397 protein-coding genes, 1 tRNA gene, 11 pseudogenes, 2 riboswitches and 3 other annotated features (1 of these 414 cut by a window edge) are annotated in these 407313 nt (G+C 41.3%); of the genes and pseudogenes, 88 read left to right on the top strand and 321 right to left on the bottom strand.

Going from position 1 to position 407313, the window contains the following annotated elements; translation table 11 throughout:
• The 73 genes and pseudogenes from dapA to OTG27_RS08515 form a co-directional block, all read right to left on the bottom strand.
• Positions 1–750, bottom strand: the 5' portion of a protein-coding gene (gene dapA / locus OTG27_RS08155; protein WP_268936692.1) for a 4-hydroxy-tetrahydrodipicolinate synthase. 120 nt of this gene lie to the left of the window's left edge; the window shows 750 of its 870 coding nt (coding positions 1–750); its start codon is at positions 748–750; its stop codon lies off the left edge, out of view.
• 46 nt (positions 751–796) lie between these two features.
• Positions 797–2023 (bottom strand): aspartate kinase, encoded by a 1227-nt coding sequence (gene dapG / locus OTG27_RS08160; RefSeq protein ID WP_034313576.1) that lies wholly within the window; start codon positions 2021–2023, stop codon positions 797–799.
• A 105-nt stretch (positions 2024–2128) separates the two neighbouring features.
• Positions 2129–3184: an aspartate-semialdehyde dehydrogenase gene (asd, locus tag OTG27_RS08165; RefSeq protein WP_053534389.1), complete on the bottom strand. Its 1056-nt coding sequence runs from the start codon at positions 3182–3184 to the stop codon at positions 2129–2131.
• Between the two features lie 210 nt (positions 3185–3394).
• Positions 3395–3997 (bottom strand): dipicolinate synthase subunit B, encoded by a 603-nt coding sequence (locus OTG27_RS08170; protein WP_034313581.1) that lies wholly within the window; start codon positions 3995–3997, stop codon positions 3395–3397.
• Positions 3994–4896, bottom strand: a complete 903-nt coding sequence (dpaA, locus tag OTG27_RS08175; protein WP_048684752.1) for a dipicolinic acid synthetase subunit A — start codon at positions 4894–4896, stop codon at positions 3994–3996. Before dpaA ends, OTG27_RS08170 begins: the two co-directional genes overlap by 4 nt.
• A 228-nt stretch (positions 4897–5124) precedes the next feature.
• Positions 5125–5394, bottom strand: coding sequence for a YlmC/YmxH family sporulation protein (locus OTG27_RS08180; RefSeq protein WP_048684753.1), 270 nt, complete (start codon positions 5392–5394; stop codon positions 5125–5127).
• 157 nt (positions 5395–5551) lie between these two features.
• The gene (locus OTG27_RS08185) at positions 5552–6778 is read right to left on the bottom strand and encodes a M16 family metallopeptidase (protein ID WP_053534388.1); all 1227 of its coding nucleotides are present in this window, start codon (positions 6776–6778) and stop codon (positions 5552–5554) included.
• A gap of 46 nt (positions 6779–6824) precedes the next feature.
• A complete protein-coding gene (locus tag OTG27_RS08190) occupies positions 6825–7784 on the bottom strand; it encodes a polysaccharide deacetylase family protein (protein WP_268936693.1) in 960 nt (319 codons plus the stop codon).
• Between the two features lie 157 nt (positions 7785–7941).
• Complete coding sequence (gene pnp / locus OTG27_RS08195) at positions 7942–10059, bottom strand: polyribonucleotide nucleotidyltransferase (RefSeq protein ID WP_034313594.1); 2118 nt, start codon at positions 10057–10059, stop codon at positions 7942–7944.
• Between the two features lie 319 nt (positions 10060–10378).
• Positions 10379–10648 carry a 30S ribosomal protein S15 gene (gene rpsO, locus OTG27_RS08200; protein WP_034313598.1) on the bottom strand — a complete coding sequence of 90 codons (270 nt, stop codon included), beginning with the start codon at positions 10646–10648 and terminating at the stop codon, positions 10379–10381.
• Between the two features lie 135 nt (positions 10649–10783).
• Positions 10784–11734, bottom strand: coding sequence for a bifunctional riboflavin kinase/FAD synthetase (gene ribF, locus OTG27_RS08205; protein ID WP_057278396.1), 951 nt, complete (start codon positions 11732–11734; stop codon positions 10784–10786).
• A 33-nt stretch (positions 11735–11767) separates the two neighbouring features.
• A complete protein-coding gene (gene truB / locus OTG27_RS08210; protein WP_095678838.1) occupies positions 11768–12688 on the bottom strand; it encodes a tRNA pseudouridine(55) synthase TruB in 921 nt (306 codons plus the stop codon).
• Between the two features lie 153 nt (positions 12689–12841).
• Positions 12842–13210, bottom strand: a complete 369-nt coding sequence (gene rbfA, locus OTG27_RS08215) for a 30S ribosome-binding factor RbfA (protein ID WP_034313607.1) — start codon at positions 13208–13210, stop codon at positions 12842–12844.
• A 17-nt stretch (positions 13211–13227) separates the two neighbouring features.
• Positions 13228–13509 (bottom strand): DUF503 domain-containing protein, encoded by a 282-nt coding sequence (locus OTG27_RS08220; RefSeq protein ID WP_268936694.1) that lies wholly within the window; start codon positions 13507–13509, stop codon positions 13228–13230.
• Positions 13506–15659, bottom strand: a complete 2154-nt coding sequence (gene infB / locus OTG27_RS08225; RefSeq protein ID WP_053534384.1) for a translation initiation factor IF-2 — start codon at positions 15657–15659, stop codon at positions 13506–13508. The genes OTG27_RS08220 and infB overlap by 4 nt, the downstream gene beginning before the upstream one ends.
• A 19-nt stretch (positions 15660–15678) precedes the next feature.
• Positions 15679–15984, bottom strand: a complete 306-nt coding sequence (locus tag OTG27_RS08230; protein WP_034313614.1) for a YlxQ family RNA-binding protein — start codon at positions 15982–15984, stop codon at positions 15679–15681.
• Positions 15985–15988: 4 nt separating this feature from the next.
• Positions 15989–16264, bottom strand: a complete 276-nt coding sequence (rnpM, locus tag OTG27_RS08235) for an RNase P modulator RnpM (protein ID WP_034313617.1) — start codon at positions 16262–16264, stop codon at positions 15989–15991.
• Positions 16265–16280: 16 nt separating this feature from the next.
• Positions 16281–17411: a transcription termination factor NusA gene (gene nusA / locus OTG27_RS08240; RefSeq protein ID WP_057278398.1), complete on the bottom strand. Its 1131-nt coding sequence runs from the start codon at positions 17409–17411 to the stop codon at positions 16281–16283.
• A gap of 43 nt (positions 17412–17454) precedes the next feature.
• Positions 17455–17928 (bottom strand): ribosome maturation factor RimP, encoded by a 474-nt coding sequence (gene rimP / locus OTG27_RS08245; RefSeq protein WP_057278399.1) that lies wholly within the window; start codon positions 17926–17928, stop codon positions 17455–17457.
• Between the two features lie 193 nt (positions 17929–18121).
• Entirely contained in the window at positions 18122–22444 is a 4323-nt protein-coding gene (locus OTG27_RS08250; RefSeq protein WP_057278400.1) for a PolC-type DNA polymerase III, read from the bottom strand.
• Between the two features lie 165 nt (positions 22445–22609).
• Positions 22610–24310, bottom strand: a complete 1701-nt coding sequence (locus tag OTG27_RS08255; protein ID WP_268936695.1) for a proline--tRNA ligase — start codon at positions 24308–24310, stop codon at positions 22610–22612.
• Between the two features lie 269 nt (positions 24311–24579).
• Positions 24580–25848, bottom strand: a complete 1269-nt coding sequence (gene rseP, locus OTG27_RS08260; RefSeq protein ID WP_034313629.1) for an RIP metalloprotease RseP — start codon at positions 25846–25848, stop codon at positions 24580–24582.
• Positions 25849–25855: 7 nt separating this feature from the next.
• Positions 25856–27016 (bottom strand): 1-deoxy-D-xylulose-5-phosphate reductoisomerase, encoded by a 1161-nt coding sequence (dxr, locus tag OTG27_RS08265; RefSeq protein WP_268936696.1) that lies wholly within the window; start codon positions 27014–27016, stop codon positions 25856–25858.
• A gap of 43 nt (positions 27017–27059) precedes the next feature.
• The gene (locus OTG27_RS08270; RefSeq protein WP_034315397.1) at positions 27060–27857 is read right to left on the bottom strand and encodes a phosphatidate cytidylyltransferase; all 798 of its coding nucleotides are present in this window, start codon (positions 27855–27857) and stop codon (positions 27060–27062) included.
• Between the two features lie 25 nt (positions 27858–27882).
• Positions 27883–28656, bottom strand: a complete 774-nt coding sequence (locus tag OTG27_RS08275; protein ID WP_034313634.1) for an undecaprenyl pyrophosphate synthase — start codon at positions 28654–28656, stop codon at positions 27883–27885.
• Positions 28657–29056: 400 nt separating this feature from the next.
• Positions 29057–29614: a ribosome recycling factor gene (frr, locus tag OTG27_RS08280; protein WP_034313637.1), complete on the bottom strand. Its 558-nt coding sequence runs from the start codon at positions 29612–29614 to the stop codon at positions 29057–29059.
• A gap of 3 nt (positions 29615–29617) precedes the next feature.
• The gene (gene pyrH / locus OTG27_RS08285; RefSeq protein WP_034313639.1) at positions 29618–30340 is read right to left on the bottom strand and encodes a UMP kinase; all 723 of its coding nucleotides are present in this window, start codon (positions 30338–30340) and stop codon (positions 29618–29620) included.
• A 125-nt stretch (positions 30341–30465) separates the two neighbouring features.
• Positions 30466–31350 carry a translation elongation factor Ts gene (gene tsf / locus OTG27_RS08290; protein WP_034313641.1) on the bottom strand — a complete coding sequence of 295 codons (885 nt, stop codon included), beginning with the start codon at positions 31348–31350 and terminating at the stop codon, positions 30466–30468.
• 308 nt (positions 31351–31658) lie between these two features.
• Positions 31659–32372 carry a 30S ribosomal protein S2 gene (gene rpsB, locus OTG27_RS08295; RefSeq protein WP_034313644.1) on the bottom strand — a complete coding sequence of 238 codons (714 nt, stop codon included), beginning with the start codon at positions 32370–32372 and terminating at the stop codon, positions 31659–31661.
• A 154-nt stretch (positions 32373–32526) separates the two neighbouring features.
• Positions 32527–33162: a hypothetical protein gene (locus OTG27_RS08300; protein ID WP_268936697.1), complete on the bottom strand. Its 636-nt coding sequence runs from the start codon at positions 33160–33162 to the stop codon at positions 32527–32529.
• Between the two features lie 261 nt (positions 33163–33423).
• Complete coding sequence (locus OTG27_RS08305) at positions 33424–34188, bottom strand: FliA/WhiG family RNA polymerase sigma factor (protein WP_268936698.1); 765 nt, start codon at positions 34186–34188, stop codon at positions 33424–33426.
• A gap of 124 nt (positions 34189–34312) precedes the next feature.
• Positions 34313–34816 carry a chemotaxis protein CheD gene (locus OTG27_RS08310; RefSeq protein ID WP_268936699.1) on the bottom strand — a complete coding sequence of 168 codons (504 nt, stop codon included), beginning with the start codon at positions 34814–34816 and terminating at the stop codon, positions 34313–34315.
• Positions 34809–35291: pseudogene (locus OTG27_RS08315) on the bottom strand (chemotaxis protein CheC); the annotation flags it as partial. The pseudogene OTG27_RS08315 and the gene OTG27_RS08310, both read right to left, overlap by 8 nt.
• Positions 35290–35637, bottom strand: a pseudogene (locus tag OTG27_RS08320) (magnesium and cobalt transport protein CorA); the annotation flags it as partial. The pseudogenes OTG27_RS08320 and OTG27_RS08315, both read right to left, overlap by 2 nt.
• Positions 35638–35642: 5 nt before the next feature.
• Positions 35643–37143: pseudogene (fliF, locus tag OTG27_RS08325) on the bottom strand (flagellar basal-body MS-ring/collar protein FliF).
• A gap of 168 nt (positions 37144–37311) precedes the next feature.
• Positions 37312–37620 carry a flagellar hook-basal body complex protein FliE gene (gene fliE, locus OTG27_RS08330; RefSeq protein ID WP_268936701.1) on the bottom strand — a complete coding sequence of 103 codons (309 nt, stop codon included), beginning with the start codon at positions 37618–37620 and terminating at the stop codon, positions 37312–37314.
• 22 nt (positions 37621–37642) lie between these two features.
• A pseudogene (gene flgC / locus OTG27_RS08335) lies at positions 37643–37876 on the bottom strand (flagellar basal body rod protein FlgC); the annotation flags it as partial.
• Entirely contained in the window at positions 37873–38064 is a 192-nt protein-coding gene (locus OTG27_RS08340; RefSeq protein ID WP_307730043.1) for a flagellar basal body rod protein FlgB, read from the bottom strand. The pseudogene flgC and the gene OTG27_RS08340, both read right to left, overlap by 4 nt.
• Positions 38065–38852: 788 nt before the next feature.
• A complete protein-coding gene (gene codY, locus OTG27_RS08345) occupies positions 38853–39632 on the bottom strand; it encodes a GTP-sensing pleiotropic transcriptional regulator CodY (RefSeq protein WP_057278408.1) in 780 nt (259 codons plus the stop codon).
• A 107-nt stretch (positions 39633–39739) separates the two neighbouring features.
• Positions 39740–41149, bottom strand: coding sequence for an ATP-dependent protease ATPase subunit HslU (gene hslU / locus OTG27_RS08350; RefSeq protein WP_048684871.1), 1410 nt, complete (start codon positions 41147–41149; stop codon positions 39740–39742).
• 12 nt (positions 41150–41161) lie between these two features.
• Positions 41162–41689 (bottom strand): HslVU peptidase proteolytic subunit, encoded by a 528-nt coding sequence (gene hslV / locus OTG27_RS08355; RefSeq protein ID WP_048684874.1) that lies wholly within the window; start codon positions 41687–41689, stop codon positions 41162–41164.
• 20 nt (positions 41690–41709) lie between these two features.
• The gene (xerC, locus tag OTG27_RS08360) at positions 41710–42612 is read right to left on the bottom strand and encodes a tyrosine recombinase XerC (protein ID WP_187050728.1); all 903 of its coding nucleotides are present in this window, start codon (positions 42610–42612) and stop codon (positions 41710–41712) included.
• A gap of 59 nt (positions 42613–42671) precedes the next feature.
• On the bottom strand, positions 42672–43979 hold the full coding sequence (gene trmFO, locus OTG27_RS08365) for an FADH(2)-oxidizing methylenetetrahydrofolate--tRNA-(uracil(54)-C(5))-methyltransferase TrmFO (protein ID WP_048684880.1): 1308 nt from the start codon (positions 43977–43979) through the stop codon (positions 42672–42674).
• A gap of 401 nt (positions 43980–44380) precedes the next feature.
• Positions 44381–46456 (bottom strand): type I DNA topoisomerase, encoded by a 2076-nt coding sequence (gene topA, locus OTG27_RS08370; protein ID WP_057278410.1) that lies wholly within the window; start codon positions 46454–46456, stop codon positions 44381–44383.
• 265 nt (positions 46457–46721) lie between these two features.
• Positions 46722–47588 carry a DNA-processing protein DprA gene (gene dprA, locus OTG27_RS08375; RefSeq protein WP_053534373.1) on the bottom strand — a complete coding sequence of 289 codons (867 nt, stop codon included), beginning with the start codon at positions 47586–47588 and terminating at the stop codon, positions 46722–46724.
• Positions 47589–47706: 118 nt separating this feature from the next.
• A complete protein-coding gene (sucD, locus tag OTG27_RS08380) occupies positions 47707–48609 on the bottom strand; it encodes a succinate--CoA ligase subunit alpha (RefSeq protein ID WP_057278412.1) in 903 nt (300 codons plus the stop codon).
• 18 nt (positions 48610–48627) lie between these two features.
• Positions 48628–49788, bottom strand: a complete 1161-nt coding sequence (gene sucC, locus OTG27_RS08385; RefSeq protein ID WP_106027313.1) for an ADP-forming succinate--CoA ligase subunit beta — start codon at positions 49786–49788, stop codon at positions 48628–48630.
• A gap of 479 nt (positions 49789–50267) precedes the next feature.
• Entirely contained in the window at positions 50268–50540 is a 273-nt protein-coding gene (locus tag OTG27_RS08390; RefSeq protein WP_268936702.1) for an EscU/YscU/HrcU family type III secretion system export apparatus switch protein, read from the bottom strand.
• 124 nt (positions 50541–50664) lie between these two features.
• Complete coding sequence (locus tag OTG27_RS08395; RefSeq protein WP_268936703.1) at positions 50665–52440, bottom strand: hypothetical protein; 1776 nt, start codon at positions 52438–52440, stop codon at positions 50665–50667.
• Positions 52441–52454: 14 nt separating this feature from the next.
• A complete protein-coding gene (locus OTG27_RS08400) occupies positions 52455–53237 on the bottom strand; it encodes a ribonuclease HII (protein ID WP_268936823.1) in 783 nt (260 codons plus the stop codon).
• Positions 53238–53392: 155 nt separating this feature from the next.
• A complete protein-coding gene (ylqF, locus tag OTG27_RS08405; protein ID WP_048684908.1) occupies positions 53393–54265 on the bottom strand; it encodes a ribosome biogenesis GTPase YlqF in 873 nt (290 codons plus the stop codon).
• Positions 54266–54282: 17 nt separating this feature from the next.
• Entirely contained in the window at positions 54283–54843 is a 561-nt protein-coding gene (gene lepB / locus OTG27_RS08410; protein WP_057278415.1) for a signal peptidase I, read from the bottom strand.
• A 218-nt stretch (positions 54844–55061) separates the two neighbouring features.
• Positions 55062–55409, bottom strand: a complete 348-nt coding sequence (gene rplS, locus OTG27_RS08415) for a 50S ribosomal protein L19 (protein ID WP_034313702.1) — start codon at positions 55407–55409, stop codon at positions 55062–55064.
• A gap of 130 nt (positions 55410–55539) precedes the next feature.
• On the bottom strand, positions 55540–56274 hold the full coding sequence (gene trmD, locus OTG27_RS08420; protein ID WP_034313706.1) for a tRNA (guanosine(37)-N1)-methyltransferase TrmD: 735 nt from the start codon (positions 56272–56274) through the stop codon (positions 55540–55542).
• Positions 56274–56792, bottom strand: coding sequence for a ribosome maturation factor RimM (rimM, locus tag OTG27_RS08425; RefSeq protein ID WP_034313708.1), 519 nt, complete (start codon positions 56790–56792; stop codon positions 56274–56276). Before rimM ends, trmD begins: the two co-directional genes overlap by 1 nt.
• 10 nt (positions 56793–56802) lie before the next feature.
• Positions 56803–57189 carry a YlqD family protein gene (locus OTG27_RS08430; protein WP_034313711.1) on the bottom strand — a complete coding sequence of 129 codons (387 nt, stop codon included), beginning with the start codon at positions 57187–57189 and terminating at the stop codon, positions 56803–56805.
• A gap of 221 nt (positions 57190–57410) precedes the next feature.
• Entirely contained in the window at positions 57411–57641 is a 231-nt protein-coding gene (locus OTG27_RS08435; RefSeq protein WP_048684915.1) for a KH domain-containing protein, read from the bottom strand.
• A gap of 13 nt (positions 57642–57654) precedes the next feature.
• Positions 57655–57927 (bottom strand): 30S ribosomal protein S16, encoded by a 273-nt coding sequence (rpsP, locus tag OTG27_RS08440; RefSeq protein ID WP_048684918.1) that lies wholly within the window; start codon positions 57925–57927, stop codon positions 57655–57657.
• Positions 57928–58079: 152 nt separating this feature from the next.
• Positions 58080–59420, bottom strand: a complete 1341-nt coding sequence (ffh, locus tag OTG27_RS08445) for a signal recognition particle protein (protein WP_268936704.1) — start codon at positions 59418–59420, stop codon at positions 58080–58082.
• Positions 59421–59431: 11 nt separating this feature from the next.
• Positions 59432–59764 (bottom strand): putative DNA-binding protein, encoded by a 333-nt coding sequence (locus tag OTG27_RS08450; RefSeq protein ID WP_034313718.1) that lies wholly within the window; start codon positions 59762–59764, stop codon positions 59432–59434.
• Positions 59765–59981: 217 nt separating this feature from the next.
• On the bottom strand, positions 59982–60998 hold the full coding sequence (ftsY, locus tag OTG27_RS08455; protein WP_034313721.1) for a signal recognition particle-docking protein FtsY: 1017 nt from the start codon (positions 60996–60998) through the stop codon (positions 59982–59984).
• 27 nt (positions 60999–61025) lie between these two features.
• The gene (gene smc, locus OTG27_RS08460) at positions 61026–64589 is read right to left on the bottom strand and encodes a chromosome segregation protein SMC (RefSeq protein WP_268563915.1); all 3564 of its coding nucleotides are present in this window, start codon (positions 64587–64589) and stop codon (positions 61026–61028) included.
• A gap of 20 nt (positions 64590–64609) precedes the next feature.
• Positions 64610–65353, bottom strand: coding sequence for a ribonuclease III (gene rnc, locus OTG27_RS08465; protein WP_034313726.1), 744 nt, complete (start codon positions 65351–65353; stop codon positions 64610–64612).
• Positions 65354–65613: 260 nt separating this feature from the next.
• Positions 65614–65847: an acyl carrier protein gene (locus tag OTG27_RS08470; protein ID WP_034313729.1), complete on the bottom strand. Its 234-nt coding sequence runs from the start codon at positions 65845–65847 to the stop codon at positions 65614–65616.
• A gap of 57 nt (positions 65848–65904) precedes the next feature.
• Positions 65905–66648, bottom strand: coding sequence for a 3-oxoacyl-[acyl-carrier-protein] reductase (gene fabG, locus OTG27_RS08475; RefSeq protein WP_034313733.1), 744 nt, complete (start codon positions 66646–66648; stop codon positions 65905–65907).
• Positions 66645–67592, bottom strand: coding sequence for an ACP S-malonyltransferase (fabD, locus tag OTG27_RS08480; protein ID WP_034313737.1), 948 nt, complete (start codon positions 67590–67592; stop codon positions 66645–66647). Before fabD ends, fabG begins: the two co-directional genes overlap by 4 nt.
• A gap of 27 nt (positions 67593–67619) precedes the next feature.
• Positions 67620–68606 carry a phosphate acyltransferase PlsX gene (gene plsX / locus OTG27_RS08485; RefSeq protein ID WP_268936705.1) on the bottom strand — a complete coding sequence of 329 codons (987 nt, stop codon included), beginning with the start codon at positions 68604–68606 and terminating at the stop codon, positions 67620–67622.
• 23 nt (positions 68607–68629) lie between these two features.
• On the bottom strand, positions 68630–69187 hold the full coding sequence (gene fapR, locus OTG27_RS08490) for a transcription factor FapR (protein WP_034313744.1): 558 nt from the start codon (positions 69185–69187) through the stop codon (positions 68630–68632).
• Positions 69188–69305: 118 nt separating this feature from the next.
• Positions 69306–71357: an ATP-dependent DNA helicase RecG gene (gene recG / locus OTG27_RS08495; RefSeq protein WP_268936706.1), complete on the bottom strand. Its 2052-nt coding sequence runs from the start codon at positions 71355–71357 to the stop codon at positions 69306–69308.
• Positions 71354–72238 (bottom strand): L-serine ammonia-lyase, iron-sulfur-dependent, subunit alpha, encoded by an 885-nt coding sequence (gene sdaAA, locus OTG27_RS08500; RefSeq protein WP_063576897.1) that lies wholly within the window; start codon positions 72236–72238, stop codon positions 71354–71356. The genes recG and sdaAA overlap by 4 nt, the downstream gene beginning before the upstream one ends.
• A gap of 37 nt (positions 72239–72275) precedes the next feature.
• Positions 72276–72938 (bottom strand): L-serine ammonia-lyase, iron-sulfur-dependent subunit beta, encoded by a 663-nt coding sequence (gene sdaAB, locus OTG27_RS08505; RefSeq protein WP_034313754.1) that lies wholly within the window; start codon positions 72936–72938, stop codon positions 72276–72278.
• A 433-nt stretch (positions 72939–73371) separates the two neighbouring features.
• Complete coding sequence (locus OTG27_RS08510; RefSeq protein ID WP_268936707.1) at positions 73372–75042, bottom strand: DAK2 domain-containing protein; 1671 nt, start codon at positions 75040–75042, stop codon at positions 73372–73374.
• An 18-nt stretch (positions 75043–75060) separates the two neighbouring features.
• Positions 75061–75423, bottom strand: a complete 363-nt coding sequence (locus tag OTG27_RS08515) for an Asp23/Gls24 family envelope stress response protein (RefSeq protein WP_034313762.1) — start codon at positions 75421–75423, stop codon at positions 75061–75063.
• Between the two features lie 252 nt (positions 75424–75675).
• Here OTG27_RS08515 and rpmB point away from each other — a divergent pair, with 252 nt between their 5' ends.
• Positions 75676–75864 carry a 50S ribosomal protein L28 gene (rpmB, locus tag OTG27_RS08520; protein WP_034313767.1) on the top strand — a complete coding sequence of 63 codons (189 nt, stop codon included), beginning with the start codon at positions 75676–75678 and terminating at the stop codon, positions 75862–75864.
• A gap of 186 nt (positions 75865–76050) precedes the next feature.
• On the opposite strand, the gene spoVM is transcribed toward rpmB, so the two are convergent.
• The 18 genes from spoVM to OTG27_RS08610 all read right to left on the bottom strand — a co-directional run bounded on the left by spoVM (position 76051) and on the right by OTG27_RS08610 (position 94160).
• Positions 76051–76131: a stage V sporulation protein SpoVM gene (gene spoVM, locus OTG27_RS08525; protein ID WP_034313769.1), complete on the bottom strand. Its 81-nt coding sequence runs from the start codon at positions 76129–76131 to the stop codon at positions 76051–76053.
• 122 nt (positions 76132–76253) lie between these two features.
• Positions 76254–76907 (bottom strand): thiamine diphosphokinase, encoded by a 654-nt coding sequence (locus OTG27_RS08530; RefSeq protein ID WP_096338239.1) that lies wholly within the window; start codon positions 76905–76907, stop codon positions 76254–76256.
• Positions 76908–77010: 103 nt separating this feature from the next.
• The gene (gene rpe, locus OTG27_RS08535; RefSeq protein ID WP_268936708.1) at positions 77011–77658 is read right to left on the bottom strand and encodes a ribulose-phosphate 3-epimerase; all 648 of its coding nucleotides are present in this window, start codon (positions 77656–77658) and stop codon (positions 77011–77013) included.
• Between the two features lies 1 nt (position 77659).
• A complete protein-coding gene (gene rsgA, locus OTG27_RS08540; RefSeq protein ID WP_268936709.1) occupies positions 77660–78541 on the bottom strand; it encodes a ribosome small subunit-dependent GTPase A in 882 nt (293 codons plus the stop codon).
• A 23-nt stretch (positions 78542–78564) separates the two neighbouring features.
• The gene (pknB, locus tag OTG27_RS08545; RefSeq protein WP_268936710.1) at positions 78565–80589 is read right to left on the bottom strand and encodes a Stk1 family PASTA domain-containing Ser/Thr kinase; all 2025 of its coding nucleotides are present in this window, start codon (positions 80587–80589) and stop codon (positions 78565–78567) included.
• A gap of 5 nt (positions 80590–80594) precedes the next feature.
• Positions 80595–81344, bottom strand: a complete 750-nt coding sequence (locus tag OTG27_RS08550; protein ID WP_034313784.1) for a Stp1/IreP family PP2C-type Ser/Thr phosphatase — start codon at positions 81342–81344, stop codon at positions 80595–80597.
• Positions 81345–81348: 4 nt separating this feature from the next.
• Positions 81349–82443: a dual-specificity RNA methyltransferase RlmN gene (gene rlmN / locus OTG27_RS08555; protein ID WP_268936711.1), complete on the bottom strand. Its 1095-nt coding sequence runs from the start codon at positions 82441–82443 to the stop codon at positions 81349–81351.
• A complete protein-coding gene (rsmB, locus tag OTG27_RS08560; protein ID WP_057278424.1) occupies positions 82443–83795 on the bottom strand; it encodes a 16S rRNA (cytosine(967)-C(5))-methyltransferase RsmB in 1353 nt (450 codons plus the stop codon). Before rsmB ends, rlmN begins: the two co-directional genes overlap by 1 nt.
• Positions 83782–84741, bottom strand: a complete 960-nt coding sequence (fmt, locus tag OTG27_RS08565) for a methionyl-tRNA formyltransferase (RefSeq protein WP_057278425.1) — start codon at positions 84739–84741, stop codon at positions 83782–83784. Before fmt ends, rsmB begins: the two co-directional genes overlap by 14 nt.
• Positions 84738–85223 (bottom strand): peptide deformylase, encoded by a 486-nt coding sequence (gene def, locus OTG27_RS08570; protein WP_268936712.1) that lies wholly within the window; start codon positions 85221–85223, stop codon positions 84738–84740. The genes fmt and def (OTG27_RS08570) overlap by 4 nt, the downstream gene beginning before the upstream one ends.
• A gap of 95 nt (positions 85224–85318) precedes the next feature.
• Positions 85319–87730, bottom strand: coding sequence for a primosomal protein N' (gene priA / locus OTG27_RS08575; RefSeq protein ID WP_268936713.1), 2412 nt, complete (start codon positions 87728–87730; stop codon positions 85319–85321).
• 6 nt (positions 87731–87736) lie between these two features.
• Positions 87737–88945, bottom strand: a complete 1209-nt coding sequence (gene coaBC, locus OTG27_RS08580; protein WP_268936714.1) for a bifunctional phosphopantothenoylcysteine decarboxylase/phosphopantothenate--cysteine ligase CoaBC — start codon at positions 88943–88945, stop codon at positions 87737–87739.
• Between the two features lie 226 nt (positions 88946–89171).
• Positions 89172–89375 (bottom strand): DNA-directed RNA polymerase subunit omega, encoded by a 204-nt coding sequence (rpoZ, locus tag OTG27_RS08585; protein ID WP_034313807.1) that lies wholly within the window; start codon positions 89373–89375, stop codon positions 89172–89174.
• Positions 89376–89378: 3 nt separating this feature from the next.
• The gene (gene gmk, locus OTG27_RS08590; protein WP_034313809.1) at positions 89379–89993 is read right to left on the bottom strand and encodes a guanylate kinase; all 615 of its coding nucleotides are present in this window, start codon (positions 89991–89993) and stop codon (positions 89379–89381) included.
• A gap of 10 nt (positions 89994–90003) precedes the next feature.
• A complete protein-coding gene (remA, locus tag OTG27_RS08595) occupies positions 90004–90267 on the bottom strand; it encodes an extracellular matrix/biofilm regulator RemA (RefSeq protein WP_034313813.1) in 264 nt (87 codons plus the stop codon).
• 53 nt (positions 90268–90320) lie between these two features.
• A complete protein-coding gene (locus OTG27_RS08600) occupies positions 90321–91196 on the bottom strand; it encodes a YicC/YloC family endoribonuclease (RefSeq protein WP_057278429.1) in 876 nt (291 codons plus the stop codon).
• Positions 91197–91353: 157 nt separating this feature from the next.
• Complete coding sequence (locus OTG27_RS08605; RefSeq protein ID WP_268936824.1) at positions 91354–94032, bottom strand: calcium-translocating P-type ATPase, SERCA-type; 2679 nt, start codon at positions 94030–94032, stop codon at positions 91354–91356.
• Entirely contained in the window at positions 94032–94160 is a 129-nt protein-coding gene (locus OTG27_RS08610; RefSeq protein ID WP_262869245.1) for a hypothetical protein, read from the bottom strand. Before OTG27_RS08610 ends, OTG27_RS08605 begins: the two co-directional genes overlap by 1 nt.
• Before the next feature lie 285 nt (positions 94161–94445).
• Between OTG27_RS08610 and OTG27_RS08615 the strand changes: the two genes are divergently transcribed.
• Positions 94446–96167, top strand: coding sequence for an Rqc2 family fibronectin-binding protein (locus tag OTG27_RS08615; protein WP_268936715.1), 1722 nt, complete (start codon positions 94446–94448; stop codon positions 96165–96167).
• Between the two features lie 46 nt (positions 96168–96213).
• Here OTG27_RS08615 and pyrE read toward each other — a convergent pair whose 3' ends face one another.
• The 42 genes from pyrE to OTG27_RS08825 form a co-directional block, all read right to left on the bottom strand.
• The gene (gene pyrE / locus OTG27_RS08620; protein WP_268936716.1) at positions 96214–96849 is read right to left on the bottom strand and encodes an orotate phosphoribosyltransferase; all 636 of its coding nucleotides are present in this window, start codon (positions 96847–96849) and stop codon (positions 96214–96216) included.
• On the bottom strand, positions 96843–97559 hold the full coding sequence (gene pyrF, locus OTG27_RS08625; protein WP_054396936.1) for an orotidine-5'-phosphate decarboxylase: 717 nt from the start codon (positions 97557–97559) through the stop codon (positions 96843–96845). Before pyrF ends, pyrE begins: the two co-directional genes overlap by 7 nt.
• Entirely contained in the window at positions 97531–98472 is a 942-nt protein-coding gene (locus OTG27_RS08630; protein WP_034313828.1) for a dihydroorotate dehydrogenase, read from the bottom strand. Before OTG27_RS08630 ends, pyrF begins: the two co-directional genes overlap by 29 nt.
• Complete coding sequence (locus OTG27_RS08635) at positions 98469–99248, bottom strand: dihydroorotate dehydrogenase electron transfer subunit (RefSeq protein WP_034313832.1); 780 nt, start codon at positions 99246–99248, stop codon at positions 98469–98471. The genes OTG27_RS08630 and OTG27_RS08635 overlap by 4 nt, the downstream gene beginning before the upstream one ends.
• On the bottom strand, positions 99245–102451 hold the full coding sequence (carB, locus tag OTG27_RS08640; protein WP_268936717.1) for a carbamoyl-phosphate synthase large subunit: 3207 nt from the start codon (positions 102449–102451) through the stop codon (positions 99245–99247). The genes OTG27_RS08635 and carB overlap by 4 nt, the downstream gene beginning before the upstream one ends.
• A complete protein-coding gene (locus tag OTG27_RS08645) occupies positions 102430–103536 on the bottom strand; it encodes a carbamoyl phosphate synthase small subunit (RefSeq protein WP_057278432.1) in 1107 nt (368 codons plus the stop codon). Before OTG27_RS08645 ends, carB begins: the two co-directional genes overlap by 22 nt.
• A complete protein-coding gene (locus OTG27_RS08650) occupies positions 103533–104819 on the bottom strand; it encodes a dihydroorotase (RefSeq protein WP_268936718.1) in 1287 nt (428 codons plus the stop codon). Before OTG27_RS08650 ends, OTG27_RS08645 begins: the two co-directional genes overlap by 4 nt.
• The gene (locus OTG27_RS08655; RefSeq protein WP_098865193.1) at positions 104782–105717 is read right to left on the bottom strand and encodes an aspartate carbamoyltransferase catalytic subunit; all 936 of its coding nucleotides are present in this window, start codon (positions 105715–105717) and stop codon (positions 104782–104784) included. Before OTG27_RS08655 ends, OTG27_RS08650 begins: the two co-directional genes overlap by 38 nt.
• A 197-nt stretch (positions 105718–105914) precedes the next feature.
• Entirely contained in the window at positions 105915–107204 is a 1290-nt protein-coding gene (locus OTG27_RS08660; protein WP_268936719.1) for a solute carrier family 23 protein, read from the bottom strand.
• Between the two features lie 177 nt (positions 107205–107381).
• Entirely contained in the window at positions 107382–107963 is a 582-nt protein-coding gene (pyrR, locus tag OTG27_RS08665; RefSeq protein ID WP_057278480.1) for a bifunctional pyr operon transcriptional regulator/uracil phosphoribosyltransferase PyrR, read from the bottom strand.
• Positions 107964–108120: 157 nt separating this feature from the next.
• On the bottom strand, positions 108121–109038 hold the full coding sequence (locus OTG27_RS08670; protein ID WP_063576908.1) for an RluA family pseudouridine synthase: 918 nt from the start codon (positions 109036–109038) through the stop codon (positions 108121–108123).
• Positions 109031–109501, bottom strand: coding sequence for a signal peptidase II (gene lspA / locus OTG27_RS08675; RefSeq protein ID WP_268936720.1), 471 nt, complete (start codon positions 109499–109501; stop codon positions 109031–109033). Before lspA ends, OTG27_RS08670 begins: the two co-directional genes overlap by 8 nt.
• A 208-nt stretch (positions 109502–109709) precedes the next feature.
• Positions 109710–112478, bottom strand: a complete 2769-nt coding sequence (gene ileS / locus OTG27_RS08680; RefSeq protein WP_063577797.1) for an isoleucine--tRNA ligase — start codon at positions 112476–112478, stop codon at positions 109710–109712.
• A gap of 87 nt (positions 112479–112565) precedes the next feature.
• Positions 112566–112808: a binding site (T-box leader), on the bottom strand.
• A 63-nt stretch (positions 112809–112871) separates the two neighbouring features.
• Positions 112872–113387, bottom strand: coding sequence for a DivIVA domain-containing protein (locus OTG27_RS08685; RefSeq protein WP_034313857.1), 516 nt, complete (start codon positions 113385–113387; stop codon positions 112872–112874).
• 85 nt (positions 113388–113472) lie between these two features.
• Positions 113473–114246: a YlmH family RNA-binding protein gene (locus OTG27_RS08690; RefSeq protein WP_057278437.1), complete on the bottom strand. Its 774-nt coding sequence runs from the start codon at positions 114244–114246 to the stop codon at positions 113473–113475.
• Between the two features lie 134 nt (positions 114247–114380).
• A complete protein-coding gene (locus tag OTG27_RS08695) occupies positions 114381–114647 on the bottom strand; it encodes a YggT family protein (protein WP_034313862.1) in 267 nt (88 codons plus the stop codon).
• A gap of 6 nt (positions 114648–114653) precedes the next feature.
• Positions 114654–115118 carry a cell division protein SepF gene (locus OTG27_RS08700; RefSeq protein ID WP_057278438.1) on the bottom strand — a complete coding sequence of 155 codons (465 nt, stop codon included), beginning with the start codon at positions 115116–115118 and terminating at the stop codon, positions 114654–114656.
• A 21-nt stretch (positions 115119–115139) separates the two neighbouring features.
• Positions 115140–115811, bottom strand: coding sequence for a YggS family pyridoxal phosphate-dependent enzyme (locus OTG27_RS08705; RefSeq protein ID WP_098184672.1), 672 nt, complete (start codon positions 115809–115811; stop codon positions 115140–115142).
• Positions 115812–115813: 2 nt separating this feature from the next.
• A complete protein-coding gene (pgeF, locus tag OTG27_RS08710) occupies positions 115814–116641 on the bottom strand; it encodes a peptidoglycan editing factor PgeF (protein WP_057278440.1) in 828 nt (275 codons plus the stop codon).
• Between the two features lie 55 nt (positions 116642–116696).
• A complete protein-coding gene (locus tag OTG27_RS08715; protein WP_034313870.1) occupies positions 116697–116966 on the bottom strand; it encodes a YlmC/YmxH family sporulation protein in 270 nt (89 codons plus the stop codon).
• Positions 116967–117194: 228 nt separating this feature from the next.
• Positions 117195–117974: an RNA polymerase sporulation sigma factor SigG gene (sigG, locus tag OTG27_RS08720; protein ID WP_034313871.1), complete on the bottom strand. Its 780-nt coding sequence runs from the start codon at positions 117972–117974 to the stop codon at positions 117195–117197.
• Between the two features lie 150 nt (positions 117975–118124).
• Positions 118125–118844, bottom strand: a complete 720-nt coding sequence (gene sigE, locus OTG27_RS08725) for an RNA polymerase sporulation sigma factor SigE (protein WP_034313874.1) — start codon at positions 118842–118844, stop codon at positions 118125–118127.
• 59 nt (positions 118845–118903) lie between these two features.
• The gene (gene spoIIGA, locus OTG27_RS08730) at positions 118904–119830 is read right to left on the bottom strand and encodes a sigma-E processing peptidase SpoIIGA (protein WP_034313877.1); all 927 of its coding nucleotides are present in this window, start codon (positions 119828–119830) and stop codon (positions 118904–118906) included.
• Positions 119831–120202: 372 nt separating this feature from the next.
• Positions 120203–121360 carry a cell division protein FtsZ gene (gene ftsZ / locus OTG27_RS08735; protein WP_034313879.1) on the bottom strand — a complete coding sequence of 386 codons (1158 nt, stop codon included), beginning with the start codon at positions 121358–121360 and terminating at the stop codon, positions 120203–120205.
• A 44-nt stretch (positions 121361–121404) separates the two neighbouring features.
• The gene (gene ftsA, locus OTG27_RS08740; protein WP_057278442.1) at positions 121405–122703 is read right to left on the bottom strand and encodes a cell division protein FtsA; all 1299 of its coding nucleotides are present in this window, start codon (positions 122701–122703) and stop codon (positions 121405–121407) included.
• 254 nt (positions 122704–122957) lie between these two features.
• Positions 122958–123323 carry a small basic family protein gene (locus tag OTG27_RS08745; RefSeq protein ID WP_034313884.1) on the bottom strand — a complete coding sequence of 122 codons (366 nt, stop codon included), beginning with the start codon at positions 123321–123323 and terminating at the stop codon, positions 122958–122960.
• Positions 123323–124033 carry a DUF881 domain-containing protein gene (locus OTG27_RS08750; RefSeq protein ID WP_268563903.1) on the bottom strand — a complete coding sequence of 237 codons (711 nt, stop codon included), beginning with the start codon at positions 124031–124033 and terminating at the stop codon, positions 123323–123325. Before OTG27_RS08750 ends, OTG27_RS08745 begins: the two co-directional genes overlap by 1 nt.
• Positions 124034–124076: 43 nt before the next feature.
• Positions 124077–124769 carry a DUF881 domain-containing protein gene (locus OTG27_RS08755; RefSeq protein WP_057278443.1) on the bottom strand — a complete coding sequence of 231 codons (693 nt, stop codon included), beginning with the start codon at positions 124767–124769 and terminating at the stop codon, positions 124077–124079.
• Positions 124756–125538, bottom strand: coding sequence for a cell division protein FtsQ/DivIB (locus OTG27_RS08760; RefSeq protein WP_268936721.1), 783 nt, complete (start codon positions 125536–125538; stop codon positions 124756–124758). The genes OTG27_RS08755 and OTG27_RS08760 overlap by 14 nt, the downstream gene beginning before the upstream one ends.
• Positions 125539–125668: 130 nt before the next feature.
• Positions 125669–126577 (bottom strand): UDP-N-acetylmuramate dehydrogenase, encoded by a 909-nt coding sequence (murB, locus tag OTG27_RS08765; RefSeq protein ID WP_063576912.1) that lies wholly within the window; start codon positions 126575–126577, stop codon positions 125669–125671.
• Positions 126578–126931: 354 nt separating this feature from the next.
• Complete coding sequence (gene spoVE / locus OTG27_RS08770) at positions 126932–128032, bottom strand: stage V sporulation protein E (RefSeq protein ID WP_095389937.1); 1101 nt, start codon at positions 128030–128032, stop codon at positions 126932–126934.
• A gap of 157 nt (positions 128033–128189) precedes the next feature.
• Positions 128190–129542, bottom strand: a complete 1353-nt coding sequence (gene murD, locus OTG27_RS08775; RefSeq protein ID WP_063576913.1) for a UDP-N-acetylmuramoyl-L-alanine--D-glutamate ligase — start codon at positions 129540–129542, stop codon at positions 128190–128192.
• The gene (mraY, locus tag OTG27_RS08780; protein WP_057278446.1) at positions 129543–130520 is read right to left on the bottom strand and encodes a phospho-N-acetylmuramoyl-pentapeptide-transferase; all 978 of its coding nucleotides are present in this window, start codon (positions 130518–130520) and stop codon (positions 129543–129545) included.
• 90 nt (positions 130521–130610) lie between these two features.
• The gene (locus tag OTG27_RS08785; RefSeq protein WP_057278447.1) at positions 130611–132083 is read right to left on the bottom strand and encodes a UDP-N-acetylmuramoyl-L-alanyl-D-glutamate--2,6-diaminopimelate ligase; all 1473 of its coding nucleotides are present in this window, start codon (positions 132081–132083) and stop codon (positions 130611–130613) included.
• A 158-nt stretch (positions 132084–132241) separates the two neighbouring features.
• Positions 132242–134164 (bottom strand): stage V sporulation protein D, encoded by a 1923-nt coding sequence (locus OTG27_RS08790; RefSeq protein ID WP_098184674.1) that lies wholly within the window; start codon positions 134162–134164, stop codon positions 132242–132244.
• 112 nt (positions 134165–134276) lie between these two features.
• Positions 134277–136433 carry a penicillin-binding protein gene (locus tag OTG27_RS08795; RefSeq protein ID WP_268936722.1) on the bottom strand — a complete coding sequence of 719 codons (2157 nt, stop codon included), beginning with the start codon at positions 136431–136433 and terminating at the stop codon, positions 134277–134279.
• Positions 136434–136435: 2 nt separating this feature from the next.
• Positions 136436–136792: a cell division protein FtsL gene (ftsL, locus tag OTG27_RS08800; protein WP_063576915.1), complete on the bottom strand. Its 357-nt coding sequence runs from the start codon at positions 136790–136792 to the stop codon at positions 136436–136438.
• Between the two features lie 32 nt (positions 136793–136824).
• Positions 136825–137757 carry a 16S rRNA (cytosine(1402)-N(4))-methyltransferase RsmH gene (gene rsmH / locus OTG27_RS08805; protein WP_034313911.1) on the bottom strand — a complete coding sequence of 311 codons (933 nt, stop codon included), beginning with the start codon at positions 137755–137757 and terminating at the stop codon, positions 136825–136827.
• Positions 137758–137809: 52 nt separating this feature from the next.
• Positions 137810–138241, bottom strand: coding sequence for a division/cell wall cluster transcriptional repressor MraZ (gene mraZ, locus OTG27_RS08810; RefSeq protein ID WP_034313914.1), 432 nt, complete (start codon positions 138239–138241; stop codon positions 137810–137812).
• A gap of 341 nt (positions 138242–138582) precedes the next feature.
• Positions 138583–140211, bottom strand: coding sequence for a bacillithiol biosynthesis cysteine-adding enzyme BshC (bshC, locus tag OTG27_RS08815; protein ID WP_268936723.1), 1629 nt, complete (start codon positions 140209–140211; stop codon positions 138583–138585).
• Between the two features lie 109 nt (positions 140212–140320).
• The gene (locus OTG27_RS08820) at positions 140321–140713 is read right to left on the bottom strand and encodes a DUF3397 domain-containing protein (protein ID WP_034313918.1); all 393 of its coding nucleotides are present in this window, start codon (positions 140711–140713) and stop codon (positions 140321–140323) included.
• A 4-nt stretch (positions 140714–140717) separates the two neighbouring features.
• Positions 140718–141602 (bottom strand): 2-dehydropantoate 2-reductase, encoded by an 885-nt coding sequence (locus OTG27_RS08825; RefSeq protein ID WP_268936724.1) that lies wholly within the window; start codon positions 141600–141602, stop codon positions 140718–140720.
• Between the two features lie 470 nt (positions 141603–142072).
• On the opposite strand from OTG27_RS08825, the gene OTG27_RS08830 reads away from it, so the two are divergent.
• A complete protein-coding gene (locus OTG27_RS08830) occupies positions 142073–142561 on the top strand; it encodes an N-acetyltransferase (RefSeq protein WP_034313924.1) in 489 nt (162 codons plus the stop codon).
• 44 nt (positions 142562–142605) lie between these two features.
• On the opposite strand, the gene OTG27_RS08835 is transcribed toward OTG27_RS08830, so the two are convergent.
• From OTG27_RS08835 to OTG27_RS08850, 4 genes are all read right to left on the bottom strand, one after another.
• Positions 142606–143226 carry an RsfA family transcriptional regulator gene (locus OTG27_RS08835; RefSeq protein WP_268936725.1) on the bottom strand — a complete coding sequence of 207 codons (621 nt, stop codon included), beginning with the start codon at positions 143224–143226 and terminating at the stop codon, positions 142606–142608.
• Positions 143227–143305: 79 nt separating this feature from the next.
• Positions 143306–144148 (bottom strand): enoyl-CoA hydratase/isomerase family protein, encoded by an 843-nt coding sequence (locus tag OTG27_RS08840; RefSeq protein WP_308789437.1) that lies wholly within the window; start codon positions 144146–144148, stop codon positions 143306–143308.
• 70 nt (positions 144149–144218) lie between these two features.
• Complete coding sequence (gene rpmF / locus OTG27_RS08845) at positions 144219–144392, bottom strand: 50S ribosomal protein L32 (RefSeq protein WP_034313929.1); 174 nt, start codon at positions 144390–144392, stop codon at positions 144219–144221.
• 65 nt (positions 144393–144457) lie between these two features.
• On the bottom strand, positions 144458–144979 hold the full coding sequence (locus OTG27_RS08850; protein WP_034313932.1) for a YceD family protein: 522 nt from the start codon (positions 144977–144979) through the stop codon (positions 144458–144460).
• A gap of 219 nt (positions 144980–145198) precedes the next feature.
• On the opposite strand from OTG27_RS08850, the gene OTG27_RS08855 reads away from it, so the two are divergent.
• Positions 145199–146404, top strand: a complete 1206-nt coding sequence (locus OTG27_RS08855; protein ID WP_268936726.1) for a nucleotidyltransferase — start codon at positions 145199–145201, stop codon at positions 146402–146404.
• Between the two features lie 92 nt (positions 146405–146496).
• Here the strand turns inward: OTG27_RS08855 and OTG27_RS08860 are convergent, their stop codons facing one another.
• Entirely contained in the window at positions 146497–147522 is a 1026-nt protein-coding gene (locus OTG27_RS08860) for a SepM family pheromone-processing serine protease (RefSeq protein ID WP_057278455.1), read from the bottom strand.
• Entirely contained in the window at positions 147512–148309 is a 798-nt protein-coding gene (locus OTG27_RS08865; protein WP_034313939.1) for a patatin-like phospholipase family protein, read from the bottom strand. Before OTG27_RS08865 ends, OTG27_RS08860 begins: the two co-directional genes overlap by 11 nt.
• 269 nt (positions 148310–148578) lie before the next feature.
• Between OTG27_RS08865 and ylbJ the strand changes: the two genes are divergently transcribed.
• Positions 148579–149796 carry a sporulation integral membrane protein YlbJ gene (ylbJ, locus tag OTG27_RS08870; RefSeq protein ID WP_268936727.1) on the top strand — a complete coding sequence of 406 codons (1218 nt, stop codon included), beginning with the start codon at positions 148579–148581 and terminating at the stop codon, positions 149794–149796.
• A 39-nt stretch (positions 149797–149835) separates the two neighbouring features.
• Here the strand turns inward: ylbJ and coaD are convergent, their stop codons facing one another.
• Both coaD and rsmD read right to left on the bottom strand, forming a co-directional pair.
• On the bottom strand, positions 149836–150327 hold the full coding sequence (gene coaD, locus OTG27_RS08875) for a pantetheine-phosphate adenylyltransferase (protein WP_034313942.1): 492 nt from the start codon (positions 150325–150327) through the stop codon (positions 149836–149838).
• The gene (gene rsmD / locus OTG27_RS08880) at positions 150328–150903 is read right to left on the bottom strand and encodes a 16S rRNA (guanine(966)-N(2))-methyltransferase RsmD (protein WP_034313946.1); all 576 of its coding nucleotides are present in this window, start codon (positions 150901–150903) and stop codon (positions 150328–150330) included.
• Positions 150904–151374: 471 nt separating this feature from the next.
• Here rsmD and OTG27_RS08885 point away from each other — a divergent pair, with 471 nt between their 5' ends.
• Complete coding sequence (locus OTG27_RS08885) at positions 151375–151764, top strand: DUF7147 family protein (protein WP_063576924.1); 390 nt, start codon at positions 151375–151377, stop codon at positions 151762–151764.
• A 54-nt stretch (positions 151765–151818) separates the two neighbouring features.
• Here OTG27_RS08885 and OTG27_RS08890 read toward each other — a convergent pair whose 3' ends face one another.
• Positions 151819–152094 carry a YlbG family protein gene (locus tag OTG27_RS08890; RefSeq protein ID WP_048684554.1) on the bottom strand — a complete coding sequence of 92 codons (276 nt, stop codon included), beginning with the start codon at positions 152092–152094 and terminating at the stop codon, positions 151819–151821.
• Positions 152095–152232: 138 nt separating this feature from the next.
• On the opposite strand from OTG27_RS08890, the gene OTG27_RS08895 reads away from it, so the two are divergent.
• Positions 152233–152556 (top strand): hypothetical protein, encoded by a 324-nt coding sequence (locus OTG27_RS08895; protein ID WP_034313954.1) that lies wholly within the window; start codon positions 152233–152235, stop codon positions 152554–152556.
• A 173-nt stretch (positions 152557–152729) separates the two neighbouring features.
• Here OTG27_RS08895 and OTG27_RS08900 read toward each other — a convergent pair whose 3' ends face one another.
• Genes OTG27_RS08900 through OTG27_RS08915 form a run of 4 tightly spaced genes read right to left on the bottom strand, consistent with a single transcriptional unit; the run spans position 152730 to position 154412 of the window.
• Positions 152730–153179: a YlbF/YmcA family competence regulator gene (locus OTG27_RS08900; RefSeq protein ID WP_098184685.1), complete on the bottom strand. Its 450-nt coding sequence runs from the start codon at positions 153177–153179 to the stop codon at positions 152730–152732.
• Between the two features lie 60 nt (positions 153180–153239).
• The gene (locus OTG27_RS08905; protein WP_268936728.1) at positions 153240–153665 is read right to left on the bottom strand and encodes a hypothetical protein; all 426 of its coding nucleotides are present in this window, start codon (positions 153663–153665) and stop codon (positions 153240–153242) included.
• Between the two features lie 60 nt (positions 153666–153725).
• A complete protein-coding gene (locus OTG27_RS08910; RefSeq protein ID WP_034313959.1) occupies positions 153726–153968 on the bottom strand; it encodes a YlbE-like family protein in 243 nt (80 codons plus the stop codon).
• 12 nt (positions 153969–153980) lie between these two features.
• A complete protein-coding gene (locus OTG27_RS08915) occupies positions 153981–154412 on the bottom strand; it encodes a YlbD family protein (RefSeq protein WP_268936729.1) in 432 nt (143 codons plus the stop codon).
• A 691-nt stretch (positions 154413–155103) separates the two neighbouring features.
• Between OTG27_RS08915 and OTG27_RS26835 the strand changes: the two genes are divergently transcribed.
• Together OTG27_RS26835 and OTG27_RS26675 are read left to right on the top strand one after the other, a co-directional pair.
• On the top strand, positions 155104–155220 hold the full coding sequence (locus tag OTG27_RS26835) for a hypothetical protein (protein ID WP_483878186.1): 117 nt from the start codon (positions 155104–155106) through the stop codon (positions 155218–155220).
• A 157-nt stretch (positions 155221–155377) separates the two neighbouring features.
• Positions 155378–155779, top strand: coding sequence for a transposase (locus tag OTG27_RS26675; protein ID WP_374941252.1), 402 nt, complete (start codon positions 155378–155380; stop codon positions 155777–155779).
• A gap of 180 nt (positions 155780–155959) precedes the next feature.
• On the opposite strand, the gene OTG27_RS08925 is transcribed toward OTG27_RS26675, so the two are convergent.
• Positions 155960–156994 (bottom strand): CAP domain-containing protein, encoded by a 1035-nt coding sequence (locus OTG27_RS08925; RefSeq protein WP_268936730.1) that lies wholly within the window; start codon positions 156992–156994, stop codon positions 155960–155962.
• 345 nt (positions 156995–157339) lie between these two features.
• Here OTG27_RS08925 and OTG27_RS08930 point away from each other — a divergent pair, with 345 nt between their 5' ends.
• Positions 157340–157702 carry a YugN family protein gene (locus OTG27_RS08930; RefSeq protein WP_034313973.1) on the top strand — a complete coding sequence of 121 codons (363 nt, stop codon included), beginning with the start codon at positions 157340–157342 and terminating at the stop codon, positions 157700–157702.
• Between the two features lie 111 nt (positions 157703–157813).
• Here the strand turns inward: OTG27_RS08930 and OTG27_RS08935 are convergent, their stop codons facing one another.
• The 7 genes from OTG27_RS08935 to cyoE all read right to left on the bottom strand — a co-directional run bounded on the left by OTG27_RS08935 (position 157814) and on the right by cyoE (position 164665).
• Positions 157814–158275, bottom strand: coding sequence for a DUF420 domain-containing protein (locus tag OTG27_RS08935; RefSeq protein ID WP_057278459.1), 462 nt, complete (start codon positions 158273–158275; stop codon positions 157814–157816).
• 207 nt (positions 158276–158482) lie between these two features.
• Complete coding sequence (gene ctaG, locus OTG27_RS08940) at positions 158483–159385, bottom strand: cytochrome c oxidase assembly factor CtaG (protein WP_268936731.1); 903 nt, start codon at positions 159383–159385, stop codon at positions 158483–158485.
• Between the two features lie 141 nt (positions 159386–159526).
• Positions 159527–159862, bottom strand: coding sequence for a cytochrome c oxidase subunit IVB (gene ctaF / locus OTG27_RS08945; RefSeq protein WP_034313978.1), 336 nt, complete (start codon positions 159860–159862; stop codon positions 159527–159529).
• Positions 159863–159865: 3 nt separating this feature from the next.
• Positions 159866–160495, bottom strand: a complete 630-nt coding sequence (locus OTG27_RS08950; protein ID WP_034313980.1) for a cytochrome (ubi)quinol oxidase subunit III — start codon at positions 160493–160495, stop codon at positions 159866–159868.
• A complete protein-coding gene (gene ctaD / locus OTG27_RS08955; RefSeq protein ID WP_057278461.1) occupies positions 160495–162366 on the bottom strand; it encodes a cytochrome c oxidase subunit I in 1872 nt (623 codons plus the stop codon). Before ctaD ends, OTG27_RS08950 begins: the two co-directional genes overlap by 1 nt.
• A gap of 24 nt (positions 162367–162390) precedes the next feature.
• A complete protein-coding gene (gene coxB, locus OTG27_RS08960; RefSeq protein WP_268936732.1) occupies positions 162391–163473 on the bottom strand; it encodes a cytochrome c oxidase subunit II in 1083 nt (360 codons plus the stop codon).
• A gap of 253 nt (positions 163474–163726) precedes the next feature.
• A complete protein-coding gene (cyoE, locus tag OTG27_RS08965) occupies positions 163727–164665 on the bottom strand; it encodes a heme o synthase (RefSeq protein WP_034313989.1) in 939 nt (312 codons plus the stop codon).
• A gap of 599 nt (positions 164666–165264) precedes the next feature.
• Between cyoE and OTG27_RS08970 the strand changes: the two genes are divergently transcribed.
• Positions 165265–166251, top strand: a complete 987-nt coding sequence (locus OTG27_RS08970; RefSeq protein ID WP_034313992.1) for a COX15/CtaA family protein — start codon at positions 165265–165267, stop codon at positions 166249–166251.
• Between the two features lie 182 nt (positions 166252–166433).
• On the opposite strand, the gene pyc is transcribed toward OTG27_RS08970, so the two are convergent.
• Both pyc and OTG27_RS08980 read right to left on the bottom strand, forming a co-directional pair.
• Positions 166434–169871 carry a pyruvate carboxylase gene (pyc, locus tag OTG27_RS08975; protein ID WP_268936733.1) on the bottom strand — a complete coding sequence of 1146 codons (3438 nt, stop codon included), beginning with the start codon at positions 169869–169871 and terminating at the stop codon, positions 166434–166436.
• A 605-nt stretch (positions 169872–170476) separates the two neighbouring features.
• Entirely contained in the window at positions 170477–170758 is a 282-nt protein-coding gene (locus OTG27_RS08980; RefSeq protein WP_034313996.1) for an Fpa/YlaN family protein, read from the bottom strand.
• Positions 170759–170978: 220 nt separating this feature from the next.
• Between OTG27_RS08980 and OTG27_RS08985 the strand changes: the two genes are divergently transcribed.
• Positions 170979–171482, top strand: coding sequence for a hypothetical protein (locus OTG27_RS08985; protein ID WP_034313999.1), 504 nt, complete (start codon positions 170979–170981; stop codon positions 171480–171482).
• A gap of 62 nt (positions 171483–171544) precedes the next feature.
• Here OTG27_RS08985 and OTG27_RS08990 read toward each other — a convergent pair whose 3' ends face one another.
• Positions 171545–172876 carry a PhoH family protein gene (locus tag OTG27_RS08990; RefSeq protein ID WP_268936734.1) on the bottom strand — a complete coding sequence of 444 codons (1332 nt, stop codon included), beginning with the start codon at positions 172874–172876 and terminating at the stop codon, positions 171545–171547.
• A 260-nt stretch (positions 172877–173136) separates the two neighbouring features.
• On the opposite strand from OTG27_RS08990, the gene OTG27_RS08995 reads away from it, so the two are divergent.
• The 3 genes from OTG27_RS08995 to OTG27_RS09005 all read left to right on the top strand — a co-directional run bounded on the left by OTG27_RS08995 (position 173137) and on the right by OTG27_RS09005 (position 174497).
• Complete coding sequence (locus OTG27_RS08995; protein WP_082854691.1) at positions 173137–173736, top strand: YhcN/YlaJ family sporulation lipoprotein; 600 nt, start codon at positions 173137–173139, stop codon at positions 173734–173736.
• A 145-nt stretch (positions 173737–173881) separates the two neighbouring features.
• Positions 173882–174082: a YlaI family protein gene (locus tag OTG27_RS09000; protein ID WP_072272690.1), complete on the top strand. Its 201-nt coding sequence runs from the start codon at positions 173882–173884 to the stop codon at positions 174080–174082.
• A complete protein-coding gene (locus OTG27_RS09005) occupies positions 174066–174497 on the top strand; it encodes a hypothetical protein (RefSeq protein ID WP_052137470.1) in 432 nt (143 codons plus the stop codon). The genes OTG27_RS09000 and OTG27_RS09005 overlap by 17 nt, the downstream gene beginning before the upstream one ends.
• Positions 174498–174534: 37 nt before the next feature.
• Here the strand turns inward: OTG27_RS09005 and OTG27_RS09010 are convergent, their stop codons facing one another.
• Genes OTG27_RS09010 through typA form a run of 3 tightly spaced genes read right to left on the bottom strand, consistent with a single transcriptional unit; the run spans position 174535 to position 177002 of the window.
• A complete protein-coding gene (locus OTG27_RS09010; RefSeq protein WP_034315418.1) occupies positions 174535–174819 on the bottom strand; it encodes a hypothetical protein in 285 nt (94 codons plus the stop codon).
• A 4-nt stretch (positions 174820–174823) separates the two neighbouring features.
• Positions 174824–175132 (bottom strand): YlaH-like family protein, encoded by a 309-nt coding sequence (locus tag OTG27_RS09015; RefSeq protein ID WP_268936735.1) that lies wholly within the window; start codon positions 175130–175132, stop codon positions 174824–174826.
• Positions 175133–175154: 22 nt separating this feature from the next.
• On the bottom strand, positions 175155–177002 hold the full coding sequence (typA, locus tag OTG27_RS09020; RefSeq protein WP_057278467.1) for a translational GTPase TypA: 1848 nt from the start codon (positions 177000–177002) through the stop codon (positions 175155–175157).
• A 124-nt stretch (positions 177003–177126) separates the two neighbouring features.
• On the opposite strand from typA, the gene OTG27_RS09025 reads away from it, so the two are divergent.
• Positions 177127–177309, top strand: coding sequence for a YlaF family protein (locus tag OTG27_RS09025; RefSeq protein ID WP_057278468.1), 183 nt, complete (start codon positions 177127–177129; stop codon positions 177307–177309).
• 88 nt (positions 177310–177397) lie between these two features.
• Here the strand turns inward: OTG27_RS09025 and OTG27_RS09030 are convergent, their stop codons facing one another.
• Positions 177398–178201, bottom strand: a complete 804-nt coding sequence (locus OTG27_RS09030) for an inositol monophosphatase family protein (protein WP_063576932.1) — start codon at positions 178199–178201, stop codon at positions 177398–177400.
• A gap of 392 nt (positions 178202–178593) precedes the next feature.
• Entirely contained in the window at positions 178594–178791 is a 198-nt protein-coding gene (locus OTG27_RS09035; RefSeq protein WP_034314018.1) for a hypothetical protein, read from the bottom strand.
• A gap of 194 nt (positions 178792–178985) precedes the next feature.
• On the opposite strand from OTG27_RS09035, the gene OTG27_RS09040 reads away from it, so the two are divergent.
• A complete protein-coding gene (locus OTG27_RS09040) occupies positions 178986–179606 on the top strand; it encodes a YktB family protein (RefSeq protein ID WP_096338294.1) in 621 nt (206 codons plus the stop codon).
• A gap of 254 nt (positions 179607–179860) precedes the next feature.
• On the opposite strand, the gene trpA is transcribed toward OTG27_RS09040, so the two are convergent.
• The 9 genes from trpA to OTG27_RS09085 all read right to left on the bottom strand — a co-directional run bounded on the left by trpA (position 179861) and on the right by OTG27_RS09085 (position 188316).
• Positions 179861–180640, bottom strand: coding sequence for a tryptophan synthase subunit alpha (trpA, locus tag OTG27_RS09045; RefSeq protein ID WP_098865207.1), 780 nt, complete (start codon positions 180638–180640; stop codon positions 179861–179863).
• Positions 180633–181838, bottom strand: coding sequence for a tryptophan synthase subunit beta (gene trpB / locus OTG27_RS09050; RefSeq protein WP_063576935.1), 1206 nt, complete (start codon positions 181836–181838; stop codon positions 180633–180635). The genes trpA and trpB overlap by 8 nt, the downstream gene beginning before the upstream one ends.
• A 4-nt stretch (positions 181839–181842) precedes the next feature.
• Entirely contained in the window at positions 181843–182457 is a 615-nt protein-coding gene (locus tag OTG27_RS09055; protein WP_053534304.1) for a phosphoribosylanthranilate isomerase, read from the bottom strand.
• 10 nt (positions 182458–182467) lie between these two features.
• Positions 182468–183244, bottom strand: a complete 777-nt coding sequence (gene trpC, locus OTG27_RS09060) for an indole-3-glycerol phosphate synthase TrpC (protein WP_268936736.1) — start codon at positions 183242–183244, stop codon at positions 182468–182470.
• On the bottom strand, positions 183244–184266 hold the full coding sequence (trpD, locus tag OTG27_RS09065; protein ID WP_268936737.1) for an anthranilate phosphoribosyltransferase: 1023 nt from the start codon (positions 184264–184266) through the stop codon (positions 183244–183246). The genes trpC and trpD overlap by 1 nt, the downstream gene beginning before the upstream one ends.
• A 27-nt stretch (positions 184267–184293) precedes the next feature.
• Positions 184294–184899, bottom strand: a complete 606-nt coding sequence (locus tag OTG27_RS09070; protein WP_063576936.1) for an anthranilate synthase component II — start codon at positions 184897–184899, stop codon at positions 184294–184296.
• Complete coding sequence (gene trpE, locus OTG27_RS09075) at positions 184896–186290, bottom strand: anthranilate synthase component I (protein ID WP_268936738.1); 1395 nt, start codon at positions 186288–186290, stop codon at positions 184896–184898. Before trpE ends, OTG27_RS09070 begins: the two co-directional genes overlap by 4 nt.
• A 162-nt stretch (positions 186291–186452) precedes the next feature.
• Positions 186453–186688 (bottom strand) — a binding site (T-box leader).
• Positions 186689–186723: 35 nt separating this feature from the next.
• Positions 186724–186954, bottom strand: a binding site (T-box leader).
• Positions 186955–187023: 69 nt separating this feature from the next.
• Positions 187024–187299, bottom strand: coding sequence for a UPF0223 family protein (locus OTG27_RS09080; protein WP_048687073.1), 276 nt, complete (start codon positions 187297–187299; stop codon positions 187024–187026).
• Positions 187300–187356: 57 nt separating this feature from the next.
• Positions 187357–188316 carry an NAD(P)H-dependent flavin oxidoreductase gene (locus OTG27_RS09085; RefSeq protein ID WP_268936739.1) on the bottom strand — a complete coding sequence of 320 codons (960 nt, stop codon included), beginning with the start codon at positions 188314–188316 and terminating at the stop codon, positions 187357–187359.
• Positions 188317–188727: 411 nt separating this feature from the next.
• On the opposite strand from OTG27_RS09085, the gene OTG27_RS09090 reads away from it, so the two are divergent.
• Complete coding sequence (locus OTG27_RS09090) at positions 188728–190185, top strand: aminotransferase class I/II-fold pyridoxal phosphate-dependent enzyme (RefSeq protein ID WP_063576939.1); 1458 nt, start codon at positions 188728–188730, stop codon at positions 190183–190185.
• 143 nt (positions 190186–190328) lie between these two features.
• Here OTG27_RS09090 and OTG27_RS09095 read toward each other — a convergent pair whose 3' ends face one another.
• Complete coding sequence (locus tag OTG27_RS09095; protein WP_081108747.1) at positions 190329–190454, bottom strand: GapA-binding peptide SR1P; 126 nt, start codon at positions 190452–190454, stop codon at positions 190329–190331.
• Positions 190455–191041: 587 nt separating this feature from the next.
• Between OTG27_RS09095 and OTG27_RS09100 the strand changes: the two genes are divergently transcribed.
• Positions 191042–191476, top strand: coding sequence for a DUF1885 family protein (locus tag OTG27_RS09100; protein WP_063576940.1), 435 nt, complete (start codon positions 191042–191044; stop codon positions 191474–191476).
• A 26-nt stretch (positions 191477–191502) separates the two neighbouring features.
• Here OTG27_RS09100 and OTG27_RS09105 read toward each other — a convergent pair whose 3' ends face one another.
• The 7 genes from OTG27_RS09105 to OTG27_RS09135 all read right to left on the bottom strand — a co-directional run bounded on the left by OTG27_RS09105 (position 191503) and on the right by OTG27_RS09135 (position 199203).
• Entirely contained in the window at positions 191503–192330 is an 828-nt protein-coding gene (locus tag OTG27_RS09105; protein WP_145504963.1) for a polysaccharide deacetylase family protein, read from the bottom strand.
• Between the two features lie 44 nt (positions 192331–192374).
• A complete protein-coding gene (locus OTG27_RS09110) occupies positions 192375–192632 on the bottom strand; it encodes a hypothetical protein (protein ID WP_306804763.1) in 258 nt (85 codons plus the stop codon).
• Positions 192633–192904: 272 nt separating this feature from the next.
• Positions 192905–194317, bottom strand: coding sequence for a dihydrolipoyl dehydrogenase (lpdA, locus tag OTG27_RS09115; RefSeq protein ID WP_057279024.1), 1413 nt, complete (start codon positions 194315–194317; stop codon positions 192905–192907).
• A gap of 3 nt (positions 194318–194320) precedes the next feature.
• Positions 194321–195679 (bottom strand): dihydrolipoamide acetyltransferase family protein, encoded by a 1359-nt coding sequence (locus OTG27_RS09120; protein WP_034314061.1) that lies wholly within the window; start codon positions 195677–195679, stop codon positions 194321–194323.
• A 120-nt stretch (positions 195680–195799) separates the two neighbouring features.
• Positions 195800–196777 carry an alpha-ketoacid dehydrogenase subunit beta gene (locus OTG27_RS09125; RefSeq protein ID WP_034314063.1) on the bottom strand — a complete coding sequence of 326 codons (978 nt, stop codon included), beginning with the start codon at positions 196775–196777 and terminating at the stop codon, positions 195800–195802.
• A gap of 3 nt (positions 196778–196780) precedes the next feature.
• Positions 196781–197896, bottom strand: coding sequence for a pyruvate dehydrogenase (acetyl-transferring) E1 component subunit alpha (gene pdhA, locus OTG27_RS09130; protein ID WP_034314064.1), 1116 nt, complete (start codon positions 197894–197896; stop codon positions 196781–196783).
• Positions 197897–198540: 644 nt separating this feature from the next.
• Positions 198541–199203: a YkyA family protein gene (locus OTG27_RS09135; protein ID WP_268936740.1), complete on the bottom strand. Its 663-nt coding sequence runs from the start codon at positions 199201–199203 to the stop codon at positions 198541–198543.
• Positions 199204–199412: 209 nt separating this feature from the next.
• Here OTG27_RS09135 and OTG27_RS09140 point away from each other — a divergent pair, with 209 nt between their 5' ends.
• Both OTG27_RS09140 and def (OTG27_RS09145) read left to right on the top strand, forming a co-directional pair.
• Positions 199413–199568: a YjcZ family sporulation protein gene (locus tag OTG27_RS09140; RefSeq protein WP_063576945.1), complete on the top strand. Its 156-nt coding sequence runs from the start codon at positions 199413–199415 to the stop codon at positions 199566–199568.
• Between the two features lie 238 nt (positions 199569–199806).
• Positions 199807–200361, top strand: coding sequence for a peptide deformylase (def, locus tag OTG27_RS09145; RefSeq protein ID WP_268936741.1), 555 nt, complete (start codon positions 199807–199809; stop codon positions 200359–200361).
• A gap of 47 nt (positions 200362–200408) precedes the next feature.
• Here def (OTG27_RS09145) and OTG27_RS09150 read toward each other — a convergent pair whose 3' ends face one another.
• Positions 200409–201176 (bottom strand): Cof-type HAD-IIB family hydrolase, encoded by a 768-nt coding sequence (locus OTG27_RS09150; RefSeq protein ID WP_268936742.1) that lies wholly within the window; start codon positions 201174–201176, stop codon positions 200409–200411.
• Between the two features lie 882 nt (positions 201177–202058).
• Between OTG27_RS09150 and OTG27_RS09155 the strand changes: the two genes are divergently transcribed.
• The gene (locus OTG27_RS09155) at positions 202059–202268 is read left to right on the top strand and encodes a DNA-dependent RNA polymerase subunit epsilon (RefSeq protein WP_034314070.1); all 210 of its coding nucleotides are present in this window, start codon (positions 202059–202061) and stop codon (positions 202266–202268) included.
• A 3-nt stretch (positions 202269–202271) separates the two neighbouring features.
• On the top strand, positions 202272–203942 hold the full coding sequence (gene rnjA, locus OTG27_RS09160; protein ID WP_034314071.1) for a ribonuclease J1: 1671 nt from the start codon (positions 202272–202274) through the stop codon (positions 203940–203942).
• 470 nt (positions 203943–204412) lie between these two features.
• On the opposite strand, the gene OTG27_RS09165 is transcribed toward rnjA, so the two are convergent.
• From OTG27_RS09165 to OTG27_RS09180, 4 genes are all read right to left on the bottom strand, one after another.
• Entirely contained in the window at positions 204413–205072 is a 660-nt protein-coding gene (locus OTG27_RS09165; protein WP_268936743.1) for a potassium channel family protein, read from the bottom strand.
• A gap of 61 nt (positions 205073–205133) precedes the next feature.
• Positions 205134–206258, bottom strand: coding sequence for an N-acetyldiaminopimelate deacetylase (locus tag OTG27_RS09170; RefSeq protein ID WP_268936825.1), 1125 nt, complete (start codon positions 206256–206258; stop codon positions 205134–205136).
• Positions 206259–206333: 75 nt separating this feature from the next.
• Positions 206334–207044, bottom strand: coding sequence for a 2,3,4,5-tetrahydropyridine-2,6-dicarboxylate N-acetyltransferase (dapD, locus tag OTG27_RS09175; RefSeq protein WP_034314078.1), 711 nt, complete (start codon positions 207042–207044; stop codon positions 206334–206336).
• Between the two features lie 124 nt (positions 207045–207168).
• A complete protein-coding gene (locus tag OTG27_RS09180) occupies positions 207169–208053 on the bottom strand; it encodes a transcriptional regulator CcpC (RefSeq protein WP_034314080.1) in 885 nt (294 codons plus the stop codon).
• 258 nt (positions 208054–208311) lie between these two features.
• Here OTG27_RS09180 and OTG27_RS09185 point away from each other — a divergent pair, with 258 nt between their 5' ends.
• Both OTG27_RS09185 and OTG27_RS09190 read left to right on the top strand, forming a co-directional pair.
• On the top strand, positions 208312–208638 hold the full coding sequence (locus tag OTG27_RS09185; protein ID WP_268936744.1) for a TSUP family transporter: 327 nt from the start codon (positions 208312–208314) through the stop codon (positions 208636–208638).
• On the top strand, positions 208536–208892 hold the full coding sequence (locus OTG27_RS09190) for a TSUP family transporter (protein WP_268936745.1): 357 nt from the start codon (positions 208536–208538) through the stop codon (positions 208890–208892). The genes OTG27_RS09185 and OTG27_RS09190 overlap by 103 nt, the downstream gene beginning before the upstream one ends.
• A gap of 47 nt (positions 208893–208939) precedes the next feature.
• Here the strand turns inward: OTG27_RS09190 and OTG27_RS09195 are convergent, their stop codons facing one another.
• The 4 genes from OTG27_RS09195 to OTG27_RS09210 all read right to left on the bottom strand — a co-directional run bounded on the left by OTG27_RS09195 (position 208940) and on the right by OTG27_RS09210 (position 211637).
• Positions 208940–210433, bottom strand: a complete 1494-nt coding sequence (locus OTG27_RS09195) for an MDR family MFS transporter (RefSeq protein ID WP_268936826.1) — start codon at positions 210431–210433, stop codon at positions 208940–208942.
• Positions 210434–210574: 141 nt separating this feature from the next.
• Positions 210575–211015: a cyclic-di-AMP-binding protein CbpB gene (cbpB, locus tag OTG27_RS09200; RefSeq protein WP_034314084.1), complete on the bottom strand. Its 441-nt coding sequence runs from the start codon at positions 211013–211015 to the stop codon at positions 210575–210577.
• 120 nt (positions 211016–211135) lie between these two features.
• Positions 211136–211282 carry a hypothetical protein gene (locus OTG27_RS09205; RefSeq protein ID WP_094246583.1) on the bottom strand — a complete coding sequence of 49 codons (147 nt, stop codon included), beginning with the start codon at positions 211280–211282 and terminating at the stop codon, positions 211136–211138.
• 115 nt (positions 211283–211397) lie between these two features.
• Positions 211398–211637 carry a YkuJ family protein gene (locus OTG27_RS09210; RefSeq protein WP_034314086.1) on the bottom strand — a complete coding sequence of 80 codons (240 nt, stop codon included), beginning with the start codon at positions 211635–211637 and terminating at the stop codon, positions 211398–211400.
• A gap of 183 nt (positions 211638–211820) precedes the next feature.
• Here OTG27_RS09210 and OTG27_RS09215 point away from each other — a divergent pair, with 183 nt between their 5' ends.
• Both OTG27_RS09215 and OTG27_RS09220 read left to right on the top strand, forming a co-directional pair.
• Positions 211821–212780 carry an MBL fold metallo-hydrolase gene (locus OTG27_RS09215; protein ID WP_268936746.1) on the top strand — a complete coding sequence of 320 codons (960 nt, stop codon included), beginning with the start codon at positions 211821–211823 and terminating at the stop codon, positions 212778–212780.
• An 89-nt stretch (positions 212781–212869) separates the two neighbouring features.
• On the top strand, positions 212870–213103 hold the full coding sequence (locus tag OTG27_RS09220) for a glutaredoxin family protein (RefSeq protein ID WP_268936747.1): 234 nt from the start codon (positions 212870–212872) through the stop codon (positions 213101–213103).
• 67 nt (positions 213104–213170) lie between these two features.
• Here the strand turns inward: OTG27_RS09220 and OTG27_RS09225 are convergent, their stop codons facing one another.
• The 4 genes from OTG27_RS09225 to OTG27_RS09240 all read right to left on the bottom strand — a co-directional run bounded on the left by OTG27_RS09225 (position 213171) and on the right by OTG27_RS09240 (position 217826).
• The gene (locus OTG27_RS09225) at positions 213171–213650 is read right to left on the bottom strand and encodes a DUF3993 domain-containing protein (RefSeq protein ID WP_268936748.1); all 480 of its coding nucleotides are present in this window, start codon (positions 213648–213650) and stop codon (positions 213171–213173) included.
• Between the two features lie 182 nt (positions 213651–213832).
• Positions 213833–214060, bottom strand: coding sequence for a hypothetical protein (locus OTG27_RS09230; RefSeq protein WP_057279016.1), 228 nt, complete (start codon positions 214058–214060; stop codon positions 213833–213835).
• 74 nt (positions 214061–214134) lie between these two features.
• The gene (locus OTG27_RS09235) at positions 214135–215340 is read right to left on the bottom strand and encodes an EAL domain-containing protein (RefSeq protein ID WP_268590503.1); all 1206 of its coding nucleotides are present in this window, start codon (positions 215338–215340) and stop codon (positions 214135–214137) included.
• Positions 215341–215969: 629 nt separating this feature from the next.
• Complete coding sequence (locus OTG27_RS09240; RefSeq protein WP_063576951.1) at positions 215970–217826, bottom strand: SLC13 family permease; 1857 nt, start codon at positions 217824–217826, stop codon at positions 215970–215972.
• A 163-nt stretch (positions 217827–217989) separates the two neighbouring features.
• Between OTG27_RS09240 and OTG27_RS09245 the strand changes: the two genes are divergently transcribed.
• Complete coding sequence (locus tag OTG27_RS09245; RefSeq protein WP_268936749.1) at positions 217990–218853, top strand: metallophosphoesterase; 864 nt, start codon at positions 217990–217992, stop codon at positions 218851–218853.
• Between the two features lie 171 nt (positions 218854–219024).
• Here OTG27_RS09245 and crcB read toward each other — a convergent pair whose 3' ends face one another.
• Both crcB and OTG27_RS09250 read right to left on the bottom strand, forming a co-directional pair.
• Positions 219025–219387: a fluoride efflux transporter CrcB gene (gene crcB, locus OTG27_RS26680; protein ID WP_053534280.1), complete on the bottom strand. Its 363-nt coding sequence runs from the start codon at positions 219385–219387 to the stop codon at positions 219025–219027.
• Positions 219384–219764, bottom strand: a complete 381-nt coding sequence (locus tag OTG27_RS09250; RefSeq protein WP_057279012.1) for a fluoride efflux transporter FluC — start codon at positions 219762–219764, stop codon at positions 219384–219386. The genes crcB and OTG27_RS09250 overlap by 4 nt, the downstream gene beginning before the upstream one ends.
• A 162-nt stretch (positions 219765–219926) precedes the next feature.
• Between OTG27_RS09250 and OTG27_RS09255 the strand changes: the two genes are divergently transcribed.
• The gene (locus OTG27_RS09255) at positions 219927–220238 is read left to right on the top strand and encodes a hypothetical protein (protein ID WP_374941253.1); all 312 of its coding nucleotides are present in this window, start codon (positions 219927–219929) and stop codon (positions 220236–220238) included.
• A gap of 291 nt (positions 220239–220529) precedes the next feature.
• On the top strand, positions 220530–221036 hold the full coding sequence (locus OTG27_RS09260; RefSeq protein ID WP_052137475.1) for a YkyB family protein: 507 nt from the start codon (positions 220530–220532) through the stop codon (positions 221034–221036).
• A gap of 55 nt (positions 221037–221091) precedes the next feature.
• Here OTG27_RS09260 and OTG27_RS09265 read toward each other — a convergent pair.
• Together OTG27_RS09265 and corA are read right to left on the bottom strand one after the other, a co-directional pair.
• Positions 221092–221996 (bottom strand): annotated as a pseudogene (locus tag OTG27_RS09265) (chemotaxis protein).
• Positions 221997–222541: 545 nt separating this feature from the next.
• Entirely contained in the window at positions 222542–223525 is a 984-nt protein-coding gene (corA, locus tag OTG27_RS09270; protein ID WP_170946957.1) for a magnesium/cobalt transporter CorA, read from the bottom strand.
• A gap of 148 nt (positions 223526–223673) precedes the next feature.
• Between corA and OTG27_RS09275 the strand changes: the two genes are divergently transcribed.
• Positions 223674–224822 carry an aminotransferase A gene (locus OTG27_RS09275; protein ID WP_095389990.1) on the top strand — a complete coding sequence of 383 codons (1149 nt, stop codon included), beginning with the start codon at positions 223674–223676 and terminating at the stop codon, positions 224820–224822.
• Between the two features lie 100 nt (positions 224823–224922).
• Here OTG27_RS09275 and OTG27_RS09280 read toward each other — a convergent pair whose 3' ends face one another.
• The 7 genes and pseudogenes from OTG27_RS09280 to OTG27_RS09310 all read right to left on the bottom strand — a co-directional run bounded on the left by OTG27_RS09280 (position 224923) and on the right by OTG27_RS09310 (position 230960).
• Complete coding sequence (locus OTG27_RS09280) at positions 224923–225288, bottom strand: hypothetical protein (protein ID WP_034314117.1); 366 nt, start codon at positions 225286–225288, stop codon at positions 224923–224925.
• 65 nt (positions 225289–225353) lie between these two features.
• A pseudogene (locus OTG27_RS09285) lies at positions 225354–226241 on the bottom strand (NAD(P)-dependent oxidoreductase); the annotation flags it as partial.
• Between the two features lie 22 nt (positions 226242–226263).
• On the bottom strand, positions 226264–227049 hold the full coding sequence (locus OTG27_RS09290; RefSeq protein WP_268936751.1) for an SDR family oxidoreductase: 786 nt from the start codon (positions 227047–227049) through the stop codon (positions 226264–226266).
• Between the two features lie 309 nt (positions 227050–227358).
• Positions 227359–229077: a phosphoenolpyruvate--protein phosphotransferase gene (gene ptsP / locus OTG27_RS09295; protein WP_034314124.1), complete on the bottom strand. Its 1719-nt coding sequence runs from the start codon at positions 229075–229077 to the stop codon at positions 227359–227361.
• Positions 229077–229343, bottom strand: a complete 267-nt coding sequence (locus tag OTG27_RS09300; RefSeq protein ID WP_034314127.1) for a phosphocarrier protein HPr — start codon at positions 229341–229343, stop codon at positions 229077–229079. The genes ptsP and OTG27_RS09300 overlap by 1 nt, the downstream gene beginning before the upstream one ends.
• A 202-nt stretch (positions 229344–229545) precedes the next feature.
• Positions 229546–230331, bottom strand: a complete 786-nt coding sequence (locus OTG27_RS09305) for an ABC transporter permease (protein WP_063576958.1) — start codon at positions 230329–230331, stop codon at positions 229546–229548.
• A complete protein-coding gene (locus OTG27_RS09310; RefSeq protein ID WP_063577805.1) occupies positions 230331–230960 on the bottom strand; it encodes an ABC transporter ATP-binding protein in 630 nt (209 codons plus the stop codon). Before OTG27_RS09310 ends, OTG27_RS09305 begins: the two co-directional genes overlap by 1 nt.
• A gap of 178 nt (positions 230961–231138) precedes the next feature.
• Between OTG27_RS09310 and OTG27_RS09315 the strand changes: the two genes are divergently transcribed.
• Complete coding sequence (locus OTG27_RS09315; RefSeq protein WP_268936752.1) at positions 231139–231957, top strand: thermonuclease family protein; 819 nt, start codon at positions 231139–231141, stop codon at positions 231955–231957.
• 1075 nt (positions 231958–233032) lie between these two features.
• The gene (locus OTG27_RS09320; protein WP_098865222.1) at positions 233033–233527 is read left to right on the top strand and encodes a sigma-70 family RNA polymerase sigma factor; all 495 of its coding nucleotides are present in this window, start codon (positions 233033–233035) and stop codon (positions 233525–233527) included.
• Between the two features lie 47 nt (positions 233528–233574).
• Here OTG27_RS09320 and OTG27_RS09325 read toward each other — a convergent pair whose 3' ends face one another.
• On the bottom strand, positions 233575–233769 hold the full coding sequence (locus OTG27_RS09325) for a hypothetical protein (protein WP_048678216.1): 195 nt from the start codon (positions 233767–233769) through the stop codon (positions 233575–233577).
• Between the two features lie 452 nt (positions 233770–234221).
• Between OTG27_RS09325 and OTG27_RS09330 the strand changes: the two genes are divergently transcribed.
• Together OTG27_RS09330 and OTG27_RS09335 are read left to right on the top strand one after the other, a co-directional pair.
• A complete protein-coding gene (locus OTG27_RS09330; RefSeq protein ID WP_064505160.1) occupies positions 234222–234398 on the top strand; it encodes a YkvS family protein in 177 nt (58 codons plus the stop codon).
• A 193-nt stretch (positions 234399–234591) separates the two neighbouring features.
• On the top strand, positions 234592–235203 hold the full coding sequence (locus OTG27_RS09335) for a hypothetical protein (protein WP_057279002.1): 612 nt from the start codon (positions 234592–234594) through the stop codon (positions 235201–235203).
• A 52-nt stretch (positions 235204–235255) separates the two neighbouring features.
• On the opposite strand, the gene OTG27_RS09340 is transcribed toward OTG27_RS09335, so the two are convergent.
• The 3 genes from OTG27_RS09340 to OTG27_RS09350 all read right to left on the bottom strand — a co-directional run bounded on the left by OTG27_RS09340 (position 235256) and on the right by OTG27_RS09350 (position 239050).
• A complete protein-coding gene (locus OTG27_RS09340) occupies positions 235256–236296 on the bottom strand; it encodes a YkvI family membrane protein (RefSeq protein ID WP_268936753.1) in 1041 nt (346 codons plus the stop codon).
• 396 nt (positions 236297–236692) lie between these two features.
• A complete protein-coding gene (locus OTG27_RS09345) occupies positions 236693–238387 on the bottom strand; it encodes a M3 family oligoendopeptidase (RefSeq protein WP_268936754.1) in 1695 nt (564 codons plus the stop codon).
• Positions 238388–238612: 225 nt separating this feature from the next.
• Entirely contained in the window at positions 238613–239050 is a 438-nt protein-coding gene (locus tag OTG27_RS09350) for a MarR family winged helix-turn-helix transcriptional regulator (protein WP_034314147.1), read from the bottom strand.
• Positions 239051–239206: 156 nt separating this feature from the next.
• Here OTG27_RS09350 and OTG27_RS09355 point away from each other — a divergent pair, with 156 nt between their 5' ends.
• The 3 genes from OTG27_RS09355 to OTG27_RS09365 all read left to right on the top strand — a co-directional run bounded on the left by OTG27_RS09355 (position 239207) and on the right by OTG27_RS09365 (position 242916).
• Positions 239207–240703, top strand: coding sequence for a PAS domain-containing sensor histidine kinase (locus OTG27_RS09355; protein WP_268936755.1), 1497 nt, complete (start codon positions 239207–239209; stop codon positions 240701–240703).
• A gap of 144 nt (positions 240704–240847) precedes the next feature.
• Positions 240848–242071 (top strand): MFS transporter, encoded by a 1224-nt coding sequence (locus OTG27_RS09360; RefSeq protein WP_063577806.1) that lies wholly within the window; start codon positions 240848–240850, stop codon positions 242069–242071.
• A 113-nt stretch (positions 242072–242184) separates the two neighbouring features.
• Positions 242185–242916, top strand: a complete 732-nt coding sequence (locus OTG27_RS09365; RefSeq protein WP_057278998.1) for a ZIP family metal transporter — start codon at positions 242185–242187, stop codon at positions 242914–242916.
• 293 nt (positions 242917–243209) lie between these two features.
• On the opposite strand, the gene OTG27_RS09370 is transcribed toward OTG27_RS09365, so the two are convergent.
• Both OTG27_RS09370 and OTG27_RS09375 read right to left on the bottom strand, forming a co-directional pair.
• Positions 243210–243452: an aspartyl-phosphate phosphatase Spo0E family protein gene (locus tag OTG27_RS09370; protein WP_034314155.1), complete on the bottom strand. Its 243-nt coding sequence runs from the start codon at positions 243450–243452 to the stop codon at positions 243210–243212.
• Positions 243453–243920: 468 nt separating this feature from the next.
• Positions 243921–246080: a PAS domain S-box protein gene (locus tag OTG27_RS09375; RefSeq protein ID WP_268936756.1), complete on the bottom strand. Its 2160-nt coding sequence runs from the start codon at positions 246078–246080 to the stop codon at positions 243921–243923.
• Positions 246081–246357: 277 nt separating this feature from the next.
• Here OTG27_RS09375 and OTG27_RS09380 point away from each other — a divergent pair, with 277 nt between their 5' ends.
• The gene (locus OTG27_RS09380) at positions 246358–247383 is read left to right on the top strand and encodes an acyltransferase family protein (protein ID WP_202317351.1); all 1026 of its coding nucleotides are present in this window, start codon (positions 246358–246360) and stop codon (positions 247381–247383) included.
• Positions 247384–247587: 204 nt separating this feature from the next.
• On the top strand, positions 247588–249348 hold the full coding sequence (locus OTG27_RS09385) for a B12-binding domain-containing radical SAM protein (RefSeq protein ID WP_095391730.1): 1761 nt from the start codon (positions 247588–247590) through the stop codon (positions 249346–249348).
• Positions 249349–249384: 36 nt separating this feature from the next.
• Here OTG27_RS09385 and OTG27_RS09390 read toward each other — a convergent pair whose 3' ends face one another.
• Together OTG27_RS09390 and OTG27_RS09395 are read right to left on the bottom strand one after the other, a co-directional pair.
• Positions 249385–249531, bottom strand: coding sequence for a hypothetical protein (locus tag OTG27_RS09390; RefSeq protein WP_164468810.1), 147 nt, complete (start codon positions 249529–249531; stop codon positions 249385–249387).
• On the bottom strand, positions 249524–249688 hold the full coding sequence (locus tag OTG27_RS09395) for a hypothetical protein (protein ID WP_057278994.1): 165 nt from the start codon (positions 249686–249688) through the stop codon (positions 249524–249526). Before OTG27_RS09395 ends, OTG27_RS09390 begins: the two co-directional genes overlap by 8 nt.
• Positions 249689–249810: 122 nt before the next feature.
• Here OTG27_RS09395 and OTG27_RS09400 point away from each other — a divergent pair, with 122 nt between their 5' ends.
• Positions 249811–250146 carry a DUF3905 domain-containing protein gene (locus tag OTG27_RS09400; protein ID WP_034314168.1) on the top strand — a complete coding sequence of 112 codons (336 nt, stop codon included), beginning with the start codon at positions 249811–249813 and terminating at the stop codon, positions 250144–250146.
• A 69-nt stretch (positions 250147–250215) separates the two neighbouring features.
• On the opposite strand, the gene OTG27_RS09405 is transcribed toward OTG27_RS09400, so the two are convergent.
• From OTG27_RS09405 to OTG27_RS09470, 14 genes are all read right to left on the bottom strand, one after another.
• The gene (locus OTG27_RS09405) at positions 250216–251193 is read right to left on the bottom strand and encodes a quinone oxidoreductase family protein (RefSeq protein ID WP_034314170.1); all 978 of its coding nucleotides are present in this window, start codon (positions 251191–251193) and stop codon (positions 250216–250218) included.
• Between the two features lie 16 nt (positions 251194–251209).
• Positions 251210–251989: an enoyl-CoA hydratase/isomerase family protein gene (locus OTG27_RS09410; RefSeq protein ID WP_268564749.1), complete on the bottom strand. Its 780-nt coding sequence runs from the start codon at positions 251987–251989 to the stop codon at positions 251210–251212.
• Between the two features lie 17 nt (positions 251990–252006).
• Positions 252007–252786: an SDR family NAD(P)-dependent oxidoreductase gene (locus OTG27_RS09415; protein ID WP_268936757.1), complete on the bottom strand. Its 780-nt coding sequence runs from the start codon at positions 252784–252786 to the stop codon at positions 252007–252009.
• A gap of 29 nt (positions 252787–252815) precedes the next feature.
• Positions 252816–253574, bottom strand: coding sequence for a 2-phosphosulfolactate phosphatase (locus OTG27_RS09420; RefSeq protein WP_268936758.1), 759 nt, complete (start codon positions 253572–253574; stop codon positions 252816–252818).
• A 4-nt stretch (positions 253575–253578) separates the two neighbouring features.
• Positions 253579–254640, bottom strand: a complete 1062-nt coding sequence (locus tag OTG27_RS09425; RefSeq protein WP_268936759.1) for a phosphotransferase family protein — start codon at positions 254638–254640, stop codon at positions 253579–253581.
• 29 nt (positions 254641–254669) lie between these two features.
• Entirely contained in the window at positions 254670–255071 is a 402-nt protein-coding gene (locus tag OTG27_RS09430; protein ID WP_063576973.1) for an acyl-CoA thioesterase, read from the bottom strand.
• A 15-nt stretch (positions 255072–255086) separates the two neighbouring features.
• On the bottom strand, positions 255087–255866 hold the full coding sequence (locus tag OTG27_RS09435) for an enoyl-CoA hydratase (RefSeq protein ID WP_268936760.1): 780 nt from the start codon (positions 255864–255866) through the stop codon (positions 255087–255089).
• Complete coding sequence (locus OTG27_RS09440) at positions 255866–256750, bottom strand: 3-hydroxyacyl-CoA dehydrogenase family protein (protein ID WP_268936761.1); 885 nt, start codon at positions 256748–256750, stop codon at positions 255866–255868. Before OTG27_RS09440 ends, OTG27_RS09435 begins: the two co-directional genes overlap by 1 nt.
• 43 nt (positions 256751–256793) lie before the next feature.
• Entirely contained in the window at positions 256794–257357 is a 564-nt protein-coding gene (locus OTG27_RS09445; protein ID WP_063576976.1) for a TetR/AcrR family transcriptional regulator, read from the bottom strand.
• A 72-nt stretch (positions 257358–257429) separates the two neighbouring features.
• Positions 257430–259040 (bottom strand): long-chain-fatty-acid--CoA ligase, encoded by a 1611-nt coding sequence (locus tag OTG27_RS09450; protein WP_307730054.1) that lies wholly within the window; start codon positions 259038–259040, stop codon positions 257430–257432.
• Between the two features lie 37 nt (positions 259041–259077).
• Positions 259078–259851: an SDR family oxidoreductase gene (locus OTG27_RS09455; protein ID WP_268936763.1), complete on the bottom strand. Its 774-nt coding sequence runs from the start codon at positions 259849–259851 to the stop codon at positions 259078–259080.
• Complete coding sequence (locus tag OTG27_RS09460) at positions 259848–261077, bottom strand: acyl-CoA dehydrogenase family protein (RefSeq protein ID WP_268936764.1); 1230 nt, start codon at positions 261075–261077, stop codon at positions 259848–259850. The genes OTG27_RS09455 and OTG27_RS09460 overlap by 4 nt, the downstream gene beginning before the upstream one ends.
• A gap of 107 nt (positions 261078–261184) precedes the next feature.
• Positions 261185–262507, bottom strand: coding sequence for an ATP-binding protein (locus OTG27_RS09465; RefSeq protein ID WP_268936765.1), 1323 nt, complete (start codon positions 262505–262507; stop codon positions 261185–261187).
• A gap of 190 nt (positions 262508–262697) precedes the next feature.
• Positions 262698–264092 carry a TrkH family potassium uptake protein gene (locus tag OTG27_RS09470; protein ID WP_289352305.1) on the bottom strand — a complete coding sequence of 465 codons (1395 nt, stop codon included), beginning with the start codon at positions 264090–264092 and terminating at the stop codon, positions 262698–262700.
• A gap of 190 nt (positions 264093–264282) precedes the next feature.
• Here OTG27_RS09470 and OTG27_RS09475 point away from each other — a divergent pair, with 190 nt between their 5' ends.
• Positions 264283–264474, top strand: a complete 192-nt coding sequence (locus OTG27_RS09475; protein WP_034314196.1) for an alpha/beta-type small acid-soluble spore protein — start codon at positions 264283–264285, stop codon at positions 264472–264474.
• 51 nt (positions 264475–264525) lie between these two features.
• On the opposite strand, the gene OTG27_RS09480 is transcribed toward OTG27_RS09475, so the two are convergent.
• The 4 genes from OTG27_RS09480 to OTG27_RS09495 all read right to left on the bottom strand — a co-directional run bounded on the left by OTG27_RS09480 (position 264526) and on the right by OTG27_RS09495 (position 269514).
• Positions 264526–265818 (bottom strand): anti-sigma factor domain-containing protein, encoded by a 1293-nt coding sequence (locus OTG27_RS09480; protein WP_268936766.1) that lies wholly within the window; start codon positions 265816–265818, stop codon positions 264526–264528.
• Positions 265815–266558 carry an RNA polymerase sigma factor SigI gene (gene sigI / locus OTG27_RS09485; RefSeq protein ID WP_054397036.1) on the bottom strand — a complete coding sequence of 248 codons (744 nt, stop codon included), beginning with the start codon at positions 266556–266558 and terminating at the stop codon, positions 265815–265817. The genes OTG27_RS09480 and sigI overlap by 4 nt, the downstream gene beginning before the upstream one ends.
• A gap of 353 nt (positions 266559–266911) precedes the next feature.
• Positions 266912–267694: a TerC family protein gene (locus tag OTG27_RS09490; RefSeq protein ID WP_268936767.1), complete on the bottom strand. Its 783-nt coding sequence runs from the start codon at positions 267692–267694 to the stop codon at positions 266912–266914.
• Between the two features lie 260 nt (positions 267695–267954).
• Complete coding sequence (locus OTG27_RS09495; RefSeq protein ID WP_268936768.1) at positions 267955–269514, bottom strand: aldehyde dehydrogenase family protein; 1560 nt, start codon at positions 269512–269514, stop codon at positions 267955–267957.
• A gap of 774 nt (positions 269515–270288) precedes the next feature.
• Between OTG27_RS09495 and OTG27_RS09500 the strand changes: the two genes are divergently transcribed.
• On the top strand, positions 270289–271482 hold the full coding sequence (locus tag OTG27_RS09500; protein WP_268936769.1) for an FtsW/RodA/SpoVE family cell cycle protein: 1194 nt from the start codon (positions 270289–270291) through the stop codon (positions 271480–271482).
• A 110-nt stretch (positions 271483–271592) separates the two neighbouring features.
• Here OTG27_RS09500 and nhaC read toward each other — a convergent pair whose 3' ends face one another.
• The 5 genes from nhaC to dcuS all read right to left on the bottom strand — a co-directional run bounded on the left by nhaC (position 271593) and on the right by dcuS (position 279003).
• The gene (nhaC, locus tag OTG27_RS09505; protein ID WP_268936770.1) at positions 271593–272972 is read right to left on the bottom strand and encodes a Na+/H+ antiporter NhaC; all 1380 of its coding nucleotides are present in this window, start codon (positions 272970–272972) and stop codon (positions 271593–271595) included.
• Between the two features lie 676 nt (positions 272973–273648).
• Entirely contained in the window at positions 273649–274596 is a 948-nt protein-coding gene (locus OTG27_RS09510) for an AEC family transporter (RefSeq protein ID WP_063576982.1), read from the bottom strand.
• A gap of 119 nt (positions 274597–274715) precedes the next feature.
• Entirely contained in the window at positions 274716–276410 is a 1695-nt protein-coding gene (locus OTG27_RS09515; RefSeq protein ID WP_268936771.1) for an NAD-dependent malic enzyme, read from the bottom strand.
• Positions 276411–276698: 288 nt separating this feature from the next.
• Positions 276699–277406 carry a response regulator gene (locus OTG27_RS09520; RefSeq protein WP_268936772.1) on the bottom strand — a complete coding sequence of 236 codons (708 nt, stop codon included), beginning with the start codon at positions 277404–277406 and terminating at the stop codon, positions 276699–276701.
• A gap of 1 nt (position 277407) precedes the next feature.
• Complete coding sequence (dcuS, locus tag OTG27_RS09525; protein WP_268936773.1) at positions 277408–279003, bottom strand: DcuS/MalK family sensor histidine kinase; 1596 nt, start codon at positions 279001–279003, stop codon at positions 277408–277410.
• 984 nt (positions 279004–279987) lie between these two features.
• Between dcuS and OTG27_RS09530 the strand changes: the two are divergent.
• Positions 279988–280156: pseudogene (locus tag OTG27_RS09530) on the top strand (transposase); the annotation flags it as partial.
• 149 nt (positions 280157–280305) lie between these two features.
• Here OTG27_RS09530 and OTG27_RS09535 read toward each other — a convergent pair.
• Positions 280306–281880 (bottom strand): peptide chain release factor 3, encoded by a 1575-nt coding sequence (locus OTG27_RS09535; RefSeq protein ID WP_268936774.1) that lies wholly within the window; start codon positions 281878–281880, stop codon positions 280306–280308.
• An 893-nt stretch (positions 281881–282773) separates the two neighbouring features.
• On the opposite strand from OTG27_RS09535, the gene cspD reads away from it, so the two are divergent.
• Positions 282774–282977, top strand: coding sequence for a cold-shock protein CspD (gene cspD / locus OTG27_RS09540; RefSeq protein ID WP_034314240.1), 204 nt, complete (start codon positions 282774–282776; stop codon positions 282975–282977).
• An 88-nt stretch (positions 282978–283065) separates the two neighbouring features.
• On the opposite strand, the gene OTG27_RS09545 is transcribed toward cspD, so the two are convergent.
• From OTG27_RS09545 to OTG27_RS09555, 3 genes are read right to left on the bottom strand one after another with little or no spacing between them, the layout of a single operon-like run.
• Positions 283066–285033: a DUF6449 domain-containing protein gene (locus OTG27_RS09545; RefSeq protein WP_268936775.1), complete on the bottom strand. Its 1968-nt coding sequence runs from the start codon at positions 285031–285033 to the stop codon at positions 283066–283068.
• Positions 285008–285907, bottom strand: a complete 900-nt coding sequence (locus OTG27_RS09550; protein WP_063576987.1) for an ABC transporter ATP-binding protein — start codon at positions 285905–285907, stop codon at positions 285008–285010. Before OTG27_RS09550 ends, OTG27_RS09545 begins: the two co-directional genes overlap by 26 nt.
• On the bottom strand, positions 285904–286287 hold the full coding sequence (locus OTG27_RS09555) for a GntR family transcriptional regulator (protein WP_063576988.1): 384 nt from the start codon (positions 286285–286287) through the stop codon (positions 285904–285906). Before OTG27_RS09555 ends, OTG27_RS09550 begins: the two co-directional genes overlap by 4 nt.
• Before the next feature lie 168 nt (positions 286288–286455).
• Between OTG27_RS09555 and OTG27_RS09560 the strand changes: the two genes are divergently transcribed.
• Positions 286456–286872, top strand: a complete 417-nt coding sequence (locus OTG27_RS09560) for an organic hydroperoxide resistance protein (RefSeq protein WP_306804760.1) — start codon at positions 286456–286458, stop codon at positions 286870–286872.
• Positions 286873–286925: 53 nt separating this feature from the next.
• On the opposite strand, the gene OTG27_RS09565 is transcribed toward OTG27_RS09560, so the two are convergent.
• Positions 286926–288242 (bottom strand): MFS transporter, encoded by a 1317-nt coding sequence (locus OTG27_RS09565; RefSeq protein WP_268936776.1) that lies wholly within the window; start codon positions 288240–288242, stop codon positions 286926–286928.
• A 176-nt stretch (positions 288243–288418) separates the two neighbouring features.
• Here OTG27_RS09565 and OTG27_RS09570 point away from each other — a divergent pair, with 176 nt between their 5' ends.
• The gene (locus tag OTG27_RS09570; RefSeq protein WP_268936777.1) at positions 288419–289240 is read left to right on the top strand and encodes a glycerophosphodiester phosphodiesterase; all 822 of its coding nucleotides are present in this window, start codon (positions 288419–288421) and stop codon (positions 289238–289240) included.
• A 757-nt stretch (positions 289241–289997) separates the two neighbouring features.
• Here OTG27_RS09570 and OTG27_RS09575 read toward each other — a convergent pair.
• Positions 289998–290213 (bottom strand): hypothetical protein, encoded by a 216-nt coding sequence (locus OTG27_RS09575; protein WP_268936778.1) that lies wholly within the window; start codon positions 290211–290213, stop codon positions 289998–290000.
• A 293-nt stretch (positions 290214–290506) separates the two neighbouring features.
• Between OTG27_RS09575 and OTG27_RS09580 the strand changes: the two genes are divergently transcribed.
• On the top strand, positions 290507–290794 hold the full coding sequence (locus tag OTG27_RS09580) for a hypothetical protein (RefSeq protein ID WP_034314256.1): 288 nt from the start codon (positions 290507–290509) through the stop codon (positions 290792–290794).
• A gap of 28 nt (positions 290795–290822) precedes the next feature.
• A complete protein-coding gene (gene yidC, locus OTG27_RS09585; protein WP_222620141.1) occupies positions 290823–291608 on the top strand; it encodes a membrane protein insertase YidC in 786 nt (261 codons plus the stop codon).
• A gap of 84 nt (positions 291609–291692) precedes the next feature.
• Here yidC and cphA read toward each other — a convergent pair whose 3' ends face one another.
• The gene (cphA, locus tag OTG27_RS09590) at positions 291693–294314 is read right to left on the bottom strand and encodes a cyanophycin synthetase (protein ID WP_268936779.1); all 2622 of its coding nucleotides are present in this window, start codon (positions 294312–294314) and stop codon (positions 291693–291695) included.
• Positions 294311–295123: a cyanophycinase gene (locus OTG27_RS09595; protein WP_268936780.1), complete on the bottom strand. Its 813-nt coding sequence runs from the start codon at positions 295121–295123 to the stop codon at positions 294311–294313. The genes cphA and OTG27_RS09595 overlap by 4 nt, the downstream gene beginning before the upstream one ends.
• Before the next feature lie 183 nt (positions 295124–295306).
• Between OTG27_RS09595 and OTG27_RS09600 the strand changes: the two genes are divergently transcribed.
• On the top strand, positions 295307–295729 hold the full coding sequence (locus OTG27_RS09600) for a pyridoxamine 5'-phosphate oxidase family protein (RefSeq protein ID WP_053534231.1): 423 nt from the start codon (positions 295307–295309) through the stop codon (positions 295727–295729).
• Between the two features lie 171 nt (positions 295730–295900).
• Here OTG27_RS09600 and OTG27_RS09605 read toward each other — a convergent pair whose 3' ends face one another.
• The 8 genes from OTG27_RS09605 to OTG27_RS09640 all read right to left on the bottom strand — a co-directional run bounded on the left by OTG27_RS09605 (position 295901) and on the right by OTG27_RS09640 (position 303119).
• Positions 295901–296941 (bottom strand): M42 family metallopeptidase, encoded by a 1041-nt coding sequence (locus OTG27_RS09605; RefSeq protein WP_268936827.1) that lies wholly within the window; start codon positions 296939–296941, stop codon positions 295901–295903.
• Positions 296942–297039: 98 nt separating this feature from the next.
• The gene (locus OTG27_RS09610) at positions 297040–297177 is read right to left on the bottom strand and encodes a hypothetical protein (protein ID WP_170956470.1); all 138 of its coding nucleotides are present in this window, start codon (positions 297175–297177) and stop codon (positions 297040–297042) included.
• A gap of 31 nt (positions 297178–297208) precedes the next feature.
• On the bottom strand, positions 297209–297397 hold the full coding sequence (locus tag OTG27_RS09615) for a hypothetical protein (RefSeq protein WP_034314269.1): 189 nt from the start codon (positions 297395–297397) through the stop codon (positions 297209–297211).
• Between the two features lie 106 nt (positions 297398–297503).
• On the bottom strand, positions 297504–299267 hold the full coding sequence (gene opp4A / locus OTG27_RS09620; protein WP_268936781.1) for an oligopeptide ABC transporter substrate-binding protein: 1764 nt from the start codon (positions 299265–299267) through the stop codon (positions 297504–297506).
• Positions 299268–299286: 19 nt separating this feature from the next.
• Positions 299287–300186, bottom strand: a complete 900-nt coding sequence (locus tag OTG27_RS09625) for an ABC transporter permease (RefSeq protein ID WP_370028930.1) — start codon at positions 300184–300186, stop codon at positions 299287–299289.
• A 22-nt stretch (positions 300187–300208) separates the two neighbouring features.
• The gene (gene opp4B, locus OTG27_RS09630) at positions 300209–301174 is read right to left on the bottom strand and encodes an oligopeptide ABC transporter permease (protein WP_095679419.1); all 966 of its coding nucleotides are present in this window, start codon (positions 301172–301174) and stop codon (positions 300209–300211) included.
• Positions 301175–301189: 15 nt separating this feature from the next.
• Complete coding sequence (locus OTG27_RS09635) at positions 301190–302116, bottom strand: ABC transporter ATP-binding protein (protein WP_053534228.1); 927 nt, start codon at positions 302114–302116, stop codon at positions 301190–301192.
• Positions 302094–303119: an ABC transporter ATP-binding protein gene (locus OTG27_RS09640; protein ID WP_268936782.1), complete on the bottom strand. Its 1026-nt coding sequence runs from the start codon at positions 303117–303119 to the stop codon at positions 302094–302096. Before OTG27_RS09640 ends, OTG27_RS09635 begins: the two co-directional genes overlap by 23 nt.
• A 493-nt stretch (positions 303120–303612) precedes the next feature.
• On the opposite strand from OTG27_RS09640, the gene OTG27_RS09645 reads away from it, so the two are divergent.
• The gene (locus OTG27_RS09645; RefSeq protein ID WP_034314277.1) at positions 303613–304248 is read left to right on the top strand and encodes a Bax inhibitor-1/YccA family protein; all 636 of its coding nucleotides are present in this window, start codon (positions 303613–303615) and stop codon (positions 304246–304248) included.
• A gap of 107 nt (positions 304249–304355) precedes the next feature.
• Here OTG27_RS09645 and OTG27_RS09650 read toward each other — a convergent pair whose 3' ends face one another.
• The 3 genes from OTG27_RS09650 to OTG27_RS09660 form a co-directional block, all read right to left on the bottom strand.
• Positions 304356–304898, bottom strand: a complete 543-nt coding sequence (locus tag OTG27_RS09650) for an acyl-CoA thioesterase (RefSeq protein ID WP_034314279.1) — start codon at positions 304896–304898, stop codon at positions 304356–304358.
• 131 nt (positions 304899–305029) lie between these two features.
• Positions 305030–305569: a M15 family metallopeptidase gene (locus OTG27_RS09655; protein ID WP_374941249.1), complete on the bottom strand. Its 540-nt coding sequence runs from the start codon at positions 305567–305569 to the stop codon at positions 305030–305032.
• A gap of 77 nt (positions 305570–305646) precedes the next feature.
• A complete protein-coding gene (locus OTG27_RS09660; protein ID WP_187050677.1) occupies positions 305647–306129 on the bottom strand; it encodes a DinB family protein in 483 nt (160 codons plus the stop codon).
• Positions 306130–306461: 332 nt separating this feature from the next.
• On the opposite strand from OTG27_RS09660, the pseudogene OTG27_RS09665 reads away from it, so the two are divergent.
• Together OTG27_RS09665 and OTG27_RS09670 are read left to right on the top strand one after the other, a co-directional pair.
• Positions 306462–307244, top strand: a pseudogene (locus OTG27_RS09665) (ABC transporter transmembrane domain-containing protein); the annotation flags it as partial.
• An 81-nt stretch (positions 307245–307325) separates the two neighbouring features.
• A complete protein-coding gene (locus OTG27_RS09670) occupies positions 307326–308138 on the top strand; it encodes an ABC transporter ATP-binding protein (RefSeq protein ID WP_268936829.1) in 813 nt (270 codons plus the stop codon).
• 42 nt (positions 308139–308180) lie between these two features.
• On the opposite strand, the gene OTG27_RS09675 is transcribed toward OTG27_RS09670, so the two are convergent.
• Positions 308181–308882 carry a DUF459 domain-containing protein gene (locus tag OTG27_RS09675; RefSeq protein WP_268936783.1) on the bottom strand — a complete coding sequence of 234 codons (702 nt, stop codon included), beginning with the start codon at positions 308880–308882 and terminating at the stop codon, positions 308181–308183.
• A gap of 219 nt (positions 308883–309101) precedes the next feature.
• Here OTG27_RS09675 and OTG27_RS09680 point away from each other — a divergent pair, with 219 nt between their 5' ends.
• Positions 309102–309608 (top strand): GNAT family N-acetyltransferase, encoded by a 507-nt coding sequence (locus OTG27_RS09680; protein ID WP_034314287.1) that lies wholly within the window; start codon positions 309102–309104, stop codon positions 309606–309608.
• Between the two features lie 68 nt (positions 309609–309676).
• Here OTG27_RS09680 and OTG27_RS09685 read toward each other — a convergent pair whose 3' ends face one another.
• Both OTG27_RS09685 and OTG27_RS09690 read right to left on the bottom strand, forming a co-directional pair.
• Positions 309677–309871: an aspartyl-phosphate phosphatase Spo0E family protein gene (locus OTG27_RS09685; RefSeq protein WP_106027738.1), complete on the bottom strand. Its 195-nt coding sequence runs from the start codon at positions 309869–309871 to the stop codon at positions 309677–309679.
• A 252-nt stretch (positions 309872–310123) separates the two neighbouring features.
• Complete coding sequence (locus OTG27_RS09690) at positions 310124–310312, bottom strand: Fur-regulated basic protein FbpA (RefSeq protein ID WP_034314291.1); 189 nt, start codon at positions 310310–310312, stop codon at positions 310124–310126.
• A 170-nt stretch (positions 310313–310482) separates the two neighbouring features.
• Positions 310483–310587: riboswitch (SAM riboswitch) on the bottom strand.
• Between the two features lie 157 nt (positions 310588–310744).
• Positions 310745–310849: riboswitch (TPP riboswitch) on the top strand.
• Positions 310850–310946: 97 nt separating this feature from the next.
• On the opposite strand from OTG27_RS09690, the gene tenA reads away from it, so the two are divergent.
• The 5 genes from tenA to thiE are packed head-to-tail and all read left to right on the top strand — an operon-like array spanning position 310947 to position 314373.
• Positions 310947–311636, top strand: coding sequence for a thiaminase II (gene tenA / locus OTG27_RS09695; protein ID WP_268936784.1), 690 nt, complete (start codon positions 310947–310949; stop codon positions 311634–311636).
• A gap of 15 nt (positions 311637–311651) precedes the next feature.
• Positions 311652–312173, top strand: a complete 522-nt coding sequence (thiW, locus tag OTG27_RS09700; RefSeq protein WP_063577812.1) for an energy coupling factor transporter S component ThiW — start codon at positions 311652–311654, stop codon at positions 312171–312173.
• Positions 312142–312948, top strand: coding sequence for a bifunctional hydroxymethylpyrimidine kinase/phosphomethylpyrimidine kinase (gene thiD, locus OTG27_RS09705; RefSeq protein ID WP_268936785.1), 807 nt, complete (start codon positions 312142–312144; stop codon positions 312946–312948). Before thiW ends, thiD begins: the two co-directional genes overlap by 32 nt.
• Positions 312945–313760 (top strand): hydroxyethylthiazole kinase, encoded by an 816-nt coding sequence (gene thiM / locus OTG27_RS09710; RefSeq protein ID WP_268936786.1) that lies wholly within the window; start codon positions 312945–312947, stop codon positions 313758–313760. Before thiD ends, thiM begins: the two co-directional genes overlap by 4 nt.
• Positions 313741–314373, top strand: a complete 633-nt coding sequence (gene thiE, locus OTG27_RS09715; RefSeq protein WP_063577004.1) for a thiamine phosphate synthase — start codon at positions 313741–313743, stop codon at positions 314371–314373. The genes thiM and thiE overlap by 20 nt, the downstream gene beginning before the upstream one ends.
• Positions 314374–314411: 38 nt before the next feature.
• On the opposite strand, the gene OTG27_RS09720 is transcribed toward thiE, so the two are convergent.
• Complete coding sequence (locus OTG27_RS09720) at positions 314412–315617, bottom strand: MFS transporter (RefSeq protein WP_268936787.1); 1206 nt, start codon at positions 315615–315617, stop codon at positions 314412–314414.
• 270 nt (positions 315618–315887) lie between these two features.
• On the opposite strand from OTG27_RS09720, the gene OTG27_RS09725 reads away from it, so the two are divergent.
• The 3 genes from OTG27_RS09725 (at position 315888) to OTG27_RS09735 (ending at position 319438) form a co-directional block, all read left to right on the top strand.
• Entirely contained in the window at positions 315888–317375 is a 1488-nt protein-coding gene (locus OTG27_RS09725) for an aldehyde dehydrogenase family protein (protein ID WP_034314306.1), read from the top strand.
• Positions 317376–317668: 293 nt separating this feature from the next.
• A complete protein-coding gene (locus OTG27_RS09730) occupies positions 317669–318901 on the top strand; it encodes an aminopeptidase (protein WP_268936788.1) in 1233 nt (410 codons plus the stop codon).
• Positions 318902–319270: 369 nt separating this feature from the next.
• Positions 319271–319438 (top strand): hypothetical protein, encoded by a 168-nt coding sequence (locus OTG27_RS09735; protein WP_164468809.1) that lies wholly within the window; start codon positions 319271–319273, stop codon positions 319436–319438.
• Between the two features lie 124 nt (positions 319439–319562).
• On the opposite strand, the gene cspC is transcribed toward OTG27_RS09735, so the two are convergent.
• Positions 319563–319763, bottom strand: coding sequence for a cold shock protein CspC (gene cspC, locus OTG27_RS09740; RefSeq protein WP_034314312.1), 201 nt, complete (start codon positions 319761–319763; stop codon positions 319563–319565).
• 288 nt (positions 319764–320051) lie between these two features.
• Here cspC and OTG27_RS09745 point away from each other — a divergent pair, with 288 nt between their 5' ends.
• Positions 320052–320312 carry a hypothetical protein gene (locus OTG27_RS09745; RefSeq protein WP_048687304.1) on the top strand — a complete coding sequence of 87 codons (261 nt, stop codon included), beginning with the start codon at positions 320052–320054 and terminating at the stop codon, positions 320310–320312.
• A 33-nt stretch (positions 320313–320345) separates the two neighbouring features.
• Here the strand turns inward: OTG27_RS09745 and OTG27_RS09750 are convergent, their stop codons facing one another.
• Both OTG27_RS09750 and OTG27_RS09755 read right to left on the bottom strand, forming a co-directional pair.
• Complete coding sequence (locus OTG27_RS09750) at positions 320346–320927, bottom strand: YdcF family protein (RefSeq protein WP_374941254.1); 582 nt, start codon at positions 320925–320927, stop codon at positions 320346–320348.
• 113 nt (positions 320928–321040) lie between these two features.
• Positions 321041–321829 (bottom strand): serine hydrolase, encoded by a 789-nt coding sequence (locus OTG27_RS09755; protein WP_268936789.1) that lies wholly within the window; start codon positions 321827–321829, stop codon positions 321041–321043.
• A 389-nt stretch (positions 321830–322218) separates the two neighbouring features.
• Here OTG27_RS09755 and OTG27_RS09760 point away from each other — a divergent pair, with 389 nt between their 5' ends.
• Positions 322219–322341, top strand: coding sequence for a hypothetical protein (locus OTG27_RS09760; protein ID WP_268936790.1), 123 nt, complete (start codon positions 322219–322221; stop codon positions 322339–322341).
• 133 nt (positions 322342–322474) lie between these two features.
• Here the strand turns inward: OTG27_RS09760 and OTG27_RS09765 are convergent, their stop codons facing one another.
• Positions 322475–322642 carry a YezD family protein gene (locus tag OTG27_RS09765; RefSeq protein WP_065311211.1) on the bottom strand — a complete coding sequence of 56 codons (168 nt, stop codon included), beginning with the start codon at positions 322640–322642 and terminating at the stop codon, positions 322475–322477.
• A 526-nt stretch (positions 322643–323168) separates the two neighbouring features.
• Here OTG27_RS09765 and OTG27_RS09770 point away from each other — a divergent pair.
• On the top strand, positions 323169–324557 hold the full coding sequence (locus OTG27_RS09770; RefSeq protein ID WP_268936791.1) for an amino acid permease: 1389 nt from the start codon (positions 323169–323171) through the stop codon (positions 324555–324557).
• A 39-nt stretch (positions 324558–324596) separates the two neighbouring features.
• Here OTG27_RS09770 and OTG27_RS09775 read toward each other — a convergent pair whose 3' ends face one another.
• From OTG27_RS09775 to OTG27_RS09870, 20 genes and pseudogenes are all read right to left on the bottom strand, one after another.
• Complete coding sequence (locus tag OTG27_RS09775; protein ID WP_268936792.1) at positions 324597–325571, bottom strand: aldose 1-epimerase; 975 nt, start codon at positions 325569–325571, stop codon at positions 324597–324599.
• Between the two features lie 238 nt (positions 325572–325809).
• Positions 325810–326109: a YxcD family protein gene (locus OTG27_RS09780; RefSeq protein WP_034314323.1), complete on the bottom strand. Its 300-nt coding sequence runs from the start codon at positions 326107–326109 to the stop codon at positions 325810–325812.
• A complete protein-coding gene (locus OTG27_RS09785) occupies positions 326097–326531 on the bottom strand; it encodes a hypothetical protein (RefSeq protein ID WP_098184785.1) in 435 nt (144 codons plus the stop codon). Before OTG27_RS09785 ends, OTG27_RS09780 begins: the two co-directional genes overlap by 13 nt.
• Before the next feature lie 197 nt (positions 326532–326728).
• Entirely contained in the window at positions 326729–328120 is a 1392-nt protein-coding gene (locus OTG27_RS09790; RefSeq protein WP_307730045.1) for a C40 family peptidase, read from the bottom strand.
• Between the two features lie 513 nt (positions 328121–328633).
• A complete protein-coding gene (locus OTG27_RS09795) occupies positions 328634–329698 on the bottom strand; it encodes a sulfate/molybdate ABC transporter ATP-binding protein (protein WP_268936793.1) in 1065 nt (354 codons plus the stop codon).
• A gap of 10 nt (positions 329699–329708) precedes the next feature.
• Entirely contained in the window at positions 329709–330593 is an 885-nt protein-coding gene (gene cysW / locus OTG27_RS09800) for a sulfate ABC transporter permease subunit CysW (RefSeq protein ID WP_095390066.1), read from the bottom strand.
• A gap of 10 nt (positions 330594–330603) precedes the next feature.
• Entirely contained in the window at positions 330604–331443 is an 840-nt protein-coding gene (cysT, locus tag OTG27_RS09805) for a sulfate ABC transporter permease subunit CysT (protein WP_034314330.1), read from the bottom strand.
• A 69-nt stretch (positions 331444–331512) separates the two neighbouring features.
• Positions 331513–332544 carry a sulfate ABC transporter substrate-binding protein gene (locus OTG27_RS09810; RefSeq protein ID WP_098864390.1) on the bottom strand — a complete coding sequence of 344 codons (1032 nt, stop codon included), beginning with the start codon at positions 332542–332544 and terminating at the stop codon, positions 331513–331515.
• 267 nt (positions 332545–332811) lie between these two features.
• A complete protein-coding gene (gene nadD, locus OTG27_RS09815) occupies positions 332812–333465 on the bottom strand; it encodes a nicotinate (nicotinamide) nucleotide adenylyltransferase (protein WP_057278937.1) in 654 nt (217 codons plus the stop codon).
• Positions 333465–334106, bottom strand: coding sequence for a cyclase family protein (locus OTG27_RS09820; protein WP_307730046.1), 642 nt, complete (start codon positions 334104–334106; stop codon positions 333465–333467). The genes nadD and OTG27_RS09820 overlap by 1 nt, the downstream gene beginning before the upstream one ends.
• A gap of 12 nt (positions 334107–334118) precedes the next feature.
• Positions 334119–334964 (bottom strand): annotated as a pseudogene (gene kynA, locus OTG27_RS09825) (tryptophan 2,3-dioxygenase).
• Positions 334965–334981: 17 nt separating this feature from the next.
• Positions 334982–336331, bottom strand: a complete 1350-nt coding sequence (locus OTG27_RS09830; protein ID WP_268936794.1) for an amino acid permease — start codon at positions 336329–336331, stop codon at positions 334982–334984.
• Between the two features lie 132 nt (positions 336332–336463).
• Positions 336464–336607: pseudogene (locus tag OTG27_RS09835) on the bottom strand (kynureninase); the annotation flags it as partial.
• Between the two features lie 10 nt (positions 336608–336617).
• On the bottom strand, positions 336618–338132 hold the full coding sequence (locus tag OTG27_RS09840; protein WP_268936795.1) for a carboxylesterase/lipase family protein: 1515 nt from the start codon (positions 338130–338132) through the stop codon (positions 336618–336620).
• Positions 338133–338378: 246 nt separating this feature from the next.
• Complete coding sequence (locus tag OTG27_RS09845) at positions 338379–338792, bottom strand: MerR family transcriptional regulator (RefSeq protein ID WP_057278932.1); 414 nt, start codon at positions 338790–338792, stop codon at positions 338379–338381.
• An 84-nt stretch (positions 338793–338876) separates the two neighbouring features.
• The gene (locus OTG27_RS09850; RefSeq protein WP_057279038.1) at positions 338877–340517 is read right to left on the bottom strand and encodes a SulP family inorganic anion transporter; all 1641 of its coding nucleotides are present in this window, start codon (positions 340515–340517) and stop codon (positions 338877–338879) included.
• Between the two features lie 1056 nt (positions 340518–341573).
• Positions 341574–342983, bottom strand: a complete 1410-nt coding sequence (locus OTG27_RS09855; protein WP_268936796.1) for a GH1 family beta-glucosidase — start codon at positions 342981–342983, stop codon at positions 341574–341576.
• Between the two features lie 259 nt (positions 342984–343242).
• On the bottom strand, positions 343243–344364 hold the full coding sequence (locus tag OTG27_RS09860) for an NADH-dependent flavin oxidoreductase (protein ID WP_268936797.1): 1122 nt from the start codon (positions 344362–344364) through the stop codon (positions 343243–343245).
• 21 nt (positions 344365–344385) lie between these two features.
• Entirely contained in the window at positions 344386–344694 is a 309-nt protein-coding gene (locus OTG27_RS09865; RefSeq protein WP_057278928.1) for an iron-sulfur cluster assembly accessory protein, read from the bottom strand.
• 93 nt (positions 344695–344787) lie between these two features.
• The gene (locus OTG27_RS09870) at positions 344788–345774 is read right to left on the bottom strand and encodes a Gfo/Idh/MocA family protein (RefSeq protein ID WP_268936831.1); all 987 of its coding nucleotides are present in this window, start codon (positions 345772–345774) and stop codon (positions 344788–344790) included.
• Between the two features lie 207 nt (positions 345775–345981).
• Here OTG27_RS09870 and OTG27_RS09875 point away from each other — a divergent pair, with 207 nt between their 5' ends.
• Positions 345982–346767, top strand: coding sequence for an SDR family oxidoreductase (locus OTG27_RS09875; protein WP_268936798.1), 786 nt, complete (start codon positions 345982–345984; stop codon positions 346765–346767).
• Positions 346768–346817: 50 nt separating this feature from the next.
• Here the strand turns inward: OTG27_RS09875 and OTG27_RS09880 are convergent, their stop codons facing one another.
• Complete coding sequence (locus OTG27_RS09880; protein WP_483878185.1) at positions 346818–348050, bottom strand: multidrug effflux MFS transporter; 1233 nt, start codon at positions 348048–348050, stop codon at positions 346818–346820.
• Between the two features lie 700 nt (positions 348051–348750).
• Complete coding sequence (locus OTG27_RS09885; protein ID WP_268936799.1) at positions 348751–349728, bottom strand: 2-hydroxyacid dehydrogenase; 978 nt, start codon at positions 349726–349728, stop codon at positions 348751–348753.
• A gap of 307 nt (positions 349729–350035) precedes the next feature.
• Here OTG27_RS09885 and OTG27_RS09890 point away from each other — a divergent pair, with 307 nt between their 5' ends.
• Both OTG27_RS09890 and OTG27_RS09895 read left to right on the top strand, forming a co-directional pair.
• On the top strand, positions 350036–351001 hold the full coding sequence (locus tag OTG27_RS09890) for an MBL fold metallo-hydrolase (protein WP_063577029.1): 966 nt from the start codon (positions 350036–350038) through the stop codon (positions 350999–351001).
• Between the two features lie 186 nt (positions 351002–351187).
• On the top strand, positions 351188–352384 hold the full coding sequence (locus OTG27_RS09895) for a M14 family metallopeptidase (protein ID WP_063577030.1): 1197 nt from the start codon (positions 351188–351190) through the stop codon (positions 352382–352384).
• A gap of 136 nt (positions 352385–352520) precedes the next feature.
• Here the strand turns inward: OTG27_RS09895 and OTG27_RS09900 are convergent, their stop codons facing one another.
• Both OTG27_RS09900 and OTG27_RS09905 read right to left on the bottom strand, forming a co-directional pair.
• Positions 352521–353492 carry a TRM11 family SAM-dependent methyltransferase gene (locus tag OTG27_RS09900; RefSeq protein ID WP_374941250.1) on the bottom strand — a complete coding sequence of 324 codons (972 nt, stop codon included), beginning with the start codon at positions 353490–353492 and terminating at the stop codon, positions 352521–352523.
• A gap of 147 nt (positions 353493–353639) precedes the next feature.
• Positions 353640–354731, bottom strand: coding sequence for a CotH kinase family protein (locus OTG27_RS09905; protein WP_268936801.1), 1092 nt, complete (start codon positions 354729–354731; stop codon positions 353640–353642).
• Positions 354732–354885: 154 nt separating this feature from the next.
• Here OTG27_RS09905 and OTG27_RS26685 point away from each other — a divergent pair.
• Positions 354886–354939: pseudogene (locus OTG27_RS26685) on the top strand (hypothetical protein); the annotation flags it as partial.
• 22 nt (positions 354940–354961) lie between these two features.
• Positions 354962–355345: a hypothetical protein gene (locus OTG27_RS09910; RefSeq protein WP_268936802.1), complete on the top strand. Its 384-nt coding sequence runs from the start codon at positions 354962–354964 to the stop codon at positions 355343–355345.
• A gap of 487 nt (positions 355346–355832) precedes the next feature.
• On the opposite strand, the gene OTG27_RS09915 is transcribed toward OTG27_RS09910, so the two are convergent.
• From OTG27_RS09915 to OTG27_RS09925, 3 genes are read right to left on the bottom strand one after another with little or no spacing between them, the layout of a single operon-like run.
• Complete coding sequence (locus OTG27_RS09915) at positions 355833–356144, bottom strand: DUF3870 domain-containing protein (RefSeq protein WP_095679647.1); 312 nt, start codon at positions 356142–356144, stop codon at positions 355833–355835.
• A gap of 28 nt (positions 356145–356172) precedes the next feature.
• Positions 356173–357378 carry an acyl-CoA dehydrogenase family protein gene (locus OTG27_RS09920; RefSeq protein WP_054400504.1) on the bottom strand — a complete coding sequence of 402 codons (1206 nt, stop codon included), beginning with the start codon at positions 357376–357378 and terminating at the stop codon, positions 356173–356175.
• 14 nt (positions 357379–357392) lie between these two features.
• Positions 357393–358580: a CaiB/BaiF CoA transferase family protein gene (locus OTG27_RS09925; RefSeq protein ID WP_268936803.1), complete on the bottom strand. Its 1188-nt coding sequence runs from the start codon at positions 358578–358580 to the stop codon at positions 357393–357395.
• A 453-nt stretch (positions 358581–359033) separates the two neighbouring features.
• Here OTG27_RS09925 and OTG27_RS09930 point away from each other — a divergent pair, with 453 nt between their 5' ends.
• On the top strand, positions 359034–359972 hold the full coding sequence (locus OTG27_RS09930) for a DHH family phosphoesterase (protein ID WP_268936804.1): 939 nt from the start codon (positions 359034–359036) through the stop codon (positions 359970–359972).
• 117 nt (positions 359973–360089) lie between these two features.
• Here OTG27_RS09930 and OTG27_RS09935 read toward each other — a convergent pair whose 3' ends face one another.
• From OTG27_RS09935 to OTG27_RS09950, 4 genes are all read right to left on the bottom strand, one after another.
• Positions 360090–361106, bottom strand: a complete 1017-nt coding sequence (locus tag OTG27_RS09935) for an aliphatic sulfonate ABC transporter substrate-binding protein (RefSeq protein ID WP_268936805.1) — start codon at positions 361104–361106, stop codon at positions 360090–360092.
• Positions 361107–361147: 41 nt separating this feature from the next.
• Positions 361148–361900 carry an ABC transporter permease gene (locus OTG27_RS09940; RefSeq protein WP_034314377.1) on the bottom strand — a complete coding sequence of 251 codons (753 nt, stop codon included), beginning with the start codon at positions 361898–361900 and terminating at the stop codon, positions 361148–361150.
• On the bottom strand, positions 361833–362675 hold the full coding sequence (locus tag OTG27_RS09945; protein ID WP_057278916.1) for an ABC transporter ATP-binding protein: 843 nt from the start codon (positions 362673–362675) through the stop codon (positions 361833–361835). The genes OTG27_RS09940 and OTG27_RS09945 overlap by 68 nt, the downstream gene beginning before the upstream one ends.
• 288 nt (positions 362676–362963) lie before the next feature.
• Complete coding sequence (locus tag OTG27_RS09950; RefSeq protein WP_268936806.1) at positions 362964–365066, bottom strand: YhgE/Pip domain-containing protein; 2103 nt, start codon at positions 365064–365066, stop codon at positions 362964–362966.
• A gap of 335 nt (positions 365067–365401) precedes the next feature.
• Between OTG27_RS09950 and OTG27_RS09955 the strand changes: the two genes are divergently transcribed.
• A complete protein-coding gene (locus tag OTG27_RS09955; RefSeq protein ID WP_268936807.1) occupies positions 365402–366085 on the top strand; it encodes a DUF421 domain-containing protein in 684 nt (227 codons plus the stop codon).
• Positions 366086–366186: 101 nt separating this feature from the next.
• Here OTG27_RS09955 and OTG27_RS09960 read toward each other — a convergent pair whose 3' ends face one another.
• Together OTG27_RS09960 and truA are read right to left on the bottom strand one after the other, a co-directional pair.
• Positions 366187–366711, bottom strand: a complete 525-nt coding sequence (locus OTG27_RS09960; protein ID WP_268565494.1) for a type 1 glutamine amidotransferase domain-containing protein — start codon at positions 366709–366711, stop codon at positions 366187–366189.
• Positions 366712–366821: 110 nt separating this feature from the next.
• Complete coding sequence (gene truA / locus OTG27_RS09965) at positions 366822–367559, bottom strand: tRNA pseudouridine(38-40) synthase TruA (RefSeq protein ID WP_268936808.1); 738 nt, start codon at positions 367557–367559, stop codon at positions 366822–366824.
• Between the two features lie 607 nt (positions 367560–368166).
• Here truA and OTG27_RS09970 point away from each other — a divergent pair.
• Positions 368167–369303 carry a site-2 protease family protein gene (locus OTG27_RS09970; RefSeq protein ID WP_268936809.1) on the top strand — a complete coding sequence of 379 codons (1137 nt, stop codon included), beginning with the start codon at positions 368167–368169 and terminating at the stop codon, positions 369301–369303.
• Positions 369304–369455: 152 nt separating this feature from the next.
• On the opposite strand, the gene OTG27_RS09975 is transcribed toward OTG27_RS09970, so the two are convergent.
• The 4 genes from OTG27_RS09975 to OTG27_RS09990 all read right to left on the bottom strand — a co-directional run bounded on the left by OTG27_RS09975 (position 369456) and on the right by OTG27_RS09990 (position 373519).
• Positions 369456–370615 (bottom strand): IS3 family transposase gene (locus OTG27_RS09975; protein WP_374941251.1). Its coding sequence is split into 2 segments (ribosomal slippage): positions 369456–370357 and positions 370357–370615, totalling 1161 coding nucleotides; the frame shifts between segments, so codons are not numbered across the junction.
• A gap of 759 nt (positions 370616–371374) precedes the next feature.
• The gene (locus OTG27_RS09980) at positions 371375–371791 is read right to left on the bottom strand and encodes a hypothetical protein (protein ID WP_034314390.1); all 417 of its coding nucleotides are present in this window, start codon (positions 371789–371791) and stop codon (positions 371375–371377) included.
• A gap of 622 nt (positions 371792–372413) precedes the next feature.
• Positions 372414–372485 (bottom strand) — tRNA-Val (locus OTG27_RS09985).
• Positions 372486–372793: 308 nt separating this feature from the next.
• Positions 372794–373519 (bottom strand): hypothetical protein, encoded by a 726-nt coding sequence (locus tag OTG27_RS09990; protein ID WP_307730047.1) that lies wholly within the window; start codon positions 373517–373519, stop codon positions 372794–372796.
• Between OTG27_RS09990 and OTG27_RS09995 the strand changes: the two genes are divergently transcribed.
• Positions 373511–373774 carry a hypothetical protein gene (locus tag OTG27_RS09995; protein WP_268936810.1) on the top strand — a complete coding sequence of 88 codons (264 nt, stop codon included), beginning with the start codon at positions 373511–373513 and terminating at the stop codon, positions 373772–373774. The two genes, OTG27_RS09990 and OTG27_RS09995, sit on opposite strands and share 9 nt — an antisense overlap.
• 503 nt (positions 373775–374277) lie before the next feature.
• Entirely contained in the window at positions 374278–374499 is a 222-nt protein-coding gene (locus OTG27_RS10000; protein WP_034314444.1) for a hypothetical protein, read from the top strand.
• Positions 374500–374516: 17 nt separating this feature from the next.
• Here OTG27_RS10000 and OTG27_RS10005 read toward each other — a convergent pair whose 3' ends face one another.
• Positions 374517–375074 carry a phosphatidylglycerophosphatase A family protein gene (locus OTG27_RS10005; protein WP_034314446.1) on the bottom strand — a complete coding sequence of 186 codons (558 nt, stop codon included), beginning with the start codon at positions 375072–375074 and terminating at the stop codon, positions 374517–374519.
• Between the two features lie 190 nt (positions 375075–375264).
• Here OTG27_RS10005 and OTG27_RS10010 point away from each other — a divergent pair, with 190 nt between their 5' ends.
• The 5 genes from OTG27_RS10010 (at position 375265) to OTG27_RS10030 (ending at position 378169) form a co-directional block, all read left to right on the top strand.
• Complete coding sequence (locus tag OTG27_RS10010; RefSeq protein ID WP_054397157.1) at positions 375265–375987, top strand: alpha/beta hydrolase; 723 nt, start codon at positions 375265–375267, stop codon at positions 375985–375987.
• Positions 375988–376076: 89 nt separating this feature from the next.
• Positions 376077–376592, top strand: coding sequence for a YjcG family protein (locus tag OTG27_RS10015; RefSeq protein WP_034314450.1), 516 nt, complete (start codon positions 376077–376079; stop codon positions 376590–376592).
• 4 nt (positions 376593–376596) lie between these two features.
• Positions 376597–377025: a GNAT family N-acetyltransferase gene (locus OTG27_RS10020; protein WP_034314452.1), complete on the top strand. Its 429-nt coding sequence runs from the start codon at positions 376597–376599 to the stop codon at positions 377023–377025.
• A 159-nt stretch (positions 377026–377184) separates the two neighbouring features.
• Positions 377185–377448, top strand: coding sequence for a hypothetical protein (locus OTG27_RS10025; RefSeq protein WP_034314453.1), 264 nt, complete (start codon positions 377185–377187; stop codon positions 377446–377448).
• 232 nt (positions 377449–377680) lie between these two features.
• The gene (locus OTG27_RS10030; RefSeq protein ID WP_063577043.1) at positions 377681–378169 is read left to right on the top strand and encodes a spore coat protein; all 489 of its coding nucleotides are present in this window, start codon (positions 377681–377683) and stop codon (positions 378167–378169) included.
• A 54-nt stretch (positions 378170–378223) separates the two neighbouring features.
• Here the strand turns inward: OTG27_RS10030 and OTG27_RS10035 are convergent, their stop codons facing one another.
• Entirely contained in the window at positions 378224–378514 is a 291-nt protein-coding gene (locus OTG27_RS10035) for a hypothetical protein (protein WP_264640564.1), read from the bottom strand.
• Positions 378515–378665: 151 nt separating this feature from the next.
• Between OTG27_RS10035 and OTG27_RS10040 the strand changes: the two genes are divergently transcribed.
• Positions 378666–380939 carry an ATP-dependent helicase gene (locus OTG27_RS10040; RefSeq protein ID WP_268936811.1) on the top strand — a complete coding sequence of 758 codons (2274 nt, stop codon included), beginning with the start codon at positions 378666–378668 and terminating at the stop codon, positions 380937–380939.
• A 120-nt stretch (positions 380940–381059) separates the two neighbouring features.
• Here OTG27_RS10040 and spoVIF read toward each other — a convergent pair whose 3' ends face one another.
• The 11 genes from spoVIF to mgtE form a co-directional block, all read right to left on the bottom strand.
• Entirely contained in the window at positions 381060–381314 is a 255-nt protein-coding gene (gene spoVIF, locus OTG27_RS10045) for a sporulation-specific transcription regulator SpoVIF (RefSeq protein ID WP_034314458.1), read from the bottom strand.
• 113 nt (positions 381315–381427) lie between these two features.
• Complete coding sequence (locus tag OTG27_RS10050) at positions 381428–381580, bottom strand: YjcZ family sporulation protein (protein WP_268936812.1); 153 nt, start codon at positions 381578–381580, stop codon at positions 381428–381430.
• Positions 381581–381682: 102 nt separating this feature from the next.
• A complete protein-coding gene (spoVAE, locus tag OTG27_RS10055; RefSeq protein ID WP_048686576.1) occupies positions 381683–382039 on the bottom strand; it encodes a stage V sporulation protein AE in 357 nt (118 codons plus the stop codon).
• 16 nt (positions 382040–382055) lie between these two features.
• Entirely contained in the window at positions 382056–383081 is a 1026-nt protein-coding gene (gene spoVAD, locus OTG27_RS10060) for a stage V sporulation protein AD (protein ID WP_268936813.1), read from the bottom strand.
• Between the two features lie 3 nt (positions 383082–383084).
• Positions 383085–383555, bottom strand: a complete 471-nt coding sequence (gene spoVAC / locus OTG27_RS10065) for a stage V sporulation protein AC (protein ID WP_268936814.1) — start codon at positions 383553–383555, stop codon at positions 383085–383087.
• A 17-nt stretch (positions 383556–383572) separates the two neighbouring features.
• Complete coding sequence (locus OTG27_RS10070) at positions 383573–384070, bottom strand: YhcN/YlaJ family sporulation lipoprotein (protein WP_048686567.1); 498 nt, start codon at positions 384068–384070, stop codon at positions 383573–383575.
• Between the two features lie 293 nt (positions 384071–384363).
• A complete protein-coding gene (locus OTG27_RS10075; RefSeq protein ID WP_034314467.1) occupies positions 384364–384729 on the bottom strand; it encodes a DUF1360 domain-containing protein in 366 nt (121 codons plus the stop codon).
• Positions 384730–384743: 14 nt separating this feature from the next.
• Positions 384744–385316 (bottom strand): hypothetical protein, encoded by a 573-nt coding sequence (locus OTG27_RS10080; protein ID WP_098185133.1) that lies wholly within the window; start codon positions 385314–385316, stop codon positions 384744–384746.
• Positions 385317–385327: 11 nt separating this feature from the next.
• Positions 385328–385642 (bottom strand): hypothetical protein, encoded by a 315-nt coding sequence (locus OTG27_RS10085; protein WP_268936815.1) that lies wholly within the window; start codon positions 385640–385642, stop codon positions 385328–385330.
• 306 nt (positions 385643–385948) lie between these two features.
• Complete coding sequence (fabI, locus tag OTG27_RS10090) at positions 385949–386722, bottom strand: enoyl-ACP reductase FabI (RefSeq protein ID WP_034314473.1); 774 nt, start codon at positions 386720–386722, stop codon at positions 385949–385951.
• A gap of 133 nt (positions 386723–386855) precedes the next feature.
• Positions 386856–388232: a magnesium transporter gene (gene mgtE, locus OTG27_RS10095; protein WP_034315491.1), complete on the bottom strand. Its 1377-nt coding sequence runs from the start codon at positions 388230–388232 to the stop codon at positions 386856–386858.
• 119 nt (positions 388233–388351) lie between these two features.
• On the opposite strand from mgtE, the gene prpE reads away from it, so the two are divergent.
• Positions 388352–389095, top strand: coding sequence for a bis(5'-nucleosyl)-tetraphosphatase PrpE (gene prpE, locus OTG27_RS10100; RefSeq protein ID WP_057278897.1), 744 nt, complete (start codon positions 388352–388354; stop codon positions 389093–389095).
• Between the two features lie 92 nt (positions 389096–389187).
• Here prpE and OTG27_RS10105 read toward each other — a convergent pair whose 3' ends face one another.
• Genes OTG27_RS10105 through yjbM form a run of 3 tightly spaced genes read right to left on the bottom strand, consistent with a single transcriptional unit; the run spans position 389188 to position 391584 of the window.
• Complete coding sequence (locus OTG27_RS10105; protein WP_268936816.1) at positions 389188–390102, bottom strand: RluA family pseudouridine synthase; 915 nt, start codon at positions 390100–390102, stop codon at positions 389188–389190.
• Positions 390103–390119: 17 nt separating this feature from the next.
• Complete coding sequence (locus OTG27_RS10110; RefSeq protein WP_268936817.1) at positions 390120–390914, bottom strand: NAD kinase; 795 nt, start codon at positions 390912–390914, stop codon at positions 390120–390122.
• Positions 390915–390963: 49 nt separating this feature from the next.
• Entirely contained in the window at positions 390964–391584 is a 621-nt protein-coding gene (gene yjbM, locus OTG27_RS10115; protein WP_034314484.1) for a GTP diphosphokinase, read from the bottom strand.
• 319 nt (positions 391585–391903) lie between these two features.
• On the opposite strand from yjbM, the gene OTG27_RS10120 reads away from it, so the two are divergent.
• From OTG27_RS10120 to OTG27_RS10135, 4 genes are all read left to right on the top strand, one after another.
• Complete coding sequence (locus tag OTG27_RS10120; protein WP_268936818.1) at positions 391904–392482, top strand: CYTH domain-containing protein; 579 nt, start codon at positions 391904–391906, stop codon at positions 392480–392482.
• A gap of 22 nt (positions 392483–392504) precedes the next feature.
• A complete protein-coding gene (locus tag OTG27_RS10125) occupies positions 392505–393170 on the top strand; it encodes a lytic transglycosylase domain-containing protein (RefSeq protein ID WP_308789438.1) in 666 nt (221 codons plus the stop codon).
• Between the two features lie 205 nt (positions 393171–393375).
• Positions 393376–393780 carry a globin domain-containing protein gene (locus tag OTG27_RS10130; RefSeq protein WP_053534150.1) on the top strand — a complete coding sequence of 135 codons (405 nt, stop codon included), beginning with the start codon at positions 393376–393378 and terminating at the stop codon, positions 393778–393780.
• On the top strand, positions 393777–394670 hold the full coding sequence (locus OTG27_RS10135) for a ClpXP adapter SpxH family protein (RefSeq protein ID WP_082201283.1): 894 nt from the start codon (positions 393777–393779) through the stop codon (positions 394668–394670). The genes OTG27_RS10130 and OTG27_RS10135 overlap by 4 nt, the downstream gene beginning before the upstream one ends.
• A gap of 924 nt (positions 394671–395594) precedes the next feature.
• Here the strand turns inward: OTG27_RS10135 and pepF are convergent.
• The 6 genes from pepF to OTG27_RS10165 form a co-directional block, all read right to left on the bottom strand.
• Positions 395595–397412, bottom strand: coding sequence for an oligoendopeptidase F (gene pepF / locus OTG27_RS10140; protein WP_063577054.1), 1818 nt, complete (start codon positions 397410–397412; stop codon positions 395595–395597).
• A 167-nt stretch (positions 397413–397579) separates the two neighbouring features.
• A complete protein-coding gene (locus OTG27_RS10145; RefSeq protein WP_268936820.1) occupies positions 397580–398788 on the bottom strand; it encodes a competence protein CoiA in 1209 nt (402 codons plus the stop codon).
• Positions 398789–398886: 98 nt separating this feature from the next.
• The gene (gene cls, locus OTG27_RS10150) at positions 398887–400395 is read right to left on the bottom strand and encodes a cardiolipin synthase (RefSeq protein WP_258248796.1); all 1509 of its coding nucleotides are present in this window, start codon (positions 400393–400395) and stop codon (positions 398887–398889) included.
• A gap of 90 nt (positions 400396–400485) precedes the next feature.
• Entirely contained in the window at positions 400486–401154 is a 669-nt protein-coding gene (mecA, locus tag OTG27_RS10155) for an adaptor protein MecA (RefSeq protein ID WP_034314498.1), read from the bottom strand.
• Positions 401155–401649: 495 nt separating this feature from the next.
• The gene (gene spxA / locus OTG27_RS10160) at positions 401650–402045 is read right to left on the bottom strand and encodes a transcriptional regulator SpxA (protein ID WP_034314502.1); all 396 of its coding nucleotides are present in this window, start codon (positions 402043–402045) and stop codon (positions 401650–401652) included.
• A gap of 1442 nt (positions 402046–403487) precedes the next feature.
• Entirely contained in the window at positions 403488–404069 is a 582-nt protein-coding gene (locus OTG27_RS10165) for a GNAT family N-acetyltransferase (RefSeq protein ID WP_268936821.1), read from the bottom strand.
• A 96-nt stretch (positions 404070–404165) separates the two neighbouring features.
• Between OTG27_RS10165 and OTG27_RS10170 the strand changes: the two genes are divergently transcribed.
• Positions 404166–404354 (top strand): hypothetical protein, encoded by a 189-nt coding sequence (locus tag OTG27_RS10170; protein ID WP_034314508.1) that lies wholly within the window; start codon positions 404166–404168, stop codon positions 404352–404354.
• Between the two features lie 56 nt (positions 404355–404410).
• Here the strand turns inward: OTG27_RS10170 and OTG27_RS10175 are convergent, their stop codons facing one another.
• Positions 404411–405556 carry a putative glycoside hydrolase gene (locus tag OTG27_RS10175; protein WP_268936833.1) on the bottom strand — a complete coding sequence of 382 codons (1146 nt, stop codon included), beginning with the start codon at positions 405554–405556 and terminating at the stop codon, positions 404411–404413.
• 566 nt (positions 405557–406122) lie between these two features.
• On the opposite strand from OTG27_RS10175, the gene trpS reads away from it, so the two are divergent.
• Positions 406123–407109, top strand: a complete 987-nt coding sequence (gene trpS / locus OTG27_RS10180; protein ID WP_095391845.1) for a tryptophan--tRNA ligase — start codon at positions 406123–406125, stop codon at positions 407107–407109.
• Positions 407110–407313 lie beyond the last annotated feature (204 nt).

A 407313-nucleotide genomic window follows, 5' to 3' on the forward strand; every position in this document is an offset into this window, starting at 1 on the left:
GCTTGGCGCTGCAAACAAACCTTTTATAAGCGGTAACAGTTCCTGATGCAGCCGGGCTGCCTCTTTCAAGTTCCCACTGATGAAGGCCTCCACTATTTTCTGCAGCTCCTTGCCAGCAATATGTGAAGCAACAGATACTACACCCACTCCACCAATCGCCAACACCGGTAGTGTTAAAGCATCGTCCCCGCTATATAATGCAAAATCTTCATCCGTGCCGGCTATGATTTGGGTCATAGCGTTTAAATCCCCGCTCGCTTCCTTAACGGCTACGATATTAGGAATTTTCGAAAGGCGGATGATCGTTTCCGGTTCAATGTTAACTGAAGCCCTCCCAGGGATATTATATACCATAACAGGGAGCTTCGTACTGGCTGCAATAGCCTTAAAATGCTGGTACAGCCCTTCTTGATTCGTTTTACTATAATATGGGGCAACCAGCATTATCGCATCGGCGCCATTTTGTTCCGCCTTTTTTGTCAACTCGATGGAAGCATACGTATTGTTGCTTCCTGTACCCATGATGATGGGCACGCGTTTTTCAACAACCTTAGAAACATGACGCAATAACGCGATTTTCTCCTCCGAAGATAAAGTTGGAGATTCCCCTGTCGTTCCCGACAGCACAAGCGAATCGGTTCCATTCGTTAATAAGTAATTAACCAATGAAGTCGTCTTTTGAAAATCAATATTTCCCTTGCTATCGAAAGGGGTGACCATCGCGGTTGATACTCTACCAAATATCATCATCTAACACCTCTTTAATTTTTAAAACATTACTTAATAAAAAACCTGATTATTGGACTTCCCCTTCATGCAATTGAAATGCATAGTGCAGGGAATTAACGGCTTCTATTAAATCTTCTTCTTTTACGAGTACCCAAATTGTCGTATGGCTGTCCGCTGACTGGAGAATGGCAATTTCCTTTTCGGAAAGCGCTGTGACAATCTTCGCTGCCACGCCAGGTACTCCATTGATGCCTGCACCGACTACCGATACCTTGGCACAATTCCTTTCAATGACCGGTTCATGACCAAGCTCGGCCAAAATCGAGAGGGCAAGTTCTGTCATCTCTTCCGATACGGTATAAACTACACCACTTGGATATATATTTATAAAGTCAACTGAAATGGAGGCATTTGCCATCGCTTTGAAAACTTCAGCCTGTAGATTATATTGATCTTTTTTCGCACGGACCTTGATTTGAGTGATCTTTGGTACATGGGCAATCCCGGTCACAAGCCTTTCACGTATGTCACTGCCCTGGCTTCCCTTGTTCACGCCTGTAACAAGGGTTCCCAAACCTTCGCTGTATGTTGACCTTATCCGAATCGGGACTTTCGCCTGCATCGCAATTTCAACAGCTCTCGGATGAATGACCTTCGCCCCTTGATATGCCATGTTGCAAACTTCCGTATATGAAACGATTGATAATGGACGAGCTTGATCGGCAATCCGCGGATCTGCTGTCATGATCCCTTCCACATCCGTAAAAATATCGACCCGTTCAGCTTGCAATGCGGCACCTAATGCAGCTGCTGAAGTATCACTTCCACCACGGCCGATGGTCGTGATATCACCATTTTTAGCAGCTCCCTGGAAGCCTGCTACAACGACAACATCCTTCACCTCAAGTTCTTTCATGAGGCGATCGCATTTCATTTCGATTATTTTCGCACTGGAATAGTCGGTATTCGTCATGAATCCTGCTTGAGCTCCAGTATAAGCAACCGCATCAATACCATGTTCCAAGAGCATGTTAGTAAATACTACAGATGATATCGTTTCTCCGACAGACATAAGTAAATCCTGTTCTCGCTTTGAAAGGCTGGCTTTGGCTCCATTTACAAGGGAAAGTAAGGTATCCGTTGCATAAGGATCCCCTTTTCTTCCCATTGCTGAAACCACAACCACCACTTTATATCCTTCTTTAATCGCTTTTTCGATATGCCCCTTGGCAAATGAACGGCTTTCCTCATCACGAACGGATGTCCCACCGTATTTCTGGACGATAATTTTCATAATATGCACCCCAAATATAAGCCAGCTCCCCGATCCGGGAAGCTGACAAAAACTCTCTATCCTATTGGAATTTATTTTTCTGTCGAGTTCATTAAGAATAAATTATTACTTAACGGTAACCAAACCTAATTTCAAAAGGCTTTCAGCAATTTGAACGGAATTCCAAGCTGCACCTTTTAATAGATTATCGGAAACCACCCATAAATGGAAGCCTTTATCTTCATCCAAATCTTTGCGAATTCGACCGACGAATACATCATTCTTGCCGACGGATGAAGCAGGTGTTGGGTAAACTTGTTGTTCCGGTTCGTCTTCCAACACTATTCCAGGTGCCGTTCTCATTAAATCCTTGATTTGAGAAGCCGCTATGCCTTCTTTTTCAACTTCAATGTATACAGATTCCGAATGACCTGTTACAACAGGAAGCCTCACGCAAGTTGCAGCCACTGGCAGGTCTTGCATATGCATGATTTTCTTTGTTTCATTAATCATTTTCATCTCTTCGAATGTGTACCCATTATCTTGGAATTTATCGATTTGGGGAATGACGTTAAATGCGATTTGATAATGCTTTTCGTCCCCTTTTACCGGTAATATTTTCGGATCGATCTCTTTTTCATCAAGCAAGTCGCGAGCCTGTTCCTTTAATTCATTTATCGCTGCTGCACCTGCACCAGAAACAGCCTGGTAGGTAGAAACGACAATTTTTGATAAGCCATATGTCTGGCGGATAGGCTCTAATGCCACAACCATTTGGATAGTTGAACAATTCGGGTTTGCAATGATCCCATTATGCTGCTTCAAGTCTTCTTCATTTACTTCAGGAACGACTAGCGGCACATTTTCATCCATGCGGAAAGCGCTCGTATTATCCACCACTATCGCACCGCGTTTCACTGCTTCTGGAGCCAATTCCTTAGACACGCTTCCTCCAGCACTGAATAAAGCGATATCGATGCCTTCAAAGCTTTCAGGTTTTGCTTCCTGCACTTCGATTTCTTCGCCCTTAAACGTAAGTTTGATGCCTGCGGAACGAGCCGATGATAAAAAGATGATTTTCTTAATCGGTAAGTCCCTTTGTTCGAGTGTTGAAATCATTTGTTGTCCTACTGCTCCAGTTGCTCCCACAACTGCAATACGCAATCCCTGTGTCTCAGTCATTTATACATACTCCTTTTCTATCTCTTAAATTAGTTATTTGTTGGATTCATTACTTCTAGTTCAGAATATCATTTATTTTATCACATTAACATTCCAAAGGGTCGGACTTTAACAAAATATTCTGGTAGTGGAGTGGTTTTTTATAACTTCAACCCACAAATTTATGCATATATGTCAGTCGTTGAAAGCAGATCCGTGGCAAAAACTTGTTCAGGCTAAATCATCCTTGAACCTTTCGACGATGACAGGTTGAATCTGTTCCCTCTCCAGTGCCGATATGATCGTATCCCTTATCATGCTCATCCTTGCAACCATGGAACTTGGTTTGCCTGTGGGATTATCCTGGCCATATGGAACAAAATAAATATCTTTTGCTGCCATCAGCCTCATTAGATTGACACCATTTAACCCAAGTGCATCATTTGTTGATATCGCGACCACGACTGGACGGTGATTCCTCATCGTCGCTTTTGCAGCCATAAGTACAGGCGAATCGGTAAGTGCATTTGCCATTTTACTCATTGAGTTACCCGTTAAAGGAGCGATCACCATACAATCGAGTGGCAATTTAGGTCCTAAAGGCTCCGCTTTGACGATTGTATCAACGACGTGATTCCCCGTCAATTTTTCTATTCTTTCGACCCAGTCTTCGCCCTTTCCAAAACGGGTTTCCGTGTTTTGAACAGTCGATGTTACGATTGGGATGACTTCCGCCCCTTCATTTACAAGTTTTTCTATTTCCGGAAACACTTCATCATATGTGCAATGTGATCCTGTTAATCCGAAACCAATCCGTTTACCTTTGAGACTCATATCATTTTCCCCTTCCTTTTCAAGAACTCGCCTTGAATCAATAGTCCCAGTGCATTCGCTAATATCTGACCAGCTGTTTTCGGGGCGACTATCCCCGGCAGGCTCGGTGCCAACAGCGCCTTAATTCCCCTTTTTTCAGCGTAACGAAAATCCGTCCCCCCCGGTTTTGAAGCAAGGTCGATGATTAATGTATGAACGGGCATATTAGCGATGACTTTTGCGGTAATTATAGGAAAAGGGATCGTATTGATACATATATCAACATTTTTCATTTCTGCAGCAAGATCATTTAAATGAAAAGGGGCTAATGCCATTTCACTGATCCTTGCTATATCTTCGCTTTTTCTTGCGCCCACCTTTACTTTTGCCCCAAGTGCCTGGAATGACCGGGCTACACTCATACCGACCCTTCCCAGTCCTAGAACGGCTACATTTGATCCATGGATAGTAAAATCCGTATGTTGAATGGCCATCATGATCGCACCCTCAACAGTGGGAATCGAATTATAAATAGCGACATCATCACGTTCGAACAATAGAACAAGTTTGCGATCCACCTTCTTGAATATCTCATCAAGGTAATCGTTACTGATTCCTGCATAAAAAGTGCAATGTTCCGGGGTATTTTTTATCATTTCTTCAGTCAAAACAACCTCTTCACTGGAAAAGATCGTTTCTACTTTCCCATCTGAATCCGTACCCCGGACAGGTAAAATAACTGAATCTAATTCCTTGAAGTTTATATCTTCCATTTTTTCCTTAACAGCTCCGGTAAAAGCATGGTCGAGCTGTTCAAAACCTACCAATAATAGCTTTGCATCAAGCTCTGTCAGTTTACGGACAACTTCAAGCTGACGCGCATCTCCACCGATTACAGCGATTTGCATGCCTGTAAGCATTAAAACCGTCACCTTCTTTATATAAAAGATCCTTAACATTCCTTGCCCCATGATACAATTCCTTCAGGAAGCAATTCGGTTTTTGCTACATTCTCTAGTTACCCTGCCATCTTATGTTTTTACTTAAAAAACGGTGATAAGAAAAGAAAAAACGCCATAGCTATTGCCAGCTAAGGCGTTTTCGAGAGTGCATTTCGAAAAGTTCCAAGGAGTATGAAGCGAGCGTCATTATCCGTCCATATGCTCTCCGTCTTTAAGCGAAAGTCCTTCCTGAAAATCAATGATGACCATATCCGCACCGATTTTTTTTATATGTTCCCATGGCACTCTTATTTCACTGCCATTCCTTAAAAGGCCGAACCATTTGACAGATGGAATGATCAACGAGGTAATTTGTCCAGTTTCATCTATTTCCAAATCCGTCTGACCAAGGATTCCTAATCTTTCCGCCCTATTCACATCGACTATTTCCTTACCGCTCAGTTCGCTTAACCTCAATTTTGGTTCCCCCTTTTTCGTCTTCTATTCAATCTATATCCGAAAAAGGTAAACTTAGAAGGCATTTAACCAAATATTGTCCATAACACTGGACACTCCCGCATTCAAAGAAAAAAAGCCTGACCTCCCGTTAATGAAGGTTCAGACTTGTTCGATATTATTTGTCCCAATTTTCCAGCGGGCTCACTAATGACAAGGAATGTTCCGTAAAGATTTGATTTGCCAATTCATTGACGGTATCCTCAGTCACTTCGTCAATCTTGATGATGATATCATCAAGGGAACGGTGCTCACCCAACATAAGCTCATTTTTTCCGTTCCGGCTCATGCGGCTATTCGTGCTTTCAAGGCTGAGCATCAAGCTTCCTTTAAGTTGCTCTTTGCTATTCCGTAATTCCTTTTCCGTAATGCCATCCCTTTTTAAAGTATCCAATGTTTCCTGAATGGTTTCATACAGGCTGTCAAGCTGATTTGTGCCTGTCCCCCCATATACTGTCACCATACCGCTATCTTGATAGCTGGAATGATATGAGTAAACGGAATAGGCAAGGCCGCGCTGCTCCCTGACGTCCTGGAATAGACGGCTGCTCATGCTTCCCCCAAGGATATTATTCAAGGTAATCAGGCTGTATGTTTTATCATTGCCGATTTCCAATCCGTTGTAACCAAGGCATAAGTGGGCTTGTTCCGTATCTTTTTTACGGGTGATCCTATTTTCGTGAAAGGAAGGTTTGACCAATTCAAGACGGTCTTCCCCTCCTTGATACGAGCCAAAGTAGCTTTCGACTTCCTTGATCAATTTTTCATCCACATTCCCAGCAATGGACACGACTACCTTATCGGGTGTATACATGTCATGGACGTATTTTTTTAATGTATCACTATTGAAGGTTTCAAGCGTATTTTCCGTCCCTAGTATTGGATAACCAAGGGGGTGATTTTCATATACAGCCTTGCTTAAGAGGTCATGGACAATATCATCTGGTGTGTCTTCGTACATTTTTATTTCTTCATAGACGACATTTTTTTCTTTTTTCAATTCTTCCCCATCAAATGTTGAGTTGAAGAACATATCAGCCAAGATTTCAAGCGCATAGCTTGCATGGTTATCCATTACTTTAGCATAATAGCATGTATATTCTTTTGAAGTGAATGCATTCACCTGTCCACCGATACTATCGAACGATTCGGCAATTTCACGCGCATTTCTCTTAGTTGTCCCTTTAAAGAACATATGCTCCAGAAAATGTGAAACCCCATTCAATTCTGGCGTTTCATTTCTTGAACCTGTTTTGATCCATACTCCAATTGCCGCTGAACGTACAGTTGGAATATTTTCCAATACAATCCTAACTCCATTTTGACACGTGTATTTCTTAATCAACTAACATTCCTCCCAATCATTCTATGCTGCTATCGTTACCAATACATTATGGATTCGATCGCTCTTCATCTACTGCTTCCGAAACGGTAACAACATCTAAATCTTTCTTTTTTATTTCAATTATTAACGTTTCCAATGATTTTGCTGTAGATTCAGTCGGATGCATCAATATAAATGCTCCAGGGTGTACCTTAGAAAGCACTCTTTGTTGAAGGACTTCAGGGCTTGGCTTTTGCCAGTCGATCGTATCCACACTCCACATGGCGGTCTCCATACCGAAAGAATCCGCGATTTTCACCGTTTCATCCCGGTAGCTTCCACTTGGCGGTGCGAACCATTTCATTTTCAAACCTGTCACAGCTTCAATGACTTCATTCGTTTTTCGAATTTCCTCACGTGTAGCTTGTGCGGATATGTTTTTCATATCTGGATGTGAATAAGAATGATTTCCAATTTCGTGCCCGCCATCCTTAATCATCTTGGCCAATTCTGGATTTTTCTTGGTCCAATTACCTTCAAGGAAAAACGTGGCCTTAACATTATTCTTTTTTAACACGGCCAACATATCTTGTAGGTATTCATTCCCCCAGGCCACATTGATTAAAAATGATACCACTGGCTTTTCGGGATGGGCCCGGTAAATGGGCGCCGGCTCCAGATCCTCCATATGTATCTTTGCAGGGACCTGCTGAAATACCAGCTTATTCTTATCGAACACGCCCTCCTTCTTCATGGCTTTATACGAATCATCAATATTTACCTTCAGGCCGTTATATGCAGGAACGGTTTTCCAAACAGAATCTATTCGTGCATCCTGTGGTGCAATCTCATATTTTTTTGTTGATTCTTTTATTTGTAAAAGAAGCTCGTCTTCTTGCTTCATAGAAGCAACTGAATCATCGGTTAATTGGGTCAAATAAATTTGTGTATATGGATTTTGCACTAATAACCATGATATACCTGCAATGGCACTTATCGCAACTATCTGCTTCCATTTATTATTCATTTTTTACGCCCCCTTCATACCAAAATGTATGAAGAAAACGGACAAGGTAGAACATGACATCCTTTTGACGCCATTCTCCCCATCGATATTCCAATACCTTTAAACAAAAAAAGCATGCAGATTCACAAGGAATCGCATGCCGGATTTCTATTTTTCATTACGATTGAGAAGGGTTGGCTGCCTCTTTTTGCTCTTTCAAGACTGCTTTACGGGAAAGGTTAACCCTTCCTTGCTTATCGATCTCAGTGACTTTGACCAATAATTCATCGCCAAGTGAAACGACATCTTCCACTTTTCCGACTCTTTCTTCAGCCAGTTCAGAAATATGTACCAAACCGTCTTTACCATTGAAGATTTCAACGAAGGCACCGAACTTTTCGATACGTTTAACTTTACCTAAGTATAGTTCGCCCACTACGACTTCACGTACGATATCTTCAATGATTTTCTTCGCTTTTTGAATCATTGGTTCATCAGTAGAAGATATGAATACCGTTCCATCTTGTTCGATGTCGATTTTCACGCCAGTTTCTTCAATGATTTTGTTGATATGTTTTCCGCTCGGTCCAATGACATCACGGATCTTATCCGGATTTATGGACATTGTAACGATTTTTGGAGCATATTTGGATAACTGCTCACGCGGTTGATTGATCGTTGACATCATTGATTCCAAAATGTGCATCCGGCCATGTTTGGCTTGAAGTAAAGCTTCTTCAAGAATCTCTCTTGAAAGTCCTTCAATCTTAATATCCATTTGTAGGGCAGTAACACCTTTTGAAGTCCCTGCGACTTTAAAGTCCATGTCTCCCAGATGATCTTCCATACCTTGAATATCCGTTAAGATTGTATAGTGCTCACCTGATTTGACTAGGCCCATGGCAATACCGGCAACTGGAGCTTTCAATGGAACTCCGGCATCCATCATTGCCAAAGTGCTTGCACAGATACTTGCTTGTGATGTTGATCCGTTCGATTCAAGGACTTCAGATACAAGTCTGATTGTATATGGGAAGTCTTTATCGTTTGGAATGACAGGCTCCAATGCTCTTTCACCAAGTGCACCGTGACCGATTTCACGGCGTCCTGCCCCACGGATAGGACCAGTTTCACCTACACTGAAATGCGGGAAATTATAGTGATGCATAAAACGTTTTGACTCTTCGGTCCCAAGTCCGTCCAGAATCTGCACATCACCAAGTGCACCTAATGTACAGATGGATAATGCTTGGGTTTGTCCGCGTGTGAACAATCCGGAACCATGTGTACGGGGCAGAATGGTGACTTCAGATGATAATGGTCTGATTTCGTCAGGATTACGGCCATCCGGGCGCACTTTTTCTTCCGTGATCAAACGGCGGACTTCGGATTTAACCAATTTATTAAGGATTTCTTTAATTTGCTTTAATTTTTCTTCATCAGTTTCTTCTTCATAATGAACCAATACACGATCTTTTACTGCTTTGATCGCGTCTTCACGAGCATGTTTTTCCTGAACTTGTACAGCTTTGTTCAAGTCTGCTTCACATAGGCCTTTCACTTCTGCTTCCAGTTCAGCATCCACTTGGTATAAAGTGACCTGCATTTTTTCCTTGCCGATTTCAGCAACGATTTTCTCTTGGAATGCAATGATCTTCTTGATTTCATCATGTCCGAACATGATTGCTTCAAGCATTGTTTCCTCTGGTACTTCATTCGCTCCGGCTTCAACCATGTTGATGGCATCTTTAGTGCCGGCAACCGTCAGATTGATGTCACTTTTAGCTAATTGGTCAACAGTAGGGTTAATAATGAATTCATTATTGATTCTCCCCACTACAACTCCAGCAATCGGACCTTCGAACGGAATATCGGAAACTGAAAGTGCAAGGGAAGAACCTAGCATGGCTGCCATTTCCGTAGAGCAATCTTGATCGACACTCATGACCATGCTGATGATCTGAACATCGTTCCTGAAGCCATCGGCGAAAAGCGGACGGATTGGACGATCGATTAAACGGCTTGCAAGAATTGCCCTTTCACTCGGTCGTCCTTCACGTTTGATGAAGCCTCCCGGAATTTTACCGACTGCATAAAGTCTTTCTTCGTAGTTGACTGTCAAAGGGAAGAAGTCAACATTTCTAGGTTCCTTCGAAGCTGTCGCAGTACTTAATACAGCAGTTTCTCCATAACGGACTAAAACTGCCCCGTTCGCTTGTTTGGCTAATTGCCCTATCTCTACCGTTACATTACGGCCGGCCCAGTCAAATGAATACGTATGTTTTTCCTGTCCCATTTATTAAACCCCTCTCTGAATCTTCACTTAGAGGCTTAGTTTACCTAAACCTGTATTGGATTAAATCATTTATATGTGAAAGTAACTAAACTCGAGTTAAAACCAAACTATTCCTATTATGCACGAAAAAAACAAGCATTAACAGTAAAATGAATAAAAATTTCATTCATTTGATTATGTATATCCTGATCATTTATAAATGGAAAAGGACCCGGCTCCTGCCGAGTCCCAAGGACGAAGGCCCAGCCTTAAGTAGAACACGTCCAAATCATTTGATTAACACCAAAAAAGCGGGAAATTTCCCGCCTTCCTGAAAAAATTATCTACGTAGACCTAATTTGTTAATTAGTGTACGGTAACGAGTAACGTCTTTGTTACGTAGGTAAGTTAAAAGATTACGACGTTTACCTACCATTTTTAGAAGACCGCGACGTGAATGGTGGTCTTTTTTGTGTGTGCGTAAGTGATCGTTCAAGTTGTTGATTTCTTCTGTTAATACTGCGATTTGAACTTCTGGAGATCCAGTGTCAGTATCGTGAGTTCTGAATTCTGCGATAAGTTCGTTTTTGCGTACTTGTGTAATTGCCATGTTATTATTCCTCCTAAAATTCTGTAAAATCACCAATTACCGAGCCAGCGTCGGAGTCTCGACTAGCCAAGCAATGGTTATTTTCATACATACAATAGAATACATGTTTTTCGTCAAAATTGCAAGTCTTGTCTTTTATGCTTCAAGCTTTGCAAAATAGGCTATTGCATTTTGCTTATCCGTTTCGATCTGTGCGACCAATGCTTCAAGTCCGGAAAATTTCTGCTCACTACGAAGTCTTGTATGCCATTCAACCGAAACCTGGTTGCCATAAATATCTCCCGAGAACTCCAAGGCATGGACCTCTACAGTGGGATATTTAGGTTTTTCCTCGTGGAACGTAGGTTTGTATCCGACATTGCAAACCCCGTTATACCATTTACCGCTTATTTTGATCCTGACGGCATACACGCCTGCAGCAGGGAAGATATAATCGTCACTTACTTCAATATTAGCGGTGGGGAAACCCAACTTCCTGCCCCGCTTTTCACCGTGAACGACATGACCTTTCGTTAAATAGCGTCGTCCAGCCAAATGATAAAAGTCGGAGAAGTTGCCATTACCGAGAGTTTCCCTGATTCTCGTCGAGCTAACCTTTTCATCTTCAAGTGTCTGTTTTGCAACGACTGTCTGCGAAAATCTGCCCTGTGCGTAAACAGGCAAATCTTCCATCGACCCTTGACCATAGCGACCGTATGAATAATCAAAGCCTGCAACTACATGACGGACATTCAGCCCGGCAATGTATTCGTCAACGAACCGTTCCGGCAGTACCGAAGCAAATTCCTTGCTGAAATGGACAATGAATAAATAATCGATCCCCATCGACTCTATGATATCGACCTTATCTTCAAGTGGAGTGATATAGCGGATATTTTCCGTTTTCCTACCCAGTACTGCAGAAGGATGCGGGTCAAATGTCATGACTGCTGACTTAAGATTCATTTCATCGGCTTTTTGCTTGGCGGTTTGAATGACAATTTGATGGCCTTTATGTATGCCATCAAAAAATCCAAGCGCCATTACAAGCTCGGGAAAATCATCCGTATTAAATTGATGAGGATGCTCTATTGCGATCACTTTCACCTTTCAATCTCCTCTTTCCGGCGGTAAAACGGTCTATATTTCTTGTGCCAATACTTTTACAGGTTTAATTAATCCCTCTTTTGTCGGATGTATTTGATAAATGGCAATGGCCTTATCTGCTGGATCGACCATCACAAATGGCATTCCTTTTTCAACAACAACATCCTTTGTTTGTTCCAATACCGCGCCGTTAAGTACTTTCTTTGCTACTTTATCACTAATCTGAAATTTGGGCAAATGAAATAATCCCCGCTCCAAAGGCAACAGAAATTCATCCGTTTGACCATTTTCCATGAACTCTTCCACTTCAGAAAATGTGAAACAGTCCTCCTGCTTAAAACCTGCTGATTCAATACGCGTCAAGTCTGACATATGAGCAGGAAAACCCAGTTCTTCACCCATCATGACTGCAAGTGTCCGAATATACGTTCCTTTGCTGCAATTTACGCGAAAACGAAAAGATATGGTTTCCCCTTTAAATTCAGAACGATCATCGAGAAGGGTAATATCATAGATGGTGACCTCCCTTGTCGGCCTCTCCACATCTATCCCTGCACGGGCATATTCATATAATTTCTTCCCGTTCACCTTTACCGCTGAAAACATCGGCGGCGTCTGTTCAATTTTTCCAGTCAATGATTCAAGCACTTCCAGAATCCGTTTACGCTGAATCACTTGATCAATCTTTTTCTCTTCGACTTTTTCTCCGCTTGCGTCTTCAGTTGTCGTTGAAAAACCAAGGGTCACTTCTCCTTCATAAGCTTTACCGGCTTCTGTCAGATATTCGGCTATCTTTGTTGCCCTGCCAATACAAATAGGTAAAACCCCTGTTACATCAGGATCTAAAGTACCTGTGTGACCAACCTTTTTTGTCTTTAAAATCTTTCTTAATTTAAAAACACAATCATGGGATGTCAATCCCTTGGGTTTCCATAATGGAAGAATACCGTTCACGCTTTCACCTCATCTTTTATAAAACACCTTAAACGATTATGAACCCCGTCCCGAAAGGTGTTTTTCCTTTTTTTCATATTCGGTTTCAAAAAAAAGAGACCGACTTCAAGAAGTGCAAAGCACTTATTGAGTCGGCCTCCTTTTACTGCTTGCTTATTCCTCGTCTTTTTCAGCTGGTTTATCCTCTGAATTGATTTGGGAAATCAACGACTCGATACGATTACCATAATCGACCGATTCATCAAATTCAAAAAACAGCTCAGGGGTTTTGCGCAGGCGGATTCGCTGCCCAATTTCTGAACGCATGAATCCTTTTGCCTTAGCTAGACCTTGCAGGGTTTTCTCCCTTTGTTCCTGGTCACCCAAAACGGAAATATAAACTGTTGCCTGTTGTAAATCGCCTGTAACCGCGACATCCGTCACTGTAACAAATCCGATTCTTGGATCTTTAATTTTTCGGCCGATAATTTCACTCAGCTCTTTTTTCATTTGTTCGCCAACACGATTTGAACGAAGGCTCATAATATCACCTCGATAGCCTAAAGCCAGTCTATATCTGTTATTGTTCGCTCTAGTTCCGGAAAAGAATCTAGAAATTTAAGGGCATTTTGAAGTTCCCGTTCAGTAGCCTTCCTTGAGGATGTTACGGTTACGATTGAAATCTTTGTCCGCTGCCATAAATCCTGAAAATCGGTCTCTGCTACAGAAATATTGAACTTTTGCTTAAGCCGTGTCATGACACGTTGAAGCACTGCCCTTTTTTCTTTTAAAGAACGGGTGTCATGGATGATGCATTCACATTGGACGGAGCCAACGATCATTTACGTTCGATCTCTTCCATTACATACGCTTCAATTACATCGCCTTCTTTAAGGTCGTTGTAATTTTTAATCGTAATACCGCACTCATAGTTCGTTGCCACTTCTTTAACATCATCTTTAAAACGTTTCAATGCATCAATTTCACCTTCGTAAATGACGACACCTTCACGAATTAAGCGAATTCCGCTATCACGTGTAATTTTTCCTTCTGTAACGTAAGAACCGGCAATCGTACCAACCTTGGATACCTTGAAAGTCGTACGAACCTCAGCCTGACCGATAATTTTTTCTTCGAATTCAGGGTCAAGCATCCCTTTCATAGCCGACTCGATCTCTTCGATCGCTTTATAGATGATGCGGTGTAGACGGACATCAACATTTTCTGATTCAGCTGCACGCTTCGCATTCACGTCAGGACGGACGTTAAATCCGATGACGATCGCATTCGAAGCTGTAGCAAGGATGATGTCAGACTCTGTAATGGCACCAACGCCTATGTGAATGATTTTCACTTTAGCGCCTTCCACTTCTATTTTATTCAGGGAAGCGGCTACTGCTTCCGCAGAACCTTGAACATCAGCTTTTAGAATGATGTTCAATTCTTTTATTTCCCCTTCTTTCATTTGTTCGAACAAAGTATCCAGGGTTACACGGGATTTCTCATTACGTTGTGAAGCAAGTTGTCTCTGTGCACGCACTTCCCCAACTTGACGGGCCGTTTTCTCATCTTCAAAGACGATGAAACGATCGCCGGCTTGCGGCACTTCGTTCAATCCAGTGATTTCAACCGGTGTTGAAGGACCTGCATCCTTAACACGGCGTCCAAGATCGTTGACCATCGCACGAACACGTCCGAATGTATTACCGATAACGATCGGATCCCCAATTTTCAACGTTCCGTTTTGAACAAGCAATGTGGCAACCGATCCGCGCCCTTTATCCAAACGTGCTTCGATAACCGTTCCATTTGCTTTACGAGATGGATTCGCTTTATACTCCTCCACTTCACTGACAAGAAGAATCATTTCAAGCAAGCTATCGATACCCTCACCGTTCTTAGCTGAAATTGGTACGAAAATTGTGTCTCCGCCCCATGCTTCAGAAACTAAACCATGTTCTGTCAATTCTTGCATGACACGGTCCGGATTGGCTGCTTCTTTATCCATCTTATTTACAGCGACGATAATTGGAACTTCTGCCGCTTTAGCATGGTTGATCGCTTCAATCGTTTGAGGCATGACGCCATCATCCGCAGCAACGACAAGAATGGTGATATCGGTAACTTGTGCACCGCGGGCACGCATTGTTGTAAACGCAGCATGACCTGGTGTATCAAGGAATGTTATTTTCTTATCGTTAACTTTAACTTGATAAGCACCGATATGCTGAGTGATTCCACCCGCTTCGCCTTCAGTGACTTTTGTATGGCGTATAGAATCAAGCAATGTCGTTTTACCATGGTCAACGTGACCCATGATCGTCACGACAGCCGGACGTTCAATCAAATCTTCAGAAGCATCCTCAGTGACAAGTGATTCAAGGTCTGTTAGATCGACACGAATCTCTTCTTCGGCCACTACACCGTATTCCGCACAAATCAATTCAATTGCATCTTTATCCAAAGTTTGGTTGATAGTTGCCATAACACCAAGCATAAAGAGCTTTTTAATGATTTCAGAAGGTTCACGGTGAAGTTTTTTTCCAAGTTCCATAACCGTCAAAGACTCATAAAACGTAATTTTCTCTGGAAGTTCTCTTTCTTTACGTTTTGTAACAGGTGCCTGAGGCGCTTGTTGTCTTTGTTTATTATTTTTATTCTTGTTATTGCGACCTTTATTGAACTGGCCGCCAGTTGGTTTTTTCGTCCCTACAGGTTTAACTGGTGGTTTCTTCTTCAGTTTTTCTTTATTGACAGTGCTCTTTTCATCCGCTTCGGCTTCGTACTTCGCAACCGTAGCGTTAGCTTTTGGCTCTTGGCTTTTATCTTCGTTTTTAGGTTTGATTGAATCGTTTAATTTATTTACAGTTGAATCGTCTAATGCTGTCATATGGTTTGTTACCTCTATATTCATTTCTTTAAGTTTATTTATTACATCCTTGCTTGAAACGTTCTTTTGTTTTGCATATTCATATACACGCAATTTTGTCATACGTTCACCCCCGTAAAATTTAATCGAGCAGCGTTCGGAGTTTTTGTGCAAAACCTTCATCCAGAACTGCGACGGCAACTCTAGCATCCTTACCTATCGCATGGCCGAGCAATGACCTGCTTTCGACTCTTTTTAAAGGAACCTGATAAAATGCGCACTTATCAGATATTTTTTTTTCAGTGTTTTTTGAAGCGTCCGCGGATAAAATAACAACTTTGGCATTACCGCTTCTAATCTCTTTAACCACTAATTCTTCACCCGAAATTAGCTTGCGTGCTCGATTGGCCAAACCTAATAGAGACATCCATTGTTGTTGTTGGGTCATGGTGTTAGTTTTTCTCCTTATTCACTAATTCGAGCAATTGTTCATAAAGGGAAGAATCGATTTGGGTACTAAGGTGATTAGCCAGCACATTTTTCTTTTTGGCCAGCTCGATAACATCCCGATCAAGAGTCAAATAAGCTCCCCTTCCAGATTTCTTACCGGTCGGATCCAGGCTGACTTCCCCTTCTTTAGATCGAACGATGCGAATGAGTTCTTTCTTCGGCTTCATTTCGCCTGTCGCCACACATTTACGCATCGGGATTTTTTTTCGGTTATTCATCTTTTTTCACCTCGAATTACTCGTTATCCTCTTCGAAATCTGTTTCCTCTTCAGTAACATAACTATCTCTGCTCAAAAGGAATTCCTGTTCTTCCACAGGATATATACCAGCTTCGCGGGCTTCCGTTTCACTCTTGATATCTATTTTCCAGCCTGTAAGCTTGGCAGCTAAACGGGCATTTTGTCCACGCTTACCAATTGCCAGGGAGAGTTGATAATCCGGTACGATTACAGTCGTCGCCTTTTCCTCTTCTTTAACAATGACCTCAAGTACTTTTGAAGGGCTTAAAGCATTCGCAACGAAAATGACCGGATTCTCCGACCATTTGACGATATCGATCTTTTCACCTTTCAATTCGTTGACGATGGCCTGAACACGCTGGCCTTTTTGGCCTACACAGGAACCGACAGGATCGACTTCTTCGTTATCGGAGTGCACGGAGATTTTTGAACGGTCGCCTGCTTCGCGGGCAACTGACTTGATCTCGACTGTTCCATCGAAAATTTCAGGCACTTCGATTTCGAATAAACGTTTTAAAAGGCCAGGATGTGAACGGGATACAAAAATTTGCGGACCCTTGGAAGTCTTTTCAACTTTAGTGATGAAAACTTTAATGCGGTCATGCGGTTTATATTGTTCATTCGGCATTTGCTCATTCACCGGGAGCAAAGCCTCGATTTTACCTAAGCTCACATAAATGAATCGGGAATCCTGGCGTTGAACGATACCAGTCATGATATCCTCTTCACGATCGATGAATTCGGCATAAATGATGCCCCGTTCCGCTTCACGCACCCTTTGAGTGACGACTTGTTTTGCTGTTTGTGCAGCAATACGGCCGAAATCCTTAGGTGTTACTTCCATTTCGACAACATCATCTAACTGATAGTTGGGATCGATTGCTCTTGCTTCTTCAACAGAAATTTCCAGACGCGAATCGAACACTTCGTCAACAACGTCTTTTCTGGCAAATACACGCATTGTTCCTTTACCAAGATTCAAGTCGATACGTACATTTTGTGCTTGGTTAAAGTTACGGCGATATGCCGATATTAGGGCAGATTCAATCGCGTCGATCAAAACCTCCCTGGAAATTCCTTTTTCGTTTTCTAAAATATAGAGAGCATCCAATAACTCATTGCCCATGGTGATCCCCCTTACGGATATTTAAATTAATGATTTGCTTGACTTAAGCGAAGGTAATCGCCAATCTTGCTTTGGCTACCTTTTCGAATGGTATGACGATCGTTTTCTTTCTTGTCTTGATTCTGACTTCGATTGTCACTTCTTCACCATCGAAACTGGTTAAGATTCCTTCGAATTCTTTTTCATCTAAAATGGGCTCGTATGTTTTTATGTAAACATTTTTACCGATAGCATTAAGGAAATCCTTCTCTTTTTTCAGAGGCCTTTCAGCTCCGGGTGATGAAACTTCGAGAAAATAATTTTGTGGAATCGGATCAACCTCATCAAGCTTTTCACTGAGTTTTTCACTCACATTTCCGCAATCATCAATATCTACGCCTGTTTCTTTATCAATGTACACTCGAAGGAACCAGCTTTTACCTTCCTTCACATACTCCACTTCGACTAATTCAAGCTGCAATTCTTCAAGAATTGGTAATGCTAATTCCTCTACGACTTCCGTTACCTTTTTACTCATTTGTTTCCTCCATACGTGCGTTGTATGCGCTTGGTTTCGGATTCAAAATAAATGGTCATTACAACACGAAAGAGTGGGTTTCCCCACTCTTGCCATTGGTTCCTCTTAGTATTTCCAATAAAAATATACCATAATCAAGATATTTATGCAAATATCATGTCTGTTTCTTCCTTTTTGAAATCCGTTTCCTCTTTTAAAATAAAGATAACTGATTTTGTTCAGGCAATGACTCCAGACAGCCTTGTTTATCAAGGTATTCAAGGATGGTCTTCGAAACCTTACCCCGCTGTTGAAGGTCTTCTTTAGAGAGGAATTCACCATTTCCCCGTGCGTTGACAATATTGATCGCCGCATTCGTTCCAAGACCAGGTATCGAATTGAAAGGCGGAATCAAAGTATTTCCTTCAATTAGGAATTGATCTGCACTGGATTTGTACAAGTCCACTTTAGCGAATGAATATCCTCGTTCACACATTTCCAAAGCTAGTTCAAGAACCGTCAATGTATTCTTTTCCTTTGTGGATGCATCCAATCCCTTTACCATGATTTCTTCCATTTTTGCTTTGATCGCTTGCGATCCCCGTGTCATGGCGTCGATTTCAAAATCATCGGCACGTACTGTAAAATAGGCCGCATAGTATAATAAGGGCAGATGCACTTTAAAATAGGCAATCCGGACAGCCATTAAGACGTAAGCTGCAGCATGGGCTTTCGGGAACATGTATTTAATCTTCTTACATGAATCGATATACCATTCCGGCACCTCATTTTTCCTCATTTCCTCTTCGAATTCCTCCGAGAGCCCTTTCCCTTTACGTACAGATTCCATGATTTTAAACGCCAGGGAAGGATCGAGACCTTGATAGATCAGATAGACCATAATATCATCCCGGCAGCCTATAACCTCACTTAGTGTGCAGATCCGGTTGTGGATCAGTTCCTGTGCATTGCTCAGCCATACATCCGTACCGTGGGAAAGGCCTGAAATCTGAACAAGCTCGGAAAAAGTCGTAGGTTTCGTATCTTCAAGCATCTGCCGGACAAAACGCGTACCAAATTCCGGGATGCCAAGCGTACCCGTTTTACACATGATCTGTTCTTCGGTAACTCCTAAAGATTCAGTACTGCTGAATATTTTCATTACTTCCGGATCATCGGTAGGAACGGTCTTTGGATCGATGCCACTTAAATCTTGAAGCATCCGGATTACTGTCGGATCATCGTGTCCAAGTATATCAAGTTTCAAAATATTATCGTGAATGGAATGGAAATCAAAGTGAGTTGTTTTCCACTCTGAATTCCGGTCATCCGCAGGGAACTGAATTGGTGTGAAATCATAGATATCCATATAATCCGGAACGACGATGATTCCGCCCGGGTGCTGTCCAGTCGTCCTTTTCACACCAGTACAACCGGCTACAAGGCGATCGGTCTCGGCTCCGCGCATATGGATGTTATTATCAGAGGAATACCCTTTAACATATCCATAAGCCGTTTTTTCAGCGACCGTACCAATCGTTCCGGCACGATATACATATTCTTCACCGAATAAGACCTTCGTATAGTTATGGGCCTTCGGCTGATATTCTCCTGAGAAGTTCAAGTCGATATCCGGAACCTTATCCCCTTTAAATCCAAGGAAAGTTTCAAACGGGATATCATGCCCGTCTTTTGTATAAGCGATGCCACAATCGGGACAGTCTTTATCGGGCAGGTCAAACCCTGAACCTACAGAACCGTCATTGAAGAATTCGGATTTCTTGCACTCAGGACATACATAATGCGGCGGAAGAGGGTTCACCTCTGTAATTTCAGTCATGGTGGCAACGAAAGATGATCCAACCGATCCCCTTGAGCCAACTAGATAACCATCATTCAATGATTTTTTAACAAGCTTGTGGGAAATTAAATAAATAACGGCAAAACCGTGGCCGATGATGCTTTTCAATTCTTTCTCAAGACGGGCTTCCACGATTTCCGGCAGGTTTTCCCCATAAATCTTCCTTGCCATGCCATAACTCATTTCACGCATCTCTTCATCTGCACCCTCAATTTTAGGTGTGTATAACTCATCCTTGATTGGCTTGATTTCTTCAATCATATCAGCGATTTTATTCGTGTTGGTTACCACGACCTCTTTGGCTTTCTCGGAACCGAGGAAGGAGAATTCCCGCAGCATTTCATCTGTTGTCCGAAAGTGTACGTCAGGAAGCTTATGACGATTCAGCGGGTTCGCGCCGCCTTGTGAATTCACAAGGATTTTACGGTAAATTTTATCATTCGGATCCAAATAATGCACATTTCCCGTGGCTACGACTGGCTTGTCCAGCTTTTCACCAAGCTTGACGATATTGGAGATGATCGTTTCTAATGATTTATCATCCCGTACATATTCAAGCTCAATCAAATGCTGATACACTTCCTTCGGATGGATTTCAAGATAATCGTAGAATTCGGCGATATCGACGACTTCCTCAAAACCCTTCTGCATCATCCCTTCAAAAACTTCCCCTTTATCACATCCCGATCCGACCAGGATTCCTTCACGATACTTTTTAAGTTGTGAGCGCGGTAATCGGGGCACACGATAGAAATAATCGATGTGTGATATTGAAATTAATTTAAAAAGGTTTTTTAACCCCGCCTGTGTTTGCGCGATCAACGTACAATGGGACGGCCGGGAACGCTGGTAAGCATTTCCTTTACCCATATTGTCATTAAGTTGATCATGATGGGTAATCTCCTTTTCCATTGCATCCTTCAGCATCTTCAGCATAAGGTAACCTGTAGCTTCGGCGTCATAAATGGCCCTATGATGCTGGGTCAAATCAATATCGAACTTTTTACATAGTGTATTTAACCGGTGATTTTTAAACTCCGGATATAAGAAACGGGCAAGTTCCAATGTATCAAGCACAGGATTGGAAGCTTTAGGATAACCCAAGTTTTTATAACCTATATTCAAAAACCCCATATCGAAGGCTGCGTTGTGGGCAACCAGGATTGCATCGCCCGCCCATTCCTTGAACTTTTCCAGCACTTCCGAGACTTCTGGAGCATTTTCTACAAGATCATCAGTGATTCCAGTCAATTCTATCGTCGTATTGGATAGTGGGTGATGCGGATTAGCAAATGACTCGAATCGATCAATGATGTCCCCGTCCCGGATTTTGACTGCAGCAAATTCAATGATCGTATCATAAACGGCTGACAGACCCGTCGTCTCTACGTCAAACACAACATAGGTTGCATCTGCCAAAGCGATATGCGCCTCATTATAAACGATGGGTACACCATCATTTACAAGATTCACTTCGACGCCATAAAGGATTTTGATACCATTCTTTTTCCCGGCACTATAAGCTTCAGGGAATGATTGTGCTCCCGCATGATCTGTAATGGCAACAGCCTTATGCCCCCACTTTGCAGCTTGGGCAACAAGCGCTGAAGTAGGTGTCACTGCATCCATCGAGCTCATTGGGGTATGCATATGCAGTTCTACACGCTTTTCTCCTTCCGGTGCCTTATCCTGCCGTCCTTGTTTAGAAATTTCATTTATATCATTTGCGATCATTACAAGGTCACGTACGAATGTATCATTTTGGATGCTGCCTTGGGCACGTACCCACATCCCTTTTTTCACTCGGGCAAGTATGGCAGCATCTTCTTTATCACGCGAGAACATTTTGACCAATATCGAGCTCGTATAATCCGTGACTTTAAATGTCAACAGGCTTCGTCCGCTTCGCAACTCACGCACTTCTGCATCAAATACGAAGCCTTCGATAGCAATCCTGCGCTCTTCATCGATAATTTGTTCGATTCTGCGGAAATCCGCATCTTCTTTAATCGTGTAGCCAATTTTAACCGGTCCTTCGTAGACGCCATCGTCGCCGCCTTTTTCCGATTCTTTCTTCTGCATTTCCACTAGCGCAGCAAGTCCCTTTTCCGCGTCTTCCTTTTGTTTCTCTTCCAAAAACTTTTGGTAATCAGGATTCGACACCGTTTCCTTCACTTCCGCTTCAAGTGTCAACGGAGGAAAACCGAATGTTTGGTAGATATTCGAAATGATGCCGGAGTATTTTCGTTTCAGCTGACCAGCTTCCGTATCATTTCGGGCGCTTACGATAAGCTTATATCCATTTACCGTTGGCACTTGTTCATTCAGAAGCGATAACAGTGCCGGAGACATGCCTTCAAGCTCACCAATGCAGTTTTTCCAATACTCTTTTACCAATTGTTCGGTCACTTGCGGATTGGCCACATTCAAGTTGAATGTGACCTTTGCAATATGGGAAAACGTACTTGCCAGATGAGTAGCAAGTCTTGTATGAACACTGCAAGGAATCAATGCAGGTATATTAAAGGCAAAATGCCATGTTTTGGACTCCCTCTCGATTGAGAGTTTATCAATTTCGGCACCTATGAAATAATTCACAAAGGCATCCTCGGTCAAGTCCATTTGCTGGAGCAAGAGTTGAAATCTCTCTCTACCGCTATTTGGATTTTGATCCATTCCCTCTCTCCCCTATCTACTATCTCTTTAGATATTATTCACTAGCATTTTCGTTTTGATATCAGAGGCTATTATAACATATCATGAATGTTTCACTAGTATCCAAATCCATGAAAAGGAAAGGCATCATCCAATTGAATGATGCCTAGTTCCCCCATTTTTAAATTATCCCAGTATTTCGTGAAGCTTTTGAGTTAGTTCAGCTCTTTCAAGTTCAAGAACCTCACCCGTTTTGCGAATTTTCACTTCGACAATTCCGTCGGATGCCTTTTTACCAACAGTCACCCTGACAGGAAGACCGATCAAGTCGGAGTCCGCGAATTTTACGCCTGCACGTTCTTGACGATCATCCATTAGAACTTCCATGCCTTGTGCCTTTAAATCTTTATATAAATCTTCTGCCAGGGCAGCCTGAGCCTCATCCTTCATATTGATTGGAATCAAATGGACTTGGTATGGCGCCAAATTCTTTGGCCAGACCAATCCTTTTTCATCGTTGAATTGTTCAGCAACAGCTGCAAGTGTACGGGAAACCCCAATACCATAACATCCCATGATCATTGGCTGCGACCGTCCATTCTCATCCAGGAATGTCGCATTCATAGCCTCGGAATATTTTGTTCCCAGCTTGAATACGTGGCCTACCTCAATTCCTTTGGCAAATTTAATTTTTCCGTTTCCGTCGGGCGATGGGTCGCCCTCTTGGATGAAACGAAGATCTATATAATTCGCCACGTTAAAATCACGAGCGGGATTGACGTTCACATAATGGTGGTCTTCCTCATTTGCACCACAAACTCCATTAACCATGGCTTCGACGGCAAGATCCGCAACTACTTCCACATCAGAAGTGACATTTATAGGTCCAAGAGATCCAATTGCACATCCCAAGACTTCCTTCGTCTCATTTGGATCGACCAAATCAACGATTGAAGCGTTATAGAAGTTCTTCAGCTTGATATCATTGACTTCATGATCTCCTCGTACCAAAACTAGCACATACTTTTCATCCACTTTAAACAATAATGATTTTATTAGTTTCGCTGCATCGGTATTCAGGAATGCAGCAACTTCTTCTATCGATTTTTGACCCGGTGTATGAATTTTTTCAAGTGCAATTTGTTCTTCGCTGCTTTTTTCATATTTTACATTCACAGGTGCCATTTCAATATTGGCTGCATAATCGGAAGTATCCGAATAAGCGATGGTATCCTCCCCTATTTCAGACAGGACCATGAATTCATGTGTATCCTTACCACCCATTGCCCCAGAATCGGCAATGACCGCACGGAAGTTCAACCCACAACGGCTAAATATATTCGAATATGCCGCAAATAAATTTTTATATACAGCATCCAGGCTTTCTTGATTAGCATGGAAAGAATAAGCATCCTTCATGATGAACTCACGTCCACGCAACAATCCGAAACGCGGTCTTTTTTCATCACGGAATTTGGTTTGGATTTGGTAAACCGTCAATGGAAGACGCTTATAGGATTTCACCTCATCGCGAACTAAACTGGTTATCACTTCTTCGTGCGTGGCACCAAGCGCAAATTCACGGTTGTTGCGATCCTTAAGCCGCATCAACTCTGGACCATAAGTATACCAGCGTCCAGATTCCTGCCAGAATTCAGCTTGTTGTAAAGCCGGCATCAACAGTTCCACTGCACCTGCATTTTCCAGTTCTTCCCTAACGATCGCCTCAACCTTTTGAAGCACCTTTTTTCCAAGCGGCATAAAACTATAAACCCCGCTGGAATTTTGTCTCATAAATCCTGCACGCAATAGCAGCTGATGACTTTTGATTTCAGCATCTGCAGGCACTTCCCTCAATGTAGGGATCAACGTCATACTTTGTTTCATATTTGCACCTCTTCAATATTTCCTTTAAATTACTTGCAGCTTCGGTAAATTTGATACCGCAACATTTTAATACGGTCATTTCATACAAAAAAGACTTTCCGGTCATTCAGAAAAGCTAATTTAATATACTCATTCTCGATTATACTTACGATTTCCCTAGAAAACAAACAATTTCCCCAAAACGATTAAAAAACTAGGAAATCCCTTCAGATAAGAAAACGGCCAACAGATAATTCTGCTGGCCAGTTTTTGCATTATCCAAACATGTCTTACAGGAAGAATCGCTGGATGTCATTCCAGGTAACGACAATCATCAATAACATCAGCAAAGCAAAGCCGATGAAGTGGACCATCCCTTCTTTTTGACGGTCAATTGGTTTCCCTCTTAAGAATTCGACCACAAAGAATAACAGTCTTCCTCCATCCAATGCCGGCAGCGGAAGCAGGTTCATGATTCCCAGGTTAATGCTTAGCAGCCCTGCCCATTTCATTAACGTGAATAAACCTTGTTTCGCCACTTCCTCAGTTGATTTATATATGCCTACAGGACCAGATAAACTGTCGATCGTAAATCCTCCCGTTACAAGATCACCAAGGATGATGAAGATTTGTTTTGTCCAAAAATACGTTTCTGTAAAACCATATTGTATAGCTTTAATCGGTGCTTTTTCAACCGGAGGGTAAACACCGATAATCCCGATTTTCTTCCCTTCCCTTTCCACTTCTTGTGGAACAACCGGTACTTCTAGTGTTTTCCCGTCCCTGTCAACGACAAACTCGATCTCTTGCCCAGGGTTCTTTTGAATGCTTTCCTGAACATCTCCCCAAGTGGAGACTTCCGTACCTTCTATGGATTGAATGACATCTCCCGATTTTAAACCGGCATTTACAGCCGAACCATCCGGAGTCAACTCACCTAGTTTCGCTTCATCCACCACAACACCTTGAAACAGGCCGATCAGCACAAAAATGACAAAAGCCAAAACGAAGTTCATTGCCGGACCAGCTACAATCGTCAGAAAACGATGCCCAAGCGACTTTGAGGCAAATTGCCGGTCAAAAGGAGCAATCTGGTTCTCTACACCATTTTCAACGATCACAGCCTCTTTATGGATGGCAAACGTTTTTAGTGTATCTTCCTCTCCCTCTTCATAACCAGTAAGGATCAGTTTATGATCAAGGTCGATCACTTCAACTTCCACAAGTCGAATATCAGGATATTTATCTTTATTGTTCAAAATGATCTTTGTAACATTCTCATCATTATCGAACATTAACCCCACCCGATAGCCGGGTTTCAATTCTATATTTTCTGCGTCTTCACCGGCCATACGCACGTAACCGCCAAGAGGAAGCAATCGGATGGTATAAACGGTTTCCTTCTTTTTATATGTGAATACTTTTGGCCCGAAACCGATTGCGAACTCACGGCATAAGATTCCTGCTCGCTTTGCAAACACTAAGTGCCCAAGCTCATGGAAAAAAACTAGAGCTCCAAAAATGATGATGAACGCTATAATCGTTTCTAAAGTCTGCATGTTCCGGTCACCTATCTTTCACTAAAGATTCTATATACTGCCTTGTCATATTATCGACTTCCTGAATCGTTTCTAAATCTGGAAGGGCTATGACGGAATGCTGATTCAGCGCTTTTTCAATTAACGTCTCAATTTCAAGGAAGGTTACCTTTCCAGATAAGAATGCAGAGACTGCGGCTTCATTGGCGGCATTCAACACAGTAGTCATCGTTCCGCCAATTTTACCTGCTTTATAAGCGAATTGCAAACAAGGATATCTGGTGAAATCCATATCCCTAAAATGCAGTTTGCCTGCTTCAGCAAGGTTCAATCGTTTGCGGCCTGCCAGCGGAATACGGTCTGGATAAGTAAGTGCATATTGTATCGGCACCCGCATATCCGGTGTCCCCAGTTGTGCTATCACGCTGGAGTCATGAAACTCAACCATGGAATGGATGATGCTTTCCTTATGTAGCAATACATCAATTTTATCGTAGGGAAGATCGAATAGCCAATGGGCCTCGATCACTTCCAATCCTTTATTCATCATTGATGCTGAATCGATCGTGATTTTAGCTCCCATTGACCAGTTCGGATGGTTCAGTGCCTCTTCCACCGTTACATCCTTCAATTCTTCCCTGGTCCGATCTCGAAAACTGCCTCCTGAAGCAGTAATGACAAGACGTTCTATATTTTTTTCCTTTTCACCTTGCAGTGCCTGAAAAATAGCTGAATGCTCACTGTCAACCGGCAGCAATCTGACCCCCGCTTTTTTTGCTTCACTCATGACCAAATGACCCGCCGTCACCAACGTCTCCTTGTTGGCGATAGCAATATCCTTTTTTGCCTTTATTGCTTGAAGTGTCGGATAAAGACCCACGCTTCCGATGACGGCATTGACCAATATCGTCGCCTGATCATAAACAGCAACAGCAGTCAATCCCTCATCCCCATACATGAACTCGATATCTTTGCGGTTGGAGAATTCACTTTTCAAAACATGATAATCTTCTTCCGTCTGGACTGAAACCAGTTTCGGTTCAAACTCTTGTATATAAGTCCTGACCAATTCTATATTCTTTCCAGCAGAAAGCGCCACGATCTTGAATTGATCTGGATGGGACCTGACTACATCCGCCGTTTGTTGACCAATTGATCCTGTCGCGCCCAAAAGGCTGATATTTTTCAAATTGTTCATCTCCTAATTCATATAACGCTTGCCTATATTTATATTATAAAACATGCAATAAATGCAAAATCGGTAAAATGAAGATCACACTATCTAGCCTGTCCAAAATTCCACCATGTCCCGGGAGAAGATTCCCTGAATCCTTAACGCCATAATGACGTTTATACGCGGATTGGACGAGATCACCCAATTGGCCGAATACCCCAATGATTAATGAAATCAATAATAATTGTAATAACGTGTAATCAAGGCTGGAGAAGGCGTAAAATAAAACACCCACCACCATCGCGGATATTAACCCGCCGATAAATCCTTCCACCGTCTTGTTTGGACTTATTTCTGGCCATAGCTTTCTTTTACCAAGCGATTTACCAATGAAGTAGGCTCCGGAATCAGTTGCCCAGATCGTAAATAGGGTAAGCAGGATATAGATCAGCCCCAACCCCAAAGAGTCACGTGTTTCAAATAGGAAGTAGAAACCTATCCCCAAGTATAGGATTGAAATCACTAGAAAGCCTGCGTCATCAAAGGTAAAACGGTTTTTTGAAACGACTGTATAAAGTAACAGCAGCAAAACCCCGATCAAGAATACTTGAACTTTATCATAATTAATTTCTGCCAAAAAAGCGGTATGCTCATTAGGCAATAAAAGCACCCACAATAATATGTGAGAAAGAAATGCTTCAAAAGAAAGTACACGTAACTTTTTCATTTTCATCAGTTCGTACAAACCAATTGAACCTAACAGATAAACCGTCAGTAAAAAGGGAGTGCCCCCTAAAATGACTAGTGGAATGAAGATAGCGGCAACTACGACCGCCGTAATAATTCGTTGTTTCATTATTCCATTTTCCTCGCCTTCTACATTAAACGCCACCGAATCTTCGTGAACGCTTTTGATACTCCTCAACCGCCTGCAATAAATGCTCTTCACTAAAATCCGGCCACAGCACTTCAGTAAACCAAAGCTCCGTATAAGCAGACTGCCAAAGCATGAAATTACTTAAACGGATTTCACCGCTAGTACGGATCAGTAAATCGGGATCCGACAAATGTTTGGTCATCAGGTAACTGGATACCATTTCCTCCGTTACATTTTCCTTTATTATACCATTCTTAGCATCTTGAATGATGCTATTCACTGCAGATACAATCTCCCCGCGGCTTCCATAGTTCAGGGCAAAATTCAGAATCATCCCATCATTGTCTTTCGTGTCTTCCATTGCCCGTTTAACGGCACTTTGAGTATGTGACGGAATGAGTGACAAGTCCCCAATCGTTTCAACTCTAACATTTTCGGAAATGAGCTCGGGCAAAAATGTCCCAAGAAATTCCTGTGGCAGCTTCATCAAAAAGTCGACTTCACTTTTCGGGCGTTTCCAATTTTCAGTGGAAAACGCATAGACCGTCAAAGTTTTGACCCCTAATTTATTGGCAACTTTCGTAATTCTACGAACGGTTTTCATTCCTTCATGATGACCCGCCACACGTGGCAATGCACGCTTTTTGGCCCAACGGCCGTTCCCATCCATAATGATGGCAATATGCTGAGGAACATCAAACTGTTTAATATGCTGAATCCTATTTGTTACATCGGAAGAAGCATCTTTTTTAACGAAACGCTTCCAAAGTGAATACATATGTTAGTCCCCCATCAGGTTGTACTTATCTCTCTACAAAGGCAAAGTTTTTCGTGCACTATGTATATCAAGCTTTCTGCCGCTTAAAAAGAATCTATATTATAATATCAAAAAAAAACTGGTTCTCATATTATTATTATGAAAATTATTTCTTCATTAGAAGCTTGAAAGGGAGAAATCATTCCTTCTTTTTTTCTGAAACCGATTATGACTGACATGAAAAATGCAAAAAAAAGGCCACCTCCAACGTTTGCATGCAACATACTAACTCAAGGAGTAATCATTATCGGAGAAACCTTATTATAACAGTTTTCTCCTTTAAGCACACCTATATGTTAGCACCAAGACATGACCCAGTATGGATTCGGCCCTCTTTATTTAATCAATTCTTCAATGGAAATTATACTTCCAAAATTTCTTTTTCTTTATCTTTTGTAATTTCATCGATTTTCGTGATATTGCCATCTGTCATCTTTTGGATGTCATCAGCATAGCCACGCAAATCATCTTCAGTGATTTCACCACTTTTTTCAAGCTTTTTCAAATCATCATTAGCATCGCGACGCACATTACGGACAGCTATTTTTGCCTCTTCCGCTTCTTTTTTCACAACTTTCACAAGCTCTTTTCTGCGCTCTTCAGTTAACGCCGGGATGGCTATCCTGATGATCGATCCGTCATTAGAAGGATTTAAGCCTAAGTCTGATTTCAAAATCGCCTTTTCGATTTCACCCAATACCGTTTTATCATATGGTTGAATGACTAACAGTCTAGCTTCCGGGACAGAAATACCAGCCACCTGATTAACCGGTGTCGGCGAACCATAATAATCAATCGAGATTCTATCAAGCAATGAGGCATTTGCCCTTCCGGCACGGATGCTTGCTAATTCACGTGTGTACGCTCCAATGGCTTTTTCCATTTTCGTTTTCGCATTCGAAATAACTTGTTTCGGCATCTTTTATTTCCCCCTTACAATAGTTCCAAGCGTTTCGCCTAAAACGGCCCGTTTAATATTGCCTTTTTCCATGATCGAGAAGACGATCAATGGAATATCATTGTCCATGCATAGTGAGGACGCAGTTGAATCCATTACTTCTAACCCTTCTTTAATCACATCAAGATAGGAAAGTTTATCATACTTCACTGCATTTTTGTCTTTAACCGGATCTGCATTGTATACGCCATCCACATTATTCTTCGCCATCAAGATGACATCAGCTTCAATTTCTGCAGCACGCAGGGCGGCAGTGGTATCCGTTGAGAAGTATGGATTACCTGTACCAGCTGCAAAAATCACCACTCTCTTTTTCTCTAGATGCCTGATTGCACGGCGTCTAATGTATGGTTCTGCTACTTGTCTCATCTCAATGGAAGTTTGCACGCGTGTTTCAATTCCAAGCTGATCAAGGCTGTCTTGTAATGCCAATGAGTTCATGACTGTAGCCAACATCCCCATATAATCGGCATTAGCACGATCCATGCCCATTTCACTGCCTATTTTCCCGCGCCAGATGTTTCCGCCACCGACAACAACAGCTACTTCCACATCAAGCTCAGCCACTTCCTTGACTTGTTCAGCAATGGATTTAATTACTGCAGGGTTAATTCCAAATCCTTCTTCACCGGCTAATGCTTCACCACTTAGTTTTAGAACGACACGTTTATATTTAGCGTTACTCATGAGAACCTCCAACTATGTAATCTTTTCATTCGTTCATCATGCTTTCTTGCAATACTGCCAAAAAATCATGACATTTCAAAAAATAGGGAACACAAGAGTGTTCCCCATTATTAATTATCTGACAATTAGTCTTTTTTAACTTGGTTCATTACTTCTTCAGCAAAGTTTTCTTGACGTTTTTCAAGACCTTCCCCTACTTCATAACGAACGAATGATTGGATTTTTCCGCCTTTTGATTCAACGAATTGTCCCACTTTTTGATCAGGGTTCTTAACGAAAGCTTGTTCGTTAACACAGATTTCTTCGTAGAATTTATTGATACGTCCTTCAACCATTTTCGCAACGATTTTTTCAGGTTTTCCTTCATTAAGAGCTTGCTGCGTAAGAACTTCGCGTTCGCGTTCTAATTCGCTAGCATCCACTTGGTCGCGAGAGATATATTTAGGGTTAATTGCAGCAATATGCATTGAAACGCTTTTAGCTGCCTCTTCGTCAGTTGTACCTTCAAGAACTGACAGTACGCTGATGCGTCCGCCCATGTGAAGGTATGCACCAAATGCGTCGTTATCTGTTTTAGAAACGACTTGGAAACGGCGAAGAGTTAATTTTTCCCCAATTTTAGCAACAGCAGCATTGATATGATCTGCAACTTTTGCTCCATTTTCCATTGTTTGCTCAAGAGCAGCTTCAACGCTTTCAGGTTTGTTCGCAAGAAGGAACCCAGCCAATTCCTTAACAAGAATTTGGAAGCCTTCGTTTTTAGCAACGAAATCAGTTTCAGAGTTCACTTCAAGAATAACCGCTTGGTTTCCTTCAACAACGATTGAAGTTAAACCTTCAGCAGCGATACGGTCGCCTTTATTAGCAGCTTTTGCAATTCCTTTTTCACGTAGGAAATCGATTGCCTTTTCCATATCGCCTTCTGTTTGTACAAGTGCCTTTTTACAGTCCATCATACCGGCACCAGTTTTTTCACGCAATTCTTTAACTAATTGTGCAGTGATTGCCATAATATATATCCTCCTCAAATTAAATGCAGTTTATTCAATCTTTACCCATTATTGCCAAAAAATACTTGTTATCATCAAAGAAAATAAGGAGCTTTGACAATATTTCCGAAAAACATCCACTTTTTCAGTCAATATGACGGAACTAAACCAGCTGATGATTTTCATCCCTTAAAAATCTCCCATACCTTTAAAAAAAGACATTCCGTACAGTGATTTTATGTATGTTTATTTAGTGCAAAAAAAAGGGATAAAAGGCATTATCCTCTTATCACCTTTTTTCTTACTGAATAAGCAACCTTTTTTACTTATTAAGCAGTTGTTGTTTCAGTTGCTGTTTCTTCGCCTTGTTTAGCTTCTAAGATAGCATCTGCCATTTTACCTGTTAATAATTTAACAGCACGGATTGCATCGTCATTCGCAGGAATAACTACATCGATTTCATCCGGATCACAGTTTGTATCAACGATACCAACAAGTGGAATGTGTAATTTGTGTGCTTCCGCAACAGCAATACGCTCTTTGCGTGGGTCGATAACGAAGATCGCATCTGGAAGAGTCTTCATATCTTTAATACCGCCTAAGAATTTCTCTAAGCGATCCCATTCTTTTTTAAGTTGGATAACTTCTTTTTTAGGAAGGACTTCGAAAGTTCCGTTTTCTTCCATTTTTTCGATATCTTTAAGACGAGCGATACGTTTTTGGATTGTTTCAAAGTTTGTTAAAGTTCCGCCTAACCAACGTTGGTTTACATAGTACATACCAGAACGGATAGCTTCTTCTTTAACAGATTCTTGAGCTTGTTTTTTAGTTCCGACGAATAGAACAGTACCGCCGTTAGCAGCTAGTTCCTTCACGAAGTTATAAGCTTCTTCAACCTTTTTAACTGTTTTTTGAAGGTCGATGATGTAGATGCCGTTACGCTCAGTGAAGATATATTTCTTCATTTTTGGGTTCCAGCGACGTGTTTGGTGTCCGAAATGCACACCAGCTTCAAGCAATTGTTTCATAGAAATGACTGACATTTTAGTTCCTCCTAAATGGTTTTGTTTTTCCTCCGCACCGATCATTTTCATACAGAAACTGTCGTAACAGCACCATCTGCAAGAATCACGGGGCGTGTGTATTAACACCATTTCATAATATATCATAATGACTCTTCACAATCAAGAGATAAGTTTATCTATTCATGCGAAACTTTAGTAATAGCTCTATCTCCGTTCGACCGCAACCTAACTTTTTGGCGATTTCCTCTATTGAATGTCCTTGATCCGCTAACATATCCACTTTTTCATTTAATGAACGTTCATTTAACGAAGCCTGCAGCATGTCCGAAAATTCCTTGGCAGCCGGCTTCCCTTGATTTTGAGGGGAAGTGGCAGCCGATGCAAGTTCCAATTTGTCCTCGACTTTTACGGGTAAAGCATTGGCCTCATTTTCTTCAGGCATTATTTTATAAGCGTTAATTGCCTGCTTTTTAGCGGCGGCACGACTTCCCGCTTTATACTCTAGCAGAATGTTTTGTTCTTGTTCTTGTTTTTCTTTCTTTGTTTCTTTGATTGAACTATGTTCTTGTCCTTTTTGTCCATGCTCAGGATTCATTGCCACCGAATTGTTGATTGCCTTTACCAGTGTCTCGTTATCCTCTTTCATCTCCATTAAATAACCAGACAAAAGTTGTTCCATTTCTCCAATGACGGCCTTTTGGTCTTTTTCCAACATGCTTAAACGATTTTGACGAAGATATAAAACGATGATGGCAAAAATGGTGAATATGTTCAATACAAACAACAGAAATATAAAAAATGCTGACATGCTGCCTCCTAATTAACCGGAATAGTCAATCCTGTTACCTTTAAACGGATGGGGATCTTTTTTCACTGTTGTTTTTTCTTGAGTACTTTCCCTATTCTCTTCTTGACAAAGTACAGTTCGAACATTCTGTGATTTCGAATCATTTATTGATGCAGGTATCCGCAAAAATTCTATCAAGTTGATTCACAGGTCTTTCTTCGTTCAATAGGAATCCCTAATGCCTTCCAGACTCCATAGCCCTTTTCAATGGAAGTATCTTCATTAAATCTTTTGATCTTGCATCGTGTTTCTTAATTTATAAATCGCTTTCGAGTGAATTTGGGATATCCGTGACGTAGATAGGCCCATCACTTGTCCGATTTCGGTTAACGTCAGTTCTTCTTTATAAAAAAGCTGTAAAACCAACTGTTCTTTTTCATTTAGGGTTTCAATGACTTTGGCTAATTCCTCATACAGTTCGTCCCTTAACACATGTTCCTCAGGTAAATCCGCCTTTTCATCTTTAATATGAAAATTCGCGCTTTCTTTATCGTCCTCTTGGGGATTTTCATCCATCGATAGTATATTGGCAAAGAAATTCTCATTTAATGCAGCATATACTTCATCTTCCGGAATATTCAATTCAGCGGCAATCTCAGTTGGCGAAAGGTTCCTCATGTATTGCTGCTCCAGCTTCTCTATTGCAGATTCAATTTTCTTGGCTTTATCTCTTGCACTCCGTGGAAGCCAATCCTCTTTTCTTAATCCATCTAAAATGGCACCACGAATTCTAAATGATGCATATGTGTCAAACTTGAGGTCACGCTTCGTATCAAAACGTTCCAGGGCATCGAATAACCCCATCATCCCTAAACTCCTTATATCATCCCGGCTCACATTTTTAGGAAGACTTACTGAAATACGTTGAACATGGTACGATACGAGAGGTACGTATTTCTTTACCAAAATGTCCCCGGCTAGCGGATCTCTGCAATCCACCCAATTTTTCCAACATAACTGCTCTTCTTCGATGGTCAGATGAGACATTGGACATCCTCCTAACATTGTTATACGATTTGTGATCAATACGGCCCTTAAAGCCATACATGCAATAATGATTCGGTTGCAAATGTACCTGTCATATTTTTGGCTTTTCAAGCCAAATCCGATCCTATATGTTTTTAGTCCCTTTTGTAACGGTCCGTATATTTAGCAGACAATCATTTAAATTGAATTCAATCGTTCTTCCGCTATTCCCGCCAACATCTTCGGCAACGATTCTAATCCGCAGGTCAGATAACTCTTTCCGGACAGCTTCCACATTCCGGGGTCCGATTCTCATTAAATCCCCTCCGGAGGCAAATTGAAACATTTGTGCTCCTCCAGCCAGCTTCGCTTTGAGGTATGGCATTCTTGCGCCTTCTTTGACTAATACCTGCACTAATTCCTTTATCGCCGTATCTGCAAATTTGGCAACATTGATCTGTCCCGATTTTGCGAGTGAAGAGTCTGGAAGCATAATATGGGCCAAACCTGCGATTTCTTTTTTTTCATCATAAATCACAACACCGACACACGATCCCAAACCTAAAGTACGAATCGTATATGGAGGTTTTATTATATTCATATCCGCTATTCCAGCCTTAACAACCTGGACCTTTACGGATTCAGTCATTAGGTGAAACTCCTAAGGCGGAAAAAATGATATCAAAAAATTCGGGATCAGGTAATAAAAAGAAATGTCCACTAACCGAGTCAGCAAAAAGCTTTTCCTTTTCAAGTACAGTATCGATGACGATGGCTGCGTCACTTACTTGAGATAATTCCAATAACCCATAACTGATCGTTGCCCCTACCATATCGATGCTCAAGGATGGAACGGATGGATAGATATTCAATCGGGTAAAATCAGAAAGGGAAGAGAGATAGGATCCCGATAAAATATTCCCTAATTCCTGAAGGCAAGAGAGTTCCAGTTCAGTATAGGGTGCGGATTCCATCAAAAAGGTTTCATCACCAGTCATCCTACGAATCAAGTATTGGGCTACAGGAAGTGAAAGGATAAAAAACATACTCCCTGAAGCATCACCTTCTATTCTAAGAAAAACGCTGGCCACGACGTGATCGGCCCCGCCAGCCATTTCCAACAAAGTCGAAAGGACGAACCTGTATGAATGATGTTAAACGGTTAATGATGGCGGTTGCCTGATCAGTGCCTAATGCCTTTTCCAGTACCTGCTTCGCATATCCTATCCCTCCCTGCGAGATGTAATCCTGTGCCAAAGCAATATTATGGAATTCATCCAGGATTTCTTCTTTATCATGGGAGTCCACTTTCCTCACTCCAGAGATTTCAAGGGTCTATCTCTCAATTTCCTCTTCAGTAAGATGCTTATATACGGATGCAGAAACATCCGGGCCTAAGGAAATAAGGAGGATGGCAGCTTTCTGTTTGCCAGTCAATCCGGCCTTTTTTTTCTTTCTGTCACTTTCCAAGCCTCCTAGTCTTCCGCTATCCAGCTTCTTAATAATTTTGCAAATTCATCCGGCTTTTCTTTTGCAAGTTTCTCCAATTGTTTTCTTTTTAAGGATGTTTCCGTTTCCTTCTCTTTGTTCAAATCCGGAACTTTGAATACGACCTCTTCCTCTTCAACCACGTACTCCTCTTCCAATTCAGCTAGTTTTCGGGACCGGAGGAATAAGATTAATAGAATGATAATGGCAAATATTAGCACTCCGCCGACGATGTATGCCCATATTGGTAACGAATGCTCCGTTTCATCTTTTTGCAATTTCATTTTTCCGTTAAAGGGCTGAACGGAAATCGCAATTTTATTATTAAGCTCCTCGTTCGTCAGTTCTTCCCCTTCAGCTTTTTTCTCGATTGTCGTGCGTATTATCATCCACACTCTGTTGAGATAAAGAATTCGGATCGTCAGCTGAAAGCAGTTCGACCATGACTTGAATACCTAAATCTTTAACTTTATATGGGCTTTCGACTATTTCTTTCTTGATTCGGTTCACTTCACCATTTATCGTTTCATCCACTTTTTCATAATCACCGGAACCGTTTGTGCCTTCAGCGTATTGGGTCCCCAATGAATCTGAGGAATCCTCACTTTGCGGAACGCCTCCTGCACCTGCTGCGTCCCTACTATACGATTCATTGATTCTTTGTGCAGAAATCTCAATCCCTGCCATATTTTCTTCATCGACCGGTTCAACTAAATTCTCTTCCCGATTCTCTTGAGTGAAATCAAGGTCTGTCGTGACTGAAACAACGACTTTGTCTCTTCCCATTATCGTTCCAAGCATATTTTGTCCCTGTCTTTGAATATCGCGTTCTTTTTTCTTTTTTATTTCGTTTTGGGTAGCAAATGCGGACGCAAAAGAAGAATTTTGATTTTCAAGATCGAAGTACTCAAACTCTTGGTTCATAATGATGATATTATCTGTAGGGAGATTCGGACCACTTTTTGAGACAAGATGATAAAGGGAATTGATTTGACCTTCTTCAAATTTATAACCGGGTTTCGTATTCAATATAATGGATGCTGAAGCTTCCCCAGCTGAATCACTGACAAAAACTCCTTCACCAGGAAGAGTGATCATAACACTTGCATCTTCCACTCCATCAATCTTTTTAATTAAATTGGCCAATTCCGTTTGCATCGAGTCCAATTTAATGACATTGAATTCATTTTCAGTCATTCTGATACCGGCACTTTGACTAAAAAAGGAATAGTCGATACTGCCTGATTCCGGAATTCCTTCAGCTGCCAGTTCCACTTTTAGTGAATCCAGTTTTTCTTCAGGAACTTTTATGGTCGTTTCATTTTCAGAAACTTCATTCATAATCCCTTGACTGTCTAAATTTTCTTTAATTCTCCCCGTTTCCAAAGGAGTTAAGTTAGGTTATAAGGGCCCAGCGTCGTACGCGTGGTTAGTATTGAAACTGCCGTAATGATGATGATAATTAATGCCGCCTGAACCAATCATCATGAATTTTTGTTTTTTACTGCGGCTTGTTCAGTAAGCAGTTATTTTATTTTTAAAGTTCACTAGTACTTCATTCATTTAAATCCCCCGGTCAGTCTATGAATTTATGATTGGGGGATTTCTTTTCCCCCTGGTCATTTTTCTCTATATTATGAGGTTAAAAAATGAATGCTATATACTCATTCTCATCATTTCCTGGTAGGCTTCCACAACCTTATTCCGAACCTCTAATGTAGCCTGCATGGTAACACTTGCTTTTTGTGAAGCTATCATCACCGAATGAAGCTCAACATCCTCTCCATTAACCAATGTGGTTGTAAGGTCATCAGATGTCACTTGTGTTTCGTTGACTTTATTCATTGATTCTTTTAATACCGACGCAAAATCCCTCTGTGCTTCGTATGGTGTATTAGTATTGTTTTGCTCTTTTTTCAGTACATGATTTGCATGGTTCACTGCCGAAAGAGAAATCCTCTCCATGACAACTTCTCCTTTCAAAATTTTATTTTCCGATTTCCAAAGCTTTCATCATCATTCCCTTTGATGCATTTAGAACTGTCACATTCGCTTTGTATGAACGTGTGACACTCATTAAATCAACCATTTCCCTTAGCGGGTCGACATTTGGCATTTCAACATAACCATCTTCATTGGCATCAGGATGGTCGGGATTGTAATCCAGTTCAAAAGGTGTTTTATCCTCTACTATTCCAGTCACCTTCACTCCATTCCCTACTTCGCTCGTTTTTCCGGTTTGAAGGTAAAGTGTCTTTCATCGGTACGATATGACTCGATGGAAGATTCCCGCTCCGCCTTAAAGTACTGTGTTTTGTCGACCTCTTTAGCTTTATAATTAGGCGTATCCGAATTGGCTATGTTCTGTGAAATGACTTTTTGTTTAGGCATTAGAATTATCAAGGGCATTTTCTAGTGATTGAAAAGTATTCAAAAATAATTCCACATCGATCACCTCTTTCTATAATTAACAGATAATTACTTTATCGACAAATTAACCCAACTCATTTTCGTTTTAATTTTAAAGAAACATTATAACTAAGTTCATAAACTATACATAGACTTTAGACCTATCATCATCGAAAATTGTCACAAATTGAATAATTTTGTCGTTTTTCTTAGTATAATTATAGGATTAATATTACGTAATCTTACATTTTAATATGATATTATACAAATTAACCAAATTTTATTTCTATTATCTTTTATATCATACCGGAAAACCATCCTATATACCTGATACTTTAGAACTAATTTTCACATTTAATTTCAAATAATTATTTTAATTTAGTTGATTTCACCCTTTTAAATAAAGGATTTATAAGAAAGAAACAGATTACAGCATTTTTTCTTTTTTGAAAAAAATCTTTTTATCAAAGTGTTGAACCATTCGACAAATTTCCCTAATGACTGAAAACCGTTATCGATAGTCTTTTAAGAATCAAAAAGTTGTCCTATCGTTCATTTACACCATTTCGACAGTTATAATAATATAATTACCCTTTATAAGAAATACTTAACTATATTTTGCTTCTAATAGAAAACATGCCCATATTCACATTTCCATTTTACCTGAATTACCTCTTTTCCCTTTCTCCCCCTGCCCTTCACCGCATTTGCCTGCTTGTCCGGGACAAGTAACACATCCAAATATCAAAAAAAAGGCAGCCCTTTTTCAAGGACTGCCTTTCTATATGTTAATTATTTTTAAGCTTCTCTAATTCAAGAAGGAATTTATCGTTCAATACCTTGATATAAGTACCTTTCATTCCAAGAGAGCGTGATTCAATGACCCCTGCACTTTCCAGTTTCCTTAGGGCATTTACGATAACGGAACGGGTGATGCCGACACGGTCCGCAATTTTTGATGCTACAAGCAGACCTTCATTACCTTTAAGTTCCTCAAAGATGTGCTCTATTGCTTCCAATTCACTGTAAGATAACGAGGAAATCGCCATTTGAACGACAGCTTTACTACGAGCTTCCTCTTCTATCTCTTCTGATTTTTCACGAAGGATTTCCATGCCGACTACAGTCGCACCATATTCAGCTAAAATTAAATCATCATCGTGAAATTTTTCTTGTAAACGGGCAAGAACCAATGTTCCTAAACGTTCTCCACCACCCATAATCGGTACGATCGTTGTTAATCCAGTTGCGAAAAGTTCCTTGTTTTCGACTGGGAAAGCAGTATATTCGCTTTCGATATCAAGGTTCGAAGAGGTTTCAGGAATATTGAACAGGTTTTTTGTGTACTCTTCAGGGAATTGTTTATCTTCCAACATTTTGTACATGCGTTCGTTTTCAATTTGCTGACTTACCGCGATGCCAAGTAATTTCCCGCGGCGGCTGACGACGAATACATTTGCTTCGATAACTTCACTTAAACTCTCAGCCATTTCCTTGAAGTTAACTGCTTTACCTGCTGCTTTTTGGAGCATTGCATTGATTTTTCTTGTTTTTGCTAATAAATTCATTTGATTTGTTCCTCCTAAAAATACCATGGTTCACAATAACTATGAAGTTGTATTTCCGTAATTTTATGTTCATTGCGTAGGCAAATCATTGCCAAAATTGTTTCTAATTAAAGGATAAACTGGCTTAAATCTTTGTTCCGGGCGATAGAACCAAGCTTACCTTCGACATATTGGGGTGTAATTGTAATCTTCTCCATCGTTATTTCCGGAGCTTCAAACGATAAGTCTTCAAGCAACCGTTCCAAAATGGTATGAAGTCTTCTTGCACCAATATTGTCTGTGTTTTGATTTACTTCGAAGGCCACTTCTGCTATCTTACGAACAGCATCGTCAGAAAATTCAATTTCTATACCTTCAGTTTCCAATAAAGCAACATATTGTTTTAACAAGGCATTATCCGGTTCATGCAGAATCCGTACAAAGTCGTCTACAGTCAGTTTGTTCAATTCTACACGAATTGGGAATCTACCTTGTAATTCCGGGATTAGGTCGGATGGCTTAGCCATATGAAAGGCCCCTGCAGCAATGAATAGGACATGATCCGTTTTAACGGAACCATATTTAGTCACTACTGTTGAACCTTCAACTATTGGCAGGATATCCCTTTGGACACCCTCTCTTGATACATCCGCTGATGAACTTCCAGATTGCTTACTCGCAATTTTGTCTATTTCATCTATGAAGATGATCCCATTTTGCTCAGCCCCGTATACTGCATCTGAAGTGACTTCATCCATATCAATCAATTTTGCCGCTTCTTCATTTGTTAATACGGTTCTCGCTTCACTTACTTTCAATTTGCGCTTCTTACTTTTTTTCGGCATCAAGCTTCCTAAAGCGTCCTGCATGTTCATCCCCATTTGTTCCATTCCCGAACCTTGGAGCATATCAAACATCGAAGCAGCCTGTTCTTCCACTTCGACCGTTATCATTTCACTTTCCAGCTCACCATTAGCCAGCTTTTCAGCGACGATTTTTCTTTTTTCCTGCAAACTTAAATCTTCGGAATTTTCTTCCGGGTCCTGTTCGTCTTGATTGTTATTGCCTCCAAAAAAGACTTCAAGAGGATTCTTGAAATTACTCTGTTTTTTTGTTGATGGCACTAATAACTCTATTAGGCGGCGATTTGCATTTTCTTCTGCCCGTTCTTTTACGCTGGCCATCTTTTCTTCCTTCACGAGGCGGACGGAAGTCTCAACCAAATCACGAACCATGGACTCTACATCACGGCCGACATACCCGACTTCCGTAAATTTTGTTGCTTCAACTTTTACAAAAGGAGCACCTACCAATTTAGCCATTCTCCGAGCTATTTCTGTTTTCCCAACACCTGTCGGTCCAATCATTAATATATTCTTCGGAACGACTTCATCACGAAGTTGATCCGAGAGAAGGGAACGTCGGTAGCGATTCCGAAGAGCCACTGCCACTGCCCGTTTTGCCTCACGCTGCCCAACGATATACTGATCCAGTTTTTCAACGATTTGCCTCGGTGTTAAATTAGCTTTTTTTGACATTTGCGCTCCTCCTTACAACTCTTCCACGATTATATTCGTATTCGTAAATACACAAATTTCCGCTGCAATTTGTAAAGATGATTGAGCGATTTCCTTTGCCGATAAGTGGTCGCTGGAAAACCGCATCAATGCCCTGCCGGCAGCCAATGCATAATTCCCTCCCGATCCTATAGCGAGAATCCCGTCATCCGGTTCAATTACTTCCCCGGTGCCAGAAACGAGCAGTAAATGGTTCTTATCCATCACGACTAGCATGGCTTCAAGCTTCCTCAATACATTGTCACTTCTCCATTGCTTTGCCATTTCAACGGCAGCGCGCTGAAGATTGCCATTATACTCTTCAAGTTTGGCTTCGAACATCTCAAATAAAGTGAAAGCATCTGCAACGGAACCTGCAAAACCTGCAAGGACATTACCATTAAAGATTTTTCTTACTTTCCTCGCTGTATGCTTCATCACTACTGAATTTCCTAAAGTAACCTGCCCATCACCGGACATGGCACATTCACCTTTATGATGCACTGCAAATATCGTTGTCATAAAGTGTCCCCTTTCAACATTTAAGGCCGCGGATGTGATGCATTATAGACTTTTTTCAATTGGTCTTTTGTAACATGCGTATACACTTGCGTTGATGAAATTTTAGAATGACCAAGCAATTCCTGAACCGTGCGAATGTCCGCCCCATTATTCAATAGGTGTGTAGCAAACGAATGCCTTAGCATGTGGGGATGAAGACTTCCATCTGCGGCTGACTTTTTAATCAATTCATTCAATATATAGCGAACTCCCCTAGGTGTCAGAGGGTCTCCACGAAAATTAACAAATAAATAAACATGCGCCTTGGCGTCAGACGAAGTCAATTCCATCCTGGCTGTACGTATGTATAAATCTATCGCTTCCTGTGCATATCTACCAACCGGAACGTAGCGATCCTTTTTTCCTTTTCCATGGATCAGTACCGTCCCTAAGGAAAGATCGATATCCTGCAGTTTAATATCACAACATTCACTTACGCGAATGCCTGTAGCATACAATAATTCCAGTAAGGCATTGTTCCTTATTCCTATCGGTGAATCTTTCTTTAAAGAGGAAAACAACTGATCCATTTCCTTCTCATAAAGAAACCGTGGCAGTCTTTGATCCTTTTTAGGTAAAGAAGCGAGGGAAAAAGGGTTATCTTTCACATCACCTTCACGCAGTAAAAATTTATAAAGGCTCCGCAAGCAAGAAGTTTTTCTTGCAACAGTGCGCTTAGAAAGTTTTTTCTCATATAAATTCGTTAAATATAACCGGACATCAAGATATTCAACGGACGTGATGTCCTCAATCCCCTGTTCATTAAGGAACAGAAAAAATTCCTGAATATCACGTTTGTAATTTTCAATGGTGTAATGTGAACTGTTCTTTTCAATTTGTAAATATTCGATGAAGGATGATAATGCCTTTTTTTGATTAATCATGGAAACACCTCGCAAAGGCTAATAAATAGTATCATACTTTAAAACAGCAGGCAAATATTTTACAAATTTTTCACAAAGTTCTGAATTGTGTCCAAAGCGCGTTTAGCATGTGTTTCGTTCCGCTCTTTTTTGGATTTGATTCTCACTTCAAGGTCTGGAAGCAATCCAAAGTTGGCATTCATCGGCTGGAAGCTCTTACCATTAGTCGACGTTATGTACCTTGCCATGCTGCCCATCGTCGTCTCCGCAGGGAAAATGATAGGCTCCAAACCTTCGACGATCCTTGCAGCATTGATACCCGCTACAAGTCCCGACGCAGCCGATTCAACATACCCTTCAACTCCAGTCATCTGACCGGCAAAGAATAAATCATCGCGATTCTTGAATTGGTACGTTGGCTTCAAAACATTAGGTGAGTTTATGAAAGTGTTTCTATGCATGACCCCATAACGTACAATTTCCGCATTTTCCAATCCAGGTATGAGCTGCAATACTTCTTTTTGCGGCCCCCATTTCAAATGTGTCTGAAAACCAACAATATTGTAAAGTGTTCCTGCCGCATCATCCTGACGCAATTGAACTACAGCAAAAGGGCGTTTTCCCGTTTTTGGATCTTCTAGGCCAACAGGCTTCAATGGACCAAATAACATCGTTTTCTTCCCACGTGATGCCATCACTTCAATCGGCATGCAGCCTTCAAAAAAGATTTCTTTTTCGAATTCTTTAAGCGGGACTGTTTCAGCAGCAATCAATGCATCATAAAAGCGGTCAAACTCTTCTTCCGTCATCGGACAGTTCAAATAAGCCGCTTCCCCTTTATCATAACGGGATTTCAAATATACTTTATCCATATTGATGCTGTCTTTTTCAAGAATTGGTGCGGCAGCATCATAAAAGTACAAGTATTCTTCATCCATGATTTGCTTTAAGCTATCAGATAGTGACTGACTTGTAAGCGGACCGGTTGCAATGACGGTAGGACCTTCCGGAATTTCCGTCACTTCTTCATTAATGACCGTCACATTTGGATGATTTTTGACCCTTTCCGTAACAAGACCGGCAAATTCATGACGATCAACAGCTAATGCACCGCCAGCCGGTACAGCACAAGCATCCGCTGCGGACATGATGACCGAATCCAGTATACGCATTTCTTCTTTTAATACACCAACTGCATTTGTTAACGTATTTGCCCGAAGTGAATTGGAACAAACAAGTTCAGCGAATTTATCGGTATGATGGGCTGGCGTTTGTTTTACAGGGCGCATTTCGTATAGATCGACTTTAATTCCTCTTTTAGCTAACTGCCACGCCGCTTCACTTCCAGCAAGCCCAGCACCGATTACACTTACTTTTGTTTCTTTCATTTTTCGAACCTCCATGTATAGATATGATAAGACAGGATCATTTATCATTAAAACTGCTTTCCAGAAGTTTCATTTTTAACGATATCTATGTATTTATACCCGAAATACTCATTCCTGCTAACGATTATTTTAAAGATATGCCATCCTTATTCACTAAAAGGGTAACGGACGCAAATAGGAATTATATCTTTAAAAGAATGTACTTGTCCACTGAATTTTACATCACATGGCCTAAATAAAAAAGTTTCAAGTGTTATCCATTTTCTTCTTGAAAGTAAATCCACATATCACCATGATATCATACTTCCCTGAACATAAAGAAACCCGGCAAATGCCGAGTCCATTTATATTTAGGGTTTATCGATAGTTCACAAGGAAAGTAAACGATTTCACGGCCTTTTCTATGCTTGGGGCATTTCTTTAAAATCACAATCCATGCACTGGACCTGGACTCCTTTTTTGAGTTTTTTCTCAACAAGTGTACCTTCACATTTTGGACAACTCCGCGGCAGCGGTTTATCCCAAGATATGAAGTCACATCCAGGGTAGGTATCACACCCGTAAAATATGCGTCGTTTTTTACTCTTCCTTTCAATGATATTTCCTTCTTTACATTTTGGGCATTTGACCCCGATTTCCTTGACGATTGGTTTGGTGTTACGGCAATCCGGGAAATTACTGCATGCCATGAACTTTCCATAACGTCCCATCTTAAAGACCATCCCATGTCCGCACTCCACGCAATCTTCACCTGCAGGTTCATCTTTGATTTCAATTTTCTCCATCTCGACTTCGGCCTTGGCCAAATGAACGGCAAATTCTTTATAAAATTCATCGATGACCTTAATCCATTCAATATTGCCTTCCTCAACGCTGTCAAATTCCTGTTCCATCTTGGCAGTGAACTCTGCATCGAGAATATCCGGGAAGAATTCGCGTATCAATTCGAGAACGATCTCACCAAGCTCTGTCGGGATGAACCGTTTATTATCCAAGGTAACGTAGCCCCGTTTTTGGATCGTATCCAAGGTAGGCGCATATGTAGAAGGACGGCCTATTCCCAGTTCCTCTAGGGTCTTGACCAGACGGGCTTCAGTATATCGGGGCGGAGGCTGTGTAAAATGCTGCTTCGGCTCGATATCTTTTGAAAAGAATTGATCTCCTTTTTTCACATCCGGAAGTGCATTTTCCTTTTCTTCCACCGAGTCATCGGATCCTTCAACATATACCTTCATGAAACCCGGAAATTTAATTTTTGAACCATTTGCCCTGAAGATGACATCCCCGTTATGCAGGTCGATGCTCATCGTATCCATGACCGCCGAAGACATTTGACTGGAAACGAATCGTTCCCAAATCAATTTATAAAGACGGAATTGATCTCTGGATAAGAACTCCTTGACTACACCCGGTTCACGTAATGTGCTTGTTGGCCTGACCGCTTCATGCGCGTCCTGGGCATTAGTTTGTTTTTTCTCCTTGCGCTGCTCGACCTGAACATATTCTTTACCATAATTATTTTGAATGAACGTATGGACTTCCTCTTTGGCACTATCTGAAATACGGGTCGAATCGGTTCTCATATAAGTGATTAACCCGACTGTACCTTCCTTGCCAAGCTCGATTCCTTCATAAAGCTGCTGAGCAAGCATCATGGTTTTCTTCGCACGGAAATTCAATTTACGTGCCGCTTCCTGTTGCAGGGAAGAAGTTGTAAAAGGTGCTGCTGGATTGCGCCTTCTTTCCTTTTTAGCCACGGCTCCTATCGTAAATTCGCCGCCATTTAAAGAAGCGAGCACTTTTTTGACGTCCTCTTCGGTATTTAATTCCTTCTTCTCGCCGCCAAGGCTGAAGAAAGAACCTTCAAACTGTTCTTTCCCTTTTACAAAATCAGCCTTGATTGTCCAATACTCTTCCGGAATAAAATCTTTGATCTCCTTCTCCCGGTCAATGATCATCCGTACAGCAACCGATTGGACCCGTCCCGCGCTTAAGCCTTTTTTCACCTTTTTCCACAATAACGGGCTTATATTGTATCCGACCAAACGGTCCAAGACCCTTCTTGCCTGCTGAGCATCAACCAATTTCATATTTATTGGCCTAGGCGATTTAAATGATTCCTTGATAGCCTCTTTCGTGATCTCGTTGAATACCACGCGGCAATCCGAGTTAACGTCAACATCAAGACTGTGAGCCAAATGCCAGGCAATCGCTTCCCCTTCCCTGTCGGGGTCAGCCGCGAGATAGATTTTTTTCGCTTTTTTTGCAGCGGTTTTCAATTCTTTTAAAACCGGGCCTTTGCCGCGGATAGTTATATATTTAGGTTCATATTCATGTTCAACATCGACACCCATTTGACTTTTAGGCAAATCGCGTACATGCCCCATGGAAGCCTTTACTTTATATTTTTTTCCCAAGTAACGTTCTATTGTTTTCGCCTTTGCGGGCGATTCCACAATCACTAAGTATTCTGACATCCAATAAATCCTCCTCAAAGAGGTAATATAAATCTTCACTATTATTAATCATTCAAAAATCATTTGTCAACACCTCTTTATTTTTCAAAGCATGCTGATTCATTTATTTCTAGTTTTTTGACAAGAGGTGCCATTTGCAAAACTTATAACAGTTTTACAATATTTTCAACCTTTTTGTCTAATAATTCAACCCACCCTTCAAAAAAAGCACCTATTTTTTCAATTTTCCCGTTTGATTCTCCGTCTATCTTCTATATTATATTGTTCAAAACTCTTCCTCGATCTGCCTGGAGCTAAAAACAAGTTTGGCACCATCATAAATTAATTGATTGGTACCCAGTGATTCAGGGCTCGTAACATTACCAGGAAGCGCAAATACTTCCCTGCCGTGTTCCAAAGCTGCTTGTGCCGTAATAAGTGAACCGCTTCTTTCTTTTGCTTCCACCACGAATACGCCCTGTGATAATCCGCTGATGATTCGATTCCTAAGTGGAAACATCCATGGTTCCGCCTTCACTTCCGGCGGAGTCTCAGATATAAGCAGGCCTTTATTCATGATTTCTTCAGCAAGGGTAAAATTGGATTTCGGATATATTTGCTTAAGCCCTCCGCCTAAAACCCCGATCGTATCTCCGCCTTCCCTTAATGTGATCTTATGTGACTCTGCATCGATTCCAGCCGCCATTCCGCTTATGATCACGAACTTTTTCTTTACAAGCGGTAATAGAATCGTTTTTAAGGCCTCCAGCCCATACGAGGTTGGCTTGCGTGTTCCAACAACACCTAGGGTATTCTTCCTTGTTAAAAGCTTCTTATCACCTTTAAAATAAAGAACCCACGGAGGATCGAATATTTGCTTTAGCAAAAAAGGATATTCATCATCGAAGATCGTCAAACAATGGATTTGGCTATCTTCGTATTTTTTAAGTTTTTCGATGGAATGGAGTGAATGTAAATCTTTGAGAAAGAGGTTAAGCTTATTTGAAGGGATAGGGAGCATTTTTGCCCATTCAACGTAATTCGTCGTGAACAGGGAAGATAATGATGGGTCTTTGGACATGATTGCTTGGATTGTTTTCCATCCTGCTCCGCGGCAATGATGGAGATGGATTAACTTTTCTTTTTTATTCAATCGGAAACGCCCCTAATCGGATATTTTTAAAGGTAGGTTGATAGTGATGTACTTGGTCTCTCCCGAGGAAATTCGAGGAAATAAAGACCGACCCAAAAAAAGGTCGGCCCAGCTTAAATCAATGTGTTTTACAAGGTTCGTAAATATCTTTTTCTTTTAAAACGGAAATCAATGTTTCTCCCATTACGGATGGAGTTTCGGCAACTTTAATTCCACATTCGTTCATGACGCGGATTTTCTCGTCAGCCGTCCCTTTTCCTCCTGAGATAATGGCACCAGCATGTCCCATGCGTTTACCGGCAGGAGCCGTACGGCCACCAATGAAACCAACAACTGGCTTAGTCATATTTTCCTTCACCCAGATTGCCGCTTCTTCTTCTGCCGTTCCGCCGATTTCCCCGATCATGATCACCGCATGTGTTTCCGGATCTTCATTGAACGCTTTTAAAACATCAATGAAATCCGTTCCGTTAACGGGATCTCCACCGATACCGACAGCCGAAGATTGCCCGATGCCTGCTTGCGATAATTGGTGAACAGCTTCATATGTCAAAGTTCCAGAACGGGAAACTACGCCTACATGGCCTTTTTTGTGGATATACCCTGGCATGATACCAATCTTACACTCTTCAGGAGTAATGACACCCGGGCAGTTCGGTCCGATCAAGCGAGTTTTTTTGCCTTCCATGTAGCGCTTCACCTTGACCATATCCAGTACAGGAATATGTTCCGTGATACAAATGGCAAGATCAAGTTCCGCGTCTACGGCTTCAAGAATTGCATCGGCAGCAAATGGTGCCGGTACATAGATAACAGATGCACTCGCGCCGGTTTCAGTGACAGCTTCGGAAACTGTATTGTATACAGGTACCCCTTCCACTTCTGTTCCACCTTTACCCGGAGTGACTCCCCCTACGATTTTCGTGCCGTATTCCAACATTTGTTTTGTATGAAATAATGCTGTTGAACCAGTGATTCCCTGAACGATCACTTTCGTATCTTTATTAATATAAACGCTCATTATGTTCCCCCCTGCCTATTATCCTACAAGTGATACTATTTTTTGTGCTCCATCTGCCATTGATTCAGCAGCCGTAATATTTAAACCTGACTCTTTTAGAATCTTTTTGCCAAGGTCCACATTCGTTCCTTCAAGACGAACAACAAGAGGGACATCCAGTCCAAGCTCTTTGGCAGCAGCCACGACGCCTGTAGCGATGATGTCACATTTCATGATTCCTCCGAAGATATTAACGAAGATGCCTTTAACATTTTGATCGGAAAGGATGATTTTGAAAGCCTCTTTTACTTTTTCCTCAGTGGCGCCGCCACCAACATCAAGGAAGTTAGCCGGATCTCCCATATAATGTTTAATGATGTCCATCGTCGCCATAGCAAGCCCGGCACCATTAACCATGCATCCGATATTTCCGTCAAGCGATATGTAACTTAGGCCATGTTTTGATGCTTCAATTTCTTTCGCATCCTCTTCATCCAAATCACGGTACTCCGCGATGTCCTTATGGCGGTAAATTGCATTATCATCGAAATTCAATTTAGCATCAAGCGCCATTACATCGCCGTCGCCCGTTACCACTAATGGGTTGATTTCTGCGATTGAGCAATCCTTATCAACGAAAGCTGTATATAGGTTAATCATCAGTTTAGAAGCTTTATTTATAAGTGGAGCCGGAATATTGATATTGAATGCAATCCTCCGTGCTTGGAAACCAGTCAGGCCGACAACCGGATCGATTACTTCTTTGAATATTTTCTCTGGTGTCTTTTCGGCCACTTCCTCAATTTCTGTACCGCCTTCTTCAGAAGCCATCAATACGACACTGTCCGTAGCACGGTCAAGGACAAGCCCGATATAATACTCTTTAGTAATGTCGCAGCCTTCTTCAATAAGTAAACGCTTAACTTCCTTGCCTTCAGGTCCCGTTTGATGGGTCACCAATGTCTTGCCAAGAATCTCTTCTGCATATGTACGTGCTTCATCAAGATTCTTCGCTACCTTGACTCCGCCGGCTTTACCGCGGCCGCCCGCATGAATTTGAGCTTTGACGACAACAACTTCCGTACCTAACTCCTTCGCTGCTTCAACTGCTTCATCAACAGTAAAGGCAACCCGGCCATTTGGAACGGATACCCCGTATTGTCGCAATATCTCTTTCCCCTGATACTCATGGATATTCATTTCCCATCCTCCTTATCTACTAAAAAACAACTTTGAAATTTAATGCGTGTTTTCTCTATCATATTACAACAAAATTCTCCCTCGTGCATAATATTCTTTCACATAATTTTTGAAATATTATTATAATATACTTCCTTACCCTTTAATAAAATAGAAAAAACCTTCTGCGCCGTTGTGTTTTTTTCTTATTAATACCATTTATTCCGGATCTGCAATTCTAGTACAAATAGAGTCATATTTCTATCAAAAAACACTTCCATGAAAGCCTTTTCAATCTTTTGATCCAAAGATATCCTCATGAAAAACTACTGTTAAAACCTGGTCTTGATTCAAAGGAAAAGCAAAAGGACAAAGCCATGGCCTTGTCCTTTAACAAATAGTTTAGTATTTTTTTAATATAATGAAAAATCGTCAGTGATTTCCCTAATATTCTACATAAACCAACAGAAACCCATTGGTGAAACCAAATGGTTAGTCTCCTACCGATTCATGCCCTTGTCAACTTTATAAATGAATGCAAATACCTCTGCAACAGCTCCATACAATTCTTCCAGAATCGTTTGATTTATATCCAATTGACCTAAAAGTGCAGCAAGCGATTCGTCCCTTTGGACCGGTATATCGTGTTTCATGGCCTTTTCCATAATAGTTTCAGCCGTTTTCCCTTTCCCCTTGGCCAATATGACGGGCGCTTTGGATGTCTTTTGATCATACTTTAAAGCAATGGCTTCTTTTCGTTTATCTTTTATCATATTCGAATATCCACTCCACTATAAAAAGGAATCGCTTTCCCCCTAAGGTCCCGCTCTTTTTCATATACGGGATTTACAAACGAAACTCCTGATAATCTGTAACCCATTTTCCCAAGATTCTCTCTCAGGATGCCAAGATATTGACCGGCCGCCTCTTCAAGGGTGCACCATGTCCATTGATGACCGTCACCTTTATGATTCGGTTTTGAACCTGCATGTCGATGACCGTCTCTTCAAGGCGCCCCAATTCTAAATAAAATAGGACTCGGCAGTAATCCGGGTCTATTTTGCCTTCTTTTGTCTTCCTTCCGCTCCATTGTAACGTCAGATCTGTTTGAACAAACCCAAGATTGAGTGGAGGTGTAAGGAGTAAATTCTGAATCGGCCCGTTTTCCTGTGAAAGGATCTGTTGCGCTGTAATCCGATTCAGGATTTGTTCTGCCATCTCCTTGATAGCTGCCGAAATTTGCTCATTCAGCAATTTAAGCAGCAGCGGTTTAAGTGTCTCTAAATCATTGGGGTAATCCGCCCTATCATCTCCTGGAAGATTAATGAGTGCATGTTCCAGCTGGAGTCCAAGGATCTTGGTCATTTCTTTCAGTCGGTGTGCGACAGAAGGTCCATTGGTAAAATCGATTGATTGAAAATCAGCTGCCAATACATGTGAAAGGACCAACTTCTCATTAATCCTAGCATATTGGGCCTCAGGAGGCTCATTAAGCGACTTAAACAGTAACTCAGCCGCTTTACCCTTCGACTCAGCTACTTGCTCTGTGTCCATATTCAAGTAGCCTATAAGGTCATTCACTTCTATTTTTCCGCCTACCGCCTTTGTAGCTATCGCTTCGGCAAAAGCATTCTGGAGTAAATGAAAGGCAAGAGGGGTAAGTTTTTCTGCAGAAATGTTTTTTCTCTGCATCGAGTGGATATCAATCGGCAGTTTTGCCTTCTCGTGATCATGACTATTCAATATGCGGTTAATAGCCATTTCGATTTCTTCAACATGTGCAAATGCTCCGCCTTTAGCCTCGGAAAGCAGCTGCAATCCTTGGTGTAATTTATCAATCGCTGAATTTTTAGGAATACCGGACCTAACCTCAGCTCCATCCACTAAACTTTCCAGAAAGACGGATTCCGTCATTCCCTTTGGAACGAAACCCGTTTTTTGAAGCAGGGAAAATGCCCCGGATTTCATTTCTGGCGTTGAATCGGAATTCAGCCAAGTGGTCACAAGTTTTTGCAAGCCGATTTGTTGAAGCTGGTTCTGTTTGGCAACATGTAATGAGTCCAATACCTCCTTTAGTTTGGAGGCAGTCCCCGTTACTGCCCCACCATCCTGCAGCTGCTGCCTGAAGCCACTGAGGAGTTTGTGGAAAGGTTCACTTTTGGACTGCGTAAATAATGCATCAAATACACCTTTTACAAAAGGCAGTTGCTGAATGAACATTGTTTTTATTACAGGCAGACCAACTTCTGCAGCATCAGCAGCTTTTAACCATTGCAAAGCGGATCGAAAGGTCTCCTTGGTTATCGGAAGGCGGTTTGTCAGCAGGTATTCGGCAAGCTTGGTTGCGGACGGTTCAGGTTTTATGCCGAGGTGAGCGATCAATTGTGCAACTGTTCTCTTTAAGCCAGAAACGTTCAAATTGGGGGAATCTAAAGCTTTTAACACGACAGACCCCTCAATTGGTTGCTGCACTTGAATCCAATACTTCACTCCTGTACGAAGCGGGATATCAAGAGTGGCAACCATTTTTTGATGGCCAAACTGTACCTCGGCCGTTTGGTTAAGAAAAACCTTATTTACTTTCCCTAAAAGGATTTGCCCGTTTTTAAAACTCGCAGTTCCTTTTATTTCAAGGGGTGAAGCTACGGGTTGACTGCTTGCTATGGATTGCACCACTCATCCCCCCCTTATTCCTTCGTTCGTGCAGCGATTTCCTTAACTGGCGCAAAACTTCTTCTATGCCAAGGTGTAAGCCCGTGTATGTCGAGCGCTTCTAAATGTTGGCTTGTCCCGTAACCCATGTGCTTTTCAAAACCATATTCCGGATATTTTTCACCATATTCCTTCATCATCCTATCACGAGTCACCTTGGCTATTATGGATGCCGCAGAGATGCTAATGCTTCTTGCGTCACCCTTTATGAGCGAAAGCTGGGGAATCGGCACATCCAGTTCCATCGCATCGATCAACAAATGATCCGGAAGTTCTGACAGATCGTTCACTGCAGCCACCATTGCCTTTTTCGTAGCTTGATATATATTGATTTCATCAATTACTTCGCTATGTACAACACCTACACCTACGGATATCGCTTCCTTAAAAATCATCTCATAAAACTGTTCCCTTTTTGACTCCGGAATCTTTTTAGAATCATTAAGCCCTGGCAAATAAAAAGAATCAGGCAAGATGACTGCACTTGTCACAACCGGTCCTGCCAGAGGTCCCCTTCCCACTTCATCGATGCCAGCGAGAATGGAAAAACCCTGTTTCCTTAATTGCCTTTCAAACTTAGTCATTTCCGTGAAAGCATCCCTTACCTGTTGTTCTTTTTCATAAGTTCTTTGCCATTTGTTTACTAAGTCGGTTACTCCCTTCCGACCGTCCTCCCGGCATTTCTGTAAAAATAAATCTTCAGGCTCTCTTATCGTCTTTAACTTTATGGAGATTTCCTTTATGCTCATTGCAGTTATCATCTTTTATCACCCATCATTTTAATTATCGGCAGTCTTGCTTCCTTTCTACAGTTCAAACAAAAATACGGAGCGGAAAAGAGACATCAAAAAGAAAAAATCTTTTCGACATCCAACTCCAGCTCCGTATTACAACACTCAAGTCAATGTTAATCTTATTCGGGGATATCATCCTTTTCATAATCCGAAGGAACCTCGAACGTAAGCGGGCCCATCTTTTCTGAACGGATTTCACGTACGACCAACTCTGCGGTTTTGTCATAATCGATGAAGCCCCCAGATGCTAAACAGCCCCTGAACTTTCCGACAGCATCAAACAATTCGAGCGTTTCCTGTGGAATTACATCCAGGTTATAACGGGATTTCAGTCTTTCCGGGTATTCTTTTTCCAAAAAGCGAAGGCCGTATAATGAGACTTCGTGCAAGTTTAAAATCGTATCCTTGATCGCACCTGTCAACGCAAGCTTCAAACCTACTTCTTGATCCTCGAATTTCGGCCAGAGAATCCCCGGCGTGTCGAGCAATTCCAATTCCTTACCCACTTTTATCCATTGCTGCGCTTTAGTGACTCCAGGTGTATTTCCTGTTTTGGCAATGTTCTTTTTGGCAAGTCGATTGATTAAAGTCGATTTCCCCACGTTCGGAATGCCGACTATCATGGCACGGATCGCTCTCGGCTTTATTCCTCTTGATTCCATCCGCTCATACTTTTCTTTTAAAAGATTTTTGGATGCAGCTGTAATCTGGTTTAAACCGTTTCCTGCCTGTGAGTTAATGGCAATCGCCGTTTTCCCCTGCGATTTATAATGTTCCAGCCACATATTCGTTTTTGCCGGATCGGCCATATCAGCTTTATTCAAAAGGATGACCCTCGGTTTATGCTGAATGATTTCGTCGATCATCGGATTTCGTGAAGATGCCGGAATCCGGGCATCCACAAGTTCAAAGATAATGTCGATCAGTTTTAATTTCTCTGTTACTTCCCGTCTTGCTTTGGCCATATGGCCAGGGAACCACTGTATTGTCAATGGAATCCACCTTCCTACTATTCCGCCAATCGAAAGTCCTCGATCGGCCAATAAACTAATTTAGTTTTTCCTAACACTTTATCGTAAGGAACGACACCTACACCAATATGGCGGCTATCCTTGCTGAAACGGCGATTATCCCCCAGGACAAATAGGTGATCTTCAGGCACCTTTCCTTGTTCTATGACATCACTTAATGTAAAAGGTTCCGTCAAAGCCCCGCCATCAATCAATTGTTCTTTATATTCATCCAAGTATGGCTCATCATAAGCTTTTCCATTCACGTAAAGAGTATCATTTCTATATTCAACTTTTTCCCCTGGCAATCCGATGACCCGCTTTATGTAATCTTTGCCTTCTGGAGCTTCGAAAACGATAATGTCGAATCTTTTGGGTTCGCCAATCGAATAGGAGATTTTATTAACGATCATGCGGTCCGTATCCTTTAATGTCGGCATCATGGAATTGCCGTCCACAACAATAGGAGCCAGGAGGAAATAACGAATCAGCGTCGCCGCTATAACCGCGATTATGACCGCCTTTGTCCATTCCCACAATTCATTTTTCTTTTTCGCCATCCTTATCCACCCTTTTTGAAGCATATCAACAATTATTTTAACATGTTGCAGACGCTATAGCGAGCAGGATTCTATATAGCTTTCACCCTATGTGCATTCATCGTTTCTTAAAGTGCAAAAAGGGAGCCTGATAAACAAGCTCCCTTTTTTTGCATGATACTGTTTGGTTATTCACCTTATGTGGATCATGGTAAACCCGCATGAAGATATTCGAAGAATTAACGACGAATTTCTTTAATACGTGCTTTTTTACCACGAAGTTCGCGTAGGTAATAAAGTTTCGCACGACGTACTTTACCGTGACGGATAACTTCTAGTTTCGCAATTTTTGGTGTGTGAACAGGGAAAGCACGTTCAACTCCAACGCCGTAAGAGATCTTACGTACTGTGAAAGTTTCACTAACTCCGCCGCCACGACGTTTGATTACAACGCCTTCAAACAACTGGATACGTTCGCGAGTTCCTTCAATAACCTTTACGTGTACACGTACTGTGTCACCAGGTCTGAATGATGGAAGATCTGAGCGAAGTTGTTCTTTTGTGATTTCGTTAATAAGATTTTGCATCGATTTCAACTCCTCCTGGACGCTCTTGCAAATACTTATTGTTTGCAGCGGAACATCGTTATAAGACTGAGCATTTTGCCCAAGTCACAAGGTATATCCTATCATACTCTAAACGTCGATGCAATAGACATCAGTCTTCTTTTTTAATCTCGGACAATAATTTTTTTTCAACTTCCGATAGTTCATAACTATCGAGTAAATCCGGACGTCGAATCCAGGTTCTGCGCAGAGATTCCTTCATCCGCCATTCATCGATTTTTTTATGATTCCCGGATATTAGCGGATCGGGAACTTTCATCCCCCGGAAATCTGCAGGTCTAGTATAATGGGGATGCTCTAACAAACCAGAAGAATAGGAATCAAGGATCGGGGAGTCAACATTCCCCAAAACGCCAGGCAGCAAGCGAACAACGCTGTCAATAATGACCATTGCGCCCAATTCCCCGCCTGTAAGCACAAAGTCACCTATAGATATTTCATCCGTTACGACATGCTCCCGGATGCGCTCATCATACCCTTCATAATGCCCGCAAATGAAAATGAGATGTTCTTCTTCAGCAAGCTCTTCGGCTTTTTTCTGCGTATAACGCTCTCCCTGGGGACAAAGGAGGACTACCCTTGGGGTTAGCTCACCTTGCCCTTTAAGAGCCTCCACAGCATCAAAGATCGGCTGTGCCTTTAATACCATTCCGGCACCGCCTCCATAAGGATAATCGTCTACCGTCGAATGCTTATTATCTGCATAATCTCGAAAATTGGTCACCTTATAGCTAACAGCCTGCTTTTCCGCAGCCTTTTTTAAGATTGACGAACCAAATACCCCTTCGAACATTTCTGGAAAAAGCGAAAGCACATCGATTTTCATCAGTCTAAAAGTCCTTCCATCGGTGTAATGATGACCTTTTTAGCGGAAATATCCACTTCTTTAACAATTTGTTCAATATACGGGATCAGGATGTCCTTACTGCCAGCTTTCTTAATGACCCAAACATCATTGGCACCAGGCGTAAGAACCTCAACGATTTCCCCAACTTCCATTCCTTCATCCGTAAATACCGAACAGCCGATGATTTCATGGAAGTAGAACTCACCTTCGTCCAATTTACCAAGCTGTGCTTCCTTCACTTTCAGGACCCCGTTTTTAAATGCCTCGACCTGTCCGACGTTATAATAGTTCTCGAACGTCAATAGGTTAAAGTTTTTATGGGTGCGATGCGACCTGATGATGAGGGGCAAGGGTTTTTTCTCCGTGTCCCTAAACAGATACAGAGTATTTCCCACTTTGTATCGTTTTTCTGGAAAGTCTGTTGAAGAAATTACACGGACTTCTCCTAAAAGACCATGTGTGTTGACAATTTTACCTACATTAAACCATTTTTCCATTCTTTCACCTCTAACGAATTTCCGAGACGATCCCATCTTTTATGACAATGGTCTTCGTTGCCATGATTTCGTCCCAATCTGCCCCAATTTCCACATCAATGATACTTTGAACTTCCCGTTCCTTCAATTCACTACCTGCGGGAAGGATCTCCAACTGCTCCATTTGAAATTCAAGCAGTTTAATTTTTTCTTGCCTCTGGTTTATTTCTTTTTCAAAATGAGCACGGAGACTAGCAGGTTGGAGAGTTCTTGTTTTTTCAAGTTTTTTCAGTTCAAAGCGAAGCTGTTCACTCTCTTTTTGAAGCTGAAGGCGTTTTGACTTGTATTTCTCGAGGAGCTGATTCTTGCTGGATTCCGTTAATACTTGGTTAACGATTACATTTTGGAGAATTTTCATTCCAGCACCTCCTATTATCTATGATTTCTTATTTCCTTCAAAAAATATGTATGATGGGGTAATCTTTTTGAAATGGGGGTCATTCTCTTAAGTATAACGTAAATCGATAAAAGATGCGTCTTAAAAAGGCGTAAAGTTTAAAGTCCGGGTTTATTCAATTAGGATCCAGGTCGAAATTTCACTATCTTGAAGTACAAAAAAAGGAGGGCTATTAACCCTCCTTATTCGGAAATCTCCAAATAGATTTTCTTCTGCTGTGAAGATCCTGCTGCATATACCACAGTCCGAATCGCCTTAGCAACACGCCCTTGTTTACCGATAACCTTGCCCATATCCTCTTTATGAACGGAGAGGATATAAACAATCCGGTCGGATTCTTCCTTGGAGGTCACAATGACCTCTTCCGGATAATCCACAAGTGCTGAAACAATCGTTTCAATAAGTGCTTTCATCAACTACCGTCGATTACTTGCTGTTTTTTGCAACATGGAATTTTTCCATGATGCCTTGTGTAGAGAATAAGTTACGAACTGTATCAGATGGTTTAGCTCCATCTTGTAACCATTTAAGAGCAAGCTCTTCGTTGATTTCAACTTTAGCTGGTTGAGCAACCGGGTTATAAGTTCCTACCACTTCAATGTAACGTCCGTCACGTGGTGAACGAGAATCTGCAACTACAATACGATAGAAAGGAGATTTTTTAGCTCCCATACGTTTTAAGCGAATTTTTACTGCCATTTTAAATAAGCACCTCCGAATAGTTTCACACAAGATAGTATAATATCAAATGTCTTGCATGTTTGTAAAGGTTTTTTTCTTAACAGGTAAAAAAAGTGTTGAAATACATGGCTTCGACCCGTATTCGCCTCAGTTTTAACCTGAAATAAACCTTACATGAACGGGAATTTGAATCCCTTTTTCTTTCCTTTTTGCATGTTCGTAACCTGTTTCATCATCTTTTTCATTTCTTCGAATTGCTTCAGTAGACGGTTCACTTCTTGAATCGATCTGCCGCTTCCTTTTGCAATCCGTTTCTTGCGGGATGCATTCATGGTTTCCGGATGTTCCTTTTCATGCGTTGTCATTGAACGGATGATAGCTTCAACATGACCGATCTGTTTCTCATCGATCTGAAGGTTGTCCATCCCTTTCATTTTATTCGCACCGGGAATCATTTTCAGAATATCATCAAGCGGTCCCATATTCCGCACCTGACCAAGCTGATCAAGGAAATCATCAAAGGTAAAAGTGGCGGTACGCATCTTTTTCTCTAATTCTTTCGCTTTTTCTTCATCTACATTGGCCTGTGCTTTTTCGATAAGGGTCAATACATCACCCATGCCGAGGATCCTTGACGCCATCCGTTCTGGATGGAACGCTTCAAGTGCATCCAATTTTTCACCCATACCGACGAATTTGATCGGCGTGTCGGTGACTGAACGAATTGATAGTGCCGCACCACCACGTGTATCCCCATCAAGTTTCGTTAAAACGACTCCTGTCAGGCCTAGCTGTTCATTGAAGCTTTGGGCTACATTGACCGCATCCTGACCTGTCATCGCATCGACAACCAGGAAGATTTCATCAGGTTTTGTCAACTCTTTGATATCCTTCAGTTCGCCCATCAAGTTTTCATCCACATGAAGACGGCCTGCGGTATCAATCAACACATAGTCATGATGTTCTTCCTTAGATTTTTCAATTGCCTGTTTGGCAATTTCGACAGGGCTGACCTGGTCCCCAAGGGAGAAAACAGGCATGCTTAATTGTTTGCCAAGTGTTTCGAGCTGCTTAATCGCCGCCGGACGGTAAATATCAGCCGCAACGAGCAATGGCTTGCGGTTGTATTTTTTTCTAAGAAGATTGGCAAGCTTTCCGGTGGTCGTCGTTTTACCAGCACCCTGAAGACCCACCATCATAATGACTGTCGGTGGTTTCGAGGCAACGGCAATCTTGCTCTGTTCGCCGCCCATCAGCTCAGTCAATTCTTCCTTAACTACTTTAATTACCTGTTGACCGGGGGTTAAGCTTTTCAGCACTTCCTGACCTACCGAACGTTCACTGACACGTTTTACAAAATCCTTCACGACTTTAAAGTTAACATCCGCTTCAAGCAGGGCCAATCGAACTTCACGCATCATTTCTTTAACGTCCGCTTCGTTGACCTTCCCTTTTCCACGGATCTTTTGCATCGTGCTCTGCAGTCGGTCGGCCAATCCTTCAAATGCCATATTGCCGCCTCCTAATCCAACTTCTCAAGCGTTGTGATTGCGTCTAGCAGCTTCTCTTTTGAAAAGGATTCCTTTTCTATGAGTCCCTTCATATTCGCAATCCACTGGTTACGCTCTTGAAATTTTTGAAATAACAATAGCTTTGCTTCATATTCCTCAAGCATCGCTTCTGTTCTTTTTATATTATCATAGACTGCCTGCCTACTGACTTCGTATTCATCGGCAATCTCGCCAAGAGAGTAATCATCCAGATAGTAGAGGGACATGTAGCTCTGCTGCTTCTCTGTTAACAACGATTGGTAAAAGTCATACAAATAATTAATCCGCGTTGTCTTTTCAAGCATCTTAGCAAGCCTCCCTGCTGTTAAGTGAAAACCCTTTACAAGTTTATATTGTAAAGCCTTGTTTATTTGATGTCAAGTTAAACTCCTTACCACGTGTTTGCAAAGCATTATTTTTTTCATTTTCCGCTTCTTTTTTGGACCTTTCTTCAATAGGTCCTCCAATTATCATGGTAAAAAAACCAGAAGAGAATGAACTCTTCCGGCTTACAATTTTCCCTTAAACCTCTTCTTTATCGATGATATCAGCAAAAAGGCCATAAACATATTTCTCGGCATCGAATTCCTGTAGATCATCCATTTTTTCACCTAGCCCGACAAATTTAACGGGAATGGCCAATTCATTGCGAATCGCCAAAACAATTCCACCTTTTGCGGTGCCATCAAGCTTTGTTAAAACAATACCGGAAACATTTGTCGCTTCCTTGAATGTCTTGGCCTGGATAAGGGCATTTTGTCCAGTTGTAGCATCAAGGGCAAGCAGCACCTCGTGTGGTGCACCTGGTACTTCACGTTCAATTACACGTTTCACCTTTTCCAATTCCTTCATTAGATTCACTTTATTCTGCAAGCGACCGGCAGTGTCACAGATAAGGATATCCGCTTTTCGTGCCTTGGCGGCCTGAATGGCGTCGAACATGACAGCTGCTGGGTCAGAGCCTTCACCCTGTTTGATTACACTGACACCGACACGCTCACCCCAAACCTCAAGCTGTTCAATCGCACCGGCACGGAAGGTATCCCCTGCAGCCAATACGACAGATTTTCCTTCTGTTTTGAATTTGTGGGCAAGTTTACCAATGGTCGTCGTTTTACCTACCCCATTAACCCCTACAAACAAAATGACCGTCAAACCTTCTTCTTGTATATTCAGGCTAGACGTCGCTTCATCATCACCTTGGTAGATTTCAACAAGCTTTTCGGAAATAACGGACTGCACTTCCCTCGTATCAGAGATATTGCGAAGCTTGACTTCCATTTTTAATTGATCAATCAGTTCCATCACAGTATCAAAGCCTACATCAGCCTGAATCAGGATTTCTTCAAGTTCTTCAAAGAAGTCCTCATCCACTTTCCGATAACGGGCAACAAGTTCATTAACCCTTCCAGTAAAGGAATTCCTCGTCTTTGTCAAACCTTGTTTGAATTTTTCCCCAATGGATACTTCTGCTTCAACTGATTTTTCTTTTTCTTCCTGAGTCGTAAATTTCTCTTTTAACTTTTTGAAAAAACTCATTGTCCCACTTCCTCTAATTCATGAATTTTAAACTTCCATAAAGTTTTCTGATTCTTCCATCCGGACGGAAACAAGTTTGGAGACACCTGACTCCTGCATCGTAATGCCATATAGGACATCTGCCTCTTCCATCGTGCCTTTGCGGTGAGTAATCACGATGAACTGCGTTTCCCTGCTGAACTTTCTTAAAAATTGGCTGAACCGGACGACATTCGCCTCATCTAGCGCTGCCTCGACTTCGTCAAGGATACAGAAAGGAACAGGACGCACTTTTAGAATGGAGAATAAAAGGGCTATGGCTGTCAATGCTCGTTCTCCGCCGGATAAGAGGCTCAAGTTTTGCAGTTTTTTTCCGGGAGGCTGTGCAATGATATCCACCCCTGTATTTAGCAAATCATCAGGATTCGTCAGTTTCAGCTCCGCCCTGCCTCCGCCAAATAAAGCTTTGAAGACTTGTTCGAATTCTTTACGGATCGAATAGAAAGTATCCGCAAAGCGGCGTTTCATTTCATCATCCATTTCATCGATGACTTGGAATAATGTATCTTTCGCCTGTTGAAGGTCTTCCTTTTGACTAAGAAGGAATTCATAGCGTTCAGCTACACGTGCGTATTCATCAATTGCACCTAAATTCACCGTCCCCAGTTCCTCGATAGCAAGCTTGATGAGCTTCACCCTTTTTTGAGCTTCGTCGGCAGGCATCATCAATGGATACTGTTCTTTAGCACCTTCAAAGGAAAGGGTATATTCTTCTCGCAAGTGGTCGAGGCGATTTTCCAGTTCGACATCCAGACGAGTTAATTTCACTTCTTCATCCTTCATCACTTCGACAATGCCTCTATAAAGTCGATTTTCTTCTTTAAGGGACAGTTCGAGCGTTTCAACTTCCATTAGAAGCTCGTTTTTTTCCTGTTTTTTTATGGTGATTCCTTCAATTGCTCCATTTTTATCGAGCAATTTCTGCTGAGCCATATCTTCCAGGGACTCTTCCCCGCTTGAACTGTCTGTCATTTCATTGGTCAGGAGCCCTAAATCATCTTTGTTTTCAGCAAGCCTGCTTGATTCCTTAGAAAGGTCCGATTCAATGCGTTCCATCTTCTCTTTTTGGTTTTGCAGCTGGCCACGCTTGGAAGCCAGCATTACCCTCAGTTCATTCGTTTCTTCAGCAAGGCTCTCTTTTGAAGATTGTTGTGATTGCTTTTGTTCGGTCATTTCGGAAATCAACCGGTCCAGACCTTCAATTTCCGATTTACATGATTCCAAAAGTTCTTCCAGCTCTTCAAGTCTTGCTTTTTTTTGCTGTTGTTCTTCTAAATATGAATTCTTATCCAAATCATAAAGATGCAGCCGTTCATTCACATTTCTTTCCTGAAGCTCCACTTCACGGAGTTCCCCTTTAAGGGTTTGTTCTTGTAACCGAAGTCTCTCTCCCGTTTTTCTGGTTTGTTCAAGCGTTTGCTCTTGAACACCCACATCCACTTTGAGCTGTTTGACTTGCTTTTCAAGCTGATTCGTTTTGACTTCCATGGCAGCAAGTTTTTGTTGGAGCTCCTCCAGTTCCGTTTTCCTTGAAAGCAGGGAGGTCGTTTTTTGCTTTAAGGCTCCACCAGTCATTGAACCACCTGGATTGACGATATCCCCTTCAAGTGTTACGAAGCGGAAACGGTGCTGCATCATTTTCGCCAGATCATTTGCCCCTTTTAAATCTGTGGTGATAATCACTGTTCCTAATAGGTTTTCAGCAATCGCTGCATGCCTATCATCATATTGGATCAATGAGGAACCAGTCCCTACAAAAGCTGAATGGCTCTTCAGCATCGATAATTGGTTAGCTGATATCTCTCTTGCCTTTATAACTGATAAAGGCAAGAAAGTCGCACGCCCGTACCTATTTTTCTTCAAGAAGGAAATGGCTTCCCGTGCATGCTCTTCGCGTTCCACGACAACATGCTGCATCGCTCCGCCCAAAGCCGTTTCAATGGCCGTTTCATACTCCTTTGGAACCTTTATCAATTCCGCAACTGCCCCTTCAATGCCTCGAAGGGTTTCTTTCGCTTTCAAAACCTCTTTTACACCCTGAAAGAAGCCTGCATAATCATCTTCCATTTCTTCAAGCAGTTCCTTACGCGATTTAGCCTGTTGAAGGAATTGATAGGCCTTATAAAGGGTGGTTTCTTGTTTTTGATACGTATCTTTTGCCGCATTCAATTTATTCTGCTGATTTCGGAAATAAGTGACATGCTCTTCAAGCTGCTTGGTCATATTGTCCATCAGCTGTGAATATTCCATTTTTTTAGCAGTGATATCCATTCTTTCAGTTAAGAACTTTTCATTTTCCATATCAAGTTTTGCATTTTTATGTTCCTGCTGCGCAAGCTGCTGAAGCAGGTATTGTTTTTCGTTTTTGGCCGAGGCCTGCTTGTTCAGCCACTCGATATAGTCACTCTTTTTCGCTTCGATCACCGCTTCGATATCACTATTGAATAGGCCGAGGCTTTTTTGTTTTTCATGTAAGGTTTCAGATATCCCTTTCACTTCCAAGTTCAGTGCATGCAGGATTTCCGTTTCCCTTTCCTTTTGCAAAGACAAACGCTCGACAGCAGCCTCACCTTCCACAATCGCTTTTTCCAGCTGTGACTTGTTTTGGGCGGCATTTTTTTTCCGTTCTTTCAAAACTTCTTTACGGCCTTCAAGCTTTTCAAGTTCTTCGCTGGCATTCAGGAGAATCTCCTGAAGGCCATTGATCGATGTCTCAAGCGTCGCAAGACTATCCCTTAGCTTTTTGAGATGCGCTTCCCTGTCCTGAAGCTTTCCTGCCATTTGCTGTTCCATTTCATTATGTTTTTCAAGTTCCTGTGATAGTTTTTCCCATTTTTCATAAAGCTCTTCAATTTCATAAACGGTTAAAGCCACTTCTATTTGCTCTAGTTCGTCTTTCTTCGCCAAAAATTCCTTGGCGAGGGAAGACTGAATTTTTAACGGCTCCACCTGCCCCTCCAATTCATGGAGGATATCATGGACACGGTTTAAATTATCCTGTGTTTCCGTCAGCTTCGATTCCGCTTTTCGCTTTCTCGTTTTATACTTCAGGACACCGGCCGCTTCTTCAAAAATCACTCGTCTTTCTTCAGCCTTACTGCTAAGGATTTCTTCTACTTTCCCTTGGCTGATGATGGAAAACGCTTCTCTCCCAAGACCGGAATCCATGAAAAGGTCTATGATGTCTTTCAGACGGCAACCTTGATTATTAATGAAAAATTCACTTTCTCCCGATCGATATACACGTCTTGTCACACTGACTTCATGAAAGTCGATCGGCAGGGAATTGGTCTCGTTATCAAGGGTCAATGATACTTCCGCAAAATTCAACGCTTTCCTCGTGTCACTTCCCGAAAAGATAATATCTTCCATTTTTGCTCCACGCAGTGATTTCGCAGACTGCTCTCCAAGGACCCACCGGACTGCGTCGGTCACATTACTTTTACCGCTTCCGTTTGGTCCAACCACTGCCGTGACACCAGGTACAAAATCTATCGAAATTTTCTCTGCGAAAGATTTAAATCCTACAACGTCCAAACGTTTGAGGAACATGACCTTTCCCCCTCTACTGTTCAACTATCTTGTTGATTTTTTTCTTTTAAAACGATCAATGCATGCTCGGCTGCATGCTGCTCCGCTTCTTTCTTGGACTTTCCTATTCCAGAGCCAAGTTCTTCCCCATTCAGTGAGACCGTCGAAACAAACTCCCGATTATGGGCCGGTCCTTTTTCCTGCAAGATCTTATATTGCAGGACACCGATGGCATCGCGCTGGATCAGCTCCTGAAGCTGGCTCTTATAATCCATCACATGAGAAAAAGCACCCTCGTCTATCTTCGGAAACACGACATTCGTCAAAAACTGCACAACTGGCTCTAATCCTTGATCAAGGTACAAAGCACCAATATAGGCTTCGAATACATCCGCAAGCATGGCAGGGCGTTCCCTTCCACCTGTCATTTCTTCCCCTTTTCCGAGTAATACATATTCCCCGTAAGAAAGGCTATTGGCAAAAGCAACAAGTGAAGGCTCACACACAATGGCTGCCCTTAGTTTGGTAAGTTCACCTTCGCTCATCATCGGATATTTTTGATATAAGTATTTAGAGATGGTCAGTTCAAGTACAGCGTCCCCCAAGAATTCAAGCCTTTCATTATCTTCATAAGGCTTACGGCGATGCTCATTCACATAAGATGAATGTGTAAAAGCTTGTTTCAATAAATTTTCATCTTTAAAATGAAAACCCAGATTTTCTTGCAACTGTTTGAATTTATTTTCCTTGATTGATGGTTTACGATTATTTCCGTTCCTACGCATCACACAAAACCCTCCACGGTTCAAAAAGCATATTTTTCCAATATATAAAAAGAAACCTGGCAGGAATTCCTGTCAAGCTTTCCTATGTAACATCATACATGATTATCCGCTTAAAGAAAACTAAAGGCAAAAGACACTGCATGCAGGCGGAGCATACCTGTGAACATGCTCATTCCGTTATCTGCCGCTGAATCAAACTTCTTTAAGCAATAAGAGAAAGCCCCGTTAAAAAACGGAGCTTTTAGTCAAATGACAATTCATTACATAGTGCTTTGTATGTAATTCACAGCATCACCTACTGTGGCGATTTTTTCAGCGTCATCGTCCGAAATTTCCATATCAAACTCGTCTTCGAATTCCATGACTAGTTCAACTACATCAAGGGAATCGGCACCAAGATCTTCTTTGAAAGAAGCTTCAAGTTTTACCTCTGATTCTTCTACGTTCAAACGATCTACAACGATTTTAGTTACTCTTTCTAATACATCTGCCAATGTGTTCACCTCCCCTCAAGACATTATAAATTAATTTCGAAAAAAATCAAAGAAAACTTACATGACCATGCCGCCATCTACATGAAGAGTTTGCCCAGTCATATATTTGCTTGCATCGGAAGCAAGGAAAGACGCCACTGCAGCAATATCTTTAGGGTCACCGAAACGTGCAAGCGGAATTTGGTCCAGCATGGCTTTTTGGACATCCTCAGGCAATTCCCCAGTCATATCCGTTGAGATGAAACCTGGGGCAATCGCATTGACCGTAATGCCTCTTGATGCAAGTTCCTTTGCCGTCGTCTTAGTCAAACCGATGACACCTGCTTTAGCCGCTACATAATTAGCCTGCCCTGCATTTCCGCTTACGCCGACGATCGATGCCATATTGATGATCCTGCCGCTGCGCTGCTTCATCATTTGCCTTGTAACAGCTTTGGTGCATAGGAACACGCCTTTAAGATTCGTATTGATAACAGAATCCCATTCATCTTCTTTCATGCGCATCAATAGGTTATCACGTGTGATGCCGGCATTATTAACCAGGATATCCACTCTTTCAAATTGTTCGACGACCTCTTTGATCATGCTTGTCACCGATTCACTATTTGCAACATCGCATTGTATGGCGAATGCTTTTCGGCCCAATGCCTTGATTTCATCAACCACTTCATTCGCTTTAGCTTCACTGCCGGAATAGTTAATGGCAACGTCTGCTCCCTGCCGGGCAAGTTCCAATGCAACTTCCCTGCCAATACCTCGTGATGCTCCCGTTACAAGCGCTTTTTTACCTTCGAGGATCATGCTTGTACCCCCTTCAATGTTTCAATTGTTTTAGTTAGAGTGTCTATATCGGATACCGAATGAATTTGAACGGAACGATCAATTTTCTTTATCAATCCGCCCAACACTTTCCCTGGGCCAACCTCGATGAACGTATCCACGCCCAATTCAAGTAGATTTTTCACACTGTCCTCCCAAAGGACCGGTGAATACAGCTGTTCTATTAATTTTTCTTTTATTTCGGCAGGTGCTGTAATGGGCTTAGCCGTTACGTTTGAAATGACAGGAATTTCTGCCTGTTTGAAGCTTACTTCATCAAGGACACCCTGTAACTTTTCTGCTGCCGGTTTCATTAATTCAGAATGGAACGGTCCACTCACTTCAAGAGGAAGAGCCCGTTTAGCCCCATTTTCCTTGGCTTTTGCACTTGCAAGTTTAACCCCTTCGGAGGTGCCTGAAATGACGATTTGCCCTGGACAATTAATATTGGCCAATTGAACGGATTCACCTGTGGCCGTAATTTCAGAAGTGACTTCAGATAGAGCTTCACGGTCCATTCCCAAAATCGCAGCCATTGAGCCTTGTCCATTCGGTACCGCAGCTTCCATGAATTCACCGCGTTTACGCACTGTATATACGGCATCTTCGAAAGAAATTGCACCAGATGCCACTAATGCCGTATATTCACCTAAACTGTGCCCGGCAGTATAATCGGGTTTGATTCCCGCTTCTTCCAACTCCTTGACAAAAGCATAACTCGTAGTCAATAAGGCTGGCTGTGCATTATAAGTCACCGTTAATTCTTGTTGTGTGCCATTAAAGATCAATTCCGTAAGCGGAAAATCAAGTTTTTCATCTGCTGATCGAAAAATTTGCTGAGCACGCTCTTTTTCCTGAAATAAGCCATGCCCCATTCCTATTGATTGTGATCCTTGTCCTGGAAAGACAAAAGCAATTTTACCCATCTGTTACTCCCCTGCCTCTATGATTTATTATTGTTTTTCTATTGTCTCCGCAATTGTCAATATGACGTCATTTCCAACCATATCGCGAGTCTGGCGTATAGCATTATAGACCGCATTCGCATCTGAAGAACCATGCGCCTTAATAACAGGGGCCTTCAAACCGAAGAGGCCAGCACCGCCATACTCCGAGTAATCCATTTTATTTTTTATGACTTTTAGTTCTGGCTTTACCATTGCTGCAGCCAACTTACTTTTGAGGTTGCTCATCAAGGCAGCTTTCACCATTTTGAATACGCCCATAGCAGTACCTTCAAGAGTCTTTAACACCATATTTCCCGTGAAGCCGTCCGTCACGACAACGTCCGCCGGCCCGTTTAGGAGGTCCCTTGCCTCTACGTTACCTATAAAGGATATCTCCGATGATTGCTGCAGTAATGTAAAGGCATGCTTAGTCAGTTCATTCCCTTTTTTTTCTTCTGTTCCGATATTAAGTAATCCGACACGGGGCTTTTCGATTCCCCGCACTTTTTGGGCATAAACAGACCCCATTATGGCGAATTGAAGGAGATGCTCCGGTTTCGCATCGGAGTTCGCGCCTACATCCAGTAATACAAAACCCTTTCCATCGATCGTCGGAAGGGTGGGAGCCAATGCCGGACGTTCAATGCCTTCTATCCTTCCGACCACAAACAAACCTGCAGCCATCAGCGCCCCCGTATTGCCTGAAGAAATGCATGCGTCCGCTTCTCCGTCAGCCACTTGCTGTGCAGCCAATACCATCGAAGCGCTTTTCTTGCGGCGAACCGCACGAACAGGTTCATCGGTACTTAATATTTTTTCATCAGTATGTATAACCCTTATTCGGCCATGCTTCGCTAAGTATTGGTTAATCTCGGATTCATTGCCTATCAAGGTAATTTCCACATCGGAAAAAGCCTCGACAGCTTTCATCGCTCCCAAAACCTGTGCCTTGGGAGCATTATCGCCACCCATTGCATCTATCGTTATCTTCATTTTTTTCATCCTTTACTAGCAAGTTAAGAGCGATACATTTCGAACTCGCCTTTAAAAACCAGTTCATTACCTACGTAGCTTCTAACCTCCACCACGGAACGATCATTGGTGTGGTCCACGTTTTTAACCCTCGCTTTAGCTACCACTCTTTCATTTTCCTTTACAGAACGAGTGAATAAAATGGATGCTTTCGCAGTTAATGCCAATTCATCATTTATGACTGCCACAGCCAATGAGTTTGCTTGGGCAAAAAGGTGATGTCCCCTTGCGATTCCATTCCGCTTAAAGACATGCTCTTTATTTATATCCAAAATCGAAATTGCATTATCATCTAAATTAAGATCAATTACTTCCCCGATGATTTCATCCAAAGGCAATGCCCTGATTTCGTCACTGAATTTTTTCTCGGCCACGCTTTTAATCCGTTCACGCAGTTCCGGTATCGATAATTCAAGACGGTCAAGCCTAATGGTCTGGACGCTCACCGAATATTTTTCAGCCAGCTCCTCATCCGTTACAAAAGGATTCTGTTTAATCGTTTCGATTAATAATTGCTGGCGTTCCTTCTTATTTCTTCGCATTTGAAGGTCACCATCCGTAGTATTATGACTAGGTACTAATAGTAGTATATATATTTTAAAAACAGATTGCAAGATATTGCGTAAAATCTCACAATCTGCTATTGGTTTTTTATTCAGTTCAGTCCAGCTTTTCTCCTGTAAATACTCCCGTTCCCTCTAAATAGTCCCGCAAAGGTGCATACTCCGGGGAATGCCAAAAGCTTTGGGAGGCAATCAATTTTGCTGCATCCATCCTTGCCACTTCAAGGGTCCTGTAATCATGGACCATGTCGGCTACCTTGAATTCGGGAAGGCCGCTTTGTTTTTTACCGAAGAAGTCCCCAGGTCCACGGAGTTCCAAATCTTTTTCGGAAAGGGCAAAACCATCGTTTGTCTCAGTCATGATTTTCATCCTCTCTTTGCCGACTTCCGTTTTCGGATCAGCCAGCAGGATGCAAAAGGACTGATCGCTCCCCCGCCCAACCCTTCCGCGCAGCTGGTGCAACTGTGAAAGTCCAAAGCGCTCCGCATCATAAATGACCATTACCGTTGCATTTGGAACATTCACCCCAACCTCGACGACCGTCGTGGAAACAAGGATTTGCGCTTCATTGGCACTGAACTGCTGCATCACTTCTTCCTTTTCATCCGCATGCAGCCGTCCATGCATAAGACCCACTTTGTACCTGTTCGCAAAGTATTGTGTCAGCATTGCATGAACATCAAGAACATTCTGTAAAGAATCGAGTTTCTCCGACTCCTCAATCAATGGACAGATGACGTAAGCCTGTCTCCCTTTCTTTAGTTCCTTTTCGACAAAGGATAAGATCCGATCAAGCATTTGGTGTTTCGCCCAATAGGTCTCTATCGCTTTACGCCCGGCAGGCATTTCATCGATCGTCGAGACGTCCATTTCCCCAAACACTGTAATTGCGAGAGTTCGCGGAATAGGTGTAGCCGTCATGAAAAGCACATCTGGATTGGTACCTTTTTCACGAAGGATGCGGCGCTGCTCCACTCCGAAACGATGTTGTTCATCCGTTATGACAAGACCTAAGTTGCGGAAATTCACTTCATCTTGAATCAATGCATGTGTTCCTATCAAAAGATCCAGCTCCCCGGATTCCAGCATTTGCAAAAGTTCCTTGCGCTTTTTGCCTTTTACCGAACTTGTCAACAATGCGACCTTTACTCCACTAGGTTCCAACATGGCTTTCAGCGATTGTGTATGCTGCTCAGCCAAGATTTCCGTCGGGACCATAAGTGCACCTTGGAAACCTGCTGTAATCGTCGCCTTCAGGCATATGGCGGCAACCACCGTTTTCCCAGACCCGACATCCCCTTGAAGCAGGCGGTTCATCCTGTAGGGAGACTTCATGTCATTCATTATTTCCCCGACGACCCTATTCTGAGCGTTCGTCAAAGGAAAAGGGAGGGTTTCAACAAAGGCTTCCAGCCGCTCCATGTCAAACTCCTGGCCTATTCCTTTTGACTGCTCCCGCTGTACTTTACGAAGTGCCTGCATTTTAAGTTGAAACAATAAAAATTCTTCATACACAAAACGGCGTCGGGCCTTCTTCACCTCATTGGCCGATTGAGGGAAATGCATGGTACGAAGAGCATCATTACGCGGCATCAGTTTGTATGCCGCCAATAATTGCGGGGGCAGATTTTCTTCTATCATTGTCCCATATTCAGAAAATGCATTGGAGATGAAGCGGCGGAGCCCTTTGACGGTAATGCTGCCCTTCACTGAGTACACCGGTTCGAACTCTTTCTCCCGGCTCCGGTCACCAACATGGCATTCCGAGCCTGTAATGGTTTGACGATGACGATCCCACTTCCCCGTTACCGTTACAGTTTCGCCTATCGCAAGCTTCGGCTTCAGATAAGGCTGGTTAAAAAAAATGACGTTTATTAAATATCTCCCAGTCAAAACTTTAATCGTGAGCCTGGATTTTTTCTTTCCGAAGTACCCTAACGTGGGTACCGTATGAACTTTGCCTTCTACAGTAACCCGTTCATCATGCTCGACCGTTTCTAAATCCCTCAACCGGTAATCTTCATAGCGATATGGGAGGTGCTCAAGGAGATCCGCGACGGTATGGATCTCCATTTCCCCCAAAGCTGCTGCCGTTTCGGCCCCAATGCCTTTTACTGCGGTAATGGGTTCGCGTAAAGTCGAGTTCACTTCTTATTTAGCGGTAAGCCAAAGATTTTCGCTTCCAACTCCCGCCCAGTCGGTGTAGCCGCTAAACCTCCTTGTGCAGTTTCCCTAAGAGCAGATGGCATCGTTTGCCCGATTTTATACATCGCATCAATTACTTCATCACACGGTATGCGGCTTGTGATACCCGCTAAAGCCATATCTGCTGCAACCATGGCATTGGCTGCACCCATGGCATTACGCTTCACACAAGGCACCTCCACAAGCCCAGCAACAGGATCACACACAAGACCAAGCATGTTCTTTAATGTGATTGCCATCGCCTCTGCACTTTGTGCCGGTGTCCCTCCTGCCATTTCAACGATGGCTGCCGCTGCCATACCCGAAGCAGAACCGACCTCCGCCTGACAGCCCCCTGCGGCTCCAGAGATCGAAGCATTATTCGCTACTACAAAACCAAACGCCCCTGCTGTAAATAGGAACTCAATTTTCTGTTCCCGATTCGGTTTTAATTTATTTTGCAAAGCGAAAAGCGCACCAGGCACAACACCAGCAGATCCGGCAGTCGGTGTCGCACAAATCGTCCCCATGGCTGCGTTCACTTCGTTTGTTGCCACGGCTTTGCTTACCGCATCCAACAGCAGTTCACCGGATAAGGAGTTTCCGGATTTAATGTAATTCTGAAGAAGGACTGCATCCCCTCCCGTCAGGCCGGAAACGGACCGTACACCTTGAAGTCCTTTTTCAACTGCCTGTTCCATTACATCCAGGTTGACTCCCATCTGGCGGATGATTTCTTCACGGCTTTTTCCCGTTACTTCCATTTCCTGCTCGATCATCAGTGTTGAAATTTTTTTCTGCTTTGATTCAGCTAATTCTACTAATTCCGCTACATTTCGAAACATGATTTCTTCTCCTTCCTAAGTGGGAACGATTGCTCTATCAATCCACAATCCTTGCTACTTGAGTGATATTGGGGAGTGCTGTAATTTCAGCTATGACGTGATCCTCCAGGTTTTGGTCCACTTCAATCGTCATCAAGGCCATCTGCCCTTTCTCTTTTCGGGAGACTTCCATTTGGCCAATATTGATTTGATGCTTGGCTAATATGTTTGAAACATTGGCAATGGCACCAAATCGATCATCATGAACGACAAGTATGGCAGGGTTGTGCCCGGACAGCCTCAATTTAAATCCGTTCAATTCGACGATTTCGATCTTTCCCCCGCCTATCGATATTCCGACAAGTTCCAATTCACCATCATCATCACCAACTGTTATTTTTGCTGTATTGGGATGTTCCGGTACTGCCTCTTCTTCTCGAAATGTAATTTTCATTTTCTTTTTGCGTGCTATTTCCAGCGATTCTTTGATTCTCTCATCAAATGTATCAAAATCAAGCAAGCCGCCTACAATGGCTACATCGGTTCCATGGCCTTTATAGGTTTTGGCAAACGATCCGTAAAAAGAAATATGGGCCCATTTTGGTTCCCGGTCGAATAAATTCCTGGCAACCCTACCGATCCTTGCAGCTCCTGCTGTATGGGAGCTGGAGGGGCCGATCATAACAGGACCAATTATATCGAATACACTTCTAAATTTCATGATTAGCTCCTCCTTCTATTCACTTGGAGTCAGTTTAATAATAAAGCCTGATATATTGTAATTACAATTATGCTGTCCGTAATCCTTCTTTTCATAAAAATAAAGGCTCTTTTCGTAAAGATTGTTGTTTTTAAACGAAACTATTTAAGATTGATTGGAGCGGAAGTGCGAGACTCTTGCGGGAGCAGCGGGACAGGTGAGACCCCACAGGCATTTACGCCGAGGAGGCTCACCGCCCGCCTCGCGGAAAGCGAGCATCTGGAGGGGAAATCAACCACAACTCACTACCTGGTAAATAGCAACAAAGTATGTGAAAACAGCCAAAATAAAACTGCATAGCCTAATGACATATGCAGTTTATTGCCTTTTATTTTTTTCGGGATCCTCCAAACTTTTATGACGGATAGGTTTCCCTTATTTTCATGTTCTCTACTTATTCAATTGAAAAAATGAAAGAATATAAAGGTTGTTTCCCATTATGGACTTCAACTTCAACGTCTTCGAAATTCTCATTACAAAACGCAACAAGACTTTCGACATCTTCAGCAGTGGCATCTTCACCATATAAAATGGTAAGGATTTCTGAATCTTCGTCAATCATATCGGAAAGAAGATCTTTTGCCGCTTGGGTCATGTCTTTATCCTTCACCTTGATGGTGCCTTCAGCAATTCCCATGAAGTCCCCGGTCTCGATTGCAAGACCGTCAATGTTGGTATCCCGGACAGCATAAGTAATCTGGCCCGTTTTCACATGCGAAAGGGCTTCGATCATCGCTTTTTTATTCTCTTCGGCATCAAGTGAAGGGTTGAAAGCCAACAATGCAGCCATTCCCTGTGGTACTGTTTTCGTTGGAATGATAGTCACATGATCCCCAAGTACATCTGCAGCCTGATTGGCGGCCATGATGATATTTTTATTGTTAGGCAAGATGATCACATGATCTGCATATGCCCCTTCGACAGCTTTAACGATATCTTCCGTACTAGGATTCATCGTTTGCCCGCCTTCGATGACGGACTTAGCGCCGATGCTTTTGAATAATTCGCTGATGCCAGCTCCCATCGCCACTGACACTACAGCGTACTTCTCTTTGGTGGGCGGTTTAGTTTGAAGCGGTGTATTCGTCTCACCTACAATCGCAGTATGCTGTTCACGCATATTATCGATTTTCATTTTTATTAAACTACCATATTGCTGTCCATAATTCAGGCAGGTGCCAGGCTGTTCAGAGTGAATATGTACTTTGACGACTTCATCATCTGAGATGACTAGTAAAGAATCTCCGTATTCACTTAAATCATTTCTGAATTTTTCTTCATCAAATGATTGATTGGCAAGTTTTTCACTTTCCAACCGGACCATGAATTCCGTACAGTAGCCAAACACGATATCTTCCGTGTTCATATGTCCTTGTACATTCATATGATGTTCGGCACTGATCATGTCATCCATGCTTGGACCATTAGCGGATCGGACTGGAAGGGCTTCACCTTTCAGCTCAGCAAGGAAACCTTCATATACAAACACCAACCCTTGCCCCCCGCTATCAACGACACCCACTTCTTTTAAGACTGGAAGAAGATCAGGTGTACGTTTTAATGAAGCATTGGCCTCCGTAACGATTTCTTCCATTACCTGAATTAGGTCTATATGCTTTGCTGCTGATGAAACCGCTTGCTTGGCTGCATCTTTTGCAACCGTTAAAATGGTTCCTTCAACAGGTTTCATAACGGCTTTATAAGCTGTCTGAACCCCTGCTTCAAAAGCTTGGGCAAATTCTTCACTATTGATTTCCGATTTATGTTCAATCGCTTTAGCAAAACCGCGGAACAGTTGCGAAAGGATAACTCCCGAATTGCCGCGTGCGCCCATAAGCAATCCTCTTGAAAGCGACGCACCCACTTTTCCGATGTGTTCCTGGACGTTATTTTGCACTTCCTTCGCTCCCGAAGTCATCGATAAATTCATATTCGTTCCTGTATCTCCATCCGGAACAGGGAAAACATTCAACGCATCAACCATTTGGGCATTAGCCGCTAAATGGTTGGCACCTTGAATGATCATTTCTGCAAAGCGCTTTCCGTTCAAACTTGTAATTGACACAAAACTTTCCTCCTATACTTAAGGGTTCGTCACACGAACTCCCTGTACAAAAATGTTAACGGAATCAACAGCTAATCCTACAGTTTTGTCCAGAGTGTACTTTACCTTTGATTGCACATTATGTGCAACTTCCGAGATTTTCGTTCCATAACTTACGATAATATACATATCGATATGAACTTCTTCCTCTTCTTGTCGGACAATTACACCTTTAGTAAAGTTTTCTTTTCTTAAAATTTCGGCAATGCCGTCTTTAAATTGTTTTTTGGAAGACATTCCTATAATTCCGTAGCAATCCACGGCTGCGCCGCCTGCTACAGTAGCGATAACCTCATTAGAGATATCAATTTGTCCATACTTCGTTTGTAATTCGATAGACATTTTCTTTTCCCTCCCAAAAATCAAATCAACTAAAGACATTTTACTATAATGTCTATGGTTTTAAAAGTAAATGTCTTACGGTACTCTATATAATTCAATTTTGAAGTATGTATGTCAAGGTTTTTTTCTTGAAAGTAATTAACTGAAGTATTGCATTCTAGCGGTAGGTATGATAAATTATTAAAGTATTTTACAAAGACTTAAGACGACTGCGAAAAACTTAAGCTTGTTGTAGTTAGGAGGGAATTTGACATGGCACGTAAATGTGTAATCACTGGAAGAAGAACTCGTTCTGGTAACAGCCGCTCTCACGCAATGAACGCTAGCAAGCGTACATGGGGCGCTAACCTTCAAAAAGTACGTATTTTAGTTGACGGTAAACCTAAACGTGTATACGTTTCTGCAAGAGCTCTTAAATCGGGCAAAGTAGAACGCGTATAATGTTACGGCATCCTCTTAGGATGCCTTTTTACTTGTAATGGCCGGTATTTAATGGGGATGGTTTCAAATCCTTGACCAGGTCCAGTCTGCATCAAGAAGGATGCCTTCACCCATTAATGGATGGCCGCCCTATTTTACTAAAAAATAACACCTCCCTTAATTTGAGAGGTGTCATGGAGATAAGTATCAGCCTTTTTTAAACGCTCCGAGCATAGCCCTTACCAAACTGCCCAGAACTTTTGGCAATTTAATCGTATAAAATTTCATCATGCCCCTCCTCTTTGCATCCCACAATTAAAGATGAAGTGGAATTTTTCTATTACAACATAAGCTTTTAAGCGGATATAGGATGATCGTAATTATATCCGAATCTGCTCTAAGCATGAATTTTAATCACTGCTTCTTATCACCATTAATATGCCTTTCTCAAATGAAACATTCCCAGATTCGGAAATTAGTTCGTTGCTGATGCAAAGCGTCGAACCCATTTCCAAGCTTGCATCGTCCAGCGGATATTTGAAACCCGAAAGAGTAATGCCGGTGACTTCAGCGTTTACTGGGAGCAAGGACAAGTATTTCTTATCTTTCAAAGCAGTGACCTTATATGAACCTGCTGTCTTTACTGTGATTATATTTTGCCGATCGACTATGTATATATCCATATCACCATGATGAGGGAGGACACTTTCTTTTTGGAGCAGCTGGATATTCCCGAGAAAATGGTCCATTCTTCCCCCTGTTGCGCCCAGAATGTGAATTTCTCTTGGCTTTTGCCCCATTGCCCATTTAAATGCGATTTCTAAATCCGTTTCATCCTTTTCCGAGGAATAAAGATTGATTTCTTCCAGCATTTGCTCAATCTTTTCGTATTCACCTTCCGAAACCGAATCAAAATCCCCAAAACCGTACTTAGGTTCGATACCTTTTTCAAGCAGAGACCATACTCCCCTGTCAACCCCGACCCAAAGATCTGTCTTCTCCTTATACCATGTCAGATCCGGCCAAAAACATTCCGGACCTCCAGCCATTATACTGATAATCATCGAAATCATCCTTTTCCATATAAAAATCATATCCAAGGTGCCTTAGTTTAATTGATAAAAAAAGCCGATCACCATCATATGAATATGATAGTGTCGGCTTATATCACTTTCCCCGAATCTTTTGAATCGCTGCGTGTCGATCTTCCTGATCATATATTGCCGAACCGGCCACCAGGATTGTCGCCCCTTGTTCAATACATAGTTTAGCCGTTTCTTCATTTACTCCACCATCAATCTCTATCTCGAGATTTTGATTATACTTTCCTGCCAACGCCTTCACTTCGGCAATTTTCGGAAGAACGGATTTAATGAACTTTTGCCCCCCAAAACCCGGATTAACCGTCATCAACAATACCATGTCAATATCTTCGATTATAGGTTGTATCAAGGAAGCCGGAGTGGCTGGATTAAGCACCACGCCTGCCTTTACACCAAAAGATTTGATCAATTGAACCGTTCGATGCAAATGTGTGCAGGCCTCTACATGTACAGTTATATAATCAGCTCCCGCTTTCGCAAAGGACTCGATATAACGATCAGGTTGTTCAATCATTAAATGAACATCAAGCGGAAGCTTCGTTACTGGGCGGATAGCATCAACAATTAGTGAGCCTATCGTTATATTCGGCACGAAATGCCCATCCATGACATCCACATGGATCAAATCCGCTCCGCCCCTTTCCACATCAAGAATTTCTTCTCCCAATTTTGCAAAGTCAGCTGACAAAATGGATGGTGCGATTTTAACCATTTTAATACCTCGGCTTTCTATCTCTTATTTCTTCTAAGAATTGCATATAATGCTCGTATCGATAACGGGGAATTTCCCCGGAATCAACCGCTTCCTTCACTGCACATTTCGGTTCTTTATCGTGGAGACAGGCCCTGAATTTACAGTCTTCCCCATGCTTATGCATTTCCGGGAAGCAATAGGATAGCCGTTCAGCTTCCATTTCCATGAATTCAAGTGAACTGAACCCTGGAGTATCCGCGACAAGTCCAGAGCCAATATGGATCAATTCAACGTGCCGGGTCGTATGCTTCCCGCGTCCCAGGTGTGAAGAAATATCATCCGTCTTTAAAGCCAATTCCGGATTGATCGCATTCAGCAAAGACGATTTCCCAACACCGGACTGACCCGCAAATACACTGGTTTTCCCTTCTAAATACGGCACTAGTTCTTCAATCCCTCCGGCGGTAACGGAAGATGTCTCCAATACAGTATAGCCAAGTTTCTGATAGTCCTTGATATACTGAGACAATTTCTTTTGATTTTCAGCTGTAACCAAGTCCAGTTTCGTCACGACGATAATCGGTTCGATTTCGTTATCTTCGATCAATACGAGAAATCGATCAAGCAAGGCTGGACTGAAATCAGGTTCCACTGCCGAAAAGACAAGGATTGCCTGGTCTACATTCGAGATTTGCGGACGTATCAATTCATTCTTTCGCGGTTTTATTTCGGTCACGGTCCCGTCCGTTTTATTTTCCGATTCAAAAACAACATAATCACCAACGAGCGGGGTTACCTTATTCTTCCTGAACAGGCCCCTTCCACGGCATTGATAGACCTCTTCACCATCAAGGACATAATAAAATCCACTTAATGCTTTGATAATTTTTCCTTCGGGCATAACCACACTCCTAATTATTAAATTTATTCTGGATATGAGACGGATTCGTCAATGATGACCTGATTGTCCCTCATGACTTTATATCCTGCTTTCTTATCCGGGGAAACCATTAATTCGATCGTTCTCTTCGCATCTTCCAATATATAGAATGTTTCTTGAGGCTCCGTCATGCTATTGTCGATATCCTCGATGAAAATTTGGATTTTTTGTGATTTGCCTGGCTCAACCGGATCATACTCGATTTTGACTTCCTCCGTTACACTCTTGGGCGGAATCTCTTCTTTCCCTTTTGAAATGACCACTTTCACAGTACTGCCCTTTTCCACCTTCGTAGCAGGTTCCGGTGACTGGGAAATGACAAGCCCCTCCGCTACGGAATCATCATAGATTTCTTCTTCGACATCGATCTTTATTCCGCTTTCACTGGAATAATCATCAAGGGCAGCTTTATTGAACCCCGTTAAGTTCTTCAAGCTCAACAGATCTGCCCCTTTACTGACCGTCAGCTCAAGCTCCGTTTCGGATGGTACGACCTCAGTGGCACCCGAGGGAGATTGATCTATGATCGTGCCGGGAGCACTTTCATCATATTTTTCAGTAACGCTTATGTTTTTGAATCCCATTTTTTCAAGCAGGGATTTAACATCAGAGTAATCTCGACCTTCATAGCTGGACAATGAAATCGTCTCTTTACCAACGCTTTGATAAATATCGATCACTGCACCTTCCTTGACCGTCTTACCTTCCTTAGGATTGGTTTTGATCACAAGACCAGCTTCAACCTCTTCATCTTCAATCTCGATCGTCTCTCCAATTTCCAAATCCATTTCAAGCAATTCAGTAATGGCGTCATCCAATTCTTCCCCTTTAAGGTCAGGGATCGTCACTTCCTTCGAGACAAGGAGGGGAGGTAAAACTGTGACAGATAAAACAGCAAGCAGTGCGAGAACTAAAAAGGTGGTCACCAAGATCGCAGGCATGTTCTTTCGCTTTTTACCTTTGTGTTCCGACTTATTTTTTTGTTTTTTCTGTTTCTTTTGTTTCTTTTTTGAATTACTCTCTGCTTCTGATTCACTTTCCTCATCGTCCGCATAAACTAACGTATTTTTTTCAGGACCCCTTACGATTGTCTCATCGATGCTTGAAAGCTGATCATCCGTTATGACGGGGATGGCTTTTGTTGCATCATGATCTTCGGGAATCGCAAAAGGAAGTTCATTTGAACGCTCCGGATTAAGCGACGTCCGTATATCATCCTCCATCGAGTCCACACTCTCATAGCGGTAATATGAATCTTTGGCTGTCGCTTTCAAGATAATATTTTCCACACTCTGGGGTATTTCAGAATTCCAGCGTTTTGGTGAAGGAGTTTCCGATTGTAAATGTTTAAGAGCTATCGACACGGCTGATTCACCCGAAAAAGGCAATCTCCCCGTCAACAATTCAAACATGACGATGCCAAGTGAATAAATGTCCGATTTCTTATTGGCCATACCGCCTCTGGCCTGTTCCGGAGATAAATAATGAACCGAACCCAAGACTGCGTTGGTCTGCGTTATGTTTGTTGCACTTAGGGCCAATGCAATCCCAAAGTCCGTAATCTTAACGGTTCCTTCCTTATCAATCAAAATGTTCTGTGGCTTGATGTCACGATGGATGATCCCATTATGATGGGCATGGGAAATCGCTGCCGTGATTTGCCTCATGATATCCAAGGCTTCATCAACTGGAATTGGATAATATTTTTGTATGTATTGCTTAAGTGTAAAACCGTCAACGTATTCCATTACAATATAATAGATGGAATCTTCTTCACCAACATCATAAATACTTACGATATTGGGATGGGCCAAACTGGTGGCCGATTGGGCTTCCCGATTGAAGCGCTTGATGAACTCTTCGTCATTATTAAAATCCATGCGAAGGATTTTCAATGCAACATCCCTATCCAAGATCATATCCCTTGCAAGGTAAACATTAGCCATACCGCCGCCGCCGACCATCTGGATCAGTTTATAACGGCCGTTGATCCTTCTGCCAATCAACATTCAATTCACCTGCTTTCACTTTCTTCAGTAAATTGAACAAGCACAAGGGTGATATTATCTTCCCCACCGTAGTGATTGGCCTTATCTATTAATGAATTCGCCTTTTCTTCAAGTGACTGTGCATTGGTTACCGTTTCTTCCAGTTCCAGTTCACTCACTTTATTCGTCAATCCGTCCGAACAAAGCAATAGTAAATCATTTTCTTCGAAGATGACCGTCATAATGTCCATTTCCACTTGCATTTCTGTCCCCAAGGCTCGTAATAAAACATTTTTCCGTGGATGGTTTTCGGCATCTTCTTTCGAAATCTGACCGGAACGGACCAATTCATTAACGAGTGAATGATCTTCCGTGACCTGCTTAAAACCACTCTCATTATACAAATAACACCGGCTGTCCCCGATGTTGGCAATGGTAGCAAACTTGTCGGTGCAAATGGCTGCAACAATGGTTGTCCCCATGCCCTTACATTCCGTATTCGCTTCTGCATGTTCAAAAAGCAACTGATTGACCGTGAAGATTTGCTGCTTAAGCCAATCTTCGGCATCATTTGCCGTTTCGATTCCGGTGGATACTTCCCAGCCCTTTTTCAGAAGGTCTATCGTCATTGCACTGGCTACATCCCCGGCACGGTGGCCGCCCATGCCATCTGCAACGATGGCAAGGCGAACGCCTTCCGAGTTCTTAAAGATTCCGCCATTATCTTCATTATGCTGGCGGACTTTTCCACGGTCTGTCTTAAATATTGCCCTCATAGGGTCACCTCGTCTCTTCTTTGCGCTCCTTGGCCCGAAGCTGGCCGCAGGCTGCGTCAATATCACTGCCTTGTTCCCTTCGGATCGTTACATTAATGCCGCGCTTCTTCAATGTTTTTTCAAACTCAAAAATCTGGTCCCGAGGTGTTCGTACATAGTTGCGTTCCGGTACATAGTTAACCGGTATTAAGTTCACATGGCATTTTATCCCTTTTATTAAAGCTGCTAATTCTTCAGCGTGCTCCACTGAATCATTTTCGCCACCGAATAGACCATATTCAAAACTTACACGGCGGCCTGTTTTTTCTGTATAGTATTTGATGGCCTCAATCAGGTCTGGAAGTTTGTAGGCCTTATTGATCGGCATCAATTTACTTCTCAATTCCGTATTCGGTGCATGAAGGGAAACAGCAAAGTTTATTTGCATGCTTTCTTCGGCAAACTTATAGATTTTAGGAATGATTCCACTTGTGGAAACGGTAATATGACGCGCCCCGATGTTCAAGCCCTTTTCATGGTTTATATTCTTCAAGAATGACATCATATTATCGTAGTTATCAAACGGTTCACCGATTCCCATGATAACGACGGAACTGACACGCTCTTCCGACTCATCAAGTGCTTGCTGAACTTTAACGACCTGGGCAACAATTTCCCCTGATTCAAGATTCCGCTTTAAACCGCCAAGTGTCGAAGCACAGAATGTACAGCCAATTCTGCATCCTACCTGCGTTGTCACGCAAATGGAGTTTCCGTATTCATGACGCATCAGCACCGTTTCAATCGAATATCCATCTTGGAGTTCAAATAAAAACTTCATCGTTCCGTCATTGGACGTTTGCTGAATCAAAGTCTTCAATGTTGTGAAGGTGAATTGCGACTCCAACTTATCCCGTAATGATTTCGAAAGGTTGGACATATCTTCAAAACTGGAGACACGCTTTTTATAAAGCCAGTCATATACTTGCTCGGCCCGGAATGCCTTCTCTCCATTTTGAACAAGCCATTCTTTAATTTGGTGAAGCTCCAATGAGTAGATTGATGGTTTTTCTGGTGTCGTGTCTTTTCTTACTCTAGATGATTTAGTGATTTCTGCCATTACAGCACCTTCTTTCTAAAACTCGCAATAAAGAATCCGTCACTGCTAAAATATTGCGGAAAAACTTGCAGCGTATGACCCTCGATATATGGCTGAACGCTTTCAGGCATTCTTGTGGACAAGGTTGCATCGCTTTCAAAATCCGGATGGCTTTCCAAAAATGCTGCAGCGACTTTGTCATTTTCTTCTTTATCCACCGTACAGGTACTATATACTAACCGTCCTCCTTGCTTAACAAGCGGGGCAGCCGATTCCAATAATTGTTGTTGTATACTTGAGAGTTTCATTATATCATCTTTTGTTTTAGTATACTTTACATCAGGTTTCCGGCGCATGACTCCCAACCCGGAACATGGTGCATCGATCAGGACCCTGTCAAACCCTTCTTTATTAAAGTGCTCTTGCACTTTTCTGCTATCAAGGGCCATTGTCTTAATATTGTTTCTGAGTTTTAGGCGCTCCGCCTGCTCTTTAATCAGCTTGACCTTATGTTCATGAAGGTCGAGTGCATATACTTGTCCTGTGGTCAAGCCTTCTGCGATATGGGTCGTTTTCCCTCCAGGTGCAGCACAGCAATCGAGCACAGCATCATTTTCATTCGCACCCAATGCATGGGCAACTAGCATTGAACTCTCGTCCTGAATCGATAAATACCCCATTTTATAGCTTTCTGAATGAGCAAGATTCCCTTTATAGCTGACGATTGCTTCGGGAACGACTTCACTCGCTTCAACATCATATCCTTCTTCCGTTAAGATGCTGATCAGTTCACGGCGTGAGATCTTTTTTAAATTAACACGTCCTGTCTGTAGTGGCGCAGTTAAGTTGATTTCACACATTTCCTTGGTTTTTTCATAGCCAAATTGCTCTACCCAACGCTGGACCAGCCAAATAGGATGACTCACTTCTATGGAAAGCCGTTCCAGATCATTTTTAATTTCCTCTAAAGAAGGAACACCATTTCTTTGAATATTACGAAGCACACCATTGACCATCGAAGAGGTGCCCTTGTGTCCGCGCTTTTTGGAAATTTCTACGGCCTCGAAAATGATTGCATGATCAGGCACTTTATCTAAATAGACCATTTGGTAAACGGAAAGTCTAAGTAAATTGATGACCCAGCTTTGCGTTTTTTTAGGTTGTTTAATAAACGGGTTCAAAAAATAATCCAAAGTCATTTTCCGCTGGATGGTACCGTAGCTAATCTCTGTAAGCAAACCGCTGTCCACGGCGGATAACTGGTGCTTTTTAATCAAGTTGTTCAATAATAGGTTACTGTAGGATTGGTTTTTCTCTACAGATTCCAAAATATCGAGAGCGATTTCACGTACTCCCTTTTTAGTTTGCTTCATTCTGTTCTCCTAACTTCATGCCTGCTTTAATGAACGATCCGGCTCCGCGCAAGTAATCTTTCGCCGGCATTTTTTTCTTTCCTGAAGGCTGCAGTTCTGTTACTAGTATTGCCGTCTCATTGCCTGTCGAAACGATGAAACCATCATTTTGCACCTCAACGATCGTGCCCGGCAAGGCCTGCTTGCCAGCTTCTAATTTCTTTACTTGCCATATTTTCATAATGGAACCGTCTAAGGTTGTATAAGCAACAGGCCAAGGATTCAGGCCGCGTACATGGTTATAGATGTCTTCCCCTGATTTCGACCAGTCGATTTTTTCCTCCGACCGTTTGATGTTAGGCGCAAAAGATGCTTTAGCATCATCTTGCTTGATTGCCTGTAACTCTTCATTTATAAGTTTCGGAAGTGTCTCCGCAAGTAAATCCGACCCTACCTTGCTTAATTTATCATGCAGTGTACCAACATTGTCTTCTTCCTCTATAGTAACTTCCGCCTGAGTCAATATATCACCGGCATCCAATTTTTCTGCCATATACATGATGGTTATCCCAGTCTTTTCTTTCCCCTGTAAAATGGAATAATGAATTGGCGCCCCTCCACGCAGTTCAGGAAGCAGGGAGGCATGTACATTAATACAACCGTACTTAGGGGCATCCAACAATTCATTCGGAAGAATTTGTCCGAATGCCGCCGTCACCACTAAATCAGCATTCAATGCAATGATTTTTTCAAGTTCTTCTTTTTCCCGGATTTTTTCAGGCTGATAAACGGGTATCCCATGCTTTTCGGCTTCGACTTTAACTGGAGGCGGCGTAAGCACCTTTTTGCGGCCCACTGGACGATCTGGCTGTGTGACAACAGCGATCACATCATACCCTTCATCAATGATTCTTTTCAATACCGGCACCGAAAAGTCCGGTGTACCCATAAAAATTATTTTTGTCATTCTTCTCCATACCTTTCTAACTCTTCTTCCGAAATATACCGGGAAACCTTACTTGTAAATAAGACTCCTTGCAGATGATCGATTTCGTGTAGAAGGGCCCTTGCAAGGAAATCCTCCGCTTCTATCTCGAAAAAAGATCCTTTTCGGTCTTGTGCACGGACTTTGACACGATAAGGACGCACTACTTCACCATATAAACTCGGGAAGCTCAAGCATCCTTCAACACCTGTCTGTTCTCCTTCCAATTCCAGCACTTCCGGATTAATCAGTTCGATTGCACCTGATCCTTCCTCTATTTCAACGACGGCCACTTGCTTTTTCACGCCAACTTGAGGTGCTGCAAGTCCAACGCCATCCGCCTCCACCATCGTTTCATACATGTTATTTAACAGCTTTGCCAACTTTTTATCAAAACTTGTTACTTTATCGCATTTTTGTTGTAAAATTTTTTCAGGAAACAAAACAATCGGTAAAATAGCCAAAATTAAAGGTACCCTCCTAGATATGAAAAACAACACTTCATTATATAAAAACGCAAGCTGTTACAGCTCGCGGTAATCATCCATCTCTAAAATAATTACATCATGATCTGTGGATTTAAATCTATTGAAATCTGCAGATGATTTTGAGCGGTTTCTTTTTGGTAATGCTCTAAAAGTGTGCGTAAATGCTGATTCAGGTCCGGCTCTCGTTTGTATTTTATCAGACATTGATAGCGATATCTATTGTTGATTCGACTAATGGGCGAAGCAACCGGACCTAGTACGACAGAATCCCGATTCAATCGCGAGCCTAAATAATTGGTGATTTTCTCAGTAACACTCACCGTCTTCATTAAATCTTCATGTGAAACGGTTATGAGGACAACATAATAATATGGAGGGTAATGACTTTGCCTCCTTAGATACATCTCCCGTTCATAAAAAGCATCATAATCCTGCAGGGCAGAAAGCTCGATGCTGTAGTGCTCAGGCGTATAGGTTTGGATGACCACTTCTCCCGGAAGCTGATGACGTCCCGCCCTTCCGCTGACCTGCGTCAGCAGCTGAAATGTCTTTTCCGAAGAACGGAAATCAGGCAGATGTAGCATCGTATCGGCTGAAAGGACTCCAACAAGAGTGATATTAGGAAAATCAAGGCCCTTGGCTATCATTTGGGTGCCTAGCAATATATCCGCTTTTCCTTCACCAAAGGCATTCAGCAATCGCTCATGTGAACCCTTCTTACTCGTCGTGTCAACATCCATTCGTATGACCCTTGCTTCAGGCAGGATTTTTGCAAGCTCTTCTTCAACCTTTTGAGTTCCTGTACCAAAGAACCTTATATGTTCACTTTCACATTCAGGGCAAACGGAAGGCATTCCCTCTTCAAACCCACAATAATGGCATTTCATTATATCATTAAAGCGATGATATGTAAGTGAAATGTCACAATTAGGGCAGTTGATGACCAATCCGCAGCTTCGACACATCACAAAGGAAGAATGCCCCCTTTTATTTAGCATCAGGACAGTTTGCTCACCCTTCTCAAGCCGGTCTTTCAGCTTGGTAAAGAGCAGCTCCGAAAACATGGAACGATTTCCCGTTCTTAGTTCTTCCCTCATATCTACAATATCCACTGCTGGCAAAGCATTTTTATTCATCCTCTGGCTAAGGGTCAATAATTTATAGACATTTTTCTTGGCTCGAGCAAAAGATTCAAGTGTAGGTGTGGCGCTGCCAAGAATAACCGGACAACCATATGATTTTGCTCTTTCAATGGCAACATCCCTAGCATGGTACCTTGGTGTTTCTTCTTGCTTATAACTGGATTCATGCTCTTCGTCAATGATGACCAGCCCCAGGCTTTCAAAAGGAGCAAACACGGCAGAACGCGCCCCGACCACCACTTTTACTTCTTTGCGGTGAATTTTACGCCATTCATCATATTTTTCACCTACGGATAAACCGCTATGCATGACAGCTACCTGCTCCCCAAATCGTTCCTTAAACCTCTTCACCGTCTGTGGCGTCAAGGAGATTTCAGGTACAAGCATGATGGCTTCCTTCCCTTTTTCAATGACAGAGGCAATTGCCTGTAAATACACTTCCGTCTTCCCGCTGCCGGTTACACCATATAAAAGGAAGACATCATGTTCATCATGATGTATTTTCTCTTGGATCGGCTTTAATGCAGCGGCTTGTTCAGCTGTCAGTGTAAAGGGAATGGATTTTTCGAACACACGGTTTTCATAAGGATCACGGTATACTTCTTGATCCATTTCAGCCAAGGCCCCTTTTGAAACTAGGGATTTGACGGTACCGCTTGATGTGTTCATCAATTCAAGCAATTCCTTTAACGGGATGGGTTCTTGATGTTCAATAAAGTATTGAAGGAGTTCCTGTTGTTTTTTTGCATGGCTGGATATGGCTGATGCCATTTCTTTCAGTTCCATAGGGGAAAGCAAAGATTTAATGACTCGGACCGTCTTCTTGTTAAGTCGGTTTTTCACATTGTATTCGAGCTCAAGATTGCCATTTTGCATTTCCTTTTGGACCAGTGAGGCATTCTCTCCTTCAATCACGTCTTTCCAAGATAGTGAATCACTTTTTCCGAAAAGGTTTTGAATGGAGGGAGGGATCTGGTCCTTTTTATCTTCAACGACTTTAATGACTTTTTCATACTTTGCTTTCATCGCTGCCGGAAGCATGGCCTGTAGCGCTGAAATTTTAAAACACATCGCCTCCTTGGTCAACCAGTCACCTAGCTGAAGCAATTCATCATTGATGATGGGCTCCAAATCCATTGGTTCCTTTATAAAGCGTAATTTCGCAAAGTCGCTTTTAACTTTTAAGCCTGTGACGAACCCCTGCACCATTCTTGGACCGAATGGGACGATGACTCTCATTCCGGGCTTGATGACTTGGTTCCACTTTTCAGGGATGCGATAGTCGAATTCTCGATCCGTTTGTTTAGCAGGTACATCCACGATGACGGATGCTATATCCATAAGACATCATTCCTTTTGCTTGCGAGATACTTCTGCCAGGATGCTTTTAGCTACATCCGCTTTACTCATTTTTGGAAGTTCGGTCGCACTTCCATCTTTATCGTAAATGGTCACGATGTTCGTATCCGTTCCAAATCCTGCCCCTGCAACGGTAACATTATTGGCAACGATCATATCTGCATTCTTTTTAACCAATTTTCCTCTTGCGTATTCTTCAACGTTGTTCGTTTCAGCCGCAAAGCCCACCAAAATCTGATGCGTTTTATTTTCACCGAGTTCCTTTAGAATATCCTTTGTCCGTTCAAATTCAATCACATTTTCCCCTGGCTGCTTTTTCATCTTTCGAGTATGATAGACCTTCGGTTTATAATCCGCCACTGCAGCGGTCATGATTACGACATCACTGGCAGCGAACTGATCGAATACCGCATCATACATATCTGCTGCTGATTCCACTGGTATTACTCTGGCCTTGGGAGGTGGCGTCAAGTTCACTGGGCCGGTAATCAATGTCACCTCAGCGCCCATTTCAATTGCCGCTTCGGCTAAGGCATAGCCCATTTTGCCGCTAGAATGGTTCGTCACAAAACGCACCGGATCAATCGCTTCACGTGTCGGTCCTGCCGTTATTAAATATTTCTTTCCTTTAAGAGGCTGTTGCTGTAATTTGCGTTCATTGAAATATCGATTAAGATGTTCTACGATTGTTTCAGGTTCCTCCAATCGCCCTTTCCCTACATATCCGCAGGCCAAGTACCCTTCACCCGGTTCAATGAATTGATATCCAAACGACCGAAGTGTCTCCATATTTTTCTGAACCGCTGGATGTGCGTACATGTGCACGTTCATTGCCGGCGCAACCCAAACAGGTGCTTCCGTTGCCAATAGGGTGGTCGTGATCATATCATCCGCGATTCCATTGGCTACTTTGCCAATGACATTGGCTGTAGCTGGAGCCAACAGGATGATATCAGCCCAATCAGCCAAGTCGATGTGGGCAATGACTGAAGAATCCTTCTCATCAAAAGTATCTGTGTACACATCATTTCTCGAAAGTGCTTGAAAGGTGAGCGGCGTCACGAACTTACGTGCCGATTCACTCATGATCACTTTAACATGCGCACTTTCCTGAGTTAATTTACTTGTCAGGGCAGCAGCCTTATATACAGCAATCCCGCCGGTGACACAAAGAAGTACTTTTTTATCGATAAGCATGCAAATTTCCCCTAACTATACATTCTATTCTTTCTAATTATGACGGAAAACCGAAGAAATTTCATTTGAAATGCGCAATAACCTATGGATTCCCCCAAACATTACTTTTAAAAAAATCAAAACAAACAGGCCTGACACCTTGGCCGCAGGAAGGAGGCACTTTCCAAATGTAACGCTCCTGTTTGCTTTAGGGTGTCAGGCCCGATAGGTCAAGCTCTGTGTTCTCTTAGTTTTCCTCGTAAGAATTATCGTAAGTCAATTTACCGGAATGAATTTCTTCAAGGGCACGACCTACCGATTTATGGGAAACCGGTTTTATAAGGCAATTATCTTTAATTTGCATTTCCCTGGCGCGTTTAGCTGCCACCGATACAAGTGAGTATTTAGAATCGATTTTAAGTAATAGAGAATCAATTGATGGATATAACATGATTTATTCCGCCTCCAACATTTTTTTATATAAAACTGCAACTCTTTCCCGACGGCAATGCTCGGCAATTACAATTGCATTAATTCTAGCACATGCTGCATCCACATGATCATTTTCAACAACATAATCGTACAGATCCATAAGTTCTATTTCTTCCTTGGCCACTTTCATCCGGCCTTTTATCGCTTCCTCCGTCTCGGTTCCGCGAGTAACGATGCGGCTTTCGAGTTCAGTCAAACTCGGAGGAGCAAGGAAAATGAAAAGTCCTTCAGGGAACTTCTCCCGGACCTGTTTAGCTCCTTGAACTTCTATTTCCAGAAATACATCTTTTCCGGAATCGATTGTTTCACGGACATAATCCACGGGTGTTCCATAATAATTACCGACGAACTCAGCATATTCCAGCAATTTGCCTTCTTCGATCAGTGCTTCGAATTCCTCGCGTTTTTTGAAGAAATAGTCCACTCCGTCCACTTCACCATGGCGAGGCAGCCTTGTCGTCATCGAAATTGAATATTCGAATGCCGTTCCTGGCTGAGAAAAAATCGCCTTCCTAACAGTTCCTTTACCAACACCGGATGGTCCGGACAAAACGATTAATAAACCTTTTTCTCTCATATTGTTTCAGTTACCCCTCTTCTACGCTGTCATCTCTATCTTGTAGCCGTGCAGCAACCGTTTCCGGTTGAACGGCAGATAAGATAACATGGTCGCTGTCTGTAATTATAACGGCCCTGGTTCTTCTGCCATATGTAGCATCTATTAAGGATCCGCGATCTCGGGCGTCTTGGATGATCCTTTTTATCGGAGCCGATTCAGGGCTCACGATGGATACGATCCGGTTCGCGGAAACGATATTCCCAAAACCAATATTAATGAGCTTAATTGACATTTTTGTCCCCCATTCATATCTATTGTCACCTTGTTAGGTTCATCATAAACCGACTACTCGATATTTTGAACCTGTTCCTTTAATTTTTCAAGCAAACTTTTCATTTCCACCACATCTTTCGTAATGGCCGAATCATTTGCCTTTGATCCAATCGTATTGACTTCCCTATTCATTTCCTGGACAAGGAAGTCAAGTTTCCTTCCAATTGGTTCACTATGGGTAAGGGTCCTTGAGAATTGCTGTAAATGGCTATCGAGTCTGGTCAGTTCTTCATTTATATCACATTTATCTGCAAAAATGGCCGCTTCTGTCACAATACGGCTATCTTCAATCAAACCATCAGTCAACTCGGCCAGTTTGATTTCCAATCGGGCTTTATATTTTTCGACGACTGAAGGTGCATGCATTTTGACTCCTGCTACAATCTCACCAAACTTTTCAAGCTGGCGTTTCATGTCCGAGGCAAGTTCCTGACCTTCGAGATCCCGCATTTTTTTCAGATTTTCCAATGCCCCCGTGACGGCCTTCATTAAAAGGGATTCCAAATCGGCAGGAACCGCAGGTACTTCTTCCGTCATGAAAATCGATTCAAGTTGCAGCATATCCTGTAATGTAATTGAACTTTCCAGATTGTATTTTCCCTTGACTTCATCCATCAATCCCACATATTGATCAGCAAGATCCCAATCGATCTTCACCTTTTTGGAAACCAGGCTCTCACCTTCCACTGTAATGAAGATTTCCACCCGTCCCCTTCTTATGTATTGATTCGCCTTCTTTTTCACCTTTTCTTCCAAAACCAAAAGCTGGCGCGGCATTCGAATCGTATATTCACAAAAACGATGGTTAACGGTCTTGATTTCAGCAAAAACCCTGACCTGTTCGTTTTCCGCTTCTTCTCTTCCATAGCCCGTCATACTGGTAACCATGGTTCCACATCCTATCAAAACATAATGTAGTAATTTGGCCTTTTGACATTCATTATATATTAGCTAAAGTACGGAAACATTAGCTTACAAATAAAATACCATAAAAATAAAAAGGCAATAGAGCAAGACTCTACCACCTTAAAGATTATACCATATATCACTGTGCTTTTCTTGCTAAAAAGGTTCCAGCCAGTAAAAAAGTTGGTATGGATGCCATTCCTATTACTAATAGCCAATCCCTTCCCGAAATCGGTACTGTATGAAAGATGGTTTGTAAAGGCTGTACATACATGACGGCTACCATCAATAATAGGGAGGATAGCACTGCCCCCACTAGATAAAGGTTACCGAATGGATTTCTCGAGAAGATCGAACGTTCACTTCGGCAATCGAATACATGTATAAGCTGAGCCAAGACCAAGGTAGCGAAAGCAATCGTTTGTGCATAAGCAAGATTATCCGGATTTGCACGATATACAACATAAAATGCGATCAATGTGGAAACCCCTATCAGAAAACCGCGTGAGATGATCTTCCAGCCAAGCCCCCTTCCAAAAACACCTTCATTGGCATTTCTTGGATTTCTTTTCATTACATCTTCTTCTGCAGCATCCAGGCCCAATGCCATCGCGGGCAGTCCGTCGGTTACAAGGTTCACGAATAAGATCTGGATTGGTATCAATGGTAATGGCAAGGCACATAGCATCGCAAAAAACATGACCAAAATCTCCCCAACATTGGAGGCAAGCAGGTAACGGATGAACTTCCTGATGTTTTCGTAAATATTCCTGCCTTCTTTAATGGCCGATTTTATTGTGGCAAAGTTATCGTCAACCAATATTAAGGAAGAAGCTTCTTTAGCAACATCAGTCCCCGTGATGCCCATGGATATACCAATATCCGCTGATTTTATCGCCGGGGCATCATTGACACCATCCCCTGTCATTGCAACGACATGTCCTTTATTTTGCAAGGCTTTTACGATTTTTAACTTATGTTCCGGGGAAACTCGGGCAAATACCGAAACAGTTTCAACAACTTCCTCAAGTTCCCCGACTTCCATGTCCGCCAATTGCCGTCCTTCAAGTACACGGTCTTTTCCTTTTAAAATTCCAAGCTCTTTAGCAATTGCCTTTGCAGTTATCACATGGTCGCCTGTAATCATGACAGTTTTGATCCCGGCGTCCCTGCATTCCTTAACTGCCTGTTTCACCTCCGGACGCGGGGGATCGATCATGCCCTGAAGTCCCATGAAGGTCAAATTACGCTCAGCTTCGGTTTCATGCAGCAAAATCGTTCCTTTTGAAAGAGGTTTATAACCTACTGCAATCATTCTAAGTGCCTGCGAAGCAAGCCCATTCATGTCATGTTGCACCCTTTCCTTGCTCTCCCGATTTAATATTTCCGACCTTCCTTCCCAAAGAATCGTGTCGGACTGGGCAATCAATACGTCCGGGGCACCTTTTACGATAACGAAATGATTCTCTTTATCATCCTTCACTATGACACTCATCATTTTGCGGCTCGAGTCAAATGGAAACTCCTTTACTATCGTAAACCTCTTAGATAGGTGTTCCCTCGTCAATCCAGCTTTCATTGCCGCGACCAACATCGCCCCTTCTGTCGGATCTCCGTCTAGAATATATTGTTTACCATTTTCCTTTAACTCAGCTTTATTACAGAGCATGCCGAATGTAATTATTTGAAGCAAGGCATTATGGTTTTTCGGGGCAACTGAAACTCCATCTAAAGAAAATTCTCCGACCGGATTGTAACCAGTACCGCCGACATCCCAAGTTTTCCCTCCACTCCAAACCTTCGTCACCGTCATTTTGTTTTGTGTCAGTGTACCTGTTTTATCTGAGCAAATCACTGTTGCACAGCCAAGCGTTTCTACGGCAGGCAGCTTACGGACAATCGCTTTTTGTTTGATCATACGCTGAACACCTAAAGACAAGGCTACGGTCACAATGGCCGGCAAGCCTTCAGGAATCGCCGCAACAGCCAGAGATACCCCGGCCAAAAACATCGTATAAAGGTCATGTCCTTGAATGACACCAGTCAGGACTACGATTACAGTTAATATTAAGGCCGTGACGATCAAAATTTTACCTAGCTGCTCCAACCTCCGTTGAAGCGGTGTTTCTTTTGTTTCCGCAGTCTGCAGGAGATCCGCAATCTTTCCCATCGCCGTATTCATTCCAGTAGCGATCACGATTCCGACTCCATTCCCTCTTGTCACCATCGTTCCCATAAACGCCATATTTTCCTGATCACCGATACCTTCAACCTCATTCATCAATGGATCAGAACATTTAACGGCCGGGAGTGACTCGCCGGTAAGTGCCGACTCTTCTATTTCAAGGCTTGAATGGTCGATGATCCGTAAATCGGCACCAATACGGTCACCGCTCGAAAACTTCAGGATATCCCCAACAACCACTTCTCTCGATGGGATTTTCATCCACTGGCCATCTCGAAGCACGTTAACTTGCGGTGCAGCCATTTCCTTTAAGGCATCCAAGGATTTTTCTGCCTTCCGTTCTTGGAAAAAACCAAGTAATCCATTCAAAAAAACAATCGCCATGATGGCAATCGCATCGATATATTCACCCAATATCCCCGAAACCAATGTCGCGGCAAGTAAAACAATGACCATGAAATCTTTGAATTGGGCGAAAAATAAAAGAATGGCTGACTGTTTTTCTCCTTCCTTCAATTCGTTAAAACCATTCTTTCGCAGCCTGTCCTTTACTACATCATCGTCCAAACCGTGTGTAACGTTTGTTTGAAGCGCTTTCTCCATTTCTTGATTATTCATTTCCCTGAACTCCATCAAGTATCACACATCCCTTTGAATAGAATGAAATAGGCTCCTGTATACATCTCAACAGGCGCTTTTTGCTTTACTCTTCCAACACCTGCCTGCTTACCGATACATAAAACAACCTGCTCTTCTTCCATGATTATTCAGACTCGTCCAAAATAATGCTATAATTAAACAGAATTGCGGAAAGAAGAACGATCCGGATAATTTTTAATGAACGAACTGTAACCATGATGAATGGACCAATTTTTGTATTCACTATCTGGAAATAAAAATACATCCATTCACTGTACCTGAACTGCTGCTTTCACCCAGTTGGCTAAAAAAATTGTGATTTACTAAAATGGGCAGACGTGATGCATTTATAACGCCCGGCAAAAATGAGTTCTTAGAAAATCTTATGTAAAGGAAGTAAAAATAGAATGTCATTTGATGGATTATTTACGAAAGCGATGACGGAAGAAATCGCTTCTTTATTAGAAGGTGGACGAATCAATAAGGTACATCAGCCTTATAAAAATGAAGTAATACTGGTTGTTCGTGCTGGAGGTAAGAACCATAAGCTCTTATTATCAGCCCATCCAAGTTATTCGAGGGTGCAAATGACCGAAGAAAGTTATGAAAATCCCAAAGAGGCACCCATGTTCTGCATGCTTCTTAGGAAGCACCTCGAAGGCTATACGATAGAAAACATTTATCAATATGAACTTGATAGGATGATCATTTTTGAAGTGAAGGGCCGTAATGAGCTTGGCGATGTCTCTCAAAAGCAGTTAATCATCGAAATCATGGGGCGACACAGCAACATTGTTTTAGTAGATAAAGAACGAAATATGATTTTGGACAGCATTAAGCATGTTTCACATGCCGTCAATAGTTATCGGGCGATATTGCCCGGCCACGAGTATAAGGCTCCACCCGCACAGGAAAAGAATGATCCCTTCAAGGCTACCGAGGACGATATCAGGAAGAATATTGACTTCAATGCAGGAAAGCTGGATCGACAGCTTGTTGCCCATTTTTCAGGGGTTTCACCATTAGTTGCAAAGGAGGCCGTCTACCGGGCCGGACTTGCCAACAGCACGACCCTTCCAACAGCCTTTTTAAAGATTATCCAGGAAATCTCGGAACGGAAATATGCTGCCACGATCAAACAAGATGGAAATAAAGAAGTTTTTTATATGCTTTCACTAGAGCATCTGTCTGGGAATCAACGTACGTTTTCTTCATTGAGCGAGATGCTCGACCGCTATTACTTCGGAAAGGCAGAAAGAGATCGGGTTAAGCAAAAGAGCCAGGATGTAGAACGTTTCATTACTAATGAAATCGAAAAGAACTCAAAAAAAATCGGCAAGCTCGAACGTACATTGAAAGATACGGAACGCGGTGAACAGTATCAGTTGTTCGGTGAGCTGCTTACAGCTAATCTATATCAAATGAAAAAAGGCATGAAGGAAATAGAAGTCGTCAATTATTATGATGAAGAACAAAGTATGATCACCATCCCGCTTGACCCATTAAAAAATCCGTCAGATAATGCACAAAAGTACTTCTCAAGATACCAAAAGTCCAAAAATGCAGTCGGAGTCGTCCAAGAACAAATCGAAAAGACAAAATTGGAATTGGCCTACTTCGAAGCCTTGCATCAGCAGCTCCAATCAGCGTCACCCAGGGATATAGAGGAGATTCGGGAAGAACTTCAGGAAGAAGGTTACATTAGGCAAAAAAAGAAAAAAGGCATGAAAAAGCCTGCAAATGCAAAACCGCAGCTTGAAACATATTATGCTACGGATGGAGATCTCATTTTTGTCGGGAAAAATAATAAACAAAATGATTATTTAACGAACAAGTTTGCACGCCGGGATGAAATATGGCTTCATACAAAAGATATACCCGGCTCACATGTTGTGATTCGAAATGAATCGCCAAGTGAAAAAACGATAAAAGAGGCCGCCATATTAGCAGCCTTCTTCAGTAAAGCAAAGCAATCGAGTTCAGTGCCCGTTGATTTCACACAGGTTCGCCATGTTAAGAAACCGAATGGTTCCAAGCCCGGGTTCGTAATCTATGACCAGCAGCAGACCGTTTATATTACACCGGATGCCGATACTGTCATACGCTTAAAGGAAGAGGTAAAGGAGTAAAAAAATAGAGGGGGCCCAGTCCTGAGTGATTGGGCCCCCTCTATTTTCATGCCGAAATCCAAGCTGTATCAGCCGGATTCTCCCGCCATTTTTTTAGCTTTTCCAATTCTTCTGCCGTGATGTACCCTTTATCATTAGCGACTTTTATCAAAGTAGAGTAGTCACTCAACGAATGGTTAATAATGCCCTCTGCTTCGAATTTTTCTTTTCCCTTTTCCAATTCGTAAGTAAAGATCGAAACGACTCCTAGAACATCACATCCAGCCTCTTTCAGCGCGTTAACAGCAGTAATCACACTTCCGCCGGTTGAAATCAAGTCTTCTACAACGACCACTTTTTGTCCTTGAACTGCGCGGCCTTCGATTTGATTGCCCTTACCGTGCTCCTTGGCTTTGGATCGAACATAGCACATCGGTGCATTTAATTTTTCACTCACCCAAGCTGCATGCGGAATGCCGGCAGTTGCTGTGCCTGCAATCAGTTCAGCCTCAGGGAAATGCTGTTCAATCAAACCTTTCAATCCTTCCGCTATTTCATTGCGAACCTCTGGGTATGAAAGGGTCAAGCGATTATCACAATAAATGGGTGATTTAATTCCAGATGCCCAAGTAAAGGGGTCATTCGGCTGTAGGTACACTGCTTTTATTTCCAATAGATGTTCCGCTATCTTATTATTTAACATGATATTCCCTCCCAAGCTGCTTTCATATCCAAATACGCCCTTAATGGATCTGCCGCCCCCGTTATGGCTCTCCCTACAACGATGGCATCCGCTCCAAAATCCCTAGCTTGTTCAGGCGTGGCAATTCTCTTTTGATCATGCGTCTGTCCACCTGCACTTCGGATTCCAGGTGTGACGGTCAAGAATTCATGACCGATGCGTTCATGTATGTTCTTTACTTCATGGGTAGAACAGACGACGCCATCCAATCCTGCCTGTCTAGTAAGTTTTGCATAATGGAGGACCGAATCTTCCAGAGACCCGGCAATGTTTTGCTCAGCATTCATTTGTTCTTGTGACGTACTCGTCAGTTGGGTAACCCCAATGCATAATGGACGTTTTTTACCAGCGGACGTACCCTTATCCAGACCTTCCATGGCTGCTTCCATCATCTTTTGTCCACCTGCCGCATGTACATTGACCATGTCAGCTCCTAAAGCTGCCAATCCGGTCATGGCCATTTTAACGGTATTTGGAATATCATGAAGCTTCAAGTCCAAAAACACATCGTGGCCTTGCTCCTTTACGAAAGAAACGATTGATGGACCATTCTGATAAAATAATTCCATCCCCACTTTTACAGCCAGTTTTTCCGAATGGAACTGTTTTAGGAATGTCTCCGTTTGAAGGAGGTCAGGGAAATCAAGAGCGATTATTAGTGACTGTTTCATTTTGCTTCCAGCTCCTTCCGGTACATTCTGAAATATGGTCAAATCCCAGCTCATCCAACAATTTCGGTAATTCTTCGATGATGGTCGGGCATACAAAGGGATCCACGAAGTTCGCGGTTCCCACTGCAACAGCACTGGCACCCGCATAGAAAAATTCAATGACGTCTTCCGCAGTAGCGATGCCGCCCATTCCGATTATTGGAATAGAAACTTGCTGGCTAACCTCATAAATCATCCGGAGCGCTACAGGTTTTATTGCAGGACCAGATAATCCACCCGTTCTGTTAGAAAGGATCGGTTTGCCCGTTTTTAAATCCAGTCGCATGCCGACTAATGTATTTATCATTGTCAACCCGTCGGCCCCGCCATCTTCAACTGCTTTGGCCATATCCACAATATTACTGACATTCGGTGAAAGCTTCACATAGACTGGGACGGAAGATACTTCCTTTACCGCCTTGGTTACCTCTTTGGCAACTTCCGGTACCGTACCGAAAGCTATGCCTCCTTCTTTTACATTCGGACAAGAGATATTCAATTCAAGTGCTTTCACATTCCCCGCCTTGCTTATTTCACTGGCAACTTTTACATAGTCTTCTATTTGCGAACCTGCAACGTTGGCAATGATGGGAACATCATACCTGCTTAGCCAGGCCAGCTCTTCACTGATGACCTTTTCCAAGCCTGGATTCTGCAGACCGATGGCGTTCAGCATTCCCGAAGAGGTTTCCGCAACACGCGGAGTCGGGTTGCCGAACCTCGGCTCAGGGGTGGTCGCTTTGATCATGATCGCCCCAAGAATATCCAAGTCAAAAAATTGACTGTATTCACGGCCGAATCCAAAGCACCCAGATGCTGGCATGACCGGGTTTTTCAAGTGTAATCCTGGTAATTCAACTGAAAGCCTGCTCATAATACCACCTCTCCTGCCCGGAATACGGGTCCATCGCTGCAAACCTTTTTATAACTGAAACCAGTTGGGTCATCCCCTGTATGACACACGCAAGCAAAGCATGCACCGATGCCGCATCCCATCCTTTCCTCAAGGGACAGGAAAAGCTTTTTCTCACGATAGCCCGATTCCAAGGCTCTTAACATTGGTGTAGGCCCGCATGAAAAGATCGTTGCAAACTCTTGCTCCAGATTGTCTATTACCGTCGTAACAAATCCTTTTGTCCCGTATGAACCATCCACCGTGGCAATATAAGTATCACCTAATTCACTGAATTCTTTTTCGTAAAAGATGGCTGACTTGGTCTGGAAGCCCAATACATGGATTACCGTTACACCTTTCGCAACCAACATTTGTGATAATTGATACAGGGGCGGGACACCAATCCCGCCTCCAACCAATAATGCCGTTTCACCCTGTTTAGCCTCATGAACGGGAAATCCGTTGCCAAGGGGTCCAAGGATATCGACCGCTTCCGCCTCTTTACGCTGCGATAACAGTGTCGTTCCTTTACCTTCAGCCCTGTATATCATCGTGAACTGTTTTTCACTCCTGTTGTAAGAAGAAATCGAAATCGGGCGTCTTAACAATGGCTCAGTGCCTTCTGTTGTCTTGACTTGGACAAACTGGCCTGGTTGATTCATCTCTGAAACCAATTCACCTTGCAGGGTAAGTTCAAAGATGGACGGGGCCAGTTCCTTATGATTTAACACCTTCATTCTTTCCTTCTTGATCATATATAGCTCACCTCACGACTTTTTTCCGTTTTTCCCATTGCTTCTGCCGAGAAGGTCATGGATTCTATCACTCTTAAGATGGCTTCTGCCGTATCAAGTGATGTTAGGCATGTCACTCCATTTTCAACCGATTCACGTCGGATTCTGAAACCATCCCGTGCCGGCTGCTTACCTTTTGTCAAAGTATTTATAACAAATTGCGCTTCCCCGTTCCGGATGACATCCAGCAGGTTTGTACCTTCTTCGCCAATTTTTCCGACAATCGCAGTCGGAATCCCTGATTGCTCCAATAGGGCAGCAGTTCCGCTGGTGGCTATCAGCTTGAAGCCGATATTATGGAAACGCCTTGCTAAAAGCAGCGCTTCCTGCTTATCTTTATCCGATATCGTCAATAACACCGAACCATGCCCCTTGATCTTGAAACCGGAAGCGACCAGCCCTTTATATAAAGCTTTTTCAAGGGTGGTATCTTTCCCCATTACTTCACCAGTCGATTTCATTTCAGGTCCGAGTGAAATGTCCACACCTCTTAATTTCGCAAATGAGAAGACCGGCACTTTCACATAGACCCCCGTTTGTTCTGGCACTAACCCCGATTTGTAACCTTGGCTTTCAAGTGTGTGGCCCAAGATGACCTTCGTGGCTAAGTTAGCCATCGGCACATTCGTAATTTTACTTAAGAATGGAACAGTTCGGCTGGAACGTGGATTTACTTCAATCACATACACTTCTTCATTGCTGATGACATATTGGATGTTCAAGAGACCGATTATATTCAAGCCTTTTGCCAACCGGGTCGTATAATCAATGATTACTTCTTTTTGTTTTTCCGTTAAGTTTTGTGGCGGATAGACTGCAATCGAGTCACCTGAATGGACGCCGGCGCGCTCAATATGCTCCATGATCCCAGGGATAACGACCGTTTCGCCATCGGAAATACCATCCACTTCGATTTCCTTACCTGTTAAGTAGCGGTCTATCAGGACAGGGTGATCCGGATTAATTTTCACGGCATTTTTCATGTAATGCAGCAATTCTTCTTGTTTATAGACGATTTCCATCGCTCTTCCTCCGAGGACATACGATGGCCTTACTAAAACCGGGTACCCGATATCTTCGGCGATGACGATCGCTTCATCAACCGATGTTGCAGTTTTACCCTTTGGCTGAGGAATGCCTAAATCCTGAAGTGCTTTTTCGAATTTATTGCGATTTTCCGCCCTATCCAGGTCTTCAAGTGAAGTACCTAGGATTTTCACTCCTCTTTCAACCAGACCATCTGCAAGGTTGATTGCTGTCTGTCCGCCAAACTGGACGATGACCCCTTCCGGTTTTTCCAAATCGATGACATGCATGACATCTTCAATAGTCAATGGTTCGAAATAAAGTTTGTCGGAGATACTGAAATCCGTCGAAACTGTTTCGGGATTGTTGTTGATGATGATCGCTTCATATCCCGCTTCCTTAATGGCCCATACCGAGTGTACGGTCGCATAATCAAACTCTACTCCTTGCCCGATCCGAATTGGGCCTGATCCCAGAACAATGACACTTTTCTTGTCAGTGACGATGGATTCATTCTCATCTTCGTATGTCCCATAAAAATACGGAGTTTCCGATTCGAATTCGGCAGCACATGTATCAACCATTTTGTAAACAGGGATGATTCCTTGCTGTTTCCGGTATTCATAGACATCAATTTCGGGAACTTCCCATATTTCCGCGATCGTTTTGTCAGAAAACCCTAGTTCTTTAGCCTTTTGCAATACTTCACAATCAAAAGAATGTTCTTTAAGCTGCTTTTCAAAGTCGATTATCTTTTTCAACTTATGCAAGAAGAATAAATCGATCTGGCTCCATTCGTGGATGGTTTCGATCGTTTTTCCCCTTCTTAACGCTTCGCCGATATAGAATAACCGTTCATCTCCGGCTTTTCTGATCCGTTTCTCTATCTTTCCATCCTCAAACTCGTCATTCAAATTAAGATGGAATATACCCGCTTCAAGGGAACGGACAGCTTTTAAGATTGATTCCTCGAATGTACGGCCGATTGCCATGACTTCTCCGGTCGCTTTCATTTGGGTACCGAGCCTACGGTTGGCGCTTTCGAACTTATCGAAAGGCCAGCGCGGAATTTTCGTAACGACATAGTCCAGTGCCGGTTCAAAGCTGGCATAGGTTTTGCCAGTGACAGGGTTCATCATTTCATCGAGCGTCAAACCAACGGCTATCTTTGCTGCTAGCTTTGCAATTGGATAACCAGTCGCTTTTGAAGCAAGTGCCGAAGAACGGCTGACCCTTGGGTTCACTTCAATGACATAATATTGATAGCTGTTTGGATCTAGCGCAAGCTGAACATTACATCCACCTTCAATTTTCAAGGCGCGGATAATCTTCAAAGACGTATTTCGAAGCATTTGATACTCTCTGTCACTTAATGTTTGGCTTGGTGCCGCAACGATTGAATCGCCTGTATGGACACCGACAGGATCGAAGTTTTCCATATTACAAACGACTATTGCATTATCATTGGAATCACGCATCACTTCATATTCCACTTCTTTGAAACCGGCAATGCTCTTCTCAAGCAGACATTGGTGAACCGGGCTGCTTTTCAGGCCACCCTCAACGATCTCGATAAGCTGCTCTTCGTTATCACAAATCCCACCGCCTGTTCCGCCAAGCGTGAAGGCTGGACGAACAATGACCGGGTAGCCGACTCGTTCAACGAATGTATAAGCTTCTTCCAGGTTATGAATAATGTCGCTGTCAGGCACTGGTTCCCCAAGATCGTTCATTAGCGTACGGAAAAGGTCACGGTCTTCCGCTTGTTGTATAGCCGAAAGTTTGGTCCCAAGAATTTGGACATTGCATTCTTCCAGGATTCCTGATTCGGCAAGCTCAACTGCCATGTTCAAGCCAGTCTGTCCGCCCAAGGTAGGTAACAGTGCATCCGGGCGCTCTTTACGAATGATTTTGCTGACAAATTCCAATGTGATCGGTTCGATATAAACCGCGTCAGCCATTTCAGTGTCTGTCATGATTGTCGCAGGGTTAGAGTTAATCAGGATCACTCGGTAGCCTTCTTCTTTTAAGGCTATACACGCTTGGGTTCCTGCATAATCGAACTCGGCGGCCTGTCCGATGACGATCGGACCGGAACCAATTACTAGGATGCTTTTTATATCATTGCGTTTTGGCATGTTTTTTCCCCCTTGTTGGTTGCAGCTTCAATCATTTGTAAGAATTCATTGAATAAGTAGTTGGCATCTTCAGGACCTGGTGATGCTTCCGGGTGATATTGTACGGTGAAAGCCGGATACTTTTTATGGCGCAGGCCTTCAATCGTATCGTCATTCAATGCTGTATGTGTCACAATAAGATCTGTACTTTCAATGGAAAGCTCTTCAACTGTATATCCATGATTTTGAGATGTGATGGATACCTTTCCGGTACGAAGGTCCCTGACCGGATGATTCGAACCTCGATGGCCGAATTTTAATTTTGCCGTATCCGCCCCGTTTGCAAGTGCGAATAATTGATGTCCTAAACAGATTCCGAATAACGGTACTTGCGTTTGGATTGTACGGATCATTTCGAGCGTCTCAAGAACACTTTTCGGATCTCCAGGGCCGTTTGAAAGCATTACGCCATCCGGATGGTATTGCATCACTTCTTCGGCCGTGACGTTATAAGGCACAACCACGACATCACAGCCGCGCTTCGTCAACTCACGTAAAATCCCATGCTTCATGCCGTAGTCTACAAGAACGACCCGCGGGCCTCTGCCCGGGCTGGAATAAGGTGCTTTTGTTGAAACCTGTTTTACCTGATTAGAAGGAATCACCGTTGCCTTCAATTGGGAAACCACTTCATTTGCATCTTTATTGATATTGCAAAGCGCCCCTTTCAGTGCACCTGATTTCCTGATGATTCTTGTCAGCTTTCTCGTATCGATTCCGCTTATTCCAGGTATGTTCTTCATTTTCAGATATTCATCTAGTGATAGTTGGTTTCGCCAGTTGGAAGGAAGTTCTGCTGTTTCCTTAACGACGAATCCTGCTATCGCTGGATTGATGGATTCAAAGTCATCGCGGTTTATCCCGTAGTTCCCGATTAATGGATACGTAAGTGTAACGATTTGACCGCAATACGATGGATCGGATAGAATCTCTTGGTAACCCGTCATTCCTGTGTTAAAAACGACTTCACCTATTTTTTCTACGTCCCCTCCGAATGCTTCCCCAAGGAATACTGTCCCATCTTCTAAAATTAGCTGTCTTTTCATCCTTGAACACGTCCTTTTTCCCAAGCTATTTTTCCTTCTGCAATCGTCATGACTGGCCAGCCATAACATTTCTTTTCATTAAAAGGTGTATTTTTCCCTTTTGAAGCAAACTCTTCAGCATTGATTTCTTTTTCCGTTTCCAAATCGATGAGTACGATATCCGCAGTAGCACCTTCTTTTAGCTCTCCATAAGGAAGGGAGAAGCTTTCGGATGGTTTGATTGTCATGAAATCGATCAATTGCTTTAATGTTATGATGCCCTTTTTAACCAATTCGGTGTAAAGCAGCGGGAAGGCCGTTTCCAATCCTACTATTCCGAAAGGAGCCAGCTGCATTCCATGCGCCTTTTCCTCTGCCGCATGCGGGGCATGGTCTGTTGCTATAAAATCGATGGTTCCGTCAAGCAATCCTTCTATCAACGCATCCCGATCTTCACGGCCCCTTAATGGCGGGTTCATTTTATAATTCGTATCAAGTCCCGGTATATCATCTTCACACAATAATAAATGATGCGGCGTAACTTCGGCGGTGACACGGATACCGGCGCGTTTGGCATCCCTTACCGTCCTTACCGATTCCTTCGTGGAAATATGGCAAACGTGATAATGGCAGTCCGCCGCTTCGGCAAGAAGGATATCCCGGGCGATATGTACAGCTTCACATACCGACGGAATCCCATTGATTCCCTGTTCTTTTGAGAATCTTCCTTCATGGACGGAGCCTTTATTGATTAAGCTATTGTCTTCACAATGAGCAACAATGGCCATATCTTGAGCGGCTGCCCGTTTCATCGCTTCCAGCATCATCCCGGCTTCTTGAATTCCTACGCCATCGTCCGTAAAGGCGAAAGCACCCGTTTGTTTTAGTGAAGCAAAGTCGGTCAGCTCCTTGCCAGCTTCCCTAATCGTGATGGATGCATATGGGAGTACCCTGACATGAGCCGTTTCTTCAATTTTCCTGTTAAGCGCTTCTAGGTTCTCCACTGTATCAGGAACTGGCCTTGTATTAGGCATCGCCGCTACCGTAGTGAAACCGCCTCTTGCCGCTGCAAGCGTCCCGCTTGCGATTGTTTCCTTATGTTCGCCGCCCGGTTCGCGTAAATGGACATGCAGGTCAACAAGCCCGGGTGTAATCAGTAATCCTCCAGCGTCAACTACGTTACAATTTTCCGTCTCCAAGTTCTCGCCGATCTTTGTGATGACCTTGCCTTCTATCTCAATGTCCGCTTTTTTGAATGAATTTTGATTATCTAGCAATACTCCATTTTTGATTACTGTTTTCATGGATGTTTCCCCCTTCGGTTTGTTCAAGCACATTTTTTAATACGGCCATTCTAATGAATACTCCATTTTCCATTTGTTTAAAAATTCTCGAGCGGCTGCATTCGACTAAATCACTGTCTATTTCAACACCGCGGTTTATTGGTGCAGGATGCATGATGATCGCATCCGGTTTCATATTTTTTTCACGTTGTTTGGTCAGGCCGAATTTTTCCAGGTAATCTCCATTTGCCTGATCGTATTTATCAATATGCCTTTCATGCTGTATTCTAAGCAGCATGACCACATCCGATGTAGCTACCGCATGATCGATGTCTTCATACCTTCCTAAACTGTTTGATCTGTCAAACCATTCAGGCGGGCCCGAAAATACGACATTCGCTCCTAAACGAGTCAGTGCTTCTGCATTCGATTTTGCAACCCGACTATGCCTTACATCACCGATTATCGCAATCTTAAGACCTTTGAAACTTTTAAACTCTTGTTTAATCGTCAATAAGTCCAGTAATGATTGGGTTGGGTGATTTCCGCAGCCATCCCCTGCATTGATTATTGGAATTCCGATCTTCTCATTCAATTCGTCAAAATAATTATCCTGTTCATGACGGATGATCAAGGCATTTACACCTATCGCTTCTAACGTTTTAACTGTGTCATATAAGGTTTCGCCTTTTAACACGGATGATGTACCCGCATCAAAAGGAATGACCTCAAGTCCCAATTTTCTTTCAGCCATTTCAAAGCTTGATTTTGTACGTGTACTTGGTTCAAAGAAGAGATTGGCAACTGTGGTCAGCTGCTTTGGAATCCAGCTGGCTCCGTTGGCAAAACACTCTGCCTCATGTAAAATCCCTTCAATTTCACTTATTGTCAATTCATTCATGGTCAATAATTTTTTCATCGATCCTGCTCCTCTCACATTTGTGATGCGGGGCATAAAAAACACCCCGCCATTAAGGACAGGGTGTAGGTCATAAAGATTGTGAGGACACGGATTGGTTTACACTTTTCCCCGTTCTCATTCATCTTTACAGCAACACCCTTTTAAGCCTCTCTGGACTTCTTTTAAAAGGTGATCTATTGTTTTGATGCAATATCTTATTTTCCAAATATATCTCCGGATATTTTTTCCCGGTCAGGAAGAATCAAGTTAAGAAGGATTCCGACGATGGCTGAAAGTGCCATTCCGGAAAGCGATACCGTTTCCGATAGTTGTACGAACGCTCCTCCGATTCCTAACACCAGGATGACTGAAGCTATCATCAAGTTTCTTTTTTTGTCAAAGTCTACCTTATTATCAATCAGCATCCTCAATCCACTTGAGGCGATGATACCGAAGAGCAAGATGGAAATGCCGCCCATCACAGCTGTAGGTATCGAGCTGATGACTGCTGAAATCTTACCGTTAAAGCCAAAGATGATTGCAGACAATGCTGCCCCTCCGATGATATAGACACTGTACGCCTTCGTCATGGTCAGGACCCCAATATTTTCACCATACGAAGTCAGCGGCGGCCCACCGATGAAGGACCCAATCATGATTCCTGCGCCGTCTCCTAAAATCGAGCGATGCAAACCTGGCTTTTCCAAAAAGTTTCTGCCGACTACTTTGCTCAGTACCATCTGATGTCCGATATGTTCTGATAAAGTTACGATGGCAACCGGTACTATGATGGCAATGACTTCCCATGAGAAGGTAGGTGTATATGTTACATACGGAAACATGAATTCAGGCATTTCCCACCATTTTGCTGCCTTGATCGGTTCATAATCTATTATTCCTGCTACAGCCGAACAGCCGTAGCCCACTATGATTCCCATTAAAATGGGGATCAAGTTAATGAATCCCTTAAAGAACACGTTGCAGATGATGGTTACCGCTAAAGTGATCAGCGCTATAATTATATAAGTGACGCTGTATTTATCTTGCGGATCATACATTGCCATGTCCACTGCCGTTCCGGCAAGGCTTAATCCGATTACGATAATCACCGGTCCCACCACAACCGGAGGAAGTATATTCATTAACCAGCGCAAACCGACTTTCTGGATGATCAAAGCTACAATCCCATATATGAACCCTGCCGCAAAACAACCGATCATGGCCGCTTCCGGACCTCCCAAAGCCTTAGCCGCGATGATTGGCGTAATGAAAGCGAAAGATGAACCGAGATAAGCTGGTATCTGACCTTTCGTTATCAGTAAGTATGAAAGTGTTCCCAACCCGCTTGATACCAGTGCTACCGCAGGGCTTAAACCTACCAGGAATGGCACCAGCACCGTTGCACCGAACATGGCGAACAAATGCTGGATGCTTAACGTAATCCACTGTCCAGCCTTTGGCACGTCCTCGACATCCAGTACGATGTCCCTTTTCGTTTCTTCCATTTCCGTATCCCCCTCATGAAAATTCCATCAAAACTGTAAAAACCCTCTTTGCTATATACAAAGAGGGTTTCTCAGAAGGTAAATGCCTATACATAGGGCACAGCTCTTCCGATTGACTCCCCTTTGCCAGCCTCTCTGGACTGTCTTTAAAAGGGTAATATGAAATTTTCATGGTGTTTAGTTTTCTAATATAGTAACTTGATCTACTTGATCTACTTCTGTTAAAGTAACTGTAATTTTTTCAGATTGTGAAGTCGGAACGTTTTTACCGACGAAATCCGCGCGAATCGGCAATTCCCTATGTCCCCTATCCACTAATACGGCAAGCTGGATCTGCGAAGGTCTTCCCAAATCCACCAGAGCATCCATTGCGGCTCTAACGGTTCTGCCTGTGAAAAGAACATCATCCACTAAAATCACTTTCTTGTCAGTGATATTGACCGGAATGTCAGAGCCTTTTACGATGGGTTCCCCATCATTGCTCTTTTTCGAAAGGTCGTCGCGATAAAGCGTAATATCCAGTTCACCCAGCTCTATTTCCTTGCCTTCTATTTGATTGATGCGCTTCGCAAGTCGGTCAGCGAGGAAAATCCCGCGTGTACGTATCCCGATTAAGACGCAATCCTCAATCCCCTTATTTTTCTCAATGATTTCATGGGCAATCCTCGTCAAGGCTCTGCTAATGGCCTGCTCATCAAGTACTATGGCTTTCTCATTCAACACGTCGGCCACCCCGATTCTTTTTTCTGATAAGTCCATTTCAACAAAAAAATCCTCATGCCAAGAAGGCATGAGGATTTTACCGCGGTGGGCATAATTATCCCACTTTGCGTATCCGTTTCCTTCTCAGTCTCTCTGAACTGTGTTAAAGGTTCTTATTAAGTTGTTATTATAATATATCAAAAAAGTGAATGTGTCAATCCTTACTTCTACGTAATTGATTAATTAGATTTTCAAACTCCTCCGGAATCGGAGCTTCGAATTCCATATACTCATTAGTACGTGGATGAATGAAACCTAGAAGACCGGCGTGCAACGCTTGTCCATCCAATTTCAGGGTCTTTTTCGGACCATATTTCGGATCTCCCGCCAGTGGGAAGCCAATGTATTTCATATGAACACGGATTTGATGTGTCCTTCCCGTTTCAAGCTGGCATTCCACCAAAGTGAAATCTTTGAAGCGTTCGATGACACGGAAATGCGTGACGGCATTTTTGGCATTCGAATCTGTGACAGTCATGCTTTGGCGATCTTTTTTATCGCGGCCGATCGGTGCATCGATCGTTCCGAAATCATGAGGGATCACACCATGAACTACAGCTTGATACTTACGGGTAACCGTTTTGTCAACGAGCTGCTGTACCAGTTTCTCATGTGCCATATCATTTTTGGCAACCATCAATAGACCTGATGTATCTTTGTCGATCCGATGGACGATTCCAGGACGCATGACACCGTTGATTCCAGAAAGATCCTTGCAGTGAGCCATCAATCCATTTACAAGCGTGCCAGATACATGTCCCGGTGCCGGATGGACGACCATACCGCTCGGTTTATTAACCACGAGTACATCTGCATCTTCATAATAGATATCCAAATCCATTTCCTCTGCTACCGCATCCAATACCTCAAGTTCTGGAATCGTCACTTCGATTGTATCGCCAGGAACAGCTTTGTAATTCGTTTTAATAACCGCGCCATTTACCAAAACATGATCTTCCTTGATCCATTGCTGGACCTGAGTGCGAGACCATTCCTCATTCAAAGTGGAAAGGGCCTTATCAATCCTAACTCCTTTTAGTGTTTCATCGATGCTGTATAACCTTTTATCCATTATCTTTCTCCTTAGCGTTTTTTTCTTCTAAAAACATATGAATCATGAGCAGTCCGACACCAATTGAAAGCGCAGCATCAGCAACATTAAATACCGGGAAACTGTAGCTGAAAATATAGGTATGAACGAAATCCACTACTTCCTGACGAGCAACACGATCGATGAAATTACCAATCGCACCGCCTAGCATGAGACCAAGTGCAACTCCAAGTAAAATGCTTTCCTTCGCCATTTTCTGAATATAATAGACAAGTCCAATGATGACAGCGATGGTGATGATGTAGAAAAACCACATTTGACCTTGTAGAATTCCCCATGCTGCCCCACGATTACGATGCGAGGTGATATATAGAAGGTTTTCAATAATTTCAATGCTTTCTCCGTACTCCATTTTTTTCACAATCATCCATTTTGTCAGCTGATCGAGAGCTATGACCAAAAGGGCAATCAAATAATAAAACACATTTTTTCCCCCAAACTAATCAAATCTTCACTTTTGAATTGTAGCATAAACTAGAAATAATGACTAATCCGAAAAACAGAAGTCCGCTAACTGCTCCTTAAGAATATCGGGAAGATTGGATAAAGGCAAAATTCTACGATTGGGGTTTTAGCTTTCATTCACACAAAAAAGCCGGCCCTTCATATAGGGACCGGCATTTTTGCAGGAATTATTGATTCACGTAATGTTCTTTCACAACTGTAGCACAACGCGGGCAAAGTGTTGGATGATCCTCCACTTGACCTACTTCCTTCGAAACATTCCAGCAACGTTCACACGTTTCACCTTCCGCTTTTGTAACAAGGATCGCTATATCCTCAAGTTTAACCGCTTCAGCTGGGGCACTTGCCACATCTCCAGCGATTTCAAATTCGGATACGATGAATAGCTGTTCAAAGCTTTCCTTGATGCCATCAAGCAGATTTTTCGTTTCTTCATTAACATATACCGTCACTTTAGCATTCAGTGATTTTCCGATGACCTTTTGATTCCGGGCTTCTTCCAATGCTTTCAGAACATTATCCCGGACATCCATGAACGCCGTCCATTTTGCTTCAATGACTTCAGCATCTTCAATGGAAATTTCTTCAGGCATCAATGTCAACTGTACGCTTTCTTCCGTTACACCCGGAATGAACGCCCATACTTCATCAGCTGTATGAGAGAGGATCGGTGATACCAATTTGGTCAAGCTGACCAATGATTCGTAAAGGACCGTTTGAATGGCCATACGCTCTTTCCCATTTGGTGCTTCACAATAAAGAATGTCTTTTGCATAATCAAGGTAGAACGAACTTAAATCCTGTGTACAGAAATTATTGACCATATTATAAATGGTAGCAAACTCATAATTTTCATAACTTAACTTCGACTGTTTGATCAGCTTATTTAATTTAACCAGCATGAATCGATCGACTTCAGGCAATTCTTGAACAGCCACTTTATCGGTTTTAGGATTGAATCCATCCAAATTCCCTAACAGGAAGCGGAATGTATTACGGATCTTGCGGTAAACTTCCGAAACTTGTTTTAAAATAGGATCGGAAACCCTGACATCCGATTGGTAATCCACCGAAGCTACCCAAAGGCGTAAGATATCTGCACCAAGTTGATTCATGACCTTGGATGGAAGTACGACGTTCCCAATCGACTTACTCATTTTACGGCCTTCGCCATCCAATGCGAACCCGTGGCTAAGTACACCTTTATATGGTGCTTTGCCTGTAACGGCAACGCTTGTTGAAAGTGATGAGTTAAACCAGCCGCGATATTGATCGGACCCTTCTAAATAAAGGTCAGCAGGGCGTTGCAAGTCGTCTCTTTCTTCAAGTACCGCTTGATGAGAAGAACCGGAATCGAACCATACGTCCATGATATCCGTTTCTTTCGTGAAGATACCATTCGGGCTGCCTTCATGTGCATAGCCTTCAGGCAGAAGATCTTTCGCTTCACGCTCAAACCAGATGTTTGAACCGTGTTCGCGGAATAGGTTTGAAATATGGTCGATGGTTTCATCCGTAATGATCGGCTCGCCATTTTCTGCATAAAACACTGGAATTGGTACGCCCCAAGCACGTTGGCGGGAAATACACCAATCCCCACGGTCACGGACCATATTGAATAGACGCGTTTCGCCCCAAGCAGGAACCCATTTCGTTTCTTCAATCGCTTCCAGAAGTTCATTGCGGAAGTCCTTGATTGACGCGAACCATTGTGCTGTTGCACGGAAGATCGTTGGCTTCTTCGTCCGCCAGTCATGTGGATAAGAGTGTGTGATGAACGTCAAGTTCAATAACGCGCCTGCTTCAGTTAATTTTTCGGTAATCGGTTTATTCGCTTGATCATAAAATAATCCGGCAAATTCCCCTGCTTCTTCCGTCATGACCCCTTTTTCATCTACAGGACAAAGTACGTCCAAGCCATATTTTTGCCCAATGATAAAGTCGTCTTCACCATGGCCTGGCGCAGTGTGAACACAACCCGTTCCAGCTTCAGTCGTTACGTGCTCACCTAACATCACTAAAGATTCACGGTCATAAAGAGGGTGTTTGGCAACAGCACGGTCCAACTCGCTCCCTTTTACTGTTTTTTGGATGGACGGGTTTTCCCAGCCTAATGTTTCCGTAACCGATTCAAGCAGTGCCTCAGCAATTAAGAATTTTTCATTTTCGACAGCCACTACTACATAATTTAATTGCGGATGCAATGAGATACCAAGATTAGCTGGAATCGTCCATGGAGTTGTCGTCCAGATGATGATCTTGACGCCTTCATCGATCACACCTTTGCCATCTGTGACTTCAAAAGCAACATAGATCGACGCAGAGCGTTTGTCTTGATATTCAATTTCAGCTTCGGCTAGCGCCGATTCACTTGAAGGGGACCAGTAAACAGGTTTTTTCCCTTTATAAATGTAGCCTTTTTTCGCCATTTCACCGAATACCTTGATTTGCTGTGCTTCATATTCAGGCTTCAATGTGATATAAGGATTTTCCCAATCACCACGGACCCCTATTCTCTTAAACTGCTCCCGTTGATTGTCAATCTGGCCATAAGCATACTCTTCACAAAGCTTTCTGAATTCGGCAACGCTCATTTCTTTCCGTTTCACGCCTTTTTTCGTCAATGCCGTTTCGATTGGAAGCCCATGTGTATCCCAGCCAGGTACATACGGTGCTTGAAAACCGCTCATCGATTTAAATCGGACAATGAAATCCTTTAAAACCTTATTCATTGCATGGCCCATGTGGATATCGCCGTTGGCATATGGAGGTCCATCATGCAAAATGAATAAAGGACGTCCTTCCGTTTGCTCTTGCACTTTTTTATAGATGTTCATTTCTTTCCATTTTTCTTGGATTTCCGGTTCACGCTTCGGCAAATTCCCCCGCATTGGAAATTCAGTTTTAGGCATCAATAAGGTATCTTTGTATTCCATCATAAAATCCTCCATCCGTCTTTTAAAAAATTCATTCGAACCGATGACTTGATATCCGGCCAAAATAAAAAGCCCTCTCATCCCTAAAAAAGGGACGAGAAAGCTTTGCTTCCCGCGGTACCACCCTGGCTAGAAAGATTCACAAAAGTGAATCCAACCTCTCGAGCATTCGTAACGTGAATGAAACGCTTCATTTACTTACTGCAAAAGCAGGTTCAACTCAGAACTCAAGGGTGATCTTCAATTCTTCGCTTATTCCGGGCTTTCACCATCCCCGGTTCGCTAAAAATAAGTGTGTGAAGAATTTACTTTCCCTGTCATCGTCTAATTTCATAATGAATTGTATTGTTAAAAAATTATATGCGAAAAAAGTGTTCAAAGTCAAGGAATCGTTTAAATTTCCTCTTCCACTCTCTCATTTAATTCTATTTCAGTCGCATCCACTTCATAATCCAGAAGATGATCCCAATCGTCATTGTCCAGCAAATCCAGCTGTGCACCGACAAGCATTTTGAAACGTGTCCGGAATACTTTGGATTGCTTTTTCAAATCTTCAATATCCATCGCTATTTTCCTTGCTTTCACAAGTGACTCATTTACGATCCTGTCAGCATTTTTCTCTGCTTCCTTTATGATCAGTTTCGCTTCTTTTTGGGCATTGCGCCTTAATTCTTCGGCTGCTTCCTGTGCGACAATAATCGACTTGTTAAGTGTACCCTCAATTGTCGTAAAATGTCCCAAACGATCAAAAGTCTCGTTCAGTTTATCTTCAAGTTCCTTCTTCTCCCTCAAAATCAGTTCATAATCTTTAATGACCTGGTCGAGAAATTCATTTACTTCATCTTCATCATACCCTCGAAATACTTTGTTAAATTCCTTGTTATGTATATCTATCGGGGTTAAGGGCATTACGGCACCTCCAGAACGGTTTCTACTCTAGTATGTTAAAACTCTATATTCGACAATAAATTTATGATTCCTGCTTTTTCTTGAATTATTTTTGTCTGCCTAACGAGATTCTCCACTTATCCTTCTTGGTTTTCCCATCGATTGAAGCTATTTTACATCTGCCAAAACCTCTGATGGAAAGTGTGTCACCCTCACGGCATTCTTCCGAGACGTTTTCCGTTTGCTTGAAATTCACCTTTACTTTTCCTGACGTTATCAAGGACTGGGTTTTTTGACGGGACAAATTCAGGACGGCCGATAGTACACTGTCAAGCCTAAGAGAACTGACGGTGGTTACTTGCTCTTCCCATTTTTCCTTAACTTGAACGATATTCCCGATTGGAAGCCGTTTGATGGAAACGGAAGCGTTACCTATTTTCTCCAGATTTCCAGTGAGATATGAATCCATCTCTTCGGCAGCTATAAATTGAATATCCTCTTCCGTCACTATTATATCACCAAATTTTTCACGTTTTACCCCTAGTGACATCAAGGTTCCAAGTATTTGCCTATGTTCAAGCGTTACAAATTTTTTTGGATAGGAGATATCGTATAAGGAGATATTGAAATCAGATGGTTCAGGAGAGTAATAATCAGGGTAAATGAGCACACGTTTTCGCTCTACGAAATCGCTCCCGCCATTGAATTGCAGTTTCGCTTCCGGATCATTCCCTATTAGGGAAGTAAGGATTTCCTGCTGACGCGGATCAAGAAAATCAGATAGTTTCGGAGCGTAGGAATGTTTAACCTGATCAATCCAATTCATGGCCTGGTCGATAAAATCTTTTTCCTCCGGCCTGAAATGCTGATAAATACTCATGATTGAATAAATGCTCCTTAGTTATCAAATTAATGGTCGATCATCTGGAATTGATTGAATTCATTCTGCGTTGCAACTACACAGCGGAAAATGTTCCGACTGTGTAGTAATATGCATGTCAGGTTAATTGTTGATCATCCAATTAATGTCTGTAAGTAATAGATTCCATAACCGCTGGCAAAATTAAGAACCAGCAAGGCCACAAGAGGTGAAAGATCAATCATGCCAAGTGGCGGAATGAACTTTCTGAACGGTTCCAAATACGGTTCGCAAATTTTTTCCAAAAACTGACCGATTGATGTCTCCCTTGCATTGGGGAACCATGACATCAATATGTAAACGATTAATGCCATTGAATAAATTTCAATTAAATAATATAAACCCTGAAGCACTAGACCCATTAACCATTACCACCTCGCTTCTTCGTACTCCTCTTCGGCGGCGAAGCCGGTAATATTACCGGAAACATCGACGTTGTCCGGGGTACATAAGAATATATCTGTTCCGATTTTTTGGATATCCCCGCTGATTGCATAGACAGTCCCACTTAGAAAATCGATGATTCGCTTTCCTTGGTCATGCTGGATCCGTTGAAGGTTCACGACTACTGCGCGCCTGTTTTTCAAATGATCAGCTACCTCCTGGGCTTCTGCATAAGCACGCGGCTCCAATAATACTACTTTAGAAGATTTTTGTACGCTTTGCAAACTTACGATATTCTGATTGGTATTATTCCCTGCAGAAGCGGACTGCTGCTGTTTAGCTGACTTCACGACTTTTGGTTCAGCCTCCTCTTCTTCCACCACTTCTTCCCTGTACTCATACTCATCATCCAGCGCGAAATAAGATTTAAATTTTGATACGAACGACATCTATAGCGTACCTCCTTAAAATTATTCGCCTACAAGTGCTGTACCAATCCGGATCATTGTAGCGCCTTCCTCAATGGCAATCATGAAATCATTGGACATACCCATGGACAATTCAGTACAGGGGGCATGCTTCAACTCCAAAGCTTGTATTTCAGCCTGGATGCCTTTCAGTTTCCGGAAGCATTCCCGCAAAATCCGTTCATCATCGGTCAATGGAGCCATCGTCATCAATCCTGCAACATTCACCTTATCAAAAGCAGATAACCCTTTTATGAAATCAATAGTCGCCTCTGGATTCAGACCATGTTTTGATTCCTCACCAGATACATTCACCTGCACTAAACAGTTTATCGGCTCATTAGCGCGTTTTTGAATTTCTTCTGCCAAAGAAATGCGATCCAATGAATGGATATATGAAATTTTATCGATGACATTCTTAACTTTGCGTGTTTGCATGGAACCAATATAATGCCAGTTTGGCTTGTCCTTCAGCACTTCATATTTAGCCAATAGCCCTTCGTCACGGTTTTCGCCCAAATCAAGTATTCCCGCTTCCAATGCTTCATTCGCTCTCTCCACCGAAACATATTTCGTCACTGCGATCAACTTTATCGCTTCACGGTCCCTTCCACTATTTTCACATGCTATATTTATTTTTTCTTCGATGTTTTTTAAATTGTCCACTACTTTCACTGTTACTCTAAATCCTCCTTCCAACCGATAAAACTCATCAATCTGCCTGTCTTCCCGTTATCACGGCGATGTGAAAAAAACAATTCATGATCACAGCTTGTACAGTATGATGTAACGTCGATCTGACTATTTGGAATTCCTGATTTTTGAAGAATCAATGCATTAAGTTGCTTAAGATCTAACTGATATTGTCCTTCACTGATTAAATTATAGGGCTTTTCGTCAATATCTACCAGCAAATTCTGCACTAAATCCATGACATAATCATCAACTACATAGCATTTTGAACAAATCGAAGGTCCAATAACAGCAAATATCTCACTTGCTTTTATACCCTCATTCAGCCATGCCTCAACCATCTTTCGTGCAATCCCATTAACCGTGCCCTTCCAGCCAGCATGTGCCACCCCAATCATACCATGTGCCGGAGCAAGAAAGTATAAGGGCACGCAGTCTGCATAGCAAAGGGTCAATAGAACGTTTGGGTCCTTCGTATAGAATCCATCAGTCGCTTTAAAGGCTGAATCATAATCCGCAGCACCTCTCCCGCAATCGCGGCTGGTAACCTGATGGATATTCGTTTCATGTGTCTGCTCGGCCCCTATCCATTCATTAAGCGGAAACATCAGCTTATCGGCTATAATCCTGCGGTTTCCCTGGACATCACCAAGTTTATCCCCGACATGAAAACCGGTATTCAATGTTTGAAAATCACCTGTACTGACTCCACCATTTTTTGTGGTGAAGCCCGCTACGAGCTGGAGATTTTTTTGTCTCCAGCTGTCAATGAGCATATATTGGTCTTTTATTAAAACAAATGGCTCTTTCATGCTATAAACCTCTTTATTTTTAGTCTAGTGTATCATATATTTGCGCCATGCACCTTTAAAAACGTTCATCTTTCAGTTCTCCTTGAAATACCGTCTGATGTTCAACAAGTATGACATCCGCACCGATCTTTTTTATTTTGCGCCATGGAATCACAATGTCTTGTTCTCTTCCAAAAAAACCCATTAATCGGGTGCCATTTGAAACGACGATGGCCTCAATTTTCCCCGTGGCCGTATTTATTTCAAGGTCTGACATATTACCCAACTTCTTCCCATCCGCTATATTGACGATATCCTTTATTTGAAATTCTGAAATCCTGGTCACATCACTCAGCTCCTCAAAAATTCATCATAGATGAAGGTCCTATTCCTATGTATATGACAAGATGCGCTCAAGGATGAAGATTACGATAAATAAACGTCCCCGATCCACGATCCCTTCCGGAAGGGATTTTCAACAAAATAAAAAAGCCGCAATGGATAAGTAGCTATGAAGCGGGTATCGACATTTTTGCCCTGCCCGCTTCAGCTAACTTTTTCTCATGCTCAGCTTCTACTGTTGGATATTTTTATTCATTTGCTTGATTGCCGCTTTTTCCAAGCGGGAGACCTGTGCTTGTGAAATGCCGATTTCCTCGGCTACCTCCATTTGCGTCTTCCCTTGGAAAAACCGTTTGCGAAGGATCATTTTTTCCCGGTCATTCAACCGTCTCATGCCTTCATTTATAGCTATTTCATCAATCCAGGTACTATCTTTATTTTTTTCATCACTCAGTTGGTCGAGTACATAAATCGGATCCCCGCCATCATTATAAATCGGTTCAAAAAGTGAAACTGGATCTTGTATAGCATCTAGTGCAAAAACAATTTCTTCATGAGGTACTTCCAACACCTTGGCGATTTCTTCAGCTGTCGGCTCACGAAGGGTCTGGCTTATGAGCTTTTCTTTTACCTGCAAAGCTTTGTAAGCGATGTCTCTTAAAGAACGGGATACCCGAATCGGATTATTGTCACGAAGATATCTTCTGATTTCTCCAATAATCATCGGTACAGCATACGTTGAAAACTTAACATTTTGACCTAGGTCAAAGTTATCTATCGACTTCATCAACCCTATACAGCCTACCTGAAATAGATCATCTACATACTCTCCCCGATTGTTGAAGCGTTGAATGACGCTTAGAACGAGTCGAAGATTCCCGTTTACCAGTTTCTCTCTTGCTGAAATATCGCCATCTTGCAGTTCTTTAAAGAGTTTTCTCATTTCTTCATTCTTTAAAACCGGTAATTTTGATGTATCCACACCGCAGATTTCAACCTTATTACGAGACAAAATTATTCCCTCCTCACAGGAGCGCTGTACAAAAAACAGTATTTCCGCGGGAGGAAAAAATATGCACATGGCTAGAACAGAAAATCCCGATTATTTTTCAATATTACTACCGAAGTATTGATTTGATTGACATTTAAGCACTTTATTTTTTTACACCATTTTATTAAATTCTTTACGAAGCCTCTTAATAATCCGTTTTTCCAAACGCGAAATGTAAGATTGGGAAATCCCCAGCATGTCGGCAACGTCCTTTTGGGTTTTTTCTTCTCCTCCTGCAAGTCCAAAACGGAGTTCCATTATCTGTTTTTCACGTTCCGATAACTGTGTAAGTGCTTTTGTCAGCAACTTACGGTCAACGTTTGCCTCAAGGTCTTTCGTGATAATGTCATCATCCGTTCCAAGTACATCGGATAACAGTAGTTCATTTCCATCCCAATCAATATTCAGGGGTTCATCAAAAGAAACTTCAGAGCGGATTTTGTTATTTCTGCGTAAATACATCAATATTTCATTCTCGATGCATCTCGATGCATATGTAGCCAGTTTTATTTTCTTCTCTGGATTGAATGTATTCACAGCCTTGATCAAACCTATGGTACCTATGCTGATTAAATCTTCAATGTTGATGCCTGTATTTTCGAATTTCCTGGCAATATAAACAACCAGCCTTAAATTACGTTCAATCAAGATCGAGCGTGCAGCTTCATCGCCATTTGGTAATTTATTGATCAGTATTGCCTCTTCTTCCTTTGAAAGGGGCGGCGGCAGTGCCTCACTCCCTCCTATATAAAATATTTCGTCCGTTTTCAATCCGAGCTTGAACAATAGTTTGTACCAAAAGTAAGTAAGCCGAAGAATGAATTTCTTCAAAATAATTCTCCCTTCTTAATAAACGGATTATGGGTCAAATTCAAGAGTGAATCGATGGTTCAGGAGGCAGTTTGCACCGGTATGCCGGTTAACATCTTCGGGTGAACGATAGATTGATAGCTATTGTCGGGAGAGAGTTGTTGAAAGGTAAACGAAATGAGACCCTGCTTGACATGAAATTCTTTTTCTCCTTGAACGATTTTAATATAATCCGGTTTGATTGCGGTTAACAGCTGATGTTCATGACCTACGACTTTATAAGGGATGACACGCATTCTTCCTGTCCATGAATATTCGGGCTGCACTTCCTGACTAATCAGGGTATCGGGGTTTTTAAAGAGCTCTAGCATATCATTCGGAATTCCCGTTTCCGCGCCTGAAAGAGAAATGATCATTACTGGGGAACGTGTAATCGGATCATATAGTTGATTGCCGCTATCCACCAATCCATGAAACGTTCCTTCAAAGTCAGAAATTTTAACCGAGACCGAAACCATTTGTTCATGTGTAAGCTTGGTCATTTCCATCCCTTCTAATGTTCGCTTGGAAAATTGCCATGCGAGCGGGAACCCGATCATGACGAATATCCAGCTGACAGGGTCGCCAAAACGATTGATTCCGGCATATTGACCAGGGTCCTTGGACACGATTTGGAATTCAAATAGGTAGTGAAGTCCCAGAAGGATTCCTCCCGATAAAAATGTCACAAAATATAAAGTGGCCACCGATTTCACGAAAAGTTTTAGCCTATTAAACCCAAAGGTTGCCAGCACCATGACCATGGATACTAAAATCTTCATGTATACCCGGTCGGCAATTGCATAAAAAGGAGTGAATGCCAATACGATAATGAAGGAACCAATCAGTCCGCCGATGCACACCCGCCAAAGAGCTACCCTTCGTTTGAGAATGATTGCGGTCCAATATAAAAGGAGGCAGTCAAATAACCAATTCAATAACCAGATCACATCTAAATATAAAGTCAAACACCCTCCCCTCCTTATATGAACTAACCTTCCACTAGCAAAAAGTATAGCGTACCTGCACTAAGAAAGTGTGTCACTTTTTGTACTGAAAACTTAAGAGTTTTTCAGTCATTTTTACCCTTTTTGTAGAAAATCAGCTATTGATATTTTCAATACTGTCTTAGAGACTATCCTGCTCCCTTTTACTGCTGTCGATTTATGTTATAAACGTTTAATAATTTCTCTCTCATCTTTTTACATTAATGAATGGAAGTGAGCAAAAGATGGAAGCTCCCTTCTGCCAGGCAACATCCAGCACAATCCCGTCTAGGTATGCATTTTATTAACGACAAAAAACCGTCCCCAAAATGGGAACGGCATATGACGTCGTTATTAACGGCGTCTATTACGGTTACGGAGGAAGGTTGGAATATCCAAAGCCTCATCGCCTTGATTGGCATTACGTGCAGGCTGTTCATTGACTTCTTCCCTCTTCACTTCACGCTTCACGTTAGACTGCGGCGTTTGTTGTGTCTGAGGTCTTGATTGCTGCTGCTGTCCGAGTGTTGGACGTCCAGTAGGCCGAATTGAAGCTTCAACCTCGTTAAAGCCTGTAGCAATTACCGTAACGACGATTTCATCTTTAAGGTTTTCATTGATAACAGAACCAAAAATCATGTTGACGTCTTGATCGGATGCTGTAGCCACGATATCGGCCGCTTCCTGGACTTCAAAAAGACTTAGGTTCGTACCACCGGTAATATTCATCAGTACACCTTGGGCGCCATCAATCGATGTTTCAAGCAACGGACTGGAAATGGCTTTTTTCGCCGCTTCCGCTGCACGGTTTTCCCCGGAGGAAATCCCGATTCCCATAAGAGCGGAACCTTTGTTGGACATGATCGTCTTCACATCGGCAAAGTCCAAGTTAATAAGACCTGGAACAGCAATTAAATCTGAAATCCCTTGTACACCCTGGCGAAGTACATTATCCGCTTCACGGAATGCTTCAAGCATTGGCGTGCTTTTATCGACGATTTCAAGGAGGCGATCGTTCGGAATGACGATGAGTGTGTCAACCGATTCCTTCATCGATGAAATGCCGCCTTGTGCCTGTGTTGCACGTTTTCGGCCTTCGAAAGTAAATGGACGGGTAACTACACCCACTGTAAGGGCCCCTAGATCTTTAGCAATGCCCGCTATGACAGGAGCTGCCCCCGTTCCCGTACCGCCGCCCATCCCAGCCGTTACGAATACCATATCGGCACCTTTAAGCGCTTCTTCAATCTGCTCTTTGCTTTCTTCAGCAGCTTTTTTTCCTACCTCTGGATTGGCACCTGCACCCAAACCGCGTGTAAGCTTCCCACCGATTTGCATTTTGATTTCTGCTTTTGATAGATTAAGAGCCTGTGCGTCAGTATTGACAGAAATAAACTCAACGCCCTGTACACCATGCTCGATCATTCTGTTTACCGCATTGTTTCCGCCGCCGCCAACACCTATTACTTTTATCGTTGCTAATTGTTCTAGATTAGAATCAAACTCCAACATGACAATCCTCCTATTTTGACGAAATTCCCGATTCTTAATGATTGTTATTCAAAAAAGTAACCCAGGATTTTTTTGAATTTAGATTCACCTTTTTCACCTTGTTTTTTAGCCGTGTTCTCTTTATTTTTCTGAGAAACCTTCTGGCTGCGCTGGTCGTTATCTTCTTGAGCTTGTCCAGCTGCTACAGGAGTTTTATTAGCGGTGTTTTTTTGCATTCTCTCTTTCTTGCATGCGTGTTTAATCAAACCAACAGCCGTGGTGTATTGGGGTTCCCTAACACCGATGTAATTGGGTTCAGCTGTCCTTACTCGGTTTTGGAACACATATTGAGCTAGCTCCAGGACACCCGGCATCTTGACGACGCCCCCGGTCAACACGAAACCACCCGGTATATCCTGGAAGCCAAGTCTCTTCAAATCATCTTGAATCAACTCGAATATTTCGGTCACCCGCGCTTCAATGATATCCGAAAGCATTAACTGGTTGCAGGTCTGTTGCTGATCGCTGCCGATGATCGGTATTTGGAATACTTCATCTTCAGACGCGTCATCATAATAGGCATGTCCATGCTTTACTTTTATTTTCTCAGCTTCTTCCATAGTCGTCCTTAGAACGATGGAAAGGTCCTTCGTAAGTGTTTCCCCGCCTATAGGTATCACAGACGTATATTGTAAATAGCCTTGTTCGAAAATTGCCAGGGTCGTGGAACCTCCGCCAATATCGACAAGTGCCACACCAAGTTCTTTTTCATCCTTGGATAAAACAAGGGAACCTGCGGCTAAAGGCTGAAGGGCGATATCGGTTATTTCCAATCCTGCCCTTTCCACGCAGCGCAGCGTATTATGTAAAATTGTCCGAAGACCTGTGATTAAAATCCCTCTCATTTCCAACCGGACACCTATCATGCCCCGTGGATCACTGATTTCATCAAGTTCATCAACTTTGTAGTGAATCGGCACCACGTCGATGATTTCCCTGTCGGATGGTATCGTTATTAACTCAGCTGCTTCCCTGACACGGAAAACGTCATGCTCGGTAATCTCTTTATTGTCACTGGATACCGCTACTACCCCATGACACGGCTGAAGCGTCACATGATTTCCACTTATGCCGACGATTACCTTTGTTATCTCCATCCCTATCATCCGTTCTGCTTGCTCTATAGCCTTTTGAATGGATTGGACGGTTTCATCTATACCGACGATCGAACCCTTTTTGAGCCCTTCTGATTTAACATTTCCTACACCGATTATATTTAATGTGTCATTGACCATTTCCCCAATGATAACTTTTACACTGGATGTACCGATGTCAAGACTTACGTATATTTCGTTGCTGTTCATTCCATGGCACCTCCTTCAGTTTATACATGTATTAGTAGAATAACATTTTTATATCGAAGACTTATACATTATAGAATAACAGAACTGTTTACAACAACTGACGAATTACATAGATAAGCGTTTCATTTTGTATTTCCCGAACAAAACTCGTACTTTATGGTGCATATTGTTCGCTTCTCTACGTGACTGATTTACTAAAAAAACTAGATACTGCCATAAACTATTCGTCATTTATAACTTAATTCCCTTTAAAATTATAGATTTTTTTTCTGCTTTTTCCGGGAAATGGACCATTTTTCAATCAGGATCCTTCTGATCAGGGCAATATTTTGAAAGAGCCTGACACCGAATACAAAGATTGCGGCTAAATATAAGTCTACACCAAGATGTACACCTAGAAAAGCCAAACCTGCGGCTAAAATAATATTAAAGAAGAATCCTGTTACAAATACAACTTCATCATAAAGATTTTGCAAATGGGCCCGTATCCCCCCAAATAATGTATCAAAAGCAGCAAGCACGGCTATGGAGAGATAATTTGAATATTCATGGGGAATATCAAAATCCACCAAAAAACCAAGGGTGATTCCAATCAACAGACCAAAAACTGAAAGCCACATCACGATTCCCCCCCATCCATAATGGGCTCCATATGTTCCACGTTAATAGCATTTTGGTAAGCCGGCAATGTCAACTTGCCGGAAGGCACCTTAATCTGCACTTCAAAATTGTCTATAAAGAAATCATCCATAAGTTCGGAACCTTCAATGCGCTGCTTCAGTTTCTTTGGATTAACGGTTATTGCCTGCATTTCGACCGGGTAATGAACCAGAGGATATCCGTCCATTTTCGGCTGCCCATTAATATCACGAATAACCGATGTTGATATATACCTTTGTCCTGAAATGGAAATTTCGTCAGCGCCATATCTATACATTTCATTAATGAGCCGAATGATCAATACTGGTGAAATATACTCGACCTTCTCACCAAGAAGGATATCGGCTTTGATAGGCTGTATTGATACGATTACCCCATTACCTTTTATTTCGGTCAAACCTGCGTCAGTCTTCAATTCGGTCAGGGTGTCACGCAAGACTTCTTCTTTACTCTCATTTTTCTTTGTTTCATAAGATGCTATTTTTCCCTCAAGCTTACTGATACCCTCTATTAATTCCGCCTGGGTCTGCTGTTCTTTCAATAAATCATTTTTCAGTTCCCACATATCCCTTGTATCGGATACGACAGGCTGATTCACCAAATTGAATTGAATAGCGAGCATGAAGCCAGCAATCAACGTAACCAAACTAAAAGAAAGCTTTTTTTTCATTTCCAGTTTCTCACCAATCTTTCATCGAATCCGGCGGTCACGATCACCCTCCAATAATTGGATCAAAAATGATATTCTTTTGCTTTTCCACTGTAAAGATAATATTCTCATTAACCAGCTGTTCCTTGATGCCACCCGGTAAATCCAGTGAAGCACCCAGGACTTCCGGGTCCCCTATCGCAGATATGATGAAGGGAGCAGGATGCTGATGGCCATCGATTGTTATCACAGGCCCATTACAGATTATGTATGAATCATGATTTAACCTTTGGCCGTTAATCGCAACAGCCTCTGCACCTGATATGTATAATTCATTGACGACCTTGAAGACATGCTGTTCATGGACGAGGTAATTATTAACATTGGCTTCTGATTCCATATCTGTACCATCTTCAAGCGTCACCTGAAGGCCTGAGCCTTTCACTTTCACTTTTCCGAGAAACATTCGGTATTTTTCCGTTTCCTTTGCCAAATTGAAAAAAAGCTGCTTTTCCTGAGCTAGGTCTTTTTCTATTTGGGATACATTTTCTTGCTTCTGGAGGAGTTCCTTCTGAAGTTCCCGGTTCTGCTTCTCTTGTTCGATCAGCTGCTGCCTGAGCTCATATTCCTGGTCCCAGGCTTTGTCCTTCCCTGCACCTTCACCTTCTTTGGTCAGATTGTAAGAGAAGGCAATCATGAATCCGAGAACCACGCAAACCAGGGGTAAAACCACCCGGTTGCCATTAATTTTCCTCATTGGTGTCTTCCTTTTGTTCAGCGTCTTCATATGCTTTAAAATAAGAACCCACTTCCAGATCGATGACTCCCTTTACATTTGGATCCAGCTGGCTGACTATCGATGGATAGTGAATCATTTTCTCGTATAAAGTCCGGCTTGTCGCACTTACTTCAAACCCATCGTTCATGAACATGACGATATGGTATCCATCGGTTTTTGTAGGAGCGTAATGAATTTCCGAAATGGCATTCTGAATCTCGTCAGGAAGCTTGTCCAGCTCTTCTAAAAGCAACTTTAATGCTTTACCCTCTTTGAAACCAATTAAAACAGGGGCAAATACTGGAATTTCTCCTGTTGCTAACTCCTCTAAAACGGACCCGTTTTCCAAAATGGGTGCAAACTTTCCATTATTGGACAGATATGCCATCCTGTTATGTTCCGAAACCGTAATTTTAATGGAATTAGGAAATACCGGTGTCACCTTAACGCTTTTTATTTCTTGATTTTTTTTGATATTGGCTGCCGCTGTCCCTGTATCAACCTTCCAGATGCTTCGATCCTTCTTCACCTTACTCAATTTAATGATCTGTTTGGAAGTAATATAACGATTCCCCTCTACCTGCACGGATTTCACATAGCTCAACGGGGATAGGAAATATAGCACACAAGCAACAAGAATGAAGAAAAGGGACAGCAAAAGAACAAGTCGCCTGTTTGCTTTGCTTTTTCTTAATTGTTTTAATTTCGGGATGCGGTCCTCAATGGAAACGATTTTTCCCTTTTCCATCCCCTTCACCTCTTCCTGAAAAAATGGATGGTTCTTGACAGTGCGAAATCAAGACAAACTCAATATTATGTTCTTAACAAACTTTAAAGGTAACACATTATATCACAATATTTGGATATAATGAATCCCGTTATTTTCTTCCGATAATTTCCACTTCTGTTTCCATTTCAACTTCAAATTTATCATATACAGTATCCTTCACATGCTGTATCAAGGCTTGAACATCCGCTGCACTTCCATTACCTGTGTTAACGATGAAGTTCCCGTGCATCGGTGAAATCTGGGCTCCGCCAATAGAATGTCCCTTCAGGCCTGCATTCTCGACCAATTTACCAGCATGGTGTGGAAGTGGATTCCTAAATATGCTCCCGGCACATGGAAGATTATACGGCTGGGTATCTTTACGATAATTCTTGTTATTTTGCATTCTTTCAACGATTTCGGTTTTATCCCCCTCTGTCAATTGAAAAATTGCTTCCAGTACGATACCGGGTCTTTTCTTCTGAAGCAGAGAAGTTCGATAAGAAAACTCCATTTCCTCTTTCGAAAGCCAAGCTAGAGTTCCATCTTCAAAAAGAACATGTGCCTGCTTGAGTATTTCACTCATATCGGAACCATGTGCACCAGCGTTCATATAGACCGCTCCGCCGACGGAACCAGGAATCCCACTGGCAAATTCCAATCCTGCATATCCTTTTTTACTGATTTGTACGGAGAGGCTGACAAGTGATACCCCAGCTCCTGCTTTGATCTCCGTCCCATTTATCTCGAGATGATCAAGTCCTCTGCCCAATTTAAGCACGGCACCTTCAATTCCGCCATCACTGACCAGCAGGTTCGAGCCCCTGCCGATCACCCTCCACGGCATCCCATTTTCTTTGATGACCTGCATCGTTTTTTCTATATTTTCAATGGATGACGGCACGATGAATAAATCAGCCGGCCCCCCAATTTTCATAGTTGTATGATTTGCAAGCGGTTCCTGTTCAAGAACTTTGCCGATTTTCATTTCAGTTAATTGCTTTATCACATTATCCATGATAAACCTCCTTGTTGTTCCAAAATTCCAAGTTATAATTTTCATTTCCTCTTCCATGAGGTCACTTATATTACAAGATTAATAACGCCTTTTTAGCAGAAAAATGAACAGAAGCAAGCCCCAGTACGGCCTAACCCTCTTATACTATAGTCTAAACAAAGACGTATTGCCAATATTTATTGTGGATTCCCCAACATTCATACATGGTAATATTTAAGCGGCATTTCATTTATTTCTAATTTTCGGCAAGCCCCCCCAAAAAATCGTTTTTCCTGGAAGGGTTTTCAACGTAAAAAAGGGAAGCCCTGCGTTCAACAGGACTTCCCTTTTGCCAAACCACATTTTTTTCTTATTTCAGAACCTCGAATATCGGCTAATATTCAGGAGCACCCCAATCGCCATCAACATGAGCGTCAGCGATGAACCGCCATAACTTAAGAGGGGCAAGGTGATACCCGTAACCGGCATAAGTCCCGTTACCACCCCTATATTGATCATCACTTGAATGGCGACCATTGCAATGATTCCTACCGCTACAAGGCTCCCGTATAAATCAGGGGCACCAAGTGCGATCCGAATGCCCCGCCAAAGCATTAGCGCAAATAATAAAATGACAAGAGAGCCCCCGATGAAGCCAAGTTCCTCGGAGAGTATGGCAAAAATGAAATCAGTCTGCGGTTCGGGTAAATAGAAAAACTTTTGGCGGCTTTGCCCGAGTCCCAATCCGAACAACCCCCCTGGCCCGATTGCATAAAACGATTGAATCATCTGAAATCCACTGCCCAAAGGGTCTTCCCATGGATCCAGAAAAGACGTGATCCTTTTTATCCGGTAGGGCGCTGACAAAATCAGACCGATAAAACCTGCTACCCCAATTAGCCCCAAGCCGACAAAATGACTGATTCTTGCCCCGGAAATAAAAATCATGACAATGCACGTTCCAACCATTACCGTTCCCGTTCCAAGGTCTGGCTGTAACATGATCAAACCAAATGCCAAAAACACTAAACCCAAGGATGGAAGCATCCCTTTTTTAAAGGAGGTGATCAGCTTTTGCCGTTCTGATAAAAACTTAGCTAAAAAAGCGATCATCGCCAGCTTCATGAACTCAGAGGGTTGGACCGAAAAAGCACCTACACCAATCCAGCTCCTCGAACCATTTCTCGCCATCCCTATACCTGGTACAAGCACAGCCAGTAACATAATGAAACAAATGATGATAAGGATTTTGGCCCATGTCCGCCACGTCCAGTAATCCACATTCATGATGAAAAACATGGCTATGACACCGACGCAGGCAAAAAGCAACTGCCTTTTAGCAAAATAAAACGAATCATCAAATTTATATGTTGCCCAAATGGCACTCGCGCTGTAAACCATGATTAATCCAACAGTCAAAAGACTTAAGGTGACGATAATGAGAATGAGATCAGGATTCGATTTTTTTAATGGCACGGACATCCACCTCTAGGAAGTTTTTAGCCTACGAATATAAACATCAGTGCTGATTGCTTGTCAGCACTGATGTCAAAAAAAAAGCGATAACGGCTCATTATCGCTTTTTTTCATGGTGTCAACGTAGAAGCAGGTTCACTTCTCTCTGCGAAAGCTCTTACTTAAGTTTATGCACGGCCTCCATAAACATGTCTCCTCTTTGCTCAAAAGTTTTATATTGATCCCAGCTTGCACAAGCCGGGGAGAGAAGAATACAGTCGCCTTCATTTGATAATTCAAATGCAGCCGGTACGGCCTTTTCTACATTATCGACACGTTTTATATTCGCTATTCCTATTTCTTTGGCTACCCGTTCAATTTTTTCCGCCGTTTCGCCAAAAGTTATCACGGCTTTGACATTTTTCATCGCCGGTTTCAACTCATCAAATTCATTTCCGCGATCCAGACCGCCTGCCAATAAGATGACCGGTTCCGTAAAGGATGTTAACGCTTTGGATGCTGCAAGAATGTTCGTCGCTTTCGAATCATTATAAAATTTACGGTTATCGATCGTTGCCACGAACTGCAGACGGTGCTCCACACCATAAAATGTTTTCAATACAGTCTGAATGGCTTCATTAGCTACACCCTTAAGCTTGGCCGCTGAGATGGCGGCGAGCACATTTTCCAAATTATGCTTCCCGGGAAGGGCTATCTCTGAAACTTCAATGATTTTTTCCCCTCGGAAACAGGCGGCACCATCTTCCACATAGGCTCCATTCTCATGTTTCACTTCAGCTGAAAAAGGTACAAGTTGAGCCTTGGTCTCTTTCGCCATGGATAAAACAAGATCTTGATCTGCATTATAAATCATGAAATCTGATGCTATTTGATTTTTCGTGATGGCAGCTTTTGCTTCGACATATTCCTGTTTGGAACTGTGATAATCCAAATGTGCATCATACAAATTTGTCACGATTGAGATTTCAGGACGAAATTCGTCTATTCCCATTAACTGAAACGATGATAATTCTATGACGATCGAGTCATCTGGTTTTGCATGTTCAGCAACTCCAGAAGCCACTGTCCCGATATTACCGGCAATCAGCGGGGATTTTTCACCGGACTTCAACATTTCGTATATCAATGTTGTCGTGGTCGTTTTCCCATTTGTACCAGTGATTCCTATGAAAGGTGCTTCACTTATCTGGTAGGCCAGTTCAACTTCCGTGATAACAGGGATCCCTTTTTCCAATGCCCCTTTTACGATAGGGTTCCGATAGGGGATTCCCGGATTTTTCACGATCAGCTCGAACCCCTCATCCAGAAGCTCGATTGGATGACTGCCGCAGATGACTTTGATTCCCTGTTCAAGAAGTCCTTGAGCCTCAGGATTTTCCGATAATGGCTTCATGTCATTAACCGTCACGAAAGCACCTAATTTATGTAGAAGCGAAGCTGCCATCACTCCGCTTTTTGCCAAACCCAATACTAATATCTTTTTCTCTGAATACTTTGCAGTCTCTTTCACTTATATCCACACCTCTAAATAGATTCCGAGTACCGCACACAGCAGCCCCACTGTCCAGAAAGTGACGACGACACGCCATTCCGACCAGCCGGAAAGCTCATAATGGTGGTGAAGCGGACTCATTTTAAATATACGTTTACCAGTCGTTTTAAAAGATCCTACCTGAAGGATGACCGAGAGCGTTTCAATGACGAAGACTCCGCCAATGATTACCAGGAGGATTTCAAGCTTCGTTAACAAGGCGATGGTTGCGATCGCTCCCCCAAGGGCCAAGGAGCCCGTATCCCCCATGAAAACCTTTGCCGGGTGTGCATTGAATACCAAAAATCCGAGTACTGCACCGACAACCGCCACCGAAAAAATGGCGACATCATATTGTGACTGACTCCAGGCCAAAATGGCAAAAGCACCAAAGGCAATGGCTGATGTCCCTGAGACAAGTCCATCAAGCCCATCCGTCAAATTGACGGCATTCGAAAAGCCTACCAGCCAGAATATAACGATGAACAGATAAAACCAGCCAAAATCAAAAGAAAAGTCAGTGCCTGGAATCGTCAATTCAGGATTAAAACGGTCTGTCTGCTTGAAGACGAAGTAAAAGATGACCGAAATCACAATTTGTCCAAGCAGTTTTTGCTTGGAAGTCAGTCCCAGGTTACGCTTCATGACCACTTTGATGAAATCATCAAGGAAACCTAATAAACCAAAACCTAAAGTAACGAATAATAATAAATACGTTTCGGTTGAAGGTGCCGAAAATTTCAAAGTCATGACTAGTGTAGCGATGGTAACAGATAATAATATGACCAAACCGCCCATGGTGGGTGTTCCCGTTTTTTTCAAATGCGATTGCGGGCCTTCTTCCCTAATACTTTGCCCGAATTTCAATCTTCTTAAAAACGGGATGAAAATCGGCGAAAGAAGAACGGTTACTAAAAACGCCACCAAAATCGTATAAAAAATCACTTGTTCCAACATTCCTTATTCCCTCATTCCTAACACAATTCAAATATTAAATTCTGCTTGATGTCTTTTCCTATTTTGTTGCAGGGCAATTTCAGCATTGGTTCAAACTGAACCCAAACGACTTTGAATCGCCTTTTCCGCTTCCTCACGGTCATCGAAGTGAAGCACTTCGTCACCGACCAATTGATAGGTTTCATGACCTTTTCCAGCAATTAATATAACGTCGCCCTCTTCCGCCTTGGAAACTGCGTAAGCTATCGCCTGCCTGCGGTCTTCAATAACCGTATATTCTTTGCCTGCTACACCAGCTTCCATATCCCGGAGGATCTGGGCAGCATTTTCACTGCGTGGATTATCCGAAGTGAAGATCGGGTCAGTCGCCAAGCTGCATGCAATTTGCGCCATGATTGGACGCTTTGTCTTGTCTCGGTCCCCGCCGCAGCCCACTATCACGTAAATTTTCTTTCTAGCAAACTCACCAACAGTCTTCAGAACATTTTCCAAACTGTCCGGAGTATGGGCATAGTCAACAATGACCGGGAAGTCCTGATTCGCTGAAATGAGCTCAAAACGGCCTGCTACACCTTTTATATCCTCGATGGATCTAATTGTCTCATCCAGATCGTTACCGGCGCACAAAGCAGCAGAGATGGCAGAGAGTACATTATAAACACTGAATTTACCAATTAGCTTCAGCTGAATGTATCGCTCTTCTTTACCTGCTGTCAAGGTGAACGATGTGCCATTTGCATCAATTTTTATATCCTTGGCCCTGATATCCGCTTCATTGTCTATGCCGTATGTAACGACTGTAGCGGCAGTCGCCTTAATGAAATCGGCAGTTGCCTCATCATCAGCATTAAGCACAGCATATTTAGGGCGATTTTCTATGTAAGCATTGCCAAGCTGTGAGAAAAATAAGGATTTTGCCTGCCTGTATCTGTCCATGGTTTTATGAAAATCCAAATGATCCTGTGTGAGATTCGTAAAGACGGCAATATCATAATCACAGCCATGGACGCGCCCAAGCTCAAGTGCATGCGATGAAACCTCCATAATGGCCGTGGAGACGGATGCTTCGGCCATTTCATGAAAAGCCTTCTGCAGTGTAACGCTATCTGGCGTCGTATTCTTGGTTTCATATACCGTATCGGCGATTTTTGTATACATCGTGCCAATCAAGCCTGTTTTTTCATGTCGATCCTCGAAAATCTTTTCCAATAAGTGACTGGTCGTCGTCTTTCCATTCGTTCCTGTAATTCCGATCAAGCGCATCTTTTGAGTCGGATGGCCATAAAATGCATCGGCAAGAACCGCCATTGCCCTGCTCGAATCCCTGACTACGATCACGGGAACATCGAGGTCAAGCGGCCTTTCGGCAATGACTGCTGCAGCTCCATGCTCTACAGCAAGTTGGGCAAAATCATGACCATCGACTGTATAACCTTTTATACAAACAAATAAACTTCCGTCTATGACTTTACGGTTATCATTTTCAATGGAGGTGATTTCAGGATTTTCTCCTTCATACGTAAATAAGGAGTGTAAATAAGATAATAATTTGTGAAGCTTCATTTTTCCATCCCTCTCAACTTAATTTGAGGATTCATTATATGTGATTAGCCTTGGCTTGTCGAGAAACCAATTTTAATTATACGGGGTTATCCCGACTCCGTAAACAAAGCGGCTGATGAATCTTCAGCCGCTTTAACTATTCATATATTATATTATACTTATTCTGTATTTTCGCCAAGATAAATTCTTATTGTAGAGCCTTGTTTTACTTTAACACCTGGATCTGGGGCTTGATTTATGACTTTATCCCCATTTCCGGCAATATCAAGCCTAAGGTCGATGAGCTGGGTTTGCAACTCTTTTTTGCTGAGACCCACGACGTCTGGTACCTCGACCATGACGGGATCCGTCCAGACCGTCTCCTTCTCAATCTGGTTCTTCCTTGGCTTGACGCCCATGGCCCTAAGTGAATCCTCCATGATATTCCCAACGATCGGTGCGGCAACGACCCCGCCGAATTGTACCGTTCCTTTCGGATTATCCACAGCTATATAAACGACGATTTGCGGATCATCCGCTGGAGCGACACCAATGAATGAGAGAATATAATTATTTTCAAGGTATCTGCCATTTTCAGCTTTTTGGGCTGTACCCGTTTTCCCGCCGACGCGGTACGACTCCACGAATGCTCCTTTACCGCTTCCTTGGGCGACAACGGATTCAAGCGCTTCCCGGACTTTCTTCGAGGTTGCTTCTGAAATCACCTTTTTCTTCGCCTGAGGGGTCTTTCGCATCAGCACTTCCCCATTTTTTGGATTCACGAGTTCCTTCGCGATATATGGTGTATACAAAGTCCCGCCATTCACGGCTGCCGATACCGCTGTCACCTGCTGAATGGGCGTTACGGCTACACCTTGTCCAAACGCAGTAGTTGCCTGCTCTACCGGACCCACTCGATCCATGTTGAACATGATTCCTTTTCCTTCTCCGGTTAAATCAATTCCCGTCTTTTGCCCAAAACCGAAATCATTTATATATTTAAACAGCTTGTCTTTACCAAGCCGGTTCCCTAATTCCACAAAACCCGGGTTACATGAGTTCTCGACCACTTCAAGAAAAGTTTGATCCCCATGCCCTCCGCTTTTCCAGCAATGCAGCGTTGACCCTGACACTTCCACATGTCCGGAATCATAAAAATGTTCCTTTTGTAAGTCAACCTTCCCTTCCTCAAGCGCCGCAGCAAGCGTGATGATCTTAAAAGTCGATCCTGGTTCATATATACTCCAAACTGGTAAATTACGATTATACACTTCCGAGGGGACATTTTGAAAATTGGCAGGGTCGAAGGTTGGCCTGCTGGACATTGCCAAGATTTCCCCAGTGTTCGGGTCCATTGCAATGGCAATTATACCATCAGGATCATATGTCGCCTCCGCATTATCGAGCTCCCTCTCCACTATTGTCTGGATTTTGCTATCGATGGTCAGCTTCAAATTATCACCATCAACAGGAGGCTTATAGTCATCGGCCATATTCTCAAGCCTTTTCCCTTTCGCATCGGAGTAAAATTTAACGAATCCTTTTTCCCCGCTTAGTTCCTTATCATAAGACAATTCAATACCCATCAACCCTTGATTGTCAGAGCCTGTAAAGCCAAGAACATGTGAAAGGTATTCACCAAATGGGTAATGGCGCTTTGAATCTTCAGCGATGTATACGCCCTTTATCCCCAATGCTTTAATTTCCTTCGCCTTTTCGTGAGATATCTTTCTGCCTTCCGGAATTCTGACGCTCATCGCCTGTTTCGTTAACCATTGATAAGCCTTTTCCTTTGTCATATCCAATATTGAAGCAAGCTGTTCCGCCGTCTCCCCAGGATTCTCAATCTGTCTAGGGATGACATAGACTGTTGGCGCAGATATATTCGTTGCCAGCTCGACTCCATTCCGATCAAGGATTTCTCCTCGTTTGGCTTCAAAAGGAATATTCCTGCTCCAGGAATCTTTAGCCAGCCCCGTCAACTTATCCCCTAGATAAAACTGTACAATTCCCAATCGGATATCAATGATAAAAAAAACAACGATACCGATCGCCAATGCGATTGCCAGCCGTTTTCGGACAGTAACATTCGAAACACGCAAAAACAGGCACCTCCATTTCATACATGCTTCAATATATGCTTGTCTACTCGATGCTAGACTAGAAACTTTGAAAGAAACAAAGAGGGAATCCATTTGGATCCCCTCTTTATCTTCACTCTGTTTTCTCTTTTGTCGGTATATCTTCACCAGCCCCATCAGGCTGGGATAATTCAATATTGAAGGTTTCCCCTTCATTTACCTTTTTCCCGGCCTTAAGACTCTGTTTACTCACGTATCCAGTACCTTCGGTTTTCAGATCCAGTTTTGCAACCTTAGCCAATTTCATGACATCGCGCAAGGACCAGCCCTTCATGTCAGGAACTTTCATTTCGCCTTCCGTCCTGAGGATTATCTTTTCACCCTGTAAGAGTACACTCCCCGCTTTCGGGGATTGGTCGAGCACTTTACGTCCACTTCCGATCATACTTACATCATAACCAAGTTCCTTCAGTTCTGTAACAGTTGAACTCTCGGTTTGATTCGTATAGTCTTTGATTTTATTTGCTTTTTGTTTTTTAACTTCAGAAGGTTTTATGTTTAGATATTGCAGGCTATTTTGCATGACAGGATTAAATATCTCTGACAATGGATCAGCCCCGACATAAGATACACCTAACTTGGGCTGCTTGACCGCCACATACATGACCAACTGCGGATCATCTTTTGGAGCCATTCCTAAAAAGGAGAACACATAGTTATTTTTCCCTTCTAAATATCTACCTGTCGGACCCGCAATTTGTGCAGTACCGGTTTTCCCCGCTACTTGATATCCATCAATGGCATATTTTTTCCCTGTTCCTTTTTTCGCGGAAATTACCGTTTCCAAATAATCACGTACTTGTTTTGCAGTTTCTGCCGAAATCGGTTGCCCTGTCACTTTCGGCTTGGTCGTTTTCAAAATTTTTCCGGTATCCTGATCGGAAATGCTTTTTATCACGTACGGCCGCATCATTTTTCCGTCATTGGCTATTGCGGATGCAGCTTGGATTTGTTGAATCGGTGTAACGGTCGAACCTTGTCCAAAGGAGGTAGTCACTTTTTCAAGCTTATACTTGTATTGAATTTTACCGGTTATCTCGTTTGGCAGGTCAATTCCCGTTTTTTCATCAAATCCGAACTTAGTCAAATACTCACGGAACGTATCGGCTCCTATTTTATCCATTGCAAGTGTGGCAAAAGCGACGTTCGAGGAACGTTGAACCCCTTCCAGAAAGGTCATGCTCTTTCCTCTTTCGATTCCGCTATGATCTCCGATTTTACCCGATCCGGCTTTGTAGGTTCCTGCAACAAAGCTTTCATTCGGATTAAAGACCCCTTCCTCAACAGCCGCGGCAAGGGTGAATGTTTTCATGGTTGAACCCGGTTCGAAGGTTTCTTCAATTGCCAGGTTACGCCATGTATCCGTTAGCCCGACTTTCGTTGTCGGATGGAAGGTGGGCCTTTGCCCCATCGCCACAATCTCCCCCGTTTTGGGATTGGAGACAATCGCTATGATTTGTTCGGGATCATATTTTTCCTGCACTTTGCTCATCGAGTCTTCCAAAAATGTTTGTATTTTCTTGTCGATCGTAAGCATGACATCATTGCCATTATCAGGTGCAACGACCTTTTCCTTCTTATCCGGTAAGAGGAAGCCCCATGAGTCACTGTCATATGTCAGCTTCCCATCCGTTTCCTGCAATTCTTTATTGAGGTACTTTTCAATGCCGAACTTACCAGCCATTTCTTCCGTTTTTTCATCCTTTTCTACATAGCCAATCAGATGGGAGGCGAAAATCCCATTCGGATAAAAACGTTTATTCGTCCTTCCGAATGTAATTCCCGGCAGTTCCAAATTTTCTATTTTCTTTTTGACGACCTGAGTCAAATCCTTGCCGGCACTGCCAAATTCCACTTGGTATGCCTTTTTTTTCGTAAGTCTTTCATAGATGTCCTGTTCATCCATTTCGATATATTTAGAAAGCTTTTTCGCGGTCATCTCCGGATCCTTGACATGCTCCGGCTCCTTTTCACTAAGTACTGCCCTTAAGATATAGGAGGAAGTATCTTCGGCGATGACTTCACCTTTTGTATCGAGGATGCTTCCCCTTTTTGCTTCTATGATCTGTTTTTTTTCATATTTCTTGTCGATTTTCGAAGCCAGTACCTCCCCGCCAGCTGTACCAGTCACCTGAATATACAAAAATCGGCAGACTAAAACAAAAAAGAGCAGGCCGAATAAGAAGAATAATCCGGCTGCCCCATGCTTCATATTTTTTTGTTTCTGCATTATCACTGCACACCCTTCACATTATTCTCATTTAACTTGAACCCTAGCGCTGCAGCTTTTTTCCAAATTCTCTCGTATGTACTAAGTTCAGCAACCTGCACTTTCAAATCATCATTCACTTTACCCTGTTCTTCAATCGACGTTTCCACTAGCTGGATCTCTTTATTCGTTTCATAGATGGCCGCTTGATTAGAGACTATTTTCACTCCCATGAAGGTAACCATGATAGCAAGGGCACAGAGTAAGAAAACTTCACCAATGGATATCTTCGCTTTACGGATGACCACTGTTTGCTGTGCCTGTTGCTGCTGTTGGTCTTCATATTGCTGTTCTTGTACTTTTTTGGCTATGGAACTCATTCATGTTCCCCCTCACTGATTTTTTTCTGTAATCATTGCTTTTCGGCGATTCTTAGCTTAGCCGACCGGGAACGATTATTCCCTTCCAATTCTTCTTCTGAAGGTAAAATCGGTTTTCTCGTAATTATTTTCATGGTTGGCTTGAATTCATCCGGGATAACTGGAAGTCCAGGCGGAAGATCCGGCATGCTACTGGCCTTTTTAAATACCGTTTTACAAATTCTATCTTCGAGCGAATGGAATGTAATGACAGATATTCTTCCCTCTTTATCCAAAAGCGAAATGGCCTGCTCCAGGGAATCTTCAAAGACACCAAGTTCGTCATTCACAGCGATCCTTATTGCTTGGAACACTCGTTTCGCAGGGTGTCCGCCTTTACGTCTTGCCGGGGCCGGTATCCCATCCTTAATTAATTCCACAAGTTCGAACGTCGTTTCAATCGGTTTTATTTCACGTGCCGCTTCAATTTTCCTGGCAATTTGTTTCGAAAACTTTTCTTCTCCATATTGGAAGAAAATTCTCAGTAAATCATGGAATGACCAAGTATTCACGACATCATAGGCAGAAATGGCTGCACTTTGGTCCATCCTCATATCCAATGGTGCATCATGGTTATAGCTGAAACCACGCTCCGGTGTATCCAATTGCGGGGATGACACACCTAAATCATAAAGGATCCCGTCCACTTTCTCGATTCCCCGGGCATTCAACTCTTCTTTTAAGTATTTAAAATTATTAGGAACAAGGACAATACGTTCGCCATAGCTTTCCAATTTTTCCTTAGCATTCCGAATCGCCGTTTCGTCCTGATCAAAAGCATAAAGCCTGCCTTTGTCAGAGAGCTGTGAAAGTAAGTATTCGCTGTGACCGGCTCCTCCTAAAGTACAATCCACATAAATTCCATCAGGTTTGATGTTCAATCCATCAACCGTCTCTTTTAATAACACTGTTGTATGTTGAAACATGTTAGACATCCTTCCAATCGGTTATTGAGTGACTCTATTTCTGAGGGCAGCCTTAAATATCAAAGCCAATCATATTTTCTGCTATCTCAGCGAAAGAATCCTCCGAAGCTGAAAAATAGTTTTCCCAAAGGGATTTGCTCCAAATCTCAATACGATTGGTAACACCAAGAATTACACATTCTTTTTCCAATTGGCCATATGAAGTAAGCGGCGTGGGGATATTAATTCGCCCTTGTTTATCAATTTCGCATTCTGTAGCTGCAGAAAAGAAAAAACGGGTAAAGGCTCGGGCATCTTTTTTTGTTAAAGGCAGGGCTTTCAGCTTTTCTTCTAGCAGCTTCCACTCTTCCATAGGGTAACCAAATAAACATTGATCGAGTCCGCGGGTAAGGACAAATTGCTCCCCGAGATTTTCCCTGAATTTCACCGGGACTATCAAACGGCCCTTTATATCGATGTTATGATGGTACTCTCCCATGAACATACCCACTACCCCCACATTCTAATCTCAATGTACCACATTCCCCCACCTTTCTCCACTTGTTTTTACTTTCTCCTTCCAAGTAAAAATTACCTTCTTTTCTTATTAAGTTTATTTAGCCAAATTATTCAAGAAACGTGCATTTCCCTCGAATGCACTCAAACTAAGACGCAGGCCCACCATTACTGTCGAAGCCCCGCCTGACAAGTACTCAGGAAACAGAAAAAAAGACAGGCTTTAGCACCTGTCTTTTTTCACATTTCAATCCCTCCATCAGGATTGGTTTGTGGCAGCCGTATTCAAAATGATCTACCCGCCACTTTCCGCCAAAACGGATGGTTTTTCTAAATGAAAATCAATTTATGCTGATTATTGAAGCGATAGTCCAGTTTCATCATATCCCTTACGAGCTCTGGCCCATATTGATTCAAGTAATAAAACACATTCCAAATCCTCTCCTGGGGTGATTCGAGAGGGTACAGCGAATTTGCTACCCGATCATATTTTTTCAAGATGACCGAATGTCGTTCCTTTGTACGGTCACCGATTTTGCCATACATGAAATTCAATTGCTTTTGAATGAATTCAATGTTCTTGTTCAACATCGGTTCGAGCCCCCTATCCAAAGAGACAGCGTGGACAAAAAGCTTTTCATGGTTCTCTTCAAGCTGTGATTTCAGCGTCCCGAACAGGGTGTCGATCGTTTCATCTTTAACGGAATCAAGGTAACTTTCCACAGCATTAGCGGTTCCTTCAGTCAGAACAGTTTCCAAACTGAGTTCCATTTCTTCAAGGTCGCTTTGGATACTCCGCTCCACCAGCGTGATATTCAACCTAGGAATGATTGGCGGCATCTTCATGGAAAACAACTCAAACACCTTTTTTAATTCTGCCCAATAGGCTATTTCCCCTGGCCCAGAAACGAATGCCAATACAGGGAAAAGCATTTCCTGCATGAGCGGGCGTGTAATGACATTGTTGCTTAATCGTTCTGGATGATTTCTGGCTATCTGCAAGAGTTCTTCCCCGGCAAATGATACCTCACCGTTTTTTCCGCTGAAACCGCCTTCTACACGTTCGAGTAAACATCGATCTTTTTTTTCTGGATCATAATAAAATAAGTTAGCGGCGCGTTTATCCATTTCAATCATTTTTGCATACCCTTTTGCATGCATGAATGATTGCTGTTCCTCGACCACTTCAGCAATCCGTCCACTTTCATTGACCATCGATTCAAAGTATGCCTTCTCAATTCGCCTTAAATCCGGATCTCCGGCATCGACTAGTAAAAGGCCATATTCTTTGAACCATTCATGAATCAACTCGGCGAAGAAATCGACGAAGGTATTCGATCTCTTAATGGTTTCCTTCATATCAATCAGGAGTTTGTTCGTAAATTCCGTTTCTCCATAAGTTTCAATGATTTCCTCAAGCCACTTCTCTGCCTTTTCCGTTTCCAGCTCCACATCAGAAACCATTGTTTTATATGGCTGGTAGGAAGGATAGGTTTTTTTATCGGGTTTTCCGTTTTTCATTACATAAACATGATTGACCTCAGCCAAATCATGATCTTCTCCAGCTATCCAAAAAACCGGAATGACTGGCTGCCCCAGTTTTTTTTCCTGTTCTTCCGCAAGCTTAATGATCGATATCACTTTATGAATGGTATACAGCGGCCCTGATAATAACCCAGCCTGCTGTCCTCCAATCACAACAACGGAATCATCCCTGCGCAGCCTTCCAATATTACCCTTAACTTCCTCACTGAATGAAAGACGAGACATGTATTGTTGTATGTAATCCGACAATTCATCACGTGAAAAAGAGCGGTTCATCAATTCTTCATATCTATTGTGATAAATGTCAGGCTTAGACAAGTCATAGTGAAAATAATCCTCCGTTTCAAGACGGTTTTGTAAATAGTCCGATGCAAAACGGTTTAAAGATGGTAACGCGAGATCTTTCATCTCCATTTCTGTTCTCCCTTTCTCTGCAACTACAATTCTTTTTAGAGTATAACATTCCGGTTTAAGAAAACAAAAGAAGTTGCCCAGCAGCAGAAAATTGATGCGATGTTCTATGTTATGTAGTCAATATCTTCGTGATACTTGTAATTATTCCAATTGAAAACAATAGAAGGTAAGCCACGAAAAAAAAGGCGAAGTTCACTCTCCAAAAACCCTTTAATACTTTATGGAAAATGATTTCTTCTTTTACCTTGTAATGGACAAGAACCACCACGAATGCGTTGATGAGCATGATGAGCATGATCACCCAAATAATTTGCATATCCCAGATCGTAATGATCAAATAATGGACGGACAATACGAACAGCAGCGTACTCATGTCCATTGCAAATTGAACGGAGCGCCGATGGTTTCCAGTGAATTGTTTGGCACCTATAAAAAAAAGTATATACCCTACGAAAGGCAAGGTAATAAATATCGCGGCAAGGCTTGAAACTACGTACGGCACATCCTCATCCCCCCTGAGACTCTTTTCCTTTGACCATCTTATATAGAGAAGACATCAGGCAATCACTTTTCCCTTTACTCTTTGCCTCCGAGAGGATATGACCCAAAATGGCATCAATTTCCGTTTTACGGCCATTTTCTAAATCTTTTAGCATGGAAGATCGATTTTCCGCAGTTGCGATGCAAACGGCTTTAACATGTTCAAATGACTCATCCTTATTTTGAACTTCCAAAATACCGGAGATTTCTTCAAAAAGCTCTTGAAATAATTGGTAGTAAAAAGAGTTAGTGATTAAACCGCCATTTTCCACACCAAGTATCGCCGTTAATGGATTTATCACCGCATTGACGACAAGCTTATCCATCAGCATCGAGTGAAAATCTTCACTCTTCGTAAAAGGAAAATGATCGATCCTTTCATTCACTAGCGATAGTTGCTCAAGTTCCCCGCTAAAGGAAGCGATTCTTGTCATGCCCAGTCCCGTATGCTCCACGGTATTCCCATCATGTTTCATTGCTCCATGCTCCACTACCCCCACATATATGGTCGGGGATTGAAGCTGCTTTAAATAAGAAATATGCCCATAGCCATTCTGCAAGAATAGCAATGGAACCTGAAAATCTTTGATCCTAGGCAGTATTTGCGGCAGGTGATATTGCTTGACGGCCACTATAAGAAGATCCACATCCGATATCCCTTCATCCAGCCCCTTTGACATGATGCCCGTCTGCAGTCGGCTTTCACCATCCGCAATAAGACGGATTCCATCACGTTGGATGATGGACGCCTGATCCGCAGTATGGGTATAGAGAGTCACATTATGCTTTTCACTTAAACGGGACGCAAACAGCAGCCCTATGGCCCCTCCGCCAATGATTCCAATTCTCATGATAACCTTCCTTACTTTTTGAAATATATTTACTATTTTATCACATTATCTTTTTTAGCCTGCACGAATTTTCCCATCGTTGGAAAACACAGCCATTCCGATTGAATGAAACGACGGAACTGCCATTAACGATGGCTCGTCATAAAATACCAATGGAAAGAATGATTAATACGCCATTGAAGATATAATATTTTCTTCTTTAAGTGTTAATTTAATGGTATATTAGATACGAAAAGCTTAGCCATTTTGAAGACTTTACAGAAACAAAAGATAACTCCAAACTCACCCCAAAAGAAATTGAAGGGAAAAGGGCGGGGAATAAAAGGCTATAAGCATTTAGTAAGCTAGGATAAGTCGATGATGTCATACTAGATTTAACCTAAGTTGAAATTCCACATGGCAAAGATCAGTGGGATGACTTTCAAAGGGTACTAGGAAGAGGTTTATCAGAATTAAGGGGGAGCTTTTTTATGGAATACAAGGTTGAACGATTACTTGTAAATTTTAAAACGCTTGAGGAATTCAAAAAATTCAAAGAATACGGGATACAGGAACTGTCCATGCTAGATGATTTAGAAGGTAATATCATTGAAAATGACAGCCAATCACCTTTTTACGGAATCTTTTATGGCGATAAACTTGTAGCTCGAATGAGCCTTTATAAAAGAAGCGCTAAATTCGACCAGTATTTTGACAATTCCAGGGATTTCCTTGTTCTTTGGAAACTTGAAGTCCTGCCTAACTATCAGAAAAAAGGGTATGGAAGAGCTTTGGTCGAATTCGCCAAAAGCCTGAACATGCCTATCAAAACTAACCCAAGAGTCCATTCACAAGACTTTTGGAAAAAGATGGGCTTTTCTGCTGTTTCCTATGATTTGGACAGGGACCTCGGAGAAAACCCACTGATTTGGAGCCCATTTGACGTACAAGATAAGAAAGAAATAGATACACAAGAATAAGGAAGCATCAAGAAAATGCGGGCGGATTTTCCCACCCGCATTTTTTATTTATTGACCCTTTCTAAATTACCATTCTTATCCATTTGGAAACTCACCTTCGGATTCGCCTTTTCGTCCTCCTGGACACTAAGTTTTCTTGCGCGCTCCATGATCTGCATTAACGCACGATAATCTTCCTCAACAGCTTTCAGGTTTTCCTTAAGCAGGACATTCTCTTCCAGTAATCGGACATTTTCCCGTTCAAGAAATAGGGAACGCTCAGAAATCCGTTCTTTTTCCTTATTATCAAGCTGAAAGAATTCATCCATTTTGGTTAAATATAATATAACTTCCTGAAGGGTAATAGATTCTTTATCTTCATGCTCGGGCGTTATTTCTTCAATCGTGACATTTTGGACCGTTGCAATCGAATCCCTTTCCACTTCAGGATTATTGACTACCTGTTCTTTCCTTTGTTTTTTCGCCAGCTCTATCCCTGATTTATATTGCTTCCTAACAAATGAATTCCAACGGAACCCACAAGCAGCAGATGTCCTCGATAACTGTTTCCCCACTTCTTCAAACGCCTTTAATTGTGTACTGCCTTCCCGTATATGCCTCAGTACCACTTCAGCCAACAACAGATCCTCATCATGAGTCCATGCATCTTGTCTCGCAATCGTCATCTCTCTACCTCCTTAGCAAGTTTTAATTCATAATATGCACATGCTAGGAAAGATAGAAGATATATAGAGCGTGTAAAATTTATTTTTTCTTATTTAGAAAACGCTCGACTGCAGCATGATGCTCATCACTCGCCCACAGTTTGGAACATTCCCGGATTTCCGCATCCATTCTTCCTTTAAGCCCGCTATCCTGCCATTTATGTACCAGCAATCGTTTATAGGCCATCAATACCCCTGTCTCATGGCGAAGAAAATCTTCCGCAAACCATTCCCATCCATCCGTACCTTCTCCGACTATCTCATCTACGAAACCAAGTTCCTTCGCTTCCTCAGCTTTATGTACTTTTGCATCCAATAATAGCTTTAGCGCTTTTTGCTCTGGTATTTTTTCAAGTAAAAGCGAAGCTCCGCCCCAGCCAGTCGTAATTCCTAGAGTACCTTGTACAAACCCTAGCCTAGCTTCCCTCTTTGCTAACCTGAAATCACAAGCTGTCGCTATTTCGCATCCGCCGCCAAAAGCACTTCCATTGATTAGCGCTATTGTCGGTTTTGGGAAAACTGCTAGTTTATACAGAATTTCACCCATTTTCGATAACATAGCAAAGGCCTCTTCTTCTGTATGCAAATCCTGAAATTCCCTTAGATCCCCGCCTGAACAGAACGCCTCAGAGCCCGCCCCGGTCAGGACCAGCAACTTAACTTCATCATCGCATGCAGCTTCCGATAATATCGACTCAAGTTCGTCCATCAGCTGATAATTCACGGCATTCCTTTTCTCCGGTCTATTAAATAGAAGCTTCATGAAACCGCGTTTACCCTTTTCAACTTCAATCACCTGATCCATGTAAACACCTTCTCCAAAATCATCGGCAAGCGCGAATGATTCAAAATATTCTGCCAAATAAATTTGTAAAAAAAGCACAGAGAAAAATCCCTGCGCTTTGATTAGCGTGTTGCATCAAGAGAGCTAAGCTCTCAAGTAGGTCAAGAAATTATTTTGCGACAACTTCTTTTCCTTTATATGTTCCACATTCTTTACAAACGTGATGTGAAAGAGTCATTCCACCACAGCTCGGGCATTCTACCATACCAGGTACTTGAAGCTTGAAGTGTGTACGACGTTTTCTTTTTACAGTTTTCGACGTTCTTCTAAAAGGTACAGCCATTATTCCCACCTCCTTAAAAAATATAAAAAAGCTGGAAAAATCGGATTAACGATTTTTCGTTCCAATCAAGATTCTTTATTGTTGTCAAAAAAGTCGGCAAGCTTTGCAAATCTCGGATCAACCTTATGCTCATTTTCCTCTTCGGAAATAACAGCCCAGTCTTTCCCAGATTGAGGAGCAGCTTCATTCGAATCGACATCCTCACAAAAAACCTGCATCGGAATTTCTAGCAATAAATTTTCTTTAATTACCGGTATTAGGTCTACAACGTCGCCTTCCACAACAGTGACATCATCTCCGTAGAAATCTGTGCCATCTGCCTTTAAAAGAAAGGTTTCCTTTGTATCAATATCAATCGGATATTTAACGTCTACCAGTGTACGGGAGCAAGGTAATGTTAATTCACCTGAAAGATGCAAGTGAAAAGTAATCTCGGTCGAGCTGATATCAGCTCTTCCTTCTACTCTGATCGGAGAAACATCGCGAATTTGCGGGTCTCTTTCTCTAATGTCCAAGACATCCACCAGTTCATCAAACCGTAAATCTTTGTCCCGAATTTTTTGAAGTTGACTAATCGTCCATTTCAAATGAAATCACCTCAAGGCAACAAAAATAATTATAGCTTTCAATTATAAGTTTGTCAATATTTTTTCTTTACACTATAATGTAGTCATCCTAACTGATTGTCTAAGTTTTATGAATCATTTCTAACAAAAAATCCAGACGATTACTTATAGTAATTTTACTTGAAATACTATTTTAGCACTAAGTTGATAAAATACAAAGTTTTTCTCTGAGGTGAACGAATGAAAGCTTGCGGTTTAGTAGTCGAATATAACCCTTTTCACAATGGACATGTTTTACATGCAAGAGAAAGTAGAGAAAAAACAGGGGCAGATGTCGTTGTCGCTGTTATGAGCGGCCCCTTCTTACAGCGTGGCGAGCCAGCTATCGTCAGCAAGTGGACACGCGCCGAAATGGCCTTGAATGGCGGCATTGATCTTGTCATTGAGCTGCCATATGCTTTCGCGACACAGAAGGCAGAAATATTTGCAAAAGGATCTATTGCTCTTTTGGAATCGCTAGGCTGTGACTCTTTTTGCTTCGGAAGCGAGGATGGCAAAATTGAGCCATTCATCATCGCCCACAAAATCCTTTCGGAAAATTCCGCTGCATTCGATGCCGCAATCAAATCGGCCATGGATGCCGGTAATAGTTATCCGTCAAGTGCTGCCCAGGCTTATCGTTCAATCATCCATGGTGATGCGGCATTGGATTTGACGAAGCCGAATAATATCCTTGGAAAAGAATATGTAAGTGCTGCCCTTTCAAACGGCTACTCCATTCGCCCTTATACGATTCAAAGGGTCGCTGCAGGGTACCATGAAACAAAGTTGTCCAAAGACCCTATTGCCAGCGCAACGGGGATACGTAAAGCCATCCATGAACACCAGGAATTACATTCTGTTTCCAGTTATATTCCTCAAGCGACAATGAGTGGCCTTGAGCAATATTTAACGCGCTACCATGCCTTGCATGACTGGGAAATGTATTGGTCCATGTTGAAATACCGTATCCTTTCTTCCTCTTTAACCGAATTGGCAGGAATATACGAAGTTGAGGAAGGCATAGAGCACCGAATGAAGGAGATGGCCAAACAATCTTCGAGCTTTTCTGGATTCATGGCAGCGCTGAAGACAAAACGCTACACATGGACACGGCTGCAGCGGATGTGTGTCCATATATTGACGCATACATTCAAGGAACAGGTAATTCATAATGACCAACCGGCCTATATCAGACTTCTTGGCATGAATGGCCGGGGGCAAGAATATCTTCGTTCTGTAAAAAAAGGCTTGCCCCTCCCTCTCATCTCTAAACTTTCGTCTTATCGGAAGCAGGACATCGATTCGGACTTGCGAGCAGCACACGTGTATGCCCTAGGCTTGCCCGAGCCGCATCAAGCTGCATTGATGAAACGTGAATATGAATCTCCCATCATTTTCAAATGAAGAAGGATTCAAGCTTGGCCGTTTCATCCTTAAGTGTAAAAAGCTAATCATGAAAAAAAGCGCAGACAGTAGATGACTGCCTGCGCTTTTTTTCATTTTCCTTTTCCATTTAGCTTCGTTAAATAGGCTACTGCATCTTCAAAGTTGTCAACCGGCACGATCTTCATGTCAGTGTCAATATCCTTTGCTGCAATGAGTGCATCTTCATAATTCGAACCCGCTGCTCCGTTTTCATTCGGGGCAAAGAATATCTCGGCTCCAGACTTATCGGCTGCAACAATTTTCTGTTGGATTCCGCCAATTGGACCGACTGTCCCATCATCAGACATCGTGCCCGTACCCGCTATGTCATATCCACTTGTAAGATCGCCTTTCGTTAATTGATTATAAATTTCCAACGAAAACATTAAACCAGCCGAAGGACCCCCTATATGTTCTGAATCTATGGCAATCGCCGGTTTTGTGTTCACTCTTCGATTGTCATCCAGCGAAATGCCGATTCCTACCCTATTGGGATCATTTTTAAAAGGCTGCAATGAAAGAACGGCCGTTTTCTCCGTCTCTTCCCGCTTATAAACGATTTTAACTTCATCTCCGGCCTTCTTTTCGTTAATATAATCCATGAATTCCTGTGCAGACTTGAATTTAACATCATCAACTTGAATGATTTGATCGCCCGCTTTCAGCTCTTTTGCTGCAGGCATTCCTTTTAGCACGTCCAAAACATATACACCCAGGTACTCGTATTCGACTTCTTTCCCTGCTTTTTCATATGCGATCTTAATGGCATTATTTTTAGAACCATCCATTAAGTGGAGCTGCCTGATATTATATTCTTCATCTGTTTCATCTTCGCTTCTGATGGAGGATTCCGGATAAAGCTCCTGATATTTGCTCCACTTCGCCATCATGTAGGAATATATATTTGCCCGGCCCATCCTTACAGTGGTTAACATAAAGCTTCCTTTTGCTTCATCTCCCCCGGATACCTCAATGATTGGCTCCAATTCTTTAGCCATTCCTGGTTTCGATACATAAAAAGGTAGGGAATAAAGGGCTGATGCTATGAGAAGTATAGCCACCACCAGGAAAGTGCGTACATACGTTTTACGGCTCATCTTCAAAGGACTCCTTCCAAGTAACAATGCTCTGCTTAATTTGATCAATCTTACCTCTTGCTGCTTCTTCTCCAATACTAATTATTTCCTGTACGTTTGTAAATGATTTCGAGCTGTATTTCTCAACCCTGGGGCGTATCATGACGTCTGAAGCAAACTCCCTGCTTTTAACCAGCTCCATTTGCAGGATATCGAGGCTTTGCATGATGACGTCATATATGGAGTTTATCTCCATATCCTGTTTCACGTGAGCTACATCCACACCAATTATGATGTCTGCTCCCATATCCTTCACAACTGAAACAGGAACCCTGTCAACTACGCCGCCATCAACAAGCAGTCTGTTTCCGATTCTTTCGGGAATGAAAATCCCGGGAATGGAGATGCTTGCCCTTACAGCCGGTGCGATGGGACCTTCCTGAAAAATGACCTTTTCCCCCGTTTTTATATCAGTGGCTACCACCGCCACAGGAATATCAAGTTCTTCAAATTTCTTGCCATATGTAAATACCCTGATTAAATCCTTTGTCCGCTTTCCCGAAATGAAGCCCATCTTAGGTATGGTGAAGTCCAAATAATACTTCCGCTTAAATGCACGGGACAACTTATACAGCCTCTCGATATCCGACCCCGCTCCATAAAAGGCTGCAACCATTGCTCCCATGCTGCTTCCAGCAATCATATCTATCGGAATGCCTTCTTGCTGCAATACCTTTATCACGCCAATATGTGCAAACCCCCTAGCTCCTCCTGACCCAAGTGCAAGCCCGACTTTTGGTTTCGACAAAGATATCCCTCCCGCTTTAACTAGTTCAAAATATTGAAATAACACTCATTCAAAGTTATGGTCTTAAACGGATTTATAGAAGCATATTATTTATATTGACAGTGAAACAAGCATGGCAGATATATTCCATTGAGCGGATCATCACTCTTTACATGTCGGTACAATCCTTATTCCATCATGCGCTTACTTTTCGAGAAAAAGAAGTTCATATTTTATTATATACGAAACGAACTGCCCTTATTTAGTAACCTTCAAGAGGAGGCTGAATTTTGCTAAAATCAAAATCTAAAACAGTACTGTTAGCTACCTCCGTCACGATGATGGCAGTTGGCTTGATCATCTTCCCCCAAGAATCCTTTGAAGCTTCCAAAGGCGGACTGAATATTTGGTGGACAATTGTTTTCCCTTCACTTCTGCCTTTCTTGATTTTCTCGGAGTTATTAATCAGTTTTGGGGTTGTCAGGTTCATTGGTGTCATGCTCGAACCATTTATGCGTCCCCTATTCCGTGTACCAGGAGTGGGAGGTTTCGTTTGGGCGATGGGACTTGCATCAGGGTTTCCAGCCGGGGCGAAATTCACTGTAAGGCTTCGTCAAGAAGAACAATTGACCCGCATTGAAGCTGAAAGACTCGTTTGTTTTACTAATTCATCCAATCCATTGTTCCTATTCGTTGCTGTTGCCGTTGGTTTTTTCCACAACCCTCATTTAGGGATCATCCTTGCCCTTTCCCACTACCTAGGAAATATTTGTGTAGGCATCATCATGCGTTTTTACCGTTGGAAAGAAGAAAAATCCCATGCAAAAGTAATGACCAAGCTCCCCTCCATAAGACAAGCCTTTGGTCAAATGCATCGTACCAGAATAAAAGAAACAAGGCCATTTGGCAGTTTACTTGGAGATGCGGTACTCTCATCCATCCAAACCCTATTGATGATCGGGGGGTTCATCATTCTCTTTTCTGTGGTGAACAAGCTTTTATTTCATATGAACATCACCGGATTGCTAGCATCTGGGGTCGGAGGAATTCTACATATTTTTAATTTCCCGGACTCCTTAAGCCTTCCCTTCATATCAGGCATGTTTGAAATGACTTTAGGTTCAAAATTAACCAGTACGGTCGAAGAGGCGACACTCTTTCAGCAAACCGTGATGACAAGTTTCATCTTAGCTTTCAACGGGTTCAGCATCCAAGCGCAAGTTGCCAGCATCATTGCCGCAACGGACATTCGTTTCACTCCCTTTTTTCTGGCCAGGATTGCACATGGCCTTCTTGCATCCATTATCACCATCCTGCTTTGGGAACCTTTCTATAAAGGCAAAATGTACAGCGGCAGCCCGATAGACGCATTCCCGGTCAGCGGATCCGGTGAACACGCGAATTCCCTATATCAAAGCATGCTTGATATAGGTCCCATTCTAACACTCGTGTTTTTGATCCTATACATCATCATATTTACCAAAAGGCTATTCAAAGGCCTTTCGTAAACCAAAAAAGAGCATTGCCCGTTGGCAATGCTCTTTTTTCTATCCTTTCAGTTCCTCGTATTTTTTGGCCAGAGCTTTCTGGACGACACTTGGCACTAGTTCAGAAATATCCCCGCCATACTTCGCTACTTCTTTCACGATACTTGAACTCAAGAAAGAATATTGATTTTTCGTCATGATAAAGAATGACTCTATTTTATTGTTAAGGAATCGGTTCATCGAAGTTCCCTGCATTTCATATTCAAAGTCAGAAGTCGCCCTCAATCCCCTGATGATGGCATTCGCGGAAACGCTTTCAGCATAGTCGACCGTCAATCCCTGATAGAAATCCACTTTAACATTCGGCATATGGGCAGTCGCTTCAGTAATCAGTTCCAGTCTCTCTTCCACTGTAAAAAGAGAATTTTTCGCTGAATTGTTCACGATGACCACATATACCTCATCAAAAACATTCGCTCCCCTTTGAATGATATCAAGATGACCAAATGTTATTGGATCAAAACTCCCCGGACAAATCGCTATTTTGGACATTCATAGTTCCCCCTGTTCGTGTACGTTTCCCCATTGATAAATCGTAACGGCAATGACGCCATAAACTTCTTTTCTCTTAACGGTAAAGTCACCAACTTTTTCTGGCAAAGTAACATCATGGCCATGCTCACAAACAATGTATCCCATATCGTTCAGCAATCGGTATTTATGTATTTCTTCAAGAATCTCGACTAGCTTTTGTTTCTTATAAGGTGGATCAAGAAAAATCAATTCAAAAGTCATTTCCCTTTTCACCAAAGCCTTTAATGCACGTTCTGAATCATTTTTATAAACTTCTGCACGGTCTGAAAACTTGCATAGTTCCAAATTAGCCTTAACCGTTTGATTTGCTTTAAAATCCCGGTCGACAAATATGGCTTTATCCATGCCTCTGCTTAACGCTTCAATTCCCAGTCCACCGCTTCCGGCAAACAAGTCGAGGACCAGCCCTCCTTCGAAATAAGGACCAATCATGTTGAAAATGGATTCCTTGACTTTATCAGTAGTCGGCCGGGTTCCTGTACCCGGTACAGCCTTAAGTGGTCTTCCTTTGCAAATTCCGGAAACGACCCTCATCATTCTCACCACATTTTATGACAAATTTCTGTTACTTTCCTATCCTAACATATTAGAAAAAGCTAGCCAATATTTAAACCCATTTGCCCTCATTTCCATGATGAAAAGAACATATCATTTCGTACCATGGATAGAAGATATCCATTCTTTTTATAAATCTTTTACATCTTGAATAATAAAATGGTTTTTGGCAATAATGTGAATAACAACATTCCTTTTTAGGTGTTGTTGCCAACCGCGGAGAAGGCTTACGTTTCCCCATAAGTTCTTCCTCCGGTTTCTCCTCTCCCTTTGCCTTCTGGTCCTTAGTTAGACATAGAAGGACCCTGCATATTTTTGCAGGGCTTTTTTTTATTGATAAACCACTTATTCCTAATTCCCTTTGTCATCATTCGTCAATGAAGTTGTCCTTCTCTTTTATGAGGGATAATGATAAAGTAATGAATAATAAGTTAGTTAGGAGAGGTTTAATTGATTCAACGTTTTATTGAAATTGGACAAGGATATTCCGATATATATGAGTTGCTGGAAGTAGGCCGCAATCAGAAACATCGAGTTGCAAGGCTATTGGCCATGCATACTACCATAAATGATAAAAAGGTAACGTCATTGGTCATCGTCATGGAGCCCACAGATCCCGGGAAATTCCAGCCGCTTTATATTTGCCGTGAAGGTATCCCTAACCCACATGCAACCAAAAACAAACGCTATGAGCTTTTTGAGAACTTGGCTGAGGAACTGGATAGGCCAATTATTGAAATCGAAGTGAAACCTTCGGTGCTCTTTGCAGAAAGCGAGTTGTACTACCAGCACTTAATCGGCATTTTGCGAATGAATAGATATCTGCCGCCATTAGGCTGAAAGATGTTGCTGCCCTGAAAATGAAAAAGCTGACTCCGCATGAGTCAGCTTTTTTCAAATTCCCATTTTATAATCATATTCTTTCGCTTTATCCGGTTTGGAGTTTTCGAACTCCACCTTCAAAAAAGGCTTGTAAGAAAGGTCCACCTTTTTAACGAACGAATAATTATTCAGTTTTTCCACCAGTGGTTCCACTTCATCCATATTCGTATAAAGCACGACATATTTCAACTTTTTTGAAACATAATGGATATTTCCAAATTTCCTAAGCATTTTGGCTTGTTTCAATGTATGTAAATAGACGATGATTCCCTGTCTCGCTCCAAGCATATCAATAACTCCCTTTTATAAAGGTTTTAACTAAGTGTAGCATAGCAGAATCTTTACTTTCAACCAAGAAAAAAAGATTATAAACAAAATTCTCTCACTATTATGAATATACACACTGTGAAGGGAGCCAAACAAACGATGGATTTAAACCAAATTTGGCATCAATTTATTGTGCATCTATTAGATAATGATGAAATTACCCAAGCTTCGATAAAAAAGTTCACAGGAATCCCCTTTATATATATCCATTATCATCCGGCACCAAATGATGATGGTAAGCTTTCCCTCTTAATAAAAAAAGCCGCAAGCCTTTCAATGCGTGGCAAGCAGCTTCATTGTGAAACCATTTTCGTACGGCAGGAAGAACATTTATATGTATTCCGGCATCGTTTTTATGTGCCGCAGAAAAAGATGTTTTGCTGCGGCAACCTTTGTCCGGATTGTATTCTATATCGCAGTTAATCGCTTTTTGCCACGTGACCGAAATATGGAAGATAATAGTTCATGCATGGGTTCATGACCATGTCTCGGCGAGGTTCCAAACATGACACAGCCACCGAACTCCGTAGTAATGTCGAATTTCGATGGCTGCATGTTATATACCGGCACTGAATGGTCCCATTCTGGCCATTACCCTAAGCAGAGCACCCGCAACTTCCCCCGGTTCCGCAGCTTCCCGTCGAACATCCGCCGGATGAAACAAAAAATGGATTCCCAGCCGGGGTTTTGACCTGTTCAGAAACCGCTCGGCCAATTCTTCCGCTTATTTCATCAAGAACGGATTGCAATTCTGTCTCCGCCCGCTTAAACCTTGCAACGGCAGGATGCATGTCCATGTCCCGTTTAGCTTGCCTCGTTTCTAAATTGATGCGTTTATAATCCGGGTGATATTTACCGAACCTTTGAACATCTTCAAATAGATCCTTGAGCGAAGAAAACTTGGAAATAATCCCTTGGGCCTCTTTGTCGTTTTGTAATTTATATAAACTAAGGAGATATTCTTCTCCTATTTCAGAATGAAGGATCATTTCAGCTAATCCATCAGCCTGATGTAAAATGTCGATGATTTCCATAGTAGCAAGCATTAACAAGCTCACCTCCACAACCATTTTACCATTTCTCTCTTTTAGATGCTAATGGTTTGATTAAATCGAGGAAGTGATATGTACCTCAAGCTCTTTTTGCAGCCCTGTTTTTTCACCTGCACCGTTCAAAATCTCCAGCTTTATTTTATGCATGCCATTCGGGACATCCTTTACGATAAATGCTGCCGTTTTCATATCGACTTTCTTTTGATTATCAATAAATACGGACACAGTTGCCAATTGTTCAGGATTTGATTCTGAAAAACCATAGTTTTTCAAGTAGCACTCAACATAGACGGAGTTGCCTTTTACAAATGTTTTTACCCGAAAGTCCTCATCTGAGTTTTGGATGCTCGATACAGTGGTGGCAGCCTCTAGTGTAGAAACACCTTTTATGGCTACTCCTGAGTTTTCAGGTTCAGGTATTTTCTTGCCACAACCCGTCGCTGCCATCAACACTGTTAGAGCCAATATCAACTTTCTCATTCCATCGTCCCCCTTTTGCCTTTATTGTTCGCCAAAAGGAGTAATTTACTCTTACTTTCTTCATTCACTTGGAGCATTCATTGCTTGAAACATATGAAGCATCATTGAGGCAACCTGAACGCTTTCCGAAAATTTAGAGACCCGATGTGGAATCGACTTCTCAAAATAATATTTAGCTTCGGTTTCAAACACATCCACTTCATGTGGATTACGCATTAATCTTTTGTACCATGCAGGCTGAACCCTCAAATAATTTCGCATATCTTCGTTTGTTTGAATGAATTCATATATATTCTGGCGCATGAAAAACCCTCCTTAATCTTTGGTGAATAAAAAAGGGTTAGCTCTCTGCTCTTTTTCTTTTGGGGGAGGACTGGTATCACCTGATTTATTCCCTTGGAAAGCAGATAGCACTCCTTGGATTGCACCGATGGCCTGATTGGCATTCGTAATATATTGTTGAATCTGCCCCATATCCATGTTTTTAACGGCATTCATTAACGAACCGATCAACTCAGTGCTTTGGTCTCCCTTTTCAACCGGCGGTGATTGAGATCCTGTATTCTCTTTGGGCTCACCCACACTGCCGTCAGCCTGCCAGCGTGGATGATCTTCTCCGAGTAAATACCACTCTTCAAAAAGTTCCTGCCATGTTGCTTGTTTGCTTCTCACTTCATTCACTAAATGAGGATGTTCCTTTACAAACTCCCGAAATCCTTCCACGGAGGGCCGCTTTCTTTTTGCCATTACTCTCACCTCACACTTAGACATCGCCTATTGCACCATATGCTAAAGGTAGATAAAAAGTGCATAAATTCCTTTACTAATGGAATGGGGCGTGACTGCGGAATTCAAGTTCGTTACGTAAAAACCTCCATTGGCAAACGATCCTCATCGAGGGGAATGCAAATGGTTGGGACCTTTTAAAATATGATCCACAACAAGAAAACGGACCCAAACCGGGTCCGTTTCAGACTGTAGTCAAACTCGATGAAAAACGAGTTTGTCTACATTTTTTTTGCTTGTACAAATTTGGACGTTGATTGGAACGTAGGCACTCGCTTTCCGCGGGCGATCCGGGAGCCTCCTCGGCCCACTTGCGCCTGTGGGGTCTCCCCTTGGACTCGCTATTCCCGCAGGAGTCTCGCACACCCGCTCCAGTCAACTAGGTTTAAAAACTTGGATAGAACTCCTTTTGCCTACAGTCTTTTTTGTTTTAATATAGATTTATTAAAACTTGAGGTGATGAGGATGGTTACGAAACATCATTCTATTCAACGAGAACAACTTGAAATGATTACTTTAGATCAACTGGTGCCGGCGAACCATTTGGTTCGTAAATGGAGGCTTACATTGACTTCACTTTCATTTATGACTTGGTGAAAGATATGTATTCAGAGGCAGGACTCGCAGTATTGATCCAGTTATTTTAGTTAAACTGACATTCATTCAATATACCTTCGTTATTCGTTCCATGCGTAAAGGGATTGAAGAAACTGAAACAACTATGGCAGGCAGCAGACACAGCAACGTTTTGTATTGGGAACGATTGTAACAACTGCTAATACACATGACAGTCATATTTTGAAGCTACTTGTTGAGCTAGGATTGAGAAAGTTAGAAAACGAGAAGCCGTTGCCGCAGATGCAGCTTATAAAGCACCAGCGATTACAAGCTACCTATTTAACAAAGTAATCACACCTGCTTTACCCATACACTTCCTCAAACAAAAGAAGGATTCTTTATGTTTCGATGAACACTTTGATTGTTACCTTTGCTCTTCGTGCAAAACTTTAAAGTCCTCAACAACAAATAAAGAGGTCTATCGCGAGTACAAATCGCCAAAACAAATTTGTGCAACATACTCATATTTATCACGGTACAGAAAGCAAGGACCATCAAAAGGTAGTGACACGACATATCTGGCAAGCATTTGTGGAAGAAGCAGATCATTGCTTCATCATCAAGGTATAAAACCTATATACGCGAAACGCAAAGAAACGATTGAGCGTATATTCTCAGATGCAAAAGAAAAGCATGTTATGCGTTGGACTACTTTAAGGGGACTTAAAAAATTGTCGATGGAAGCCAATGCTTACTTTCGCTGCCATTAATTTAAAGAAGATGGCCACGTGGACATGGCAAGGTCCTAAAATGGCATAACATAGTGGTTCTAAGAGCTCAAATCTCTTAACCTTTGGTCAAATTTCAAAGGGAATATTAAAGGTTCGGAATTTTTTAATTCCGCCCCCCTTGTCAACAAACTGAAACGGACCCAAACCGGGTCCGTTTTTTTATCTCTTTATGAAATTCTGGGTGTAATAATTTTTATATACCCCGACGCCCAGACCTGTAAATTCCTCGTTCAGCATCGCATCCCGATGTCCTTTGCTATTTAGCCAACCTTCCATGACAGCAGCTGCATCCACATAATGGGCTGCTATATTTTCACCTGCCGCCCTGTATTTCACATGACCTGCATCAAGACGATTTTCCAAATCCCCCTTTGTTTCAGAAACATGGGTTCCTTCAGGGGTGTCCTTCATTTCCCGGCTATGAAGGTAAGCAACCTCCGCAGTAGCCGCATCCCATTCTAAAGGCTTCAAATCAAATCTGCTGCGCATGATATTCGTAATATCGAATATTTGCTGCTCATTTCCATCTTCCACTTTCGCCATGTCCTCATCTGAAAGGTCCTTAACTGTCACAAGTTCACCATGATAGGTCAACTCATACGGCTTTTGTTTCAATAGGGCGGAATCATTCAAGAATCGGATGCTTGAAACAGTACCAGTGAACTTATCCAAATAAAGCTGAACATTAATATTCCCTAAATCAATTAACGGCCTCATGTTCATGTCTTCCTCCGACAATTCAAAACGATAGGAACTGTGACCAACTTCAATATCAACAGTTGGTTCCACATATAAACTGGAATAGATGGCATCAATCGATTGTCCAATTTTAAAAGGAGCGACATTGACCTCATCACCGATTCCATAAGCAGATACCACTTTTTCATTTTCAACGGCTAATTGGAAATAATTATTATAGTCCTTTTTATAAACCCACCATTCATATCCATAGGCAGACAAATCAATTCGATCCGGCTTACCGTATTCCCTTTCTATCTCTTTTGCATTTTTCCCGATCGTTACTGCCAGACCTTCTGTCACTTCAGTAACCCCTTCCTTTTCAGAGGAAGGGCTTCTTTCATTTATATGTCCATTGGGGTTAACACCTTTGTTACCATCAATAAGGGGGTTCCCTTCATCTTCATCGCCGATATTAAGATAAATACCGATTACGAAAAAAATAACGATTAACACCAACACCTTACCTAAACTGCGCAGAGGAACACTCCCTCTCTCTATCTAATTTATGTATCCAATGCAAAAACCTTTCTTTCCTGATTATATCACTGTTCAATCATATTTTTCTAATTTACGTTAGACTGCCCCTTCATTAAATTTATTTTAAAAATGGAACTTTTGTGAATGATTAAAATACCATGGTTGAGTTCATTGCAACTTCCACCATTTCGTACTATTATAAAATATAGGATAAAATGGTATATTATAAACATACTTGGAGATTTTTAATATATTCATGTACATAATATTTTCCCGGTATGTCATTTTAATTCTCAATAGTAAACATAGGAGGTACTACTCGTGAAATTTGAAAGCTTTGGAATCGAAAACATCACAGCCGACTTAAACCGATTAGATGACCTAATGCCGCAATATGGTTTAATACGAGCAGAACAATGGGATTACGAAAGAGTAAGTTACGATCGTAAGTTCGAATTAAAAGAAGGCACGTTTTACCTGAGAATACTTGGCTATGCTACAGAGGGCGATGTTGGCGCTCACAGGGCCGTCATCAAATTAATGGTTCCTCTATTAGGAAAACATTATTATCCACACGGAGTTGAATATGGTGAAGGGGAGGATTTTCCTGCATCACTAGTTAAACAAAGTGAAAAAATCCTCGCTCAAATCAAAGAAGAACTTACGCAATTCAACGGCCTATAAAAGCCGTCAGCGAAAAGTGGTACAAAGAGAGAGGATCATGTGTGATGCTCTCTTTATTGTATCCAATACAAAAGCCTGATGCTTTTTTTTGCACCAGGCTTTTTTGTCATTTTAAAATCCTAGGATCGCCTTTATTAAAGATGTTGTTTCGCCGCCATGATAAATCACATAAAGCAGGATGTAAACAGCTACTCCAGTAATCCCAGTGAAAAACCAAATGATGCTTGTCGCCGGCCCGATTTTTTTATGAATGGCGAATTTACCTTTAAACCCAGTGGTAAGCATGATGATCCCCAAAACAGCTCCAGTTGTTGCAAGCGTTATATGGAAAATCAAAAAAATCGTATAATAAATTTTTATGTCATCGGGTCCGCCAAACGACGTACTACCAATGAAGACCGTCCGAGAAAGATATATAGTGAAAAAGATCACCGCAAAAACCGCAGCTGCCATCATGGTTTTTTTATGGGTCTCGATTTTGCGCTGTTTAATTTGATACCAGCCTATTGCAACAGTGATGGCACTTAATACAATGAAGGCTGTACTTATCGTTGGAAGGATTGGTAAAGACATATGAAATGTAGTCCTCTCTATATTTATTAATCAACTACCATTTTATAAGAGGCAATCATAAAATTCAATAAAATCAAGGATTATTAACAGAATGCTCACTTTTATAGAATACCCAAGTCAAATTACTGGCTATTTGCTTTAATTCGAAAATCAGGTAAAGTCAGATAAAAGACTTGTCCGCCCCAAGACAAGTCTTTTATCGTACAATTATTCTGCAGTCTGAAAATCCGAAGGTATAGGATCGATATCATTTTGGCCGCCATTCTCCTTTTTGAACCAAGCAAAGAAAATGACACCCAATACATAGCCTAATACGATTTCTTGAATCACTTTCATCAGAACCCCGCCAAGCTGTTGATCCTCAAGCAATGGGAGTCCATTGAACATTTCCGGACCACTGAGCGTTAAACCGGATAGTGCGGAGGCCGGAACGCAAAGTTCCATGGCACTGGCCCAAGATTCCGCATTGGTGAATGTATCATACATCGGATCATTAGCAAATATGATTAAAGCACAGGCAGGGGTCATTAGAATGCCACTGCCGAATATATAAGCTACTTTTTTCACACCTGATAGACTTTCACGTTCGGGCAGTTGATTGACAAGCGGGAACCACATCAAAACAGCGGTCGTAAATAAAAGGACCGTGTATCCTGCATGAATCCACATCCCCGTTTTGATAAAGTCGAATACTAACGGGATATGGTACAACGAGAAAAGAACGTTAAATAATAAAAGGGCGATAAGAGGTCTCGTGAAAAACTGAAATAACGGCTTCACTCCCCTTGAATTTATGAGTGTTCTCATAAGCCAATCTGGAATCGCAATGATAAATAATGGCGGAATCACGAGATAGAGCAGTGCCATTTGAAACATGTGGGCACTGAACATGATATGGCTCAATAAATCCAGCGGCGATCCTTTTACCACATAAAGAAGGAACATGGCTATCAAAAAATAAGTGGCCTGTTTGACGGAAAGCGGTGAGCTGCCCGGAAACTTCCCCCCTTTTTTTGTCACCAGCCAAAAATAGCCAACGGTAATAAGTACGAGGGCGGCAAAATAATAAGGACTCCACAAAGCGCGAAATCCAAAAATATCAATAGACAAAAAAATCACCTCGTTCATGAACTTTTTCTTACTATCCATTATACCTAAAATGAAACATTGTAACAAATATAGATAAACTTGGATGAGAATCACCACATAAAGAAAAACCGGCTATCATCAATAGCCGATTTTCTTTATGGTTTATATCCAAACAATCGTTAGGAACACAAGGACCGTTATCAAGCCCACTGCAAGGCCGGAAAATAAGAACAATGCAATGGTGCCATGCCCTTTATGCTTCATGTGCATGAAATAATACAATTGGAAAATCACCTGTACAACTGCCAGCAGCAAAATGACCGGTTTAATGAACCAATGTGAAAAACCCTCAATTCCAACTGCAGCAAAAGCAAGTAATGTAAAGAAAATCATTAGTGTAAATGATATTACTTGGTGTTTCATCTCTTCAGCATTTTTCTTACGGCGATATTTTAAATCGACATTCGGGTTCGCTGAATTTGATTGTTCATTCGCCATCAGTTATCCCACCATTCCCATTAAGTATACGACAGTAAAGATAAATACCCAGACTACGTCAATGAAATGCCAATATAGACTCGCAACAAAAAATTTAGGAGCGTTATACAAATTCAAGCCCCTTCCTGCATTACGAACCATAAGAGATATTATCCAAACCAAACCGAAAGCAACGTGTCCTCCATGAAAACCAACTAACGTATAAAACGCGGAGCCGAAGGCACTGCTCGTAAAGGTATGATGGAATTCATGAACATAGTGATTAAATTCATAAATCTCGAGTCCAAGAAAACCAAAACCAAGTGCAACCGTAATCACAAGCCAAGCTTGCATTTGTTTAAAGTGGTTATTTTTCATATGGTACATTGCATACACACTGGTCAATGAACTGGTCAGTAACAGCATCGTTGCTACAAAAGTAAGTGGTAATTCGAATAAATCTTTAGCTAAGGCTGCATCACCATTTGGAACTTTATCCTTCAATGCTAGGTAAGTTGCAAATAGTGAGGCGAATAAAACAGTCTCTCCACCAAGAAACAACCAGAAACCTAAATACTTATTTTTACCTTCTAAAGTCGCTTTCTCGGGAGAAGCAGGCCAAGTGGCATCCGTGAATCTTTCATCTGTTTGCATTATGCCTTACCTCCCTTGTCTTTATCGTCCATAAGGTCTGCTTTATGAATATGGTATCCATGATCGTCTTTAACTGAACGAATAAACATTGAACCAAATGTCACCAAAAGTCCTACTATCATTATAGGCAGGGTCCATGTCTTATCATCCATATGGTATAAAGCACCGAATGCAGCGATAAATAAACCTGAAGCAATCGTTAATGGAAGAATAGATGAATTTGGCATATGGATATCCCCAAGTGGTTCTGCAGGAGTCATTTCCTTTTTCCCTTCCATTTTTTCAACCCAGTAAGGATCTAATCCGCGGACTAACGGCAGTTGTTTAAAATTATAAAAAGGCGGTGGTGATGGAATGGCCCATTCTAGCGTACGGCCATCTCCCCAAGGATCATTGCCGACCTTTTCATTCTTCACAGATGTAATGATGATATTGATGACCATAACCAAGACACCAAATGCCATCAAAAAGGCTCCCACAGTACTAATCATATTACCTGTATTAAAGCCTTGATTGTCCAAGAATGTAAATACGCGACGAGGCATCCCCATCAAACCTAAGAAATGTTGAATGAAGAATGTTAAATGGAAACCAATCAAGAACGTCCAAAATGTGATTTGCCCCAATTTTTCGCTTAACATTGTTCCAAACATCTTCGGCCAATAGAAATTGATCCCTGCCAATAAACCTAATACAACCCCACCGACGATTACATAGTGGAAATGGGCAACAACGAAATAACTATCATGGTATTGATAATCAGCAGGTGCAGATGCGAGCATGATACCAGTCACGCCGCCCATTGTAAATGTAGGAATAAAGGCAACTGCATAAAGCATCGGAACCGTGAACTTGACACTTCCTCCCCACATCGTAAAAATCCAGTTGAATATCTTAATACCTGTCGGTACAGCGATAGCCATGGTCGCCACGGCAAAGATTGCATTTGCGATCGGACCTAGTCCAGTGGTAAACATATGGTGCGCCCAAACCATGAAACCTAAGAAACCGATTAAAACGGTTGCAAATACCATCGATGAATAACCAAACAATCTTTTTCTGGAGAAGGTAGCGAAAATTTCAGAAAAAATACCGAACGCTGGAAGAATCAGGATATACACTTCCGGGTGACCGAATATCCAGAATAAATGCTCCCAAATGATCGTATTTCCCCCTGCCGCTACATCAAAGAAATTCGCACCAAACATCCGATCGAACATCATTAACACCAATCCCACGGTAAGCGGAGGAAAAGCGAATAATATCAATGCAGAAACAACGAATGTTGACCAGGTAAACAGCGGCATACGCATATATGTCATACCTGGCGCACGCATATTAATGATGGTTACTAGGAAATTGATCCCTGCCATTAGTGTTCCAAAACCTGATATTTGTAGTCCAAGGACGTAAAAATCAATGCCGTGGCCTTCGGAGTGAAGGGATAGTGATGCATACGATGTCCAGCCTGCATCGGGAGCCCCCCCTAAAAACCAGGAAAGATTTAAAAAGACTCCCCCAAAGAAAAACAGCCAAAAACCTAATGAGTTCAAAAATGGGAACGCAACATCACGTGCCCCTATCTGTAATGGCACAACCGCATTCATAACAGCAAATACCAATGGCATTGCCGCCAGGAATATCATTGTCGTACCGTGCATGGTCAAAATTTCATTATAAAATCCGGCACTAACGAAGTCATTATTTGGGATTGCAAGCTGGATACGGATAAACATCGCTTCCAAACCGCCGATTACAAAGAATAACCCGCCAGAGATAAGATATAGAATGGCGATTTTCTTATGGTCTACCGTCGTCAGATAATCCCAAAGCGTAGCGCCAAATCCTTTTTTATTAGCGTAGGTACTCACGATTTAACCTCCTTAATCAATGTTCTATTTGTCTTCCACCTTAAGCTCTAATAGATAAGCTGCCAGTGCATTAATATCTGAATCCGAAAGTTCACCGTAAGTACCGGTCATCGTGTTGCCCGGTTTATACTTCTCAGGATCCTTGATCCATTTCTTCACATTCTCTTCCGTATGATCCAATACGCCAGCAACTTTTTCACGCTCACCGAATGTAGCCAGATTCGGAGCCTGACGAGCAGCTTCAGGCCTGCTGTCATTCGGCGTCACCGCATGGCAGCCTATACAACTTTGATTAAAGACATCTTCACCCTGTTTGGCCAGATCGCCTTCAACGACAGGTTCCTTCGAGGCTTTCATATCTTTAGTCCATGCTTCAAAATCACTTTTAGACTTCGTTATGACCTTAAAATCCATCAAAGCATGTGAAGGACCGCAAAGCTCAGCACATTTTCCGTAGAATACATTGTTCGAATCTTCTGCCTTTTTATCGTCGAATTCTAAGAAAAACTGATTGACCCCTTCTGTATTTGTATCCATCTTCCCTCCGACAGACGGTACCCAGAATGAGTGCTTAACATCTGAAGCAGTTAGATTGAAGTACACTTTTCGATCTGTCGGCACAACCAAATCCTGACTTGTTACGACGCCAAGGTCTGGATATTCAAACTCCCACCAATAAAGGTTTGCCCTAACATTCACGACAAGTGCATCCTTCGTCTTTCCATCCTTATCTTTCTTATCCATTGCCTTTGTGTCGGCTAAGTCAAAAGTCGTGACGACGGTTGGAACAGCCAGAACAATTAAAAGAAGGATAGGAATAACAGTCCAGATAATTTCGAGTTTATGACTTCCTTCAATTTGTTTCGGTATTGTTTCGTCGCCTTCCTTCCGACGGAAGCGTAGTATAACTACAACAAACAAAATAATCACAACAATAATAACCAGTACCATGATTAGTGTACTCAATATCAGTAAGTCATACTGAGATTGCGCAACATCGCCAGCTGGCTTCAGTGCGGATAGAAATGGTTCGCCGCAGCCCGAAAGGACAAGTCCTACAATTCCCAGCAGAGCAATTAGGCGCCATTTGTGCAGCCTTTTTTTCATAGCTTCAGAAACCCCTCTTTCGTCAAAATTTTCTCACAAAAATAAAAATGGGCGCAATTGCGAATATTCTCTCTATGTCAATTTCTAAAAAGAAAGAATCCCTAATCTAAGGAATTATTAAGTTGATTCATGTAACCGCTCTTATGTATGCCCCTGTTGGTTCCGTTAATATGTATGAATGGCGGTCAGTGCTTTATTTATCAGTAAACTGAGGCCTGTAAAAGAACAGGCCGCCAGTTTATTTAAACCAAAACTAGATCAGTGTGACAATAACCATCGCTACAAATAAAATGGTCATATAATTTAGAGAATATACAAACATGGATGTTGCCCATTTAACATCGTCTTTCTTTTTATACCCCTTAATCCCCAAAATAAGCCAACCTGTGCTCAATAATGCAGCAAGAATAACTAGCGGTGTTCCTAATGGAGTTAAAAAGAAAGGAATGAACATTAAACAGATGATCCACAGCATAATCGATCTTTTTGCAGCCTTGAACCCTTTTACGACCGGAAGCATAGGTACTCCAGCTGCACGATATTCCTCGACACGCCTCATTGCAAGTGCATAAAAATGAGGAGGCTGCCACAAGAACATGATCGCGAACAGGACCCAGGCGATCTTATCAAGGCCCGGGTCGACCGCAGCCCACCCGATAAGCGGAGGCACCGCTCCGGATATACTGCCTATTATCGTATTCGAGACAAATCTACGTTTGAAAACCATAGTATATAAAACAACATAGGCGAAGACGCCGAATGCTCCCAGTATGGCAGTTGTCATATTAGTCAATGCAAGTAAAATCAGCCCTGCAGCAATTAAGCCGAAACTTAACGCCAATACCTTTGAAGGCTGTACTTTCCCGGTTACCGTTGGACGGTTTTTCGTTCTTTCCATTAAATGATCGATATCACGGTCATAATAATTATTGAAACTGCAAGATCCCGCCATTATGAGCGCCGAACCTGCAAGTGTATAAAACACTACATCTAGATTGCTTAAGAAGCTAAGCCCCGAAAAATGAAGAGCCAACCACACGCCGGTAAAAGCTGTAATTATATTTGAATTGACGATCCCCACTTTTATAAGTGCGAGAAAATCCTTCCAAGCTGTTGTTTCTGGTATATCCGATTGAAGGGCGGCTTTACTGTCCTCCATGACAGCTTCTGACAAACCCCTTGTTTCTGACATTTGTTTTCCTCCTTTAAATCATTCAGCACAGACGCAAATGCAAAAAATACTTACATATGCTATAGAACATTATTTCATACTTTTTGATATTTGTAACCAAGGAAGCGTAAACAAAAAGTAAATTATTTACCAATGACTGTCGTCAATGGAATCCATCGAGAGCTATCATTCTTAATATCATGCTTAATAACAGTAAAATTTAGTAAAATCATTTCTTCAATATATTAAAACACATTTTTGGAAGCTTTTGTGAAAATTTTTCGGATATTTTTGACCAATTTGTGTCTCAATAATTTACTGCTCTTGTAAGATGTTCATCAAGAACATGAATAGTATGCTTTTATCATCATCCCCTAGGCTCTATCCCTATTTTGCTCCTACTTGTAGGTTTACACTCCCTTTATTTCTATCAAAGTCTTTTGTAACTTTCAACTATTTCAAGCATTTTAATTAATAGTTATAATATTAACTGAACTTGTAAAATCATTCTATTTTGTGTAATATCGAGGAAGTTCGACAAATATTATGAAAAATCTTATGCTATTATTAATTTTATGGAACAATCCTAATTTGCTACAGAGAAAAAGGTGGGACTACTAGTGAAATCGTCTCTTAAATGGTTTGCTGTTTTAACAACGATTGTAATGCTTTTCATCTTACTTGGCGGCGCTTTAGTCACGAAGACGGATTCCGGCATGGGATGCGGCAGGTCCTGGCCATTGTGCAATGGCCAATTGATCCCGGACAAAATCACGATTGAATTGGTCATTGAACTTTCCCATCGTCTCGTTTCAGGTGCTGGAGGATTCTTGGTTTTAATTTTATCGTATATGTCTTGGAAAAAAATCGGCCATATCCGTGAAGCACGTTTCTTATCCGTCCTTTCTTTTGGTTTTCTGTTACTACAAGGGTTAATCGGGGCCGCTGCCGTCATTTGGTCACAATCCGATTTTGTCCTTGCCCTTCATTTCGGCATATCGCTCATTTCCTTTGCTGCCGTCTTTTTACTGACATTGTTAATTTTTGAAGTAGACAAGAAGTTCGAAGCCGAAAAACTTATAGTTGACAAACGAATGAAATTCCATATCATTGGCGTATTGATTTTTTGTCTCGTGGTCGTATATACAGGTGCTCTTGTAAGGCATACAGAATCAAGTCTTATCTGTAAGGATTGGCCTTTATGTGTAAATGACAGCCTTGCACTCCCCTCTAACCTTTATGAATGGATTCAGATGGGACACCGTGCAATCGCAGGCGCCATTTTCATTTGGGTATCGTATGTGGCTTATATCGCAAAAAAACATTACAAAAATCAAAAAGTGTTATATGGCGGTTGGATGGCTGCATTCATTCTCGTATTTTTACAGGTTACCGCTGGAGCCTTCATCATTTTCTCAAGGCAAAACTTATATATCGCATTGACACACGCATTATTCATTGCCTGCTTTTTTGGTGTAATGAGCTATTTGATGCTATTGACATCAAGAAGCAAAAAAAATGCACTGGCCAAGCAAAAAAGAAACTCCACGCACACAGTCAAAGGACAGGATGAAAAGGACATAACACCAACAGTACCCGCCCGTTAATTTCTGATTGTTCAATCAATAATATAATAGGACAAAACAAGAACCACCATTCCTCAGGGAATGGTGGTTCTTGTTTTGTATTAAGATACCGTGGATTGCCTTGAATGAGGGCGTAGGGCAGCTTGAAACCTCAAGCATACCCCATATACCCTAAATCATTCAGAAGGTCACAGTCAGCGATATTACTTAGTTATTTCAATCAATAAGTCCCCAGTACTGATCGCTTCTCCATCTTTTACATAAATATCTTTGATGGTCCCGGAGAATGGTGCTTGCACGGTGGTTTCCATTTTCATCGCTTCCGTAATGATCAGGTGATCACCCTGCTTGACCTGATCTCCTTTCTCGACCACTACACGAATTACCGTACCTGGCATTGTCGCACCGATTTGTTCTTTATTTTTTTGATCAGCTTTTACTTTTGATACAACGGAAGATTTAATGTTTTCATCCTTGATGATCACTTCACGTGATTGACCATTCAACTCAAAATACACAACCCGTGTTCCATCAGCCAATGGCTGGCCGATTGAAACCAATTTTACGATAAGCGTTTTACCCTTTTCGATTTCAACTTCGATTTCTTCCCCTAGCCTCATACCATATAAGAAAGTCGCGGTATCGAGGTTGGAAACATCTCCAAACAGCTCAATCGTTTTATTGTAGTCCAGGAATACTTTTGGATATAGGGCATATGCAAGCACATCGAAATCAGTGACTGCCCGTCCCAATTCCTTGAATAATTCTTCTTTAAGTGCTGCAAAGTCCACTTCTTCCAATAACTCACCCGGTCTTACTGTTATAGGTTTCTTCCCTTTCAGGATAACTTCCTGAAGCTCTTTAGGGAATCCCCCAACTGGCTGACCTAGATAGCCTTCGAATAACTCTATGACTGAATCAGGGAAATCGATGGATTTACCTTTTGTCAGAACATCCTCTTCAGACAGGTTATTTTGTACCATGAATAAAGCCATATCCCCAACAACTTTGGATGACGGAGTCACTTTAACGATATCACCGAACATTACATTGACGCGCTGATACATCTCTTTCACTTCATGCCAGCGGTCTCCCAGCCCAACTGCTTTGGCTTGCTGCTGCAGATTACTATATTGACCGCCCGGCATTTCGTGTTTGTAAACCTCGGTATGAGGTGCATTCATTCCGCTTTCGAAGTCATGATAGAATTTCCTGACCTCACCCCAGTATTCTCCTAAACGCTCTAGTGAATCGACTTCCAACTTAGGCTGTCTGCTTGAACCCTCCAATGCATAATGAAGTGTTTGTACACTTGGCTGAGAAGTCAGTCCAGCTAAAGAACCAATCGCCGTATCAACGATATCCACACCGGCTTCAATCGCTTTAGAATACATGTAAATGCCATTTCCGCTTGTATCATGAGTATGCAGATGAATCGGAAGGGATGTCGATTCTTTCAGTTCCGAGACAAGGCGGTAAGCAGCATCAGGCTTCAAGAGCCCGGCCATATCCTTGATCGCTAAAATATGGGCACCGGCTTGTTCCAATTCCACCGCCATATTTTTATAGTAGTCGATATTATACTTGCTGCGTGTTGGATCATTCAAGTCCCCTGTATAACAAATGGCAGCTTCTGCAATTTTGCCGGATTGACGGACTGCATCAATAGCCAATTCCATCCCTTTAACCCAGTTTAAACTATCGAAGATACGGAAAACATCAACGCCTGCATCCGCTGATTTCTCGACGAATTCACGAATGACATTATCAGGATAATTTTTATAACCAACTGCATTTGAAGCCCTTAAAAGCATTTGTAATAGGACATTCGGTGCTTTTTTCCTGAAACTTAACAGCCTGTCCCACGGATCTTCTTTCAAGAAACGATAGGCGACATCGAAAGTTGCCCCGCCCCACATTTCCATTGAAAATAAATCAGGAAGCAGTTTTGCTGTAGGTTCTGCGATATCAAGGATATCTTTCGACCTGATTCTCGTCGCCAATAAAGATTGATGTGCATCACGGAAAGTCGTATCGGTGATCAATACCTCTTTCTGTTCTTTGATCCAATTGACCAGTCCCTCTGCTCCCTGCTCTTCAAGTATATTTTTTGTACCCGAGATAAGCGGCAAGCCACCAACATTAGGAATCGGTGCTGGATCAAAAACAGGTTTTTTCTTTTTCTCGACTCCCGGGAATCCATTCACGGTCACATTTCCGATATATGAAAGCATTTTTGTCCCACGGTCTTTTCTAATTGGGAAGCTAAATAATTCCGGTGTTGAATCAATGAATGATGTATCATATTCCCCATTTATGAATTTTTCATGTTTTACAACATTTTCAAGGAAGGGGATATTTGTTTTAATACCACGAATCCTGAACTCCTTAAGGTTACGAACCATTTTGGAAGCTGCCTGCTCAAATGTAAGCGCATGAGTAGAAAGTTTAACGAGAAGGGAATCATAATATGGTGTGATGACCGCACCTTGGAACCCATTCCCTGCGTCCAGGCGGACACCGAATCCCCCACCGGAACGGTACACCATCATTTTCCCGGTATCAGGCATGAAATTATTCAATGGATCCTCGGTCGTCACCCTTGATTGAATCGCATATCCATGAGTTTTAATTCCTGCTTGTTCGGGAATACCGATCTTCTTGCCATGGAGCTCATGCCCTTCAGCCACCATGATTTGAGATTGGACGATATCAATGCCCGTAATCATTTCAGTGATCGTATGCTCAACCTGTACCCGTGGATTGACTTCAATAAAGTAAAACTCGCCATTTGCGACAAGGAACTCGACTGTACCAGCGTTTACATAATCAATATTTTTAGCCAACTTGACAGCTGCTTCACAAATCCTTTCCCTTAAATCTTCGGAAAGGGAAACGGAAGGTGCCACTTCCACAACTTTTTGATGCCGTCTCTGAACGGAACAGTCACGCTCATATAAATGGACGATATTCCCATGAGTATCAGCCAAAATCTGAACTTCTATATGCTTCGGATTTTGTATGAATCTCTCTACATAGACTTCATCATTACCAAAAGCTGCTTTAGCTTCTGATTTTGCGCGATCATAAGCCTCTTCAACTTCTTCGATTTTTCCGACAATTCGCATTCCGCGTCCGCCGCCGCCTAATGAGGCTTTTATAATAATTGGAAAACCGTATCGTTCACCAAATTCCTTGACTTCTTCAACACTGGTCACCGGTCCATCGCTACCAGGGATAACCGGAATATCCGCCAGTTCAGCTTGTGTTCTGGCTTTTACTTTGTCACCAAACATATCTAGGTGTCTTGATTCTGGTCCGATGAAGATTATGCCCTCTTCCTCACAACGTTTCGCAAATTCAATATTTTCTGAAAGGAAACCATAACCGGGATGAATCGCATCGACGCCACTCATTTTGGCAATCGCAATTATGCCTTCAATATCCAGGTATGCATCAATCGGCTTTTTGCCTTCCCCGACCAAATATGCCTCATCCGCTTTATATCTGTGATAAGAACCATAATCTTCCTTTGAATAGATTGCAACTGTGTGAATGTCTAATTCCGTACAAGCCCGAAAAATCCTTATCGCTATTTCCCCGCGATTTGCCGCAAGTACTTTTTCTATACGTTTCCCCATTGCTACCACCCTAATCAATATGTATTTTTATTGAATATATAGAAAAAAAGCGTGAAAGATTTCCACCACTTTTTATTCATGAATTGATTTCCCAAATAAGGAGTCCAATCTGTTTAGGCTCATTTTATCGCTGATGTAATTATTTCGATATATTTTATATTTTCGTTTTTCACATCCGATAAAGACAAAAAAAGAGCCATATATCATTAACAAATTAAAATTTAGCTATAATAATATATTATCAATTTGATTTAACATTCAATTAATATAACAATAATACTAAAATTAACTGAATACAATAAAAAAATAAAAAATTACATATATTCGTATAAAAAAACAGGGAATTAGAACTGACTCCCAGTACTATCGATCCATTATTGATCAAAGCCATATGACCGGAAAATCCCACAGGGAATATTTTAAAATCGGAAGATGACCATTGAACTTAGAAAGAATTCAAAAGAATAAGATAACTCAAATTGAACTTCGCGAACTAATTAGTATGTCACTTTTAAATATAGTATAACATTATTCACTTAATTGTGTATATAAATAAAAAACTCAAACAATCATCGAGATTTGTTTGAGTTAGTATGTTTTATCTATTATTTTTTTAACGATGCTTCATGCAAAACTGACAATTCCTGTTCAAGGGTTTCCAAAAGGGATTTACCCTCGGTCTCCTCTACCAAACCTAAGCGTACGGCAAAATCAATTTCTCGTGATAGGCCGAACATTTGCGTATCAAGTACCTCTTCATATAAAGGACATTGAGGCATAGTGAGATTTTCCATTTGAACTTTAATCAGTTTTAGAATCTTGTCAGCATCTGCTTTTAATAAAGCATAAGCTTTTTCTCGATGATTGACAAGCATATCAGATGCCATGTTAAATCCCCCCGCTCAGAGCGATTAAATCTTATCTCTAAATTCTACCTTTAGTTTTGTGAAAAAGCAAGGACATTGACGAACAATTTGCCATTGAAATAACATGATCACCTCTCAAATGGATTACCCAGCCATGGAATTTGTTCACCATCTTGAAGATGTGACATTTCTATTATAATTGATTATAATCATTAAAGAGCAACAGAAAGGAATGAGATATTTGGAACCCATCGTATTTATAAATGGAAAAGTGAAATATCCAATTACGCTAGATCCTGGAGTATGGATTTTTGATGACCGTAAAGTTGAAATCGATACATATTTCCACGCTGAAAGAGTCCAAGTCAATGAATTAGAAGAATATACGATTGCCGCCTCCAAACATTGGCAAAAAGAAATACAGGAAGGCGCAATAATGCCACCCACAATAAAAACGGAACGAAAGTTCGAGAAGCAAAGATTGCTGGAAGGGACTTTCGGCATCCCTTTTGAACCGTTTTTAAAAAATGCCGAACCTGAAAATGGGGTGACCGAAGTCATCGTTACAACCGATGATGAGGAGCTTACATTCCCGTTGGCAACGGCACTTGAATTTTTCCTGGGCTTTTCCAAGGATGGAAAGCCGCTTAAAATATCCGAAGGCGGCCCTCTGGAAATTTATTTCGGAGACGCTTCCAACATCAATGATCCGATAAAAAATGTACGGTCTTTCACCGTTAAATAAGACTTCGTTCATCCTTGCCAAAAACTTTGGCAATCGGCAAGGGAAACCCCTTGCCGATTGCATTATAAAAGTGTAGCTGCCAGTTGTGCCAATCCCGATCTTTCCCCTTTTATCAATTTAACATGGCCGGCTATACGCTCGGTCTTGAATTTTTCCACAACATAGGTCAAACCATTATTATATTCATCTAAATAAGGATGATCTATTTGCTCCGGGTCCCCCATCAAGACAATTTTGCTCCGTTCCCCGACCCTCGTCAAGATTGTCTTGACCTCATGTTTCGTTAAGTTCTGCGCTTCATCGATGATGATGAACTGATCCGGTATGCTCCTTCCCCTGATATAGGTGAGGGCTTCAACTTCGATCGAACTCATTCCTGCTAAAATCGCATCCAATTCCCCAGGTTTTTTCGTATTGAACAGAAATTGGAGATTATCAAAAATAGGCTGCATCCATGGTCTTAATTTTTCTTCTTTTTCCCCAGGCAGATAACCAATATCTTTACCGACCGGAACAATGGGCCTGGCAACCAAAAGTTTCTTATATTGTGACAGATCTTCAGTTTGCATCAATCCTGTTGCCAATGCCAATAAAGTCTTGCCTGTCCCCGCCTTACCAATGAGCGTCACAAGCTGGATATCCGAACGAAGCAACAAATCAAGGGCCATGGTCTGCTGGACATTTCTCGGTTTAATTCCCCAAATATGCTCCCCTTCATACATCAATTTCTTGACTAGCCTGCAGTTCTCATCCACTATCCCAATCGCCGAAGCTGAACTGCCCAGCGTGTCCATCATCAATAGGAATTGATTTGGGTAATATGCATCTTTTGTCAGTTCTTCCAGTGAAAGAAAGCTTTTTTCATAAAACTTATTCAGGTTATCAATCGATACATACACTTCTTTGTGCCCAGCGTATATATGATCCAGTTCTACAACGCGATCATTTAAAAAATCCTCTGCCTCTAGACCGATGGCGTCAGCTTTAACCCTGACGAGAGTATCTTTGCTAACCAGAATGACCGTTTTTCCATCTTCCTTCGTCTCTTCTTCCAAAGATAAATTTTTCGCGACTGCCAATATCCTGTTATCATTCGTTTTTTCAACAAAAATTTCCTGAAGTTTGTGAAATGAACGGTGGTTGAGTTCAATCCTTATGCTGCCTCCATTATGAAGCGGAATGCTCTGATGCAGCTTTCCTTTTTCACGAAAACTATCGATCAATTTCGATACTTGCCTGGCATTCCTTCCGATTTCATCCATATACCTTTTTTTTGAATCCAATTCTTCTAATACGACTGCTGGAATGACAACTTCATTATCTTCGAATGAATAAATCGAATACGGATCCTGCAACAGGACATTCGTATCTAAAACATAGATTTTTTTCCCCAATATGACGCCTCCTGCCTGCTCTATAGGATATGTCTTACCATTTACTACACTCAGCAGTTATGTAGCGGACGAGACTGTTGATAAAATATATGTTCCTTTGCATAAAGATAGAAGAACATTTACAGACTATAAAGAAAACTTCCAGCAAAGAATGCCATCCCAACATTGATTACACCATGTTTCACTGCATGTAATAATGGCAACAGACTTGGTCGGTGGCGGACAGGCTGGAACCAAAGAACATATAAGGAGGTTGTACATTGCAAAAAATCATATTGTCGCTCGCTGCTGTTCTGTTGATGTCAGGTTGCGCAACGGATAATAAAAATGAAGTGTCTGAAAATAATGCGCAAAACAATATAACGAAAGTCAATAATACGACCATTAAGGAAACAGACAGGAATACAGGTCAGCAAACTGCGGAAAGACTTACCGGTTTGGCTAAGTCCATTCCAGAGGTGAACGATGCCACCGCAGTCGTACTTGGCAAATTCGCCATCGTCGGAATAGATATCGACCAAGATATTGAGCGTTCACAGGTTGGAACGATAAAGTACTCAGTCGGAGAAACTTTAAAACATGATCCTGACGGTGCTAATGCAATCATCGTCGCTGACCCGGATTTAAATGAGCGGATCAGGGAGGTAGCCAAAGATATTAAAGACGGCAAACCGGTAACAGGGATCCTAAATGAACTCGCTGACATCACAAGCCGAGTCATCCCGGAGGTTCCTGGTGATATTTTAACCCCAACGCCATCTAAGAACATCGAAAAGGAAAAAAATAAACTTGATGATGATACGGAAAGAAAAGAACTCGATAAAGAGCAAAATGATCAATCCAATCATTTTAAAGATTGAATTTACCCGACCCGAAATGAATCTTCGGGTCTTTTTCATATCCAACAATCAACGTTCAACTGTTAGTTTCACTTTATCCTCGTTTTACCATAAAAATATTGGTATACTTAAAAGCATATTCAAATTGAAGTGAGGTTCAACTAATATGAAGGTTAAATGTGTAATATGCGATCAAATTGAATCTATACCTGACGATAGCCCAGAAGCGAAGAAACTTCGAAACCGTCCTATACATACCTATATGTGCAATACATGCAACCAACGCATAGAAGAGCGTACGAACGAGCGGATTGCTACCGGTAACTTCCGTCTTTATCGGACGATCAAAAATGAAGATGAGTGGTAGAACATTTCATAAAGTTACTCTGATTGGCCTGATCAATGGACTTCTGCTTGGATGGATAATGAAGTGGGTCGAAATGCTATCCGGTAAACAAGTGTATAAGCTTTTATTGAATGTGGATTTCCTCCCCCTAATGGGAGCGGTTTCCTGGAGTGAGGAATCATTATTCTTTTTCCACCTCCTTTTCTCACTGGCAATTACGTATAGTTACGTTTATTTTCTACATCCTTTGAAAGTTTTCAGGAAATGGAACAAATACGCACTTGCTTTTATCACGATCATTCCAGCCATCATGCTTTACTTCCCATTATCGGCGCTGTCAAAAACAGAAGTTGTCCTTCCTTCTGATTTGACAGCTTTCTTTTTGTGGACAATCTTACATCTTTTTTATGGACTTTCCCTCCCTAAAGCAATATAAAAAGAACCGTGCGTAAATCGCACGGTTCTTTTTATCATTACTCGATATTTTTATACTTTTCTGGCTCTAACTGAATTTGGTCTAACATGATATCAATCAATTCAATCGGGTAACGCTGCTTTTTCATTTCGTCTCCCAAAAGGTACTCGACGAAATAAAAAGGTTCTGTTTTTGTAACCGAATCGATTATCACCTGATGATCGTCTTTCAGCATCTGCATGAAAAACATTTCTGTATCGCGTGCAGCTGAATCATCAGGCCTTGCATCACAGACAACTTTGATCGTCAACCAATTGTATAAAGCATCCTGTAATGATTTCATCATCTTAAGCCTGTTCTTCTTTTCTCAAATTATGAAGACGGATCCTATAAATCCCCAGAACAAGCGAAGCGATGACTAATGCCTCCCCCATAGGGAGAAATACCGCAAAGAAAGAAAGAAGGGTACATCCAAGTGCCATTACCACATAAATGACCACATTTTTTAGCAATGGTAACTTTTTGGCAAAACCTAACTGATAGACAAGGATGCATAATCCAAAGACCGTCAAATATAAATACCACATTCCTGCTTCAGGATTTTCATCCACTCTGTACAATGCTGCAAAAAATGATAATCGCTCTTGGATATCCAATCTTTTCTCCTCCTCTAGCTATTTATTTTTCTTCAATAGCAACTTTTTTTCTTTTAGCTGCTCTTTCACGCTCGTTTTTATCTAGAATTTTTTTACGAAGGCGGATTGAATCCGGAGTTACTTCACAGTACTCGTCATCGTTCAAATATTCCAGAGCTTCCTCAAGGGACATGATTCTTGGTTTTTTCATGGAAGAAGTTTGGTCTTTATTTGCTGAACGCATATTTGTCATTTGTTTCGCTTTAACGATATTAACAGTCAAATCGCTATCACGGTTATGTTCCCCGACGATCATGCCTTCATAAATATCCGTACCTGGCTCAACGAAAATAACACCGCGGTCTTCTACTTGCATAATACCGTATTGTGTTGTTTTTCCTGATTCCATGGATACAAGTACACCTTGGCGTCTTCCGCCGACTTGACCTTGTGCCATTGGTTGATAGCTGTCAAATGAATGGTTCATGATACCATATCCGCGTGTAATCGTTAAGAACTCAGTTGAATAGCCAATAAGTCCGCGAGCTGGGATCGTGAACAGTAAACGAACTTGACCGCTTCCGCTGTTGATCATATCCAATAATTCACCTTTACGGGCTCCCATTGATTCCATGATCGAACCAGTGTGCTCCTCAGGTACGTCGATTTGTACACGTTCAACCGGCTCACAACGGACACCATCAATCAAACGAACGATAACTTCCGGTTTAGAAACTTGCAGTTCATAACCTTCACGTCTCATGTTTTCGATCAGGATGGAAAGGTGAAGCTCCCCACGACCTGAAACAATCCAGACATCCGGAGAATCAGTATTTTCGACTCTTAAGCTGACATCAGTCTGCAATTGGTTTTTCAAACGCTCTTCAATTTTACGAGCTGTGACGAATTTACCTTCACGGCCTGCGAATGGGCTGTTATTTACAAGGAAAGTCATTTGTAATGTTGGCTCATCGATACGTAGAATTGGAAGGGCATCAGGATGTTCAGTCGGACAAACCGTTTCCCCTACGTTAATATCTTCCATACCTGAAACGGCAATTAAATCACCGGCAACGGCTTCTTGGATTTCAACTTTCTTCAAGCCAATATAACCAAAAATTTTCGTTACACGGAATTGTTTAACCTTTCCATCAAGCTTCATTAATGAAACTTGTTGACCTACATGCATTTTACCGCGGAATACACGGCCAACCCCGATACGTCCTACATAATCATTATAGTCAAGTAAAGCCACTTGGAATTGAAGCGGTTCATCTGAGTTATCAATTGGTGCAGGGATCGTTTCGACGATTGTTTCGAAAAGTGGGGTCATGTCTTTTTCTTGTTTAGCAGGATCTGAATCCAAGCTCGCAGTACCAGCGATACCTGAAGTGAAGACAACTGGGAAGTCTAATTGTTCTTCTTCAGCTCCTAGTTCGATGAATAAGTCAATTACTTCATCGACCACTTCATTTGGACGTGCAGAATCTTTATCGATTTTGTTCACGACAACGATTGGCGTGATCTTTTGTTCCAATGCTTTTTTCAACACGAAGCGAGTTTGCGGCATACAGCCTTCATATGCATCAACAACAAGAAGAACGCCATCGACCATTTTCATGATCCGTTCCACTTCACCACCAAAGTCGGCATGACCAGGTGTATCCAAAATATTGATTCTTGTATCTTGGTATTGAACTGCTGTATTTTTCGCAAGAATCGTAATTCCGCGTTCTTTTTCAATCGCATTAGAATCCATCGCACGTTCTTCCACATGTTCATTTTCACGGAAAGTACCAGATTGCTTTAGCAACTGATCCACTAACGTCGTTTTACCATGGTCAACGTGAGCAATGATGGCTATATTACGAATATTTTCTCTTAATTTCAAAAAATTCACTCCTAAAAAAGTTTGTGTAAAACGTATCACTAGTATTAACTTACATATTATATCACAAACATACTAGAAACAAATACAGAAATTATGTACAATAGATATATTAGGGGTGATATTCATGAACATTAAATGGAATTTCTTAATATTAGCGGTATTGGCAACATCATGCATTGGCTCCATTGGCATCTTCATTGCTGAAAAAAGCTTGATTGGAATATTAGCTGCAATCGTTATTCTTTGCGGAATCATGGGGTTCGGTTTCACCCAGAAGAAGAAATTACGTGAAGCCGGGAAGTTATAATATAAAAAACTCGCTGGCAGACAGCGAGTTTTTTTTGTTAATTATTTCTATCCGGGACTTTTATCATGGCCGCAATCAGTCCTTGATACTAGCGGCTGGAGTTTCCTGATAAGTATTTGTCAAATATTTCTTTGTGCAGCCCTGGTTTTGATACGAAAAGTGAGTCGCCTTTTAAAAAATCCAATTTGTCACCTTTCATATTACTAACTTCCCCGCCCACTTCCTCGACCAGTAAAACTCCCCCGGCAAAGTCCCAAGGCATGAGTCTCATGGTTATGTATGCATCAATCCTCCCAGCGGCCACGAATGCCAGCTCCAACGCTGCCGAGCCATAAGAACGTGTTCCTCTTGCATCCCGGACCAGCGGCGCCAAAAGACTCGGGTCGATCCTCCGGTTTTCCGTTACCCAGCTTGCATTAATGGAAATGATCGCCTTGCTTACCGACGCCTCTTCAAGAGATGGGAGCCTTTGATCATTCAGAAATGCTCCTTGTCCCTTAATCGCATGATATAATTCATCACTAAAGACATCATAAACCATGCCAATCTTTCCGATGCCATCCACATAAATCCCAAGAGAAATCGCAAAATTCCTCTGTTGATGAATGAAGTTCAAAGTTCCATCAATTGGATCGATGATCCACACCGTACCTTTTAGGTCTTTAATATCATTGCCCATTCCCTCTTCACCAAAAATGCGGTGTTCTGGAAAAGCTTCGCCGATTTTTTCGCAAAAAAACTTTTCTATCCCCTTATCCATATTAGTTACCAAATCATTCGGATTCGTTTTCATTTCAATATTCAACTTGGTTTTGAAGGACGCCCTTAGCCTATTACCGGCTTCTTTCATCCATAACTTCGCATATGTATCCATTTCCTTGACCGATGCCATTATAATATCCCCGTCCTTTATGATCAGAAACTACATTAAAATGATCCTCTTTTAAAGATTAAAGCAAATATAGCTTGCCTTCAAGCTTTTAACATCTTAAATTTTCCATTTTTTTAACTGATGAGGAAAGAAGTTTCCTTGACTGCCCATCCATTAATCGTAATCATGATTTAGCCAGAAGAATATTCTCCCTTACTTGACGTTCCCCTTCCTTATTAAAGGGACTCGAGACCAAATGAAATTCCACCTTATATATATTGGACATTTAATGAAAAACGGACACATTATTTTTTAATAAAATAAAGTGTCCGTTATCTATAATAAAATTCCTTGTATTGAAATTGATTCATTTCCTTAATTCATTCTCCTTCAAGGTCTCTGCAGCCAATCATTTACAAGGCTTTCAGTTTCAACAATTCCAAGCGGATGCGTTCTAGTCTTTGCTTGCATTGTGACCTCTTTTGGTCATTCTCTTCACCGATTGCTTCAAAAAGGGTTGCTAATTCATAGTCCATTTCCATTCTTAACACTGCAGCTCTATGTCTTTCAACTTCTTTAGCTTTTAATGCTTGGTTCATGACTTGTTTCATAATTAACATTCTCCCTTCGTTAATTAACGTAATTTTCTGAATTTATATTATCATATGACTTCCTACCTCAAATAGCAACTAATTTGTGTTATAACCTATAAGGAATTTTACATTGCCAACCTGAATCGTATTTTTTAAATTTTACTTTTACTTATGCTACAATATGTGCAGATATTACGGTAGGAGAGATGAAAATGAATATAGCAAGTTTTACAGCAGATGATTTTGATGTTTTTAAAATTGATGGATTGGAACCGCGCATGGATGCTTTAAAAGAACGGATCCAGCCTAAATTGCAAGCCTTAGGAGAGCACTTTTCTCAAAAGCTCTCAGTTATGACCGGCGATGAAATGCACCCTCATGTTGCAAAGCATGCTAGACGGACAGTGAATCCCCCTAATGATACATGGGTTGCTTTTGCTGCCAATAGCAGAGGTTATAAAATGATGCCGCATTTCCAAATCGGGTTATGGGAAACGCATATGTTCATCTGGTATGCCGTCATTTACGAAGCCCCTAATAAAATGGAAATCGGAAAGCATCTGGAGCAGCAGGCAGACCGATTGGTGAATAGCATTCCCTCCCATTATGTTTGGTCAATGGACCATACAAAACCTGATGTCATCCCTCATGATGGTCTTGGAGTAGATGATTTGAATTCAATGTTCACCCGTTTGCAAACGGTAAAGAAAGCCGAAATCCTATGCGGTATAAAAATCTCCCGTGATGACGCTATTAAGTTAAAAGATGATGATTTCATTGAAACCATTCAAGATGCGTTTGAACATCTTTTACCCTTATATCAATTAAATTAAACACATTGATTCCTATTCGGATCCAACAATAACTGGATAATATAAAAGGAGAGCCAAAGAGCTCTCCTCAAACTGTAGGCAAACTCGATAATCATTGGGTTTGTCTACAGTTTTTTAGGTTTTTAAAAATTTGACCGTTGCCTCCAGGACTCGCTTTTCCGCCAGAGTCTCGTACACCCGCCCCAATCAACTATGTTTTAAGTTAGAACTCCTTTTGCCTATAAACTAAGGGCAGCCTGGGAGTCTCTCCATCCCTATTTTTGCACTAAACCTTTGCTTGCTTGAATCAAGTCTCTAATTCGGTCTTCCTTGCCTGTCTCGAAGCATTCGATGATCTTGCTGCCGACAATGACTCCATCGCAGTATTGTATGGCATCACGGATATGTTCTGGAGTCGATATGCCGAACCCGGCAAGAACGGGAACCGGACTTATCTCTTTTACTTTCTTTAAATAGCCTCCAAGTTCTTCTCCGAAAGCGTCGCGGGCACCTGTGATGCCTTTGACTGTAACTGCGTAGATGAAGCCCTCCGCCCCTGCGGTTATCTCAGTGATGCGCTCCTGCGGAGACGTGAGTGTCACAAGTCGGATAAGAACGATCCCTGCAGTTTTGATCGATGAAAAGATGGCTTCTTCTTCAATCGGTAAATCGGGGATGATGCACCCGGAAATTCCTGCTTGAAGACAGTCAGCCGTAAACTCTTTAAGTCCATAAGCCAGGATTGAATTCGTATATCCCATTAAAATAATGGGGATGTTCACATCATTTTTGATTTCCATTACTTTTTTCAGGACATCTTTTAAAGTTGTTCCATTTTTCAAAGAACGGATTCCAGCTTGTTGGATAACAGGTCCATCAGCGACAGGGTCAGAGAAAGGTATTCCTAGTTCAACGGCAGTCGCCCCGCTGTTTTCAAGGAAAAGAAGCTGGCTCTTTAACCGATCAAGACCTCCATCACCTGCCATGATATATGGTATGAATGCTTTTTCCTGCTTTGTTTGGCATTCTTCAAGCGCATTTGTTAATTTATTCATGTTCACTACCCCCCATCAATGATTGGACCGTTTCAACATCCTTATCACCACGGCCGGACAGGCAAATCACCAGTCCTGTTCCTTTCTCCATTTCTTTAGCAAGCTTTAAACCATAGGAAATGGCATGTGAACTTTCTAAAGCGGGAATGATCCCCTCCTCCCTTGAAAGCATCGCTAGGGCTTCCAGGGCTTCATCATCGGTTACAGAAGTATATTCCACCCGATTCGTATCTTTTAAGTAACTATGTTCAGGCCCTACCCCTGGATAATCCAGCCCTGCCGAAATAGAATGTGCCTCCTGGATCTGACCGTCCTCGTTCTGCAAAACATACATGAATGCCCCGTGGAGCACCCCAGGTTTCCCTTTCGTCAAACTTGAAGCATGCAACGGTGTATTAAGCCCATGCCCTGCCGCTTCCACTCCGTATAACTTTACCGTTTCGTCCTCAATGAAGGGATAAAACATCCCCATTGCATTACTTCCTCCGCCTATGCATGCAACTATTGCATCCGGCAGGGAATGAACCGCCTCAGAATATTGACGTTTTGTTTCATTCCCTATCACGCTTTGAAAATCACGGACAATTACGGGGAATGGGTGCGGACCAAGAACTGATCCCATTATATAATGGGTGTCATCCACATTAGCCACCCAATATCGTAACGCTTCATTTACTGCATCCTTCAGTGTCCCGCTTCCTTGTGATACAGATATGACCTTGGCTCCCAAAAGCTCCATCCTGAATACATTCAATTTCTGTCTCCTGATATCTTCTTCCCCCATAAAGATGATGCATTCCAACTTCAGCAAAGCACACACAGTCGCCGTTGCAACCCCATGCTGTCCTGCACCCGTTTCGGCAATCACTTTTTTCTTGCCCATTTTCTGAGTCAGCAAAGCCTGGCCGATCGTATTATTTATTTTGTGGGCTCCAGTATGATTCAAGTCTTCGCGCTTCAGATAAATGTCTGCACCGCCAGCCAGTCTCGTTAAGTTCTCCGCAAAATAAAGAGGGGTTTCCCGACCGATATATTGTTTCAGGTAATAACTTAGCTGCCTTTGGAATTCTGGATCATTTTTAGATTGTTCATATACTTCTTCAAGCTCCGTAATCGCCGCCATTAAAGTTTCTGGAACGAAGCGGCCTCCATATGCTCCAAAATGTCCAGTTTTATCAGGCTGTGTATAAGTATTCATCTATTCATTCCTCTTTTCCGGCTGTATTTTTTGCCTCATTGATAAATGCTTTCATTTTTACAGCATCTTTTAATCCGTTTGTTTCAACACCACTTGCTACGTCAACTGCGAATGGTGAAACGGCATTAATCGCTTTTCCGACATTTTCCGGAGTCAGCCCACCGGCTAGAATTACCTTCTCCAGTGGCAGATCAGCTTTTCGAATCATATCCCAATCCAAAGTCAATCCCTTGCCGGATGCGCTCTTAGGAAGATCGACCAATAGATAATCCGCTGGGTATTCATGCAGGTTTTCAAGGTCTTTCTCTGAATGGATGGCAAAGGCCTTGATCACCGGCAGGGGCATTCTGCGGGCAAAGCTGGCAGACTCGTTACCATGAAGCTGAATATAATCCAATCCCGCAATTTCAGCACTTTTTATCACTTCTTGTTCAGTTTGATTGGCAAACACTCCGACCTTTTTAACATGGCCAGCTAGATTCGCTCCGAAATCTCCTACTATCTCCGGCTCAACCTTCCTGCTGCTCTCGGCAAAAATGAAACCAATGAAGTCTGCCCCGGAACTAACAGCAGTCTGAGCAGCTGCCAAAGTCTTTATCCCACAGATTTTCACTAACATATTAATCTCCTTATATACTCATTTGCAGTTCGGCCATCTTGTGCGGAAGATTTGATGCAGTCATGAGTGTCTCCCCGACCAAAACAGCTTTTGCACCAGCATCCTTTACACGCATCACATCTTCTTTTGTTTTGATCCCACTTTCACTGATAATGATATGGCGTTTGGGATCAAGCAACTTCGCCAGTCGTTCCGTTACAGCCAAATCCACTTTGAAGGTCTTTAAATTCCGATTGTTAATCCCTATGAGCTCTGCATTCAGCTTTAGAGCACGTTCCAGTTCGCCTTCATCATGGACTTCCGTCAATACTTCAAGCCCTTTCTTTTTTGCATATTGATATAATTCATGAAGGCGTTCTTTAGAAAGTGCTGCCACAATCAATAGAATGATAGTCGCACCTGCTCGATGGGCCCGATCGATTTGGATTTCATCGATGATGAAATCTTTGCACAACCTGGGAATTTGTATAGCCTCGCTTACGTTTCTCAAATCTGCAATGGATCCTTTAAAGAAAACCTCATCCGTCAATACGGATATCGCTGCAGCTCCGCCACTTTCATATGAAAGGGCCTGCTCGATCGGATTTACATTGATTTTAATATCCCCCTTTGAAGGGGAAGCCCGTTTTATTTCCGCGATGACCGCCATCGATTTAGCCGTTTTCAAATTTTCCACCAAAGATGGTCTGACTATGTTGATCATGACCGAATCATCTAAGGCCCTTTCTTTTAATTTTGCGACTTCCACCTTTTTCTGTTCGATGATTTTCGTTAAGATATTTTCCATTACATGACCACCTTATTTCTATTGCCATAAGCAATCAGATTTTCTAACTTTGCAAGAGCCGATCCGCTATCAATGCTTTCTTTGGCCATGGAGATTCCTTTTTTGATCGTTGCTGCCGTACCATGTGCGTATAATCCCAATCCGGCATTCAATAAAACGGTATCACGATATGCACCTTTTTCACCTTTGAGAAGCCTAAGCATGATATCGGCATTTTGTTTGGCGTCACCACCACGGATGGCATCATTTCCGTAAACAGGCAGATCCACTTCTTCAGGATGCAGCGTAAATGGGATAATATCTCCTTGCTCCAAAAGGACGAGTGAGTTTTCACCCTGCAGGCTCGCTTCATCCATGAACCCGGCACCATTTATCACGACTGCGCGTTTTCTGCCCAATTTATGCAGGACTTCCGCAAAAAGCTCAAGCATATCGCGTCGATTAATTCCCATTAATTGCGTGTCGAGCTGGACTGGATTTGTCAGAGGACCGATAAGATTAAATATCGTCGGGATTTTCAGTTCTTTTCTCACTTTCATTATTCTTGCAATATTAGGGTGAACAGATGGGGCAAATAAGAATGTGATCCCATTTTCCTCCAACAGTTCCTTTAACATGTCAGGCTCCAAGTACAAATTAACGCCTAATGCTTCCAATACATCCGCACTTCCCGTTTTGCTTGAAATGCTGCGATTTCCATGTTTGGCAACCTTGACACCGGCCCCAGCAAGCACGAAGGCCGATGCTGTGCTTATATTGAAGCTTTGTGACCCATCTCCTCCCGTTCCGCAATTATCCATTACATTAAGGGAGCTTGTTTGTACACTTCTTGCTTCTTTTCTCATGACTCTGACAAGGCTTGCTATTTCACCTGCAGTTTCCCCTTTGGCTTTTAAGGCAATGATGAATGCTGCCATCTCGCTTTCGGAAATATCTTTAGAAAATAACGATTGGGCTGCTCTGCTCATCTCTTCTTCCGTCAATGTTTGACGCTCTGCTAACTTCACTAAATACTCCTTCACCGCTAACTCCCCCAGTCGTTTTTTGTTTTATAGAATGGATTGTTCCTTTTCTGATTGAAAGGTACCGGCAATCTCATAAAATTGATGTAATAATTCCTTGCCGATTTTCGTCCCTATTGATTCAGGGTGGAACTGTAAACCGTAGAGAGGGAATTCCTGATGTTTAAGGGCCATGATTTCCCCATCATCCAGTGCCACTGCCGTCACAGTCAGTTCTTCTGGCAAACTCGCCCTTTCAACCACAAGGGAATGGTAGCGCATTACCGGGAATTGTAAGTCCTGTTTGGCAAAAACGCCTGTTCCATCGTGTTCGATTACCGATGTTTTTCCATGCATGATTTGTTTCGCGCCAACAACATTCGCTCCAAAAACCGCCCCAATGGCCTGGTGCCCCAAACAAATGCCTAATAGCGGAACCTTCTCATAAAAATTGCGGATGATCTCCATACTGATTCCAGCATCTTCGGGCCTGCCCGGTCCCGGGGAAATGACGATTGCCATTGGATTCAGTTCCTCAATTTCCGCAAGGGTGATTTCGTCATTCCTTTTTACTACGATTTCTTTTTCCACTTCCCCTAAATATTGATAAAGGTTGTAAGTGAACGAGTCATAGTTATCAATTAATAAAATCATCTAGTGTGAACCTCCATTAAAGCGCGTGCTTTATTTTGTGTTTCTTCATATTCCGTTTTTGGATCTGAATCATATACGATTCCAGCCCCTGCCTGTACATAGGCCTTGCCATCTTTAATGATCATCGTCCGAATGGCTAAAGCCATATCAAGATCCCCTCCAAAACCTATGTAGCCTATCGAGCCGGAATACATCCCCCGTTTACAATTTTCCAGTTCATTGATCAGCTCCATTGCCCTGATTTTAGGAGCACCTGAAACTGTTCCGGCAGGAAGGCAGACCGTCAGTGCATCTAAACTCGTGTACCCTTCCCTAAGCTTTCCGCTAACCTTCGAAGCAATATGCATGACATGCTGATATCTTTGAATTTCCATTTCCTCGGTAAGGTGGATTGAACCGATTTCGCAAACCCTGCCAAGATCATTTCTACCTAAATCGACAAGCATCTTATGCTCGGCAAGTTCCTTCTCATCCATCAGCAGGCTTTTTTCGAAGCCCTTATCTTCTTCATCCGTTTTCCCTCTCGGCCTTGTGCCGGCAATGGGATTAACATGAACCGTTCCTGATGAAACACTTATTAAACTTTCTGGAGAAGACCCAATGATTGTATAGTCACCAAATTCTATATAAAACATATAAGGAGAGGGGTTGGCTAATCGCAAACGACGATAAGCATCGAAAGGCTCCCCATCAAAGTCCGCTTTAAACCTTTGTGATAAAACGACTTGGAACACTTCACCAGCTATGATAGCCGATTTAGCTTCAAGGACCATTTTCTCGAATTCATCCTGACTGAAATTCGAGTTAAATTCCAAATATTCCGACGATATTCCCTTTGACGGCTTGCTTGCCTGATTTATTTTATCCTTCATTCCCAATAAACTTTTTTCACTATCTTCTTCAGCAGTCAAAAGATGGATCTTCTGCAGAACATGATCAAATATATACAGTTCTTTATAAAAAAGAAAGTGAGCATCAGGCATTTTCAATGAATCAGGAGGAACCGGACCAATATTTTCATAAAGACGAATGATATCATAGCCCATATATCCGATTGCGCCACCGTTAAATGGCGGAAGATGTGTGGGAACCTCTTCTATTTCCACTAATAATTCTTTTTTTAGAAACTCGATGATATTGATGTCCTTAACGATTTGATCACCTGTTTCAATGTCTTTCACATTTACTCGGTCAGCAAGCGATGTCACCTCCAAATAAGGTTTTGAACCTAGATATGAGTAGCGGCCGTTGTCATGATGCGAATTCGAACTTTCCAATAAAAACTTCTGGTCACCATCTAATTTCTGAAATATGGCAATGGGTGTATGGATATCCCCTTCAATTGTATCCATTTTGAAACGGAGTACTTTTTTTTCATCCAAATTATTCATCTCTTGATTCCCTCCCGATTCTTATGCGCTCTTATAATCCCCCGGAGGGAAAACCCTTTTGGCCAAATGACCAGGTCTTCATTTCCTCTGGATATTTTCTTTAAAAGGTATATATATTGAAATTCCAATAAAAAAATCCCCTGCAAACACAAATATGTGTCTGCAGAGGACGGTATACCGCGGTGCCACCTCAAGTTGGAAAAATGCATCATTTTTCCCTCTCAAGCAAGAATTGAATTCTTGCGATTACCCTTTAACGGTGGCAGCCGAGTTTCCCTACTTATTTTCAAGAAACCACTCATAAGTCCATTCATCTTCTTATATCGTACCGGTTTCCACCTATTCCGGCTCTCTGTGACGCATCTAAAAAGATTACTACTCTCATTCATAGATTTAATTATCATTTTCAAAAAAACGCAAAAAGGGCCCTCATCCAAAGGACGAGGAACCCGTGGTACCACCTTAATTAGCTAAATTAGCTCACTTTACGGCATTAACATGCCTATCTCCATTAACGATGAGATAATCGCCAAAGCCTACTCCGTTCATCCGTTTCGGTTTGGGGCTCGGAAGTCCATTCGCTTAATTTCGTTCACCAGTTTTCAGCAACCACTGGCTCTCTGCAGAACATCATTAAGGTACTCTTCTTCGTCACTGCCTTTATCTTTTTCTTGATTATTATGTTAAAACAATCTTTTCAGTAAGTCAATGGAGTTTTCGAAAAATTATATTTTTAATGTTTCATTTTTATCCATTCCCCGTCATCGATTCCTTTTGCCTTCTTAATGACAAGATAGGCTGAATAGGTGCTGACTGACTCGAACTCATCCGTATACTTTTTTTCATCCGCCTTGCCGGGGACTATTTCCTTGAATCTTCGGTAAGCCTTCATGAATTCTTCCTTTTGTATCTTATTTTCATAAGCCTTTTCTACTGCTTCAAAGAATTTAATCACATCTACGATTTCGTCAGTAGACCAATCAAGATCCATTGGATATTGATAATCCATATCCTAAACACGCTCCTTCTAGATAGTTTTTCATGTTGTCCGGCGGACCATGCATCATCAGTCTGCCCATTTTGAACGAATTGCTTCCGCCTGGTCGATAATCCGACTGAATAGTTCAGCAGTCGATGGTACATCATGAATCAGCCCCATCACTTGTCCAGCCCAGGCAAAGCCTTCACCTTCGACACCGTCATGAATATAACGCTGGTTCGCTTTTCCACTTATGTATTCCTTCAATTGTTCATATCCGCCGTTTTCTTTTTCAATATCAAGAATCTTATCGGTCCAGCTGTTTGCAATTACCCTGGCTGGTGCACCAATGGACCGCTTGATGATAACGGTATCATTTTCCATGCCGGAAACCAAGGCATTTTTATATAATTCATGTGCATGAACACACTCCTTGACAGCTATGAAACGTGTTCCCATCTCGATTCCTTCGGCACCAAGCGCCAACGCTGCCATCAAACCTCGTCCATCGCCAAAACCTCCAGACGCGATGACTGGAATTTTAACGGAGTCCACAACTTGAGGAATTAACACGGAGGTTCCAATATCATCACGCCCTAAATGTCCTCCGCCCTCCTGACCAACTACCATCACTGCATCTGCACCAAGCTGTTCAGCCTTCATTGCCTGCCTTCTTGCAGCAACAAGCACCAGTTTTTTCACTTGAGTGCCTTTAACGTAATCAAGAAAAGGGCCAGGGTTGCCGCCGGTTACGGAAACAGCTGCAATTCCCTCTTTCAAGGCTGCTTCAAGCATGTGTTCATAAGGCCTCCCATGCTGGCCGATCGCAAAGTTCACACCAAACGGTTTATCCGTCAATGATTTTGTTTTTCTTATTTCTTCTATCAGCTGCTCCGGGGTGTCCAAGGACATGGCCGTCACCTGCCCTAGCCCGCCTGCATTCGACACTGCCGCAGCCAGGTCGGCATATGCTAAATGGGCCAATCCCCCCTGTATAATTGGGTATTGAATACCTAACAAATCGGTCACACGCGTTTCCCACTTCAAACTCCTCATCTCCCTTTTCATTTGCTGGAATGTTTATTTAGCTGAATCCAAATCATTAGCTTCATTATGGCAAATATTGTTTACCCGTTCAATTTTTAACTCACACATACAATATAAAAAAAGAAGAATTCTTGAGTAAATCAAGTTAATACTAGAAAAATGGATATTTATAAACTGCTGATAATTTCATTGGGCTCTTTAAAGACAAAGACATATATAAATTGTTTAAGTCAGGACATTAAATCACTCTAGGCATTTATTATAAGACGTGCTATAATTCATATGTTTTATGTCTATCCACAAGCTTACTAACCATACAAATGGAATCGGAGAAACATACGATCATTAATAGAAAGGGAGTAAAACCTCCCATATTTCGTACCTATTTTACTGAAAAGGGGCCACAAAGAATTGTCACAGAATGAAACACCCTTATACACTGCCTTATTGCAGCATGCAAAAAGAAATCCCGTTCAATTTCATATTCCAGGTCATAAAAAAGGAAAAGGAATGGACGCTGATTTCCGTAATTTCATTGGAGAAAATGCATTATCGATAGATTTAATCAATATCGCTCCACTCGATGATCTCCATCAGCCAAAGGGGATCATCAAACAAGCTCAGGATCTTGCCGCTGAAGCTTTTGGGGCAGATCACACATTCTTTTCCGTTCAAGGAACAAGTGGAGCAATCATGACGATGGTCATGACAGTCTGCGGACCTGGGGACAAAATCATCGTCCCAAGGAATGTACATAAATCCGTAATGTCTGCCATTGTATTTTCCGGAGCTGTTCCCATTTTCATCAATCCTGAAATAGATAAGGATTTGGGCATTTCACACGGAATCACCGTTGATGCCGTTGAAAAAACTTTAAGGGAACATAGCGATGCAAAAGGATTGCTTGTCATCAATCCCACCTATTTCGGCATTTCGGCTGATTTGCAAAAAATAGTGGAAGTTGCCCATTCCCACCAAATCCCAGTACTCGTAGATGAAGCACATGGTGTCCATATACACTTCCATGAAGACTTGCCGATGTCAGCCATGCAGGCTGGAGCGGATATGGCTGCTACTAGTGTTCATAAACTGGGCGGTTCACTAACGGGAAGTTCCATATTGAATGTTAAGACTGGATTGGTTTCCGCAAATCGTGTTCAAGCCATATTGAGCATGCTTACAACCACCTCAACCTCCTATATCCTTCTGGCTTCCCTGGATACGGCTAGAAGACAACTTGCGACAGTAGGCAGGGAAATGATCGATGAAGCGATCAATCTCGCAGGGTATATCCGTGAGGCCGTTAATGAGATTCCTTATCTTTACTGTGTCGGTAGCGAAATTCTCGAGAGCGAGGCAGCCTTTAGTTATGATCCGACAAAATTGATCATATCCATCAAGGAATTGAATATTACCGGATACGACGTTGAGAAATGGCTTCGTGAAAAGCATAATATTGAAGTGGAACTTTCCGACTTGTACAATATCCTTTGCCTGATAACACCTGGAGACACAAAAACAGAAGCGGACCTGCTGATCGCTGCCCTTAGAGACTTAGCGGATGAGTTTAAGGAAATGGCGGCTGAACATGAAAAGATCGAAGTCCTGCTTCCTGATACACCACCGTTGGCTTTATCACCCAGGGAGGCATTTTATGCAGAAACCGAAGTGGTTCCCATTGAGGAATCTGTCGGCAAAATCAGCGCTGAATTCATCATGGTTTACCCGCCTGGAATTCCGATCTTCATTCCAGGAGAATTGATTACTGAAGATAATATCAATTACATCCGGAAAAACATCGAGGCCGGACTTCCGGTTCAAGGTCCTGAGGACCCAGAAATAAAACATTTACGCATCATAAAAAATTGATTATCCCATTAAACCAGAGCAGAGTACTGCTCTGGTTTTTTTTAACCTTTTATTATTAAGCACTGGCTTCTATAAAAAGGGTGCTCCAGGTTACAACCCTGAAACACCCTTACATTCTATTAATCTTGAAATCTTTTTTCCATTTATTTTTCAGAGGCAGCTGTATCACAGCATTGGCAGTTGTGATTGTGTGTGTATAATACACTTACTTTCTCATCTTCAAAATGTTCAATCGTGCTATTGCAAGTTTGACATACGATAGTTCCCATTTTTACAACCCCTTCCCCTATATTGTATGCATCATTGATATAATGTAACCGCTTTAAATGAATTATAATATAACACATTTATTATTTCAAGCTAAAAAGTATAACATATATACTTTTTTCCCACTTAATGAACGATCATGTTGAAAGAAATGGATTCCAATCGTTCGTTAGACTGATTCTTTTTTTTAGGCTCTTTTCATAAAGATTGTTGTTTTTAAAACGAAACTATTTAAGGTTGATTGGAGCGGAAGTGCGAGACTCCTGCGGAAGCAGCGGGACAGGTGTGACCCCACAGGCGTTTACGCCGAGGAGGCTCACCGCCCGCACCAAGGAAAGCGAGCATTTGGAGGGGAAATCAACCACACCTCACTACTTGGTAAATAGCAATAAAGTATGCGAAAACAGCCTTTTTTAAAACACGGGAATTTATTTATAAAGGGCCCTGGACTCAGTGCATCACACTCCTTGCTTTGGGATGGCAAGCTGAAAAAGGAATTTCGCCTTTTCATTTACATATAGATAGGTATATAATACATCCATAAAATATTAAAATATTCTTACATCTTATCGATTGAAGGGGGATCTACATGTCTGAAAATGCCTATATCAAACTCGTTCCCGAGTCCGTGAAAGGAACTGTAACCATCGAAGACGTGAAAGAATTGCTGAACTATTATCAAATGATTACAGCGAAAACCGGAAAGCAATTGGATTGGGACTATGATAAGAAAGCATTTCCTTATGAAATGAAAGAACCGGAAAGAATGAAGGATAAGGCCATATATCTCCAAGCCAAAGAAGATCGATATCACATGATATTGATAGGAGTTGACCAAGAAGTCGTAAAAGATGAAGATGGATCAGATCGGATCCAATCCTATATCCAATTCACCCTCCCTGACACAGCAACTTTCGGTGATAAGGGAAAAGCTAATGAATTGTGCAAATTCCTTGCAAAGAAATTACGGGCGCAGCTGCATCTCTTCAATAAACGGGTGATGTATTATTATCCGAGGAAATAAAAAAACCTGCGAATGCCGAAATTGGCTCATGCAGGCGTTTCAATTAATTTTGGATCAAGGAACTCATAGCCTTTCTTTTGAAAACCTTTCACGATATCCTCTATCGCTTCACTCGTCCATTTCCGGTCATGCATCAGTAAGTTCGCCCCATTTCCCAAATAAGGGCTGTTCAACATGATTTCCGTTAAAGCCTTTTTATCTTGATACTCTTTTTCCCAGTCATAGCCGTAAGTCCAATTCATGACCAACATTTTTTCTTTCTCAGCGACTTTTTTTGAATGCTCGGTATTCGAACCAAATGGCGCCCTGAAGTACTTAGGGCGTACCCCTATTATTCCCTCAACCAAATTGTTCAATTTTACGATTTCCCTCTCTTGTTCCTTTTCGTTCAACTCTTTTAAATTTACATGGGAATACGTATGATTTCCTATGGAAAAACCCATTTCATGAATTTCTTTCAGCATCGCTTTATTTTCATCATTTTCAAGAAAGTGACCGTTCACGAAAAATATCGCAGGTACTTCTAGTCGCTTCAGGGTTTGGGCGATTGCCAGGGAATATTTATCAGGTGCATCATCAAATGTCAACAACACAACTTTCGGATTTGCATCCCCAATCGGTTTAAATGACCAATTCTCTTTATCCACCCGATATTCTGCCTTTACATTCCCTTCGCCAATCGTTTGTGACGTTTCTGTTTCCAAATCTTTCTCTTGCTGACTTTCATCTTGGACCGTTGTCGTCGTTTCGACACTTTTTTCACTCTCATTTTCAGTTTGATCGGAACTCGGGTCATTACAAGCCATCAATAAAAATGATACTAATGTAAATAATGCCACTACTTTGTTAAACATGATACCTCCGTGGTTTTATATGTCATCGAAGCTTACGTAAATATTCAATATACGGGTACCAGCGTTTCCAAAAGGATTTGCAAAATCCCGTAACATAATAGACTTATCACGGTAACAAGCATGGTTCGTCTATTGGATTTTAAAATCATTTTACCAATGTAAATGGCTAGATAAGAAAAGACCAGAAACATGAATACTTTGAAAACGAATCGATCGTTAACAGACAGCCATTCAACTAATGTATACCCGCTCCAAACGATTAGTTGAAAGAGGATTACCAGATAATTTTTCAAGTGATCCACCCCATTTTAATATGAATATATCAGCCATGATCTTTTTATTGGCAAAAAATATTCTTTAACAAATCGCTCATCTTATTTTTTATCCTTTATGGCCTTTTTCAAACCCTTTCAAGGAAAAAAGTAAGAAGTCCTTTTTATAGCTTATGCCCTTTTTGTCCATTTCATTTAACTAGTGAGAAGAAATTCATGAATGGGGAGTCATCCTTCATTTTTTTAATCCGGCCAATAAAAAAAGCGTACTGCATTTAGCAGTACGCTTTTATAAATCTCAATTACTTAATGATGTGAATAGGAGTTCCAAGGGCAACTTCAGCAGCTTCCATTGTGATTTCCCCTAAAGTTGGATGTGCATGGATTGTCATCGCAATATCTTCGGCAGTCATTCCTGCTTCGATAGCCAAACCTAGTTCTGCAATCATATCAGAAGCGTTTGGTCCTGCAATTTGTGCTCCAATAACCAATCCGTCTTCTTTGCGAGTGATAAGCTTCACAAATCCGTCCGTATTATTTAATGAAAGAGCACGTCCATTTGCAGCGAATGGGAATTTAGAAGCAAGCGCTTCGATTCCAGCTTCCTTCGCTTCTTTTTCATTATAACCGACAGAAGCAAGTTCCGGTTCAGAGAATACAACAGCCGGAATAGCAAGATAGTCGATTTCAGATGAATGTCCAGCAATGGCTTCAGCTGCAATTTTACCTTCATAAGAAGCTTTATGAGCTAACTGAGGTCCAGAAACGATATCACCGATTGCGTAGATGTTTTTCACGCTAGTACGGCATTGTTTATCCGTTTCGATCAAACCGCGGTCAGTCATTTTGATTCCGACTTGTTCCAGGCCGATTTCAGCAGTGTTTGGACGACGTCCAACTGTTACTAAAACGTAATCGGCTTCAACTTTTTTCTCTTCGCCTTTTACTTCATAAGTAACGGTTACACCTGTATCAGTTTCTTCCACGCCTTTAGCATTTGCTTTAGTAACAATTTCAGCACCTTTGTTTTTAAGGTTACGCTTAACAAGTGCTGCCATTTGTTTTTCAAAGCCTGCAGAAAGGATTTCTTCTGTACCTTCAAGGATCGTCACTTTAGTGCCAAAGCTAGCGAATGCTCCGCCAAGCTCAGTTCCGATGTAACCTCCGCCGATTACCACGATCGAGCTTGGAACTTCTTCCAAAGCAAGAGCGCCAGTTGAATTAAGTACGCGTTTCGTATATTTAAATGACGGAATCTCGATTGGCGATGAACCAGTAGCGATGATTGCGTTTTTAAAAGTATATGTTTGGGCAGAGTCTTCATTCATAACACGGATGCTGTTTTCATCAACGAAATAAGCTTCGCCAGTTACAACATCAACATTATTGCCTTTTAACAGGCTGCTTACACCGCCAGTTAATTTTTTTACAACAGTACCTTTCCAAGCTTGTACTTTAGAAAAATCAACAGTAACTTTTTCTGCAAAGATACCCATATCTTCTGAATGCTGAGCTTCATGGAAACGGTGTCCAGCCGAAATTAAAGCTTTCGATGGAATACAGCCTACATTCAAACAAACTCCGCCGATTGTTCCTTTTTCAACGACCGTTACTTTCTGTCCAAGCTGTGCTGCGCGAATTGCGGCAACATATCCCCCTGGGCCTGAACCGATTACTAAAGTATCTGTTTCGATTGGAAAATCTCCTACTACCATTGTTTACGCCTCCATTAACAATAATTCTGGGTCGTTCAATAACTTTTTGATATGATTCAATGCATGTTGAGCTGTTGCTCCATCAATCATGCGGTGATCAAAGCTCAGTGATAATGCCAGAACTGGAGCGGCGATAATTTCCCCGTCGCGTACAATTGCTTTTTCGGCAATGCGTCCAATCCCTAGAATGGCAACTTCTGGATGATTGATAACAGGTGTGAACCATTGACCGCCTGCGGAACCGATATTCGTAATGGAGCAAGAAGCACCTTTCATTTCGTTAGGAGCCAATTTGCCGTCACGGGCTTTCGTCGCTAATTCGTTAATTTCTTGTGAAATAGCGAAAGTTGATTTACGATCTGCATCTTTTACAACTGGAACGAGCAGTCCTTTGTCTGTGTCTGCCGCAATTCCGATATTGTAATAGTGTTTATGGATAATCTCACTAGCTTCATCATCAAATGATGTGTTAAGCATAGGGAATTCACGCAATGCACTTGTTAACGCTTTAACAACATAAGGTAGGAATGTAAGCTTGATTCCTTTTTGTGCAGCAATTTCCTTGAATTTCTTACGGTGAGCAACCAATAGCGTCACATCGACTTCATCCATTAATGTAACATGCGGAGCTGTCTGCTTGGACTTAACCATTGCTTTTGCGATCGCTTTTCTCATACCGCTCATTTTCTCACGAGTTTCAGGATATTGCCCTTCTGGAATTGAAACTTTTTGTTTTTCGGTTGTTTCCGTATCATTTTGTTGTGAAGCTTCACTTTGAGCTGCTGGTTGCTGTGGAGCGGTTTTGCCGTTTTTGAAAGCATCAATGTCTTCCTTCATGATGCGGCCGTTATCCCCAGAACCAGTGATCTCACGAATATTTACCCCTTGTTCGCGTGCATATTTCCTGACAGAAGGCATGGCGATAATACGGCGTGAAGGATCTGCCTCAACCTGTGGTTGTGCTCCCGCGCCCGTTACTCCGCTATTTTCTTGAACCGGAGCAGCCTCTTTCTTGACTTCCTGTCCAGCTTCAGCAGTTGCTTGAACCTGGGCCTCCGTATTCTTCTCGCCTTCTGCCTTCGCTTCTTCTCCATGATCCCCTTTAAACTGAAGATTTTCATAACCTGGAGCATCGAATGTTACAAGTACATCGCCAACAACGGCAACCGTTCCTTCTTGAACAAGGATTTCTTCAACGGTACCTTCCACCGGTGATGGGATTTCAACAACGGCCTTATCGTTTTGAACCTCGCAAAGCACGTCATCTTCTTGTATCTTATCTCCTGGCTTTACAAACCATTTCACTATTTCACCTTCGTGTATACCTTCTCCGATATCAGGGAGTCTAAATTGGAATGCCACTGAGTTCAACCTCCTATATTAAATCATACTTAGTGCTTTGAATAAAGTCCTTTATCTTGCATTACCGTTAATGCAAAATCACTTTCCCGAGCAGGACATTCATTCCATTACTTAAGATTGTTAAAACTTCAAGACTTTAGTCGCCGTTTCAATAATGTCTTTATAATTAGGGAGCCATACTGTTTCAGCTTGTGAAAACGGGAATACCGTATCAGCTGCCGCCACGCGCAGTACTGGAGCATCCAAGCTCAAAATGGCACGTTCGTTAATTTCCGCTACGACATTCGCTGCTATACCAGCTTGCTTTTGTGCTTCTTGAACAACGATAGCGCGTCCTGTTTTTTCTACAGAAGCAATGATTGTATCGATATCCAATGGTGATACAGTCCGTAAGTCGACCACTTCGACGGAATGACCATCCTTAGCCAATTCCTCAGCTGCTTTGATGGATTCCTGCACCATCGCACCATAAGTAATAATGGATAAATCCGTTCCTTCTCTTTTCACATCCGCTTTTCCTAATGGAATTGTGTATTCTTCTTCAGGAACTTCCTGACGGAAAGAACGGTACAATTTCATGTGCTCAAGGAAAATGACAGGGTCATTATCACGAATCGCTGAAATCAATAAGCCTTTTGCATCGTAAGGAGTGGAAGGGATAACTACCTTTAACCCTGGTTGCTGGGCCATTAAACCTTCTAAGCTATCAGCATGCATTTCCGGAGTATGGACTCCGCCCCCAAAAGGTGAGCGAATTGTAACCGGTGCACTGTAACGTCCGCCTGAACGGTAGCGCATACGAGCAAGCTGACCGCTTACGGAATCCATTACTTCATATACAAACCCAAAGAATTGAATTTCAGGAACAGGACGGAAACCTTGTAAAGAAAGACCGACCGCTAATCCACCGATACCAGATTCAGCAAGAGGTGTATCGAATACACGATCTTCACCGAATTCTTTTTGAAGATTTTCCGTTGCACGGAAAACTCCTCCATTAAGACCTACATCTTCCCCAAAAACGAGTACATTCTCGTCATTTTTAAGTTCTGTACGTAATGCTTCTGTAATTGCTTGAATCATCGTCAATTGAGCCATGGCTTACTTCGACTCCTTCTCTTTATAAATTTCATATTGTTCTTTTAAGTTATAAGGCATTTCTTCATACATGATTTCAATTAGGTCTGTAACCTTTTGTTTAGGTTCTGCATCAGCCAATTTGATTGCTTCTTTAATATCGTCTTTGGCTTTCTCTATCGTTTCGTTTTCTAATTCTTCATTCCAAAGTTTTTTGCTTTCCAAGAACTTGCGGAAACGAACCAATGGATCTTTCAGTTCCCACTCGTTATCCATTTCGGAAGTACGGTAACGTGTCGGGTCATCCCCAGCCATCGTATGTGGTCCATAACGATAAGTTAATGTTTCAATCAATGTAGGGCCTTCACCATTGATTGCACGTTCACGAGCTTCTTTAACGGCTGTATAAACGGCCAACGCATCCATACCATCAACCTGGATTCCAGGAATACCTGCAGCCACACCCTTTTGGGCCAATGTTTTCGATGCTGACTGCAAATCAACTGGTGTAGAGATTGCGAAACGGTTATTTTGCACGATGAAGATAGCTGGCGCTTTAAAGGCACCTGCAAAGTTAATTCCCTCATAGAAGTCACCTTGTGAGGTTCCACCGTCACCCGTATATGTAATGGCAACAGCTTTTTTCCCGCGTTTCTTCAACCCAAGAGCAACTCCGGCAGCTTGGATATATTGAGCGCCGATAATGATTTGAGGAGAAATTACATTGACGTCTTCAGGAATTTGATTTCCCTTAAAATGACCCCGGGAGAATAAGAATGCTTGCCAAAGCGGCAGGCCATGCCAAACGATTTGCGGAACATCACGATAACCAGGCAAAATGAAATCTTCTTTTTCCAAAGCATACTGGGAAGCGATTTGAGAAGCTTCTTGACCGGCAGTCGGTGCATAGAAACCTAATCTGCCTTGACGGTTCAGTGATATGGAACGTTGATCCAAGATGCGTGTATAAACCATACGGCGCATTAATTCTTGCAATTGTTCATCACTTAAATCAGGCATAGCCGCTTCATTCACGACTTCTCCCTCTTCATTTAAAATTTGAAAAGTTTCAAATTGTTCTTCTACTTTCTTAAGCTGATCCTGAACATTAATTTTAGCTTGTTTAGTTTTTTGAGCCATTTGGCACCTCATCCTTTCATTAAAAAGGTTTGCTATTATTATTCTATAAAGCAAAAATAGTTTGCTTTTTAGTTTCTGCAACAATACATTCTTTTATTTTTCCCTTAAGACCAATCCTCAAACGTGGATATGCTTAATATGTCTCAATCTTATTCTGTACCATAAAAAAAATCAAGGAAAATGATACAAGAATTTTTATAGATTAAGTTTACAAGATGAAATAACATCAAGTCAATCACTTGGAGTTCCTAATAATTTTGATTTAATAGAATTTCCAATACTCATACTTCTTCTCTGTATTAGTTTTCAATTTACAACTGTACTATTAAATTTCCCTTATTTATCAATTTAAGGATGGCGAAGGATAACATTTCAATTCCCCAGCATATCCCATCGATTCCAAAACCGCTTTAACTATAGGCATTTGAGCCTGTAAAATAATATACCGAAAAAATATTCAAACGCTTTCATCTAAGTCTGCTGTTAGATTTTTAATTATCGTTTTTTTTTAGTACAGGTATGAAAATTTCACATCAGGCTGGTTGCACAAAAAAAAGAGCATTCTAAAATTTTTTATTCCCAAAGGAACTGGATTGAAAAAAATATGGGCTGTGAGTGAGGATCACAGCCCATCATTATTTATATTAATTTGTTGAATCTGCCATTTCTATGCCGGAACTATCATAAAAACTTTCTTTTTTTTGATTTGATTTTTCCGTTAATGCATTAAATTCCTCATTCGCTTTCAAAACTTTTGTATAAGAGGTATTTATTTTCTTAATTTGCACTTGTAATTCATCCATTTTCAAATCCTCTTTTTTGAAAAGCTCATATAATTCACGATCATAAGCGAGACTTTGTTGATAGGCATCAAATAAATCATCATAGGTGCTATAGCGCTCACTCATGATCTTTTTCATTTCAGTCGCTTCTTCTTTTATCTTTTCATCCTCTATTTTCCCGATTTGTTCATCTATTTGATTGAATTGTTCTTTTGAGGATTGCATACTGCTTTGTTCCTTTTCAATTATTTTTTCCCTTTCGTCGATATTCTTGGTTGCTTCATCTGAAAGCTCGACGATCTGTTCATAATCATCCAATCCAAGTTTAATGATTTTCTCATATTTTTCTTTTTCTTTTTTCTCCAAATCATTAAGCGGCTCTTGAGTCTCGGTGAAATCACTTTCCTTTTCTGCAGTTTTCTCCAGGATTTTGTGGATTCTTTCTTCCGGTGAACCATTAAAACAACCAGTCAAGGTCACTAAAGAAAGAAGTAAGATAACAAATGGACCAAAACGTTTCAACATAGACAACTCCTTCTGATAGTTCTTTGAAGATTCATGTTCCTCAATTCATTCTAAGCCGCAGACATTTGTTACAATCATATTCCGAGCAGGTTTTTTTCATTACTGGGCGCTAGCCTACACCCTTTAAACCATACTGCATAGGCTGTAGGGACCGTTTCAAATTTGAATGGTCAGCATTTTAATAAATACAAAAACGGAGGTATGAAATTATGTATGGAGGTTTCAACCAAGAATGTTGTTATCCGGTTTCCGCTGCACCCAGCTATGGATATGGCGATGGTGGAGGCTGCGGCTTTGGAAGCGGCTTTGCCCTGATCATTGTCCTGTTCATTCTGTTAATCATCGTCGGCGCGTGCTTATGCTAACCAGGTAATTACTATTACCTATACCCGAAAATGTTAACGATTTACCCTGATTCACAAAAAATGATAATATTTTTTAAATAGACCAACATGCAAATAAAATAATGGCAGGGATAGGAAATCATCGACTTGATTCCATCCCCTCCATTTTTCTTTCATTAAACCATTCATTAACTTTCAGCCTTTTTTTTGTTAAAATAACCCTATACATATTATAAGAATTTTTATGGGGTGAAAGATTATGCTTACCATGGATGATTTTGTTAATGAAGACGATCCAATCTTAAGGCAAGTCGCGGTAGAGGTTCCGCTTCCGGCATCAAATGAAGATAAGCAACTTTTAGCCAGCTTGATGGAATATGTCCAAAATAGCCAGAAACCTGATATTGCTGCTCTATACGGGTTAAGGGCAGGAATTGGCTTGGCTGCACCACAGGTTAATGTTTCAAAAAGGATGATTGCGGTTCATTTAAAAGAAAAGGATGATCAACTTTTTAGCTATGCACTTTTCAACCCTAAACTCGTTAGCCATTCAGTCGAAAAAGCATACTTGACATCTGGAGAAGGCTGTCTTTCCGTAAATCGTCCCGTTTCCGGCTATGTGCCACGTTATGCCCGAATAACGGTTGCGGGTACGGACCTGGAAGGAAAATCGGTTCAACTCCGCCTGAAAGGCATCGCAGCCATTTGCTTTCAACATGAAATCGACCACCTTAATGGTATCATGTTTTATGATCATATCAATCCTGAAGACCCCTATGCCATTCCGGAAAATTCAATTGCGGTGGAAAGGTAACGTAATAGGCAAAACCCCCGTCTGTTGGTTGACGGGGGTTTTATTTTTTAAATCAGTTCAAGTTCCTTCAAACCAAAAAGTATGCCATCATCATCGACATCCTTCGTTACAAAGTCGGCCTCTTGCTTCACAAGCTGACCGGCATTCCCCATAGCCACGCCATATCCCGCTACTTTTAACATCTCTATATCGTTTAAGCCATCTCCAAAGGCGTAAACATCCTCAAGAGCAAACCCGACTTTTTCCATTAATATTTTAATGCCTTCAGCCTTTGAACCCCCGAATGGAAGTACATCCGTCGAATACTCATGCCATCTAATGAAGTGAAAATCATCATATTTCCCAACAAAGTTCCCTTCTTCAGCTTCCGAACAGAATAATAAGGCTTGGTATATATCATGGTCCTCATAAAAATCCGCCATTTGTTCAGGGTGGGGAAACTTAAGGCTGCTCAAAGCTTCTTCAATTCTGCTATGATGCGGAACACTCGATTTCATTGTCTCCTCATTCATGAACACGATCGGTATTTCATTTTTTTCAGCATGTTCGTGAAGGCGTTTTATCTCAGGTTTGCTCAAAGGGTTTTTATAAACGACTTTCCCTTCAAAAACAACGTATTGTCCATTGAAACTTACGAAAGTATCGATGCCAAGCTCTTCCCTTAAAGACTCGAACATGAACGGAGCCCTTCCTGTGGCAATCGCTACAAAAACCCCGCTATCCTGCAGTTGCTTAATGGCTTCTTTTGTTGAAGCAGGTAACTTTTTTTCATGATCAAGCAATGTTCCGTCAATATCAAAAAATACGATTTTCACTTGCGATTCACTTCCAATTCATTCATTTTTTCCTTTTTAATATGTAACCATTTAATAATTGTCATCAAGATAAGTCAAGTAACTCTGCCGGACCCAACTCAAAGTTACGTTTTTTCTTCAGGAATGGGCATATACTATTCTTAATAGAAACCAACTCAGGCTTTCCAGATTACACTTCTCCCATCCTTCTGCCTCTTAAATCCCAGTTACTTGTTTAAAAGAGCCTTTTTTTTCAAAAATGGGCCATGTACCTGTAAAGACGTATTTACATTATTGAATAATCCTATACAATAATAATTAAGGGAGCGTGATCGCCATGTTAAAAAAGCTTCGTAAAAAGCTTGTTAAACAGTGGAATGATCTTTTAAGAAAAAAATCTATCGCATGATTTGCCACTCATTCCTGCCTTGGCCGTCATCCATATGCGAATTTTTTTCGGACAGCCCTTCAAAAACTTGCGGAGGGCTTCTTCCTTGTTGTAAAGTTCTTGTTAGGCATTCTTTCTATCTTGGCTTTTATATGGTCTGGTGAATACATATTTCAATCAAAATATGAGTCGCTGTGTTTTCATGAAACGCTGCACACAGTGGTACTGTATTAATTTAGAAAGAAATCGTTTAAAAAAAGATCCCATGATTTAAGTTTTACACATGGCAAAAACGGATAGGATATAAGATAGAGGAAGCTACAATTGGATTGATACCAGATTCGGCCATCTATTTTTTTATATACTTTTAGACATTGGTATATTTAATTCATCAAACCCCTTCCGTTTTTATGGCGGAGCTGGGTTTATTTTTACATGATGTTGAAAAACATGAAAAAATTGTTGTTTTTATATATAATGAAAAAAGCAATGCAAACTAGTGAGGAGAGATTAAAATGGTTTTTAAGGTATACTATCAAGTAACCATATCAGAGGTTCCCATCAGGGAGAATACTAAAACAATGTTTGTCGAAGGTGAATCCGTTCGTGACGTTCGTTTAAAATTAAAAAAAGAACCTTATAACGTAGAAATCGTACTACCCGTAACCGGAGCATATTTAGAATATGAAAAACAAAATGAAGATTACAAAGTATTGGAGCTATAATTTATGAAATTCGTAAAAAACGATCAAACAGCTGTATTCGCCCTGGGCGGTTTAGGCGAAATCGGTAAGAACACATATGCTGTTCAGTTTCAAGATGAAATCATCATCATTGATGCTGGAATTAAATTTCCTGAAGATGAACTCCTCGGTATTGACTATGTGATTCCAGATTACAGCTATTTAGAGAAAAATGTAGATAAAATCAAAGGTGTTTTCATTACCCATGGTCATGAAGACCACATAGGCGGGATTCCTTATTTACTTAGAAAAGTGAATGTCCCTGTATACGGCGGGAAGCTTGCACTTGGACTGCTTCGTAATAAATTGGAAGAACACGGCCTTTTACGTCAGACAACCATGATTGAAATCAGTGAAGATGAAGTGATCAAGTTCCGGAAAACGTCCGTCTCTTTCTTCCGTACAACTCACAGTATCCCTGACTCATATGGAATCGTCGTAAAAACCCCACCTGGACAAATTGTCCATACTGGTGATTTTAAATTCGACTTCACCCCAGTGGGTGAGCCTGCAAACCTGACCAAGATGGCTGAAATCGGTAAAGAAGGTGTATTGTGCTTACTCTCGGATAGCACAAATAGTGAAGTGCAGAACTTTACTATGTCCGAAAGCCGTGTCGGTGATACCATTCAAGACATTTTCCGCAAAGTTGACGGCCGGATTATTTTTGCAACGTTTGCATCGAACATCCATCGCCTCCAGCAAGTTGTGGAAGCAGCCGTGGCCAACGGCCGTAAAATAGCCGTTTTTGGCCGAAGCATGGATTCAGCCATATCAATCGGACAAGATCTTGGTTATATAGTAGCTCCTAAAGATACATTTATTGATGTACAGCAATTGAATCGTATGCCTGCGAATAAAGTAACCATCCTTTGTACAGGCAGCCAAGGTGAACCAATGGCAGCACTGTCGCGCATAGCGAACGGCACTCACCGTCAAATTCAAATCATCCCTGGTGATACGGTAGTATTTTCATCTTCGCCCATCCCAGGTAACACAATCAGTGTGTCCAGAACGATCAATCAATTATATCGTGCAGGAGCAGACGTCATTTCAGGTCCTCTGAATGACATTCATACTTCAGGACATGGCGGACAGCAGGAACAAAAGCTTATGCTCCGTTTGATAAAACCAAAATTCTTCATGCCAATCCACGGTGAATACCGTATGCAAAAACTGCATGCCCGCCATGCAGTCGATTGCGGCGTTCCGGAAGAAAATTGTTTTATCATGGATAATGGCGAAGTTCTTTCCTTAAGTGAGAACACAGCTCAAATCGCTGGTAAAATCCCTTCAGGTTCGGTTTATATCGATGGAAGCGGCATTGGGGATATCGGTAATATCGTTCTCCGTGATCGTCGGATTCTTTCCGAGGAAGGCCTTGTCGTTGTTGTGGTCAGCATCAATATGAAGGAATTCAAAATTGCATCCGGTCCTGACATCATCTCACGCGGATTTGTTTATATGAGAGAATCAGGAGACCTTATCAGCGATGCTCAATCCTTGATCACAAAGCATTTAAATAAGGTGATGGATCGCAAAACTACTCAATGGTCTGAAATCAAAAATGAAATTACAGACACTCTATCTCCATTCCTATATGAAAAAACGAAACGCCGTCCGATGATCCTGCCGATCATCATGGAAGTGCAATAAATAATAGAAGCCCAGCCATCATTTGGCTGGGCTTTTTTTGTTTAGGTTTGTAAATCCCCCCACCTTGAATTCCACTCCAGGCACTCACTTTCCCCGGCGCCTTAGAAGCCTGTGGGGCTCCCTTACACGTCTCCCGCAGGATCTCGAATACCCGCTCCAATCAATTTTCTTTTAAAAGTTAGATAGAACTCCTTTTGTCAACAGTCTTTCTTGTTTTAAAAATGGAAAGCTTCCGAAAGTAAACTGATAAGAAGCCTATTTTTGTTGATTCCACACTGTCGAAGTGCCGGAAACACGAGTTTATCATGTACGCAAAAATAAAAAGGGAATTGAAAAATTGTCGATGAAGCTATTCTCTATAACTCCGTAAGATCCAATTAAAAACCAAAAAGGTTTCGGAATGAGGCCATTCCGAAACCTTTTTGGTTTTCCTTTGATAAAAGCGCGCTCGATTTTAGCAGGACGCTTACTTATTCCACAATTTTTTTTTCAAAGCGATTGATGTCCGAATCCGCGCCGATGACGATCAATACATCACCTTTATGTATTAAATCGCTCGCCTGTGGGGAAACATTAATTTCGTTCCCTCTTTTGATTGCGACTATATTCAGTCCATAGTGGGCACGGATATCAAGATCAATTATCGAGTTTCCATTCATCTTTTGGCTTGCAACAATTTCGACGATAGAGTGTTCATCAGAAAGCTCCAAATAATCGAGAATATTATTGGAGACGATATTATGGGCAATCCTTCTCCCCATATCCCGTTCGGGGTGCACGACATAGTCGGCCCCGATTTTACGAAGAACCTTCTCGTGATAATCATTTTGCGCTTTAACCGTAACATTTCCGACACCCAATTCCTTAAGCATGAGAGTCGTCAATATACTGGCTTGAATATTCTCGCCAATCGCTACAATGACGTGATCAAAATTTCGAATCCCTATATTCCTTAGTACATTTTCATCTGTCGTATCCCCTACTACGGCATGTGAAGCTATTCTGGCAAATTCATTCACTCGATCTTCGTCGGCATCGATAGCCAGAACCCCTAATCCTTCCTCAGCTAATGTCTTGACTATGCTGCCGCCAAAACGGCCAAGTCCAATCACCGCAAATTCTTTTTTCACAATAAGCCCTCCAACGTCATTCGTTCTTTCTTTAGAGCATGTTCTGCACTGAAAATCATTTTTATGCTTTGCTTCCTTTAAACGTTATATAATCCGTTAAGTGATCGATCGCGAGTTCAATGGCTTTTTCGTCCGGGCTTAACTTGGCGTGATGCAATCCGTATTCCGATGAAACCCCCAGCCAGAACATGAATCCTGGAATCTCCTTTAACATATAACCAAAATCTTCGCCAGTCATTGCTTCAGTACATTCATGCAAATGAACAGCAGTTGACTTCTCTGTGAAATCCATGAATTCCCGGGTCAACCGCTCTTCATTATATACCTGATGATACATCGCGCCATAGTCGATTTCAGCCAAGCACTCATATCCTACTTGTATACCATCCACAAGCGCTTTTATCCTAGACTTGACCTTTACCATCGATTCGGGGTTAAGAGTGCGTATTGTGCCCTCTAACCGCGCTGTCTCCGCAATAATGTTTTGAACGGTGCCTCCAGTGATCTTCCCAACTGTAATGACAGCTGAATCTAGCGGATTGACATTCCTGGATACGATTGTTTGAAGCTGCCCTACAAGCGAGCAGGCCGCAATGACCATATCATTTGTTTCGTGCGGGTAGGCTGCATGCCCTCCCTTCCCCCTCAAATCGATGAATAATTCAGATGTATTGGCAAATAGAAGCCCTTCTTTAACGGCAATCGTCCCAACTGGATACTCCGGAGCAATATGTAAAGCAAGGATCATATCAGGCTTCCATTTTTTCATCGTTTCCGATTTAAGCATTGGTTCAGCTCCGCCAGGACCCTCTTCTGCAGGCTGGAAGATGAATAGCAAGTCATCATCGATCGGATTTTCCGTGAAATATGTCAATAATCCCAAACCTATGCTCATATGAAAATCATGACCGCAGGCATGCATATATTCCTCGTGGTTGGATGCAAACGGCAATCCGGTTTCCTCTTTTATCGGCAAACCGTCTATATCAGCCCTGTAGCCTATGGTTTTTCGCGGGTTCATTCCCTTCACTTTCACGAATATCCCAGTTCGCCATGTTTCTATTTCCATTCGCTCCTGGGCCAGATTCGTTATGTAATTCAGTAGGTATTGCTGCGTCTTGAATTCTTTGAACCCTATCTCCGGTATTTGATGCAGATCACGCCGGATCTTGACAAAAGGGTTTATTTTCACATTATTCCCTCCCTATACAGAAAGCGTGGATATAGTTATCCACGCTTCAGGCAATATTCACTAAAGAAATTAAAGTTGACGAAGTTCTTGCATGATTTCTGTTTTTGATTTTGTTTTTTCGTCAATTTGTTTAATGACCCTCGCCGGGATACCAGCAGCCACGGAGTATGGAGGAACGTCTTTCGTTACGACGGCACCAGCAGCGACAACGGAACCTTCTCCGATTTTGACACCTTCCAGTACGACCGCATTGGCTCCGATCAATACATCATCTTCCAAAATGACCGGCTGTGCGGAAGGCGGCTCGATGACACCTGCTAAAACGGCACCAGCACCTACGTGACAGTTTTTGCCCACTGTTGCACGTCCGCCCAGTATTGCGTTCATGTCAATCATTGTACCTTCACCGATGACAGATCCAATATTGATTGATGCACCCATCATGATGACTGCGTTATCTCCAATGGAAACTTGGTCACGGATTATTGCGCCTGGCTCGATACGGGCTTTGATGCCTTTTAGATCCAATAAAGGAATGGCAGAGTTACGACGATCATTTTCAACTACATAATCCTCGATTTTTGTTCCTGCTGCCTTGATCGCTTCTTCGATTTCAGACCACTCACCGAATACAACCCCTGTATTTCCTGTTATGAAAGTTTTAGAAGCTGGACCAAAATCCAGGCCTTCTAAATCGCCTTTGACATATACCTTTACAGGTGTGGATTTTTTACTATTCGAGATAAAAGAAATAATTTCGTTTGCATCCATTTTATTCATTCCGGGTAAACCTCCTAAATATGTATCATTACTCGTTTTAAATTTACCAGACAACAGCCGGCAAGACAAGTTGAATGTCACTCATATATATTATTCTGCCCTATTGACATTTTCGTCGGCGGACCTATAACATTCCTTGGTCGCGAATATGCTCTTTAACCACTTCCGTGAATGCCTGGACTTGCTTTAACTGGAAGGCAGATTCATAGCCGCAAAGCCATGTATCACGTTCGATTGAGTGGTTATGCCCATCCAGTAGAGGGATTTTAAATACATTCGTATCTTTATCATGTAAAGTGATGGCTGGCAGGATCGCATATCCAATACCATTAAACACCATTTGTTTGCATGTTTCGATTTGATCAACGACTATGGTGTTTTTTGGTGTCGTTTGAAATTGCCGATGCCACCAATCTTGAATTTCCTGATAATAATTCGAATCGCTCTTAAACTGAATGAATGGACGGTCCGTTTCGAACACTTGATTCAGTTCCTTCATTTCAGTATCCACCAAATACAGCATATCCGTGAATAAATGCTGTTTTACGCCTTTCCAATCCGGTGCTCCCCTTATGATGCCAATATGCACTTGCCCTTCATACAAAGACTTTAAAATCTCACTGCTCCAGCCAGTGATCAAGGAAATTTTTGCATACGGATATTTTCGGACGAACTTTTTCAATACTTGCGGCAGCCAATTTTGACCGACAATCGAGGCACAGGCTATTTTCAAAGTGCCATATACTTCATGGTCCATGGCTTGAATACTTTCCCTGACCTTCTCTTCTTTTTCTATAACCTCATTGGCCAAACGAATTACCGCTTCACCTGCAGGCGTCAGTGACAGCCCTTTTTGTGAACGCAGAAACAGTTTCGAGCCCCAATCCTTTTCTATTGATTGTAAACGCTGGGATAAAGCCGGCTGGGAAACGAACAACCGCTCAGCTGCTTTTCTCATATTCATTTCCTGAGCAAGCACTGATAATAAATGAAATTCTGAAAATGACATACACACCAACCTCTTGATAATTAAATCTTATCATGATGATTTAATTTATTTAAATTTTATTATCAACATAGTCCGCTTATAATACAAGAGAAAAGGAACGGAGTGAATATCCTTTGACGATCATTTTATTGCTTGCCATCAGTTTTGCAGCATCCTTTGTCGGGACATTGGCCCGGAGCGGCGGTCTCAACGGCATGCCGTCCCTTCTTTTGATAGGCCCACCCATTCACCAGGTTATTGGATCAGTCAAATTCCCCAATGTTTTCTTCTTTTTCTAGCTTTTATATTTTACTCAAGAAAAAGCAGCTAAAATTGAAGGATGCCCTCCAGTTAATCCCATTTGCCCTTTTTGGTGGCTTATGCGGCGGTCTGCTTGCTAATTCATTCCCCGAGAAGGCAATGAATTTGTTAGCCATCTGCCTTTTGACTGTCGCTTTGATCCTGAATTTCATCAAAAAACCGCAACCTTCCGATGAATCGGATTGGCATCTCCAAAAAAAAGTTTATCCATCCTATTCGGAATCAGTGTCTATGACGGAATATTCGGACCGGGACGAGCGACCATGCTCATGTATACCTTTTTAAGAAATGGCGCCACCTACCTTCAATCCCTGGCCTTTACTAGATTCCAAACTTTCATTAGCTGTAGAGCTGCATTCATTACCTATTCATGGCCGGTAAATTGGATTGCCATTTATTACACGTTCGGTTCCCTGATCGGATCACGGCTGGCCTTGCGTGTGGCTCAAAAAATCTCCACTGCACAGTTGAGATTCATTTTACATTCGGTCACGATCGCATTATCGATTCAATTGGTCATCAGAGTTGCATTTCCTTAAAACAAAGGCAAACTACATTAACGAGTCTGCCTTTTTCCTATGCCTTCTTATTCTTCCTTATTCTTTCTTAGTCTCGTTAGAAACAGAAAGCTGATTACAGAGAAGACTAGAACAATAAGATAAATCGTCTGTAAAGACAATGTAAGTCCTTCCTGTAAAACATTTACCACATTTTCAGGAAGCGACGTGCGTTCTTCACTGTTCAACAATTTATTTGCCGTATCTATCGTCACTCCCGATCCGGCCGGCGCATGCTCGTTCAGATAAGCGTGAAGTCTCATATTCATGATTCCTCCAAGTAATGCAGCACCTACAGTGTTTCCTAAATTACGCATGAACATATTGGAAGCCGTCGCAATACCCCTTCGTTCCCAGCTGACGGTTTTTTGAATGACGACAATGAATGAAGTAGAAGTCAAGCCCATCCCTACACCGACAAAGAAGGATCCCATGGCGGCAATAATGGGCCCAGCTTCCGGCTTCATCCATACTAGGATCAGACTCCCAAGGATCAATGAGCACCCTCCAAGAAGGGAGGTTGATTTAAATCCTATTTTCAACAATAATTTGCCTGACACCATAGATGCGATCGGCCAGCCAATTGACATGGCTGTCAATGTAAAACCAGCTACCGTAGGCGAGCGCTCCATCACGCCCTGAACGAATGTGGGGAGGAAACTTGATAATCCAATCATCATCACCCCTGTCGTCAAGGATACTAGGTTCGCAATCAGAATGGAACGCTCCTGCCAGATTTCAAATGGCATCATCGGTTCGGCTGCTTTCTTTTCCTGAAGAATGAATAGGATAAAGTTGATGATGGCCACTAATGCCAAGGATATGACTGGAGCTGAAGTCCATGACCATTTCACTCCTCCTTCTACGAGCAGCACCATAAGAATGGATATGGACAATGTCAATAGCGTTGCACCTAGGTAATCGATATCACGTTTTTTCTTTTCGATATTTTCATGAAGGAATAACCAAATTCCAATAAAAGATAGTACGCCCAAAGGAATATTGACCCAAAAGACAAGTTTCCAAGTCAGGGATTCAACGAGCAAGCCGCCCAATGCTGGTCCCATTACCGCAGAAATGCCCCAAACGCTCGAAAGATACCCTTGAACGCGTGCCCTCTCTTCATTTTTATAGATATCACCAATAATTGTCGAGGCTACAGGCGCTACAGCTCCCGCCCCAAAACCTTGTACAAAGCGATAAATGATGAGTTCCGTCATTGAATTGGAAAAGCCGCAAAGAATGGAGCCGATTAAAAAGACAACGATTCCAAATAATAAGACGGGTTTTCTCCCGAGTATGTCCGATAGCTTTCCGTAGATTAAAACTGTTACGGCGTTCATTAACAAATAGCCTGAAAACACCCAGCTGTATAGTGAAAAACCACCTAAATCACTTACAATGGCCGGCATTGCCGTCGAAACGATCGTTCCTTCAATAGCATTCATAAACATCGCTAACATGATGGCAGCCAATATGAAGGGACGTTTCAATTTTTTATTCTGCACGTTTGCACTATCCATTGCATGGCCCAATTTTTGCATCCTCTCCTAATAGATCCTACCTGTTAATAGACTTCACCACTAACTGGATCAAATATGTAAAAAAACAAGAAAACTCGCCAACTGGCGAGTCTTGGGGTTAACCGTCATTTTATGCCTTGCTTATTTATCAGGTGTATTTTGTTTAAATACTTTTTTCAAGATTGCCCTTCTTGTTAAGATGCCTTCAAATACATGTTCGTCATTCTCCACACAGACAAACGGATGATCAATCAACAATTCCACACCCTTGGTCAATGTATCTTCAATATGCAGGCGAGGTATTTCTATATTCATTATTTCGGAAACTTTTTTATGCTCAAGATTATCAAATTCAATTCGTTCCAGTCCCAAGATTGAATCGAGAATGACTGGTGTGCTAATTAAACCATGCAGTTTATACATCGGATCTAACACAGGAATGGCCGTATAACCGCTCTTTGTTAATACCAATAGTGCATGTTCTAAGTTATTGGTTACCTGCACGTGGGCCACGCGTTCAGAAGAAATCATTAAATCTTTAACGCTGGATTCCAATAAATCCCCATCATGAGTACCGATCATGTTAAAACCCCTTACCATATGTTTTTATAAACAGCTCTTTCTATAGTTTAACATATGTAAGCAGAAAAGGCTCATTCCTAGACCAATAAAATCCCAATTGGCGGGATTCGTGAGAGACCCTTAGCCCTTACTAGTTTTGATGTTAACCTGTTTAAAACCGCATTCCGGGCATTGATAAATCACATTTTGGTTGGATTGTGCCGTTAATACATTTTCCATTTCCCTTTCCTCACCGCATTCCGGGCATATTACCATCGGATTTTTCATTTACATCCCTCCAACTAATAAGATGTCGTAAAAATCACTACTTCATTCAGTAAAAATTGACCGGTTTTTCACAATAAAAAAGCCGCTTCCAATGGAAGGCGGCTTTTTGTGTTTTTTAAGATTGAAGAAGATCAAAGATTTCAATGGTAATCATATCAATATTATCAAATTGATATTTTGATGATTTCCCTTTATCACTGTATACTTCAAGCTCGAACATTTCTGTTTTGCTGAAATATGTAACCTGGCACTTTTTCACACCATCTATTTCAAAAAAACGTTGAGCAGATTCAGATTCCTTCGCTTGCTCTTGAAGACTTTTCAATCTGGTAAGGATGCCCTGTAATTGAGACATACTCCCTCTCCTTTCTGAATAAAACCTTTTCGATAGGTTTCACTATACCATACTTTTCTATCCAGTAGCCACGCGGAAATAAATTCAGAATAATTTAAAACTTCATTCTTTACATGGCACTATTAACAGAATAAAATAAGGAATGGATTTTGTACATGAAAAATTTTCTGGGGGTAGATTCTGTTGCAAAACATTAGTGAGCTTGGTTTTCGGATTTCATTGATTGATGGTTTTGATTTGGATAGAAGAAATCGTACAGGAACATATGTAATTGCCGATGAGGACATCACCTTAGTCGAAACTTCCGCCAGCCCTTCCATCCCCCACTTAATGAAGGGGCTCGAACATTTGGGAATCGCCCTCGAAGATATTACATATATCATTCTTACCCATATTCATTTGGACCATGCAGGTGGAGCTGGACTTTTTTTACAGCATTGTCCGAATGCCAAGGTGATCGTCCACCCAAAAGGCGCAAGGCATCTAGAAGATCCAACGCGTTTGATCGCTGGGGCTAAAGCAGTCTATGGTGAAGAATTCAACAAGCTTTTCGATCCGATATTACCTATACCTTTTGAAAGAATGCTGATTAAACAAGATAGGGAATCCCTAAAAACAAGTGGTACTTCCACGTTGACCTTTTATGATACGCCAGGACACGCGAACCATCATTTAAGCATATACGATTCGGTTTCAAAAGGGATGTTTTCAGGTGACACCGTAGGCATCTATTATCGTGAACTCGATGAAGAAGGTTTGGAATTTTACTTACCGTCCACATCGCCAAACCAATTTAATCCCGACGCGATGCTTGCTGCAGCAGGATTGTATGAAAGCATTGGCGTCGAACGTATATATTTTGGCCATTACGGCGTATCGGAAAACCCTAAGGAAGTATATAAACAACTTCATTACTGGCTGCCTAAATTTGTGGAGACTGCCAAATCGGCATATAGGGAATATGCTAGCTTCGAGGATCAAGTGGCAGCAACCAGTAAAAATATTTTCACGGAAGTCGCTGTTCATTTAGGCGAAAAAGGAATCACTGCTGATCATCCAGTTTTTGAAATCATTGCCATGGACTTGAACGTTTGTTCCATGGGATTGATAGACTATCTTGTAAAACAGGAGAAAGATCGGTAAAACGATCCTTGAGGTTTATCCCTATTCAAATGTCTTGGCATTCTCTATAATGAAAAAGTACCTTACTAAAGCATATATGGAGGAATGAAATGAAAGACGTTACACTCTATACCCAACCTGATTGCCCTCCCTGCAAAATCATGAAAATGTTCTTTGATGATAATAATATAGTATACAAAGAAAAAGATATTAAAGCAGATGGGGATGCACGTAAAGAACTAACCAATAAATATAGGGCTTATTCCACACCAACGGTCGTCATCGATGGGAAAGCCATTATTGGTTTTGAATTGGACGAAATAAAAAAGGAATTGAATATATAATAAAAAGTCTAGAGAAGGCTGTGGCCTTCTCTAGACTTTTTCATTTCAGCTTCCTTTAAAATCCATTCTATTTTCTGTTTTCATACTTTACATCCTTTACCTTCCAAGCGCCATTTTCCTTTTTCAAAGTAACTGCTTCTACATGTTTTTCCATCGTTACAGGTCCTTCCCCATTGTCCTGGAATTCTTCCTGAACATAAATGACATCACCTTTTTTCCCATATACAATTTCCGTATTCCTATCGTAACTGAAGAAAGGGATATAATACGGAGCGAAATCTGAACCAAATGCGGTATAACCGCCATCGACTTTCACTACATTCGCTTGGACGAACTTCTCGATGAAATCACCAGTGAAATGTTTTTCCAACTTCCCTTCAATCGCTTCCTTAGAACGTACTTCCTCACTGATCGAAACCTGATTCTCCATGGCATCATGTATTAAAGATAGTACTTCCTCTCTATGTAAGCCCTCCGCTGAAGCAGTGACCCCCCCACTTAAAAATAAAAGGACGCTGGCAAGACATGCAACTAAATATTTACTCATTACAATCATCTCCTCGTTATAGAATTTCTCCTAATGATTCGGATTTTTTGCCTATGTCTTTCAATACCCGTCCAGGTCAAAGCCAAACTACAAAATCACATTCTCCGTTAGACCTTGAAACCATCGCCCATTTTTCACAATAAAAAAGAAGATTTCATGATATTGAAATCTTCTTCTTACAACTATCGAAAAGCATAGTAAAAAATAAAACCGGCAACCAAAATCGTCCCAATAAAAAGAGAAACGAATATCGGGTTCTTTAAATAAGGATGTTCCTTAACTGAATCATCGATAGTCGAATCATAACCGGCTTTCACTTTCTGTGCCCTTGCTACAGAATAAGTATAAAAGAGCAGATATAACGCCATGACTGTAACGATAATGATTAGAATCCAGATGTACGTGCTCAAAATATGTCTCCTCCAAGCGCATCATTTCTGCTTATCGTTACACATTTAAAGCGATTATATTCATGAATCGTTTTTTATAATAGTGCTTCATTTTCATATAAATAACTATAAGAAAGATCACAGAAAATATATTCCTTATTATTCAGTGGATAGGAAAAGGTCCGAATGGTTTCCCCCGTTTCAATATCACTGTATAAATCGGATAACCTTCCTTTTTTCTCGTTACGCATCTTTACAATATTTTCGAGGAAATAAGGTCTCCAGCTCCAATTTTTATTCATATAACTCGGTTGGACCATCCATTGTCCGTCCTTATGGAGGATATTGGGGGATTTTTGATACCCCGCTTCATCACATATATATAGACGAAAACATATTGAATCCAATTTTTTCGCCAAAACTCCGAGAAACTCTTCATGGGAGCCGGCCCGCTTGTGCTGTTTTAAGAAGTTTTGCATATTCTCGTTGAATTGCAAAGTCTTTTGATAAACGGCTTCAAGCTTCTTGGTCTCTAAAGAAATGAAGGACTGGCATTCTTGATGGAATTTTTCACGAAGTAAATCTTTATTAATGAATTCGCCTTCCGGTTTCGCCAAGAAATATCCTTGATAATATCGTCCCCCATTCTTCCATGCAAAGCGAAGCTGGTATTCGGACTCAATGTTCTCAAATAGTAAGTTGGCGCCGATTTTACGTGCTAGCATGCTTAAAGAAAACAGGATGACCTGATAGGCATCCCCACCTGAGATGCGAAGCTGGTCCAGGTTAACTTTTAAAATATTCGGAGAAATCTGCGCGATTCGGTCCAGTTGCGTATCTTGTCCTAAATGATCTAAAGCTATCTTAATCCCATATGTTTTAAAGTAAGCAAGCACATGCTGCAGAGGATCTATGTTTTCCGGACTGATCGTGTCTGATAATTCCAAAACAATCCGGTGCATTTCCTCCGGTTGAAAATGACGGTGTAAAATCTCCATGAATTCTTCGCCATGATCCAGCATAAGCAAATTAGGATCTCTGTTGATAAAGATAAGAAAATCTTCACCATAGTCCTTTATTCTCTCCAAGGCAATTTCAAGTACGTAATTATCCACTTCCACCCTATACTCTTCCGGCACTGCAGAATCGTGAAAAAATGGGCCAAGGCTTTTATATTCAGATTGTTCCTCATAGCGCCCTAGAATTTCATACCCGATTACCTGATGTTGATCTGCACTGAAAATCGGTTGAAAGAATGGTGTCACCCTGTCTAAATTCTTTAATATCTTTTCTGTATCCATGATGCATCTTCCCCCTAATTACGAAAACACCAATATGCCAAAATTATACCATTAGTTTCTTGCATTGATAATAAATAATTTTAATTCCTACTGCATAACTCTTTTTTCAATACCCTAAAATTCCCCATTTATCCTTTTGAAAAGAAATACATTGAAAAGGCATTGTCCGGAACAATGCCTACCATTTTTTATGGTTTGTAAATGAACGCTGATTTCCTCTCCAGGCACTCGCTTTCCGCAGGCGGTCCGGGAGCCTCCTCGGCGTCTTTGCGCCTGCGGGGTCTCCCCTGGCCTCGCTTTTCACGCAGGAGTCTCGAACACCCGCTCCAATCAACTTTCTTTAACTTTTAGATAGAACCCTTTGCCTAAAGTCTTCATGGTTTTAAATAGAATTAATAAAACTAGATATGACAGGATGCATATTTGTGTCATCATCAAGATATAAAACCTATATATGCTAACGTAAAGAAACGATTGAGCTTGTATCCATGCAAAAGAAAAGCATGGTATGCATTGAATACTTTAAGGGGACTTAAAAAATTGTCGATTGCTGCGATGCTTACTTTCGCTGCGATTAATTTAAAAAAACAGAAGGCATTGCCCATAAACGGACAATGCCTTTTGAATTATCAGAAAGGGAAGAACCATGGTATCGTGATCACCATGATAACGCCAATGAAAATCTGTATGGATATCCCGATCATGATAAAATCTTTATGCTTGTAATCACCTGCCGTCATGACAAGTGCGTTGGTAGTGGCAACCCTTGGAGTGGATAACGCCAAACTGCCAGCAACGGCAAGGCATAGAAACACAGGAAGTGGATCGATTCCTTGATTAACCGCAGATGTCAGGGCGATGGGCGTCATGATAACCGTCGCGGCTCCATACGGGATGAATTGGCTCAGGATCAGTGTCAGGAGGTAAAAGACCGCTAAAATGCCGTGTGCTCCAATATTACTGAATAAAACGGCTAGCCAATCACTTATCATTCTCACTCCACCCGTATTATCCAATGCAGCCGTTATTCCGAACATGGCAGCTATCAATAGCACAGGTTCCCAGTTAATCTTTTGGTAAGCATCCTCCATCGAACGGACACAGCCAGTAACCACCATCAACAATGCAGCCGTCAATACCGACAGTACAGCAGGGACGGATTCCATCGATAAAAGAATGACCATCAAAGCAGTGATTCCCAAGGCAATCCACGCTTTGCCCTTGGAATTCACCGGAGAGCCATCTTCTGATGTACTCCCAATAACGATGACATCCTGCAAATCCGAGGAAATCCTTTCAATGTTCTCCCATTCTCCATGTATCAGGATTGCATCCCCCGGTTTCAGGCGTTCCGTTCCGACATCCGCTTGAATATATTCACCATTCCGATTGATTGCCAGTACATTACATTGGTATTTCTCACGAAAATGGACATCTATCAAAGTTTGATTTTCATAATCCGAGTTCGGGACGATCAATATTTCCGTCAATCCAAATCTACTGCTAAGAAAATGTTTCTTTATTTGTTCGGTATTGAAATGTTTAAATTCCAGTTCATAGTTAAGTGCCAATCTCTCAACTGCCTCTTCTTCTCCAAACACCAAAATGATATCTTCAGGGTGAAGAACCTCATCCGCCCTGGCTGAAATCGTCTGCTGCCTTTGCAACAGCGGCAGTTGCTTATCCTTTGGCTTCCGCTGGATTTCAATTAAAGTCAATTCATACTGAATAGGAAGCTGGAGGTCCGACAGCCTTTCCCCAACAATATCGGAAGTAGCGGGTATATGCAGATAATGCAATCGGTCATATACTTTGTACATGCCGGCAAGCTCCCCTGCCGACAGTCCCTTTACACTATTGTTCGCTGCAATGGTTTTCTCGGGAAGCAACAGGCGTCCGAGTGTCAACATGAAGAATAACCCTGCTGCAAAGGCGACTAAGCCCACAGGTGTAAAGTCAAAAAATGATAAATTCCCTATTCCATTTTGCCGTAATACATCAGCGACGATCATATTGGAGGGAGTACCCGTAAGTGTTAATAGCCCTCCAATACTGCTTGCATAGGCAAGGGGCAATAAATACCTTGTCGGACTTGTTTTTTGTTGTAAGGCCATGCTCATGACGAGCGGCAGCAGTATGGAAACAATTCCGGTTCCGCTTAAAAAAGCACTTAATATTCCTGCTGTCAGCATGACGATAAGCAGCGATTTCCATTCACTGCCCCCACATAAACCCAACAACTTGTTTCCTGCCTTTTCCACGATTCCTGTATTTAACAGGCCGGCACCGACTATGAATAGCCCAGCCAGCATGATGACCACTTGATTCGCAAAACCGGCCACTAGTTCATCCAATGAAAGAATCCCCAGTAACCCAAGAATGGATAGCGCACTAAGTGCAATTAAATCTGCTCGAAATTTTCCTTGTATAAAAAGCGCAATCGCGCATAGAAGTATAATCAGTGTAATAAACATTGGTTCGGTCATCATGTTACCTCCGTATAGATGTTCAATTTCAAACCGGATACGGTTTCATCAAACCCCAGTTTACATGTTTTTCATAAGCTTATAGAAGATATTTTCTTCAATTTATGTATATTGTTTGTTAGTATGAGGAAGTAACATTTTTATATTAGATAGGTTGATTAATTTGAATAAACCCATTTCCAGAAGAACATTCTTAAAGAAAAGTCTTGGTACATTGGCTACCTTAACCGGTTTAGGTATTGGCGGAAACTTTTATGCCCATAATTTAGAGCCGAAATGGTTGGAAACCAAGCATAAAATCATCAGCAATCCGCTTATCCCAAAAGGTTTTCATGGCATGAAAATGGTCCAATTCAGCGATACGCATTTAGGCTTTCAATTTCAGCTTAAGGATTTACAAGCAATTGTCAATAAGATAAACGCACTGGACCCTGATGTTATTTTATTTACTGGAGATTTAATGGACCAGCCTAATAAATACAAGGCTCACAAAAAAATCCCTCTCGTTTTGAATCAGCTCAAAGCGCCGCTTGGAAAATTCAGCATCTACGGTAACCATGATCATGGGGGATATGGCTCGGAAATTTACAGCGATATCATGGAAAAATCCCATTTTACCATGTTGCAAAATACCTCAGCTAAGATAACCTTATTAACGGCTGAAGAAATAATCATTGCCGGTGTTGATGATGCCATGCTAGGAAAGCCGGATTTTGAAAAAGCCCTTTTCGGCATCCCGAAAGAAGTGTTCACCATCATGCTTTCACATGCCCCTGACCTTGCCGACATATCAAGGACTTACGACATCCAGTATCAAATAAGCGGTCACAGTCATGGAGGTCAAGTGCAAATCCCCTTCGCCGGTGCCCTGGTAACTCCCCCATACGCTGAAAAGTACCGGGAAGGCACATATGAAATCGATTCATTAACGTTACATGTTAATCGAGGCCTTGGCACTACCCGTCTCCCCTATCGTTTTCTTTCACGTCCGGAGTTAACTGTTTACGAATTCCAAGCCGAAAAATGATAGAAAAAGAACACAGGGGAAAACCGCCACACTTATTAACAAAACCTGTGCGGATAAAACAACTTGTTGCCATGAATCATTTGTAATCGACTCCTATGAATTATAGCATTAGATGTATATCTGAGAAAACCAGGTTTTTTTTACCAGTATCCATGGTAATTACCATAAAGGTTATACCATACTTAAATAGCCACATAGGAAAGTGCCAATACAACCTAAAACAGACACCGTTATATAGATAAGGCAATCTATATAACGGTGTTTTCTTATAAGTTCAAGTGTTTCCATACTGAATGTTGAAAAGGTCGTGAAAGCGCCAAGGAAACCTATAGTCAGAAAAACCTGCAAAGATAAAGCCCAGCTTTCTTTCTGTGGCAACACCATTCCCAGCCCAAAGGATCCTATAAGATTAATCAGTAAAATGCTAACGGGTATCGAGACGGCTGGCAATAGCCTATTAAAAATAATCTGCAAGACATATCTAGAAGCTGCCCCAAAAAAGCCTCCTATAAAAACTGAAAGGACCTCAATCAAAGAGTCTCACCTCTCCTTTTTTCAAACAGGCCCAGTCCAAGGAAACCAGCGGCCAAACCAAATAAAAGCGTGGCTCCAAGATACATTCCTGCCAATGGCAGAGAAGTCTGCAGGAGATTCACCACTTCCTGAGAAAATGTGGACATTGTGGTAAAACCGCCGCAAAACCCGCTGCCCAGGGCAAAAAAAACAAACGATTTCTTTTTTGAGGCGAAATACCCATTTATCATTCCAAGTAAAAAGCTGCCTACTATATTTATTAAGAGGGTTCCAAGCGGGAAGAAGGAATGGCCGGCAGACAAGATTACGCAATAACGCAATATCGCTCCAGCCGCTCCTCCAAAACCGACTGCAAAAATGTTTTTAAACCTTTCCATCCAGGACACCCCAAATTTTTATCATAAGTAGCTTCATTATAACAGATTAAGATGAAACAGGCTCTTTTCTTTAAAAAATCCATACTATGTAAAGAATTTGAGAAAAGGAGGCTAATTATGCAAACACAGTATTTACCTTACTACCACTATCCACAGACCATAATGCTGCAGAACGATTACAGAAATGCATATGGGAATGAATATGGACCTGAATATTGGAATGACGAGCGCTTCTTTCCTTTCTTTCCGCTATTGGCTCCTGTAGCTTTTGTTGCAGGATTGGCAATTGGACCGTTGCTATTCAATAACCGTCCACCTGTCTATCCTCCATATCCTCCTCCATACCCGCCCGCCTACCCTCCTTACCCTGCTTATCCAGTGTACCCTCCCTATCAAGGCTTTCAGGGTTACCAGCAACAACAATTCGGCGCACAGGCTGGGGTATCTGAAAATATCAATATCTACACTCAATAAGAGTTGGACAGAAGGCGACATAAACGCCTTCTTTTTCTTGGACCAAAAGGGAGCCGAATTGAATTTTACTTCCCTATATATTTTGAAGTGGTATAATATGAAAATGAATAGATGGTAAAGTGTTGGGAAATGATGGTCATACCCTAGAGATGTACATGCTTAATTTTTTCACTATTTTCTGCCTAGTTGCACATACGTCCCTATTTCAACCAATATATAAAACAGGTTTTTCCTGAAGGAAGTCTGTATGTAACGTCCTTCTAACCTTATTAAGAAAAGGAGTTTCCACTAATGAACCAAACGAAAGGACATTCTGAAAGGGATGAGTTTTCGATAAACTCCCTTGCCCAAGCCGTGTTTATTGTCAATAAACATGCAAAGACTGCATTGGAGCCAAAGAATTTATATAATTTAAAACGGCTCGCATTAAGCAAGCTTATGCAAGAAGGAAAAGCGAAGAAGATTGGACTTCATTTCTCTGATAACCCTCGCTTTGCAGCACAACAATCCGATGTCATTGTCGAATGCGGATCATATGTTTTTCATTTACCTCCCACTAAGGAAGATTTGAAAAAACTACCCCACCTCGGCAGCCGGGCAGCCTCCATACGGAACCCTAAAGCCGCGTTGTCATTATCAAAAGCCAAACAGATCCTGCAATCTTACGTTGGACAAGCAGGTGAAAAACAACCGAACACAACCAATACCGAGAAAAGGGCTCACGGGCGCAAGTCGGTCAAGCAACCTTTTCACAATCCATTCCCATCCTCCTTTTTAGGAAAAGGTTCCAAGTATTGATCATTGATAAATCAAAAGGGCCGTGAGGTAACGCCTCATCGGCCCTTTTTCACATTCATAATACCAATCTGTCTATCAACTGTATAAGCTCTGCAATTTCAGGCTTGCTGATTTGCGCGTCAGCCCCTACGACCTGACCTTTATGACGCAGGCTGTCAGTAATCAAAGAAGAGAAAATAATCACCGGCAGCCCAGCGAGTTCCCCGTTTTCCTTTATTCTTCTTGTCAAATGATGTCCATCCATCTGAGGCATCTCTATATCGGTAATCACCAGTTGCACTTCTCTTCAACCACTTTTCCTGATCCAATAAAATTCTCAAGATAATTAAATGCATCAAGTCCATTCTCATAAAACTCCAAGTACTTGAATCCTGCTTCTGACAATGTATCGAACAGCAGCTTTCTCAGTAATGGTGAATCTTCAGCAATCAGGATCCTCTTGTCAGAATTTTGCCGGATACCAAGCTTTTTTACCTGTTGGATGTTTATTCCTGATTCTGGATTGATTTCGACCACTATTTTTTCAAAATCGAGTAACAGTAACATTTCACTTTTTCATTTTATTACTCCGATAATCTGACTTTCAAGGCCCTGATACATATCCGAAGGCTTTTCGATTTGGGACCAGGAAATACGATGGATCTGTGTTACGGTATGGACATGGAAAACCACTTTTTGCTGATTGAATTCAGCCACTATGAATTTATCCTGCTCAGGAGTTTCAGATGGCGGAAACCCTAAAGCATCCGCGACATTCACAACTGGCAGTACTTCTCCGCGAAGCTCGATGATCCCCTCCACATTTGGATGGGAATGAGGGACAAGCGTGATGGGGACGGGATTGATGATTTCCTTCACCTTAATTACGTTAATGCCGAATTTATTCTTTCCGAGACCGAATTCCACTATCTCAAGCTCATTCGTTCCACTTTCCAGTAATATACCTTTATTTGCTTCCACTGTTTCATCTCGCCCTTCTGCTTTTTCATTTCAAAATTCCATAAATCATTAAACCGCTAGGAAAAATATCATGGTTTCATCAATGAACTCATACCTAATAATTCGGTTAAATATTTCTTTTGTTTAGAGCATGGATAAAAAAAAGCCAGAAGTGATCATTTATTAAGGCTGTTTTCACAGACTTTGTTGCTATTTACCAGGTAGTGAGTTGTGGTTGATTTCCTCTCCAGAGGCTCGCTTTCCGCGGGGCGGGTGAGCCTCCTCGGCGTAAACGCCTGTGGGGTCTCACCTGTCCCGCTGCTCCCGCAGGAGTCTCGCACTTCCGCTCCAATCAACCTTAAATAGTTTCGTTTTAAAAACAACAATCTTTACGAAAAGAGCCTTTATTAAAGCCCAAACAAAAAAGGGACCCATCTGAGTCCCCCTTATTCCAAGCTCATTTTCACCACTGCCATTCCGCACCATATCGTTCGTCCTATCCCTTCGATATAAACCCCCGCCGCGCAAACTAAATAATGCATACTCACCAATTTCTCAAATGTTTCTTATCTCTTTCGCGACCTTTTCTTTGGATTGAGCCAACCTTTTTTTACAAAGAATAAAAACATCATCAAGGCAATACCGCCCATCGTTCCAAGAATGAGGAAATAGCCATAATGCCAATTTAATTCCGGCATATATTCAAAGTTCATCCCATATACGCCCACTATGAAGGTCAGCGGCATGAAAATGGTAGTGATGACAGTCAATGTCATCATCGTTGAATTCATATTATTAGAGTTCACAGACAAATAGCTATCACGGATATCGGACGAAAAATCTCGATACGATTCAAGCATTTCAGTCAATTTAAGAAGATGATCATACACATCATTAAAATATAGATGCTGATCTTTCAAGTAATTCAGACGCTCCGATGAAATCATTCTGTACAATAAATCACGCATCGGCAATATGGTCCGACGGAGCCTGGACATATCTGTACGTAAATCGAAAAGCTGATCCATCAATTCGTTAATCGTGTCATTTTCAGTATTTTCCTCAATGCTAGCCAATTCGCTTTCAATTTTATAAACAGGCGGGAAGAATTCATCGACGATCCTGTCAATTATCCTATGCATCAAGAAAAAGGGACTTTGCTTCAACATTTTATTACCGGCAATTTCTTCCCATACCTTTTCCAGTTCAAGCATATCTTCCTTATGAAAACTGACTATCCATTTTTCACCAACAAACATATCCAATTCCACTGCTTTAAATACCTTCTCCCTTAAAGCATGAATCACAAGAAATTGGTAGCCTTCATAAAAATCCATTTTGGGACGTTGATTAAAATCATCCAGGCAATCTTCAATTGCCAGCGGATGAAAGTGAAAATGATTGGTTAAAAGTTCGATTTCCTTGTTTGTGGGATTGGAAAAATCCACCCAGTACCACTCGATATCCGGATTATTCATTTCCGTTAGCGGTAAATCAAAACTGATTTCTTGATTAGAAGTAATTGCGCAAGTCCTTATCAAATGTATCAACCCTCAAAATTTTCTTATCATACATTATACCTTTATTTCATTAATCTCAAAAAGTTTTCTCCCCCTCCAAACTAAATGATAAAATAGGATGAATGAGTCAAACATAGTACATAAATTCATGTAGGTAGATAAGGGAGGATATTCATAGATGGAACATTTAATAAACCCTCTAGTAAAAGACGTACAAATATCAGGAATCCGCAAATTCTACAATATGGTCGCTGATATCGAAGGCACCATTTCCTTAACGATAGGACAGCCTGACTTTCCAACTCCAACGCATATTAAAGAAGCGGCAAAACAAGCCATCAATAATGACTATACCGTTTATACTCACAATGCCGGCTATCTGGAATTAAGGGAAGCCGCTTCAAATTATGTAAAAGATAAATACAAGCTTGACTATGATCCCGCGAATGAAGTGATCGTGACCTCTGGTGCCAGCGAAGGCATAGACATTGCCTTTCGGACGATCCTCATCCCAGGGAACGAAGTAATATTACCGGGTCCGGTATATCCGGGATACGAACCCATCATTAAGATGTGCGGCGCAACACCTGTTTATGCCGATACAACAAAAAATGGATTTCGTTTGACGGCAGATATACTTGAAAAGTACATAACTGAAAACACTCGGTGCATCGTTCTGCCCTATCCATCGAATCCGACCGGGGTTACATTAACTGCCGAAGAATTATTGGACATTGCCGAACTTGTTAGGGGCAAGGACATCTTCATATTGGCTGATGAGATATACAGTGAGCTGGTATTCGATCAGGAGCATGTTTCGATTGCCACTTTCTTAAAAGAACAAACCATCGTCTTGAACGGATTGTCCAAGTCCCATTCCATGACCGGGTGGAGGATTGGCCTTCTGTTTGCGCCTGCAGCCATCTCTCAGCATCTCCTGAAGGTTCACCAATACAATGTGACATGTGCCGCATCCATATCGCAGAGAGCTGCCTTGGAAGCATTGACGGCAGGCAGAAATGATGCAATCCCCATGAAGACTGAGTATGCACGGAGACGGGAATACGTGTACAGTCGCTTACAAGCGATGAAACTGGAAATAGTCAAACCAAATGGTGCCTTTTACTTCTTTATAAAGCTGCCTGAAGGCTATGCCTCTTCCCTTGACTTTTGCCTTAAGCTTGTTCAACAGGAAAAAGTGGCAGTGGTCCCTGGAGATGCCTTCTCTCCCCTTGGCGAAGGGTACTTCAGGATATCTTATGCCTATTCCATGGAGACCCTGGAAAAGGCCTTGGACCGTATTGAAGCTTTTTTAGCTAAAAAGTAATCGCAAAAAAATAGTGGCCTTCAATTGAATGGACAATTGAAGGCCACTTTCCAATTTTCAAGGATGTCAGGCTACCTAAGGTTTTTCACCTTGCCGCCAACTAATACAATCTTCGTAAAAAACGAATTTCCCGATATCCTTCTTCCTTATTTGTCGTGGTAAGGCTCACTTCAACGATGGACCCAAGTAAATCAGCCATCACTTCTTCAAATTCCTTTGCGGAGCGCGGCTTTGAAAAGCCTAAGCTCTTCAATTCGCGCATCAGTATCTGAAAACCGGCATTCGTTTCGATATGACTGAATTTCACCGGCAAGATTAGCGGACTTTCATTCATTAATTTCAGATCCCAACGAATGGGCTTTGTTTGATGAATGGTTTTTTCTCGTTTAAAACCTTCAATCCTTACAATATATCGACCATCTTCTAATTCCTGGAATTTCATATTGATATCATCGAATTCGCCCATAGCTTTCACTCCTTTTTGTAAAGGCTGTCGCTATCAGCTTATTCATGATAAAGAAATGCTAGCACTTAATTATAATGTTTATATAATGCCTGTGTACCGCTATTTTCTTCGCCAGCTTCTGCCAGCCCCTCATACAGGGATTTGCTCAGGCTTAATCCAGGAGCGTCCATTCCCATTCTTTCCGCTTCATCGAGTGCAATCTTCATATCCTTGATAAAATGCTTGATATAAAAACCAGGTTCAAAATCCCCTTCAACCATCCGCGGTACGAGATTGGACAATGACCAGCTCCCGGCAGACCCCGATGATATGCTTCTTAATACCCGGTCCGGATCCAACCCCGCCTTTTTTGCATAGGAAATCGCTTCAGTCACTCCGATCATATTGGATGCAATGGCGATTTGATTGCACATTTTCGTATGCTGTCCTGAACCAGCGGGGCCTTGATGGACAACATTGCTGCCAAGGATTTCAAAAATGGGCAGGACCGCTTCAAATGCCTCACTAGACCCGCCGACCATGATCGTGAGCTTTGCATCACGAGCACCGATATCTCCTCCGGAAACCGGTGCATCCAAAGATTCCATGCCCCTTTTCTTCGCTTCCTCTGCTATCTTCACTGCCAAAGTTGGAGTCGAGGTCGTCATATCGATTAAATAGGTTCCTTGTTTCCCGTTCTCGATAAGCCCATTTTCCCCAAGATAGATTTCCTCCACATCACTAGGGTATCCCACCATGGAAATGATCACATTAGCTTTTTGCGCAATTTCCTTTGGAGCAGCTGCCCACTTCGCTCCCTGTGAGAGCAGTTCACTTGACTTATCTTTCGTCCTTGTATAAACAAATACCTCAAACCCCGCCTTAAGCAGATGTGCGGCCATGCTTTTTCCCATAACTCCTAAACCAATGAAGCCGATCACTTTGTTCGATTGCATCAATGCAGATTCCTCCCAATCATTTTGTTTAAAACAGAACTTAAATGGACTTTATCATACCTCCGTCAACTAAATAGGACTGCCCCGTTATATATGTATTAGCACCTGAAACAAGGAAAGTAACGAACTTTGCAAATTCCTCGGGTTCCCCATAACGCCCAAGAGGGATTTTATTAATGGATAGTTCAGTCATCTCCTCAGGAGTGACGCCTTGTTTCTCTGCATTCATCTTATCAAGGTGTTGAACACGATCCGTTGCGATTCTTCCTGGACCGACTGTATTGATCAAAATCCTGTCTGGTGCTAATTCTGAAGCTAACGTCTTCGACAAACCAACGATTGCCGTCCGGAATGTATTCGATAATATCAGTCCTGGAATCGGTTCCTTAATGGATGAAGAAGCAATATTAACGATTTTCCCGCCTTGTTTTTTTAAATGTGGCAAGGTCTCACGAATCGTCCTTATGAAGCTTAGTAAATTAAGTTCAAAAGATTGTTGCCATTCTTCATCATTGAAATCTGAAAAAGAACCTCCTGGAGGACCTCCGGCATTATTAATAAGAATATCGATACCGCCGAATTCTTCAACGGTTTGCGCAACCAGGCTTTTAATATCTTCAGCTTTTGTTATATCCGTTACCTTATAAGAAACTTTACCCGTCCCAAGCTGTGATAATTCCCTTTGTACGGCGGCTAGCTTTTCTCCATCACGGCTGGCTAGCATGACATTTGCTCCTTCTTTAACCAATTCGGCTGCCATAGCCATCCCCAAACCTTGACTTGAAGCTAAAATCAAGGCGTTTTTCTTTTCCAAATGTAATTCCATATTATATCTAACCTCCATCTTCTTAAAAATATAATTCCATTATATCGTTATAACCGTAAAGTGAAAAATCTGAATAATCATTCTTGTGATTTTTTATTTGCAAAAAAAATAGCCGGCTGGATAACCAACCGGCTTCAAAGGGGGAAATGAGAATGTCAGCTGCCCTAAAAGAGCTAAACAACTGTGCTTGCTTTTTATTTACCCCTATTTTGGTGCAATAAACATTTTTTCTTTAAAGTAAACAAGAATTACAGGACAGCACCCCATCCGAAGGTTCTAATGGATGGGGTGCTGTTTTCCTGATTTTAATTATTTCTTCAAAGCGTTAACAACCGCTTCTTTCACATTATCATTCGTGTCCAGCCCCAGAACTTCCTGAGATAATTTTTTCATCTCTTCAAGCGAAAGTTGGCTAATTAAAGAACGTGCTTTTAAAATCGAAGTGGCACTCATTGAGAATTCATCAAGGCCCAATCCGATTAAAATCGGGATGGCCACTTCATCTCCAGCCATTTCCCCGCACATTCCGGCCCATTTCCCTTCTTTATGAGCTGCATCTATGACCATTTTAACCAAGCGTAAAATCGCTGGATTGTATGGTTGATATAAATAAGATACTCTCTCATTCATTCGGTCAGCGGCCATCGTATACTGAATCAAGTCATTAGTGCCTATGCTGAAGAAATCGACTTCCTTAGCAAATATATCCGCCATCACTGCAGTTGAAGGAATTTCAACCATGATTCCGACTTCAATCTTTTCGGCAACTTGAATACCATTATCAAGCAATTCCTGCCTGACTTCAGCCAAGACGGCTTTAGCTTCGCGGAATTCAGCCAGTGTTGCAATCATCGGGAACATGATCTTCAAATCCCCGTAAATGCTTGCACGAAGCAGGGCACGCAGCTGGGTCCGGAAAATCTCCTGCTCATTTAAGCAAAGGCGAATCGCACGGTAGCCAAGGAAAGGGTTCATTTCCTTAGGAAGCTCTAAATAAGGCAACTCCTTGTCTCCGCCTATATCAAGCGTTCTGACGACTACAGGCTTCCCTGACATTCCTTCCAGCACAGCTTTGTATGCCTCGAACTGTTCTTCTTCACTTGGAAAGTCATTTCTGCCCATATAAAGAAATTCCGTACGATATAACCCGATGCCTTCACCGCCATTTTGATGAACGCCCTCCAGATCTTTCGGCGTGCCAATATTGGCTGCCAATTCCACATGGTGGCCATCATTCGTAACGGTTTTTTCATGAACAAGTTTCGCCCACTCAGCTTTTTGCCTGGCATAGGCTTCCTGCTCCTCTTCGTAGCGTTTCACGAGTTCAGGAGTGGGATTGATGTGGACTTCACCCTTTAACCCGTCAATTATGACCAAGTCACCATTTTCAATTGAAGAAGTCACTGACTTCGCTCCAACGACTGCTGGAATTTCCAATGAACGGGCCATTATGGCTGAATGGGATGTACGTCCACCGATATCGGTCGTGAATCCTTTAACATATGCCGGATTCAACTGTGCTGTATCGGATGGAGTCAAATCCTCCGCAATGATGATCACTTCTTCAGCAATCATGCTAGGGTTAGGAATATGAACACCTAAAAGATGTGACAGCACCCGTTTCGTGACGTCACGGATATCCGCTGCTCGTTCCTTCATGTATTCATTATCCATTTGTTCAAACATCGTAATGAACATGCTTGCGGTTTCATTTAAGGAAAACTCTGCGTTGACGTTTTCTGATTGTATTTTATCCTGAATTGGAGTGATAAGTTCCGGATCAGCCAAAACAAGCAGGTGCGCGTCAAAGATTGCGGCTTTATCGGCCCCTAGATCCTTTTCGGCTTTATCCCTGATTATTTCCAATTCATTTATTGACTTTTGAATAGCTTCCTTAAAACGGGATATTTCAGCCCCAACATCTTCTATGCTTCTTTTTACAATCGATAAATCTGGCTCAGTCAGTCGATAGGCTTTAGCGATGGCTATTCCGTTTGAAGCTGCTATTCCACTAATCAAAGTGGACATTATTCTGCTAATCCTTCTCTGTTCAACGTTTCAGCAAGTGTGTTCAGTGCATCATTTTCATCGCTTCCTTCAGCAGAAATCGTAATTTCCGCACCTTTGCCGATACCTAGGGACATTACACCCATAATGGACTTAAGGTTCACTTTTTTCTCTTTATATGCAAGGTTTATTTCTGAATCGAATTTTCCTGCAGCTTGTACTAGCAATGTTGCCGGACGCGCGTGAATTCCTGTTTCTGCAGTTACTGTAAATGTTTTTTCTACCATATAGATCAATCTCCTTTAAGATAAATTAACAAAAATAGGTTATGTAAGGGGTTTTCTCTATCCAAATGAAAAAAGAAATGCCCTTTTCCTTATCAGGATAGCATTATCATTCCCAACAAACAAACCAAAACTATTGGTACCTACAAAATAGTACAAAAATATAGATGGAACTGCAACTATTACTTTTCAGATTCTTCAATGTTTAAATGGACAGCTGTGCATTTTTGGTAAAAAAAGCCCTGAAACTCAGCATAATGAAAAGGACCACCGTTAATGAAACACTTCCGAGAATTCCAATCAGAATCGCAATCTGGTACTCAATAGCAATTAGCGGGCTTATCCCCGAAATGATTTGCCCTGTCATCATTCCTGGAAGGAAGATAATCCCCATCCCGAGCATATTGTTCAAAGTCGGGAGCACAGCCGAGTCGAATGCAGCATCCACATATTTCTTCACAGCCCTCGCTGGAGTCGCTCCAAGCATCAACATCGCTTCTACCCTTTCACGATTACCGCTTATCCCTTCATGAAGGTTCTTAAGCGCCAATGTCACTCCGGTCATGGCATTCCCCACGATCATCCCTGCAATTGGAATGAAGTACCTCGGCTCATACCATGGCGTGAAATGAATCACGACCACATTAAAATAAAACAAGGCAGCCATGGGACCTGACAACATACTTAAGATAACGATCCTTTTGATTTTCTTATTAAGAGTATGGGACACTTGCTTAAAAATATTATGGATGGAAAATAGGGCCATCACACATAAAAATCCTAAAGAAAGTAATGGGTGGGGATTTTCAAAGATATATGTCAAAACATATCCTGCGAGAATGAGTTGGACAGTCATCCGCACTGTGGCCAGCATGATTTGCTTTTCCCGTGTAATCCCGCGCCACTTCACGATTATGAGCAGAATCACTACAAACACGTAGGCCGCACAAAGACGCCAGAACTCAATATCTATTATCCCATTCGACTCCATTAATAGTCACTCTCCTTCGCCTTTTTCAGAACGATCCTATGTTCAGCACACATGTCCGCCAGCTGTTTTGAATGGGTTATCATGATGACCGTTCCTTTTTCCCGCTTCACTCCTTCTAAAAAACGCCCCATGACCGTCAGCTCGGCTTCCTCATCAAGAGCTGAAGTCGGCTCATCCAATAAATACACGTCGGGGTTCAATAAAAGTAACCTCGCCAGTGCCAGCCTCTGTTTCTCCCCGCCAGAAAGATATTCCGCACCCTCGTCTAAGGACTTCTGTAACTGGACCGTTTCAAGTGCTTTGAACAATTCTTCTTTATCCTTTTTTTCCCGTTCCGTCAATTCCAGGCCAATCTGAAGATTTTCTTCAATCGTACCCGGTAAAGTGAATGGTGCCTGAGAAAGCATTGTGACTTTACGCCGGAGCTCTATCGGGTTGAATTCATCCAGCAACTGATCCTGATAATAAATCGAACCGCTATCCGGGTCATCCATCCTGTTCAATAATCGTAGCAGTGAGGTTTTTCCTGAACCGCTTTCCCCAGTCAAACAAGTAACCATACACGCCGGTATTTCCAAATCATCAATATTCAAAATCCCTTTATATTTAATATTTTCTAGCCTGAATATCATTTTATCCGCCTGCCTCCCATACTCCACGATATCATTATAAGAAACTATCCTGATATGGGGTAGCGATGCATGTAAAGATTTTCATTTTCTTTCGCATTTTTATAGGTTAGTATTATTCCTGCCGAATATATCCATGAAGACGTGGAAAACACCTTAATAAATGGAGGGACTTATCATGAACGGAAATTCCTTTTTACATTCTTACCTGAATGTTTTTCTCCTTACTGCACTTTGCCTGATCACGTTGTCTGGCTGCCAGGCAGCTTCAGATAACGTGATCAATCAATCCAAACAGGAAGATTCACTTTCCAACGAAGACACCCGTTCCAGTGCGGATTCTTCAAATGAAGAGAAAGGCAAGACATTCACAGCCGAGATCATCAAAGTTATTGACGGAGATACAGTAAAAATCAAAATGACTAATGGAAATCAAGAAACGGTCAGGCTCCTGTTGATAGATACTCCAGAAACCGTGCACCCATCCAAGCCCGTTCAGCCTTTTGGACCTGAAGCAAGCAAGTTCGCCAAGGAACTCATGCCTTCGGGCTCTAAAGTGGAAGTAGAAACCGGCATAGGTGAAAGAGATAAATACGGCCGGCTGCTGGCCTATTTTTATGTAGATGGTAAAATGGTGAATAAACTCCTGCTGGAAAAAGGACTGGCGAGGGTAGCCTATGTTTATGCACCGAACACGAAATACCTTGATGAATTGGAAAATATTCAAAAACAAGCCCAACAAGACGAAATCGGTATTTGGTCAATTGAAAACTATGCAACTTCAAAAGGGTTCGATGATTCGAAGTCAAAAGAAGCACCCGTGGAAAAGCCCACTGGGTCTTGCAATAACCCGCAAATTAAAGGGAATATAAATTCCAAAGGCAATAAAATTTATCACATTCCTTCGGGCCAATATTACGAAATAACTAAACCAGAAGAGATGTTTTGTACTGAAAAAGACGCACAGGATGCTGGATTCAGAAAATCACAAAGTTAACAAATACATTGGTTTTATTAAAAAAAGATCGAGTTGATTTGAAAAATCCGCTCCCCTTCTGCCGGCTGTAGTGTAGCAAATTTCTCCATCCATTAATTAGTACAGGAAAAAAACATGAAGGATATACTAGTCTTATATAGGGTTCGGAATAAGACGAGCCAGCTGTTTTTTCTTTTAAAAATTCCAGTTGATTTCAGAAATCCGCTCCCTTTCCGCCGACTGGCTGCCAAGCCTCCTCGACTCAGGCGTCTCCGGGGTCTAGGCTAGCCAGTATTTCGGCAGGAGTGTCGCAAATTTCTTCCATCCAATGAGGATTATAGTAAAAAAAAACATTAAGGATATTCTAGTCTTCTTTTAAATTCATGGTTCGGGGCGAGAGCAATTCAAAACTCCTTTTGCCGGAAAATTGGCGGAACCGCCAGACTGTAGACGAATTGGAGAAGAAGAGCCAGTTTTCCTAAAATATTTCTAAAAAGAGAAGTTTCCAGTTGATTGGAACGTAAGGTGCGAGACTCCTGCGGGAAAAGCGCGTCTAAGGGAGACCCCACAGGCTTAAAGACGCCGAGGGGCTCCCGGAACACCCGCGGAAAGCGAGTGCCTGAAGTGGAAATCTAAATTTTACACCGCCTCAAAAAACTGTGGACAAAAGGATTTCTATGTTTTAAAACAAAGTTGATTGGAGCGGGTGTACGAGACTCCTGCAGGAAAAGCGGTCTGAGGGGGACCCCCGCAGGCGTGCCGAGGAGGCTCCCAGATGATGAAGTGGAAATCAAAGTTGAACTATAAAATATATCCTTGTTTTAAATGAGGCCATTCCAAACTACCCTTGTCGACAAACGGAACATGATGTTTCGGCACATCCAATCTTAGGATGTGTTTTTTCAATTGGTCCCACACACTCAATATTTCCTTAATTATCCTTTTCTCATCAAAAAGGTTCTCTTAGCTCCTTTAAAACCCACTTGTTATTACCGCCATTTTTCGGTTATGCCATTTGGCTTTATCCGATCGATTTATTTATGGTAGAAGCACCCGGGAATACAGGAAAGTGCACTTTCTAAAGGTGACTTGCTTAATGAAAGATTTCTCAGCGCTAACGGAAGAATTCACCCCGATGATCCATCATATTATCCGCTCACTTTCCATCTATAAAAATAAGGAAGAATATTTTCAAGTAGGCTTGATCGCTTTATGGGAGTCATTAGGGAATTACAATGAGGAATACGGACAATTCTCCAACTATGCCTATACGGTAATCAAAGGCAAAATTCTGAACGAATTAAAGCATCATCATAAATATGAAATCCGTACCGAACCCTTTGATTCCTTCCTATTAGAGATGATTAAAGATCCTTTTTCAATGCATGAAGAGGCCTTTGCGATCGAAAATATATTAACCTATACGGAAGGATTGACACTGAATCAGCAACGCTGGCTTTTACAGACATACCTTGAAAATAAAACCGTGACTGAAATAGCTGAGATATATCAAGTTACTGCTGCAGCCGTCAAATCATGGAGAAAGTCCGCCTTAAATAAATTAAGGAAACAATTGATTTTTCCATTATAAATAATTTGGGGCGGCTCAATCATGAGCCACCCCAAACTATACATCCATCAACTTCTCGCTTCTTCTAAATACGTATAAATTATCACACCGTTATGTTGAGCATTCCCCCGAAAATGTTTAAAGTCATCCCTATTAACAAGAACCTCACGAAAAGCTAAAAATTCTTCTTTTGTTATCCGGAACTCTTCCATTTCCCGATTTGCCAATTTATCGAGTACTTCTTTTGCTTCCTCTGCATTCATATATTATCCTCCTTAATTATCGAATGTTCCATCATTTTCAGACAGGAGAAATTCCGCTTTCATTTTAACATAAACTTGCCGCTTCATATAAATCGGAATTTTTTGTTGCCCACTTACTACATTATTCTTTACGAATGCTTTAAAATAGTGCAAACTGTATATTAAAATATCATAATGTAAAATGTTTGGCATTTTTTGTACATATAATTACATACTGGTAAGCATAACTGCGTTTGCAAGATATACCAAATTATGCCACATCTTTACAACGCTCCATTACAAGAATCGTACCTCCTTTTAAAAGTTTAGCTTACTGTACCGACATAAGAGATAACTAATTCTCTTACTAGCACTTCCCACGTCAAAATCTAAACGGCAAGATGTTCGAATAATCCAATTACTCCATTGTTACTTTTTGATCATTGGAAACAAAATGGGAAAGGATGATTACCATGAAGAAAGCGGAAGTTGGAAATATCATTGAATTTAGAGAAGGCTTAAAAGGAATCGTCGAGAAAGTGAACGAGAACTCAGTAATCGTGGACGTCACGTATATGGAAAATTATCGTGATTTGGAGCTTGAACAAAAAACAGTCGTAAACCATAAAAATTATAAAATCATAGGATAATTCAATTTATCAAACGGGATGGTTACTAGATGACCATTCCGTTTTTCACTTTTTAGCAATCGCCCCATTCGATTCCCCCGCTTTTTGTAACCATTTCCATTACATGCCGTCTAATTCATTAAAGGGAAAAGCACCTGTATGTGATGCAGGAATATCCAGTTTGAAATTTCTATCAGAAAGAGGAGGGAAACACATGACTTGTTGGACACGTTATATTGGCTGTGTCACATTCGCCGCTTTTCTGCTGACTGGCTGCGGTACGGCCACAGACGAAAATGCAGATGAGCCACAGGAAGATTCAATAAAAGAGGAGAACGGAGGCAACACTTCTCAAAGAGGCAATCGTAATAAAATAAGACTGATGGAGCAAAACCTGCAGTATACAATGAACGGGGAAGCAAAAGAAAAAACAGCATTCCTAAAAAAAAGCGATAATCAACCGTTCAGCCTCTATGTTTTGCAACAATTCAGGTTAAGTGCCGAAGAACCTGGAAAAGATATTGTGTTCCTGATTGAAGATGACTCCATTTATATGAGAATCGAATTGTTGAAGGCCGATGTCAGTTGGGATGAGGTGGAAGAAAATGTTCAAGACCAGCTGAAAAGCATTTCAGAAACGATTAGGGATCCTTCACTCGATATCGAGAGCGGCACAGGATTTGAAGTGGAAAGTGGGGATGATGTCATCACTTCTATTTTGCTCAAGGATGAAAAAGCCCCCGTCCGCTTAACGATGTTCACGAAAAAAGATAAAGATTACCGGGATGCTTTTCTAGAGATGGCTAAGACGCTGATGAAAGGGTGACCATTGATTTCCCCATGGTACGGAGGGCTAGGGCCAGGCCCCCCGTTCTCCATTACTCCTTGCCTGCCTTGCTCTTCCAGACCAGCACTAAAAAAAGGAGGCTTATGTATCCAAAAACCGGATAAATATATCCTAGTAACCTTCCATATCCGAATTCACTAATGACTAAAGCTATTAAAAAGATCACCGCTATGATCAGCATGCTTGGCAATTTAATATAACTGCTGATTTGCCTCTGTAAGCCATATATGTTTCCGATGACCGATGTGAATATCTCTCCGTATATCACCAAAATGAACATCCAATACAACTGACCGGCCGCAGTTCTCATAATAACTGCTGAAGGAATTTCATAACGATTCACGTCAGGAAGTGTCATAAGTGAAAAATGCCCCGTCAATAAAATGATGGTCAGGAATATCCCTCCAAGAATTGCTCCATGCTTAATGACCTTCTCATCTCGAACTTCATACGCAACCGGAACCAGCACAGCCTGTGCCAAAGCAAGATTAAAGGCTGTGTAGGCAAAGGGGGACAAAAGCATTTTCACGGTGATCACTTCATCCGGAACTTTTGTAAGGGTCTTAAAGAAATCCCCATTACCTAAAGTCGAGAAAAAAAGAATCACGCTAAAGCAGATCATGATTGGTACAACAAACGAGTTCACAGTGAAAACACCGCGCATGCCCATCATCAGGACCAAGGATGCCAGGATGATCGTAGACCAACTTCCTATACTTTTAGGCACGCCAAGTTGTTCTTCAAAAACGGCTCCAGAACCCGAAATCATGACAGCCGTCACCCCTAACAGCATGATTAGGAAAAAGAAGTTGATGATTCCTGCTATTTTCTTCCCAAAAAGAAATTGATTGAACTCCTCATACGAAGATGCTCTGATCCTTGCGGAAATGAGCATGATTTTAGTCCCGGTGAATATGAAAATATAACCTGCTATTAAAATCCCGATAAAGCCATAAAAACCATAACGGGTAAAAAACTCGACAATCTCTTTTCCAGTTGCAAATCCTGCACCGACGACTGTGCCTACATAAACCGCTGCAATCTGAAAACTCCCTGACCATCTTGACAGCATACTCTCCCCTCCTCCCTACATTTATATGTAAGGAAGGGACATTTAAGACAAGCCGGGCAATATTCCTTTCGTCGGCTGTTTTTTCCTCGGTTTCATTCTCTCACAGTGCAGTCTGAAACCCCCTATGCATTTCACTTTGAAGCATCATTCCGAATGCATGAATATTTAAAAAAACGCTTGGAATAATCTCCAAGCGTTCAGACTGAATACTAATTAATAAACGTACCAGTTGATTCCAGAAATTCACTCCCTTTCCGCCGACTGTCTTTCATGCCGCATCATTGCAAGCACCTCGGCAGGAGTGTGGCAAATTTCTTCAATCCAATAAGGTTAAAAAAGTGTTCATGAAGGAAAACCAAGTCTTCTTTTATAATCATGGTTCAGAGTTAGACCATTTCATAATGCCTTATCATCAACAGTGGAGAGCCATTCGTCTATCACCTTCACAACGGACTGTACAGTACCGTCAACAAACGGTGATTTCAGATTCGCAGATTCAACGAGATCAAGGAAGGACTTGCTGCCTCCAAGTTGGCACAGATTCAAATAATCCTCCCAAGCCGTTTCATCTTTTTCAGTCGACCTTTTCCAGAATTGGAAAGCACAAATCTGGGCCAATGTATAGTCGATATAATAAAAGGGTGATTGATAAATGTGGCTTTGCCGCTGCCAATACCCGCCATGCTCCAAGAATTCATTTCCTTCATAATCGCGATGCGGCAAATATTCCATCTCGATCTTACGCCAAGCCTGCTTTCTTTCAACGGGGGAGGCATTAGGATTTTCATAGACAAAATGCTGAAATTCATCAACAGCTACCCCATACGGGAGGAATATGAGGGCACCGCTTAGATGGGAAAACTTATATTTTTCCGTATCTTCCTTGAAAAATAGCTCCATCCATGGCCAAGTCAAAAATTCCATGCTCATCGAATGGATTTCACATGCTTCATATGTTGGCCAATAATATTCAGGAATATCAAGATCACGGCTGCGATACACTTGAAATGCGTGACCTGCCTCATGTGTCAAAACATCAATATCCCCGGAAGTGCCATTGAAATTAGAAAAGATGAATGGAGCTTTATAGTCTTCTATAAAAGTACAGTAGCCACCGCTTTCTTTTCCTTTTTTCGCCACAAGGTCCATCAGGTCATTATCAATCATATAGTTGAAAAACTGATTCGTATCAGGCGATAGTTCCTGGTACATCCTTTTCCCATTTCCGATGATCCACTCAGCATCGCCTTTTGGAATGGCATTACCCGTTCTGAAATGAAAATTCTCATCATAATAGTTCAGCTTCTCCAATCCAAGACGTTCCCGCTGACGTTCCTTCAGCCGGGTGACAAGCGGTACCACTTCCTCTTTTACCTGCTTGCGGAATGCAGCAACCATATCAGCATCATAATCAGTCCTTGTCATTCGATAATACCCAAGTTCCACGAAATTCCCATAACCCAGCGCTGTCGAAATCCCATTCCTCACCTTGACAAGTTCATCGAATATACGATCCAATTCCTCCTGCTTTTCTTCAAAGAAACCGTAATATGCCTCACTTGCATTTTTCCTTAACTCACGGTCCGAGGACTCCATAAAAGGCTGAAGCTGCGCAAGCGTTAATTCTTTTCCATCAAAGCGAATTTTTGCAGAGGCAATTAATTGTGAATACTCACTTGATAATTTATTTTCTTTTTGCAGCTGTGGTATGATTTCGGGCGAAAAGGTTTTGAGTTGGGCCTCTGCCAGGTCAAATAGTTGAGTTCCCCATTTCTCCTCAAGCTCCTTACGGAATTTCGAGCGAACGAGATCATTGTAAAATTTCGAGGTCAATTCTTCCATTTCAGGGGAGAAGTCATCTAAGTAATCATTCTCCGCTTTATAAAAAACATCATTGGTATCTATGGAATGCCGGATATAGACTAAATTAAACATCGTACCTACATAATTTCGTATTCCGTTTATTTCTTCCATGGCTTTTATTTGTGCATCGGCATTTGCAGCATCCGTAAACTTTTCCAAAGCTTTCATGAACCGGGTTTTAATTTCATCCATTTCAGGCCGCTTATATTCATATTCATTAAATTTCATATGTAAACTCCCTTTCGAATATAAAACATTTTTTCTGTATAACCAGTATGACGTTATCCAATCGAATTCGTTTCCAAGTAACATTCACCATTATCACGTTTGTCGTAATGTAATTTAATTCGCCATAGCTTATTAAAAACCTTTTTATGTCGCTAAAACAAATTCATGTTTTATCAGACATAAAAAAACAGCACCTGTAGTCAAATCCAGGTGCTGGTTCTTTAGCTAATTCTGAGCGGAATACCCAATCTTTTTAAGCAATTCGATCACGGTCGCCTTTTCATCTTGCGTAAGTACACTCATGATATCATCGATTCTTTTTTCATGCTCAGGAAATACTCCTTCAATAAAGGCCTTTCCTTTATCGGTTATCTTTGCAAAGGTTACACGGCGATCCTCTTTACATGCTATGCGCTGCAGATATTCCTTCTGTTCAAGTTTATCCACGACATAGGTAATGCTGCCGCTGGCTAGCAGGATTTTTCCGCCTATTTGCTGAAGAGGCTGATCCCCTTTATGATAAAGCAATTCCAGTACTGCAAACTCAGTTGGATTCAAACCCTCTTCAGCTATATGTTTATTAACCACATCATTAATGGATCGATGAGCTCTAGACATCACAATGAACAGTTTCAAAGACTGTTGGATGTTATTATTCTCCATAACTTCACAACCTTAAAAATTTTTAATTAAAATATCTTGAATTAAAAGTTATTATATGACATTAAGGATTTTTTGTCAATCTGCCCTGTTAGTATGCACTATTGTTTAATCAATCATTTTGATATACTTGAAAAAAAAGCTAAAGTAGTGACAAACATGAAAACGAGGCATAAATTCACCACATACCTACTTATTGTTATTTTACCATTAATTTTTCTCTCTATCATTTATTGGATGCATTTAGAACGTTCCCTTCAAAAAGAAAGACAGGAACAAGCTGAATGGGCGGGAACGGTTTATCAAGAATACATAGATCAAGTTATAAGGGAAACGAAGGAAAACCTTGAGCTGCTTAGCCTTAGCAGTTCCGTGCTTTATATGGATGATAAAAAAACCGAACTTCTTATGAACTGGATCAAAGATACAGATTCCAGGTATGCCGGAGTATATTGGCTAAATCGCGACGGTGTTTCCATTTCGGGTACGAACAAGAATTTCCATCATTACCATTTAATCGAACAAAATGATATAGAACGTGCAGTAAAAACTCAAAAAGCAGTTGTAACAGGAACAAAGGAGCTTTATAACGCTCATTTTAATTATTTTTCCATTTTTGCTCCCATACTGGATCAAGATAAAAAAGTGCAAGGGTTTTTATTGGCACATATCAGGCTGGATCATATGGAAAAAATATTGAAAATGCTCAGCCCTGGTCATACCTTTATATTGGAAACAAAGGACAAAACCCGAATTTTAGATATAAATGCCGAGGGATTCAATGGACATTCAACATGGGTGGATGTTCCTTTGACCGAAGTCGATTGGAAACTGTCCGTCAAAGTGCCCGACAAGATTAACACAAATAACATGAATGTTTTTTTAATGCTTGTCTTTTTCACCTTCTTTATTACTCACATGATTTATATCATCATGGAGGAACTGATCGTTCGCAGGCATGCCAAAAAACAAAAATTACTAAACGAAAGCCAAAAAATAGATTTTGTCGGTACATTGGCTGCAAGTACTGCACATGAAATAAAAAACCCACTTACCGGCATAAAGGGGCTAGTTCAGTTACTGGTAGAAAAACACCCTGAGGAACAAGATCAGTTCTATTACTCTGTCATCATGAAGGAAATTGAACGGATCAATAGCATCGTCAGCGAATTTTTGATTTTAGGAAAGCCAATGGTACAAACTTTATCCTTATATGATATTCGCAGTATCATTGCTGAATTGAGACCAATAATAGAATCAGAAGCACGTCATTTCAATATTGAAGTGGAATGGAATATCATAAAGGAGCCAATCCTGGTTCATTGTACAAAGGATCAACTCAAACAAGTCATTCTCAACATTGCCAAAAACGGTTTCGAGGCCATGGAAGTTGGGAAAAAGTTAAGGATTCGAATTCACCATGAAAATGAATGGGCTAAAATCATGATCATCGATAACGGGCAAGGACTGACTGAAAAGGATATAGGGAAAGTGTTCGATCCCTTCTATACATCGAAAAAAGAAGGAACGGGATTAGGGCTATTTGTGTGTAAACGAATCATTGAATCTTTTAACGGCACCATCGAGTTTTCAAGTAAACCTCTGGTCGGTACAACCGTTACAATCAGCTTGCCGCTTATAAAAGACCACAATTAGCAATACTTTGAAAAGTTATCGAATTTTTCATGAAGACTAGTAAAGATCCCGATTTATTTAAGGGTGTCATGCATACGGTGCATGCTTATTGAATCTATTTATGGAATAGGTAAAAATCTTAATAAGGAAGAAGGATATATACAGATGGGAAGTATCGCTGCCATTAAAACAAAAACGCAAAAACAAGATATGACTCTGAAAATCATGATCATCATAGGCATATGCCATTTAATGAATGATTCTCTTCAGGCCGTCGTACCGGCCATGTTCCCAATCCTCGAAAAATCAATGTCGCTTTCATATACACAGCTTGGAATGATTGCATTCTGCCTGAATATCGTCTCATCGCTCCTGCAACCGGCAGTTGGGTTTTATACGGATAAAAAACCGTTTCCATATGCATTGCCCATTGGGTTGACCAGTACTTTAATCGGGGTCATCATTCTCGCAATTGCCCCAAACTATACCATTATCCTTGGTGCAGTCATCCTGATGGGCTTAGGGTCGGCCATATTCCATCCGGAAGGCTCCAGGGTTGCTTACATGGCAGGCGGACCAAAGAGAGGCCTGGCACAATCCATTTATCAGGTCGGCGGGAATAGCGGTCAGGCACTTGCCCCACTCATCACAGCCATCGTACTTGTTCCATTTGGTCAAAAGGGCGCACTCTGGTTTGCCCTGGTTGCCTTAATGGCCGTTATCCTATTGCTGTATATTGCCAATTGGTATTCCCAAAAATTAGTTCACTTCCAGCCTAAAAAGCTTGCTGCAAAAATAATCAATAAAGAGCGGTCCCATAAAGTGGCCAAAGCCCTGGTATTGATCTTATTCATAATCTTTGCCCGTTCCTGGTATGTATCGTGCATGACGAACTTTTATAGTTTTTATTTGATCGAACAGTATTCATTCACGATAAAAGCCGCTCAATTTTTCCTATTTGCCTTTTTGGCAGCTGGTGCTGTCGGTACTTTTTTCGGTGGCCCGCTTGCTGATAGATTCGGACGTAAAAACATCATTTTCTTTTCTTTCGCTGCCAGCATGCCAATAACCGCACTTTTACCATTCGTACCTCCTACAGCCGCTTTTATCTTATTATTGATAGCGGGGTTCATTATAATGAGCAGTTTTTCCGTCACGGTAATATACGCACAGGAATTGGTCCCGGGAAAAGTCGGTACGATGGCAGGCTTGACCGTAGGTTTAGCCTTCGGAATGGGTGCCATTGGATCCGTTTCATTGGGAGCCATTGCAGATATAATTGGAATTGAATCCATGATTAAACTAGTGGGATTCCTGCCATTACTGGGAATCATCAGCATATTGCTACCGTCTGATCTAACATTGAAAAAATGGTATGCAGAAGATTGATGCAAAATGGTTTTTTCCAGGAACATATTCTTTATGTCTAAATACAATGAATTATTGTTTCACCCAAAAATCCGCAAAGAAGTAACGATAAGTACCTTACAAAGGAGAAATTTATGAGTGGAGTTTTATTAGGAAGCATCCTATCTGCTATGTCTACAGGGTTTGGTGCGTTACCGATCTTGTTCATTCAAGGTTCAATCACACATCGATTCAGAGACACGCTACTGGCATTTACCGCTGGAATCATGATGGCTGCTTCGTTATTGAGCCTGATCCCGGAGTCTCTGGCCACCGGTGGGTATATTCAGCTGGTAATTGGGGTTTTTCTCGGGGTAATGACATTAACGGTCATGGAACAAAACATTCCTCATATCGATCTCAGCCATACGAAAAGTGGTATTCAGTTCGATGAAAAGGCCTTGCTCATCATCACTGCCATTACACTCCATAATATTCCTGAGGGGCTTTCTGTCGGGGTCAGTTACGCCTCTGATACAGCTGATACAGGTAACTTGATCGCTTTTGCCATCGGCCTGCAAAATGCTCCGGAAGGCTTACTGGTCGCCTTGTTTTTAATTAATCAAAAAATCGGTAAACTCACCGCATTCCTGATTGCAACCTTAACCGGCACCATCGAAATAATTACAGGCTTACTGGGTTATTATTTAACCTCTTACATTGGGTTCCTGGTTCCATACGGCCTAGCTTTCGCCGCCGGGGCCATGCTTTTCATCGTTTATAAGGAACTGATTCCCGAAAGCCATGGGGATGGTAATGAACGCACATCCACCTATTCCTTCATTATCGGCCTTTTGTTCATGGTCATATTATTGGAAATTTTATAATTGCGGTACTTCCATGGCTGGCTCCATCAAGTGAGTCAGCTCTTACTTTTTATTTATCAGTGTAATCCATTCAGAAAAATCAAGACTTCTAAACCAATCCGATGCACGAAGGACACCTTCTGGTGACCTCCCCTCGATATATACCCCAAATCCAAAGGAAATTCAAAAGATATATTCTTGTTTACATAAATCTTTCTTTATTTGTTTTCAGATATGATTCATTTCACCAGAAATCACACAAAGTTATTGTCTCTTGCCTGCTAATATAAAAAGTCATGGGCATTCAGTTCCTTCTAAAAGGAAATGTCTTCATTAAAGGGCTGCTGTACAATAACAACCATTTCATCTCGCTTATTTCTCACTTCCACTGATGAATGATGTTGAAGGATCAGATACTCATTTATAAGTTTGTCAAGCTGCTCGCTTTGGCGAAGGGTATACTCATGGCCAAGTCCATACATTTTCGCCAACTCCATCATTTCCCAACGCTTCATTCGAATCTCAGAACAAATTTCCGTTGCACACCTAGAATTCATAACTACATTCACTACTCCTGCCCTTTTAAAGTTACATTATAATAAAGAAGTATTACAAAATATGCCTTATATGTAAATAGATTCGCAAAAAAAGACAAAACTTCTTAAATTGCGATATGGCTTGGTCCATCAGCAGACAGGATATGACGGAAATTCCTAAGCATAAGCATCATATATTGATCAGGAAGATTTCATATGAAGCCAGCTCCGAAAATCACTTTGAAAGATTCCCCTATTTGGATGCTATTATTAGTTTTCACTTATTCATTTCGAGCAAATAATTTCTCAATGATTTAAAAGCAGGACAGCCCCTTAAGTGAAGCAAAAATGTTTATCATCATTACAACCCTCATTTGAAATCCCAGGATAATGATGATGGAACAAAAAAAGGAATCCGATAAAGGATCCCTAATGAAGTATCCATGCTTTCCGTTAACTTAAGAAAGGTATAGAGCATCCCCTTCTACATTACTCGAATGGCAAATAAATATGAAAGCTCGTCCCTTTTCCCACTTCGCTTTCCACTTCTATATAGCCATTGTGTTCTTCAATGATTTTATAGCTGACCATGAGCCCCAGTCCTGTTCCCCTATCCTTCGTCGTATAAAAAGGTTCACCCAATTTTTTTAGCATTTCCGTTGAAATCCCCATGCCTTTATCAGTAATTGAAATGCAAACGTATTTCTCTGAAAATCGGCTTGTTTTAATGTGAACAGATCCGCCATCCGGCATGACTTCCAATGCATTTTTGATGATATTAATGAACACTTGCTTTAACTGGTTCGCTTCACATAAAACCTTACATTCATCTTCTTCAAAGTTTGTCTCGAATTGAATATTTTCCAATAGTGCCTGAGCGGCCAGTAATTCCAGTGTCTCTCTCAATATGGTATGAACGTCCTGTTTGAAAACTTTTAGCGCCTGGGGCTTTGCCAGAACCAAAAATTCCGTGATAATGGTTTCGATTCGCTTAATTTCGGATGTAATCACATGAAAATAAGTGGAAAACTCCCCTTTAACACCATCCTCAAGCAACTGGATAAAACCTTTTAAAGCTGTCATTGGATTCCTGATTTCGTGAGCAATACCTGCCGCCAATTCACCAACGACATTCAAAGTATCCGATTTACGGATTTGTTCCTGCATTTCGAGATTTTTACTCACATCACGGAAAATGCTTAAATTCAGATTCGAATATAAATTTTTCCTTGTCAAAAATTCAATATGCTTAACTCTTCCATCTTCGAATGTTATCGGAATGATGGAGGAGTATACCTCATGCTTATAAACATTTTCAATGTGAGAGTTCAATTCTGAAGCATTTTCAGGAATTTTTTCGATGAACCCCTTAACAGATAAAGAAAGCAGTTTGCGCTTCGAAATCTCCAATATTTTCTGACCCGCTTCATTAATATCCGTGAACCCTTCATGATTCCATAAAATCAGGCCGTCTAATGTTCCCTCAAAAATCTTCCTGAACTTCTTCTCACTATCCCTTAATTCCTTCTCAATCAGCCAGCGCTCACTGACATTTCGAAAGATCGTTACGTTATATCCGTCACCTTCATGTTTTTTTGCAGTCAATTCCAGCAATTTAATTTGGTTATTAGGCATTTTATAAATCAGCTCACCACGCACCTGAGTGTCTCTTTCAAACGTTTCCATCATCTGACTAAAATGGTGATTGTTACTGTAAACGTATTTCCAGATATAACTGCCAATCAAATCCTCCCTGCTGGATTCGAATATTTTACATGCTGAATGATTGACCCGAAAAATGATCCCGTCATCATTCCAGAATATGATTGCATCCATGGACTGGTCGAATAATTCCGCAAAAATCCGTTCGCTCGTCTCTAACTTTTTTTCTATTATATTTGATTCTGTGATTCTTCCAAGCACAGACATATATAGTTCATTTCCTACCGTTGAACTTATCGAAAAAGTAAAATGATGCAGTTCATCCCCGACCTTTATCTCTACCTCCCCTTTATAGTTCGACTCATCAAAGGCTCTTTGTATGCTCTCATCCCAATATCCCCGATAATCTGGGGAGATGAGGTCCCTCATATTCTTACCGACAATCTCTTTTTTCGGAATTCCCAAGGCAAGGATAAAGGCATGGTTCACTTCCATTATTATTCCTGAACTGTCGAATAGAACGATGCTTTCTATGGCTGTATCGAAAATGTCCAAAAACATCTGTCTTGACATCCCTGTTTCCCTTGACGAAGAAACATCCAATGTCACATCCCCCAAACGATAGAACTGCTGTCCTTCGGAAAGTGATCCCATTCGTATAAACTCTATTTGCTTAAGGGCTCCTGTATGTAGCTGGATAATTTGCCTTTCACTTTCATTCGAGGTTTTTAGGGTGCTTGACACTTCCTGGTTATTTAAAGGGATGACATCGAGAAAATCAGTTATCCTCATGGACTCCAGTTGATCTTTAGGTGTTTCCAGCAGGGCACAAGCGGCATCATTGGCATAAGTGAGACGCAGCTCCTCATCAACCCTGATATAAGGCTCTGACATTGAATCGAACATATTCAGAAACCCTTCGATCTGTTTATTCAATTTTAAAATTTCCTGTTTATATTCCGTTTCACTCTCATAACCGATATTCATATTAACCCCCCTCATCAAAACCCATACCTACCCAACCATATTCGACATCCATCTTGATTTTCCTCGGTATTTTTCGAATATCAGCACAAGCACCTTTATCCAAAATTAACCTATATATCAAATGATAGTATATTGAATGCTGTAAAACTTAGCGTTAAGCTTAATTTAAGGTTTTTATAATAAATTTAATAAATAATGATTTAGTACAAGGTATTTAGGGAATAAGAAATAACAATGCTTTCTAGCTACCTTAAAATTTATTAAATGGAGGCAATAAATGAAACAACGTGATTTTTTCTTCGATAACGCCAAGTTCATTCTCATGGCATTTGTCGTCTTTGGTCATTTGCTGAATACGTATATACATGACAGTGAAGCGATATATGCTTTATATAAAACCATTTATTCCTTTCACATGCCTGCCTTTATCCTTGTTTCAGGATTCTTTGCGAAAGGTTTTTATCAAAAAGGGTATTTAGGTAAAATTACTAAAAAGCTGATTTTACCCTACATCATTTTCCAATTGATATATACCGTTTACTATTATTTCTTATATGAACGTTCTGCCATCACTGTAGACCTGCTTGACCCCCAATGGTCGCTATGGTTCTTGATCAGTTTATTCTGTTGGAACATCATGCTGCTTGGTTTCTCAAAGCTAAAGCCATCAGTAGGCATAGGTTTATCTTTAATAATCGCATTATTGATTGGTTATATAGACAATATTTCCAATTACCTTAGTCTCTCCAGGACATTCGTTTTTTTCCCGATGTTTTTGATTGGGTACCATTTAAGCAAGGAACATTTAAAAAAACTATTCACTCCCAAAGTTCGTTTGGCATCACTTATTGTCATGTTAGTGATTTTTATCGGTTTTTATTTAAATACCGATATTAATTATAAATGGCTGCTCGGTTCGAAACCATATGCCGAACTTGAAGATGCGACAATCGTGTCCATGTTTAAACGCCTGGGATTTTATGGATTGAGCATCATTTCAGTGTTCAGCTTCCTTTCGTTCATCCCACGCAGACAATATTTCTTTACGAATTGGGGTAAACAAACCCTTTATGTGTATCTGCTGCATGGTTTCTTCATTCGTTTCTTCCGCGAAAGCACCATACAGGAATACTTCAGCAATACAGAGAGCTTTATCATGCTCGCCGGACTCTCTTTCTTGATTACCGTGTTATTATCAAGTGAAATGATCGCTTCCATGGCACAGCCGATCATCGAATTGAAGGCGACCAAAACAAAACGATTCATGACTAAAACGAAAGACTATATTAAACAAGCGTTTTAAATAAAACGGATGAAGCATTTCCTGCTTTATCCGTTTTTTCAAATTCGTTTTCTTATCCGACTTTCAAGCAGAAAAGATTCCCCTTCAATACCATAACTCATTTTTCAAATGGAGCACGCTATGGTAAAATAACTCGTTAGTGCTTGTTGGCTTAAAAAGACATGTACACGAAAGGAGCCAGGCGTTTCTTTTACGCCCTTTAACATGAATATAATAATCAGTACTCTTAACGCAAAATATATCCATACATCGCTATCCATCCGATATTTAAAAGCTTACGCCCAGCCTGATTATGATGTCCAGCTGGCAGAATATACGATAAAAGATCCAATTATGAACATCGTTGGTGACCTTCATTCCAAAAAACCTGATGTCATAGGGTTCAGCTGCTATATTTGGAACATCGAGGAAACAATGAAAGTCGTAGCCATGCTTAAAAAAATCAACCCGGAATTGGTCATCATTCTCGGCGGACCTGAAGTCACCTATGATGTTGGGGAATGGCTTGATCAGATTCCCGGGGCTGATTTCATCGTAATCGGTGAAGGTGAAGTCACCTTCAAGGCCCTTTTATCTGAAATTGAAGGTTCGAATGACTATAAGAAGATCGGCGGCATTGCGTACCGACAGGATGGAAAAAAAATCATCCAGCCTCAGAACGGCAAGGTTGATTTAAAATCCCTCCCTTCTCCATATCGTTTGGAGGAAGACCGCGGCGACCTATCTAAACGTGTCACCTATATCGAAACTAGCCGAGGTTGCCCGTTCAGCTGCCAATTTTGCCTTTCATCGATTGAAGTGGGTGTCAGGTATTTTGATCGTGAAAAGATTAAAGAAGATATCAGGTACCTTATGGCTAATGGTGCAAAGACCATTAAGTTCGTTGACCGAACCTTCAATATCAGCCGAAGCTATGCCATGGAGATGTTTCAATTCTTAATCGATGAGCATCTTCCCGGTGTGGTTTTCCAGTTCGAGATCACGGCGGACATCATGCGTCCGGAAGTTATCCAGTTCTTGAACGACAATGCCCCTGCAGGACTGTTCCGCTTTGAAATAGGGGTACAATCGACGAATGATCATACGAATGATCTAGTAATGAGAAGACAGAATTTCGAAAAACTGACCAGGACCGTAACCATGGTAAAAGATGGTCAGAAAATTGATCAGCATTTAGACCTTATTGCCGGTTTACCGGAAGAAGATTATCATTCTTTCCGAAAGACCTTCAATGATGTTTTCGAGCTTAGACCCGAAGAGATGCAGCTTGGTTTCTTAAAGATGCTTCGTGGAACCGGCTTACGGATACGAGCCGATGAACACCAATATATATACAGCGAACATGCTCCTTATGAAATATTGGGGAATAATGTTTTATCCTTCGATGACATTGTCCGCATTAAACAAGTTGAAGATGTACTTGAAAAATACTGGAACGATCATAGAATGGATCATACTACGGAATATCTTGTCAAAACGGTATTTCAATCACCGTTCGACTTCTTTCAAGATTTCGGTACCTATTGGGATGAACAAGGGTGGTCACGAATCGGCCATCAGCTTGAAGACTTGTTCAGACGTTTACAGCAGTTTTTGGCTTCCCGGGAATCTGCCGAACTGAAAAACATTATCGGACTCATGAAATTGGATTATTTCATGAATCAAAAATACAAACCACGTAAACCTTGGTGGGAAGCTTCATTAGATAAAAGTGGTCGGAAAGAGATATATGAATATATTCTCAATAAGCCTGAACAGCTTGGTTCCTCTTTCACCGCTTTGGCCCTAAATGAAAAAGAAATACACAAACACACGTTGCTCGAGGCACTTCCCTTTGATTTGGAAACGTATTTAGCCGAGGGAACAATCGTCGATAAACCTTCATTCATGCTTGCCTATTTTGACCCGAGTGGTAAGGGATCAACGATTTTCCCTCTTTCAAAATCCGGCAGCATCATGCTTTAATAAAAAGGACGGACCCAAGGCTGGGTCCGTCCTTTTTTACTTATCACTTTCACGTTTTTTATTTTCTTTTGCCAAAATTTCATAAATTTTAGTTGCGTTCATATCGCCGCTGAATTCGATTCCAAATTCAGTTCGTACATGTTCACCCATCTTTTCCCCGCTGTTCCGTTTTTCTTTATCCATTACTTCTTCCTTTTCTGCCTTGCTTTGAATTGCGGTTGGCACCTTTCATTGCATTTTCCTCCATTGCGAACTCATTGGAAAATTCATTTTCAGCTTGATTTCTTTTTGGCGTTTTACTTGCTTTGACAGCTCCATCCACATTGGCTTTCCGTTTCATTTTCATCCACCCTTTTTAATATAGTTTACCTTTTAGAATGGGGTAAAAATGCCGGAAATTATTCAGGGATAATATAGGGACAGACGAGAAAAATAACCGTAAAACGAAAAGGGAGACACTACATGAAAAAGAAATTGGATTCACCAATTGTCAACGATACACAGCCACACCAAATTAACGCACCAAGCTTTAAAGGGACCGGCATAAAACCACAGGCTCCATTCGTCAATGATTATGGAGTCGTCATTGGCGACAGTAAATATGCCTCTGAAAACTCACCACTCGAAAACTGGAGCGAAGATACAGACCCGGAAATCATGGCTGGAGACGAATGGGTACACCCCACCAATGATATAGGCTGGAATTCAACTGAAAACCGCCAACTATTAGAGTCTAAAATAGCGCCGCAGCCGCCTTTCATGCATCCAGATAAAGATGTTAGCACTGATACGGATTGAGGCGTGCTTTCTTTAGGGTCAAAGGAACAAGTGAAATCCTAGAAGGGGTGCATCATACACCCCTTATTCTCATTTAACCTGCAAAATCAACTTCCCTTTCGTTTGCCGGGCGTTCATTTCCTCATGAACGGCTGCTGCCTTTTCAATTGGGTAGATGCCCCCGATAGTTAACTTAAGCTCCCCAGACGCAACGTATGCAAAAAGGGCTTGAATGCTAGGCAACAGCAAATCCGGGTGTTTCATGATCTGTGGCAGGAAAAATCCCACGACGGATTGATTGCGCCTCATTAATTGCTGCGGGTTCATCGTATAAGGCTTACGACTTGCATTGCCGAAAACAACAAGACGTCCAAAGGGAGCCAAACATTTCAACGTTTTATTGAAAATATCCCCTCCAGCCATTTCCAGCGCGACGTCTACTCCCTTTCCCCCCGTGACCTCACGGACTTTCATTTCCCATCCTTCTTGGGTGTAATCAATGAGTTCATCCGCCCCCATCTCTTTAGCCAGTTCCAACTTTTCCACTGTACTGGCGGTGGCAATCACTTTTCCAGCCCCGAAGATTTTGGCTAACTGTACGGCAATCGATCCCACTCCCCCTGCAGCAGCATGGACCAATACCGTTTCACCCTGTTGCATGCGTCCCATTGTCTTAAGAATATGATAGGCGCTCAGACCTTGGAGGGGCAAGGCAACAGCTTCATGGAACTGAATGGCATCAGGAAGCGGAATGGCCGAGAATTCATCAGAAAGGGCATATTCTGAATATCCACCAGATTCAATTAAGCTGACGACCCTTGTACCAGGTTTGATTTTGGTCACCTTTCCACCGACTTCCACCACTACGCCAGCCACTTCCGCACCGGGAATGAACGGAAGCGGCGTAGGAACTACATATTGCCCTTCCCTTCTGGCTGTATCTGCATAATTGACGCCTACACAATCGATTTCAATCAGAACTTCATGCCCTGTTGGCACAGGTCTTTCCATTTCAGTCAATTTCAGTACTTCCGGTCCGCCGTATTCTTCAAAATGAATAGCTTTCATCTTTATCCCTCCCTTATTAATTTCCTGTAAATTCCGGCTTTCTTTTTTCTTTGAATGCCGCTACCCCCTCCAGATGATCTTCCGTGGAAGCCATCAAGGTTTGCGTAATACGTTCCTGTTCCAGTATTTCATCAAGTGTAGCCGTAAATGAATGGCTGACGAGCTTTTTCATCATCCCATATGCTTTTGTCGGTCCATTTGCCAGTTTTACCGCAAGTTTCAATGATTCCTCTTCAAGTTGATTGAGTGGATATAAATAATTAATGACACCTAGCTGATATAAGCGTTCCCCGGTAATTGGCTCGGCCGAAAAGAAGAGCTGCTTTGCAAGGTGGGGCCCTACTAATTTAGGTAAAAAATACGAACCCCCTCCATCAGAGATCAGGCCTACCTGTGAAAAACTCATGGCAAATTGACTATCATCGGAAGCCACGATCAGATCACAGGCGAGTGCCAAATTGAATCCGGCACCAGCAGCAAATCCATGGACGGCAGCGATTACAGGAACCTCGGAAGCACCCAGAGCCAATATGCATTCATTCATTCTGCCAACATGATCATACAATTGACCTGCAGAGGCCTGCCCCATTGACTTCACATCGCCTCCTGCAGTGAATGACCTTCCCGCACCTTTGATGATGACTGCCCTTATATGCGGTGTTTGTTTAACATCCTTAATCGCTTTCGTTAAGCTTGCAATCATATCCGGACTAAATGCATTCAAGCTTTCAGGGCGATTCAAAGTCAGGATCATTACATTATCGATTACTTCTTTCAATAAGTGTTCTTTTAACATTTACCCATCCCCTTTTTCTATTTGATCAACCAGCCGCCATCCACCAATAAATCCGTACCAGTCATATAGGAAGCCTCCGGGGAAGCAGCAAAGGTGATGACATTACTTATTTCCTCCGCTTTCCCCACTCTTTCCAGTGCCGTGTTCCGTTGAATGGACTTTACGAATTTTTCATTTTGCAGTCCATCCTCCGTCAATGGCGTTTCAATGAATCCCGGTGATACGGAATTGACCCGAATGCCGACTGCAGCGAGTTCCAGTGCCAAAGATTTCGTTAAACTGATGACTCCGGCTTTAGCAGAGCTGTAATGCGGGATGAACGCTCCTGCCTGATGTCCTGACAGTGAAGCCACATTCACGATTGCCCGATTGCTGGAACCTTCAATTCCGCCACTAGCCCCTTCTTCCATCAATTTCCCCAAATACTTGGAAACTAGAAAGACACTTTTCAAATTGACATGTTGAATCATATCCCAATCAGCTGCAGATGTATCCAGGAGCTTCGAGGACTTTGAACCACCTGCGTTATTGATTAAAATGTGAAGGTCACGATATTTTTCCTTCACATACTTGGCCAGCTCCATTACCTCTTCCTCGACGGTAACATCTGCAGGGAAAATATCAGCAACCGGAATCGGGTGCCTGGCATTGATTTCTGCAGCTGCTTCCTCCAGCTTTCCTTTCGTCCGCCCTACCAACAGCACTTTTGCCCCTTCGTCCGACAAGCGCATCGCCGTAGCTTTCCCAATACCAGAGCCTGCACCTGTCACCACCGCTATTGACTGCGAAAACCTCATCCCCTTCACTCCTTATCTTTATTTTTGAACTACGATTCCTGCCTTTTCAATTCCGCCTCGATCCTTCCATCCACCAACTCTGGGACAAGATCCAACGAACCTTTTTGCGCCGCCAATTCCAAATCGGCGATCAAACTATGTTTGTCAAACAACTGTCCGACATACGATGATTTCAGGATATCAAAGGCATTTTCGCTATTCGTGCGATAAAGCGCATTGGCAGCCTTTGCTGCATCGTTGAGTATGAACGTACCTTGTGATCCAGCAATCAGGCAATCTATCAAATGGCCTGCACCGTAAAAGTCTTCCAGACTGAATTCACCTGAATTTCCCGAACAAACGATGAGGATCGTTTCTGTTTTATGATACTTTTTTATTTTTTCCGCAACAGACGGATTATTCAACAAAGAAGCAATATAAACCCTTTTGGCAGCGGCTGAATTCCTCAACGCGACCGTTCCATTAGTAGTGGACAATATTAAAGTTTTGCCGCGTACCAACTTACTCAATAGCGTTGGACTTGGATACATTAAATCATCAACCGGCTTTGCTTTTAGTTCTCCTGCCACTACAAAATCGCCATGGTCCAATTCCTGGCTTTTCACCAAGGCATCCAGTGGATCCATGACAGGTATCACCTGGCGTGCTCCATCATGAAGTGCTGAAATAATCGTGGTAGTCGCTAATAACACATCCAGGATGACCGCAACTTTCTCCCCTTCTTGAAGCTTTTCCACATCTATCTCTTCTTTTTTTAGTAGTAAATGAATGTTTTGAATATATTCCATTTTATTAAACTTCCTTCGCAGCTACATTTGCAGCATGAGTGAGTAAGCTTTTCACCGTTTTTCCAAGATTGGAAAAACGGGGATCATCAGTCTGGCCTTTTTTATATCGATAATAGATTTGCTGAAGGATGACAGCTAACTTAAAATAACCAAAGGTTAAATAAAAATCGACGTTGGTAACATCCCTGCCACTTCTTGCTGCATACGTCTCGATTAACTCCCTTCGAGTCAGGAAACCAGTTAAAGTCGTGACGGACGCTTGACCCACACCGATTTTGATAAGTTCCGGGTCACCGCTTTCAGTCCAGTAGCTTAATGCCACTCCTAGATCGGCCAGCGGATCACCAACCGTGGACATTTCCCAATCAAATAAACCAACCATCTCTGTAAGGTCCTGATTGAACATGGCATTATTGATCTTATAGTCATAATGGATTATTGAAGTCTGGCTATACTTCGGGATATTCTGTTGAAAATAATTAATAAGCGGACGTATTTCCTTTATTTCATCAGTCTTTGCTCCCTCATAGCGGGAAATCCATCCGTGTACTTGTCTTTCAATGAACCCTTCAGGTTTGGATATTTCGACCAAACCCGTTTTCTCATAGGGAATCGAGTGAAGATCAGCAAGCCGATTCACCATCACGTATGAAAGCTGTCGGCACTTTTCAACAGTAGGCTCGATTCCCTTCGGAAATTCAGTATCTATTACAATTCCATGTTTCCTTTCCATTAGGAAAAAAGGGGCCCCCGCAACCGATTCATCATCCGAGAACAGAATAGGCTCGGGAGCTGCTTGGAAATATTGGTTGATTGAGGAAAGGATATGATGTTCACGCTTCATATCATGTGCCTTTGGAGCAACAGGGCCAAGCGGCGGCCTTCTGAGAACAGCCTCCCACTCACCAACTTTCAGCTGATAGGTCAAATTGGAATAGCCCATAGAAAATTGTTGTAATTCCAACGGTTCATTTGGAAGGTCACATACATTTTTTCTTAGGAAACCTTCTAATGCACCAATATTCAATTCCTCGCCGGGCCGAACAGGAATCGTATCGTCAACCATGTTCTTCCACTCCTTTAGACTTTGTCATTCTAATTATGAACAAGATGTGAAATGAGCTTTTCTTTAATAAATTCAGGAATAGGTTCACTTTTTTGTTTCAAAAAATTAAAACAGACTAAAACTGCACTTCCTTTAGCAATCACTTCCCCAGTTTGTGAACAGAGGATATCATGGACCATATCACAGCTTTTCGTACCTACCTTTGTCAAAGATGTACGAATGGTCAAGAGTTGATTGAAATATCCTTGAGCAATAAAGTCGCATTTAGTGGAGGCTAACAAAAAATTCCAAGATTCTACATTTGTCGCTAGGCCTAAAGCTTCAAAAAATTTCAGGCGTGCTTCTTCGAGGTATACGAAATAGCTTGTGTTATTGATGTGGCCCAAAGCATCCGTTTCGGAAAAACGGACGTTGACTTCCAATTCATGCATAAGACCCCTCCTTTATTAACGATGTACGAAAGCAGGTTTACGTTTATCCAAGAAAGCGGAAACTCCTTCTTTAACATCTTCAGTTTGGAAGATTTCTTCAAAAAGATTCGTTTCAATCTCTAGACCTTGTTCAAGTGTTGCCTCACTTCCTTCATTAATCGCCTTCTTGATTCTCGAAAGTGACTGAAGTGAGTGCCTTGTCATTCGTGAGGCCAAGATTTTCGCTTCCGATAAGCCGCTGCCTTGCTCAACGACTTTATTGACAAGCCCGATCTTTTCCGCTTCCGCGGCACCAAGCGGATCACCGGTAAATATAATCTCTTTTGCCTTTGCATTTCCTACAAGTCTTGACAAACGCTGTGTACCGCCAGCTCCAGGGAATAAGCCTAATTTCACTTCCGGCAGTCCGATTTGAACTTGTGTTTCAGCTACTCGCAAATCACAGGCCAGTGCCAGTTCGCATCCGCCGCCCAAGGTCAGGCCATTTAATACAGCCATCGTAGGTTTAGGAAACTGTTCGATTTTAGTTAGGACGGCATGACTTTCCTTAACCATTTCTTTTATATTCGGGTTCCCCATCATGCTAGGGAATTCTTTTATATCAGCCCCGGCCGCAAATGCGATATTGCCGGCACCGGTTATGAGTACCGCAACAGTTTCAGTATCTTTTGAAAGTTCATCGAAAGATTCTCCCAATTCTCTGAATACTTGTTTACTGATTACATTTAATGGAGGATTATCGATGGTGATGACCGCAAGCTTATTTTCCTTAACCACTTTAATTAATTTTGTCATCAATTCTTCACTCCTTGGTTTGGATAATCATACCAGCCTTTTCCTGTTTTCCTGCCTAAATGTCCTTTATTCACCTTTTCTTCTATACAAGCATTTGGCTTGTCTTCTTGATTTCCAGTTTCATTGAAACGCTGCTGCATGACAAAATACCCTACATCAATACCTGATAGATCCATCAGTTCAAAAGGACCAATGGGATGGCCTAAAGCTTTCCTGCAAATCAAATCGATATCCTTATAGTCAACAATTCCTTCTTCATACAAATATAAGGCCTCACGCTGCAACGCTCCCAAAATTCGGTTGGCTATGAATCCCGATATCTCTTTCCTCAACAAAACTCCTGTCCTATTCATATTCTCTGTGACTTCCATTGCAAGCTTCGCTGTTTCCTCGGATGTTTGGTCACTCATTACAACCTCAACGCAATCCATTACTAGAGGCGGGAAAAAGAAATGCATATTAATGAACTTATCCGGACGATTCGTTACACTCGCAATCAGGCTATTGACAATCGTTGAACTATTCGTGGCAAAGATGGTTTCTGCTGGTGCCATTTCTTCAAGTTTGGCGAAAACCTCCTGCTTCACATCAAGTTTTTCAACTACCGCTTCAATGATCAAATCAGCCCCACTGGCCGCTTTCTCAAGATCGGTGGTATATTGAAGACGGCTAAAAGCAGCCAATTTACGATCTTCAGACAATTTTCCTTTTTGAACCCATTTAGTCAAAATGACGTCCAATTTTTCTTTGGCTGCATTCAACGCGTTTTCATGAACATCCTGAAGAATCGTTTCGTAACCTCCCAGTGCAGCAAGCATCGCAATTTGATGCCCCATCTGCCCAGCCCCAATAACGGTAATTGATTGGATTTGCTTGTTGGCCATGCCTTCTATCTCCCTTCGACTAACCGGTTAGTATGTAACCTGGTCACGCTTCAATTCCCTGCAGAATCATCCCCATAAAAATGGCTGCAACTTCCTGTTCGGTTTTTTCACCTTCTGGGTCGAACCAATGATAGCTCCAATTGGCCACACCCAAAATAGCAAAAGAGATGATCGATGCATCGAGATTGGAACGCAGTTCTCCGCACTCGATGCCACTAATCAGAACTTGCTCGATTTTATTTCGGAACTCATCCCGCTTAGGAAGGATTTGTGCAAGCTTATCGTCACTTAGATTCTTCATTTCACGGAAAAAGACCGTTGCGCTGGATTTTTTGGTTTTAATGCTCTTTAAAAGCATCAAGACCATATCGAAAAGTTTATCCTTGCAGCTTTTCCCAGGTTCCAACATGATTCTTTCCTGATCGCTAAGCAACTCGTCGATATAAGCTAGATGAATATCCATTAGCAACTGCTCTTTGCTCGTAAAGTAATAATAAAACGTTCCCTTCGTCACCCCGACCGATTCGACGATATCAGAAATCGACGTTTCACTAAAGCCCTTCTTTTCAAATAAGCGTATGCTATGTTCTGTCATTTTTTCTTTCATGTATGCATCCTCGCAATCTGTTAAAATTTCAGCTGAATTGATATCATACGCTTTCGTGCCATCAAAGCCCTTTTATTGCCTGGAAAGTTCTTCTCTTAAAGCCCGCCTTAAAATCTTTCCGACATTTGTTTTCGGTAACTCTTCACGAAATTCAACGAAATGCGGAACTTTATAAGCCGATAGGTTTGCACGGCAGTAATCGATGATTTCCCGTTCATTGGCCGTTTTATTATTTTTAAGTACAAGCACCGCTTTTACCGACTCCCCTCGGTAAGCATCTGGAACTCCGATGACAACGGCTTCCTGGACAGCTGGATGTTCATAGAGAACTTCCTCGACATCTCGCGGATATATATTATAACCACTTGCGATGATCAAATCTTTTTTCCTGTCGACAATATAGAGGTATCCATCTTCATCAACTTTGGCGATATCACCCGTATAAAGCCAACCATCCCTTAGGGTAACCGCCGTTTCCTCTGGCATATTCCAGTAACCTTTCATCACTTGAGGCCCTTTGACGACCAATTCCCCCAATTCGCCAGATTCCACTTCTTTTGTTCCATCTCCCAGGTCCATCACTTTATATTCAGTCGAAGGGACACCAATCCCGACGCTCCCAGGTTTCCTTTTTGCAAATGCCGGATTACAATGCGTTGTTGGCGAAGCTTCCGTAAGACCGTAGCCTTCCAATATCTTCGCACCTGATTTTCGTTCGAACTCACGCAGCAGTTCCACGGGCATCGGTGCACTTCCGCTGTTACAGACCTGAATGGAGCCCATTCCATATTCTTCTGCCTTCGGATGATTCGTCAACGCTACATACATGGTCGGTACACCAGGAAAAGTGGTCGGCTGTTCACGCTTAATCGTTTCCAGCACTTCTTCTATTTCAAATCGTGGCAGCATGATGGAGTCACCCGCGATATACACGGATAAATTCATTGCGGACGACATTCCAAAAACATGAAAAAGCGGGATGACCGACAGCGTTCTTTCAGTCCCTATTTTTAATTCATGCTTGAAGAATTCATACGTTTGAACGACATTGGCCAGAATATTGCTGTGTGTCAGCATCGCCCCTTTTGAACGGCCAGTCGTTCCTCCTGTATACTGAAGAACGGCTATATCATTTTCCGGATCGATTGATACGGGATTGATTTTTCCGTCTCCTGTCTTCATGAATTGATCAAAAGACGCATCAGGCTGAAAATCTGCATCCGAAGTCTGCAGGCTTACGACGACAATATTTTTCAAATTTGAATGTTGATGCACACTTTTCACTTTCGGGTATAATCCATCCAATACAACGATCGTTTCTGCACCGGAGTCCTGTAAAATATGCTGCAGCTCCCTTTCAACCAGCATTGGGTTGATTTGGGTGATAATGGCTCCTGTTGTCAATGATCCATAATAAGCTATGACATACTGCGGACAGTTAGGCAGCATGATGGCGACACGATCACCTTTTTGAACACCTTTTTTTTGCAAGGCTGAAGCAAAAGCTCGCGACGCATGAAAAAGTTCCTGATAAGATATCTTCCGGTCATAAAAAGTAATAGCTGTATTGTTTGGATGGGACTCACATGCATTTTGAAGGATTCTTTGCATCGGGAACTCAGGGACTTTTATTTCCTTTGAAATTGAATCAGGATAAACGGAAAGCCATTTTTTTTCATTCATCATTTCATACCCTCCAGCCATATTTACTTACCTTTCATTACTTTGCATGTGAACCCCCATCGACGATCAAAATATTACCAGTCACAAAATCAGATGCCTTTGAGGCCAGGAAAACCGCTGCCCCTTTCAAATCATCATCACTCCCTAACCTTTTTAGCGGCGTGGAATCCAAGATAGGATTCTTTCCTTGCTCAAGAACCCCTTTCGTCATTTTTGTCGGAAAGAAACCGGGTGCGATTGCATTAACATTGATATTATACTGACCCCATTTAACGGCTAAATCCTTCGTTAAAGTAATGACCGCCCCTTTACTCGTATTATATCCGACCGTATCGAGCACCCTCGGGTCGGTACCCCCTAATCCGGCAACGGAAGCGATGTTTATGATTTTCCCATGTCCCTGCTCAATCATGACCCTGCCTGTTGTCTGGCTCATGATAAAGGTTCCGGTTACATTGACATTCATCACCTTCTGCCACGCTTCAAGGGGCATGTCGACGGCTGGTGCCCCCCAGGATGCCCCGCTATTGTTCACTAATATGTCGATGGCTCCAAATTCACGGTAAGTTTCGTTAACGACTTCCTGGACATCTGACGGATTGGTGATATCACACTTGAAGGAAAGCGCCTTGACTCCAAGCTTTTCGATTTGCGAGGCAACTTCGTCACATGCTTCCTTCTTCCTTGAACAAAGTACGACATTTGCCCCAGCTTCGGCAAATCCTGTCGCTATTTGTGCTCCCAATCCTCTCCCTCCACCGGTTATGATCGCCGTCTTGCCAGTTAGATCGAATAAGTCGGTAACTTTCATATTTTCACCTCATGCTTTTGTTGGTATTTTCGAAGTTCAATTTTAGCAACTTGTGAGCGGTGAACTTCATCGGGACCATCAGCAAGCCTTAAAGTCCGTGCATTGGCCCAATGAGCAGCAAAAGGGAAATCATCGGAAATCCCGGCGGCTCCAAAGCCTTGGATGGCCCTGTCCAGCACATTCAATGCCATATTTGGCGCCACCACTTTTATCATCGCAATCTCCGCCTTCGCTTCCTTGTTCCCGACGGTATCCATCATATAGGCAGCTTTTAAGGTCAGAAGTCTTGCTTGTTCGATTTCAATCCGTGAATCAGCAACCCACTCCATGATTACACCTTGTCTCGCCAATGTTTTACCAAAAGCGACACGATCTTGAATGCGCTTACATAATTCTTCAAGTGCTCTTTCAGCAGCGCCGATCAGCCTCATGCAATGATGTATCCTTCCCGGTCCGAGCCTTCCTTGGGCAATCGCAAATCCTTTTCCTTCACCCCATAGAATATTCGTTGCCGGGACCCTTACATTTTCAAACGTGATTTCGGCATGGCCATGCGGGGCATGATCATAACCAAACACAGGGAGCATTCTTTCGATTTTGACACCAGGCGTATCGAGCGGGACAAGAATCATTGACTGTTGTTCATGCTTGGCCGCCTCAGGATCTGTCTTACCCATGACGATGGCAATCTTGCATCGGGGATCGCCTGCTCCTGAAGACCACCATTTTCGGCCGTTGATGACATACTCATTACCCGTCCTTTCAATCCTGCATTCGATATTGGTCGCATCGGAAGACGCCACTTCCGGTTCCGTCATCGAGAAGCATGAACGGATTTCCCCAGCAAGCAAGGGCTTCAGCCAGCGTTCTTTATGTTCATCCGAGCCATATCTCACCAACACTTCCATATTACCAGTGTCCGGCGCATTACAGTTGAAGATTTCAGGTCCTATCGTCGACCTACCCATGATCTCGCAAAGCGGGGCATATTCTAGATTTGTTAAACCCGCGCCATAACCGCTATCAGGTAAAAATAAATTCCATAATCCTTCTTCTTTTGCTTTTGCCGTCAATTCAGATAAAATCGGGGGAATTTCACTCCAGCGGCTTTTCTGTGCTTCGAGCTGCTTTTTGTAGGTCGATTCATTTGGGTAAACGTGCTTCTCCATGAATTCCGTTAACTTCATTTCCAGATTTTTCACCTTTTCAGTATGTTCAAAGTGCAAATTGAATTCCTCCTTTTAAACTTACTAACCGGTTAGTATGTTATTACTTTTAAATTATATACACAAGATTCTGATTTTTTCAAATAATTCAATCTTTTGTTTTCTTGTCATTCAAGATCCCGCATCTTGACCTTTTCGTTCTCACTATATTGCTTTTGTTGCACGGTTGGAAATATACAAACGATTTTCGTACCTTTTTTCAGTTCACTTGTGATGAATACTTTTCCTCCATGCTTTTCGATGATTCTAAAACAAACGGAAAGACCCAAACCCGTTCCTGATGTTTTTGTAGTGAAAAATGGTTCTCCTACTTTTTGAAGGGAGTTTTCCGGAATACCATCCCCTTCATCCAAAATGCTCAAAAAAACTTCCCCATTTTTTTCATTTATGCTCACAAAAATATTTCCGCCATTCGGCATCGATTCTATGGAATTTTTTATCATGTTTATTAGCACTTGCTTGATTTGGTTTTCATCAAAGTACATAAAAATTGGTTCTGAATCATAATTTTTATGAATTTGAATATTGTTCAGTACAGCATTTGTCTCCAACAGCGTTACGGCATGGTTGCAGCTTTCCTTTATATCCTTCTCAAGGAATACCGCCCCAGTGGGTTTCGATAGCAGCAAGAGTTCATTCAGCACTTTCTCGATTCGATTTATTTCCGAAAAAATAATATCGTAGTATTCCTCCTTTTCGGCACCGCCATCTTTAATCAGCTTCACGAATCCCATTATCGCCGTCATCGGATTCCTGACTTCATGTGCAATCCCAGCCGCAAGTTGGGCGGCAGTTGATAACTTGCTTGATGTGATTGCCAAATGTTCGTTTAGGCTCACAAGCTTTTCCTCCGCATGTTTACGTTCATTGATTTCCGATAATATGCCCGCCGTCCCGATGAATTTCCCAGTGTCATCGTAAATAAGTTTAACAAATGCCTCCACCCAGCTTGTTCCCTTTTTCGCATTTAGTTTAATGTCCGCACGAAAATATTTATCCCCTCGATGAAAGGAGTCCGCAAAGGCCTTTAATACGTCTTGATAAGATTTGTTATCCATATGTTTAGAAAAGTGAAGCCCCAGGGATTCATTCACGGAGGCACCACTCATCGATTTCCATGCCGGGTTTAAGTACAACCATTTTCCTTTATCATCCGTTTGGAAAATAACCTCATTGAAGCTATTGACCAATTCTTTAGAGTAATTGGAGAAAATGCGATAACGCCCTTCGCTATCCTGCAATAAAGCTATCGTTTTCCGTTTATGATCATAGATGGCACCCAAACACCAGGCTATGGTTAAAATTACGACTAAATATATTCCTGCAAAGGCGGAAAACCTGCGTTCTTCATGACCCAGCCACCCTAAATAGGGTAATATCAATACAAAAAAAAGAACAGGGACAATGATCCTTCCAGTATATTTCTTCATATTTTCCACCTCCTTACCAAAATGATTTATACTTCATCCGATCGAATTCCAAGAAAGGGATCAAATTATGCATATTTGAAATGGTAGGACACTCACTTATAGGTAAATTTCAACATTTTATCCATGATTCCTGCAAACAACACAAAAAACCTTCCCACGGGTGGAAAGGTCACTGTTCAACTTAAATCATTTACCCAATGATGACGCGTTCTTTTGGATAATGGAAATTTTCCGTAACTTCTTTATGGCCTATGATATACAGGAGGGAGGTTATCCCAACACGGCCAATGAACATAATGATCATAATGACAATTTTACCGGTATTGCTGAGGTCAGGTGTAATTCCCATCGAAAGGCCGACTGAACCGAAAGCCGAACATACTTCAAAAATGATTTGCATCAAAGTGAAATTTTCGGTAATGGATAATATGAAGACCGCCATTATGCAAAGAAGCGATCCCATGATCATAACCGCTGTCGCTTTTCGGATATCATCGGGATGAATCTCCCGTTTGAAAACTTTTATGGAACGCCTTCCTCTCATGAAATTCCATAAAAATAGAATCATGATGGCCAGTGTAGTTGTCCGGATTCCTCCCCCGACTGAACTTGGGGAGGCTCCAATGAACATCAATATGCTCAACAACAAAAGGGTCGGTTCCGAAAAATCACTCACATTCATGGTTGCCAACCCGCCGCTCCGCGTATTGGAGGACATAAACAATGAGTAAAAGAACGATTCATGCCAGTTCTTACCTTTAAAGAACCCATTAATTTCCAGTAGGTAAATCAGGATCGTTCCCCCAACGATAAGGGAAAAGAAAGTGACTGAGGTCAGCTTCGTGAACAAAGAAAAATGAAACTTATAAGTACGTGCCTTATTGGACAAAAACTCCCTCAGCTCAATCAAGACAGGAAACCCAATGGCTCCAAGGGTAAGCAGGATAATCGTTATGAACTGTACAAAATAATCGTCTTTAAATGGAATCATCGATATACCGGTAATATCAAAACCAGCATTCGTGGTGGCACTTACGGCTAAAAATAAGCCATTTAAAAAGGCTTCTTTCCCGTCTGGAAAATAATTCAGAAAGTAAATGCCTAAAACGAGAGCCCCTATCATTTCAATTACGACAAATATCTGAATGATTTGGATCAATAATTTAACAAGACCGGAAAGATTCGATTGGTTTTGATCTGTCATGATCAATTGTCTTTCCTTCAAGCCGATTTTCTTGCCAACAATAAGCCAGAAAAAGGTTCCGAGTGTCATGATGCCTATACCGCCAAATTGGAGAACGAACATGAGAATGAAATAGCCTACCTCATTATACACTTCGGGCAAACTTACAACTGTTAGACCTGTTACACTAACTGCACTTACGGCTGTGAATAATGCATCCATGAACCCAAATTCCACGCCTGGCTTTAGAGCGACCGGCAGACTCAACAGTACGGTCGAGATGCTGACTGCCAAAACATAATAACCGACGATAAGCTGAGCTGGTGTTAACTTTGATAATAATTTTTTGATAGCAAACATAAAGAGTTTCCTTTCTTGCTCCTTTATAGTTATGCAAATCACATAACCATTAAAAATCTAGTTTACCCTTTTTTCATTCTTTTTTCCATTCTCTTTTAAAACTGACTTACTTACAACAAAAAGGCAGGTTTACCAATAAGTTTGATGCTGCTCGCATAAGTAAAACTCCACATTCTACTTATACTATCATTACAGCGGCAAAAGCCGTTGAAAAAGTAAAGGGGAGATTCAAATGGCTAACAGCAGTAACAACCTTCTTGTTCCAGGAATCGAACAAGCATTAGAACAAATCAAATATGAAATTGCATCTGAATTCGGTGTACAATTAGGTTCCGATACTTCAGCACGTGCCAATGGTTCAGTTGGTGGAGAAATCACGAAACGTCTTGTACAACAAGCACAATCTCAACTTAAAGGTCAATAATTCACAATTAAATATCCATGGCTAAGAGTCCAGCTGCATGCTGGACTCTTTTTAATGATTATGTCCATTTCCATTTCCATTATTGCCTTTACCCCTTTTCGACTTATCCCAATCTTTCCTATCTTGTTTATACTGCTCACCCTGTTTACCTTGTTTAACTTGTTTTTCCTGTTTATCTTGTCTATCCTGCGTATCCTGTTTATCTTGTCTATCATGCCTACCCTGTTTATTTTGCTTATTTTTATTGTCGGGCTTTATAGAATCATCACTATTTTTTTCTTTGAGTGATGAAATTTTTTTTTCATCGAACTTTTTATCATTCTGTTCATTTTTCTGCTTGTCCTTTGATTGGTTGCTGTGATATCTATCCGATTTCCCTTTTGACTCGTTGCTTTTTTCCTTATCTCCATTTATCGCATTCCGTTTTCCACTTGTATCTTCCCGTTCGGTTTGTTCCTTAATTTCGGTAACTCCCGCGTTTTTCCGTTCAGTCGGTTTGGTTTCATTGGCCGGCTTTTGTTTTATTTCATTTTCATTATTCTCTTTTTTCTTTTCTCCATCCGATTTGTTTTCCGCACTTAGCATTACGCCCTTTTCTTTCGGAATAACAACGTTTTCCTCGACTTTTTTAACTGGCGCCGGGGCAGGCTCCCTCTTATTGACCTTTATCTTATCTTTATCTTCATTCAACTTCTTTTCGAGATACTTACCCGTGGATATGCCTTGTTCCCTAGCTTGCTTCCGATCGCTTTTTGTTGCCTGGATCACTTTCATCTTTGTTTTGGAAACATTATCCTGCTCAGATATTTCTTTTATCTCCGCTTTTAAATTCTTATCCAGTTCTTTATTTTTTTCCATTAACGTTGTGGAAACGACTATTTGTTTATTTCCTTTCAAATAACCAAGTTGCTTCGTCGTTTCAACGATTCGGTTTGTAACAGCCTTTATATCCTTGCCTTTCCAGTCCTTCAGCTGACCGATCACAAGCTTTCCGTCTTCATTTAATCCTGTAAGCTTAAGAACTTCTAAATCATCGTCAAGCTCCAATTCAATGCTTGGATTCACATCTATCGTCATATATGCCGACACAGGACCAGAGAAATAAGAAGGAAGAATTGAAAAGAGAATCAGGAAGGTGGAGGCAATGCTTAGCACGGCCGTTTTTTTGAAAGATGAATGAATATTGGAAAGGGCTAAAGTGAATTTTTGTTTTGCAGGTGAAAAAGTGATTTCCTCACCCACTTCATATTCCCTTTCCTGCCTTTTTGTTTTCAGAAATTCACCCTCGGGGGTCAATAGGGTTACAAATCGTTTATTAACTGAAAGAATAACTCCTTTTTTCATTCATCGATAGCCCCTTTTATATAATCATTCAAATACAAAAAATCTCCGTTTATTATGATTGCCACGGCAATGATGTATTTTCTGTTCCGTTCAATCGTTTTTCTGCTTACTTCCACTTTTCCCTCAAGCTGTTTAACGGGCAGCCGCTTTTTTGCAAACAGGATTTCCTTCAGTTCGTCATCTTCCATTAACAATTTAGCGATCATAATAGCTCCCTTCCTGGCATCTGCATGTTTGGGAGAGTTTTCAACTAAATCCTCAAATGACAGACCAAAATCCTCTAGATGGCTTATATAAAGCTGAATTTCTTCTTTTCTTCTTTCTGATTCCTTCTGCATCTCGTATTCATTGATGGAATTTTCATTATCGATATAAATTTGGCTTTGATCATTCTCATCATTCAGTGTTAAATCCAATAGGATTTCTTTATGTTTGGACTGGCTTCTTAAATAATCTATAACCCTTCGTTTAACGAGGGTTTCGGCAAATGCCAATAAAGAACGGCCTTTTTCCGGGGAGTATTTTTCAATTGCCTCGTTAAAAGCAATCATTCCAATACTGAATTCATCATCTGATTCGTATATGTAACGTTTGCAAACCGATGAGACTGTTTTTGCAATAAAAGGTTTGAATGACTCTATAGTATCATTACGAAGGCTATTATCGCCTTGTTGAATTTTCAATACGGTTTCTTCTAAAGAACGCTTTTTTTTGAATGCTGTAAACAACAAACCAAGCATTTGCTCACCTCGCTCCTGTTGAACATAAAATACGCATCAACATACTTATCTTAAGCGGAGGGAGTCTAAAAGACAGTACCAAAAGAACTATTTTTGCGATAAAAATGAAATCACACAATTTATCAACATGATAAAATACTTAGTTTTTTCTCGTTTGTTACAGTGCAATTACAGTAAAATATCTTTTTCCGTTTTTTTGCCCAATACAATGGGACAATTGTCATTTTTATAACCGGAATTTAATATTCACATCTTTTAACATATCATTCGTAAACATACCTGGGCTTTTGAGGGTCATCTCCATAAATACTTTAAGAAGCAAAAAAAATAGGCGTGACCAGCACGCCTGTTTTTTACGCTTCCTGTATTTTTTTCTCTTCTTTCTCTTTTTTTTCTTTTCTGCTTGAAATGATCCATGCACCTGCTGCAATTCCAATCAATACAGTCCAGAAAATCGATTTCCAAAGAGTTGATTCAGGGAAATGATGATCAATGAAAGCAAGTGAAGGGTGTGCAAGTGTGTGTACCGCCAATTTCACACCAACCCAACCCACAATCAAAAATGCTGCCGTTTCAAGAGAAGGACGCCGATGAAGCAGCTTAACGAACGCATTTGCTGCAAATCGCATAATGATCAACCCGATCATGCCGCCGAGGAACATGACAGCGAATTGCCCTCCGTCAATACCGCCGACTTTCATCCAGCCTGTTGCAGGAAGTGTAACAGCCAGCGCGACGGCAGCCAACATGGAATCGATTGCGAAAGCGATATCAGCCGCTTCAACCTTTACCACGGTCATCCAGAAGCCGGATTGCTTTTTAGGTTTCGTGATTTCCTTCTCACCTTTACCAGCGTATTTTTTGTAAATGTGCTGAAAAGCGATGAAAAGTAAATAAATCGCACCGATTGCTTGAACTTGCCACACCTCGACCAGAAAGGAAATAAGGAATAGACTGGCAAAACGGAAAACAAAAGCTCCCATCAGACCATAAAACAAGGCTTTCCGCTGTTGTTCTTTTGGCAAATGTTTAACCATGACAGCCATGACGACTGCATTATCTGCAGCCAGTATCCCTTCTAATCCAACCAAGATAAGTAGGACCCAGCCATATTCCAATAACATTGATGCTTCCATCCATTCAACCTCCAATAGTGGTATTTCCTTCCTATTGGCATTGGCAAAAAGAAAAAGACCTCTGCCGTATAGGCAAAGGTCTTGCTGAACATGAAATCATGTCAACAAAGCCGATGAATGTTTAACATTCACGTAATGACGACTTTGTTTTAGGGCGAACCCTAACGCTACTCCCCTTTGAAAAGGAAAATCAGTTATTAAGTATATTAATAGTATACGCGCTCGTTATGAAAATAACAATCTTTTTTTATAAACGGATCTCATTTTCTGGTCCTTTTGGATAATTTTATCAACGATAAATATTCTTTGCCGAAACGAATCCAGTTCGGTTTGGCAGAAAAATAGTTCTGAAACAGCGATAAAAAACTCGTGTATTTCCCTTCATATGGATACCATTGTATTTCTGTATCGTTTTTACCTTTATCGATCATGATTGCTTTTTCATGGCAGAAAATCTTCAATCCATGCTCGCCATGATAGCGGCCAACCCCACTTTGTTTGGCACCGCCAAATGGTAAATGATGATTAGCAACCGTAATCAGCACATCATTGATCGTCACCGCACCGGTTACTAACCGTGATGCAATCCGACTTGCTTTTTCCCTATCCATTGTCCAAACGCTGGAATTGAGTCCATATTCACTTTCATTTGCCAGGGCGATCACTTCTTCCTCCGTATCGAAAGGCATAACAGGCAACACGGGTCCGAACGTTTCTTCTTTCATGATTTTCATGGAATGATCGACATTGGAAAGAATCGTCGGCGGAATGAAATGGGTCTGCCCCGTTTTCCACTCTTTCGGAGGTGTTCCGGTTTCAAGTACCGCCCCTTTATTCAGTGCATCCTCCAGTTGGTCAGCCACAATATCGACTTGTTTAGGGAAAGTCATTGAACCGATATCATCCTGCGATTGCACCCCCTGCCTCATGGACTTCGTTTTTTCTTTAAGAAGCATCAGGAATTCCTTATAAACAGGACGTTCCACATAAACCCTTTCAACACTCATACATACCTGCCCACTATTTGTGAAAGCCCCCCAAAGAGCTCCGTTCACAGCCCGTTCCAAGTTAGCATCACGCAGAACGATCATCGGATCCTTACCGCCAAGCTCCAAAGTCGTTGGGATCAGGTCTCTTGCTGCAACCTCACCAATCATTTTTCCGGTCCTTACAGATCCAGTAAAAAATATATAATCTGGTTTTAGCTCAGTTAATGCCGCACCCAATTCTTTCCCTCCATGGGCAAACTGTATTGTTCCTTCTGGGAAACCAGCTTCAAGAAACAGATTTTCGATGCACGTCCCAACTAAAGGAGTTACCTCTGATGGTTTGGCGATGACCGTATTTCCAGCCGCTAGGGCATTAAGAATGGGAACCATGGAAAGCTGCAGCGGATAATTCCATGGTGAAATGACGAGAATCGTTCCACGGGGCATATAATGGACATAAGATTTTTTACCAATTAACAAGAGTGGAGTGGTGACCTTCCGCCCGGAAAGAGTTTTCACTGCATGTTTCTCGATATGCTTGATTGCATCGATCGTTGGCATGATGTCAGCAACCAGCGCTTCAATTTTCACTTTTCCCGCATCTTTTGAAATGACTTCTGCTATTTCATCCATCCTTTCAACCATCAATAAACGGAGCCGTTTTAAATAGTGCAGCCGTTCCTTGATGGGAAGATTCGACCATGATTGGAACGCATGTCTTGATTTCATATATATATGAGGAATCGAATTCAATGGTGTTGGGACGATTTCCGCAATCTTCTCACCTGTTGCCGGAGAAAACACTTCCAACTTGTCATGTATTTCTTCCATAACTACTCCCCTTGCTTTAATCTTTTTTTATCGGTACTCCATATCATTTTTATGCTTTAAATAAAGATCGACCGAGGAGGAACACCTCCTCTGAAATGCAGCAAAACTTATCGGCTGCACAGCTGTCAAAACGCCGTTTTAAAAGTGAAATTAGGATGCCTGGAAGAATTGATTAGAGCGCCTGAGCACTTTTCTTGAACAGATATACGTTCTTATACTTCACAAAACGTACGAAAATTCTCCCCTGAACCCTCTTTATATAATGCCAGAGACAAAGCAGCCTGTATAATATAATCGCTTGGAACCAACTTCACAACCGGTTCTTTCTCTTCATAAGATTCCTGACCGACTCCCTGCCGCTTAATCGGTGTATTCCCCTTAAGATGAATTACACTAACAAATTCGTTTACAGTTTACTGTAGCCACTGCATCACATCACGTTTTACAACTCAATTGGTGAAGCTCCATGAATCCACCTCCATCGCAAATACCATTAACTTATTCTTCCTCACATGATAGCACTTTAAAATGGAATATATAGTAAAAATTCTTCGTTATAAAAAGGAATATTCACTTTTTTATCGAAGGTAATGTATATAAGAATCGAAATTCTGATAATTCGGCAGACAAGTTTATCGGTTTTAGTGTTTAATACCGGGTAATGGAGGATAAATTCATATTATCGAATATAAATTATTATCTATATAGCCGATTTTCCGTTACTATATAAGAAGGCGATTTTTTCGCGCATACATATTTGAGGTGAGCGCACAAGTGAAAAGAATAATTAAAGCATACGACTTCCCTATTTTCATCGCTGTCGTATTACTCTGTTTGTTTGGTTTAGTCATGATTTACAGTTCGAGCATGGTCACTGCTGTCGCTCGATACGGCCAGTCCATGGATTACTTCTTTGAGAAACAAAAAACGGCCTTTCTCATTTCATTCGTGGCAATGATTGTCACGATGATTCTTCCTTATAAGATGTACAAAAACAAAATGTTCTTGATGTCTATGATGTTTGGCATGGCCGGTATCCTTTTCCTGTTGTTTGTCTTCGGCCATACAGCAGGAAATGCCACAAGCTGGTTCAAGTTAGGGACAGCATCGATACAACCTGCGGAATTTTCCAAGTTAGCCATGATCATTTATCTGGCAGCCATTTACGGAAAAAGGCAGGATCGAATCAATAGTATTGATAAAGCCGTCATCCCGCCGATTTTCTTTCTGGTATTCATCTGCTTTTTAATCGGAATACAGCCTGATTATGGAACGGCAGCGGTCATTTTCCTGATTTCAAGTACCATGATCATTTCATCCGGGATGTCTTTTAAGAGTATATTCAAACTCTCTTTGATCACTGCGATATTCGTTGCCATATTTGCATTGGGGGTGCTCGTGACAGGAAATTTCTCAGCCGTTCTTTCTGAAAATAAGTTATCCCGTTTTACCGGGTTTGCAGACCCTTTCGGAAAGGCAGGAGAAAGCGGGTATCAACTCGTGAATTCCTTATTCGCAATAGGATCCGGCGGCCTTACTGGAGTGGGACTTGGTGACAGTGTACAAAAATACGGGTACCTGCCTGAATCACATACTGATTTCATCATGGCCGTCATTGCAGAAGAGCTCGGGATATTCGGAGTGGGATTCGTTCTATTGACACTGGGTTTTATCGTCCTGAGGGGATTTGTACTTTCAGCCAAATGCAAAGATCCATTTGGAAGTCTTTTATTGATCGGCATCTCATCCATGATCGGCATTCAAGTCGGTATCAACGTCGGCGGAGTGACCGGACTTATCCCTATTACAGGGATCACCCTTCCATTCATCAGTTATGGAGGATCTTCCTTACTGCTGCTCATGCTTTCAATGGGCATATTCCAAAATGTCGTCATGCGAATGAATTTACTTGAACAGAAAGAAAAAGTCGTATCCATCCCAAAAGATGAGATCGCATCTTCAAAATAAACGATCAAATACCCCTGGCATTTCTGTTCATGGCAGGGGTTTCCCTTCTCAATAAGGTTATGGAAGTTATCACAAAAAAAACAGGCAGTCGAATCCGACCGCCTGTTTTTTCATTTATAATGGATACCGATTTTAGTAAAGCCAGAAATCAGGCTAAGCAAAGGACAAAGTAGGCAGAAAAATGCAAACGGAGCATATTCAAGGGTTGAAACACCCAATACCTGTGTCAAGAATACACCGCAGACACCCCAAGGAACTAAAGGATTCACAACTGTTCCCGCATCTTCAAGTACCCTCGCAAGCGTTTTGGGCTGCAGGCCTAAATCTTCATATTTCTGCTGAAAAGCTTTCCCAGGCAGTATAACTGACAAATACTGTTCACCCACTAGGAAATTCACGCTGATTCCTGCAAATACAGTAGCGGAAATCACTTTCGCTACACTCGTCAATGAATCCTGGATTGCATTTAAAATAGAAGGAATGACTCCCAATTCAAACAATAATCCGCCCATCGCCAATGCCAGCAACACCATCGAAACGGAGAACATCATACTTTCAATTCCGCCCCGCGATAGGATTGAGTCAAGTTGTTCCATTCCACTCTTCAGTACAAAACCGCCGTATAAGATATCCGCTAGTTTTGCAACCGTCAAACTTGGGGTTTGTATGAAAGCAATGACAGCCGCCGAAATGATTCCTGCTGACAATGTCGGAATCGCTGACACCTTTTTCAAAGCCATGATTAGAACGATGACAAACGGAATCAAACTCCATATGCTTATATTCGTTTCCATTTCCAGGGCTTTGGTCATGGCATCGATTTCCTCAACGCGAGCAACTTTGACATTCGGTGAAAGGAAGTAAAAGATGATAAGCGATATGAAAAAACCTGGAATCGTTGTCCAAAGCATATTATTAATATGTTCAAATAATGGTGCTCCAACCGTTCCTGATGCAAGGTTGGTAGAGTCGGATAATGGAGACATTTTATCGCCAAGAAATGCACCGGAAATGATAGCACCGGCTGTAATCGCCAACGATAAATCCATCGCCGCCGCCATCCCTATCAAAGCAACGCCGATTGTTGCTGATGTTGTTAGTGAACTCCCGATACAGAGCCCAATTAGCGAACACACCAGAAATGTGATTGCATAGAAATATTCACCAGAAATCCAGTCAAACCCATAGAACATGATGGTAGGGATTGTCCCGCTTGCCATCCAGATCGAAATCAGCATTCCAATGAAAAAGAATATATAGATGGCTCCCATACCAGTGCCTGCACCTTTGACGATAGCTGCCTCCATAATCGAAAATGGCAGCTTCTTGAACTTTCCATAAACAAATAGAAATAGGAGTGCCGCTATAATTGGAATATGGGGGGCAAGTCCATAATGAATGATGCCAGTTGCAATGATTAAGAAAAGAACTGCCAAAACCCCGATTGCTTCAGGTAAGGAGAGTTTTAGCTTTGCATCTTCAAGACGCATGATGTATTTCCCCGCTTTCATGTTGTGTATTCACTGAGGTAAGGATCGGACCTTTTCATTCCTCATAATTACTGAAACGCTTTTAAGCACTAAAGTTACTAGCTAAATATAAAGGAGTTTCAGGTGATTGTCAAAGGAATAATAATCTATTTTAGTAGAATTCGATTCTTCATTCCTTTTTATCACAAAACGAAAACCCATACTTTGCTTCGTATCGGCTCAGCCTAGTATACCCTAAGATATAGTCCTCTTCTTTGCTTTGCCCCCAAATAAGGCCCTGTCTTAATCCAATACCGATGTAACCGTTCCTGATCATAGATAATTTGGCTTTTAACTATGATTCCTGGACGCCGAAGATTTAGATTTAAAATTTCATCAACTGCTGCATTCGAATGTGTAATTAAAATCTTATTTTGATTACTAGCGAATTTTTGCAATTGATACTTGATACTTTTTGCGACGCATTTTCCGGGCTTATACCTTTATTAAAACGCCATCCACACCTTTTAAACTATCTATTTTATTATTTTACCTTTACCTTTAATAGCCTTAAATAAAAATAGCCAACACATCTTCTCTTTTCAAAAAAAGGTTAATGTTATACAAAAAGTTTGTTAAGTGTTTCACAAACTTCCGTTGAAAAGTATCCATCCAAGAAGGATGGATACTTAGAAGGCTACATTAACAAGGATATATAGATAGGTAATGTAATTAAAGAAAGAATGGTACTAATTACAAATGAAGATGCTGTTTCAGTTGATAACGAATCAAATCTAGTTGAAATCATTGCCGCTACAGCAGATCCCGGAAATGATACTAGCAAAATGGCTTTAATCGTATCAGCATGATCAAGGCCAATTAGATGAGCAACCAGAATCATATATAATGGAATAGCCACAACTTTTAAAATGGAAATACCAAAAGCAATTGGTCGTAAGCTAATCTTACGGATACCCACGGTTACACCAACAGCAAATAATGCAACCCCAGATGTCACTGACCCAATTTGATCGAGCGCATTTTTTATGATATCCGGTGCCTGGAACCCTAATAGTGTTAATACAACAGCAAGTAAGGGAATACATGCAAGCGGTTCGCTAAGACCATGCAAAACGATACCCAGAATGTTTGTCTTTTCATCTTTAGATTTACCCAATCCGGATTGTCCGACCGTACCAACTATTGTTGCTAATGGATCTAGAAGGGCATTCACCACAATACCGGTAATCGCAATAGGTATAGCTATCTCTTGCGCCCCAAACAAGCTGCCTAATACAGATATCCCCATAAAAGCAAAAGCTGGCTGAGTTGCGTTTAATGAAAACATAGATGCTTTAGTTAAATCGAATTTAAACACAAAACGAGCCACTATTAAAAGGATAATGTAAAAGCCAATAACACCTATGGTCATAGTTAAGAAAAATGACCATTGATTAATTAAGGTTTGTTTTGAGGTTGTTGTGATCCCAATGAATAAGTGTGCAGGTAATGCAAATTTTGTAACTAACGTGTTAAGCCCTTTGGATGATTCTGAATTAAAAACTTTAAAATACCCACCCAAATAACCAATAATAATTGTAAAAAAGATTGGTATTAATGTTAAAAATATATTCCCAATATTCACTCGAGATGCACTTCTCTTTCCAAAAAATTGTCCTATTTAAAAGATAACTATGACTGACTTATACGGAGATTCCCCTAAAACGGATCCCCTTTCTTTTGAGACAACAAAATAATCTGGATTTATTTCCCACGAATAGTATTGTACTCCGGCTTCCACATGGATTCTGTTATTGCTTTTTCAATATCTGTTATATCCGCTTTCGCAATGCCTTCTTCAATGGCTGTCTTTGCCACTTCAATGGCTACAGATTTAGAAACCTCTTGCAATTGTTTGATTGAAGGGAGTAAAGAAGCACCAGGCTTACTGCTATCCGATAATCTTGAAACAGCAGATGAGGCTGCTGCAAGCATTCCCTTAGAGACTTTTGTTGCTTCTGCGACAATTGCACCAAGTCCAAGTCCTGGGAAAATATATGCATTATTAGATTGTCCGATTGAATAAATCACATCATTATAGTCAACATCATCAAATGGGCTTCCTGTCGCTATCAAGGCTTTACCTTGAGTCCACTTTATAAGGTCTTCAGGAACAGCTTCCGCTAAGGAAGTCGGATTTGACATCGGCATAATTATAGGATGTTCCACGTGCTTTGCCATTTCTTTTACAACTTCTTCTGAGAAAGCCCCTGTTTGACCAGAAGTGCCGATTAAGATGGTTGGTTTAACCTTTTTTATTACCTCTAGCAATGGAATAATTCCGACTTCATTCCGCTCCCAGTCCTCGACTTCCTCAGCTTTCCGGCAATACGACTTTTGGAATTTCAAAACATCTGGAATGTCATCTATCAACAATCCACGATAATCGACTGCCCAAAAGTTACGATATGCCTCTTCTCTGGAAACGCCATCTAGGATCATGGCTTCAACCATTTGATCAGCATTACCGATTCCTGCTGCACCTGGACCAAAAACAACAACCCTTTGTTCCTTTAAAGGAACACCAGTTACTTGTAAGGCAGACATTACGGCGGCTAGTGTTACTGCACCTGTACCTTGTATATCATCATTAAAAGTGAGAATTTTCTCGCCATAAGTATCGATTATATTTCGTGCATTTATATTTCCTAAGTCTTCCCAGTGAAGTAATGCCCTTGGGAAGAAGGCCTGAGACATTTTAACAAATAAATCAATGAATTCGGTGTATTCATCACCGCGAACACGCCCAAACCTGTTACCAATATACAGTGGATCACTAATCAGGCTTTCATTGTCTGTCCCAACGTCCAGGACAATAGGTAGCACCCTGCTTGGATCAATTCCCGCAGCTGCTGTGTAGACTGCCAATTTGCCAATGGCTATGTTAATTCCACCAACTCCCTGATCTCCGATTCCAAGAATACTTTCAGAATCTGTAACAACTATTAAATCGATATCATCAGATGAAAGGTTCAGGTTTTTAAATGCCTCTTCCATTCCCTCCATATTATCAATAGATAGGTAAAGACCTCCTGGACGGTGATATTCCTGGGAGTACTGTTGAATAGCCTCTCCTACAGTAGGTGTGTAAATGATCGGCAGTATTTCACTTAGATGGTCTTTAAGTAGACGGTAAAACAGGACCACATTCCTATTAAATAAATCATATAACATTCCATTCTTCCGAATATTGCTAGGTTGAGTGGAGAATTGTTCATAAGCTCTTTTTATTTGTTCCTCAAGAGTAAGCACCTGGGATGGTAGCAAGCCTACCAATCCTAGCTCCTTTCTTTCTTCCTTAGTGAAAGCGACCCCTTTATTAATAAATGGGTTTGACAGAACACCTTTTCCTCTTAAAGTTGTAACCAAACCCGTTTTTGTCTTTTCATAAGCTGTCATAGACGTTCCCTCTTCCTAAAATGTATATTTAAAAATGATCATTACCAGGCAATAGAGTATATTCTTCCCTGGGGAAGTGTAATTACTAAAAGAAAACTGTAAAAAGGAAAATAAATATACAGCAAAAAATAATATTTCCTCAATACTGCTTATTTGTTCAATCTTTATGAAAAATTTATAAATAACTCAATCGCCAGTCTATATCTTAGTAGTCATTTACGGAGGACACTAGCTTATTTAACTAATTTTAGTATTATGTAATTAAAAAAAGTAAGCAGCACTGGCTGCTTACAGATAACGTTGAATAATATGGCTCTTTTCATCATTAAATTTGTGTTGGGAGACTGGTCGGCCTACCGTTCCATAGATTACCTTAACATCAAGGACACCGATATCCTTCATGAATTTTAAATATTTCCTTACTGATACCCTGGATATACCTGCCACATTTACGACTTCCTCTGTTGAAAAGGGAGAATTTTCAAATACCTGTATCACATTCCATATAATCTTTAAGGTATCTTGAGACAATCCTTTCGGTAATTCCTCTGGTAAATGAATTTCTTCTTGATGCAAAATTCGAAAATCCAATTCTTCTTGATTTAGCATATTTTTATCTTGAATAAAATCTGATTTGTTCCGATATGCTGATAAGGCCGCGTTAAAACGGTCAAATTCAAACGGCTTTATTAAATAATCAACAGCACCTAGTCTTAATGCTTTCTGAATCCTCTCAATGTCCGACGCAGCAGAAATGACAATAACATCTATCTCTTTTTCACTTTCTCGAATTTGCGAGAGTAAATCGAGTCCATTTTTCCCAGGCATGAAAATGTCTAATAGAACTAACCCTATTCTTTGATCTTCCAATACATTCAGAGCTTGATCCACTGAGGAACAAACTGCAGCTAATTCGTAGCCATCGACTTGATTCAAATAGCGCTTATTGAACTCTGCAACCATCGGGTCATCTTCTACGATCATTACCTTAATCATCCTACATCATCCTTGCTTTGTATGGTATATAAACCACAAACGTTGTTTCTTGACCTTCTTTTGAACTAATATCGAGATCTCCTCCTAGCTTATCCAGGCTTGCCTTAACTAAATATAAACCAATCCCCCTGTCCTCTCCTTTTGTTGTATATCCTTTTTGAAGGATATGATTAAGATTGGCATCAGATATTCCCTGTCCAGTATCATGAACTTCAATAGTTAAAATATCATCTGCATAATCAAACTTTAATTCAATTCGTTTAACGGGCCTTTTTTCTACTGCTTCTATAGCATTGTCAATCAAATTTCCTATTATCGTAATTAGCTCATGAGTAATAGCTGCATTTTCTGGTTCGGGCAATTGAAAGTCAGAGGATAATGCCAGCTTAGCACCTGCTTCCCTTGCATAACTTAGTTTTCCAATTAAAAAACCGGCTAGTACTGGATCTTTAACTGTTTTGGTAATAAAGCCAATCTCGTTTTCTCTGTGGTCAACAAGATCACTAATATATGCTGCAAGCTGATCATAATAATGCATATGCACCATACCAAGTATTACATGAAGTTTGTTCATGAATTCGTGCGACTGGGCCCTTAACGATTCAGCATATAAGCGGACTCCAGTCAGCTGTTCCGCCAGCAGATGTATTTCTGTTTTATCACGAAATGTAGCCACGGCCCCTACGATTTCATCCTTCACAAATACTGGTACCCTATTCACTAGTAAGACACTATCTTTTAAATCCTGCTCTTTATCTAATTCGACTTTTCCGGTCTCCAGGATTCTATCCAGGTTTGCGTCAGGCATATAACTAGTTACCTTTTTACCCGTAGGATTTTCATTAATGCCCGCTTTCTTAAATATCTTTAAAGCTGCTTTGTTTACGAGAGTAATGGTTGAACTCTGATCTACCGCTATGATTCCCTCTCGAACTGATTGTAAAATGGCATTTCGCTCTTTTAAAACCTTCGCAATAGCAAAAGGTTCCAGCCCAAATAATATTTTCTTAATATACCTTGCCAAAAGTATTGCGCCGGCAATTCCGGTCAATATTCCAAAAACGGTTCCTACATAAATATTAAAACGGCTTTTTAAAACAGCATCATTAACTTTTTGAAGGGAAATACCGACCACCACGGCTCCAATTTGATTATCCTCTGAATCATAAACAGGGGTGAAAGAACGCAAAGACCTGCCTAAAGTTCCTTTGGAGATAGAGATGTGCTCTCTGCCTCGTAATACATCTTTCTCATCCCCTCCAACAAATTTTTTTCCTATTTTACTTGGATTGGGGTGAGTTTTCCGGATTCCATTATTATCGATTATTACTACAAATTCTACATCTGTCGATTTTTTTATCCTATTGGTAAATTGCTGAACTTCCTGATTGTTTTCACTTCCACTTAACGCTTCGATTACAAGCGGGGTTTGTGCTGCCATGCGTGCTACGTTTACTGCTTTTTCAGTCTGGCTCTTTTCTATAGTATCTGCAACTGTTTGGCTAATGAGAATATCTGTAATGAATAATGAGAGGGCTACCACCCCACACACCAGTATCATAATAGTAAACTGTAGACTCCATTTACCTTTCTTCACTTCTACACACCTCTTTGGTTTAAAAACTCTATTAACTTTAAGGGATACTTTTATGTTAAGTATGTTCATTTTGCTTACATCACACAATTATTCGGTACTGTATCAAGTTCAAAAAGGTAGCCAAGTGATTTAAATCAATTAAGAGAAGATATATATAACCTAACCATTTGCTAATGTATCCTTAAAAACACTGATTCAACCGCAATATTTTCCAAATAATAAAACAGACTATACCTTCGTAGGCTTGGATATAAATTGATTATTCCCCTTTAATGTCTGAACCCAACTTACCTCGATAGTTCAATATAAGTAATTTTTGCTTTACTCCTCCTGCACCAAGGTTAAATCCACAAGTTTTCTATTTGTATTATGCAGTTCATAAGAAGTTTAGCGGAATATCCCAGCAATTCTTACAATGTTCAAAGTTACTATGATTTTCTTATTTAACTTTCCAATTAGTTACTATTTAATTTTCAAAAATACAGCTGTCTACCATCTTCTATCTCCATGTTTCCGTATATCTAAAATCGACATGTTTAAAACAGGAGGAATGATTAAAATACACGCATTTTCAACAGATTTCAAAATCAACAAAGTAATAATGAGAGTACTCAAGAATCTTCTAACCTATCTAGACTTTTTGACCAAAAAGGGTCGTCATTTTCCCTAGTATGGAAACATGTTTAAGGTACTATCAAAAAAACCTTTCGATATTTAAACAATGCCCCAGATAAGACTAAAGACAAACTCGATGAAAATCGAGTTTGTCTATTTTTATGGCCAGTACAATTTGGACGTTGATTGGAACGTAAGGCACTCGCTTTCCGCGGGCGGTCGGGGAGCCTCCTCGGCTTTCGCCTGCGGGGTCTCCCCTAGACGCGCTTTTCTAAGCAGGAGTCTCGAACACCCGCTCCAATCAACTTTGTCTTACCTTTTAGACAGAACACTTTTGCCTAGAGTCATTTTTGTCTTAAAATAGAAGTATCAAAGCGTAAAGAAACGATTGAGCGTGTATTCGCAGATGCAAAAGAAAAGCATGGTAATGCGTTGGACTACTTTAAGGGGACATAAAAAATTGTCAATGCAGGCGATGCTTACTTTCGCTGCCATTAATTTAAAGAAGATGGGCAATTGGACATGGCGAGGTCAATAAATGGCCTAACATGTGAGCTCGTAGAGCCGCAATCTCTTAACTTTAGGCGAAAATTCAAAGGGAATTTCAAAAGGGGTTCAGAATTTTTTAATTCCGAACCCCTTTAGTCTATAAACTGAAAGCCCGTGTATAAACACGGGCTTTCTTCTTTATTTCAAATCCATTGGATTATATAATTCCACGTCAGGATTTTTATCTTGGAACCAACGAAGTGCAAACTCATTTTCAAATAAGAATGCATATTTATCAAACCGGTCCTTAACAAGGATGCTTCTCGAGCTATGAAGATTTTCATCAAGCTTTTCATCTTCAGCCCAGCGTGTAATCTTGCTGCCCATGCGCTCCATCACGACTTCAACATTGTACTCGTTCCTCATTCGATGCTCGAATACTTCAAATTGAAGCTGCCCAACCGCACCAAGCAGATATTCTTCCATCCTAACCGTTTTGAAGAGCTGAATTGCCCCTTCTTGTACAAGTTGGTTAATACCCTTATGGAAATGTTTCTGTTTCATGACGTTTTTAGCTGTTACCCTCATGAATAGTTCCGGCGTAAACTGAGGCAGCCTTTCAAACTGAAACATGTCTTTGCTTGTGGTAATCGTATCGCCAATTTGATAATTACCAGTATCATATAAACCGATTATATCTCCGCTTACCGCTTCATTTACAGTGTTTCGATCATCAGCCATGAATTGGGTGGAGGAAGAAAGGTTGATCGGTTTCCCTGTCCTGCTCAAGTTGACGCTCATTCCACGCTCGAATTTACCGGAGCAAATGCGAAGGAAGGCGATTCGGTCACGGTGTTTTGGGTTCATGTTCGCCTGGATCTTGAAAATGAAACCGGAAAAATCATTGCTGACAGGATCCATTTCACCTGCTGTTGTCATCCGTGCTTGTGGAGCTGGTGCAAACTTCAGATAAGCATCCAAAAACGTCTGAACACCGAATGTCGTTAAAGCACTTCCGAAAAATACAGGACTAAGTTTTCCATTCGCAATGTTTTCTTCAGAGAATTGGTTACCCGCTTCCGTCAACAGCATGATTTCTTCCAAAGTTTGCTCATATAACTGGGAATCCTTAAGTTTATGATCCACTTCGAGTTCACCATCTTCATTCAACGGAAGGAAACGCTCTTCCCCTTCAGTTTTGAACTGTTCAATCCGATTGTTGAACCTGTCGTAAATGCCCACGAAGTCTTTTCCCATCCCGATCGGCCAGTTCATTGGATATGTTTCTATTCCTAATACCTCTTCAAGTTCGGCAAGCAATTCCAGCGGCGTTTTACCTTGTCGGTCCATTTTATTGATAAAAGTGAAAATCGGTATACCCCTCATCCGGCATACTTTGAATAATTTAACCGTTTGATCCTCGATACCTTTTGCCGAGTCGATGATCATCACGGCGCTATCAACAGCCATCAGTGTACGATATGTGTCTTCACTGAAATCTTGGTGGCCCGGTGTATCGAGAATATTGACACGGAAGTCATCATAATCGAATTGCATGACTGAAGATGTAACGGAAATTCCCCGTTGCTTTTCAATTTCCATCCAGTCACTGGTTGCATACTTCCCTGTTTTTCTAGCTTTAACTGTTCCGGCATCGCGGATCGCGCCGCCAAACAGCAGTAATTTTTCTGTCAAAGTCGTTTTCCCGGCATCCGGGTGAGAGATGATTGCGAAGGTCCGTCGGGATTGAACCTCGTCTTTTAAATTAGTCATAATATGTTCCTTTCATTATTGGAGTCATCAATAAAAAAATTTATAGGAGGTTTACTGTATTTTTTACATTGGAATGGCAACCTTTCTTTGTATGCAAAAATCCTGATCATACACAATATATGTAAGAAGAAATATATCATAAGGCTTAAGCATTGGCTACTCAGCATTCATTTCAATCAACCTTTCTATTTTAACACGATATGAAGGAAAGATGTAGAGGTGAATGAAACACCCAATAGGGGATTTATTCAGATGCAAAACAAAGGACGCTTAATAGCGCCCCTTATCTTGATCCATATGATTACCGTTCATTTATTCATGGTTTATTTATTTACCTTGCAGTTTTTAACGATTTTTGATTCCGCTTGTTCTTCCAGCGTTTTTTTACTTCCTTGAATATGATTGGAGCAGCAAAAATGAGAGCTCTTTTTAATAATTTCTTCATTTTTCATCAGTCCTTTCTTTCTTATCCTATACCCAATTATTTTCGCAGAAAACTTTAATGCCAACTTGTTTTCCTGTTTTCACCATAAAGCCATTTCATATTTGACATGGAATCCCAAGTCAAATTTCAATCAAGGAAAATCCCGCGCGACAATATCGTTATATTTCCCCATATAAAACCTGTCTAATATTATTTTCCCCAAATGGGAATGTATAAATTACTTCCATTTGTTTTATCCTTTATAAAGGTGGGTATATACTAAAAAACTGGAAATTACTCCAGTGGTTATTGTGGTAATTTTTCCTGTAGGCTTTCACATATTATCAAGCATCGTCGTATGATAATTTTAACTTGAATGAGGGTGCTGGATAATGTGTGAAATTGATTTTTCCCTCTAGGTAAAATCATCACCATTAATATTTTTTAACTTTTTAGGAGGATTCATCGAATGACAGTAACAGGTAAAGTGAAATGGTTCAATAGTGACAAAGGATTTGGTTTCATCGAAGTACCAAACGGAGATGATGTTTTCGTACATTTTTCCGCCATTCAAGGAGAAGGTTTCAAAAGCCTTGATGAAGGTCAAGAGGTTGAATTTGAGATCGAAGAAGGAAACCGCGGACCACAAGCTAAAAACGTCGTAAAACTCTAAAGCATAGATACACAAACATAATTGCAAAAGGATGCCGCCCATATTGGGCGGCATCCTTTCCTTTATGTGTACATGCGAAATATTCACGTTATTTTTCATTAAAATGATCCAAAATGAAATCGGGAACATGTTCGCCAGAAAAACTCTTGATGTCCACATCTCTGCTTTCTTTATAATAAAAGGCAGCTGAATACTCCCCGCTCCAATCAATTTGGGCATTATCAATCGCTGTCTCGATTTCAGAAGCGGTCTTAATTTTCAAGCGATTTGGCTGTTGTTCAATCTGCTGTGCAAGTTCACTTTCAGAATTCGTGTGATAAATTTTCGAATCGGACTTCGCAACCAGGATATAAGAAATATCATCAGCCATTAACCGCGCTTGTTCCGATTGTCCGGTACTTACCATCCATTCTGAAAACTGAGGATATGAAGAGTCCCAATTCATAAGAATGGTTTTGTTATTTTTCAAAAGTATCTCCATGGAGGCATAATCACCAAAAGAAGAAGTCATTTGCGCGAACGATTGATTATTCAGATCCTCCGACAATGCCTTCACTGCAGCTTCCAGCTGTTGACGGTCCGTGATTGTTATGGATTTGTCCACTTGGCCGCTTGCCGTTATCTTGATTTTAGAAACGTCTTCAGCGGAAACATTCAATACCTGATTAACCATTTTTTTATATTCATTCGACTCATATATTTTTGCCAATAGTGGCATGTATGAGTCGTAATTCTGCAAATGATACTCTCTTGCTAACCGTTTTCCATTCTTGAATTCATACATCAGAAATACGGATTGACCATCATTCCATTCACCAATGGAAACCTTTTTACCCTTATCGATGATTTCCTGATGCAATAACCTGATAGCTTCAATATTTTCCTTCTCTTTAAGATAATTGGAAGCATTATTCGACGTGTCATCGCCTTCAAAAAATATAGGAGAATCACCAATATAAATTTGGCTAATCATCTTTTCATCAGGAATCTTGGTCTTATACTGAAGGGGATCTATTTTTATAATGAGTGCCAGCACAATGACAGCCGCTATAAACGCTACATAACCTTTCAGGTTGACCCGTATTCGCCAAGTCTTTTGCAGGACGATTTCCCCTAAATAATATCCAAGCAAAGAACCGACGGCATATCCGAAAAAAATCCACCCAGGTTCGCCTGTCGTTTCGCTAAAATAAAGCCCTGCAAACAGCATCATGCATAATGTCAGGCCGAATTTAAACACTGGCTTAATCTTCGGGTAAACAAATGCCTGAGACACATGCTCCAGCTTTCTCCTCTCATAGAGAAAAAGAGAGCTGATCAGAAAAAGAAAGGTTAATATACTATAAATTAATGTATTAATAGAGAAGAAAGTGATTTTTTCCATCTCCGTTGCTGCTAATAATGGGGATATGCCATTCATATTGGCACTTAGATAATAATCTGCAGAAAATCCTGCTATCAAAAATTTCACATTGGCTGCAAACAAAACAAAAAGCCCCACCGGCAAAGTAAGAAAAATATAGGTCAGCACTCCTTGAAAGGCTGATAATCCCGTAACCATTCCAAGTAAAACGGCAACGGAAAAAATCAAAGCTTCCAAAATAAATGTAGTCCCCATCCAAGACCATATATCCGTCATGGTATATAGCCGTTCTATATCAATTGCCGAGTGAAATAATATCAATATTGAACCTGTTAGTAAAATCGGCAAACCCATGAAGCCAATCCCCGTTCCAATCATATGAGCGTAGATGCTGCGTCTCGTAATCGGTAAACTATGAATGAAGTCTGAGGCTTGTTTCATTTGTAAAAACCGAAAAAGGAAGATGGCAAGTAATACTGGAATAACGATGACCAAGACAAACTGTATCATCTGCTGACAGGAAAAAAGGTTTTCGAATTCCACATATTCATTGTTCCCATTCAAGATAATCGCTAACATTTCCAAAGGCAGCGCAAATATGAGGCCTACAAGATATAGGAAACCAATCCAGCCAGTACTTCTGAAAATATAGATAATCAGTTCCCTATTAATCCAGGTTATTCTGGATGACATAACCGATATCCCCCATTTCATAAATGAATATCTCCTCAAGAGTAAGTGGGAGAATATCTAATATTTCTGGCTGAAACTGATTAAAATGCGATTTAATCATGGATTCACTACCTTTAACGATACAAACGATCACGCTGCCGCGTCTTTCCTTGTTAAGGATTTGAATTCCACGGTATAAACCATGGGGAATTTTATGCTTAAAGGCAATTTGCACTTTATGTACATCAGCTTTCAAGTCATTCAAAACCTTTTGGATAACAAGCTCACCCTTATGCAAAATACCTACATGATCGGCTAAATCTTCAATTTCCCGGAGATTATGGGACGATAGTAAAATCGTCATATCCCTTTCCGATACATCCTGAATCAACAACTGTCTCACATTTTTTCGCATGACCGGATCTAATCCATCAAACGGTTCATCCAATATTAGAACTTCCGGCATCGTCGAGAGTGCTAGCCAAAAAGCAACCTGTCTCTGCATCCCCTTCGATAGTTTATGTATTTTATTTTGGACGGGTATCGGGAATACTTCCTGTAATTGATAGAAACGTTCTTGATTCCACTCGCTATAAATATGGCTATAAAAACCTGCCATTTGCGTGATCGTATAGTTAGCCAGGAAATAAGGCGTGTCAGGAAGGAAGAAACAACGATTTTTCACTTCACGGTTTTCAAACACATATGATCCATCAATAAGAACTTCACCTGCATCCTGTATCAGGTTGCCTGATAGCATTTTTAATAGAGTCGTTTTTCCCGCCCCATTTGAACCTAATAACCCGAATATGGAACCTTTTGATATAACCAAGGTGACGTTTTTGATTGCTTCTTTTCCTTCATATAATTTACTCACCTGTTTTATTTCAATCATGAATCCCCCCCCTTTGCCAACGGACTGATTTCCTTTATTATTCTATAAATTTCATGTTTATCGATTCCGATGTACAAAGCTTCAGCGAGTACCTTTGAAAGCTCGTTTCTGATCTCTTCTTCTTTCAATGAATTTTTGAAGGATCTAGGAGGTGCCACGAAATTCCCCTTGCCTGGTAAGGTATATATAAACCCGTCAGACTCTAGCTGCTTGTACGCTTTCTGGATCGTATTTGGATTGATGGTCAATTCCTGAGCCAATATTCGGATGGATGGGAGCTGATTATGTTCCTGTAAAACTTCATTGATCATTAGTTCCTTTAACTTATCCATCAATTGCTCATATACCGGCTTTCCGCTTTGAACATCCAATTCAAACATCATGAACCCTCCCTGCAATGGGTGTATTACATCTCCTAATACAGTACATTATAAAACAATATCTTCCAGTTTAATACCATTTTCAAACAATACTCACTTTCATTTTGTTTAACAAGACTTACAGCAGGGAAGTAATGATAGTAAGAATGAATAAAGGAGTTGTTTTCATTGAAACCATTATATACAGCTACAGTTACCGTACACGGTGGTCGTGAAGGACATATTAAATCAGAGGACGGGATTCTCGATTTCGATGTGAGGTCACCGAAGGAATTAGGTGGTTCCGGTGAGCGCGCCACAAACCCTGAACAGTTATTCGCAGCCGGTTACGCGGCATGTTTTGACAGTGCCTTGAATCTTGTACTGCAAAAAGAAAAGAAAAAGGCCGATACGTCCGTGACGGCAAATGTAACGATCGGTAAAGATGAGGAAGACGGCGGTTTTAAATTGGCTGTAAGGTTGGATGTTTCGATTCCGGACCTAAGCAGGGAAGAAGCCGAAGACTTCGCCAAAAAAGCACACATGACCTGCCCCTATTCAAAAGCAACACGCGGGAACGTCGATGTCACCTTGATTTTGGTATAAATTTTTTGCAAGGGACTGGATACGGCATTAAGGCCGGCTCCAGTCCCTTTTTCTTATTTCACTTCTTCCAATCCCTTCAATTTCAAAAGAAAGCCAAGACCTATTATCGCCATGATGATCAATGACCCTAATGCCATCCGGCTCGCCAATGTACCGAGGTCATGGAATATCAACGTTATCGTTCCATATAATAGCGGACCGATTATTGAAGAGACTTTTCCAGAGAATGCAAATAGTCCAAAAAATTGCCCCCTCTTCTCATCCGGAGTCAATTCAATGATATACGTCCGTGATGTCACCCACATCGAACCTAGCGAAATGCCGAACATACTCCCTGCAACCCAGAACCAAAGGGCGGTTTGTGCGAAGACAGCTATAAATAATGCGACCAAGAGTAGAACTCCCACATATGTCACAGCCAGCCGCGGTCCCTTCGACTGTGTGATGTATCCAAACAGAAACGATCCGGCAATGCTCGATACTGTCGATACCAGGTATAGCAAAATGAATCCGCTGGAGGAAAATCCAACAACAGTCTTGGCATATACGGCCATCATGCCGATAGTGGTCGCAATTGCATCATTTAAAAAGAAATAAGCAATCATGAATGTAAAAACCGATCGGTAGGAGCGCATCTCTTTAAATGTTGATTTAACTTCCTTATAACCTGATAAAAAAGGTTCTTTCGCTTTTTGCTGTTTTGGAGACTCTTTTAAAAAAAAGAATAAGGGAAGGGAAAAAACCAGAAATAAAATGGCCGTAGGTATGAAGGCTTCATGTGAACTCCCTTTACTTATGAATGGATAGATGGACAGTCCCACTAACGTTCCAAGGTAGCCTACCGCCACGCCAAACCCTGATATTAGCGGCAATTGCTGTTTCGTGCCTAAATCACTCATCATCGTATCATAGAAAACCAGACTCGAATGATAGAAAAACTTTGCTATCACAAATAAAAGAATGACGATCGCCAAGGAAACGGGAATGCCCAGAATCTTTCCATCCAACGGCGTCCCCCCGAATACCCCCATTAAAAATGTACATACAACGGAAATGAGTGTGAAAATCATAATGTATTTTTTCATTTTTCCCGTTCGATCGATCATGACACCGAACAGCGGGGAAAACAAAACGAGAAACAAACTGGCAATCGCATTAGCGTAGGAGATGAAGGTACTCGCAATCTGATCAAGAACGGCATTTTCGCCAATCTGTTCCTGGAGGAAGAATGGAAAGAAAATCGTATTGATATTAGAAGAAAAAATCGTATTGGCAAAATCGTAAAACGCCCAAGAGAGAATGGGAAGGGAAAAATATAAACCAAAATTCCCCTTCCATTTTTTAGACTTCGGTTTCACCTGCAATTCCATCTGCTTTCCCTCCTTATTGATACTTAAATTATATGTATTCCATACCTTTCCAATAAATCCTTTAAGTCGGATTATAACATTGTGTAAAACATGCTTTTTTCCTGCCTAACATGTAATATTATGAAATGAGACTGTCCTGCTAATTTTTAATCATTGTGCTGATAGGAGTGTGAAAGATGACCGCATTTTTTCTTATTATCGTAATAACCATGCTTGTCCTGTTCGCTCTCTACGCTAAAAGATCAAAAAGTGATTTCCCTGAAAGCTTAATAAAGCAGCATTCCCCCATTAAAATTGGACATCGAGGTGCATCTGGATATTGCCCCGAGAATACAATGGCATCTTATAAAAAAGCCATTGTATTGGGTGCTGATTTCCTGGAAGTGGATATCCACCTCAGTAAAGATGATGTCCTTGTGGTTCATCATGATCCCACCTTGGATCGAACCACAAACGGCAAAGGGAACCTCCGTGATTACACGGCAGCCGAATTAAAGGAACTGGATGCAGGAAGCTGGTATCATTCTCGCTATAAAAACGAAAGGATACCTTTACTAAGTGAGGTATTGGAGAATTTCGGGTCTGAGGTCGGAATTTTAGTCGAGTTGAAACATCCCTCTGCTTATCCCGGCATAGAAGAGAAACTTGCCGAAGAATTAGGTAAATTCCAAGAATGTTCAACAAGTAAAAATAAGATAATGGTTCATTCGTTCGATATGGAATCCATGAAAAGGTTTCATCAATTAATGCCGGACATACAAGTGGGCGTTTTGATAAAACGGCGAATCAATGACCAAAAAATAAAAGAGATTGCCGAGTTTGCATCATTTTTGAATCCAAAACAAACGATTTTGAGTACGAAGCTGCAAAAGCGAATCCAAAAGCACGGGATGAAAGTATTTACATGGACCGTCAACAATAAAAAACAAATACAAATGTTCAAAATGATGCAGGTAGATGGGATCATTTCCGATTTTCCAGATTATTTTTTGGATTGAAACTTTGAATGATAAGTGATAACTAGTTCTTTACACGGTTCAGGGTGAGACCACTCCGAACCCCTTTTAAAATTCCCTTTGAAATTTTGATTAAAGGTTAAGAACAAAGACTATAGGCAAAAACATAGTTGATTGGGGCGGGTGTTCGAGACTCCTGCGGGAATAGCGAGTCCTAGGGAGACCCCCACAGGCGCAAGTGCGCCGACTCCGGACCGTCCGCTGAAAGCGAGTGCCCTACGTTCCAATCAACGTCCAAATTTGTACAAGCAAAAAAATGTAGACAAACTCGGTTTTCATCGAGTTTGTCTACATTCTGAACAATCCGCAAATGCGGATTGTTTTTTGTTTTTTAATAAGGCTCTTTTCGAAAGATTGTTGTTTTTAAAACGAAACTATTTAAGGTTGATTGGAGCGGAAGTGCGAGACTCCTGCGGGAGCAGCGGGACAGGTGAGACCCCACAGGCGTTTACGCCGAGGAGGCTCACCGCCCGCACCAAGGAAAGCGAGCATCTGGAGGGGAAATCAACAACACCTCACTACCTGGTAAATAGCAACAAAGTATGTGAAAACAGCCTTTAATAACAATGAAAGTATTGTATTTCATGCGCGTCCGTCCCATAATAGGCCCATCGCTGTTGACTTCGTCTCCAACGATAACCTGCAACTGAATTATATCCGACATATGTTGGGTAAAACCAAAATGAACGGCTTGCCTTATACATTCCTTCAAGAAGTTGTGGTGTGAATAATGGCGGAGCTATATGAGGCGGTCCTCCTCCGTGCGGCGGCCGAGGCGGTGGCTGGCCCCCTCCATAGGACGGACAGGCGGGCCAGGAGGAGTCCTTACTTCCATCATCTGATTCTCTAATGGATATGCCCCTTCCATGAAATGATTGTCCATATTTCGGAGATGTGCATTTCGTTCATTACCGTTATGGTCGTTCTGTTGATTGAATGAATCGTATGGTTTCATACCTTTTCACCTCATAATTTGAACTTCCATTTATCCGTATGTAGACGAATGACCATTTAAGCAACCTTTGCTCTGAACGGTCTCGAATTTGATTTCCATTTGATCTATTTTTGAAATTTATGCATCAGAAAATATTCCCTGTTTATTTTTTGAAAAAACCCCTATATTTTTTAGCTTTCTTGCCCTAGAATTGATATAGTGTTGGTAATGATTTAAATGTGGTCAAAAGTCATGTCAGGCCCTAAATCATTTTTGGACAAATTTTCTTATCTTAGAAAAAACGAGGGATTCCTATGTGGGAATTATTATTAGAATTCGATTATCAAACCGTTCGCCATGCGGTATGGGCAGGTTACTTATTTACCTTTGTCTTTCCACTGGCCGCGTTTTACTTCTTAAATAAAAAGCAATCGCTCTTGAATGACAAATATCAAGCTTCCGTTCATACAGATAAAAGTAAATCCCCTGTTCATACAGGCAGCACCTTTGACTGGCGCGGTGCACAGCGCTTTTTCACCTTTATCCGGCAAAAAGATTCACCAGATGATTCCGATGAGCCAAGCCTCCTTCTAGTTGTTTAAACATTAACAATTCGAGGAGGAAATTATATTGAAGAAGAAAAACATGTTTTTAATTGCCGTCCTATTTTTGGCAACGACCCTTTTGACTGGCTGCTCTGCAGCAACGAGCGGTCCATTTCATACTGCATTGGTTAATCCCATGACAAAAATGCTGGAATTCAATGCTGGTTTATTTAATGGCAACTATGGTTTAAGCATCATCATGATGACATTTTTGATTCGCCTTGTTTTGCTACCACTGACTGCCAAACAATACAAAACACAGCTTAGCATGAAGACGAAGATGAATGGGCTAAAACCAGAAATGACAGCAATCCAGCAGAAAATCAAAGAGACGAAAGATCCTGCTAAACAAAAGGCCCTTCAGCAGGAAATGATGCAGCTTTACCAAAAACATGGAGTCAACCCTTTAAACATGGGCTGTCTGCCGCTCTTAATTCAAATGCCGATCCTAATGGGCTTTTATTATGCGATTCAAGGTTCCCATGAAATTGCGACCCATAGTTTCCTTTGGTACAGCCTAGGTCAGCCGAATATTGCCATGGCGATAATCGCTGGTGTCATTTATTACTTCCAATCGGCCATTTCCGTGAGACAAATGCCGGAAGAACAGCAGAAACAAATGAAGATGATGAGCTTGCTCTCACCAGCAATGATTTTATTCATTTCTTTCTCTGCTCCTGCTGCATTGCCACTATATTGGTCAATCGGTGGTATATTCATGATTGTTCAGTCAATCGTGCTTAAGCGAATATATAAAAAAGATCATGCCGCTGTCCCGGCTGCAAATGAAACGGTCATGAAAAAAAGCTAATCCATTTGGATTAGCTTTTTTCTTACATTCATTTTCCACTTACGCTGGAAAGTGAAGCGATTTCCTTGGTGAGATCACTTTGTTTTATTTCTTCGGCAACGGATTTGTTGAAACCTTTTCGAAAAATCTCTCTACATATTCGAAATCCGTGTAAAAGAACAATAATAGGTCACCCGGTTGTGATTTCTCCCAGGCTTTTATGAATGCGTCCAATTCATTAGGTTCGATGAATGTCCGATCTTTTTGTAACCCAGCTTCTACCGCAGCATCCTGAAGCAGCCCGGCTACTTCTAACGGCTCCCTCCCCCGCAAATCATCGTCTTCTTTAATGATGAACAGATCGGAATTAATGGCCGCTACCTTGGAGAGTCTGATAAGTTCTTCATCAATACGATCCCCCGGCCCTGCCAAAACAGTGATAAGATGATTTTTGTTATAGGCACTGACCGTTTCGAATATGGCCTTCAATCCCGCTTCATTATGGGCATAGTCGATGATGATCGTGCGCTCTTTCAACTTTTTCAAATTGAACCGTCCTTTGGACAAATTCGTATCAGGCATAAATGTGGCAGCCTTCCTTCTTAGTTCTTCCATGGAAATGCCTTGTGTTTCGGCTGCGGCTAATGCCTGAAGTAAATTGGCGATATTATGACGTGCCATGCCGGAAATCGTAATTGGAACCATGGTGCAATCCATAAATGGATGGATGACTCCATCAGCTGAATGACAAATGACGCCGTTTTCATTGACGTACCAAACTTTACATCCCTTATCTATCGCAGCTTGCACGTGAGGCTGGGTGGCATCTGTAGAGGTGTAAATGACCTCCCCATCTGTATAAGCGTTCATGGCAGCTACATTCGGATCATCTGCATTCAGTACACAATAGCCTGTTTTCATTACGACTTCAGCTACCAGCCTCTTTAATTTAATGAGATCATCCAATGTATCGATTCCATCACGGCCGAGGTGATCCTCACTTACATTGGTGATGATCCCCACATCACATTTACGAAAAGCAAGACCTTCACGCAGAATCCCGCCCCGGGCCGTTTCCAATACGGCAATATCGACTTCAGGATGGGCCAATACCATTCTTGCACTGACAGGGCCACTGCAGTCACCGTGATCCAATACCTCATCGCCGATATATACTCCATCAGAATTTGTCATCCCAACTTTTGTTTTTTCATTAGTAAGAAAATAATGAATCAATCTGGTTGTTGTCGTCTTGCCATTTGTTCCTGTCACTGCAATTATCGGTATGGCCGCCTCTTCCCTGGTCGGAAATAAATAATCGACAATGGCTTTGCCTACATCCCTTTTTTTCCCTTCACTCGGATAATGATGCATTCGAATTCCCGGTGCAGCATTCACTTCAATAATTGCAGTCTTTGAATGTTCGATCGGTTTTGATATATCCTCACAAATAAAATCTATTCCGGCGATATCCAAACCAATCGCTTTCGCAGCTGCAACAGCCATATTCTTAATGGTCGGATGAACCTGGTCCGTTACATCGATTGCCTTTCCGCCAGTCGAAAGATTTGCATTGCCGACAACTTGAACCAATTCACCTTGATTCGGAATCGTATCGAGCGTCCGATTCGATTTTTCCAAGTAACACGTCACGGTATGTGTAAGTGGGATTTTTGACATCGGCTTTTCATGACCTTCTCCCCGCAAATCATTACAATTTTCCTTTTCTATCAAACTGCGTATCGTTTCCTTGCCATTGCCAATAACATAAGGTGGAAGCCTCAAACTGACGGCGATAAGTTCTCCATTAACTATCAGTAACCGATAATCATGTCCTTCAATATGCCGTTCGATAATATACTTCTCCACATGCAACTCCAAACAATTGATCACATTGAATAGCTCATCCTTATTTTTGATATGGGTGATGACACCCTGACCCTGTCTCCCATTATACGGTTTTATGACCAGCGGAAAACCCAGCCTGTCCGCCGAGGTAAAGATATCTTCAATGGAATGGGCAACTTCCCCTTCAGGTACAGGGAGGCCACATCCTCTTAAAATGGATTTGGTCAATGCTTTGTCACATGAATTCTCAACCGCAATATTCGAAGTCTGGCTAGAGATTGTCGCCTGGACATACTTCTGCCTTGCACCAGTTCCTAAACGCAATAAGCTTTCATCACCCATTCGCTCGACAGGGATATCTTTTGCTTGCGCTGCCTTAAAAATGGCTTCGGTACTTGGCCCCAGCTTATTTTTATAATATAACTGCTCTATTTGTTTTACATAAGATTGTACATTTATAAGTTTTTCACCATTCAGGATGGCCTCCGCGATATCTTTTGCTGCTAAAAAAGCTTGAAGACCTGAGTGAGGCTCCTGATAGTCAAAGGTAACATAATAAAAACCCTTCTTTTCCATCATTATCGTTTTTCCCCGAATGGCTTCGATTCCGGCCAAGTTTTGAAGCTCAATCGTCATATGCTCCAATATATGTCCCATCCATGTTCCTTTTCTCAGCCTTTCGGCGAATCCGCCTCGATACCCTTTTGAACATGTATGGCTTCCCAAGTTCGGGAGCACCTTTAACAATTTTTCATTGAATCCAGGTATTGAATCAGATGGTTTCTGTTCCAGTTCCCCTATATCCAATTCAATGCAAATCGTAGGTGTATAAGCAAAATAATTAGGTCCTTTTAAATAACGGACTCGATTGATCTTCATTGTTGGATCCCCTTTTTCATCAACAATTTCCTTGTAAGCAGGTCAAAACGGTATCCCCTGGTTAGTGCATGAAGGTTGAATCCCGAAAGAGTCAACTCTTCACTGCCATTATCAGAAGATGTGATATTGATATAATCACTGGTGCTGCCATCAAGAACCAATACTTGATGTTGGCCGACTACTTCAAAATGACCGTCTTTAACTAAAATTGCTGTATTTTCATCAATGCCAATACCCATAATTTCTTTTTTCCCTGCTATTGCACTTAACAGACGATCAAAACGGCCACGCTGGGAAAAGTGTTGATCGATTATCAGTCCGTCCAGGAAGCCGAAACCTTCGCCAATTTCAACCTTTAACTTATTGTCATTCAGCATCGTGTCAGCAGCAACGATCATATACTTACCTAAAATCGAAGCACCAGCACTTGTCCCTGCAATCACCATTCCTTCATGCCAGGCTTTAGAAAGGGCATCGTGGAACTTTGTTTTTCCAATCAGTTCAGACAATCGGCTTTGGTTTCCCCCTGAAATGAAGATGGCGGAAAAAGATGCAAGCTGTTCACAAATTGCCGGATCGTCTGCATCCTGCCTTGAATCCAGCTTGATCACTTCCACCCTGTCCACACCTAAATCCCTGAAAATCTTGATATACTCTGTACTCACTTCCTCAGGAATTTCACTCGCTGTAGGCAATATTCCTATTCCGCCTTCGCTATGGGTTGCAAGCTCTACAAATTTATTTAATACTTCACCTTCGAGGCACTTATCCTCTGCCCCGCCAATGATAAGTAATTCACCACAATTCATTCATCATACTCACCTTTACAAATGGATTCACATCATGAAATTGCTCTAAACAGAACACATAATGACTAGTATGGCAACTTCTTTCAGTATTCATTCATAAAAATGGCAAACTGCATAATTTTGTTTAACTTAATGAAAAAAGAGGAAAAGTAATAGAGTAAAAAATAAAAGGAGTGTATAAAAATGAGCCAAAACCAAATAAAAGAAAAAGTATTGAACATCATCCGTGATCATAAAATAGGGGTTTTATCTTCAGTTGAAAACAACAAACCACATTCACGCTATATGACATTTTTTAACGATGAATTAACTTTATACACACCAACGAGCGGAAAGACGGAAAAAATCGACGAAATTGAAAAGAACCCTAATGTTCATATCCTGATTGGCTATGATAATGAAGGATTGGGCGATTCTTACCTGGAGATCTCAGGTACCTCGAAAATAAACGATTCACAGGAACTGAAAGATAAATTATGGAATGAATCCTTTGAAAAGTGGTTCGAAGGTCCGAAAGATCCAAATTATTTAATTCTGCAAATTAAGCCGGAAAGCATACGGTTGATGAACAACAATGGTGAACCTCCACAAGAATTATCATTATAATTTGTCATTCACGAGTATTTGAGCGACATTCACCAGTAAAACACCGAAACTCACGAGTAAAACACCGAAATTCACGAGTATTACGCACCAAACTCACGACTTTAATGAAATATCCTAAAAAACAAGTAAAAGCCCGCACTTCTATGATAGGAGTGCGGGCTTTTCTCACGATTATACTAACTCTGATTGGATATAATGCAAAATCAGATCGGCTGTATGCTTTAATGAAGAGACATGTGTCCGCTCGAAGGCATGTGAGGCATCGATTCCCGGTCCGATCAGGCCATGTACGACATCATATCCGGCCCGGATGGCAGCGGAAGCGTCCGAACCATAATATGGATAAATATCGACGCGATAGTCGACGGCATTTGCTTGGGCAAGTGAGACCAGATGCTGACGCAGTTTATAATGATAAGGACCCGAGGAGTCTTTTGCGCAAATGGAAACGCTGAATTCATCCGTCGTTTGTCCATCACCGATTGCGCCCATATCGACAGCAAGATATTCGACTGTTTTCTCAGGGATATTGGAATTACCGCCATAGCCGATTTCTTCATTGTTGGAAATCAGGAAATGGGTCGTATATGCCAATTTTATCTTTCCTGCGGAAATGAGGTCTATGATATGAAGGAGGATGCCCACGCTAGCTTTATCATCCAAATGCCTTGATTTCAAAAAGCCTGTATCCGTCACTTCCACTCTCGGTTCAAAGGAGACAAAATCTCCAACAGAAATGCCAATGGCCTCGGTTTCCGCTTTGGTTTTCACGACAGCATCTATCCGGACCTCAATTGTCTCATCATCACGCTTCGCATCCCCGGCATTTTTATATACGTGGACAGAGGTCTGATTGATTAAAATGGTCCCGGTGATGATGGCTCCGTCAGCTGTATGGATTTTACAATACTCCCCTTCCACCGAGTTCCAGCGGAAACCGCCGATCATCGTCAATTTAAGGCGGCCATTCGCCTTGATTTCCTTTACCATGGCCCCCAGTGTATCGACATGGGCAGTCAGCAAGCGATGTTTGCCATCATCTTCGCCTTTTAATGTAGCAAGCAATGCCCCTTTATTCGTGATGTTGTAAGTGACCTTCCTCCGCTCCATGAAATCGGCAGCATATTTAATGGCTTGCTCAGTATAGCCAGAGGGGCTTGGTATGGACACCAATTCTTTTATGTAAGCTACGATTTCTTTTTCTTCGATCATGCTCATGCATATCTCTCCTTTCCTCTTCGTTCATTATATCTTTCCATGGCAGCTTTTAACATATTAAAAGACCGCCAAAAGGCGGCCCTTTAATAGATTTAACTCATAAAAGCCATGACAGGCAAGATGGCCATAGCTAATGTTGCAATTCCATATAACGCTAAATTCTCCATATTCACTCTTCTTTTCCACTTCTCGCGCCATACCTTGTATCTGTCCATATCTTCGTTTCTCACAAAAAAACCTCCTTCATGATGAAAGTTCAACTTATTTCAATTGTCTTTGTTTGTTGGACATTTCCTTCATATATTCCAAGAAGGCAATTCTCTTTTCGTCTGGATAGGCTACAATGTCTGCAATGATTTCCTCTTCGAGAGGTTTCAGTAAACGGCCAACCGATTCAGTAAACAATATTTCTAACTCTCTCTTTGTTTCATTAGGATTTCTCACTTCCATCAATATCACCCTTCCAATTACTTACTATTATCTATATAACCTTTATCCACTCCATTGAAACGCAAAAAAATCGACCGCCATAAAGGCGGCCGATAGTCAGCTTAAATTATTTCGTTACCCCAACATTATGCCATTGATATTGACGGCCTGCGAGATAATCGTAACCTGTAACGCGTTCATTCACTCCAGCCAATTGATAACGGAATAATGTCGGAATGACCGGAACCTCTTCATGAATCAATTCTTGCCACTCATTATACGTATCGATTCGATATTGATCATCGAAGGCTTCCTCTGAAATCCCTTTAGCAAGAAGCTCATCATTTTTTTCACTCACCCAGCGGGTATAGTTAAATTCTGCAGACCTGGACCATATTCCTGATGGATCCGGATCTGAAGCGACGCCCCATGCTGCTGAATAAACATCAACTTCGTCATTATCCTTTTTCAGGAGGTCGTAGAATGAATTGAACTCATGCAGCCTTCCATCCTGCAATTCGACGTCCAACCCTACTTGTTCCCATTGCTGGATATAATATCTTGCCAGTGGCTCAGAAACATCGGAACCGCTCATGGAAGCAAAGTTGATTTTGAACTCTTTTCCATCAGCATCTTCACGAATGCCATCATTATTCGTATCTACAAATCCTGCTTCATCCAAAAGTTTTTTTGCTTTTTCAGGATTATATTCATATGCTTTTAAATCTTTATTGTTATATTTAAAGTTCGGGGTAATGACAGAGTTGGCAGGGAAGCGCAGACCCTTGTACATCTTTTCGCCAACTTCTTCATTATTGATGGCATATGCCATCGCCTGACGAAGGCGTTTGTCCCCGAATTTCGGATTCTCATCCATAATATTTTCTTCTTTTTCTTTATCATAGTAGCCGAAATTGAAACCAATATAGGAATAAGCCAATTCAACTTTCCCCAATAACTCGACATTATCCAATTCCTTGGCCTGATCATATTGCTCAGCCAAGACCTCAGCTACATCGAGGTCACCCTTTTCAAGTGATTTGACGACAATAGACGGATTCACGACTTTCAATGTGATACTGTCCAATTTAGGTTCACCGCGGTAATAATCTTTATTTGCTTCGAATTCGACTGCTTCCCCTTGAACGATTTTCTTCACTTTGAATGGTCCAAAACCAATCGGATTTTTACGAATTTTATCAGAAGATTCCAGCTTTGCAATCGGAACATCTTTTAAGTATTCTTTATGAAGCGGGTATGTCCATAATCCAGTCGTGACGGAAGGATTCGCCTTTTTGAATGTGAAAATGATTTTCTTGCCGTCGACTTTAATGCCTGAAATCTTATCGGCTTTCCCTTCATGATACTCTTCCATACCCTCGATCAAAGCCATTTGTTCATCATAGCGGACACCTTTGTAATCTTTGCTTCCCATGACAAGGTACGCATATTCCAAATCGGCACCTGTCACAGGCTTTCCATCTTGCCAATTTACATTATCCTTAATCGTCAGCGTGACCGTTTTATGATCGTCCGATATTTCATAGGAAGCGGCACCTTCATTCGTATATACATAGTTTTCATCCGTATCCAATAAATCTTCATCAAAGAATGTAATAACTTGATTATCGGGTTCACCTTGATAGAAAACTTTGTTTAATATCCCTTCAAACGGGGTATCTGATACCAAACCATATGTCAAATGGCCGCCTTTAATCGGCTCTCCTTGATTTGTCGTCTTTGTCGGGAATTTAGAGGTATCGACCTGTTCGACATCTTTCCCTTTTTTCTCTTTCGTTGACGATTTCTCCGTATCATTCGAACATGCAGCAAGCAGTAGAGACGAAATGGCCAATGCACTTAATACCTTACTGTAGCTTTTGATTTTCATATCATACACTCCCCTTTTTTTATCCTCTTCTTTGTCTTGCATCGGCGGCGCGTTTTAACGCTTGACCAACGAAATTTATACTCAGCATCAACACTAAAATCATGAGTGATGCGGGTACCCATATCCACCACTTGTTTTCCAGAACATCTGGATTTCGAGCATAACTGATGAGCGTCCCTAAACTCGGTGTGCTCTCCGGAAGGCCGAACCCTAAGAAAGTCAAACTGGATTCTAAGCCAATATTACCTGCAAGGTTCAAAATGAAGTTGACGATGATCAATGAACTGACATTGGGCAGAAGTTGAAACAGGATGATTTTCCAATGTGGCGTCCCAAGTGTCTGTGAGGCGTGGATATAATCCAGCTCACGCTCAGACAAAGCCTTTGAACGAATCAGCCGTGCCTTTCCTGTCCATAAAAACATCGTCATGATTAAAATGAAAACATATACATTGAAGATCGGCACAATCACGACTACAACGATGATGAACATCATTTGTGGCAGGGCAATCACGAAATCGATGATACGCATGATCACATTATCGGTTGCCCCGCCGAAGTAGCCCGCCAGAAGCCCTAATGATAAACCGATGATAGCCGTGAATAATGTAATGAATAAACTGATCGTGAATGAATTTCGGGTACCGATTATCAGTTGGCCGAATACATCCCGGCCGCCATAATCGGTTCCAAGCCAATAGTCTGAGGATGGTTCCAAATAAATGGAGAGAAAATCGACCTTGGCTATTTCCTTGGCGTCCATGAAAAACGACGCACCGTAAACAAAAAGCAATATGGCTGCCAATATAATCAATGAGCCCATGGCAAGCTTGTCTTTCTTGATTTCCTGCCAGATGATCTTGATACCTGAAGGGCTCACATCATTAACTTGTATGTTCTTACCGGTTTCCACTTTCATTTCCATACGACTCACCCCGCTCCTATTCTATCCGTATGCGCGGATCGACCGCACTAAGTATGATGTCCGAAAGAAGGGTGCCAAGCAGAGTGGCAAATCCCGTCATCATGACGATGGCCGTGACAACACTGAAGTCCCGCAGACTGACTGAACTAAGGAAAAGCTGCCCAAGTCCCGGATAACTGAAAATGGTCTCGATTATGACCGCGCCGCCGACCAATCCAGTAATTTCATAACCTAAGAATGCCGCTATCGGTAAAAAGGAATTTCTCAGGATATGCCGTGAATACACTTTTGATTCGGGCACTCCCTTCGAACGCGCTGTCCTTACGAAATCCTTGATTTTATTATCGATGATTTCATTTCGCAAATATTGGATCGTACTTGTGGTTGCAATTAAAGCTGTACTTAACGCTGGTAAAATTAAATGATTGATCTTGCTTACAACATAGGCGAATGTTCCTTCATCCACTTTTGAATCGACACTGCCTCCAGACGGGAACCAATCAAGGGCAAATCCGAAAACGAATAACATGATTAAAGCAAAAATGAAAATTGGCGTGCCAAACCCTAAATAGCTATAACCCGTAACGGTTTTATCCACCCAGGTATCGTTATACCTTCCGCTAAGTATGCCTAATGGTATCGCAAGCATATATGTAAAGATCAGCGTGACCAACGCCAGGAACACCGTATTCCAAAGCCTGTCTTCGATCACATCCATAACGGGCGTCTTATGTGTATAGGAAACACCGAAATCCCCCTGTACTGCATTGGATGCCCACCTTAGATATTGTTGGTACCAAGGATCATTCAAACCCAGCTCTTCCCTGATCCTATCAAGCTCGGCTGGATTGGCCCTAGGGTTGATTTCCTGGCCGGACAGTGCATCTCCCGGCATTGCTTTTGCCATCATGAAAACGATGATGCTTAATAAAAAGAGCTGCGGGATCATTACTAATAATCGTCTTAGGATAAATTTCCACATATTCCTTCCACCTCCTTATTGTAATGCGACTCTATGTGTCGATGAGATTGGCTTCAAATCGTAAGCACGTCCATTCTCATCGAAATATTTTGAGTAGGTAGACTCATATTCCGAGGTGAGTTTTTTTCTAAGCTGCACTTTATCTTCGCGAACTTCCGGCTCCAAATCAGGAATGGCGGCAATCAGGCGCTTCGTGTATATATGTTGGGGATTTTCATAGATTTCCTCGCTTTTGCCTTCCTCTACCAATCTACCTCGATACATGACGCCCATCCGGTCACACATATGCCGGATTACACCTAAATCATGCCCGACAAATAAATAAGTCAAATTGAACTCCTGTTGGAGATCCTGAAGAAAATTCAATACTTGTGCCTGAACGGAAACATCCAGTGCTGACACCGGTTCATCCGCAATGATCAGTTTAGGTTTCAATGTCAATGATCGGGCAATCCCGATTCGCTGGCGCTGCCCCCCAGAAAATTCATGAGGATACTTGTGAATCGATTCCGGACTCAGTCCGACTTTGTCCAAGAAGTCCTGTACGATTTTCTTTTCCTCTGAAGGGGATAACCGTTCGAAGTTCCTCAGCGGTTCGGCAATTATGTCAAGTACCCTCTTCTTCGGATTCAATGATGAATACGGGTCCTGGAAAATCATTTGGATATCTTTTCTGAACGGTTTAATTTCTCTTCTACTTAAAGATGCTAAATCCCTGCCTTCAAACAGGATTTGTCCGGATGTCACCTCATTCAGTTTGACCACTGCCTTGCCTGTCGTGGACTTGCCGCTTCCGGATTCCCCGACCAAACCATATGTTTCCCCTTGCTGCAACTCAAAGGAGACACCGTCAACTGCCTTTACGTGATCGACCACCCTTCGAAAAAAACCGCCCCTTATTGGAAAATGCACTTTTAGATTATCTAATTTTAGTAATGTCATGAGCCGATGCATCTCCTTCAGCTTGAAAATAGAATGCTTTATAGCAGGTACAGCGGACAAAATGACCGTTGCCCACTTCGTGAAGCCGGGGTGTCTCTTCATGCGCATGTTTTGGTATCCATGGAATCCTATCTTGGAAGCGGCATCCGATCCGATCCATTTTGGCTATCGATGGAACGATTCCCTCGATAACATGCAAACGGTTTTTCTCGTTTGCGGCCGAAGGAATCGAATTCAATAATGACCTTGTATATGGATGCAGCGGATTGCTGAATATCTCTTTAACACTTCCCGTTTCCACTACCTGACCTGCATACATGACAACGATCCTGTCAGCGACCTCTGCTACAACACTCAGATCATGTGTAATTAAGATGATCCCCATTTTTGTCCTGCTTTGGATATCCTTCAGCAGATCAAGTATTTGCGCTTGGATCGTAACATCCAAAGCCGTCGTGGGTTCATCGGCGATGACCAGTGCAGGGTTGCAAGCAATGGCAATCGAGATCATAGCCCTTTGCCGCATTCCGCCCGAGAGCTCATGCGGATATTGCTTGTACGTCCGTTCAGGGTATGGAATTCCCACTTGTGTCAAAAGTTCGATCGTCCTATTCTTTTTTTCAGCACTGGAGAGTTCAGTATGGTAATCAAGATTCTCCTCGATCTGTTTTCCGATGGTCATGAGCGGGTTCAATGCCGTTAAGGGTTCCTGGAATATCATCCCCAATTCCTTACCACGGACTTTATTCATTTGTACATCATTCAACTTAAGGAGATTTTGGCCTTTATAATTGATGTCTCCTTCGGATTTCGTTCTTTGCTTATTATGTAATTGCATGATGGATAAGGCCAATGCACTCTTTCCACACCCTGATTCTCCAACAACTGCTACAATTTCATTTTCATTCACCGTAAACGAAACATCATCCACCGCTGCATGATATTTGTTACCGATTCGAAATGAGGTAGTTAGGTTTTCTATTTGTAAAATAGCTTTCTTCATCCTTGCTCCCCCTAAACTATTTTATCGGGAAAATAATTAATCTTCTGATAATTATTTAAAATTTTAATCATTTTTTTACAATTATACAATAGTTTTTATAGAAAATAATCACATTTTTTTCATATTTTATAACTTTAGGAATAATTTTCTGCAACATAAAAACGTTTCCTTTATAACTGTTATACAGTAAAGTTTTGAAGTCCTATTAAATATATAGAATCAATAATTTCGGATTTATTATTTCGAGATAGCTTTTTTTGAAGTTTATGTCAATTTATTACCTTAGCGCTTTACTTACCGCGGAAAGGTTTCGTTTAAAGTATTTTAATATTTCAGAAAAATTAGTATATTTGTAAGAATATCATAGAAAAGGTAATTACTTCATATATATTTCAATACTTTTAAAAAAACACCAAATTTTCATTGTATGCAATGAAACCTTTTTAAAACAGATTCGTAGAAAACGGTAGAAAATAAATGATGGGGTGATTGAATGTATTCACAAACTGTACAAACATATATGCCGTCCGTCATGCGGACGTTCGCTTTATCTCTTGCCGTTTCCGTTTTAGGTATGGCTCTCGGCACTCTTGTTCCGCCATCCTTGTTTCTTCCCCTGGCGATACTTGAGATTGCCATGTTGATTGGAGCATTCATATTGCGAAGGAAAAAAGCCATCGGTTACACATTTTTGTATATTTTCACGTTGATTTCCGGAATTACGACCTATCCGATCATTGCCCACTACCTAGCCGCAGCAGGGGCAAATGTGGTGATCCTGGCAGGTGTTACGACGACAGTCGTATTTGGAGGACTGGCGGTTTATGCCACAACCACCAAAAGGGACCTTTCATTCTTGGGGGGGATGTTATTTGCGGCCTTGCTAGCTTTAGTCGTCATTAGCATTTTCAACATTTTCTTTCCATTAAGTTCTACAGCCATGCTGGTCTTTTCATTTATAGGGATTTTAGTTTTCAGCGGTTATATTTTATATGATTTCAATCGAATGAAGCATTACGGGGTAACAGCCGAAGAAGTACCGCTCATGGCGTTGAATCTATATCTTGATTTCATTAACCTATTCATTAACATCTTGCGCTTCTTTGGTATTTTAGCTAGCGATGACTAAAAGACCTAACAAGGGAACATAAACAAGACGCTTGGAATTATCCAAGCGTCTTTTCACGTTCCATATGGTCTCGATCATCAATAAAAACGGCTGAAGGGATGCCTATCTTATTTATATAATCCTGGATTTGATTGATCGGTCCATGGAAGTTTCACACCGAAAGTACTTGCAATGAACTGTGTATCTTCCCTTCTTTTTTTCCTTATTTGGGCCCGTTGTTTTGCTGATTCATTTAAATTCATTTCCATCTCCGTTTCCGGAACCAAACGGGGAACAGGAATTGGTTTACCTTCTTCATTAATGGCAACAAATGTCAGGAAGGAAATGACGCATAAATTTCGGGCTCCTGTAACTAAATCCTCTGCAATCACCTTTACGATGATTTCCATTGATGTTCTGCCCGTATAAGTCACGAAGCTTTCAAGGCAAACTGCATTTCCTTCGTGAATAGGGTGCAGGAAATCGACGGAATCAGTTGATGCTGTAACGACGTTGCTTCGCGCATGACGCATGGCTGATATAGCCGCTACATCATCAATGTATGCCATTAATTTGCCTCCGAACATCGTACCAATATTATTTGTATCCGGCGGGAGGACCAGGCTTGTTTTTATGACCAAAGAGTCCCGGCAATTTTTTGTTTCTTCCATGGTGACTGCACTCCTTTATGTCTGATTTCTCACTAGTTCACTTTATCGAATTCTTACCTGTAAAGCAATTCACATGCTTATTTTCCTGCTTTTAGTCAAAATTATGCGGCTTATGATGAAGCCAACCACTTTCACTGCCCTTTTGGCTGCTTGCCTTGCTGCAGCTCACGCAGGCTTAAGCCAAATGTCATTTGTAAATGCGGATAATCCTTGAACCCTGCCCAATCCCCTCCCCAATCGAAACCTAACCCTTTAGCGATTGTTACGACTTCCATCCAGTCTGACTTTCCATTATCGTTACCGTCATAACTCATATCCCAAATGGCCTCGCCTTGTTTGTTAATGAGGGCAAAATCTATCGCCAAACCGAAATTATGCAGCGACTCGCCACCTCTTGCATTCGTTACGATGTTGCCCGGGTCTGATCGGCCCTTTCCATAGAGTTCATTTTGCTCGGCTAAAGACCGGAATCCGGCCGTAATGATTACCGGGATGCCTTTGTCCTTAGCCAGTTGAATGAGCTCGTCTTTTTTTTCGGCTACGATCGGATTCAGCTCGTCAGTCAGTTCGATTTCGTCTAGATCAGGCGGAAGCATATACTTGAACAATAGCCACAGCAGCAATCCGAAAAAGCCCAATACCAAACATGTCCTTATCCAAGTGGCTTTCACTTAAAAAATCCTTCCTTTACGAAAATATATATCTGAAAATGAAAAACTCAACCAGAGACGGATGAGTTTTTCTTCTATTATAACTTTGCTTTTAATTCTTTAATTTGCAATAAATGCCGCTTTTCATGCAGTCCCACGAACGGAATCCATTGCTTCAGGCTTAAATCTTTGAACAAAGGATGCGGAAAAGACTTTTGTTCGAGATCAATTTCCTTTGCATGGTCAACGACATGTACAAAAGCTTTTCGGGATTCGGACAACTTCTCCTTAACTTCACTCAAAGTTTGGTATGATTCCGACGGAGTGACAAATGGCGGGGCCTGGACCTTCATTTTACGATTTAACGTAAGTTCTATCGGTTTATCCACAGCAGGAATGCTTTCATCGCTTTTCAATTTATCGGAAATGCTCTTTGTTATGGCCCTCTCCATTAAATATAAATGATCCAAAACCTGGATGATGCTCCATCTTCCTGTTTCAGGTTGGGCGTTCAGCTGTTCATCCGATAGTCCGTTGACCGCATTTAAAAGTTCTCCCCTGATTTTTTCATTTTCATTCATTTTAGCATCTCCTCTTATCAGCCTCGCTAATCTCCTTTAATTATTCCATGTCCTATAGGAAAGTGTAAAATATTAATTCTTTTTTTGACAAAACGAACCGATTAAAAGTTGTCTATTTTTCGAAAAGCCCTATGATAGTCATAAAGGCAAAAATCATCTAGGACAGTAAAATAGGAGTGATCGTTATGAGTGGAGGACATATTCCATTCAGCCACAAAGGGCGCAGTGCAATACATGCAATGCCCTCAAAAGGAAGCATATGGTTGATGCTTAAACAAATGTTCAATCGGGTCCCATCGAAATGGCAGTTTTGCTCTTTGGTTTTATGTATCATGCTTTTCATTTCATTGCTTGAGTTCTCCATCCCCCAATTGACACAGGTTACGATTGATAAAATCATTCCCGAAAAAAGATATGACTCGTTGATCTGGATTGGTGCAGGAATTCTTTGTGCTGCAATCTTATTGGCTATACTGAACTACTTTAACAGCTATATCGTTTCCAAGGTCGGTCAAAAGGCCATCATGGATATACGCAATAGCATGTATGAACATATTCAAACACTGGATATGAAATTCTTTGATAAAAACCGGACTGGTGACTTAATGTCGCGGTTGACCAATGATGTCAATTTACTGCAGCAGCTCATCTCTTCGAGCATGCTTCAGGTTTTGACTGACACGGTGACCTTCATTGCCGTAGCGGTATATATGCTTTTCATTAACTGGAAGCTTACCATTGTCCTTCTTATTACATTCCCTTTCATGTTCTATATCACAAGGGTATTCGGGAAACGCATCAGGATGTCATTTAGGTCTGTACAAAGTTCCGCAGGAGATGTCAGCAACCAGTTACAGGATTCGATTTCAGGAATGCGGCTCATTTAATCTTTTACAAATGAAGAATTCGAATCAAGGCGGTTTGCGGAGCGTAATCAGGAAAATATGACTGCAAACCTTAAGTCCGTTCGGCTGCGTTCCATGTTCGGGCCGATTATTGATTTATTGAACAATATCGGTCTTGTAGCAGTCATTGTGTTCGGTGCTTGGCAAGTGATGGAAGGTGAATTCACAATAGGATTAATCGTGGCCTTTCTTGCCTATTTGAGGTTGCTGCAGAGTCCCGTTCGCAATTTTAGCCGGGTAATCAGCATTGTCCAGCAATCAGCCGCCGCCTTTGAGCGGATAACTGAAATATTGGAAACCCAACCTGAAATAAGTGACAAGGGAAATGCCATTGAACTCCATGCCATAATAAAGAAAATTGAGTTTAAAAGTGTTGACTTTGCTTATGATGAGACTGTTCCTGTTCTCGGCAATCTAAACCTGACCATGAGAGCTGGTCAAGTAACCGCTTTGGTCGGCTCCTCCGGCGCAGGAAAATCGACCATCACGAGCCTACTGATCCGATTTTATGATCCGCAAAATGGAACGATTAAAATGGATGGACATAATATCAAAGATGTGTCACTGAAGTCATTACGGGGACAAATGGGAATTGTTTCTCAGGATATCATTCTATTCAATGGTTCCATTCGTGATAACATCGTGTATGGCAAACTTAATGCTACAGATTATGAAATCATCGAATCCGCCAAAGCGGCAAATGCGCATGACTTTATCTGTGCCTTTCCTGATGGTTATGATTCTCAGATCGGAGAGCGCGGAGTCAAGCTTTCAGGCGGACAAAAACAGCGCATTGCCATTGCCAGGGCACTTTTGAAAAATCCGCAAATCATCATTCTCGATGAAGCAACGGCTGCCTTGGATACAGAATCTGAACATTTGATCCAGCAAGCCTTGTCACGTTTAATGAAAAAACGGACTTCAATAGTCATTGCACATCGTTTATCGACCATTCATGACGCCGATCAAATCATTGTTCTGGAAAAAGGGCAGGTTCTTGAAAAAGGAACACATGACCAGTTAATGCAAAACAACGGCCGATACAAGCAGCTCCATGACTTACAGTTCCCTCAACTAAGCGATATCAAATACCTAGCAACTTAGCAGGCAACCATGCACAGAAAGCCTTTCTGTGCATGGTTGGCTTCATTTGAAATCATAACTTTCCAAAACCCGATTCGCAATGAGCTGATACCCTTTTTCATTCGGATGTAACTTATCACTGAAATACTTTGTTTTCTTTTCATCTTCAAAAAGATCATTTGTAGGAATGAATAACATCCTTTCACCTTTATCGGCTAATCCCTTTATTGACTCGTTATAATCGCGAATGTGCTGTTCAAGTTTTTGATTGTCTTTAATTGGGTTATATAGTCCTATTACCAGAATATCCGCTTTATCGTTTGCCTCTATCAGTGTTGATGTAATCTTTTTCAGATGGTTGATATATTCCCGTTTACCCTCATTGATTTTTCGGTCACTTATTTTCTCCAAGTTCCCGCCATTACTATTGATCAAGTCATTCGTTCCAATAAAAACAATGAAAGTATCGGCTTCATCAAGTTTCGTTTTAATTCGGTAATCATCTAGCTGTTTCATCACCCCATCCGTTTCCTGGCCTTTAATACCGTAATTCCAAAAACTTACTTTTTGCTCCGATTGGGGATTATTCAATTCATCTTCAAGGCCATCTATATATCCTTCCCCGTCCTTATCCCCTTTTCCATAGGTTAATGAATCTCCAAAAGCCATGACCCTTTGCACATCTTCCGACTCCGAGGCCTGAAATTCATATGCAGCAAAACATATAACCAATACGATAATCAATATACCTGCCAATTTTTTCATTTGGTTCTCCTCTTGTCTTTTTACTAGAAGTATTTAATCTTGTTCATACCCAAAAAATCTGCAGTACTAACATAAAAAAGAATTGTCAGATAAAGAATAAAGAGTGTATGATAATATAAAACTTTCAATGGATTGGGTTTCATTCAACGTCCCTAAAACCAAAAACGGGATTACCCTTCATTCTGGAGATTGAATAAATGATAGTTAGGAGTTTAAATCATGGAAGAACACATAGAGTTTAGAGAGGCAGAACTATCTGATCTACCCAGAATTGTTGAAATATATAATTCGACAATTGCTTCAAGGATGGTCACGGCAGATACGGAACCTGTATCCGTCCAATCGAGGGTTAAATGGTTTGAGGAACATCATTCAGAAAGTAGACCGCTATATATCATTACTATAGAAGGGAAAACCGCTGGATGGATGAGCTTTCAATCCTTTTATGGCCGACCGGCATATAATTCCACTGCCGAAATCAGCATTTACATTGATGATTATTTCCGGGGAAAAGGAATTGGACAAATTTCGATTCGAAAGGCAATTGAATTGAGTCCAAAATTAGGTGTTAAGACTTTATTGGGTTTCATTTTCGCCCATAATACACCAAGCCTTAAGCTTTTTTCTAAATTCGGGTTTGAAGAATGGGCACATTTACCTCAAGTTGCCGAGATGGATGGCATTGAGCGGGATTTGATCATTCTAGGTAAACGTGTCGATATTTAAATATAATTCTTTAGAGCTATTGCCTTGAGCAGTAGCTTTTTTAGATTAATACAGGTCGAATTGCTAATTTAAAAATACCTATATGCTTCTTGAAGAGAAAAATATTCAGAATCTCTTTTACTTGCTAACGCATTCAATAGCGTATCCAATTCTTGGCTGGCTTGTACAGTCAGCAGACTTGTTAAGCCGTAAATCGCTCCCAACTTTATCATTTCCTGTCTCTTCTCTTCAACTTTTTCTATAGTTACCTTACGGCAATGCATCATAGACACCTCCCATTTATTCAATATTTTTACACTTTTATCATAATGAAATCACTAGTTAAAATCAACTATTTTCCAGAAATTAAATGTGTTATTTTATAGGTCAAATGTGACAAAACACCTATTTTGTTATTTAATTATGTATAATTTGTGTCGTTTTCTAATAAACGCAAAAAAAGCATCCACTAGTGTAGACTGCGAATGCTTACATCATATCCCTTATCCAAAAATCCAAATATTGTATTCCGATTACTATGTCATCCATTCAGAAGGTGACTCGTTATTAGGTCTATTTATAACAATCTTATATTCATCTTCAAGTACTTTTAATGGGGCATCATAAAGGTGCCTTTCATCAGAGGTTTTGTATACTCCATTGGCCAATAGCTCTTCAATGAGTTTTGCCTTCCTCTGTTCAATCCTCTTAAATAATTCTGCCATGTAAATGGCTCCTTTCCGTCCTAGTGCCTGCTTCTAGTTAGCTAAACTTTATCAACTTGTTTGATTTCACCAAATTATATATACCTTTTCTAGTATGTCACTAAACGTTATTTCCCAAAAATAAAAGCCCCTTCTAATTTAAGAAGAGGCTGACAGTGTCCGTTCGGCTCTTCTTATCTTCCAAGCATATGCTTGTTGGATTTAGCACAGTTCCCTAAACGGGTCCGCTGCCGAGGTTTCTTAGGGCCAAGTCCCTCCACCTCTCTGGATAAGAATTCAATATATAATGATGTAGAAATGATTCTATCCTAATAATCTTCAAAAGTCAATTACCTGGTTCTCCCTTTTTTCCTGGACATAAAGTGATTCCTCTTTCAAATACGGGTTGCATTTTCTTGTCTTTCTGATATGATGTCAGTAATTACATACAATTCACACCACTAGGGGAGTCTTTTTTAAGACTGAGATGGAATTAGTTCCGGACCCTTTGAACCTGAACCGGCTCATACCGGCGGAGGGAAGTGGATGATATCGTCCATTTTACAGACTATATCCATCTACCCCGTTCCGTATTCAGGAACGGGGTTTTTTATTTAACAAAGGTAAAGGGAGCCATTCTATAGGAGGATGAACAATGGAGAATACAAAATTAGAAACATTCAGTGATAGACTGCATGCACGGGCAAAAGAGATTTGGAAAAGGAACCATTCACATCCCTTTGTCCAAGCAATTGGAAACGGCACACTTCCTGAAAAGAAATTTGCCTATTACCTGAAGCAGGACTATGTCTATCTCATGGATTATTCCAAGCTCTTTGCTTTAGGTGTCATCAAAGCCCATAACATCGAAACTATGTCAAAATTTGCGAGCATTTTAAATGAAACCCTTCAAGTGGAAATGGATATTCATCGGCATTATGCTTCCGAATTCGGGATCAGCTCCAAGGAATTGGAAAATACAGAACCTACTCCAACCACTCTAGCCTATACAGGTTACATGCTAAATGCAGCTCAGCATGGGACTTTGGCAGACTTGATCGCCTGTCTCCTGCCCTGCGCTTGGGATTATTATGAAATCGGTTTGCTATTAAAAGAACAAAATGGAGCAGCACTGGAAAACAATCGCTACGCAGATTGGATAAGGTCCTATTCATCTCCTGAATTCGGGGAAGCACACAAGTGGCTAATCGCTTTGTTGGAAGAATTGACGGAAGGCATGCCTGAAAAGGAACTTCTTAGATTAGAAAAGCACTTTTTGGTTACTTCCCGATATGAATATTTATTCTGGGACATGGTTCAAAATGAGCAGGATTGGCCTCTGTAGGTGGTTGACATGAGGATGAACCCTATCAAGAAACTGACATTGACTGCCATGATCACGGCTTTAACGACGCTTACCAGTTCATTTATTTTCATCCCTGCAGGATTTGCAAAAATCTTTCCTATTCAACATCTGGCAAATGTCCTGACGGCGGTTCTATTGGGGCCTGCATATGCGGTGACACAAGCTTTTTTAGTTTCCATTATTAGAAACATGATTGGTACCGGTTCAATTTTCGCCTTTCCCGGCAGCATGATTGGTGCACTTTTGGCCGCCATCCTTTACCGAAAAACACAAAGCTTAAAATTCGCCTGTTTAGGGGAAGTGATCGGGACCGGCTTTCTCGGTTCCCTGGCCTGTTATCCGCTTGCAACCCTCCTATTGGGAGAAAAAGCTGCTCTTTTTGGTTTTTTACCGGCTTTTATGTTCAGTTCATTCGCAGGTGCGATTTTAGCTTTCATATTACTTAAAATATTGCTAAAAAATACTTATATGAAGGGGTTTTTTTATGAAAACAGCATTAACGATCGCAGGCTCTGATTCAGGGGGCGGTGCTGGAATACAAGCGGATTTAAAAACATTTTCTGCACATGGTGTATTTGGAATGTCTGCCATCACAGCCGTTACTGCCCAAAACACAATGGAAGTCCGTTCTGTACAGCCCATTGAAACTGCTATCATATCGGATCAAATTGCAGCTATCTTTGAAGATATTCCTGTCGATGCAGTAAAAATAGGCATGCTTGGATCAAAAGAAATCGTGGAAACGGTCGCTGCGTCCCTTAAAACCTTCATGCCTGCCATCGTTATCCTTGACCCTGTCATGATTTCCAAAAGCGGCCACCATTTGCTCGACGAAAAGGCCGTCTCTGCCTTAAAAATGGAATTGCTTCCGCTTGCAAATCTTGTAACACCCAATGTACCAGAAGCGGAAGTACTTACTGGCTTCCCGATTCGGACGAAACAAGATTTCTACAGGGCATGCATTTCGATACAAGAAATGGGTCCCAAATCCGTTTTACTTAAAGGCGGCCATGCAGCAGGAAATCCAAATGATCTTTTTTATGATGGGACTGACTTCCACTGGATCAAGGGAGAGCGCATTCATACAAAAAACACTCATGGTACGGGCTGTACCCTATCATCCGCCATTACATCTAACCTGGCAAATGGACTGCCATTGCAAGTGTCGATCGAGCAAGCCAAGACCTATATTTCCGAAGCGATACGCAATAGCTTTTCAATCGGTAAAGGTCATGGACCTGTCCATCATTTTCATTCATATTCAAAAAAAGAAAGGAGTGACTTATTATGAAGGTTTCCTCAGCCGATTTATTTATGAAGGTAAAAGAAAGGAAACCACTCGTTCACCAAATCACCAACTTTGTTACGGTCAATGACTGTGCAAATGCCACCCTTGCCATCGGAGGTTCACCAGTAATGACATCGAGCCCAAGAGAAGTGGCGGATATGGTCAAATTAGCAGATGCATTGGTCCTGAATTTCGGTACGATCGATGATAAGGCCTTGGAAGCAATGGAGATTGCCGGTAAAACGGCAAATGCCCTGGACATCCCAGTCATTTTGGACCCGGTGGGCGTTGGTGCCACCTCCTATCGTACAGAGCAAGTCAAAGAGCTCCTAAGTAAGGTTACTTTCCAAATCATTCGCGGAAATGCGAGTGAAATCCTGTCATTGATAGGTGGGGATACCGTTACTCGCGGGGTGGATTCGGGGGAACTTGCGATTAGCAATGCAGAGCTGGCTGCACGAGCGGCAAATGAATTGAATAGCATCATCGTGGTCAGCGGAGCTAAGGATGCGGTCAGCGATGGAAAACATACGTCCATCATCGATAACGGGAACCTCCTTTTAACTAATGTTACAGGTACCGGTTGCATGTCCACTGCTCTTATCGGAACTTTTTCCGGAGTCACCGATGATTTCTATTCTGCAGCAATTGCCGGTATCTCAACAATGAGCATTTCAGGGGAACTAGCAGCCGCAACCCTTCAAAAGGATGAAGGAACAGGTACTTTCCGTGTGCGATTAATCGATGCCATATCAAGAATGGATAAGGAAATCTGGATGCATGAGGTGAAAATAAGTGAAGAAGTCCCAAATTGATTTAAGCCTGTATTTAGTTACGGAAGAGTCCATAGCAATAGAAGAATTGACCAAAATCATTGCACAATCGGTTTCAGGAGGAGTCTCGATCGTACAACTTAGAGAGAAAAACAATTCCTCCCTCTCCTTTTATGAAAAAGCATCTGCATTAAAACAGTTATTGAATGAGCTTTCCATTCCCCTTATCATCAATGACCGGGTGGATATAGCACTTGCGGTTGGAGCGGACGGAATTCATATTGGGCAAGATGACCTTCCACTGCCTGTCGTCAAAAAAATGGTACCTGAAGATATGATTGTCGGTGTATCTGTCTCCACTCTTGAAGAAGCTCTCGAAGCCGAACGAAATGGAGCGGATTATATCGGGGTCGGTTCCGTTTTCCCCACCAAGACCAAACAAGATGCAACCCTAATGGCACTTGAGGATCTGGGGGAAATTTGCCGCGGCGTATCCATTCCCGCAGTAGCCATCGGGGGTATAACTGCCGATAACATTTCCGCTCTTTCTGATAGCGGACTATCAGGTACCGCAGTCGTATCGGCCATCATGAATGCAGATAATCCGAAGACTGCCTCCGAATCCCTTTTAAAAATCATAAAAGACTTTAAATAACAAAAGGATGGGGACTGCATGCAGCCCCCATCCTTTGTTTATGTCAAAACGGTATTCTTTGTTTCCTTCCCAAAAGCCACGGCAACTGCCCCCACTAAAATAGCAATTGTAAAAATGGTGAAAATCGAAGAAATCGGGGTGTCTGCGGCAACTAAATACCCAACAAGCAAAGGTCCAAGAACACCGCCAATCCTCCCGATCCCTGCAGCTAACCCAGCCCCTGTACCGCGAACTGATGTTGGATACTGTTCAGGGGTGTACGCATAAAGTGCCCCCCATGCCCCCAGGTTGAAGAAAGAGAGGAACAATCCGGAAACTATCAGCAGTGCCAGCCCCTCTGCCGATCCAAAGAAAAAGGCACTGACGGCCGTCCCAATTAAGTATGTGATCAAAACGAATTTACGTCCCATCTTCTCTATCAGCCATGCAGCTGAAAAATAACCCGGAAGCTGTGCGAGCGTCATGATCAAAACATATTCAAAGCTTTGAATCATGCTGAAGCCTTTAAGGACCATCACACTTGGCAGCCATAAAAACATCCCATAATAGGAAAAGACCACGCAAAACCATAGAATCCACAATACAAGGGTCTGACGGGAGTAATCCTTTTTCCAGACACTTTTCATATTGCTTAATACAGATGGTCTTTGCTTTTTTTCAAGTTCCGTATACTTTGGTGAATCCGGCAGTTTCAAGCGTAGATACAGCGCATATAAAGCTGGAGCTGCGCTCAATAATAATGCAACCCGCCAACCATAAGCCGGTATGATGAAATAGGATATGAGTGCTGCCAAAATCCAGCCAACCGCCCAAAAGCTTTCAAGAAGGACGACAACCCTTCCCCTTTTACTCGCTTCAACACTTTCAGAGACCAATGTCGAGGCAACCGGAAGTTCTCCCCCAAGTCCCATTCCAATCAAAAAACGCAATATCAAGAACAGGCTGAGTGTACTGACTGCTGCAGACAGGCCACTTGCGATCGAAAACAATAATAAAGTAATGATAAAGACATTCTTTCGTCCGACCCTGTCGGCCATCGCACCAAAGAATACGGCGCCAACAGCCATTCCTATGGAGTTTATGCTCCCAATCCAGCCAACCTGCTCACTGGTTAAGTTCCAATCCTGCTTTAATGCAACAATGATGAAAGAAAGCATACCGACATCAAGTGCATCGAACATCCATCCAAGACCCGCAACACCAAGTAACTTACGCTGCGATATCATTTTCGCATTATTTCCCATATATTCCTCCTGAAGAACTTTAGACCTTCTTGTTATTTTATCCTTTTTCATTTTAACTATTAACTTTCATTTTTGCTATAGTAATTACACATGTCTTGACAAAATAATACTACATTTTTTTAATAGATGAAGAAATCTTGGATATTCTGTCGAATGTTATAGATTGAATATTCCCTTTTTTTCATTTATCATAAAAATTGGCAATCATAGCGTTAACAATAAGTCATCATGTTTTGCCCAAGATAAACATTTTATTCAGGAGGGTAATTAATGACAAATCTAACGTTAGAAGTAAGTGGAAAGCTGCAAAAATTTTTAACAGGACCAAAAAAGCTCTATATTAATGGTCAGTTTGTAGAAAGTGCTTCAAAAAAAACCTTCTCCACTCCTAATCCTGCTACAGGACAAAAACTTGCCGATGTTTATGAAGCTGATAAAGAAGATATCGACTTAGCCGTCAAAGCTGCACGCAAAGCATTCGATGAAGGTCCTTGGTCAAGAATGAGCGCAGCTGCACGCAGTAGACTGATGTATAAACTAGCCGATTTAATGGAAGAAAATAAAACTGAACTTGCTCAATTGGAAACGTTGGATAATGGGAAACCAATCAGTGAAACTACAAATGCCGACATTCCTTTAGCAATTGAACATATGAGATATTTTGCTGGCTGGTCCACCAAGATTGTTGGACAGACCATCCCGGTAAGCGGAAATTACTTTAACTACACGAAACACGAGGCTGTTGGTGTTGTCGGCCAAATCATCCCATGGAACTTTCCGCTTCTTATGGCGATGTGGAAACTGGGAGCGGCACTTGCTACAGGTTGTACGGTCATATTAAAGCCCGCTGAGCAAACACCGCTTTCCGCTCTTTACCTGGCTGAATTATTGGCTGAAGCCGGTTTCCCTGATGGGGTCGTCAATATCGTTCCCGGTTTTGGTGAAACGGCTGGACAAGCGCTTGTCGACCACCCGCAAGTAAATAAAATCGCATTTACCGGCTCGACCGAAGTTGGAAAATTGATCATGCGTTCCGCTTCATATTCATTGAAACGGGTCACATTGGAACTTGGAGGGAAATCGCCAAACATCATCCTGCCTGATGCGGATTTCTCAAAAGCCATCCCTGGAGCTTTGAATGGGGTCATGTTTAACCAAGGTCAGGTATGCTGTGCCGGCTCAAGGGTTTATATCCAAAAGAAACATTATGATAATGTTGTTGCCGATATGGCTAGCCATGCAAAAAACATCAAACAAGGGATAGGCCTGGATCCAAGTACCCAAATTGGGCCGCTTGTTTCCGAGGAGCAGCAAAATCGGGTAATGGGCTATATTGAAAAGGGGAAAAACGAGGGTGCGGAAGTTCTTGTCGGCGGAAATAAACCGGGTGAACAGGGCTACTTTGTTTCTCCTACTATATTCGCTGGTGTTGAAGAGGATATGACGATTGCTAAAGAAGAGATTTTCGGACCGGTCATAGCGGCAATGCCATTCGAGGATTTAGATGATGTCATTAACCGTGCAAATGCCAGTGAATATGGTTTGGCTGCCGGCTTATGGACAAGCGATATAGCCAATGCCCATTATGTTGCAGGAAAACTCCGTGCCGGTACCGTATGGGTGAACTGTTATAACGCGTTCGACGCGGCTTCTCCGTTCGGCGGCTACAAACAATCCGGAATCGGACGTGAAATGGGATCTTATGCACTGGACAACTATTCTGAAGTGAAAAGTGTCTGGATTAATTTGGGTAAATGATTTACTGACTATTAAGAAAGAGGGTCTCAAAGAGGCCCTCTTTCTTTCAGTCCATTGATCCACTGCACCAAATCATCAAATTATTCAACTATTCAAACCTTTTCAATAGTCTTTCCTTCTTTAGTTTTGGTAAAATGCAAGATAGACAAAATGCTGCTGGAGCAGCTCCCTGCCGGTTATAATGAACTCCTTCGTATACGAGTAGTTTTCACAAACGATGTAAAAAGTTTCTTTTTTATATGACAAAAAGTACAATTAAAAATGTAGAAAATGGAAAAGAGGAGTTTTAAATGATGAGTGATTTTCAAACGAATTTAGAGAAATATGCAGAACTTGCCGTAAAAGTCGGCGTAAACATCCAACAAGATCAAACCTTGGTCGTAAACACAACATTAGAGGGTGCTGACCTTGTGCGTCTCATTGTAAAAAAGGCATATGAGAACGGTGCGCGCAATGTCATCGTTAATTGGAATGACGATATCGTTTCACGTACCAAATATGAATTGGCTCCAGATGAAGTGTTCCACGAATATCCAAAGTGGCGCGCAGAAGAAACGATCGAACTCGCAGAAAACGGAGCTGCTTATCTTTCCGTCATATCCTCCAGCCCTGACTTATTAAAAGGTGTAAAACCTGAAAGGATTGCCAACTACCAAAAAGCATCCGGGACAGCACTGAAGAAGTGGCGTCAGTATATGCAATCCGATAAAGTGAGCTGGTCCATAGTTGCCGTCCCTTCAAAGGCTTGGGCCGATAAAGTATTCCCTGAAGAAGCAGAAGGAAAACGTGTTGACCTCCTATGGGAAGCCATTTTCAAAGCAGTTCGTGTTGATGTGAAAGATCCTGTGGAAGCCTGGAAAAAACACGATGATACCCTGCATGAAAAGGTTGATTATTTAAATGATAAGCATTACCAAAAATTGCATTATACGGCTCCCGGAACCGACCTGACAATCGAATTACCCGACAAACATCTATGGGTCGGGGCAGGAAGCGTTAACGTACAGGGGCATGAATTCATGGCTAATATGCCAACCGAAGAAGTGTTTACAGTTCCAATGAAAACAGGCGTTAACGGTACGGTTTCCAGTACGAAACCACTTAGTTACGGCGGAAACATCATCAATAATTTTTCCGTGACGTTTAAAGAAGGACGGATCATTGAAGTAAAAGCAGAAGAAGGAGAAGAAATCCTAAAGCAATTGGTTGAAACGGATGAAGGTTCACACTACCTTGGTGAAGTCGCGCTTGTTCCATTCAACTCACCCATTTCCCAATCGAATGTTTTATTCTTCAACACATTATTTGATGAAAATGCATCAAACCATCTCGCTATCGGCAGCTCCTATGCTTTCTGTATTGAAGGCGGAAAAAACATGGGTCCAGAAGAACTTGCAGAAAATGGACTGAATGAAAGCCTTACACATGTCGATTTCATGATTGGATCTGAGAAAATGAACATCGACGGCATCAAACAGGACGGCACTTCAGAACCTGTCTTCCGTAATGGGGACTGGGCGTTTTAATTAACCGGCTTTAAGCCCCTTCCATCACTTGAAAACCTTCAGCCACGTGATTTCTGCAGTACCCGGGAACATGTGGCTGTTTTTTCATGCCCAAAAAGGTGGACAAGCCCATAGTAATATCGACTCCTTGCTTTCGAGTAAGTTCATTCGCTATAACTTGGCCTGCCCCCGCTTAGTCCCATATTGTGACATCCACTCCTTGTTCAACCTAAAACATGACCCATTAACTTTTTCTATACAACATTCAAAATTATTAGGCTCATTGCCATATGCTTAGTCAGTTTTTTATACGCAATGTATTATTGGAATATGTTGAACACATCTTTCATTGCCAAATATGTTATACTATTAGTAAAGAGGGTGGCTAAATTGAAAAGCAATAAGTATAATACTGGTGAAACAGTAACCATTCAGGATACTAATGAATCAGTAACCATTAATAAATGGGCATATGTTAAAAACATGAAGAGATATTCTTATACTGTTAAAGAACATCCGACTACTTTTTTCTTTGAAGAAGAATTTAAAAAAGCTTAATGACAAGTCACTAAAAACCTACTCAGTCAGAGTGGGATTTTTTTTGCTTTCATTTTATTGCACAATAAAAAACAGACTCCCATCGAGGAAGTCTGTTCATATAGGTTACGATTTAATTTTAAAATTAAGCTTTTTGAACGTTAGCAGCTTGAGCTCCACGTGCACCTTGCTCAACTTCGAAAGTTACTTTTTGACCTTCGTCTAAAGATTTGAAGCCTTCGCTTTGGATAGCTGAGAAATGTACGAATACATCGTCTCCGTTTTCGCGTTCGATAAATCCAAAACCTTTTTCTGCATTAAACCATTTAACTGTACCTTGTTCCATTGTTGTTGCCTCCTAGTGCATAACACACATTGTATTACTATTTTTAATCATTTGGAAAATAACGAGTATCCTCTTCCACAACCAAAAACAATTCTATATTAGATTAACATGAATTGATGCAGATAGCAAATTTTCCAGTGATAATTTAAAGATGGCCACATTCTTTTCGCCTTCTTATTTTCTTTATTTATCCAATTTAATGATTCAGATAGTAATTAATGGGTATATCAGAGTAATAAGAAACAGTACGATTTTCACTTAAAGAATTATCAACAAGGAGGAACCTCAATGAAATATTACAAAGTTTCTAATAGCGGTTTTGACAGTAAGGTCATTGTAGCCTATAGCGGGTATGAGGCACTCGGGTATTATTTAATGGAAATCGATGATCAACTTGGTTTTGTTGATGATATAGATGTCGAAGAAGTGGACGCTGATGATCGAGTCGAGATTTCCTATACCGGTTATCCCGTTTATAAGACACTTAAGGAGCTATATCAAGAGAAAGATTTTTGGCAAGTTCCTAATGTTGTCGTGGAAGTCGAATAATGAAATCACCCCACCTTTTAGGAGAATTCGAAGTTACCTCCCAATCCACCCGGTCAAATAGTATTTGGTAATTGCCAGATATTCACGGGTATATGATTTCAACAGTGACACTTTTGGTGTCTTTGCCGGCAATCCCTTCATATCCAAGCCTTCTTTTTTTGCTATTTCGACTGCCCGGTAGATATGAAAGTCATTGCTAACGATCAACCCTGAAGCTGCTGTATCAGGAATGAGTTCTTTTGAGAAAACGATATTTTCGTGAGTTGTTGTAGATTTGTCTTCCAACATGATGCGTGCTTCTTCAATTCCTTGGGCGATTAGCCCCTGTTGCATTGCTTTTGCTTCCGATATATCTTCTCCCGGTCCTTTGCCGCCAGATACAATGACCACTGTATGTTTATTCGCCGATAAATATTCTGCAGCTTTATCAATCCGGTATTGTAAGGATAATGATGGAACCGAACCTTTGACCCTTGCTCCAAGAATCATGAGGTAATCGGCATTTTCCGGAATTTGCTGGTGAATGCTTTCCTGAATTTTCATGTGCAAAAATCCAAAATACCCAAGTACCGCTATGACACTTATTACATAAAAAAGTTTCATCGTCCTTTTCAAAATTTTTCCCCGCTTCTTATCATATATAACTTTCATTTCCACTAACTCCTATATAACTAAGACCAAAGAGCGGGAAATCATGAAAGACTTCCCGCCCTTTTCAATCGGTCAGTTTATTCTGCTGCGATCATATCATCATATATCATTTTCCCAATTTTACTGATTACTTGACGGCTTTCTTCCTCTGATTTCATGTCTTCTGTAAGAACTGCAGCATAAACAGTTTGTGTTTCTGACCGAATGATTGCACAATCATGGGCAACTCCCCGAATTCCGCCCGTTTTGCTTGCGACCTTGACTCCTCTGCCCATCAGAGATGGAAGTTTATCCCTTAATTGCTGATTGTCAAATACATGCAATATTTTTTCCCGGCTTTCTTTCGTTAAAAAGTTGCCTGTATGTATGGCTTTTAAGCAGGTAATCGTATCTTCTGCCGAAATGGTATTGTCGCGCCCTTCTTTTAATGCCTTAAAATCCTGCATTTTCCGTTCAAGGACAGTATTTTTCAAACCAAGTTCCTTGATGCATTGAGTGATTTCTTCAAAGCCCAACAGGTTCATCATCATATTCGTGGATGTATTGTCGGAAACAGTTATCATCAATGTCAGTAAATCCTCTACGGTCAAAAATACCTTATTCGATAAGACATGCAGGACCCCAGATCCCCCAGTCACTTCACTAGGCGGGATGGTCACTGGTTGGTTCAAATAGATTTTCTTTTGTTCACTTTGACGATAACCTTCGATGATCATTGGTATTTTGATCAAACTCGCTGATTGAAAGGATTCATTCTCGTGATATCCAATCGTGTCCCCAAGACCATTTTCAATTTTATATGCGATTCTCCCATTAAATGTTTCAACTAATGCCAAGATATCATGTTCTATAGTTTGTAAGGTCATCTACTCCCTGTTCCTCCCTTAGATATCATTTAAACCCCTATAAAAAACTCCCTTATACCCTAACTTATTCTACCATGTTAAAAGCAGTACAATCTTATTAGAAATTCCAAATTGAATAAATTTTTGTATAAAAAAATAGCCTTCATATTTGAAGTCTACAGTTTTTTTGCTTGTACAAATTTGGACGTTGATTGGAACGTAGGCACTCGCTTTCCGCGGACGGTCCGCCCTCGGCGCACTTGCGCCTGTGGAGTCTCCCTTGGACTCGCTATTCCCGCAGGAGTCTCGCACACCCGCTCCAGTTAACTATTAAAAATTTAGATAGAACTCCTTTTGCCTACAATCTTTTTTGTTTTAAAATAAATTTATTAAAACTTGAGGTGATGACGATGCTTTCGAAACATCATTCTATTCAACGAGATCAACTTGAATTGATTACTTTAGATCAACTGGTGCAGGCGAACCATTTGGTTCGTAAAATGCAGGCTTCCATTGACTTCACTTTAATTTAGATTTGGTGAAAGATATGTATTCGAAGGTAGGAAGCCCAAGTATTGATCCAGTTATTTTAGTTAAACTGATTCCGAACCCCATAAGTCTACAAACAGGAGCCTTCATATTGAAGGCTCCCTTAATACCTGTCATTCATCTAGCTTTAACGGCACGGCCCTTCACTAATGGGAATCGTTTCTTCTCGGTGGTATCCACTTGAGTGATTTCACCATCATGTACGGTAATTAAAACCGATCCATATTGCAGATCCTCCAAACTTGAAATGATATGCCTGATTTTCAATTCTTCTTTCTTTTCCATAATATCTCCCCTTCACTACTGGTAATAAAGCTTCGTTTTCACCTAATGTAAAAAAGGTTCGCACGACAAGCACATGTGCGCTTCCCACTTTCAATGTTTTCTTGGGAACTTGGTTTACCTATCATATCCTCATCACTTAACTTTCCGTATAAGAATAACCAGTTATTAGGAACTCCATATTCCCTCCCTTCCCTATAAAAAATAAAAGGCACCCGCCATCTAACAGATTAGATGTAAGGGTGCCTTTAGTTGACTAATCGGCAATATTCGGGAATGGCAAATGATATAGAAAAAAAAATACGATTTAATGTGGCAAACCACATTATTCTTACCAACTAACTTGGTATTTACTACTATAATCCAATTTTATCCTTTTGTCAATCCTGTGTTTAAATTTTCTGATTAGTCCGCCTTTTACATTTTACTTATTTACCACTTTACCAAACTAAACTATTTGAGATATACTATTTTAGTATAAGTTGTCGGTATAAACACACACTTTGTATATAAGAAAGGTTCGATATAAATGGTAAATAAAAAATGGGGTTTATTGATTTTGACCACTTTCGTAATTGGAAATATGGTCGGCGGCGGAATTTTCATGCTCCCTGCTCAATTAGCACAGGTATCCAGTCCGTTAGGGTCCACATTGGCATGGATCGTTACTGGACTAGGAGTTTTTCTAATAGCTTTGGTGTTTGGTAACCTGGCAATCCGGAAACCTGATTTGAAGGCTGGACCTCAAAGTTATGCTCAGTCATTATTTAAATCTCCTGTTAAAGGAAGGGTTTCAGGGTATAGCATGGCTTGGGGGTATTGGGCTGCGAATTGGGCTGCGACAGCTTCTGTCATCATTTCATTTGCTGGTTACCTTTCAACGTTTTTCCCTGTGATGCATAGTCCAAAAGTGATTTATACAGCGGGTTCGTTTCAACTTGAACTAGGTAAAACATTAACGTTTGCGGTATGTTCTGTTGCCCTTTGGGGGATTCAGGCAATCTTGGTAAGAAGTTTTAACAGTGCCGGGAAAATGAATCTTTTTGCTACAGTTACTAAAGTGCTTGGATTCTTATTTTTCATCATTATCACGATATTCATCTTCGATACTTCCAATCTAGGAAACGGAGCTGAATTTTATGATAAGGCGGGAACTGCAATCTCCCTAGGTGATCAAGTGAACTCTGCTGCCATTTCAACATTATGGGCCTTTATCGGTATCGAAGCTGCCGTCATGCTTTCAAACCGTGCCAAGTCACAAAATGATGTAAAGAAAGCGACGATTCTGGGTTTACTTATCGCTGTTGCCATTTATATCGGCATTACTTTATTGACGATGGGTGCCATATCACAAGACGAGTTGAAAATATCACAAAAACCGCTTGTTGACGCACTACAAGAAGTAGTTGGTTCAAGCGGCACGTATATAATGGCTGCTCTTGCCGTCATTTCCTTATTGGGATCGACGATCGGATGGATTGTCGTTGCCTCGGAAGTTCCTTACCAGGCAGCGAAATCGGATTTGTTCCCGGCCTATTTTGCGAAAGCAAATAAAAATGGCACACCTGTCCGTTCTATGACAATAACAAATATCATGACACAGATATTCTTATTCTCCACTATTTCAGGTACGATTTTGGAGGCTTATAAATTTTCGATGATCGTCGCTACACTTGCTTACTTGATCCCGTACCTTGCATCCGTTCTGTATCAATTGAAACTTGTGATGACCGGGGAAACCTATGACATCATGAAAGGCTCAAGGGTACGTGATGGCATTATTACAATCTTGGCGTTAATCTACTCGATCTGGGTCATCAAGACAGGTACAGCCGATATGAATACATTCATACTAGGCATAGCCTTATATGTATTCGGAATCGTCCTATACCCACTCTGGATGAGAAAAAAAGCATAACCTTAAACACCTAGGCATTTTTAAATGCCTAGGTGTTTTTTATATTTCTTTCACAATCAATCTGGTTTTCAGCTGTACCGTTTCCCCTGAGCATAACTCCCTCAATCCAGTCAATTTTGCAGGCAAATCCAAATTAGGAGCATTCGTTACCCAAGTATATGGTTCAGGACAGACGAACCCCTCCTGATTGAACAATACCCAAAACTTAAAATGTTGATCACCTTGATAGAGGACTTGTATGCCAGCCTCTTGATCAGTGAGAATGCACTCGTTTTCCGGATTTCTTTCCTTATCATAGCCAAATAAGTCATCAAATTGCCGGCCGTCCAAGCTAATACCGTTTTGGATTTCCAATGTATTGGCCGTTTCATGTATTGCACCTGTGGGCAATGATCTTTCATTCAACTCCCAATGTTTATTGACGGGAAGAGATATTCTGCAATCCTCCCATTTACTCACTGGTCCAAATGGAAAATTGAATACAGTATGATAACCTGCTCCCCACGGAAATGGTTCAATGCCCTTGTTGGTGATTTCCAATTGTATTTCCAATGTTTCATCCCTTAAAGATAAAGACATATTCACAGTGATATCTTGTGGAAAGCTACCTTTTAGATCAAAATCACAGCTTGAGAATTCAGTATTAATCACGATTTCTTTCCCGTTCACTTCCTTTTTGCGGACTTTCCACGGCATGTCATGCAAAAACCCATGAATATGATTGGATTTTTCCATTTCATTGATTGGAAACTTATACGAAGTCCCCTTATATGTAAATTGACCATCTTCTATTCGATTAGGAGGAAACAGGATTGGCATTCCGTATAAAATGGAAGCTTTTTTATACTCCTCCACACTATCCGGAGTTCGCAGCAACTCAATATCCTTATGCTTGTATTTCAATGAAAGCAGATTGCTTCCTAAAGATGGTACAAGGATCGCTTCCACTTTCTCATTGCCGAACTTTATGGCCTTTTCATTTAAAAAAGTGATATCTTCTATATACCCTTTCACTTTTTCTCCTCCTTTGACTTGAACATATCTCCATCCTACTTCCACGGACCATTTATTGCAACAAATGGAAAATATATTTCGTCCTTACTCTTTCTAAGTTTGAAATAGTATGTATAATCGAGGATTTTGCTTAATTTACTTTGCTATTTTTCTATTTTCTTTTTATCCTTTTCCTTCTCCCTGACGACTTGTAGCTTTTTAAATAAAAAAAGGATGCCGTTATGGCATCCTTTTTTACTCATCTATTACTTTCACTTACCAAAGCCACTATACCTTCATCATCATCCAAAACAAGTTCAATACCTGAGTATGGATCTTTATTCATATATTCATCCAGCCATAAACGAAGCGCTTCTATCAAGTTGATGGTGATTAACACTTGTTTGCGGCCATCGACAAACGCTTCCGCCGAAAAGCCATAATCATCATCATACATTAACTCCACTTCCACCTCATTAGGTTGTACCTGCTTTTTACGGGCAATGTAAACACAAACCGCATTGATGATATCTTGTTCGGAAATCTTTAGCCTCTCCATGGGTTTGGATCTTCTTTCTTCTTCTTATCTTTGAAATATGTGAATATTTTACGGATTACAACGATTAATACTACAACCGCCATCACGTTGATTAATAGACCAAGTATAGAACCAAGCATTCCCATATTGGCAAATAGGCTACCAAAAAGTAAACCTGCCAATCCTCCTAGCATAAGTCCTTTCATTAAGCCGCCTTTTGCGAATGTGTTTCCACTCTTGGCTTTATTGGCAGTAGTGGCATCGGATTTCTTCGTTTGTTTATTTTGGAAATTCGAATTATTATTGTTGTTGCTGTTAAAGCTTCTTTTTCCGGACTTGTAACCCCTTGCATCGACTGACTCCGTATGATCCTGGAATACATAAGTGCCGACTGGCGAGAATGCTAGTGTAATTGTAAGTAATGCAGCCATAAATTTTTTCATCATGTTTTTTGCCTCCGTTTAATAGTATGGAATGTTGTTTCATTATATCTTTACCCAGATTACTGAAAGTCCACATCACCTATCCTTATTTTATCTTATAGTATTTACGTTGAATATCAAAATAAGTTTCATTTTTTTTGACTTTTTTTCAAAAAAAATAAACAGGGGCATTTTCTCCCCTGCTTATTATTGAACTATTAGTTTACACGAACGACACGGCCGTTGTATACACCTGCCCAATATCCACTATCCATATTGGCAATCGCAACACCTGTTGAACTTTGGGAACCGATAAATTTGCCGCCGCCGACATAAATTCCGACATGCCCATCCGTTTTATAGGTATTGAAAAATACTAAATCTCCAGGTTGTTTTTGACTATCAGATACTTGACGTCCCGCATTTTTCAATGCATCCGTACTGGCTGGAAGGTTCACACCAGCTTGTTTATAAGCCCATGCAACGAATGCTGAGCAATCGAAAAGACCGTTAGCAATATCGGATGCCGTTCTTCCACCACCAAATTTATATGTGGAGTTACCGATATATTTATAACCTGCAGTAATGGCAGAGCCTGTATTTGCACTGCTTGGCTTGCTAGATGTTACGGTTTTACTGGCTGCAGGCTTACTAGCTGCCGCAGGTTTATCAGAACTGTTTTTAGATGAATTTGAAGATGATTCAGCTTTAGAAGAACTTTTTACAGAAGCCTCTCCTTTAGACGAACTTGATGATTCTTCGCTAGAAGAACTTGAAGATCCTTCACTGGAAGCATTTGAAGAATTCACTTCTTCAGCAGCACGGTCAAGATCTGCTTTTTCCGATGCTTTACGTTCTTCCTCTTTTTTGATATTTTCACGAATGGAAGCTATTTGTGCTTCTAGACCAGCATCTTTATTCTCTAAAGATTGTTTAAGCGCTTCTGTTTCCGATTCTTTCTTTTCGATCTTAGCCTTCATGTTGACAGTTTCAGCTTTTTGATCTTCAATTTGAGATTGCATGCCTTTAAGCTCTACTTCCATATCCTTAAGGCTTTGCAATTTCTTCTCAACTGTCGCTTGTTTTTTCTCTAAGTCAGCTTTATCCGCTTCCTGCTCGCTAAGAATCTGTTGGTCAGCTTCCACGATAGTGGCTACCGCCCCAACACGATTAACGAATTCACCAAAGCTTTTAGAACCTAAAACAACTTCCAGGTACTCAACGTCCCCGCCGCTCTCTTGGAAAGAAAGTGCGCGCTCTTTCAAGACTTCCTCGCGTTTTGCGATTCTTTCTTCCAACGCTTTAATTTCTTTCTTTAAAGATTCTATGTCTTTTTCGGTGTCATTAATTTCTTGTTTAGTATCTTTGATTTTTTGGTCATTTTCTTTCATTGCCGATTCGATCTGGGCAATTTGGGCATTCATTTTCGATTGTTCTTTTTTCAATTGCTGAATAACTTGTTCTGCCTCTGAAATATCTGATTGTATTCCAGTACGTTGCGATTGAATATCCGTGATAGATTCAGCTTTTACAGACGGTATGGCAAAAGCGCTTCCTAATCCAAGCATAATTGTCGTGTTCAATACGATAAGTTTTTTCTTCAAACTCATTTCCCCTGCTTTCCTCCCCTTGCATTTCCATCGACCCACTTCTTTTTCTCTATGAAAAATGATTAGTCAAAATAATTTGCTGGGAACTCTTCTCTATTTTTTTTACTCTTTATGTAATCTTCTAAGGTTGAGATAATATTAAATACATTTCTTAAACTCTACTATGTTTTCACCTAAGTCGTAGTATATCATCAGATTTTGTCAAATACGTAATAACAATATTACAATTATATTTCAATTTTAACATTAAACATAAAGATTCGACTTTTTCACGTGATAAAACATCCAATATCTTACATAATCACCTTCACATTTCGATGCAAGACTTTCTATCTAGTGTTTAGCACCAAGGGACCATGGACTATTGGCAGACAAAAACTCACCACCTGTGAAGGCACGGTAGCCCTTTTGGAACAGATTTCAGCTCATTTACCAATCATGGAGGAAGGTTTTCTGAAAGTCTATTAAAAAAAACCGCTTTCAGCGGTTTTTTCGTCAAGATTCGACCCACTCTTAAATTCCAGCCATAAAGTCGACAAAAACTTTCAATTCTTTCGGTCGGACGAATACCCTTTCCCCTTTGCTTATTTCCAGATTCAAATATTGTTCCTTCGTCAGTTCGATTTCCAGCGGTTCGTTTGTATCCTGACGAATGACTTCTATCCGGACGATGGGGCCAATTGTATGGATGTGGTCAACTATGGATGCGATCGAATCCTTTTCCGCTGGTTCTCTTTCTATGATAAAGTTATGGGCCCTTACATAACCAGTGCCCGCTCCATCTTCACTGCCCGGGGCATTCATTTCTACATTGCCAGTAACCAATTTCCCTTTATGCACGTTGCCCTTGAATAGATTGACACTGCCTAGAAAATCATAAACAAAGGGATTTTCAGGGTGATCATATACTTCTTCCGGGGTTCCAATCTGTTCAATTTTCCCTTCATTCATGATTACGACCCGATCAGCAACATCCATCGCCTCTTCCTGATCATGTGTCACGAACACGCTCGTTACATTGAATTCGTCGTGAAGCCTTCTTAGCCAACGCCGAAGTTCTTTGCGAACCTTGGCATCCAATGCCCCGAATGGTTCATCAAGCAAAAGGATATTCGGTTCAACCGCCAGTGCCCTTGCCAATGCGACACGCTGGCGCTGGCCGCCTGATAATTGCGATGGATAACGATCTTTATATCCTTCCAGCTTGACGAGTTGAAGCAATTCGGTAACCTTTTGTTCGATAACTTCTTTACTGGGCCTTGTTTTTCTTGGGCGAACCTTTAATCCATAGGCGATATTATCAAAAATGGTCATATTACGAAAAAGGGCATAATGCTGAAAGACGAAACCCACATTTCGATCTTTTACATGCTTATGCGTGTAATTCTCTTCATTAAAAAGGATATTTCCCTTCTCAGCCTGTTCAAGGCCTGCGATGATACGCAGTAATGACGTTTTTCCCGATCCGGAAGGGCCAAGCAGGGCTACTAGTTCACCGCTCTTTATTTCCAGATCGATGTTTTGGAGTGCTTGATAGGACCCGTAATATTTTGTAACATTTTCAATGATGATACTCATTTCATTCCTCCTATCTCGCTTTGGTCGATTTAAAGTCCGTTTTCCATTCTATGAAGCTTTTAATGATCAACGTTATGATTGCAAAGATGGACATCAGGGATGCAACCGCAAAAGCGGCCGAAAATTGATATTCATTGTATAAGATTTCAATATGAAGCGGCATCGTATTGGTCATGCCCCGTATATGGCCTGATACGACCGATACAGCTCCAAACTCCCCAATTATTCTGGCATTACAAAGGATGATTCCATATAAAAGTCCCCATTTTATATTGGGAAGCGTCACATACCAAAATGTCTTGAACCCTCCCGCACCCAGCGTGAGTGAGGCCTCTTCTTCAGACGTCCCCTGACTTTGCATGAGCGGGATCAATTCGCGCGCAATGAATGGGAAGGTAATGAAAATGGAGGCGATGACAATCCCTGGTATTGAAAAGATCACTTTAATGTCAAGTGATTGCAGCAGTGGACCAAGTGTTCCATGTAAGCCGAACAGAAGGACAAAAATCAACCCGGCAATGACCGGTGAAACGGAAAAAGGCAAATCTATCAATGTTATTAAGAAGTTTTTTCCCTTGAAATCATATTTTGTTATCGTCCACGCAGCAACCACTCCAAATATGGCATTGAGCGGCAAGGTGATGAGGACAACGATCAATGTTAACTTAATCGCAGCCACGGCATCAGGATGGGCGATGGCCGCAAAATAAGCTTCGGCACCTTTTTCAAAGGCTTTTACAAAGATTGCGATTAATGGGACTACTAAAAACAAAGTGAGAAATAGCAATACAATGGAAATGAGGATCCACTGTATGGATTTAGGCTCTTTAGTTGCGTTTCTCGTAATAATGACTGGGTGATTCGCTTTTGCAACCACTGAATGATCATGTTCCATCATATCCCCCCTACTTCCCTGAATATCTTTTGCCGGTCCACCATTGTAAGATATTGATGGTCAACAAAATTATAAATGTAATAATGAGCATGACGGCTGCAACAGCTGTTGCACCTTCATAATCATACTGTTCAAGCTTTGTCATGATGATCAGCGGGGAAATTTCCGTTTTAAATGGCATATTTCCGGCAATGAAGACAACGGATCCATACTCTCCAAGTGCCCTCGCAAAAGAAAGGGCAAAACCCGTCAATATCGCTGGAATCAATTCCGGGAAGATGATTTTAATGAATGTCTGCATTCGATTCGCCCCTAAAGAGGCAGATGCTTCTTCCATCCCTTTTTCGATATTTTCAAGCACCGGTTGAACCATCCGCACCACGAATGGCAGACCGATAAATATAAGGGCGATGATGATCCCTGCGGGAGTGAAAGCGACTTTAAAGCTGAAAAATTGCCCGATCCATCCGTTAGGTGAATACAAGGTGGTCAACGTTATTCCTGCAACGGCAGTCGGGAGGGCAAAAGGCAAATCAACCAGTCCATCGATGATCCTTTTGCCGGGAAACTCATAACGAGTAAGCACCCAGGCAATCAATACACCAAAAACTGCGTTAACAAAGGCCGCAGTTAACGCTGTCAAGAAACTCAATTTATAAGAAGCGAGAACCCTCGGTTCAGTTATGGTCGCCCAAAAATCCTGGAACCCCATTGAAAATGTGTTTAGAAAAACCATCGATAACGGGATCAAAACGATGATGGTGAGATACAGCAGCGTAAAACCCATCGTCAATCCAAAACCGGGTATGGTCCTCTTTTTCGTCTGTTTACCTTCAGTCACTATATTCATCGCTTCGCCTCAACCCTTTTTCTGATTTATGAAGGAGAAGATGTTAAAGCCACACCTTCTCCTTCATGCTTACTGCTGTTGGTAAATCTCGTCAAATGTGCCGCCATCATTAAAATGTGTTTCCTGAGCTTTTTTCCAACCGCCAAATGTATCATCAACAGTCACCATATCGATATTGGCAAATTGGTCTCCATATTCAGCGAGGACCTTCTCATCCCTTGGACGATAGAAGTTTTTCGCGGCAATTTCCTGACCGGCATCCGTATACAGATATTTCAGGTAGGCTTCGGCCACTTCCTTTGTTCCTTTTTTCTCGACCACTTCATCGATAACAGCTACCGGTGGCTCTGCTAATATACTGATTGAAGGGTTGACGATTTCATATTTGTCATCACCGAATTCTTCCAGTGTTAAATAGGCTTCATTCTCCCAAGCGATCAGTACGTCACCGATTCCCCTTTCCACAAAAGTGGTCGTTGCACCGCGGGCCCCTGAATCCAGGACTTCAACATTCTGATAAAGTTTTTTCATGAAATCCTTCACTTTTGTTTCGTCATTATCGAAATTTTTCTCCGCATAAGCCCAGGCAGCCAGGTAATTCCACCTTGCCCCTCCGCTTGTCTTTGGGTTTGGCGTAATGACGGATACATCCTTTTTAATCAGATCATCCCAATCTTTAATGCCTTTAGGGTTATCCTTTTTCACCAAAAACACAATCGTTGATGTATATGGTGTCGAGTTCTCAGGTAAACGTTTTTGCCAATCCTTCGCTAATAGGTTACTAGCTTCATAAATGGCATCAATATCATAAGCCAATGCCAATGTAACGACATCCGCCTCCAATCCGTCAATGACAGCCCTGCCCTGTTTACCAGATCCGCCATGTGATTGTTGTATCGTTACATCCTGACCTGATTCTTCTTTCCAGTGCTTCACGAACGCTTCATTGAATTCCTGGTACAATTCCCTTGTCGGATCATATGACACATTCAAAAGCTCTACTGACTTCGATGTTCCGTCCCCTTTCGTTTTTTCCGAGTTGCATCCAGCAAGTACACCGAAGGCTAAAATCAAACTTGTCAATAACATCAACTTTTTCATGAGCTTCCCCCTCTTTTTACAGCAAAAAAGGCATTCTATTTCCCTTCAATTATTTTTCGGGAGATAGTATGCCTTCAGTTCTCTGATCAGCAATTATTTTGATTTTTGTATATCCTTACCATAAAGCAAAGTTTACCAAGTTGTCAACTAGGTATTGCATGTCCCTTTAATTAAATTCATTCACATTTTGCAGGTTGAAAAATTCCCTAAACGAAAAGGGCTCGATCCACCGGGAAGATCGAGCCCTTTTTAATACTTTGCCAATAATTATGAATTTGATGATTTTTGATAAAGCTTATTTTCCACGATATACTGATAACACTGATCGGGCAGTAAATATCGTGGTTCCCCGCCCATTGCAAATTCATCCCTTATATATGTAGAACTGATTTCCATGGAAAGGCCTTTATCAATAAGGTGAAATGTATTGCCATCATCATAATTCCTTAGCAATGGACTTTTGGATATGATTTTCAGCATATCGATTCCATCCCGGGCCATGACGATGAATTTATGATTGGCAATCAATTTTTCCCTGAATTTCCATCGTAAGTGTACCGGCAGCTCCTGATTATCAATATCTTCAAGTAAATCTGCACCCATTATGAAGTAAACTTCGTCTTTTGGAAATCGAGATTTAAAATATTCCATCGTATACCAAGTATATTGTTTACTCGTTCCGGCACGTTCATTAATTTCATAATCACTGACTTCGAATATCGGGTTGCCCCCTATTGCCAGCTTGAGCATTTGCCAACGGTGTTCATTGCTTGTTTTCATCTGTTTATCGATACGGCCATTTGCGCAAGGTAAAAAAATCACCTTGTCCAGCTTAGCACGATGCGCAATGGTGGATGCTGTCCATAAATGCACATTCGTGACCGGATCGAAGGAAGATCCGTAAACTCCAATTTTACCCATCATTTTATCCCCCTCATCAGCCTTTCTTCTTCACCACGGCCTGACCGGGCTCCCGTCCCCTGATCCAATGCCAGCGGCAATGCAGCCAAATCGTACAGCCCAGGCTCCAGTCCATCAAGGACCAGCCCTTCGAGTTTATGAATTCCACAGCCTGACAGTTTATTGTGGGAAGGTAATTCTTTGCTGTCGAGACAGTCCACTGAAGGTAAATCAAGCCCAAGGAGCCTAACCCCTTTATTTGCAAGGAAGGGAGCTAAATCTGGTTCAACCGGTGGAATCCATTCCGGAAAACGGCTAAGGTCCTTCCATTGACCTGTTGCCACCAACAACCGCCGGACCCCTGTCAATTCGATGCCTTCAAAAGCTTTAATGCCAATGCTTTCAGCTGCATCCACCTTTACTACGGTAGCAGTGCCAATATATAAATCAAGATAGAGTTCGATGATTTTTTTTCCATTCTCATCAAAATGATAGGGAGCATCAATATGAGTTCCTAAATGTGTACTCATCCGGATTTCCCCTACATTGACGGAAGACCCTTCAGCCATTGATGAATTCAGCCGATATGAATATTGCGTATCTCCTGGCCAATATGGCGTATTTTCATTGAGGCGCTGAGAAATATCTAACCATTGATTCATTTGTTCCCCCCCTTACAGTTTGGTCCTTAATGTCCATAGCTCAGGAAAAAATGGCTGTTCGACCACTTTCTTCAGATAACTTACACCGGACGATCCGCCAGTTCCCTTTTTATTGCCGATGATACGTTCTACGGTGCTCATATGATTGAATCTCCAGAATTGTTGTTGACTACCAATATCAACGAGTTTTTCGGCCAGCTCATACAAATCCCAGTAGTTATGCACATCACGGTAAACGGTCAGCCACGCGCTTTCAACACTTGCATTTTCCTGATAAATGACAGACCAGTCCCTGTTCAATACCGATTGATCAATAGGAAGTCCCCTTGCAGCCAAAGCCCCTATAGCCGCATCATAAATACTAGGTTTATTCAAGGCTGCCATCATCGACTCATAAAGCTCGGGCTGATGACGGAAAACGGCCAATATTTGCGAATTCTTTTGACCCATCGCAAATTCTATCAACCTGTTCTGAAATGATTGAAACCCTGAAGAGTTTCCTAGTTTCTCCCGGAATTCCATATAATCGGCTGGCGTCAATGTCGAAAGCACATTCCAGGATTGAACTAGTTGCTGTTGAATTCTGGCCACTCTGGATAGCATCTTAAAGGAAGGCTCCAAATGTCCTGCCACAATATGATCAGTTGCCGCAGTCAATTCATGGAGGATCAATTTCATCCATAATTCACTTGTTTGATGAATGATGATGAACAGCATTTCATCGTGATGGCCGGAAAGCCGATGCTGACTTGATAAAATTTGATTTTAATGCAGATAGTCCCCATAGGACATATCTTTTTTGAAATCAGTTACCATACTGTCTTCCAAATGATGTTCATCTCTTTGATCCTTATCCATACCATCCCTCTTTCCCTTTACTTTCTTTTGAATTTCGACATCAATAAGTAAACGATACAAAGAAAGATCAGCCAAGGAACCCCGAACTGGAGTACGATTTTAAATGGGCCAGTGAACCAGGTGGATACCGTCAAAGCAAACAAAAGAAATGCACCCAGAATCGTTAGATATGGAAATCCATACATTTTAACCGGTAATTTGCGGCCCCCTGATTTCTCCCACCTCTTCCTGAAATACAAATGGGAAATGAACACCATGAACCAGGTTAGAATGGCTCCGAACATCGATATCCCCATCATGAATGCATATGAAGTATCCGGAAGCAGGACTTTTACTCCTGCAGCAAGAAATATTCCTAAAGTGGATATGAGAAGGGCCCTTAGCGGGACACCTTTCCTGCTCAATTTTTGAAATAGGGCCGGAGCCTGATGTTGCTCGGATAATGAAAATATCATTCTGGTGGAGGCATATAATTGACTATTCATTGCAGATAAAGCAGCGGTTAAAATAATGAAATTCATTATCCCAGATGCCCCGGGAACATTCAGGATTTCCATTACCTTCACAAATGGGCTCTTATCAATACCGGCAGCTTGCCAGGGAACAATCATTAACATGATCCCGATAGTCAGTACATAAAAAGTGGCAAGCCTGAAGACAGTTGCCTTCAAAGCTTTAGGTACGGCTATATCCGGGTCCTTTGCTTCCCCCGCCGTCACCGCAATCAGCTCAGTTCCTAAAAAGCTGAAGAGCGAAATGAATATGGCGACCCAGAGCCCCCAAAATCCGAAAGGCATAAAACCTCCATCACTGGCATAGTTCTCTACACCGATCCCGCTTGAAGGTTCGGCGCCAATCACCACATAGGCCCCCAGTAGAATGAATATGACAATGGCGCTTATCTTGATCATTGAAAATACATACTCAAAATTGCCGAATGTATTGACACTCGTCGCATTTACATAGATTAGCAGTGCAGCAAAAAGGACAATCCAAATGCTCCCAGGCACAGCCGGAAACCAATATTTCATATAAACAGCGATGGCACTCACTTCGACACCAATGGCAAGAACATTCGCTATCCAATAGGAATACCTCACAACAAAACCCGCAAATGGACTTATATATTTTTCCGCAATGGTTCCAAAGGATCCCGATGTTGGATGGGCTACAGTCATTTCCGCCAAACATCCCATCAGCAGAAGGACAATGAATGCACCTATTGCATAGCTGATAAGTACACTTGGACCAGCCGTTGAAATCGCAAGGCCGCTGCCCAAAAATAACCCGGTGCCAATTGCACACCCCATGGCTATCATAGTGATTTGATTCGATGATAATTCACGTTGAAGCTTATTTTTCTCCATATGTTGCTCCCATTCTAGGCAATGATTCCCCTTTTATTTTCATAGTTTCATATAAATTGCCGTCCATGACCTTCTTTAGTACCTGTACAGTTTCGTAGACTTCCTGAAAAGAGGTAAAAAGAGCGACAAGTGGATGGCACCCACAGAATGACAGGCATCGAATCCTATCATGATTCCACGCGCATGCGCTCCCTTCGTTAACCTTTCCATATCAAGGATCTGACCGCTTCGATATAAAACCGTCGGAAGTACAATCAACGCTATTTCCCCGTTCATCTCGGCTTTTTCATTTGTAAATCCCTATCCCTTCCCATGCCAACCTTATCATTCCGTCAGGATCTTTTTCAATATAATCCTTTTTATCAAAAATCATTGTGTAGTGGTTGGTTTCATCATATTTCGGCCAAATTTCACCTTCCGGGGGGTTGGGGTTTCCATATTTCGCAAAGTTGACCCAATGGCCCTGCATTCTATGGGATACCTTTAGGGCAGCTGACCTTGAACCATATGAAACAATCCGTTTCCCGAATGCCGAGTCGAAGGTCTGGAAAGCAAAAGGGATTTCCAGACCATGAGTCGCCCCTAATTTACTTATGCGCATGGCCGCCGTTTTATAATCAAAACGATACATCCATGTTTTTTCAAAGCGGCTGTATGCCTCCGCATACCAAACCGAGGGAATATGGAAAGTCGCATCACGGCCAATGCCTAGTACAGCTTCCTTTTCTGGGTAGTTTGTATAAGCGTTCGTAATTCGCTCTTTCGCCTTCGGATCAGTATTTTCGAACATTTTATGAATCATCGCCGCATTAGTTGGGATTAGAGGGGGGGCCATCTGATCGAATAATGTCGCTTCGTCCCTATTTGTTCCTATAAGCAAGGGTATCCCCCCTGTTCTTCCCGATCGAATCGAATCTAGTGGATAATCGGGCAGGAAGTCACCATCTACGACTGGTCCAAATGCTAGGGAGCCCGGCATTTCCTGTGAATTTTCCTGTAAAAGTTGGTGGGAGGCAGCGACAATCTCTTGAACCGGAAGGGTTTTTAGCCGGTGGCTTTCACCCTTTCCAATGCCCAATATCTCAAGGAACCTTTCACTCAATTGGCGCGCAAATCCTTTTCCGTAAACAGATGTCGGAGCAGGACTTTCTGCAATGGCCTGCTTAAAAAGCCCCCTTGCTGAAGGTACAGTAAGTAAAGTCGTCACCGCATTACCACCAGCTGATTCACCAAATATCGTAACATTATCAGGGTCGCCGCCAAAAGCTTCTATATTTTCTTTAACCCATTTCAAAGAAGCAACTTGGTCACGTAAACCTAAATTGTTTTCAAATATTTCCCCTTCACCTGCCAACTCGGTAAAATCCAGATATCCCAGTGCCCCCAGCCTATAGTTGATGCTTACCACGACTACATCTCCATTTTTAGAAAGTAAGTGTCCATTGTACATATCAAGGGATCCAGCTCCCGTTATATATGCTCCCCCAGGAATCCATACCATGACCGGGCGTTTTTTATCATCAGCTCTAGGCGACCAAATATTCAGGAACAAGCAATCCTCATCCATTTTTTCATTTGTGCTCATCCCTGTTCTTACCGCACGATCCATCGGCTGCGGGGGAACGGGACCAAAATCCACTGCATCCATGACACCGCTCCAATTATCAACTGGCTCAGGAGAACGGAAACGCAGTCCATCAATCGGCGCTTTCGCATACCTGACTCCACGCCAAACGCATATATCGTTTTCCATAGTACCTTGAAGATGTCCTTTTACCGTCGTAACTATTGATCCAATCATTCCCAATCACCTCTTCATATAGTAGTAGATATGTAAGTTCTTCTTTTTCCATTCCCTTATATCCTTCATCTTTATCGAAAAAAGATCTATATTTTCAGTTCAGCCAAAATAAAGGAATGCTATCGTATATAAAGCTCCGGTTATACTCAGGAGTTTGAATTGTTATTTTAAATAATGGTTTTCAATGAGGCGTTCAACAAAAAAAAAGACCCAATCAGGTCTTTTTTTGTTGAACCGGCAAAAATCTTAGGCAAGCATGGCAAGGATACTCAATAAAGAACTGCCCCGAACGGAAAGCTGCTGTGCAGCATATGTTAATTGCTGTTCATCGAGCTGTTCCAATAAAGGCTTTAATTCCAGCAATTCATTCTCCAGTCCTCTAAGGTCTGTAGATAGCTTGTCCACCATCAAGAGCACCTGCTCAGAATCAACAGTGGTTTCAGACAAGACTTGTAACCGTTCCTTGATTTCAGTCAAAGGCATATTCTGTTCTTTAAACCGATTAATCATTTGAAGACGATTTAAAGCATCTTCTGTGTAGTACCGATATCTTGACCCCGTTTTTTCATAGTTCAGCATTCCTAATTGTGTGTAATAGTCAATGGTTCTTCTCGAAACATTCGCAAGTTCAGCAAGCTGGCCAATCCGATATACATTCATCCAGATAGTCACCTTCTTTAAAAAATCTACTGTTAACGATACTATAACATATCTATCCGAAAAGGTGACTTCAAGATGAAACTATTAGACTACTTTATCCGAATTGCCCTTCAGCTGCTTCTTGGCAAAATACAGGGCATCTTCCTTCGATTTAAAAAAGTGCTGTTTTTCTATTTTATGATACAATCCAGTGCTGAGTAACAATTCCTTTGGTTGCTGCTGAATTCCGGAAATGATCAATTTCCCCTTATATTTTCCGATGCGATTAACGATCGCCAATAGTGCTGCCTCTGCTGAAGTGTCCATATATGTTACCCGACGCATGCTTAATACCAACACTTTCGTCTTATTATCCAAGTTCTCCAATATCGATGACTCCAGGACGTCTATCGAACCAAAGAAAAGAGGTCCTTCCAAGTTATACACATTGATCTTCGAATCCGAATTATCAATTGGAACAATCTCGGTAATCTCATGACTTCTTTCCCTAACCTTTAACGTGTGGCTCATTTTTGCAATGAAGGTGATGAATGCAATCAATAAGCCGATTCCCACTCCCATGATTAAATCAGTGAAGACAGTGATGAGGAAGGTGACTAGCAAAACCGCAGAATCCGCCGTCTTCGTTTTCAATACATGAGCGAATTCCTTTCTTTCACTCATATTCCAGGCAACAAACATCAATATGGGTGCCATGCTAGCCAAAGGTATATGCGCTGCAAATGGGGAAAGCACCAGCAAAACCAGTAAAACGACAATTCCGTGAATGACTCCGGACATCGGGGAGGCTGCCCCGCTTTTTATATTGGTAGCTGTCCTGGCTATTGCGCCTGTTGCAGGTATCCCGCCGAAGAATGGCGTCGCGATGTTCGCGATTCCTTGACCAACCAACTCTTTATTACTATCATGCTTGGTCCCCCCCATGTTATCCGCCACGGTAGCGGATAACAATGACTCGACACCGCCTAACAAGGCAATCGTAAAAGCAACTGGAAGGAGTGTGATAATGACTTCCACTGATAGCTCCGGCACTTGGAATTCCGGAAAACCTTTCGGAATCGCTCCATACGTAGAACCAATCGTAGCCACCTTATCGGGAAATAAAAAGTAAGCTGCAATTGTGGAAATCAGCAGACCCAGAAGCGGTCCTGGCACTCGTGGCAAAAGTCTAGGTGCCAGCAGTATGACGACAAAACATATAATCGCAACAATCACACTATATAGATTGATCGTGTCTGCTTTAATCACCAGTTCCTTCATGTTATCCATGAAAGCTTCATGTTTTTCCACTTTCATACCAAAGAAGTTAGCAATTTGCCCTGAAAAGATTATTATCGCAATTCCTGTTGTAAATCCAATGATGACAGGACGGGGAATGAACTTCATCAAATTACCTAACTTAAGCAGACCCATCAGGACTAACATTATCCCCGCTAAAAACCCGGCAATAAGCAGGCTTTCATACCCATATTGCATAACGATTCCAAATAATAAAGGAACGAACGCCCCGGTCGGCCCGCCAATTTGATACTTGGAGCCACCCAAAATCGAAATGAGGATTCCTGCGATGATGGTCGTATATAACCCGTATATCGGTTCGACGCCTGAAGCAATTGCAAAAGCCAGTCCTAAAGGAATGGCTACAACACCTACGACCAATCCTGCCGTCACGTCTTTTTGAAAACCCTTCATGTTATATCCTTGAAATCTAGAATCTTTTATCATCTTTTTCAAACTCACATCCTTAATCGTTTTTTAAGATTGGAATCTAGCATCATCATGAAAATGACATTCTTTCATTTTAGAGGGAGTTACTTGTTTGAAATTAATCAAATTATTGTAGGCATTTTTCAACGGGACAAACCAAGCGGGGGACTTTTCAAAACTAAGAAATAATCGTCATATATAATCTCCTTTTGTAAGGTTATTTGACATGGTCTCGACCATGCTTCAACATTATACAGTAAAACGTAAAACTGTACATTGTTAGAAACGTTAACATTTGTTTACAACTTTTTGAATATTTTTACATTAATATTACAATCCGGGACCATTTTTCCAGTCTAGTTAATTTGAAGCCGGAGATTCATACTACGAATCAGGAGGTTTGAACTTTGGTCTAATTCCCCATACCGGAAACTTGATCAGTGAACAATGGAAAAAAGCATGTTTTGAGAAAGATTGCTCAAAACATGCTCTGCCCTATACATAAAACCTCTTGATTAAAATAAAGAGGTTTTCTAAGTTTGTAGACAAAAGTAGTTCTATCTAAAGTTAAGTTGATTGGAGCGGGTGTGCGAGACTCCAGCGGGAATAGCGCGTAAGGGCCCCGCAGGCGCAAGCCAAGGGCGGGCCGCAAGCGGAAAGCGAGTGCCTGGAGCGGAAATCAACGTCCAAATTGTGCAAGCCATAAAAAAACTATAGGCCCAATCATGTAGACCGGGACCCACAGTTTGTAAACGGAAAACTTATCTTTCATCAAATGATATTCCCAAACCAACACCTTCAACTCTTGAGGTTTGGTTTCTAATTATATGCTTTAACAAAGTTGATTGGAGAGAAAGGTACGAGACTCCTGCGGGGATAGCGCGTCTTAGGGAGACCCCACAGGCGTAAGCCGAGGAGGCTCGCGGACCGCCCGCGGAAAGCGAGTGCCTGGAGCGGAAATCAACGTCCAAAGTCTAAAAACCAATAAAAAATCGTAGACATACTCGATCTTCATTGAGTTTGTCTACAGTCTGACAAAACCTCTTGATTAAGATCAAGAGGTTTCCTTTCAGTTTACAGCTCTTCTCCTCTTGTCTCGATAATATGCTTATACCAATGAAACGACAGCTTCTTTTTCCGTTTTAACTGATCATGATGATCCACGTAAATAAATCCGTATTGCTTCTTAAACCCGTTTAACCAACTTAAAAGGTCAATGACAGACCATGCATAATACCCTTTTAAATGGATGCCTTCTTTGATTGCACGTTTAATCACTTTTAAGTGTTCCTCAATATACTTAATGCGCGGAACATCTACTACTTCACCATCGATAATCGGATCCTCATCACCAAGTCCGTTTTCTGTAACATACATTTTAATATCGCCGTAACGTTCTTTTAACATATGCAGCCCATCTAAAAATCCTTCAGGTGAGATTTCCCAACCCCATTTTGTATAGGTTTTATCTTCCATTTTTACAGTCCGATAAAAGCCATCAAAAGACGGGTTCCCTGGAGCCAGAGTTGATGTTTCTCTAGAATGCTCCATGTTTGAAACGGCTTCCAGGTTTTTTTCCACCCGAATGGGCTGGTAATAATTGAGTCCAATAAAATCATTTTTCTCCGCATTCCTTTTTAGCGTATCCAGTTCTTCTTCTGTCCAACTTGGTGTCCAGCCTCTCTCCTTTAATTGCTCAACCACATAAGCTGGATATTCACCTTTTAAAATTGGATCATAATACCAAAAGGTTTCATATTCATTGGCATGCCGAGCAGCTAATACATTTTCATGTTTGTCATCAATACTATAAGCTGGCAGGAATACATGGGTAATCCCAATTTCACCGTAATGATTCAGTGCCTTGTATACCTCTACCGCTTTGGCATGTGCATAAAATACATAATGTGTCGCTTGAAAGTATTTATTTTCATCGTTTTGGATTCCAGGCGGGTGCGCTCCTTTTAAATACCCTAAACCGCAAAACATAACCGTTTCATTAAACGTGATCCAATGTTTGACTCGATCTCCGAATGCGCGAAAACAAATTTCTGCATACTTGACGAATGCTTCAGCTGTTCGCTTATTCGTCCATCCCCCATCTTGTTCAAGCGTCAAAGGCAAATCCCAATGATACAGGGTAACAAATGGGACAATCCCATATTTTAAGCATTCATTAATCACATTATTATAAAATTCCAAGCCTTTTACATTGACTTCCCCATCACCTGTTGGCAAAATACGGGCCCAGGAAATGGAGAAGCGATATGATTCAAGTCCCATCTCTGCCATTAATTTAATATCTTCTTTGTAACGATGATAATGGTCTATCGCTACATCCCCATTTGTACCTTCAAATGTTTTCCCCGGAATCTTTGAAAAAACATCCCAATTCGTTATACCTTTACCATCTTCATCCCATGCTCCTTCTATTTGAAAAGAAGCAGAAGCTGCTCCGAATAAAAAATCGTGTGGAAATTTCATTAAAAATCCTCCCTTTTCATACCTGCTTATTAAATTGATAATAATATATTTTATTCATTGGTACAAATATTATTTTTAGTTCACGTAAAACATAAGCCTTATAGATAGTATTTACTATCACGGAATGATTAAATCCAGAATTCCGTTGAATCAATCTCTCTTTTTCTAGCAAAAGATGATCGATACTTAGTAGCATATGAACATACAAAAACCCGTCCACCTTTTGGGGACGGGTTACACATATTAAAGATGTTAGCAATCATTCCACTACCGGGAGCCAACCTTTTATCCCGATCAACTTTTCCCAAAGCTGATCTGGAATGACCAGTTCATCCTGATCTTTTTTTGAGAGGGTAGTCCGTATTTCCGCTTCTTTTCCAGACCTGATTTTTTCAATCCAATGCGGTTCCATAAGAAGTTCACGGCCAAGGGCGATAAAAGGGACCCCCGTTTCCATGGCTTCTGCAACTTCATCGGGTGTATGCAGTGAACCTACACCGACCACCGGGATACGATTACCTACTTTATCGTAAATTTTAACGATGCGCGACTTTGTCCTATCACTCTCACGGAATGAGCCATTCCAGAAGTGACCTACCGATATATGTAGATAATCCAGGTTTTGATTCGCTAATCTATCAACGAATTGGATCGTATCATCTAAAGTGATTCCAGGATTGCTGCCTTCTTCAGGAGAAAGGCGGTAGCCAATTATAAACGGCTTTTCTGCATGCTCGGCAACCGTTCTCTCGACTTCATTCACAATGGTAAGCGGGAAAATCAATCGTTTTCCCAATGTTCCGCCCCATTTATCTGTACGGCGGTTCGAGTGTGGCGAGAAGAATTGTTGAAGCAAGTAAGTATTGGCACCATGGATTTCCACACCATCGAAACCTGCTTCGATGGCCCTTCTTGTTGCTTCGCCAAATGCCTTAATAACGTCTTGTATTTCATCTTCATTCATTTCCCGCGGTACAGGTGCTTCCTCGCTGGAAGCAATGGCACTTGCAGAAACAGGTTGGTTATCAGGCAATAATTCGGGCGGACTTTGACGGCCTCCATGATATATTTGCAGGATCGCTTTTGACCCGTTGGACTGAATCGTTTCAGCTAGTTTTCTCAAGGATGGGATAAAGGAATCGTCATCTGCACCTAGTTGGCCTGGGAATCCCTTGCCTCCAGCAGATACATAGGCACATGCCGTGACAACCGCACCTACACCAGCCGAGCGCTCAGCGTAATAGGCCAGTTCATCATCGGTTACAACGCCTTGGTCATCCGAAGAATAAGTGGTCATAGGAGCCATCATGATACGATTTTTCACTTCTACCCCTGATGGAAATATATATGGTTGAAAGATCTTTTCGTATTTTTGATTCATGCCAATCCTCCCCCTTTACTATTAGTGGTGATGATGTCCATGCGGTTCTTTAGAAGGATTCGTGATTTCAAAGCCTTCTTCTGGAACATAAAAATATTTAATCCAGACACCATCCAGAAATTCTTCACGTGAATCAAGCAAAATATCGATATCTTTATCTGTTTTTACGATTTCATCATATTCTGCCGGTGTATCCAGCTTCATGTCATAATGGGCATGATCGCCATGCATATGGGTGATATATACACGAATCATTTTCCCTTCGGCTTCTTCAGTGCTCAGCATTTTTTGTAAGACCTTTGCTGCATTGCGATTTATTTTACAATTCATGTCCATTCCTCCAACAATAAAATTATCCCTGTACTGAGTTCTACCCAATTAAGGGTTATCAGTAACATCCATTTTTCCCCTTCATGATTGGCCTTATCCGCGGTCTGAAGGAAAGACGATGCCGATTTGCCTTCTTGCTTCATCCATGATTTCCATAGTCAACAGTGAATTCGAATATGTATTTATTTCGGATTCCATTTTCCCCTGCTGTATCAAATCAACAAATTCCTTCGCTTCATAATACATGGTAGGCATATCCTGTTTAACGGAAATATTTTCAGTGGTTCCATTCCGATACTGAATATCCACCGCTTGCGGTCCTGAAATTTTCTGAATGAGGATGCTTCCATGTTCACCTTGAATTTCCGATGGCAAATTGGACTCAGTAATTTTGGAAAACATGACGACTGCCTCCATTTCATCATAGGAAAGCAGAATCGTACCTTGCCCATCAACTCCTGATTCAAGCATCGTTCCTGATGCCTGCACCTTATTCGGTTTACCGAACAGTACAACAAGTGGATAGAGGACGTAAATGCCTAAATCCATTAAAGAGCCACTTGAGAATTCAGGATTGAATGCATTCAGCACAGTTCCTTGTTTATATGAATCATATCGTGATGAGTATTGGCAAAAGCTTCCCGAGAAACGCCGTATCTTCCCGATTTTATCCAAATTGCCCTTTATACTTTCGAAATTCGGCATGATGGTCGATTTCATCGCTTCCATCAATAGCACATCATTTTGTTTTGCAGCCTCAATCATTTCCCTTACTTCAGCCGCATTCGAGGCCATTGGTTTTTCACATAGTACATGTTTTTTATTTTGTAAAAACAACACGGCTTGCCTGCAATGATATGAGTTAGGGCTTGCTATATACACAGCGTCGATTTCATCGCTGCTGGCCATTGCTTCTAAATTCGTAAAAGTCGTATGTACTTCGTATTTATTGGCAAATTCCTTCGCTTTCTCTTCTGTACGTGAATACACGGCAGTTAAGGATAAATCCTCTACATGCTTAGCAGCCTCCAAAAATCGTTCCGTGATCCAGTTTGTACCTATTACCCCTAATCTTATCAACATCCTATCCCCTTTCAAGCTAACTTAATTATGTCCTCAATATACAGACATTTCACTGAAAAACAAAGTATAATGAACACCCGCAATTGTTTAAATTGGATTTTTTAGGCAATATTCGTTTATAATTTTTCTATATTACCACTGCCATGATGTTTCTACATACTCCCAAATTGGGAATAGAAGACTTAAAAGGAGCGTGTGAAGTTTATGACAGAATTAATGAAAAACAAAGTTGCCATCATTACCGGTGGAGGATCGGGAATTGGCCGGGGCGCCGCACTGAAACTAGCTGAAAACGGCGCGAACATCATCTTTTTTGATCGTACAGTCGAAAATGCCGAAAAAGTGAAGGAAGAAGTGGAGAACCTTGGCCGAGAGGCTTTAATCATTAAAACGGATGTTTCCAAGGCTGAGCAAGTTGAACATGCCTACAAGACGGCCCATGAACATTTTGGGAAAATTGATTTTGTATTTGCAAACGCAGGCATCAACGGAGTGATTGCCCCTATAGAAGACATAAAGCCAGAAGATTGGGATCAGACACATACCATCAACCTCAAAGGCACCTTTCTCACCATCAAATACGCCATTCCCTACATGAAGGAAACAGGCGGCAGCATCGTGATCAACAGTTCCATCAATGGAAACCGATATTTCAAGAATTTTGGTTTTTCCGCTTATAGTTCATCCAAAGCTGGTCAAGTCGCTTTCGGAAAAATGGCTGCACTCGAATTGGCAAGATATAAAATCAGGGTAAATACCATTTGTCCCGGCTCCATCGATACGAACATTGACAATAACACATTCCCGGAAGAAGAAAACCTTAAAAAAATCAGGATTCCCATTGAATATCCCGAAGGCTCCCAGCCCCTGGCAAGGAAAGCGGGGACTGCCGAACAAGCAGGTGATCTCGTATTGTTCCTAGCATCAGACATGTCCTCACATGTTACGGGCACGGAAGTTTATATCGATGGAGCGGAATCACTATTATGAATCAAAAAGGCAAAAAGCTGAAATCCACATCAGGATTTCAGCTTTTCTTTTTAAGCAACTCTCCTTAACCCGCGACGAGCAAGGAGTAAATAAGCGCACATGGCGATGACATGACAACTTACCATCACAATTCCCATCGGCAAGGGCGACTCACCTGAACCTAACCCCACCAGGGGAGCCATTAGCGATCCTAATATGAAGGGAAGCAAGCCAATTAAAGCCGAGGCACTGCCTGCCGTTTTTTTCTGATTTTGCATCGCTAAAGAAAAACTCGTTGTACCGACAATACCGACGCTGGAGACGGAGAGGAATAAAGCGGCCAAGATTCCGGCCAAGCCCATTTCGAGAAGGACTGAGGCAAGAAGTAATATTCCCCCAAACAAAGCTAGGCATAACCCCATTTGAAGCAATCTTTCTTCTTTAACCTTGCCTGCCAGCTTCCCGGCAACTTGTGAAGCGATGATGATCCCAACCCCGTTTATTGCAAAAATCAGGCTGAAGGTCTGTGGGGAAACCCCATAAATGTTCTGGAGAACAAATGGCGATCCGGAAATATAAGCGAACATTGCAGCACTTATGAATCCTTGTGCAAAAGCATAGCCCATAAAAACACGATCCTTCAATAAGTTCCCAAAAGTCCTGATTGTATCATTTACCCCGCCGGCACTCCTGTGATTGAACGATAAAGTTTCCTTTATCCCAAAAAATGCAGCCGCAACCATAATGATACTTAATACTGAAATGACAATGAAGACGCCCCGCCAAGAAGTGAACTGCAAAAGTTGACCGCCAAAAACCGGAGCCAATATCGGTGCCGCCCCATTCACCAGCATTAACATGGAGAAGAACTTGGTCAAATCCGTTCCTGAAAAAAGGTCACGAACTATGGCCCTTGAAATGACAATGCCTCCCGCTCCCGCAATACCTTGGATAAAACGTAATAATAAAAGCAATTCAATGGTTGGAGCAAAAGCGCATAACAGAGATGAAATGCAATAAATGGATAAAGATATGATTAACGGTGAACGCCTTCCTTTTGCATCACTTAGAGGACCTAAATAAATTTGGCCCAAAGCCAACCCTAACAAGCAGGCAGTCAAGCTTAGCTGCGCTAATGACGTACTGCTTTTCAGATCCTCTGCCAGTGTGGGGAGACCCGGTAAATACATATCAAGTGACAGTGGTCCGATCGCTGCAAAAGACCCTAGCATAAGAGCCATCAACATCCTTTTGGATTTAGTCATTTCGTTGCCTGATGATATCGTTTCCTTCATTTCAATCATTATTAACCCTATCCCTTTCAACTAATTGTTCTTCCAAATAAACTCGACTTTCTTTATTTTACAAAAGATCGGCACAATTTACGATAAGTATGCTCCACTTGAATGGGACTCTTCCTTTCGGCATTCAGGTAAGCACAGGTGCATCAAAACTCCGAAATCTTCTAAAAAGGACAAATCATATTTCAGAAAATATCATTTGAGAATACTGCGAACCAAAGAAACACTATTACATTCCCCATAAAAAAATGACCCCATTTTTGGGGTCATTTCAGATTGTAGATTCCCGCAGGGGTCTCGTACACCCGCTCCAATCAACTTTGTCTTACCTTTTAGTTAGAACACTTTTGCCTGGAGTCATTTTTGTTTTAAAATAGAAGTATTAAAACTTGAGGTGATGAGGATGCTTTCTAAACATGATTCTATTCAGCGAGATCAACTTGAAGTGAAGAGAGCTTGCCTGCAGTTTTTTTATTTAAAAAAGGTTGCAGGTGATTTCAGAAATCCGCTCCCTTTCCGCCGACTGTCTGCCAAGCCTCCTTGACGCAAGCGTCTGTGGGGTCTCGGCAAGCCAGTTATTCGGCAGGAGTGTCGCAAATTTCTTCAATCCAATAAGGGTTGTAGTAAAAAAACATGAAGGATAGTCTATTCTTGTTTTAAAATCTTTGTTCGAGATGAAACCAATCCGAACCCCATTTTAGCGTCATTTTGATTTATTCAACAATACTAAATTACGGGGAGTATCACCAGTTAATCCGTCCACCAAGTTTTGTACAGCAAGAGTTGCCATTTTCATTCTTGTGGCAATGCTAGCACTCCCGATATGCGGTAATGTAACCACATTGGGCAAAGTTAGCAGCGGGTGGTCCAGAGGGACGGGCTCTTCTTCGAATACATCCAATCCAGCCGCCCAAATCTCTCGATTTTCCAGCCCCTGGTACAACGCTTTTTCATCGATAATTCCGCCTCTTGCAGTATTAATGAGCACAGCCGTCCCTTTCATCAATTCCAGCTGCTCCTTGCCAATCATATAAGCCGTTTCCGCTGTGAGCGGCAGCATGACACAAACGAAATCCGAGATTTGGAGCAATTTTTCAAGGGGCTGATATTCGATTCCTAACTCTTTTTCCTGTTCATATTTACGGCTTCGATTAAAATAAACTAAGTTCATATCAAATCCCTTAGCTCTTTTTGCAAGAGCTTCCCCAATTCTGCCTAACCCGATGATACCCAGCGTTGCACCGTGTACATCTTGTCCTGTCAGCTGCATCTGCGACCATGTTTCCCACTTTCCACTCCTTAAATAATCTTCTGCCTCCATCATCCTCCTTGCCGTTGCAAGCAGTAAGCCGAAGGTTAAATCAGCTGTTGTTTCCGTTAAAACCCCCGGTGTGTTCGTTACCATGATGCCCCGTTTTGTTGCACTTTGAACGTCAATATTATTATGGCCCACTGCCATATTCGCGATGATTTTCAGATTGGGTGCCTGTTCAATCAGTGACTCATCGATTTGTTCCGTCAATAAGCAAAGCAGCCCCTCGACTTCTTTCATTTCTTCTACAAGGACTTTTCTAGGGACCGGTATATCCTCTTGATCCCACATCCTGACATCATAATTCCGACTAAGACCTTCGATGATTTGTTCTGGCAATTTCCTTGTAATATAAATTTTTGGCTTCAAACCAAAACCTCCTATACCGTTTCGTTCCATGGAACACTTTCAGTTTTCATTACAATAATTAAATTTAAAGAATATTGGCTAAATGACTAGCTTGTTTATTCAATTTTAAAATAAACTAGATAAATAGACCATCCATTTCCAATCAATCTTACTATTAAATTTCTTGATTGCCTGGAAGCTTCCGCTTGACAGTTTCAATTCATTCAACCAATCATGGAATAATAACCAGTTACATCTATTCGGTCATTAGTAATATCGTAATTTTCCAGATAAAGTTTATCTCGATTTAGGAGGATATGGGACGTTCATGAAAACGAATACAACATTTAAAATTTATCCAATTATAGCTCCAAGCGCTTTATCTTTAAAAAGTATAAACTTTTATTTAGTTAAACAGGATGAATCTTTAACATTAGTCGATGCAGGTATGAATGATGATGTTTGCTGGAATGCACTGCAGCAAACATTAAACGAAAATGGATTTACAGTTGGGGACATCACGGAAATTTTGTTGACCCATCACCATGGAGACCATGTTGGTTTGGTCAACCGGATAACCGAACTCCATCCGATTCCCGTTTATGCCCATTCTAAATCCATTCCCCGTTTAAAAAGGGACCCTGATTTCTTAAGTATGAGAATAGAATTTTATAAACAGCTATACCTTGAGATGGGCTGTGGTGAACTTGGAGATAAACAAGTGGCTTACCTATTCAACGCGGTCGATAATAATAAAGATCAAAAACTGAATGGTGACATCATCGCAATCACGGAAAAACACTGGCTGAATTTTGAAGTGGTCGAATTTCCCGGGCATGCCCCGGATCAAATTGCTTTCCTTGACCGAGAAGGGAAACGGCTTCTTGCCGGTGATTTATTGATTGAACATATCTCAAGCAATGCCTTGATCGAACCTGATGAAAACGGTAATAGAATGCTGACTCTTGTAGATCATATCGATTCATTAAAACGATGTTCAGCATTACAGGTGAATCTCCTATTTCCTGGTCATGGTAACGTGATTGAACAACCCGGTCATCTGATTGAAAAAAGACTCAACAGCATAGAGAGGAAATCACAAAAGATCCTGGCCTTGATAGAATCCGGAATTTCTACAGGCAATGAACTGGCAAAGGAGTTTTACAAACAAAAGTATATAGCAGAATTCCCGCTCGTCATGTCAGAAATCATCGGCCATTTGGATTATTTGGAATATCAGGGGAAGGTCACGAAACAACTCGTTGAAAATGTAGTTCATTATCAAGCTAAATGACATCAAAAAAGGCTGAATTGAAAAAGTCCCCACTTAGCAGGGACTTTTTCATGGAAAATGCACAAAATAATTGAATCTGAAATACTAGGCCTTTTTGGGTGTTTTAATGAATCTAACAGGAAATCGATTAGAATGTGAAGAATTTATTATCTGAATATTAAATATTTTCAGAATAGGGGATTTGCTGTGAAAAGAAAATTTTTAAAGGTTTTAAGTTCAACAGTAGTAGCCGCAACATTACTTGGCCCAAATGTCAGCTTAGCTGAAAGAGGACCAAATCCGACAGGTGGAACGAACCTTTCTACCGAAGCATTCCTAAATTATGACGAACTTGTAAAAGAATTAAATCAACTTGAGCAAGCGAGTGCAGGGATAGTCAATGTAGAAGTGGCCGGAAAAACGAATCAGGGCCGTTCCATTCAAAAAGTGACTGTCGGTCATGGTGACAAAGTCGTTCTTATTCAAAGTGAAATTCATGGAAATGAAAAAACAGGAACTGTCGCGTTATTGAACATTCTTAAAAACCTTGGTCAAAGTAACTCGCCTGAGGTAAAGAAAGTTCTTGATGAACTAACAATTGTTGCCATTCCAATGATGAACGTAGACGGCTCAGAGCTTGATCGTCGTGGAAATGAGATGAAATGGTCTGAAGTTGTCGGTAAATTCCCCCAACTTTCTAATGCAAAACCTACTTGGAACTATTACACTACTCCCAGATCAGGAGACGACTATGCTAGCAAACCGGGATTTGATGTTAATCGTGACTTCAATCCAGACCTAAATTATGTACCAAAACCTCAAGACTTCCCGGGGGCATCTGAAAAGCCAGGCTGGTTTATTACCCCCGAAGCGCAAACGCTCCGTGACACATATAAAGGGTTAAAATCGAAATTCGGGAAAGTGGATGTTTTTATCGATCTTCATCATCAAGGATTCCCATATCTCGAAGGAACTGATGAGCGTGCAACTATGTCAATATCGGGTAAATTCGTTCCTAACCCAAGCACTCCAGAAGGTGCTAAATATGCAGAGTATGCAGATGATTTCAAATATGATTTCTCCCGTCAGTTAACACTTACTGCGTATAATGCACTGCAAGCAAAAGGGAATTCAGTTTTCACAAATATTTCATTATATGATCAATCCATTGACCTGCCAGGAACTGCTTTAGGGACGTTTGCTTTAAACGGAAGTGGGACGGTTCTATTTGAAGTTAGTGGTCAAACACAAAACTTTGGGCAAAAAAAGAATGGCCAGCTCGTAAAAACGGTTGAAACGGGGCTAATGGGTATTATCAATGGCGTAACAGATGGATCGGTTCATAATCTTAATCCATCAGACTATGAAAAAATTCCTGAAAGTTCATCTACACCCGGAATCTAGTCAATTTTGAAACTTAATTGTAAAGGGGACTTGTCCGCCATCTGGCATCGGTTGAAAATCGAAGCCAGATGGCAGCAAAGCCCTTTTTATTTGTCTAATTGACACTGAAATTTCAGCCTTTTCTTGCTGAAGATACTTACACGCACACGACAATCTCTCTGGAAAAAAGGCCTTTCCTGGCAACACATCGATCAGCAATCTCAAATCCAGCTTCTTCAATCATATGATCCATCGTATCGATTGTTACGACAACGACCTTATCAGCAAAGCTCCTTGCGTTCTTAAGGATTGATAGCTGATCCTCCGGCGTCGCATGTGTATATAGATTATAAGGCATATCGATAATCGCTACATCATATTTACTGGTGACCTCCGAAATCGGACCTGTAGTTACATCACCTTCGAGTCCGAAATAGGCAATGTTCTCCCTTGAACCGTCGGTAACAAGCGGGTTGATATCCCGGCCATCAATATTGATCCCCATCGAAAGGGCTTCCACCAATACCGTTCCAATTCCGCAGCATGGATCAATTGCCTTCACCCCATCCGGATGTGGAACAGCAATGTTGGCAATGGCCCTCGCCACTCTCGTGCTAAGCGCAGTTGAATATTCACGGGGCTTCTTCATATGTTTTAACCAAACCGCTTCAGGTTTGACATACTTCCCAAAATACCAACGACCGCCAAGCGTCACGATTCCAAAGACCTGATCAGGATTACGCACATCGGCATTTCCCTGAATGTGCCAGCCAATCTGACGTTCAATTTCACGCTGTCCATCATAATCGATCTTTGCTTCTTTATTCAAATCATTAATTTTCACGAATAATACTTTGAATGTCGAGTCAGGCAAATGAATACCTTTTACTTGCTCAACGATTTCGGATATGCTTTCCCCTTCAAACATGATGTCGACCCGCCCTTTTATAAAAGGGCTCCTGCTCGGTTCAATGGCTATATCACTTTTCAAAATACCCCCTGAAGTCTCAAAGCCAAAGAAAGAACGCATCTCCATTTTAGATAATGAGCGTTCGTCAGGGGTGCATGTAAATGTATATATATATGCCGGTTTGCGGCTATGATTAGTCAATCCATTCCCATCCTTCATTACTTTAGATTATACCTTTCTATCAAACATAGCTGTAATAGTATAGAAAAGCAAATGGAATCGTGCAGAAAAAAGCAGGAATGCTTTTTTATTAAGCATTCCTGCCACTATATTTTTCATTGTTCCATCTCTAAACGAAAGGAATTATTAATCCAATTTATACAGGTGGCTATTTATATACTTCGCACGGGCCTCAATGAATTTCAGGATGAATTCGGGCTCATCATCAAATATCTCCTTATTCCCCTTGATATATGGATCTTTTGATACATAAGGCCTTAATTGATCATGCATTTCCTGAATGATAGGTTTCATATAGGCCACGGTATAATGATTGTTCAAAATCTCCTTAAGAAGTTCTTGGTACCTGACACGAAATCCCCTTACATCAAGGATTCTAGCAGTCAATGTATTGAACCCCCCGATTCCCACATAATCCTCTTCCATCACTTTCCCGTTAACATCCCTGCCCCATGTCGCATCATAATCCCATGGAATCATTTCAAATAGACCGGTATCTCCATTTCGATACAAAGCATAGTTATGAACGAACCCATCATAGTTTTGCGTGAATATGACACCGGCCAGCCAGCGCAGGTACTTTTCCACATCGACATATTTTACGATTTCCTTTTCAAAATCCACTCTTGAAATTGTATTGATTTGGAGGATCAGCTCTTGTAAATATAATTCCTCCTTTTCTGTCCCGCATTTTTTTTGATAGCCCATCTCCAATGATTTTTTGATTCCTTTATCCAAATCGCTCATCAATGAGAAATTGGCATCACCATCCACCGCATAGAAAATGGACCCATTGGGGAGCCCCCTTTTCTTCAAATAATATTCATCCACTGATTCCAATTCCAGATATATTCCCTCGTCCTTTCCGTTTAGATTTAGGAAAACGAACTGGGCTTTCGGTGATAAAGTCCCTATATCTGCAAAAAAATCTAAAGATAATTTATTTCTTAGTAAAGATTTATCTTTATATTCGGCATTTAAATGAACTTCCTTGGCATTCTTAAAAGTATTAGGTTTATAAAAGACTACATTATAGGATTTTTTCCGAAAACTTCGGATATGTGAGCCACGGTAAGCAATATCAATATCAAGTTTTTTTTTGTTGATCGTTAACTTTGCAGGTAAAGGATCATTGCACCATATATCTCTGCGAAGCTCCATTAAATTAACTGGTGGAATAAAAAGCTGATACACAGGCAGCTTCTTGTCAGCATTCATATAACCTAACCCTTCCCTTTCACTTTCCTATTAAATTATGGAAAAAAAGCGAGGGGTGTCACCAAAAACAAATATTTAATAAAAATGTGCTATTATCTCAGGCATATTACGTACAAGCGCATAGTTTAACGTATAGAAAGGGGGATATATAAATATGTCTGACATCAATCGTGATATACAAAATGCGGTGGATAGAGCTAATTCCTTCGGGTTAAGCGATTTCATGCATAATGACCCATGTTCAAAAGGCCGTTCTTCACGTAAAAACAACAATAACAGGCGAACTTCCCGTAGAAGCACTAAACGTTGCACGAGCAGGAATCGGTCCACTTCCGGCACGCAAAGGCGCTCTTGCTGGAAACGGAGATCTACATGCAGCACACAAAGGCGCACTAGCAGAAGGAGGTCCACTTGCAGCACACAAAGGCGCACCAGCAGGAGGAGGTCCACTTGCAGCACACAAAGGCGCACCAGCAGAAACCGGTGTTCCATATGCAGCAGACAACGGCGCTCCAACAGAAACCGGTGTTCGTCCAACCACTGCAGTTGGCTTTGCGGCAATAACTTTCGCAATAACCGGAAAAGGTGCTTCTAGTCTCATGGTACCGTTTTAATGTACAACTAATATTTTTTTACTGGATATTACGCTTTACTTTAAAGTCCAAATTCTATAAAAAAACACAAAACTCGTCCTATAGGGGCGAGTTTTGTGTTTTTAAAATTAGGCTCTTTTCGTAAAGATTGTTGTTTTTAAAACGAAACGATTTAAGGTTGATTGGAGCGGAAGTGCGAGACTCCTGCGGGAGCAGCGGGACAGGTGAGACCCCACAGGCGTTTACGCCGAGGAGGCTCACCGCCCGCCCCGCGGAAAGCGAGCATCTGGAGGGGAAATCAACCACAACTCACTACCTGGTAAATAGCAACAAAGTATGGGAAAACAGCCTAAAATTATCACGATCGTTATATCCATTCAAATGTCCCGTTCCTTAAACAATAAAAACACGGCCATTTATAATGACAGTGGACTTATTTGCCATGTACCCGAACCTATAAAAAAGGATCCTACCCTCTTACATACGGTAGGACCCTTTTCGGTTTCACTTATTTAACGGAGACCAATTCGAACTGTGCATACACATCCTTCAGCCCTGCTTGAATGGCTTGACCAGCCTTCCCACGATAATGATTTTGCACACGATCAATCAATTCTTCGATACCATCTTTCAGGCAATAACCGCGCAGCAGTTGTCGGATGAATTCCCTGCCATGCTCTGTAGCAAGCGTACAGGAAGCCTCGACTATTACTCCATATTTAAAGTCAAGCTCCACCGTGATCGTGATTGAATCATATATATTTCTCGCTGCCATCCCTTGAGGAAGTTTTGCATGCCCTGCAATAAAGTATGTGTTCATCATCTGATCTGATCTCCTCTATCTATAGTTAATGTACGGAAACTTGCTCGAAGGGCCATGCAGGCAATTGCTTGCGAAGCTCTTTATCTTGTCTATAGCCAAGTGCGTATTCACCCTGCATTACAGTATGAATCTCACGGGTTCCTTCGTAAATGACCGGAGCTTTTGAATTCCGCAGAAAACGTTCGACTGGATATTCATCCGAGTAGCCATATGCACCATGAATTTGAACAGCATCATTGGCCGCTTCATTAGCAGCATTACATGATATCCACTTGGCAAGTGATGTTTCCTTCGTATTCCTTTTTCCTTGATTTTTCAAGGTGCCCGCTTTAAAGACCAGCAATCTGGAAATCTCTAAATTTGCTGTCATCTTGGCAATCATCTGTTGAACGAGCTGATGCCTGCCAATCTCTTTTCCGAATGTGCTTCGTTCATGACAATACTTCAAGCTTGCTTCCAGGCTTGCTTCTATTAACCCTACAGCACCTGCGGCCACTGTAAACCGGCCGCTGTCCAATGCCGACATGGAAATTTTAAAGCCCTCACCTTCTTCACCAAGCCTATTCTCCACCGGAACTTTTACATCCGTTAAAAAGATCTCGCCTGTATTCCCTGCACGAATTCCTAATTTTCCTTTAATGGCTTTCGACTCCACTCCCTCGAAAGTCCGTTCCACGATAAAGGCAGTGATTCCCCTTGAACCGGCATCATGATCCGTCTTGGCGAAAATGAGGAAATGATCTGCATAATCACAGAGCGAAATCCATGTTTTTGACCCATTTAAGATATAATGGTCCCCAACACGTTTTGCCGTTGATTTCATTGCCGCTACATCAGACCCTGCATTCGGTTCAGTCAGCCCAAAAGCACCAATCTTGATTCCTTTTGCCTGGGGTACTAAATATTTCTGTTTTTGTTCTTCCGTCCCCCATTGAAGCAGGGTCATGCTATTCAACCCTGTATGTACAGAAACTGCAGTTCGGTAAGCCGTATCTCCTCGCTCCAGCTCTTCACAAACGATGGCTAGGGTATTATAATCCATTCCGACCCCGCCATACTCTTCGGGTATACACACGCCCATCAACTGCAATTCAGCTAACCTTTTTAAAATATGCGGCTGGAATTGACCTTGCCTATCCCACTCTTGAATATATGGAATAATTTCCTTATCCACAAATTTCCTTACCACTTTCTTCACACTTTGCTGCTCTTCTGTTAATTCGAAATTCATCATTAAAATTCCTCCTAAATAATTTTATTTTCCTTGAATTTGCTTATTTGATCTGGACTATATCCTATTTCAGCCAAAATGGAATCGGTATGCTCACCAAAGAGTGGCGGATGCTTTCTCATTGTAACCGGTGTTTTTGAAAGGTTCAGGGGAGATCCCGTCACTTTTAGATCTTCGATTGTGGGATGTTCCATGCTCACCAGCATGCCTCTTGCGATGATTTGCGGATCCTCGAACATCTCTGCTATATCATTAATCGGACCATTCGGTATCCCTGCATCATCAAACAGCCTTTTCCATTCCTTCTTTGTCTTACCTCTCAACGAATCCTCTAATATCGGTATTAATTCTTCCTTGTTTTGTAAACGTTTTTCATTATGTTTAAACTGTTCCTGTTCCGCTAAATCAGGTCTGCCTATAACGGTTGAAAATCTCCTGAACTGATCATCATTTCCCACAGCCACGACAAGCTCTCCATCCCTTGTCCCGAACGTCTGGTATGGAACGATATTTGGATGTTGGTTCCCCATTCTTTCAGGGGTCAAGCCACTGAATAAATAGTTGCTGGCGACATTCACCAATGAAGAAACCTGACAATCCATCAATGAAATATCAATTTCCTGGCCTTCCCCCAATTTATCCCTATGATGTAAAGCGGATAAAATGCCAATGCATGTATACAAGCCAGTCAATATGTCAGCTATGGCCACTCCGACCTTCACGGGACTCCCATTTTTCTCTCCGGTGATGCTCATCAAACCACTCATCGCTTGAATGATATAATCATAGCCTGGCAAATCTTTATAAGGACCGGTTAAACCAAATCCTGTAATCGAGGCCATGATCAGTTTGGGGTTGATTTCCTTTAAATCCTCATAACCCAACCCCAGTTTTCCCAATGTGCCTGTTTTGAAATTTTGAATCACTATATCCCCTGAAGCCACCAACTTCCGGAAAATCTCTTTTCCTTCCTCAGATTTTAAATTCAAGGTCATGCTTTGCTTATTTCGATTTGCACATAAATAGTAAGCGCTTTCCCCTTCGGCGAATGGCGGCCCCCACCCTCTCGTTTCATCCCCTGATTCATGATGCTCGATTTTAATGACATCGGCACCCAAATCGCCGAGAATCATTGAACAAAACGGCCCCGCCAAAACACGGGATACATCGATAATCCTGACTCCCTCCAAAGCTCCATTCATATCATCACCCCTTTCAAACTGTCGTGGATACACAAAAAAGAGCCAGTAAAACCAACAATGTCATTACATTGAATGTTTCACTGACCCTTATCCACGAACTGTCTTCCTGCAAAGGAAGATCAAGTGAACCAAGTCAATTTTTATGGATTCCAGTTTTTTATGTCAAGCCGGCCATGCAACAAGGTAACTTGTTGTCATCGGTTTGGTAAATTAAGTATAGTTGTATTTTTTGAATTTTGCAATAATTTTGTTTGAGTGTTTTAATACATCTGTTCCGTATACTTTCCGTATACTTTCCGTATGCTTCAGGACTCCCCCCATCCAAAGTAATCGGAATTGCCTTTATTCGTTTGGCATGTGATGATTGAATAGGTATAACTGTCAATATATGAATTTTACATATTATCAATCGTCGCACGGCAGATAAGGAAAGCTTAAAAAGGAGATGGCGCTATGGACAATAAAAAAATGGAAATAATCGAAGCGATCAAGAAATACCACACAATCATCATTCATCGTCATGTAAATCCGGACCCGGATGCATTGGGATCACAACTCGGTTTAAAGAGGCTATTGAAGGACTCCTGCCCTTCTAAAGAAGTCTATGCGGTAGGCGAGGAAGTGGACAAGCTTCTATTCATAGGTGATATGGATGTCATTTCCGATAACAAATATAAAGGTGCCTTAGTGATTGTTTGTGATACTGCCAACATTTCACGGATCAGTGATTCCCGATATGATCATGGAGGCATGCTGATCAAAATTGACCACCACCCCGAATACGAACAATTCGGGGACATTTCTTGGGTTGACCCTTCTTATAGCTCTGCAAGTGAAATGCTTGTTGATTTATTCTTGGAATTTCCAGAAGGCTTCAACATGAATAAAGAAGCGGCTAAATCTTTTTATGCAGGAATACTTAGTGATACAGGGAATTTCACGAATGGGAATACAACTCCCAGGACATTAAAATTGGTTTCGCACTTAAGAACCTATAATATTCAGCCAGAAAGAATCCATAACAGCCTTAATGTTAAGCCGAAAAACGCTTCCCGACTTCAAAAAGACATTCTCATGAGCTTCAAGGTAACTGATAAAGGGGTAGCTTACTTCATTATTACGGACGAGCTTTTAAATATGTATGGGGTGGATCGACTCGAAGCTTCGAATTTAGTCAATACGCTATCAAGTGTCAGGAAAAATAAAATCTGGGCTTTCTTCATCGAATACCCTTCTGAAATCCGTGTCAGGATACGTTCAGGGAATATTCCCATCGCATCAGTCGCACGTCAATTCAATGGTGGAGGACATTCACTGGCTTCAGGCGCTACCATCCATTCCTGGGAGGAGGTTGATCATGTTATCCAAGCATTGGATCAAATCTGTCCATAAAGGGAGTTCATGACCTGAGGTGTTTATATGGAGGATTATTTCCCCGCTTAATTAAAATGGATTAATCCGGCCTTTTAAAAAAAGCGCCAAAGCCAGGATGGCTGAGGCGCTTGCTTGTTATTTGGACACTTCTTCAAGAATTGATAAATCGATCATGCCTTTTATATCACTGCTAGGGATATAACCGGCTTCCTTGCTTATGTCGGCCATTTCTTGAATGACTTGCTCATTAACTTCAGTTGTCACTTCAAGGCGTGAAAATGCTGAAGCCACTTCTTCTTTGCTTAATTCTTTTCCAGTCAGTTCCTTCAAATGCTTAATAACCAGTTCTTGGCTTTCTTCAGGATTTTCCTGTATGAACTTCACCGCTTTTTCATGCGCTTTCAAATAAGAAGCAGCGAGCCCCTTTTTATCCAAGAACTTCTGGCTTGCAGCCACTACCGTGTTAGGTGAATCTTTTCCCCATGCAAATTGATCCCAGTCAAGCAACAGCTTTCCTTTTGCCTGATTTTCCAATACATACCCCCATGGTTCCTGGGTCGCTGCTGCATCGACAGACTTTTGAACAAAAAGGGCGGTTGTGTCAGCAGGTGCTGCCGCATACAGTTCAACTGTGCCCCCATTTGTAGTCGGTTTTAAATCTACATCTTGAAGGGCCTTCCTAAGCATGACATCCTGAGTGCTTCCAATGACGGGAATCGCTACCTTTTTACCGGCCAAATCTTTTAAATCCGTCACCTTGCTGCCTTCGCTAGCCACAAGTACGGCACCTCCATTAACAGCCCCGGAGATCAGGTGGTATTCAGGGTTTTTCACGTAAAAGTTAAGCAATGGACCAGGCCCGACCGTTCCGACATCAATGGCGTTTGTGGCCATTGCTTCCATGAATAATCCTCCATTGGCCACTGTTTTGGTTTCAATCTTGACATCTTTACCGAACTCTTCTTCGAAAAAGCCTTTTTCAAGTGCAATGATCGTTGCACTGTGGGTTAGGTTAGGAAAATAACCAATTTTCACGGATTTCCCCCCGGACCCTTTCCCTTCTTCATCATTACTGCTGGATTGAGTGCATCCGCTTACTATTCCGATTAACAAAACAGACAGAATAAGGGCAAAGAATGATTTTTTCAGCATATTTTTCTCTCCTTTAAAACTATTATTTTATTAAACTACCGTTACTTCACTCCCCATTTCAGTTGAACATTACGTTCAAGACGGGAGAAGACGACATTATCCACGATTGTTCCGATGATTGCGATGATGATCATCACGGAGATGACCAAATCCATTTGTCCAAGTGATCTGCCCATTTCCAGCAATTGGCCAAGACCGCCTCCCCCGCCAAGTAATTCACCTGCCATCAATGCACGCCAGGAAAATGCCCATGCAATTCGGAGACCGGATATTATTTGCGGGACGGATGCTGGTAAAATCACCGTGCGAAGAAAATGAAATCCGGTCGATCCATATGTTTTGGCAACCCGCTGATACAACTGGGGTACATTCCGGAAGCCACTTGTTGCATTAACCGTCATCGTCCAAGTTGCGCCGATGGTGACGATGAAGAGGATTGAAAAATCATTCAATCCAAACCAAATGATCGCCAAAGGGAACCACACGATACTCGGGATGGACTGTAATGCCGTCACGACGAATCCTAAAGTGTCTTCGACCAATTTAAAGCGCCAAATGAAATATCCTAATATCAGACCTACTATAATGGCAATCATAAAGCCGATCAGGATACGGCCAAGGCTTTTTCCGATGGCTTCGGTTATTTGTCCGCTCATCAGTCCCTTAAACAGAGTTTCCAAAACCTGAGTCAGGCTTGGGAACATGAAATCCGGAAGACTGGAAAGTCTAGATGTGACTTCCCATATCCCCGCTATCATCGCGATGAATATGATTCGTCTTAAAGCTGTAATCATTCCCCATTTCCTCCTTCAGCACTTTTTCAATTTCCTCCTGCAAAATCGATAGAACCCTTTGTTCTGTATGCAAAGTTACACTATCCGGCATAACTCCATCTTTCATGGAAGGAACGGAAATCGTCTCTTTGATTTTCCCGGGACGGGTAGCAAAGACGATAATTTTTTCGGAAAGCTGAACAGCCTCGCGAATATTATGGGTAACGAAAAAGATCGTCACTTTAGTTTTTCTCCAGATTTCGAGCAGCTCTTTATGCAAAACCATCCTCGTTTGCTCATCAAGTGCGGAGAATGGTTCATCCATCAACAGGATATCCGGTTCCATCACCAACGCTCTTGCGATGGCTACCCTCTGTTTCATTCCTCCTGAGAGTTGATGAGGATAGGAGTCAACATATCGGCTGAGGTGAACCATCTTTAAAATGTCCAATGCCTTGGCTTTTGCCTCTTCTTTGGGCATTTTCTTTATCTTCAATCCGTATGTAACATTTTCAAGTACTGTCAGCCAAGGAAATAAACCCGCCTCCTGAAACACGACAACCCGTTCCGGACCTGGCTTCACCACTTTTTTCCCAGCTACACGTATTTCACCCACATCTGCTTTATCAAGGCCGGCAATCAGATAAAGGAGCGTGGATTTACCACATCCTGAAGGGCCGACGATCGAAACGAAGCTTCCTTTCTCGACCTCTATGTTTATCTTATCGAGCACCTTTATGCTTTCTTTCTTTTCATTCTTAAAACTTTTTTCAATGCCATCTATTGTTAAATACATAAAGTCACCCCACTTTTATATCGCATCGATTTACTAAACATTATTTCTTAATAATGATTAATCCAATGGTTTTTGTCAACTATAAAAATGCAAAAATTCTAATTTATCGGTATTTTTCTATTCAACTGTCAATGTATTGATGAATATTCCAAACCTACATAAAAATACATATCTATAAATACCATTCAGCAAATAAAAAAACCCGAGCCCCTTTTAAGGGTTCAGGCTGAATATATCCATAATTTTCAACTTCAGTTAACCGCGGTCACCAGCACTCTTTCAATTACCTTAAAAAATCCTGCTTCCATACAATTTATCCTTCATCTTTTGTGTCCTTGCATGCAGAGGCTTTTTCAAAATGACACCTAAGATGAACGTGATTATTAAAAAGAGAATCAAGATAAAAATGTCCTTGCCAGCTACACTCCAGGTTATTCCCCCAACAGATTCACGAAGCAAACCCACAGCATAGGTGAATGGCAAGAAAGGGTTAATATGCTGAAAAAAGGGCGGTGTGACTTGAATGGGGAAGGTGCCTCCTGAACTTGATATTTGAAGGACCATCAAGACGACGCTTATCCCTTTTCCAACATTTCCAAGAACGGAAACGAAGGTGTAGACAATAAGTGTAAATACCGTACTTATCAGAACGGAAAACAGGATGTACTCAAATTTATCCGCTACATAAACACCGATAAGAAAGATGTTCCCAATAGAAACACTAAGGGCCTGCATCACCCCAATGATGAAAAATATTAGATACCGCCCGATATAAATTTGATACGGGCTGTAGACCTTTTGAGAAACACCCACGCTAAGCATGGAAATCAATATTGTACCGCCGACCCAAAGGGAAAGTGCCGTAAAGAAAGGAGACATGGCGGATCCATAGTTCGGAATCGGAAAGAGACTGTGTTTATTGAGCAGAACTGGTTCTGAAAAAAATTCACTTTCTTGTTCAATATCATTCCTTAGGAAATCGATCACTTCTTCCATATTATAAGACTTATCAATTTCCCTCATTTTAGAAGCCAGAGCCTTTATTTTCGTTTCGATTTCCGGAAACTTATTCTGTAACTTTTCAATATCCGCTGTACGTGTTCCCAATGTACGATTGGTCTCATTCAACAGCGTCCTCACCTCAGGAAGAACCTTGGTTCCCTCCTCCATCGTAAGCTGGACATTATTCAATATTGCTTCTGTTTCATTCCAGATTTCATTGAATTTTGGCCCCGTTTCCTTTGAATAGCTCTCCTGGAAGCTTGCCAAGACTTGATCGTTGTTCCTGCCAAGTTCGATAAGATTGCCGTATGCTCGGTCATTCAGCGCTTGAAGTTGGTTCGAAGCATTATCCCTTAGTTCATCAACCAGCTGTATTTCTGGCTGAAGCACGTTTTTCTCATTAAATTGATTGACTCTAACCAATAAATTATACATACTGTCCAAAAGGTACAACTCTTTATTTATCCTCGTTACACCTTGTTCCACTAGCTGATCCGACTCATTGTCAGGTAAATCCTGACCCGTTAACCGGTTTGCCAGCACTAAAATGGATTCATTATCGCTCCTTATTTTCGCAATATCATTTTTCAAGAGGGGATTGATTCCTTCGAATGCCTGCCTTGTTGAATCTACATAACTAGAAACGTCCGATACCAATTTGTCCTTCTGTGATGTTATTCCTTCTATCGAATTCAGGCCATCATTGACCCTCTTAATGATATCCTCAGCCTTTTTGACATGTGTTTGAACGGTTTTGATATTTTGTTCAAGCTCAGGCAGTTCAGCCTCTAATAAATAAACCATATTCTTCATTTTTTGAATCGTCGGCAACTCGTTTTGCAAGGTGATTCCCAGTTCATTAAAAATTGCAAGGATACTCCCACTAGCTGATTTGATAAAGGTTTTGCTCACATTGTCCACAATGCTGTTGGCACCCGCTGCCGTAATTTTAGGAGCAATGGAATTGATTTTTTCATTAACATAGTAATCAATCCCCGCCTTCTTAGGGTCATCGGTCATGATCGTCGCAATATGTTCGGAAAAGTTCTCCGGAATGATGATGGATGCATAATAATCACCCTTTTCCACCTTTTCTATCGCTTCTTTTTCCGATGTGAACCTCCAGCCCAGATCCTTATTATCCTTTAACCCTTCCATTACTTCCTTGCCTATGTTCACGGCTTTGCCATTTAACTCCGCACCTTTATCATTATTGGCAACACCGACAAGAATTCCTTCCGTGTTTGCATACGGGTCCCATGATGCAACAATATTAAACCACGCATAAATGGAAGGGATGAACATGAGAAAGACGACTACGATACAAACAAAGAAATTTTTATAAATGCTTTTTAAATCGTCAATGAAAATTTCCTGAATATTTCTCAAAACATACCCCCGTGCAAATGTATTTTGATACTATTATTCGTAGAAATTTCTTAATCGATACTAAGTAAACATATCCATGGATTCATCAAATAAAAAGGCAAGTATTGAGCGGCTTGCTTCATGATATTTCACTAATATGAATGCCTGGTTTATTGAATGTTGTTTCATAATTCATTTTTTTATGTATCGCACCAATCGTTTAAATCTATTAATTCAAGAGGGGTTCCCAAATCAAAGACGGTTTCTTGTCTGTTTCCTTTACAGAATAAATGGCAAGGTGTAAGAACATACTATCTCAAACGAACTGTCGGGAGTTTTGTAAGGGAGAAATCGTCATGTCGGAATCTGTTGAAATCATCTTTCGAACCTTTACCTCTTTTATTTTATTATGGGTATTTGTCCAACTTCTCGGTAAACAGACAATTGCCCAGAAGACCTATCACCTTTATATCGCTTCCATTACGATGGGGACAATTGCAGGAAATCTAGCATTCAATATTAAAATTAAATTCCTGTATTTCATCATTTCCATAATTATTATGGGTACCGTCGTTTTCATGCTCAATCTCCTAGCGGTTCGAAATCCGCGGTTCGGGAAATGGATTGCCGGAGAACCTGCCACTTTAATTCAAAAAGGAAGAATTCTTGAAGAGTCAATGGAACGGATGGGGTATTCACTGGATTCTCTTAAACAGGCTTTGCGGGGAAAAGATATCTTCAACATAGATGAAGTTGAATGTGCCATTTTAGAGATAAATGGTTCACTCTCTGTATTAAAAAAAGAACAATACCAAACTGCCACCAAGCAGGACTTACCAATACTGCCACCAGCAGGTTCTGTACCGATTGAACTGGTCTATGACGGAAAAATCTTATATGATAACCTAACCAAACACACCTACAATGAAGAATGGTTGATGGCTGAACTCAAAAAAAGGAACCTTGTTGTTTTTGATATCTCGTATGCTGTCGTAGGGACAAAAGGAAATTTATATATTGATTTGATTAAGGATCAATAAAGGAATTTTTTTTCATAATCACTATTAAAATAAATTCGGGTATGGATAAAAAAAAGTGTTTTTTCCAGAAGGAAAAAACACTTTTTCACCGTACTATAGATTTAACCCTTTTCAATCACGTTTATCAATTCCCTTAAATAATCCGGCAGATCAGGCGGACGCCTGCTTGACACAAGGTTTCCATCTACGACGACGGGCTCATCTATCCAAGTTGCCCCTGCGTTTTCCATATCATCTTTAATGCCAGGTGTACTCGTTACATTCTTCCCCTGTAAAATTTTCGCGGATATCAACACCCAACCAGCGTGACAAATTTGCCCAATGGGTTTTTTATTTTCTTCCATGCTTTGGATAAGTGATATCACTTCAGGAAACCGGCGAATTTTGTCGGGTGCCCAACCGCCCGGTACAAGAATGGCATCATATTCTTCAGCCTTGATACTGCCATACTCATAATCAGATATGGCTGGTACACCATATTTTCCAATGTATGTTTCATTCGACTTTTCTCCGGCGAGATGAACGATCGCCCCTTCTTCTTTTAAACGTAAAATCGGATACCAGAGCTCTAAATCTTCAAAATCATGGTGCACAAGACTGATTATTTTCTTTCCTGCTAATCTCATGAAAATCTCTCCTTCTTTCGTACTTTCCGCTTTACCATTCTTCCCTATTACTTCCCTTTTTCTACTGCCTGTACACATTACATTCATTAACACATGCATCAATATCCGGTCTAAAAATCAACCTTTACCAAGTATAACCCAGCTGCCTCCGCCATACGGCCCGTTTGGATTCTTTCTTTTGACTCTATAATACTTGGTATATTTTCAGCATCTATTTCATTTAACCCTACTTCTATCAACGTCCCGACAATCTTCCTAACCATATTATAAAGAAATCCATCGCCTCGCACCGTAATTTCGATGAAGCCGGCATTTTCTTCTATATCAATGGAATATATTTCACGCACCATGGATTTTTTCTTGGATTTTGCATTTGAAAAAGCAGTGAAATCATGTTCACCTATAAAATATTGACATCCTTTTTTCATTCTAGTGATATCCAGCTTTTCCTCTACATGCATACTATACTTTCGCATGAAAGGATTTGTATATGGCTCGTTCCAGATCTTATACAAATAGGTTTTATCCTTAGCATTATAACGGGCATGAAAACGTTCAGGGACTAGCGTAACCTCGACAATGCTGATATCTCTTGGTAAATATCTATTCAAATAATCCATGATTTCAACTTCAGTCAGATTTTCACCGATCTTAAAATTGGCGATTTGAGCAAGGGCGTGTACACCGGCATCCGTTCTGCTGCATCCGATGATCTCGATTTTTCCCCCTGCCATTTCCGTTAATACATTTTCTATTTTCCCTTGGATCGTATCATCACTATTACCAAGTCGCTGCCAGCCTTTATAGCGCCCGCCATCATATTGAATGGTCAATTTATAATTGTTCATTGCTTCCTCCTTATTTCATCTAAACAGAAAATTCTCAATAAAATACAAGCCCCCATACAACTCCTGCTGTATGAGGGAACAGATGGTCTTCTTAGAAAAACTTTTATATTGTTAAGGTTTTGTACCATATTTCGTTCGGGAGCACCCCACCGCTTACAAAGACCATGAATTATGTAAAGGTGACAGCATCTTATCTATCATTCGATAGTCAATCCTAGCTGAAATGCACTTCTGCATAGTGTACCAAAGTGGCTAGCGTCATGCAACGAACGATTCACCTTCACAGCAGTTTCTGTGCCACTTTGTGCAATGCATAAAAACACACAGGAATGATATTTGGATATGCTGTGACATCAAGGATTTGAGCCTTTGTTAGTTGATGACCTGTTAGGGCCCTAAATATTAAGGAAAGAACTCTATCTTAATTATAAAAAAATGTAATACTTGAATGTTAATATTCTAGAAAAATATCACTGAGATGATAATAAATGGATTATCCAATACGATATAATAAGGATATTAGCAAGATCATAAATCAAGAAGGAGCTCAGATAGACATAGTGTCACTCGGGTCATCTGTTTTCCCATTTACTCTAGGAGGTACATTTTGAAAGAATCTAAATCGAAAAAAGGATGGGTAGGTTTGGGGGCAATCGGGTTATTTTTCCTTGGAAAAATGAAATGGTTGTTTGCGCTATTGAAATTAGCAAAAGTAGGTTCCCTGATTTCTATTTTCGTTTCATTAGGAGCGTATGCTTTGGTTTACGGTTGGAAATTTGCCGTAGCCCTAGTCTATCTAATTTATATCCATGAAATGGGGCATTTACTTGCTGCAAAGAGAAAAGGCATCAAAACATCCAATGCCATTTTCATCCCTTTTGTCGGAGCATTAATTGCCCTTAAGGAAGAACCCAAGAATGCTAACCAAGAAGCTTATCTTGCCTTCGGAGGTCCTTTATTAGGTACATTAGCATTTCTACCAGCCATCCCCTTATTTATGATGACGGAAAATCCATTTTGGCTTTTAGTTATTACACTTGGAGCCATGATTAACCTATTTAATCTAATGCCTGTGCACCCTCTTGATGGAGGACGTATAGTGGGAGTCATCTCCACAAAGCTTTGGGTAGTAGGGATTATCGGGATGGTTGTATATTTATTTCTCCATCCAAATCCATTCTTAATTCTTTTCTTATTATTGGGCATTTCTAAGTGGTGGAAAGAAATTCGTAGCGAGACAACAAGAAATCAAAGAGACATCATCATAGAATTGAATCAATTTGGATTAAGGCAACTAGAACAATATGCAGCTGCAACAGATGAAGAAAAAATTCGCCTGGTTAATATTTGGAATATGGAATCGAGCCAACAATATGAAAAGTTTAACAACATGAAGAGTTGGCATATCCCGCTATTTGATGATAATAAACTAAAAGAAAAACAGCTGACCGAGGTGAAATTAAATATGTATAGATCCTTAATGAATGCTGCTAATACGAATGAATATCAGAACGGACCGACCGATTTTGAAAATATAGGCACCTATGAACGAATAGCAGCAAAGTTCTTTAAAGAAGTGCAAGAACAAACTGAAATTAGGGATAAAGAGAAATCCTATTACTCATCGAGTCTCAAAACAAAAGTCATCTGGTTCTCAATATACATTGGGCTTGCCATTTTCTTAATGATAACAAGCTTATATGCAGGTGATTTAATGGAACAATATAAAACTTCATTACCGTAATACATTATGAAAGGGGGACCTCATTTATGGGTGTCCCCTTTGACTGTCCATTTATTTAGGCTTTTGAAACATTAATGTTAATTATGTATAAATAAAAGAGACTACTTCTTGTACATAACCCTGTCAAGTAGACAATAAAAAAAGAGTATTTTTTAAGCTGCGGCCTTTTCTCGATATTCAATTGGGGAAAGGCCGTTGAATTTCTCTTGAAAGCGATCCGTATTGTAAAACTCTATATACTCTTGAATAGCTAGATAAGCTTGCTCTGCTGTTTTTGGACATGTTAAATATAACTTTTCTGTTTTTAAATGTGAGAAGAAGCTTTCTATACACGCGTTTTCGTGACAATTGCCACTACGAGAGTGGCTTCCTCGAATGCCGAGTTCCTTCACCTGATTTTCATATGATTTCGTCGTATATTGGAATCCTTGATCTGAGTGCAGGAGAGCCCCCTTGCTAAACGGCTTGTCCCTTAGCTGGTTTAGCGTATTATGAACCAATTCAAGATCATTTCGTGTAGAAACTTCCCATGCAACAATTTCATTATTATACAAATCTAAAACGGCGGAAAGGTAGGCAAACGTGTCTCCAATCCGTACATAGGTTATATCTGTTACTAACTTATGAAACCTCATCTCTGCGTAGAATTCACGATTTAAGACATTATGAAATACAACTGACCCTCTTCGACCGTAGAAAGGGCGTTTCTTCCGAATGACTGATTGGACCCCCAACTCTCTCATTAATCGACGAACACGCTTGTGGTTTACAACGATTCCTTCTCTGGACAAAGCTCCAGTCATCCGTTTATATCCGTAGTAGGGGTGTAGCTTATGGATGGCTAAAATATGTTCCTTTATCCATAAATTTTTCTCAAGTCGCAAAGAACGAGCAGAATGTGTCCTCCGCCATTTGTAGTATCCAGCCTTTGAAACTTCAGCGATTTTTAATAGCCACGAAAGTGGGTACGTTTTCCTCAAACCATCGATTATTTGAAACCTTTCGGCTTTCAGGACCATTCCTTCCCATGTAGATTTGGATTGCGCTTTTTTAAATAATCCACCTGCGCTTTTAGATAGGTATTTTCCTCTTCGACACTAGAAAAATTCTTACGGTTCCATACACCACGTTGATCTTCAAAAGACTCGTTATTCTGCACTTTCTTCACCCAACTGGCTATCTGTGCATCACTTTTAATACCAAAACGCTCACGAATCAGGCGATATGACCAACCTTCCTCCACTTTCAGACGAACCACTTCTCTCTTTAATTCTTCTGTATACGCTTGAAACGTTTGCCCCTTCTTTGCCATACAAAAAATCCCCTCCAGATTGACAGTTAAGAACATTTTATCATGTTCTCTTTTTTCTCTGTCTACCTGAAGGGGATAATACCATCTTGTACTCTCTTTTATTACACCTATATTACTAAAGCTCCTGTTAATCGAAGAAAGATCATCAGTATTATCAAAAACTTAAACACCAAATATCTCAGTTCCTAAAATCAAATATACAAAAGGAAATATTAATAAAACCGAAATTACAATGATAGCACTAAGCATCCAAATCTATGCCCATAACATTGACGGTTCTGTTAATACCATCTTATATAGCAAGAAATTGGTCTCGATTAAATTGCTTCAAGTTTGGCTGGATAAAAACATCGTAATTATGGTCTGCTGTATCTAAATTACTGCCATGAACAAATCGTTGGATGAGCAGGTCATAATACTTATCTACACAATCGTTCTCTGGAGCCGCTTGACCAATAATCTCTTTCCTCTTTATCTAGTATATGTTGTTCATTAAAACCTCTCTTCAGAGGTATGTTCAGTCCAGTGTATTTCTTTTGTCAAGCAATCGATATCTCTTAAAAGTCGAGCACGAACTTTGAACTTGATTTTCTCTTTGTTTATTCATCAATCTTTCTAAGACAACTCTTCTTTCTCTGGGTCTTGTCTTATTGGATACCAGTTTAATTTCTCACTCAAAATTCAGCCAGAGAGATTCTCCAAGGAGGCTTCTTTTTCTTGTTTTAGTTTAAAGTCGGGTCTCCATTTTCTTAGAGTACATTAATTTATTAACATTTTATCCAATTCACGAACTTTATCATATGACTCCAATAGTTGTTCAGGTATTAATGTTCTCCCATAATCCCAAGCATTAGTTTCTATTTCAGATTTTAGCTTTTCTTTTTCTTCTTCGTGACCATACATTAAAATCCTTAAATCATGTTTGTTTTTCTTAAAATCTAAATAATAACCAATCATACGATAAAGAATAATTTTAACAAAGTCTTCCTCTGTCTCTTTTATTCTAATTTTCCCTTTATAACCGTTAACTTGAAGGTAATTGAATTTTATAGTATTGGTCGATACGTTATAACTCATAGGTGCACTTAGATTATTGTCAAATTCATAAATAATATCCAAATTGTGCTCATTTAATGTGTTTTTAATTATCTTTTCGATATCGCTTATATAAAGCATTTAACAATCACTTCCCTTTTAAAGACTTACCAAATTATAGTAGTAGATTAAATACTTCATCCTTTATCAATATAATAAACTGTTGAGGTATTAAAATCATCCGTTAAAAACAAAGGGAATATTTACTATATAATACTGAAGTGGAGGGTAAGGGTTGTAATTCTTCTCTATATTGTTCTACCATCATTTTAAGTGAAGGCATTGTATTATACTTTTCAAGCCAAGAAACATCGTTTGCTGATATTTTGCATAGTCTTCATGCGTCATGTTCAGGGCTTCCTGGAAGTATTCCCGTGCATGGTATTCAGTAGTGAGTAATCCAACACATTATAGTAAACTGGATTTTACCGAAGAATATGATTATGTACCTTTTAAAGAAAAGCCAAAAATACGGTCTTATTTTTAACCTCCATCGTTAGCTGAATAAGCAAAAAGCTTTACCTACAGTTCCTTGAAATATTAATTATTACAAATAATTGACCTGTAGTACGTTTAAATCCTTCTCAATCCGCCACCATTACGCCACCAATTGAGTAAATAATACATTATGACCTATATCTTTAAAAACAAAAAAAAGACCCAAACCCTTGTTATATCAAGGATTTGAGCCTTTGGCAGTTGATGACCTGTGAGGGATTCGAACCCACGACCCCTTCCCTGTCAAGGAAGTGCTCTCCCACTGAGCTAACAAGTCGTATGTAATCAAGCTCTATAGAGCTTGGTTTAAAACTTACTTAGTTGCTGACTTCTTTTCTGAACAAGATTTATTATATAGTGGTATTCAAAATAAAACAAGTAGTTTTGCTAAAAAAGTTTTTTTCCGTAAAGTGTGGTCTTAGGCGTTAATCCCTGAAAGTACGATCTGACCCCCAAATTTCTCGGAATAGAATCTACCTCACCTTTTTCAAGGAGAATCCAGGGCTCCTAATCATACGTTTACTCGACTTTAATTAACAAATATGATGTCCATTTACTCAATCTAAGACTAAAGCAGAAAGATCTTTACATTGGAGAAGGGAATCTAGCAGCCTGAAAGTTTGTTAAAGATGCTTCTGCTAAAATTTCTCCGTTTGCATCTGCGCTAAATAATACTTGTACCCGATCTCCTGCTTGTAACTGAAGGATTGTAGTAACCGATAGTCCAATAGGTCTTGATTTCTCCAAGAAGTCATTAACAATATCTAAATTATCTCCGTTTACGTTAATGGAAATGGATGCGACATATCCTTCTTTTGAAGAACTCCTTTTTTTGTCTTTTGAAGGATGATGTTTTCTGCAATAATCACAGTTGCAACTATTTTTACTGCAATAATCACATTTGCAATTATCTTTTTTGTTTTTTGAGGAATCATTGCTTTTACTTTTTGACGGACAAAACGAGACTTTTGCTGTTATCTCATAAATTCCATCCTTAGTTGGAATAAATGTTGATATGTGCGGATTATATTCATCCGCTAAATCAAACTGTTCAGTTTGGAATAAAACTTTTACAGAGGGAGTTAACGCTGCTTCGTATAGTTGTGGTGTATTCTTATTAGCCCTGAACGCAGATGCTCTTACTAGATTATGTTTCTTATTGTCACAGTGACAGTCATTATGTTTCTTATGGCACAAATGACAGTCATCGGTTTTCTTTTGCTCACAGGTACAGTCACTGTGTTTTTTATGACAACAATGACAATCATCCGGTTTCTTTTGATGACAAATACAGAGTTTCTTATGGCACAAATGACAGTCATCATCTTTCTTTTGCTCACAAATACAGTCATTGTGTTTCTTATGACAACAGTGACAATCATCCGGTTTCTTTTGGTGGCAAATACAGACATTGTGTTTCTTATGGCAGCTATGACAATCATCCGATTTCTTTTGGTGACATATACAGTCATTGTGTTTCTTATGGCAGCTATGACAATCATCCGGTTTCTTTTGCACACATTTCTTATTAAGATATGTGGTGTCTATAAAGGAATTACAATGTGAAATGGAATTATGATTTTTAATTATAATCACCTTTTTCTTTTTTATTTTCGGGTTATTTTATTCATTAAAAGAAAAGATGTTTGTACATATGTTACAAATTTGAAAATATATCTAACTTAAACAGCAAAAATCTACTGGATTATATATCTTATTAAGAAGGTGGTCGTTAACAATAAGGAAGGTATTTTTGTGGATATTATCGGGGAAACATATTCTTTATTCTCAATCTGAAAATGAGGTGAGGTATAATCGCACTTCAGTTTTGGTTGATGAAGAACCTAGCTACTGAGATTCTAAGAGGACTGTTAGAAGAAAGGTCAGAAATTGAGTACATAAATTGTTTTTTTGTTAAAAACTCTACATATAATATTAAAAAAGTTATAATTTCATCTTCTTCCATTCACCCCACAACAAGACAGAACGAACATTCGCTTTTCACTTGCATATAAAACGTATGTTCGCATATAATGATAGCAAGCAAGTCAGCAAAGGAGTGACCGGGAATGAAATATATACTTCGTAAACATATGGAAGAAAATGCTCCATTAGAAATAATTTATCTCTCCGAACAAGGTAAGATTACACAACGGAAAATCCAGGTGCTTGAAATTTATCCAGGCCATATTCACGCATTCTGTTTTCTAAGGCAGACAAAACGGACATTTAAAGTAGCCAACATCCTTTCTGCCCGCCTCATTAAGGCCAGGTTTTACAGGTCTGGCTGAACATTGCTCTTCAAGGTTCAACCTATTAACTCTTCTTCTTCCTGGATGTCCTTTTCCTGTTCAGTTAACGATTCCTCTTCATCTCTCAGACGATGAGCTAACCTTGAGGCGGCACTCGCGGCAATGCTTGCAACGATGTCATCCAGGAAGGTATGCACGATTCCTTCTTGCTTCTTATCAAGTTCGTGTATGACGCCTATTTTATTTTTATCCAAATGGCCAAAGGTTGTTACAGCAATGCTTCCATAACCGAGTACTGCACCAAAGGCAATCGTTTCATCCACTCCGAATAGCCCTTCATCCGATTCAACAATCGATTGCAGGGGTTCTGATAGTTTTTTTTGCTCTGCCAGTTTATCCAGCTCCACACCGACTAAAATGGCATGTTGAATTTCCCTTTTCAACAGGACACGCTCAACGCTGTGGATGCATTCCTCCAGCTTAAGATCAGCCTTGTACGGGAACTGCAATTCATAAACGATTTTTGCAATTGCCTCCACACTGACACCACGCTCCAATAATGTTCGTTTAGCCGCCTTTGTCACTTCCCTGCTGTGCACGTGTACATCTGCCATTTTATTCGCCACCTTTTTTTGTATTATTTTTCTATATCCTTGTATTATAGCACCTTATAATTTAAATTTTTAGAAAATAGAACGAAAATTTTATATTCCAAATTCTTGTCGCGGGAAAAAGTTGCAAGGCTATGCTAAAATAATCAAGTAAGTTGTTTTTCATTATTAATTATCATTGAGGTGCGGGAGAATGAGTTTACGCAAAGGCACAATTAAAGAGTACATGTTTAAAAGCGAAGCTTTAGCAGAAGAATTGGAATTGCTTGTCTACTTGCCTGCTAATTATTCGCCATTGTATAAATATTCGCTTGTGATTGCTCAGGATGGCCGTGATTATTTTCAAATGGGCCGAATCGGTCGGGTAGCAGATGAACTGTTAGGGAACGATGAGATCGAGAATATCATCATTGTCGGCATTCCTTATAAAGACCGCTTTGACCGCAGGCGCAAATATCATCCGGACGGGGAACAGCATATTGCATACATACGTTTTCTTGCCCATGAACTAGTTCCGTTTTTAGATGATGAATTCCCAACCTATCAAATGGGACATGGTCGAACTTTGATCGGTGACTCTCTTGGCGGTACAGTTTCTCTATTGGCCGCTTTGCAGTATCCGCATACATTCGGTAAATGCATCATGCAGTCCCCGCTTGCCAATGAAGCAGTAATGGATGCTGTACGTAATTTTGAGGATCCGCATCTCCTCGAACTTTACCATGTGATCGGGACCGGTGAAACGGATGTACCGACGACGGATGGCAATAAGGCAAACTTCATAGAACCAAATAGGGAATTGCATAAATTAATAAACCAAAAAGGATTTCCTTGCTTCTATGAAGAATTTGAAGGTAATCATACCTGGAAATACTGGCAGGCAGATTTGAAACGAGCACTATTGGAAATGTTCTAATTACTCGAAATCATCTGTTTGGGATGGTTTCAAGAAAAAAACATGTCCAACTATAATACAACAATAAAAAATATCAGGAGGTTTTATTTATGAAATATGGTGTTGCAATTTTCCCTTCAAAAAAACTTCAAGATTTAGCTAACTCCTATCGCAAACGGTATGATACGAAGTATGCTTTCATACCACCGCATCTAACGCTTAAACCAACGTTCGAAGCGACGGATATGGAAATTTCAACAATCGCGGAACAATTAAAAGGCATTGCTCAAAAGTGCAGACCTTTTACGATGAGCGTAACCAAAACGAAGTCTTTCCAACCCGTAAGCAATACGATTTATTTCAAAGTAGAATTATCCGAAGGGCTTCAAGAGCTGCATGATGCGCTTAACAATGAGGATTTCATAAAAAGTGAAAGTGAACATGCATTTGTCCCGCATATTACAATCGCTCAAGATTTATCCGATAATGAGCATTCTGATGTTTTAGGCCAATTAAGCATGCTTGACATCAGCCATGAAGAAGAGGTGAAACGAGTTCACTTGCTGTATCAACTTGAAGATGGGGCATGGACCGTTTATGAAACATTTAGATTAGGAGCTGAATGATTTCGTGTTTGTAAAAATCGCAGAGAACAGCCAAGAGCTTGAAAACGCATATATGATTCGAAGAAAAGTGTTCGTCCAAGAACAAAACGTCCCTCTTGAAGAAGAGATCGATGAATATGAAAAAGATTCCACACATTTCGTTTTATATGATGAGCAGCATCAGCCAATCGGTGCTGGCCGCTTCAGGGTCATTGACAACATCGGTAAAGTACAGCGCATTTGTGTACTGTCATCGGGCCGTAAGAATGGTGCCGGCGCCATGATCATGAATGCTATTGAGGAATACGCAATCCAGCAGGAAGTGCCTCAATTAAAGCTTGATTCCCAAGTGCATGCCATCCCTTTTTATTCAAAATTAGGTTATGAGATCGTTTCCGACGAATTCATGGATGCTGGCATTCCTCATAAAACGATGAAGAAAACCATTTTTTGATATAAAAAAGCTGTCCTTTCAGTCTTCTGATTGGACAGCTTTTTTTGTTCGTTCATGGACTTAAATTATCGTTTTATGAAAAAAACCATTTCCGTTCAATGGCAATCTCATCAAAAATACATAGTCTATATATAGAAAGCAAGAAGGAGGGAAAATTTTATGGGTAACAATGATTTTAACCTGGATGAGTCTCAAAAAAGACTGATGGAGCTGCTGGTTTCGAGGACTTTGAGAAAACATGGTTTCAAAAAGGAAAAGGTCGATCTAACTGAAAAAGAGAGAAACAACCTTAAAGAAACCGTTCGTTATTTACAAGAGCAATCACTAAAAATCATAAACCAAGAAAAGAACATCACGGAACATGATGTTAATCCAGTTACCAATTCCATTCACAACAAATTCACGGATTCCAAAAATAAATGACGCACCATATCACCTAATCACCTTACTTGCTGGCGAGAAATAAGTAAACCGAGACATAGCAGCACTTACATTTCATTCCTAAAGCTCCAGCTTCTTTATTATTCATCCCCACACACTAATACTTTCTCTAAGTATTTAAAAAATAGACGAATGAACTGATTTATTCGTCCAACCCGATTAACCATCAAAGCATATTTTAATAGGGAATAAAACCTAAGGAGGAAAAAACAACATGAACCAAAATGTATATCGTAGCAATTGTAACACACATGATGACTCTGAAAGGTCATGGTCGGCTCTAGATTCCGCTTCCAGGCATCCCCTTTCAGGATTCTGTAACGACGATGACACAAAGATTGACCAAGATGCAAGACAGGATAATAATCAAGTTCAGCTTTCTGAAGAACTTATTTACATTAAAGATTCTTGTAATGTAAATATCACTTCAACGGATGTTAAAGCGGCCCTCTCACTACAAGCTGCTCTACAAGCTGCAATTGCGGTCATCGTAAGCATTTCCGTTGCAGATGCTGATAATGCTGATAAGATCACTCAACAATTAATCCAATCTTCTAATGTTAAACAAATCACGCGCCAAAAAACAATTGTTGAAAACAGCCGTGATATCGACATTACAACAACTGATGCACAAATCGCTCTAAACATCCAACTTTTATTGCAACTATTGTTAGCCCTAATCGTGGAAATAGACATTCTTTAAGAAGTCAGTACAAAAAGGACACTTCACGTGTCCTCTTTTGTCTTTCTGGAGGAACTAGACAATTTCGTTGATGAACCTGCCTTTTCCTGTCATTCCAGCCGTTAAATCTTTCCTGACGCTCCTGCCCATTTCATGTTGATATGTGCCTGCTCCATATGCACTTACCCGAACATTATCTTGAATTTGATTTAATCCTTCAACGCTTTCCCTTTCCAACACCTGATCAAAACGGATGGGTTGAATGGGTGCCGCTCCTTTAACAATTCTTACTTTCCCTGCAGCTTCGACCGTCCGGTTGGCATATTGAATATAATCAAATTGTGTGACAGGTGCTATATATCCCATAGTAACCCCTCCTTATATTGAAATAGTTATGTTGTCATTTAATTCCCCTGCCAGAACAATATTTAAACATGATTTCCACATTCTTTTTTCCTAATCTTCTGGTATGATGAGTATTGCCGATATTTTTAATAGATTAGAGGTATCCATTTATATGAATCAAGCAAAATCTGGCAATGAAATCGTACATTTACATACCGTTTCAGCTGGTGAGCTGCAGACACTTTTTGAAAAAGGAAAACGTGATCAGCTTTCTTGTATCATTTGTCATAAACCAGTGAAATTATTTATTGGAATCCATGAGACACCTTATTTTTATCATAGCGACCCATCGCAGGGACCCTGTGAAATGCCAATTTCAGAATCCATAAATGTAGATAAGCCCTTAGAATATATGGAACAGAATGGATTTAGGATTCCAACATCACGAACCATTACTGAAACGAAAACCATTACCGAACCTTTCCTTAAAAGCCGCCCCATAACCGGCAATCCGAAATATTCAGATAAACCATATGACATGGCACAATCAGAGGAACCATACTTTCAAGAATTATCCTCTTCAGGGGTTGTTCTCGATGCAGAGCAACTCAAAGCGGTAATGACGATCGATGGACCCATCCTTGTCCTTTCAGGAGCAGGCAGCGGGAAAACCCGCGTATTGACGGTACGCACTGCCTATATGCTCACAGTGAAAAAGATTGATCCCAAAAGTATCATGCTTGTAACATTTACGGCGAAATCCGCAAAGGAAATGCAGCAGCGTCTGCTCGGTTATCCCTATATGACGCCCTCCCTTGTTTCTCAAATCGTTAGCGGGACCTTTCATAGCATCTTTTATAAAATCCTGATTTTCCACGAACCAGCCAAATGGCAGCGCGATTTCCTATTGAAGTGGGAGTGGGAAAAAGAAAAGGTATTGAAACAGGCTGGCAGGGAATTGGAACTTGATGATAAGGAATTTGCATATGATCAGGCCCTTCAACAAATCGGGCTTTGGAAAAACTCTTTGGCCTTTCCAGAAGATATTCAACCTAAGGACGATTGGGAGAAATCGTGTTTATTTTTATATAAGAAATATGAAGAATATAAACAGCAAACAGGGAAGTATGATTTTGATGATATGCTTGTAGGCTGTTATGTATTTTTAAAAAATCACCCAGATTTTTTAAAGAAATATCAGCAAAGGTTTAACTATTTTTTGGTAGATGAGTTCCAGGATATCAATAAAGTTCAATATGAATTGATAAAACTCCTCTCTGCTGAATCAAAAAATGTATGTGCGGTTGGAGATGATGACCAATCCATCTATTCATTCCGCGGAAGCGATCCGAAGTATATTTTGAATTTCAATCATGACTTCCCTCGATCCCAAGTGGTGAAGCTGACGGAGAATTACCGCTCTTCCCATGAAATTGTCGCTACTGCGAACCGCTTGATCAAGCGAAACCAGAACCGGATGGAGAAAAAGATGAGGGCACAGCATGATTCAGGAAATCCACCTGTTTTATTTTATCCTTATGATGAAGAATTGGAAGCGACGATGATCGTATCCGATATCCAAGAGAAAATATCCAAGGGAGCAAACCCTGGGGACTTTGCAGTATTGTACAGGACACACACGATGTCCAGGGCCATTTTTGAACGTCTTGCCGCTTCCAATCTGCCATTCGTCATTGAAAAGGATGCGGATTCGTTTTATCAGCGCAAGGTCATTCGCGGCATGCTTGCCTTTATGCGCTTGAGTTTGTTCCCGCATGACAGCAAGGCAGCATCTGAAGTCCTTTCCTCCCTATTCTTAAAGCAAAGTATATTACAAGAGTTAAAAGCAATGACAATATTGCAGGATTGTGACTTCATCGATGCATTTGCTTTTGTTAAGACTGGACATGCTTTTCAAGAACGAAAATTAAAAACGATTCCTGAACAGATTCGGTCTTTAAAAATTATGTCGCCACTCGTAGCGTTAGAGATCATCGAGAAAGATTTAGGATACCAGGAATATGTAAAAAAACGCGGTAATGATGCGAACCTGGAAAAAGGATCCGATGACATCCGTGACTTAAAGGTGGCGGCAAATCGTTTTCCAACCGTCGCCGCTTTCATTGAACATGTCGATCATATGACTGCGATGGTCCAAGAGATTAAACAGCTTTCGAAACACTTTAAGGACGCCATACAGCTTACCACCATACATCGTTCCAAAGGGCTTGAATATCAAACCGTATATGTCCTTGCTGCTGTCGATGGCAGCATTCCTCATGATTTCGCACTTGAATCTTACCGAAAAGGGGAACTATCCCCTCTTGAAGAGGAAAGACGATTGCTCTATGTAGCGGCAACCAGGGCTAAAAAGGACCTTTACCTTTCCATCCTGCAAACTAGACGCGGACGGACTGCCCATCCATCACGTTTTCTGAAGCTTTGACCAAAAGCCGATGCTATAAATCTTGCAAATGGACTTTTTTAGTTTAAAAAACTGCAGACAAACTCGCTTTCTTTCAAGTTTGTCTGCAGTCTGAAGGCCTGCATAATAGCAGGCCCTTTTTCATTTTTTATTTATCATATTGGATATCGTCCCGAAATCAAGTTTATTCCCTTCAGCTACGATGGAATGAACGATTTTATCCTCAGTTTCCTTATTGACCGGTTTATTCGCTATTTTTGAAACACGCTTAATGACGTTTCTAACCGTTGTTTCATCTTTGAAGTTGGCTCCTTGCAGCGAGTTTGCCAATTCTAATACATCTTTCATATTTACGCCGGTTTTACCTTCTATGTTTTTAAAAAAGTTATTATCCATACTTAAGCCCCTCCCTTTTCTGTACCTATCCTATGGCATTATCAGAAAAAAGTGCTTGGCCCATACAAAAAAAATAAAAGGAATAGGCTTCTTCTGCCTATTCCTTTTACGCCTTAGCAGAAAGAAGCCCCTACAATGATCAATAGGATGAACAATACAACGATTATCGCAAAAGTGGAACCTCCGCCACCGTATCCTCCGCCATAACCGCCGCCGTATCCATAACCGCCGCCGCCACAACAACCGTAGCCACCAAAACCAAACATACATATCACCTCGCTCTCGCTAAAGCTTACTGATAACATATGTAGGTCTGGACAAATATGTATAGGCCATGTCCTATTCCAAGCTGCCTATTTCCCCTTGTTTCACCCTTTTGGCCTGAAAACCAATGCTCCGATGAATCCAAAAACGATTGCTGCAGAGATACCGGAACTCGTAATTTCAAACATACCTGTCAGTACGCCAACGAGCCCATGTTTTTCCGATTCCATCATCGCCCCGTTCACCAGCGAGTTCCCGAACGAAACGATCGGTATGGTTGCTCCGGCACCGGCAAAGTTAACAAGCGGCTCATATAAATCAAATCCGCCAAGAACAGCTCCTATTACAACGAACAAGCTTAACGTATGTGCCGGTGTCAGCTTAGCAACATCGAAAAGAAGCTGGCCGACTACACAGATCAAGCCACCGATGACAAAGGCCCAAAAAAACATTGCTAACATCGAAATCCCTCCTTTTTCATGAATTCATCCCATATTCAATTGCTACAGCATGGGCAATGCACGGAATCGTATCTTTTTGCTGGACGGAAAGCGGCGACAATAATGCTCCTGTTGCGACAAGGAGGATTTTTTTATATTTGCCGGAAATCATTTCATTCAGTATATGACCGTATAATACCACTGCCGAACATCCCGCACCGCTCCCGCCAGCCAAAACAGGCTGGTCCTTTTTGAAAATCATCAACCCGCAATCCTTGAATTTTTCCTGATTGATATCACAGCCCTTTTGCTTTAATAAGTCAAGAGCTGTCTCCCTCCCTATTTGACCTAAATCACCGGTAATGATGAAATCGTAATCATCCGGGGTCAAACCAGTATCTTTGAAATGGGCAAGTATCGTATCGGCGGCCGCCGGGGCCATCGCTCCCCCCATATTGAAAGGATCTTTCAATCCCATGTCAATGACCTTTCCGATAGTGGCGGAGACAATATGGGGAAATTCCCCTTGCATGCTTCCATTAGGAGCAACCAGCGCCACCCCCGCTCCGGTTATCGTCCATTGGGCTGTAGGTGGTTTTTGCCCGCCATATTCAGTTGGATAGCGAAATTGTTTTTCAACAGCTGCATTGTGGCTCGATGCACCTGTCAACACATAGTTAGCACCGCCATAATTAGTGATGAAGGCAGCTAGAGCAAGCCCTTCCATCGATGTGGAACAGGCTCCAAACAAGCCGAAATATGGAATTCCATTGGTTCTGGCCGCAAAGCTTGTCGGTGTAACCTGATTGATTAAATCACCCGCCAAGAAAAATTGTACCTGCTCCTTGTCAATCTTGCCTTTCTCCAATGCAAGCTCTACCGCTTTCTCCATCAAATGCCGATGAGCCTTCTCATATGAATCCTGCTCCATCCACAAATCGTCGTATAAAATATCGAAATCACCAGCGATTTCTCCATTAGCTTCAAATGGCCCGCCTGTTACACCTGTTTCCAAGATGACCGGTTTATTGGTGAACATCCATGTTTGTTTTCCCTTTAACACCGCTTAGCCCCCACTCATTAGGTAAATCGTTTTTATCAACGCCACGACAAAGGCTGAAAATACTCCAAATAAAATGACCGATCCGGCCAATTTAAACATATTGGATCCAACTCCAAGTACAAAACCTTCCGTCCGATGTTCGATTGCTGCCGAAATGACTGCGTTACCGAACCCAGTGACAGGGACGGCACTCCCTGCCCCCCCAAACTGGCCAATGCGGTCGTAAAACCCGAAACCGGTCATCAAAAGGGCCAGAAACACCATGGTGGCCGTTGTCGGACCTCCTGCTGTCTGCTCCGTAAAGTTAAAAAAATAAATATAGAAATAGGAAATGGCTTGTCCCACTATGCAGAAAATACCACCTACTAAAAAGGCCTTCAAACAATTCTTCACTATCGGTCTTTTAATTTCATGCTTCCCTTGGAGCTGCTGATACGCATCCTGTATTGGGGTCGTTTTATCCTTGCCGCTCATATTGCTGAACCTCTCTTCTAAATTAATTCTTTTTGAAGTTCTTCAATTTCCTTGAACTTCTTCCTTGCCTTTTTCTCGGGTACATCTTTTTTCTTAAGTAACTCGTTCAACCTTACCGATTCCAAAAAGATTTTATAATCGCTAGATACGATAAAATCATTTTTGGGAAACTTCTCTTCCAGATTTTCAGTCACAGTCTTTTCAATTTTCTTCATATGAAAACGTTGTAAGTGCTTAACTTTATAAGCGACGATAATCTTTTTGTCGTTTTTCACGACGATCACGTCATAGATTGTGTCTTCATTAGCAACTGTTTCCTTTACCTTTGAGATCAGTCCCTTTTCATCCTTCTCATCCATTCCATTAATGATATCCATCGGTTCAGGATTCGTACGTTTAATCATCGCGAAATTCTCCGTTTTTCCATCATTCTGATTGCTGCACGCCGTAAGCACACACAAAACAACTATAAAAATCAGCCAGCTTCCTTTAAAATATCTTCCTTGTCTGAACATAGAATCACATCCTAATTTATCGTTCTATTGTTATTTTCTTGTTTAACGGTTTTTTTATGAATGGTAGGATTAGGAAATAAAAAAACCCTTCCAAAATGGAAAGGTTTTTTCACTCAATAGCCTTTATTTTTATTGTTATTATTACAGCCACAATCTTTCTTGATTTTGATTGGCTGATCTTTTTTTATCGGTTTTGCATATGCCCATGGATTATTCTGTTTCTGATTCAATTCATGACTCCTCCTTTAAGATCTATATCATACTATATGAATGATTAGACAAGTTGTTTCCAATCAAATGTCCATAATTTTGCTGATTATGACCTCAATTATCGCTCCTACTGCTGCAACGGCAAGGATCAATATCAGTACGTCGCCTATAAACCAATGTTGGATATAAAGGAAAACCAGAAAAAGGCTGACCCAGACACCCACACACCAAAAACAACTTAGCAATTGACCAATCCACCCCAGCAGACCCTTTTCTTTGGGCATTAAAAATATTTCAACAATTCCTTCTTCATTTTTTTCCTCTATCTCTTTAAAAAAGGGGCTGCGCAGCGGCTCCATGATTTTATCGAAAACGATCAAGCGTGTCAGCCTGAAGGAAGCCAAGCCTAATATGATAAATAAGGTAAATTCACTTTGTGGGGGAAACATTTAATATTGCTCCTTCACTTGGATTCTTCAATTATTTTGGCATCGATGATATCCGGCAGACCCACGAAACGGATATGGTTCCCTCTTTTAATTTTCACTGATTCCCCTCTCATGCCCAACACATGAAACCGAAGCTTTTCTCCGTTAATTACAGCCTCACATAATGGTTTTGGAAAACCTTGATGATTGGATAGGCGGGAAATGATGTCACGGGATGATTCTTTCTTCTCCACCTTTTTCCTTTTTCTCTTAACTGGCTTTTCATTTTCCTGTTCTATTTGTTCAGGATGTTCCATTTTTTCAACCGGAGCTTGCTCAGGGACATATTCTTCCGTGATTTTCCTTAATCCCGTAATCTCTTTTTCAATTTCCTTCATGGCATCATAAACACCAAATTCGCGTTTGACCTGTTCGATTTTTTCTTCTTTATGCTCGGCTTCTTCCTGAAGTTCCGGCTCAGCGCTGTCTTGAGGTTTAGCCTTTTTCGTTCGAAAATCACTTTGCATATTTCCACGCAGATCTGATATTTTTGCTTGATCGACATATATAAGTGGTTTGGATTCCTTATCGCCATTTTTCCCTGACATGAAAACCCTCCTTAATATTTCAGAATATCCACGGACTGCAGCTGTTCCATTTGGTATTTGACAACTTTTTTCCCGAATTTATGCCTTATGAACAAACTGGATTCTTTTTTTTGTTCCAATTTCCCGAATAGTGTACGGTCATTGATGATGAACTTACAAACAGGCTTAGGTGCAAAGGCTGGAAGTCGGGACAATAGCTCCACCAATTCCTCGGCGGTATATGAAGTGCTGATATTTTTTCCATGTAAATTGATATGTCTCTTCAGCGTATTTTGTATAGTTTGTTTTCCATCAGCACAAGGCATTCCAACTTTTTCCACATCCATGATACCCCTCCTTCTTTTTCTCGAATAGGGTTGAAAGCAGCTTTATGCCGATTCTCGCAAACAATGAATATCCGCTCTATGTATCATTTATATGAAACTCACCCTTCTTTATGCTGGAGATGTGACACTCCTTCAAAAAAGGACATCAACCAAGCTTGGATATGCTGGGCATTTATGGAGAAAACTAAAACATTTGAAGATGAAAAGAATCGGATAGATTTCAAATGAGGATACAGTAATTAAGGATTTCTGAGGAGTGGAAAATCAATAAAAAAGGGGACCGATATCGGTCCCCTTCTTTTACTCTCATCCGATTATATGGTAACCGGAATCCACATGGATATTTTCCCCGGTAATCCCGCGGGACATGTCACTTAATAAAAATACTGCCGTATCCCCTACTTCTTCTGGTGTCGTTGTACGGCGAAGCGGTGCTTCTTCTTCAATCTTCTTTAAAATGGTATTGAAGTCGCGAACACCTTTTGCGGATAGGGTACGGATAGGTCCCGCTGAAATAGCATTCACTCGAATGTTATCTTTGCCAAGATCACTTGACAGGTAACGGACATTGGCTTCAAGTGAAGCCTTAGCCACTCCCATTACATTATAATTAGGCATGACCCGTTCACCGCCAAGATACGTCATTGTGACGATGCTGCCGCCTTCCGGCATGATTTCTTTCGCTGCTTTAGCTACAGCCGTTAAAGAAAATGAACTGATATTATGGGCAAGCAAGAACCCTTCACGGCTCGTATTGACGAACTCACCGTCCAGTTCTTCCTTGTTAGCGAATGCGACACTGTGTACCACGCCATGAATGATACCTGTTTCTTCCTTAATCGTCGCAAAACATTTTTCAATGCTTTCATCCTTCGTTACATCACATTGTAAAATGATGGAGGGCTCCCCTTCCAATGTAGAAGATAGTTCCCTAACGCTTTTTTCCGTACGGTCTTTTCCGTAAGTGAAAATCATCTTTGCACCTGCTTTATGTAAGGAACGGGCAACTCCCCAAGCAATACTTCTTTTATTCGCAACACCCATTATGACAAACGTTTTTCCCTCTAATGAAAAAGTCATCGTATGTGACCTCCTATTTTTAATACAAGTTATTAGTACCTGCTACTAATGACAGTATATCAAATTTCCTTTGATAAAAACACCGTTTTCTAAAGTCCTCTGGGAATGACCCTCCAGGAGGGCCGTCTTTGACTTATAGTAAATAGCCCATTAATAATGTTGCTAATCCGAAATAAATAAGAATACTGATAAGGTCATTTATAGTTGTAATGAAAGGACCTGAAGCTACTGCTGGATCGATTTTCATTTTATGCATGAGAAGCGGGACGATTGAACCGGCAAGTGTGGCAACGATCAGAGTTATGAAAATCGAAATACCGACCAATAACCCCAGCATTAAATCTTTTTGCCAAAAATAGACGATGAAAATGATGGCAATTCCGCATGTCAGACCAATAATAAGGCCAGTTCCAGCCTCTCGAAGGACTAGTTTCCACTTGCTTTCCTGTTCTAATTCACCTGTTGCGATTCCTCTGACCGCCACTGCCAATGCTTGTGTTCCTGTATTTCCAGCCATGCCGCCAATCAATGGGATAAATACAGCCAGAATCGCTTTTTGGCTTAGTGTCTCTTCGAATCGCCCGATCAAACTCGCAGTCAGCAAGCCTAAGAACAAGAGGATGACCAACCATGGGAGCCGTTTTTTTGCAGCTGAAAATGGACTCTTATCAACATGATCCAGATCAGATATACCGGCGAGTTTAGAATAATCATCGGATGCCTCTTCATCCATGACATCAATGATATCATCAACCGTAATAATCCCTAACAAATGGTTCTGGAAATCGACGACCGGCACGGCAAGGAAGTTATAGTCCCTTATTTTTCGTGCCACCTCTTCCTGGTCTTCAGATACAGGTACGGAAACTACCCTGTCATCCATTAAATCACCAATTAAAGCATCTTCATCTGCAATGATCAAAGTCCTGAGCGATAAAACACCAAGCAGCTTCTTTTCCTGATCGGTAACGAACACATAATATATCGTTTCCGCATCCGGAGCTTCCCTTTTTAAGATCTGCATGGCTGATCGAGCCGTTTCATTTGCTTCAATGGCAATGAACTCTGTCGTCATGATACTTCCTGCCGTAGATTCTTCGTAATTCAGAAGTTCCTGGATTTCGCTTGCCGCTTCATCATCCATGATGGTCAAATAGCTGACGGCCTGCTCATCATTGATTTCATTCAGGACGTCAGCAGCATCATCCGCATACATATGGGAAAGCATATCGGCTGCGTAAGAAGGATTCATTTCAGCCAACAGGCTTTCATAATCCTCTTCATCTATTTCTATATTCTCAAAAAGGTCCGCCATTTCTTCCGGTGACAAATATGTGTAAATGACGGATCTGAATTCATCTGACAAGCTTGTATAAAATTGAGCCTGATCATAAGGATGCATTTCGAGGAACTCCGTACGGAACTGATCTAGATTTTCCGTTTTAAGCGCTTCAAGCAAAAACTCGTTATTCACTTGACTACTCTCCCGCTCCCTCTCCCGGTCCTTCATCTCCTCCATAACATACACCTCCTAAAACAAATTTTTCATTTCTTCGTTTATATTTTATTTTTTAAATAATACTATACTAATACCATAAACATATACAAAACAAACAAAGGATGTGTCAAATGAACATCGATATCATAGGGGACATTCATGGATGTTTCGCTGAATTCAGGCAGCTGACCGAAAAAATGGGCTATACATGGGAGACTGGGGTTCCTGTACATCCCTCTGGAAGGATTCTCGGCTTTGTAGGGGATTTAACCGATCGCGGTCCCAATTCCCTTCAAGTAATCGAGGTTGTCCATGAATTAGTCATTAACCAAAATATAGCAAGGTATGCCCCAGGTAACCATTGCAATAAATTGTATCGTTATTTTTCAGGCAATAAAGTACAAATATCACACGGTTTAGAAACTACTGTAGCTGAATATGAATCACTGAACAGTCGGGAGCAAAAGAAAATCCGAAAAAAATTCATGGATCTATATGAACGCTCCCCACTTTATCAAATCATGGATGAAGGGCGATTGATCATTGCCCATGCAGGAATTCGCAGTGACTATATTGGTCAATATAGCAGTAAAGTAAAAACCTTTGTCCTCTATGGTGATATAAATGGCTCCAAACATCCGGATGGGTCTCCGGTCAGGAAAGACTGGGCCAAATCATACAAAGGGGAATCTTGGATCGTATATGGCCACACACCTGTCCCTGAAGCTAGACAAGTCAATCATACATACAATATTGATACAGGCTGCGTCTTCGGTGGAAAACTGACGGCTGTCCGTTATCCCGAAATGGATCTTCAAGAAGTGCCTTCAACCATGCCATATATAGCGGAAAAATTCAGGACATCTTTTGATTAACCAAAAAAACTCGCCATCTTGGTGAGTTTTTTTGCGTCCATGATTTTTTTCAAAATCCTGAATCGTTCGTTTTAATGTGCCCCGTTATAAAATCAGGAATCCCATCCTTTACTTGCATCGAGCAAACGGGACATATCTTCTGGCAACTCTTCTTGAAACAACATCATCTTCTTTGTGAAAGGATGTAAAAATTTCAGCTCAAAACAATGCAGGGCTTGGCGAGGTATACCTCTCCTGTTCCCTCCATATAAATCATCACCAGCCAGCGGGTGACCAATATGAGCCATATGGACCCTGATTTGATGCGTACGCCCTGTTTGGAGTTCCAAATCAAGGAATGTATGGGACTCTGTGTGTGCCAATACCTTAAATAGGGTACAGGCATGCCGGCCATCCTCCCTAACTTCCCGTTCGATGATGCTGGTCGATTTTCGTCCGATTGGCGCCACTATCTCTCCTACAGGTCCTTCAACGATCCCCTCAGCTATGGCTTGGTATCTCCGTTTAACCTGTCCTGATTTTTGCTGTTCACTTAATAGGTGATGGATATGCCGGTGCTTGGCAATTAAAACCAGACCTGATGTATCCCGGTCAAGACGTGTAACTATATGGATCGTCGCCTGTACTCCCGTCTTCCTATAATAACCCGCCAAGCCATTCGCCAGACTGCCGTTGGGATGCTCGCGGGAAGGAATGGTATTCATGAAAGGGGGCTTGGCCACCACCAATACAAACTCATCTTCATACCTGACATCCAGGGGGATCGGTTCCGGTAAAAGGCCTTCGCTTGCCTTCTCCGGCGGGAATATGACGGTGACGGTGTCACCTGTTTCAATCCGTTCCCTTACGGTTACTTCTTCGCCGTTCAACCGGATATATCCACCTTTAAACTTAATATCCGTTAATGCTCGTTTTGAAATATCGCATTTGCTGAGAAACTCTCGCAATAAAGAGCCAGAATCCTCTTCAGAAACCGACCAGGTCAAAGAAAAGTTTTGATTTGACATGAGGTGAGTCTATCTCCTTAATTAGCAATAAATGAATCATGCACTCTTTTCCAGAAAGGAAAAGGGCGGAATCTGGCAAATCGGATCTTTTCATCTGCCACCCGGCACTGTATCGACTTTACATTTTCCTGAAGCAAGGACAAATGGTCGACCGTAATTTGAAAATTGACCGCATTGACCGGCCTGAACATACATGTATGATGTGCCGGCAGCAGAAGTGGAGATCCTACCGTTCTAAACACCCGGTTATTAATGGATGCCAATTCGGTAATCTGGATGGCATCGATTGATGGATGGACGATGGCCCCGCCAAGCGCCTTATTATACGCCGTGCTTCCAGATGGCGTCGCAATGCATAAACCATCTCCACGGAACGTCTCGAAATGCTGGCCGCGTATTTCAACGTCCATTACGAGCGTCCCTTCAACACTTTTGACTGTCGATTCATTCAAAGCCAAATATCTGTTTTCCCGTCCTCCATGCTGATAACGGACAATCGTTTCGAGCAGTGGATATTCCACTATTTGAAATGGGGTTTTGGCTAAAGCTATCACCAATTTTTCGATTTCATCAGGGGTCCAATCTGCATAAAACCCAAGATGTCCTGTATGTACTCCAACAAAGGCGGTTTTATCCAATCGATTCTTATAACGGTGAAAAGCATATAATAAAGTGCCATCACCACCGACAGAAATGACAATATCCGGCTGATCTTCGTCATATTCCAAATGAAAGTCCTGAAGATACGTTCGCATCCTTTGCATTAAAGTATTCGATTTCGCATCTCCTTTTGACGTAATCGCAAATTTCATGTAATCCCACCTTCAGTTTAGATTTCTTCTCGTTTACCCATTTATTTGTTCAAGAATCTTTCTTCCGGGAAAAAAGACGCTGGGCTTCCTGGATTTCCGTACGGATTTGTGACATCTCTGCATCAAGCAGGAAGGCAGCTTCAGCTGCACGTTTGAGTCGCAGTTGAATATCTTCCGGGAAAATGCCTTTATATTTATAATTTAAAGAATGTTCAATCGTCGCCCAAAAATTCATCGCAAGAGTCCTGATTTGAATTTCGGCAAGGATATTCTTTTCGCCATGGATCGTCTGGACCGGATAGCGGATTACAACATGATAAGAACGATAGCCGCTAGCTTTTTTATGGGAAATATAATTCCTCTCCTCGACTATCTCGAAGTCATTTCGACCTCGTAAAAGTTCAACCACCTGTTCGATATCATCCACGAACTGGCACATCATGCGAAGCCCTGCAATATCCTGGATCTCAGTTCCCAATTTATCAATGGGAATGTCCTTTAGGCTCGCCTTATCCAATATGCTGACAATCGGCTTTACCCTGCCTGTTACAAATTCGATCGGTGAGTGAATATTCTCTCTCTCAAACTGTTTCCTTAAACCCTTTAGCTTAACCTTCAATTCTTCGACAGCCTGAGTATAAGGCGCCAAGAAATCGTCCCAACTCTCCATTGCCACACCACCTATATCTATCTAAAAAGCGCCTGTTCAACTCTGGTATGGGCAGAACGCTCTCCTAAACCCAGCAGCCAAATGACTTTATGCCAATTCACCACTGGTTCCTATTAAATCTTTCTCTAGCAAAGAATATGTATTAAATTTCTATATATACGATTGACCAATTCTCGTGCTCAACGTTTATATTTTATCATATCCTGCAATTGATTCCTAAAAATTCAAGTACAATAGCAAAAAATTATTGAATTCAATTTGACAGCTGGAATGGTTCTTATATGATTAACCTAAGAATCAGCGAGAAAGGATGGGACACATGAACCAGCATATTGAAATTGAATTTAAAAACCTCTTAAGCGAAAAAGAATTTCGTCAACTGATCGAATACTTTCATGTCGGGGCATCGAACTTTAAAACACAGAAAAACCATTACTTCGATACACTTGGATTCTCTTTGAAACAGCAAGACTCTGCACTTAGGATCAGGGAGAAAAATGGGCGATACGAGCTGACTTTAAAACAGCCCGCTAAAGAAGGATTATTGGAAACGAATCAAGATATTCCTGAAGAAACCGCATATAGCTTCCTGAAACATAACATATTCCCTGATGGCGAGATCCGACATCTTATCCTCGAGTGCGGAATTGATCCAAAAGACTTTACCTGCTTTGGGACACTACAGACAGACCGTTTTGAATTTCCTTACAAAGAGGGACTGCTCGTTTTAGACCATAGTTCGTATTTGAATCAGGAAGACTTTGAGCTTGAATATGAAGTGTCGGATGCAAAAGCCGGGAAAAAAAACTTCCTGACCCTCCTTGAAACCCTTAAAATTCCGGTAAGGGAAACCGAAAATAAAGTTAAGAGGTTTTATCGTGCCAAATTCCAAAAATAATCCTGTTTGAACCCATTCGGAGGTGGAGAGTTTGAAAATCCAAGATTTCAAAACGTTTATGGAATTGCAGGCAATCCAGCAATTCACGAACGGCAACATCAAAAATACAAATTCATCTCGATCCGTTTTCCAGGACATGCTCTCGGCATTGGTTTCGGGTGATGCTCTAAAAGGTGCTTCGCAGACATTGGGTTCCTTATTATCCAATGTGGAAACGGAAGCGAAGAAGTCCTTTCTTCAACCCATCGGCCTGACGTCGAACATCAACCCGATTTCCGCTGCCCATGCTAACAATCAGAGCAGCGGAAACGCAACAAACTATGATCATATCATCAGCCAGGCGGCAAGTTTATATAATCTCCCCGAAAAACTGATTAAGTCTGTTATTAAACAAGAATCGAACTTCAACCCTGAAGCCACCAGTTATGCGGGTGCAACCGGCCTTATGCAGTTAATGCCAGCAACTGCAAAAAGCCTTGGGGTGGATGATGCAACCGATCCAGAACAAAACATCATGGGCGGGAGTAAATATTTAAGTCAAATGATGGCTCGTTATGACGGGAACATTCAGGTTGCCCTTGCTGCATATAATGCTGGGCCAGGAAATGTCGATAAATATAACGGCATCCCTCCTTTTAAAGAAACTCAGAACTATGTCCAAAAAGTTTATGGCACATTTTCAAGCTAAAGCAAGCTGACCCTGTTTATTTATGATGGGTCAGTTTTTTCTTGAACAAATGGTAAAGCTCCTCAAATGCTGTCATCTTCGATCATTTCCCTGTGTCATACTACAGATGTAAAATTTTCTATAAGCTATATATTTGTTATATCAGTACGTCATTGATAAAATATGATTAAATATCAACCATCTTTCTTTAAAAGGAGTAATCAACATGATGCAAGGGAACCCTACACCATATGAATTAATTGGAGAAGGGCAATTACACAAATTAATTGATGTGTTTTACTCCAACGTTAGTCAACACCCGGATCTGCAGCCAATATTCCCTGACGATTTAACTGAAACGGTCCGTAAGCAAAAACAATTTATGACTCAATATTTAGGCGGTCCCTCTTTATATACCGAAGAGCATGGCCATCCTATGTTGCGGGCTCGACATATACCTTTTGAAATTACACCAGAACGTGCGAAAGCGTGGCTCTCATGCATGTATCAAGCAATGGACGAAGTTGGCCTTGAAGGTGAGATTAGGGAGTTTTTCTATCACCGCCTCTATTTGACGGCACAGCATATGATCAATACATCCGGAACTGACGGGAAAGGAGAAGACAGTTGAGCGCACAAAAACCAGTTTTCAATATTTCCGATTGGATCAAGACGCAGCATTGCTATGAAATAGGAAAAAAGCCAATTGAAATTTATGTTTTTGTTGATCCGCTTTGTCCCGAATGCTGGGGCTTAGAACCAATTATTAGGAAATTACAGATAGAATATGGCCAACTGTTCAGTTTACGCCATGTTTTAAGCGGTAAAATCGATTCTCTTAATATGGGGAAAAATAAAAATTATGAAAACCTTGCTCAAGTTTGGGAAAAGACAGCCAGCCGCTCGGGAATGTCCTGCGACGGGAGCCTTTGGTCTGAAAACCCAATCTCTTCTCCATATACAGCTTCCATCGCAATAAAGGCAGCGGAATTGCAGGGCCGTAAATTGGCCATTCGTTTTTTAAGGCAGCTTCAAGAATATGTATTCATAGGTAAAAAGGATATATCCAATATCGAGGTCTTGACCGAATGTGCCAAAATGGTCGGTTTGGATGTGGAGGAATTCCTTTATGACATCAATTCTTCCAGTGCAGCAAAAGGCTTTCAATGTGACATGAAAATCACAAGTGAAATGGAAGTGACTGAAATACCTTCCCTTGTCTTTTTCAATCAAAATATTGAAGAAGAGGGAATAAAGGTTTCAGGTGTCTATTCTTACGAGGTATATGTTCAAATTTTAGAAGATATGCTGAATGGTCTTCCAGCCCCCGCACCCCCTCCCTCTCTCGAAGAATTTCTAAGCTGTTTCAAACTAGTGGCCACAAAGGAGATTGAAACGGTTTATAATATGAGTAAGAATACCGTCGAGTTGGAAATGAAAAAGCTTGTTTTAAAACAGTTGGCAGAGAAAATTCCAGCTAAATACGGAACGTTTTGGAGATACACAAAGAAACAGTCATGAATTTGACGCTTCTTTGTTATATATTAAAAAGGAAAAACCATGCAAATCAAAAGATTGCATGGTTTTTTTATTATAAGAAATAAGGGGATGGGAGAAATTTTTCACGATCAAACAAAGGGGTATAAGTTTGTTTGTGATTCACTTCACAATATACAATATAACAGATAACCCATTTATGTTTCAACCATATGTGTAACTTTTCACAAATTGTTCACAATATATATTGTTCGTGTTTTATTATCCTTTCTAGTATATATAGCTAAATAAGAGACGGTTTTAATTTTTAGGCCATACGTGTTTTGATAGCTGATTTAGTATGGGATTGAGTCTATTTGTGAAATGAATCACAATGGCTAAACATTTCTTTTTATTCATTCAGCTAACGCTCAACTTTTATTACTACCGGTACCATTATATTTCATGGCATGAAAAACCCCGGCAAATCACGAAATTTGCTGGGGTTTTCACCTATTTATACGATTAAGGGGATAGGAGAAATTTCACGACGAACAAACAAAGGGGTATATGTTTGGGATGTGATAACTTCTATATCTGTACTATAGCAGATTACACACCTTATTTGCAAGAACTTTGTGCGCGACTTCACATTATTGTCATATTCTTAGAATACTGCTTATTCTAAAACATACTATCTAATAATGAGCAGATGAGTTTTTACTGCTGCCAGGTTGGAGGTGACCAAATTGAAAGGCTTTATTCTACTCATACTCTTGATGGGGTCGCTATTTGTCCAGCTACTCGGTATCATGGACCTCATTCCTCTGTATTTTACCTCCCCTATCTTATTTTTTGTTTTGTTCATAATTCTTCATAGCTTAAATCAGAGAAATCGTTTTAAAGGATTATGACGGACATCCAGATAAAGATGAAAAGGACCCGAAATGCTCGGGTCCTATCCACATCCTATTTATTCAAAAGTTCTTCCAACTCATTTAATTTTTCTTCGAATACATTCATGGCTTCTTGTACAGGCTCGGCTTTTGTCATATCGACGCCGGCCTTTTTGAGTACTTCAATCGGATAATCGGAACTTCCTGATTTCAGGAACTCCAGATACCTTTTGACAGCAGGCTCTCCTTCTTCAAGGATTTGCTTGCTCAATGCTGTTGCTGCACTGATTCCAGTTGCATATTGATAAACATAGTAATTATAGTAGAAGTGTGGAATACGAGCCCATTCCAAACCGATTTCTTCATCAATGGTCACATTCTCGCCAAAGTATTTCTTGTTCAGCCCATAATATTCCTTAGTAAGCATATCCGCCGTCAACGCTTCTCCATTTTGAGCTTTTAAATGAATGGTATGTTCAAACTCAGCAAACATCGTTTGTCGGAACAATGTGCCACGGAAGCCTTCCAGGTAATGGTTCAGTAAATAGATGCGTTTCTTTTCATCTTCGATCGAATTCAGTAAATAATCATTCAACAGGTTTTCATTACAAGTAGATGCAACTTCCGCTACAAATATTGAATAATTCCCGTATGGATATGGCTGATGTTTACGTGTATAGTAGCTATGGACCGAATGCCCAAACTCATGAACGAGCGTGAATAAGTTATTGACGTTATTTTGCCAGTTCATTAGAATATAAGGGTTCGTCCCGTATGTCCCCGAAGAATAGGCACCGCTTCGTTTCCCTTTGTTCTCATGCACATCGACCCAACGGTTTTCAAATCCCTCTTTCAAAACGTTCAAATAGTCCTCCCCTAGCGGAGCAAGACCTTTAAGGACATAATCTTTGGCCTCGTCATATGTCACTTCCATCTTCACTTCTTTAACAAGAGGAGTGAATAAATCATACATATGAAGTTCATCTAATTCCAGTACCTTTTTACGTAAATCAAGATAACGGTGCAGTAATGGCAAGTTGTCGTTGACCGTTTTAACGAGATTATCGTATACGGTCTCCGGAATGTTATTATTACTTAACGCCGCTTGGCGTGCTGAATCATATTTTCGAACCGTGGCATTGAAGTTGTGGTTTTTCACCTCACCTGACAGTGTTGAAGCAAATGTATTACGGAACTCCCCGTACTTGCTGTATACCCCTTTAAATGCCTCCTCACGTACACGGCGATCTTCACTCTCAAGAAATCTGATATACCTTCCGTGAGTAATTTCCACTTCATTTCCCTCTTCATCCTTGATGGTCGGGAATTTCAGATCGGCATTGTTAAGCATACCGAAAGTATTACCCGATGCATCGAGTACTTCTGATGCCTGCGCCAATAGTTCTTCCTGCTCTGCTGATAGGATATGGGGTCTCTGAAGATTAATTTCCTCTAAAGAATGTTTATATAATTTCAATTCTTCTTTTTCTTCCAAAAACCCTTCCACTTTACTTTCGTCAATACTCAATAGTTCAGGAACCATATATGAAAACGCAGCCGCTGCCTGTGCGTATAAAGCTTTTGCCCGATCCTCCATCCCTTGATAAAATGGATTGGTTGTATCTTGATCATTGCGCATATGTGAATAAGAATAAACTTTCCCTAGCTTCTCGAAAACCTCATCTTGGAGTTGGAGGGCCGCAAATAGCTTTTCTGCGCTTTCTCCCAACGTCCCTTTATGCGCCTCCGCTTTCTTGAGGTCTTCCTTTACCGCTTTGAAGGCAGCTTCCCAATCTTCCTCGGTTGCGAAGATATCTTCCAGTCTCCACGTATCTTCAGGAGCTATTTCACTTCTTGAAGGTAATGTATTCGTTTTTGTTTCCTGTGCCATAAAAATTCCTCCCCATTCTATAGAAACTTGCCATTGGGCTAACTCATTAAACCGGATTGTACACTGCAATGCTTCATTCTGTTTAATTCCCAGTTCTTATTACTATTTCTCGATTTACAAAAATAATCCTGCCATTTCATCTGAATTCAAGATAAATTGAGATGTCATCACTGATTATACTGGATATTCCCCTTTTCCATCATCAATTTATGCTTATCATAGAAATCTTTTTCCAAAATTTGAGCTTGATCACTGGTGAAGGGAAGGGTAAATTCCTTTTCAATTTTAAAAACCCCTTCTTCCAGCTTTGATAAATAACCCAATTGTTCCAAAATCACGATATATTGATCAATAGGATACTCGATGGTTTTTTCATGAAGCAATGGCAACGGTCTGAACTTTATTTCCCCATTTTTTGAACGCTTTCTAAAAATGCGGATAATATCAGCCATATAAATCTTTTCCCCTGTTCTTTTCTCTTGAAACGCATCCATGTATAACCATGCCTGCCATTCGATTGAGGCAGTTTCGATCAACAGCATCCCTCTGACGGGAACACCCACTTCAATTGGAAGTGTCGCAGGTGAAATATGATGTAAATATAGGGCTTCGAAAAAAGGATCGCATCTGCGTGCTGTTTTCACTCGATGGAGCGACCAGCCATTCCGTTTATATCTCCATACAGGCAGAAAAGGGAAACGAAAGCAGTTTTGGGGCACTGCCCGACTAGGGGGAAGGAGCTTTAGAGAAGCTGTTGTCAATTCGGCAAAGACGGTTCTAGGGGTAAAAGGAGTGAGGTTCTTCAATACTGATAAATGATCAGTTTCCGGGCAATACATCCAAAGAAACGGATGATGGAAGCTGCCGGTGACGAAGAGCCATTGGAAGCGGGATATACTGAATTCATAATAGCTTTTCCTTTTTAAACTTTTTGCAGCGAGGATCCAGATTGGTTTAATGCCTATGCTTTGATAGGCTCTTGACCTTTCCATGAATTCCGTCTCGGGGATAACTGAGCATTGAAATTCTATCGCATAACGATTACCTCCTATCCTCACTAAAATATCAGTCCTTTTCTTAATTTCGGGAAGGTAGGCTTCTAGATCCACTTGATAACCATGTGATAAAAACCACTGAAACAATTTTCTTTTTCCCATTAAATGATAAGCGGATTCCGGTTCTGAAGAAGCACGGCATGAAGAACTATTTTTATGGGCGAAATGCGGAACCCTTACACTGCCCGCTTTGATGGTCAATTCCATCTTGCAGCATGGACAGTAATAATCTGCTGACTTTCTCCAGTCATCAATCATGTTTGCCGGTATCTTTTCAGGGAGGGTGATCCAAGTCCCATCTTTATTTATCGCAGTTAGCATACATCTCCTCCTCACCCACTACATTCGCCTGGTTCGCTTAGGATTCCTTTTAATGTGCAAAAAAAAAATGCCTGAACGGCATAAAAGAGAGTTACTATCTAAAGAAGGGGTGAAAGCAATCGGCAAGTGGACTCCAATAATTTCAAACCGAAATTTCGTTTGGAAAACTCATCAATCTCCACTTCCTTGGATACCTTTATATCTTCCATGTAATCATTCACCAGCTGCTGAGCACTTTCCGTCCGGTAAAGAAATGCATTGACCTCGAAATTCAGGTGAAAGCTTCTCATATCGATATTGGTTGTCCCAATTGATGCCATTTGGTCATCCACTATGATGATTTTACTATGCATGAAGCCTTCTTTATATTGAAATATACGAACTCCAGAGGCAAGCAATTCGGGAAAATAAGTTCTCGAAGCATGAAATACGATACGTTTATCGGGGTTCTTCGGGACGAGAAGCCTGACATCCAAACCACTTAAAGCAGCCACCTTCAACGCTTGTAAGATATTGTCATCAGGAACGAAATACGGGGAGGCAATCCAGACGGACTTTTCTGCTGAAGTGATCATCTTAAAAAAAATGCTTTTAATGATCGTCCATTCACTATCCGGCCCTCCGCCAATCAATTGAACTCCGCCATATCCGTGATGGTTCGGCATTCCGGTCATGAGGTATTCATCGCTTAAAAAACTATTGTTGGTGCTATAATACCAATCCTGCAGAAATATGAGCTGTAACGTCCTGACCGCTTCCCCCTTTATGATGAGATGCGTATCCCGCCAAGAACCGAATTTCTGGTCTTGTCCCAAATATTCATCCCCTATATTGAGGCCGCCGATGAAACCGACAGAGCCATCTATCACAATTATTTTACGATGGTTGCGAAAGTTGAATTTATTATTTAATAAAGGGAGATGCAACGGACCAAAGGCCACCATTTCGGCTCCCGCATTCTTCAGTTCATCGATATAAGATCGGGCTAACTTCCAGGAACCAACCGCATCATAGAGAAAACGGACCTTTACCCCTTCTTTTACTTTTTGTATCAAGATGTCTTTTAGCAGTCCGCCAATACGGTCATCCCTAACAATATAATATTCTAAATGAATATGATGTCTTGCTTTTTTTAATTCTTCGATGATATTGGAAAATGTCTCCTCACCATTCCGTAAAACCCTGGTTTCGGTCGTAAATGATACAGGGCTATTCCCCAGCCTATTTGCAAGAGTGATTAACTGCTGAGGGTGCTCGCCCATTTCCATAATTTGTTCATTATATCCCGCTTCGCCGCTTATTTTCACGAAAGTCTGTTTATCCAAAAAGTACTTCTTGCGAAATATCCTATCTTTCCGAAAATTACGGCCAAACAAAAAGTAAAAAATGAAACCGATGAATGGGAAAGCGCAAAAAATAACAAGCCATGTTATGGTCTGGATGGGATCTCGATTTTCGAGGAAAATGTTGAATCCAATTATCACCAAAAAAATGGTCAAAATAAGGCTAGAATAAAAAATCAGCCCGCCATCAACGCCATTTAACAGAAAATGCCAAGTGCTGACCAACATGAGAATAAGCAGACCGATGCCAACTATATTCTTCACCTAGACTCCCTCCAATTAACAAACACAGGAACACTAAAAAAACCCCCTTAGACGAAAAGGCCGATTTCTACTGAAATCGGCCTCAACAGTCTATGCGAAATATTTATCGACCGTTGTGAATACATCATTTTCGATAACTATCTTTCCGTACTCTTCAAGCATGTGCACCGTTATAGGCGACTCCTGGCTATATTCCAATAAAAGACTTAGAACATTATCGATTTCTTCCTCATCAATCTCCGCTTCGGAAAATTCGATATAAAGATAATATTTATTCTGATAAACATAAAGTTTAGTCGTCCAATCATCCAAGCCATGACGTTTGCTTAATGAAATGACATCTTCGAAATCCTCGAAAGTCGTGATGAATTCAATCATACCATCTTCGAATGTCATACCGCTTTCTTCATCTTTGCCATGAAAATGTTGATCAAGAAGCGTATCCATCTTGTCTGATACATTCAAATCCCTTAACTTATCATCTGAAAGAGGCAGCTCGAGTTTCTGACCATCTTTGGCAAGCTGGGCTTTTGTGACCAAAACTTCCAAGCCTTTTTCAAGGGCTTGAACTTGAATCCATAAGGGTCCTTCAATCATGAATTCTTCTTCCTGATGCACTTCATCCATCATTTCCCAAAAAAGTTCCTCACTTCGCTCGCGGCTGTACCAAATTTCTTCGCGATCAAAGCCTCTTTCCTCAATATCTATATAGGAAATATAAAATTTTACTGTATCGTCATTAATGCGTTCGATTTCCATGATTCCCCTCTCCCTTCCTTTCTAATTTTGAAGGGATAATAACCCCCAAGCGAAAATTGCTCTTAAAAGCTCTTTACCCGTAAGTGAATACTGTAAATCATGATAGTCATTAAAACAGACTATTTTACATCATTTTATGACAAAACCTTGAAGAAGGGAAATAAAAAACATTACTTATCTAAAAAACAATTGTTTGCCTAATATTCCATTCATTCTATAAAAAAATACATCCGCATGCAACTATCATAATGCTTTATTAAATTTCACTCTTACTGCCGTCCATGTCATATTATATACATGGCATGATGAGCTGCATTCTTATTTTTTTCTTTAAATGATGACCGGTTCAAGGGACCTGTTGCAGCTAAGAAACGGCCGCTGTCGCCTATCAATCCTATTATGTTCCCCGTCATTAAGTTAAAAAAACCAGCGGAAAATCGGATATGTATAAAGAAAAAGCCCTGCACATTTCCTGGCAGAGCTTGAAAGACCTTATTAGTTGACCATACGTTGTGCTTCCCGTAATTGGAAGGTACGAACTTTACGTGGTAAAAATCGTCTTATCTCATCTTCATTATAACCAACTTGAAGCCGTTTCTCGTCAAGGATAATTGGACGTCTCAACAGTCCAGGATTCTCCTTGATCAATTTATATAATTCTTGAAGAGGCAGGCTCTCTAAATTTACGTTTAACTTTTGGAAAGTTTTTGACCGTGTTGATATGATTTCATCGGTTCCATCTTCTGTCATTCGAAGAATTTCTTTAATCTCATCAATCGTTAACGGTTCTGAAAAAATGTTTCTTTCTTTATATCCAATCTCATGTTCCTCTAACCATGCTTTTGCTTTTCTGCATGAAGTACAACTAGGTGATGTATATAATGTTACCATGCTTACTCACACTCCCTAAATATAGAATCGGTGATCTATGAGGGGAAATCTACTATTAGTATTCATAAGTACCACTCTAATTTGAAATAATTTTAAATAAGTATTTCATGTTCCTTATTATACACTAATTTTTTTAAAATGAATACCCTTTTTGATATTTGAAAAAATCCTTTAAAACTTCCTGTTCAGGCTGTACTATAGCTATTTCATTTTTTTATGTAATACATTAAGACCACATTTTCTAATTGAAAAAACATACCTGCCATTCTCATTTAACTCTCAATTCGGCCCTCATGATTATTTAATTATCTCGTTACTTTTATTTACCCCCAATCCTTGTCAATAAACAAGATCATGTTAATATATTTTCTTTAATAAAAAGCAAATTCCTCCTTTTACAAGAAAAACCATTCTTTTAGCACATATATTTCCAAAAGTGAAAAAGGTAATTCGAAAGAATCCGCAATAAGGGAGTAATCTACCATCCAAGAAGTTATAGATATTCATTTCCCTGCAGAATATGCCAGTAAAAGACAGTTAGTCTTCAGTCTAAAAAACGATTCAGTTGATTCCAGAAATTCGCTCCCTTTCCGCCGACTGTCTGCCAAGCCTCCTTGACGCAAGCGGCGTGTGGGGTTCGACTAGCCAGCTTCACGGCAGGTGTGTCGCATATTTCTTCCATCCTCAAAGGATTACAGTAAGAATATTAAGGATCACCTAGTCTTAAATTTGGTTCGAGATGAGTATAGCCTAAGGTTTTTTCTGTTAATTACATTTCAGTTGATTCCAGAAATCCACTCCCTTTCCGCCGACTGTCTGCCAAGCCTCCTTGACACAAGCGTCTGTGGGGTCTCGGTTAGCCAGCTTCTCGGCAGGAGTGTCGCATATTTCTTCCATCCTTTAAGGATTACAGTAATAAAAACATCAAGGATCACCTAGTCTTAAATTTGTTCGGGATGAGTCTAGCCTACGGTTTTTTCTTAAATTTCATTCCAGTTGATTCCAGAAATCCGCTCCCTTTCCGCCGACTGTCTGCCAAGCCTCCTTGACGCAAGCGTCTGTGGGGTCTCGGCTAGCCAGCATCTCGGCAGGTGTGTCGCATATTTCTTCCATCCTCTAAGGATTACAGTAAAAAAAACATCAAGGATCACCTTATCTTAAATTTGGTTCGGGAGGAGTCTAGCCTACGGTTTTTTCTTAAAATTTCATTCCAGTTGATTCCAGAAATCCGCTCCCTTTCCTCCGACTGTCTGCCAAGCCTCCTTGACGCAAGCGTCTGTGGGGTCTCGGCTAGCCAGCTTCTCGGCAGGAGTGTCGCATATTTCTCGATATATTGGAGGTTACATCCAATATGACTTTATTGAATATTAACCAAATTATCCTTTTAAAAAACATGATCTCGACAAACTAAAAAGGGCAGGTTAACAACCGGCCCTTTTTACTCAAACTTCCATCTCTTTAAAAATATCGGCTTCCTGACCTGCATTCAAGCTAAGTACATCATCTACATCTTGATAAGATTTACCATAAAGATCATCATCTTTGTAAGTATGGATTTCAGAATAAATCTCTCTCATGAAATCAAATACATCTTCTTCATCGACAGATGGATTTGCCGGCCAGTACAAGATTTCCATAGGCGTATTCTCCTTGGTGGCAAGCGATTTTCTACTGTAGGAAATCGAAGAGGCGTGCTTGAATCCTTCCCTTTTATAAAATTTCAGCCTTTTAAATGTATCATCATCATTTTCTTGTACTGGTTCTACTTCCAGCAAGATCGTTTTCTGCTTTTTTTGCAACTTTTTAATTAATTTCCTTCCAAGTCCCTGCCCCCTTGATTTCTTTGATACAAAAAGGTAATCAACGAATATAAACTCGTCCCCTTCCACATATAATAAAACATGGTCGGGACCTTCATCCTTTTTATATATTTCCTGCTTATCTTCTAAAAGAACTTCTATGTGTTCTTTTGACTTCATTTCTTCGATAGGGAAATACTGGTTTAGCTTTTCATACCAATTCATAATTTAATCTCCTCTTTTGCTAGTTTATACTTTCCAGATTTTTTCTTATCCACTACAATGGAACTTGAATAGCTTGAAAATATTAGGAGGGTTTTGATGATCAGCTACTTTTTGGACTTTTTTTTAGTCGCCGCTTGCGTTATTGGCATTACGGCTGTGAATGGCGTTGTGACGAATGGCATCGGCGAAAAATGGTTTGGCGGGAAACGTCACTCTCATATTTTCGATCAATCGAAACGAATTCAGTCAGGGTGGAGTCAAGTTGGCGGGAATAAAAAGCGGTAATTCAGAGAGAATTTTGGATGACCGGAAGGAACTTCCTTCCTAGGTCATCCTTTTTTTCATGGGGTATAGTCTACTCCCTTTGTATATCGATTTGCTGCATTCCACAATAGGTATTCATCAATACCATTATCATTCAATGCTTTTATTTGGGCTTCCACTTCTTCCTTACCATACCTTTGGTAATTACCATCACCTAAATATGAGGCAGTAAAATCTTGGAGCCAAGGTCTTGAAGTAGGCGGTGTTTTTAATTCCTTCAGCTTCCCGTTCTCCAATTTCGCATATTCCTTAACGAGATTATAAGGCTCCAAATCAGGCTTTTCGATACCAAAATAAGATGTCCAATGGCTCGGATAGATCATCGAGGAAATTACATCAACATTCTCAGAGATTTTTGTGAAGTTTTGCCCAATTCCGGGAGCTTCAGGCAATGTAGCCGCATATCCAAAAATATCCACCGACACTTTGACATCGTATGGTTCCAGTTGTTTCCTCGCATAACTTACGAAATCCGTAACTGCCTGAACCCTTTTGGCTGTATGACTCATTTTCGCTTCATCATATTCACCGACATCATATTTCAAATCATCTTCTTTATTTTCGAATCCTTCGGGAAAACGGACATAGTCAAATTGAATTTCTTTAAAGCCCATCTTTGCCGCTTCAATGGCAATACCGACATTATAATCCCACACTTCTTTTAAGAATGGGTTAACGAAGGCTTCCCCTCGACCATTCTTCCATACCTTTTCACCATCTAAAAAAGACAACTCAGGTTTCTCTTTGGCCAAAAGGGAGTCTTTAAAGACGACAACCCTTGCAATCGGATAAATCTGTTTACCCTCAAATTTTTTCAGCATTGCCCTTGGGTTTTTTATGTAGTCTTTACCAATCCCAGCATATGGAGAGTCGGGATCTTCAGTTTTATACGTTACGTTCCCCTTGTCATCCTTAATGTCAATGACCATCGCATTCAAATCGGTTTCATCTACATATTTGATAAGTTCATTCAGTTTATTGCCACCCGCTGCAGGCCCTGTCACATATATTCCGCGTACAGCATCCGGATAGTCGAATTTCAACCCCGAATCAAAAACAAAACGCGGTACGCTCGCAGGCAATTCTTTATTTTCTAATGCTACCTGCCTCGTTTCGTTCATGCCTTGCGCATGAACTGGCTGTTGAATCAGGAATATGCACATACCTGTCATCAACCATTTACACATTGGTTTCATTTTCTCCACCTCATTCGCCATCAGTCATCAATATTCAACAAATATAATAAACCCCTTTCTTTAATACCACAAACAATTAACTTTACTCCTATATATGAAAATAATTAAAAAAACTGCTTTACAAAGTTTCAGCTTAATAATACGTTCACAATCCTGTATTCCCTTGTGAGTATCCTTCCCTAAAATGGTCTGCTCATTGTGGTATTTGTTAAACGGTTTGATTTTCCTCGAACCCTTCATTTCTTCCATGTCAAAAAAAGAAACGGAAACCCTTTCTAATGGCTTGATTTCCGTTTCGATTATACATTTAATATGAATAAATGCTAAAATACAGTATAGTGGACATTTCGTATTCTCAGAATGGCATCGATACAGGACAAAACGGCCCTCCACAAGATTCAAATGAGCGTTTCCCCACACAGGAACATGCACATTTCTTTCAAAGAATGTGGATTCATTTTCTATTTATCCTTACAATAATGAAGAGCGAATATCCATTTATCAATAAACGTATTTAGAGGAGTGACTAGCAGTTGAAAAGGATTTTCTCCGGCATTCAGCCATCCGGTTCCGTTACTTTAGGAAATTACATCGGAGCCATGAAACAATTCGTTAACTTACAAAATGAATATGAATGTTTCTTTTGTATTGTTGACCAACATGCAATTACAGTTCCACAAGACCGCATCAAGTTAAGGAAAAACATTAAAACATTGGCTGCTTTATATCTGGCCATTGGCCTGGATCCTGAAAAGAATACCATCTTCATACAATCAGAAGTACCAGCGCATGCACAGGCAGGCTGGATTTTACAGAGTATATCCTATATTGGGGAACTTGAGAGAATGACACAATTCAAGGACAAATCCGCTGGCAAAGAGGGGGTATCCGCAGCACTGCTCACTTACCCGCCGTTAATGGCTGCCGATATTCTCCTTTATAGTACAGATGTGGTCCCTGTCGGGGAAGATCAAAGACAGCATCTTGAATTGACACGCGATCTGGCTGAACGATTCAATAAAAAGCATAATGACATATTCAAAATCCCGGAAATCAGCCTCCCTACAGAAGGGGCACGTATCATGTCCCTTCAGGAACCAACCAAGAAAATGAGCAAATCCGATCCTAATAAAAAGGCGACGATTGCCTTATTGGATGATCCGAAGCAAATCGAAAAAAACATCAAGAGCGCAGTTACCGATTCGGAAGGAATTGTCCGTTACGATAAGGAAAACAAAGCAGGTGTTTCCAACCTGATGTCCATATACTCCATTTTCAGTGGAAAATCCTATTCAGAAATTGAAGAGATGTATGAGGGCAAAGGCTATGGTGACTTTAAAAGTGATTTGGCTGAGGTGGTTCTTGGAGAAATCCTACCAATCCAAGAACGCTATAATGCATTGATCGATTCACCTGAATTGGATGAAATTCTGGACCGCGGTGCAGAAAAGGCAAATATTGAAGCCAATAAAATGATCAGAAAAATGTATAATGGCATGGGACTTGGCAGAAAGAGATAAAAGAAGACGATTCTCAACGAATCGTCTCAGTGTGTAAACAAAAGGTTTCGGAATGGTATCATTCCGAAACCTTTTGTTTGTTTGGAGAAGTTGACCTCTCGTGATTCTTTTCACATTCTTGCCAAATATGTCACTCCTCCGCGGGCTCAGGCAAATTTTCAAATTGCACATAAAAAACTGTAGACAGATTCGATTTTCATCAAG

The sequence above is a fragment of the Peribacillus sp. AS_2 genome (assembly GCF_026891895.1).
GTDB lineage: Bacteria > Bacillota > Bacilli > Bacillales > DSM-1321 > Peribacillus > Peribacillus frigoritolerans.

What these genes read in the sequence shown, in the direction of transcription:
- OTG27_RS08270 (WP_034315397.1), bottom strand. Translation starts at nt 27,857, where the DNA reads ATGAAACAACGAATTATTACGGCGGTCGTAGTTGCCGCTATCTTCATT.
- OTG27_RS10120 (WP_268936818.1), top strand. Translation starts at nt 391,904, where the DNA reads ATGAACCAGCATATTGAAATTGAATTTAAAAACCTCTTAAGCGAAAAA.
- OTG27_RS09240 (WP_063576951.1), bottom strand. Translation starts at nt 217,826, where the DNA reads ATGACCGAACCAATGTTTATTACACTGATTATACTTCTATGCGCGATT.
- OTG27_RS08615 (WP_268936715.1), top strand. Translation starts at nt 94,446, where the DNA reads ATGTCATTTGATGGATTATTTACGAAAGCGATGACGGAAGAAATCGCT.
- OTG27_RS08935 (WP_057278459.1), bottom strand. Translation starts at nt 158,275, where the DNA reads ATGTCTTTACCAATCCTTCCAACGATAAGTACAGCCTTCATTGTATTA.
- OTG27_RS08230 (WP_034313614.1), bottom strand. Translation starts at nt 15,984, where the DNA reads ATGACCCAACAACAACAATGGATGTCTCTATTAGGTTTGGCCAATCGA.
- OTG27_RS10110 (WP_268936817.1), bottom strand. Translation starts at nt 390,914, where the DNA reads ATGAAATTTGCGATTACGTCAAAAGGAGATGCGAAATCGAATACTTTA.
- OTG27_RS09005 (WP_052137470.1), top strand. Translation starts at nt 174,066, where the DNA reads ATGAAGATGAGTGGTAGAACATTTCATAAAGTTACTCTGATTGGCCTG.
- OTG27_RS09580 (WP_034314256.1), top strand. Translation starts at nt 290,507, where the DNA reads ATGTGGGAATTATTATTAGAATTCGATTATCAAACCGTTCGCCATGCG.
- OTG27_RS08250 (WP_057278400.1), bottom strand. Translation starts at nt 22,444, where the DNA reads ATGGATCAAAATCCAAATAGCGGTAGAGAGAGATTTCAACTCTTGCTC.
- OTG27_RS09260 (WP_052137475.1), top strand. Translation starts at nt 220,530, where the DNA reads ATGAACCAAACGAAAGGACATTCTGAAAGGGATGAGTTTTCGATAAAC.
- OTG27_RS10175 (WP_268936833.1), bottom strand. Translation starts at nt 405,556, where the DNA reads ATGTGCATATTCCTGATTCAACAGCCAGTTCATGCGCAAGGCATGAAC.
- OTG27_RS09465 (WP_268936765.1), bottom strand. Translation starts at nt 262,507, where the DNA reads ATGAAGAAATATACTGGAAGGATCATTGTCCCTGTTCTTTTTTTTGTA.
- OTG27_RS09690 (WP_034314291.1), bottom strand. Translation starts at nt 310,312, where the DNA reads ATGGCAGAATTATTTAAGAGGATTGAACAGAGGAAGGCAAAACTCATT.
- OTG27_RS09440 (WP_268936761.1), bottom strand. Translation starts at nt 256,750, where the DNA reads ATGGCCAACAAGCAAATCCAATCAATTACCGTTATTGGGGCTGGGCAG.
- OTG27_RS09210 (WP_034314086.1), bottom strand. Translation starts at nt 211,637, where the DNA reads ATGTCTCAATTACAGGGCATCCTTACCAGATTGAAAAGTCTTCAAGAG.
- OTG27_RS09105 (WP_145504963.1), bottom strand. Translation starts at nt 192,330, where the DNA reads ATGTTTAACAAAGTAGTGGCATTATTTACATTAGTATCATTTTTATTG.
- OTG27_RS09880 (WP_483878185.1), bottom strand. Translation starts at nt 348,050, where the DNA reads ATGATTGAAATGAAGGAAACGATATCATCAGGCAACGAAATGACTAAA.
- mraY (WP_057278446.1), bottom strand. Translation starts at nt 130,520, where the DNA reads ATGTTGGAACAAGTGATTTTTTATACGATTTTGGTGGCGTTTTTAGTA.
- OTG27_RS08190 (WP_268936693.1), bottom strand. Translation starts at nt 7,784, where the DNA reads ATGAATAATAAATGGAAGCAGATAGTTGCGATAAGTGCCATTGCAGGT.
- OTG27_RS10015 (WP_034314450.1), top strand. Translation starts at nt 376,077, where the DNA reads ATGAAATATGGTGTTGCAATTTTCCCTTCAAAAAAACTTCAAGATTTA.
- OTG27_RS08650 (WP_268936718.1), bottom strand. Translation starts at nt 104,819, where the DNA reads ATGAAAACAGTAATCAAAAATGGAGTATTGCTAGATAATCAAAATTCA.
- fmt (WP_057278425.1), bottom strand. Translation starts at nt 84,741, where the DNA reads ATGACAAAAATAATTTTTATGGGTACACCGGACTTTTCGGTGCCGGTA.
- coaD (WP_034313942.1), bottom strand. Translation starts at nt 150,327, where the DNA reads ATGTCCAAAATAGCGATTTGTCCGGGGAGTTTTGATCCAATAACATTT.
- rsmH (WP_034313911.1), bottom strand. Translation starts at nt 137,757, where the DNA reads ATGTTTCAACATACAACAGTGTTATTAAAAGAGACGGTTGATGGATTG.
- tenA (WP_268936784.1), top strand. Translation starts at nt 310,947, where the DNA reads ATGGAGAATACAAAATTAGAAACATTCAGTGATAGACTGCATGCACGG.
- OTG27_RS09945 (WP_057278916.1), bottom strand. Translation starts at nt 362,675, where the DNA reads ATGTATTTAACAATAGATGGCATTGAAAAAAGTTTTAAGAATGAAAAG.
- OTG27_RS09635 (WP_053534228.1), bottom strand. Translation starts at nt 302,116, where the DNA reads ATGACATTACTAAAATTAGATAATCTAAAAGTGCATTTTCCAATAAGG.
- ftsZ (WP_034313879.1), bottom strand. Translation starts at nt 121,360, where the DNA reads ATGTTGGAGTTTGATTCTAATCTAGAACAATTAGCAACGATAAAAGTA.
- OTG27_RS08860 (WP_057278455.1), bottom strand. Translation starts at nt 147,522, where the DNA reads ATGAGCCGTAAAACGTATGTACGCACTTTCCTGGTGGTGGCTATACTT.
- OTG27_RS08890 (WP_048684554.1), bottom strand. Translation starts at nt 152,094, where the DNA reads ATGCTTGGAGCGAGACAGGGAATCATCGTCTATTTACATACATTGAAA.
- OTG27_RS09550 (WP_063576987.1), bottom strand. Translation starts at nt 285,907, where the DNA reads ATGATTGAAATAAAACAGGTGAGTAAATTATATGAAGGAAAAGAAGCA.
- fliE (WP_268936701.1), bottom strand. Translation starts at nt 37,620, where the DNA reads ATGGAGAGGATTTCTCTTTCGGCAGTGAACCATGCAAATCATGTACTG.
- nhaC (WP_268936770.1), bottom strand. Translation starts at nt 272,972, where the DNA reads ATGCGTCTTGAAGATGCAAAGCTAAAACTCTCCTTACCTGAAGCAATC.
- OTG27_RS09720 (WP_268936787.1), bottom strand. Translation starts at nt 315,617, where the DNA reads ATGGGAAATAATGCGAAAATGATATCGCAGCGTAAGTTACTTGGTGTT.
- OTG27_RS09325 (WP_048678216.1), bottom strand. Translation starts at nt 233,769, where the DNA reads ATGAATGCAGAGGAAGCAAAAGAAGTACTCGATAAATTGGCAAATCGG.
- trpC (WP_268936736.1), bottom strand. Translation starts at nt 183,244, where the DNA reads ATGGAAAATATCTTAACGAAAATCATCGAACAGAAAAAGGTGGAAGTC.
- pgeF (WP_057278440.1), bottom strand. Translation starts at nt 116,641, where the DNA reads ATGAAAGAGCCATTTGTTTTAATAAAAGACCAATATATGCTCATTGAC.
- OTG27_RS09755 (WP_268936789.1), bottom strand. Translation starts at nt 321,829, where the DNA reads ATGACCTTACAAACTATAGAACATGATATCTTGGCATTAGTTGAAACA.
- OTG27_RS09315 (WP_268936752.1), top strand. Translation starts at nt 231,139, where the DNA reads ATGAACGGAAATTCCTTTTTACATTCTTACCTGAATGTTTTTCTCCTT.
- OTG27_RS08305 (WP_268936698.1), bottom strand. Translation starts at nt 34,188, where the DNA reads ATGTCTCATCTGACCATCGAAGAAGAGCAGTTATGTTGGAAAAATTGG.
- OTG27_RS09345 (WP_268936754.1), bottom strand. Translation starts at nt 238,387, where the DNA reads ATGAAATTTAATGAATATGAATATAAGCGGCCTGAAATGGATGAAATT.
- OTG27_RS09335 (WP_057279002.1), top strand. Translation starts at nt 234,592, where the DNA reads ATGACTTGTTGGACACGTTATATTGGCTGTGTCACATTCGCCGCTTTT.
- OTG27_RS09785 (WP_098184785.1), bottom strand. Translation starts at nt 326,531, where the DNA reads ATGAAAAAATTTATGGCTGCATTACTTACAATTACACTAGCATTCTCG.
- rpmB (WP_034313767.1), top strand. Translation starts at nt 75,676, where the DNA reads ATGGCACGTAAATGTGTAATCACTGGAAGAAGAACTCGTTCTGGTAAC.
- OTG27_RS09135 (WP_268936740.1), bottom strand. Translation starts at nt 199,203, where the DNA reads ATGTTGAAACGTTTTGGTCCATTTGTTATCTTACTTCTTTCTTTAGTG.
- OTG27_RS08610 (WP_262869245.1), bottom strand. Translation starts at nt 94,160, where the DNA reads ATGGAAGAAGAGCAGGTTGTTTTATGTATCGGTAAGCAGGCAGGTGTT.
- OTG27_RS09780 (WP_034314323.1), bottom strand. Translation starts at nt 326,109, where the DNA reads ATGGAGAGGCTAAAGATTTCCGAACAAGATATCATCAATGCGGTTTGT.
- OTG27_RS08515 (WP_034313762.1), bottom strand. Translation starts at nt 75,423, where the DNA reads ATGTCTATCGAATTACAAACGAAGTATGGACAAATTGATATCTCTAAT.
- tsf (WP_034313641.1), bottom strand. Translation starts at nt 31,350, where the DNA reads ATGGCAATCACTGCACAATTAGTTAAAGAATTGCGTGAAAAAACTGGT.
- OTG27_RS09180 (WP_034314080.1), bottom strand. Translation starts at nt 208,053, where the DNA reads ATGTCATTTTCAGAATTTCATTTATTATCAGTGCTTGCTCAGGAAATG.
- OTG27_RS09420 (WP_268936758.1), bottom strand. Translation starts at nt 253,574, where the DNA reads ATGGAATATATTCAAAACATTCATTTACTACTAAAAAAAGAAGAGATA.
- OTG27_RS08340 (WP_307730043.1), bottom strand. Translation starts at nt 38,064, where the DNA reads ATGCCCTTGATAATTCTAATGCCTAAACAAAAAGTCATTTCACAGAAC.
- OTG27_RS10080 (WP_098185133.1), bottom strand. Translation starts at nt 385,316, where the DNA reads ATGTCAGGGAAAAATGGCGATAAGGAATCCAAACCACTTATATATGTC.
- OTG27_RS09155 (WP_034314070.1), top strand. Translation starts at nt 202,059, where the DNA reads ATGGTTTTTAAGGTATACTATCAAGTAACCATATCAGAGGTTCCCATC.
- OTG27_RS10170 (WP_034314508.1), top strand. Translation starts at nt 404,166, where the DNA reads ATGATCAGCTACTTTTTGGACTTTTTTTTAGTCGCCGCTTGCGTTATT.
- OTG27_RS10040 (WP_268936811.1), top strand. Translation starts at nt 378,666, where the DNA reads ATGAATCAAGCAAAATCTGGCAATGAAATCGTACATTTACATACCGTT.
- rsmD (WP_034313946.1), bottom strand. Translation starts at nt 150,903, where the DNA reads ATGAGGGTCGTTTCCGGAATTTGCAAAGGAAGACCACTTAAGGCTGTA.
- OTG27_RS08390 (WP_268936702.1), bottom strand. Translation starts at nt 50,540, where the DNA reads ATGATAAAAGATAAACGAAAAGAAGCCATTGCTTTAAAGTATGATCAA.
- OTG27_RS08450 (WP_034313718.1), bottom strand. Translation starts at nt 59,764, where the DNA reads ATGCTTGAAAAGACAACGCGGATTAATTATTTGTATGACTTTTACCAA.
- spoVAE (WP_048686576.1), bottom strand. Translation starts at nt 382,039, where the DNA reads ATGTTAGCAATGTTTTTTTGGGCCTTTGTCATCGGTGGCTTGATCTGT.
- OTG27_RS09925 (WP_268936803.1), bottom strand. Translation starts at nt 358,580, where the DNA reads ATGAATGGAGCTTTGGAGGGAGTCAGGATTATCGATGTATCCCGTGTT.
- OTG27_RS09140 (WP_063576945.1), top strand. Translation starts at nt 199,413, where the DNA reads ATGTATGGAGGTTTCAACCAAGAATGTTGTTATCCGGTTTCCGCTGCA.
- plsX (WP_268936705.1), bottom strand. Translation starts at nt 68,606, where the DNA reads ATGAAGATAACGATAGATGCAATGGGTGGCGATAATGCTCCCAAGGCA.
- OTG27_RS08435 (WP_048684915.1), bottom strand. Translation starts at nt 57,641, where the DNA reads ATGAAAGCACTTATTGAAACGATTGTTTCAGCACTTGTGGATTATCCG.
- OTG27_RS09195 (WP_268936826.1), bottom strand. Translation starts at nt 210,433, where the DNA reads ATGGATAGTGCAAACGTGCAGAATAAAAAATTGAAACGTCCCTTCATA.
- hslV (WP_048684874.1), bottom strand. Translation starts at nt 41,689, where the DNA reads ATGACAACGATATTTGCAGTGCATCATAAAGGTGAATGTGCCATGTCC.
- OTG27_RS10165 (WP_268936821.1), bottom strand. Translation starts at nt 404,069, where the DNA reads ATGAATTGGTATGAAAAGCTAAACCAGTATTTCCCTATCGAAGAAATG.
- spoVIF (WP_034314458.1), bottom strand. Translation starts at nt 381,314, where the DNA reads ATGGATAATAACTTTTTTAAAAACATAGAAGGTAAAACCGGCGTAAAT.
- cysT (WP_034314330.1), bottom strand. Translation starts at nt 331,443, where the DNA reads ATGAATATAGTGACTGAAGGTAAACAGACGAAAAAGAGGACCATACCC.
- fabG (WP_034313733.1), bottom strand. Translation starts at nt 66,648, where the DNA reads ATGATCCTCGAAGGTAAAAAAGCGCTTGTAACGGGAGCATCACGAGGT.
- OTG27_RS09360 (WP_063577806.1), top strand. Translation starts at nt 240,848, where the DNA reads ATGGGAAGTATCGCTGCCATTAAAACAAAAACGCAAAAACAAGATATG.
- OTG27_RS09875 (WP_268936798.1), top strand. Translation starts at nt 345,982, where the DNA reads ATGACAGAATTAATGAAAAACAAAGTTGCCATCATTACCGGTGGAGGA.
- rsgA (WP_268936709.1), bottom strand. Translation starts at nt 78,541, where the DNA reads ATGCCCGAAGGAAAAATTATCAAAGCATTAAGTGGATTTTATTATGTC.
- sdaAB (WP_034313754.1), bottom strand. Translation starts at nt 72,938, where the DNA reads ATGAAATTTAGAAGTGTATTCGATATAATTGGTCCTGTTATGATCGGC.
- asd (WP_053534389.1), bottom strand. Translation starts at nt 3,184, where the DNA reads ATGACTGAGACACAGGGATTGCGTATTGCAGTTGTGGGAGCAACTGGA.
- OTG27_RS09810 (WP_098864390.1), bottom strand. Translation starts at nt 332,544, where the DNA reads ATGAAAAAGTTGATGTTATTGACAAGTTTGATTTTAGCCTTCGGTGTA.
- OTG27_RS09570 (WP_268936777.1), top strand. Translation starts at nt 288,419, where the DNA reads ATGACCGCATTTTTTCTTATTATCGTAATAACCATGCTTGTCCTGTTC.
- OTG27_RS09850 (WP_057279038.1), bottom strand. Translation starts at nt 340,517, where the DNA reads ATGATAAAAGATTCTAGATTTCAAGGATATAACATGAAGGGTTTTCAA.
- rpe (WP_268936708.1), bottom strand. Translation starts at nt 77,658, where the DNA reads ATGGTTAAAATCGCACCATCCATTTTGTCAGCTGACTTTGCAAAATTG.
- OTG27_RS09410 (WP_268564749.1), bottom strand. Translation starts at nt 251,989, where the DNA reads ATGTTAAAAGAACACTTATTGAAAGAAGTAATCGATAATGTAATGATC.
- OTG27_RS08915 (WP_268936729.1), bottom strand. Translation starts at nt 154,412, where the DNA reads ATGGCAAAAAGAAAGCGGCCCTCCGTGGAAGGATTTCGGGAGTTTGTA.
- opp4B (WP_095679419.1), bottom strand. Translation starts at nt 301,174, where the DNA reads ATGTGGAAATTTATCCTAAGACGATTATTAGTAATGATCCCGCAGCTC.
- OTG27_RS09025 (WP_057278468.1), top strand. Translation starts at nt 177,127, where the DNA reads ATGAACATTAAATGGAATTTCTTAATATTAGCGGTATTGGCAACATCA.
- OTG27_RS09770 (WP_268936791.1), top strand. Translation starts at nt 323,169, where the DNA reads ATGGTAAATAAAAAATGGGGTTTATTGATTTTGACCACTTTCGTAATT.
- OTG27_RS09515 (WP_268936771.1), bottom strand. Translation starts at nt 276,410, where the DNA reads ATGACAGCTTATGAAAAGACAAAAACGGGTTTGGTTACAACTTTAAGA.
- OTG27_RS09495 (WP_268936768.1), bottom strand. Translation starts at nt 269,514, where the DNA reads ATGGAAGAAATACATGACAAGTTGGAAGTGTTTTCTCCGGCAACAGGT.
- OTG27_RS08785 (WP_057278447.1), bottom strand. Translation starts at nt 132,083, where the DNA reads ATGAAGCTTCACAAATTATTATCTTATTTACACTCCTTATTTACGTAT.
- OTG27_RS09030 (WP_063576932.1), bottom strand. Translation starts at nt 178,201, where the DNA reads ATGGCATCGGTCAAGGAAATGGATACATATGCGAAGTTATGGATGAAA.
- OTG27_RS09920 (WP_054400504.1), bottom strand. Translation starts at nt 357,378, where the DNA reads ATGAATTTCGAATTAACAGAAGAGCAGCAAAGTGTGAAGAAAGTGGTA.
- OTG27_RS10145 (WP_268936820.1), bottom strand. Translation starts at nt 398,788, where the DNA reads ATGCTAACTGCGATAAATAAAGATGGGACTTGGATCACCCTCCCTGAA.
- OTG27_RS09010 (WP_034315418.1), bottom strand. Translation starts at nt 174,819, where the DNA reads ATGAAATCATTACAGGATGCTTTATACAATTGGTTGACGATCAAAGTT.
- thiM (WP_268936786.1), top strand. Translation starts at nt 312,945, where the DNA reads ATGAAGGTTTCCTCAGCCGATTTATTTATGAAGGTAAAAGAAAGGAAA.
- OTG27_RS09055 (WP_053534304.1), bottom strand. Translation starts at nt 182,457, where the DNA reads ATGTTAGTGAAAATCTGTGGGATAAAGACTTTGGCAGCTGCTCAGACT.
- OTG27_RS08950 (WP_034313980.1), bottom strand. Translation starts at nt 160,495, where the DNA reads ATGCAAACAGATGAAAGATTCACGGATGCCACTTGGCCTGCTTCTCCC.
- OTG27_RS09840 (WP_268936795.1), bottom strand. Translation starts at nt 338,132, where the DNA reads ATGATTGGATCAATAGTTACGACGGTAAAAGGACATCTTCAAGGTACT.
- OTG27_RS08530 (WP_096338239.1), bottom strand. Translation starts at nt 76,907, where the DNA reads ATGATTATCAGTATAATGGCTGGAGGTCCGGAATGTTTTTGGCCGGAT.
- OTG27_RS08910 (WP_034313959.1), bottom strand. Translation starts at nt 153,968, where the DNA reads ATGCGCCAGAATATATATGAATTCATTCAAACAAACGAAGATATGCGA.
- mgtE (WP_034315491.1), bottom strand. Translation starts at nt 388,232, where the DNA reads ATGAAGGACCGGGAGAGGGAGCGGGAGAGTAGTCAAGTGAATAACGAG.
- def (WP_268936741.1), top strand. Translation starts at nt 199,807, where the DNA reads ATGCTTACCATGGATGATTTTGTTAATGAAGACGATCCAATCTTAAGG.
- ptsP (WP_034314124.1), bottom strand. Translation starts at nt 229,077, where the DNA reads ATGTCCACTTTGATTAGTGGAATAGCAGCTTCAAACGGAATAGCCATC.
- rpmF (WP_034313929.1), bottom strand. Translation starts at nt 144,392, where the DNA reads ATGGCTGTACCTTTTAGAAGAACGTCGAAAACTGTAAAAAGAAAACGT.
- OTG27_RS10035 (WP_264640564.1), bottom strand. Translation starts at nt 378,514, where the DNA reads ATGGGATATATAGCACCTGTCACACAATTTGATTATATTCAATATGCC.
- OTG27_RS09650 (WP_034314279.1), bottom strand. Translation starts at nt 304,898, where the DNA reads ATGGAAGAAACAAAAAATTGCCGGGACTCTTTGGTCATAAAAACAAGC.
- OTG27_RS09575 (WP_268936778.1), bottom strand. Translation starts at nt 290,213, where the DNA reads ATGAAACCATACGATTCATTCAATCAACAGAACGACCATAACGGTAAT.
- OTG27_RS08255 (WP_268936695.1), bottom strand. Translation starts at nt 24,310, where the DNA reads ATGAAACAAAGTATGACGTTGATCCCTACATTGAGGGAAGTGCCTGCA.
- ffh (WP_268936704.1), bottom strand. Translation starts at nt 59,420, where the DNA reads ATGGCATTTGAAGGATTGGCCGACCGACTGCAGAGCACGATGCAAAAG.
- OTG27_RS09520 (WP_268936772.1), bottom strand. Translation starts at nt 277,406, where the DNA reads ATGATTAAGGTAATGATCGTAGAAGATGACCCGATGGTTGCAGAGTTC.
- rpsP (WP_048684918.1), bottom strand. Translation starts at nt 57,927, where the DNA reads ATGGCAGTAAAAATTCGCTTAAAACGTATGGGAGCTAAAAAATCTCCT.
- OTG27_RS09080 (WP_048687073.1), bottom strand. Translation starts at nt 187,299, where the DNA reads ATGGATTATCAATATCCAATGGATCTTGATTGGTCTACTGACGAAATC.
- OTG27_RS09330 (WP_064505160.1), top strand. Translation starts at nt 234,222, where the DNA reads ATGAAGAAAGCGGAAGTTGGAAATATCATTGAATTTAGAGAAGGCTTA.
- OTG27_RS08600 (WP_057278429.1), bottom strand. Translation starts at nt 91,196, where the DNA reads ATGGTTACCAGTATGACGGGCTATGGAAGAGAAGAAGCGGAAAACGAA.
- rsmB (WP_057278424.1), bottom strand. Translation starts at nt 83,795, where the DNA reads ATGAAGCAAACTAAAAAGGGAGTACGTGAAATCGCTCTCGATATTTTG.
- OTG27_RS09035 (WP_034314018.1), bottom strand. Translation starts at nt 178,791, where the DNA reads ATGAAACAAGTCATGAACCAAGCATTAAAAGCTAAAGAAGTTGAAAGA.
- OTG27_RS09615 (WP_034314269.1), bottom strand. Translation starts at nt 297,397, where the DNA reads ATGGAAGTGAGAAATCCTAATGAAACAAAGAGAGAGTTAGAAATATTG.
- OTG27_RS10005 (WP_034314446.1), bottom strand. Translation starts at nt 375,074, where the DNA reads ATGGCAGATGTACACGTGCACAGCAGGGAAGTGACAAAGGCGGCTAAA.
- OTG27_RS09820 (WP_307730046.1), bottom strand. Translation starts at nt 334,106, where the DNA reads ATGAATCAATGGTTAGATATTTCTCAGCGCCTCAATGAAAATACGCCA.
- OTG27_RS10050 (WP_268936812.1), bottom strand. Translation starts at nt 381,580, where the DNA reads ATGTTTGGTTTTGGTGGCTACGGTTGTTGTGGCGGCGGCGGTTATGGA.
- rnjA (WP_034314071.1), top strand. Translation starts at nt 202,272, where the DNA reads ATGAAATTCGTAAAAAACGATCAAACAGCTGTATTCGCCCTGGGCGGT.
- rpoZ (WP_034313807.1), bottom strand. Translation starts at nt 89,375, where the DNA reads ATGTTATATCCATCAATTGATTCTCTATTACTTAAAATCGATTCTAAA.
- OTG27_RS10070 (WP_048686567.1), bottom strand. Translation starts at nt 384,070, where the DNA reads ATGTTCAGACAAGGAAGATATTTTAAAGGAAGCTGGCTGATTTTTATA.
- OTG27_RS09955 (WP_268936807.1), top strand. Translation starts at nt 365,402, where the DNA reads ATGTCGGAATCTGTTGAAATCATCTTTCGAACCTTTACCTCTTTTATT.
- OTG27_RS09340 (WP_268936753.1), bottom strand. Translation starts at nt 236,296, where the DNA reads ATGCTGTCAAGATGGTCAGGGAGTTTTCAGATTGCAGCGGTTTATGTA.
- OTG27_RS09795 (WP_268936793.1), bottom strand. Translation starts at nt 329,698, where the DNA reads ATGAGTATCATCATTGAAAATGTTACAAAATATTACGGGTCCTATCAA.
- OTG27_RS09730 (WP_268936788.1), top strand. Translation starts at nt 317,669, where the DNA reads ATGAGTGATTTTCAAACGAATTTAGAGAAATATGCAGAACTTGCCGTA.
- yjbM (WP_034314484.1), bottom strand. Translation starts at nt 391,584, where the DNA reads ATGGAGAGTTGGGACGATTTCTTGGCGCCTTATACTCAGGCTGTCGAA.
- OTG27_RS09935 (WP_268936805.1), bottom strand. Translation starts at nt 361,106, where the DNA reads ATGCTGAAAAAATCATTCTTTGCCCTTATTCTGTCTGTTTTGTTAATC.
- OTG27_RS09040 (WP_096338294.1), top strand. Translation starts at nt 178,986, where the DNA reads ATGAATATAGCAAGTTTTACAGCAGATGATTTTGATGTTTTTAAAATT.
- OTG27_RS10000 (WP_034314444.1), top strand. Translation starts at nt 374,278, where the DNA reads ATGAAATATATACTTCGTAAACATATGGAAGAAAATGCTCCATTAGAA.
- cyoE (WP_034313989.1), bottom strand. Translation starts at nt 164,665, where the DNA reads ATGTCAGAAACAAGGGGTTTGTCAGAAGCTGTCATGGAGGACAGTAAA.
- OTG27_RS08430 (WP_034313711.1), bottom strand. Translation starts at nt 57,189, where the DNA reads ATGAAAATTCTCCAAAATGTAATCGTTAACCAAGTATTAACGGAATCC.
- OTG27_RS09600 (WP_053534231.1), top strand. Translation starts at nt 295,307, where the DNA reads ATGAGCCAAAACCAAATAAAAGAAAAAGTATTGAACATCATCCGTGAT.
- OTG27_RS09980 (WP_034314390.1), bottom strand. Translation starts at nt 371,791, where the DNA reads ATGCTTTATATAAGCGATATCGAAAAGATAATTAAAAACACATTAAAT.
- OTG27_RS09415 (WP_268936757.1), bottom strand. Translation starts at nt 252,786, where the DNA reads ATGAGGTTTTCGCAGTCAATAGCGGTGGTGACAGGTGCAGGCTCTGGT.
- OTG27_RS08220 (WP_268936694.1), bottom strand. Translation starts at nt 13,509, where the DNA reads ATGATCGTTGGCTCCGTCCAATGTGAATGCATCATCCATGACACCCGT.
- OTG27_RS09205 (WP_094246583.1), bottom strand. Translation starts at nt 211,282, where the DNA reads ATGAAAAATCCGATGGTAATATGCCCGGAATGCGGTGAGGAAAGGGAA.
- OTG27_RS10105 (WP_268936816.1), bottom strand. Translation starts at nt 390,102, where the DNA reads ATGTCAAATCAAAACTTTTCTTTGACCTGGTCGGTTTCTGAAGAGGAT.
- pepF (WP_063577054.1), bottom strand. Translation starts at nt 397,412, where the DNA reads ATGGCACAGGAAACAAAAACGAATACATTACCTTCAAGAAGTGAAATA.
- OTG27_RS09685 (WP_106027738.1), bottom strand. Translation starts at nt 309,871, where the DNA reads ATGCATTGCCGTAAGGTAACTATAGAAAAAGTTGAAGAGAAGAGACAG.
- dapG (WP_034313576.1), bottom strand. Translation starts at nt 2,023, where the DNA reads ATGAAAATTATCGTCCAGAAATACGGTGGGACATCCGTTCGTGATGAG.
- rplS (WP_034313702.1), bottom strand. Translation starts at nt 55,409, where the DNA reads ATGCAAAATCTTATTAACGAAATCACAAAAGAACAACTTCGCTCAGAT.
- OTG27_RS09375 (WP_268936756.1), bottom strand. Translation starts at nt 246,080, where the DNA reads ATGAATATCGGTTATGAGAGTGAAACGGAATATAAACAGGAAATTTTA.
- OTG27_RS09100 (WP_063576940.1), top strand. Translation starts at nt 191,042, where the DNA reads ATGTCTGAAAATGCCTATATCAAACTCGTTCCCGAGTCCGTGAAAGGA.
- OTG27_RS09250 (WP_057279012.1), bottom strand. Translation starts at nt 219,764, where the DNA reads ATGGAAAGGTTTAAAAACATTTTTGCAGTCGGTTTTGGAGGAGCGGCT.
- pyrE (WP_268936716.1), bottom strand. Translation starts at nt 96,849, where the DNA reads ATGTTAAATAATAAGATAGCGGAACATCTATTGGAAATAAAAGCAGTG.
- pyrR (WP_057278480.1), bottom strand. Translation starts at nt 107,963, where the DNA reads ATGGACTTATCAGAAAAAAGAATCGGGGTGGCCGACGTGTTGAATGAG.
- ctaF (WP_034313978.1), bottom strand. Translation starts at nt 159,862, where the DNA reads ATGGCGAATGAACAATCAAATTCAGCGAACCCGAATGTCGATTTAAAA.
- carB (WP_268936717.1), bottom strand. Translation starts at nt 102,451, where the DNA reads ATGCCAAAACGCAATGATATAAAAAGCATCCTAGTAATTGGTTCCGGT.
- OTG27_RS09995 (WP_268936810.1), top strand. Translation starts at nt 373,511, where the DNA reads ATGGCACAAATGACAGTCATCATCTTTCTTTTGCTCACAAATACAGTC.
- OTG27_RS09380 (WP_202317351.1), top strand. Translation starts at nt 246,358, where the DNA reads ATGAAACAACGTGATTTTTTCTTCGATAACGCCAAGTTCATTCTCATG.
- OTG27_RS09595 (WP_268936780.1), bottom strand. Translation starts at nt 295,123, where the DNA reads ATGAATTGTGGTGAATTACTTATCATTGGCGGGGCAGAGGATAAGTGC.
- OTG27_RS08900 (WP_098184685.1), bottom strand. Translation starts at nt 153,179, where the DNA reads ATGCTTGCTACTATGGAAATCATCGACATTTTACATCAGGCTGATGGA.
- OTG27_RS09395 (WP_057278994.1), bottom strand. Translation starts at nt 249,688, where the DNA reads ATGAAACGGAAAGCCAATGTGGATGGAGCTGTCAAAGCAAGTAAAACG.
- infB (WP_053534384.1), bottom strand. Translation starts at nt 15,659, where the DNA reads ATGACAAAATTGCGTGTATATGAATATGCAAAACAAAAGAACGTTTCA.
- trpE (WP_268936738.1), bottom strand. Translation starts at nt 186,290, where the DNA reads ATGAATAATTTGGATGAAAAAAAAGTACTCCGTTTCAAAATGGATACA.
- cbpB (WP_034314084.1), bottom strand. Translation starts at nt 211,015, where the DNA reads ATGATCGGTACTCATGATGGGGATTTATTGGAATCCAGCGTTAAAGAT.
- OTG27_RS09940 (WP_034314377.1), bottom strand. Translation starts at nt 361,900, where the DNA reads ATGATTACAGCTTTAAGACGAATCATATTCATCGCGATGATAGCGGGG.
- OTG27_RS09865 (WP_057278928.1), bottom strand. Translation starts at nt 344,694, where the DNA reads ATGAATTGTAAAATAAATCGCAATGCAGCAAAGGTCTTACAAAAAATG.
- rimP (WP_057278399.1), bottom strand. Translation starts at nt 17,928, where the DNA reads ATGAGTAAAAAGGTAACGGAAGTCGTAGAGGAATTAGCATTACCAATT.
- OTG27_RS09390 (WP_164468810.1), bottom strand. Translation starts at nt 249,531, where the DNA reads ATGGATAAAGAAAAACGGAACAGCGGGGAAAAGATGGGTGAACATGTA.
- OTG27_RS08685 (WP_034313857.1), bottom strand. Translation starts at nt 113,387, where the DNA reads ATGCCCTTAACCCCGATAGATATACATAACAAGGAATTTAACAAAGTA.
- OTG27_RS09545 (WP_268936775.1), bottom strand. Translation starts at nt 285,033, where the DNA reads ATGTCATCCAGAATAACCTGGATTAATAGGGAACTGATTATCTATATT.
- OTG27_RS09960 (WP_268565494.1), bottom strand. Translation starts at nt 366,711, where the DNA reads ATGAGATTAGCAGGAAAGAAAATAATCAGTCTTGTGCACCATGATTTT.
- coaBC (WP_268936714.1), bottom strand. Translation starts at nt 88,945, where the DNA reads ATGCTTATCGATAAAAAAGTACTTCTTTGTGTCACCGGCGGGATTGCT.
- OTG27_RS09915 (WP_095679647.1), bottom strand. Translation starts at nt 356,144, where the DNA reads ATGAACACATACTTTATTGCAGGGCATGCAAAACTTCCTCAAGGGATG.
- prpE (WP_057278897.1), top strand. Translation starts at nt 388,352, where the DNA reads ATGAACATCGATATCATAGGGGACATTCATGGATGTTTCGCTGAATTC.
- OTG27_RS09355 (WP_268936755.1), top strand. Translation starts at nt 239,207, where the DNA reads ATGAAAACGAGGCATAAATTCACCACATACCTACTTATTGTTATTTTA.
- rlmN (WP_268936711.1), bottom strand. Translation starts at nt 82,443, where the DNA reads ATGGCAGAAATCACTAAATCATCTAGAGTAAGAAAAGACACGACACCA.
- sucD (WP_057278412.1), bottom strand. Translation starts at nt 48,609, where the DNA reads ATGAGCGTTTATATTAATAAAGATACGAAAGTGATCGTTCAGGGAATC.
- OTG27_RS09220 (WP_268936747.1), top strand. Translation starts at nt 212,870, where the DNA reads ATGAAAGACGTTACACTCTATACCCAACCTGATTGCCCTCCCTGCAAA.
- OTG27_RS09680 (WP_034314287.1), top strand. Translation starts at nt 309,102, where the DNA reads ATGGAAGAACACATAGAGTTTAGAGAGGCAGAACTATCTGATCTACCC.
- OTG27_RS08905 (WP_268936728.1), bottom strand. Translation starts at nt 153,665, where the DNA reads ATGAGAAAGTTGATATTGGCTCTAACAGTGTTGATGGCAGCGACGGGT.
- OTG27_RS09725 (WP_034314306.1), top strand. Translation starts at nt 315,888, where the DNA reads ATGACAAATCTAACGTTAGAAGTAAGTGGAAAGCTGCAAAAATTTTTA.
- OTG27_RS10025 (WP_034314453.1), top strand. Translation starts at nt 377,185, where the DNA reads ATGGGTAACAATGATTTTAACCTGGATGAGTCTCAAAAAAGACTGATG.
- pdhA (WP_034314064.1), bottom strand. Translation starts at nt 197,896, where the DNA reads ATGGCTCAAAAAACTAAACAAGCTAAAATTAATGTTCAGGATCAGCTT.
- OTG27_RS09645 (WP_034314277.1), top strand. Translation starts at nt 303,613, where the DNA reads ATGTATTCACAAACTGTACAAACATATATGCCGTCCGTCATGCGGACG.
- OTG27_RS09930 (WP_268936804.1), top strand. Translation starts at nt 359,034, where the DNA reads ATGGACAATAAAAAAATGGAAATAATCGAAGCGATCAAGAAATACCAC.
- pnp (WP_034313594.1), bottom strand. Translation starts at nt 10,059, where the DNA reads ATGGGACAGGAAAAACATACGTATTCATTTGACTGGGCCGGCCGTAAT.
- OTG27_RS08170 (WP_034313581.1), bottom strand. Translation starts at nt 3,997, where the DNA reads ATGAGTCTCAAAGGTAAACGGATTGGTTTCGGATTAACAGGATCACAT.
- rseP (WP_034313629.1), bottom strand. Translation starts at nt 25,848, where the DNA reads ATGCAGACTTTAGAAACGATTATAGCGTTCATCATCATTTTTGGAGCT.
- OTG27_RS09765 (WP_065311211.1), bottom strand. Translation starts at nt 322,642, where the DNA reads ATGGAAAAGAAAGAAGAATTGAAAATCAGGCATATCATTTCAAGTTTG.
- OTG27_RS08980 (WP_034313996.1), bottom strand. Translation starts at nt 170,758, where the DNA reads ATGGCATCTGATATGCTTGTCAATCATCGAGAAAAAGCTTATGCTTTA.
- OTG27_RS09350 (WP_034314147.1), bottom strand. Translation starts at nt 239,050, where the DNA reads ATGGAGAATAATAACATCCAACAGTCTTTGAAACTGTTCATTGTGATG.
- OTG27_RS09300 (WP_034314127.1), bottom strand. Translation starts at nt 229,343, where the DNA reads ATGGTAGAAAAAACATTTACAGTAACTGCAGAAACAGGAATTCACGCG.
- OTG27_RS09475 (WP_034314196.1), top strand. Translation starts at nt 264,283, where the DNA reads ATGGCTAACAGCAGTAACAACCTTCTTGTTCCAGGAATCGAACAAGCA.
- fapR (WP_034313744.1), bottom strand. Translation starts at nt 69,187, where the DNA reads ATGCGAAGAAATAAGAAGGAACGCCAGCAATTATTAATCGAAACGATT.
- OTG27_RS09320 (WP_098865222.1), top strand. Translation starts at nt 233,033, where the DNA reads ATGAAAGATTTCTCAGCGCTAACGGAAGAATTCACCCCGATGATCCAT.
- OTG27_RS09845 (WP_057278932.1), bottom strand. Translation starts at nt 338,792, where the DNA reads ATGAATGTATATCGGATTGGCCAGCTTGCTGAACTTGCGAATGTTTCG.
- OTG27_RS08745 (WP_034313884.1), bottom strand. Translation starts at nt 123,323, where the DNA reads ATGTGGCTTTCAGTTTTTGGTCTGTTGATTGGAATCACCCTTGGTTTT.
- rnpM (WP_034313617.1), bottom strand. Translation starts at nt 16,264, where the DNA reads ATGAATAACCGAAAAAAAATCCCGATGCGTAAATGTGTGGCGACAGGC.
- topA (WP_057278410.1), bottom strand. Translation starts at nt 46,456, where the DNA reads ATGTCAGAATACTTAGTGATTGTGGAATCGCCCGCAAAGGCGAAAACA.
- trpB (WP_063576935.1), bottom strand. Translation starts at nt 181,838, where the DNA reads ATGAATACTTATACACAGCCTGATAAAACTGGACATTTTGGAGCATAT.
- OTG27_RS08630 (WP_034313828.1), bottom strand. Translation starts at nt 98,472, where the DNA reads ATGAGCAGGCTTTCAGTTGAATTACCAGGATTACACTTGAAAAACCCG.
- OTG27_RS08605 (WP_268936824.1), bottom strand. Translation starts at nt 94,032, where the DNA reads ATGGAGTTCAGGGAAATGAATAATCAAGAAATGGAGAAAGCGCTTCAA.
- trpA (WP_098865207.1), bottom strand. Translation starts at nt 180,640, where the DNA reads ATGAATAAATTAACAAATGCGCTTGAAGAATGCCAAACAAAGCAGGAA.
- OTG27_RS09480 (WP_268936766.1), bottom strand. Translation starts at nt 265,818, where the DNA reads ATGAAAAAAGGAGTTATTCTTTCAGTTAATAAACGATTTGTAACCCTA.
- sigI (WP_054397036.1), bottom strand. Translation starts at nt 266,558, where the DNA reads ATGCTTGGTTTGTTGTTTACAGCATTCAAAAAAAAGCGTTCTTTAGAA.
- cphA (WP_268936779.1), bottom strand. Translation starts at nt 294,314, where the DNA reads ATGAAGATCAATCGAGTCCGTTATTTAAAAGGACCTAATTATTTTGCT.
- spoVM (WP_034313769.1), bottom strand. Translation starts at nt 76,131, where the DNA reads ATGAAATTTTATACGATTAAATTGCCAAAAGTTCTGGGCAGTTTGGTA.
- OTG27_RS08855 (WP_268936726.1), top strand. Translation starts at nt 145,199, where the DNA reads ATGAAAGCTTGCGGTTTAGTAGTCGAATATAACCCTTTTCACAATGGA.
- OTG27_RS09760 (WP_268936790.1), top strand. Translation starts at nt 322,219, where the DNA reads ATGCTTTCGAAACATCATTCTATTCAACGAGATCAACTTGAATTGATT.
- OTG27_RS08300 (WP_268936697.1), bottom strand. Translation starts at nt 33,162, where the DNA reads ATGTCAGCATTTTTTATATTTCTGTTGTTTGTATTGAACATATTCACC.
- dapD (WP_034314078.1), bottom strand. Translation starts at nt 207,044, where the DNA reads ATGAATAAAATGGATGCAAACGAAATTATTTCTTTTATCTCGAATAGT.
- lepB (WP_057278415.1), bottom strand. Translation starts at nt 54,843, where the DNA reads ATGGCGAAAAAGAAAAATGAATTGTGGGAATGGACAAAGGCGGTCATA.
- sdaAA (WP_063576897.1), bottom strand. Translation starts at nt 72,238, where the DNA reads ATGTTTCGAAATGTAGCGGAATTAGTAGAATTAGCTGAATCAAAGCAG.
- spxA (WP_034314502.1), bottom strand. Translation starts at nt 402,045, where the DNA reads ATGGTAACATTATATACATCACCTAGTTGTACTTCATGCAGAAAAGCA.
- OTG27_RS09000 (WP_072272690.1), top strand. Translation starts at nt 173,882, where the DNA reads ATGAAGGTTAAATGTGTAATATGCGATCAAATTGAATCTATACCTGAC.
- ftsL (WP_063576915.1), bottom strand. Translation starts at nt 136,792, where the DNA reads ATGAGTTCCATAGCCAAAAAAGTACAAGAACAGCAATATGAAGACCAA.
- OTG27_RS08760 (WP_268936721.1), bottom strand. Translation starts at nt 125,538, where the DNA reads ATGGAAAAGGGAAAAATCGTTTCCATTGAGGACCGCATCCCGAAATTA.
- OTG27_RS08690 (WP_057278437.1), bottom strand. Translation starts at nt 114,246, where the DNA reads ATGAGTATTTATCAGCATTTCAGGCCGGAGGAAAAAGATTTTATCGAC.
- OTG27_RS08635 (WP_034313832.1), bottom strand. Translation starts at nt 99,248, where the DNA reads ATGATCAAGAAGGAAAGAATGAAGGTGTTAAATCATAAGGAACTGGCC.
- fabD (WP_034313737.1), bottom strand. Translation starts at nt 67,592, where the DNA reads ATGGGTAAAATTGCTTTTGTCTTTCCAGGACAAGGATCACAATCAATA.
- OTG27_RS09305 (WP_063576958.1), bottom strand. Translation starts at nt 230,331, where the DNA reads ATGGAGTCGAATGGGATAATAGATATTGAGTTCTGGCGTCTTTGTGCG.
- cspD (WP_034314240.1), top strand. Translation starts at nt 282,774, where the DNA reads ATGACAGTAACAGGTAAAGTGAAATGGTTCAATAGTGACAAAGGATTT.
- bshC (WP_268936723.1), bottom strand. Translation starts at nt 140,211, where the DNA reads ATGGAGATGAAAGATCTCGCGTTACCATCTTTAAACCGTTTTGCATCG.
- hslU (WP_048684871.1), bottom strand. Translation starts at nt 41,149, where the DNA reads ATGTCAAAAAAAGCTAATTTAACACCGAGGCAAATCGTTGAAAAACTG.
- OTG27_RS09425 (WP_268936759.1), bottom strand. Translation starts at nt 254,640, where the DNA reads ATGGTTGACGATACGATTCCTGTTCGGCCCGGCGAGGAATTGAATATT.
- dpaA (WP_048684752.1), bottom strand. Translation starts at nt 4,896, where the DNA reads ATGCTTACAGGCATGCAAATCGCTGTAATCGGTGGAGATGCGCGTCAG.
- coxB (WP_268936732.1), bottom strand. Translation starts at nt 163,473, where the DNA reads ATGAAAAAAAGGCTGCACAAATGGCGCCTAATTGCTCTGCTGGGAATT.
- OTG27_RS09185 (WP_268936744.1), top strand. Translation starts at nt 208,312, where the DNA reads ATGTTTTCTTCTTTTTCTAGCTTTTATATTTTACTCAAGAAAAAGCAG.
- OTG27_RS09125 (WP_034314063.1), bottom strand. Translation starts at nt 196,777, where the DNA reads ATGGCTCAATTGACGATGATTCAAGCAATTACAGAAGCATTACGTACA.
- pyrF (WP_054396936.1), bottom strand. Translation starts at nt 97,559, where the DNA reads ATGAAACAGTCACTAATAATCGCTCTTGATTTCCCTGACCTCCTTCAA.
- OTG27_RS09070 (WP_063576936.1), bottom strand. Translation starts at nt 184,899, where the DNA reads ATGATTTTATTAATTGATAACTATGACTCGTTCACTTACAACCTTTAT.
- OTG27_RS09450 (WP_307730054.1), bottom strand. Translation starts at nt 259,040, where the DNA reads ATGAATGAAAAAAAATGGCTTTCCGTTTATCCTGATTCAATTTCAAAG.
- OTG27_RS08670 (WP_063576908.1), bottom strand. Translation starts at nt 109,038, where the DNA reads ATGGATAAAAGGTTATACAGCATCGATGAAACACTAAAAGGAGTTAGG.
- OTG27_RS09405 (WP_034314170.1), bottom strand. Translation starts at nt 251,193, where the DNA reads ATGAAAGCTATTCATTTTGAAGAATACGGCGGACCGGAAGTACTGAAA.
- OTG27_RS09535 (WP_268936774.1), bottom strand. Translation starts at nt 281,880, where the DNA reads ATGACTAATTTAAAAGACGAGGTTCAATCCCGACGGACCTTCGCAATC.
- OTG27_RS09435 (WP_268936760.1), bottom strand. Translation starts at nt 255,866, where the DNA reads ATGACAAAATTAATTAAAGTGGTTAAGGAAAATAAGCTTGCGGTCATC.
- OTG27_RS09275 (WP_095389990.1), top strand. Translation starts at nt 223,674, where the DNA reads ATGGAACATTTAATAAACCCTCTAGTAAAAGACGTACAAATATCAGGA.
- fabI (WP_034314473.1), bottom strand. Translation starts at nt 386,722, where the DNA reads ATGACTTTTTCATTAGAGGGAAAAACGTTTGTCATAATGGGTGTTGCG.
- truA (WP_268936808.1), bottom strand. Translation starts at nt 367,559, where the DNA reads ATGAACAATTATAAATTGACCATTCAATATGATGGCGGGCGCTATAAA.
- trmFO (WP_048684880.1), bottom strand. Translation starts at nt 43,979, where the DNA reads ATGAAAGAAACAAAAGTAAGTGTAATCGGTGCTGGGCTTGCTGGAAGT.
- OTG27_RS09555 (WP_063576988.1), bottom strand. Translation starts at nt 286,287, where the DNA reads ATGTTTGAATTGGATGTTCAAAGCGGAAAGCCGGTATATGAGCAATTG.
- frr (WP_034313637.1), bottom strand. Translation starts at nt 29,614, where the DNA reads ATGCCGAAACAAGTTATTTCGAATGCGAAAACGAAAATGGAAAAAGCC.
- OTG27_RS09490 (WP_268936767.1), bottom strand. Translation starts at nt 267,694, where the DNA reads ATGGAAGCATCAATGTTATTGGAATATGGCTGGGTCCTACTTATCTTG.
- OTG27_RS09290 (WP_268936751.1), bottom strand. Translation starts at nt 227,049, where the DNA reads ATGGAATTACATTTGGAAAAGAAAAACGCCTTGATTTTAGCTTCAAGT.
- OTG27_RS09910 (WP_268936802.1), top strand. Translation starts at nt 354,962, where the DNA reads ATGACCCATGTTCAAAAGGCCGTTCTTCACGTAAAAACAACAATAACA.
- ftsY (WP_034313721.1), bottom strand. Translation starts at nt 60,998, where the DNA reads ATGAGTTTTTTCAAAAAGTTAAAAGAGAAATTTACGACTCAGGAAGAA.
- OTG27_RS08550 (WP_034313784.1), bottom strand. Translation starts at nt 81,344, where the DNA reads ATGAGGGCAATATTTAAGACAGACCGTGGAAAAGTCCGCCAGCATAAT.
- OTG27_RS08825 (WP_268936724.1), bottom strand. Translation starts at nt 141,602, where the DNA reads ATGAGAATTGGAATCATTGGCGGAGGGGCCATAGGGCTGCTGTTTGCG.
- OTG27_RS09660 (WP_187050677.1), bottom strand. Translation starts at nt 306,129, where the DNA reads ATGAATGAAAATGAAAAAATCAGGGGAGAACTTTTAAATGCGGTCAAC.
- rpsB (WP_034313644.1), bottom strand. Translation starts at nt 32,372, where the DNA reads ATGTCAGTCATTTCTATGAAACAATTGCTTGAAGCTGGTGTGCATTTC.
- OTG27_RS09900 (WP_374941250.1), bottom strand. Translation starts at nt 353,492, where the DNA reads ATGAAGGATGGGAATGGATTGACTAATCATAGCCGCAAACCGGCATAT.
- OTG27_RS10085 (WP_268936815.1), bottom strand. Translation starts at nt 385,642, where the DNA reads ATGGATGTGGAAAAAGTTGGAATGCCTTGTGCTGATGGAAAACAAACT.
- ileS (WP_063577797.1), bottom strand. Translation starts at nt 112,478, where the DNA reads ATGGAATACAAAGATACCTTATTGATGCCTAAAACTGAATTTCCAATG.
- OTG27_RS09855 (WP_268936796.1), bottom strand. Translation starts at nt 342,983, where the DNA reads ATGAAATTTCCACACGATTTTTTATTCGGAGCAGCTTCTGCTTCTTTT.
- OTG27_RS10130 (WP_053534150.1), top strand. Translation starts at nt 393,376, where the DNA reads ATGATGCAAGGGAACCCTACACCATATGAATTAATTGGAGAAGGGCAA.
- OTG27_RS09830 (WP_268936794.1), bottom strand. Translation starts at nt 336,331, where the DNA reads ATGGAGAAAAATAAGCTTCAACGTGAATTATCATCGAATCAAATCACT.
- OTG27_RS08750 (WP_268563903.1), bottom strand. Translation starts at nt 124,033, where the DNA reads ATGAAAAAAAAGCTTTCTTTTAGTTTGGTTACGTTGATTGCTGGCTTC.
- priA (WP_268936713.1), bottom strand. Translation starts at nt 87,730, where the DNA reads ATGGATATAGCATCCGTCATCGTGGATGTACCTGCTAAACAAACGGAT.
- OTG27_RS09790 (WP_307730045.1), bottom strand. Translation starts at nt 328,120, where the DNA reads ATGAGTTTGAAGAAAAAACTTATCGTATTGAACACGACAATTATGCTT.
- OTG27_RS08835 (WP_268936725.1), bottom strand. Translation starts at nt 143,226, where the DNA reads ATGACGATTGCGAGACAAGATGCATGGACTCATGATGAGGATCTGTTG.
- sucC (WP_106027313.1), bottom strand. Translation starts at nt 49,788, where the DNA reads ATGAATATCCATGAGTATCAGGGGAAAGAGATATTGCGACAATACGGG.
- OTG27_RS09625 (WP_370028930.1), bottom strand. Translation starts at nt 300,186, where the DNA reads ATGAAAGTGGAAACCGGTAAGAACATACAAGTTAATGATGTGAGCCCT.
- OTG27_RS09605 (WP_268936827.1), bottom strand. Translation starts at nt 296,941, where the DNA reads ATGATCGAAGAAAAAGAAATCGTAGCTTACATAAAAGAATTGGTGTCC.
- nusA (WP_057278398.1), bottom strand. Translation starts at nt 17,411, where the DNA reads ATGGGCAATGAGTTATTGGATGCTCTCTATATTTTAGAAAACGAAAAA.
- gmk (WP_034313809.1), bottom strand. Translation starts at nt 89,993, where the DNA reads ATGAGAGAAAAAGGTTTATTAATCGTTTTGTCCGGACCATCCGGTGTT.
- pyrH (WP_034313639.1), bottom strand. Translation starts at nt 30,340, where the DNA reads ATGAGTAACGCTAAATATAAACGTGTCGTTCTAAAACTAAGTGGTGAA.
- smc (WP_268563915.1), bottom strand. Translation starts at nt 64,589, where the DNA reads ATGTTCCTCAAACGTTTGGACGTTGTAGGATTTAAATCTTTCGCAGAG.
- OTG27_RS08795 (WP_268936722.1), bottom strand. Translation starts at nt 136,433, where the DNA reads ATGCAGAAACAAAAAAATATGAAGCATGGGGCAGCCGGATTATTCTTC.
- mecA (WP_034314498.1), bottom strand. Translation starts at nt 401,154, where the DNA reads ATGGAAATCGAACGCATTAATGACGATACAGTAAAATTTTATATTTCC.
- OTG27_RS09365 (WP_057278998.1), top strand. Translation starts at nt 242,185, where the DNA reads ATGAGTGGAGTTTTATTAGGAAGCATCCTATCTGCTATGTCTACAGGG.
- OTG27_RS08645 (WP_057278432.1), bottom strand. Translation starts at nt 103,536, where the DNA reads ATGAAAAGACAGCTAATTTTAGAAGATGGGACAGTATTCCTTGGGGAA.
- OTG27_RS09385 (WP_095391730.1), top strand. Translation starts at nt 247,588, where the DNA reads ATGAATATAATAATCAGTACTCTTAACGCAAAATATATCCATACATCG.
- pyc (WP_268936733.1), bottom strand. Translation starts at nt 169,871, where the DNA reads ATGGGGAAACGTATAGAAAAAGTACTTGCGGCAAATCGCGGGGAAATA.
- OTG27_RS09455 (WP_268936763.1), bottom strand. Translation starts at nt 259,851, where the DNA reads ATGAAAGTTACCGACTTATTCGATCTAACTGGCAAGACGGCGATCATA.
- OTG27_RS09280 (WP_034314117.1), bottom strand. Translation starts at nt 225,288, where the DNA reads ATGGGCGAATTCGATGATATCAATATGAAATTCCAGGAATTAGAAGAT.
- OTG27_RS10010 (WP_054397157.1), top strand. Translation starts at nt 375,265, where the DNA reads ATGAGTTTACGCAAAGGCACAATTAAAGAGTACATGTTTAAAAGCGAA.
- OTG27_RS09095 (WP_081108747.1), bottom strand. Translation starts at nt 190,454, where the DNA reads ATGGGAACTATCGTATGTCAAACTTGCAATAGCACGATTGAACATTTT.
- OTG27_RS09565 (WP_268936776.1), bottom strand. Translation starts at nt 288,242, where the DNA reads ATGGAATTGCAGGTGAAACCGAAGTCTAAAAAATGGAAGGGGAATTTT.
- OTG27_RS09905 (WP_268936801.1), bottom strand. Translation starts at nt 354,731, where the DNA reads ATGAATGCTGACAAGAAGCTGCCTGTGTATCAGCTTTTTATTCCACCA.
- rbfA (WP_034313607.1), bottom strand. Translation starts at nt 13,210, where the DNA reads ATGAGCCTTCGTTCAAATCGTGTTGGCGAACAAATGAAAAAAGAGCTG.
- OTG27_RS09745 (WP_048687304.1), top strand. Translation starts at nt 320,052, where the DNA reads ATGAAATATTACAAAGTTTCTAATAGCGGTTTTGACAGTAAGGTCATT.
- cspC (WP_034314312.1), bottom strand. Translation starts at nt 319,763, where the DNA reads ATGGAACAAGGTACAGTTAAATGGTTTAATGCAGAAAAAGGTTTTGGA.
- OTG27_RS09255 (WP_374941253.1), top strand. Translation starts at nt 219,927, where the DNA reads ATGCTGCAGAACGATTACAGAAATGCATATGGGAATGAATATGGACCT.
- mraZ (WP_034313914.1), bottom strand. Translation starts at nt 138,241, where the DNA reads ATGTTCATGGGAGAGTACCATCATAACATCGATATAAAGGGCCGTTTG.
- OTG27_RS08700 (WP_057278438.1), bottom strand. Translation starts at nt 115,118, where the DNA reads ATGTCGTTCGTATCAAAATTTAAATCTTATTTCGCGCTGGATGATGAG.
- murB (WP_063576912.1), bottom strand. Translation starts at nt 126,577, where the DNA reads ATGGATAATGTGATAAAGCAATTAACTGAAATGAAAATCGGCAAAGTT.
- OTG27_RS08895 (WP_034313954.1), top strand. Translation starts at nt 152,233, where the DNA reads ATGGATTTAAACCAAATTTGGCATCAATTTATTGTGCATCTATTAGAT.
- OTG27_RS08755 (WP_057278443.1), bottom strand. Translation starts at nt 124,769, where the DNA reads ATGAGGAAAATTAATGGCAACCGGGTGGTTTTACCCCTGGTTTGCGTG.
- OTG27_RS08275 (WP_034313634.1), bottom strand. Translation starts at nt 28,656, where the DNA reads ATGTATTCACTTTGGAAGCGTTTCGTTAAAAAAGATGCTTCTTCCGAT.
- ftsA (WP_057278442.1), bottom strand. Translation starts at nt 122,703, where the DNA reads ATGAACAGCAACGAAATATACGTAAGTCTTGACATCGGTACATCCAGT.
- thiD (WP_268936785.1), top strand. Translation starts at nt 312,142, where the DNA reads ATGAAAACAGCATTAACGATCGCAGGCTCTGATTCAGGGGGCGGTGCT.
- spoVAC (WP_268936814.1), bottom strand. Translation starts at nt 383,555, where the DNA reads ATGAGCGGCAAGGATAAAACGACCCCAATACAGGATGCGTATCAGCAG.
- xerC (WP_187050728.1), bottom strand. Translation starts at nt 42,612, where the DNA reads ATGATTAATCAAAAAAAGGCATTATCATCCTTCATCGAATATTTACAA.
- trmD (WP_034313706.1), bottom strand. Translation starts at nt 56,274, where the DNA reads ATGAAAATCGATGTGCTTTCGCTTTTTCCAGAAATGTTCGAAGGGGTA.
- OTG27_RS10075 (WP_034314467.1), bottom strand. Translation starts at nt 384,729, where the DNA reads ATGTTTCCCCCACAAAGTGAATTTACCTTATTTATCATATTAGGCTTG.
- OTG27_RS09445 (WP_063576976.1), bottom strand. Translation starts at nt 257,357, where the DNA reads ATGAAAGAAAAAATGACAGAACATAGCATACGCTTATTTGAAAAGAAG.
- remA (WP_034313813.1), bottom strand. Translation starts at nt 90,267, where the DNA reads ATGTCAATTAAGCTCATTAATATTGGTTTTGGGAATATCGTTTCCGCG.
- rpsO (WP_034313598.1), bottom strand. Translation starts at nt 10,648, where the DNA reads ATGGCAATTACACAAGTACGCAAAAACGAACTTATCGCAGAATTCAGA.
- lpdA (WP_057279024.1), bottom strand. Translation starts at nt 194,317, where the DNA reads ATGGTAGTAGGAGATTTTCCAATCGAAACAGATACTTTAGTAATCGGT.
- OTG27_RS09370 (WP_034314155.1), bottom strand. Translation starts at nt 243,452, where the DNA reads ATGAATTCTAGGTGTGCAACGGAAATTTGTTCTGAGATTCGAATGAAG.
- pknB (WP_268936710.1), bottom strand. Translation starts at nt 80,589, where the DNA reads ATGTTGATTGGCAGAAGGATCAACGGCCGTTATAAACTGATCCAGATG.
- cysW (WP_095390066.1), bottom strand. Translation starts at nt 330,593, where the DNA reads ATGGAACATGATCATTCAGTGGTTGCAAAAGCGAATCACCCAGTCATT.
- rnc (WP_034313726.1), bottom strand. Translation starts at nt 65,353, where the DNA reads ATGCGTAGGAACGGAAATAATCGTAAACCATCAATCAAGGAAAATAAA.
- OTG27_RS09890 (WP_063577029.1), top strand. Translation starts at nt 350,036, where the DNA reads ATGAAAACGAATACAACATTTAAAATTTATCCAATTATAGCTCCAAGC.
- OTG27_RS08830 (WP_034313924.1), top strand. Translation starts at nt 142,073, where the DNA reads ATGGAATACAAGGTTGAACGATTACTTGTAAATTTTAAAACGCTTGAG.
- OTG27_RS08695 (WP_034313862.1), bottom strand. Translation starts at nt 114,647, where the DNA reads ATGGGTCTAGTGCTTCAGGGTTTATATTATTTAATTGAAATTTATTCA.
- OTG27_RS10030 (WP_063577043.1), top strand. Translation starts at nt 377,681, where the DNA reads ATGAACCAAAATGTATATCGTAGCAATTGTAACACACATGATGACTCT.
- OTG27_RS09640 (WP_268936782.1), bottom strand. Translation starts at nt 303,119, where the DNA reads ATGAAGAAAGCTATTTTACAAATAGAAAACCTAACTACCTCATTTCGA.
- codY (WP_057278408.1), bottom strand. Translation starts at nt 39,632, where the DNA reads ATGAATTTATTAGCAAAAACAAGAAAAATCAATGCAATGCTCCAAAAA.
- rimM (WP_034313708.1), bottom strand. Translation starts at nt 56,792, where the DNA reads ATGGAAAAATGGTTTAATGTAGGTAAAATTGTCAACACACATGGTCTT.
- OTG27_RS09860 (WP_268936797.1), bottom strand. Translation starts at nt 344,364, where the DNA reads ATGAATCAAAAATACGAAAAGATCTTTCAACCATATATATTTCCATCA.
- OTG27_RS09400 (WP_034314168.1), top strand. Translation starts at nt 249,811, where the DNA reads ATGAAAAAGAAATTGGATTCACCAATTGTCAACGATACACAGCCACAC.
- thiW (WP_063577812.1), top strand. Translation starts at nt 311,652, where the DNA reads ATGAACCCTATCAAGAAACTGACATTGACTGCCATGATCACGGCTTTA.
- OTG27_RS09675 (WP_268936783.1), bottom strand. Translation starts at nt 308,882, where the DNA reads ATGAAAAAATTGGCAGGTATATTGATTATCGTATTGGTTATATGTTTT.
- OTG27_RS09225 (WP_268936748.1), bottom strand. Translation starts at nt 213,650, where the DNA reads ATGAGTAAATATTTAGTTGCATGTCTTGCCAGCGTCCTTTTATTTTTA.
- OTG27_RS08655 (WP_098865193.1), bottom strand. Translation starts at nt 105,717, where the DNA reads ATGAAAAAATTATTGACCATGAATGAATTGACAATAAGTGAAATTGAA.
- nadD (WP_057278937.1), bottom strand. Translation starts at nt 333,465, where the DNA reads ATGGGTAAAATTGGAGTTTACGGATCTTCCTTCGATCCGGTCACGAAT.
- OTG27_RS08310 (WP_268936699.1), bottom strand. Translation starts at nt 34,816, where the DNA reads ATGACTGAATCCGTAAAGGTCCAGGTTGTTAAGGCTGGAATAGCGGAT.
- OTG27_RS09430 (WP_063576973.1), bottom strand. Translation starts at nt 255,071, where the DNA reads ATGCATGAATTGGAAGTCAACGTCCGTTTTTCCGAAACGGATGCTTTG.
- OTG27_RS08660 (WP_268936719.1), bottom strand. Translation starts at nt 107,204, where the DNA reads ATGGAAGAAACGAAAAGGGACATCGTACTGGATGTCGAGGACGTGCCA.
- opp4A (WP_268936781.1), bottom strand. Translation starts at nt 299,267, where the DNA reads ATGAAAATCAAAAGCTACAGTAAGGTATTAAGTGCATTGGCCATTTCG.
- OTG27_RS09235 (WP_268590503.1), bottom strand. Translation starts at nt 215,340, where the DNA reads ATGGATACAGAAAAGATATTAAAGAATTTAGACAGGGTGACACCATTC.